We start from the raw sequence: 334802 nt of genomic DNA, 5'->3' as shown, positions 1-334802 counted from the left end.
GGATTCACGCAGGAGCAACTCGATGCAGTGGCAGACAGGCTCAACACCCGTCCTCGCAAGACCCTCGGCTACAGAACGCCAGCGGATAAACTCGCCGAGACCGTTGCAACGACTGGTTGAACCCGCCGGCCTCTGAGTCCGGCTGTCCGCTCCCGCTTTCTTACCCCTCCCGCCGCAAGGCAGGGAACAGGATCACGTCACGGATGCTCGGGCTGTCGGTGAGCAGCATCATCAGCCGGTCGATCCCGATGCCGCAGCCGCCGGTGGGCGGCATGCCGTATTCCAGCGCCTGCACGAAATCGTGGTCCAGGAACATCGCCTCGTCGTCGCCCGAGTTCTTGGCGTCGACCTGCGCCAGGAAGCGCGCCATCTGGTCTTCCGCGTCGTTCAGCTCCGAGAAGCCGTTGCCGAACTCACGGCCGGTGATGTACAGCTCGAACCGCTCCGTCACGTGCGGCCGGTCGTCGTTGGCGCGGGCCAGCGGCGAGATCTCGGTCGGGTGCTCCATGATGAAGGTCGGCTGCCACAGCTTTTCCTCCACCGTCTCCTCGAAGAACAGCACCTGCAGGCTCGCCAGTGACCGCCCCGACAGCCGGTCCTTCTCCTCGGTCATGCCGATCCTGCGCAGCGCGTTGATCAGCCACTCGCGGTCGTCCACGCGCTCGCCGGCCTCCGTGTGCTTCAGGATCGCATCCCGGATCGTCAGGCGCTCGAAGGGAGCGGCCAGGTCGACCGGCCGTCCGCTGTAGGTCAGTTGCAGCGTGCCGACGGACTTTTCCGCGGCGTCGCGCACCAGCGCTTCGGTGAAGTCCATCAGGTCCTGGTAGTTCCAGTACGCCGCGTAGAACTCCATCATCGTGAACTCGGGGTTGTGGCGGACCGAGATGCCCTCGTTGCGGAAGTTGCGGTTGATCTCGAACACCCGCTCGAAGCCGCCGACGATCAGGCGCTTGAGGTACAGTTCCGGCGCGATGCGCAGGAACATTTCCTGGTCCAGCGCGTTGTGGTGGGTAACAAACGGCCGCGCGTTGGCGCCGCCCGGGATCGGATGCAGCATCGGCGTCTCGACCTCCAGGAAACCGTGCGACACCATGAACTCGCGGATGCCGGACACCGCCTTGCTGCGCGCGACGAAGCGGTCGCGGGCGGTCTGGTCCATCATCAGGTCGAGGTAGCGGCGGCGGTACTTGACCTCCTGGTCGGCGATGCCGTGGAACTTGTCGGGCAGCGGCCGCAGGCTCTTGGTCAGGAGGCGGATGCTGGTCGCCTGCACCGACAGCTCGCCGGTGCGCGTCTTGAACAGCACCCCTTCGGCGGCAATGATGTCGCCCAGGTCCCACTGCTTGAAGGCCGCATACGCTTCCTCGCCGACCGCGTCCCGGGTGACGTAGATCTGGAAGCGGCCGGTGGCGTCCTGCACCGTCGCGAAGCTGGCCTTGCCCATCACCCGTTTGAGCATCATGCGCCCGCCGATGCTGGCCTGCGTCGGATGTTCGGCCAGTTGCTCCGTCGACTTGGCGCCGTGGTGCGCCAGCAGGTCGGCCGCGCGGTGGCCGGGCTTGAAGTCGTTCGGGAACGCGACGCCCTTGCCGTCGCGCTGCGCATCGCGCAGGGCCTTGAGCTTCTCGCGGCGCTCCGCGATCAGCTGGTTCTCGTCGACGGGCGCGGCAGGGGCTTGGGTAGGGTGGTCGGACATGAAGGGGTGGGAATGCGGGAGGGAATCGGGCAAACGAGGATTTTAGTTTCCGGCGAGCCGCTCGACCGGCCCCCTCGATAATCCGCCCATGTTTCTCAAAGCCGGCGCCCTGTCCCTCGCCTTGCTGCTGGCGAGCCGCGTGCTGGGACTGGTGCGCGAGTCGGCGCTGGCCGGCGCGTTCGGCGCTTCGGGGCTGGCCGACGTCGCGGTGCTGATGCTCACCCTGCCCGACTGGGTCGCCGGCGTGCTGGCGAGCGGCGCGCTCGCCTACGTGCTCGTGCCGGCCTGGGCCGGCCAGCCGGCAGCGCACGTCGCGGCAACGCAGCGCGTGGTGGCGCTGCGCCTCGTCGCCGGGGCCGCGTTGCTGGCATTGCTGCTGGCGCTGTGGCGCGAGCCGGCGCTGGCCTGGCTGGCCGGCGGCCTGCCGGCGCAGTGGCGCGCGGCCGGCAGCGTGGCGCTGCTGTGGAGCGCGCTGGCCCTGCCATCGGCACTGCTGGCGGCCGTGTGGGCCACCCGGCTGCAGCACGAGCAGGACTTCGCCGGCATGTATGCCGCCAACCTCGTCGTCAACGGCGTGCTGATCGCGGCGATCGCCCTGGCCGCCGTGGCCGCTTCCGGTTCGGCCATCCAGTGGCTCGGCGCGGGACTGGTGGCGGCGATGCTGGCCCGGCTCGCCTGGCTGCATTGGCGCATTCCCGCCGGGGCCGGCGAGGCGGCCGCGGTTGCGGGACCGTCCGCCGCCCTGCCGCGCATGAACCTGTGGCTGTGGGCGGCGCTGTCGGCCGGGCTGCCGCTGGCGCTGCCGTTCGCGGCCCGTTCCATCGCCTCGCAGTCGGGGCAGGGGGCGCTGGCGACGTTCAATTACGCCTGGAAGCTGGTCGAACTGCCGCTGCTGCTCGCGATCCAGTTGGTCGCCACCCTGGCGCTGCCGGCGATTGCCAAGGCATTTGCGGCCGACGACCAGGCTGCGGCCCGCCGGGCCGTGCGCAGCGCGTTCGCGCTGGCCTGGGCGCTCGCCTGCGGTGCGGCGGCCGGGTTGCTGGTGGGCGCCCCGGCGATCGCGTCACTCCTGTTCGGCTGGGGCCGCATGGACGGCGCCGCGCTCGCGCGCGTGGCGCAGTGGGGTGCGACCGGCGCCTGGGGCCTGCTGCCGCAGGCGTTGATCGCCGTGGCCCTGGCGGTGCTGGCCGGGCGCGGTCGCATGAAGCCGGCCGTGATCGCGTACGGCGTCGCGCTGGCCGTGCTGCTGGCGGCGGGCGGCTGGGGCTGGACCGGCGGGGCGCAATTGATGTGGCTGCTGAACGCGTTGTTCGGGCTGGTGGCGATCGCGACCATCGCGGCCCTGGGCGCGCAGGTGCGCTCCTGGCTGCCGTGGCGGGCGATGGTCATCTCGCTCGGTGGCCTCTCCGCCATCGCGGCGCTCAGCTTCGGTGCCTCGCCCGCCGCCCTGGGGCCGTGGACGGGGCTGGCGGCGGCAGCCGTGGCGGGCCTGCTCGTGGTGGCCGCGACCTGGTGGGGCAGCGTCGATCTGCGCTCGGCCCGATAATCGCTGGCTTCATGCTCGAACTGATCCAGATCACCAACGACCCGGATTTCGCGCGCCGTTGCGACGACCTGGGGGGCTTCCGGCTGTTCGTGGACCTGGAGCGCCTGGGCAAGGCCGAACGCCAGGCCGGCCGCAATACCTTCATCAGCGCGCACGCGCTGGATGACGTAGCCCGCATCAAGCGGGTGCTGCGCCGCTCGAAACTCATGGTGCGGGTCAATCCCTTGCACGAAGGCACCGCCCGCGAAGTGGCGGCGGTGCTGGAGCGCGGCGCCGACCTGCTGATGTTGCCCATGTTCATGCGCGGGGAAGAAGTCCGCCGGTTCGCGGCCCTGGTCGCGGGACGCGCGCCCATCGTGCCGCTGCTGGAGACCGCCAGCGCGCTCGACTGCCTGGACGACTGGATCGCGACGCCCGGCCTCGCCGAGCTCTATGTGGGCCTCAACGACCTGCACCTGTCGCTGGGCCATCGCTTCATGTTCGAACCGCTGGCGCTGGGCCTCGTCGACCGCGTGGCGCAGGCGGCGCGCCGGCACGGGCTTGCCTTCGGCTTCGGCGGCATCGCCCGCATGAACGAGGGGCAGGTCTCCGGCCACGACGTCCTGGCCGAGCACCTGCGGCTGGGTTCCGGATCGGTCATCCTCTCGCGCACCTTCCACCGGCCCGAAGACTCGCTGCCGTTCGAGGACGCGGTGGCCGCGCTGCGCGAAGCGGAGCGCGAACTGGCGCTGCGCGATGCGGCGCAGGTCGAGGCCGACCGGGTGCGGGTCGCCGCCAAGATCGTGCAGGTCGCGGCATCGCTGCCCCAGCCGCGATGAAACGGCTGCTCGACGTGGTGCTGGCGCTGGCCGCGCTCGCCTTGCTGGCGCCCGTGCTGGCCGCGGTGGCGCTGGCCGTGGCACTCGAAAGCGGCCGCCCCGTGCTGTTCCGCCAGAAGCGCGTCGGGCTGGGCGGACGCGAGTTCGGCATGGTCAAGTTCCGCAGCATGGTGCCCAATGCTGCGGCGATCGGCCCTTACTTCACCAGCGACAACGACCCGCGCATCACCCGGGTGGGCCGCTTCATCCGTCGCACCAGCCTCGACGAGCTGCCGCAGCTGTTCAACGTGCTGGCCGGCGACATGAGCCTGGTCGGCCCGCGGCCCGACGTGCCGGCCCAGCGCAGCCTGTACAGCGACGAGCAGTGGGCGGAGCGCTGCAGCGTGCGGCCCGGCATCACCGGGCTGGCGCAGGCGAAGCTGCGGTCCAGCGCCACCCCGCAGGAGCGTCTGGCCCTCGACCTGCGCTATGCCCGCGAGCACAGTCTGTGGCTGGACCTGCGGATCCTGGGGTGGACGCTGGGACGGCTCTCAGGGAAAGGCGCTAATTAGATGTGCGGCATCTTCGGCTACTGGGACCGCAGCCAGCGCGCGCTCGATGACGCGGCGCTGGCGGAAATGGGCCGCCAGCTCGCGCACCGCGGTCCCGACGACGCCGGAGTGTGGCACCAGCCGCAGCGCGGCGTCGCCGTCGGCAACCGGCGCCTGTCGATCATCGACCTGGCGCACGGCCACCAGCCGTTCGTCTCCGACGACGGGCGCATCGCCGTGGTCCAGAACGGCGAGATCTTCAATTACGTCGAGCTCGCGCAGGAGCTGCGGCGCGATGGCGTCGCCTTGCGCACCGCCTCCGACACCGAAGTCATCCTGCGGCTCTACGAGCGCGAAGGCATCGCCTGCCTCGACAAGCTCAACGGGATGTTCGCGATCGCGATCGACGACGCCCGCGAGGACGCCCTGTACCTCGCGCGCGACCGCATCGGCGTCAAGCCCTTGTACGTGGCCGACGACGGCGAGCGCGCGGTCTTCGCTTCGGAGCTCAAGGCGATGCTGCCCTGGACGGCGGCGGGCCGCGGGCTGGACGGGATCGACCTGGAAGCGGTCCACCACTACCTCACCTTCAATTACATTCCGGCACCGTGGACCATCTGGCAAGGCGTGCGCCATGTCATGCCCGGCACGTGGATGAAGTTCACCCGGGCCGGCGTGGAGACCCGCCGCTGGTGGAATCTCGCCGCGCAGCGCGAGGTGGACCAGGAGTTCGGCGCGTGGGCGGAGGAGTTCCTGGCCATCCTGGAGGACGCGACCCGGATCCGCCTACGTGCCGACGTGCCATGGGGCGCGTTCCTGTCGGGCGGCGTCGACTCCAGCACGATCGTCGCGCTGATGGCCCGCCACGTGCAGCAGCCGGTCAGGACGTTCTGCATCGGATTCGCCGACCCGCGCTTCGACGAGTCTGTCTTTGCCGCCGAGGCGGCGCGGCGCTTCGGCTGCCGGCACACCAGCGAGATCGCCGAGCTGAACATGCTCGATCGCTGGCCGCGGGTGCTGCATCACCTGGACCAGCCGCATGGCGACGCCTCCTTCATGCCGACGCTGCGCGTGAGCGAACTGGCTGCGCGGCACGTCAAGGTGGTGCTGACCGGCGACGGCGGCGACGAGCTGTTCGCGGGCTACGACAAGTACGCCGATTTCTTCGCCCGGCCTGAAGCGAGCGCCCTCGACGACGACGCCTTCCGGCGCGGTTACTTCGACTCGATCTCGCTCTTCCCGCCCGACGCCAAGCTGGGCCTGTACACCGAGGGGATGGCGCGGCAGGTGGGCGGCGTCGACAGCTTCCGCTCGGCAGCGCTGCCCTGGTTCGAACAGGCGGGGCACTTCGACCGCCTGAACCAGGCGCTCTACCTCGACATGCAGTTGCTGCTGTCCGGCAACAACCTCGTCAAGCCGGACCGCATGGGCATGGCGGTGTCGATCGAGGCGCGCACGCCGTTCCTGGACTGGCGGATGATGGAGTTCGCCTTCCGCTCGCGCGGCGCCACCAAACTGCACGGCGGCGACAAGAAGCACTGGTACAAGCGCGCCGTCGCACCGCTGATCGGGCAGGACCTGGCGTACCGTCGCAAGCAGATGTTCACGGTGCCGATCGGCGAGTGGTTCCGCGGCGAAAGCCACGCCTGGCTCGCGGAGACCTTGCGCGGCTCGGCGCTGCTGCGGCGCCTGTTCCGCCCCGAGCCGATCGAAGCGATGCTGGCGGCGCATCGCGACGGCACGGCCAATCACACGCGCGAGTTGCGCGCGCTGGCGGCGCTGGCGCTGTGGTCGGCGCCCTTTGCCGCATGAAGAAGGTCCTGTTCGTCTGCTACGGGTCGGGCCATGTCCGCATGGTGCTGCCAGTCGCCGCGGCGTTGAAGGAGGGCGGCTTGGCGCAGGTCCAGGTCCTGGGGCTCACGACAGCCGCGCCCGTGGTGCGCGGCGCAGGGTTGCCCCTGCTGCAGTTCAAGGATTTCGTGGAGTCCGGCGACGAGCCGGCCCTGGCGAGGGGCCGCGAGCTGGTGGCAGGGTTGCAGTCGGTAGAGGACGCGCAGGAAAGCGCCGCCTACCTGGGCCTGTCCCATGCCGAGCTCGAGGCCGAGGTCGGGGCTGACGAGGCGCAACGCCACTACGCGCAGCTCGGGCGCCAGGCGTTTCTGCCGGTGCGCACGCTCACGCGCATCCTGCAGCGCACCGCCCCCGACCTGGTGGTGGTGACGAACTCGCCGCGGGCCGAGCGTGCCGCCGCGATCGCGGCCGGGCGGCTGGGCATTCCGTGCGTCTGCATGGTCGATCTCTTTGCGATCGACGAGGTGCGCTGGATCGGCGGCGCGAACTACGCGCAGCGGGTGTGCGTCCTCAACGAACAGGTGCGCGAATTCCTGCTGTCCGCCGGCCGGCGACCGGAGCAGGTCGTGGTCACCGGCAATCCGGCGTTCGATGCGCTGCTGGCGCCGGCCACGGCAGAACGGGGCCGCGCGCTGCGGCAGCGGCAGGGCTGGGAGGGACGCCGCGTGGTGCTCTGGCCGACCCAGGTCGAGCCCGCCGTGCATCCGTTCGACGGCCGACCTGGCGACGCCGAACTTCCATCGCGCGTGCTGGCCCGGCTGGCCGCCTGGACGCTGGCTCAGCCGGACGCCGTGCTGTGCGTGCGGCCGCGGGCCGGTGAAACGCCGCCGGTGCTGCCCGCCAGCGACCGCATCCTGGTGACGGGACAGGACTGGGCCCTGCCGGAATTGCTGCACGCGGTCGACACCGTGGTGACGCTGACGTCCACCGTGGGGCTCGAAGGGCATCTGTGCGGCGCGCGGCTCATCCAGGTGCTGGGCTCCGTTTTCGAGCCGGCCATGCCATTGGCGCGGTTCGGCATCGCCGATGCCGCGGTGCCGGTCGACGGGCTGGAAGCCGCCCTCGACCGGTGGACCCGGGAGCCGCGGCGCCAGGGCCGGACGACGGCGGGGAGCGCCGCCGGGCGGGTCGTCGGCATCCTGGCCGAATTTCTATAATCCGACCTTTCACGCGGCCGCCGTCCGGGGGCGCGCACCACCCCCTCCCGATGCCACTGATCCCCCAACCGAAGCCCGTCGATCCGTCCGCCTTCGACGCACCGCAGGAAAGCGCCGGCGTCAAGTACGGCCTGCCGCGCTACGTGCATTTCTGCAAGCGCTGCGTGATCTCCAACCAGCGGCCGAATTCGGCCGTGGAGTACCAGCACACCAAGGACAGCCGCAAGGCGACGATCGCCTTCGACGAGGAAGGCATCTGCGACGCCTGCCGCTACGCCGAGCAGAAGCAGGCCACGATCGACTGGAAGCAGCGCGAGGACCAGCTCGCCGCGCTGTGCGACCGCTTCCGCAGCAAGTCCGGCTACGACTGCCTGGTGCCCGGATCGGGCGGCAAGGACAGTTTCTATGCGTCGCATGTCCTGAAGACGCGCTTCGGCATGCATCCGCTCACCTGCACCTGGGCGCCGCACGTCTACACCGAGTGGGGGTGGAAGAACTTCCAGTCGTGGCTGCACGCCGGCTTCGACAACTACCTCATGACGCCCAACGGGCGGGTGCACCGGTTGCTGACGCGCCTGGCGGTGGAGAACCTGTTCCATCCGTTCCAGCCGTTCATCTTCGGCCAGAAGTCGCTGGCGCCCAAGATGGCGCTGCTGCACGACATCCCGTTCGTCATCTACGGCGAGAACGAGGCCGAGTACGGCAACCCGATCGACGACACCAACAGCGCGAAGCGCGACTGGTCGTACTTCACCTCGAGCGACAAGTCGCAGATCTACCTGGGCGGCACGTCGATCCAGAGCCTGTACGACGACTTCGGCGTGGAGGAGCAGGACCTGCTGCCCTATCTGCCGGCCGACCCGGTGCAGATCGAGAAGAAGCAGGTCGAGGTGCACTACCTCGGCTACTACCTCAAGTGGCACCCGCAGAGCTGCTACTACTACGCGGTGGAACACGGCGGCTTCGAGGCGTCGCCCGAGCGCACGCCGGGCACCTACAGCAAGTACAACAGCATCGACGACCGCATCGACGACTTCCACTACTACACGACCTACACCAAGTTCGGCATCGGCCGCGCCACCTACGACGCGGCGCAGGAGATCCGATCGGGCGACATCACGCGCGACGAAGGCGTGGCGCTGGTGCGGCGCTACGACGGCGAGTTCCCCGAGCGGTTCGCGCAGGAGATCTTCCGTTACCTGAGCATTCCCGAGCGCGAGTTCCCGCAGGCCTCGAAGATGTTCGAGTCGCCCGTGATGGACAGTGACTACTTCATGCGCCTCGCCGACAACTTCCGCTCGCCGCACCTGTGGACCCGCGACGGCGGCCAGTGGAAGCTGCGCCACACGGTGTGGCAGGAGTAAGAAGCCGTGAGTCGTCTTCGCGGGTTTCGAGGGCTTTTGCATTGAGGCCGCGATGAGCCACGTCCGCATCATCGCGAGGCTGGACATCAAGGGGCCGAACCTGATCAAGGGCGTGCACCTGGAGGGGCTGCGCGTCGTCGGCGATCCGCACCAGCATGCGCTGCGCTATTACGAGGAGGGCGCCGACGAACTGCTGTTCATCGACATCGTCGCCAGCCTCTACCAGCGCAACAACCTGTCGGACATCATCAAGCGCGCGGCCGATCGCGTGTACGTGCCGATCACCGTCGGCGGCGGCCTGCGTTCGCTCGACGACGTGAGCCGCATGATGCATTCGGGCGCCGACAAGGTCGCGATCAACACCGCGGCGATCGCCCGGCCCGAACTGATCGGTGAAGTGGCGCGGCGCTACGGCTCCCAATGCATGGTGCTGGGCATCGAGGCCAAGCGCGTGGCGCCCGGCCGCTGGGAGGCCTACACCGACAACGGGCGGGAGCGCACCGGCCAGGACGTGGTCGCCTGGGCGAAGCGCGGCGTGGAACTCGGCGCCGGCGAGATCCTCCTGACGTCCGTCGACCAGGAGGGCACCCGCAAGGGATTCGACATCCCGCTGGTGCAACAGGTGTGCGACGCCGTGAACGTGCCGGTCACGGCCAGCGGCGGCTTCGGGCGCGCCGAGGACCTGGCGGCGATAGCTGCCACCGGCGTGTCCGGCATCGCCATCGCCGACGCACTGCACTGGAAGCGCATGACGCTCGCCGAGATCAAATCGCACGCCGCCGCTGCCGGACTCGACGTGCGGCCCGCGGTGCACGTACAGGTGCGTCCATGAGCACTGCGGTCACCGTCCTGGATTACGGCATCGGCAACCAGCTCAACGTGCTGCGGGCGCTGGAGCATTGCGGCGCCACGGTCAAGGTCGTGCAGCAGGCCGGCGACGCCGAAGCGGCGATCGAGCGCCTGGTGCTCCCCGGCGTCGGCGCTTTCGGGAATGCGATGGGCGAACTGAGGTCGCGCGGCTTCGACGACCTCGTCAGGCGATTCGTCGCGACCGGCAGGCCCTTCCTGGGCATCTGCGTCGGCATGCAGGCGATGTTCGAGGGCAGCGAGGAAATGGGGCAGCACGAGGGGCTGGGCCTGCTGCGCGGCCAGGTGCGGGCCGTGCCCGCCACCGGCGTCGATGGACGGCCGCACCGCATCCCGCACATCGGCTGGCGGCCGCTCGAGCCCCGTGCTCCCTGGGCCGGCACGATCCTGGCCGGCGTGCAGCCCGGCGAGCGTGTGTATTTCGTCCATTCGTTTTCCGCGCAGCCGGCCGATGAAGGCGTGCGTCTCGCGGATGTGGACTACGACGGCCGGCCGGTCTGCGCCGCGGTGCACCGCGACAACCTGCATGGCTGCCAGTTCCATCCCGAGCGCAGCGCCGAAACCGGCCTGAACGCGCTCAGGCGCTTCCTGGCTCTGTGAAGAACGCCATGACCGGCCGCACCATCGCCACCATCTGCGCCCGCGGCGGCAGCAAGGGGTTGCCCGGCAAGAACATCCGCCCGTTCGCCGGGCGGCCGCTGATCGTGCAGACGATCGAGCAGGCGCTGGCTTGTCCTGGCGTCGACGGTGTGTATGTCTCCACCGACGACGAGGGGATCGCGGATGTCGCGCGGCGTGCCGGCGCCACGGTGCCCTACCTGCGGCCGGCCGAACTCGCGACGGACCAGGCCGGCAAGTTGCCGGTGATCGAGCACCTGGTGGCGCACCTCGAAGCCCAGGGCGAGCTGATCGCCCGCATCGTCGACCTGCAACCCACGTCGCCCTTGCGCGAGAGCGCCGACATCGCGGCGGCGCTGCGGGAGCGGCCCGAAGCGGACCTCGTCTTCAGCGTTTCCGAAGCCGCCGACAACCCGTACTTCAACCTCGTCGAGCCGGGCCCCGAAGGCTGGGTCCACCTGTCCAAGGGGCAGGGCACCGCGCGGCGTCAGGACGTGCCGCCGGTCTATGCCCTCAATGGCTCGATCTACGTCTGGCAACGCGCGGCGCTCGCCCGTGCCGCCGTGCATGGCATGTGGAGCGTGAAGGCCGCCGTGTACGTGATGCCGCGCTGGAAATCGGTGGACATCGACACACTGGAGGACTTCGAGTACGCGCAGTGGCTGCACGAGCGCCGCGCCGGGGGCTCCCATGGCTGACCATGTGTTCGTGATCGCCGAAGCCGGCGTCAACCACAACGGCGAACTGGACCTCGCGCTGCGGCTGTGCGATGCGGCCAAAGCCGCCGGCGCCGACGCCGTCAAGTTCCAGACCTTCCGCGCCGAGGACCTGGTCGTGCCGGGCGCGCCCACGGCGCAGTACCAGGCACGGCAGACCGGGCAGCAGGACCAGTTCGCGATGCTGCAGCGGCTGGAGCTGACGGCAGCGCAGCACGAGGCGATCCAGGCCCACTGCAAGGCAATCGGCATCGAGTTCTTCTCCACGCCGTTCTCGGTGGAGGCGGTCGACATGCTGGTGCGCCTTGGCGTGCGCCGCATCAAGCTGTCCTCCGGCGAACTGACGCACCGGGCGTTGGTGGAACGGGCCGCGGCGGCGCGATTGCCGGTGCTGGTGTCCACCGGCATGGCGACGATGGACGAGATCCGCGAGGCCTTGCAGTGGATCGCCGGCGCGCGCGGCGGTCTCGATGGCGTCACCGTACTGCACTGCACGTCGGCCTATCCGGCGCCGGACGAGGCGTTGAACCTGAAGGCGATGGTTTCGATGGCCGCCGACCTCGGCATCGCGGTGGGCTATTCCGACCACAGCCTGGGGATCGAGGCGGACCTGGCCGCGGTGGCGCTCGGCGCTCGCGTGATCGAGAAGCACATGACGCTCGATCGCACGCTGCCCGGGCCGGACCACGCCGCTTCGCTGGAGCCGGCGCAGTTCAAGGCGATGGTCGACGGCATCCGGCGCGTGAGCGCCATGCTGGGCGACGGCGTCAAGGCGCCGACAGCGGAGGAGCGCGACACGGCCCGCGTCGCCCGCCGCAGCATCGTCGCGGCCGTGGACATTCCGGCCGGCGCGGAGATCACGGCCGCCATGCTGGCCTGCCGCCGTCCCGCCACCGGCATCGCGCCGCGCGAGCTGGAGCGCGTGGTGGGCCGGCAGGCGGCGCAAGCGCTCCCGGCCGGCACGGTGCTGCAGTGGGACCAGCTGCAAGGCGGGGCACGTCATGGCTGACGCGCGGCTTCCGCGCCGGCTGATCTACCTCAGCGGAACCCGGGCCGACTTCGGACTGATGGCGAGCACGCTGCAGCGCATCGCTGCCACGCCCGGAATGAGCCCGCAGGTCGCGGTGACCGGCATGCATCTGAGCGCCGCCCACGGCAACACGGTGCAGGACATCCGCGCGAGCGGACTGCCGATCTGCGCGGAAATCCCTCTGGACATGGCCACGCGGACGCCGGCGAGCATGGCCGTGGGCATCGCCGAGTGCCTTCGCGGCATGACGGAACTGCTCGCGCGCGAACAGCCGGACTTCCTGTTGCTGCTCGGCGACCGCGGCGAGATGCTGGCCGGCGCGATCGCGGCGCTGCACGTCGGCGTGCCGGCCGTGCACATCCACGGCGGCGAGCGCTCCGGCACCGTCGACGAACCGGTGCGCCATGCCATCAGCAAACTGAGTGCGTACCACTTCGTCGCGACGCCAGGCTCGCGCGACCGCCTGGTCCGCATGGGCGAGGAAGACGGCCGCATCTTCGTGACCGGCGCGCCCGGGCTCGACGGCCTGGCCGAACTGGCCGCCATGCCGCAGGAGGAGTGCCTGCGCGGACTGGGACTGCCCCCAGGCGCCGAGTTCGTCCTGGTCCTCTTCCACCCGGTCGTGCAGCAGGCGGGACAGGCGCGCGGGCAGACGCTGGCGCTGGTCGAAGCGTTGCGGCGGGTCGGCCGGCCGGTGGTCTGGCTGGCGCCGAACGCCGATGCCGGCTCGCGCGACATCCTCGCAGCGCTGGACGAGGGCGGCCTGCCGCCCGGTTCGCAGCGCCTCACCCACGTGCCGCGCGAGTTGTTCGCATCCGCCATGCGCCACTGCGCCGTGCTGGCGGGCAATTCCTCCGCCGGCATCATCGAGGCGGCGAGCTTCGGCACGCCGGTCGTCAACATCGGCGACCGCCAGCGCCTGCGCGAACGCAATCCGAACGTGGCCGACGCGGCGGCAGAAGCCGGCGCGATCGAGGCGGCGCTGCGTTCCGCGCTCGGGCACGGGCGGTGGCCGTGTGACAATCCCTGGGGCGACGGCAGGGCGGGCGAGCGCATCGCGGCGCTGCTGGCAACGCTGCCGGCCGGGCCGCACCTGCTGGAAAAGATCAACGTCTATTGAACCGAAGAGGCTGCATCCGGTGGCTACCTTGCTGATTTTCGGGGCCGGCGGCCACGGACGCGTCGTGGCCGATGCGGCGCTGGGCGCCGGCGCCTGGTCGCGCGTGATCGCCACCGACCGCGACCCGCAGCGTTGCCGCGGCGAACTGCTGCCGGGCGTCGCGCTGCTGCCCGTAGCCGCCGCCATGGCCGAGGCGGATGCGGTCCATATCGCGATCGGCGACGCGGCGAGCCGCCGCAAGGAGACGGTGGCGCTCGCGGGCAAGCCCCTGGCGACCCTCGTTCATTCGCGCGCCAGCGTGTCGACGCATGCCTCGATCGAGGCCGGCTGCTTCATCGCCGCCCAATCCGTCGTGGCGACCGGAGCGCGCCTCGGCCGCTGCGTCATCGTCAATCACGGCGCCGTCGTCGACCACGACGTGCAGGTGGGCGACTTCTGCCACATCGCGCCGCTCGCCGCCCTGGGCGGCGGCGTGCACGTCGGAGCGAACGTGCTGGTCGGCAGCGGCGCGAGCGTGCTGCCGAACACGCGCGTCGCGAACGACATCACCATAGGCGCCGGTGCGGCGGTGTGCGACGAGCTGGCGGAGCCCGGCCGCTACGCCGGCGTGCCGGCACGGAGACTCGGATGACCGCCGACGAATTCAAGGCCTTGTGCGTGCCGGCGACGACGACCTTGCGCGAGGCGCTGGCCACCCTCGACCGCACGGCCCGCGGCGTGTTGCTCGTGCTGCATCCGGACGGCCGCTTGCGGCGCACCCTCACCGACGGCGACTTGCGCCGGGCTGCGCTCGACCACGTGAGCGAGAGCGCCGCGATCGCCGAACTGCCGCAGCAGCCGCCGATCACGATCACCAGTGCCGACAGCCTGGCCGCGGGCGTAGCCCTGCTGGACCGGCACCAGATCGACCATGTGCCGGTGCTGGACGCCGGCGGCCGGCCGGTCGACGTCATGTTCCGGCGCGACCTCACGCAGCGCATCTGGCTCTCGTCGCCGCACCTGGGCGAGGAGGAGACGGCGTTCGTCGAGGACGCGTTCCGCACCAACTGGATCGCGCCGCTGGGCCCGCACGTGGACGGCTTCGAGCGCGAACTGGCCGCGCATGTCGGCGTCGGCCACGCGGCGGCGGTGAGCTCCGGCACGGCCGCGATCCACCTGGCCCTGCTGCTGCTGGGCGTCAAGCCCGGCGACACGGTGTTCTGCTCCTCGCTGACCTTCGTGGGCAGTTGCAACCCGATCGTGTATTGCGGCGCGCGGCCGGTGTTCATCGACTCGGAGCCGCAAAGCTGGAACATGTCCCCCGCCGCACTGGAGCGGGCCTTCCAATGGGCGAAGCGGGAAGGGCGGCTGCCGCGCTGCGTGATCGTCGTCAACCTGTACGGACAGAGCGCCGACATGGATGCGATCGTCCCGCTGTGCGAGCGCTACGGGGTCCCGCTGCTGGAGGACGCCGCCGAATCGCTGGGCGCGCGCTACCGCGGCCGGGCGAGCGGCGGTTTCGGCCGCATCGGCGTGTATTCGTTCAACGGCAACAAGATCATCACCACGTCCGGCGGCGGCATGCTGGTCGCCGACGATGCGGCGCTGGTCGAGCGCGCGCGCAAGCTCGCCACGCAGGCGCGCGAGCCGGCGCCGCACTACGAACACGTCGAGGTCGGCTTCAACTACAGGATGAGCAACGTGCTGGCCGGCATCGGCCGCGGCCAGCTGAAGGTGCTGGAGCAGCGCGTCGACCAGCGGCGCCGCGTCTTCGAGACTTACCGCACCGCCTTGGCCGACGCGCCGGGGTACCTGGAGTGGATGCCGGAGCCCGAAGGCTCGCGCTCCACCCGCTGGCTGACCTGCTTCGTGCTGCGCGGCGCGGACGGAGCGCACCGGCGCGACCTCGTGCTGCGCGCGCTGGAGCGCCACGCCATCGAGGCGAGGCCGGTGTGGAAGCCGATGCACCTGCAGCCTCTGTTCGCCGGCGCGCCGTACTTCGCCCACGATACCGGCGACGTGTCCGCGGCGCTGTTTGAATCCGGGGTGTGCCTGCCGTCCGGCTCCAACCTCACGCCAGCGCAGCAGGACCGCGTGATCGAGCAGTTGCGCCGCGCCCTCGCGCTCGATTGAGGTTGCCGGTGCGCCTGTCGCGAAACATCTTCCTGCTGCTGTTCACCGACCTGGCCCTGGTGGTCCTGGCCGGCTGGGCCGCGTTCTGGCTGCGCTTCAACTTCGAGGTCCCGCCGGAGTACGCCCGCATGGCCCTCCTCGCGACGCCGTGGGGCATCGCCGGCTACACCGCGGCGCTGCTGGTGTCGCGCGTCTACCGGCAGGTGTGGCGCTACACCGGCCTGCCGGAGCTGCGCCAGCTCGCCAGCAGCATCGTGCTCGGCGGCGTGCTGACCGCGGCCCTGGTGCTGATGCAGCGCATTCCCGATTTTCCGCGCTCGGTGCTGCTGCTGCAGCCCTTGCTGGCGCTCCTGATGCTCGGCGCGGCGCGGGCCGGCTGGCGCACCTTGTCCGAGCGGCGCACGCTGGCGCAGGGCGGGCGGCGGCTGGTGATCGTCGGCTACCTGCAGGATGCGTCCGACGCCTTGCGTGCGCTGAAAGGCTCGCAGCAGTGGCAGCCGGTGGGCATCGTGTCGCCGGTGCGCGCCGAGGTCGGCCGGTCGATCCAGAACGTGCCGGTGCTGGGCCAGATCGGCGCGCTGGCGGCCATCTGCGAGTCGGCGCAGGCCGACGCCGCGCTGATCGCCAGCCCGCCGGGGTCGCCCGAGCGGCAGCAGGCCCTGATGAGCGCGGCCGGCTCGCACCTGACGCTGCTGACGATGCCGCGGCCCGACGAGTGGCTGAAGACCGACAGTCCGGGCCCGCGCCGGATCGAACTGGAAGACCTGCTCGGGCGCAGCCCGGTGCAGCTCGATGCCGCGGGGCTGGCCGACCTTTTCTCCGGCCAGACCGTGATGGTGACGGGCGCCGGCGGGTCGATCGGCTCGGAGCTGTGCCGGCAGGTGGCCCGCTTCGGCGTCGGCCGGCTGGTGTGCGTGGACGTCTCCGAGTACGCGATCTACCAGCTGGAGCAGGAACTGCGCGCCGCGCATCCGCAGATGCAGGGCGCCTACTACACGGCGAACGTGCGCGAGGTGGAGCGGCTGCGGGCCATTGCCGCCAGGCACCGGCCGGCGGTGGTGCTGCACGCCGCCGCCTACAAGCACGTGCCGCTCATGGAGGAGCTCAACGAAATCGAGGCCCTGCGCACCAACGTGCTGGGTACGCTCAACGCGGCGCGCGTCGCCGGCGAGTGCGGCGCGCGCCGCTTCGTGATGATCTCCACCGACAAGGCCGTCAATCCCACGAACGTGATGGGGGCGAGCAAGCGGCTGGCGGAACTGATGGTGCAAGGAGTCGCGGCCGAACACCCGGCGACGCAGTACGTGTCGGTGCGATTCGGCAACGTGCTCGGCTCCAGCGGCTCGGTGGTCCCGCTGTTCGCGGCGCAGATCGCGCGCGGCGGCCCGGTCACGGTGACGCACCCCGAGATCGTCCGCTACTTCATGACCATTCCCGAGGCGGCGCAGCTGGTGCTGCAGGCCGGCCTCATGGGCAGCTCGGGCCAGATCTTCGTGCTCGAGATGGGCGAGCCGGTGAAGATCGCCGAACTTGCGCGCATGTTGATCCGCCTGTCGGGCAAGACCGAGGCCGAGATCCCGATCACGTATACCGGCCTGCGCCCGGGCGAGAAGCTGTTCGAGGAACTGCTCGCCGACGACGAGACGACCGAGCCGACGCCGCATCCGAAGCTGCGCGTGGCCAAGACCAATGGCGGATGGCCGGACATCGCCGGCGCCAGCCGCTGGATCGAGGAAGCCGGCCCGGCACCGGAGGCGCACGCCGTGCGCGAGTGGCTGCGCGGGCACGTGCCGGAGTACTCGCCGCGCTGACGGCCTGCTACGAGCTGGCAATGCCGGTGCGCGCGAGCACGTCGCCGACCAGCTCCAGCCGCAGCAGGGGGTTGTCCAGTTCCATCAGCCGCTGCTTCATCTCGACCGGCAGCGGCAGCAGTTCGCACCAGCGGTTGGCGACCCAGCCGCAGTCCTGGAGCCGCCACGGCTCCTGCAACGGCAGCTCGCCGTCGGCGCCGGCGCGTTGCTGCAGCGACTCGATCAGCTTGCCCAGCGCATCGGCCGTCGGTTGCAGGTCGGGCGGCACCGGCACCGCCTGGTCCGGCGGCAGGCGTTCGACATCCCCGACCCACAGCCCGTGTTTCAGCTGCTCGCGTGACGTGATGCGGAAGCGCTGCGTGCCGCTGGCGCGGATCACCAGCAGCCCGGGTTGCGGCGTTTCCAGGCGCGTCACGGTGGCCAGCGTGCCCACGGAATGGAAAGCCTCGGTCGCCCCCGGCTGGCGCACTTCGCTGCCCTGCGTCAGGCAGACGACGCCGAACGGCGCCCCGGCGCGCTGGCAGCGGCGGATCATGTCGAGGTAGCGCACTTCGAAGATCCGCAGCGGCAGGATCCCGTCGGGAAAGAGCACCGTGCCCAGGGGAAACAGCGGCAGCGACCGCAGGGTGAGGACTGGAGGCATCGGATTGGCGTGGGCTGGCCCGCTATCATCCCACGAGCCACTTTCCGGGACCGTATGGGCTATCAAATCCTTTCCTTCCTGCTGGACGTCGCGGCGGGCCTGCTCGGCGGCACCTGCCTGCTGCGGCTGTACATGCAGTACCAGCGGGTGCCCTTCGGCAATCCGGTCGGCCGTTTCGTCTTCGCGCTCACCGACTGGATCGTGCTGCCGCTGCGCCGCGTGCTGCCGGCGGTGCGCCGCGTCGACACGGCCAGCCTGGTGGCGGCCTACGTGTTCCAGCTGGCGCAGGTTGCGATCCTGTGGTTGCTGGCGGGCGGCGGCGGCGGCGCGATGGTGCCGCTGCTGGCGCTGTTCGAGCTGCTGCGCCTCGTGGTGTCGGCGCTGACGGCGCTGGTGATCGTCTACGCCGTGCTGTCGTGGGTGAACGCCGATTCGCCCATGGCCGACGTCGTCGACCGCCTGGCCGCGCCGCTGCTTCGCCCGTGGCGGCGCCTGATCCCGCTGGTCGGCGGCATCGACCTGTCGCCGCTGGCGTTCCTGGTGGCGCTGCAGGTGGTGTCCATCGTGCTGTCGTCGCTGCAGGCGAGCGTCCTGCGTTGACCGCGACGGCGCCTGAGTGAATCCGGTCCTGTCCGCGCTGGCGCCCGTTGTGGTGCTGGTCGCGCTCGGCGCGCTGGTGGCGCGCCTGCGCTGGGTGGGGCCGGCTTCGGTCAAGGAGCTGTCCAACCTCGTGTTCCTGGTGCTCACGCCGGCGCTGCTGTTCCGGACCATGAGCCGGGTGCAGGTGCAGGACCTCGACTTCCGGCCGGTAGCCGCTTACTTCCTGGCCGTGCTGGTGATCTTCGCGGGCACGCTGCTCGCGTGCGGCTTCAGCCGGCGCTCGGCGGTGCTGGCGCTGGCCACCACCTTCGGCAACACGGTGATGATCGGCACGCCGCTGGTGGCGCTCGCCTGGGGCGAGCCGGGGCTGGTGACGCTTTTCACGCTCTACACGGTGCACACCGTCGTCCTGCTCACCAGCGCGACACTGGTGCTGGAACTGGCGGTGATGCGCGAGGCCGCGGCCGGCGGGCAGGCGCGGCACCCGGTGGCCACGGTACTCACCGCGTTGCGCAATTCGCTGCTGCATCCGGTGCCGCTGCCGATCGTGGCGGCGCTGCTGTTTGCGCAGACCGGCTGGTCGTTGCCGCCGGTGGTCGCGCGGCCGCTGGAACTGCTGGCCGGCGCCTTCACCCCCATGTCGCTGATCCTGGTGGGGCTCACGCTGGCGGCGACCTCGTGGAGCGTGCACTGGCGCGGGGCGCTGGCGCTGTCGGCCGTCAAGAACCTGTTGCATCCGCTCCTGGTCGCGGCCGCCGGCTGGCTGCTCGGATTGAGCGGCGTGCCGCTGGCCGTGATGGTAGTGGTGGCGTCGCTGCCGATCGGCGCCAACGTGTTCCTGTTCTCGCAGCGCTACCGGGTCGCGGAGGACCTCGTCACGGCGAGCGTCGGGCTGTCGACACTGCTCGCGCTGGGCACCGTGGCGCTGGTGCTGTCGCTGGCGCCCCTGCTCTGACGCGGTGGCCTCAGGGCGCGAGGCGCTCGCGCACCCAGGCGCCGCCGTCCAGCCGGTAGCGCAGGCGGTCGTGCAAACGGCTCTTGCGGCCCTGCCAGAACTCCCAGCGGTCCGGCACGAGCCGGAAGCCGCCCCAGTGCGGCGGTCGCGGCGGATGCAGCAGGTACTGCGCGCCATAGCGCGCCGCGTTCTTCACCAGGACGCCGCGGTCCTCGATGACCTGGCTCTGCGGGCTGGCCCAGGCGCCGATGCGCGAGTCGAGCGGACGGCTGGCGTAATAGGCGTCGCTTTCCTCACCGCTCGTCCTGCCCACGCGGCCCTCGATGCGCACCACCCGTTCGAGCTCGACCCAGTGGAACTGCAGCGCCGCGTACGGATTGCCGGCCAGTTCCTGGCCCTTGCGGCTGTCATAGTTGGTGTACCAGACGATGCCGCGGTGATCGCAACCCTTGATCAGGACGACGCGCGTGCTGGGGCGCAGGTCACTGCCCACGGTGGCGACCGTCATCGCGTTCGGCTCCGGGATCTGCGCGCTGATCGCCTCGCCGAGCCACTGCTCGAACTGCAGCAGCGGGTCGGCGTGGGACGCGTCTTCGCTCAATTCCGCACGTTCGTAGCTTTTCCGCAAATCCGCGAGTTGCCTGGAGGAGGTGGCCATGGGGCGATTCTCGCATCCGCGACCCGGATGGCTTACAGTGGACGAGTTGTTCAAGGAGTGCGCCCGCATGGAAAGCCTGGACCTTCGCGTGCTGACCGACGCCCTCGCGTGGCGGCGCGGCGGCCACGGCGTGACGCTGGTGACGGTGGTCGAGACCTGGGGCAGTGCGCCGCGCCCGCCGGGCGCGCTGCTGGCGGTGCGCGACGACGGTGTCGTCAGCGGTTCGGTTTCCGGCGGATGCGTCGAGGACGACCTGATCGCCCGCGTCAAGGCCGGCGAGCGCACCCGGCTGCCGTCCATGATCGCCTACGGCGTCAGCAAGGAGGAGGCCGCGCGCTTCGGCCTGCCGTGCGGCGGCACCTTGCGGCTGGTGCAGGAACCCCTCATCGACACGGCGTGGGTCGGGCAGCTGCTGGCCCGCACGGCGGCGCACGAACTGGTGGCGCGCACGCTGACGCTGGCGACCGGCGAAGTGCAGCTGTCCGGCGCGAGCCGCGATGCGCGCATGGCCTTCGACGGCAGCAGGCTCACCACGTTGTTCGGCCCGCGCTGGCGGATCCTGCTGGTGGGTGCCGGGCAGCTCTCCCAGGCGGTGGCGCAGATGGCCCAGCTGCTGGACTTCGAGGTGCTGGTCTGCGACCCGCGCGAGGAATACGCCACGACGCTGGACGTCCCGGGCGCCGTGCGCGTCGCCGGCATGCCCGACGACGCGGTGCGCGACCTGCAGCCGGACCTGCACACCGCCATCGTCGCGTTGACGCACGATCCCAAGCTCGACGACATGGCGCTGCTGGAGGCGCTGCGCTCCGGCGCGTTCTACGTCGGCGCGCTGGGCTCGTCGCGCAACCAGGCCAGGCGCAAGGAACGCCTGGCCGAACACTTCGGCCTTACCGAAGCCGAGCTCGCGCGCCTGCACGGCCCGGTGGGCCTGCGCATCGGCGCCAGGACGCCCGCCGAAATCGCCGTTTCCATCCTGGCGCAGATCATCGAGTGCAAGAACTCGGTGGCGCAGACGGCCAGCGCGCCGGGCTGCAGCGTCGCCTGAACCTCGCCTGCCATGAGCGCGCCGGTCGTGCTGGTGCTCGCGTCCGGCCGCGGCGAGCGCTTCGCTGCCTCGGGCGGCGGCGGCGCGAAGCTGCAGGCGCTGCTCGGTGGCGTCCCGGTGCTGCAGCGCACGTTGGACGCGGTACGGGCCAGCGGGCTGGCCTGGCACCTCGAGTCGGCCCCGCACCCTGGCATGGGCGACTCCATCGCGGCAGCCGTGCGCGCCACGCGCGGGGCCGCCGGCTGGCTGGTGCTGCCCGGGGATCTGCCGCTGGTCCTGCCAGAAACCCTGCGCGCCGTCGCCGCAGCGCTGGCCGGACAGTCCGTCGTCGTCCCCCGGTACCGCGGGCAGCGTGGCCATCCGGTCGGCTTTGCGGCCGATTGCGGCGACGCGCTGGCGGCGCTTGCCGGAGAGCACGGCGCCGCTGCGATCGTGCGGGCCCATGCGGCGGCCGGCCGGGTGCTCGCCCTCGAAGTCGACGATGCCGGGATCGTGACCGACATCGACACGACCGCCGACCTGGCCCGGGCCGAAGAGCTGGTCAGGCGTTCGTGATCACCGCGCAGGCCAGTCGCGGTCCGGCGTTGCCGGCCGGCTGGCTCGCGTAGTCATCGGGATCGCGGTGCACGATCAGGCCGCGGCCGACGATGTTGGCCGCGCCTTCGCGCAAGCGCAGCGCGGCCGACTCGAAATCGACCTTGGCCACGCCGCGCGCGTCGGCCTTCAGGCTGGGCAGGTCGCCGACGTGGTGCGCGCCCATGCCGGGCCGGCCGTGCGGCCTGCCGTCGGGATTGAAGTGGCCGCCGGCGCTCATCCCGTCGCCGCTGGTGCAGTCGCCTTTTTCATGGACGTGGAAGCCGTGCTCGGCGTTGGGCTTGAGCCCACGCACCTCTCCGCTCACGCGGACCACCGATCCGCGCTGTACGAAATGCACCGTCCCGCTGGCCTGGTTGCCCGTGGTCGGTTGCAGCACGGCGGTCGCCGCGGGTCCCGCGGGCGTGGCACAGCCGGCCAGCGCCAGCACGGCCGACGCCGCCAGCGCCGAAAACGTCATGGAATGCGTTCGCATGGTGGGTCTCCCTTGATCGAAGCGCCGACTCTAACGCCGGCGGACCTCCAGCGGGGAAAGCGACCGGGCCGACAGTGCCGCCGCTACATGCGCGCGACCGTGCGGCCGAAGGCGTCCACCTGCGGCCAGTCGGTGAACTCGACATCGGTCGCCGGATCCGTGGGACCCTTGGTCAGCCACATGATGAAGCGGATCACCTGCCGGTCCCAGAAGCGGTAGCGCGCGTAATTGATGCGCCCCGCGAACACCCCGAGCGTCCTGGGCTGCCACGCGCTCCGGGCGAGGAACTTGCGCATGTAGGGGTTGGTCGCCGGCGTGTTCTTTTCCGGCTTGCGGGCGACCACGTTCACCGTGAAGAACGCATTCGGCTTCGCATCCAGCGCTGCGCGATGGGTGCGGCCGAACTCGAACAGCTGCGGCGTGTGCTTGCCGTAGCGGATGCGCGCGCCGACCACCACCTTGTCGTAGGGCGCGATGTCCAGGCCGGGGTCCTCGTCGAGGCACTTCAGCGTCACCCGCGGCCCTTCCTGCTCGATGACCTGCTGCAGTCGCTGGCAGATCTTGAGCGTGTGCCCGTCGGTGGTGGAGTAGAGGATCAGGATGTGCGCCATGTCGCGCGCATTTTCGCCGCAGCACGCCATCTGTCCAGCATCGTGGGTCAGTCTCCAGCTCATCCGATGCGGCCGTTTTTGCCGCTTTTTTACGCACTTTGTCGAGACGCAGATTCCACGCCGCTTCTCGGAGGGTGGAGACCCGCTTATCCACAACGTTTTCCACCATGGCTGTGCGCATCGTCCTACCCGCAGCGTCGCTGGTGTCCTACAAGCAGACATTGCTGCGGCGCAGCGGGCGTGCCGCGGGCAGGCCGCCGGCGCCGCCCCGTCGGGCGGGCTCGGAATATTCCCAGGCGCCGGCCCGGCGCCCCGCACAGCGCCGTTTCCCCCTGAAATGCCGCCCGGAGGCGCCGTCGCAACCGCGCGGATAGCGCCCCCGCCTGCGGCCGGCCTCGGAATATTCCTAGCCGCACCCCGGCCCGCAGGAGGGTGCACGTTCAGGCCGAGTCCGAGGCCCCGATTCAGCCGCGACCGATGTTCCCGGCCGGCGGCACCTGCGACAGTAACGCCATGACAGCAGCAAGCAGCTCCCCCGTGAAAGTGTTCATCGCCGAGGATTCGGCGATGATCCGCGAGCGCGTTGCCGCGATGCTCGAGGCCCAGGCCATGGACGTGGTCGGCCACGCCCCGACGCCGCAGGATTCGATCGCCGGCATCCTGGCGTCGCGCCCCGACGTGGTGGTGCTGGACGTCCAGCTGGAAGGCGGGTCGGGCCTCGAAGTGCTGCGTGCGGTGCGCCAGGCCGAGCCGGGCATCGCGTTCGTGGTCTTCAGCAACAACGCCGCGCCGGCCTACCGCAAGCGCTACCTGGGCGAAGGCGCCCTGCGCTTCCTGGACAAGACCACCGAATTCGACCAGTTGCCCGCCGCCGTCGAGCGCGCCTCGCAGATTCACTAGAGAACCCCCCAGGAGAACAACGATGTCCACCGCCGCCTTGGAAGCCCGCTCCATCCAGTTCATCCCCGCCGCCGCCAGCGCGGGCGTTCGCGCCCCCGTGGCGCAGATGAAGACGCAATGCTCCACCTGCCACCTGCGCGAGCTGTGCCTGCCCTGCGGCATGAACGACGTCGACCTCACCCGGCTGGACAACCTGGGCTTCACGCGCCGCAAGATCAAGGCCGGCGAGACGCTGTACCGCGAGGGCGACAAGTTCACGCACCTGTACGCGGTGCGCTTCGGCACGCTCAAGTCGAGCCTGATCCTGTCGGACGGGCGCGAGCAGGTCAGCGGCTTCCACATCGCCGGTGAGCTGGTGGGCCTGGACGGCGTGGCGCAGGGCCGCCATGCCAGCGCCACCATGGCGCTGGAGGACACCGAGGTCTGCGCCATCTCGTACACGGCGCTGGCCGACCTGGCGATCAGCACCGCCGGCATGCAGCACATCGTCAGCCGCATGATGAGCCGCGAGATCCTGCGCGAGCACAGCCTGATGATGCTGCTCGGGAGCATGAACGCCGAGGAGCGGCTGGCCGCGTTCCTGCTGAACCTGTCGCAGCGCTACGCCGCGCGCGGCTATTCGGACCGCGAGTTCCACCTGCGCATGAGCCGCGCGGAGATCGGCAGCTACCTGGGCATGAAGCTCGAGACGGTGAGCCGCGCCTTCTCCGCCTTCCAGCAGCAGGGCCTGCTGGAAGTCGACAAGCGCCATATCCGCATCACCGATCTCGAGGAACTGAAGCACCGCTTCGACGTGCGCGTGCACTGAACCGACGGCGGGACGAGCGGCCTCAAGGCCGCGGGAGAGGGGATTGAAGGGGGGCTTTCGCCCCCTTTCTCTTTGGGACTGCCAGGTCCTGGCCTCAGGCTTTCGCGATCGCCTGGTCCAGGTCGGCGATCAGGTCGTCGACGTGCTCGATGCCGATCGACAGCCGCACGGTCTCCTCCGACACGCCCGCCTGCGCCAGCTCCTGCGGGGACAGCTGGCGGTGTGTCGTCGAAGCCGGGTGGGTGGCCAGCGACCGCGCGTCGCCGATGTTGACCAGCCGCGTGAACAGCTGCAGCGCGTCGAGGAAACGCTCGCCGGCGGCGCGGCCGCCGTCGACGCCGAAGGTCAGGATGCCGGAGGCACGGCCGCCCAGGTACTTCACGGCCAGGGCATGCTGCGGATGGTCCGGCAGCCCCGCGTAGTTGACCCACTTCACGCGCGGGCTGGCCTTCAGGTGCCGCGCGATCGCGAGCGCGTTGTCGCCGATGCGGTCCATGCGCAGCGCCAGCGTCTCGATGCCCTGCAGGATCTGCCAGGCGTTGAACGGCGAGATCGCCGCGCCCATGTTGCGCAGCGGCACCACGCGGGCCCGCCCGATGTAGGCGGCGGCGCCGAGCGCTTCGGTATAGACGACGCCGTGGTAGCTGACGTCGGGCTCGTTCAGGCGCCGGAAGCGCGCCTTGTGCTGCGCCCAGGGAAACTTGCCGCTGTCGACGATGGCGCCGCCGACGCTGTTGCCGTGGCCGCCAAGGTACTTGGTGAGCGAGTGCACGACGATGTCGGCGCCATGCTCGAACGGGCGGCACAGGTAGGGGCTCGGCACCGTGTTGTCGACGATCAGCGGCACGCCGGCCGCGTGCGCCACCTGGGCCAGCGCGGCGATGTCGGTGACGTTGCCCAGCGGGTTGCCGATCGACTCGCAGAACACGGCCTTGGTGCGTTCGTCGATCAGCGCGGCGAAATCCTGCGGCCGGGACGGGTCGGCGAAGCGCACCTCGATGCCCTGCTGTGGGAAGGTGTGCGCGAACAGGTTGAAGGTGCCACCGTACAAGGTACTGGCCGACACGATGTTGTCGCCGGCCTCGGCGATCGTCTGGATCGCTGCGGTGATCGCGGCCATGCCCGAGGCCACGGCCAGCGCGGCGATGCCGCCTTCCAGCGCCGCGACGCGCTGTTCCAGCACGTCCTGGGTCGGATTCATGATCCGCGTGTAGATGTTGCCGGGCACCTTCAGGTCGAACAGGTCGGCGCCATGCTGCGCGCTGTCGAACGAGTAGGCGACGGTCTGGTAGATCGGCGGCACTGCGGCGCGGGTGGTCGGATCGGGGGAGTAGCCGGCGTGGACCGACAGGGTTTCGAACTTCCAGTTGTTGGACATTGGTCTTCTCGATGGGGTGAACGCCGATTGTCTCCGCTCGCGCCGCAGTGCCCGCACGGGGCGCCCTCCCATCGGCAGGGAATTCAGCCGGCCACCGCGTCGCCCCACGGCGACATGACCTCGGTGCATCCCATGTTGCGGCCGTCCTCGCGCAGGACGCCCGCCGGACACGCGAACGCATACGGGAACACCGTGCGCCGGGTCGTGGCGGTCGGCATCTCCTGCGCCAGCGCCTGCAGAATCTCCGGCGCGAGCGACTGGTCGGCGGTGACCTGCCCGCTGCCGCTCACGTCGATGCGCGGCTGGTGGAAAGCGGCCTCCAGGCTCATGCCGTGGTCGACCAGGAACGAGCTCAGTTGCAGCACCGCGCCCAGGATCTTGCGGCCGCCCGAGGCTCCCAGCGCGAACTGGCGCCCGTCAGCGGCCACGCCCACCACCGGGCAGTAATTGGCCAGCACGCGCTTGGCGGGACCGAGCGAATTGGGCTTGCCCTGCTCCGGGTCGAACCACATGATGCCGTTGTTCAACAGGATGCCGGTGGCCGGCGACACCACGCGCGAGCCGAAGATCGACAGCAGCGTCTGCGTCACGGCGCACATGTTGCCGTGGCGGTCGACCACGCTGAAATGCGTGGTGCAGCCCGGGGCTTTCGCGGATTCGTGGTCGCCCATGCCCGACAGGCGCGCCCGGAATGCCTCGTCCAGCGAACGCGCGAGCGCCCGGTACGCCTGCGCATCAGGACCGCGGCCGCCGGCCGGCAGGCGTTCTTCGAGGAGCCGCAGCGCCTGCGCGAACGTCGGCCCCCCGGTCAGGCCCGGCGCGGCATACACATGGCCGCCGCGGTACGGGATCGCCAGCGGCTCGGCCCATTCGGCCTGGTAGGCGGCGAGATCCTCCTCGCTCAGGCTGCCGCCCTTGGCGCGCACGTCGGCGACCAGGGCCCTGGCCAGCGCGCCTTCGTACAGCGCCCGCGGTCCACCGTCGGCCACCTGGCGGAGGCTGGCGGCAAGCGCGCGCTGGTCGAGGTGGCGTTCGGCGGTGGTGGTCCACGCTCCCATGATCGGCCAGCGTCCCTCGTCGAGGAACATCGCGGCGGCATCGGGATCGAGCGACAGCGCCCTGGCGGTCGAGGCCGTCACCAGCCCGGAATACCAGTCCACCAGCAGCCCGTCCTGCGCGAGCGCGATGGCGGGGCCCAGCAGCTCGCGCCATTCCTTGCGGCCGTAGCGTCCGTGCGCCAATCCCATGCCCGAGACGACGCCGGGCACGGCGACGGCGGTCGCGCCTTGCACGTTGCGGTCGCCGACGACGGACTCCCAGGGAAAGAGGTCGGTGTTGCGGCCGGCGCCGCTCAGGGGATAGTCCTTCGGATCGAGCTCGCGCGGCGAACGCATGCCGTAGTTGACGACGTGCGCGCGGCGCTCATCGGCGCGCCACAGCACCATGCAGCCGCCGGCGGCGAGGCCGCTCATCCAGGGTTCGACCACGCCGAGGGCGAAGGAGGTGGCGACCGCCGCGTCGACGGCATCGCCGCCCGCCGCCAGCACGGCGGCGCCGACCTGCGCCGCCTTCCTGTGCTGCGAGGCGACCACGCCGGCCTCGGTGGCGATCACCGTCTTGCGCACCACCTGCGCGTTGGAGAAGTTGTCGTCGTGCATCATGGGTTGGCTTTCGCGTGGCGCACCACGTCCGCGTGGGTGGCGAACCAGACGGGTCCCAGGCTCTTCGCATGGCGGATCAGTTCCTCGAGGATCCAGATCCGCGAGCGGTAGCCGCTGATGTGCGGATGCATCGTCAGCTGGAAGATCCCTCCTTCGGCGAACGCCGCCTCCAGCTCGCGCCGGAAGATGTCGAACACGTCGGCCGGCGGCGTGTAGGGGCGCAGCCCGGCGAAGCGGTTCATGTTGAAGTACACGGCGTCGTCGCGGATCCACTCCACCGGCAGTTCCACGACGCCGGTGGGCTCGCCCTCCAGCAGCAGCTCGTAGCAGTCGACGTCGGCCATCAAGGAGGAGTCGTACATGAGGCCCATGTCGCGGGCGATGGCCAGCGTCGCCGGACTGAAATCCCAGGATGGCGTGCGGATGCCGACCGGCCGCGAGCCGGACGTCCGCTCCAGCGCGTCGGCGCTGCGCCGCATGAGGTCGCGCTCGGCCGCCTCCGGCAGGACCGAGTTGCGCTCGTGGATCCAGCCGTGCAGCGCCACCTCGTGGCCTTCGGCGGCTATGCGGCGCTGCTCGTCGGGATAGAGCAGGGCGGTGACGGCCGGCACGAAGAAGCTGGCGCGGACGTCGTGCCGGTGCAGGATGTCGAGGATGCGCGGCACGCCCTGGCGGTTGCCGTACTGGCCCTGCGACAGCTTGCCGATCGACTCGCCGCCTTCGCGCAATTCGTTGGTTTCGTGGTCCGAATCGAACGACAGCGCGACGGCGCAGCGGGCGCCCCCGGGCCAGCGCGCCGGGCGCAGCGCGCGGCCGGCGCGCACGTGGTCGACGATGCCGCGCCAGTGCGCCTCCGGCCACTGCCAGGGCTGCAGCGGTTCGGTCATTTCTTCGCTCCGGTGTTGATGCGGCGGGCGATCTCCTGGGCCGAGCGCTGCTCGTCGGCCACGAAGCGGGCGAACTCGTCCGGCTTCATCGCGACGCCTTCCAGGCCCAGCGTGTCGAACTGCTGCCTGACGTCAGACTCGTTCACCGCCTTGGCGACGGCCGCTTGGATCTTCTGCACGACCTCCGGTGGCGCGCCGGCCGGCAGCCACAGGCCGAACCAGTTGACCTTGTCGAAGCCCTTCAGGCCCTGTTCGTCCATCGTCGGCACGTCCGGCATGCCTTTCCAGCGCTTGCGGCCGGTGAGCGCCAGCGCGCGCAGCCGACCGCTCTGCACGTGCTGCAGCGCGATGTTGGTGCCGACGAAGAAGATGTCGATGCGCCCGGCGATGAGGTCGGTGGTCGCTTCCACGATGCCCTTGTAGGGCACCGAGAGGATGTCGGTGCCGGTCATGCTCTTCATGACCTCCGCCGGGATGTGGCTGGCCGTGCCGTTGCCGGCGTTGGCGTAGGTGAGCTTGCCCGGGTTCTTCCTGGCGTAGGCGACCAGCTCCGGCACGTTCTTCGCCGGCACGCCCGGATGCACGACCAGCGCCTGGCCGAAGTTCTGGGCCGCCAGCGTGACGTGGGTGAAATCCTTGACCGGGTCGTAGCTGACGTTCTCGTTGAACGGCGGGATGTTCACGTGCGACGCGGTGGTGAAGAGCCAGGTGTAGCCGTCGGCCGGCAACTTGGCCACGTGCGCGGTGCCGACCATGCCGCCGGCGCCGGCGCGGTTCTCCACCACGATCGGCTGTCCGAGCGTCGCCGTCATCGACGGCAGGATGGCACGCAGGATCAGGTCCGGCGGCCCGCCGGCCGGCGAAGGCACGACGACCTTGATCGGCTTGTTCGGGAAGTCCCTGGCGGCGGGCGCCTGCGCATGGGCCAGCCCCAGGGCGAGCGTGCAGGCGGCGAGCGTGAACAGGCGGCGGCTGGTGGTGTGATGCATCCGGGATCTCCTCGGGTCAATGGAATTCAGGCCAGGCGGACCGGCGCGTCGCTCCTGATGGAACCCATGATCGCCTCCAGCAGCGCGACGTTGTGGACGGCGTCGCCGCCGGGCAGCACGATGGGTTGCCGCCGCTCGGCATGCCGCGCGAAGTGTTCGAGTTCGGCGCGCTCGGTACTCGTCTTGTCGAAGGTGTGGACCACCGGACGCTGCTTGACGGTCACGTTTTCCGGATCCAGCGTGCAGACCTTCAGGTCCCAGGTATGCAGGTGCTCGACGTCGCCGACCTCGGCCCATGCCTTGCTGCCGAACACCTGCAGGCGCCAGGTTTCCGGCGTGGCGATGACGGTGCCCAGGTAACCCGTGGCGCCGCTGGCGAACCGCAGCAGCATCGACGTCGTGTCGTCCATGCCGAAGTCCTGCGCGAGGCGGAAGCTCTGCGCCGTCACCTGCTCGATGTGGCCGGCCAGGTACAGCATCGCGTCGATCACGTGCACGCCGCGCCCGGTCATGCCGCCGGCCGGCCCCTCGCCGGGATCGTGCCGCCAGTGGCCCTTGGGAAACCGGTACGCGCTCGGACCGCAGAAGTTGCCTTCCAGGTGCAGCACCCGACCGAGCGAGCCGTCGTCGATCATGCGCCGGATGGCCTGCAGCGCCGGCTGGAAGCGCCAGTTGTAGCCGACGCCGAGCGTCACGCCGCGGTCGGCGCAGGCCTGCGCCGCGCGCTGCGCGCTCGCGGCATCGAGGCCCAGCGGCTTCTCGCTGAACACATGTTTCCCGGCGTACGCGGCCGCAACGATCTGCTCGGTGTGCATCGAGTGCGGGGTCGCGAGCACCACGGCGTCGACGCCGGGATCGGCGAGCACCGCGTCGTAATCGGGGAGCATCCGCAGTCCGTGCAACTGCGCGAACTCGCGGGACTTTTCGGGCGTGCGGGTGGCAGCGGCGACGAACTGGATGGCGGGACTCGAGCCCTGCACGCTGCGGACCAGGTTCTGGCCCCAGGTGCCCAGGCCCACGATGGCGGCACGGATCATGGGTAAGGCTTTCCGGGCGCGAGCCCGACTGCGCGAAGCAATATAGCTGACGCACGCGGCGGCCGCAGTCTGGGAAGTCCCCTTGCCAAACGGGCGCCGCCGTTATCAGCACCCATCGCGGCGTGCAAGCGGGATACGCTCGATGCGGGCGCCCGGCATGAGCTTTAGCATTCATCCATGGAACCGCTGCGCCTGCCCGCCGACCTGCTCGCCATGATCGAGCGGGGGGTGTCGGTCATCGTCGGGTCGCGCGACGCGCAGTTGCGGCCGAGCGTGATGCGCGCCGTCGGCAGCCGTGCCGGACCCGGCGACGACGAGATCACCGTCTACCTCTCGCGGCCGCAGTCGCGGCAGGTGCTGCAGGACATCGCGGCCAACGGCCGCATCGCCGTCGTGTTCTCGCAGCCGTCGACCCACCGCAGCATCCAGGTGAAGGCGTCGAGCGCCGCGCTGCGCCAGGCCGACGCGCTGGACCAGCCGCAGCTGGCGCGCTACCTGGCCGCGATGGAGCGCGAAATCGAGCTGGTGGGTTTCGCGCCGGAGCTCACGCGGGCCATGCTCGCGTGCCGGCTCGAGGACGTGGTGGCCGTGAGCTTCCGGCCGGAGCAGGCCTTCGACCAGACGCCGGGACCGCGGGCTGGCGCAGCACTGGCTGGCCCGGCATGACGGGGCCGGCGCTCGGCGAGATCCGCGCCTGCTTCGAAGGCGCCGTCCCGGCCGTGGTGGCCACCTGCGACGCGGCCGGCATGCCCAACGTCGCGTACATCTCGCAGGTGTACTACGTCGACGAGCGCCACGTGGCGCTGTCGTTCCAGTTTTTCAACAAGACGCGCCAGAACATCCTGGCCAACCCGCACGCGACCGCGCTGCTGCTGCACCCGGTGACAGCGCAGTTCTACCGGTTGCGGATCCGCTACCTGCGCACCGAGACCGGCGGACCACTGTTCGAAGGCATGAAGGCGCAGCTCGCCGGCATCGCGTCGCACGCCGGGATGCAAGGCGTGTTCCGGCTGCTCGGCTCCGACGTGTACGAGGTGGAGGAGGTCGAGGCCGTGCCTGGCCATCCGCTGCCGGCGCCGCCGGCTCGCAGCGTCACGCTCGGCGCGGTGCGGCGCATCAGCGAGCGCCTGGCCCGCTGCGCGGCGCTGGACGAGGCGCTGGCCGCCGTGCTGTCCAGCCTCGCCGAGCTGCTCGGCGTGCGACATGCGATGGTGCTGATGCTCGATCCGGCGACGCAGCGCCTCTACACGGTGGCGAGCGCCGGCTACGCCACGTCCGGCGTGGGTTCCGAGATCGCCGTGGGCGAGGGCGTCATCGGCGTGGCCGCGCGCGAGCGCAGCCCGGTGCGCATCGGCTACATGACCAGCGCCTCGCTCTACAGCCATGCGCAGCGCAGCAGCCTGCGGGCGCAGGTGCCGGACGTCGAGTGCCTCACCGAAATACCTTATCCGGGGCTGTCCGAGCCGCACAGCCAGCTGGCCGTGCCGGTCGTGTGGGCCCGCCGGCTGCTGGGCGTGCTGTTCGTTGAGAGCCCCGACGACCTGCGCTTCAGCTACGAGGACGAGGACGCGCTGGTCGCGATCGCAGGCCACCTGGGCGCCGCGATCGAACTGCTGCAGGGCGAGGAACCGGCCGAGACGCCGGCGCCGGTGGCGCAGCCCAACGTTACCCGTGGCGCCCCGCTGGCGGTGCGCCATTTCCCGAGCAACGACAGCGTGTTCGTCAACGACCGCTACCTCATCAAGGGGGTAGCCGGCGCCATCCTGTGCAAGCTGCTGCGGGAGCACGTCGCGCAGGGGCGCACGGAATTCAGCAACCGCGAGCTGCGGCTGGACCCGGCGCTGCGGCTGCCCGACTTCAGCGACAACCTGGAAGCGCGCCTGCTGCTCCTGCAGCGGCGGCTGGCCGAGCACGGGCCGGATCTGCGCATCGAGAAGACCGGCCGCGGCCGGTTCCGGCTGGTGGTGCAGCGGCCGGTGGAGCTGGTCACGGCAGGCTGAGCGCCCGCGCCAGCTTGGTGTCCTCGGCCTGCGTCAGGTGCGGCCGGCTGACCGCGAGGAGGGCCTCGAACGCCGGTGCCGGCGCCTTGGCCCGGATGTCGGCCAGCAGGCCAGCGCGCTCGGCCGGGGCGAGGAACGGCACGAGCCACCGCGCCGTGACCATCATTTCCTCGGGCGGAATCGACGCCACCAGCGCGTCGTGGATCCGCACCAGCTCCTCGTCCGTGTAGTGCGTCCACAGCACCGCGTTGTGGGCAGTCTCCTCGACCTGCATGTGCTGGAAGTTGGCGGCGACGAACTGGGCCAGCTGCCGGTAGAGCGCCTGGGCCAGCGCGTGGCGCTGCGGTCCCTGCGCACCGCCGAGCGCCGCGACCGCGGCGGCCAGCTGGCCGATCTCGTGCACATGTTCCTCGTGGTCGTGCGCGATCGCGGCACTGGCGCCGGGCGCGCGGGCCTCGATCGCCGCGTGGACGAACCCGTTCTCGTGCGCCAGGTGCGAGCTGCAGAAGTCCAGCAATTGCATCACGCGGTCGGCGGTGCGGGCGGTTTCGGGCGCGTCGTCGGCGTCCATGCGGCCGACGGCGACCAGCGTGTCGGCCATGAAGGCGCGGATCGCCTTGTGGATTGCGCCGTACATGTCGAATCGCGGTGGCTGCACGGCGGCGACCTGTCCGAGTTCCCTGGCATCGATCTTCATCGTCTTCCTCTTTCGTTCCGGGTGGGATTGGGGAGCGGGAAGTCTAGGAACGCAGCGGCGTCGCCGTTCTGAAAAATTGCCTCACGGATTCCTAAATAGACCTTAAACCACGCCGGGGGCCGGGGGGCCGGGGGCCGGGGGCCGGGGCGGGCGTCGCCGTCGTGCGCTGCCCCTGCGGCAAATTCACGGGTTGCCGTGTTCGCTGCCGCTTGCCGCCGTAGGACGAGGCCGAAAGTGGGCGTAGGACGTTGGCTCGTCGAGCCGAAGGAGCTACCGTCGCGCCGATGGCAGAGGTATCTTTGCAATCTGCAAACGATGTATCCCCGGAGTGTGAAATGCAGCCAGCAAGCGGAAAGATGAGCGAGTGGAGCCGTATCTACAGCCAGCTCGGCGCTGCGCAGCAGCGGCTCGCGATCGCCGGCCGCTGCGGCGCCTCCGACGAGAAGGCGCGCGCGGTCCTGCAATCGCAGGTCACCAGGCTGCAGCGCCAGTCCGAGGTCGCCCTGCGCGCGCTCCACGCGGCCGTGGCCGCGAGCCAGCAGCAGGCTCGCTGAGCCCGGCCGGCGCTATTCCGCCGTCTTCTCCACCGCGACCGGGTGCGTGGCACGCGAGCCGGCGCCGAGGAAACGGTTGCTGAGATACACGGTGGCCAGCAGCGTCAGGCCGATCGCGTCCGTGATGTAGCCCGGCTTGATGAGCAGCAGGGCGGCCACCAGCAGCAGCACACGTTCCCACACCTTCGCGTCGCGTCCCGCCAGGAAGCCCTGCAGCGCGGCGGCAAAGCACATCACGCCGATGCTCGCCGACAGGAACGCCATCAGGGAGATGCGCCAGTCGCCGATCAGCAGCAGGGACGGTTCGTAGACGAACATGAACGGCACGATGTAGGTCGGCGCGGCGATCCGGACGGCCTCCCAGCCGGACTGCCACATGTCGGCCTTGGCCAGCCCGGCCGCGGCGAACACGGCCAGCGCGACGGGCGGCGTGATGGCCGACAGCACGGCGAAGTAGAACGCGAACATGTGCGCGGCAGGGGTCACGGCGCCCAGCTTGATCAGGGCCGGCACCAGCAGCGACACCATCACGATGTAAGCCGGCGTGGTCGGCATGCCCATGCCGAGGATGATGCCGGCCATCGCCGTGAGCACCAGCGCGAGCACCAGCGAGCTCTTGGACAGGCCGATCACCAGTTCGGTGAAGGTGATGCCCAGCCCGGTGATGGTGACGACGCCGATGACGATGCCGGCGCACGCGCAGGCCATGGCGACGGCCAGCGTGTTGCGCGCGCCGTCCACCAGGGCATCGAGAACGCTGCGCCAGGTGATGCCGGCCCGCGTCGTCGCCCGCATCAGCGCGATCGGCAGACAGGCCAGCGCGGCCACCAGCGCGGCGAGCGGCGCCGAGTAGCCCAGGATCAGGCCCACCAGCACCAGCAGAATGGGGATGAACAGGTGGCCGCGGTCCCGCATCACGGTCCAGAACCGCGGCAGCTGCGATCGCGGCACCCCGGCGAGCTTGTAGCGCTTGGCCTCGAAGTGGACGGCGAAGAAGACGCCGATGTAGTACAGCACCGCGGGCACCAGCGCCCACAGCGCGACCTGCGCATACGGCACCACCAGGAACTCGGCCATCACGAAGGCGGCCGCGCCCATCACCGGCGGCATGATCTGGCCGCCCGTGGAGGCGACCGATTCCACGGCCGCCGCGAACGGCGCGCGAAAGCCTGTGCGTTTCATCAGCGGGATCGTGATCGGGCCGTCGACCATCACGTTGGCCACCGCGCTGCCCGACACCGTGCCGAACAGGCTGGACGAAACGATCGCCACCTTGCCCGGGCCGCCGGCGGTGTGGCCGGTGATCGACATCGCGAAGTCCATGAACAGCTGCCCGGTGCCGCTCTTTTCCATGAAGGCGCCGAACAGCACGAACAGCATCACGTAGCTGGCCGAAACGCCCAGCGTGGAACCGAAGATGCCTTCCGTGGAGAGATACAGCTGTTCGAGCAGCACCTGTCCCTTCACCTGCGTGAAGACGACGGCGTAAGCGAGGAACAGGATGGCGGTGACCGGCAGGGCCCAGCCGATCACCCGGCGCGTGGCATCGAGCACCACCACCACGCACAGCACCGCGAACATCTTGTCCCATACGGTGAGGTCGTCGATGTAGATGATGCGGTTGATGATGTACTGGTAGTTGAAGAAGAGGTAGAGGATGAAGCTCCACCCCGCCGCCAGCAGCGCGAAGTCGACGGCCCGCCATGCGGCCGAGGACCCGCGTCGGAACGGGTACAGCAGGTACACCAGGGTGACCGCGAACAGCAGGTGCGTGCCGCGGAAGATGAACGCCTCCGGCGGGCCGAACGCCGCCACGTACATGTGGAACAGCGACATGGCCACGGCCACGAGCGTGACCACCACGGCGAGCGCCCTCGAGGGGGGCAGCGTCGCCGGGAGTTCGTCGGAAACGACCTGGCCGGCCGGAATGCTGTCGGGGGTGTGCGCCACCTCAGATCGCGCCGGCTTCCTTGTAGAACTTCGCCGCGCCCTTGTGGAGCGGGATGCCGATGTCCGCCGCCATCGCCTTGGGCGTGAGGCCGCCGATCGGCTTGACCACTGCGGCCATCGCGTCGACGTTCTCCGCCATCGCCTTGGTCATCTTGTAGACGGCATCCTCGGGCAGGTCGCACGCGGCCACGATGTGGGTCGAATACCCGATGACTGGCACGTCCTTGTCCTGCTTGGGATAGGTCCCGGCCTTGATGGTGAGCTTCTGGTAGCCCGGGTTTTCCTTGCGCAGGGCGTCCATCGTCTTGTCGTCCACCGGCACCAGCTTCATGTCCCGCGCGCTCGCCAGGTCCATCACGGCCGAAGCGGGGGCGGTGGTGCCGAGCGTCATCACCTGCGCATGGCCGTCCTTCATGAGGGCCACCGCGTCGGTGTAGGAGGCCTGGAAGTTCGCCTTGGCCAGCGACTGGTAGGACAGCCCGTTGAGCTTGAGGATCTCGGCGGTGAGCGCCTCGGCGGTGTTGCCCTTGGGCTGCGTCACGAGGGTCTTGCCCTTGAGGTCGGCGTACGAGTTGACCTTGGCGTCGGCGAGCGCCGCCACCTGGAAGTACTGCGGATAGAGGTTGGCCACCTGGCAGACCTTCGTCACCTTCTTCGGGTACGGCGCCCGCCCGGCGAGTCCGTCCACCGTGGTCGAGGAGTTGGCGAAGCCGATCTGGGCCTTGCCCTCGTCGACGCCGCGCACGTTGGCGATGCCCGCGCCCGGCGTCTGCTGGATCTGCAGCCCGGGAACGGCCTTCTCCCACATGTGCTTGAGCGCCCCGCCCAGCGGAACCCACGAGCCGCCTTGCGGTCCCGTCATGAGCGTGACCTGCTGCGCGGCTGCCGGCAGCGCGAGGGCGAGGCCCGCGGCGGCGGCGAGGACGATCTTCGTGGACTTCACTGGCTTCATGGGTGCTCCTGCGTATGTTCTGGGACCGGAATCAGTGGCACGCCGGAAGGCGCGCGGCTGCTCTTGTCGCGCGCGGCAGTGAGCCGCGGCACGGAGGCCCAAGGGTAGAGACTTGCCAGGGCGAACGTCAACCGACCGGCCGCCCGAAAGCGCTGGTGCTTTCCCTAGGTGAGGTGGCGTGTCACATCGCGAACTGAAGCGATCGCCACCGGGTGCGGCGCTGCTACGCCGGGCTGGCGTCGCGGTTTTCCTGCATCCTGCGTGCAACCGCGCGCGCGCGTTCGGCCGCCGCGGTCCACTCGGCGCAGGCCTTGAGCTGCTCGTTGACGTCCGGCTGCGGCAGGTCGAGCCGCTTCCACTTCAGCCTTTCCTCGGCCAGCGCGGCTTCATACGGCGACTCGGCGGATTGATGCTTGCTGCTCATTGCGCAACTCCAGAGGCCATGCGTGTATTGATGATAGGTCGCTGCGCGCGCCGTGCAACCCGGCACCGCTCAGCGGGCGATCAACGACGCGAGCGCCGCGGCGGCCACGCCCACGCAGGCCACCGCGCCGAACGCCGCCGCGACCCGGCGGCCGACGCCGCGGCCGGCGATGGTCCAGGCCATGCCGCCCTTGACCACCATGTTGGCCAGCGCCGCCAGCAGGATCGCCGTGGCCGTGGCGGCGGCGCCCAGTTCTTCCTGCGCGTGCATCTGCACGGCGGAGATGACGATCGCGTCGACGTCGGCCAGCCCCGACAGGAACGCCACCGCGAAGATGCCGGCGTCGCCCAGGCCTTCCTTGCCGGCGCGAACCAGCACGGCGATCACGCCCAGCGCCACGCCGAAGCCCACGGCCGTGCCCAGGTCGAAGAGCCTGGCCTGAGCCGGCACCGTCGCGTCGTCGCCGCGGTCCCGGCGGCGCCACAGCAGGGCAGCGGCGCCGAAGGTGGTGATCCCCAGGACCACGAGATAGCCGCCCAGCCGCGGCGCCAGCGCCGGCTCCAGCGCGCTGATCACCACCGCCATGCGCAGGAACATCACGCCGGAGGCCGCCACGATCGCGGCCGAGGCGGGCAGCCCGAGGCGCGGCTCGGTGCGCGCGACGCGTGACAGCGAGAGCGAGGCGGCGGTGGAGGAGGCCAGGCCGCCGAGCAGGCCCACCCACAGGAGGCCCTGCTGCTCGCCGCGCAGTCGCGACGCGACGCGGCCCAGCAGCGACAGCGCCGCCACCAGGATGACGGCGAGCCACAGCTTGAACGGATTGATGGCGTTGTAGGGACCGTATCCCTCGTCGGGCAGCAGCGGCAGGATCACCGCCGAGAGCACTCCCAGCTGCAGGACCGCGTTGAGCTCTTCGGGCTGCATGAGCCGCAGCCAGCCGTGCAGTTCCTCCTTCAGGTCCAGCAGCAGGGCCACCACCACGGCAGCGGCGAGTGCCACGACGGCGTGGCCCCGCGCGGCGAGCGCGCCCAGCGCGAAGGTCGCCAGTGCCGCGATCGCCGTGGTGATGCTCAGGCTGCCGGCGGCGCTCGCCGAGGGCTGCCAGGAGACGGCGAAGAGCAGGGCCACGCCGGCCAGTCCGACCCCGGCCCACAGGTCGGGCAAGCCGGGCACGGCGAGCGCGCCGCCCAGCAGCCCGATCAGCGCGAAGGTCCGCAGGCCGGCGACGCGCCCGCCTTCGGGCAGCTCCCGGTTGCGCCAGCCGCGTTCCAGGCCGACGACGAGGCCCACGGCCAGGGCGGCCGCCAGGGCCGGCACGGTCGCATTGAGTTCGCTCTCGGGCACGGTCGGAAGTGGTCTGTTGCTGGACTGTCGAACGGCCATTGTCCCACCGCGCCCGGCGGCGTACCCTGAGGGGATCCCACGGAGGCACGCATGGAAGCCCATCCCGCTGAACTGAATCCCGCCTGGCAGAAAAGCCTCGAAACCGCGGCCGCGCTGGCACGCGAGCAGCTCGATTGCGCGCTCGAGATCGTGCGCGAAGTCAACCCGCAGCGGCAGGACGCCGCGCTGGTGGCCGCGGTGGTGCACGCCATCGCGATCAACCAGGCCACCTTGCGCGCGCCCTAGCGGCCGCCTTCAGCCGACCCGCGCGGGGTCGAAGTCGACGGTCCTGCCCTTGAGGAACGAAGGCAGCGCGGTGCTCGCGCACGCATACACCAGCAGCGCGCCGTACAGCACGTCCGGGATGCCGTAGCGCTCGCGCAGGATGCCGGCGAGCACCAGCGTGAAGATCAGCGTCGGTGCCAGCGCCACCGACACGCGCAGGCTGCTGCGCGCCTTTTCGTGGAACACGATGCGGCGCTGCAGCCAGTTGACGCCGATGCGGGCCGGCAGCACCACGGCCGAGATCGCGAGCCCGAGCGCCAGCGCCTGCCACTGGAAGGCCTGCGGCGGAATCACGCTGCCGCTGTGGAAGAAGTAGAACGGGACGAAGAAGGACGCGAACAGCCGCACGGCCCGCAGGTTGTCGTCGGACGCGAGCAGCGGCATGCGTTCGCGCAGGAGCCTGGCCACGAAGCCGGTGAGGAAGGCCCCCACCAGGTAGTACACGCCCAGCTGCTTGGTGATGAACGCGGCGACCAGCCCCACCAGCACCAGCAGCGAGAACTCGGAACCGGGCGCATGCGGCAGGACGTGGCGTCCCAGCACCATGAACAGCAGCGGCAGCAGGGCGACCATGGCGACCAGCGCGGCGCCCGAGATCGCGAGCGTCGCGGCCGAGCCGGACTGCACGACGACGAACAGCACCAGCAGCGCCAGGATCTCCCCGCCCACGGCCTTCGCGGCGACCCAGAAGCGCTCCTCCTCGTCCAGTCCCTGCTGGCCGAGGGTGTCGAGGATGAAGCCGGTCGACGGCGTCAACAGCGCCAGCGCCAGCAGGCAGGCTGCCTGCCACGCCATGCCGGCAAAGTGCACCCCGGCCCACGCACCGCTTGCCAGCGCGGCCGCCCGCAGCACCAGGTGCGCCGCCAACGGCCAGCGGCCGCGGTGGAAGGCCGCCAGCTCGATCTCGAGGCCGGCGAACAGGAACAGCGACGAGATGCCGAGCGTCGAGAGCAGCGCCAGCGTCGGATCGCCGCCCAGCCCCTGCACGACCAGCCCCGCGGCTATGCCGAAGCCGAATGCCGTGAGCGGCGCCGGGATGCGCAAGCGCTGCAGGATCTTCGGTACGACCAGCAGGGCCGCCACGAGGCCGAGGTAGGCGAACTCGGTCGCGTGCGTGGCGAGGGAAGGCAGGTTCATCGAACAAGGAGGTGCAAGGGAAAGGCCCCGGCGCTCGCCGGGGGCGATGTGCCGGCATGCGGTCAGCCGGGCTGGCCCAGGTGTACGAGCATGCGATCGAGCAGCAGCCCCACTTCGGCGGTGCTGTCGAGGAAGTAGCCGGCCCGGGAGTCGGGGGCCCTGCCGACGCGGATCGTCAGCCAGTCGCGCGGAGCCGATGCGAACACCGGCTCGTCGTTGACGTCGTCACCCACGAAGATCGCGCAGGAGACGTTGCAGTGCGCCACCAGCCGGTGCACGGCCAGCGCCTTGTCGGGCGCATCCGCCGGCACCACGTTTTCCACCATCTTTCCCGAGAAGGTGCGGCAGCGCGGCTGCGCCGGGCGCAGCACTTCGCGGATCAGCGCCAGCGCTTCGTCGGGCCGCCGCGACAGCCGGTAGTGCAGCGCCAGCGAAAGCCCCTTGTCCTCCACCATGATGCCGGCGCGTGTAAGTTCCACTTCGCGCCGCTCCAGCTCGCCGCGGACCTCCTGCAGCGCGCCGGCGGCCTGCGCGACATCGGCCTCGTCCATCTCGGCGCCGTGGTTGCCGACGACGAAGTGCGGCTGGAAGCCCAGCCGCGGCCGGACGTCGTCCACCCGCCGGCCGGTGACGATCGCCACCGGCAGCCGGCTCGCCAGCCGCTGCAACTTGCCCGAGACGGCCTGCGAGATCCGCGCCTGGTCGGGCGTGGCGACGATCGGCGTCAACGTGCCGTCGAAGTCGAACGCCAGCAGCGGGGAGCGCCGCAGCACGGCGGCGAGTGCGTCCTCGCCGGACGGTTGCAGGAGATGCGGCATTCGCGCGTGCGCTGCCGGCTTTGGAAGCATGAAGTTCTCCTCTCTGGGGGCCGCCGCCGGGGCGCCGGACGCGGCCGGGATCCGCCTGCCTGACCGGTGCGAGCCGTCATGGACGGCGGCGCTGGGTCAGCCGTCGCTGCGCACGACGACGACGAAGCTGGGACTGCCGGAATGATGCCATTCGAGGCGCTGGACCACCCGCACCGGGACCGGACGCAGCGTGGCCGCGTCGACCAGGAACGGCCGCACGATCACGTCGCCTTCGGCCGGCACCTGCTGCTCGCAGGCGGGCAGGTCCAGCTTCAGCAGGCGGCCGCCGTCGGCCGGGTGCAGCACCCACTTGACCTGCGGTCCAGGTTCTTCGGTTGTCACGGATGGCTCCAGCAGGGCAGGGTCGGGCCGGGGACCGGTCAAAAAAGAAGCCTCCTGGAAGGGAGGCTTGAATCTGCTCCTTGGTTCTATGAAGTCTTCGCTCGCGGCTGCTCGAAGCCGCACCGCCATTGTACGTATTTGTACAAATGAAGCAAAAACGTCGCGTCGCGGCTCGCACCCTTGCGGGTTTGCGCGGGGCCGCCATGCCCGCGATGCCATTACATTGGAACGCAGACCACGAAGGGATGATGCAAACCATGGGCGGCAGGAGGATCGTGCTGATGGGGGCGGCGGCGGCGGTGGCTGTCCTGGCGTTCCTGTGGCAGACCGGCTGGCTGGGCCGCCCCGGCACGCAGGCGCCTGAACCGGTGGTGGCCGCGCCTGCGCAGCCGCCCGCCTCCCAGCCGGCGCTTCCCCCGCTGGAGCCGGAGGCCCCGGCGGCGCCGCTCGCGGCCGCGGACGTCGCGGGCGCGCTCACGGAACTGCTTGGCCGCACGGCACTGGTCGTTACCGACGACTTCCCGCGGCGGTTCGTCGCCACTGTTGACAATCTCGGTCGCGCGCATGCGCCGCCGCTCATGTGGCCGGTCACGCCCACGGCCGGGAAGTTCACCGTGCAGGAGGAGGGCGGATCTGCGGTGATCGCCGCGGACAACGGCGCGCGCTACACGCCGTTCGTGCTGCTGGCCGAAGGCGTCGATGCCGCGGCGGCCGTGCAGCTCTACGCGCGCATGTACCCGCTGCTGCAGGCCGCCTACCTCGAACTCGGCTTTCCCGGCAAGTCCTTCCATCGCCGGATGGTCGAGGTGATCGACCTGCTGCTGGCGACGCCGCGGCCGCCCGACCCGCTGCCGGTGCAGCTGGTGGAGGTCAAGGGCACGGTGGCGTCGCAGCAGCCTTGGGTGCGCTACGAGTATGCCGACCCGGCGCTCGAGTCGTTGTCCGCGGGGCAGAAGATCCTGCTGCGCGTCGGCCCCGAAAACCAGCGCCGGCTCAAGGCGAAGCTCGCGGAACTGCGCGCGGAGCTGCTTCGCGGCGCACCCCGGCGCTGATGGCCGGGCCGATTGTTGCCGGCCATTCCCCTTTCGGGTAGTGCGGCGCATCCCCCCTGCCGGGGATGGACGCGACAGGCGCTGGTGCGCCTAATCGCAACTGCTCCGGGCGGGTCGCCGACTCGCGGGGCGGCGGCGCGCGGCGCCGCGAACGAAGGACGAGCCGATGCCGGAGCCAGCGCGACCCCTTTGCAACGCGGTGCGCCACGCGTGGACGACGCGCGGAGCGGGCCGCTGATGCGCACGGCTGCCGCCGGTGCGCTCGCGTGCGGCCTCGCGCTCGCCAGCGCCTCGGCCCATGCCGGGGGAGCGCAGGCCGCCACCGCGTGGTGGCTGTGGCCGCTGGGCCTGTTCGTCACCTGCTTCCTGATCGGCATCGTGGCGGTCCCCGCCGGCATCGGCGGCGGCACGCTGTTCGTGCCGATCGTGGGCAGCTTCTTCCCGTTCCACCTCGACTTCGTGCGCGGCGCCGGCCTGCTGGTGGCGCTCGCGAGCGCGCTGGCCGCCGGACCCAGCCTCCTGCGCAGCGGGCTGGGCAGCCTGCGCCTGACGCTGCCGCTGGCCCTGCTCGCCTCCATGAGCTCGATCGCCGGCGCGATGCTGGGGCTGGCGCTGCCGGCGGACGTCATCCAGGTCCTGCTCGGCGGACTGGTGCTCGGGATCGTGGCGCTGATGATCGCGTCGCCGAAGGCGCAGCAGCCGCTCGCGGCGCGAGCCGATCCGCTGGCGTCCGCGCTCGGGCTGCACGGCGTCTTCGTCGATGGCGCTTCCGGGCGGGCCGTGCGCTGGCAGGTGCATCGCACCTTTGCCGGCATGCTGAGCTTCACCGTGATCGGCGTGATGGCCGGCATGTTCGGCATCGGGGCCGGCTGGGCCAACGTGCCGGTGCTCACGCTGCTGATGGGAGCGCCGGTGAAGCTGGCGGCGGGAACGTCGAGCGTGGTGCTGTCGCTGGTCGACTCCTCCGCGGCCTGGGTCTACCTGCACAAGGGTGCCGTGCTGCCGATGATCGCCGTGCCTTCGGTGGCGGGCATGATGCTCGGTGCGCGCATCGGCGTGCGCCTGCTCGATCGCCTGGACGGCGTCATGATCCGCCGGCTGGTGATCGGCGTGCTGCTGTTCGCCGGCGCGCGCGCCTTGTTGAAGGGATTGCACCTGTGGACATGACCACGTCGCGCCCCGTCGCCGACGCGGTCGCAGCGGCCGCGCAGTCGCCGCAGCAGCTGCGTTACGCGCTGCTGCTGCAGTGGGGCACGCGCATCGGCCTGGCCGTGCTGGTCGCGAGCTTCCTGGGCTACGCCACCGGGTGGTTGCCCGCGCACCTGCCGCCCGAGCGGCTGGCCCAGCTCTGGTCGCAGCCGGTGCAGGCGTACCTGGCCGCGTCCGGCTCGCCCACCGGCTGGGCCTGGTACCGCCTCGCGCACCACGGTGACGTGATGGGGCTGGCGGGGATCGCGATCCTCGCGGGCTGCTCGGTGCTGTCGCTGCTCGCGCTGGTGCCGCTCTACGCGGCCGCGCGCGACCGCTGGTTCGTCGCCTTGTGCCTGCTGCAGGCGCTGGTGGTGCTGGCGGCCGCGTCGGGCCTCTACCTGTGACCGCACGGCCCCACTACCCGCATGGGCTATGCACTACACCCCATCCCGGTGATAGACGCTGCGCGCCGCATCTTCGCTAATACGCGTTCCGGGGCCGGCATCGGATCGGCCCCCGCCACATTCCACCGGGAGACATGCATGCAGTTCGACAAGGAGTTCGACGCCTCGGGCCTCGCCTGCCCGATGCCGATCGTCAAGACCAAGAAATCGCTGGGCGGCATGGCCTCCGGCCAGGTGCTGCGCGTGGTCGCGACCGACCCCGGGTCGGTGTGCGACATGGCCGCCTTCGCCGAGGAGACCGGCAACACGCTGCTGGAATCCACCACCGAGCACAGCAAGTACGTGTTCTTCCTGCGCAAGGCCTGAAGACGCGGCGCACCCTTCAGGAGGAGGCACCCATGGCAACCAAGAAGATGGCCATCATCGCGACCAAGGGCGCGCTGGACATGGCCTATCCGCCGCTGATCCTGGCGTCGACGGCGGCGACGCTGGGCTGGGACGTGAAGGTGTTCTTCACCTTCTACGGCCTGCAGCTGCTGCGCAAGAACCTCGACGACATAGCGATCAGCCCGCTGGCCAATCCCGCGATGCCGATGCCGATGCCGATGCCCGTCATGGTGTCGATGCTGCCCGGCATGGAGGCGATGGCCACCTCGATGATGAAAAGCAAGATGAGGAAGAAGGGCGTGGCGTCGCTGCAGGAGCTGCGCGCCACCTGCCAGGAAGCCGACGTGGGCTTCATCGCCTGCCAGATGACGGTGGACCTGTTCGAGTTCTCGAGGGACGAGTTCATCGACGGCATCGAGTACGGCGGCGCGGCGACCTTCCTGAAGTTCGCCGGCGACACCGACGTCTGTCTCTTCATCTGATTCGTCGCAGGCGGGCCGCGCCCGCCGTCACCGGGGACTTCGCATGGGCAGCACCGCCAACCTGGGCCTGATCGTGGTCGCCGCGGGCTTCGCGCTCGCCTTCGTGTTCGGCCTCGCGGCCGCGCGCACGAACTTCTGCACCATGGGCGCGCTGTCCGACATCGTCAACATGGGCTCGTGGACGCGGATGCGCACGTGGCTGCTGGCCGTGGCCGTGGCGCTGCTCGCGACGGCGCTGCTCTCGTTGACGGGCCAGATCGACCTGGCGAAGTCGGTGCCGCAGCGGCCCGTGCTGCCGTGGCTGTCGCTGCTGGCCGGCGGCCTGCTGTTCGGCGTCGGCATGACGATCGCGGGCGGCTGCGCCAACCGCAACCTGGTGCGCGCGGGCGCCGGCAGCATCCGCTCGCTGGTGGTCCTGACCTTCATGGCGATCGCCTCGTACATGGCGCTGAAGGGCCTGTTCGGACAATGGCGCGCGAACTGGCTCGACCCGGCGCGCATCGACCTGGCGGCGTTCGGCTGGAAGGACTCCAGCCTGGCGGCCGCGCTGGCGAAAGCCACCGGCATGGAGGCTCGCACCGCGCTGGCCCTCACCGCGGCGGCGGTCTGCGCCGCGCTGCTGGCCTTCGTCTTCAAGGACAGGCGCTACCGCGGCAACGGACGGCAGATCGCCGGCGGCGTGGTGCTGGGCGCCGTCGTCGCCGCGGGCTGGTACGTCACGGGGCATCTCGGCTATGGCGAGAATCCCGACACGCTGGAGACCGTGTACCACGCCACCAACACGCGCACGCTGGAGTCGTTCAGCTACGTCGCGCCACTGGCGTACTCGCTGGAACTGCTGATGCTGTGGACCGACAAGTCGCTGCACGTGACCTTCGGCATCGCGCTGGTGCTCGGCACCATTGCGGGGTCGGCCGCCCATGCGGTCGCGACCCGCACCTTCCGCTGGGAGGGCTTCGCCTCCACCGCCGACCTGCGCAACCAGCTCGCCGGCGCAATCCTGATGGGGGCCGGCGGCGTGACGGCGCTCGGCTGCACCATCGGGCAAGGGCTCTCCGGCCTGTCGACCCTGTCGATCGGTTCGATGATCGCCGTGGCCGGCATCGTGGCCGGCTCGGTGGCGACGCTGAAGGTGCTGGTGTGGCAGGCGGAGCGGGAAGAAGAGGCGGGCGCCGCCGGTGACATGCCCTCGGGGGCGCTGGAGACTTGACGCGGGTGCGCGGTGCGCGTTCCTGCCATATCGTGCGTGTCGCCCCGGTTCTGCATTCCAGAATCCGGCGCCCGTCTTTCCGGCACAATGGTGCCTCAGGTGTAACCCTGAGTCGTCCCCGTCCGGAAGTTCCGACATGCAGAACCTCGCCCCGCTCTCCGTTCGACCCGCCCAGCCAGAGGGCGTCAAGCCGGCCAGGCGTCCGATCAACGCCAAGGCCGACCGCCACTTCGTGACGGCGCTGGCGCGGGGACTGGAAGTGCTCAGTGCGTTCCGCTCGCGCGACCGCATGCTGGGCAACCAGGAGCTGGCGCGCCGCTGCGGGCTGCCCAAGTCGACGATCTCGCGCCTGACCTACACGCTGACCAAGCAAGGCTACCTGGAGCATGCCGACGACGGCCACGGCAACGGCGGCTACCGGCTGGGCAGCGCGGTGCTGGCGCTCGGCAGCACGATGCTGGCGCGCATGGACGTGCGCCAGCTCGCGCGGCCGCTGATGCAGGAACTGGCCGACCGCTCGCAGGCGATGGTGTCGCTGGGCATGCGCGACCGCCTGAGCATGATCTACGTGGAGAACTGCCGCAGCGAGTCGGCGCTGACGCTGAGCCTCGACGTCGGCTCACGGATTCCGGTGGCGACGACGGCGATGGGCCGGGCGTATCTCGCGCGCTGCAGCGAGGCGCAGCGCACCGCGTTGCTGGACCGCATCCGCGACCGCGATCCCAAGGGCTGGCCGCAGGTGCGCACCGGCATCGAGCGCGCGCTGGCCGAGTACAGGGAACTGGGCGTGTGCACCTCGTTCGGCGAATGGCAGAAGGACGTCAACGCGATCGCCATCGCCTTCCATGCGCCTGGCGGACGTTCCGTGATGGCCATCAACTGCGGCGGCCCGGGCTTCAACCTGTCGCCCGACTACCTGCTGCGCGAGGTGCGGCCGCAGATGGTCGCGCTGGCGCACCGGCTGGAAGAACCCGGCGGCGCCTTCTAGCGTGTCCCGCGCCTATCGCGGCTGTGCCGGCGCGCCGTACGGATCGAGCGTGCCGCTGCCGTCCTTGGAACCGCGGCGGCCCATCACCTGCCAGGCGGTGCGCTGGCCGGCCAGCCGGGCGAGGAATTCGAGTTCCTCGTCGCTGTGGTTGATGGCGCGGGCGGGCGTGAGCGAGCGGCCGTCGCGCGGCTGCGGCTCGCCCCAGAACGACTGGTGGTACTGCGACACCGACACGGCGCGGTCGGCGCCGGCCGCCATGTCGATCGTGCCGTAGCAGTTGCAGAAGTAGGTGCGATTGTCCTGCGCCGCGAACACCTCGGTGTACGCGCCGGTGCCGCGAATGCCGGCCGTGAGCGTCGGCGTGACGATGCGGCGCTGCTGGCCCCGGCCCCAGACGCTGGCGACCGCGCCGGTGACCAGCCGCAGCACGCTGACGGCGAACAGCGTCGGGCCGCGTGCGACGGTGAGCTGGGAGTTCTGCCGCACCAGGAACGACGAGTCGCCGACGGCGAAGACCAGGTGCGATCCGGGACCGGTCTGCACCGAGTCGCCGGTCTGGATCGTCTGGCCCGGATGCAGCCGCCGGCCGTTGAGCAGCGCATCGCCCTGCAGCTCGACGATGTTGCTGCGGGCCTGCGCCTGCGCCGCGCCGAAGCCGCCCAGCCCGGTCCACGCGGCAGCGGCCGCCAGGAAGCCGCGGCGGCGGAACCACTGCAGCTCGGACTCGCGGCGGCCTTGCAGGACATGGTTCATGGTGCTTCCTGGTGCTGGTCTTCGCCGGGTTCGCCGGTCGCGACGAAGCTGTCGCGGAACGTGAAGTAGATCGACGTCGAGAACATCGCGGCGAGCAGCAGCGCCAGCGGCATCATGACGGCGCGTGCCATGCCCGCGCCGCCCAGCATGCCGCCGATCAACGCGAACAGCATGCCGGTCGCGATGAACAGGCCCAGCCAGCCCAGCCCGTAGACGAAATACGCGCCGAAGTTCCGCAGGCAGGCCACCAGGCTGAAGAACAGGCTCTTGGCCGGCGTGACGCCATGCCAGTGCACCAGCGCTGGCGCATGCCAGAACATGAGGAAGAGAGGGATGTGCAGCGCCAGCGCCAGGATCGCCGCGCCGTCGATCTGCATCCCCGGGTCCGGTTCGCCGAAGAGCAGCGCCGCCAGCCGTGTCACGAGCCAGGAGGCGATGGTGTAGACCAGGCCCAGCACCAGCATCGCGCGCACGCGCTGGCGGCCGGCGCGGAACGCGCTGAGCAGCACCGACGGCATCGGGAACCGGCCCTTGGTCGCCTCCTCGGTCGCCGCCATCAGGCCGAGCGTGGCAGCCGGCACCAGCAGCCCGCCGATGAAGACGCCGATGACGGGAACCTGCGCAATGACGATCACCACCGTCATGTACATGAAGAACAGGCCGGCCAGTGCGAGCGGTTGCCGCAGGAAGGTGCGCACCCCCAGCTTGATCCACTGCAGGCCGGTGCGGGCGGGGACGATGTTGAGCTTCATGCCCTCAGGCGAGCGGCGGGTGCGCGACGCGCTGGCGCAGCACCCGTTCGAAGTGGGACGGGTCGTGCGGCTGCAGCAGCGCCGCCTCGCGCGGCAGGTGGAAGTCCCACAGTCGCGAGATCCAGAAGCGCAGCGCCCCGGCGCGCAGCATGGCCGGCAGCAGGCGGCGCTCGGCAGCCGCCAGGGGCCGCACGCCGCCATAAGCGTCCAGGAAGGCCGCGGCCCGTGCCTGGTCGTGGGCGCCGGCGGACAGGTCGACGCACCAGTCGTTGAGGCACACGGCGATGTCGAACAGCCAGGTGTCGACGCCCGCGAAATAGAAATCGAAGAAGCCGGTCAGGCGCCCGTCCTCGAACATCACGTTGTCGCGGAACAGGTCGGCGTGGACAGGCCCGCGCGGCAGGGCGGCGTAGAGCGATCCCTCGGCCACATGGTTCTGGAACGCGAGTTCGCTGCGCAGGAGGGCCGCCTGCTCCGGCGTCGTGTGCGGCAGCACCACCGGCACCGTCTCGTTCCACCACGCCAGGCCGCGCAGGTTGGGCTGGTGGCGGGGATAGTCGCGCGCCGCCAGGTGCATGCGCGCCAGCATCGCGCCGACGGCGGCGCAGTGCGCGGGCCCGGGATCGAGGACGCTTGCGCCGCGCAGGCGGTCCACCACTGCGGCCGGCTTGCCGGCGACCCGGTGCAGCAGCTGGCCGTGCTCCTCGTCCTTGCCGGCGCTGCCGGCCAGCGCATGCGGATCGGGCACCGGAATGCCGTGCCGCGCCAGGTGCTTCATCAGGTACAGGTAGAACGGCAGCTGCTCCGCGGTGAGCCGCTCGAACAGCGTCAGCACGTATTCCTGGCGCGCGCCGTCCTGCTCGGTGGTCAGGAAGTAATTGGTGTTCTCGATGCCGCCCTGGATGCCGCGCAGCTCGCGCAGCTCGCCCAGCTGCAGCCGGTGCACCAGTTCGCCGGCCTCGCGCTCCGAGACTTCGGTGAAGACCGCCACGATCAGAACTTGAAGACGTTCCAGACCCGCTTGCCGGTGGCGCTGCTCATGCCGTCGCGGTGGTCGGCGGGACGGCTGCGGCCCAGGTCGGTGGGTTGGATCTCGTATTCGGGCACGTTGGCCTTGGGCTGCACGGTGATGCTCTGCGTCTGGCCGCCGTAGCGCACCTCGTCGATGCTCACGGCCGCGTCCTCGACGTGGATGCGCTCGACGCGCTGGTTCCTGCGGCCCTCGAGCGCCGGCGAATCCTGCACGAGGGGCGCGGCGGGCGCCTGGGCCAGGGCCGCCGTGGCGGCCGTGAGGGCCGAAACGGCCGGAAGGAGCAGGAATCGCGCGCGCATGGCGCAATTGTAGGCGGGCCGACGTGCCGCCGCGGACGTCGACACGTGCCGCGCAGGCACAATGCCGCCCATGACCGAGACGAGCCACGAGCCACAGACGGACACCGGGGGCCCCAAGGTGCTGCTGCTGGTCGACGGATCCAGCTACCTGTACCGCGCCTTCCACGCGATGCCCGACCTGCGGGCGGTGCCGGGCGACCCCGCCAGCCCGGCCACCGGCGCCATCCGCGGCATGATCAACATGCTGCAGAAGCTGCGCCGCGACGTGCGCGCCGACTATGTCGCGTGCGTGTTCGACGCGCCCGGCAAGACCTTCCGCGACGACATCTATCCCGAATACAAGGCCACGCGTTCGCCGATGCCGCCCGACCTGCGCACGCAGATCGATGCCATCCACGAGGTGGTGCGGCTGCTCGGATGGAAGGTGCTGAACGTGCCCGGCGTGGAGGCCGACGACGTGATCGGCACGCTGGCCTGCATGGCCACCGAGCGCGGCATCGAGACCGTGATCTCCAGCGGCGACAAGGACCTCTCGCAACTGGTCAACGAGCACGTCACCGTGATCGACACCATGAACGACCGCAAGCGCGACGTCGCCGGCGTCGAGGCGGAGTTCGGCGTGCCGCCGCGGCTGATGGTGGACTACCAGGCGCTGGTCGGCGACGCAGTGGACAACGTGCCCGGCGTCGACAAGGTCGGACCGAAGACCGCCGTCAAGCTGCTGCAGGAATACGGGTCGCTCGACGCGCTGATCGAGCGGGCCGCGGAAGTGAAGGGCGCCGTCGGCGAGCACCTGCGGCGCGCGCTGGACTGGCTGCCCAGGGGGCGCGAGCTGCTGACGATCCGCAAGGACTGCGAGCTGGCCGACCACATTCCCGGCCTGCCCGAACTCGAGGACCTGAAGGTCGTCGACGGACAGGACACGGAGGCGCTGAAGGCGTTCTACGAGCGCTACGGCTTCAAGGGGCTGGCGAAGCAGCTCGAGGTGCACGACGTGCCGCCGGAGCTGATCGAGGAACACCGGCGCCAGAAGAAGGTGGGCACCGGCGACGGGCCCGGGTTCCAGGATCCCGACCTCACGAGCCGGTCGCAGGTGACCAACCTGCAGTACGACACCATCTTCACCTGGGCCCAGTTCGACGAATGGCTGGCGAAGATCGAGGCCGCGGAGCTGGTGGCCCTCGACACCGAGACCAGTTCGCTCGATGAGATGCAGGCCGAGATCATCGGGCTGTCGTTCAGCGTGCAGCCTGGCGTCGCCGCCTACCTGCCGCTGGCGCACAGCTACGGCGACGCGCCCGACCAGTTGCCGCGCGAGGAGGCGCTGGCGCGGCTGAAGCCGTGGCTGGAGAACCCGGACCGGGCCAAGCTCGGCCAGCACGTCAAGTACGACCGCCACGTCTTCGCCAACCATGGCATCGAGGTGCGCGGCTATGCCCACGACACGATGCTGCAAAGCTACGTGCTGGAAGTGCACAAGCCGCACGGGCTCGCCAGCCTGGCCGAACGCCACCTCGGGCGCACCGGCATCGACTACGAGCACATCGCCGGCAAGGGCGCGCACCAGATCCCGTTCGCCCAGGTGCCCGTGGACAAGGCCGCCGAGTATTCGTGCGAGGACTCGGACCAGACGCTGGACGTCCATCTGGCGCTATGGCCCAAGCTCCAGGCCGACGGCAAGCTGCGCTTCATCTACGACCTGGAGATGAAGAGCAGCGAGACGCTGTACCGCGTGGAGCGCAACGGCGTGCTGATCGACAGCGCGATGCTGGCGCGGCAGAGCGCCGAGCTGGGCCAGCGGATGATGCAGCTCGAACGCGAGGCGCACGACCTGGCGGGGCAGCCGTTCAACCTGGGCTCGCCCAAGCAGATCGGCGAGATCCTCTTCACCAAGCTGGGCCTGCCGGTGGTGAAGAAGACGGCCAGCGGCGTGCCGAGCACCGACGAGGAAGTGCTGGAAAAGCTGGCCGAGGACTATCCGCTGCCGGCGAAGCTGCTGGAACACCGAGGGCTGTCCAAGCTGAAAGGCACCTACACGGACAAGCTGCCGCAGATGATCCATCCGCGTACCGGCCGCGTGCACACGCACTACGCGCAGGCGGTGGCGGTGACCGGACGCCTCAGTTCGAACGACCCGAACCTGCAGAACATCCCGGTGAAGACGCCGGAGGGCCGGCGCGTGCGCGAGGCGTTCATCGCGGCGCCCGGGCACCTGATCGCCAGCGCGGACTACAGCCAGATCGAGCTGCGCATCATGGCGCACCTGTCCGAGGATGAGGCGCTGCTGCGTGCCTTCCGCGAGGGCATGGACGTGCACCGGGCGACGGCATCCGAAGTGTTCGGCGTGGCGCCGGACCAGGTGACCAGCGAGCAGCGCCGCTATGCCAAGGTGATCAACTTCGGCCTGATCTACGGCATGAGCGCCTTCGGGCTGGCGCGCAACCTCGGCATCGAGGGCGCGGCCGCCAAGAACTACATCCAGCGCTATTTCGAGCGCTACCCCGGCGTCAAGCAGTACATGGACGAGACCCGGCTGTCGGCGAAGAGCCGCGGCTATGTCGAAACCGTGTTCGGCCGGCGCCTGTACCTGCCCGAGATCAATTCACCCAACGGGCCGCGCCGCGGCGGCGCCGAACGGGCGGCCATCAACGCGCCGATGCAAGGCACCGCCGCCGACCTGATCAAGCTGAGCATGGTGGCCGTGCAGGACGTGCTCGACGCGCAGCAGCGGCGCACGAAGATGATCATGCAGGTGCACGACGAACTGGTGTTCGAGGTGCCCGAGGACGAGGTGGACTGGATCAGGGCCGAGATCCCGCGCCTGATGGCGGGCGTCGCGCAACTGCGCGTGCCGCTGCTGGCGGAGATCGGCGTCGGGGCCAACTGGGAAAAGGCGCACTGACGGCGCCGCGCCGTGCCTCAGGGCGCCGGCGCCGCGGCCGCCGCGGTGCGCGTGGACCGACGGGTGCCTGCGAGCCTGGCGGCGGCCGGGGCCAACTGCCTCTTCAGGCGGGCGATCTCACCGCGGGCGCGGATGCGGGCGAGGTCGTCACCTTGCACTACGGCGACCAGGAGGCGCTGCTCCAGCGCGGCAACCCGGGCGGCGATCGCCTGGGGCGTTTCAGTCATTGCGGCCGTGCTCGTGCCGGCGCTGATGCCCCGGGAGCGGCAGGCCCGCGGGCAGGCGGGCCTTGCGCGCCGCTTCGAGGAACACGTGCAGGCTCTGCGAACCCTCGCCGCTGCGCGTACCCGCGGGGAAGCGGGACTCGATGCCCTCCTCGTCCCCGTTGGAGGACTTCGCGGCCCATATGCGCGCTCTCATCATCTTTCCCCTCGGCTGATGCGGTGACGGCGCGCCCGGCCCGACCGCGGTTACTCGATTCCTTCTTTCAAGCTTCTTGTGGGACTGCTCTTGTGAATGCCTCGTCTTGCGAGTCGGCAACTTGATTTCCGTCAATGTTGCCGCGGCGACGCGCGTCAGACCAGTCCCACATGGCAACAGCCTGTATCCCTACGGCCTGAGCCATTCTTCCGGCTCCCCAAGGCGCAGCAGCAAGGTGCTCCATTGCGGTGCGTTGCGAGCGCTTACATCTGCAGCTCACACGATATAGACGACGTGGGTGGCAGGGTCGAAGCCGGTGAAGTCCACCAGCGTGAGCGACCACGTGGGGGCTCGCCGGGGCCGGACCGGTGGTGGTGCAGGTGTTCCGACCGCTGTGGCAGTGTGAGAGCGCACGCTCCTCGCCGATAGAGGAGCACCGTCCTCATTTGCTGTGAGGGGACGCCCTGCCGCGGACGGGACAAACGTCACGCCGAAAACGCAAGGGCACGTGCACCGCGGCGGAGTTGCGCGGGGCGAGAAAAGGCCGCCTATCCGCAGCGCATGCGCCGGATCACGCCCGCGTCGTCCAGCTCGATGTTCAGGCGCATCGGGTCGTGGTCCATCGTCACGACGCCGCCGGGCGGGATGACGCGGGTGCGCAATCCGCCGGAGCCGCGCAGGGCCTCGGCCAGCACCATGTCGTCGAGCCGACGGCCGAGGAGGGCCTCGGCGCCGGCGGCGCGACACGTGGATTCGGCAGCGCCCATGGCCGTGGTGTCCGGCGAAGAAGCGCACGCGCCGACGATGGCGGCGGACGAGATGCAGAGAAGAAGACGATGTCGCATCGATTCGACCTTCGGCCCGATTATGGGGCCGCGGCAGGGCCGGCAGGGGTGGCCGCAACAGGAGGTTTCGCGGGCGCCGCTTCGGTCCGGGCCATCCAGACCTGCCTGTGCCGTGCCTCGAAGACCACTTCGTAGTTGGCCGCGAGGTACGCGTCGACCGGGTTGTCGCGGGTATGGCTGAACTTGGCGACCATCGGGTAGTTCGTGATCGCGCAGGCCGGGCGGCTCTGCTGCAGGTCGCGCAGCGCATCGCGAAACTGCGCGTCGCTGTTGAAGTTCGGCAGCAACACGGAGTAGCGCGTCGGATTGAGCTTGCCGGTCTCGAAATAGAGTCCCGGCGCGAACGGGCCTGCATACAGTGACGCTGCGGTCGGGCAGTGGTCCCGGACGTACTGCAGCGCCGGGTGCCGGGTCCAATCGTTGAGGTACAGGGCCGGGTTGGCCGCCATGGTGAGCAGCAGGGGAACGGGCAGGGCCGCCAGGCCGGCCGCCACCCATGTGCGCCACAAGCGGGCCGACGGCGTTCGCGCGGGGGTGCTGGCCACGCGGGGCAGCAGACACAACAAGGGCCACAGCGCCGAGGTCACGTGGCTCAGATCGGGGCGTTGGAAGGCGGTCAGCAGCAGTGCGCCCAACAGTGCCAGCAACAAGCACGCGCTGGCATCCAGCTCACTGCGCAACAGCCATGCGGCGCCGAGTGCAAGGCTCGTGGCGCAGGCGATCAGCGTTGGATCGATCCGGTTCACCTCCAGGTAGCGCGCGGCCGGAAAGGCGATCAGGTGTTCGAACAGCAGGCCGGCGTCCCAGAACGCCGTCATGACGGCGACAGGGCCGACGGCACCGACGGCATACGCCGCGCAACACCTGGCCCACCCAGGGCCGCGCCGCCGCCAGGCGAGCAGCAGCAGCACGCACAGCGTCGCGGCAGCGATCAGCGCCGACCGGTGCTGCAGGAACCAGGCGCCGATGCCGCACAGGAAGCCGGCGGCGGCGCAGTGACGCCAGGACATCCGCCGGACGCCGCGGATCGCAAGGAAGGCGCCCCAGACGGCGAACGGCAGATGGAGCGTGTTGTGATTGATGGTCGGCAGGTAGCCCGTGAAGAAGCAGAAGAGCAGGACCGGCGCGATGGCCAGGGCCGGGCCGGCGGCCGACGCGTGCTTCGCCGGCAACTCCCGGACGATGCGATCGATTCCAGCCGTCGCCACGGCGATGGCCGCCAGGGCGAGGCCCTTCGCGACCCAAAAACTGCTGCCGAAGACCTTCCAGGCGGCCAGGACGAGATAGAAGCTCCCCGGAGCCAGAAACTCGAAGAAGTCGGTGTACAGCGCCCGCCCGTGCAGCAGGTTCCAGGCGCCGTTGAGGATCACGCCTTCGTCGCTGTCGAGGGCGTTCCTCGCATGAAGCACCAGCAGGACGGCGCCACAGGCGAGGACGGCGGCGCTGCCCGGCAAAGGCAGCTTCAATCCGCGCTCGGCACGGCTCGGCGCCAGCGCGGTGGACGTGGTCCGGGCCGCTTGCATGCCGCAGCCCTTCAGCGCAAGGTGCCGTCGGGCCGCGGGCATCGCAACGACGACCGGGGCGATCTGAAGACGAAGATCCGGCTGCCCAGGTAACCCACCGCGGCGTACGGGCCGATACCGGCCACATGGGCCAGGTAGTCGTCCACGGCCAGGAGGTCGATGGCCGCCAGCGTCGTCGCCAGGTTGGCGAGGTAGGCGGCGGCGAGCACCAGCACGAAGCGCAGCAGGCTGCCTGCGGGATCGCCGCCGTCTTCGAACGTCCACTGCCTGTTCAGCAGGAAGCTCAAGGCGATCAGCAGTGCGTAGCCGGTGGCGTTCGCGGCCGCGTCGCCGAGGCCGAGGTAGGCCTTGCAGCCGAAGATCACCAGCAACCCGAGCGCGCTGTTGCACAGGCCGACAAGGATGAAGCGGCCCAGGCGGTGGTCGAACAGATGTGCGAGGCCCGCCATCGTCAGTGGCGCCCCACGGCTCCTGCGACGGCGAGCAGGGACAGCCCGAAAGGCAGGTGCATCCGCGACAGCAGGTGCCGCTCGAACGCGAACGTGCAGCGCAGGGCGCTGTTGATCGGTGCCGCCGGCACTGCGGCGGCGGCACCGGATCGTCCGCGCGCCTTCTCGTACAGGCGGCCGGCCACGGCGAGCGGAAACAGCAGCGTGTTGAAGTGGCTCATCCGGTGCACGGCCAAGCCCGCCTGTGCGCAGCGGTCGGCGAGCAAGCGGCGGCTGTACCGGCGCTTGTGATGCAGGTGCTCGTCGTGCGGTCCCCACATCCATTGGTAGGAGGGCACGGTGACCAGCAGGCGCCCGCCCGGCTTGAGGTGCGCGGCCGCTGCGGCGAGCGCGGCTCGGTCCTCCTCGATATGTTCCAGGACGTCGAACATGCAGACAAGGTCGAAGCGCGGCAGGTCGGCCAGGCCTTCGGGGCACCGCCCCAACAGCATCGTGGCGGCCCCGGCGCCGCGCTGGCGGGCGAGCGCGATGGCACCGGCGCTCATCTCGAGGCCCACGACCCGTCCGAATTCAGCCAGCATGCCCAGATTGGCGCCGGTGCCGCTGCCGACTTCCAGGATCTCGGCGTCCGGCGGCAATTCCAGGCGCTCGAGCTGGCTGCGCAGGATGTGCCGCCGGGCGGCGAACCACCAGTGCAATTCCTGGGTCGCTGCCATTTCGGCGTAGGCAGCGGGGCTCATTGCGTCGACCCCGCATGGTGTTGCACCGGCGGCACGAATGGGCGCGACCAGCGGCTCGCGTGGCTGCCGGTCCGGCGCCAGAGCGACGGTCGCGCGGCATCCCGGGCAGCGTCGCCCCCGTACTGCCGGCGAACGATGTAGACGGGACGCTGCTTGCTTTCGATGTAGATCCTGCCGATGTACTCGCCCAGCAGCCCCAGGCTGATCAGCTGCAGGCTGCCGAAAAACAGGATGGCCAGCAGCAGCGAGGCATAACCAGGGACGTCGACGCCGAATGCCAGGGTCCGGATCAGGATGGCGGCGCCATAGAGCGCGGTGCAGGCGGCCCCGACGAGTCCGACGTAGGTCCAGATGCGCAGGGGCGCCGTGCTGAAGCTGGTAAATCCCTCGATGGCGAAGTTCCACAGCTTCCAGCCGGGGAACTTGGTCGTTCCGACTGCCCGTGCGCCGCGCGCGTAGTGGACGTATTCGGTGCGGAAGCCGACCCAGGAGAACAGGCCCTTCATGAATCTCTGGCGTTCCGGCAGGCGCTTGAGCGCCTCGACCACCTGCCGGTCCATCAGCCGGAAATCGCCGACGTTCTGCGGGATCGCGATGTCGGCGACCAGGTTGTGCATGCGGTAGAACCATTCGGCGGTCGTGCGTTTCAGCAGGCCGTCGCTGCTGCGGTCGGTTCGCCGCGCCAGCACCACGTCCGCGCCGCCTTCCCACGACAGCAACAACTGCCGCAGGACGGCCGGTGGGTCCTGCAGGTCGGCGTCCATGGGTACCACGGCGGCCCCACGCGCGGCATCGATGCCGGCCGTGAGCGCCGCTTCCTTGCCGAAGTTGCGGCTCAGTTCGAGCAACCGGTACCGGCCGTCGGTGGTGGCCAGCGCCAGCAGACGCTCCAGCGTGTCGTCCGTGCTGCCGTCGTCCACGCACACGATCTCCACCTGGTAGTCAGGGAGGGCGGACAGGATCGGTTGCAGCGCGGCGTCGAAGGCCTCCACCCCCGGTCCTTCATTGAAGAACGGCACGACGATGGAGAGGTGTTTCTGGCGAGCCGGTGGGATCGGGTGATTCGGGATCATGCATCGCTCCATGGTCTGATCAGGGCAGGGCGCGCGCCGGCGCTGCTGCAATGGCGTCCCCGGGAGCACCGGAGGTCTTGACGTGCACGACGGCGTGCTCGTCCGCATGGACCCGTCGCCACCCCGGCAGCCGGTCCAGCATGGCCGTGGCCGGCCGGTTCGGCGGCAACAGGGTCCAGCCGATCTGGTAGCGGTCCAGAAGCCGGGGCAGGCTCGTGGGCGTGGCCAGGTCCATTGCCTCGGCATATTCCTTGACGAAACCGTCGCGGTACATGTCGGCACGGCCGTCTATGAACGGCGGCACCCCCGCGTAGATGAGGTAGCCGCCCCATCCGTAGTCGTTCAGCACCGGGCCCGCGGCGCCGGCATCACGAGCGGCCTTCGCCGCGCGTTGCGGCGCGATCTGCTCCGGCGGCACCAATGGCCCGGTCGCGCTCCAGATCGAGGTGGTGGCGAGCCCGCCGAGCAGCAGGACGAGCAGTAGCCCGCCAGGCGCGGCACCGCGAGTGAGCGCGCCAAGGAGCCGGTCGCCCCCGGCGAATTGCTTGCGACCCGCTCCACGCGCGTGGAAGTGTTGCGCCAGGGGGGCGGCCAGGAACAGCGGCGCCAGCAGGCCGAGCAGTTCGACGTTGCGAACGTGCTTCAGGGCCAGGTGAGTGAATCCCAGCAGCAGAACCAGGCGAGCCAGCGGCAGCTTCACGCCCTGGTGCATGGCCAGTGCCATGATGCCGAGGAGCCACACTTCCAGCGGCTGGAACCGGTGGAAGTCCGGCGAGCGCCATTCGCCGATGCGTCCCAGCATGAAGCTGTCCTCGAACATGATCTGCCAGGTGAACAGCAGCCCTTGCGGGCCGTGGGGCGTCAGCAGGGAAGCGACGACGGCCAGCGCGACGAAGAGGCCCCACGTGCGTGCCGCAGCGGCAACGCGGCCGTGCCTGGCCGCCGCAAGCACCGCCTCGGCAGCGAACGCGACTGCGAGTCCGATCCCCAGCGTGAAACCGCCGTGCATGTTCGCCCAGAGGGTCATCAGCGGCAGCAGCCAGAATGGCGGCGCGGCGTCCCTGTCGCGGGCGCGCACCAGTTCGGCGGCCCAGGCCACCAGCAGCGGCATGGCCAGGATGTGCGGACGCGCGACGAGGTGCCCGGCGGTCATCAGCACCGCGAGCGTCATCGCCGCCACGACGTGGATCGGCTCCAGGGAACGCAGCAGTGCCCGCCCGAGGATCGAGATCGACAGGGCAAAGGCGAGGGCTGTCAGGGCGGCCACCAGTTCCCAGCCGCCCGCCGCGTGCGCCAGTTCCAGCAGCACTTCGCTGAGCCACTCGTGGGCGGTCCAGGGTGCGCCCAGCCTGGTGTGGGAAAACGGGTCCTGCGTCGGCACGGCGCCGTGCTCCAGGATCCACCGGCCGGCGGCGACATGCCAGTACGTGTCGCCGTCGGCCAGCAGCGCCGTGCCGCGCGAGACGCCATACAGGAACGTCAGCAGGCCGGCCAGCAGCGGGAGTGACACGTGCCACGACCCGGTGCGGGCGCCGGCGGCGCGGCCGACGGCGTGCGTGTTGACTGTGGTCGATTCCATGCCCGTTCTCAACCGCGGCCGGCGAACAGCGGAATCAGCGTGCGGACCACCTGGATGATGGCGGGGCCGAGCACCACCATGATCACGGACGGGAAGATGAACAGCACCAGGGGGAACAGCATCTTGGTCGGCACCTTGGCCGCCGCTTCCTCGGCGCGTACCTGCCGCTTGTGGCGCAGGTCGTCCGAGAAGACCCGCAGGGAGTCGCTGATGCTCGTGCCGAAGCGGTCGGCCTGGGTCAGCATGGTGGCGAAGGTGCCGATTTCCTCGATCCCGGTGCGCAGTGCGAGGTTGCGCAGCGACTTCTCGCGGGTGGCGCCGGCCCGCATCTCGAGGTTGGTGAGGTGCAGCTCCTCCGCCAGCGCCTGGCTCTTGCGGCGGATTTCCTCTCCCACCTTCGTCAGGCCGGCATCCAGGCCGAGCCCAGCTTCCACGCAGACGAGCATCAGGTCCGCCGCGTCGGGAAAGTTTTCGAAGATCTCGCGCTGGCGGCTCTTGACGGCAAAGTGCAGCACGAGGTTGGGCAGGTAGACGCCGACCAGCGCTGCCACCATGAGGTAGAACAGCAGCTTCGCGCCATGGGCGTCGCTCGTGGCCCGCAGCCAGAAGAAGGCCGCCGCGGCCAGCACCAGCGGCAGCACCGTCTTCGCCGCGAAATACGCGAGCCGCGCATCCGGGTGGCGGATCCCGGCGTTGAGGAAGCGCAGGCGCAGGGCGGAGCCTTCCCACTCGCCTTCGGGCACCGCCAGCTTGGCGAGCGGCCCGGCGACCTTGCGGGCCGTTTCGGTCCAGGCCGAGGCCTCGGGGGTCGCCGACGGCGCCACGGCCTCCAGCCGCTGTTCGGTGCGGGTGGGTGCGAGCCAGAGGAACAGTGCGGCCAGGCCGATGCTCACGGCGAGGAACACGAGCAGGGGAACGATCAACATGGCGCTACCTCCTTCAATAGCGGATCCGCACGATCTTGCGCAGCACCAGCCCGCCGAGCAGCATCATCGCCAGCAGGTACTTGATCATGGTGATGCCCAGCGGGTCGGTCCACATCAGGCTCATGAATTCCGGGTTCATCAGGTTCAGGATCGCGGCGAGGCCGAACGGCATCGCCGCCAGCACCCAGGCCGACAGCCGGCCCTCCGACGAAAGCACGCGCACCTTGGCGATGAGCTTGGCGCGCTCGCGCAGCAGGCGGCTCAGGTTGCCCAGGATTTCGGTGAGGTTGCCGCCGGAGTCGCGCTGGATCAGCACGGCCACGACGAAGTAGCGGATGTCGGTCAGCGGCACGCGCTCGCTCAGGTGGGTCAGCGCCTGCTCCATGGACACGCCGAAATTCACTTCCTCGTGCACCGCCCGCAGTTCGCCCGAGACCGGTTCGGCGAGTTCGTCGCCCGCCATCTTGAGTCCTGCCCCGAAGGCGTGGCCGGCGCGCAGGGCACGGGTGACGAGGTCGAGCGCTTCCGGCAGCTGCGCCTCGATCTTCTTCAGGCGCTTGTCGCGACGCCAGTTCACGTACAGCAGCGGCAGCGCGCCCATGGCGGCGGCCGCCCCCAGGCCCACGAGCAGCGGTTGATGCAGCGCGGTGGTCGCGGCCAGCCAGCCGGCCAGGGCCATGGCCGCGGACTGCACCAGCAGCCGGGTCAGCGACCAGCCCAGACCCGACTGCTGCATCGCGCGGTCAAGCCAGTGGGCCCGGGGCAGCGCCTGGAGCCGGCGCTCCAGCGGCGCCATGTCGCCGGCGAGCGGCTGCTTCAGCAGGTGCGCCTGCTGCATCGCCGCGCGCCGCGTCGACGCCGCTTCCAGCCGGTGGTGCAGCTTCCGCGCCGCCGGGCCGCGGCTGGAGCGCCACGCGAGATAGCCGCTCTCGAGCAGCAGCATCACCGCGACGAACACCAGCATCGAGACCACGAGGAAGTCGTTGACAAGGAGGGACTGCAGCATTTGCCTGCTCCTTACTGGAAGACCCGCGTCGGGTCGAACATCGATTCGGGCAGTACCACGCCATAGGCGCGCAACCGGTCGCAGAACTTGGGCCGCACGCCGGACGCCTGGAAGTGGCCTTGCACCAGGCCGTCGGCGCCGACGCCGCTCTGCCTGAACGAGAAGATCTCCTGCATGGTGATCACGTCGCCTTCCATCCCGGTGATCTCCTGGATGCTGGTCACCTTGCGGCGGCCGTCGATCAGCCGCAGCACCTGGATCACGACCGTGATCGCCGAGGCGATCTGCTGGCGCGCCGCCTTGTGCGGCAGGTTGAGATTGGCCATGCCGATCATGTTTTCCAGGCGCGAAATGGCGTCGCGCGGCGTGTTGGCATGGATCGTGGTGAGCGAGCCCTCGTGGCCGGTGTTCATCGCCTGCAGCATGTCGAAGGCTTCGGCGCCGCGCACTTCGCCGATCACGATCCGGTCGGGCCGCATCCGCAGCGCATTGCGCACCAGCGCGCGCTGCGTGACCTCGCCCTTGCCTTCGATGTTGGGCGGGCGAGTCTCCATCCGCACCACGTGCGGTTGCTGCATCTGGAGTTCGGCCGCGTCCTCGATGGTCACCACCCGCTCGTTGTCCGGGATGTAGCCCGACAGGATGTTCAGCAAGGTCGTCTTGCCGGCACCGGTGCCGCCGGAAATGAGGATGTTCAGTTTCGACCGGATGAGCCCCTCCATCATCCTGGCCATCTCCGGAGTCATCGTCTTCAGTTCGTCGACCAGGTTGGCCATGGTCAGCGGGATGTGCGCGAAGCGGCGGATGGACATCATCGGCCCGTCGATGGCGACCGGCGGGATCACGGCGTTGACCCGCGATCCGTCTGGCAGGCGCGCGTCCACCATCGGGCTGGACTCGTCGATGCGGCGGCCCACGAGGGAGACGATCTTGTCGATGATCCGCAGCAGGTGCTTCTCGTCGGTGAAGGTGACGTTGGTCAGTTCCAGGCGCCCGCGGCGCTCGACGTAGATCTGCCGGTAGGAGTTGACCAGGATGTCCGAGACCGCGGGATCGGCCATCAGGAGCTCCAGCGGCCCGAAGCCGAGCATCTCGTGCTGGATGTCGCGCAACAGGGAGCTGCGCTCAGCCTCGTTGATGACCGCCTGCTCCTCCATGAGCAGGCGTTCCAGCATGATGGCGATCTCGCGGCGCAACTGCTCCGGCGAGAGCGTTTCGAGCGCCGTCAGGTCGAACTGCTCCAGCATCTTCAGGTGCATTCGCCCCTTCAATGCCTTGTACGAGTCGGCGGCGGGAGCGGCCGGACCGCGTGCAGCCGGTTCGGCCGGCGCCGTGTTGAGCCGTTCGCGCAGCGAGATGACGGCGCCGTTGCGCATGGCGGCGCCGAAGGCAGTGCTCGTGAGGCTGGTCATCGGGGGGCTCCTGGGTGTCATGCCTTGCGGAACAGGCGGCCGAACAGTCCGCCGCGGCCTTCTTCCTGCGGCGGGTTGAGCGACTGGGCGAGTTCGGCGAGCTGCCGCGCGACCGCATTGCTGCGCCCGGTCCTGGCGAGCGGCTCGCCGTGGTTGATCGAGGAGGAGACTTCGCGCCAGGCGTTGGGAATGGTGCTCAGTCGCACGTCGCCCAGCGCGCGCCGGACCTGCTCGGTGCCGATCTCCCGGCCTTTCTCGAAGCGGTTGATGACGAACTCCGCCTTGTCGCCGCCGTAGCCGAGGGACCGGAACGCCGCCACCAGGCGCGCCGCGTTGCGCACGTCAGGGAGGCTCGCCTGCATGACGGCGTAGATCCGCGCCGCACGGTCCAGCGCCTTGATCGTGATCGTGTCCATCAGCCGTGCCAGGTCGAGCAGCACGAAATCGTAGTTGGCGACGGCGACGTTGAGGACCGCGTCGACGTGTTCCGGCTTCACCTCCATGGCGTGCGCCAGGTCCTCCGGGGCGGGCAGGATGCTGTAGTTCGGGCCGGCCCGCACGGTGCTCGCCGCGAGCAACGATGCGTCGAGCCGATCGATGCCGTGGGCCACGTCCGCGAGGGTGGAAACGGGCCGCGCGTCGTGCACGAACGAGAGCGCGTCCCCGAACTGCAGGTTCAGGTCCATGAGCAGCACGGTGCTGTTCTCGGCCAGCTGGGCGCCGAGGTTGGTGGCCAGGAACGTCGCGCCGGCGCCGCCCTTGCACGGCATGAACGCGAGGATCCTGCCCTGGCGCCGCCCGGTGGCGCCGGCGAGCTTGGCGGCCACCCGGCCCACCGCCGCCTGCAGGGCCGCTGGCGCCGCGGGGGACGGCAGCACCTCGCGCACGCCGGCCCGCATCGAGTTGATGAGGAATTCCGGCGTGTGGGTGGAGCAGAGCAGGATCACCGCCGTCCCCGGGTGGTGCGTGGTGACGTGCTCGACGTGCACGAGTTCCTCGATGTCGCAGCACATGCCGTCGACCAGCATCAGGTCCGGAGCCTCCTGCTCGGCGATGTCGCGCATGCGGCTCTTGCCGCCGTCGAGGCGCAGCACCGCGTGGCCATGGGTCTCCAGGGCTGCGCCCATGGCGTCCAGGTGGCTGCGGCTGGGGGAGATCAAGACGATTTTCATTGGCTGTTCCTGACGCTCATGAGCAGATGGCGGCGCTGTTGGGGTCCTGGCGCATGACTTCCCGCGTGAGGAAGGTGGAGAACGTGGGCATGGGAATCAGCGCCATCACCACGTCGGGAATGGGCGAGATCCAGCGGAACCCGAGGTTCTGGATCGTCACCGTCACGCCTTCGCAGGTGGCGTGGGTGCAGCCGGCGGGGATCCACGCCAGGTCGATGTCCTGGATCTGCGGCAGCATGCCCTGCATGCGGGTGAGCACGTTGGTCTCGTTGAACGTGTCGTCGCAGACGACCGCGTACCTGGCCCCGGCCCGCGCCGCCTCATTGGCGGCGTTCCACGTGAAAAGCATGCGGCTGAAATCGACGATGCCCAGCAGGAACATCAGGAACAGCAGCAGGATGAAGGCGAATTCGACGGCGGCGGCGCCGCCCTGCTTCTTCTTCACAGGTGGCTCCTCATGGTGGCGCTGATGGGGGCGAACGTGTAGGAACCGAGGTTCAGGCCGAACACGCCCGGTACCATCGAGTTGAAGGTGTACCCGGTCACCTGCACGGTGACGGTGGTGATGATCGGGTCGGCCCCGGCGTTCTGCCAGGTCGGCATGGTCACGTTCGAAGTGGACAGGCCGCGCGCCAGCGGCTGGTCCGAGTCGGTCGCGGCGGTCTTGCCGTAAACCACCAGGTTGGCGGCTTCGGCCTGCTTGGTGTTCGGCAGCTGGATCGACAGGTAGCGGGCGGCGTCGCGCACCGACTTGGCGACGGTGTTGTACTCGTACATCGCGCGGCCGAACTCGGTGGTGATCAGCGTGAGGATCAGCAGCAGCGGCAGGATCAGCGCGAATTCGACGATCGCCACGCCTCGTTGTGTCTTGCGTCCCATGGCGGCTTCTCCTCAGCGGACCAGGACCGGCACGAGGGGGCCGGCGGATCCCCCGGGCAGGCCCGACGTGGTGCAAGGGCTGCCCGCCGCGCCGGCGTTGCCGCGGAACTCGAGCCAGGTGTCCGTCATCGGGATGCTGAGCGGCTGCAGCATGAACATGCAGGCATAGTCGATGACGTTGGTGGCTTCGTTGATCACCGGCACGATGACCAGGCGCCGGTTCATGCCGTACGCGCGATGCCCGTCCGTCGGCGCGACGCCCGGGTTGGCGAGCTTCTGGAAGCTGTTCAACGTGAGGCCGGTGATGCCCTCGCAGCCGGTGGCGCCGTTGACGCTCGTGCCGGTGTCCGCGCACGACGCGAACTGCTGGCGCTTGGTGACGAAGTTCGCGGCCGTCGCGTGGGCGCCGGCGGGCGTGGCCCCGCTGTACGCGTTGAACTGCGAGGGCCAGTTGGCCGCGGTATAGGCGTAGCCGGTGAAGTCGGGGCGCTTGACGGCCGGATTGACGGTGTTCTTGTAGATCCCGAACCGGTAGTTCCAGACGTCGGCCACGGCGGTCTGCACGCCTGGCGTGCCGAGCGTGTCGCCGACCTCGGTTCCGCAGTGCCCCTCCATTTCGGCGACGGTTTCGGATGCGCTGTTCGAACCGTCCAGGTTCGCCCAGCCGATCTCGCCGCCGGCGGCGCCAGCCTGTTCCATGATGAGCTTGACCCACTCGCCGGTGCCGAAGCCGTAGGTGGGGCCCGGGCAGGGCCCGCCGCAGGTGGTCTTGGGCTTGAGCGCCACGGGCACGGGGCAGGTGGTCTGGGCGCTCGAGCGCGTCGCCACCGCCCTGGCGAGCACCGAGCGGGTCGAAGGGTAGGCGCCGGTGTCGCCGCCGAAGGCCGCCATCGCGTGCAACAGCCACATGCGGATCGCCGGCTGGGTGTGCTGGCAGTCGGCGTACTTGGCGGTCGCCGGGTTCGTGGTCTCCAGGAAACTGGCGTCCCGGAAGACGATGCCGGCCGCCGTGAGCTGGCCCTGTCCGTCCCAGTTGCCGGACTGCAGGTTGACGCTGTTGAGGTTGCTCGCCGTGAGGCCGGCGCTGCGTCCGCGCGTGATGGAGTCCGCCAGCCCGTCGAGTTCCTGTGCCGCCGAGAGCGCGCAGCTGTCCATCGCGGTCTGCAGCTCGGTTTTCACGATGAACATCCGGCCCAGGTCCAGGGCGATCCCCATGAACCCGAGCAGGAACAGCAGCATCATGGACACCGTGAGGATCACGGCTCCACGCTGGTGGCGTCTGGTGGTCTTCATGGCGCGGCGGCTCCGCTGGAGTGGTGGTCAGGCGCAGGTCCCGGTGAAGCAGTTCGAAAGGCGGGTGAGGAACGTTCCCCACCATCCGCTGTCGGCGAGCGGCTGCAACGCCAGCAGCAGCCCGAGCGCGACGACCGCGACGATCAGGGCGTACTCGATCACCTGGGCTCCGTCTTCTTCGGCCGCCAGCGACCGGGACCGGCTGACAATGCTGCTCATGGCCGCACCTCGCTGATGTTGTCGGAATGTTGTCTCGCAAGCGTGTCGGCTGCGGGACCCGGCAAGGCGCCGGGGCTCCCGCGCCGTCATCGCACCTCAGACGCAGCCGTTCGCCACCCGCAGGCAGTTGCCGACGCGGCCGATGAAGGTGTTGAAGTCGGTGCCGATCAGGTTGTCGAGCAGCAGGATCAGCGCGATCGACACGACGGCGATGATCAGCGCGTATTCGATGACCTGGGCGCCGTCCTCTTCGATCGCGAAGGAACGGATGGAGCTGAAAAGTTGGTTCATGGCATCTCCCGATAAATGGTTGACAGAAGGTTGAATGAAGCTTGCTTGTTGGTGGATGTCGCGGGTCGTTGACTGTTGTCTCGCTCCTTTCCGGCGGCGCGCGCCGAGTGTTCTCGCCGGCAGTGGATTGCCTGGCTACTTGCCAGCGCCCACCGCGCCGCCGATGTTGATCACGTTGACCACCGGCGGCGGGGCCTTGAACGAGTCGTGATAGCGGCCCATGGCTTCGGCGGCCGTCGTGCCTTCCAGGCCGTGCAGGGCGGGGCCGCCGCCGGCCCCGGGATTCAAGGTCATGGCCCGGCGCGCCTCGCGCACGGCGTCGCCGAAGCGCAGGTCGTAATTGGGCGTCGGCGAACTCGCGCATCCGGCAGCCAGGAGCGCCAGGGCGACGATGAGGAACTTGTGCATGTGACCTCCTGCTTCAGGGCGCGAGCGGCTTCGCGGGATTGACCGGCAGCGCGTTGACGGTGGTCTGCAGCACCGGAGTGGAAACGGCCGGCTCCGCAGCCGCGACGTTGCCGAGGGAACTGGTCTGCGGCAAGGCCGCGGGCTCCGGCGGCAGCGCCGACCGCGGCCGCTCGAGGGCAGGGGCCGGAGCGGGCGCCGGCACCGTGGCCGGGGCGGTGCGAGCCGGACCGGCCGGTGGCGGCGCGGCGCCTTCGGCCATCCCGTTGAGGAACAGCTCGGTGCGGTTCGGGACGACGTGGTTGTCGGTCGGCAGCGTCATGGCGGCAGTCACCGGTTTGGCCAGCCGCGGCGTCACCACGAACATCAGCTCGGTCTGGTCGTTCTGGAACTCGGTGGAGCGGAACAGCGCGCCGACGACCGGCGCCTCGCCCAGCCCCGGGAAGCGGTTCAGCGCCTCCGTCACGTTGTTCTTGATGAGGCCGGCGACGGCGAAACTCTGGCCGTCCGCGAGCTGCACGGTGGTGTCCACGCGGCGCGTGGTCATCGAGGGGAGGATGGCGGTGACGCCGTTGACGGCGGTGAACGGCGAGCCGGTCTGCGACAGCTCCGACACTTCGGAGACCACCTTCAGGTTGATCCGCCCGTCGAGCACCGTCGGCGTGAAGCGCAGGCCGACGCCGAACTCCTTCTCCTCCAGCGTGATCGTCGAGCGCCCGGATGCGTTGTCCTGGGCCACCGGGATGAAGATCTTGCCGCCCGACAGGAAGCTGGCGGACTGGCCGCTGATCGCCATGATGTTGGGCTCGGCAAGCACGCGGACGATGCCGTCGTTCTTCGCGGCGTCGATGCCCAGGTCGGTGGAACTCGACGCGTTCGCACCGCCCGGCACCGCGTTGCGCGAGCGGCTCAGGAGGCCCGCGGCACCGCCGAAGAAGCCCGAGATGATCTTGCTCTTGCCGTCGGCCGTCGTGAAGAAGCGCGTGAAATCCAGCCCGAGGCGGTTCAGGAGCGTCTTGCTGACCTCCGCGATCTGCACCTCCAGCATGACCTGTTGCGGCGCGGTCACGCGCAGCAGGTTCACCACCTTCTTGTCGTCGGCGTAGGAGCGCGCCAGGTGCACGACCTGCTCCAGCTTCACCGTGTCGGTGACCGTCCCGGTCAGCACGAGCGAGCTCTCGGCGCCCTTGACCTTCACGCCGGTCTCGTCCGGCATCAGGTCGCGCAGCGTTGCCTGCAGCGTGTCCGGGTCCACCGTCACGACGATGTCCTTGACGGTGCAATGGCCGTCCGCCCCCTGGACCACCACGTTCATCGACCCGGTCTTGCGCCCGAGCAGGAACAGCTCGGTCGGGCTGAGCAAGGTGATCTGCGTGTCAGCGACCCCGTCGGAGGCGCCGGCGCCGCCTGCGGGCTGCGTCCCCGCGGCGCCCGCCGCCTGCCCCTGCTCGACCGGCACGGGCCGGCCGGCGCGGCTCGAGGGCTGCCCTCCGACCACCAGGCGCACGGCCGGCGCGTCGAGCCGCACGACTCGGGACTTGCCGAGGGTGAGATAGGTCGTCGGATCGAGCTTGACCGACGTGCAGGGCCGCAGTGCCGAGGCGCCGTTGGTCGTCGGCTGGCCGGCGCCGGGGGCGGGCGCCCGCTGCGAAGGCTGCTGGGCGAGGGCGGCCAGGCCGAAGCCGGCAAGGACGGCGAGCACGGCGGCGCTCAGGACCGGACGGCCCCGGTGGAATGTTGACATGTGGTTCTCCCTGGTTTTCTTCTTCGGGGGCAGCGCGAGCTCAGAAGCAGTGCATCGCGCGGGTGCCGTTGCGGATGACTTCGACGCAGTCGCGCGGCGCCGGCTGCGGCTGCGGCATGCGAGGTGCGCCCATCACGGCCGTGCGGACGATCGCCGGCGGAGGAGGAGCCTTCGCGACGGCCTGCTTGAACCGCAGCAGCTGGTCGCGGGTGATGCCGTCGGTCGCGACCGTCTGCTTGTCCAGCTGGTTGCGCAGCACCAGCGACAAGGTGCCGACGCTGCGGGCGAGGTCCAGCTTCTCGGCGTCTTCCAGGCTCAGTTCCAGCGTCACTGCGCTGACGACCTTGGGCTTGGTGTCGTCGCGGCTCGCCTCCTGGGCGACGGCGAGGACCAGGACATGCTCCAGGACCGTCAGGCTGATCTGGTTGGCTTCGCCCTTGCCGTTGTCGCGCTGCGTGTTCAGCATCACGTCGACATAGGTGCCGGGCAGGGCGAATCCGGCGACGCCGACGACGTCGTTGACACGCACGGTCATGGCCCGCTTGCCCTCGGCGATCACGGCCGACAGCCCGCCCTTGGAGCCTGGTGGCGAGAGCTTGCGTTCGAGAATGGCGTCGCCGCGCAGGACGCTGACCTTCACGACGCGATCCTGGAGGTCCTTGGCGTCGCGGAACGCGCCCTCGGGCACGGATCCGGTGGGCCAGTCGACGAGCTGGATCATCTGCGGATTGATCTTGCTGCCGAGTTCGATGTCGACGGCCGCGACGGCGACCTTGCTCGAGGCAATGTTGCCGCGCTGTGCCACCCAGCTGGCCGCGTAGACCGCGGCGGCGAGTCCGGTGATGACTGCAAGGAGGAGCAGTCCGATTGCCTTCATGTTTCTCATGGCATTACTCCGGTGAAGTCGGGGGCGGCCTCAGGCCTGGCTCAGGACGACCCAGGCGATCGTTCCCGCGCTGATGCTGACGCCGTAAGGAAGGTTGCCGACGGAGGGGCGCGGGGCGCCGGCCCGCACGCCGCTCATGGCCGCGAATGCCATCGACTGGACGATGTCGACCACGTTGGCCGTCATCCGGCCGAATGCGCGCCGCCAGAGGGCATAGCCGACCGCCAGCACCCCCCCCGCGACGAACACGCACAGCACCGCCGGCACGATCTGGCCCAGCCCGAGGAACGCGCCGGCCATGGCCATCAACTTCACGTCGCCGGCGCCCATGACGCGCAGGGCGTACATCGGCAGCATCAGGGCCAGCCCCGCCGCCAGGCCGCCGAGCGACCACAGCAGGCCGTCGGCTGCCCATGCCGGGCCGAGCAGCCGCCACTGGATCGCCGTGCCGAGGACCAGGCCGATCACGGCGCCGCCGTACGTCAGCCAGTTCGGAATGCGGAAGGTGCGCACGTCGATGAACGCGGCCAGCATCAGGAGCACGACGAGCAGCGCGAGCCGGGCGTCGGCGAGGTCCGGCGTGGCCAGCTGCGCCAGCGATTCGAATCCACTCTTCATGCGCTTGCTCCCTTTCTTGGTGACGGATGTCGGGGAATGTGAATATGCGGAACGCCGGCTTGCCCCGCCATGGGTTCGTCCTCCCGATTTCGGCAGGACAAACCCGGCTGGCCGCCGGGACAAACTCACTAGCCGCTGTCGGGCTCGATCGCGTCCAGCCGGGGGTCGATCAGGCGCACCGCGACGCCGGTGCGGCCGTCCCTCAGCTCGACCCGCACGATCTCGCCGGACGCCGTGAACCGCATGGAAACCTCGGGCAACTCGAGTTCGAAATCGACGGGACCGCTCAGCACGTGCGCGCCTTGCATCTCGAAGTACAGGCCCGAGGCGCTGATGTCGCGCGTCACCGCCTGCGCGCCATCCGCGAGTTTCAGGAGGAGCGCGAGGCGCTCCCGGGGGTTGACGCGTTGTTCCTCGAACATGCGGACAGTGTGGGCGGCACGCCCGGGCGTGTCGTGGGCGGTTCAGGCCTTTCCACCTGGGAGCTTTCGCCGCGTCGGCGTGGTTCTCGTCCCCGGCTTCGGAGCCCGTCGCGCATGACAAACGTCCCGGTCGAGTTCACTGTCGGGCACCGGCTGTGACATCGTCCTGAAATTTGCGACAAATTGCGCACGGCGGGTTTGGTCCCGTTCCACGGGCGGCACAGGCTCATTACCATCAGATCCCCTTTGCCTGAGCCGTCGAAAATGAACAACGCCGCTCGCGCCCGCCCGACCCAGGTCTTCGTGATCGCGCTGCCCCTGGTCTGCTGGGGTCTCGAGCGGCTGGTGCAGTCGGCGCACCCCCGGTTCGAGGTCATCGGCACCGCGACCGACCTGGACGGTGGCCTGGCGATGCTGCAGAGGGTGTCGGCCCACGTGGCCGTGCTCGCGATCGACGCCAGCCGCATCGAGGTGCTTGCCGAGTTCTGCGCCAAGACGCAGGCGAAGTTGCTTCTTGTGACGGCGTCGTCGGACCACGCGTGGATGGACAGCGCCGTGATGGCCGGGGTGCGCGGCGTGGTGCGGACCGGCGAGCCGCCCGAGGCGCTCCTCAAGGCCATCGAGAAGGTCGACGACGGCGAGCTGTGGATCGACCGCGGCGCGACCAGCCGCATCTTCATGGAGATGGCGCGCCAGAAGGCGGCCGATCGCAGCGATCCGGAACGCTCGAAGATCGCGACGCTCACGCTGCGCGAGCGGCAGACCATCGCGGCCGTCGCGAGCGATGCCTCCGCGCCCGGCAAGGTCATCGCCGATCGGCTCTGCATCAGCGAGCACACCTTGCGCAACCATCTCACCTCGATCTACAACAAGCTGGGCGTGTGCAACCGGCTGGACCTGTACGCGTTCGCCACCCGCCACAGCCTGCACGAACTGCGTTGACGGGGGCGCCGCGCACGGCGCCCGCGGCGGGATTGTTAAGATCGCCGCCGAGCCGGACGCTTCGAGGCCGGCCAGAGGGATCCAGGGCGCGCGCTCCAGCGCGCCCGTCGCGCCATGACCTTGCTTTCAATCTTCGCCGCCACGCTGGCCGTCGGCATCGGCAGCGTGTGGCTGGCCGCCGGCCTCATGCGACTGGGCTTCCGCGGCCAGGGCGGCGTGCAGACCGCGACCCACGTGGGACCGCAGCACCTCCTGAGCCTGGCGGCCGGTGCGCTGCTTGCCACTGCGTTCATGCACCTGTTGCCGGAAGCGTTCGAGAGCGGCGCGGGCGCGGAGGCGCTGTTCTCGGTGCTGCTGTTCGGGCTGGTGTTCTTCTTCCTGCTGGACAAGGCCGAGTTGTGGCACCACGGGCACGAACACCATCACGCCGGCGGGGAGCCTGCGCACGGCCACCACGCGCACGAGCACGACACCCGGCTGCGCTCGGGCGCGTGGGCCGTCCTCGCCGGCGACAGCGTGCACTGCTTCGGCGACGGCATCCTGATCGCGTCGGCCTTCGTGGCCGACCTGCGCCTGGGGCTGGTCGCCGCGCTCGCCGTGCTGGCGCACGAGGTGCCGCACCACGTCGGCGACCTGGCGGTGCTGCGCGCGAGCAGCGGCAACCGGCGCATGGCGCTGGTGAAGGTCTCGCTCGCCGGCGCGGTCACGCCGCTGGGCGGCCTGGTCGGGTGGTGGCTGGTGGACCGGCTGCACGAATTCCTGCCGTATTTCCTCACCGTGGCGAGCAGCAGCTTCATCTACGTCGCGCTGGCGGACCTGATCCCGCAGCTGCAGAAGCGCCTGACGGCGGCGGAGACGGGCGCCCAGATCTTCTGGCTGCTGGTGGGCATCTCGCTCGTGATGGGCGCCAGCCACCTGGTTCACGCGACGCATTGACGCCGCCCGCGCGCGGCGCATCCGTCGGCTCCATCCTACGAGTCCGCGCGGCTCCCGCCGACGGGCACCCGGGCAACCGCAGCCACCATGCAGGGCATGCAATCACAGGCAGGACAGTGGAGCGCCCGAGAGGGTGACGGTGGATGGGGCGGCGACGTTGCCGCGGCGCGGCCGGCGGCACCGGTCGCCAGCCTCGCGCAGGCCGCCGCCCTGCTGCGGCCCGGCGACCCGGAGCACGCGGCGTATCCGCTGAGCGAGGCCGACTACTGGCGCGAGGCTTATGCTGGCGAGCCTTACCATGATCCCGCGCGCAGCGCCGGCGATTACGGCCCCGCGTACGAGCTCGGCTGGGTGAGCTACCACCTGTATGGCGGTGAGTTCGACGTCGCCGAGCGCGTGGTCGCCAATGACTGGCTGGTGCGCAAAGGCGTGTCCAAGCTGTCGTGGGACGAGGCCCGGCCCGCGGCCCGTGCCGCCTGGCAGCGCGCCGAGAACGCGCGCTCGTATGCGACCGACGGCAGCGCCGGCGCCGCGCGGGTGGGCGAGGTGCTGGAGGCGCTCCTCGAGAACGCGTGCGACGGCGAACTGGGTCTGCGCGAGGCGGCGGAACATGCCCGGACCGCCGAACTGGCCGCGCACTTCGAAGCGCTCGCGAGCCAGTGCGCCAGCTGGTCGCAGCACTGGCGCGGCGAACTCGAACGGCGCGGCGCCGCGGTCGGCGAACGGGGCAGCGTGACCGGCGCGGCCCAGCGCGTGTGGTTGCAGATCCGCGGTCTCTTCGGCGGTGCCGGCGACGACGCCCTGCTGCAGGAATGCGAGCGTGGCCTGGATGACATCGCGCGGCAGTGCCGCGACGCCCTGCAAGCCAATCTGCCGCGCGAACTGCACGAGGCGGCGCAGCGCCAGCTGGAACAGGCGCAGCGCCATGCCGACCACGTCAGGCAATTGCGCCAGCAACCCGCACCCACCGACGCGCCGCCCGCCCGCTCGCCTTCGCTGAGCCAGTGACTGCTGCCGCTGCGGGCGCGGCGTCACCCGACAGGCGGACTCCCAGGCCGCAGACGGCCGGGCGCAGCCGCGGAGGAACGGCCGCGGACGTGGACGTGGACGTCCGTCCCGGACACACACATCTTCAAAGTCCTGTTCCGCGCCGTCGTCTGCGGCTCTTGCCCTCGCCTGTCCGCGGAACGCGCGCCGTGCAATGCCGAGCAGTCCTACACGATGTCGCCCTTGTCCGACACGAAGGCTCATCGTGCCGTCCTAACGTCGTCCGGCGACGGGCCCGGGGGCCCCGCTTTTTCGACAGCAGCGACAAGCAAGGAGAACTGCAGATGGCATCACACGATTACGACGACAACCAGCGGCATCAGGGCCGGGGCAGCGAGCAACAGGGCCGCCAGGGCGGCCAGGCCGGCGGCGAGTCGCGCGGCAGCTGGAGCCAGGGTGGCTCGCAGCAAGGCGGCTCGCAGGGTTATGGCCAACGGTCCGGCTCCGACTTCGGCTCGCAGCAGTCCGGCGGGTATGGCGGCTATGGCGGCGGCGGCGAGAGCCATGGCTACGGCCGCGGCACCTCGGGCTCTGAATACGGCCAGGGCCAGGGCCAGGGCCAGGGTCGGGGTGGCGAGTTCGGCAGCCACGGCGGCGAGTTCGGCAGCCAGGGCGGCTGGGGCCGGAACGCGGGCGGCATGCAGTCCTCCGGCTTCGGTGGCGCGGGCGGCAGCCAGGGCTATGGCGGCGGCCAGACCGGCCAGAGCGGCTATGGCAGCTGGGGCGGCCAAGGGGGCCAGGGCGGCGCCGACTGGGGCAGCCAGCACCAGCAACGCACCTGGGGCAGCAGCCAGCAGAGCGGCGGTTCGGGCGGCAGCCAGGGCGGCGGCTACGGCGGCCAAGGCGGCTACAGCGGCGGCATGGGCGGCCAGGGCGGCCAGGGCAGCTACGGTGGGATGGGCGGCCAGCACATGGGCTCGACCGGCGGCTACGGCGGCATGGGCGGCCAGCACATGGGATCGCAGGGCGGCTACGGCATGGGCGGCCAGGGCCAGTACGGCGGCGGCATGGGCGGGCAGCACATGGGCTCGCAAGGCGGCTATGGCGGATCGCAGGGCGGCTATGGCTCGCAAGGTGGCTATGGCGGCATGGGCGGCCAGCACATGCAGGGTGGCTATGGTGGCCAGGGCGGACAGCACATGGGGTCGCAGGGCTACGGCGGCATGGGCGGCCAGCAGGGCTACGGCGCCACGGGCGGCCAGTACGGCGGCTCGCAAGGTGGCTATGGCGGCATGGGCAACATGGGTTCGCAAGGCTACGGCAGCAGCGGCTACAACCAGGGCCAGGGCTGGAGCGGCGGCCAGGAGCACGGCCATGGCTCCGGCGGTTCCATGGGCAGCGGCGGCCATCACGATCCGGACTACCAGAAGTGGCGCGAGGAGCAGATGCGCAACCTGGACAACGACTACCACTCGTGGCGCGAGGACCGCTACAAGAAGTTCTCGGATGACTTCACCAGCTGGCGCGCGAGCCGCAGCGGGGGCCAGGGCCAGGGCGGCAGCGGCGCCGGTTCGAGCGGCAGCATGGGCGGCAGCAGCGGCACGTCGGGGTACGGGTCGAGCCAGATGTCGGAGTCCAGCGGCATGGGGAGCGCGGGCACCACGATGAGCGGCGGTGGGACGGGCACCGGCAGCAGCACGACCGGCGGCAGCAGCACCGGCAGCACGGGCAGTACCGGCAGCAGCGGCACGGGCAGCAGCACGGGCACCAGCACGGGCAGCAGCGGCAGTTTGTCGTCCACGAGGAAGTAAGCCCGCACGCGGGCCAACCGGTCCGGTGGCGCCGCTTGCGGCGCCACCATTTTTTTGACTCGCCGAAGGAACATTCCATGAGAAGACCCTCGATGCGCACCATTCCCCTCGCCATCTCGCTCGCGCTGTCGTTCGGCGTCGCGCTGGCCCAGACCACCGCGAGCGGCGGCACTTCCGGCACCGGCTCGTCCGCGACCGGGGGCCAGTCGGCGCCCGCGGCCCAACCGGGCACCGGCGCCCGCAACGCCGAAACGCGCAAGGACGACAAGCTGGCGCGCGGCGACCGCAAGTTCATCCAGGAGGCCGCCGAGGCCGGCATGTACGAAGTGGAGGCCGCGAAGATCGCCGCCAGCAAGGCGACGGATCCGGCCGTGAAGAGCTACGCCGGCATGCTGGTGGACCAGCACAGCGCCGCCAACAACGAGCTTGTCCAGCTGGCCAACGCGAAGAAGGTGGAGCTGCCGGCCGCGCCTCCGCGCAGCAAGCGCCGCGACATCGAGAAGCTCGGCAAGCTGGGCGGCAAGGAGCTGGACCAGCGCTTCGTGCGCGAGGTCGGCATCAAGGACCACCAGCGGGACATCAGGAAGTTCGAGAAGGCCGGCAAGGACGTCAAGGACCCCGAGCTCAAGGCCTGGATCGAGAAGACGCTGCCGCATCTGCGCGAGCACCTCGCCGCCGCGCAGAAGCTGCCGCAGTCCGGCGGGGATGCCAGCGCGATGGGCAATCGCGCTGGAGGCAGCGACCTGGGCTCGACGCCCAGGGGCTCCGCCACCGGCACCAACACCGGCAACAAGACGGGCAGCTGATCGCTCCGTCCTACGGCGCCACGAGGTGCGCGCCGACGTTGCGCGGCCGCGCCGCTGCTGAGGATCGGGGCTGCGCCGGCATCGAGCCGCGCGCGGCGGTGCAGGAGGAGAGGCGGTGATGAGGAGCGTCTGCTGGTGCGTCGTGGCCGCGTTCGCCGGTCCGCTGTGCAGCGCCGGGGCCCGGGCCGAGACCGAGGCCGAATACGCGGCCCCGCGACCCGCCGGTGCCCGCTCGCCCGCTCCTCCACCACGCACCACCCCCCGGCACATGTTCGCCCCCGCCGCCGCCGCCAGTGCGCGGCGCCTGTCCCCGCACGAACGCGAGGAGCGGCGCTTCCTGAGGGAGGCTGCCGCCGCGAGCCGCTTCCAGGCCGAAGCCGCCCGGCTGGTGCTGGCGAAGTCGACCGACCCGGGCGTGCGCTCGTTCGCCGCGACGCTCGCCAGCCATCACTCGGCCAGCGGCGACGACCTGCTGCGCATGCTGCACCGGCGCGGCATGGCCGCGCCGATGCTGGAGAACTCGCAGCGGCGCACGCTCACGCGGTTGGCGCGGCTGCAGGGCGCGAAGCTGGACCGGACCTGGGTGGCGGAAGTCGCCGTCCAGGCGCAGCAGGAAACCGTTTCTGCCTACGAGCAGGCGGGCGCCGCGGTCCAGGACCCGGCGCTGCGCCAGTGGCTGGCGCAAGGGGTGCCGGCGTTGCGCTACCACGTGGCGAGCGCCGAGCGCCTGGCCGGTGCCGGCGCCGCGCGCGCGGCCGGGCATTCGGCCGCGCCCCGGGCGCGCCGCGATCAGCGTGTGGAATAGCCGGTGACACGCCACTTGCCGTCCGTGTCGCGGACGGTGGTGACGACTTCCTGCACCTGCTTGCGCTCGAATTTCGAGTCGAAGATGACGGTGACGTATTCGCCGTCCGGGCGGCCCTGCAGCGTCGTCTTGTAGACCGCGTCGGCCTGGGTGCGCTGCACCAGGGCGCCCAGCGGCTCGCGCACCTTCGGGATGCCGTCCATCCAGGTGGCCAGCGGCACGGTGCCGCGGAACACCGTGCTCGACGCCTCCCAGGCGCGGCCCCAGTCGCGTCGATCGAGCAGCACCAGCCAGCCGCCGGCGGCCAGCGCTCCGGCGGCTGCCTTCTCACGCTGCGCGGCGTTCGCCGGTGCCGGTGCCGAAGCCGGCTGCGCGGATGGCGCGGCGGGGGCCGTGGGCAGCGCGTTGCGCGGTGGCTTCAATTGCGCGGTGGCGGCGGTCGTGAACACGGCGGCGGCCAGCGCGACGGCGGCGGGAGCGAACTTTCGGATATGGGTCATGTGGCGGCAGTCTAGCGGGGCAAGGCCCCGCCAGCCGGCGCGGCAGCGCGTTCTTACGTTCGTTGACTTCCCGTTGACGCCAGCACCTGGCGCATCAGCCGGGCGCTTTCCTGGCCCTGGTCCTCGTAATTGGTGTTGAACAGGACGTGGACGTGCTGCGCGAGGCCCGCCATGCGCCCGATCTCGGGCGCCATGGCGGCCAGCTCCTCGCGCGAATACCAGTAGTCGAAGCGGCTGGAGGCGCTCGTGGCGCCCTTGATGTTCCAGGTGGCCGCATTGCGCCCGTGCAGCCGTACGATCGCCAGGGCGGGGTTGGTGACGGCCCAGACGCACGGCACCACGTTGGCGAAGCCCTGCGGCGCGTCGACGATGGTGTGAACGACGCCGAGCTCGCGCTCGAAGTCCAGGGTGCGTTCGAGGTGCTCGCCTTCGAACCAGCTCTTGTTGCGGAACTCCACGGCCAGCAGGTGCCCCGGCATGCGCTCGACGCAATGGCGTACGTGTGCCATTCCGTCACGGTTGCGCAGCAGCCAGGGCGCGAACTGGAAGTGCACGGCGCCGAGCTTGCCGTTGGCCCGCAGCGGGGCCAGCGCCTCGATGAACCGGCGCCACAGCTCGTCGCGGATCTCCGCCGGCGTGTCGCGGTAGTACATCATCTTCGGCGGGTTCGGGCCGAGCGCCTCGCGCAGGTCCTTGTGCAGGACGTCGGGCGAGGTCTGGTGGCCGGTGAACAGGCGGAACGCCTTGACGTTGAAGACGAAGCCGGGCGGGGTGCGCTGCGCCCACAGCTGCGCGTTGACCGGCGTCGGCACCCCGTAGTAGCTGGAATCCACCTCGACCAGCGGGAACTGCGTGGCGTAGTAGCGCAGCCGCGCCTCCGCGCTCTTGCAGTCCTTCGGGTAGAAGCGCCCGCAGTCGATGAGGGTCTTGTCGGTCCAGGAGGCCGTGCCGACGAGGATGTTGTCCACTGGATTAATATACAGTGGTCGCCCGCCATGCAGTCCGTCCATTCTCCCGCCGCCACCATCGATCCGCTCGCCGAACTGAATCCGCAGCAGCTCGAGGCCGTGCGGCACGGCACCGGGGACGACGCGCACGACCAGCGCGCGCTGCTGGTGATCGCCGGTGCCGGTTCGGGCAAGACCAGCACCCTGGCCCATCGTGTCGCCAACCTGGTGCGCCATGGGGCCGATCCGCAGCGGATGATGCTGCTCACGTTCAGCCGGCGCGCGGCGCAGGAGATGGAGCGCCGCGTCGGCAGTGTGCTGCAGCGCTCGTTGCGCCTCGCGCCTTCCGCCGCGCTGCCTGCCCTGCCGTGGAGCGGCACGTTCCACGGCATCGGCGCGCGGCTGCTGCGCGAGTACGCCCTGCGCATCGGGCTGCAGGAGAACTTCACCATCCACGACCGCGGCGATGCGGAAGACCTGATGGGGCTGGTGCGCCACGACATCGGCCTGGCGGAGACGAAGAACCGCTTCCCGCTCAAGGGCACCTGCCTTTCGATCTACTCGCGCGTGCTCAACACCTGCGAGCCGCTGGATCGCGTGCTGCAGGACATGTATCCGTGGTGCAGTCAGTGGGAGAGCGAACTCAAGCGCCTGTTCGGCGCGTACGTGGAAGCCAAGCAGCAGCAGAACGTGCTGGACTACGACGACCTGCTGCTGTTCTGGGACGAGATGATGGCCGAGCCGGCGCTGGCGGCCGAGGTCGGCGCGCGCTTCGACCACGTGCTGGTCGACGAATACCAGGACACCAACCGGCTGCAGTCGCGGATCCTGCTGGCGATGAAGCCGACCGGCCAGGGCGTCACCGTGGTCGGTGACGATGCGCAGAGCATCTATTCCTTCCGCGGCGCGACGGTCCGCAACATCCTCGACTTCCCACGGCAGTTCGCCGCCGGCGAAGCGCGGGTGGTCACGCTGCAGCGCAACTACCGCAGCACCCAGGCGATCCTGGATGCAAGCAATGCCGTGATAGCGGCCGCGCGCGAGCGGCACGCCAAGCAGCTGTGGACCGACAAGGCGGCGGGTCCGCGCGCGCAGCTGCTGCTGGTGCCGGACGAGGCGTCGCAGGCACGCTGGGTCGCCGACCAGGTCCTGCGCCAGCGCGAAGCGGGCTGCCGGCTCAAGAGCCAGGCGGTGCTGTTCCGCACCAGCAGCCACAGCGCGGCCCTGGAGCTGGAACTGGCGCGGCGCAACATCCCGTTCGTCAAGTTCGGCGGGCTCAAGTTCCTGGAAGCGGCGCATGTCAAGGACCTGCTGGCCGTGCTGCGCTTCGCGCAGAACCCGCGCGGGCGGCTGGCGGGCTTTCGCGTCGCCCAGCTCGTTCCCGGGATCGGGCAGGCCACGGCCACCCGGCTGCTCGATGCGATGGCCGAGGCCGCCGAGCCGGCCGACGTGGTGCAGCGTTTCGAACCGCCGCCCGCTGCCCGCGAGGCCTGGCAGGACTTCGCGGCCCTGTATGCGCGCCTGCGCCGCCCGGCGAGCGACTGGCCGATGGAACTGGAGCTGGCCCGCGACTGGTACCTGCCGCACCTGGAGCGCGTGCACGACGACGCGCACGTGCGCAAGCTCGACCTGGACCAGCTGGTGCGCCTGGGCGCCGGCTACGCGAGCCGCGAGCGGTTCCTCACCGAGCTCACGCTCGATCCGCCCCAGGCCACCAGCGACGAGGCCGGCGTGCCGCTGCTGGACGAGGACTACCTGATCCTGTCGACGATCCACAGCGCCAAGGGCCAGGAGTGGCGTTGCGTGCACGTGCTGAACGTGGTCGACGGCTGCATCCCGAGCGACATGGCGACCGGCACCACCGAAGCGCTGGAGGAGGAGCGGCGGCTGCTGTACGTCGCGATGACGCGGGCGCGCGAGCACCTGCACCTGGTCGTGCCGCACCGCTTCTACGTCACGCAGCAGGCCGGCGGCGGCGACCGCCACGTGTACGCGGCGCGTAGCCGCTTCATCACGGACGCGATGGCGCAGCGGTTCGACCAGGTGACGTGGCCGCCGGCGCAGCCGCAGGGCGCGGGCGCGGCCGAGCCGGCGGCACCCGTGCTGCAGGTGCGGGCCCGCTCCCGCGCCGCGTGGCGCTGAGCGCTGCCGTCCTACGGGCCGGCGGACCATGCGACTACACCGCCCGCCCGGCCGCGCACTAGATTGCTTCCATCCCTTTTCACGTAAAGGAGCAGTCATGACCAAGGGCAAGCCCAGGGAGCACCTCGGCAAGCGGACGGGGAGCCAGTCGAACAACGCCAGCCGGGCGTCGGCCAGCGACCGCCGCCACGACGAGCAGCAGGTGGAGCAGGGCAAGAGCATCAAGGCCGGCACCGAGCAGCGCGGCAAGATGAAGGCCTCGCAAGGCGGCAGCAAGCGATGACGGCGGTGCGCACGACGCCGGCATGGGGCGGCTCCTCGTCGCCAGCCGGGCTGCTGCTGGTCCTCGCCGGGACGCTGGCGGCCGGCTGCGCCCCGCTGCAACCGCCGGTGCAGCCGGCCGTGGTCGTCGCGCCGCCAGCCCTCGCGCCGCTGACGGCGCAGGAACGCGAGCTCCTGGCACAGCTGGCGGCGAGCAGCCTCTACGACATCGAGGTGTCGCGGCTGGCGGCGGCGCGCGCGACCAGCCCGCGGGTGCGTTCGTACGCCCAGGCGCTGGCCGCCCACCGGGTGCAGTCGTGGCAGCAACTCGGCACGCTGATGCGGGCGCGCGGCATGGCCGTGCCGACCCGCCTCGAGGGTGCCGCGGCCACCAAGCTCCAGCGCCTGGCGGCCGTGCCGCCGAGCGCGGACTTCGACGCCGCGTACGTCCGCGTGGTAGGCATCGAGGACCATGCGGAGACCGTCGCGCTGCTGGAGCGCGCGCGGCTCGCCACCCGCGACCCTCTGCTTGCGGCCTGGATCGACCGCTCGCTGCCGGTGCTGCGCGGCGACATGCAGGCGGCCCGGCAACTGCTCGCGCAGCCGGCCGGTTGACCCCGCATGAGCCGATTCCTACACGGCGATGCAACCACAACCGACAGAAGTTTCCACTCGCACTCCTAGAGTCCGCACTGCGGCCTGCGCACCAGTGCCGTCCGCGCCACAACCAAGGAGCATTTCTATGGCATCGCGAAATTCCAGGTCTTCCTCGTCGAGCGGCGGCACGAGCCGCGCGCAGGCCGCCAGCAAGGGCGGCAAGGCCGGCAGCCAGGGCAGCAAGGCGCAGGGCGAACGCGCGAGCGCGCGCAGCAGCGGCAGCAGCAAGCGCAGCAGCCAGGGCGGGGAGAAGAAGTCCACCGGCAGCAAGAGCAGCAAGTAAGGCAGCCGCCTGTCCCAACCAGGAATGCCTGGCGCGCGCGAGCGGCCAGGCATTCTTGCCGTCCGGGGGACGGCCGGCGAAGCGGCGCAAGGCAGAATCGCGCCATGGACCCCACCATCGAGTCGCTCACCCGCTCGCTGCGCGCCTTCGCCGCGGAGCGCGACTGGGAGCAGTTCCACTCCCCGAAGAACCTGGCCTGCGCCCTGTCGGTCGAGGCCGCCGAGCTGCTGGAGCATTTCCAGTGGCTGACCGAGGAGCAGAGCCGCCAGCTGCCACCGGAGCGGCTCGCCGCCGTCGGCCACGAAGCCGCCGACGTGCTGCTCTACCTGCTGCAGCTGGCCGACCGGCTGGGGATCGACCTGGCCGAGGCGGCGCGCGAGAAGATCGAGATCAACGCGCGCAGGTATCCGGCGAGCCTGGTGCGCGGCAGCAGCCGCAAGGCCACGGAACGATGAACATGAAGATCGCAGGCGCCACGAATTTCCGCGACCTCGGCAACCACCGCACGCAGCGGGGCGAACGGGTGGCGCCGCGCCGGCTGTTCCGGGCCGACCACCTGGGTGCGCTCACCGCGCAGGACGTGGCGCAGATCCGCGCGCTGGGGGTGCGGCGCGTCCTCGACCTGCGCGGCGTGAACGAGCGGGCCGCGGCGCCGTGCGCGCTGCCTCAGGTGGCCGTGCACTCGCTGGCGATCGAGCCGACCATCGTGCAGAAGCTGTCGGACCTGATCGCGGCCGGCCACCGGCTGACCCCGGGCGAGGTGGTCGCGCACATGCAGGACACCTACCGCGGCTTCGTTCGCAACAACACGCACCGGTTCGCCGAGCTGTTCGGCCACCTGCTGGAACGCGGCGAACCCACCGTCTTCCATTGCACGGCCGGGAAGGACCGCACCGGCTTCGCCGCGGCCCTGATCCTGCGCAGCCTGGGCGTACCGGAGCCCGACGTGATGCGCGACTACCTGCTCACCAACGAGCGGCTCAAGCCCATGGAAGCCTCGCGGCACGGTCTGGCCCCCGAGGTGCAGATGGTGCTGTGGCGGGTGCAGCCGGAGTTCCTGCGGGCGGCCTTCGACGCCGTCGATGCCGACTACGGCGGCATGGAGGCCTACCTGCGCGAGGGGCTGCGCCTGCGCGAGGCCGAGCGCGAACGCCTGCGCGAGCTGTACCTCAGTCCGCCATCCTGACCACCGTCCGGCCCCGGGCACGGCCGCCGATCACCGCGGCGATCGCCTGCGGCAGTTCGTCGAACGGGATCACGCGCGCGATGGCGGCGAGGTGCTTCGGCTTCAGATCGCTTGCGAGGCGCTGCCACACGCGCTCGCGCACCTCCGGCTCGTTGTCCGAGTTGATGCCCAGCAGCCGGACGCCGCGCAGGATGAACGGCATCACGCTGGTGGTGAACTCCAGTCCAGCAGCGTTGCCGATGCTGGCGATGACGCCGTCCTTGCGCATCGTGCGGGTGAGCGCCGACAGCGGTGCTCCGCCCAGCGAATCGACGGCGCCTTGCCACAGCGCCGGCTCCAGCGGCTTGTCGCCCGCCGCGAGGTCGGCGCTGGCGATCACTTCGGCGGCCCCGAGCTCGCGCAGGTACTGCGCCTCCTGCGGCTTGCCCGTGACGGCGACCACGTCGTAGCCGCGCTGGGCCAGCAGGTCGATGCTGACGCTGGCAACCCCACCGGTGGCACCGTTGACCAGCACCTTGCCCTTGTGCGGGGCCAGCCCGTTCAATTCCATGGCGTCGATGCCGAGGGCCGCCGTGTAGCCGGCCACCCCCAGCGTGATCGCATCGAGGGTGCTCATGCCGGCCGGCACCTTGTTGATCCAGGCGGCCGGCGCGCGGGCGCGGGCGGCGTAGCCCCCGTGGTGCGACACGCCGAAACCGTGGCCGTGCACGATCACGGCGTCGCCCGGCTGGAAGCGGGGCGAACCGGAGGCCTCCACGATGCCGCTGGCGTCGATCCCGCCGACACAGGGGAAGCGCCGGATGATCCGGCCCTTGCCGGTGGCCGCGAGCGCATCCTTGTAGTTGATGCTGGCGTACTGCACCCGCACCGTGACGTCGCCCGGGTCGAGCCCGTCGTCGTCGAGCATGGTGAAGGCGGCGTGCACGCCCTCGGGCGTGCTGGAGATCAGGTAGGCGCGAAAGGGCATGGTCGCTCCAGGTGGTCGTGCGCCATTTTCGCGCAGCGCAACGGGAGGTTTCACACGGATGGGCTCGCCGGCCCCACGATGGCGGCCGTCCACAGTACGATCCGCAGGCCTCCACCACCGTGACCCACAAGCCAATACCAGTGATCCTCGCCACCATCGTCATCACGCTCCTCGTCGGGCTGCTCTACATCAACTTCACCGGTCCGGAGAAGAAGGTCGAGACCGAAATCGAGCACCTGTACCCGGTGGAGGATCCGCAGTTCCTGCGGTCCATGGGACTCTTGATGGGACCGTCGATCCTCGACGGCAACAAGGTGACCGAACTGATCAACGGTGACCAGATCTTCCCGGCGATGCTGCAGGCGATCCGCGCCGCGAAGAAGACCGTGATGTTCGAGACGTTCATCTACTGGTCCGGCGACATCGGCAACGAGATCGCCGACGCGCTTTCGGAACGTGCCCGCGCGGGGCTGAAGGTGCACGTGCTGCTGGACTGGGTCGGCAGCTCGCGGGTGGAGGACGCGATCGTCGACAGGATGAAGTCCGCCGGCGTCGAGGTCCGCAAATACCACCCCCTGACCTGGTACAACCTGGACCGCATCAACAACCGGACGCACCGCAAGCTGCTGATCGTCGATGGCGAGGTCGGCTTCACCGGCGGCGTCGGCATCGCCCCGCAGTGGACCGGCAACGCCGCGGACCCCGACCACTGGCGCGACACGCACTACCGCGTCGAAGGCCCGATCGTGGCGCAGATGCAGAGCGTGATGCTCGACAACTGGAGCAAGACCACCGGCAAGGTGCTGCACGGGCGCGACTACTTCCCCACGCTGCAGCCGGCGGGGCAGCAGAGCGCGCAGATGTTCGCCAGCTCCCCCAACGGCGGCAGCGAGAGCATGCTGATGATGATGCTGCTCGCGATCACCGCGGCCACCCGCACCATCGACATCGCCAACGCGTACTTCGTGCCGGACGACATCACGCGCCGCGCGCTGGTCGCGGCCGCCAGGCGCGGCGTGCGCGTGCGCATCATCGTCCCGGGCGAGCACATCGACACGGCCACCGTGCGGCGCGCGTCGCGCGGCCTGTGGGGCGAGCTGCTCGAGGCCGGCGTGCAGATCCACGAGTACCTGCCGACGATGTTGCACTGCAAGCTGATGGTGGTCGACGGCCTCATGACGTCGGTCGGCTCCACCAATTTCGACGTGCGCTCGTTTCGGCTCAACGACGAGGCCAACCTCAATATCTACGACGCGGCGTTCGCCGCGCGCCAGACCGAGGTGTTCGAGGCCGACCTGAAGCAGTCGCGGCGCGTCACGCTGCAGGCCTGGCGCGCGCGGCCATTCACCGAGAAACTGCACGAGCACGCGCTCGCCTGGTTCGGCTCGCTGCTGTGAAGCGCGCGCGCGACGCGAGCGCCCCTTCCTCGTCCACGGCACCCTCCTGCCTCGCGCGCCGCGAGGTTCCTACGCCGCGCGCCGTCCGGCTCCTACAGCGTTGAGCTTGGCCGCGTCGCATGCTGCGCCCATGGATCGGCCGAAGGCCGCCACCAAAAAAGGAGCAGGACATGTCGAAGCAGGAACAGTCGCCCGGCGCAAAGCCGCAGCAGGACCGCGAAGGGCGCACGTCCGATCCCGCACGCCAGGACTACCGCGGCGACGGGCCCGGCAAGATCGGCCTGACCAGCGACGACCAGCCTGATCTCGTGGCGCCCAGCGGCGTCAACGAACGCGACCACGGCGCGGCCGACGACAAGCCGATGGGCGGCGGCAGCGTCAACCTGGACGACGACGACATGGTGCGGCCGCGCGGCAAGGTGACGGGCGCGGGCGGCACCGCCAAGGCCAAGGGCGGCGACAGCGCGCCGCTCGGCCCGCCCGGCGCCGGCCTGTCCGATCGCAACGGTCCGTCGGACCGCGGCAACAAGCAGTGATCATGAAGAAGGGGAGCAACATGGTCTACGCACTGTTCTCCCTGGGTCTGCTCGCCGCCGTCGGCGCGGTGTACACCGCCGCCATCGGCTGGCTGTGGTTCCGCCAGGAGCGCCTGCTGTTCGAGCCCACCCCGTTGCCGGCCGACGAGCCGCTGGTGGGCGACGCCGACGTCATCGAGGAATGGATCGAAGTGCCAGGGGCACGGCTGTCGGCGGCGCAGCTGCGGCTGCCCGACCCGCGGGGCGTCGTCTTCTTCCTGCACGGCAACTCCGGCAACCTGCGCGACTGCCTGGTCGACATCGACGCGTTCCGCCAGGTGAACTTCGACGTGGTGATGTTCGACTACCGCGGCTACGGCAAGAGCACCAGCTGCATCGAGAGCGAGGCGCAGCTGCGCTCGGACGTCGCGGCGGTCTGGGCGCATTACGGGCCGCGGTACGAGGGCAAGCGCATCGTCATCGCCGGACAGTCGCTCGGCACGGCGCTGGCGGCTGGCCTGTCGGCCGAGCTGTGCGCCGCGGGCCACGCCCCCGACCTGACGCTGCTGGTGTCCCCGTACAGCAGCATGCGTGCGCTGGCCGACGAGCTGTATCCCTGGGTGCCGCGGCAGGTGCTGCGCTATCCGCTGCACACGGCGGAGCACGCCGCGCGGCTCAAGGGTCCCCTGATGCTGATCCACGGCGACAAGGACGAACTGATCGGCATCCACCACAGCCACGCGCTGCGCACGGCGGCACCGGCGGCGCAGCTGCTGTGCGTCGAGGGCGCCGGCCACGGCGACGTCCACAAGTTCCCCAGCTTCCGCAAGGCGCTGCACGGCGCGCTGGGCTGCCTGTAAGGTGTCGCGAGCCTGAGCGTTTCCCTCGTTGACAGGCCGGACGGGCTTTGCTCGAATGGCCTCCAGCAAGGGGGTGCATCATCGAAGCAGCAGTCCCGGCGGCCGCGGCCGCCTGCCAGCGGCGCGCCAGGCCATGAGCGGCTGGCAGATCCTCTACGGCGACATCCACAACCACAACGCGCACGGGTATGGCGTCGGCTCCATCGAGCGTTCGCTGGACATCGCTCGCACGCACCTGGATTTCTTCGCCTTCACCGGCCACTCCAGCTGGCACGACATGCCGGCCATGGAGGGCCAGCGCGAGCGCCACTGGATCGACGGCTTCAGGCGTCTGAAGGACACTTGGCCCCGGGTGCAGCAGGTGATCGCCGACGGCAACCGCGACGGTGCGTTCTGTGCCTTCCTCGGCTTCGAGTGGCACTCATCGCACTGGGGCGACCAGTGCGTGGTGTTCCCGCGCGACCACCGGCCGCTGCACTACACCGCCGACCCGGGCCAGCTGCGGCGCTTCTGCGCCGAGGAGGGCGCGCTGATGATCCCGCACCACCTGGCGTATCCCGGCGGCAGCCGCGGCGTGAACTGGGAGTGCTTCCACGAGGAGTGCACGCCGGTGGTGGAGGTCTATTCCGAGCACGGCAACGGCGAGGACGACCGCGGGCCGCTCACCTACTTCAGCCATTCGATGGGCGGGCGCCAGACGTCCAACACGGCGGCGGCCGGGCTGAAGGCGGGCTTGCGCTTCGGCTTCGTCGGCTCGTCGGACGACCACGCGGGCTTTCCGGGCGCCTACGGCGAAGGCCTGATGGCGGCGCTGGTGCGCGACTTCAGCCGCGAAGGCATCTTCGAGGCGATCCGCTCGCGCCGCACCTATGCGCTGACGGGCGACCGGATCGAAGTCGATTTCAGCGTCGACGGGGCGCCGATGGGATCGACGATCAGCGCCGGTAGCCAGGTCGAGGCGGCATTCTCGGTCCGCGGTCGCGACGAGATCGACGTCGTGGAGGTGATCCAGGACGGCGCGATCGTGCACCGTGCCTTCGCTGCGCAGGCGGTGCCGGAGCACGACGCTTTCGCGCAGCCGGTCCAGGTGCGGCTGGAATGGGGCTGGGGCCCCTGGGGGGCGCTGGCGCTCGACCGCATCTGCGACTGGGCGATGGAACTGCGCGTCGAGCCGGGCCGCATCCTGCGCTTCTTCCCCTGCCTGCAGTCCATGCCGTTCGACGAGCAGCGGCGCCACCGCTTCGGGCGGCTCGGCGAAGACGGGCTGGCAATCCGCTCGTACACGGCGCGCCAGAACGCCTACCGCGAGAACCCGAACCAGAGCGTCGTGCTGGAGCTGCAGGCCGGCCCCGACAGCGTGCTGCACCTGGCGCTGTCCGAGCCGGTGGCGCAGGAATCGTCGTCGCCGCTCGCGCGCCTGTTCGAAGGCTCGCACAACCTGTTCACCGGCGGCTTTCCGAAGGAGGGCTACCAGTGGCACCGCCTGCTGCCGCTGGCGGCGTCGTCGCTTTCCGGCCGCTGCACGCTTGCGGTGCCGGACGGCCGGTCGCACGTCTACCTGCGGGTGCGCCAGCGCAACGGCCACGTCGCGTGGGCCAGCCCCGTCTTCCTGAACTACCGGTGAGCGTCATGAAGATCGCGAAGATCGAAGTCTTTCCAGTGCGCCTGCCGATGAAGGCGGTGCTCACGCTGCCGCGCGGGCCGTCGCGCACCCTCGACGAAGGCAAGCGCGTCGCCCTGGTGAAGATGACCGACGACGACGGCCATGTCGGCTGGGGCGAGTCCGGCCCGTCGCGCCGCTGGTCGGCCGAGACGCTGGAATCGTGCGTGACCTCGCTGCGCGAGTACCTGGCGCCGGCCGTGATCGGGCACGACCTGTTCGACCTGGCCGGGCTGCATGCGCGCATGAACCGCGAACTGGCCGTGGGGCTGGACCCGGGGCAGCCGATCGCCAAGTGCGCCATCGACCTGGCCGCGCACGACCTGATCGGCAAGCGCCTGGGCATCACCGTGCAGAGCTGGCTGGGCGCCAAGCGCGCGGACTCGGTGCCGCTGGCGCGGCTGGTGTCGGCGGCCGACCCCGAGGAGGCGGTGCGCATCACGCAGGCGGCGCTGGCCGAAGGCTATCGCGGCTTCAAGGTGAAGGTGGGCCACCACAAGGCGCTGGACGCGCAGATCGTGCAGGCCGTCGCGCAGGCGGCGCCCGGCGCGTTCGTCTGGGCCGACGCCAACCAGGGCTACACGCTGGAGGAGGCGATCCGGATGGCGCGCGCGTTCGAGCGCTGCGGCGTCACCCTGTTCGAGCAGCCGGTGCCCATGAGCGACGTCTACGCCATGAAGAAACTGCTGTCCGCCACGCCGCTGACGATCGCACTGGACGAGGCGGCGATGGGCCTGCCGTTCGTGATCGACCTGATCCGGCGCGAGGCGGTGGAGGGGCTGGCGATCAAGGTGTCCAAGGTCGGCGGCCTGCACTACGCGCGCCAGATGTGCGACCTGGCGCTCAACGCCGGCCTGGCGCTCATCGGCTCGAACCTGATGGACGCGCCGATCACCTTCGCCGCGTCCGTGCACCTCTTCGCGGCCTACGGCATGACCTTGCCGGCCGACCTGAACGGGCCGCAGTTCATCGCCGAAGACTACCTGGCCGAGCCGCTGCCCATTCGCGGACAGGTCGCCTACGTGCCCACCGCGCCCGGCCTCGGCGTCGTCGTCGACGAGTCGAAGGTGCGCCGGTTCACGCTGCCGCCTGCCTGACCGCAGGAGTGAAGCCATGCGCCGTTTCGTTGCGATCCTGATGCTGCTCGTGGCGGCGCCGCTGGCGCTCGCGCAGGGCGCTTTTCCGAACCGGCCGGTGAAGCTCGTCGTGGCATTTCCTCCCGGCGGCTCCACGGACATCACGGCGCGCCTGCTCGCCGGCAAGCTGGCCGAAAAGTGGGGCCAGCCGGTCGTGGTGGAAAACCGTCCCGGCGCCGGCGCCAACATCGGCACCGCGTACGTGGCCAAGGCGGCCCCCGACGGATACACGCTGCTGCTGGCGACGACGGCGCTCGCGATCAGCCCCAGCGTGTTCAGGCAGCCCGGCTACGACGCGCTGAAGGACCTGGCGCCGGTCATGATGGTGTCCACCATCCCCAACGTGCTGGTCGTGCATCCGGGCGTGCCGGCGCGCAGCATCGCGGAGTTCGTCGCGCACGCCAGGGCGAACCCGGGCAAGCTGAATTTTTCCGCGCCCGGCGCTTCGAGCGGGCAGCGCATGACCTTCGAGCTGGTCAAGCAGGCCACCGGCACGGACATCGCGATGGTGCCGTACGCCGGTGGCGCGCCGGCGCTGCAGGCGGTGCTGTCCGGCCAGGTGCAGGCGATGATCGTCGCCGTCGTCGAGGCGGCCGCGCACGTGCAGGCCGGCAAGCTGCGCGCGCTGGCGGTGACGACGGCGCGCCGCAACGCCATGCTGCCCGACGTGCCGACGCTCGCGGAAACCGTGGCGCCGCAGGTGGACGCCTTCGTGTGGCAAGGCGTGCTGGCGCCCGCCGGAACGCCCCCGGAGATCGTGCAGAAGCTGCATGCCGACGTGCGCGACGTCCTCGCCATGCAGGACGTGCGCGAGCGGCTGGGCGGCCTCGGCATGGAACTCGTGCCCGGCACGCCCGAATCGTTCGGCACGTTCCTGCGCGAAAGCGTCGCCACCTGGCGCCGCGTCAGCACCAATGCCGGCGTCCAGCCCGAATAACCAGGAGACCCCATGCCCAAGCTCAAGTCGCTCGTCCTCGCCGCCTGCGCGGTCGCCCTCGCCGCGGTGGCTCCGCTGGCCGGTGCCCAGTCCTGGCCCACGCGACCCGTGAAGCTGCTGGTCGGCTTCCCGCCGGGCGGGTCCACCGATCTCGCAGCGCGCGTGCTGGCCAGCAAGCTGACGCAGTCGCTGGGCCAGAGCTTCGTCGTGGAAAACCGCGCCGGCGCGAGCGGCAACATCGCCGCCGAGCAGGTCGCGCGCGCCGCGCCCGACGGCTACACGCTGCTGATGGCGGCGACCTCGTTCGCGGCGGCGCCGGCCTTCTTCGACAAGCTCAGCTGGGATCCGACCCGCGACTTCACGCCGGTGGCCCTGGTCGCGACGGTGCCGATCATGGTGGTGACCACCCCGGCTCTTCCGGTGAAGAACGTCAGGGAACTGGTGGCCTATTCGAAGGCCAACGCCGGCAAGGTCAACATGGCGTCGCCGGGGGCGACCACGCTCACGCGGCTGTCGGGCGAGCAGTTCAAGCAGACGGCGAAGCTCGACTGGACGACGGTGCACTACAAGGGCGGGGCTCCGGCGATGCAGGACATGCTGGCGGGAACGTCGCACGTGATGTTCGCCAACATCTCGGACGTGCTGCAGCAGGTGCGGGCCGGCAAGCTCAACGCGATGGCGGTGACGACGGCGCAGCGCTCGTCGCTGGTGCCGGACATCCCCACGCTGGCCGAATCGGGCTACCCGGGCTTCTCGTACGCCACGTGGCAGGCCGTGGTTGGACCGGCCGGGGTGCCGCGCGAAGTGGTGGACAAGCTCAACGCCGAGGTCCGCAAGATCATGGCGATGGCCGACGTCAAGGCCCAGTTCGCGACCTTCGGGACGGATGTGTCCACCAGCAGCCCGGAAGAGCTGGGCGCCTTGCTGGTCGACGAAGTGGCGAAGATCAAGCGCGTCGCGGCGTCGGTGGGCGCGACCAGCAACTGACCCGCTCGACCCGAGCGCCAAGGCCACGGCCGCCGGAACGCGGCTCATGCGCGCGCATCTGCCGACAATAGGACGATGGATTTTGCTTTCTGGTCCGTTCTCGTCGGCGTTCTGCTGATCTTCCTGGCGCTCAGCGGCACGGTGCTGTCGCGCCTGCCGTTGTCCACCGCCATGCTCTACCTGGCCCTGGGCCTGGTGATGAGCCCGCTCGGCCTGAACTGGCTGGCGCCGGACCTGCGGGAAAACAAGGTGCTGCTCGAGCGCCTGACCGAAACGGTGGTCCTGGTCTCGCTGTTCACGGCCGGGCTCAAGCTCAGCGTCAGCCTGCGCGACCGCCGCTGGCTGCTGCCACTGCGCCTGGCGCTGACCTCCATGGTGCTTACCGTCGTCGCGATCGCTGCCGTCGGCACCGTGCTGCTGGGCCTGCCGCTGGGCGCCGCGGTGCTCCTGGGCGCGATCCTCGCCCCGACCGACCCGGTACTCGCCTCCGACGTGCAGGTGCACCGGCCGGGCGACCGCGACAAGCTGCGCTTCGCCCTCACCGGCGAAGGGGGCCTCAACGACGGCACGGCCTTTCCGTTCGTGATGCTGGGCCTCGGGCTGCTGGGATTGCACGAGATCGGGCCCTGGGGCTGGCGCTGGCTGGCCGTCGACGTGCTGTGGGCGGTCGCCGCCGGGCTGGCAGCAGGCGCCCTGCTGGGCGCCGCTGTCGGGCGCCTGGTGCTGTTCCTGCGGCGCAAGCACAAGGAGGCCGTCGGGCTCGACGACTTCCTCGCGCTGGGACTGATCGCGCTCTCCTATGGCGTAGCCGTGCTGCTGCACGGCTACGGCTTCCTGGCGGTGTTCGCGGCCGGCGTCGCGCTGCGCCAGGTGGAACAGGCGGAGAGCCGCGACCCGGCGGTCCAGCAGGCGGTCGAACAGGCCTCGGCGGACCCGGATTTCACCGCGGCCGAGGCAGCGGCCGTGGATCCGCGCCACGCCCCGGCCTTCATGGCGCACGCGGTGCTCGGATTCAACCAGCAGGTGGAGCGCATCGGGGAACTGGCGATCGTGATCACCATCGGCGCGCTGCTCTGGGCCGTCGAGTGGGACAGCGCCGCCTGGTGGTTCGTGCCGGTCCTCCTGCTCGTGGTGCGGCCGGCGGCCACCTGGCTGGGCCTGCTCGGCTCGCACAGCTCCGCGCGCCAGCGCAGGCTGGTGGCGTGGTTCGGCATTCGCGGCATCGGCTCGCTGTATTACCTCATGTACGCGATCAACCACGGACTGCCGGATCGGCTGGCAGCCCAGCTGACGGCCTTGACGCTATCCGTCGTCGTGACGTCGATCTTCGTCCATGGCATTTCGGTCACTCCCCTGATGAGGGCGTACGAGCGCGCGATGGGGCGCCGCGCTGCGAGCAGGCCGCCGGTGGAGTGAGCGGCGCGGGCGGCGTTCCTACACCGAGCGCTCGCCCCGGACGACAGCCGGCGGCGGCCTGCTGCCTAGAGTGGAGGCATCGCAAGCAAAGGAGCCGAACATGAACCCTTCGAGCAAGTCGCGCTCGGGCGGCCGCGAGCCGCGCGACGGCGCCAAGGAAGTGGACACCAAGAACAAGGTCAGCACGCCGGACGCCGACATGCAGGCGCAGGACGCCGGCACGGGCGAGGGCGGGGAGTCGGGGCGCGGACGAGCCGCGGAAGGAGCGATGAAGCAGCAGAGCAAGATGCCGCAGGAGCGCGGCAGCCGGCGCTGACGGCAGCGCACCCCACCCGTGCCTCTGCGCTTGTCCTACACCGAACATCATCAGGTACCGACAGCCTGGGCGCCAGGGGTGCCTAGAGTGCGCTCCAGGGCCGCAAAACGCGCTGCCCCTGTCAATCCCGAACATACCCTCAAGGAGTTACCCTGATGAAGATGTCTCTCACCCAAACCGCCGCCGCCGCGCTGGCCATCGTCGGCGCCCTGTCGCTGAGCGCCTGCGGCAAGAACGACGACGCCGGCGCCGGCGCGGGCAGTTCCGCCACCTCGTCGAGCACCACCACGCCGCCGCCGGCCACCGCCGACACGTCGAGCTCCAGCAGCACCGCGGGCACGACGGGCGGCACGACCGGCAGCAGCACCGACACCGCGGCGGGCGCCAGCGGCACGACGGGCGGCACGAGCTCGATGGGCGCGTCGGGCACCGGCGGCTCCACCGGCACGACCGGCACCGGCGCCACCGGCGGCACGGCCGGCGCTTCGGGCAGCGGCACCACCGGCACCGACAGCAGCACTTCCGGCGTGACGGGCTCGACCAGCACGGCCACGACGACGACCCGCTGATGCCGGTTCGCCACTACGCGCTGATCCTGGCAGCGGCCGCCTCGCTGGGGCTGGCCGGCTGCGGGCGGGGCGCCGATTCGGGGGCCACGGCGAACCCGAACGCCCCCGGCAGCCCGGGCACCGGCAACCCGACCCAGGTGGTGACGCCGTCCGCGGCCGACACCGCGCCGGGCGGACCGTCCGGCGTCGCCGGTTCGGCGCCGCATCCCGGCTCGTCGGGCGGCGATGCCGTGCCCGGCGCCACCGGCAGCGGCACCGTGGGACAGGCCCCGCCGGCCGGCGGCGGCCTGCAAGGCGGGATGGGCGCCGGCCCGGCCACGGCGCCGGCCGGCACCGCCACCAGCGCGACGACCGCGCCGGGCGGCAGCGTGCCGGACGGCAGTGCCACCGGCCAGACGGGGCAGCGCTAGGCGTTCCCTGTTGCAGCCTCACCGGCGCCGCACGGGCACCCGGTGAGGCTCAGCCTTTTTCCACCGGCCGCGAGCGGTCGCTGCACCACTCGCTCCAGCTGCCGGCGTAGAGCGCGGTTGGCCCCAGGCCGGCCACTTCCATCGCGATCACGTTCGGCACGGCGCTGACGCCGCTGCCGCAGTGGTGCACCACGCTGCACGGATCGCGTCCCGCGAGCAGCGCCTCGAACTCCTGGCGCAGCTGGGCCGCCGGCTTGAACTTGCCGTCCGGGCCGAGGTTCTGGCCAAACGGCCGGTTGAGCGCGCCGGGAATATGGCCCGCCACCGGATCGAGGGGCTCCACTTCTCCGCGGAAGCGCGGCGCTCCGCGGGCATCGACCAGGGTCTGCGCCGGCTGGCCGAGCCGTTGCTGCACCTCGTGCGTGGTCGCCAGCCGCACCCGCTCGGCCCCGAGCCTGAAGTGCGACTGGAAGTGCGAGGGCTCCTCGCCCCCGGCCACCTCGCCGCCGGCCGCTTGCCACGCCTGAAGGCCGCCGTCGAGCACGGCGACGGCGTCGTGTCCGGCCCATTTGAGCATCCACCAGAGCCGGCCGCAGTAGTTCGCGCCCTGCCGGTCGTAGACCACCGCCTGCATGTCGTTGGCGAAGCCGATGGCGGAGAGCCACATCGCGAACTTCTCGCGGCTCGGCAGCGGGTGGCGGCCGCCCGATGCGGCGTCGGGATGCGGGTGATGCGTGCCGTCCGGCTCGACCACGCCCTGGTCGCTGAGCGCGGTGTCGAGATGCGCGTAGACCGCGCCCGGGATGTGCGCCTGGCGGTACTGCTCCTCGCCCGCGGCCGGGTTCATCAGGTCGAAGCTGCAGTCGAAGATCATGTGCGGCACCTCGCTCGCGCGCAGCCGCTTGAGTTCGTCGACGGAGATCAGCGTGGTGTACATGCTTGCGGGCCTTGCTTCGGATGGAGCGCGGATTATCCCGCGCCCCCCGCTCTCAGTGGTCTTGCGCCGGCGAATCGGGCGCCGCGCGGGTGCGCAGCACGGTGGCGGCCAGGCCGCTGGCGACGATCAGCGCCATGCCGCCCCAGCCCCAGAGGCCGATCCGGTCGCCGAACAGCGTGACGCCGAAGATCGCGCCGAACAGGAGGCCGGAATACTGCAGGTTGGCGACGACGAGCGTCGCGCCGGCGCTGTACGAACGGGTCATGGCGAGCTGGCCCGCCGACGCGAGCAGCCCCATCGGCAGCAGCCACGCGGCGCCGCGCCAGTTCCAGGGCGACACGCCACCGGCCAGCATCGCCAGGCCGCCGGCCAGCGTCGACCCCACCGCGAAGTAGAAGACGGTACGCGTGTCCGGTTCGCCCACCTTGCCGAGGGCCGTAAGCTGCATGTAGACGACGGCGGCCGTGAGGCCAGAGAACACGCCGATCAGGCCGGCGAAGACCTGGTTCTGCTCGATGGTGGGACGCAGCATCATGACGACGCCTGCGAACCCGGCCAGCACGCTCAGGACCAGCGGGCCCTGGCGCGGCGCGGCGCCGCCGCGCCGCGGCTGCCACAGGAAGATCTGCGCGCCGACCACGAACAGCGCGACCCAGACGCTGCTCATGTAGTTGAGCGTCATGGCCGTCGCGAGCGGGAGGTGCGCGATGGCGTAGAACCAGGTTCCCAGCGAGATCACGCCGACGACCGAGCGCCACGCGTGCATCCCCGGGTAGCGCGTGGCCAGCGGGATGCGATGGTGGCGTGCGACGGCCCAGATCGACACGATGCCCACCACGCCGCGCCAGAACACCAGCTCGCCAGCGTTGAACCACTCGGCCGCGAACTTCACGCACACGGCCATCGCCGCGAAGCAGAAGGACGCCAGCAGCATCCACCAGGCCTGCATGGCGCGCCGCGGCCGGGTCAGCCGGCCCTAGACGAGACGCCGCGCCGCGTTCGCGCCGATGCGGGCGCGATACCACTCGTGGAAGTGCTGCATTCCGTCTTCCATGGGGCTCTGGTACGGCCCGACCTCGTTGTCGCCGCGGTCCATCAGGGCCTTGCGCCCATGGTCCATGCGCTCCGCGATCTCGTCGTCCTCGACGCAGGTCTCCATGTAGGCGGCCTGCTGCGCCTCGACGAACTCGCGCTCGAAGGCGGCGATCTCCTCGGGGTAGTAGAACTCGACCATGTTGAGCGTCTTCTGCGGCGAGACCGGGTGCAGCGTGGACACCGTCAGCACGTGCGGATACCACTCCACCATGATGTGCGGGTAGTAGGTGAGCCAGATCGCGCCGTATTTCGGCTGCCGGCCCTGGCGGTAATCCAGCAGCGCCTTCTGCCAGCGCTCGTACACGGGGCTGCCGGCCTTGCCCAGGCGGTTGGCGATGCCCACCGTCTGCACCGAAAAGTTCTCCTTGAACTCCCAGCGCAGGTCCTCGCACGTCACGAAGCTGCCCAGGCCGGGATGGAACGGCCCGACGTGGTAGTCCTCGAGGTAGACCTCGATGAACGTCTTCCAGTTGTAGTTGCACTCGTGCAGTTCGACCCGGTCCAGCACCATCCCGGTGAAGTCCAGGTCGGCGCGGGGACCCATGCCGGCGAGGTCGGCTTCGACGTCGGGGCTGCCCGGCGCGCGCTCGAACAGCAACCCGTTCCAGTCCTGGAGCGGATAGTTGTTCAGGTTGAGGCACGGGTCCTTGGCGAAGTGGGGCGCGCCGAGCAGCGTGCCCGCGGGACTGCCGCCGCCGCCGCTGTAGGTCCAGCGGTGCAGCGGGCACACGATGTTGCCGCCCGAGGACGGGCCGGCCGCGATCGAGCCGCGGCCCTTCAGGATCACGGCCTGGCGATGCCGGCACACGTTCGAGATCAGCTCCACGCCGTTGGCGGTGCGCAGCAGCGCGCGGCCCTCGCCCTCCTGCGGGAGCGCGTGGAAGTCGCCCGGCTCGGGGACCGACAGGGCGTGCCCCACGTAGCGGGGCCCGCGCTGGAAGATGACCTCCATCTCGCGGCGAAACAGTGCTTCGTCGAAGTAGCTGGTGACAGGGAGTTGGCTTTCGGCCTGCTGAAGTTGAAGACTTAAATCAGACATGGTGTCCTGACCTAGAGACTCCCCCTATGAAGGGGCAGGGAAGCGCTGACCCGGAGATGAGCGCGCGGCGTTGGAAACGGTTGGGGAAACCGGGACGTGGGCGACCCGGCGAGAAGGGACACGGATTGTACCCCCGGGGTCGGTATCTCGGGGCTCCGTGCGGGCTCTCGGGCGCGCGCGCCGCGGCCCGGCATCGCGCACCGCCTAAAATCCCGGTTTCCCTGCCGCATCCACATGTCCCTGCCTGAGTCACCCACTCCCGCCAGCTACGAGGCCGCCCTGGACGAACTCGAGCAGTTGATCGCACGGATCGAATCGGGCCAGTTGCCGCTCGAGCAGTTGCTCGCCGGCTACCAGCGCGGCGCCCACCTGCTGCAGTTCTGCCGCGACAAGCTGCAGGCGGTGGAGCACCAGATCAAGGTGGTCGACGAAGGCACGCTCAAGCCGTGGCTGCAAGAGTGAGCGCCGCGGCGACGACGCGGGACCCCGGCGCGGCTGCGCGCCCCGCATTCGACCTGGCCCGCTGGAGCGCCGAGCGCCTGCGGCGGGTCGAGCAGGCCCTGGGACAGTGGGTCGTGGCCGACGCGCCCGCGGGGCTCGGCGAGGCGATGCGCTACGCGGTGCTCGATGGCGGCAAGCGGCTGCGGCCGCTGCTCGTGCTCGCCGCGTGCGAGGCCGTGGGCGGGCATGCGGAGGCCGGCCTGCGCGCCGCCTGCGCCGTGGAGCTGATCCACGCCTATTCGCTGGTGCACGACGACATGCCTTGCATGGACAACGACGTCCTGCGGCGCGGCAAGCCGACGGTGCACGTGAAGTTCGGCGAGGCGCAGGCGCTGCTGGCCGGCGACGCGCTGCAGGCGCTCGCCTTCGAGTTGCTGGCGCCCGAGGACGCCGCGTTTCCGGTCGCCGTGCAGGCCGCCTTGTGCCGCCTGCTGGCGCGCGCCGCCGGGCACGCCGGCATGGCGGGCGGCCAGGCGATCGACCTCGCGAGCGTCGGCTGCGCGCTGGACGAGGCGCAGCTGCGCGAGATGCACAGGCGCAAGACGGGGGCGCTGCTGCAAGGCTGCGTGCTGATGGGAGCCGCGTGCGGCGCGGCCGATGCGAAGGTGCAGGCCGCGCTCGCGGACTACGGCGCTGCGGTCGGACTGGCGTTCCAGGTGATCGACGACATCCTGGACGTCACCGCCGATTCGGCGACGCTCGGCAAGACGGCCGGCAAGGACGCGGTCCAGGCCAAGCCGACCTACGTGTCGGTGCTGGGCCTGGAGCCTTCGCGCCGCCTCGCACGCGAGTTGCTGGAGCAGGCCATCGCCGCCCTGGCGCGCTCCGGCCTGCCCGACACGCGGGCTTTACAGGGGCTCGCCATGATGGTGGTGAACCGGGACAATTGAGACGACAGATGGCATCCTTGCTCCAAGCGATCAACGACCCCGCGGAACTGCGCAAGCTGCCGCGCACCCAGCTCAAGGCGCTGGCCGACGAGTTGCGCGCCTTCGTGCTGGACAGCGTGTCGCGCACCGGCGGCCACCTCAGCTCGAACCTGGGGACGGTGGAACTGACGATCGCGCTGCACTACGTCTTCAACACGCCGTACGACCGGCTGGTGTGGGACGTGGGCCACCAGACCTACCCGCACAAGATCCTCACGGGCCGGCGCGAGCGCATGGCGACGCTGCGCCAGCTCGGCGGCCTCTCCGGATTTCCGCAGCGCACCGAGAGCGGGTACGACGCGTTCGGGACGGCGCATTCGTCGACCAGCATCTCGGCGGCGCTCGGCATGGCCCTGGCGGCCAAACGCAAGGGCGAGAACCGCAAGGCCGTGGCGATCATCGGCGACGGCGCGATGAGCGCGGGCATGGCGTTCGAGGCCCTCAACAACGCCGGGGTCGCCGATTGCGACCTGCTGGTGATCCTGAACGACAACGACATGTCGATCAGCCCGCCGGTGGGCGCATTGAACCGCTACCTCGCCCAGCTCATGAGCGGCCAGTTCTACGCGGCGGCCAAGAACGTGGGCAAGAACGTGCTGCGCGTCGCGCCGCCCCTGTTCGAACTGGCCAAGCGCCTGGAGGAGCAGGCCAAGGGCATGATCGTGCCGGCAACGCTGTTCGAGAAGTTCGGCTTCAACTACATCGGCCCGATCGACGGCCACGACCTCGACTCGCTGGTGCCGACGCTGGAGAACATCAGGCACCTGGCGGGGCCGCAGTTCCTGCACGTGGTCACGCGCAAGGGCCAGGGCTACAAGCTGGCCGAAGCCGACCCGGTGGCGTACCACGGCCCGGGCAAGTTCGATCCGGCCGTCGGCATCGTCAAGCCCGCCAAGGCGCCCAAGCAGACATTCACCCAGGTGTTCGGCCAGTGGCTGTGCGACATGGCCGAGCGCGACCAGCGGCTGGTCGGCATCACGCCGGCCATGCGCGAGGGCTCCGGGCTGGTGGAATTCGAGCAGCGCTTTCCCGAACGCTATTTCGACGTCGGCATCGCCGAGCAGCATGCGGTGACCTTCGCCGCGGGCCTGGCGTGCGAGGGCATGAAGCCGGTGGTGGCGATCTATTCGACGTTCCTGCAGCGCGCCTACGACCAGTTCGTGCACGACGTGGCGCTGCAGAACCTGCCGGTGGTGTTCGCCCTCGATCGCGCGGGCATCGTCGGCGCCGACGGCCCGACCCACGCCGGCGCCTACGACATCGCGTTCATGCGCTGCATTCCGAACGTGAGCATCGCGTGCCCGGCGGACGAGAACGAATGCCGGCAGCTGCTCACCAGCGCGTTCGAGCAGGACCATCCGGTCGCCGTGCGCTATCCGCGCGGCGCCGGCGTCGGCGCGGCAGTGGCGCCCGGCCTGCAGGCCCTGCCGTTCGGCAAGGGCGAGATCCGCCGCGCGCGCACGGCGCCCGACGCGCAGCCGCGCGGCGTCGCCATCCTCGCGTTCGGCACGCTGCTGTATCCCGCCCTGGCGGCGGCGGAGCGGCTCAACGCCACGGTGGTCAACATGCGCTGGGCCAAGCCGCTGGACACCGCGCTGCTGCTCGAAGTGGCGGCCCGGCACGAAGCGCTGGTGACGGTGGAAGAGGGCTGCATCGCGGGCGGCGCGGGCAGTGCCGTCGCCGAGGCGCTGCAGGCCGCCGGCATGGTCAAGCCGCTGCTGCACCTGGGCCTGCGCGACGAGTTCATCGAGCACGGCGATCCGGCCAAGCTGCTGGCGCTGCAGGGCCTGGATGCCGCCGGCATCGAGGCGTCGGTGCGCCGGCGCTTCGCCGAGGCCGTCGAGCGGCTGCAGCCGGCGCTGAAGATCGTCAGCTAGCCGGCCGGACCCTGGCATGCCGCACAACAAACGAGTCGCGGCCCAGGGCATGGCGGGCGCCGTGGGCCGACGCTCCCTGGTCGCCGGCGCCGGCCTCGTGGGGGTCCTGGCGGCCGGCGCTGCGCCGGCCATCCATGCGCAGGCGCTGGTGCGCTGGCGCCTCGCCTCCAGCTTTCCGAAGTCGCTGGACACGATCCACGGGGCGGCCGAAGTGTTCGCGCGCAAGGTGCGCGAGCTGTCGGGCGGGCGCTTCGAGGTCGCCGTGCATGCGTCGGGCGAGCTCATGCCGGCCTTCGGCGTCGTCGACGGCGTTCAGCAGGGGGTCGTCGAGGCCGCGCACACCGCGCCGTACTACTTCTTCGACAAGGACGAGACCTTCGCCATCGGCGGCGCGATCCCGTTCGGGCTGAACAGCCGCCAGATGAGCGCCTGGACCTACGAAGGCAACGGCCGCAGGCTGATGCGCGAGTTCTATGCCCGCTACGACATGACCAGCTTCCCCTGCGGCAACACGGGGGCGCAGATGGGCGGCTGGATGCGCCAGGAAATCCGTTCGGCGGAAGACCTCAAGGGTTTGAAGTTCCGCATCGGCGGCTTCGCCGGCAAGGTGCTGGAGCGCCTCGGGGGCTTGCCGCGCAACATCCCCGCCGGCGAGATCTACCAGGCGCTGGAGAAGGGAGCGATCGACGCGGCGGAGTGGATCGGGCCGTACGACGACCAGAAGCTGGGATTCAACAAGGTGGCTCCGTATTACTACTATCCCGGCTGGTGGGAAGGCGGGCTGCAACTGGACCTGTACGTCAACCTGAAGGCGTTTCGGGCGCTGTCGCCCGAGTACAAGGCCTACGTCGAGATGGCCAGCACCTACGCGCACGTGGAGACGCAGGCCAAGTACGACGTGCGCAACCCAGGGGCCCTCAAGCAGCTGGTGGCTTCCGGCGCGCGGCTGCGGCCGTTTCCAGCCGACATCCTGACCCAGGCATTCCGCGAGTCGATGCGGCTGTACGACGAGCTGTCGGCCAGCAACGAGCAGTGGCGCAAGGTCTACGCGGACTACCGGCGCTTCCGTTCCGACCAGAACCTGTGGTTCCGCTTCACCGAGGCCACGTTCGACCGGTTCATGCAGTCGCAGCGGCTGTGATGCCGCCGCCCTGGGCGGCCGGCCGCGCGACCTGATCGGCCGCAACCCTCGCCGGGGCGGGCCTTTCGTCACCGGTGATTACAATACGGCGCCGTTTGCCGAAAGGGCAAGGCGGGCAGGAGGGGCCGACCGGCTCCGCCGCGCCCCCCGGCGCATCGGGCGCCGCTGACCAACAAGGACACATCGATGGATCGCCGTTCCCTCATCAAAAATGCCGGCATCGCCGGCGTCCTCGCCGCCGGCGCCGCGCCGGCCGTGCATGCGCAAGCCGCCATCCGCTGGCGCCTCGCCGCGAGCTTTCCCAAGTCCCTCGACACCATCTTCGGCAGCGCCGAGACCTTCTCCAGGACGCTGAAGGAACTCTCCGGCGGCAAGTTCGAGTGCTCGGTCCACGCCGCCGGCGAGCTGATGCCCCCCTTCGGCGTCGTCGACGCGATCCAGAACGACACGATCCAGATGGCGCTGACGGCGCCTTACTACTTCACCGGCAAGGACTCGATCTTCGCGTTCGGCTGCGCCGTTCCGTTCGGCCTCACCGCGCGCCAGATGGACGCGTGGATGGAGCACGGCAACGGCCGCAAGCTGATGGACGAGTTCTACGCCAAGTACAACATCGTGAGCATGAGCGCCGGCAACACCACCACCCAGATGGGCGGCTGGTACCGCAAGGAGATCAAGAGCGCCAAGGACCTGCAGGGCCTGAAGATGCGCCTGGGCGGCGGCCTGTTCGGCGAGGCCATGGCCAAGCTGGGCGTGGTGGCCCAGAACATGCCGGCCGGCGAGGTCTACCAGGCCCTGGAGAAAGGCACGCTGGACGCCACCGAGTTCGTCGGCCCCTACGACGACGAGAAGCTGGGCTTCAACAAGGTCGCGCCCTTCTACTACTACCCCGGCTGGTGGGAAGGCGGCGCCGAGCTCGAGTTCTTCATCAACAAGAAGGCGTTCGACGCCCTGTCGGCCGAAAACAAGGCCATGGTGCGTGCCGCCGGCGCGGTGGCGGCCCGTGACATGACGGCCAAGTACGACGCGAAGAACCCGATCGCGCTGAAGCGCCTGGTCGCCGCGAAGACCCAGCTCAAGCCGTTCCCGAAGGACGTGATGGACGCCGGCTTCAAGGCCTCGATGGAGGTGTTCGGCGAGCACGAGGCGAAGTCGCCCGAGTTCAAGAAGATCCACCAGGACATGCGCGCCTTCCAGCGCGACCAGCTCCTGTGGGACCGCTTCTCCGAGTATCGCTACAGCAGCTACATGACCACCGTGAAGGTCTGACGCGAAGCGAAGCGCGCCGTCCGGCGCGCTTGCTGCCGAAGGAAAACGCCCCGGTCCGCTTCGAGCGGCCGGGGCGTTGTGCTTGGGAGGGGGACGCGCTACTTCGCCGGCCCTTGCTGCAACTGCTTCAGGAGGTCCTCGTCGGAGACCGCCGGCGCTTCGGCAGCCGGCTCCGGCACCGGTACCGCGCCCGCAGCAGGTGTGCTGCCCGGCTGCGGTTGCGCCGGTGCGGCCGGTGCCGCCGCCGGGTCGGGCACCGCCAGCTTCTCCTGCTGGTTCAGCATCCGCTCCATCTGCTGTTGCACCTTGTCCATGTCCTGCACCGGCGCCTTGTCCAGGTTGCCCGAGACGAGGGTGGGGAACGCGATGATGAGGCCCACCATGACGATCTGGATGATCACGAAGGGCACGGCGCCCCAGTAGATCTGCATCGTGGTCACCGGCGCGATCTGGCGCCGCGTGATCCGGTCGGTGTACGCCTTGTCGGGAGCGACGCTGCGCAGGTAGAACAACGCAAAGCCGAACGGCGGGTGCATGAACGAGGTCTGCATGTTGACGGCGAGCAGCACGCCGAACCAGACCAGGTCGATGCCCAGCTTCTGCGCCACCGGGGCGAGCAGCGGCACGACGATGAACGACAGCTCGAAGAAGTCGAGGAAGAACGCGAGGATGAAGATCAGGACGTTCACGACGATCAGGAAGCCCAGTTGCCCGCCGGGCAGGCCCGTGAGCAGGTGCTCCACCCAGATCGGACCGTCCACGCCCTGGAAGACCAGGCCGAAGATCGTGGCGCCGACCAGGATGAACAGCACGAAGGACGACAGCTTGGTCGTCGAGTTCAGCGCCTGGCGCAGCAGCGGCCAGGTCAGGCGGCGGCGCACGACCGCCATGACGATCGCGCCCAGCGCGCCCATGGCGCCGCCCTCGGTGGGCGTCGCGACGCCCAGGAAGATGGTGCCCAGAACCAGGAAGATCAGCATCAGTGGCGGGATGAGCACGAAGGTCACGCGCTCGGCCATGCGCGACAGCAGGCCGAGTCCGGTCGCCTTGTTGATCAGGGCGATCACGAAGGCCAGCAGCACGCCCGCGCCCATGGCGACGACGATGGTTTCGTCGGTCGGCATGGTGGCGACGGTCTCGCCGCGCAACCAGCTGACCACGGCGGCGTAGTTCACGCCCAGCGACACCGCGGCCGTCGTGCCGATCACCGTGAGCACCAGCAGCGAGCGCAGGCCGGGCGAGCCGTCCGGCTCCCGGTAAGTGCGCGCCTCCAGCGGCAGCGCCGGCGCCATGTGCGGCTTGAACAGCGCCACGCCCATCACATACGCGACGTACAGCCCCGTCAGCACGAACCCCGGGATGAAGGCGCCCTTGTACATGTCGCCGACGCTGCGCCCCAGCTGGTCGGCCAGCACGATCAGCACCAACGACGGCGGGATGATCTGGGCCAGCGTGCCGGACGCCGCGATGGCTCCGGAGGCGAGCCGCCGGTCGTAGCCGTAGCGCAGCATGATCGGCAGCGAGATCAGGCCCATCGAGATCACGGAGGCCGCCACCACGCCGGTGGTCGCGGCCAGCAGGGCGCCCACCAGGATCACCGCCAGCGCCAGGCCGCCGCGCACCGGGCCGAACAGCTGGCCGACGGTGTCGAGCAGGTCCTCGGCCATGCCGCTGCGCTCCAGGATCAGCCCCATCAGGGTGAAGAACGGGATCGCCAGCAGCGTGTCGTTCTGCATGATGCCGAACAGGCGCAGCGGCAGCGCCTGCAGCAGCGACTCGGGCAGGGCGCCGACCTCGACGCCGATGAATCCGAAGAACAGGCCGCAGGCGCCGAGGCTGAACGCCACCGGAAAGCCGAACAGCAGGAACACGATCAGCCCCATGAACATGATGGGGGCGAAGTTGTGGGTCAGGAACTCCATCCGTCTTCTCGTTTCTTGTTCGTCAGAGCTTGCCGGCCTGCTCGGCCTCGCGCCGGATCGATTCGGCGAGTTCCTCCTCCGCCGTCTTCTCCACCTTCTTCACGGTGGGGTCCTCGATCAGCCCCTTGAGGAACGCGATCCGCTTGATCAGTTCAGACCATCCCTGCAGCAGCAACAGGGCCACGCCCAGCGGCATCATCAGGTACACCGGCCAGCGGATCAGCCCGCCGGGGTTGTTGGACATCTCGCCGGAGCGGTAGCCCTGGAGGAAGAACGGAATGCCGTACCAGAGGATCGTCAGGCACATCGGCGTGAGGAACAGCGCGAAGCCGATCACGTCGATCCAGATCTGCTTGCGCTTGGACAGGTGGCCCGAGACCACGTCGATGCGCACGTGCTCGCCATGGAGCAAGGTGTAGCCCGCCGCCAGCAGGAAGGCGGCCGCGAACAGGTACCACTGCACCTCGAGGTAGGCGTTCGAGCTGTAGTTGAAGGCCTTGCGGACGATGGCGTTGATGCCGCTGATCAGCGTCGAGCCCAGGATCAGCCAGATGACGTACCGGCCCACCAGGGCATTGAGCCGGTCCACGGCATGGGAGAACTTGAGGAGCGCGTGCATGGGATATGGGCAGGCCGTGGCCGGCGCGGCCGCGGTCCTTCCGGTCATGGGGATTGCAGGAGCTCGCCGGGGGCAAGCCAACCGTGATTTTGACAGACTCGCCGGGCGAACCCGTCGCGATAATGACCGCATGCCAGCCGCCCACCGGGAAACCCGCCCCGAAAGCATCGACGCGACGTCGATGCGGCGCGCCGGCGCGGAACTGCTCTCGCTGGCGCTCATGGACGCGCGCAACCACGCGCTGCACCTGCTGTCGCACTTCGAGCCGGCGGCGCTGCCGGATACGGCGCCGGCGCGGACGCAGGCCGAATCGCCGCTGTGGCTTGCCGGAAACATCGGCTGGCTGGCCGAATACTGGATCGGCCGCAACCCGCAGCGCGCGCTGGGGCGGGGCTGTCCCGCCGAGGCGGTGCGGCTGTCCTCGATCGAGCCGATGGCGGACAGCTGGTTCGATCCGGCGCTGGTCGCGCCGGGCGAGCGATGGGGTCTGCCGTTGCCCGGTTACGAGGCGATCCGCGTCTGGCTGCTGCAGACCCTGGAGAGCACGCTCGAACTGCTGGAGAAGGCGCCCGACACCGATGCCGCGCTGTACTTCTACCGGGTTGCGCTGTTCCACGAGGAACTGCGCTGCGAGCAACTGGTGGCGCTGGCGCAGGCGCTGGGCGTGCCGCTCAAGCTGCCGCTACCGGGCGGCGCGGCCGCACGCGATCCGGTGCTGGTGCCCGCAGGCCGGTGGCTGCTCGGCTCGCCGGACGAGGGCTTTTCATTCGACGTCGAGCGGCCCGCGCACGAGGTCGCCGTGCCGGAGTTCGAGATCGACGCCCAGCCCGTGGCGTGGTCCCAGTACGTCGAGTTCGTGCAGGACGGCGGCTACGACCGCGCGGAGCTGTGGCACCCGCAGGGCTGGGAATGGCTGGCGCACGAGGTGGCGGGCGAAGGCCGCCGCGGGCCGCGCTACGTCGAGCAGATCGGCGGTGCGGGCGGCGCCGTGCTGGCCACGCAGTTCGGACGTCCCGCCCGCATGGCCGGCCGGCAGAGCGTGCTGCACGTCACGTGGTGGGAAGCGGATGCCTGGGCCCGCTGGGCCGGCCGGCGCCTGCCGACGGAAGTCGAATGGGAGATGGCCGCTCATGTGGCGCACCGCCGCGGCTTTCGCTGGGGCGACGTGCGCGAATGGACCGCGACCACGCTGCGGCCCTGGCCCGGTTTCGTACCGGATCGCTGGACCCGGCACACCGGCTTCGAGGCGCAGCCGCTGTTCGGGCTGGCCAAGGTGCAGCGCGGCGCCTCGTTCGCCGCGCGGGCCCGCATGAAGCACCCGAAGTTCCGCGGCTTCGCCTTGCCGGAGCGCGACGACGCTTTCGTGGGCTTCCGCACCTGCAGCTTGTAGTCTTCAGCGCATGCGCGGTTTGAAGTCCCACCACGGCAGTTGCTGGCGCAGGCTCAGCACTTCGCCGCACCGGGCCGCGTCGTAACCGGCCAGGCCGGCGAGCTGCGCGCGCCACGCGTCGCTGCGCAGCACCTGCAGCAGCGCCTGGACCGGCGGCTGCTCCAGGGCTGCTTTCAGGCACACCAGGTAGTAGTGCTCCTGCGCCAGCGGAACGAAATCCAGGCCGCGCGCAGCGGCGGCCGCCGCGATCCCGAGGCCCGCGTCGGCGGCCCCTGACGCGACCGCCTGCGCCACGGCGGCGTGCGACGGCTCTTCGCGCTCGTAGCCCCGGATCTCGGCTGGTTGCAGGCGTGCCTGCGCCAGCCACTCGTCCAGCAGCAGCCGGGTGCCGGTGCCAAGCGCGCGGTTGACGAAGCGGGCGCGGGTGCGCGCGAGATCCGCGATGCCCGCCAGGCCCAGCGGATTGCCGGTCGCGACCATCAGGCCCTGGGTCCGCCGGGCGAAGGCGATCAGCTTGTGCCGGCCCGGCCGCAGCAGTGGCTGGTAGGTGCGCTGGGCCAGGCTCCCACGGGCGCTCCCAGGCATGGTGTGAAAGCCCGCCATGGCGCAGCGGCCCTCGTTGAGCGCGGCGATCGCGTCGACGCTGCCGCAGAACCGGATGTCCAGGTGCAGCCGCGCGCCGGCCGCATGCTCTCGCAAGGCGGACAGGGCGTCGTCGTGGCTGGCGAACAGCATCAGCACGTGCGCCTGGGGGTCGAACGCCGTCGCGAACACGCGCTCCAGTCCGGCGTGCAGCGCCTCGATCTGCGGCGCGAGCCGCGCCTGCGCCTGCCGCTCGGCCCACAGCAGCTTCTCGCCGAATTCGGTGAGCCGCGCCGGCTGTCCCTTGTCCCAGACGATCAGCGGCTGGCCCAGTTCGGCCTCCCACCGTTTCAACTCGCCCCACACATGCCGGTAGGACAGCGCCAGCGCCTTGGCGGCGCCCGCGATCGACCCATGCGCACGCACGGCCTGCAGCAGGTCGATCAGCGAATTGCGGATGCCGGGGGCGCCGGCCCTGGCGCGGCCGAGCGCGTAGCTCAGTTCGATCTTGTGCACGCGGGCAGTATCGCCGAGGGCGCGCGCCGGGCTATGCAGCGCGGTGCATAGCTCGGAGACCCCGATGCGTGTGGCGGCCGCGGCCTCTACGATCGCCTCCAAATGAACACGTTTTCCGACAGCGTCGGCACGGCGCTGGCGCTGATTGCCGGCTTCGACCCGGCGCTCGCCGCGATCGTCGCGCGCTCGCTGGCGGTGAGCAGCGCGGCCTGCGTGCTGGCCTGTGCCATCGGCATGCCGCTCGGCGCCTGGCTGGGCGTCGCACGCTTTCGCGGCCGCGGCGCGCTGCTCACCGTGCTGAACACGCTGCTCGCGCTGCCCTCGGTGGTGGTGGGACTGGTGATCTACCTGCTGCTCTCGCGCACCGGCCCGCTGGGGTTCCTCGGCTGGCTGTTCTCGTTCCAGGCGATGGTGCTGGCCCAGACCGTGCTGGTGGTGCCGGTGGTGGCGGCCCTCACGCGGCAGAGCGTCGAGGACGCGCACGGCGCGGGCGGCGAACAGCTCGCGTCGCTTGGCGCCGGGCCCTGGCTGCGCAGCCTGCTGCTGGCCTGCGACGAGCGCTACGCGCTGCTGACGATCGCCATCGCCGCCTTCGGCCGCGCCGTGTCCGAAGTGGGCGCCGTGATGATCGTGGGCGGCAACATCGAGGGGTTCACGCGGGTGATGACGACGGCCATCGCCCTGGAGACCAGCAAGGGCGACCTGCCGCTGGCGCTGGCGCTTGGCATCGTGCTGCTGGGCACGGTGCTGGCGCTCAATGCCGCCATCGCCCTCCTGCGCCGCTGGCGCATGTTGCGCGACGACCGCGTGCTGGCGCTGGAAGGAGCGCCGGCATGAGCGCGCTGGTGCAGTTGAAGCAGGTGGACGTGCGCTTCGGCGCGGTGCACGCGCTGCGCGGCGTCGACCTGCGGGTGGCGGCCGGGGAACGCGTGGCCCTGGTCGGCGCCAACGGCAGCGGCAAGAGCACCTTGCTGCGCGTGTTGCACGGCCTCGTGCGCCCGGCGGGAGGGTCGGTGCTGCGTGACGGCGCGACCCGGCAGGCAATGGTGTTCCAGCGGCCGTACATGGTGCGCACGTCGGCGCTGAACAACGTGGCGCTGGCGCTGTGGCTGCGCGGCCGGCGCTGGGGCGCGTCGCGCGAGGAGGCCCTGGCAGCGCTCGCGCGCGTGGGGCTGGCGCCGGTGGCGCTGCGCGGCGCGCGGGCCCTGTCCGGCGGCCAGCAGCAGCGGCTGGCGCTGGCGCGCGCCTGGAGCCTGCAACCCGACCTGCTGTTCCTGGACGAGCCGACATCCAGCCTCGACCCGCACGGCAAGCGCGAGGTGGAGGCGCTGATGGCGGAGTTCGCGTGCGACGGGATGACGCTGGTGTTCGCGAGCCACAACCTGGGGCAGGTGAAGCGGCTCGCCACCCGGGTCGTGTACCTGGAGCAGGGGCGGGTGCTGGCGGACCTGCCGGTGCACGAGTTCTTCAACGCGCCGAGGCTGGCGCAGGTCTCGGGCGAGGCCGGATTGTTCGTCAAGGGAGAGTTGGCATGAACACGACGATGTGGCGCCGGGTGCTGGCGCCAGCGGCGGTGGCGGTCGCACTGGCGGGCGCCGGCCATGCGTGGTCGCAGGCGATCACGATGGCATCGACGACCTCGACCGAGCAGTCGGGCCTGTTCGGCGCGCTGCTGCCACGGTTCAGGCAGGCTACGGGGGTAGCGGTCAAGGTGGTCGCCGTCGGCACCGGGCAGGCCATCGACATGGCGCGCCGCGGCGATGCCGACGTGCTGTTCGTGCACGACCAGGCCGCCGAGGAGAAGTTCGTCGCCGACGGGTGGGCCTTGAAACGGTACCCGGTGATGTACAACGATTTCGTCCTCGTCGGCCCGAAGGGGGACCCGGCCGGCGTGCGCGGCAAGGACATCGTCGCCGCCCTGAAGAATGTTGCCGCGGCGAACGCGCCGTTCGTCTCGCGCGGCGACAAGAGCGGAACGCATGCCGCGGAACTGCGGTACTGGACGCAGGCCGGCCTGGCGGCGGCCAAGGGCAGCGGGTACAGGGAGTGTGGCTGCGGCATGGGGCCGGCCCTGAACATCGCGTCGTCGACGAATGCCTATGCGCTGGCCGATCGCGGCACGTGGCTCAGCTTCAGGAACCGCGGCGACCTCGCGATCGTGGTGGAGGGCGACACGAAGCTGTTCAACCAGTACGGGGTGATGGTGGTGAACCCGGCGAAGCACCCGCACGTGAAGGCGCGCGAGGCGCAGGCGTTCGTCGACTGGATCGTCTCGCCGGCCGGCCAGGCGGCGATCGCTTCGTACCGGATCGGGGGGGAGCAGCTGTTCTTCCCGAACGCCGCGCGCTGAATCCGTCTACCTCTTCCCCAGCTTCCGGTACACCGTCGCGCGGCTGATGCCCAGGGATTGGGCGGCCTTCATCACGTTGCCGCGGGCGTCGGCGACGGCCTTGCGGATCAACGCGATCTCCACGTCCCGCAGCGGCACCTTGTCCGGCACCGCCACAGGCGGCTGGCCCGGCAACTGCGGCACCGCCTGCAGGCGCAGTCCTGACCACAGCGCTACTTCCACGGGCGCCGCCGCCGCGCTGCGGCGGGCGAGATCGAACCACGACTCGCAGCGTTGCGCGAACAGCTCGCCGGCGTGGGTGGCGGCGCCGGCCAGCGCCAGTTGCGGCAGCATCTGGCGCGCCGCGTCGTTGCTGCCTTGCACCCAGCCGTCCGCATCGAGGCAGACCAGCCCGTCGTCGTGCCCGCCGGGTACGCGCCCCGGCCAGTTCAGCCGCAGCAGCAGCGCGTGGGGCAGCCGCTGTACCAGCGCGTTCTCGATGCTGCGAGCCGACTGCGCCGCGAGGTGCTTGAGCTCCGGTCGCTCCGCCGTCTCGATGCCGGTGAGATCCAGCATGCCGACGCACCGGCCGTCGGGGCCGAACAGCGGCGCGCCCGCGCAGCTGTAGACCGAGGTGTCGGCGAAGAAGTGCTCGCCGCGGTGCAGCCAGACCGGCTGCAGCTCGGTGAGCGCCGCGCCGATCGCCGTGGTGCCGACGGCGGTCTCGGACAGGTCGACACCGATACGGGTGATCAGGTCGGCCCGGCGATCCGCGCGATCGATGGGACCGTGGCTGTCGATCACGACGCCGTCGCGGTCGGTGAGCACCGCGAAATAGCGGCTGCTGGCGAGCGTCTCGCCCAGGCGCTCCAGCACCGGGCGCGCGGCCTGGATCAGGGACTGGTTCGCTTCGACGACCCGGGCCCGTGCGGGGGCGGACACCGAGTCGAACGCCAGCCGCTGCTCCGGCCGCTGCCCCAGCGCCAGGCAGCGGCGCCAGGAGCGTTCCAGCCAGGGCTCGATCGGCAGCGGGCGCCGCGATTCGTCGCCGCCGAGCACGGCCCGCCGCGCGCTGTCGATCAGCGCGAGCCGGTCGCGTTCCGCGAGCGCGATGGAGCTGCCCATGGCCGCCATTGTCGGGGATTTCCAATATCCAACTGATGAGGTGTCTCAAGATGAGAAAAAGGCTGGGCCGCCGCTCTCCTTTAGGGTTAGCACTAGGCGGGCGCATCGGCCCCGTTTCAACAATGGGCATGCAAACCGCTTCATGGCAATCGGCGCGGGGGCGGCGCGCCACAAACCAGGAGAGACGCAGATGCAAAAGGTGCTGCACATCAACGCGGACAAGTGCACAGGCTGCCTGCAATGCGAGATGGCGTGCTCGTTCGAGAACTACGGGACCTTCGCGACCGCGCGCTCGCGTATCAAGGTCTTCGACTTCCACCACACCGGCAAGAAGGTGCCGTATACGTGCACCCAGTGCGACGAGGCCTGGTGCCTGCACGCCTGTCCGGTGGAGGCGATCACGATCGACCGGCTGACGGGCGCCAAGGTGGTGAACGAGACCACCTGCGTCGGCTGCAAGGTCTGCACCATCGCCTGCCCGTTCGGGACGATCAACTACGTGCAGGAGTCGGGCAAGGTGCAGAAATGCGACCTGTGCGGCGGCGAGCCGGCCTGCGCCGACGCGTGCCCCACGGGAGCGATCACGTTCATCGACGCCAACTGGACCGGGCTGGACCGCATGAAGCAGTGGGCCGGCAAGCTTGGCAATCAACCCGCTGCGTGAGGAGAACATCATGTCCTGGGCTGGAAGAATCCTTCGCGTCGACCTCACCAACGGCCTCGTCAAGGCCGAGCCGCTCAACATGGACTGGGCGCGCGCCTACGTCGGCTCGCGCGGCCTGGCCTCCAAATACCTGGTGGAGGAGATGGATCCAAAGACCGATCCGCTCTCGCCCGCCAACAAGCTGATCTGGGCCACCGGCCCGCTGACCGGCACCATGGCATCCACCGGCGGCCGCTACACGGTGGTGACCAAGGGGCCGCTCACGAACGCGATCGCCTGTTCGAACTCGGGCGGCTACTTCGGCGCGGAGCTCAAGATGGCCGGCTGGGACATGGTGATCGTCGAAGGCAAGTCGCCCAGGCCGGTGTACCTGTTCATCAGCGACGACGTCGCCGAACTGCGCGACGCCTCCGGGCTGTGGGGCAAGACCGTGTGGCAGACCGAGGAGATCCTCAAGAAGACCCTGCAGGATCCGCTGCTGCGCGTGTCGAGCATCGGCCGCGCGGGGGAGAACCAGGTGCTGTACGCATCGATCGTCAATGACCTGCACCGCGCGGCCGGACGCTCGGGCGTGGGCGCCGTCGCCGGCAGCAAGGGCCTCAAGGCCATCGCGGTGCGCGGCACCAAGGGCGTCGGCAACATCCGGGACCCGAAGGCCTTCATGATCGCCGTGAAGCAGGCGAAGAAGGTGCTCGCGGACAACGCCGTTACCGGTCAGGGCCTGCCCACCTACGGCACCCAGGTGCTGATGAACGTGATCAACGAGGTCGGCGCGCTGCCCACCCGCAACCACCGCGACGTGCAGTTCGAGGGCGCGAAGGACATCTCGGCCGAGGCCATGGCGACGCCGCGCAAGACCGACGGCAGGAAGCACCTGGTGACCAACCAGGCGTGCTTCGGCTGCACCATCGCGTGCGGGCGTATCAGCAAGATGGACGAGAGCCACTTCACGGTGCAGAACAAGCCGCAGTACTGGGGCGCCTCGGGCGGCCTCGAATACGAGGCGGCCTGGGCACTCGGCGCGGCCAATGGCGTCAACGACCTGGAGGCACTGCAGTACGCGAACCAGTTGTGCAACGAGGACGGCATCGACCCGATCAGCTTCGGCGCGACCGTCGGCGCCGTGATGGAACTGTACGAGATGGGCGTGCTGACGAAGGAGCAGGTCGGCATCGAGGCGAAGTTCGGCTCCGCGCAGGCGCTGGCGTTCCTCGCCGAGCAGACCGTCACCGGGCAGGGCTTCGGCAAGGAGGTGGGCCTCGGGTCCAAGCGGCTCACCGCGAAGTACGGCCATCCGGATCTGTCCATGAGCGTCAAGGGCCAGGAATTCCCGGCGTACGACGGTCGCGGCATCCAGGGCATGGGCCTCGCTTACGCCACCAGCAACCGCGGCGCCTGCCACCTGCGCGGGTACACCGTCGCGTCGGAAGTCATGGGCATCCCGGTCAAGACCGATCCGCTCGCCACCGAAGGCAAGCCGGAACTGGTCAAGGCGTTCCAGGACGCGACGGCCGCCTTCGACTCTTCGGGCCTGTGCATCTTCACCACCTTCGCGTGGGGCCTGCCGGACCTGGCCCCGCAGATCTCCGCCGCGTGCGGCGAGGACTACACGCCGGAGGTGCTCGGCATGATCGGCGAACGCATCTGGAACATGGAGCGCGACTTCAACAACCGCTCCGGCATGACCGCCGCCGACGACACGCTGCCCAAGCGCCTGCTGACCGAGCCGGCCAGGACCGGCCCGGCCAAGGGCAGGGTGAACGACCTGGCCAAGATGCTGCCGCACTACTACGAAGTGCGCGGCTGGAACCCGGACGGGACGCTCAAGCCCGAGACCCGGCAACGACTGGGGCTGTAGCCGTGACGCAGCACCACCTGATCCTGGGCGCGGGTCCGGCGGGGGTGATCGCCGCGGAGACGATCCGCAAGCACCGGCCCGCCGACGCGATCACGATCGTCGGCGACGAGCCGGAGCCGCCCTATTCGCGGATGGCGATTCCCTACCTGCTCGCCGGCCAGATCGGCGAGGCGGGTACCTGGCTGCGCAAGGGCGCGGGGCACTACGAGGCGTTGCGGATCAACCTGGCGCCCGGGCGCGCCACGGCGCTGGATGCCGCTGCGCGCATCGTGACGCTGTCCGACGGGCGCCAGCTCGGGTTCGACACCTTGCTGATCGCCACCGGGTCGACGCCATTGCAGCCGCCGATTCCGGGGATCAACCTGCCGGGCGTGCACCCTTGCTGGACGCTGGCGGACGCGCGCCAGATCGCCGGGCTCGCCGTGAAAGGCGCCCGCGTGCTGCAGATGGGGGCCGGCTTCATCGGCTGCATCATCATGGAGGCGCTGGCGGCACGCGGCGTGCAGCTGTCGGTGGTGGAGATGGGCGACCGGATGGTGCCGCGCATGATGGGCGCCACCGCCGGCGGCATGATCAAGGAGTGGTGCCAGCGCAAGGGCGTGCAGGTGTTCACGGCCACGCGCGTCGAGGCGATCAGTCCGGGCGCGCCGCTGTCGGTGCGGCTGTCCAACGGCGAGCGGGTGACGGCCGACCTGGTGATCAGCGCCACCGGCGTCAAGCCGGCGATCGGCTTCCTCGAAGGGACCCCGATCCGCTGCAAGCAGGGGATCCTCACCGACTGGCGCATGCAGACCAACGTGCCCGGCATCTACGCGGCGGGCGACTGCGCCGAGGCCTTCGACAAGCTGTCGGGCCGCCACGTGGTGAGCGCGATCCAGCCCAACGCCGCGGACCAGGCGCGGGTGGCGGCGCTCAACATGGCCGGGATGCCGGCGGAGCTGGCCGGCGTCACGCAGATCAACGTGCTCGACACGCTGGGCCTGGTGTCCGCGAGCTTCGGCGAGTGGCAGGGCGTCGCCGGCGGCGATCACGTGGAGCTGACCGATCGCACGGCCGCCCGCCACCTGAACCTGCAGTTCAAGGACGACGTGATGGTGGGCTGCAACAGCGTCGGGTGGACCGACCACGTCGGCGTGCTGCGTGGGCTGGTGGAAGGACAGGTGAGGCTGGGCACGTGGAAGGACCGGCTGAAGGAAGATCCCACCCGCCTGATGGAGGCGTACCTCGCCAGCGCACAGGCGCAAGGCCGTTGGCAAGGCGCGCTGGACGACCGCCGCCGGTGAAGATCACCTTCAAGCTGTTCGCGATGCTCACCGACTTCCTGCCGGCGCAGGCGCGGGCGGGCAACGTCATGGAACTGGAGGTGCCGCCCGGCGCCACCATCGCGCAGATCGTCGAGCAGTTCGCCCTGCCGCCGAAGCTCGTGCACCTGGTGCTCGTGAACGGCACCTACGTCGCACCGGAAGCGCGCCGTACGCACGCCCTGCAGGAAGGCGACACGCTGGCGATCTGGCCGCCGATCGCAGGCGGCTGATGGGCGCCGGCTGGCCGGAGGCGTTCGACCGCGAGATGGGCTGTACCGAGGCCGACTGGCTGCGCTGGCTGCCCGCGGCCATCGGCGCGCGCGAATGGCGCTGCGAGCCGGGCGCCGCGACGGTGAAGGTGGGTGAAGGTGAGTTGCACCTGCGCTGGCGCGCCGGCGAGCCGCGCACCATTGCGCTGGTGCGGCTGCCGCGGCTGCATGTGTCGTTCCGCTTCGAAGATGTCGCCGCCGGCGAGCGCCGGGCGTTCATGGAGCGGTTCGACCTGTATATGCAGCGGGGCGGAGGATGAATTGCCGCGCCGGCGCGGCGCGCCTCAGGGAACGAGCCGGTAAACCCGATTGATCGGCACGCCGTTGAAGCGGATCTCGTAGGCGTTGTCGCCGACCTTGAAGAATTCCTCGCACTGGTCCTGCGAATTACCGTCAGGGAAGCGGAACTTGACGCACCATTGATTGGCGACGACCTTGCCTTCGCCCTTGACGGTCCATGGGGCCATGCTGTCCGGGCAGAACACGGCGAGGTGTCGCTCCGAACCCCGGTTCTTCGCCAGGAACTGGCAGCCGTTCTGCAGACCGATGCCGCCCACGGCAAGACCATCCTGGTCGACCCATCTCTGCAGTTCCGCGCCGGAGACCTGTCCCGGAGCAGGTGCACTGCCCTGTGCGAAGGCGGTGCTTGCGAGAACCATGGCGGCGACCACCGTCGCCGCCCTTGACGTGCTGGCACTCATGTCGGGCTTTCGAAGGGGAGGGCCGCGAACTCTAGTGGCGGACCCTGCCGCACGCCTTGACGCGCCTCAAGAACCGGAATTGTCCGTGGACCCCGCTGCAAGCTCCGTCGTGGCAGTCACATCTTCGACGGCAGCCACGTCGCCAGCTGCGGGAACCACCACAGCAGCAGCACCATCAGGCACATCAGCAGGAAGAACGGGAACGTGACCTTGCCGATCCAGGTGATCTCCTTGCCGGTCATGCCTTGCAGCACGAACAGGTTGAAGCCGACCGGTGGCGTGATCTGCGCCATCTCCACCACGATCACGATGAAGATGCCGAACCAGATCAGATCGAGCTTCGCCGCGGTCACCGTCGGCAGGATCACGCCCATGGTCAGCACCACCATCGAGATGCCGTCCAGGAAACAGCCGAGGATCACGTAGAACACGGCCAGCGCGACGATCAGCAGGAATGGCGAGAGGCCGAGGGACGTGACGAACTCCGCCAGGTGCCGCGGCAGGCCGATGTAGCCCATCGACAGCGTGAGGAACGCGGCGCCCGAAAGGATCAGCGCGATCATGCAGTACAGGCGCGTCGCGCCCATCAGCGAGTCGCGGAAGGTCTGCCAGGTGAGCGACCGCTGCACGGCCGACAGCAGCAACGAACCGACGACGCCGACCGCCGCTGCCTCGGTCGCCGTCGCGACGCCGGCGTAGATGGAGCCGAGCACGGCGGCGATCAGCACCACCACCGGGATCAGGTGGCGCGACTCGTAGACCTTCTCCCCGAACGACATGTGGCGATCGGGCGGCGGGACGCGGTCGCGATTGAGCGCCGTCCAGATCATGAGATAGCCGGAGAACAGGCCCGCCAGGACCACGCCGGGGATGATGCCGGCGACGAACAGGCGGGCGATCGACACGTCGGCCGAGACGCCGTAGACGATCATGATGATCGACGGCGGGATCAGCAGGCCCAGCGTGCCCGCACCGGCCAGCGAGCCGATGGTGATGTCGTCCGGATAGCCGCGCTTGCCCAGCTCGGGCAGCGTCATCTTGCCGATGGTGGCGCAGGTGGCGGCGGACGAACCGGACACTGCGGCGAAGATGGTGCAGCCGATCACGTTCGTGTGCAGCAGGCGGCCGGGCAGGCGGCTGACCCAGGGCGCGAGGCCGCGGAACATGCTCTCGCTCAGCTTGGTGCGGAAAAGGATTTCGCCCATCCAGATGAAGAGCGGCAGCGCCGTCAGGGTCCAGCTCGAAGCAGAGCCCCACACCGTGATCGCCATGGCGTCGCCGGCCGGGCGCGACGAGAAAAGCTGCATGCCGATCCAGGCGACGCCGGCGAGCGTCAGGCCGATCCAGACGCCGCTGCCCAGCAGGGCGAACAGCGCGAACATCAGCAAGGTGGTGATCGCGACGTCACTCATTGTGCAAGGCCTCCCCGGGTACGGTCCGCGGCTGCCGGGCGCGCAGGTGGAGCAGCCACTCGTCGACGAAGGCGATCAGCAGCACCACGGTGCCGAGCGCCATCGTGATCTGCGGGATCCACAACGGGGTGGCGTCGTTGCCCGTGGAGATGTCGTTGAGGGCGTACGATTGCCATGCGAGCCGCACCGAGTAGAACGCGAAGAGCGCCGCCAGCAGCACGGCGGCCGAGAGCGCCCACATCTGCAGCACGCGCAGCCCGCGTCCCCTGAGCCGCCCGAGGAGCAGGGTCACCCGGATGTGCTCGTTCTTCTTGAGCGTGTGCGCGAGCGCCAGGAAGCCGGCCGCCGCCATGCTGTAGCCGGCGTAGGCATCGGTGCCGGGCACGTTGAAGCCGAGTTGCCGGCTGACGATGGACAACAGCACCATCAGCAGCACGCCGATCATGGCGAGCGCGGCCAGCCACGCGGCTGCGTCGTACAGCCAGTCCAGGATTCTTCTCATGTGAAAAGTCCCGCAGGGTGGTGAGCCGCTGCGGGACGCTCCTTGCTCGAATGTCTTGCGTTACTTGCGGTACGCGTCGACCAGCGCCTTGCCTTCCGGCCCGGCCTTGTCCAGCCATTCCTTCAGCATCGTGTCGCCGACCTTCTTCATGTCGGCCTTCAACTGTGCCGGCGGCGTGATGATGTTCATGCCATTTTGCTTCAGCAGGTTCTGGGTGCGCGTGTTCTCCGCCTTGGAGGCTTCCCAGCCGCGGGCCTCGGCCTCGGCCCCGGCCTTCAGCAGCGCGTCCTGCGTGCCCTTGTCGAGGGCGTTGAATGCGGCCTTGTTGACGATCACCGCGTTCTTGGGCAGCCAGGCCTGGGTGTCGTACCAGTTCTTGATGTGCTCGTAGGTCTTGGAGTCGTAGCCCGTGGAGCCGGACGACATGTACGAGTCGACGACGCCGGTGGCCATCGCCTGCGACAGTTCGGCGGCCTGCACCGTCACCGGCTGCGCGCCGACCAGCTCCGCGATGCGCGCGGTGGCGGGGCTGTAGGCGCGCCATTTCAGGCCCTTCATGTCGGCGGCCGAATTGAGCGTGCGCTTGGTGTAGATGCCCTGCGGCGGCCAGGCCACCGCGTACAGCAGCATCATCCCCTGCTCGCCGAGCTTCTTCTCGAGGAACGGCTTCTGGGCCTTGTACAGCCTCATCGACTCGTCGTAGCTGTCGGCCAGGAACGGGAGGCCGTCGGCGCCGAAGATCTGCCACTCGTTCTGGAAGTTCACGAGCAGGATCTCGCCGATCTGGGCCTGGCCCTGCTGCACCGCCCGCTTGATCTCGGGCGCCTTGTACAGCGAGGCGTTGGCGTGCACCGTGATCTTCAGCTTGCCACCGGTGGCCTTGTCCACGTCCTTGGCGAACTGCTCGAGATTGACGGAGTGGAAGTTCGTCGCGGGATAGGCGGCGGGCAGGTCCCACTTGGTCTGGGCCAGGGCCGGGACGCTGAGCGCCAGGGCGGCCGCCATCATTCCGAATCTGAGTTTCATGGTCACTCCGGGAGAATGTGAGGATGAGAACGTCGAGCATACGGGCAATTCCCCCGCCGCCCGCCCCGGTATTTCCCGCGGTCGGGGCGCGTCCCCGCAGTGGCGGGACGCCCGGGCCGGAGTCGTTCCTTGGCATCCTGATGCTGCAGACGCGCTTTCCGCGCCCGCCTGGCGACATCGGGCACCCGGCCAGCTTCCCGGTGCCCACCCGGAGGCTGGTGGTGGCGGGCGCCACGCCCGGCGGGGTGGTGCGCGATGCCGCGGACCTGCGCGCGAGCGGCCTCGTGGCGCGCTTCGTCGCGGGGGCGCGGCAGCTCGAGGCTCAGGGTGCCGCCGCGATCACCACCAGCTGCGGTTTCCTGGTGCTGTTCCAGCGTGAGTTGCAGGAGGCGGTGGGCGTGCCGTTGGTGGCATCGAGCCTGTCGATGCTCGCGCCGCTGCTGGCTGCCGGGCGGCGCGCCGGCGTGCTCACGGTGAGCGCCCAGCGCCTGGGGCCTGCCTACCTCGAAGCGGCCGGCGTCCCCGTCGACCGGATCGCGGCGATTCCGGTGGAAGGCGTCGCGCCGGACAGCGTGTTTGCCACCACCTTGCTGGGCGACTTTCCGGACTGGGATGCCGGCCAGGCGGCCGCCGACGTGGTGGCCGCCGCGGTGCGGCTGCGGCGGCGCGCGCCGGAACTGGACACGCTGGTGCTGGAATGCACGAACCTGCCGCCGTATGCGCCCCGGATCGAACAGGCCACCGGACTGCAGACGGTTTCGCTTCTGCAGTGCGAAACGCTGCTGGCGCCGTTCGGTGCGTCGTGAGGCCGGCGCCACGCCGGCCGCTTCAGGGCCGCGCAAGCCCTTGCCAGATGCGCACGGCGGCGAGGGCCGTCTCCATCTGCACAGTGTGCGCGAACCGGAACGCATCGCCGTGGATGGTTTCATCCGGGAACTCGGTGATCAGCGTCACCGGCGCCCCGGGACGGTCCACCTGCGACAGGACGCAGGCCGTGCCATGCAGCACCTCGCACGGCACCTGGCCCGCGTGCCGTTCGAACAGCGCCAGCTGGCTCGCGTTGTACTTGGCCAGCCCCGGCACCGCGGCAATCGCGGCGCTGACCTGTTCCATCAGCGCCTGGGCCTGCGCCTGCCAGCCGGCGTGGTGCCGCAGGATCAGGAAGAAGCCCCTGGGGATGGTCCACGTCTCGTAGCCCTGCGGCAGGTAGCCGGACAACGGGCGCGTCCATTCGTGGGCGGGGTAGCCGTGCAGGTTGACGTGCAGCTGCGCGCCGGACAGCGCCAGCGCCCGCTGCCGCGCCTCGCGCTCGTACAGGGGCGGCTGGTCGCGGTACTCGATGTCGTCGCCCAGGGCGCTGTAGCGCGCGGCGTGCAACATGTGCCGCGGGTGCCGGGCGCCGAGCTCGCTCTGCAAGGCATAACCGTCCGGGTTCTCCAGGGGCAGCACGGCGAAGTTGGCGTCCTGGCGCCGCAGCACGTGCGCCGCGCGCAGGGCGCCGACGATGCCCGACGTCTCGTTGGCATGCTGGCCGCCGCTCACGAACACGGCCGCGCCGCGTCCGCGGTGGTACACGCCGGCCACCTCGCGGCCCTGCCGGCTGGTGGCGCCGAAGCGCTGGCCGGCGATGGCCTCCAGTTCAAGTGCCACGCGCTGCGCCGTGGGTGCCGCATCGAGCGCTTCCAGCGCGGGCTGCGGGCCGGGTGCCGCGACGGCGGACGGCGACACGGCACCGAACTCGGTGAGCGTCACGCGCAGCCGCGGCGCGGCGCCGGACGCGCGCACGTCCGGCACGATCTGTCCGGGCTGCAGCCGCCGGTCGCCGGGGGGGCGCCCGGAGCGCTCCTGGAACAGCTCCAGCAGCGAGAAGTAGATGTCCTCGTGCAGCGCCTCGTGCGTGCTCACGCACTCATGGCCGACGGGCAACGGCTCCTCGATGCCGTGCAGGTCGACGTGGACCTCGAGCCGCTCGAAGAACGGCTCGCTCGCCGGCCACTGGTGGCCGCGCACCGCCTGCAACATGCGCGCGAACAGGATCTCGTACGCGGTGTCCTGCTGTGCGTCGATCTCCGCCGCCACCGCGTCCGCGCGCCGCACGCGCAGCCACCCCGTGGGCGACAGGTGCATGGTGCCGGTGCAGCCGGGATGCTCACGGTTCGGAGCGAATACGCGTTCGGCGCGCCTGCTGCCGTCCTTGAACGTCAGCGCGACCTCGTAGTGCAGGTCCGCCGCGCCGGCCACGAATGCCAGTGCCACGCCCGGCAGCAGCGCCGCCAGCGGATAGGCTTCCATCGCGAAGCGGCCCGGCAGGGCCAGTGGATGCACCGGATGCCGCACCGTCACCGCGGCCAGCGCGTCGCGGTCCGCGTCCTCGAGGAAGAAGTGCAGCAGCGGCTTGTAGGTGCTGCGAAAGCGTGCATTCACGCCCGCGGCGCGCAGGCGCTCCTCGGCGCCACGGCGGGCCGCGGCGCCCTCGAACAGCCAGCCCTCGACCGTCGCGCCGCGCCATTCCGGCCGCGCGAAGCGCTCGGTCCAGGCGATGAGGGTGCGCTGGACGCTGGTCTCCAGCAAGGTGGTGGGCATGGGCAAGGGTACTTCAGGTGTGGCGCCGAGCCGGCGTCTTGCTTCGGTGCGCCGTCCCGGTCAGTCGCCGGCGGGGCCGGACGCGAGGACTGCACCGGTGTCCGGCGCGGGCGACTTGATTTCCACGAAAATCGTCTCTTCCAGCGCCTCCACGCTGTGGGCGACATTGGCCGGATGGCGGCCCGCGTCGCCGGGCCCGAGCAGCGTGACCTCGCTTCCGATCGTCGTCCTCAGCCTTCCCCGCACCACATAGATGAGTGACTCGTGGGCATGGCCATGGGTGGCCGACGCGACCCCCGGCTGGAGGTGGACTTCCAGAAGAGACATGTGGTCGCCCTTGAGCAGCGGCTTGATCAGGAAGTCTCCTGTCGTGAGCGTCCCCTCGATCGACCTGATGACCAGCGCCTTCGTGCCGGCATTGCTTGCATGGTTCATCGCGCGTTGTCCTTCCCGCGGAAACAGGTCACGAAGGGCGCCGGAGCGGGTTCACGGAATGAAGCGCTGGCGCCGGAAACTGTCGAAGATCCGCATGAACATTTCTTCCGAATCGACGAACTCCTGGAACCCGAACTTCCGCGCCTTCGTGTTGTCGAGCATGATGTCCCAGGTCGGGGCGAAGGCGTAGTTCGCGAAGGCCCAGTTGGCGGCTTCGGAGAACGGCGTGGGCAGCAGGCCGTGCTCGCGCACGATCTCGTTCCAGAGATCCTCCTTGTCGGCCATCATGAGTTCCAGGTCGATCTGCTGGACGCCGCCGGCCGCCATGCCGAACCAGTCGGCGATGCGCGGCCACAGGTGCTCCCAGCGGAAGTGGTCGCCGTTGACCATGTTGAATGCCTCGTTGGCGGCGCCCGGCGTGGTCGCCGCCCACAGCATGCCCTTGTTCAGCAGTTCGACGTCGCTGGCGCAATGCACGGCGCGGTAGGCGCCTTCCGGGCCCGGGAAGCGCAGCGGCAGGCCCAGCTTCTTGCACAGCGTCGCGTACACGGCGATCGGCTTGGGCAGGTTGATGTCGGTGCGGGCGTAGCCGCAGACGATGTGCGGGCGCATCAGCGACCAGCTCCAGCGCTTGCCCTGCGCCAGCTGCCGGAGGAAGTCTTCCTGCGTGTAATAGAAGTTCGGCGGAAAGTGGCGCGGGTCGCTTTCCCTGGCCGGCGTCTTGAACGGCCCCAGGTGGCGGCCGTAGTACTTGGAGCCCTGCAGCAGGCACACATGCCGCAGTCCGGTCGCCGCCGGCTCGATCGCGGTCATCGCGTTGCGGAACAGGTCGGTGTCGCGCGCGACCTTGTCCACCCAGCGGGTCCCGGTGGCATGGCCGGTCCAGAAGATGTGGGTCGCGCTGGCCAGCCTGCCCAGTTTGTCTTCGCAGTCCGCCGGATCGCTCATGTCGCAGACCACATGGCGGGCGCGGGTGTCGAATGCGGGCGCACGCCGCGAGACGATGGTCACGTCCCAGCCGCCGACGCGGTCCAGCAGCTGCGCCATGTTGGCGCCGACCATGCCGGTGCCGCCGAGGATGATGGCGGTCCTGTCCGTCATCGGGAGAGCGCCTGTTCGACCGCGAACCCGAGCGCCAGCACCTGCTGGTCGTGGCCGCGCGGCGCGGCGAGCATCAGGCCCACCGGCGCGTCGCCGGCGCGGTGGCACGGCAGGCTCAGGGCGCAGCCGTCGAGGAAGTTGATGAAGGTGGGATTGCGCAGCATCAGCAGGTTGGTGCTGCCGTACAGGTCGTCGCTGGCCAGCAGCGCGGCGATCGGGGGCGCCACCACCGGCACCGTCGGCATCAGCACCGTGTCGCAGTTGGCGTGCGCCAGCCGCTGCTGCACGCCGGCGATCCAGCGCGGGCGCTGCGCCAGCAGGTCCAGGTAGTCGGACGCCAGCATCTTCTCGCCGCGCCGGATGCGTACCGCCACGCGCGGATCGTATTCCGCTTCCCGGGCCTGCAGCAGGCTCGCGTGCCAGGCCCAGGCCTCGGCGGCGAGGAAGCCGCCCAGGCGGTTGATGTGCACCAGCTCGGCGAACTCCGGCAGGTCCATCGGCACCAGCCGGGCGCCGGCGGCCGAGACCTTGCGGCAGGCCAGCTCGAAGGCCGCCGCCACGGTCGCGTCCAGGCCGTCCAGGGCCACCGTCTTCGGCACGGCCAGGCTGCGGCCCGCGAGCGACGCTGGCGCGGGCGCGCAGGCCGCGCCGCCCGAGAGGACGGCGTCGAGCAGGGCGCAGCAGTCCACGCTGCGGGCCAGCGGTCCGATCGAGTCGAGGGTCGATGACAAGGGCAGCACGCCCTCGGTCGAGATCCGGTTGGCGGTGGGCTTGAAGCCGGTGAGGCCGCACAGCGCGGACGGAATGCGCACCGAGCCGCCCGTGTCGGAGCCGATCGCCGCGGCCGCCATGCCGTCGGTGACCGACACCGCGGCGCCCGAGGAAGAGCCGCCGGGAATGCGGCCGGTGGCGCGGTCCCAGGGGTTGCGCGGCGTGCCGTAATGGGGATTCAGGCCCAGACCGGAGTAGGCAAACTCGGTCATGTTGGTGCGGCCCACGATCACGGCGCCGGCGGCCCGCAGGCGCTGCACGACGAGGCTGTCGCGGCTCGCCGGCGCCGCGCCGTCCAGGACGCGCGAACCGGCCCGGGTCACCTCGCCGGCCTCGTCGAACAGGTCCTTGATCGAGATCGGGATGCCGGCCAGCGGCGGCAGCGGCACCCGCGCGGTGCGCAGGCGGTCGACCGCATCGGCGGTGGCGCGGGCCGTGGCGGCATGGACCGCCAGGAAGGCCGTCGCCGCCTCGCTGGACGCGGTGGCGGCGTCCAGCGCCTCCTCGGTCAGCGCGCGGCTGGTGGTGCGGCCATCGGCCAGCTCGGCGCCGAGCTGGCGCAGTGTCTTCGAAGCGAGGGGCATGTGGGTTCGCGCGTTCAGCGCGCGGTCATGGCGCGGGGCAGGCTCATCACGATCTCGGGGAAGACGGTGATGGCGACGGTGGCGACCACCATCAGCAGGAAGAACGGAAAGCTGGCCCTGGCGACGGTGAAGATGTCCTTGCCGGTGAGGTTCTGCACGACGAACAGGTTGAACCCGACCGGCGGCGTGATTTGCGCCATCTCGACCACCACCACCACGTAGATGCCGAACCAGAGCAGGTCGATGCCGGCCGCCTGCACCGCCGGCAGGATGACCGACGTGGTCAGCAGCACGATCGAGATGCCGTCCAGGAAGCAGCCGAGCACGATGAAGAACACTGTCAGCGCGGTCAGCAGCGCCCAGGCCGGCAGGCGCTCGCCCGCGATCCAGCTGGCCAGCGCCGCCGGCAGGCCGGTGAAGCTCATCGCCGAGGTCAGGTAGGCCGCACCCAGCAGGATGAAGAAGATCATCGTCGAGGTCCGCACGGCGCCCAGCAAGCTGGCCAGCATGGTGGTCCGGTTCAGCATGCCGGAGAAGCCGGCGATCAGCAGCGCGCCCACCACGCCGATGGCGGCGGCCTCCGTCGCCGTGGCATAGCCGGCGTAGATCGACCCGATCACGCCCAGGATCAGCAGCACCACGGGGATCAGGCGCCGGGTGGCGTAGACCTTGGCCGCGAACCGCATCGCCAGCCCCGCGGCCGGAATCTGCTGCTTGTTCAGGAGCGACCAGATCATGACGTAGCCGGAGAACAGCGTCATCAGCAGCAGGCCCGGCAGGACCCCGGCGATGAACAGGCGCGCGACCGAGACCTGCGCCGCCACCCCGTACACGATCATGATGATCGACGGCGGGATCAGCAGCCCCAGCGTGCCGGAGCCGGCGAGCGATCCGATCGAGATGGCCTCGGGATAGCCGCGCGACCTGAGTTCGGGCAGCGAGATGCGGCCGATCGTGGCGGCGGTGGCCGCGGACGAACCGCTCACCGCGGCGAAGATGCCGCAGCCGAACACGTTCACGTGCAGCAGGCGGCCCGGCAGCTTCTCGACCCAGGGCGCCAGCCCGGCGAACATGTCGTCCGACAGCTTGGTGCGAAACAGGATCTCGCCCATCCAGATGAACAGCGGCAGCGCCGTCATGGTCCAGCTGGCGCTCGACGCCCAGCTGGTGGTGGCCAGGATCGAGCCCGCCGGCGCGTCGGCGAAGAAGTGCATGGCCACGAGGCCCACCGCCAGCAGCGCCGGCGCCACCCAGACCCCCATCGCCAGCAGCAGGAACAGCGAGCCGATCAGGACCACCGAAATCCAGGTCATGTCCATCATTCGCTCCGTTCCTCGCCGTCGCCGATTTCGAACGGCTGGTGCTGCAGCACGCGCACCAGCCGCTCGGCGAACGCCACCACCAGCAGGATGGAGCCCAGCACCATCGGCACCTGCACCATCCACATCGGCACCGGAACCAGCCCTTGCGACACTTCGTTGAAGCGGAAGCTCTCCAGCACGAAGGCGCTGCAATACCAGGCGAGGTAAGCCGCCAGTGCCAGGCCGATGGCGCTGGCCAGCACCTCCATGACGTGGTGCAGCGATTCAGGCACGAACCGGGCCACGGCCGACACCCGGATGTGGGAGCCGCAGTGGAGCGCATACGGCAGGCCGAAGAAGCCCGCGGCGGCCATCGCCCAGGCCGCGAACTCCTCGGCGTCGCGTACGGTGGAGCCCAGGTTGCGGGCGACGACCTGCGCGAGGATCAGCACGCAGATGAGGACCAGCGACGCTGCCGACAGCAGTCCGGACGCCAGGTACAGCCGGTGCAAGCCCCGCATTGCCGCTCAGCGCCTGGCCTGGTCGATGATGGCCTTGCCGTCCGGCCCGGCCTTCTTGAGCCATTCGTCGGCCATGGTGGCCCCGACCTTCGCCAGGTCGGCGTTGATCGCCGGCGGCGTGGGACCCACGGTCATGCCGTTCTTGGCCAGCTTGTCGGTCAGCTCGCTGGTCTGCTTGCGCGCGGTGTCCCAGCCCCGCTTCTCGGCGCGCTCGGCGGCGGCCAGCACGGCCTTCTGCGAGGCGGCCGGCAGCTGGTTGAAGGCGCGGGCATTGACCATCGCCACGTTCTTGGGAATGAACGCCTGGACGTCGTAGTAGTACTTGGCGAAGTCCCAAGCCTGCGAATCGACGCCGGTGGCCGGCGAGGTGATCATCGCCTCGATCAGCCCGGTGCCGAAGGCCTGCGGCACGTCGCCGGAGTTCACGGTGGTGGGCGACGCTCCCATCAGTTCCACCATCCGCGAGGTGGCGGCGTTGTAGGCGCGGAACTTCATCCCCTTGAAGTCCGACATCTGCTTGACCGGCACCTTGGTGTAGATGCCCTGCGGCGGCCACGGCACGCTGTACAGCAGCTTGATGCCCTGCTTCGCGAGACGCGCTTCCATGGTCGCGCGGCTGGCCTGCCACAGCTTCCAGGCGCTGTCGAAGTCCCGGGCCAGCAGCGGCACGGCGTCGACTTCGTAGATCGGGTCTTCGTTGCCGAGCACCGAGATCAGCACGTCGCCGACCTGGACCTGGCCGGTCTGCACGGCGCGCTTGAGGTCGGGCCGCTTGAACAGCACCGAGTTGGAATGGACCTTGATCTCGAGCGCGCCGTTGGTGGCCTTGGCCACGTCGGCGGCGAAATCGCGAGCGACGACGGTGATGTAGTTGCCGTCCGGCTGCTCCGCGGACATGTTCCATTTGTCGGCGGCCCAGGCCGATGGCAAGGCCAGGCACGCGGCGGCGCAGGCGGACAGGGCATAGCGGCGATTCATGGTCATCAAGCTCTCCAGGGAAAAGAAAAATCAGGCACCCAGTCGCCACAGCGACTGGAACGAATAGACCTCGTCGGCGGTCAGGCCCAGCGACGCGGCGACGGCTTTGGCATGCTCCACGGCGACCGCGGCGCGCGTGGCCTCGATCATGACGAGGCCGTCGGCCGGAGCCGGCGCCGCGTCGGCGGTGACCGGCGTGGAGAGGCCGGCATCGGTCTCGAGCAGCGAGGCGCGGATCACGTGGTCCTGCGCGGCAACGGCGGCCAGGGCCGGCGGCAACTGCGCGCGCACGCCCGCCTGGGCCAGCTTGTCCTGCGGCACGACGAACAGCGCGAGCGATCCGCCCTCGCCGGCGCCGGCCTCCACGCTGAGCTTGCCGACGCGGCGCTGGGTGCCGCGCATGCGCTTGAAGTTTTCCAGCGACCAGGCGGTCTGGTTGGCGAAGGCCTGGCGGTAGGCGTCGCTGCGGAACACGCCGAGGGTATCCGTGTAGTACAGCGCCAGGTAGGGTCGTGGGCAGGCGTCGGCTGCGGCAAAGCGGCGGGCGCTCTGGAAGCCCGGGATCGCCACCCGCTCCTGCATGTGTTCGCGGTCGTACCAGCGGTTGAAGTCGAGGTCGTGTCGTGGATCGACATCGGTCCAGATGCACAGCAGGCCGCGCGTCGTGTCGGAATTCATGGAATCGGCAGGTCGGAGGGAATGGGCGAGTGTCACCCAACAGCCCGCCGCGAATCCAACAAGGAATCTTGGCGGTGGTCGATCAGATTTCCTTATGGGTGGCACTCGGCGAGAGGGTCCACGGGTCGGCGGCCAGCTCCGCGGCCGGCATCCGGGCCACGTCTCCGGGTAAACCCCGAGCGAAATCCTGCGCAGTCTGCTGCGCCACCGTCGCGATCTGCTGGAACAGCGGTGTTTCCGGTCCCGAGCGGTACGAGCAGACCAGCACCATGTTCGGCATCTCGGTGTCGATCTGCAGCAGGCGCACGTCGCCGTCGGCCAGTTCGCGCTGGATGATCGCCGGCGGAATCATGGCCAGCCCGAAGCCGTCGACCACCAGCCGGATCATCGCCGACACCGACGTCATGCAGTTGATGTGGACCTGCCGGCCCACCCGGTCGTCGAACAGGCGCTCGAGGAATCGGTGCGGACCGGAGTTGCGCGAAAAACTCAGGATCGGGAAGGCGGCGATGTCCGCGAGTGTCAGCGCCTCGCCATGCAGGTTCAGGTGGGGCGCGCCGAACCACCGCATCGGGAAGTCGCACAAGGCCATGTTCTGCACGTCCGCGCCGAGCACCGGATCGGTCTGCAGGATCAGGTCGAGGTTGCCCTTGCTGAACTGGTCGATCAGGCGGATCGTCGTGTCGCCGGCGAGTTCGACTTCCAGCTGCGGGTAGACGCTGTGGATGCGCGTCATCAGCTCCGGAAACCAGGAGTGGATGATCGACTCGATCACGCCGATGCGCACCACCCCAGTGTACAGCGAGCGGTCCTTCATGCACTCGAGCATCTCGTGGGTTGTGCGCACCAGGCGGTCGGCGTACACCAGTGCCTTGCTGCCCTCCAGCGTCAACGTGACTTCGCGGTCGCCGCGGCCGAACAGACGCACACCGAGTTCCTGCTCGAGCGTCGCGATGCGGCTCGATACGGCCGCCTGCGTTGTGTGCAGCTTTTCTGCGGTCAACCGGAAATTGCGCAGCTTGGCGAGCCACACGAACGTTTCCAGAAAGCGCAGATTCATGAATCGATTTTATGGGTGGCGGCATCCGGGCCGGTCCCGGCGGCGCGACCCCACAGGCTCCGGACAGTCCATGTTGCGCAACGATCCGGTCGGGCGGTGTTGACAAAATGTCGACACATTGTAAATGACCAATACAATCCCCCCATGTCACAGGCGTGCCGGATCAGGGGGGTCGCGTAAATGGCCACGAAGCGTGCTCCCGCGGCATCGCGGGCAACGGGGCGCGGCGACGAAGTCCCGCCGCCGGCGCCCATCGTTTCCTCCGCCCACCTGCTGTCCCCGCGGAGCGCGGAGCTGAGCGAGTTCGAGTTCGGCCTGATCGTGGCCGGCAATGCGTTTCACCGCTGGGTTGTCCACTGCATGAGCGCCGCCGGCCTGAAAGACCTGACGCCGCTGGACGTCCTGGTGCTGCACCATGTCACCCACCGCGCGCGCGACAAGCGGCTGGCCGACATCTGCTTCATCATGAACGTGGAAGACACGCACCTGATCAATTACTCGCTGAAGAAGCTGCAGGGGCTGGGGGTCGTGGCTTCGAGCAGGCATGGCAAGGACGTCACCTACGCGGCGACTCCGCGGGGGCGCAGCCACGTGGAACGCTATCGCGAGATCCGCGAGCGCTGCCTCATCAACGCCCTGAACGCCGACGACGCCCTCAACCGCGACATCGGCGAGCTCGCGCGGCTGCTGCGCGTGCTGTCGGGCATGTACGACCAGGCCGCCCGCTCGGCGGCCTCTCTCTGAATACAAGGAATTTCCCCATGGACCACAAGCGCTGGCAGTTCTGGATCGACCGTGGCGGCACGTTCACCGACGTGGTCGGCCGCCGCCCCGACGGCACGCTGGTCACCCACAAGCTTCTCTCCGACAACCCCGAGCAGTACCGCGACGCCGCGGTGGCCGGCATCCGCCACCTGCTGGGCCTGCGGCCGCACGAGCCGGTGACGCCGGCCCGGGTGGAGAGCGTCAAGATGGGCACGACGGTGGCGACCAACGCCCTGCTGGAGCGCAGGGGAGAGCCCACGCTGCTGGTGACCACGCGCGGCTTTCGGGACGCGCTGCGCATTGCGTACCAGAACCGGCCGCGCCTGTTCGACCGCCGCATCGTCCTGCCGGAACTGCTGTACAGCGCCGTGATCGAAGCCCATGAACGCGTGGCTGCGCAAGGCGAGGTGATCGAGCCGCTCGACGAAGCCCACCTGCGCGCCGAGCTGGCGGCTGCGCACGCGCAAGGCCTGCGCAGCGTGGCGGTCGTGTTCATGCACGGCTACCGCTACACCGCGCACGAGGCGGCGGCGGCCCGGCTCGCACGCGAGGCGGGCTTCACGCAGGTGAGCACGTCGCACGAAACCAGCCCGATGATGAAGTTCGTCAGCCGCGGCGACACCACGGTGGTCGACGCCTACCTGTCGCCGATCCTGCGCCGGTACGTCGACCAGGTCGCCGCGGAGATGCCCGGCGTGCGCCTGTTCTTCATGCAGTCCTCCGGCGGCCTGGCCGACGCGCACGCGTTCCAGGGCAAGGACGCGATCCTGTCGGGACCCGCCGGCGGCATCGTCGGCATGGCGCGCACGGCGACGCTGGCCGGGTTCGACAAGGTGATCGGCTTCGACATGGGCGGCACCTCCACCGATGTCTCGCACTTCGCCGGCGAGTTCGAACGCGAGTTCGAGACCCAGGTGGCCGGCGTGCGCATGCGCGCGCCGATGATGAGCATCCACACCGTCGCATCCGGCGGCGGCTCGATCCTGGAGTTCGACGGCGCGCGCTTTCGCGTCGGACCGCGCAGCGCCGGTGCCAACCCCGGACCGGCCAGTTATCGGCGCGGCGGGCCGCTGGCCGTCACCGACGCCAACGTGATGGTCGGCAAGATCCAGCCGAAGTACTTCCCGCACGTGTTCGGGCCCTCCGGCACCGAAGCCCTGAGCTACGACGTCGTCCGCGAACGCTTCGCCGAGCTGGCGGCCCGCACCGCCGGCGGCATGACGCCGGAAGCGTGCGCCGAAGGCTTCATCGACATCGCGGTGCAGCAGATGGCCAACGCGATCAAGAAGATCTCGGTCGCGCGCGGCTACGACGTCACGCGCTACACGCTGCAGTGCTTCGGCGGCGCCGGCGGCCAGCACGCCTGCCAGGTGGCCGACGCGCTCGGCATGGGCCGCGTGCTGGTGCACCCGCTCGCGGGCGTGCTCTCGGCCTACGGAATGGGGCTGGCGGACCAGAACACCATCCGCGAGCAGGCGATCGAGTTGCCGCTGGCGCCCGAGTCGCTGCCGGCGATCGCGCGGCGGCTCGACGAGATCGGTGCCGCAGCGCGGGCCGACCTGGAGCGGCAACAGGCCGGCAGCGGCCCGGTGGCGCTCGAGCGCCGGGTCCACGTGCGCTACGAGGGAACCGACTCGGCCCTGGTGGTGCCGTTCGGCGACCTGGCCGCGATCGAAGCCGGGTTCGAGGCCGCGTACCGCCAGCGCTTCTCGTTCCTGATGCGTGGCAAGCGGATGATCGTCGAGGCGGTCTCGGTGGAGGCCGTGGTGGCCGGCGACGCCCCGGCGGAGTCGCGCCATCCCGTGCAGCCGGCGCGCGACGTGCCGCGCCGCGAAACCGTGCGCATGTACTCTGGCGCGGAATGGCACCAGGCGGCGCTGGTGGTGCGCGAGGACCTGCGGCCGGGCGACCAGGTCGCGGGACCGGCGATCATCGCCGAGCGCAACGCCACGACGGTGGTCGAGCCGGGCTGGGAGGCGCGGCTCACGGAGCTGGACCACATCGTGCTGGAGCGGCGCGTCGCGCGCGAGGTGAAGTACGCGGCCGGCACCAGGGTCGACCCGGTGTTGCTGGAGGTGTTCAACAACCTGTTCATGAACATCGCCGAGCAGATGGGGCTGCAGCTGCAGAACACCGCCTACTCGGTCAACATCAAGGAGCGGCTGGATTTCTCGTGCGCGCTGTTCGATGCGCAGGGCAACCTGATCGCCAACGCGCCGCACATGCCGGTGCACCTCGGCTCGATGGGCGAGAGCATCAAGACGGTGATCCGCGAGAACGCCGGCCGCATGTCTCCGGGCGACGTGTACGTGCTGAACGACCCGTACCACGGCGGAACGCATTTGCCGGACGTGACGGTGATCACGCCGGTGTACCTCACGCCCTCACCCCAACCCTCTCCCGCAAGCGGGAGCGGGAGCCGGGACACCGATTCGGTGGGGCTTTCGCTCCCTCCCCCTCTGGGGGAGGGCGGGGGTGGGGGCTCGCTGGCCGAGAAGCCTCTCTTCTACGTCGGCTCCCGCGGACACCACGCCGACATCGGCGGCGTGACGCCGGGGTCCATGCCGCCGTTCTCGAGCCGGATCGAGGAGGAGGGCGTGCAGATCGACAACGTCAAGCTGGTCGACCGCGGCACGTTGCGGGAAGCGGAGATCCTGGCGCTGCTGCGCAGCGGGCTCCACCCGAGCCGCAATCCGGAGCAGAACCTCGCCGACCTGAAGGCGCAGATCGCCGCCAACGAGAAAGGCGTGCAGGAACTGCGCCGCATGGTCGGCCAGTTCGGGCTCGACATGGTCCAGGCCTACATGCGGCACGTGCAGGACAACGCCGAGGAGTCGGTGCGGCGAGTCATCACGCGGCTGAAAGACGGCCGGTTCACGCTGCCGCTGGACAACGGCGCGCAGATCGAGGTGGCCATCCGCGTCCATGCGGCCGGCCGCAGCGCCGAGATTGACTTCACCGGAACCTCTGCGCAGCAGACCAACAACTTCAATGCTCCCACGGCCGTGTGCATGGCGGCGGTGCTGTACGTGTTCCGCACGCTGGTGGACGACGACATCCCGCTCAACGCGGGCTGCCTCAAGCCGCTGAAGGTGATCATCCCGGCCGGCTCGATGCTCAACCCGGACCCGCCGGCCTCGGTGGTGGCCGGCAACGTCGAGACGTCTTCGTGCATCACCAACGCGCTGTACGGCGCGCTGGGCGTGATGGCCGCCAGCCAGTGCACGATGAACAACTTCACCTTCGGCAACGAGCGCTACCAGTACTACGAGACGATCTCCGGCGGCAGCGGCGCCGGCGGCGAGTTCGACGCGGCCGGCCGGCTGGTGGGCGGCTTCGACGGCACCAGCGTTGTGCAGACCCACATGACCAACTCGCGCCTGACCGACCCGGAAGTGCTGGAGTTCCGCTTCCCGGTGCGGCTGGAGAGCTACGAGATTCGCGCCGGCTCGGGCGGGGCCGGGCGCTGGCAGGGCGGCAACGGCGGCGTGCGGCGGGTGCGCTTCCTGGAGCCCATGACCGCCAGCATCCTGTCGAACAGCCGGCGCCACGGGCCATTCGGCATGGCTGGCGGCGAGGCCGGGCAGCCCGGCATCAACCGCGTGGTGCGGGCGGACGGCGCCGTGCAGATGCTGGATCACATCGGCAGCGCGCAGATGCAGCCGGGTGACGTGTTCGAGATCCATACGCCCGGGGGCGGCGGTTTCGGCAAGGGGACCTGACGTGCAGGATGCATCCCAGGCGTTGCTGGAGAACTATCGCTTTCTCGCGCGCTACAACCGCTGGTTGAACGAGCGCCTCTACGACGCCTGCGAGCGGCTGCCGGACGAGGAGCGGCGTCGCGAGCGGGGCGCCTTCTTCGGGTCGATCCACGGCAGCCTCAACCACCTGGTATGGGGTGATTGCCTGTGGCTGTCGCGCTTCGGCGCGCAAGGCGTCGTCTTCGCCGCACTCTCCGGCGACTTGCTCGCGCTGCCGCCCGGCGCCCGGCACGGCACGATCCTGCACGAGGCCTGGTCCGGGCTGCGCCTGCGGCGCGCGCGGCTGGACACGGCCATCGAGGCATGGACCCATGAGATGGCCGCGGACTACCCGCTGCGTACCATGCGCTACGCCAACACCAGCGGCGTCGAGCGCGCCCATCCGATGTGGCAGGCGCTCACGCATTTCTTCAACCACCAGACCCACCACCGGGGCCAGGTGACGACCTTGTTGTCGCAGGCCGGCGTCGACGTGGGCGTGACGGACCTGATCGCGCTGGTCTGAGGCCGGCGGCCCGGCTGCTCGCGGCCACAAAAAAACCCGCCGCGGCGGGTTTTCTCGTCGGCGCGGGGCCCAGCTACTTCCTGGCGGCGCTGGCGGCCGGCTTCGCGGCCTCCGCCTTGGCTTCCTTCCTTTCGGCCTTGGCGTCGGCCTTCACTTCCTTCTTCTCGGCCTTGGCTTCCGCCTTGGCTTCCTTCTTCTCGGCCTTGGCGTCGGCCTTCTCGGCCTTGGCGTCGGCCTTCGCGGCCTTGGCGGGCGCCTTGTCGTCCTTCTTCGCCGTCGCCACCGGCTTGAACGCCTGGCCGTTCACCGTAAGGCCCTCTTCGGAGAACTTGGCGGCGCGGGACTCGCCGACGCCCTTCACCCGGTCGATGAAGTCCTGCCAGTCCTTGAAAGCACCTTTCTTGCGCTCGTTCAGGATGAGCTTGCTCGTGACCGGGCCGATACCCTTCAGCGCATCGAGATCGGCTTCCGTCGCCTTGTTCACGTCGACCGCCGCCATGGCCATGACGGTGGCACAGCACATGGCCAGCGCGGCCAGCAGTTTCTTCCACATCGCTTTTCTCCTGGAGTTGATCAACCCGCGCGCACCGGCGGCGGTGGCCGTTTAACGGGCGCAGCGCCCCGGTCGTTGACCGTGGCCGCGCCTCAGGAGGCGGCAGAGAGTGCCGCGGTGTAACGGGAGACGCCCGTCTGCACGTCGGCGAACGCGTGATCGCAGCCCGCCGCCCGCAAGGCCGTGAGGTCGGCCTCGGTGTAGCACTGGTACTTTCCGCGCAAGGCATCCGGGAAGGGGACGTACTCGATCAGGCCGCGCGCCGCGGCGGCCGCGGCGTCCAGCGGGGGCTGCGGCCGGGCCAGGGCGTTGACGACGGCGGCGGCCACGTCGTTGAACGGCTGCGCCCGCCCGGTGCCCAGGTTGAAGATGCCGGAGGTGCCGGGATGGTCGAGGAACCACAGGTTCACCGCCACCACGTCGTCGACGAAGACGAAGTCGCGCTTCTGTTCGCCGGGCCCGTAGCCGCCGTAGTCGCCGAACAGCCTGACCTTGCCATCCGCGCGGAACTGGTTGAACTGGTGGAAGGCGACGCTGGCCATGCGGCCCTTGTGCTGCTCGCGCGGGCCGTACACGTTGAAGTACCGGAAGCCAGCGACCTGGTGCCGGTTGCGGTCGAACCGCGCTCCGCACTCGAGGCGCATGCGCTGGTCGAACAGCAGCTTGCTGTAGCCGTAGACGTTGAGCGGGCGCTCGAACTCGGGGCTCTCCCGGAACGTCGCGGAGCCGCCGTAGGTGGCGGCGGACGAAGCGTACAGCAGTCGGGTGCCGTGGCCCTGGCAGGCCGCGTACAGCTCGCACGACAACGTGTAGTTGTTGTGCATCATGTACTTGCCGTCGGACTCCATCGTGTCGCTGCACGCGCCCTCGTGGAAGACGGCTTCCACCGGCCCGTAGTGCCCCTTGGCGAACCGGTCGTAGAACACGCCGGCGTCGACGTAGTCGGCGATGCGCAGGTCGGCGATGTTGCGGAACTTGTCGCCCTGCGTCAGGTCATCGACGGCGATGATGTCGTTGACGCCGCGGGCGTTGAGCCCCTTGACGATGTTGCTGCCGACAAAACCGGCGGCACCGGTCACTACAAATCTCATGTTGCCTCCAGCCGGTTTCAGCGAAGACCAACTTCGCGCAGCGAAGTTACGTCGGAGCTAAAGCCCGCAGCACCCGTGACTACAACTCTCATGATGCACTCCCGAATTCGGAGTCAAGGACGCAGAAGCCGCAGAGGTTACGCAAAAGCCGCAAAAGACAGCCAGTGAAAATTTTCTTCTGCATTTTTTGCGTCCTCTGCGTCTCTTTTGCGGCTTCTGCGTCCGGCTGTTGAATCTGGCTGCCGGCTTACCCGAACAGTTCCTCGTACGAAACGGTAGCCGTCCCGAACTTGCCCACCACGATCCCGCCCGCCTTGTTCGCCAGCGGCATGGCAGCGCGCAGCGGCAGTCCCGCCGCCACCAGTGTCGCCAGGGTCGCGATCACCGTGTCGCCGGCGCCGGTGACGTCGAACACTTCGCGCGCCTGCGCCTGCACGTGCGCCTCGCCGCCGGCGTCGAACAGCGTCATGCCGTCCTCGCCCAGGGTGACCAGCAGCGCTTCCAGGCGCAGCGCCTCGCGCAGCCGCTGCGCGCGCTCGCGCAGGTCGGCCTCGCCCTGCCACGCGCCGACCACCTGTTGCAGTTCGGCCCGGTTCGGCGTGATCACGGTCGCGCCGGAATAGCGCGCGTAGTCGGCGCCCTTGGGATCGATCAGCACGGCCTGGCCGCGCTGCCGGGCGGACTCGATCATGGCCGGAATGTGCGCGAGCCCGCCCTTGCCGTAGTCGGAGAACAGCACCGCGTCGTGCGCCGGCGCGAGCTGGGCGAATGCCTGCGTCTGCGAGGCCAGCGCCTCGTGGTCCGGTTCACTCTCGAAATCCATGCGCAGCAGCTGCTGGTGGCGGCCGATCACCCTCAGCTTCACCGTCGTGCGCAGCGCCGGATCCCGCTTCAGGTGGGTGGCGATGCCGGTGCCGCGCAGCAGTTCCTCCAGCCGGCGCCCCGGCTCGTCGTCGCCGACGACGCCCAGGAAGCTCGCCCTGGCCCCGAGTGTCGTGACATTGAAGGCCACGTTGGCGGCGGCGCCGATCCGCTCCTCTTCGCGGTTCACCTTCACCACCGGCACCGGGGCTTCGGGGGAAATCCGGTCCACGGCCCCGTGCCAGTAGCGGTCCAGCATCGCGTCGCCCACCACCAGCACGCGGGCGCGCGCCAGTTGCTGCCTGGTCGGTATCGTCATCGTCGTCTTCAGAGTTCTTCCACCCGGCGCGCCGGGTAACTGTCCCAGGCCTGGCAGCCGGGACATTGCCAGAAATGCTGCTTGGCTTCGAATCCGCACGCGGCGCAGCGATATCGCGTCAACGGCTTCGTGGCATGGTCCAGCGCGTTCTGCACGCGCGGATGGAACTGCTCGTGTTCCAGCTTCTCACCGGCCAGCCACTTCGTGGCCGCGACCAGCGACGGTTCCCGCTCGAGATGCCTGACGTACCAGCCGCGCGCGGCGTCGGCGTCCCGTTGCATCTGGACGATGCCTTCCAGGACGTCGAGCGAGGGTGACTGCTCGTAGCTGGCCTCCAGCACCTCCAGCGCCTCGCGCTGCCGGCCGCAGGCCTGCGCCGCCTCGGCCAGCGGCCGCGCGAGCAGTCCCATCGCAGCCGGTGCGCGCCTGGCAACGCGCAGCAGGCTCTCCAGTGCCGCCGCCTCGTCGCCGGCGCGGCGCTGGAGCGCGGCCACCTCGAGCCCGGGTCGCGGCGCCTCGGGCGCGATCTCCATCGCCTCGCGCAGCAGGCGCTCCGCCTCGCCCGGTGGCGCGCCGGCTGCCTGCTCGCACAGGTAGTGGGCCTGCCGCCCGGCGAAGTTGCCGTGGCCGCTCGCGTCGAGCTTGCGCGCGACCTCGGAAGCCTGAACCCAGTCCCGCGTGCGTTCATAGATCGCCAGCAGCGCCGGCAGCGCCTGCCCTTCATAAGGCGTGCCTTCGAGCTTGCGCAACGCGTCCTCGGCGCGATCGAGCAGGCCCGCCTTGAGGAAGTCCAGCGCCAGTCCATGCTGCGCCCGCTGGCGCTCGGCGCGGCTCAGGTCACCGCGCGAAAGCAGGTGCTCGTGCACTCGCACGGCGCGCTCGTACTCGCCGCGCCGGCGAAAGAGGTTGCCCAGCGCGAAGTGCAGCTCCGACGTGTCCGGATCCTTCTGCACGGCTTCGATGAAGGCGTCGATGGCCTGGTCCTGCTGCTCGTTGAGCAGGAAGTTCAGGCCCTTGAAATACGCCTTGGGCGCCTGCCGGTTCTCGATGCGCAACTGCCGCAGGTCCAGCCGCGAGGCGACCCAGCCCAGCACGAAGGCTATCGGCAGGCCCCACAGCACCCAGCTGAGGTCAAAGTCCATGGTGGCTCGACGCGCCCGGATCGAGCACCGAAGACTGGGCCGGCTGCCCGCGCCTGGCCGCGGCGCGATGCTTCAGCCAGCGCGGCACCATGCCCAGCGCGCCGATGACCAGGCCCATCGCGAACGCGGCCAGCACCACCAGCACCAGCGGGGCGGTCCAGCGCGTGCCGAAGAAGAAGTGCACCGTCGCATCCTGCTGGTTGTTCAGCGCGAATGCGAAGAGGGTGAAAAAAATGGCTGCCTTGAGCAGCCACATGAGGTATTTCATCGAGCTCCTCGCCCGTGGAATTCTAAGGGCCGGACCGGTGGGGGTCCCGGGTCAGGCCTTGCCTTCCATTTCGCCGGTCCGCTTGTCCACCGCTTCGCGCAGCGCCTTGCCCGGCTTGAAGTGCGGGACGCGCTTTTCGGGGATGTGCACGCTTTCGCCCGAGCGCGGGTTGCGGCCCATGCGCGGCGGCCGCCGGTTGATCGAGAAGCTGCCGAAGCCGCGGATCTCGATGCGGTGCCCGCGCACCAGGGCGTCGCTCATCGCGTCGAGGATGGTCTTGACGGCGTATTCGGCGTCGCGGTGCGTCAGCTGGCCAAAGCGGGAAGCCAGTTCTTCGACGAGGTCGCTGCGGGTCATAGGCGCTCTTGTTGTTGCTGCCACGGCGGGCCACGCCCGGAGCTACTCCGGCCGCTGCCCTCATCCATGTGGCTGCGCAGGACCTGCCTGCGCAGCGAGATGGATCCCGGACGCGATGGCCCGGGACGTCATGCCGCTTACTGCTTGTCGGCGTTGTCCAGCTTGGCGCGCAGCAGCGCGCCCAGGCTGGTGGTGCCGGCCTGCTCGCGCGAGGACTGCTGCTGCAGGTTCTGCATCGCGCCCTGCTCGTCGAGCATGTCCTTCTGCTTCACGGACAGCTGGATGTTGCGGGTCTTGCGGTCGATGTTGACCACCACCGCATTGACCTCGTCGCCTTCCTTCAGCACGTTGCGGGCGTCTTCCACGCGGTCGCGGGAGATCTCGCTGGCGCGCAGGTAGCCGACGATGTCCTGGCCCAGGTCGATCTCGGCGCCACGCGGGTCCACCGTCTTGACCTTGCCCGACACGGCCGAGCCGCGGTCGTGGATCGACACGAACGTCGTGAACGGATCCTGGTCCAGCTGCTTGATGCCCAGGCTGATGCGCTCGCGGTCGACGTCGACGGCCAGCACGACGGCCTCGACTTCCTGGCCCTTCTTGTAGTTGCGCACGGCCGCTTCGCCCGGCTCGTTCCAGGACAGGTCGGACAGGTGCACCAGGCCGTCGATGCCGGCGGCCAGGCCGACGAACACGCCGAAGTCGGTGATCGACTTGATCGGGCCCTTGACGCGGTCGCCGCGCTTGGTGTTCTGCGCGAATTCCTGCCACGGGTTCGGCTTGCACTGCTTCATGCCCAGGCTGATGCGGCGCTTGTCCTCGTCGATCTCCAGGACCATGACCTCGACCTCGTCACCCAGCGAGACGATCTTGCTGGGGGCGACGTTCTTGTTGGTCCAGTCCATCTCGGACACGTGCACCAGGCCTTCGATGCCGGGCTCGAGCTCGACGAACGCGCCGTAGTCGGCGATGTTCGTGACCTTGCCGAACATCCGGGTGCCGGTCGGGTAGCGGCGGGAGACGCCCATCCAGGGATCGTCGCCCATCTGCTTGAGGCCCAGCGACACGCGGTTCTTCTCGGTGTCGAACTTGAGGATCTTGGCCGTGATCTCCTGGCCGGCCTGCACCACCTCGGACGGGTGGCGCACGCGGCGCCAGGCCATGTCGGTGATGTGCAGCAGGCCGTCGATGCCGCCGAGGTCCACGAACGCGCCGTACTCGGTGATGTTCTTGACGACGCCGCGGACGATGGAGCCTTCCTTCAGGGTTTCCATCAGCTTGGCGCGCTCTTCGCCCATCGACGCCTCGACCACGGCGCGGCGGCTCAGCACCACGTTGTTGCGCTTGCGATCGAGCTTGATGACCTTGAATTCCAGGGTCTTGTTCTCGTACGGCGTCAGGTCCTTGATCGGACGCGTGTCGATCAGCGAGCCGGGCAGGAAGGCGCGGATGCCGTTGACCAGCACCGTCAGGCCGCCCTTGACCTTGCCGCTGGTCGTGCCGGTGACGAACTCGCCGGACTCGAGGGCCTTTTCCAGGGCCATCCACGAGGCGAGGCGCTTGGCCTTGTCGCGCGACAGGATGGTGTCGCCGTAACCGTTCTCGATGGCGTCGATCGCCACCGACACGAAGTCGCCGACCTGGACTTCGATTTCGCCCTTGTCGTTCTTGAACTCGTCGATCGGCACATAGGCCTCGGACTTGAGGCCCGCGTTGACCACGACGAAGTTGTGCTCGATCCGCACGACTTCGGCGGTAATCACCTCGCCGGCGCGCATTTCGGCGCGCTGCAGCGATTCTTCAAACAGGTCGGCAAAAGATTCAGACATTCGGTTTCCTTGCGCGTCGCACAGGTTTCCAGCCGCCAATGCAATATCGCGAGCGGCTGTTTCTAGGACTGGGACGGCGGTTTGCTTGCGGCTTGCGCCGCGGTTGAAGTTGACGATCCACACTGCCGGGGCGCTGGCGCGCGAGGGGGGCGGTGTGGGCCCGGTGGGCGAGGCTACTGCTGCCCGCCCGCAGCCGCCCGGCCGGAGCCGAAGGGCTGTCGCTCGTCCCACCACCGAAGCACCTGGGCCACCGATTGTTCGATCGTCTGGCTCGAGTTATCCAGCAGGAGGGCGTCTTCGGCCGGCTTCAGCGGCGCCACGGCGCGAGAGGAGTCCCTCGCGTCGCGCGCCTCGAGGTCCGCGCGAAGAACGTCGATTGTAGCCGGAATTCCCTTTGAAATCAATTGCTTATGACGGCGTTCGGCACGCTGGGCGGCGCTGGCCGTGAGGTACACCTTCAGCGGCGCGTCGGGGAAGATCACGGTGCCCATGTCGCGGCCGTCCGCCACCAGGCCAGGCAGCCGCCGGAAACCCTGCTGCAGGGCGACGAGCGCGGTGCGGACCGCGGGCAGGGCGGAGACGCGGGAGGCGTCCATGCCGGCCTGTTCGGTGCGGATGGCCTCGCTGACGTCCTCCCCGTCCAGGAACACCTGCGTGCCGTCGAAGCGAATGGCCAGCGCCTGCGCCAGTTTCGCGACGGCGTGTTCGTGGGCGACGTCCAGCTCCAGCCCCGCCCGGCGGGCGGCAAAGGCGGTAATGCGGTACAGCGCCCCGGAATCGAGGTAGTGGTAGCCCAGTCGCTGCGCCACCTGGGAGGCCAGCGTCCCCTTGCCGGAGGCGGTGGGCCCGTCGATGCAGATCACCGGAATGTGGGGCGTGTCGGCACGCACCGCCGAGAACAACGCTTCGAAGTAGTCCGGGAATGTCTTGGCGACGCACGCCGGGTCCTCGATCCGCACGGCGACGCCGTCGTGGTTGAAGGCGGCCAGGGCGAAGCACATCGCCACCCGGTGGTCGTCGTAGGTATGGATGCTCGCCGCCCGCCAGCCCCGCGGCGGCGCGATGGTGATGAAGTCGGCGCCTTCGTGCACCGTGGCGCCGAGCTTGCGCAGCTCGACCGCCATCGCCGCGAGCCGGTCGGTTTCCTTCACCCGCCAGCTCGCGATGTTGCGCAGCGTGCTGGGGCCGTCGGCGTACAGCGCGAGCACCGCGAGGGTCATCGCGGCGTCCGGGATGTGGTTGCAGTCCAGGTCGATCGCGCGCAAGGGCCAGGCGCCGCGCGCCACCTCGACCCAGTTGGGACCGCCGCGCACGACGGCGCCCATCATGCGGACGGCGTCCACGAACCGGATGTCGCCCTGGATCGAGTCCTCGCCGACGCCGGCCACGCGCACCGTGCGGCCATCGCCGGCCGCGATCGCGCCCAGCGCCATGAAGTAGCTGGCCGAGGACGCGTCCGCCTCCACGTGCACCTCCCCGGGCGACTGGTAGCGGCTGCCCGCCGGGATGGTGAAGCGCTGCCAGCCCTCCCGCCGAACCGCGATGCCGAAGCGCTGCAGGAGGTTCAGCGTGATCTCGATGTAGGGCTTGGAGATGAGCTCGCCGACCACGTCGATCCGAATATCACGAGCGGCGACGAGGGGCAGGGCCATCAGCAGCGCCGTGAGAAACTGGCTGGAGACGTCGCCGCGCACCTGGATGGGCGCATCGAGCTTGAGCTGGGGCCGGCCAATACGCAGCGGCGGAAATCCCTCGTTGCCGAGGTATTCGATGTCGCAACCCAGCTGGCGCAAGGCATCGACCAGGTCGCCGATCGGCCGCTCATGCATGCGGGCGACGCCGCTGAGCTCGTAATCGCCGCCCAGCACCGCCAACGCGGCAGTGAGCGGCCGCATCGCGGTGCCGGCATTGCCGAGGAAGAGCCGCTTGGGAGTTGCTCCCTCCGCCTCTGGGGGACGGCTGGGGTGGGGGCTCAGTGTTCCCGCGTGCCCCCCTCCCAGCCTCCCCCCAGCGGGGGGAGGAGCAAAACCAGTCACCTCGAGGGCCGCGCCCTGGTGCACGACTCGGCAGCCCAGCGCCCGCAGCGCATCCAGCATCACGCGGGTGTCGTCGGAGTCGAGCAGATCGAGGATGCGGGTGGTGCCGCCGCTCAGCGCGGCCAGCAGCAGGACCCGGTTGGAGATGCTCTTGGAGCCCGGAAGCTGCACGACCCCGCCGGCGCTGTCCAGCGGCGGGATGTCCAGGAATGGAATGGCGTACATGGGCGGTTACTTCGGCTGCCGGCGGCGACGGCCGCCCGTCACTTGCGGCCCGGCCCCATCCGCCAGTTGGCGCGCGTCTGGCTGGCCTTGTCGATGACCTCTTCGAGGCCGTCGCCGTTGCCAGTCTCGATCATCAGCTCCATCGCCTGCAGCGAACGCCGGAAGGCGCTGCACTGCTCCAGCAGCTCCTGCTTGTTGGCCAGGAGGATGTCGCGCCACATCTTGGCGTCGCTGGCGGCGATCCGGGTGAAGTCGCGAAAACCGGGTCCTGCCAGCGACAGGAACTCCTTGCCGTGCGGCTGCGAACTGATGGACTGCATCAGGGCGAACGCGATCAGGTGCGGCATGTGGCTGACGGCGGCGAAAGCGGCGTCGTGCGCCTCCGGCGTCATCTGCTGCACGTGGCTGCCCAGCGCTTCCCAGAGGTGGACCGCCCGCTGGACCTTTTCGGCGTCGGTGCGCTCGGTGGGGGTCAGGATCACCTGCTTGCCGTGGTAGAGGTCGGCGTCGGCGTGGTCGACGCCCGAGACTTCCTTGCCGGCGACCGGATGGCAGGCGACGAACGAGGAGGCATGCTCGCGCAGCACGCGGCGCGCCGCGTCCACGACGTCGCGCTTGGTCGAGCCCACGTCCATGATCAGCATCTTGTGCGTGACCAGGTGCCGGATCGCCTTGAGCGTCGCCTCGGTCGCCGCGACCGGCACCGCCAGCAGCACGACGTCGGCCCCGGAGACGGCGAGCAGGGCCGACGGCGCCTCCACGTCGATGACGCCCATCTGGCGCGCCCGCTCCGTCGTGGACGGGGACTTGCTGTAGCCGACGACCCGCTTGACAAGCCCCGCACGCTTCATGGCAAGCGCGAACGACCCACCCATCAGGCCGCATCCGATCAGGCCAAGTTGTTCGAACATGGGTCTCTCAGTCCGCCACGGGATAGGTGCCGAGCACCTTGTAGAACGCGCAAAGCGAGCGCAGATCGGCCAGCGCCGCGGCCACGTGCGGCTGCGACGGGTGGCCTTCCACGTCGATGAAGAAGTAGTACTCCCACTGGCCCGAGCGGGCCGGCCGGGATTCGAACCGCGTCATGGACACGCCGTGCTGCTTGAGCGGCACCAGGATGTCGTGCACGGCGCCGGGGCGGTTCGGCACCGAGACGACCAGGCTCACGCAGTCGCGGCCCGACGCCTGCGGCGCCTCCAGGACCTGCGGCAGGCAGATGACGGCGAATCGCGTGCGGTTGAACGGATCGTCCTGGATTGCATGCGCCGCGATGTGCAGGCCGAACGCGCTGCCGGCGCGCTCGCTGGCGATGGCGGCCCAGTCCGGATGCTCGCCCGCCAGCCGGGCGCCTTCGGCGTTGCTCGCCACGGCCCGGCGTTCGGCGTCGGGCAGATGCTTGTTGAGCCAGTTCTGGCATTGCGCCAGCGCCTGCGGGTGCGCCAGGACGGCCTCGACGCCGTCGATCGTGGCGGCGCGGCGCAGCAGGTGATGCCGCACCAGGAGGCTGGTCTCGCCGATGATGTGCAAGGGCGACTGCAGCAGCAGGTCGAGCGACCGCGTCACCACGCCTTCGCTGTTGTTCTCGACCGGCACCACGCCGAAATCCGCCGTGCCGGCCGTGGCGGCCTGGAACACCTCGTCCAGGCTGACGCACGGCACGTGCTCGATGCTGGAGCCGAAAAACTGCACCGCCGCCTGCTCGCTGAACGTGCCCGCGGGGCCCAGGTAGGCGACGCGCTGCGGCGCCTCCAGGGCGCGGCAGGCCGACATGATCTCGCGCCAGATGGTGGCGACGTTCTGGCCCTTCAGCGGCCCCGGGTTGGCCTGCTGCAGTCCGTTGATCACCTGCGCTTCGCGCTCCGGGCGGAACACGGTCGAGCCCTCGGCCCGCTTGATGTCGCCGACCTCGTTGGCGAGCGTCGCCCGCTGGTTCAGCAGCTTGAGCAGTTCGCGATCGACCGTGTCGATCTCGACCCGCAACTGGCTCAGGTCACGCGCCATCAGTCACCGTCCTCGGGCGTCGCTTCGGCCGGGTCGCCCTCGGCGGGGTTGGCGTCGTTCTCGACGATCCGCTGCAGGCCGCTCAGCTTGGAGCCCTGGTCCAGGCCGATCAGCGTCACGCCCTGGGTGGCGCGGCCGAGCTCGCGGATCTCGCTGACCCGGGTGCGCACCAGCACGCCGCGGTCGGTGATCAGCATGATTTCGTCGTCGTGGTGCACCAGCGTGGCCGCGACCACCTTGCCGTTGCGCTCGCTCTGCTGGATGGCGATCATGCCCTTGGTGCCGCGGCCGTGGCGCGTGTACTCGGTGATCGGCGTGCGCTTGCCGTAGCCGTTCTCGGTGGCCGTGAGCACGCTCTGCTGCTCGTCCTCGGCGACCAGCATGGCGATCACGCCCTGGCCTTCCTCGAGCGTCATGCCGCGCACGCCGCGGGTGTTGCGCCCGGTCGGCCGCACGTCGTTCTCGTCGAAGCGCACCGCCTTGCCGCCGTCGGAGAACAGCATGACGTCGTGCTTGCCGTCGGTGAGCGCGGCGCCGATCAGGTAGTCGCCCTCGTCGAGGTCGACGGCGATGATGCCGAGCTTGCGCGGGTTGCTGAACTCGTCGAGCGTGGTCTTCTTCACCGTGCCCATGGACGTCGCCATGAACACGTAGTGGTCGGCCGGGAAGCTGCGGAACTCGCCGGTGAGCGGCAGCACCACGTTGATCTTCTCGCCTTCCTGCAGCGGGAACATGTTGACGATCGGCCGGCCGCGCGAGCCGCGCGAGCCCGACGGGACTTCCCATACCTTGAGCCAGTACAGCCGGCCGCGGTTGGAGAAGCACAGGATCCAGTCATGGGTGTTGGCGATGAAGAGCTGGTCGATCCAGTCGTCTTCGCGGGTGGCCGTCGCCTGCTTGCCGCGGCCGCCGCGCTTTTGGGCCCGGTACTCCGACAGCGGCTGGCTCTTGATGTAGCCGGTATGCGAGAGCGTGACCACCATGTCGGTGGGCGAGATCAGGTCCTCGGTCGCGAGGTCCTGCGCATTGAGCTCGACCACGCTGCGGCGGGCGCCGAGCTTCGTCTGGCCGAACTCGTTCTTGAGGGCCGTGAGTTCGTCGCTGATGATGGTGGAAACGCGCGCCGGCCTGGCCAGAATGTCCAGCAGGTCCTCGATCTCCGCCATCACTTCCTTGTATTCGGCGACGATCTTGTCCTGCTCCAGGCCGGTCAGGCGCTGCAGGCGCATCTGCAGGATTTCCTGGGCCTGGGTGTCGGAGAGGCGGTACAGGCCGCCTGCGCCCATGCCGTACTCGCGTTCCAGGCCCTCGGGCCGGTAGTCGTCGGCGTTCACCACGCCGCCGTCCTCCCGGGTGCGGGTGAGCATCTCGCGCACCAGCTGGCTGTCCCACGAACGGCTCATCAGCTCCGTCTTGGCAACCGGCGGTGTCGGCGACTCGCGGATGATGCGGATGAATTCGTCGATGTTGGCCAGCGCCACGGCCAGGCCCTCGAGCACGTGGCCGCGCTCGCGCGCCTTGCGCAGGTTGAACACCGTACGCCGGGTGACGACCTCGCGGCGGTGCTGCAGGAAGACCTGGATCAGGTCCTTGAGCGTGCACAACCTGGGCTGGCCGTCGATCAGGGCCACCATGTTGATGCCGAATGTGTCCTGCAGCTGGGTCTGCTTGTAGAGGTTGTTCAGGACGACCTCGGGCACCTCGCCGCGCTTGAGCTCGATGACCAGGCGCATGCCGGACTTGTCGCTCTCGTCCTGGATGTGGCTGATGCCTTCGAGCTTCTTCTCGTTGACCAGCTCGGCCATCCGCTCCTGCAGCGTCTTCTTGTTGACCTGGTAGGGCAGCTCGTCGACGATGATGGCCTGGCGCTGGCCGCGGTCGATGTCCTCGAAATGGCACTTCGCCCGCATGACCACCTTGCCCCGGCCGGTGCGATAGCCTTCCTTGACGCCGTTGATCCCGTAGATGATGCCGGCGGTGGGGAAGTCCGGCGCCGGCACGATCTCCATCAGCTCGTCGATCGTGGCCTCGGGGTTGCGCAGCAGGTGCAGGCAGGCGTCTACCACCTCGTTGAGGTTGTGCGGCGGGATGTTGGTGGCCATGCCCACCGCGATGCCGCCGGAGCCGTTCACGAGCAGGTTCGGCAGCCGGCTCGGCAACACCAGGGGCTCTTTCTCGCTGCCGTCGTAATTGGGCCCGAAATCGACTGTTTCCTTGTCGATGTCGGCGATCATCTCGTGGGCGATCTTGGCCAGCCGGATTTCGGTGTACCGCATCGCCGCGGCGTTGTCGCCGTCCACCGAGCCGAAGTTGCCCTGCCCGTCGACCAGCATGTGGCGCATCGAGAAGTCCTGCGCCAGCCGCACGATGGTGTCGTACACCGACTGGTCGCCGTGCGGGTGGTACTTGCCGATGACGTCGCCGACGATACGGGCCGACTTCTTGTACGGCCGGTTCCAGTCGTTGTTCAACTCGTGCATCGCATACAGCACGCGCCGGTGCACCGGCTTCAGACCGTCCCTCGCATCGGGGAGCGCCCGCCCGACGATCACGCTCATCGCGTAGTCGAGGTAACTGCGCCGCATCTCCTCCTCGAGGCTGATGGGCAGGGTTTCTTTGGCGAATTGCGTCATGGAGGAAGGGGCTGCGCGCGGCGCGAAGCCTTTGATTTTACGTCCCCGTCAGGCTTGTCGCGGGCCAGCAACACAAGAGGGCGGATGAGGTTTTGTCCTACGTGGGGCTGGACACCCGCCGGTTGATTGTGTAAACGTGTGTGGCACAATAAGTTTGACGCTTTTGGTGATGGTCACCTTAAACGTAGTTTTGACGCAGCGCGGCTGCGGCTTTTTCCCCCCAAGAGGAGAACCATGAAGAAACTGAACAAAGTGGCGCTGCTGTTTGCCGCGGCCGCGCTGGCGACGGCCGCGGGTGCGCAGACCCGTGTGACCGCCGCTGACGGTGGCAATCGCGTCGACAACTGGGTCAATGGCTCGGGCGAACTGGTGTGGAAGAACGGCACGAATCAGCTCTGCTGGCGTGATGCCAACTGGACGCCGGCCACCGCCGCCAAGGGTTGCGACGGCGCGCTGACCCCGCCGCCCCCGCCCGCTCCCGCTCCGGCCGCCGCGCCTGCCGCCCGTCCGGCCCCGCCGCCGCCTGCCGCCGCCCCGCGTCCCGCGCCGGCTCCGCAGCCGCCGGCCGCCACCAAGGTGACCTACGCCGCCGACGCCTTCTTCGACTTCGACAAGTCGGTGCTGAAGCCCGAAGGCAAGGCCAAGCTCGACGACCTCGTCGGCAAGGTCAAGGGCATCAACCTGGAAGTGATCATCGCCGTCGGCCACACCGACTCGATCGGCACCGATGCCTACAACCAGAAGCTGTCGGTGCGCCGTGCCGAAGCCGTGAAGGCCTACCTCGTGTCCAAGGGCATCGAGAAGAACCGCGTGTACACCGAAGGCAAGGGCGAGAAGCAGCCGGTCGCTGATAACCGCACTGCCGAAGGCCGCGCCAAGAACCGCCGCGTGGAAATCGAGGTGGTCGGCACCCGCGCCAACCGTTGATCCCCACCCGGATCGCAAGAAGCCGCCTTCGGGCGGCTTTTTTTGTGTTGCATCAGGGGGCAGGGGGATGGGGGGCAGCCACGGCATCCCCCTGAGAAATCCCTCCATCCCACCCGAATCGCCGAAAATACCCGCATGACCGAAACCGTCAACGCCGATCCCGCCGAACTGGCCAAGTTTTCCGATCTCGCCCACCGCTGGTGGGATCCGGACAGCGAGTTCCGGCCCCTGCACCAGATCAATCCGCTGCGCCTGGACTGGATCAACTCCCACCTGCCCCTGGACGGCAAGCGCGTGCTGGATATCGGCTGCGGCGGCGGCATCCTGTCGGATTCGATGGCGCGCAAGGGCGCGGAAGTGCTCGGCATCGACCTGTCGGCCAAGGCGCTGAAGGTCGCCCAACTGCACGCGCTCGAAGCCGGCACGACGAACGTGCAGTACCGCGAGGTGAGCGCCGAGGCACTGGCCGCCGAGCAGCCGGGCAGCTTCGACGTGGTCACCTGCATGGAGATGCTGGAGCACGTGCCCGATCCGGCGTCCATCGTCCGGTCCTGCGCGGCCTTGGCCAAGCCCGGCGGCTGGGTGTTCTTTTCCACCATCAACCGCAATCCGAAGGCCTTCCTCTTCGCCATCGTCGGCGCCGAGTACGTGCTCAACCTGCTGCCCCGCGGCACGCACGAATACCTGAAGTTCGTGCGCCCGAGCGAGCTGGCCGGCTACTGCCGCGGCGCCGGGCTCGACCTGGTGCACACCCGGGGCATGGAATACAACCCGCTCACCCGGCGCTACTGGCTGTCCGGCGACACCAGCGTCAATTACCTCCTGGCGACCCGGAAGGCCTGATGTTCTCCAACGTCCGTGCGGTGCTGTTCGACCTCGACGGCACCTTGATCGACAGCGCTCCCGACCTGGCCGCGGCGGCGGACCGAATGCGCATCGAACGCGGCCTGCCGTCGCTGCCGTTCGAGCAATACCGCCCGATGGCGGGCGCCGGCGCTCGCGGACTGCTGGGCGTCGCCTTCGGCATCACGCCCCAGGATCCAGGCTACGAGGAACTGCGCGAGGAATTCTTCGTCAACTACGAGTCCTGCATGACCCAGCGCACCTTCGCGTTCGAGGGTGTGCCGGAGCTGATCGGTCAACTGCTGGACCGGGGACTCGCCTGGGGCGTGGTGACGAACAAGTCGATGCGCTTCGCCGGCCCGCTGACCCGTGCCATCAAGCTCTTCGAGACGGCTTCCGCCGTGGTCGGTGGAGATAGCACGCCGCATCCCAAGCCGCACCCGGCCCCCCTGCTGGAGGCGGCACGCGTGATGGGCATGGATCCCGGCCACTGCATCTATGTGGGCGACGACGAGCGGGACGTGGTGGCCGGCAACGCTGCCGGAATGGGGACGGTGGCCGCGACCTACGGCTACCTCGGCGGCAACGCCGACTGCATGCTGTGGGGCGCTCATGCCCATGTCGCCGACCCGCTCGATTTGCTCGGCCTCTTGAACTTTCCGGCAAGGGCCTAAACTAACGGTCCTGGGGCTGCACTGGTTTCGACGTGGGTTCGGACGCGTGGCAGGGCATGTCGAGCTGAATGTGCTCGTAAAACAGATTCAAACAAACTAACTGCAAACGACGAACGTTTCGCACTCGCCGCTTAATTGCCGGTGAGCTTCGCAACAGCAGGCCTATGGGCTGGGCAAGGGTCTCTTCGGAGGTCCAGGCTGCGAAGATAACTTCATAGGCTGGTCTGGTGCCGGGTCACTTGGCATTGGACGAGACAATAGGTGACTGGCGTCCTGGAGAGCGTGCCGCTGCGCGCTCCAGGAGGCGAGACCCAAGCAGACGGCTACACATGTAGAACTGTACGAAGAAGGCTTGCGGACGCGGGTTCAATTCCCGCCAGCTCCACCATATCCCCAAGGGCCCGGACGATCTCCGGGCCCTTTGTCCGAGCAGCCTCGCGGCCCCGCCTCCAATTCGGCGAATGCTGGCCCGTGCCTGGCGAGCTCGACCGCTCCCGGGGCCACCGATAGTCCGAATGCGCTATGGCTGGGTCTGGGGCCCCTGGATAGAGTGCCTTTCATCCTTGGCTCGACTCCGCGTCGCGGGGTCCCATTCACGAAAGGCGACACATGGCTGAATTCACCGGTACCAGCGGCAACGACACCTTCCAGAACCTCGGCGGCGGGGGCAGCCTCGTGCTGGTGGTGGCGGCCAGTTCCGCGGGTGGCGTCTGGCCCAGCGTGAACATCCTGGTCAACGGCGCCGTGGTCCAGTCCAACATCTCGGTCACGGCCGACAACGCGGCTGGCGCGACCCAGACCATCACGGTTCCGGTTCCGTCGAGCGCGACCAGCGTCGCGATCAACTACACGAACGATTCGCAGGAAAGCTGGGAAACCGGCGACCGCAACGTCTACATCAAGAGCATCGCGCTGAACGGCGTGGCCCTGTCGCCCACCAGCGCCACCTACGCCCGCACCCAGAACGGCGCCTACTTCGACACGGTGCAGGGCCAGGCCGACATGGTCTGGGGTGGCACGCTGACCTTCTCGGGTGCCACGGTGGCGAGCGCGGCCGCCTCCGGCGGCGCCGGCACCAACGACACGTTCAACGGCCTGGCCGGCCTCGACACCGTGGCGTATTCGGGCGCTCGCGCCGAGTACGGCATCGCCATGGGCTCCGGCGGCAGCTTCACCGTGAGCCATGGCGCGGAGGTGGACACGACCGTGAACGTCGAGCGCCTGCAGTTCAGCAACATGAAGCACGCGCTGGACATGAACGCCGGCTCCGGCACCGTGGCCAAGCTGATCGCGACGCTGTGGGGGCAGGACTATCTCAGCGTCAGGGAATTCGTCGGCGTCGGCATCAACCTCGCCGACCAGGGCCGCACGGGGTTGCAACTGGCTGAACTCGCCGTCAACACCAACGAGTTCGCGCAGCGCGCCGGCTCCTTCTCGAACGCCGACTTCGTGAACACGGTCAAGTCGAACCTGGGTTATACCGGTGACACCAGCGGCTTCCTCGCCGACCTCAACGCCGGCACCATGAGCAAGGCGCAACTGGCAGTGATGGCGTCCGATTACATGGCAAGCAACATGGGGACCTATGTTGCGCTGATGGGTGTCATGCAGAACGGCATCGACTACGTGTAAGCGGTTCGACGGTTTCCATCCAGGATGGCCCAGCCTTCGCGCTGGGCTTTCTTTCGTCCGGACGGGGCGCTACGACGCGGCGGGCAGCGCGCCGGCCGCCAAGTGGATCTCGATCGTCGAATGCACGATCTCCTCGTGCTGCGCCAGCCGGCGCCGCACCTCGCCGGGCGTGAGCGCGGGGTCGTCGCTGACCACCGTCAAGGCGCACGAATAGACCTGCCGGCCCACCCGCCACACGTGCAGGTCGGTGATGCGGACGCTGCCGCCGGGGCCCGCTTCCACGGCGGCCCGGATCTCGTCGACCACCGGGTGGTCCATCTCGCGATCGAGCAGCACCTTGGCCGTCTCGACGATCAGCCCCCTGGCCCACAGCGCCACCACGATCGCCCCGACGATGCCGATCGCCGGGTCCAGCCATGACCATCCGTACAGCCAGCCGCCGCCCAGGGCCACGATGGCCAGCACCGAAGTCGCGGCGTCCGTGATCACGTGCACGTAGGCCGACTTCAGGTTCAGGTCGTGATGGTGCCCGTGCCCGTGCTCATGGTCGTGCCCGTGATCGTGATGGTGCGCCCGGCCCAGGATCGCGGCGCACGCGATGTTCACGGCCAGGCCCAGGCAGGCGACGGCCAGGGCTTCGCGATACTGGATCGGCTGCGGCGCGAGCAAGCGCTCGACGGACCCGGCGACCATCATGGCGGCCACGCCGAGCAGGCAGACCGCGCTGGCGAAACCCCCCAGGATCTCGATCTTCCAGGTTCCGAACGCGAAGCGCGGATCGCTCGCGTAACGCCGGGCCGTCGCATACGCGAGGACGCTGAGGCCGATCGCCACCGCGTGCGAGCCCATGTGCCACCCGTCGGCGGTGAGCGCCATCGAGTTGAACCACCAACCGGCCACGATTTCGAGCACCATGGTCGCGGCCGTGATCCACAGCACCAGTCGCGTGCCGCGTTCGGCGGCCGCGCTCCCCTGGTCGAACACGTGGTCGTGCGCCAGGTCGGAGCGGTCTTCGGTTTGCATGCGGTTCGGGTGGCGGGCAGGCGAAAGACGTGATCGTACCCGGCGTTGCCGCCGCGGCAGGCCGCGCCGGCGCGCTACGATGGCGCGGTCTCACGGAGGTTCCATGCGCACTGTCCTCGCCCTCATCCTGGTCGCCGCCGTCGGCGGCTGTGCCGTCGTGCCGCCGGCGGCGTGGGACTTCGACCCGGCCCGGCCGGCGCCGGCCGCGGCGCTCGCGCCGCAGCAGGTTGCGCCCATGACGCAGCGGGTGGCGCAGTTGGAGACCGAGCGCACCGCCATCCGCAACCGGATCGCCGCCGCGCGCGATGTGCGGCAGCGGCTGGCCCTCTACGAGCAGTTGCACCGGGTGGGCAGGGAACTCTCGCCGCTGGAGCGGCAGCTCGCGGGCCGCCGGTAGCTCACGATGCCGGCTGCGCCGTCGCGCAGCTGGCGCGCAGGAGCGCCTGGCGCTCGCGGGCGGAAATGCTGTCCAGCAGCGTCGCCGGCATGCCCGAGACGCTGCCGCTGCTGTTGGTGCCCACGCGCTCTCCTTGCCCCTGCGGGAGCCGGTAGAACGCCGCGCTGGTCAGGCTGATGACCTGCCGCTGGCAGTCGAACCGGGCATTCCCCACGAACGAGCGGTAGCGGAACCCGTCCTCGTGCGCCTGCGGCGCCGCGTAGCTCACGCGGATCACCGCCTCGCCGCCGCGCCGGGGTGGGCCCAGCGTTTCCAGGTCGACTTCGACCAGCGGACCGGCTGTCGCTTCCCTGGGCCCGCCGACGGCGAACCATTGCGCTGGCCAGCACGGCGCCGCGGCCAGCAGTGCTGCCGCCATTCCGGCCCGCGTCGTCTGAATCTTCATGGCGCCCCTGGCAGTCCTGAGCAAATCGCGTGCCCGCGCGATACTTCGACCCATGCAATTGCAGGAAGTGCTCTTCACGCAGGGTTTTGGCACGCGGCGGATCTGCGCCGGACTGGTCCAGCAGGGCCATGTCCGGGTGGCCGGCGCGCTCGTCACGGACGCGGCCGCCGAATTTCCGGTCGCGGGGCTCGTCTTCTCGGTCGACGGCGTCGACTGGCCGTATCAGGAACGGGTGTACCTCATGCTGCACAAGCCGGCCGGAACCGAGTGCTCGAGCAAGCCGTCCGCCTATCCCAGCATCTACACGCTGCTGCCGGCGCCGCTGCGCCAGCGGCCGCAGAAGGGCGGCGCCGTCGGCGTGCAGGCGGTGGGGCGGCTGGACCAGGATACGACCGGGCTGCTGCTGCTGACGGATGACGGCCAGTTCATCCACCGCATGAATTCGCCGCGGCGGCACGTGCCGAAGGTGTACGAAGTGGCCACGAAGCACCCGGTCGACGCGCCCCAGGTGGGGAAACTGCTCGCCGGCGTCGTGCTCGACGACGACCCGCGTCCGGTGCGTGCCGCCGCCTGCGAGAGCACGGGCGATCGGCAACTGCGGCTCACGCTCACCGAAGGCAAGTACCACCAGGTCAAGCGGATGGTGGCCGCTGTCGGCAACCGCGTGGAGGGGCTGCACCGCTCGCGCATCGGCAGGCTGGAGCTGCCGGCCGACCTGGCGCCGGGCCAGTGGCGCTGGCTCACTCCCGCCGACCTGGCGGCACTGCAACCGGCCTGATCAAGGCAGCCCGGCCAGGAAATCCGCCACCGCGCGCTTCGTCCGTTCCGGCTGGTCGCGGTGCGGCGAATGCCCGCACTGCGCGAGCACCTGCGTGACGTAACGTCCCCGCGGCTCGATCTCGTGGATCTGGCGCAGCGTGCCGTAGGGGTCGTCCTCCCCCTGGATTGCCAATAGCGGCGCTTCGATGCCGCGGCATTCGGCCCGGATGTCGAAGTCGCGGAAGGCGGGGCTCAGCCAGATGTCGTTCCACTGCCAGAAGGCGCCATCCACGTCGGCGTGATAGCGCCGCAGCCGGTCGCGCAGGCCATTGGCTTCGAAGGCGCCGCGCGCCGCCTCGATCGACGACACCGAGCAGTCCTCCACGATGACGTGCGGCGCCATCACCACGCAGGCGGTCACGGGGAAGCGGCTGGCGTGGAGGAGGGCGATGGTGCCGCCGTCGGAGTGGCCGAGGAGGACGGGCGCCTCGACCTGCAGGGCCGCCAGCAATGCCGGCAGCACCTCGAACGCCTCGCGATGCATGTAGTCCGGCCCCAGGCGCCCGCGGCCCCGCACGTCCGGGACCGGGTCGGACCGCCCGTAGCCGCGCCTGGAGTAGACGATGCCCGGGCGCGCGGCCGCGGCGCATACCTGTGCCGGCCAATCGCGCCACATCGCGACCGATCCCAGGCCCTCGTGCAGAAAGACGATCGGGACCCGCCGTCCGCCGTCCGGCCCGGGCACCCGCTGAACTTCGATTCCAACGCCATTCACCCGTATCTTGTCCATCCGGCGATGGTACGGGAGCCCCGGAACGTCCCGGTCTCGGTAGGATTGGCGGATGACGCCACCACCCCTTCCGCCCGAACCGCGCGCCTTCGGCCTCGTGATCGTCGGCGACGAGATCCTGTCCGGCAAGCGTGCCGACAAGCACATGCCCAAGGCGATCGAACTGCTCGCGGCCCGCGGCCTGCAGCTGGCGTGGGCCGAGTATGTAGGCGACGCGCCGGAGCGCATCACGGCCACGCTGCAGCGGGCCTTCGCGTCGGGCGATGTGGTGTTCTCGTGCGGCGGCATCGGGGCGACCCCGGACGACCACACGCGGCAATGCGCCGGGCGTGCGCTCGGCGTTCCGATCGAGCTGCATCCGCAGGCGGAGGCGCTGATCCGCGAGCGGATGCAGGACGTGGCGCGGGAGCAGGGCGTTGCGTACGAGCCGGACCGCCCGGACAACGTCCACCGCCTGAACATGGGCGTCTTCCCGCGCGGCGCCCGCCTGATCCCGAACCCCTACAACAAGATCCCCGGCTTCAGCGTGGGCCACGTCCACTTCGTGCCGGGTTTTCCGGTGATGGCGTGGCCGATGATGGAATGGGTGCTGGACCAGCAATACCGCCAGCTGTTCCACCGCCAGCCGTACGCCGAGAAGTCGGTGATCGTCCACGGCTCCATGGAGGCGACCCTCACGCCGTTGATGGAAGCCGTGGAGCGCGACCACCCGGGGGTCAAGGTGTTCAGCCTGCCCAGCGTCGACCATCCCGAGTATGGGCGCCACATCGACCTCGGGGTCAAGGGCGACCCCGCGATCATCGATCCGGCCTACCGGCAGCTGGTGACGGGGCTGCGGGCGCTGGGCGTCCGCCTGGGCCCCGAATTGGTGCGTTAAGTCCGTCGCACCGATGAGGTGCGCCATCGGTGCACCAGATTGGACGTGCGACGCAGTGAAAAGTGTCACATCCCGGTCTCGACATGCCCCGAAGATGGGAGACAATCGCCCACCTCGGCGGCGGCGCCATGCACCAGCTGTGGCACAGAACGTGCATCCCCGGTCCCCGTCCAGACATTTTGACCCCCTCAGGAGAATCCAGATGGCAGCAGCCAAGACCGTCGCCGACGTCATGAAGATGGTGAAGGAAAACGAAGTCAAGTTCGTCGACTTCCGCTTCACCGACACCCGCGGCAAGGAGCAACACGTCACCGTGCCGGTTTCGCATTTCGACGAGGACAAGTTCTCGGCGGGCCACGCCTTCGACGGCTCGTCCATGGCCGGCTGGAAGGGCATCGAGGCGTCCGACATGTTGCTGATGCCGGACCCGAACACGGCCAACATCGACCCGTTCTTCGAAGAGACCACGCTGTTCCTGTCCTGCGACGTGCTGGAGCCCGGCGACGGCAAGGCCTATGACCGCGACCCGCGCTCGATCGCCAAGCGGGCCGAGGCCTACCTGAAGGCTTCCGGCCTGGGCGACACCGCGTTCTTCGGTCCCGAGCCCGAGTTCTTTATCTTCGACGACGTGCGCTGGAACGCCGACGCCTCCGGCTGCTTCGTGGAGATCGACGAATACGAGGCGCCCTGGAACAGCGGCAAGAAGATCGACGGCGGCAACAAGGGGCACCGGCCGACGATGAAGGGCGGCTACTTCCCGGTGCCGCCGGTCGACAGCACACAGGACATGCGGGCCGAAATGTCGCTGATCCTCGAGTCCCTGGGGATCCCCGTCGAAGTGTTCCACCACGAGGTGGGCGGCGCCGGCCAGAACGAAATCGGCACCCGGTTCAGCACCCTGGTCCAGCGCGCCGACTGGACCATGATGATGAAGTACGTGATCCAGAACGTCGCCAATGCCTACGGGAAGACGGCAACCTTCATGCCCAAGCCGGTCGTCGGCGACAACGGCTCCGGGATGCACGTGCACCAGTCGGTCTGGAAGGACGGCAAGAACCTGTTCGCCGGCGACGGCTATGCGGGCCTGTCGGACTTCGCGCTGTACTACATCGGCGGCATCATCAAGCACGCCCGCGCACTGAACGCCATCACGAACCCCGGCACCAACAGCTACAAGCGCCTGGTGCCCGGCTTCGAGGCGCCGGTCAAGCTGGCGTACTCCGCCCGCAACCGCTCGGCGTCGGTGCGCATTCCGTACGTCGCCAATCCGAAGGGCCGCCGGATCGAAGTGCGCTTCCCGGACCCGACCTGCAACCCCTACCTCGGTTTCGCCGCCATGCTGATGGCCGGCCTGGACGGCGTGGAGAACAAGATCCATCCGGGCGAAGCCGCCACCAAGGACCTGTACCACCTGCCGCCGGAAGAGGACGCGAAGATCCCGACCGTGTGCCACAGCCTGGACCAGGCGCTGGACTACCTGGACCGCGAGCGCAGCTTCCTGACCAAGGGCGGCGTGTTCACCGACACCATGATCGACGCGTACATCGAACTGAAGATGCAGGAAGTCACGCGCTTCCGCATGACGACGCACCCGATCGAGTTCGACATGTATTACTCGCTCTGATGCGCGAAGGCCCCTCCGGCTCGTCCGGCGGGGCCGCCGGATGGTGTGAAAAAAGGACGGCTGGCGCCGTCCTTTTCTTTGTGGATCAACGGGTTAGTTGGTTTTCTTGAAGAGTTGCGCGATACTGCAAGGCCATCCTGCGCCGGCCCGGCGCGAGGAGCCCTGCCCGATGAAGTACCGCTTCCTGATTGCGCTCGCCATTGCCGCCCCCGCGCTGTCCGGCACCGCCCAGACCCGCATCTGGCGGTGCGGCAACACCTACACCAACAACCAGGCCGAAGCCCAGGCCAAGGGTTGCAAGCCGATGGAGGGCGGCAACATCACCGTCGTCGAAGGCACGAAGGTGAACGGCGGCACGCCCACGACGCGCATCGCCACGGCGCCGCAGACGACGGCGAGCCAGCGCATCGACGGCGACGCCCAGCGCGCGCGCGACGCCGAAGCACGCACGATCCTGGAATCCGAGTTGAAGAAGGCCGAGGCGCGCCGCGCGGAGCTGCTCAAGGAATACAACAACGGCGAGCCCGAGAAGCTGGGGCCGGAGACGCGCAACTACCAGAAGTACCTGGACCGGGTGGCCGAGCTGAAGTCCAACATCGCGCGCAGCGAGAACGACATCGCCGGCATCAAGCGGGAGCTGGCGCGCCTGCCCGCGCCAAAATGAGGGCTTGAACCCGCCGGCCGTCCCGCTCGCCCGCTTCCAGTCGCTGGACCTGCTCGCCACGCTCGTGGCCGTGGTCGGCGGCAACGGCGCCGTGCTGTTCGCCAATTCCGCGCTGGAGGACGCCCTGGGCAGTTCGCGGCGCGCCATCCTCGGCTCCGATTTCAGCCGCTCGTTCACCGAACCGCAGCTGCTGCGCCATGCCCTCGGCGGGGCGCGCAGCAACGAATTTGCCGCGCTGCGCTACGACGCGCGCCTGGTGCGGCCGGCGCCGGCCGAACCGCTCCCGGTTCATGTGGTGGTGGCGCAGACCGACCGTCCCGGCGAATTCGTGGTCGAACTGCTGCCGCTGGAGGCCCAGGCCAGGCAGGACCGCGAGGAGCGGCTGCTGGACCAGGCGCAGGCCAACAAGGAGCTGATCCGCAACCTCGCGCACGAGATCAAGAATCCGCTGGGCGGCATCCGCGGCGCGGCGCAATTGCTGGAGATGGAGGTCGATTCGCGCGACCTCAAGGAATACACGCGCGTGATCATCCACGAGGCGGACCGGCTGCAGACGCTGGTGGACCGGCTGCTGGCGCCGCACCGCAAGCCCCACGTGGTGGGCGACGTCAACATCCACGAGGTCTGCGAGCGGGTGCGCTCGCTGGTGCTGGCCGAGTTTCCCAAGGGGCTGGAGGTCGTGCGCGACTACGACACGTCGATCCCCGAGTTCCGCGGCGACCGCGAGCAGCTGATCCAGGCCGTGCTCAACATCGCCCACAACGCGTGCCAGGCACTGGCCGAGCGCATCGCCGCCGGCGACGGGCAACTGGTGTTTCGCACCCGGGTTGCGCGGCAAGTGACCTTCGGCAAGCAGCGCTACCGGTTGGCACTGGAATTGCATGTGATCGACAACGGGCCGGGTGTTCCCGACGCGATCCGCGACCGGATCTTCTTCCCGCTGGTCTCCGGGCGCGAAGACGGATCCGGGCTCGGACTGACGCTGGCACAGACCTTCGTGCAGCAGCATCATGGCCTCATCGAGTGCGACAGCGTGCCGGGGCGGACGGATTTCAGGATCCTGATTCCGCTGCCCTGAGCACGACACATGGAGAACCTGGCATGAAGCCGATCTGGATCGTTGACGATGACCAATCCATCCGCTTCGTGCTGGAAAAGGCGCTCCTGCGGGAGGACCTGCCCACCCGCAGCTTCACCAGCGCGCGCGAAGTGCTGCAGGCGCTGGACGGCGAGACCGCGGACGACGGGCCGCAGATCCTGGTGAGCGACATCCGCATGCCGGGCGGCTCCGGTCTGGACCTGCTGACGAAGGTGCGCGAGAAGCATCCCGGCCTGCCGGTGATCATCATGACCGCCTATTCCGACCTGGACAGCGCGGTGTCGGCGTTCCAGGGCGGCGCCTTCGAATACCTGCCCAAGCCGTTCGACGTGCCGAAGGCGGTGGAGCTGATCCGCCGCGCGGTGCAGGAGAGCCAGCGCGAGCAGGTGGCCGAGGAGCGCATGGCGGCCGCGCCCGAAATGCTGGGCCAGTCGCCGGCGATGCAGGACGTGTTCCGCGGGATCGGCCGGCTGTCGCAGAGCAACGTCACCGTGCTGATCACCGGCGAGTCCGGCACAGGGAAGGAACTGGTCGCGCGGGCGCTGCACAAGCACTCGCCGCGGGCCGCCGGTCCCTTCGTCGCGATCAACACGGCGGCGATCCCGAAGGACCTGCTGGAGAGCGAGCTGTTCGGCCACGAGCGCGGCGCCTTCACCGGCGCCCAGGCCATGCGGCGCGGGCGCTTCGAGCAGGCCGAAGGCGGCACGCTGTTCCTCGACGAGATCGGCGACATGCCGTTCGACCTGCAGACGCGATTGCTGCGCGTGCTGTCCGACGGCCACTTCTACCGGGTCGGCGGACACCAGGCGGTGAAGGCGAACGTGCGCGTGATCGCCGCCACCCACCAGGACCTGGAGCAGCGGGTGAAGGACGGCGCCTTCCGCGAGGACCTGTTCCACCGGCTGAACGTGATCCGGCTGCGCCTGCCGGCGCTGCGCGAGCGCGCCGACGACATCCCGGTGCTGGCGCGGCATTTCCTGCAGGCCAGCGCCCATCAGCTCGGGGTGGAGCCAAAACGCATCTCGGAAGCGGCACTGGCGCGGCTGTCGGCCTTCGGCTTCCCCGGCAACGTGCGGCAGCTGGAGAACATCTGCCACTGGCTCACCGTGATGGCGCCGGCCCAACTGATCGAGCCGAAGGACCTGCCGCCGGAAGTCGCTGCGGCCACGCCGGGCGAGGCGGCCCTTGCTGGCACGCCCGCGCCGGAAGCGCACCCGCTGCAGGCGCCGGCGATCGCCCGTCCCCTCGCGGCGGCGAACGGTGGGGTTGCGAGCTGGGAAGCCGGCCTCGAGGCCGAGGCCATGGACCTGCTCATGCGCGGCCAGGCCGACGTGTGGGACCAGCTGACGCGCCGCTTCGAGTCGCGCCTGATCCTCACGGCGCTGCACAACACGCGCGGCCGACGCATCGAGGCGGCGCAGAAACTGGGCATCGGCCGCAACACCATCACGCGCAAGATCCAGGAACTCGGCCTGGAGTAGGCACTTTGAAAACGCTGCGCGTTTTCAAAGTGGTTTGATCGGATGGGAGAGGCCGGCGGAGCCGGACCTCCCTCATGAGGTGGTCGCCTTGCGCGTTGCTCCAGTCGACCGGCAGTGATTCACTTCGAAAACGCTGCGCGTTTTCAAAGTGGTGGTGGATCGGATGAGAGAGGCCGGCGGAGCCGGACCTCCCTCATGAGGTGGTCGCCTTGCGCGTTGCTCCAGTCGACCGGCGCGCCTGCGGCGTGAGACATCGATCAACGCCTCGGCGGCCTCCCTGAACCGTCAGTGTCTGCACGCGCGTCAGGGAAAGCCCCGAGCCCGGCGGCGCCGGGGCGCCTTGAACAACGTATACGTTGTCGTCTACGATGCCTGCGGACCGTGCCAGCCGGCCGGTCCGGCAGATCGACAAAGGAGACAGACGATGAAACGGCGTTCTTTCCCGGTGCTGCTCGCGTTCCTGGCCGCCTCGCTGTTCGCGGCGCTGCCGGCGCGAGGCGAGCCGAACGAAATCCGCATCGCCAAGCAGTACGGGCTGGGCTACCTGCAATTGATCGTGATGGAGGACCAGAAGCTGGTCGAGAAGCACGCCAAGGCGCAGGGCCTCGGCGACGTCAAGGTCAACTGGGCGACCTTCCGTTCCAGCGACGTCATGAACGACGCGCTGCTCTCGGGCAGCGTCGACTTCGTCTGCCTGGGCCCCACAGGCATCGCGACCATCTGGGCCAAGACCGGCGGCCAGGTCAAGGGCGTCTCGGGCCTGAACTTCATCCCGCTGCAGCTCAACACCCGCAGCGACCACATCAAGGGCATCCGCGACTTCACCGAGAAGGACAAGATCGCGCTGCCCGCCGTGAAGGTTTCGCTGCAGGCGACGCTGCTGCAGATGTGGGCCGCCAAGGAGTTCGGCGAAGCCGAGAAGGCGAAGCTCGATCCCTTGACGGTGTCGATGACGCACAGCGACGGCATGGTCGCCTTCATGTCGGGCGCGGGCGAGATCAACAACCACTTCACCTCGCCGCCCTTCATCCAGAAGGAGATGGCCAAGCCGGGCGTGCGCAAGGTGATCACGTCGACCGAGATCCTCGGGGGGCCGATCTCGTTCAACGTCATCGCCGCCCACTCCAAGTTCCAGCAGGGCAACCCCAAGGCCTACGCGGCCTTCCTGGGCGCGCTGCAGGAGGCCACCGAGTTCATCAACAAGAACCAGCGGACGGCCGCCGAGACCTACCTGCGCATGACCAAGGACAAGATGCCGCTGGAGGAGCTGCTGGCGATCATGAACGCGCCTGGCATCGAGTTCGCTTTGACGCCCAAGAACACCGTGCCGCTGGCCGAGTTCATGTACAAGACCGGCAGCCTGAAGGTCAAGCCGGCGAACTGGAAGGACATGTTCTTCCCGAACGCCCACTCCATGGCGGGCAGCTGACGGCATGGATCTCTCGACCAGCGAGACGGGGTCGCCGGCACTGGCGCCGGCAGCGGGCGCACCGCTGCTGGACGTGCGTGGCGTCACCCTGCAGTACAAGACCCGCGACCACCTGGTGACGGCGACCTACCGGGTCGACTTCCAGGTGCTGCGCTCCGACCGCTTCGTGCTGCTGGGGCCGTCCGGCTGCGGCAAGTCGACGCTGCTCAAGGCGGTGGGCGGGTACCTGGCGCCGGTCGAGGGCGAGATCCGGCTCAAGGGCGAGCGCATCGGCCGCCCTGGCCCGGACCGCATGATGGTGTTCCAGGAATTCGACCAGCTGCTGCCCTGGAAGACGGTGGCGCAGAACGTCGCCTTCGCGCTCACCGCCAGCGGCAAGCTGTCGCCGCGCGAGGCGGCCGAGAAGGCGATGCACTACATCGACAAGGTCAACCTCACCGGCTTCGCCGACAGCTTTCCGCATACCCTCTCCGGCGGGATGAAGCAGCGCGTGGCGATCGCGCGCGGGATGGCCATGGAACCCGACATCCTGCTGATGGACGAGCCCTTTGCAGCGCTGGACGCGCTCACTCGCCGCAAGATGCAGGAGGAACTGCTGCAGCTGTGGGACGACACGCGTTTCACGGTGCTGTTCGTCACCCATTCGATTCCCGAGGCCGTGGTGATCGGCAGCCGCATCCTGCTGCTGACGCCGCACCCGGGCCAGGTGAAGGCGGAACTGGACGGCCTGCCGCAGCACGGCGACGCGAAGCAGCGCGCCGAGCTGGAAGACACCATCCACCGGCTGCTGTTCGCCGACGAGCCCGCCGCCAGGGAGGCCAGCCATGCCTGAGACGCTGCCGCTGCGGCCCAACATCTACCGCGACCCGCCCGACGCGGCCCGCTTCAGCGTGGTCGAGCGGCCGCTGTCGCTGTGGGAGCGGGCGTGGAACAACGGTGCCTTGCGCAAGGCGACGCTGCTGGCGGTGCTGGCGCTCGTGTGGCAGTTGTACGCCATGCGTCTGGCCAATCCGCTGCTGATTCCGACGTTCCTCGACACGGTGATCGCCTTCCGGGACGCGGTGCTGACCGGCGGCTTGCTGGGCAAGGCCTGGTATTCGATCCGCATCCTGTTGATCGGGTATGCCGCCGGGCTGGCGCTGGCGGCGATCCTCACCACGCTGGCGATCACGTCGCGCATAGGCACTGACCTGGTCGAGACGCTGACGGCGATGTTCAACCCCTTGCCGGCCATCGCGCTGCTGCCGCTGGCCCTGATCTGGTTCGGACTGGGCACCGGCAGCCTGGTGTTCGTGCTGATCCACTCGGTGCTGTGGGCCGTGGCGCTGAACACGCATTCGGGCTTCATGGCGGTCTCCAACACGCTGCGCATGGTGGGCCGCAACTACGGGCTGCGCGGCCTGCCGTACGTGGCGAAGATCCTGGTGCCCGCCGCCTTCCCGAGCATCCTCACCGGCCTCAAGATCGGCTGGGCCTTCGCCTGGCGCACGCTGATCGCCGCCGAACTGGTGTTCGGGGTCTCGTCCGGCAGCGGCGGGCTCGGCTGGTTCATCTTCGAGAACAAGAACCAGCTCGAGATCGCCAGCGTCTTCGCCGGCCTGTTCAGCGTGATCCTCATCGGACTGGCGGTGGAGAACATCGTCTTTCGCACGATCGCCGCCCGCACGGTGCAGCGCTGGGGGATGCAGGGCTGATGGCGGCGGCCCGCGCCCCCGTGCACCGGACGCCGCGCAGCCGCGCCGCCGGCTCCGCCGCGCCCCCGTCGGCCGTCCGCACGTCGCTGGTCGACGCGGCATACGAGGCGGTGCGGCAGCGCATCCTGGACAACGTGTACCCGCCGGGGCATCAGGCGCTGGAACAGGCACTCGCCGAGGAGCTGGGCATCAGCCGCACGCCGCTGCGCGAAGCGATGATCCGGCTGCGCAACGAGGGGTTGGTCGAGATCGTGCCGCGCCACGGCGTGCGGGTGCTGCCGCTGTCGGCGACGGACATGCGTGAGATCTACGAAACGCTGACGGCCCTCGAATCGATGGCCGCGGAACTGGCGGCGCGGCGCCGGCCGGGGCCCGACGAGCTCAAGCCGCTGGAGGCCGCCTCGCGCGACATGGCGCGTGCGCTGCGCGCCAATGACCTGGACGCCTGGGCCGAAGCCGACGAGCGCTTCCACCGCACGCTGATCGACCTGTGCGGCAACCGCCTGCTGAAGCAGACGGTGCTGAATTTCTGGGACCGCGCGCACCGCGCGCGCATGTTCACGCTGCGCCTGCGGCCCAAGCCGGTGGACTCGACCGAGGAGCACCGCGAGCTGGTCGAGCGCATCCGCGCCGGCGACGCCGCGGGCGCCTTCGCCTGCACGCGCGCCCACCGGGAACGCGGCAGCCGCGAGCTGCTGGCGATCATCGAGCGCTACCGCCTGCACCAGTTGTGACCCGCCACTTCAAGGGACCCTTCATGCCAACCGACAACAAGTTCAACATCGTGGTGCTGCCCGGGGACGGGATCGGCGTCGAGGTCATGCAGGCCTGCCTGGCGGCCCTGGAGGCGCTGCAGCAGCGCGTGGGCGGGTTCCGGCTGGCGTATGACCACCGGCCCGGGGGCGCGCAGCTGTATGCCGACACCGGCGTGGCGTTTCCGGAGCCATCGATGACGGCGTGCGAGCAGGCCGACGCGATCCTGTTCGGCGCCATGGGCCTGCCGCACATCCGCTACCCGGACGGCACCGAGATCGCGCCGCAGCTCGACATCCGCACGCACCTCGAGCTGTACGCCGGCGTCCGCCCGATCCGCGCGCTCGCCGGCGTGCCGCTGGCGCTGGCCGACCCCCGCGCCCGCGAGATCGACCTGGTCATCATCCGCGAGCAGACCGAAGGCTGGTTCTATTCGCGCGGCAAGGCCGACGTGCGCGGCGACGTCGAGGCGTTCGACACCTGCCGCATCACGCGCAAGGGCAGCGAGCGCGTGTTCGACTTCTCGTTCCGGCTGGCGCAGCGGCGCAAGGCGCGCAATCCCGCCAAGGGCAAGGTGACGTGCGTCGACAAGGCGAACGTGTTCGCTTCGATGGCGTTCTCGAACAGGATCTTCCGGGAGCGCGCCGAACGCTTCCCGGACATCGCCGCCGACCACTGCTACATCGACGCCATGGCGCTGAACCTGTTGCGCAAGCCCTGGGAGTACGACGTCGTGCCGACCGAGAACCAGTTCGGCGACATCCTGTCCGACCTCGGCGCCGGGCTGATCGGCGGCATGGGCATGGCGCCCTCGGGCGACCTCGGCGACAAGCATGCCCTGTTCCAGCCCTCCCACGGCTCGGCGCCTGACATCGCCGGCCAGGGCAAGGCCAATCCCACGGCGATGCTGCTGTCGGCGGCGATGATGCTCGAATGGCTGGGCGAGCGGCATGACCTGCGCGCCTGCACCGACGCGGCGGACGTGCTGCAGGGCGCCGTGGACGGGGTGTTCGCGCGCAGCAGCGTTCGGCCCTGGGAGTTCGGCGGCACCGACGGCACGAAGGAGATCACCGCCGCCGTGATCGATGCCATCCGGCACGTGAACCGGTGAACGGCGCGGGAGGCGGCATGTTCGTGGTCACCGTCGATTTCGTCATCAAGCCGGGCTTCGTCGACGCGTTCCGGGCCGAGATGGTGAACAACGCCCGCGCCTCGCGCACCGACGAGCCTGGCTGCCGCCGGTTCGACGTCGCCTTCAGCGAGAAAGATCGCTCGCTCGTGTTCCTGTACGAGCTCTACGACGACGCGGCGGCGTTTGCCGCACACCAGCAGACGCCGCACTTCAAGGCTTTCGACATTACTACGGCGCCGTGGGTGGAACGCAAGACCGCGCGGACCTTCGCCCTCGCGGATTCCGCTGACCTCGACTGACGGCTGCGCGAGCGCCTCAGAGCTCCAGCGTCACCGGCGCGTGGTCGCTCGGCTGCTTCCACTTGCGCGGGACGCGGTCGATGGCGCACCCTCGCACGTGCTCGCGCAACGGTTCGCTCACCAGGATGTGGTCGATGCGCAGGCCGCGGTTCTTCTGGTAGCCGAGCATGCGGTAGTCCCACCAGCTGAAACTCTTTTCCGGCTGTTCGAAGAGACGGAAGCCGTCGCACAGGCCCAGCCCGAGCAGTCCGTGGAAATGTTCGCGCTCCTCGCGCGTGTGGTGGATCGTGTCGCGCAGGCCCTCGGGGTCCCACGAGTCGCGGTCTTCCGGCGCGATGTTGAAGTCGCCGAGCAGCACCAGTCGCGGATGCCGCTGCAACTCGTCGCAGACATAGCGGTTCAGGCCGGCCAGCCAGTTCATCTTGTAGGCGAACTTGTCCGTGCCGGGCGCCTGCCCGTTGACGAAATAGCCGTTGACCAGCCGCAGCTCGCCGTCGGGTCCGTCGACGGTCGCCGCGATTACCCGTGAGTGCTCGTCGGCATAGCCGGCGATGTTCTTCGCGACGTCGCGCAGCGGCTGCCGGCTCATGATCGCGACGCCGTTGTAGGTCTTCTGCCCGAACACCGCGCAGTGCGGGTACCCGGCATCGCGCAGCGCGTCGAGCGGGAACTTGTCGTCGGTGAGCTTGAGCTCCTGCAGGCACAGCACGTCCACCGGATTCGCGGCGGTCCAGTCCAGCACGTGCTGCAGCCGCGCGGTGAGGGAGTTGACGTTCCAGGTGGTGATCTTCATGGGCCGGCCGATTCTATTCACTGCGGCCACTGGCCGTTAAGCCGCCATTAAGCGCACCCCGACACCATCTGTGCGAGGCCGGGTGATGGAACTCGGCTGTGTACCCAGGGAGGATGGATGTTGATGACGACCGTGCCGCGCGATCCGGCGCCCATGCCCATGCCGATGCCCATGGCAGGCACGGAGCTCGAGGCGCCGCAGTTGCAGCTGCACCGGGCAGGCGATCCCGGCCGGCCACAGGTCGAGGACTTCATCGCCGGCGTGTTCGCACGCCGCTTTGGGGCGACCGTGACCGGCTTCGCGCCGGTGCTGGTCACGTTGCGCGATGCGGCTGACGGCGCGATCGTGGCCGCGGCGGGCTACCGCGCCGCCGCCGGCGCCCCGCTGTTCCTGGAGTCGTACCTTGGCGCGCCCGTCGAATCGGTGCTCGCCCGGCATCTGCACGCCGGTCCTGCCCGGCGCGAGATCGTCGAGATCGGCCATCTTTCGGCGGCTCGGCCTGGCGCGGGCCGGCAATTGATGGTTCGTCTCGGCGAGCACCTGGCCCGCCAGGGATTCCGCTGGATCGTCTGCACGCTGACTCAGGAACTGCGGCATCTGCTGCCCCGGCTGGGCATCACGCCGCTGGCGCTCGCCAAGGCCGATGCCGGCGCGCTCGAGGGAGATGGCGCCGCGTGGGGCAGCTATTACGAGCACGACCCCGTGGTGCTGGCGGGTGACCTCGCGCCGGCGCTGCGCCGCCACCGGCAGCGACTGGCGCTCGGCGCGGCAGCGAAATGACGAGACTGCGCCCGCCACCGGTGGACGCCGGACTGGCAGCCCTCGACGACGGCGATCGCCGGTGGACGCGTGAGCAACTGGACGCGGAGTACCGGTGCGCCGCGGGTCTGTTCATCGCCCACGACGTGCATGTGATGGCGACGCTCCTGGACAACGGCGCCGCCTGGGTGGTTGCGGACGGCGCGGCCGCCCGCGCCGGCGTCGTCCACGTGCCGCTGCCGGCGTTCTTCTCGCCGCAGCAACTGGAGCACGCCTTGCGCAGCGCGGGGGTCGACACGCTGCTGGCGCCGCTGCTGTATGCGGGCGCCCTGGCGCGCGCGCTTGGCGCGGCGCCGCCGCGGCTGGTCGAAATGGCCGGGCAGGAACTGGCGATCGTGCGCCTGCATGCCGTCCCGGTGCCCCTGCCCGCCGGCACCGGCAAGATCACTTTCACCTCAGGCACCACCGGCACGCCCAAGGGTGTGTGCCTGTCGCACGACGCCACGCAGGCCGTCGCCGACGGGCTGGTCGTGGCCACGCGCGCGCTGGACATCCGGCGGCACCTGTGCGTCCTGCCGTTGCCGGTGCTGCTCGAAAACGTGGCGGGACTGCTGGCGCCGCTGGCACGCCATGCCACCTGCGTGGTGCCGCGGCTGGCCGAGCTGGGCCTGGCCGGGTCCTCCACCTTCGATCCCGCGCAGTTTCACGGCGCCGTCGAGCGGCACCAGCCGCACAGCCTGATCCTGCTGCCGCAGATGCTGCGCGCGTGGACGGGGTGGCTGGGACAGCGGCGCCTGCGCGCGCCGTCGTCGCTGCGGCTGGTGGCCGTGGGCGGCGCAGCGGTCGGCGAGCGCCTGCTCGGCGCCGCCCGCAGCGCGGGCATTCCGGCGTACGAGGGCTACGGCCTGTCCGAAGGCGCTTCGGTACAGACCCTCAACCTTCCGGACGCCGACCGGCCGGGCAGCGCCGGCCGGCCGCTGCCGCATGCCCGGGTGCGCGTCGCCGCGGACGGCGAGATCGAGGTGGCCGGCAGCCTCATGGCCGGCTACCTCGGGGACACCGTCGCGCCGCCGCCCTGGTGGCCCACCGGCGACCTGGGCCGCATCGACGATGACGGTTTCGTGCATGTCCGCGGCCGCAAGAAGGACCTGCTGATCACGTCGTTTGGCCGCAATGTCTCGCCCGAGTGGATTGAACAGGCGCTGCAGGCGCAAACCGTGATCGCACACGCCGTGGTGTCCGGCGACGGCGAGCCGTCGCTCGCTGCGGTGCTCTGGCCGGTCGCGCCCGGATCGAGCGACGCGCAACTGCAGGCGGCCGTCGACGCAGCCAACGCCGGCTTGCCCGACTACGCGCGCGTCGCGCGCTGGGTCCGCGCGCGGGCCGCCTTCAACGCCGAATCCGGCTTCGCCACCGCCAACGGCCGGCCGCAGCGCGCCGCGATCTGGCGAGCGCACGCCGATGCACTTTCAACCACACCCTGAAGAGGACCCATGGGCTTTCATCTCGAATTGCAGGAACGCACCGCCGACGCCCGCCGCCATCTGCTGGGCGCACCCATCATCCAGGGCTGCCTGCGCGGCGAGGTGTCGCCCGCCAGTTACGCCGCCTTCCTGGCGCAGGCATATCACCACGTGCGCCACACCGTGCCGCTGCTGCAGGCCTGCCGCCGCGCGCTGCCGCCGCGGCACGCGTGGCTGGACGGGCCGCTGGAAGAGTACGTTGCGGAAGAGCAGGGCCACGACGAGTGGATCCTCGACGATCTGCGTGCGTGCGGCGCCGACGTGCAGGCCGTACGCGCCGGACGCCCCGGGCATGCCACCGAAGTGATGGTGGCGTATGCATACGACACCATCGCGCGCGGCAACCCGCTGGGATTCTTCGGCATGGTGCACGTGCTCGAAGGCACCAGTGTCGCGCTGGCCCTCGCGGCCGCCGACCAGATCCAGCGCGCGCTGGCGCTGCCGGACGCCGCCTTCCGTTACCTGCGCTCGCACGGCCTGCTGGACCGGGAGCACACGGCGCACTTCGGGCTGCTGATGGACCGCATCGAAGACGCGGGCGACCGCGACGCGATCGTGCATGCCGCCCGTGCGTTCTACCGCCTGTACGGCGACGTGTTCCGCGAGTTGCCCCTGCCGCAGGCGAGCACCGCCCACCGCCTGGCGGAGGCAGCATGAAGCCGCTGCACGCGCGCGTCCTGCTTACCGGCGCCAGCGGCGGCATCGGCCGGGAAGCGGCCGCCGCCCTGGTCGGCGCCGGGGCCGGCGTTCTGCTGGCCGGGCGTCACCCGGCGCGGCTGTCGGCCCAGGCACGGGCCCTCGGTCCGGAACCTCGCGTCACCTGGGCCACGGCCGACCTCGCGGATCCCGCGCAAGTCGAGCGGCTCGCCGCCGAGGCGGCCGCGTGGGGCTGCAACGTGGTGATCCACAACGCCGGCACGCCGGCCTTCGGCGCGTTGGCCCGGCACGACGCGGAGTCGATGCTCCGGGTGCTGCAGGCGAACCTGCTGGCGCCGATGCTGCTGACGCGGCTGCTGTTGCCGCACCTGGCGCGGCAGGCTCGGGCGCAAGTGATCTGCGTCGGCTCGGCGCTCGGGCGAATCGGGCTGCCGGGCTATTCCCTCTATTCGGCCAGCAAGTTCGGCCTGCGCGGGTTTGCCGAAGCGTTGCGGCGCGAGCTTGCCGGCACGCCGGTGCGCGTGCAGTACCTGGGACCGCGCACCACACGCACCGATTTCAACGACGGCCAGGTGCAGGCGTACAACCGTGCGACCGGCGCGGCCGTCGACGAGCCGGCGGCCGTGGCCGCGGCCATGGTCCGGCTGCTGGAGGACGAGGCGGCGGAGCGGTTCCTGGGCTTTCCGGAGCGGCTGGCCGTGCGTATCAACGGCCTGGCGCCGACCTGGCTGGACGGCAGTTTCCGCCGGCACCGCCGCAGCCTGGAACTCGTCCCCGATCCAACTTCCGCACGAACCCCTGAAACCCCCGAGAGGATACCGACATGAACGCCCTGACTCTGTCCGGCCGCGCCCGCCGCGCCGGCCTCGCGGCCGCCTTCGCCTGCGGCGCGCTCGCACTGCTGGCCCCCGCCGTCCAGGCGGCTCCCGCCGGCGATGAGGTCGCGCAGTTGCAGCGCGAGTGGGAAGCGATCCGCTACCGCGCCGCTGCGGCCGAGCGCGGGCAGCGTTTCGAGGCACTGGCCGCGAAGGCCCACAAAGTCAGTGAGAGCAACCCGGGCCGGGCCGAACCGCTGGTCTGGGAGGGCATCATCGTGAGCTCGCTCGCCGGCGAGCGCGGCGGGCTCGGGGCGCTGTCGCTGGTCAAGCAGGCCAAGGCGCTCTACGAGGCCGCGATCCAGATCGACGGCAATGTCCTCGACGGCTCCGCCTACAACAGCCTCGGCGTCCTGTACTACAAGGTGCCCGGCTGGCCCCTGGGCTTCGGCGACAAGGCCAGGGCCAGCGAGCTGCTGCGCAGGTCGCTGGCGCTCAATCCCAAGGGGATCGATCCCAACTTCTTCTACGGCGAGTACCTCGTCGAGACCGGGCAGCCGCTGGAGGCCGTGAGCTACCTCGAGCGGGCGCTGCAGGCGCCGCCGCGGGCCGGACGCGAGCTGGCGGACGCGGGTCGGCGCGAGGAAGCGCGCCAGTTGCTCGAGAAGGCACGCGCGAAGTAGGCGAGCGGCGGCTCAGGACGACGCCGCAGCGGCGAACCGCACCACCACTTTCATCCCCGTGCCGTCCTCGCGCGGGCCGAAGCGCACGGCGAGCCCGTGCAGCGCGGCGATCCGCTGCACGATCGAGATGCCCAGCCCGCTGCCGCTTTCCTGCTGGCCGACGGGCCGGCGGAACCGCTCGCCCAGGCGCTCCAGTTCCGCCGGCTCGAGCGCGACGCCGGCGTTCTCCACTTCGAGCCGGTCGCGCGAGAAGCGCACCGTCACCAGCGTGCCGGGCGGGGCGTAACGAGCCGCGTTGTCCAGGAGGTTGCGCAGCATGACGGCGAGCAGTTCGGCGTCGCCCAGCAGCGGCAGCGCCTCGCGCGGCACCGGCGGCCATTCGCACGCGAATTCGATGCGGCGCCGCTCCGCCAGCGGCAGGCACTCACTCATGGCCTGTTCCACCACGGCGGGCCAGTCGACCTCGTGCTCCCAGGGGGCTGTCTGCGCGGCGGCGGCGCGCGAGTCGACCCGCGACAGCGCCAGCATCTGCGTGACCAGCCGGTCCATCCGGTCGAGGCCCGCGGAGAAGCGGGCCTGGGCCTCGCCGCGTTCGCGCTCGTCGCGGGCGCGCCGCACGACGTCCCACTGCGCGCGCAGTACCGCCAGCGGCGTGCGCATCTCGTGTGCCGCATCGGCCGTGAACCGGCGTTCGCGCGTGAGCAGCGCGTCCACCCGCGCGAACTGCGCGTTGATCGCATGCAGCAAGGGCGTGAGCTCCGCCGGCGCGGCCTGCATCGGCAAGGGCTGCAGGTTCGCGGCATCGCGCTGTTCCAGGTCGTTGGCGATCGCCACCACCGGCGCCAGCGCACGCCGCACCGCCCAGGCGAGCGCGGCGAGCAACAGCGGCAGGACCAGCAGCCATGGCAGCACCTGCGAGATCGTCAGGTCGTAGACGAGCTCGTCGCGCTCGTAGGCTTTCTGGCCGGCGGCGACCAGCCAGTCGCCGCTGGCAGAGGGCAGGTAATAGACGCGCCAGAGTTCCCCGTGCAACTGCTCCGAGACGAAGCCAGCCGTGCCCGGCCGCCGTGGCAGCTCGCCCCCTTCGCGGTCCGCGAGGTACAGCTGCCCGCCCGCGTCCCACACCGCGATGGCGAAGTCGCTGAGGTCGGCCTCGCCGATGCCGGCGCCCCGGACGACGGCGGCCGGCGCCTTCGCGTTGCCGGCCGCGGGAACCAGCATCACCTGCACCTGGCGCGCCAGCCGGATCAGCTCGCTGTCGAACAGCTCGTTGACGTCGTGCTGCGCGCGATTCACCGAGACGGCGACGGCCATCAGCCACACCAGCGGGGCCGAGAGCAGCAGGTACAGCATCAGCCGCCGCTGCAGGCTCAACGGTGCTCCCTTGGGCCTGCGGCCCTGTCCCTCCGGGAGGGAATCCGCCCCTTCGGGCAGCCGGGCGGGGCTCATGGCGCCGGCTCTCCCGAGCCGAGCGCGTAGCCCAGGCCGCGCACCGTGCGAACGATGCCGGGATCGATCTTGCGTCGCAGGTGGTGCACGTAGACTTCCAGCGCGTTGCTCTCGGGCTCGGAGCCGCTCCAGTCATAGAGCTTGTCCTGCAGCTGCGCCTTGGAGAGCACGCGTTGCGGATTGGCCAGCAGCACTTCGAGCAGCGCCAGTTCGCGCGGCGTCAGGTCCACCGGCTGGCCCTTCCAGCGCACTGCCCTGGCCGCGGCGTCGTACTGCAGCGCGCCGTGCTGCCACACCGGGTGCGCGAAGCCGGACGTGCGCCGCATCACCGCCCGCAACCGGGCCGCGAGCTCGTCGATCGAGATCGGCTTGACCAGGTAGTCGTCGGCGCCGCGGTCCAGGCCGGCAATGCGGTTGGACACGCCTTCGCGGGCCGTGAGGATCAGGATCGGCAGCTTCAGGGCACGGCCGCGCCAGCGCTGCAGCCACTCCAGGCCATCGCCGTGGGGCAACCCGAGGTCGAGCACCAGCGCGTCGTACGGCACCTCGGCCAGCGCCAGGTCTGCCTGCCGGCCATCGCCAAAGAGATCGACCACGTGGCCCAGCTGGCGCAGGCCGGTAGCAAGCGCGTCGCCCAGGGCCGGATCGTCCTCGACGATGAGGAGGCGCATGGTCTCAGGCTGCGCCAGCCCTCCGGTAGGTGACGAACGAGAAGGGCACGCCGCCGGCCGACCGGTGCGGCTCCCGTGAGGTCTCTCGCCACTCCGGTCCCAGGGCCGGCGCATGGACGTCACCGTCGAAGTCCGCGTCGATCTCCGTCACCTCCACGGTGTCGGCAAGCGGGAGGGCCTGCTCGAACAGCTGCTCGCCGCCGATCACCCAGGCGGCGGGCGCCGGCCCGCACAGGGCGATGGCTTCCTGGAGTGAACCGGCGCGGCTGGCGCCGCCGGCATGCCACGCCGCCTGCCGGGTCACGACGATGTTGCTGCGGCCTGGCAGCGGCCGGAAACGCTCCGGCAGCGATTCCCAGGTCCGGCGTCCCATGATGACCGGAGCGCCCATGGTGAGGCGCTTGAAGTGCGCCAGGTCTTCGGGCAGGTGCCAGGGCAGGGCGCCGTCCTTGCCGATGACGCCGTTGCGCGCCCGTGCGTAGACCAGCCCGAGTTTCATCACACGGCCACCGGCGCCTTGATCGGCGGGTGGCACTGGTAGTCCTGCACGTCGAAGTCCTCGTACTCGTATTCGAAGATCGAGGCGGGGCGCCGCCTGATGTCCAGTGTGGGATAAGGAAACGGCGCGAGGCCCAGTTGCAGTTCCACCTGTTCGTGGTGGTTGCTGTAGATGTGGCAGTCGCCGCCGGTCCAGATGAAGTCGCCGACGCCCAGGTCGCACTGCTGCGCCATCATGTGCGTCAGCAGGGCGTAGCTCGCGATGTTGAACGGCACGCCCAGGAAGATGTCCGCGCTGCGCTGGTACAGCTGGCACGAGAGCTTGCCGTCCGCGACGTAGAACTGGAAGAACGCGTGGCAGGGCGCCAGCGCCATCTTCGGGATGTCGGCGACGTTCCAGGCGCTCACGATGATGCGGCGCGAGTCGGGGTTGGTCCTGATGGTCTTCACCGCCTCGGCGATCTGGTCGACGTGGCCGCCGTCGGGCGTCGGCCAGCTGCGCCACTGCACGCCGTAGACCGGCCCCAGGTCGCCGTCCTCGCGCGCCCATTCGTCCCAGATCGTGACGCCGCGTTCGCGCAGCCGGTTGTTGTCGCTGGAGCCTTCGAGGAACCACAGCAGCTCGTGGATGATCGACTTGAGGTGGACCTTCTTGGTCGTCACCAGCGGGAAGCCCTCGTTCAGGTCGAACCGCATCTGGTAGCCGAACACGCTGCGCGTGCCGGTGCCGGTGCGGTCGGTCTTGGGCGTGCCATGCGTGTACACATGGCGCATGAAGTCTTCGTACTGCGAGCGGACGGGACGGGGCGTCGTCATGCTGCGGATTATCCGTGGTCTCAGGGCAGCAGCACCTTGCCCGGGTTCATGATGCCCTGCGGATCCAGCGCGTCCTTCACGGCCCGCATCATCTTCAGCGCGACCGGCGACTTGTAGTGCGGCAGCTTGCCGACCTTGAGCGTGCCGATCCCGTGCTCGGCCGAAATGGAGCCGCCGAACTTGCGCACCTGGTCGAACACCAGCGCATTGACCCGCTCCTCGTGCTCGCGCAGGAACGCCTGCATGTCGTCCTCCTCGGGCGCTTGCACGTTGTAATGCAGATTGCCGTCGCCGAGATGGCCGAAGTTCACCAGCCGCACGCCTGCGATTTCGCGTTTCAGCAGCGCGTCGGTCTCGGCGCAGAAGTCCGGAATGCGCGACACGGGAATGGAGATGTCGTGCTTGATGTTCAGGCCTTCCTCGGCCTGCGCGAGCGGAATGTTCTCGCGGACGTGCCACAGCGCGCGTGCCTGCGCGATGTTCTCGGCGACCACGGCGTCGGTCGCGCAGCCGTCCTCGAGCGCCGCTTCCAGCAGCCGCTCGAACTGCGCGCGGGCGTGCTCCTCGGACTCCTGGTCGGCGTTTTCCAGCAGCACGCACCAGGCGGATTCCTGCTGGAAAGGCACCCGCAGCTGCGGCATGTGCTTGACCACCAGGCCGAGCGCGAACTGCCCCATCACCTCGAAGCCGGTGAGGCCGGCGCCCAGGTGCCTGTGCGCGAGCCCCAGCAGCGCCAGCGCCGCGTCCATCGAGGGCACCGCGGCCCAGGCGGTGAGCGTGGCCCTGGGCAGCGGGTACAGCTTCATCGTGGCGGCGGTGATCACGCCCAGCGTGCCTTCGCTGCCGATGAACAGGTCGCGCAGGTCATAGCCGGTGTTGTCCTTGCGCAGGCCCGACAGGCCGTCCCAGACCTCGCCCTGCGCCGTGACCACCTCCAGCCCGAGGCACAGCTCGCGCGCGTTGCCGTAGCGAACCACCTGCGTGCCGCCGGCGTTGGTGGCCAGGTTGCCGCCGATCGTGCAACTGCCTTCGGCGGCCAGGCTCAGGGGGAAGAGGTAGCCCGCGGCCTCGGCCGCTTCCTGCACGGTCTGCAGCACGCAGCCGGCGTCGACGGTGATGGTCAGGTTGGCGGCGTCGACGGCGCGCACGCGGTTCATGCGAGTGAGATTCAGCACCACGGCGCGGCCGGAGTCGTCGGGTGTCGAGCCGACCACCATGCCGGTATTGCCGCCCTGCGGCACGATGGGGGTGGCGGCCGCGGCGCAGGCGCGCACCACCTGTGCCACTTCTTCGGTGGTGCCGGGCCGCACCACGGCCAGCGCCTTGCCGCGGGCGCGCTTGCGCCAGTCCTGCTCCCACGCAGAGAGGTCGCCGTCCACCAGGACGTGGTTGGCGCCGACGGCCTGGCGCAGAGTCTCGATCAATCCGTTCATGTCTTCGCCTTCAGGCGCGTTCTCACATGCAGCACGCAGGCTGCGAACAACAGCAGGCACAGGGCCGCTTCCAGCCAGGCGAGCGCCGCACTGAGGCCGCGGTCGCTGGCGCCGCGCACCACACCTTCGGTGAAGTAGACCCACACCAGCAGGCTCACCCACCGGTAGGTGTACATGCGCATTCGCAGCAGGCCCGGCAACGGGATGCACAGCGGCAGCACCTTGAGCACCAGCCACGAGCCTCCCGGCCGCAGCGGCGCGAGCCACAGCTCCCATGCAAGCCCGAGCACGATCAGCGCCAGCAGGCTGCCGACGGCCAGGCGGCGGCTGAGGGCGACCACCGGGCTGGCGGCGGGCAGTGCGGTATCGATGGTCGTCATGCGAGGTGGCATCATAGCGGCCGATGCCAATGCGCCAGCTGCTCGCGGACCTCTCGCGCTTCCCGTGGAAGTCGACGGCGGTGACGTTGCGGGAGCGCTTCCGCGAGGACCGGCTGGGCCTCACGGCCAGCAGCCTGACGTTCACGACGACGATGGCGCTGGTGCCGTTCTTCACGCTGGCGCTCGCGATCTTCACGGCCTTCCCGATCTTCGGCAAGCTGCAGTCGGCGCTGCAGGCGTGGCTGGCGCAGAGCCTGATCCCCGAAGCGATCGCGCGCCAGGTCCTCGGTTACCTGACCCAGTTCGCCGGCAAGGCCAATCGCCTCGGCGCGTTCGGCCTCGCGGCCCTGATCGTCACGGCGCTGGCGCTGATGCTGACCATCGACCGCACCTTGAACAGCATCTGGCGGGTCAAGCGGCGGCGGCCGTTCGCGCAGCGGGTCCTGATCTACTGGGCTGCGCTGACGCTGGGTCCGGTGCTGCTCGGCGCCAGCCTGAGTCTGACGTCCTACGTCGTCTCGGCGTCGCGCGGCCTCGTATCCGCGATGCCGGGCCTCCTGCAGGTGGTGCTCGACGTGATCGAGTTCTTCCTGCTCGCCGGCGGCCTCGCCGCGCTGTACCGCTACGTGCCCAACACGCCCGTTCGGCGCAGTCACGCCTGGGCCGGCGCCGTGTTCGCGACCGTCGGCATCGAACTGGCGCGGCGGCTGCTGGCCTGGTACATCGGCAAGGTCCCGGCGTATTCGCTGGTGTATGGTGCCTTCGCCACCGTCCCGATCATGCTGGTGTGGATCTACGTCGCGTGGGTGATCGTGCTGCTGGGGGCCGTGATCGCGGCCTACCTGCCCAGCCTGCTGACCGGCACCCGCCGCCGCTCCGGCCATGGCTGGCAGTTCCAGGTGGCACTGGAGGTGCTGCGCGAACTCGACGCCGCGCGGGTGTCGGCGCGGCGCGGCCTCAGCGCCCCGCAGCTCGCGCGTACGCTGGAGCTGGAGACCGTCCAACTCGAGCCCGTGCTCGAAACGCTGGTTGACCTGGACTGGGTCGGTCGCGTGAACGAGATCGAGGACGAGGAAGACACCCGCTACGTGCTGCTCGCGGACGTGGCCTCGACGGCGCTCGAGCCGCTGATTCGCCACCTGCTTCTGCCTTACACCGACGCCTCGGCCCGCCTGTGGAAGAGCGGGCAACTCTCGACCGTCTATCTCAAGGACGTCGTTTAACCGCGGAGCCTCCGCCTGGGATTGCGCATTGCGGGATGGCCGTTCCGCCAACCGCCATCACCCCGGTTCCCGCCGCCAAACCGGCCCACCGCGCGTAATCCGGGGGCCCTGGTTCGTGAATTTATTCACGCCGCTCGCCTTGTACAAATATATACGACGGTTTACAAATTATTACGGACAGCTGCCGACGCTGCCCCGGCGCATTGAGCGCACGGCGAGGTCCGGGCCCTTTCAACAGACGGACGGTAGAGCCAGAGGAGTCCATGAGCTTTCGACAGCAGGTCCCGCGATACCGGCAGCCCGCCGCCGGTGGCCGCCGGATGGCCGGTGTGACCATGGTCGAGCTCATGGTGACCGTCGGCGTGGCCGGCGTGCTGGCGGCCACGGCGGTCCCCTCAATGCAGAGTTTCGTTCGCGTGTCGCAGGTGCGCACCGCGGCCAACGAACTCGCGATGGCGCTGGCGACCGCGCGCTCCGAGGCCATCAAGCGCGGCAGCCCGGTGACTGTCTGCAAGTCCGCCGACGTCACGGTGGCCCAGCCGCTGTGCGCCAGCAGCGGCTCGGTGCCATGGCGGCAGGGATGGGTCATGTTCGTGGACCACGATCAGGACGGCGTGGTCGACAGCTCGGGCTCGCTGCCCGACGTGCGGCTGCGCGTCGGCGCACCCGGCGGACGCCTCTCGGTGGAGGCCGACACGAACTTCTCCCGCTATGTGTCCTATCTGCCGAACGGCGTGTCGGTCGGTAGCGGCGGCCAGTCGTCCGGGGCGTTCCACGTCTGCCTGAACGGCATCGGCCGCGCGGTGACGATCAACACCAGCGGCCGGACGCAGGTGCGGGAGGAAACATGCTCGTGACGGCCGCTTGCGCGCGCCGCCAGCGCGGCTTCACGTTGATCGAGATCCTCGTGACCCTGCTCATCGTTTCGAGCGGGCTGCTCGGCTTTGCCGCGCTGCTGAACAAGTCGATCGTCTCGAACCGGCACGCCTACCTCGTCAGCCAGGCGACCATGCTGGCCTACGACCTCACCGAGCGCATGCGCGCCAACCGCGCCGGCGCGCTGGGCGGGGTCTACACGCTGGCCTCGCGCGAAGCGGCGAGCCACCCCGACGCGCGCGACTGGGTGGAAGCACTGGTCGATGCCCTGCCGGACGGCGATGCTGCCGTGAGCACGGCCCCCAGCGGCGACGGCCTGGCGGTCACGATCACGATCAAGTGGGTCGACGGCCAACGCCAGTCCTTCACGACGCAGACCACGATCTGAATCATGAAGCTTGCAGGACGCTCCACCCGGCCGACCAGGCCTTCGCGCCGGCAGGCCGGCGTCACGCTGGTCGAACTGATGGTGGCGCTGACGATCGGGCTCGTCATCGTCGCCGGCCTCGGCTTCATCTACGTCAGTTCGGCGCGCGTCATCCGCTCCCTGGAAGCGTCCTCGCGCCTGCAGGAGCAGATGCGGCACGCGTTCGAGCGGATCAGCAGCGACGTGCGCATGGCGGGCTTTGCCGGCTGCTCCTTCCAGACCTCGGCGGTGGTCCTGAACGACGCCGCCGCCTGGCAGTTCGACCTGTTCCAGCGGCCGCTGCGCGGCTACGAAGAGGGCGTCGATTCCTTCCCGGCCGACTTCGGGGCCGCGCGCCTGCGTGGCGACGCCCTGGTCGTGCTGCGCGCCGAGAACAGCAGGGAGTACATCGTCGAGAGCCACAACCCGGCGGCCGCCCAGTTGAGCCTGTCCGCCAATCACGACATCAAGCAGGGCCAGATCCTGCTGGCCACCGACTGCAGCCACGCCGCGCTGTTCCAGATGACCAACGTGAACAACAGCAACACGGTGAACGTCATCGTCCACAACACCGGCAGCGGCACGCCGGGCAACTGCACCAAGGGCTTTGGCCTGCCGGTGGATTGCACCGACCCGATCGGAACGCCGTACGCCTTCGCCCCGGGCGCGAGGGTGTTCAGGTTCTCCGGTTCGGCGTACTACGTGCGGCGCAATCCCGCCGGCGAGCCGGCCCTGTACCGCGAGGCGCTGCAGGCGCTGGGCGGCAACGCGCAGCTGGCGCCGGAAGAGCTGGTGGAAGGCATCGAGGACGTGCAGGTGACCTACGGCATCGACACCTCCACCCCCGCCGACAACGCCGTCGACGTGTACACCACGGCGCCGGACGTGCTCGCGCAGGCGCCCGGCGTGACCGACGACGAAAAGTGGCGGCGGGTGCTGGCGCTGCGCGTGAGCGTCCTGGCAGTGTCCGACCAGGCCGTCAACTCGCAGCCGGTGCGATACCGTTTCGCCGGCGTCAGCGTGATGCCGACCGACAAGCGAATGCGCAAGGTGTTCACCACCACGATCGCGATCCGCAACCGCCTATGAGCCAGCGCCGCTTCGCCCCCTGCGCGCCCCGGCATGTTCAGTCGGGGGTGACGCTGGTCATGACGCTGGTCTTCCTCGTCGTGCTGGCCATGCTCGGCACCTGGGCCGCGTCGAACAACGTCCTGCAGGAGCGGATGGCCGGCAACACCCGCAACCGCGACGTCGCGCTGCAGGCGGCCGAAGCGGCGCTGAAGGATGCCGAGCTGACGATCGCCACCTGGCGGACCCAGGCGTTCGACGGCACCCACGGCCTCTCCGCCTGGTCGGCCGCGGCGGCCAACGACAAGGCGTACTGGCAGGATCCGGCGCGCTGGACCAGCTTTCGAGCGCCGCCCTCGGGATCGCTGGAGCGGGTGGCCGCGGCGCCGAAGTACGTCGTGGAGAAGATGCCGAACACGCCGAACCCGAGCGATCCGTCGGTGTTCGACGTCGAGAACTACCGGGTGACGGCGCGGGCCGTCGGCGCGGACGCCAGTGCCGTCGTGATCCTGCAGACGATCATCCAGTACACCCCATAGGAGGACATATGCGGCGCAACGGGCATTGGCGGCTGTCGGCGGCGTTGAGCCTCCTGCTCGGCCTGCCCGGCGCGGGCAGCGCCGGCATCGCGCTGAGCGACGTGCCGCTGTTCCTGACCTCGGGCAGCACGCCCAACATCGTGGTGACGGTGGACGACTCGGGCAGCATGGAACGCGGCTACCTGCCCGAGAGCATCGGGGCCTCAGAGCAAAAGCTCAACAGCGCCCTGTTCACGGCCAGCTCGTACAACGGCATGTACTACAACCCGAAGATGACGTACCAGGTCCCGGTTCGCGGCGACGGCATCGTCTATTCGACGCGCTTCACCGCGGCGCATGTCAACGGCTTCGATCCCAGCCGCGGCACCGTCAACCTCGCCAACCCCGGCTACCGGCCGATTTCGCGCTGCGCCCCCGCCGAGCTCAGCGCCACCTGCTCGCGCACGGCGGGCGCCGGGACCAGCGCCGATTCGTCGCCGGTGACCTACACGTATGGCGGATGCACGGCGCAGTTCAGGGACCGGGGCCGCAGCGTCGACCAGATCCTCGTCACCGGCTGCGGTCTGCCGGCCAGCGGCGACGGCTCACCCGCCGCAGCCGACAAGGGCATCATCGTCGTGTCGGCCAGCGGCTTCCGGAAGGAGTTTTCCAGCACCGGCAGCAGCCCGAACCCGGGCGGCACGCTGATCTCGCTGAGCGGCACGGCGCAGCTCGGCTCGAGCGGCACCATCGCCGGGCTGACCTTCTCCTGGACCCGCACGCCGCGCACCGTCGGCGCCATGGCGTCGGCCTACTACCACCTGTTCCATACGCAGGCCCAGGCGGCCAGGCCGGCCAACTGCTCGGTGGGCGAATCGACCGGCTACGGCCGGGAAGACCCCGACTGCTACGTGCTGGTCGAAGTCGGCTCGCTGCAGGACGTCGCCAGCGGCAGTCCCGAGCAGAAGAAGCAGAACTTCGCCAACTGGTATTCGTTCTATCGCAGCCGCGCCCTGGCTGCCATGTCGGCCGGCGTCAACGCCGTGAGTTCGCTCGGCCGCGACCAGGTGCGCCTGGGCTGGCAGACCCTCAACAACGGCGGCTGCGATGCCTTCGGCACGGCCTGCAAGGGCTACGACCTCGCCTCGCACGAAAACCGGATCCGCACACTCGACGGGCTGAAGACGGGTTCCGGCGCGGTGACGCACCGGTCCGACTTCTACGACTGGATCACCAGGCTGCAGGTGGGCGGCGCGACGCCGTTGCGCTCGGCACTGCAGCGTGCGGGCGAGTATTTCTCGAAGGCCGGCCGCGACGGCCCGTATGCGCAGGATCCCTATGTGACGCTGGGCACCGAGCTGTCCTGCCGCCGCAATTTCCACGTGATGATGACCGACGGCCTCTGGAATGCGGACGCCGGCGCGGATTTCGGCGGCGACATCGATGCCGTGCCGCGCACCTTGCCGGACGGCAGGTCGTATACGCCGCGTGCGCCGTACAGGAGCGCCGGCAGCCTGCCGGCCGGCATGTCGCACCAGAACACGCTGGCCGACATCGCCTTCAAGTACTGGGCGACCGACCTGCGCAGCAGCACGCGCGGCAGCCCGGCCCTGGACAACAACCTGGCGCCTTACACGGCGGACCGGAGCGGCTCCTCCGACCAGCAGTACTGGAACCCGCGCAACGACGTCGCGAGCTGGCAGCACATGGTCAACTACATGATCGGCTTCGGGCTGGGCACCCAGCTCACCGATCCGATCTGGGCCGGCTCCTCCTATGGCGGCGATTTCCCGGCGCTGGCGAGCGGCACCAAGACGTGGCCGCCGGTCGACGAGACGGCCGCCTTCAACGCCGAGCCGGTTGGCCATGTGTACGACCTGTGGCACGCCGCCATCAACAGCCGCGGGCAGTTCTTCAGCGCCGAGGATCCGGCCGGCATCAACAATGCTTTCCGCTCGGCGTTCTCCTCGATCGTGCTGGCCAACCCGTCCTCGGCGGCCGTCGCGGCGAATTCGACCAGCATCCAGACCAGCACGCTGCTGTACCAGGCCAGGTACGACAGCAGCGACTGGCACGGCGAACTGGTTGCCTACCACGTGAGTTCCGACGGCACCACGGGGTCGGCGGTGTGGGATGCGGCGCAGCGCATGCCGGCGGCCAGTGCGCGCAGGATCACCACCTGGAGCGGCAGCGAGGGCGTGAATTTCCGCAACTGCAACGCCGACCTGACCCTCGCCCAGCAGGCGGCCCTCGGCCAGAATCCGGCCGGCGCCGTCGACAACCGCTGCCAGGATCGCCTCGAGTGGCTGCGCGGCGACGCGTCCCGCGAGCAGCGCAACGGCGGCACCTGGCGCGACCGCACGGTGACCGTGCTCGGCGACCTGGTCAATTCGGATCCCATGTATGTCGGCCGCGAGGACCTCGGCTACGCCGGTTCCGCGCTCCCGGAAGGCGGGTCGTATGCGGCGTTCGTCGCTGCAAGGCGACCCGCGTGCCGATGGTGTACGCCGGTGGCAACGACGGCATGCTGCACGGCTTCCGGGCCGACGCCGGCGCGGCCAATTCGGGCCAGGAGCTGATGGCCCACATCCCGGGTGCGGTCTTCGGCAAGTTGAACCGGTTGATGGAACCCGGCTACGACCACACGTACTTCGTCGACGGCCCGCCGAATGCGACCGATGCCTACCTCGGCGGCGCCTGGAAGACAGTGCTGGTCGGCGGGCTGGGGGCGGGCGGCAAGAGCGTGTATGCCCTGGACGTCACCGACCCCGGCAACCACGGCCCGTCCAAGGTGCTGTGGGAGTTCACGGACACTGACCTCGGCTACACCCTCAGCCAGCCCCAGATCGGGCGGCTGGCGTCCGGCCGTTGGGTGGCCGTGTTCGGCAACGGCTTCAACAGCCTGGGCGACAAGGCGTTCCTGTATGTCGTCGACCTGGCGAGCGGGGCGCGCCTGGCCAAGATCGCGGCCGGCGGCGCCACGTCGAACGGCCTGGCCACGCCGGTCCTCGTCGACGCCAACAACGACCGGATCGCCGAATACGCGTATGCCGGCGACCTGCAGGGCAATCTCTGGAAGTTCGACCTAGCCGCGGGAACGGCGTCCGTGCTGTTCACGGCGCGCGGCCCCTCCGGCCAGGTGCAGCCGATCACCGCCAAGCCGACGTGGACCGTGCCGACCACCCGGCCCTCCGGCGGCGTCATGGTGTTCTTCGGCACGGGCCAGTACCTCGGCGCCACCGACCTTGGCAACACCGCCGTGCAGACGTTCTATGGCATCTGGGACAACAACTCGGACGGCCTGGTCACGCGGGCCCAACTGCAGGCGCAGACCATAGACGCACAGACCAGCCAGTTCGGCTTCGACCTGCGGGAGACCAGCGCCAACAACGTGAACTACCCGACGCAACGGGGCTGGTTCATGGACCTCGTGCCGAGCACCGGGCCGGACGGCGAGCGCGTGGACTCGGTGCCGCTGTACCGTTACGGGCGGATCATCTTCGTGACCACCCGGCCGTCCTCGGACGCGTGCGCGCCCGGCGGCTCCAGCTGGCTGATGGAACTCGACGCATTCAACGGCAGCCGCGCGACCCAGTCGGTGTTCGATTTCAACAGCGACGGCGCCTTCGACCAGGGCGACCTGCTGACCAGCGGCAACACGGCCAGCGGCGTGCGTTCGCCGGTCGGGATCGTGCGCACCCCGGCCTGGCTGGACCAGGGCCGGTCGTCGGAACTTGCCTTCAAGCTGATGGCTGGCTCCACGGGCGGCATATTCTCACTGCGCAACCGCAAGCCGGCCCAGGTCGGCGCCGTGCGCCGGCTGATGTGGCAGCAGCTGCAATGAGGGGCGCCCGGGCCGCCCGCGGCTTCACCATCCTCGAGCTGATGATCACCGTGGCCGTGGTCGGGATCCTGGCCGCGATCGCCTTGCCCGCGTACCACGGCTACCTGCAGCGTGCGGCGCGCGCCGAGGCCAAGGCGGCCCTGCTCGAAAACGCCGGCTTCCTGGAGCGCAACTTCTCCGAGAGCTACAGGTACCACCAGGATTCGAACGGGCACGACCTGGTGCTGCCGGTGCCGAGCGTCCCGCGCGACGGCGGGGCGCCGATGTATACGATCACCCTGGATTCGGCCGCGACCGGCACCAGCACCTTCCGCATCGTGGCCGCGCCGGTGGCCGGCTCGGCGGCGACCCAGGATGCCTGCGGCAGCCTGACGCTGAACCAGCTGGGCCAGAAAGGCGTGTCCGGCGCCTCCCGCCCGGCCAGTGAGTGCTGGCAACGCTGAGGCCTACTGCGCCGCGAAGGGAGCGTGCAGAAAACCCCGGAACCGGGCCCGGCCACCGCGCTGCGGCGCCTGCGTGAGCCGGTAGCGCGGAAACCGCCGAAGGAACCTCGCGATGGCGATGCGGCCTTCCAGCCGTGCCAGGCTCAGGCCTGCGCACTGGTGGATGCCGAAGCCAAACGCCAGGTGCCGGTTGTCCTGCCGCGCGAGGTCGAGCCGGTCGGGCTCACGGAACTGCGCCGGGTCCCGGTTGGCGGCGCCTATGCACAGGGTCACCAGTGCCCCCGCGTCCAGTGGCACGCCGCCCACCTCGCAGGCGGCAACGGCCCGCCGGTTGCCTAGCTGGTTCGACGACTCAAAGCGCAGGAATTCGTCCACGGCGGCCGCCATCACGTTCTCCTGCGCCGCGCGGTCGTGGCGCGACTCCTCGATCCGCGCCAGCAGCGCCGCCAGTTCCAGCGGCCATTCCTGCAGGCAGACCAGCGCGTTGCCGATCAGGTTGGTGGTGGTCTCGTGCCCGGCGTTGAGGATGAAGACGCAGTTCTGCAACAGTTCGGCCCCGGTGAGCTGTTCGCCCCCGGCCTCGCCGCGGATCAGGCGCGTCAGCACGTCGTGTTCCGGGTCGCCGGGATGCTGGCGCCGGTCGGCGACCAGTTCTGTCAGGTACGCGGTGAACTCCACGACGCTGCGGTTTCCCAGCTCTTGCTGTTCCGGCGTGAGGCGCGGCTCCAGCGCGCCCAGGATCGCGAGCGACCAGCCGCGCAGCGGCCCGCGGTCGGCATGCGGGACGCCGAGCAGGTTGCCGATGATCTCGACCGGGATGGCGGCGGCGAAGTCCTCGATCAGGTCGCCGCCGCCCGCGGCTTCGATCCGGTCGAGCAGCCCGTCCACCAGCGTCACCAGCCCCGGCTCCATGTCGGCGATGGCGCGGCGGGTGAGCGCGCCCATGATCAGCTTGCGCACCCGCGTATGCAGCGGCGGGTCGTTGAAGACGAGGCTGGTGGTGTGGTGCTGCAGCAGCGGCGATCCCGGTCCGTACTTGGGCGTGAATTCCACCTTCTTGTCGGAACTGAACGTGTGCGCATCGCGATAGACCTGCACCAGGTCGGCGTAGCGGGTCAGCAGCCAGCTGCCGTCAGGCATGCGGCGCACCGGCTCGCGCTCGCGCAGCACCGCGTACACCGGGTACGGATTGGCATAGAAATCCTGCGGCAGGTCGCGCAGGTCCAGCTCGGCCGCGATCTCGCGCGCCCGCGGCGGCGTCATCGCGGGCGTGATGGCAGCGGCGAGCGTCATGTCGCCAGGAAGTCGCGGATGGCGAACAGCGTCTGGTCGGGCGTTTCGGTCATCTGGTGGTGGCCGACCGGCAGGCTGGCGACCTGCACCCGCTTGCCGGTCTCGCGGGCCACGGACAACAGCGACTGCGCCGCCTTCGGCGGCGTCATCTGGTCCTGCGCGCCGAGCACGAACAGCACGGGACAGGTGACGGCCGCCATCGCCGCCTGGCCGTTGGCGTAGCCGTTGCAGGCCTGGAAACCGCGATGGAAGACGTTGACCTTCGGGTTGCTGGCCAGCACCCGCCGGCCCAGCGCCATGCTGGCGCCGTACACCCAGGTGCCGGGTCCCAGCGCCGACGGCGGAGGCGCCAGCGTGCTGCGCGAAAAGACGTTGATCATCTCGAGCGCCTTCATGGGATCGCTCAGGGAGGTCTCGAGCAACGCCGGCGAGACCTTCATCGGCCAGGCGACGCCGACCAGCACGAGGTGGGTGACGCGCTCCTTCAGCCGCGCCGCCGCCTCCAGCGCGATGAGCGAGCCCCAGCTGTGGCCCACCAGCGCCGCCCGCTGTACGCCCGCCGCATCGAGCAGGGCGGCCACGAAGTCCGCGGCTTCTTCCACGGTGGATGGCGCATCGCCGGCGCTGCGACAGTGGCCCGGCAGGTCGACGGCCAGCACGTTCCAGCCGTGGTGCGCCAGCGATCTCGATTGCAGGATCCAGACGCTGTGGTCGTTCAGCACGCCGTGGATCATCACGACGGTGGGGCGGGCGGCGTCGAACGCCTTGCCGCCGGTGTAGCAATAGGTCTTGTGCCCGTTGACGGTGAGCTCCATGGCCTCTCCTCAGGCTTTCTCGGCGGCTTTCAAGGCGCGCTTCAGGTCGTCGATCAGGTCGTCGGGGTCTTCCAGGCCGATCGACAGCCGGATGGTTCCCTGCGTGATGCCGCCGGCCGCGAGCGCCTCGTCGGTCATGCGGAAGTGGGTCGTGCTCGCCGGGTGGATCACCAGCGAGCGGCAGTCGCCGACGTTCGCGAGGTGGCTGAACAGCTTCAGCGTCTCGATGAACTTCTTGCCCTGCTCGCGGTTGCCCTTGAGGTCGAAGCTGAACACCGAGCCCGCCCCTTTGGGCAGCAGTTTCCGCGCGAGGGCATGGCTCGGATGCGATTCCAGCATCGGATGGCCGACGCGCGCGACGAACGGGTGCGCGGCGAGGAACTCCACCACCTTGCGCGTGTTGCTCATGTGGCGCTCCATGCGCAGCGGCAGCGTCTCGATGCCTTGCAGGATCAGCCACGCCGTGTGGGGGCTCATGCAGGCGCCGAAGTCGCGCAGCCCTTCGCGGCGCGCGCGCAGCAGGAAGGCGCCCACCGTCGACTCCTCGCTGAACACCATGTTGTGGAAGCCGTCGTACGGCTGCGTGAGTTCCGCGAAGCGCCCCGCTGCCGCGGGGCCATCCCAGTCGAAGCTGCCGCCGTCGACGACGATGCCGCCGATCACGGTGCCGTGGCCCGAGAGGAACTTGGTCGCCGAGTGGTAGACCAGGTCGGCGCCCAGCTGCAGCGGCCGCATCAGGTATGGCGATGTGAGGGTGGAGTCCACCAGCAGCGGCACGCCGGCCTCATGGGCGATCTGCGCCACCATCGGGATGTCCAGCACGTCGAGCCCGGGGTTGCCGACCGTCTCCCCGAACAGCAGCCTGGTGTTCGGCCGGACCGCCGCGCGCCAGCCGTCGATGTCGCCGGGCTTGACGAAGGTGGTCGTGATGCCGAAGCGCGGCAAGGTGTAGTGCAGCAGGTTCTGCGAACCGCCGTACAGCGCGGTGCTCGCCACGATGTGCGACCCGGCACCCAGCAGCGTGGCGATGCTCAGGTGCAGCGCCGCCTGCCCGCTGGCCGTGGAAATCGCGCCGATGCCGCCCTCCAGCGCGGCGACGCGCTCTTCCAGCACGGCGTTGGTCGGGTTGCTGATGCGCGAATAGACGTGGCCCGCCCGCTCCAGGTTGAACAGGGCCGCCGCGTGCTCGCTGGATTCGAAGACGAACGAGGTCGTCAGGTGCAGCGGAACGGCGCGGGCGCCCGTGGCCGGGTCGGGCGCGGCGCCGGCATGCAGCGCCAGTGTGTCGAAGCCGGGATCCGGGTAACCGGGCATTGCAATTCTCCTCAATAGCGCCACGCTGGTGATGCCCCGGATTGTGGGCTATATTGGTCCACGGGCCACCGCCCGGGCTACTGTGAGAGGAGACAGCATGAAAGTCAGCGACATCCTGCGCGTGAAGGGCAATACGCTGTACACGGTCGGTCCCGACGAGCCGCTCTCCCGCGCCGTCGAGGTCATGGCCGAGAAGGACATCGGCTCGCTGGTGGTGATGGAGCGTGGCGGGCTCGCGGGCATGCTCACCTTCCGCGAAGTGATCGGATGCACCGTCAAGCACGCCGGCGTGCTCTCGGACATCAAGGTGCGCGAGGCGATGGACCAGCAGCCGAAGACCTGCACCCCGGCCACCGACCTCGACGAGGTACGGCGCCTGATGCTGGAGAGCCACGCGCGCTACCTGCCGGTGATGGAAGACACCGTGCTGATGGGCGTCATCAGCTTCTACGACGTCGCCCGCGCCGTCGTCGAAAGCCAGAACTTCGAAAACCGGATGCTCAAGGCGTACATCCGCGACTGGCCGGTCGGCCAGGAGCAGGAGCAGACGTCCGAACCGCACCTGTAGGCGGTCGCCGGGCAGCCGCTCTGGGATAATCCCGGACCGCCGCCGGCGCTCGCCCGAGCGCATGGGCGAGCGCGGTCCAGGAACAGATCAGGCATGAGCGGCAACACCTTCGGCACCTTGTTCGCGGTCACCAACTTCGGTGAGTCGCACGGGCCCGCGATCGGCTGCGTGATCGACGGCTGCCCCCCGGGCATGGAGCTGTCGGCCGCCGACATCCAGCCGGACCTCGACCGGCGCCGCCCCGGCACCAGCCGCCACGTCACCCAGCGCCAGGAGGCGGACCAGGTGGAGATCCTGTCGGGTGTCTACGAAGGCCGCACCACCGGGACGCCGATCTGCCTGCTGATCCGCAACACTGACCAGCGCAGCAAGGACTACGCCGAGATCGCGGCCACCTTCCGCCCGGGCCACGCCGACTACACCTACCTGCAGAAGTACGGCCTGCGCGATCCGCGCGGCGGCGGGCGCTCGTCGGCGCGGCTGACGGCGCCGATGGTGGCCGCCGGCGCCGTCGCCCGCAAATGGCTGCGGATGCAGTACGGCACGCAGTTCCGCGGCTGCATGCAGCAGATCGGCGACGTGGCGATTGCGTTCGAGGACTGGGACCATGTCCACCGCAATCCCTTCTTCGCGCCGGTCGCGGACGTCTCGCCGCTCGAAGCCTACATGGACGGCCTGCGCAAGTCGGGCGATTCCTGCGGCGCGCGCGTTCGGGTGACCGCCACGGGCATGCCGGTCGGGCTCGGCGAGCCGCTGTTCGACAAGCTCGATGCCGACATCGCCTACGCCATGATGGGAATCAACGCCGTCAAGGGCGTGGAGATCGGCGCCGGTTTCGCGAGCGTCACGCAGCGTGGCACGACGCACGGCGATTCGCTGACGCCGCGGGGTTTTCGCACCAACAACGCGGGCGGCGTGCTCGGCGGCATCAGCACCGGGCAGGACCTCGAGGTCTCCATCGCCATCAAGCCGACCAGCTCGATCCTGAGCCCGCGCGAAACGATCGACGTCCGCGGCGAACCGGCGACGGTGGTCACCAAGGGCCGCCATGATCCGTGCGTCGGCATCCGCGCCACGCCGATCGCGGAGGCAATGCTGGCGCTGGTGGTGATGGAGCATGCGCTGCGCCAGCGGGCGCAGAACGCCGACGTCCGCCCCCCGCTGGCGCCGATCCCGGGCGCCTGCTGACAGCTCGACCGTTGCGGCCCGGCGCGCCGTTCCGGGCGGCGCCGCGACCGGCGGTCAGGCGTGGCCGCCTTCGCATTTGGTTGCCTGCCGAAGAATCGGCTACGCTGTGCGCAACACCCGCTCCCTCCCATGCCGGATCGCTCCCTGCCACCGCTCGACCTGGATCGCCACTACCGGCAGATCGTGCAAGGCGCCATCGACTACGCGATCATCGGCACCGACGAGCAGGGCCGGGTCGTGAGCTGGAACGAAGGCGCGCGGCGCATCCTCGGCTGGAGCGAGCAGGAGATGGCCGGGCAGTCGCTGCATCGAATCTTCACCCCGGAGGACGTCGCTGCCGGCATGGTGGAGCGCGAGATGGACCAGGCCCGGCGCACCGGGCGCGCGGCCGACGAGCGCTGGCACCAGCGCAGCGGGGGCGAGCGCTTCTGGGCGTCCGGCGAGCTGATGCCGCTGCGCGGCGACACCGGCGCCGTGACCGGTTTCGTGAAGATCCTGCGCGACCGCACCCAGCAGCAGCAGGGCGAGGAGCGGCTGCGGCTGCTGACCGAGACCCTGCAGGCGAGCGAGCAACGGCTGCAGCTCGCGCTGGAGATCGGCGGCATGGGGGTGTGGCAGGTGAACCTGCCGCACCGCGAGGTCGTCTGGTGGCCCGGCATGGCGGAGATCCACGGAATGGCACCGGGCGCCCGCCCGCCTGATACCGGCGATTACCAGCACCTGATCCACCCGGAGGACCGGGACCGCGTGGCCCAAGGCGTGCGCGACACGATCGTGCAGCGGCAGGGGCAGCACATCGAGTACCGCGTCGTCTGGCCGGACGGCAGCGTGCACTGGGTGGAAGCGCGCAGCAAGCTCTTCGTCGATGCGCGCGGCGAGCCGTCGGCCGTGGCCGGCGTCTGCGTCGACATCACCCGGCGCAAGCGCGTGGAAAGCGACCTGCGGTTCCTGGCGCAGGCGAGCGCCGAGCTGGCCGGGCTCACCGACTACCAGGGCACGCTCGACCGCATCGCGCACCTGGCGGTTCCCGAATTCGCCGACTGGTGCATGGTCGACATCCTGTCGGAGCACGGCGCCCTGGAGCGCGTGGCCGTGGCGCACCGCGATCCGCGCAAGGAGCAGTTCGCCCGCGAGATGCACCGGCGCTTTCCGCCCGACCCGGCCCGAATCGCGGGGGCGGGACCGCTGCACGTGCTGCGGACGGGGCGGGCCGAGCGCATCGCAGAGATCTCGGACGACCTCCTGCGGCGGGCCGTGCAGCAGCGCGACTACCTCGAGCTGCTGCGCGCGATGGGCGTGCGTTCGTACATCGGCGTGCCGCTGGCGGTGCGCGGACGCACCCTCGGCGTGATCACGTTCGTCACTGCCGAGTCGCAGCGGCGCTACGAGGCCCAGGACCTTGCCCTGGCCGAGGACCTGGCGCGGCGGGCGGCGGTGGCGATCGAAAACGCCATGCTGCTGCGCACCGTGCAGGAGTCGGACCGGGCGAAGGACGTGTTCCTGGCCACCCTGGCCCACGAGCTGCGCAATCCGCTGGCGCCGGTGTGGAACGGCCTGACGATCATCGGGCGGGCGCCCCACGACGCGCAGAGGGTGATGCAGGTGGCCGGCATGATCGAACGCCAGGTCGGCCAGCTGGTCCGGCTGGTGGACGACCTGCTCGACGTCTCGCGCATCACCACCGGAAAGATCGAGCTGAAGAAGGAGCCGGCCGACCTCGGGTCGGTGCTGCGCAGCGCCATCGAGACCAGCCGGCCGCACATCGAGGCGGCCCGGCACGGCCTGTCGCTCGTGCTGCCCGACGAGCCGGTGGAGGTGGACGGCGATCCGGTCCGCCTCGCGCAGGTGTTCGCCAACCTGTTGAACAACGCGAGCAAGTACACGCCGCCCGGCGGGCAGATCGACGTCGTGGTGCAGGCGGGGCCGGACGCCGTGGAGGTGCGGGTCCGCGACACGGGCGAAGGGCTGGCGCCCGACATGCTGACCAGGGTTTTCGGCCTGTTCACGCAGGTGAGTCATCCGGCGGATCGGCACCAGGGCGGCCTCGGCATCGGGCTGTCGCTGGTGGAGGGCCTGGTGCGGCTGCACGGCGGCACCGTGGAGGCCCGCAGCCCCGGCCTCGGTGCCGGCAGCGAGTTCATCGTCCGGCTGCCGCGGCACGTCGCCGTGCCATCCGGCGAGGACGACGGGGACACCCGGCCGCAGCCCCTGCAGCCGCGCGCGGCGACCAGGCCGCGCATCCTGGTGGTGGACGACAACGTGGACGGCGCCGCGACGCTGGCGGAGCTGTTGCGGATGATGGGTTGCGACGTGAACGTCGCCAACGACGGCACCTCCGCGGTGCTGGCCGTGAACGAGTTGCGGCCGGACGTCGTGCTCCTGGACATCGGGCTGCCCGACATCAACGGCTACGAGGTCGCCCGGCAGGTGCGCGCGCTGCCGGGCGTGCGCCAGCCGCGGCTCATCGCGCTGACCGGCTGGGGCCAGGAACAGGACAAGCGGATGGCCGCGCAGGCCGGTTTCGACGAGCACTGGACCAAGCCCGTCGATCCGAGCCGCCTGCAGCAGCTGGCCGGCGGCTGAGGAACTCGCCGACGCGGCGCGCGATCGAACCACCAACAGGAGCAGTCATGCATGACACCCCTCCACCCGCGGACCGCCAGCGGATCGACCTGACCCGGGAAACCGACGTGGCGTACTGGTGCCGCATCTTCGACGTCAGCATCGACGAGCTGCGCGACGCCGTGCAGCATGCCGGACACGATCCCGCGCAAGTGCAGCGCCACCTGGGAGCGAAACGGCCGGGTCCCGCGCCCGCCCGGTAAGCGCCGTCCTACCTCGGCCGCTCACGTCTTTCGACAGCGGCGCGCGGCTCGCCGCGCGATAGTGGCCTTTTCACCCGGAAGGAACAGGCCATGGACAAACCCAGCGCGAAGAACCAGGCGCGCGATGCGGATAGCGCCGGCGAGCGCCAGCGCGAGCTGCAGCGCGAACAGGACCGCAAGGACGCCGCGCCAGGCAAGCCTGGCGGCGGCCAGCAGCAGGAGAAGGCCGTCCAGGCCGGCGCCCGGGCGCAGCCGGAACTGCCGTTTCCCGCGCAACACATGGAAAAACCGGGCATCGAGGCGCAGATGGAACTCAAGCCCCGGTTCGAGGCACCCGATTACCGCGGCAGCGACAAGCTCAAGGACATGGTCGCGATCGTCACGGGTGGCGATTCCGGCATCGGGCGGGCGGTGGCGGTGCTTTATGCCCGCGAAGGCGCCGACGTGGCGATCGTGTACCTCCATGCCCACGAGGACGCCGAAGCCACGAAGCGCGCCGTCGAGCAGGAGGGCCGGCAATGCCTGCTGATCGCGGGTGACGTCAAGGACTCGGCGTTCTGCCGGAACGCGGTGGAGCAGACCGTGGAGCGATTCGGCAAGCTCGACATCCTGGTCAACAACGCGGCGTTCCAGGAACACGCCGATTCCCTGGAGGACATCACCGACGAGCGACTGGAGGAAACCTTCAGGACCAACATCTTCGGCTACTTCTACATGGCGCGGGCGGCGATCCCGCACCTCGGGCAAGGCGCCTCGATCATCAACTCGGGCTCGGTGGTGGGATTGCGCGGCAGCGCGCAGCTGCTCGATTACTCGGCTACCAAGGGCGCGATCCACGCCTTTACGATGTCGCTGGCCAGCAGCCTGGTCGACAAGGGCATCCGGGTGAATGCGGTGGCTCCCGGGCCGGTGTGGACGCCGCTGAACCCGGCCGACCAGCCGGCGGACAAGGTGGCGCAGTTCGGTGCCAAGACCGACATGAAGCGGCCGGCGCAGCCCGAAGAGCTGTCACCGGCCTACGTGTTCCTCGCCGCGCCGGTGTGCTCCAGCTACATCACGGGCATCGTGCTGCCGGTGACGGGGAAGGTGGGGGACTGAGCGGCGGCGAAAGGGGGAGCGGCAGAGGCCGTTCTTTCGAGGCTTCTGCGTCCCGCTCCCGGTCCGGGGCTCTGCGTGCTGCCCCCGCATTCCACGTCCCATGCAAGGACGCGCGCGGTGACGCAGAATGAGTCCATGCCTGCCGACCTCAAGATCGATTTCGTCTCGGACATTTCCTGCCCCTGGTGCGCCATCGGGCTGGCTTCCCTGGAGCAGGCGCTGCAGCGCCTGGCCGGCGAGGTGCGCGCCGAGCTGCACTTCCAGCCGTTCGAGCTGAACCCCGCCATGGCGCCGGGCGGCGAGGACATCACCGAGCACCTCACCCGCAAGTACGGCAGCACGCCCGCGCAGCAGGCGGCCTCGCGCGAAGCCATCCGCCAGCGCGGCGCGCAGCTCGGTTTCGAATTCCGCAAGGAAGGGCGCGACCGCATCTACAACACCTTCGACGCGCACCGGCTGCTGCACTGGGCGGGTCTCGAGGGGGCGGACCGCCAGCGGGCGCTGAAGAAGGCGCTGTTCGCGGCGTACTTCACGCACGGGCGCAACATGGAAGACCATGAGGTGCTGCTCCAGGCGGCCACGGACGCCGGCTTCGACGCGCTGCGCGCGCGCGAGGTGCTGGCCAGCGGCGCCTGGGCCGACGAGGTCCGCCGGCAGGAGCGCTTCTACACGGAGCACGGCATCCAGGCCGTTCCCGCCGTCGTGATCAACGACCGGCACCTGATCCAGGGCGGCCAGCCACCCGAGGTGTTCGAGCAGGCGCTGCGCCAGCTGGCGGCCGCGTAGACCGCCTCATCCCGGCGGCGTGGCGCCGGGCAGGTTCGCGCAGTATTCGATCAGCGCGTCGGTTTCCATCGACTTGTCGAACACGCCGTCGCTGCCCAGTGCTTCGCACTGCCGGCGCACCGCCGGATTCGCGGTGGCGGTAAGCACGACCACCTTCTGCTGCGGCTGCCGGCCGCGGCAGGCGAGCAGCACGCCGAAGCCGCTGCCGCCCGGCTCGAGGATCAGGTCGACGATCGCCAGATCCCACTGGTTGTCGGCATTCGACAACCAGGCGACCGCGGCCTTCTCGCTGCTGGCGAACCCCGCCGTCGCGATCCCCGCCAGCTCCCACAGTGCTTCGCCCAGGCTCTCGCGGATCGACGCATGGTCTTCGACGATGAACGCTTTGAGGGTCAACGCCCGGTCTCCTTGCGGCTGTCCTGCACGGTGCCGCGCGCCGCGTTGCAGCGGCCGCGCGCGAAGGTGCACATTGTGCCCGCAAGTGGCCGGGGCGAGGGCCGGCCGCCAGCGGACCGGCGCCGTCCCGGTGCCTCAGCCGACCCGCACCTCGATGCGCCGCGGCCGGGCTTCCTCGAGCTTCGGGATCGTCAACCTGAGCACGCCGTCCTTCAGCGCCGCCTCGATGCGCGAGGCATCGAGTTCGCGGCTGAGCGTGAACTGGCGCCGGTAGGACGGAATCTGCGCCTCGCCGTAAACCAGTTCCATGTTGTCGGGGCCGCTGGACGCGGCCGTCGCCTCGATGAACAGGCTGTCGCCGTCCACCCGCACGCCGAGCCGCTCGCGCGGCACGCCAGGCAGGTCGGCCAGCAGCGTGATGCCCGATTCGTTCTCGAAGACGTCCACCGGCGGGACGACGAATGGCGCGCTGCGCTCGCCTTCGTCCTGCGGCCGCTGTTGCACGTTGCGTTCCCGGGTCTGAATGTTGCTGTCCATGGCAAGCTCCTCACCGTCAACTGACTTCGATGCGGCGCGGGCGCGACGATTCGCGCTTGGCCACGCTCACCCGCAGGATGCCGTCGCGATAGGTGGCGTCCACCTTCGCCGGGTCGGCGTCTTCCGGCAGGCTCACCACCCGCCGGAAGGCGCCGGCGAAGCGCTCCTGCGCGTAGACGCTGGTGTTGTCGCCCGGCTCGGGGACCTGGCTCCTGCGCTCTCCGGCGATCACCAGCAGGCCCCGATCCACGGTCAGCTGCAGGCTGTCGGGCTCGAGGCCGGGCGCCAGCGCCATGATCTCGACGGATTCGGGGGTTGTGCCGACGTTGATGACCGGGAAGCTCGATCCGGTCAGGCCGCGGATGCTCGACCGTTCGGCCGGCCGGAACACCTGGTCCAGCATGCTCTGCAGGCGGTTGAACTCGGAGAAGAGGTCCGCCGCAGGTCTGAATGATGCATTGATCATCACAGCTCTCCTTGAGACAGAGGGGTAGGCGCGGGTTTGCGCCGCGCGTTTCCGACATGGCGCCGCCGGCGCCGATTTCAAGGGGCGTTCAGACGGTCCAGCGCTGCCACAGCACCGGCGCGGCGGCCACCAGCAGCACCGCGCCCGAGAGCGTCAGCAGCCCCAGGACGACGTTGCGAAAGCCCGTGTCGCTGATGGTGGCGTACAGCCGCGCGCCGAGCAGCGACGGGATCAGCATCGCCGGTGCCACGATGGCAAAGAGCGGCACCATGTCGCGCGTGACGATGCCGCTGGCGACGTAGCCGGCGAACGCGACCACCAGCATGGCGAGGTTGAAGTTCTGGATCACCGCGCGCTGGGCGTCCTTGTCGAATCCGCGCAGCGTGCACCACAAGGTCGGTACCACGCCGGTGAAGCCGCCCAGGCCGCCCATGGCGCCGCCGGCCGCGCCCGCGATCGCATCGCCCAGCCGGCTGCCGCGCACATGCGGGAAGCGCGGTGCCAGTGCCATCAGGGGGCACATCACCACCAGCATCAGGCCGAGCAGTCCCTTGAACAGGGGAATGTCCAGCCGGGGCAGGATGAAGATGCCCAGCGGCACACCCAGCAGGCCGCCGGCGATGAAGGGCGCGAGGCGCTTCACGTCGAAGCCGCGCCGCACCGAAACCGCCGCGATGAGCTGGCCGGTGAGCGCGCCGAACACCGCCAGCGGCGCGGCCAGCCGCGGCTCGAGTGTCCAGGCCCACAGCGTCATCGCCGTGAGGCCGAAACCGAACCCGGACAGTCCCTGCACGAACCCGGCGAGGGCGGCTACGCCGGCGACGGTGACGATCAGCGCGTCGATCGGCGCCAGCCTTACTCGTAGGCCGACATCGGCGGGCAGCTGCAGACCAGGTTGCGGTCGCCGTAGACGTTGTCCACGCGACCGACCGGCGGCCAGTACTTGGCATGGCGCCGCTCGTCGAGCACGGCCGCTCCCGCGTCCCGCGGATACGCGTGCCGCCAATCCGCCTTGAGCAGGCTGGCCGCGGTGTGCGGCGCGTGTTTCAGCGGGTTGTCGTCCTGCGGCCACTCGGCGCGCTCGACGCGGCGGATCTCCTCGCGGATCGCGATCATGGCGGCGATGAAGCGGTCCAGCTCCTCGCGTGTTTCGCTCTCCGTCGGCTCCACCATCAGCGTGCCCGGTACCGGGAAGCTCAGCGTCGGCGCGTGGAAGCCGTAGTCGATCAGGCGCTTGGCGACGTCCTCGGCCGTCACGCCGCTGGTCTCCTTCAACGGGCGCAGGTCCAGGATGCACTCATGCGCGACATGCCCGTTCTCGCTGGCGTACAGCGTGGGGTAATGGTCCTTGAGGCGCGCGCTGATGTAGTTGGCGTTGAGGATCGCCACCTCGGTCGCCTGGCGCAGTCCGTCGGCGCCCATCATGCGGCAGTACATCCAGCTGATCGGCAGCACCGCCGCGTTGCCCAGTGGCGCGGCGGAAACCGCGCCGAGGCCCGTCGGCTTGTCGCCGGCGCGGCGCGCGGGCGGCGTGGCGGCCGTGCTCGTCGAGCTGACGTAGGCGCCGCTCGCGCCGGCCGTGTGGTGGCCGGGCAGGAAGGGCACCAGGTCCGCCACGACGCAGACCGGGCCGACGCCGGGACCGCCGCCGCCATGCGGAATGCAGAAGGTCTTGTGCAGGTTCAGGTGGCTCACGTCGCCGCCGAACTCGCCGGGGGCCGCCACGCCGACCAGCGCGTTCATGTTGGCGCCATCGACGTAGACCCGCCCGCCGTGGCTGTGCACGATCTCGCACAGCTCCCGCACCTGCATCTCGAACACGCCGTGCGTGCTCGGGTACGTGATCATCACGGCGGCGAGGTTGGCACCGTGCTGCTCGCACTTGGCACGCAGGTCGGCGAGGTCCACGTTGCCGTTGGCGTCGCAGGCGGTCACCACCACCTGCATCCCCGCCATCTGGGCGCTGGCCGGATTGGTGCCGTGCGCCGACGAGGGGATCAGGCACACGTTGCGATGCGCCTCGCCGCGGCTCTCGTGGAAGCCCTTGATCGCGAGCAGGCCGGCGTACTCGCCTTGCGAGCCGGCGTTGGGTTGCAGGCTGATGCCGGCATAGCCGGTGGCCTCGCACAGCCAGGCGCGCAGCTGCTCGTCGAGCTCGGCGTAGCCGGCCAGCTGGTCGCGCGGCGCGAAAGGATGCACATGCGCGAACTCGGGCCAGGTGATCGGGATCATCTCGCTGGTCGCGTTCAGCTTCATCGTGCAGCTGCCCAGGGGGATCATGCTGCGATCCAGCGCCAGGTCCTTGTCGGAGAGCGCGCGCATGTAGCGCAGCATCGCCGTCTCGGAATGGTGCGTATTGAACACCGGGTGCGTCAGGAAGCCGCCGGTGCGGCGCAGCGCGCCGGGAATCAGCGGCTCGATGCCTTTCTCGAAGCGTGCGAGGTCCGGCAGCGGCTGGCCGGGCTTGGCGAAGAACGACCACAGCAGGGCGACGTCGTCGCGCGTCGTGGTCTCGTCCAGGCTGATGCCGAGCGCGCCGGCCCCGGCGCGGCGCAGGTTGGCCCGCGCGGCGTGCGCCCGCCCGGCGATGAGGTCGGTCGCGTCGCCGGTCTGCACGGTCACCGTGTCGAAGGCCGTGTCGGACGCGAGCTGGTAGCCCATTTCCTGCAGGCCGTTGGCCAGGATGGCGGTGTACGAAGCCACCCGGGTGGCGATGCGCCTGAGCCCGGCGGGGCCGTGGTAGACGGCGTACATGCTGGCCACGACCGCCGGCAGCACCTGCGCGGTGCAGATGTTCGACGTGGCCTTTTCGCGGCGGATATGCTGTTCGCGCGTCTGCAGGGCGAGGCGGTACGCCGGATTGCCGTGGCTGTCGATGCTGACGCCCACCAGCCGGCCGGGCAGCGAGCGCTTGTATTCGTCGCGGCAGGCCAGGTAGGCGGCGTGCGGGCCGCCGGCGCCCATCGGCATGCCGAAGCGCTGCGTCGTGCCCAGCACGATGTCGGCGTCCCATTCGCCGGGCGGCGAAAGCAGCGTCAGCGCCAGCAGGTCGGCCGCAACGCAGAACGCGGCGCCCTTGGCATGCGCCTCGGCCACATGCGGCCGCAGGTCGTGGATCGTCCCGCCGGTCGACGGATATTGGGCCAGCACGCCAAAGTAGTCGTGCTGCTTCATGAGATCCGGCGCGAAGCCGACCAGCACCTCGATGCCAAGCGGGCGCGCGCGTGTCTGGATCACCTCGATCGTCTGCGGATGGCAGTCGGCTGCGACGATGAAGGTGTTGGACCTGGCCTTGGCACTGCGCTTGGCCAGCGTCATCGCCTCGGCGGCGGCGGTGGCTTCGTCCAGCATCGACGCGTTGGCGATCGGCATGCCGGTCAGGTCGCAGATCATCGTCTGGAAGTTCACCAGCGCTTCCATGCGGCCCTGGCTGATCTCCGCCTGGTAAGGCGTGTACGCGGTGTACCAGGCCGGGTTCTCCAGCACGTTGCGCAGGATGACCGGCGGCGTGTACGTGCCGTGGTAGCCCTGGCCGATGAAGCTCCTGAAGACCTGGTTGCGGCTGGCGATGGCCTTGAGTTCGGCCAGCGCCGCCGCCTCACCGGCGGCCGGCGGCAGTTTCATCGCGTCACGGCGCGCGATCGAGCGCGGCACGATGCTGTCGATCAGCGCGCGGCGCGAGCGCTCGCCGATCGCCGACAGCATGTGCTGTTCGTCGGCCGGACCGACGCCGATGTGGCGGGCGATGAATTCGGACGGATCTTCGAGTTCGCCGAGCGGGCGGGCGGATTGCATCAACATGGGGGCTCCGGGGGTTGCGTCGTGCCGGAACGCTTCCGGCAGCCGGCGGCGGCTGGCAGGCCAGCCGCGCGGCGTGGTCAGGCGCTCTTGGCGAACTTCTCGTAGTCGGGGCCGTCCATCAGCACGTCGAATTCGGCCATGTCCTTGATCAGGATCTTGAAGAACCAGCCGTTGCCCATGGGATCGCTGTTGGCCAGCGCCGGGTTGGCCCGCAGCTCCTCGTTGACTTCGGTGACCTCGCCGGCGATCGGCATGTAGACGTCGGCGGCGGCCTTGACCGATTCGACGACGCCGGCGACCTCGCCCTTGGCATAAGTGCGGCCCACTTCGGGCAGGTCAACGAAGACCACGTCGCCGAGCGCGTCCTGCGCATGCAGCGTGATGCCGACGACGGCGGCCTCGTGGTCCTCGAGCTGGATCCACTCGTGCTCCTGGGTGTACTTGACGGTCATGTGCTGCTCCTGTGGTTTCTCGGGAAATTGGGGGTGGGCTTCAGCCGCGGTAATAGCGGTTCGGGACGAATGGCATGCTGGTCACTTCCATCGGCACGGCCTTGCCGCGCACGATGGCATCCAGGCGGGAGCCTGGGGCCGCGAGGTCGGCGGCGACATAGGCCATGGCGACCGGCCGGTCGATGGTCGGCCCCAGCAGTCCGCTGGTGACTTCGCCGGCGCGCTGCCCGTCGGCCCCGCGCAGCTCGGTGTGCTCGCGCACCGGGACGCGCTCCAGGGCAACCAGCCCGACGCGCTTGCGCCCGAGGGGTACCGTGCCCTGCAACTGGCCCAGCACCTTGTCGGCGCCGGGAAAGCCACCCGCGCGGGCGCCGCCGGTGCGACGCACCTTCTGGATCGCCCAGTTGAGCCCCGCCTCGACCGGCGTGGTGGTCGTGTCGATGTCGTTGCCGTACAGGCACAAGCCTGCTTCCAGCCGCAGCGAGTTGCGCGCGCCCAGCCCGATCGGCTTGACCTCCGGCTGGGCGAGTAGCGCGCGAGCGAGCGCTTCGGCCTGCGACTCGTGCACCGAGATTTCGAAGCCGTCCTCGCCGGTATAGCCGCTGCGGGTGATGAACAGCTCGCCGCCCTGCCAGTCGAAGCGCCGGCCCGTCATGAACACCAACTGCTCGACGCCCGGCAGCAGGCGCCCGAGCGCCTGCACGGCTTGCGGTCCCTGCAGGGCCAGCAGCGCGCGCTCGGGCATCGGGACCACCTGGCAGCGCGACCCGATGCGTTCCTGGATGTGAGCGATGTCGCCGGCCTTGCAGGCGCCGTTGACGATCACGAAGAGATCTTCTCCCCGGTTCACGAACATCAGGTCGTCGATGATCGTGCCTTCGTCGGTCAGCAGCAGGCCGTAGCGCTGCTTGCCGACGGGCAGGTCGATCACGTCGACCGGCATGAGGGTCTCGAATGCGGCGGCGGCATCGGGGCCAACGAGGCGCAACTGGCCCATGTGCGAGACATCGAAGAGGCCGGCGGCGGTCCTCGTGTGCTGATGCTCGGCCATGAGGCCGCCGGGATACTGCACCGGCATCGAATAGCCGGCGAAGGGAACCATGCGGGCTCCCAACTCGAGGTGCAGCGCGTTCAACGGCGTTGCGAGGAGATTCTGTTGTTCTGGCACGCGGCTCTCCAGGGGCGATTGAGCCATGGTACACACCATGGGCCGGCCCCTGCTGTCCGCTTTACCTGAGAGATTCACCCGCGCAGGCGGGTTTGCTCCTTCGGTGGACGGCGCTCGCGGCGCCGCCTCTCTCCAGCAAGGAAGTGCCCCGGATGGGGCACTGCGTCAGTCCTTTTGCCTGAGCGTTCGGGTGGTCCCTGCGCCTTCGGCGGTTCCGCGCGGGAACTCTCTCCTGACGCCGCGGATTGTAGCTTCTTGGCGCTGCCGGATGCCTACTTGTAGACGAGGTCGCGCAGCGCAAGGGACAGCGCCGGCACGTAGGTGACGATCATGAGGCAGCCCAGCACCACCAGCACGAACGGGACCAGCTGCCCGATGATCCGGTCCAGCGAGATCCGCGCCACGGTGCAGGCGGCGAACAGGTTCACGCCGAACGGCGGCGTGATCATGCCCATCGCCAGGTTGACGACCATCACCAGTCCGAAGTGCACCGGGTCGATGCCGAAATGCTGGGCCACCGGCGCCAGGATCGGCGCGAGCACGATGATCGCCGCGCTGGTCTCGATGAACATGCCGATGACGAACAGCGCGGCGTTGACGCCCAGCAGGAAATAGGCCGGCGATTTCAGCACGTCCTGCAACCACATGCCGATGGCGGCAGGGACGCCCTCGCGCGTGATGAGATACGCGAACATGCCGGCGTTGGCGATGATGAACATGATCACCGCCGACGAAACCACCGACTTGCGCAGGACGACGTACAGGTCCGGGATGCGGATTTCGCGGTAGATCACCATCCCGACGATCAGCGCATAGAGCACGGCAACCGCGGACGCTTCCGTCGGCGTGAAGATCCCGCCGTAAATGCCGCCCAGGATGATGACTGGCATCAGGAGCGCCCATCCGGCCTGCATCGTGGCCTTGCCGAACGGCAGCCGTCCGTCGCCGTCGTTCTTGCCCCAGCCCTTCCACTTGCACCAGAGCCACACGAAGAGCATGAGGGCGCCCGCGATCAGCAGGCCCGGGCCGAAACCGGCGATGAACAGTTCGCCGATCGACACCTCCGCGCTGACCCCGTACAGGATCAGCGGAATGGACGGCGGGATCACGACGCCGAGTTCGGCGCTGGTGGCCTGCAGCGACGCCGCGTACGTCACCGGATAGCCGTGCTTGATCAGGGCCGGGATCAGGATGGCGCCGATCGCGAAGGTCGTCGCCACGGAGGATCCCGAGACCGCCGCGAAGATCATGCAGGTCAGCACGCAGGTCATGGGCAGGCCGCCCTGGATCCCGCCGACGATGCTCTTGGCGAATTCCACCAGCCGGCGCGAGATGCCTCCGGTTTCCATCAGGTTGCCGGCCAGGATGAAGAACGGAATCGCCGCCAGCGGAAACTTGTTGATGGACTCGAACATCTCCTTGACGGAGATGAGCATGTGGGCGTTCGACACCTTGATGCCGACGATGGCGGACAGGCCGATCGAGACGGCGACGGAGATGGTCAGTGCGAAGCACAGCACCATCGTGCTGATCATGATGCTGGTCATTGCGCCGTCTCCAGTTCCATCCGGATCGGCTGGAGGAGGTTGCCGACGATGCCGAACACGCAGAACACGCCGCCGACCGGCATCGCCAGATAGGCCCAGAACATCGAGATGCTTTCCAGTCCCGCCATCGATTGCACGCTGCCGCGCTGGGCGTAGTCCCAGCCCCACCAGATGATGATGCCGATGAGCGTGAGGGCCGCGATGCAGACCACCCAGTCCAGCACCCGCCGCAGCTTCGGCGGGCTCCACCGGTACAGGACGTCGACGCTGACCATCGCGCCGTAACGGAAGGCGGCGGGGATGCCGAGGAACACCATCCAGATCAGGCTGATGCGGATCAGGATCTCGGACCACTCGGCCGGCTGCTCCAGGATGAAGCGGGTGACGATCTGGAACACGCCCAGGCTGGCGGCCACGACCATCATCAGGCAGGCCGCGATCATCGCGGCGCCGGTGGTCCAGCGTTCGAACTTGAGGAAAGCTTCTTTCATCCTGGTGGGCCGGTGCGCCGGCCTTGTATGGAGAAACGCCCGCAAGTCCACGACCTGCGGGCGTCCGGGTTCACGGGGAACTGCTTACTTGAAGTTGCGGATCTTCTCGAGGTTGGCCTTGCCGAACTGCTTCTCGAACTCGGCGTTCACCGGGGCGAGGGCCTGCACGAACTTGGCCTTGTCGATGTTCTCGATCACGGTCATGCCCTTGGCGCGCAGGTCGGCGACGCCCTTGGCATCGTCCTCGTCGACGCGGGCGCGGTTTGCCTTGGCGGCTGCCTTGGCGGCCTCGACGAATGCCTGCTGGTCCGCCTTCGACAGCTTGTCGAACGCAGCCTTGTTCATCACGATGACGCACGGCGAGTAGACGTGGCCGGTCAGGCTCAGGTGCTTCTGCACCTGCTCGAACTTGGACGCGATGATCACCGAGAGGGGATTCTCCTGCCCGTCGACGGTACCCTGCTGCAGGGCGGTGAACACTTCGGGGAACGCCATCGGCGTGGTGACGATGCCGAAGCCCTTGTACGCGGCGATGTGCACCGGGTTCTCCATGGTGCGCATCTTCAGGCCCTTCAGGTCGCCCGGCTCCTTGACCTCGCGCTTGCTGTTGGTCATGTGGCGGAAGCCGTTCTCGGCCCAGGCCAGTGCCTTGAAGCCCTTCGCGTCGAACTTCTTGAGCAGTTCGTCGCCGATCGGGCCGTCCAGCACCGCGCGGGCGTGCGCCTTGTCGCGGAACAGGAAGGGGACGTCGAGGATCTTGGTGTCGGGCACGAAGTTCGGCACCGGGCCGGTCGACGTCAGCGTGAGTTCCTGCGTGCCGAGCTGCACCGCCTCCATCGCCTGGCGCTCTCCGCCCAGGGAGCCGTCGTAGAAGGTCTGGATCTTGTAGCGGCCGTTGGTGCGCTTCTCGACTTCGCTGGCGAAGACGTCGATGCCCACGCCCTGGTGCGAGTTCTTGGAGGTCGAGATGTTGATCTTCATCACGGTCTGCGCGGCGGCGCCGGCGACCAGGCCGAGGGCGAGCGTCACGCCCAGAACGACTTGCGAGAGTTTCACTGACAGTCTCCAGTACGAAAAAATGGACTCGGCAATTCTGCCAGAGAAAAAAAGTTGTCAGACAACTTTCGGCTCAGGGAAAACGAGGGCGCCCGGGCGCGGAAAATTCTTTGCCCGGTCAGGCCATCGCCGGCGTACCGGTGCGGGCCGGCGCTCACATGTTCGTGTAGTTCGGCCCGCCGCCGCCCTCGGGCGTGACCCACACGATGTTCTGCGTCGGGTCCTTGATGTCGCAGGTCTTGCAGTGCACGCAGTTGGCCGCGTTGATCTGCAGCCGGTCGCTGCCGTCCTCGTTCTTGACGAACTCGTAGACGCCCGCCGGGCAGTAGCGGCCTTCCGGTCCCGCGAACTTCGCCAGGTTCACCTGCACCGGCACCGACGGGTCCTTCAGCGTGAGGTGCGCCGGCTGGTCCTCGGAATGGTTGGTGTTGGAGATGAACACCGACGACAGCCGGTCGAAGGTGAGCTTCCCGTCGGGCTTCGGATAGTCGATCGGCTGGCACTCGGAGGCGGGTTTCAGGTACACGTGGTCCGGGTGCTGCCGGTGGAACGTCCACGGGATGTGCCCGCGCAGCAGGAACTGTTCCACGCCGGTCATGATCGTGGCGACGTTGCGGCCCTTCTTGAACCAGTACTTGAAGTTGCGCGCCTGGTTCAGCTCCCCGTACAGCCAGGATTGCTCGAACGCCTCGGGATAGGCCGCCAGTTCGTCGTGCTGGCGCCCGGCGCGGATGGCCGCGTGGGCCGCCTCGGCGGCCAGCATGCCGGTCTTGATCGCCGCATGGCTGCCCTTGATGCGCGCCGCGTTGAGGTATCCCGCTTCGCAGCCGACCAGAGCGCCGCCGGGGAACACCGTCTTGGGCAGCGACAGGAGCCCGCCCACCGTGAGTGCCCGCGCGCCGTAGCCGAGGCGCTTGGCGCCGCCCGGGCCCTCGAAGTACCAGCGGATGTTCGGGTGCGTCTTCCAGCGCTGGAACTCCTCGAACGGGCTCAGCCACGGGTTCTTGTAGTCGAGCCCCACGATGTGACCGCAGACGATCTGGTTGTTGCCCATGTGGTACATGAACGAGCCGCCGTACGTGTCGTTGTCCAGCGGCCACCCGGCGCTGTGCAGCACCAGTCCCGGCTTGTGGCGCGACGGATCGATTTCCCACAGCTCCTTGACGCCGATGCTGTAGGTCTGCGGGTCGCGCCCCTCGTCGAGCTTGAACCGTTCGATCAGCCGGCGCCCGAGGTGGCCGCGCGCGCCCTCGGCGAAGATGGTGTACCTGGCGAGCAGCTCCATGCCGAGCTGGAAGCTGTCGGTGGGCTCACCGTCCTTGCCGATCCCCATGTTGCCGGTGGCCACGCCCTTGACCGAGCCGTCCTCGTTGTACAGCACCTCGGCCGCGGCGAAGCCCGGGAAGATCTCGACGCCCAGGGCCTCGGCCTGCTGCGCCAGCCAGCGCGTGAAGTTGCCCAGGCTCAGCACGTAGCAGCCTTCGTTGTGGAAGCACTTGGGCAGCAGGAAGTTGGGCGTGCGCTGGGCGCCCGTTTCCGTGGTGAACAGGAAGATGTCCTCGGTGACTTCGCTTTCCATCGGCGCGCCGCGCTCCTTCCAGTCGGGGAAGAGCTCGTACAGGGCTCGCGGGTCCATGATCGTGCCGGCCAGGATGTGCGCGCCCGGCTCGGAACCCTTTTCGAGGACGACGACCGAGACGTCCTGTCCGTGCTCGGCGGCGAGCTGCTTCAGCCGGATCGCGGCGGACAGGCCGGCGGGGCCGCCGCCCACCACCACCACGTCGTACTCCATCGCTTCACGCGGGCCGAACTGCGCCAGGATCTCTTCGTTCGTCATGTGTGCTCTCGCTGATAATGTCCGTTCGCGGCCAGTGCGCGTTCGCGCCCCTCGCGACGCATTGCATTCTATTGCGCGGGCGGACAGAATCGAACGGTCGTTCTTCCCCCGTTTGGGCATTCTGGCAGGAGAGAGTCCCGTGAGTTACAGCATCGATCTGTCCGGCCGCGTCGCCTTCGTGACCGGCGCTTCCAGCGGCCTCGGGGCGCAGTTCGCGCGCACGCTGGCCCGCGCCGGCGCCGGCGTGGTCCTCGCCAGCCGCCGCGTCGAGAAGCTCAAGGACCTGCGCGCGCAGATCGAGGCCACGGGCGAGGACGCGCACGTGGTACAGCTCGATGTCACCTCGGTCGACAGCATCAAGGCGGCGGTGGCCCATGCCGAGACCGAGATGGGATCGATCGACATCCTCGTCAACAACTCCGGCGTGAGCACGACGCAGCGCATCCAGGACGTCACCGAGGAGGACTACGACTACATCTTCGACACCAACGTGCGCGGTTCCTTCTTCGTGGCGCAGGAGGTTGGCAAGCGCATGCTGGCGCGCGCCCGCGGCGCGGCGCCCGGCACCTACACCGGCGGGCGCATCATCAACATCGCCTCGATGGCGGGCCTGAAGGTGCTGCCGCAGATCGGCGCGTACGCGATGAGCAAGGCCGCGGTGGTACACATGACAAAGGCGATGGCGCTCGAATGGGGCCGCTTCGGGATCAACGTCAACGCCATCTGCCCCGGCTACATCGACACCGAGATCAACCACCACCACTGGGACACCGAGCAGGGCCGCAAGCTGATGCAGATGCTGCCGCGCAAGCGCGTCGGCCAGCCCGAGTGGCTCGACGCCCTGATCGTGATGCTGGCCAGCAAGGAGAGCCACTTCATCAACGGCGCCGTGATCGCCGCCGACGACGGCTTCGGGGTCTGAGCCGGATGCGCATCGAGATCCCCGAGAAGAAGAAGCTGGTCTACGAAGGGCGCCTGCCGATCCGCTGGGGCGACATGGACGCGATGGGCCATGTCAACAACACGACGTACTTCCGCTACCTCGAGACCGTGCGCATCGACTGGGTGCGCTCCCTCGGCTGCCAGCCCGACCCGCAAGGGCAGGGCGTCGTGATCGTCAACGCCTTCTGCACGTTCTACAAGCAGCTCGAATATCCGGGCGACATCGTCGTGAAGATGTACGTGAGCGACGTGGGCCGCACCAGTTTCGAGAGCTGGGCGACCATGGAGCGGGTCGACCACCCCGGCGTCGTCTATGCGGCGGGTGGCGCGACGACGGTGTGGGTGGACTTTCCCGCGCAGAAATCGGTGCCAATCCCGGACTGGTTCCGGGCGCACCTGGAATAGGGGCACGCCCGGCCGCCCGTCACTTCTGCTTGGGCAGGCGGCCCATCAGGTAGAACTCCGGATTCGGCTGCATGTTCGAGAAGCTCGCCATCCGGTTGGACAGGCCGAAGAACGCCGTGATCGCCGCGATGTCCCAGATGTCCTCGTCCGAGAAGCCGTGCGCGTGCAGCGGCTCGAAATCCGCGTCGTCGATCTCGTGCGCGCGCTGGCAGACCTTCATCGCGAAATCCAGCATCGCGCGCTGGCGCGGGGCGATGTCGGCCTTGAGGTAGTTCACGGCCACCTGGTCCGCGACCATCGGCTTCTTCTCGTAGATGCGCAGGATGGCGCCATGCGCCACGACGCAGTACAGGCACTGGTTGGCCGCGCTGGTGGCCGTGACGATCATCTCGCGGTCGCCCTTGGTGAGGGCCCCGCCTTCCTTGAGCATCAGCGCGTCGTGGTAGGCAAAGAAGGCTCGCCACTCGGCGGGGCGCCGCGCGAGCGCCAGGAACACGTTGGGCACGAAGCCCGCCTTCTCCTGCACCTCCAGCACCTTGGCCTTGATGTCCTCGGGCAGGTCCTTGAGTTCGGGCATGGGATAGCGGTTGGTCGTCATGGCATCTCCTTGGCTGGTTCGGGCAAGCGTAGCGCCTTGGCCGCCGCCGTGCTATCGGCTTGGCGACTTGAATGCGGGGTCAAGGACGCAGAAACCGGAACACCTGCGCAGCTGCCCGCTCCAGCGCCAGCGTTCAGTTCCCCGCCATCAGCTTGTGCACCAGGTCGGCCGTCGTGCTCGCCTGGTACTTGCGCATCAGCCGTGCCCGGTAGATTTCCACCGTGCGGTGGCTGATCGCCAGCGTGCGGCCGATCTCCTTGGACGTCATTCCGTCCAGCAGCCGCGCGGCCACTTCGCGCTCGCGCGCCGTCAGCTCCGCCTTCACGGGGCGCTGCGAGCTCAGGTCCTCGAACGCCCAGATGCCGGATTCGTGCGGCGCCTCGCGGTTCAGCGCGCGGCCGGTCACGTGGCACCAGAACACCTCGCCGTTCGCCCGCTTCATGATGCGGTCGTCGGAGTAGTGGCCCTTGGCGTTGAGGATCGGTGCCATCCGGGCCCCCAGGCGTTCGTACTCGTCCGCGCTGGGGTACAGCACCTGGAACGACTGGCCGATCAGCAGTTCGCGGGACGACCCGAACATCTCGCACAACTGCTCGTTGCAGTCGACGATGACGCGGTTGCGCGACAGGCACAGCCCGACCGGCGCCAGCGTGAACGCAACGCGATAGTCGACGTCCATAGTGCTAATCTCTACGAGGAACTACGTAGCTCATTAAGTAGTATCGTACCGAATCCGGAGCATCCCCCACCGGCCATCCCTCCAGGAGACTTCTTTCGTGAACAAGATCTATCCCTCCGCCGCGGCGGCGCTGAAGGACGTGGTGCGCGACGGCCAGCTGCTGGCCGTCGGCGGCTTCGGGCTCTGCGGCATCCCCGAAGCGCTGATCGAGGCGCTGCAGGGCAGCGGCGTCAAGGACCTCACCGTCATCTCCAACAACGCGGGTGTCGACGGTTTCGGCCTCGGCAAGCTGCTCGAGACGCGGCAGATCAGGAAGATGATTTCCAGCTACGTCGGCGAGAACAAGGAGTTCGAGCGCCAGTACCTGGCCGGCGAACTCGAGCTGGAGTTCACGCCCCAGGGCACGCTGGCCGAGAAGCTGCGCGCCGGCGGCGCCGGCATCCCGGCGTTCTTCACCAAGACCGGCGTCGGCACCATCGTCGCCGAAGGCAAGGAACTGCGCGAGTTCGACGGCGAGACCTATGTGATGGAGCGGGCGCTGGTGCCGGACGTGGCGCTGGTGAAGGCGCACGTGGCCGACAAGTCCGGCAACCTGCAGTTCCGTCTCACCGCGCGCAACTTCAATCCCGCCGCCGCGATGGCCGGCAGGATCTGCATCGTCGAGGTCGAGCACATCGTCGAGACCGGTGCCATGGTGCCCGACCAGGTCCACCTGCCCGGCATCTACGTGCACCGCATCGTGCACAACCCGCATCCCGAGAAGCGCATCGAGAAGCGCACCTTGACCGAAAAAGCCGGAGGTTGAAATGCGTTGGACGCAAGAACAGATGGCCGCCCGCGCGGCGCAGGAACTGCAGGACGGCTTCTACGTCAACCTGGGCATCGGCATCCCGACGCTGGTCGCCAACTACGTGCCGCCCGACAAGGAGGTGTGGCTGCAGTCCGAGAACGGGATGCTGGGCATCGGCCCGTTCCCGACCGAGGACGAGGTCGACGCCGACCTGATCAACGCCGGCAAGCAGACGGTGACCACCATCCCCGGTTCGTCGATCTTCGGCAGCCATGACAGCTTCGCCATGATCCGCGGCGGCAAGATCAACCTGTCCATCCTCGGCGCGATGCAGGTGAGCGAGCACGGCGACCTGGCGAACTGGATGATTCCCGGCAAGATGGTCAAGGGCATGGGCGGGGCGATGGACCTGGTGGCCGGCGTGCCGCGCGTCATCGTCCTGATGGAACACGTCGCGAAGAAGAAGGACGGCACCGAGGACCTCAAGATCCTGCCCAGGTGCACGCTGCCGCTGACCGGCGTGGGCGTCGTCGATCGCATCATCACCGACCTGGCCGTCATGGACGTGACGCCGCAGGGGCTGAAGGTGGTCGAGATGGCCCCCGGCGTGACCATGGACTACCTGCAGTCCAAGACGGGCGTAAAGCTTCACTGAAAAAATCCGCCGAAGCGGATTTTTTCAGTGCCTGATCAGTGTGGACGGGCCCGGCGGAGCCGGATCCCGCCCACAAGGGAGACCGGTCTGCACGCTGTTCCGGCCGGTCCGGGTGCCGCTGCGCGGATCAAGGCCACAGTTTTGTTGCCAGCGACGCTTTTGCTTACCGGCCGTCGCCGGCGGCTGACAGCGTGATGCTGCGCCCGCCTGCATGCGTGCAGTGCTCTCTGCCGCAACATGGCGCCAGGCTGATCAGCCGTGAGGTCCCCATGAAACTGAGCAAAACGCTGCTGACGTCCCTGGCCGCCGCCGCCGCCTGGCTGCCGGCGCACGCGTGCTACACGGTCTACGACGCCGCCGGCCGGGTGGCGTACCGCTCGACGCAGGCGCCGGTCGACATGAGCCGGCCGCTGCGCGACACGTTGCCCCAGCGCTTTCCCGGCGGTCACATGGTGTTCGACGCCGCCAGCACGTGCGACGCCATCGTGCCGGAAGCGCCGCGCCGCGTTGCGGCGGCCGGGCCGGCGCCGTTGCTGACCGATCGCGACAGTGCGCAGGCGGCGGGTGTGAATTACGCGCCGCTGTCCCGCGACATCGTCATGGTGCAGCCGCGCGACGCGGCGGTCGTGCTGGCGGGGGGCGGCCCGGTCAACGTGATTCCGCCGGTGGTGGCTCCGCGGATGCTGGCGCAGGCGCTCACTCCGCCGGACACGTCGCGCATGGGTGGTCCGCCCGCCGGCGGCACGGTGATCACCGAATTGCGCGATCCCCCGGTCACCATCATCGAAAGCCGCGGCGGGGTGACGGCGAACGTGCGCGGGCGCTGAGCCCGTCAGTGCGCCGGCCCGGGAACGGCCGGCTCAGGAAGCGTGAGCCGGCGAGCCCGAAACGCCAGTGCACTTCCATCGCTTTCGAGATCCCGATGCGGGGCCCCGCCACGATGCCGTGGTCGGCCTCGGCCGCGTAGACCTTGAACGGCGCCTGGTCCAGCCTCCTGCCGTTGAGGTCGTGGGTGATGGCAAGCGCCTCGCCAACGCGGCCCGGCCCTGAACACAACAGCCTCGGATCGTCCAGTCCGCGGCGCTGCCGCATCACGTCCAGCCCTTCCAGGGGCTCGATCGCGCGGATCAGGACCCCGGCGCCATGGCCTTCCTCGCGGCAGACGAAATTGAGGCACCAGTGGATGCCGTAGGAGCGGTACACGTAGGCCCGTCCGGGCGGGCCGAACATGGCCTGGTTGCGCGGCGTCGGTCCGGAAAAGCTGTGCGAGGCCGGATCGGCCCGGTCGTAGGCCTCGGTTTCGACGATGCGTCCGCCGACTCCGTCGACGAGCAGGATCGCCCCGATGAGGGTGCGGGCCATGGCCTCGGAGTCGCCGGCAAAGTCGGCCGGCTTCAGGATCTTCTTCACGGCAGGGTACGGCGCCGACAAGCGCCGGAAGGAATTGGCAGGAGGCGTCGATTCTGGGGCCGAAGAGCATCCGGCGGGGCAGAATTACTGTATAAATAACCAGTTACCGGCGTATCGCCATGTCCCGCATTTCCCCCGTCCCCCGCCTCGACCTCTCCGCCTTCCCCGATGTGTGGCGGGTGGAAGACCTCGCCCGTGAGCCCGCCACGATTGCCTGCGGCGCGCCGGCGCTCGACGCCGCATTGCCGGGCGGCGGCTGGCCGACCGGCGCCATGGTCGAAGTATTGCAGCGAACGCCGGGACGGCATGTGTGGCAACTGGTGCTGCCGGCCTTGAGCCGCACCTTGCAGGACCAGGCCGGCCCCATCGTCCTGGTGGCGCCGCCGTTCCATCCGTTCGCACCGAGCCTGGCCGCCCAGGGGCTGCAACCGGAACGCCTCCTGTGCCTCCACGCCGACCGGCGCGCTTCCCGGCTCTGGGCGGCCGAGCAGTCGCTGCGCTGCGAACAGGTCGGCGCCGTGCTGGCGTGGTTGCCGGAAGCCAGGAGCGAGGAGCTGCGGCGGCTGCACCTGGCCGCGCAACGCCACGATCGCCTGCTGTTCGTGTTCCGCAGCAGCGCCGAGGCCCGCCAGGCCTCGCCGGCCGCGCTGCGCCTGGTGGTCGAAGGCGTGGATCCGATGGAGATACGGATCGTCAAGCGCAAGGGCCCGCCCGCCTTGCAACCGCTGCACCTGCCGGCCACTTCACGACGGCTGGCGGCGCTGCTGCAGGCCAGGCGCAGCCTGCGCCGCGATGGCCCCGAACCGCTGCCCGCTGCCGCAGTGGAGAGATCGCATGTACTGGATCGCACTGCTGCCATCCCATGAGGACGAGCGCAGCGGCTGGAGCTGGCGTGCGTTGCAGTTCACGCCCCGGGTCGCGCAGGCGGACGAAGCGCTGGTCCTCGAGGCGGCGGCGTCGTTGCGCCTGTGGGGTGGACGCCGCAAGCTCCTGGAACGTCTGTTCGCCGATCCGCAACCCTTGTCCGCCGCCCGCTGGGCGCAGGGACCGACGGCGCTGCAGGCGCTCGCGCTGCTGCGCCTGCAGTGCGCCGGGGCGTCCACGCGGGGAATGAAGCCCGATGACCTGCCGCTGCAGGTGCTGAGCGCGGCCCGCGAACACCTGCCGGTGCTGGAGCGCATCGGCTGCCGCACCTGGGGCGATGCGCGCCGGCTGCCGCGGGCGGGCCTGAAGCGCCGCTTCGGCGCCGCACTCCTGCAGGCGCTGGACGAAGCGTACGGAGATAGTCCCGAAACACATTCCTGGCTGCAGTTGCCGCAGCAGTTCGACTTGAGGCTGGAACTGCCGGCGCTGGCCACCAATGCCCCGGAGCTGATGTGGACCGCGCAACGGCTGCTGTCGCAACTTCAGGTGTGGCTGCAGGTGAGGAACCTCGGCGTGCTCGCTTTTGAACTGGAATGGACGCTAGCCCTGCGGCGCCTCGACGGCGTCGCGCTGCCGAGCCACGAGCAGCTCGAGATCCGCACCGCCCAGCCGACCCAGGACGTCGCCCACCTGCGCCGCCTGCTTGGTGAACACCTGGCTCGCGCGAAGCTGGCCGCTCCGGCCAACCACCTGCGGCTGCGCTCGCTGGACACCGTGTCCTGGGCCGGCGCCAGCCGCAGCCTGCTGCCGCAGGACGACGCGGGCGGCGAAGCGCTGCACCAGTTCATCGAACGCGTCAGCGTCAGGCTGGGCGAGGACAACGTGCTGGTGCCGCAGTTGCAGGCGGACCACCGGCCGGAACGGATGCAGGCCTGGCAGCCGGCGCGCAGCGCCGACTGCACGGCGCTGCTGGCGGGCAGCAAGAAGAAGGGCCGGCCACTGCCGGCCGATGCGCTCTATCCCGAGTGGCTGCTGCCGCAGCCGCTGCGCCTCGTCGTGCGCGCCGACAAACCCCAGTTCCAGGGACCGCTGCGATTGCTGGCGGGTCCCCAGCGCATCGAGACCGGCTGGTGGGATGCCGGCACGCAGGGCCCGGCGGTGCGCGACTATTTCGTCGCGCGCAGCGAGCAGGCCGGATTGTTGTGGATCTACCGGGAACGGCCGGCGGCGGCGCAGGAAGCCGCCCAGGTGCGCTGGTACCTGCACGGCGTCTATGCCTGAGGGTCGCCGCGATGACTGACGCCGCCTTTTCCCTGCCGGGCTATGCCGAACTGCATTGCCTGTCCTGCTTCAGCTTCCAGCGCGGGGCCTCGCACCCGGGCGAACTGGTGGAGCGCGCCTTCAAACTCGGATATTCGGCGATCGCGATCACCGATGAATGCTCCGTCTCCGGCGTGGTGCGCGCGCATTCGGCGTGGCAGGAGCTGACGCTCGGTCCCAATCCCGCGTTCAGGCTGATCCTGGGCAGCGAATTCCGCTTCGACGGCTTCCGGCTGGTGGCGCTGGCGCGCAACGTGACCGGCTGGGGCAACCTGTGCGAATTCATTACGGCGGCGCGGCGCGAAGCGAAGAAAGGCGAGTACGGCGTCAGCCGCGCCACCAGCGACTTCAGCCTGCTGCGCGAATGCGAGATCCTGGTCGCGCCCGAGCGCGGCGCCGCCGGCGAAGAGGCCGAAGCCGGCCGGCTGCTCGAGATCGCCGCCTGGGCCCGGGGCCTGTTCGGCGACAGCGCATGGCTCGCGGTCGAACTGCCGCAGGGCCTGGACGACGCACTGTGGCTGCACACCTTGCAGCAGGCGGGCGAGCGCAGCGGCCTCGCGCTCGTGGCCTGCGGCGACGTGCACATGCACGTGCGCTCGCGCAAGGCGCTGCAGGACGTGATGACGGCGGTGCAGGAGGGGCGCCCGGTGGGCGAGTGCGGGCTCGCGCTGCAGCCGAACGCCGAGAAGGCGCTGCGCTCGCGCGCGAAGCTGGCGGCGCTCTATCCGGTGCACCTGCTCGAGAACACGCTGGTGGTCGCCAGCCGCTGCACCTTCAGCCTGGAGGAGATCAGGTACCAGTACCCGACGGAGACGGTGCCGCCGGGAATGACGCCGGCCCACGCCTTGCGCCGCTTCACGATCGAAGGGGCAAGGCTGCGTTATCCGGGCGGCGTTCCCTGGCCGGTGCGGCGCCAGCTGGTGCACGAGCTGCGGCTGATCGCCGACTGCGGCTACGAGATGTACTTCCTGACGGTGCACGACATCGTGCGGTTCGCCCGCGAGCGCAAGATCCTGTGCCAGGGCCGCGGCTCGGCCGCCAATTCCGCGGTCTGCTACTGCCTGCACATCACCGAAGTCGATCCGGCCCGCGCCAACCTGCTGTTCGAACGCTTCATCAGCAAGGAACGCAAGGAGCCGCCGGACATCGACGTCGACTTCGAGCACGAGCGGCGCGAGGAGGTGATCCAGTACATCTACGGCAAGTACGGCCGCGACCGCGCCGCGATCGCCGCCGTCGTTGCGACGTACCGCACCCGCAGCGCGATCCGCGACGTCGGCAAGGCGCTGGGCATCCCGGAAGCGCTGGTCGACGCCTTCGCCAAGGAGCATTTCTGGTTCGACGAGGACGGGCTGCAGGTGCAGCGGCTGTGCGAGCGGGCCGCCGAGGCCGGCGTCGAGGTCGATTCGCTGCGCATGCGCCAGTGGCTGGAACTGACCATGACGCTGCGCGGCTTTCCGCGCCACCTGAGCCAGCACGTCGGCGGCTTCGTGCTCACGCAAGGCAAGCTCACCCGGCTGGTGCCGGTGGAAAACGCCGCCATGCCGGATCGCTCGATCATCCAGTGGGACAAGGACGATCTCGACGACATGGGCCTGCTCAAGGTCGACGTGCTCGCGCTGGGGATGCTCACCGCCTTGCGCCGCTGCCTCGACTTCGTCAGCCGGCGGCGCGGCCGCCCGTTCGCCTTGCAGGACATCGAGGATCGCGACCAGGCCACCTACGACATGATCTGCCGCGCCGACACGGTGGGCGTGTTCCAGATCGAGAGCCGGGCCCAGATGTCGATGCTGCCGCGGCTTCAGCCGCGCCGCTTCTACGACCTGGTGATCGAGGTCGCGATCGTGCGGCCCGGACCGATCCAGGGCGGGATGATCCACCCGTACCTGAAGAGCCGGGAGCGGGTGCGCAACGGCGGGAAGATCGAATACGAGAACGATGCGCTCAAGCCGGCGCTGGAGCGCACCCTGGGCGTGCCGATCTTCCAGGAGCAGGTGATGCAGATCGCGATGATCGCCGCCGGCTTCTCGGCGGAAGAAGCCGACCGCCTGCGCCGTTCGATGGCCGCCTGGAAGCGCCGCGGCGGCGTGCACCAGTTCCAGGACCGGCTGATGGAAGGCATGCGCAGGAACGGCTACCGCCAGGAATTCGCGCAGAACATCTTCAAGCAGATCCTGGGCTTCGGCGAATACGGCTTCCCGGAAAGCCATGCCGCGAGCTTCGCGCTGCTCGCCTACGACAGCAGCTGGCTGAAATGCCACGAACCGGAATGCTTCCTCGCCGCCATGCTCAACTCGCAGCCGATGGGGTTTTATTCGCCCTCGCAACTGGTGCAGGACGCCAGGCGGCACGGCGTGCAGGTGCTGCCGCCCGACGTGTCGGAAAGCGAGTGGGACTGCACCCTTCAATCGGGGTCAGATTCCAATTGTTCGCGCCCCGCCGTCCGGCTCGGCCTGCGCCTGGTCGCCGGCCTGGCGCAAAAAGGCGCCGAACGCGTGATGCAGGCCAGGAAAGAGGCGGTGTTCGCCAGCACCGAGGACATGGCGCTGCGCGCGCAGCTCGACGCCAGGGATCTCGATGCGCTCGCAGCGGGAGACGCCTTGCGTTCGCTGTCCGGCCACCGGCGCCAGCAGGTCTGGGATGCCAAGGCTTTCCTGCGTCCGACGCGGATGCTGCGCGATGCGCCGCTCAACGAGGCGACGCTGGCGCTGCCGCACGCGCCCGAAGGCGAGGAGATCGTCTTCGACTACGCCTCGCTGGGCCTCACGCTGCGCCGCCATCCGCTGGCCTTGCTGCGTCCCCGGCTGGCACGGATGAAGCTGCAGACCGCCGGCGAACTGCACGGCGTGCCCAATGGCCGCAAGGTTCGCGCGTGCGGCATCGTCACCGTCCGGCAGCAGCCGCACACCGCCCACGGCACCATCTTCATCACGCTCGAAGACGAGACCGGTCCCGTCAACGTCATCGTCTGGAAGTCGCTGCGCGAGCAGCAGCGCGACGAAGTGCTCAAGTCCCGGTTGCTGGCGGTCGAGGGCATCTGGCAGCGCGATGCGGACAGCGGCGGCCAGGTGCGCAACCTCGTGGCGCACCGGCTGCGGGACCTCACGCCGCTGCTGGGGCGGCTGGGACGGGGGCCGAACAGCAGCAGGGATTTCCATTGACCGCCGCGGCCGATCGCCGCGTACCATCGTGCGATTGGCGCCTGCCGCGCCGCCGACACACCCGAGCACGATGCTTCGCAAATCGCTGGCCGTCCTTTCCGCCCTCCTGCTGCTGCTGGTCCTGGCCGCCGCCTGGTACGTCTGGCGCAGCTTTCCGCAACTGGACGGCGAGATGCGCGCGACCGGCCTGGGCGCGCCCGTCCACGTCCGGCGCGACGCCAGCGACGTAACCCACATCCAGGCGTCCAGCCTCGCCGATGCCTCGTTCGCGATCGGCTGGGTGCATGCCCAGGAGCGCGGCTGGCAACTCGAATTCAACCGCCGGCTGCTGCGCGGCGAACTGAGCGAGGTGCTGGGGCCGGCGACCCTGGAGACCGACAAGCTGATGCGCACCCTCGGCATCCGGCATGCGGCGCAGGCGCAGTGGGAGCGCCTGCCGGCGGATGCGAAGCTGCTGCTGCAGGCCTATGCCCGCGGCATCAACGCCTTCCATGCCGAAGGCGGCCAGGCGCTGCCGCCCGAGTTCCACATCCTGCGCACCAGCCCCGGCGAGTGGCAGCCGCAGGACAGCATGGGCTGGGCGCTGATGATGGCGCTGGACCTCGGCGGCAACTGGGGCAACGAGTTCGCCCGCCTGTCGGCGGTGCAGCGCCTGGAGACGCGTGCCCTGTGGCAGCTGCTGCCGCCGTATCCGGGCGAGCGTCCGGCAACGGACGTCGACCTCGCCGCCCTGTACCGCGGGCTGGGCGTCTACCGCGAGGGCGAGGCGCCGGCGCGCACGACGAGCCAGCAGGGGCACCAGCAACCCCGCCTCGCGCTGGCCGACGCCGACGCCATCAACGACTGGGCCCGCGGCCTCGGCGACCCGCTGGGCAAGGGCTCCAACAACTGGGTGCTGGCCGGCAGCCGCACCGAATCGGGCAAGCCGCTCCTGGCCAACGATCCGCATCTGGGGCTCGGCGCCCCCGCGATCTGGTACTTCGCGCGCCTGCAGGCGCCGGCGGGACCCGGCGGCAAGCCGCTGGACGTGATCGGCGCCACCTTGCCCGGACTGCCGTCGGTGGTCCTCGGGCGCACGGCCGGCGTCGCCTGGGGCTTCACCAACCTGGGGCCGGACGTGCAGGACCTGTACCTGGAGCAGATCAACCCGGCCAATCCGGCGCAGTACCGTAAGCCCGACGGCTGGGCCGATTTCGCGCGGCGCGAAGAGGTGCTCAAGGTCAAGGGCCAGCCCGACCAGAGGATCGTCGTGCGCAGCACCCGGCACGGCCCGGTGCTGAGCGACGTGCAGGCCAGCCATGGCCGCGTGCTCGACACCAGCCGCTTTGTGCTGGCGTTGCGCTGGGCCGCCCTGGATGCCGGCAACCAGACGGTGCTGGCCGGCATGCGGTCCAACGCCGCCCAGACCGTCGACGAGTTGCTCGCCGCGTTCGCCGGCTACCACTCGCCGATGCAGAGCCTGGTGGCCGCCGACACGCAGGGCCGAACGGCGTATCAGGCCATCGGCCGCGCCCCGCGGCGCGCGTCGGGCAACGATCTGCGCGGGGTGGCGCCGGCACCCGGCTGGGACCGCCGCTACGACTGGATCGGCGAACTGGCCAACGACGAGAACCCGCGGGTCGACCACGCCGCCATCGCCGCCAAGGGCTGGCACGCGACGGCCAACCAGCGCATCCTGCCGGCCGGCTATCCGCATTTTCTGGGCGGCGACTGGCATACGCCGGAACGCTTCGAGCGCATCGAGACGCTCCTGGCGGCGCGTCCGAAGCACACCGCGAGCAGCGTCAGGGAGGTGCAGGGCGACCTCGTGTCCCGCGCGGCCCTGCACCTGCTGCCGCTGCTGCAAGGCACGCGCAGCGAGCATCCACTGGCGGCTGCGGCGCTGGCCCAGGTGCGCGATTTCGACGGCCGCATGGATGCCGATCGCGCGGCGCCGCTCATCGTCGCGGTGTGGGCCGACGAGCTCACGCGGGGCGTGATCGCGCCGCGCCTCGGGCAGGAGCGATTCGAGGCGCTGTACGGCAAGCGTTCGTTCCGCCCCGGGCTCGAGGCGATCCTCGGCGACGCGCAGGCCGCTGCCGCGTGGTGCGGCGCGGCCGGCTGCGCGCAGCAATCGGCGCTCGCTCTGGAGCGCGCCCTCCAGCGCATCGCGGCGCAGCAGGGCCGCGACCCGGCCGCCTGGCGCTGGGGCGAGTCGCATCCGGCGCAGTCGACGCACCGGCCGCTGGGCAACGTCGCCGCGCTGGCCCGCTTCTTCGACGTGGCGGTGCCCACCGGCGGCGACAACTGGACCGTGAACGTGGGGCAGTACTGGGCCAACGACCGGCGCAATCCGTTCGCCAACCGGCACGCGGCCAGCCTGCGCGCGATCTACGACCTGGCCGATCCGGAAGCGTCGGTGTTCATCTACCAGACGGGCCAGAGCGGACTCGTGTTCAGCCCGAGGTACCGCGACATGAGCGCGGAGTGGGCGGCCGTGGCCTACCGGCCGTTGCGGCTGCAGCCGGACCGCTGGGTGCACCAGGCGCGGTTGGTGCCCTGAAGGACCCGGCGCCGTTCAAGACGGCGCGCGCGGCGCAACGGGTGCAGCCCCGAGGTGCGGTTTCCTGGCCAGCAGGAACAGCAGCGAGCCCGAGCCGGCGATCAGTGCCAGCACCGTGAAGCCGCTTCGGTAGTTGCCGCTGAGGTCGGCGAGGGCGCCGGCGATCATCGGGCCGCCGACCTGGCCGATCGCGATGATGAACGCCGACAGCCCCATGATCATCCCGATCGCCTGCAGCCCGAAATAGTCGGCGCGGATCGCCTGCATGAACGGCCCGCGCAGGCCCCATGCCACGCCGTGCAGGATGGCAAAGCCGCCGATCATCGCCGGGTGGGTGCCGTACGTCAGCAGCAACAGGCCGACGGCATGCATCAACATGCAGGCGGCGGACGCGCGGCGCTTGTCGACGCGGTCGCCGATCGCCGCGCCCAGCAACATGCCGGCCATTTGCGCCAGCGTCATCACCGTGATGACGAACGAGGCCTGGGGCAGCGAGTAGCCCAGCCCTTCCTTCATGTGCGAAATGGCGTGCACGTTCACCGCCGTCACCACCAGCAGCGCCAGCCCGTGGCCCAGCCCCAGCAGCCAGAAGGCGCGGGTGCGCAGGGCTTCCAGCGCCGTGAATTCGCGCGGCAGCGGCTCGTCGGACGAGGCATCCGGCTCGGCGCGGGCCGCCGGCGCGCCGTCTATCGTTTCGCCAACGTCCTGCGGATAGCCCCGGATCACCCGGGCCAGCGGCCAGCCGACCACGATGGCAATGACGCCCGAGGCGAAGGCCGTCACGCGCCAGCCGTGGCTCTGCATCGCCCAGCCCACCAGCGGCACCACGAAGCCGCCCGCGGCGAAACCCAGGCCCATGAGCGACAGTGACCGCGCGCGGCGCCGCTCGAACCAGTGCACCAGCGTGACCGACAGCGGGAAGTAGCCGCACAGGCTGGCGCCCAGGGCGATCAACAGCACCGCGGCGTAGAAGCCGCCGATGCTGTCGATCTGGCTCAACGCCATGAAGCCGAGCCCGAACGCCACGATGCCGGTCTGCACCATCGCCCGCGGGCCGAAGCGGTCGATCATCCAGCCGAGCGCCGGTCCGAGCAGCGCGCCTTCGATGGACTGCAGGGCCGCCCCGCCGGACAGTGCCGTCTTGCTCCATCCGAGCTCCTGCGACAGCACGGCGACGTAGGCGCCGAAGGCCTGCAGCAGCAGGCCGGCATGGAGGAACTGGAGGCCCGCGCCCGCCGCGGCGATGCGCCAGCCGTAGAAGATCTTCAAGACGGGGACGAAGAATGAAAGGAGCCGAGTGTAGCGGCGGCGGTTGTTCCGCGTGCCATGCGGCTCAGTGCCGCCCGAGCTTCGGCAGAAAGGCCGTGAGCAGGCCGATGAGCGGCAGGAAGGAGCAGGCGCGGTACACCGTCTCGATGCTGGTCAGGTCGGCGACGTGGCCCAGCGCCGCGGCGCCCAGCCCGGCGAGCCCGAAGGAGAAGCCGTAGAAGATTCCGGCGACCAGGCCGACCCGACCGGGCAGCAGGTCCTGCGCATAGACCAGGATGGCGGAGAATGCCGACGACAGGATCAGCCCGATCACCACCGACAGCACGCCGGTCCAGAACAGCGTCGCGTAAGGCAGCAGCAGCGCGAACGGCAGCGCGCCCAGGATGGAAAACCAGATCACCGGCTTGCGGCCGAACCGGTCCCCGATCTGGCCGCCGGCCAGGGTGCCGGCCACGACCGCGGCGAGGAACACGAACAGGAGGATCTGCGCGTCCTGAACCGACAGGCCGAACTTCTGGATCAGGTAGAAGGTGTAGTACGAACTGAGGCTCGCGGTGTAGACGTTCTTCGAGAACAGCAGCGCGATCAGCACGGCGACGGCGACCATGGTCCGGCCACGGGGGAGGGGAGACCGGGTGGGCGGCGCCTGCCGGCCGTCGCGGGGCTGCACGATCGAAGGGTGCCGGTGGTACCACGCGCTGACGTTGGCCAGCAGCGCGATGGCGACGAGCGCTGCCAGCGCAAACCACGCGATGCTCGCCTGTCCGTGCGGCACGACGACGAAGGCCGCCAGCAGCGGCCCAAGCGCCGAGCCGGAACTGCCGCCCACCTGGAACAGCGACTGCGCGAAGCCGTAGCGCCCGCCCGACGCCATCCGCGCCACGCGCGACGCCTCCGGATGGAAGACCGCGGAGCCGATGCCGATCAGCGCCGCGGCCAGCAGGATCAGGCCGTAGGAGCCGGCTACCGACAGCAGCAGCAACCCCGCCAGGGTGGAGGCCATCCCCACCGGCAGCGAGAACGGCAGCGGCCGCCGGTCGGTGACCATGCCCACCACCGGCTGCAGCATCGAGGCCGTGACCTGGAAAGCCAGGGTGATGAACCCGATCTGGACGAAATCCAGGCGATACGAGTCCTTCAGGACCGGGTAGATCGCGGACAGCAGCGACTGGTTCGTGTCATTGAGCAGGTGGCACACGCTCAGCGAGACCAGGATGGCGAAGTTCGCATCGCGGGAGCCCACGCCGCGCAGGGAGGCGTCGGTGCTCACGGCCGCCGTTCTCCGATGCGCCGGTGCGGCTCGCAGCGCATCGTGCCGCGGGTGGTCGTCGACTTTCTCATGGCCCGAGTGTAGGAGCCTCGCGCGAGATGCCCGGCAAGACCGGACGGTTTTCAGAATCGTAATCGCCGGGTCAGCGTCCTGCCGTGACCTGAAACCTACAGTGGGAACCGTGATGCAAGGGATGCATCGCGAGTCCCGCGAGGGGCTCCCCCCAGTCTTCAGAGGAGTGAATCATGTCGTTCCGTCAAACCGCCCTGGCCTTCGTCATTGCAGCCGCCGCCGCGCCCGCCGCGTTCGCCGAAGCCGGCCAATGGGTGAACGGGGAAATCGGCTTTGTGCCGGCGCCCGCACAGAGCACGCTGACTCGCGAGCAGGTGCGCAGCGAGCTTTTCAGCTTCATCAAGCGCGGCGGGCAGACGTCCGTTGGCGAGCGTGGCTACGTCGACGCGGCCGCAACAGCGCCCGTGCGAAGCGCCGAGCGGGTGGACGTTCGGCGGATGGGCAGCGCCGCGACGCTGACGATGGATCCGTACGCGAACGGCGGGCCGAACTGAGCTTCAGCGTCCTGCCCCGTTCAGCGTGGGCCAGATCGACGTCCGGGGGCTGGTGCAAGCATCGAAACACTACAGGTGTGGAACTGCCGTCGCGGCATGACCGCGGGCAGCGGTTGAAGCCGGGCTCAGGTGTTGCTCATCCGGCGACGATCGCTGCCTGATGGGCAACACCTGCCTGGAATATGGCCACTGCCGTGCTCCATAATCAACGCAGCCTATTACATGGAGCGCTCCTGCGGCCATGTTCAAGCCAGGAAAGTCCATGCGAGGGCACGCAGAGCTCGCTGCAGGACCTGCTGGCGGCCGAAGCCGAACTGTTCGACGAATCCATGCCGCGGGATGTGGACGAAGTGGTCAACTACGTGCGGGCCATGAAGCACGGGCTGGCCCGCCTGCCGGAACTGCCCGTTTCGGTGCGGCTGATCCGGGAGATCCACGAGCAACTCTTGCAGGGCGTACGCGGCGGGCGGTTGCAGCCCGGCGAACTGCGTCGCAGCCAGAACTGGATCGGCCCGGCGGGTTGCACGCTGGCCACCGCCAGCTTCGTGCCGCCGCCGGCGGCGGAAGTGCCGCAGGCACTGGGCGACCTGGAGCGCTTCCTGCATGACGACGGCGCGCTGCCGCCGCTGGTGAAGATCGCGCTGGCGCACGTGCAGTTCGAGACCATCCACCCCTTCCTGGACGGCAACGGGCGCGTCGGCCGTCTGCTGATCACCTTCCTGCTGACGGAATGCGGCGTGCTGCACAAGCCGGTGCTGTACCTGTCGCACTTCTTCCGCGCGCACCGGCAGGCGTATTACGAGCACCTGCAGGCCGTGCGCGAGCGCGGCGCGTGGGAAGACTGGCTGGCGTTCTTCCTGCGCGGCGTGATCGAGGTTGCCGGCGAGGCGACGGACACGGCGCGGCGCATCCAGCTACTGCGCGAGCAGCACCGCGCCGCCATCACCGCAGGGCTGGGGCGGGCGGCGGGCAACGGCCACCGAGTGCTGGAGAGCCTCTACGACCGGCCCATCGTCACGGTCGCCGACGTCCGGGCCCTGACCGGCACCACCTACGCCGCGGCCAACAACCTGGTGGCGCGCCTGGCCGAACTGGGCGTGGTGGCTGAAATGACCGGGTATGCGCGCAACCGGCGCTTTCGCTACGAGCCCTACGTGCGGCTGTTCACCGACGAAGTGCCGGAAGGAGGCGTCGCGTGACGAGATCATCCAGAAGGTGAATGGCCTGTTCGAGGGCGACCTCACCGACGACGACCAGCTGGTCTACGTCAATGGCGTGCTCAAGGGCAAGCTGCTGGAGAACCAGACCCTGGTGCGGCAGGCCGCCAGCAACAGCAAGGAGCAGTTCGCCAACTCGCCCGACCTGAGGGACGCGCTGCTGCACGCCATCATGGATGCACTGGACGCGCACGGCACGATGAGCACGCAGGCGCTTGGATCTGAGCGGGTGCGCGAAGGGCTGCGCGACATCCTGCTCGGGCCGGGCAGCTGTACGAGGGGCCACGCACCAAGTCAGGTAATTGGGCCAGCGGCACCGTGAGCCACAGGGATGTGGAGCGGGCGATGGGAATCGAACCCACGTCTTGAGCTTGGGAAGCTCAGGTCCTGCCATTGAACGACGCCCGCGGGACAGCCGCGATTATGTCATCACGGCGGATGCCCCTGCCGGCGCGGCGCCCGAGGCGCGGACAGAAAAAAGGACGGCCGCCGCGGGGCGCCGTCCCCGGTCCCTGGGTGGGCGGACTGCTCAGCCGCCCTCGGCGTCGTGGCGCCGGTCCGCCGGATTCGGCCGCCACTGCTGCGACGCGTCGCTGAAACTGCCGGCGTTTTCGGCGCGCCGCTCGACGGCGTCGGCCGTGCGGACGATGGCGCCCTTGTTCTCCTGCGCCTTGCCGTACCACTTGCGCAGGATTTCCGCCGCCGTCTCCCGTCCGCCGAGGCCGAAGGCGAGCCCGGCGCCCAGGGCGATGGCACCCACAAAGGCCATGAAGAGCGTGTTCACCAGCGCGGTGGCGATGCCGATCTGGTTGACGGCGACCACGATCGCGAACGCCCAGACCATCACCGAGGCCAGCTTGGCGAGGAAGTTGGCGTTGCCCAGCCCGCCTTCGGACGCGGCGCCGCGCACCAGGTTGCTCAGGGCGCGCGCGGCCAGGCCGCCGATCACCAGCACCACCAGCGCGACCACGAGGTTCGGCAGCCACATCAGGAACTGCTGCAGCACCTCTGACACCGCCGGCAGGCCGAGCGCGTCGAACGCCACCACCAGGGCGATGAGCCGCACGAACCACTTGACGACCAGGCCGATCATGCCGGCCGGGTCGGTGCTCATCTGCATCTTCTCGACGAAATCGGCGAGACCGGCTCGCGCGGCCAGTTCGTTGAAGCGGATCGCGCGCAGGATCGCGGCGACGCCCTTCTCGATGAGGCTGGCGATGAACCAGCCCGCGACCAGGATCACGAGGAAGCCGAGGACTTTGGGAATGGCCGAGAAGAACATCGCCATGGCCGCGGCCAGGGACGTCATCAGGGCAGAACTCCATTCGGTGATTTCTGCTGGCATGGGGTACTCCGGTGTTGGTGTTGGACGCGCGGCGGCCGCCGCGTCCCGCACTCTCGTGCCTGGCACCGGAGCAAGAAGTCAGCGGCCGCTGGCGCCCGCTGTAGGAGCGCGCCACGGCGGGTGGGCCGTGGCTGAGGCAGCCTTACTTCAGGATGTCGCCGACGCAGAGGTACTTCATCTCCACGTATTCCTCCATTCCGTGGCTGGAGCCTTCACGGCCCAGCCCCGACTGCTTCACGCCGCCGAACGGGACGTGCTCGGTGGCGATGATGCCGACGTTGATGCCGACCATGCCGTATTCCAGCGCCTCGCTGACGCGGAAGATGCGGCCCACGTCGCGGCTGTAGAAGTAGCTCGCCAGGCCGAACTCGGTGTTGTTCGCCGCCTGGATCGCTTCCTGCTCGGTCTTGAACTTGAAGACGGGCGCCAGCGGACCGAAGGTCTCTTCCTTGGCGCACAGCATGTTGCCGGTGGCGTCGGCGATCACCGTGGGCTGGAAGAACTGCCCTTGCAGCTTGGTGCCGCCGACCACCACCTTGCCGCCCTTGGCGACGGCATCGGCGACGTGGCGCTCGACCTTCTCGACGGCCGCGTCCTCGATCAGCGGACCTTGCACCACGCCGTCCTCGAAGCCGTTGCCGACCTTCAGCGCGGAGACCTTGGCCGAGAACTTCTGCACGAACTGGTCGTACACGCCTTCCTGGACGTAGATGCGGTTGGCGCACACGCAGGTCTGGCCGGCATTGCGGTACTTGCTCGCCATGGCGCCTTCGACGGCGGAGTCGATGTCGGCATCGTCGAACACGATGAACGGCGCGTTGCCGCCCAGTTCCAGGCTGAGCTTCTTGACGGTGGGGGCGCTCTGCGCCATCAGGATCCGGCCCACTTCCGTGGACCCGGTGAAACTGATGTGGCGCACGACGTCGCTGGCGCAGAACACCTTCCCGACGGCGATGCTGTTGGGGCCGTCGGCCGTGATCATGTTCAGCACGCCGGCCGGGATGCCGGCGCGGATCGCCAGTTCAGCCGTGGCCAGCGCGGTGAGCGGCGTCAGCTCGGCCGGCTTGATGATCACCGGGCAGCCGGCGGCGAGCGCCGGCGCGACCTTGCGGGTGATCATGGCCAGCGGGAAGTTCCACGGCGTGATGGCCGCGCACACACCGATCGGCTGGCGCAGCACCAGCAGGCGCCGGTTGTTGTCGAACTGCGGCAGGGTTTCGCCGTTGACGCGCTTGGCTTCCTCGGCGTACCACTCGACGAAGCTGGCGCCGTAGGCGACCTCGCCCTTGGCCTCCGGGAACGGCTTGCCCTGTTCGGCGGTCATGATGCGGCCCAGGTCTTCCTGGTTGGCCATCAGCAGGTCGTACCACTTGCGCAGGGTGATGCTGCGCTCCTTGGCGGTCTTGCTGCGCCAGGCCGGCCACGCCGCGTTGGCCGCTGCGATCGCCGCCTCGGCCTCCTTGGGGCCCAGGTTGGCGACGTCGGCCAGCTTGTTGCCGTTGCTGGGGTCGTGCACCTCGAAGCGCGCGCCCCCCTTGACCCACTCGCCGTTGATCAGGGCGTCGGTCTTCAGGAGGCTGGGGTCCTTGAGGAGGGAGAGGGGGGAAGTCTTCATGTCCATGGCGCGGATCTCCGGGGCTGCGAAAGAAGGTGGCGGGGCGGGGGACGCCAGCCAGCCATCGAGCATAGCAAGTTGCGCCGTCCCTGCCGGCAGTCGGGAACGGCCGAAAACCTATAATGAAAAGTTCCGCTGGATCAAGCATTTGCGCGCGTTTTCGCCGCCCGGCCGCGCGCTGCCCGAAGCCCCCCATGAGCACTCCGAAATTCACCGTCGCCGACATCCGCAAGACCTTCCTGGATTTCTTCGCGTCCAAGGGCCACACCGTGGTCGCCTCGAGCCCGCTGGTGCCAGGCAACGACCCCACGCTGATGTTCACCAACTCGGGGATGGTGCAGTTCAAGGACGTGTTCCTGGGCACCGACAAGCGGCCCTACGTGCGGGCGGCTTCCGTGCAGGCCTGCCTGCGCGCCGGCGGCAAGCACAACGACCTGGAGAACGTGGGCTACACGGCGCGGCACCACACCTTCTTCGAGATGCTGGGCAACTGGAGCTTCGGCGACTACTTCAAGCGCGACTCGCTCAAGTGGGGCTGGGAACTGCTCACGCAGGTCTACAAGCTGCCCGCGGAACGTCTCTGGGCGACGGTCTACATCGACGATGACGAGGCCTACGACATCTGGACGAAGGAGATCGGCCTGCCGCCCGAGCGCGTGGTGCGCATCGGCGACAACAAGGGCGCCAAGTACGCCTCCGACAACTTCTGGATGATGGCCGACACGGGTCCCTGCGGTCCGTGCTCCGAGATCTTCTACGACCACGGCCCCCACATTCCCGGCGGCCCGCCCGGCAGCCCCGACGAGGACGGCGACCGCTACATCGAGATCTGGAACCACGTGTTCATGCAGTTCGACATGCAGCCGGACGGCAGCGTGAAGAAGCTCCCAGCGCCCTGCGTCGACACCGGCATGGGCCTGGAGCGCCTCGCCGCCATCCTGCAGCACGTCCACAGCAACTACGAGATCGACATCTTCGACCGGCTGATCAAGGCGGCCGCGCGCGAGACCGGCGTCGCCGACCTCGCGAATCCGTCGCTGAAGGTGATCGCCGACCACATCCGCGCCACCGCCTTCCTGGTGTCCGACGGGGTCATCCCGTCCAACGAAGGGCGCGGCTACGTGCAGCGCCGCATCGTCCGCCGCGCCATCCGGCACGGCTACAAGCTGGGCCGCAAGACGCCGTTCTTCCACAAGCTGGTGCCGGAGCTGGCCGCGCTGATGGGCGATGCCTATCCCAACCTGCGCGACAACCAGCAGCGCGTGATGGACGTGCTCAAGGCCGAAGAGGAGCGCTTCTACGAGACGCTGGAAAACGGCATGGAGATCCTCGACGCCGCGCTGGCCGGCGGCAAGCAGGTGCTGCCGGGCGAGGTGGCCTTCAAGCTGCACGACACCTACGGCTTCCCGCTGGACCTCACCAACGACGTCTGCCGCGAACGCGGCGTCACGGTGGACGAGGCCGGCTTCACGGCGGCGATGGACAAGCAGAAGGCGCAGGCGCGGGCCGCCGGCAAGTTCAAGATGGACCGCGGCCTGGAGTACACCGGATCGGGCAACGTCTTCACCGGCTACGAGAAGCTGGAGGAGCAGGCCAGGGTGGTCGCGCTCTATGCCGAAGGCACGCCGGTGGAACAACTGGAAGCCGGCCAGCTCGGCGTCGTCGTGCTGGACACGACGCCGTTCTACGCCGAGTCGGGCGGCCAGGTCGGCGACCATGGCGCGATCGAAACCGGCCGCGCGAAGTTCGAAGTGGCCGACACCCAGAAGGTCAAGGCCGACGTGTTCGGCCACCACGGCATGCTCACGGCCGGCGTGCTGAAGGTCGGCGACGCCGTCACGGCCAAGGTCGACATGGCCAAGCGTCATGCCACCATGCGCAACCACAGCGTCACGCACCTGATGCACAAGGCCTTGCGCGAGGTGCTGGGCGGCCACGTGCAGCAGAAGGGCTCCCTGGTCGACGCGGACAAGACCCGCTTCGACTTCACGCACAACGCGCCGGTCAGCCCGGAACAGGTCCGCGAGATCGAGGCCCGCGTCAACGCCGAGATCCTGATGAACCAGCCGACGCAGGCGCGGGTGATGGACATCGAATCGGCCAAGGCGACCGGTGCCATGATGCTGTTCGGCGAGAAGTACGGCGACAGCGTGCGGGTGCTGGACATCGGCTCCAGTCGCGAGCTGTGCGGCGGCACGCACGTGCAGCGCACCGGCGACATCGGCCTGTTCAAGGTGGTGGGCGAAGGCGGCGTCGCCGCCGGCATCCGCCGGATCGAGGCCGTGACCGGCGCCAACGCGCTGGCCTATCTGCAGCAGCTCGAATCGATGGTGCAGAACGTGACGGCGTCGTTAAAGACCGCAGTCCCGGAACTGCAGGGCCGCGTGATGCAGGTGCTGGAGCAGATCCGCGCGCTGGAGAAGGAAAACGCCCAGCTCAAAGGCAAGCTGGCCTCCTCGCAAGGCGACGACCTGGTGGCCCAGGCGGTGGATGTCAACGGCATCAAGGTGCTGGCCGCCCGGCTGGAAGGCGCCGACGCCAGGACCTTGCGCGAGACCATGGACAAGCTCAAGGACAAGCTCAAGAGCGCGGCCATCGTGCTGGCGGCCGTCGACGGCGGCAAGGTGCAGCTGGCGGCCGGCGTCACGGCCGATCGCATGGGCAAGGTGAAGGCCGGCGAGCTGGTGAACTTCGTCGCGCAGCAGGTCGGCGGCAAGGGCGGCGGCAAGCCGGACCTGGCGATGGCCGGCGGCACGGACGCGAGCAAGCTGGCCGGCGCCCTCCAGTCGGTGCAGGGCTGGGTGGCGGAGCGGGTCTGACTTTTCCCTCTCCCAGAGGGGGCGGGAGCAAGAAACCTATCTCTTGCGGAACACCAGATCCCACACTCCGTGGCCCAGCTTCAGGCCGCGGTTCTCGAACTTGGTGAGCGGCCGGTAGTCCGGCTTGGGCGCGTAGCCGGCCGCCGTGTTCTCCAGCGCGGGTTGGGCTGACAGCACCTTCAGCATCTGCTGCGCGTACGGCTCCCAGTCGGTGGCGCAGTGGAGATAGCCGTCGGCCTTCAGGCGCGAGGCCAGCAGGGACACCAGCGGCGGCTGGATCAGCCGGCGCTTGTTGTGGCGCTTCTTGTGCCAGGGATCGGGAAAGAAGACGTGCACGCCGGCCAGGCTCGCGGGCGGCACCATGTGTTCGAGCACTTCGACGGCATCGTGCTGCACGATGCGGATGTTGGCGAGCTGCTGGTCCTGCACCCGCTTGACGAGGGCACCGACGCCCGGGTCGTGCACCTCGCAGCACAGGAAGTCGGTGCCGGGCAGGGTCGTCGCGATCTGCGCCGTCGCCTCACCCATCCCGAAGCCGATCTCCAGGACCGTTGGCGCGTCGCGTCCGAACACGGCCGCGAAGTCCAGCGGCTCGTGACGGAAGGGCAGGATGACGCTCGCGCCGTGTTCGGCGAGCGCACGGGCCTGTCCGGTGGTGATCCGTCCCGTGCGCAGCACGAAGCTGCGGATGCTTCTGGGGCGGGCGACGCCGGCAGGTGCGGCAGTGGAAGAGGGCTCGGGAGCGGGGGTGGGGCCGGGTTCAGTCACCGGCGGGATTGTAGGAGTCGCGCCATTGCCGTTGCCACGCCGCCAGCGCTTCGGCGACGGAGCCGCCATGCGCCGCGAGCCCGAGCACGGCGGCTGCCTGGTTGAGCGCGGCCAGCGGTTCGCTCGTGTCCAGCGGCTGCGCACCGTTCTGTTTTGACAGCTTCTCGCCATCGGACCCCAGCACCAGCGGCGTGTGCAGGTAGCCGGGCGTCGGCAATCGCAACGCCTGCTGCAGGTGGATCTGGCGGGCCGTGTTGTCGGCGAGGTCCTCGCCGCGTACGACCTGCGTGATGCCCTGCTGCGCGTCGTCGACGACCACGGCGAGCTGATAGGCCCAGAGCCCGTCGGCGCGTCGCAGCACGAAGTCGCCGACTTCCGCTTCGACATCCTGCTGTTGCGCGCCCAACCGGCGGTCCGTCCAGCGCACGACGCCGGGCTCGACGCGAAAGCGCCAGGCCCGGGGCTCACGGCCATGCAGGCCGGTACGGCAGGTGCCGGGATAGACCAGTTCGCCATGGCGCTCGCGCGGCCGGCCACGCGCGGCCAGCGCCTGCTCGATGTCCTTGCGCGAACAACCGCAGGGATAGGCGCGGCCGGCGCTCGCCAGATCGTCGAGGGCCGCCTGGTAGAGCGCGGAACGCGTCGACTGCCACAGCGGCTGCGCATCGGGAAGGAGTCCGCAGTCGGCGAGCTGCCGCAGGATCAGGCGGTCGGCACCGGGCACGCAGCGCGGCTGGTCGACATCCTCGATGCGCACCAGCCAGCGGCCGCCGTGCGCCCGCGCATCCAGCCAGCTGGCGAGCGCCGCCACCAGCGAGCCGGCGTGCAAGGGGCCGGTGGGCGAGGGGGCGAAACGGCCGACGTACGCGCAAGCCATTCAGCAGGCCCGCGTGCGTTCAGTCCGCGTGCACCGCGAGCGCGAGTTCCAGGCCCGACACGAACGCGTCCTCGACCCGGTACCCCAGGCACCAGTCGCCGCACAGCCCGATCCCCGTCTTGCGCTCCCAGAGGTGCGAGACACCGAGCGGCCGTTCGGTCCGCGCCGAGAGCCAGCGGTGGACCTGCGCGAAGCCGGGCTGGGCCCGGATGCCGGTCACTTCGGCGAACGCCTTCAGCAATTTCGCCTGCACGCGCGGCTCGTCGTCGTCGAGATGCTCCTGCGACCACGCGGGGCTGGCCTGCACCGTCCAGCGCTCGACGGGCGAGCGGCCGGGTTTCGAAGACTCGCGTGCGACCCATGCCACGCGGTGGTGGGTACTGTGCGCGGCGTGCCAGGCCGGTCCCAGGTGCGCCAGCGCCGGCTGCACCGCCTGCGGAAACGCCAGCATCAGCGTCCAGCACGGGGCGGACTGCACCTGCTCGAGCCGTTCGACCGCGCGGGCGGCGAGGCCGGACTGCCGCAGCAGGGCGCTGGCGAGGCCATGGGGCAGCGCCAGCAGCACGGCGTCGAACCCGGAGAAGACATGCACGCTGTCCTGCGCCCCCGCGGTGTGCAACTGCCAGCGCCGGCGGTCCAGCGCGTCGGGCTCGATACGCGTGACGCGGGTTTCCAGCTCCACGCAGCCGGCGGCGGCCAGCGGCCGCAGCCAATGCGCGGCGATCGCGTCCATGGCCGGCACGCCGACCCAGTGCGGCTCCTGCGACGGCAGCGCGGCTTCGACCACGCGGCCGTACTCGTCCAGCACCCGGACCGCGTTGGCGTTCCACGGCTGGCGCGCCACGCCCGTGGCATCCAGTGCCTGCGCGAAGCGCGGGTCGCGTACGGTGAAGTACTGGGCGCCCGTGTCGAAACTGCCGAAGGGCGATTCCCGGCTGGCCATGCGGCCGCCAGGGGCGGCGCGCTGTTCCAGCAAGGTGACGGTGTGCCCGGCCTGTGCCAGGGTGCGGGCGCAGGCGAGGCCGGCGATGCCGGCGCCGACCACGGCGATCTTTCTGGGGGAGGCTGTCATCGTGCGCTTCATTGTGGCATGCGGTGCTGCTCGATCAGCGCGGCCCGGGTGGCGGGGCGTTCCAGCTGGGCCAGCCACCACTGCAAGGCGCGCCCCGGATGGCTGCTGGTGCGCCACGCGGCGCTGATGCGAACCACCCGCGCGCCGCGCTGCGTCTCCTTGGCCACCAGGCGGCCGGTCTCCAGGTAGGGCCTGGCCATCGCGAGCGGCACGAACCCCGCGCCGAGGCCGCGCAGCTGGGCGTCGAGCTTGGCCCGCATCGTCGGCACCGTCAGCACGTCCTGCCCCGCCAGCAGGCCCAGCGTGAGGGCGGGTCCGCGCTGCACCGAGTCGGCGACGGCGATCGCCCGGTGCCGTCGCAGCAGGTCGTCGGGCAGCGGCTCCGGCAGGGCCGCCAGCGGGTGGTGTGGGGCGACCGCATAGACGAACGGCATTTCGCCGAGCAGGCGGCTCTGCACGCCGCCGGCGTTGCTCGCCTCCAGCGCCACGCCGAGCGCCAGGTCGGCCTGCCCGGAAGTGAGCGCTTCGAGCGTGCCGGACAGCGACTCGTCGCGCAGCCGCAGCCGGGTGACCGGCGCCAGTTCGTAGAACACGTGCACCAGCTCCATGACGACCGTCAGCGACACGACGGTGTCGACGGCGATCGTCAACTGCGGTTCCCAGCCCGTCGCCACGCGCTTGACGCGGTTCGCGACGGCGTCGATCTCGGCCAGCAGGCGTGCCCCTTCCCGCAGCAGCTCGGCCCCGGCAGGCGTCAAGCGCGCCTGGCGCGAACTGCGGTCGAACAGCAGCACGTCGAGCGCGTCCTCGATCTGCCGGATGCGGTAGGTGACGGCGCTGGGCACCAGCCCGAGTTCGCGGGCGCCGGCGGCGAAGCTGCCGGCGTGCGCCACCGTGCGCAACAGCGACAGCGCCTCGGGCGTGAGCACTTCAAAAGGCGCAGGCATGGCTGGGTCTGGACGTTCAATTATTTTGCATGATGCCATCAAAAGCGGGCCGGTCGCGGCGCCGGTCCGGAGGTCACCATCGCCACATCCACTTCGGGGCAGACAGACATGCTGACATTGCGCAAGTCCGGGGAACGCGGTTACGCCGACCACGGGTGGCTGAAGTCGTTCCACAGCTTCTCCTTCGCGAACTACTACGACCCGCGGCACATGGGCTTCGGCAACCTGCGCGTGATCAACGAAGACCGCATCGCCCCCGGCACCGGCTTCGGCACGCATGGCCACCGCGACATGGAGATCATCAGTTACGTGCTGGCCGGCAGCCTTGCGCACAAGGACACGCTGGGCAACGTGAAGGCCATTCCACCGGGTGACGTGCAGCGCATGAGTGCCGGGACCGGCGTGCAGCACAGCGAGTTCAACCACGCCCAGGGCGAGACCACCCACTTCCTGCAGATCTGGATCGAGCCGAACGCGACGGGAATTGCCCCCGGCTACGAACAGAAGACCTTCCCCGAAGCGCAGAAGCGCGGCCGGCTGCGGCTCGTCGCCTCGCCCGAGGCCGCGGACGGCTCGGTGCTGATCCACGCCGATGCCCGGATGTACGCGGGGCTGTTCGACGGCCGCGAGGCCGCCGAACTGGCGTTGCCGCCCGGGCGCAAGGGGTACGTTCACCTCGTCCGCGGTGAACTGCGCGTCAATGGCGAGCCGCTCGCCGCGGGCGACGCCGCGATGCTCGAGGACGAAGCGCAGGTGCGCCTGGACGACGGCAAGGACGCCGAGGTGCTGGTGTTCGAGCTGGCCGGCTGATTCTTTCTTCACACTTCACAAGGAGACTTCATGCAACCATCCACCACCACGCAGGACGCGCTGACCCTGGCCGGCCGGGCCCTGATCGCGCTGCTGTTCATTCCCGCAGGCTGGGGCAAGATCGGCGGCTTCGCCGGCCTCGCCGGTTACATCGCGAGCAAGGGCGTGCCGCTGCCCGAGGCGGCGGCTGCAATCGCGATCGTGGCCGAACTCGGGCTCGGACTGATGCTGCTCCTGGGCTGGAAGGCGCGGCTCGCCGCCGCCGGGCTGGCGGTGTTCGTGGCCGTGATCACGCCGATCTTCCACAACTTCTGGGCCATGCCGGCCGCCCAGCAGATGATGCAGCAGCAGGCCTTCTACAAGAACCTCGCGATCGTCGGCGGGCTGCTGGTCGTGGTGGCCTTCGGCGCCGGCGGCTGGAGCCTCGACGGCCGGCGCGGCGACGCGTACGCGGCCCGTGCGAGGAAGCCGGCATGACCGACGTCGTCGTCGTCTTCCACTCCGGTTACGGCCACACGCAGCGGATGGCGCAAGCGGTCGCCGAAGGCGCGCAGGCCCAGCTGGTCGCGATCGACGCCGACGGCAACCTGGCGCCGGACGGCTGGGAGCGCCTCAAGGCCGCCGACGCGATCATCTTCGGCTCGCCGACCTACATGGGCAGCGTCAGCTGGCAGTTCAAGAAGTTCGCCGACGCCTCGTCCAAGCAGTGGTTCCGGCAGGAATGGAAGGACAAGATTGCCGCCGGCTTCACCAACAGCTCGGGCATGAGCGGCGACAAGCTGGCCACGCTCACGGCCATGTTCACGCTGGCGATGCAGCATTCGATGATCTGGGTGAGCCAGGGCCTGATGCCTTCGAACACCAGGGCCGCGCGGCGCGACGACGTGAACTACCTCGTCTCCTACAGCGGCGCGATGGCCCAGTCGCCGTCCGACGGCGGTGTGAACGACATGTCGGCCGGCGACCTGGAGACCGCGCGGCTGTTCGGCCAGCGCGTGGCGGAAATCGCGTCGCGGTTCAAGCGCTGACGCCAACGAGAAACGTCATGCCGATCAGCCAGCGACTGGCCGGGCACGAGAAGGACCTCGGCGGGGGCTTCCTGGTGCGCCGGCTGCTGCCAGCGGCGCGCCGGCGCAGCGTCGGCCCATTCATCTTCTTCGACCACTTCGGACCGGCGGTGGAAGTGCCAGGCGTCGACCACGACGTGCGGCCGCACCCGCACATCGGCCTGGCCACGGTGACCTACCTGTTCGAGGGAGCGATGATGCACCGCGACAGCCTGGGCACCGAACAGCTGATCGAGCCGGGAGCCATCAACTGGATGACGGCCGGGCGCGGCATCGTCCACTCCGAGCGCCGGCCACCCCACCTGATGGGGCAGCGTTACGTCAACCACGGCCTGCAGCTCTGGACCGCACTGCCGCGCGAACACGAGGACGACGAGCCGGCCTTCTCGCACACTCCGGCGTCCGCCATCCCGCAGGTCGCCGCCGGCGACGCGCGGCTGCGGGTGCTGGTCGGCGAGGCATTCGGCGCCCGTTCTCCGGTACCCGCGACCTCGGCGACGGTCTACCTGGACGTCACGTTGCCGGCCGGCGCCCGGTGGTCGTTGCCGGTGCTGGCCGAGGAACTCGCCGTCTACCTGGTCGAGGGTGATCTGCAGGTGGACGACGAGGTGCTGGTCGCGGGCACGATGGCCGTGCTGCAGCCGCAGCCGGCGGAGCTCCAGGCCGCGTCGGGCGCGCGCCTGGTCGTGATCGGCGGCGCGCCGCTCGACGGTCCGCGCCACCTGTGGTGGAACTTCGTCTCGTCGCGCCCTGAGCGCATAGCGCAGGCGAGCGGCGACTGGGCGGCGCAGCGGATGGGACGCGTGCCCGGCGAAGCGGAGTTCATCCCGCTGCCGGCGACGCGTTACAAGCCGCCGGAGCCGCTGTCCTGATCCCCATGTGCCGGCGCGAGCGTCGCGTCGAGCAGCTCCCGCTCGTCGAACACGAAGCAGTGGCCCCGGAAATGCGCGGCGCCGGCGGTCTCGAAATATTTCAGGATGCCGCCATCGAGCTGCCAGACATGATCGAGCCCGGTTTCGCGCATCAGGAGGGCCGCCTTCTCGCAGCGGATGCCGCCGGTGCAGAAGCTCACGACGGCCTTGCCCGCCAGTTCGCCCGCGTGCGCCTGCAGTGCCGCCGGGAACTCGCTGAACTTGTGCAGCCGCCAGTCCAGCGCGCCTTCGAACGTGCCGTGGTCGACTTCGAATGCGTTGCGCGTATCAACCATGGCGACTGGCCGGCCTTCGTCGTCGTATCCCTGGTCGAGCCACCGCTTGAGCGTGGCCGCGTCCAGCGCCGGCGCCCGGCCCGCGGCCGGCTGGATGGCCGGGTGATTCATCCGGATGATCTCGCGCTTGACCTTCACCAGCAGCTTGCGGAACGGTTGCCGCCGTGACCGGCTCTCCTTGGCCTCGAGGCCGGCGAACCGCGCGTCGGCGCGCAGGTCTTCCAGGAAGGCGGCCACGGCCCCGGGCGCACCGGCGAGGAACAGGTTGATGCCCTCGCCGGCGATCAGGATGGTGCCGAGCAGGCCGAGTGCCGCCGCGCGCTGCGCGAGCCGGCCGCGCAGCGCCGCCGGATCGGCTATGCCGACGAAACGGTACGCGGAAATATTCAGGACGGAATTCACGAGCGGCGAATTCTAGTGAAGTCAAGAGGGCCGCGTTTTCTACAATGCGGCGATGTTCGTCCACCTGCGCCTGCACACCGAGTTTTCCGTCGTCGACGGCACCAACCGCATCGACGAGACGGTCAAGGCGGCCGCGGCCGACCACCAGCCCGCGCTGGCGATCACCGACCTGAACAACCTGTTCGGCGCCATCAAGTTCTACAAGGAGGCGCGCTCCGCCGGCGTCAAGCCGATCCTGGGCGCCGAAGTGATGCTGCAGGGCCTGGGCCAGGACCCGACGGCGGTGTCGCGGATCGTGCTGCTGGTGCAGGAACGGCAGGGCTATCTCAACCTGTGCGAACTGCTGGCCCGCGCGTGGACGGCCAACGTGGTCAAGGCGCAAGGCGTGTGCCGGCTGGAGTGGCTGGGCGAGCTGGGGCAGGGGCTGATCGCGCTGTCCGGCGCGCAGGCGGGACCGCTGGGGCAGCCCCTGGCGCAGGGTGACGCGCAGCGCGCGGCCGAAGTGGCGCTGGCCCTGGCGTCCGTCTTTCCGCACCGCTTTTACGTGGAATTGCAGCGTGCCGGCCGCGCCGACGACGAATCGCACGTCGCCGGTGCGGTGCAGCTGGCGGCCCGCCTCAACCTTCCCGTGGTGGCGACGCACCCGGTGCAGTTCACGCGCGAGGACGATTACGAGGCGCACGAGGCGCGGGTGTGCATCGCCGAGGGCGAGATCCTGGGCAACCAGCGCCGCGTGCGCCGCTTCACGCGCGAACAGTACTTCAAGTCGGCGGCGCAGATGGAGGAACTGTTCTCGGACGTGCCGTCCGCCATCGCCAACACGGCGGAGATCGCCAAGCGCTGCAACCTCGTGCTGGAGCTGGGCAAGCCGCGGCTGCCGGACTTTCCCACGCCCAACGGCATGCCGATCGAGGAGTACTTCCGCTTCGCGTCGCACGAAGGCCTCAAGGAGCGGATGCTGCACCTGTATCCGGACGCGGCCAGGCGCGAGGCCGAGATGCCGCGGTACCTGGAGCGGCTGGAGTTCGAGCTCGGGACCATCCTGAAGATGGGGTTCCCGGGCTACTTCCTGATCGTCGGCGACTTCATCAACTGGGCAAAGAAGAATGGCTGCCCGGTGGGCCCGGGGCGGGGTTCGGGCGCCGGCTCGCTGGTGGCCTACGCGCTGAAGATCACCGACCTGGACCCGCTGCAGTACAAGCTGCTGTTCGAGCGCTTCCTGAACCCGGAGCGGGTGTCGATGCCCGACTTCGACATCGACTTCTGCCAGGCCAACCGCGACCGCGTGATCGAGTACGTCAAGGAGAAGTACGGCCGCGAGGCGGTGAGCCAGATCGCCACCTTCGGAACGATGGCGGCCCGCGCCGCGATCCGCGACGTAGGGCGGGTGCTCGACATGAGCTACACCTTCTGCGACGGCATCAGCAAGCTGATCCCGAACAAGCCGGGCCAGCACATCACGATCGACGGCGCGATCAAGGCCGAGCCGGTGCTGGCCGAGCGCCTGGAAAAGGAAGACGAGGTCAAGACCCTGCTGGGGCTCGCGCAGAAGCTCGAGGGCCTGACGCGCAACGTCGGCATGCACGCCGGCGGCGTGCTGATCGCCCCCGGCAAGCTGACCGACTTCACGCCGCTGTACCAGCAGCCGGGCAGCGATTCGGCCGTGAGCCAGTACGACAAGGACGACGTCGAGGCGGCGGGCCTGGTCAAGTTCGACTTCCTGGGCCTGGCGACGCTGACGATCCTGGAGATCGCCAAGGAATTCATCGTCGCGCGCCACCCCGGCCAGCAGGACTTCGCCTTCGAGCGGATTCCGCTGGACGACGCTGCGACGTACAAGTTGTTCGCCGACGGCAAGACCGAGGCGGTGTTCCAGTTCGAAAGCCGCGGCATGCAAGGCATGTTGCGCGACGCGCGGCCCACGCGGCTGGAAGACCTGATCGCGCTGAACGCCCTGTACCGGCCGGGGCCGATGGACCTGATCCCGTCATTCGTCGCGCGCAAGCACGGCCGCGAAACCGTGGAGTACCCGCACCCGCTGGTCGCCGAGATGCTGTCCGAGACCTACGGCATCATGGTCTACCAGGAGCAGGTGATGCAGACGGCGCAGATCCTGGGCGGCTACTCGCTCGGCGGCGCCGACCTGCTGCGCCGCGCCATGGGCAAGAAGAAGGCCGAGGAGATGGCGCAGCACCGCCAGATCTTCCGCGAGGGCGCGGCGAAGAACGGCATCGGCGAAGCCAAGGCCGACGAGATCTTCGACCTGATGGAGAAGTTCGCCGGCTACGGTTTCAACAAGTCGCACGCCGCCGCGTACTCGCTGCTCGCGTACCACACCGGCTGGCTGAAGGTCCACTACACGGCGGAGTTCTTCTGCGCCAACATGACCGTGGAGATGGACGACACCGACAAGCTGAAGGTGCTGTTCGAGGATGCGGTCGGCAACTTCGGGCTTTCGTTCGAGCCGCCGGACGTCAACCGCGGCAATTACCGCTTCGAGCCCGTTTCAAACACCTCGATCCGCTACGGGCTGGGCGCCATCAAGGGCACCGGCCAGCAGGCGATCGAGGCGATCGTGGCGGCACGCAATGAAGGCGGGCCGTTCAGGAGCCTGTACGACTTCTGCCTGCGGGTCGACCGCACCCGCATCAACAAGCGCACCGTCGACGCGCTGATCAAGGCCGGCGCGTTCGACGCGATCCAGCTCAATCGCGCCTCGCTGGTGGCGTCGGTGGACCGCGCGTTCGAGTTCGCGGCGGCGGTGCAGGCCAACGTCAACCAGGGCGGCCTGTTCGACATGGGCGACTCGCACGCGGCCAGCACGCAGGAGCCGCCGCTGGTGGAAGCCAGCCCCTGGGGCGTCAAGGAGCGGCTGACGCACGAGAAGACCGCGGTCGGCTTCTACCTGTCCGGGCACCTGTTCGACGAGGTGGCGCTGGAGGTGCGGCGGTTCGTCAAGCGCAAGATCGCGGACCTGATCGACACCCGCGAGCAGCAGCTGCTGGCCGGCATCGTGAGCGACTTCCGCGTCATCAACGGGCAGCGCGGCAAGCTGGCGATCTTCAAGCTGGACGACAAGTCCGAGACCATCGAGGCGACGGCCGACGAGGCGGTGATCAACGCCAACCGCAACCTGCTCAAGGACGACGAGCTGATCATCGTGATGGCGAAGGCGCAGCCGGATCGTTTCTCGGGCGGCTTGCGGCTGAACGTGCAGCAGGTCTGGGACCTCGCCACCGCCCGCTGCCGCTTCGGCAAGTTCCTGCGGGTCGCCGTCAATGGCGTGGCGCCGGACATCGGGCGGCTGCTGCGCGACTTCCCGGCCCGGCGCGAGATGTCGGAGCAGGGCGAACTGGTGCGCGGCCTGGGGATCCGGCTGGCGGTCAGGCGGGACGAGGCGGTGGCGGAACTGCAGCTGAGCGACGAGGCCCGTTTCTTCCCGAGCGACGCGGCGCTGGCGAGCTGGATGGCGCAGGCCGACGGCGGGCAGGCGCAGATCGTTTACGAATAGAAAGCGGGAGCGGAGACAAGGACGCAGAAGCCGCAGAAGAACCCTTGAATTTCCTTTTGCGGTTTTTGCGTGATCTCTGCGGCTTCTGCGTTTGGCTTTCCGCGTTCAGCCCTTCGGCCGGAACTCGATGATCAGCGGCGAATGCACGCGGCCGTCGATGTCGCGCGGCAGCACCTCGGTCTTGTCCAGCGCCCGCAGCACCGCGGCGTCCCATGAGCTCACGCCGCTCGACTTCACCACCCGTTTGCTGGTGATGGTCCCGTCCGGCGCCATGCGGACCTCGATCTCTGCCGTCGGATTGCCCGCGATGTCGTCGGTGAACACGATGTTCGGCTTCACGCGGGCGCGGATGCGGCCGGCATAGCTGTCGGACGGTCCGGCGGAACGGGCGGCGGTGCCCTTCGCGTTCTCCCCGCCGGTGCCGCTGGCCAGGTTGCGCATGCGCTCGATCTGCTGCTGGCGGATCGTTTCGCGCAGCTTCGCCTCCTGCTGCTCCTTCGCCTTGGCCTTCGCGAGTTCCTCCTGCTTCTTCTTCTCGGCGGCCGCCTTGCGTTCGGCGAGCTCGCGCTTTTCCTGTTCTTCCTTCTTCTTGCGCGCTTCCGCAAGCTTCTTCTCGCGCTCCAGTTCTTCTTCGCGCTTGCGTGCCTCGAGCTTCCTGCGCTCCTCCAGCTCGGCGCGGCGGCGCTCCGCCTCCTCCTGGCGGCGTTTCTCGCGCTCCAGCGCGATGTCGGGCTCCTTGGCGGGTGCGGGCGGCGGCGGTGCTTCCACCTTCGGCTCCGGCGGTGCGGGTGGCGGCAGGGGCGGCGCCTGCACGACGGGCGGCGTGGGTTCCGGCTGGGCGGCGCGCGGCGCCGCCTCCTGCGGCACGCTGGCCCACAGCTCGGCCTCTACCGACATGTCCTGCGATTCGCGGTTCCAGGTGATGCCCCAGGTGAGCGCGAGCATCAGCAGCACATGCGCCAGGACGGCGAGCGCCAGCGCCCGAGCGCGGCCCGGCGGCGGCGGCGGCGCGAATTCGATGCGGTCGGTCGCGGCTGGCATCGAGCGGCGGTCCCTACTTCGCGACCTGCACCGACAGGCCGACACGCTGGACGCCGGCGCGCTGCAGGCGGTCCATGACCTTCACGACCGTGTCGTACTTCACGTTGCGGTCGGCACTGATCACGACGGCGCTGGCGCCGGGCTGCTGGCCGGCCTGCGCCTGGGTGACCGCCGCGGCGATCGCCTCGAGCGTGAGGCGCTGGGTCTTGTTCTGCAGCTTCAGGTCGAGCGACTCGTCCTTGGTGATCATCACCTGGATCACCTGGTCCGGCGGCTTGGCGCCGCGGCCGACGGTCGGCAGGTCGATCATGCTCGGCGCGATCAGCGGCGCGGTCACCATGAAGATGATCAGCAGCACCAGCATCACGTCGATGAACGGCACCATGTTGATCTCGTTGATGGTGCGGCGGCCGCGGCCGCGCGAGACGGTGGCCGGCATGTCAGTGCCCCGACGCCGACTGCGCGCCCAGGTTGCGCTGCAGGATGTTGGAGAATTCCTCGATGAAGGTCTCGAGCTTGATCGCCACGCGGTCGATGTCGCGGGCGAAGTTGTTGTAGGCGACCACCGCCGGAATCGCCGCGAACAGGCCGATCGCGGTGGCGACCAGCGCCTCGGCGATGCCAGGCGCGACGGTGGCCAGCGTGACCGACTGCAGGCTGGCCAGTCCCGTGAACGCGTGCATGATGCCCCACACGGTGCCGAACAGGCCGACGTACGGCGAGACGGAGCCGACCGAGGCGAGGAACGAGAGGTTGCTTTCCACGGCGTCGAGCTCGCGCTGGAAGCTCGCGCGCATGGCACGGCGCGCCCCGTCCAGGAGCGTGCCGGGATCGGCGATGTGGCGCTCGCGCAGCTTGTGGTACTCGCGCATGCCGCTGGCGAAGATCCGCTCCATCGGACCGGCCATCTTCGCGTTCTGCGCGGCGGCCGCCAGCAGGTCGTTGAGGCTGGTGCCGGACCAGAAGTCCCGTTCGAAGTCGTCGTTGAGCGTGTTCACGCGCTTGAGCGCGAAGAGCTTGCGGAAGATGGCGGCCCAGCTGGCGATGGAGACCGCCACCAGCAGCAGCATCACCAGCTTCACCACCCAGCTGGCATTGAGCACCAGTTGCAGTATGGAGAGGTCTTGGGTCATGGTTTGAGTGCTTCCAGGAGGTTGGCCGGGATTCTCGCAGGCCGCAGCGTCGCGGCATCGACCCACCCGATGCGGATCGTTCCTTCGGCGAGCAGTTCGCGGTCCGCGGCGCGCAAGGCCTGCTGCGCCAGCAGGATCGAGGCGCGCCCCGCGGTTTCGATGCGCGCTGTAACGAGAAGTTCGTCATCGAGCCGCGCAGGTCTATGGTAGCTGACGTTGGTTTCGCTCACGATGAAGATGCCGCCGGTGCGCTCGCGCAGGTCCTGCTGCCCGATGCCCAGCGAGCGCAGCCACTCGGTGCGGGCCCGTTCGAAGAACTTCAGGTAATTGGCGTAGAACACGATGCCGCCGGCATCGGTGTCTTCCCAGTACACGCGGATCGGGAACTCAAAGGACATCGGACCTCCTGCGGGCATCCACGCCCGCTGCGGCGCCGGCCGGGGCCGGCGACGGCGCCGGCTTCAGGCGAGCACCGCGCGCAGGCGTGCCAGCGCTTCCTGCAGGTGCGCCATCGAGTTGGCGGTGGAAAACCGGACGAACCGGTGCGTGTCGGCGCTGCCGAAGTCGCGGCCTGGCGTCACGGCCACGTGCGCGCGCCGCATCAGCTCGAACGCGAAATCCCAGCTGCCCTCGACCCCGAGGCGCCGGGCGGCCTGCGAGCAGTCGGCCCACGCGTAGAACGCGCCGTCGGGCGTCACCGGCACCGCCAGGCCCAGGGCCTGCAGTTGCGGGATGAACGCGTCGCGCCGCGCCCTGAACTCCGAGCGGCGGCGCTCGTATTCGGCCAGGCTCTCCGGTTCGAAGCACGCGAGTGCCGCGTACTGCGCAACGGCGCTCGGGCAGATGAAGAGGTTCTGGGCCAGCCGCTCGATGACCGGCACCAGCGCTTCGGGCACCACCATCCAGCCCAGGCGCCAGCCGGTCATGTTGAAGTACTTGGAGAAGCTGTTGATGCTGATCACCTGGTCGTCCAGCGCCAGGCCGGTGCGGCCGAACGTCGGGTCGTACGACAGGCCCAGGTAGATCTCGTCGATCAGCGTGATGCCGCCGCGCGCGGCGACGATCTCGTGGATGCGGCGCAGCTCGTCGGGATGGATCGAGGTGCCGGTGGGGTTGGATGGCGACGCCAGCAGCACGCCGCGCGTGCGGTCGCCCCAGTTGGCGGCGACCTTCTCCGCGCTGAGCTGGAAGCGCTCGGCGGCCGTCGTCGGCACCATCACTGCGCGGCCATCGGCGGCGCTGACGAAATGGCGGTTGCAGGGATAGCTGGGATCCGGCATCAGGATTTCGTCGCCGGCGTCGACCAGCGCCAGGCAGGCGAGTTGCAGGGCGGCCGACGCGCCGGCCGTCACGACGATGCGGCGCGCCGGGACGTCGACCCCGAAGCGCTGCGCATACCAGCCGCTGATGCGCTCGCGCAGCGCTTCCAGGCCCGTGGCCTGGGTGTACTGCGTGACGCCCTTGCGGATCGCGCGCTCGGCCGCCTCCTGCACGAGCGGCGGGGCGGTGAAGTCCGGCTCCCCGATGTTCAGGAAGATCATCGGCTGGTCGCTGCGCGCCACCTCGCGCGCCAGCTGCGCCGCCGCCTTGGCGACCTCCATCACGTAGAACGGCTCGATGCGCTCGGCGCGGGCGGAGACTCGCATCAGCGGGCCTTCCCGGCGGCCTTGTCGGCCTCCACCTCGGCCGGCCGCAGCCGCGTCGCCAGCCCGTTCAGCACCGCGTTCACGTACTTGTGTCCGTCGGTGCCGCCAAATTCCTTGGCCAGCTCGATGCACTCGTTGAGCACGACGCGCCATGGCACGTCCGGGCACTGCCGGAATTCGTACGCACCGATCCACATGATGGCGTGTTCGATCGGCGAGATTTCCTCCAGCTTGCGATCCAGCAGCGGCAGGACCAGGGCGTCGAGCTCCGCGGCCTGCTCGATGCAGCCGTGCAGCAGCGCGTCGTAATGCACCGAGTCGGCCTTGTGGAAGCCCGCCAGGTCGCGGGTGAAGGCGTCGATCGCCGCCGCATCGTTGCGTCCGACCAGGTGCTGGTAGAGCGCCTGCACGGCGAACTCCCGGGCGCGGCTGCGCGCCGACTTGGCGGCGGCCTTGCGCGTGCCGGTGGCCTTGAGACCGGTGCGGCTGCCGCGCGCCGGGCGGTCGGATGCGTCCTTGTTGTCTTCGGTCATCCCAGGTCGTCCAGCAGGTTGCACATCTCCACCGCGACGCGGGCGGCGTCGCGCCCCTTCTCGGTCTGGCGGGCGACGGCCTGCTCCATGTTTTCGGTGGTGAGGATCGCGTTCGCGACCGGCAGCTGGTAGTCGAGCGCGATCCGGCTCACGCCGGCGGCCGATTCGTTGGCCACCAGCTCGAAATGGTAGGTCTCGCCGCGGATCACGCAGCCCAGCGCGATCAGCGCGTCGTAACCGCCTCTTTCCGCCATCGCCTGCAGCGCGACCGGCACCTCGAGCGCGCCGGGGACGCGCACATGGTCGATGCGGTCCGGCTCGACGCCGAGCGCCGCCAGTTCGGCCAGGCAGGCCTGCGCCAGCGCGCCGGTCACGGATTCGTTGAAGCGGGCCTGGACGATGCCGATGTACAAGCCTTTGCCGTCGAGTGTCTCGGACCGGCCTTTCTCTGCGCCAAACATGTATTCCTTCAGTTGACTGGGGTGGGGGCGACGTAGCCGGCGATTTCCAGCCCGTAGCCCGCCATGCTCGGCAGCCGCCGCGGCGTGCCGAGCAGCAGCATCCGGTGGACGCCGCATTCGCGCAGGATCTGCGCGCCGACGCCGTAGGTGCGCAGGTCCATGCGGCCGCGCTCCGGCGCGTGCGAGGCCTTCGCGCGGCCCTCGAACTGTGCCAGCAGCTGCTCGGCGTCCTCGCCGCAGTTCAGGAGCACGGCGACGCCGCGGCCCTGGGCCGCGATGTGCCGCAGGCTCGCGTCCAGGTTCCACGAATGCATGGAGCGGTTGACCTCGAGCGCGTCGAGCACGGACAGCGGCTCGTGCACGCGCACCGCGACGGCGTCGTCGGGCGACCACTCGCCCATCACCAGCGCCAGGTGCAGTCCGCGGCTCGGCTTGTCGCGCCAGGCGTGGGCGATGAACTCACCGTGCGCCGTGCGCAAGGGCCGGGTCGCGACCTTCTCGATCAGCGACTCGTTGCTGCTGCGGTAGTGGATCAGGGCGGCGATGGTGCCGATCTTCAGGCCGTGCTCGGCGGCGAACAGCTGCAGGTCGGGCAGCCGGGCCATCGTGCCGTCGTCCTTCATGATCTCGCAGATCACCGCGGCGGGCGCCAGGCCCGCCATGCCGGCGAGGTCGCAGCCGGCTTCGGTGTGTCCCGCGCGCATGAGGACGCCGCCGTCGACCGCCTGCAGCGGAAAGATGTGGCCCGGCTGGACCAGGTCATCGGGCCGGGCGTTCTTCGCGACCGCCGCCTGCACGGTGCGCGCCCGGTCCGCCGCCGAAATGCCCGTCGTCACGCCCTCGGCCGCTTCGATCGAGACGGTGAAGGCGGTGGAGTGCTTGGCGCCGTTGCGCGCGACCATGGGCGGCAGCCGCAGCCGTTCGCAGTGGTCCCGCGTCAGGGTCAGGCAGATCAGGCCGCGGCCGAAGCGGGCCATGAAGTTGATGGCTTCCGGAGTGACATGCTCGGCGGCGAGCACCAGGTCGCCTTCGTTCTCGCGGTCTTCCTCGTCCACGAGAATCACCATGCGGCCGGCCCGGATGTCCGCGACGATTTCGTCCACGGGCGAAATCGCCACGCCGGCGACGGGTTCGGGAGCGTTCATGCGCTGCCTTTCGGGGTGGGGGAGGGCGCCGTGAGCATCCGCTCGACATAGCGGGCGATCAGGTCGATCTCGAGGTTGACGCGGCTGCCCGTGCGCAGCTCGCCGAGCGCGGTGTTCTGCACGGTGTGCGGGATGAGGTTGATGCTCACCTCGGTGCCTTCGGGTGAATCGGCGATGGTGTTCACTGTCAGGCTGACGCCGTTGACGGTGATCGACCCCTTGTAGGCGAGGTACTTGCCCAGCGCCGAGGGCGCGAGCACGCGCAACTCCCAGCTTTCGCCCACGGGTGCGAAATGCGTCACGCGCCCTACGCCGTCGACGTGGCCGGAGACGATGTGCCCGCCCAGGCGCTCCTGGGCCCGCAGGGCCTTCTCCAGGTTGATGCGGCCCAGCTCGCCGAGGCTGGCGGTCTTGTCCAGCGACTCCGCGGAGATCTCGACCGTAAAGCGCTGCCGGGCCGGGTCGATGCCGGTCACGGTCATGCAGGCGCCGTTGAGCGCGATGCTGTCTCCCGTGCCGACGTCGTCCAGGTAGCCCTCGGGCGCCTCCACCGTCAGGCGCTTGCCATAGCGCGAGGCCGCGGCCGACCCTGGGCTGGCCAGGTCCTGCGCCGCGGCGATGCGGCCGACGCCCGTGATGATTCCGGTGAACATCCCGGCATTTTCGCAGGGATTGGAAAGGCGCCCCTCAGGAAGGCTGGACGGGCCCGAAGCGGTCCCGGCCCGCGACCCGCGCGACGATGCGCAGGTCCGGCCCGACTCGCCCGATCGACATGAAGTGCAGGGGCAAGGCCTCGGCCAGGCTCGCCAGCGGCCCGAAATGAGCCATCTCGCGGCCGATCCCGATCAGTTTGGGCGCGAGGTACACCAGCAGTTCGTCGACCAGGCCTTCGCGTACCAGCGAGCCATTGAGCTTGTGCCCGGCCTCCACGTGCAGTTCATTGACGCCGCGGGCAGCGAGGTCGCGCAGGAGCGCCGGCAGATCCACCTTCCCGCCGGGACCCGGAAGGAGAACGACCTCGGCGCCGCCGGCCGCCAGGGCCGCCTCGCGCTGCGCGTCCTGCACCGCGCCGTAGATGATCAGGCGCCGCCCCGGTTGGAAGAGGTTGGCGTCCGGGGGGGTTTCCAGCCGGCTGTCCACGACCACCACGTCCGGCTGGCGCGGCGTCGGGACCGCGCGGACGTCCAGGCGCGGGTTGTCGTCGCGCACCGTCCCGATGCCGGTGAGCACGGCCCCGGCGCGCGCCCGCCACGCATGGCCGTCGGCCCTCGCCTCGGTCGAGGTGATCCACTGGCTGGCCCCGTTCTCCAGCGCCGTGCGGCCATCCAGCGAGGCGGCGATCTTCATGCGGACCCAGGGGGTCGCGCGCACCATGCGGCTGAAAAAGCCGATGTTGAGTTCGCGCGACTCGTCGGCGCCGGGCCCGACGATCACCTCCACGCCGCCGGCCCGCAGGCGGGCGAACCCTTCACCGGCCACCAGCGGATTCGGGTCGGGCAGGGCCGCCACCACCCGGCCGATGCCGGCCGCGAGCAGGGCGTCGCAGCAGGGGCCGGTGCGGCCATGGTGGGAGCAGGGCTCGAGCGATACGTAGGCGGTGGCGCCGGTGACGGCGTGCCCGAGGGCGGCAGCGTCGCGCAAGGCCATGATCTCGGCGTGGGCTTGCCCGGCGCGCTGCGTGGAGCCCTGGCCAAGGACGCGCTGTCCGTCGGCCGATACCAGCACGCAGCCGACGCGGGGATTCGGCTCGGACCGGCCGATGGCGTCGCGGGCCAGCGCCAGCGCCTGCTGCATGAGAGCGTCGTGCGGATCCATCGGGCGCCTATTCTGCGGCATTCGCCGGCAGACTCGACCATTCGGCGCCGGAGGCCGACCGGTCGTCGGCTGCAACGGGGCGCCGAGCGGGACCTCGGCTAAGTTCCAGTCGCTTACATGGGGGAGAAGGCAATGGCAAGGCGTCCGCAGCACGGCTTCACGCTGATCGAGTTGATGATCACACTGGCGATCGTCGCGATCCTGGCGGCCGTCGGCTACCCGTCGTACACCAGCCATGTCAAGAAGGGCAGCCGGCGCGCGGCCCAGGCCCAGATGCTGGATATCGCCAACCGCCAGCAGCAGTTCCTGCTGGCCAACAAGGCCTACGCGACGAAGGCCCAGCTCACTGCCAGCGGGTACAACCTGCCGAGCGACCTGAGCGGCAAGTACGACTACCGCATTGATTTGGGCACCGGGACGGTGCCGGCGTTCACGATCACGTTCACAGCGAGCGGCAACCAGCTCAGCGACGGCGACCTTACGTTCAACAGCGAGGGCGTCAAGGCCCCGGCCGACAAATGGTAGGAGCCATGGGTCGGCAAAGGCACTCGCAGCGCGGCACGTCCATGGTGGAGGTGCTGGTGACCCTCGTGGTTATCGCCTTCGGGCTGCTCGGCATGGCGGGGCTGCAGATGCGGCTGCAGGTATCGGAGGTGGAGTCCTACCAGCGTACCCAGGCGCTGCTGCTGCTGGGCGACATGGCCAGCCGCATCGCCACCAACCGCACTGCGGCGACCGCCGGTGCATACGCCGTCGCGGCCGCATCGCCGCTGGGCGGGGGCGCGGCCTGTCCAGGCGGCACGACCACCCAGGCGCAACGTGACTTGAAGGAGTGGTGCGAAGCGCTCAATGGTGCCGGCGAGATGCTGGGCAGCACCAACGCGGGCGCCATGATCGGCGGCCGCGGCTGCGTCGAGAGCGTCGGCGGCGACATCATGGTCACCGTCGCATGGCAAGGCATGACGCCGATCAGCGCGCCGCCGGTGTCCATCGGCTGCGGCTCGGGCGCGTACGACGGTGCCGCGGGCTCGTCCTGCACGAACGACCGGTGCCGCCGCACGGTCACGACCCTGGTGCGGATCGCGACCTTGCTATGAACACGCGCCGCCTCCCCGCTCGAGCGGGCGCCGTCCGCGCACCGCGCCAATCAGGCTTCACGCTGGTGGAGCTGATGATCTCCATGGTCCTCGGCCTCTTCATCGTGCTGGCGTTGCTGACCTTGCTGATCAACGTCAACCGCAGCAACAGCGAGATGACGAAGGCGAACCGGGTGATCGAAAACGGTCGCTTCTCGATCCAGCTGCTGGAGCACGACGTCTCCCATGCCGGCTTCTGGGCCGGCTACCTGCCGCAGTTCGACGACGTCACGGTCTCGGGCATGCCGACCGACGTGCCGCGCGCCGACCCCGGCCCGCCGGCCGTCGCCGCCGTGCCCGACCCGTGCGCCGACTGGGGCGCGCTCGCCGGCAATCCGGCGGCGCTCGCCGTCTACAAGTCGAACCTGCTGGGCATCGCGGTGCAGGCCTACGAAGTGCCGGCCGTGGTGCCGTCGCCCACGATACCGGTGTGCGGCAGCCGCGTGTCCAGCCCGCAACCGAGCAGCGATGTGCTGCTGGTGCGGCATGTGGAAACCTGCGCGGTCGGCGAGGCCGGATGCGCCGCCTTCGCCAACAACGAGCTGTATTTTCAGCCCGCGCAGTGCGGCACCGTGATGCCCGTCCCAGCCTACGCCCTGGAGCAATACAGCGCCGGCACCGTCGACACGCTCCTGCCGAATCGCGTGCGCGGCGCCAACTGCGCGGCCGGAGCGTTCGCGCCGCGCTACAAGTTCGTCTCGAGTCTGTATTACGTGCGCCGCTACGCGGTGACGGACGGCGACAACATTCCCACGTTGATGCGCTCGGACTTCAGCTGCGCCAGCGGCACCTGCGAGTTCGGCGCGGCGCAGGCCATGATCGAGGGGATCGAGTCGTTCCGGGTCGAACTGGGCATCGACAACGTCAGCGATTCCGGCGTGACGATCGGCACGACGACATTCAACACCAGCGAGATCGGAGTCACGGTGGTGACGACGGGCCCGAGCGACGCGGAGTTAGGCGCTAGCACGGCCGTCATCGCGAGCGGCCAAGCCGCGACGGTCACCTGGGCCAATCCCACCACCCTGACCTCGCCCACCAACCGCGGCGACGGCATTCCCGACACCTACCGTCGCTGCACGGCGGCCTCGCCCTGTTCGGCGCTCGAGCTGATGAACGCGGTCGCCGTGAAGCTGTACGTGCTCGCAAGGAGCGAGTCGACGTCGGCCGGGTACACCGATGGCAAGAGCTACTGCATGACCAGCACCTGCGCCAGCGCGGGCGACCGAATCGGTCCGTTCAACGACGGCTACAAGCGCCATCTTTTCACCCAGGCCATCCGGCTGGTGAACATCTCCAACCGCAGGGAAACGCCGTGATGAAGCCGCTGCGCGCGCACCGCCGCCCCGCGTCCGCCGCCGTCCAGCGCGGTGCGACGCTGATCATCGGCCTCATCCTGCTCGTCCTGATCACGCTGATCGTGGTCAGCGCGTTCACCCTGAGCTCTTCCAACCTCAAGTCGGTGGGCAACATGCAGGTGCGCGAGGAGGCGCTGGCCGCCGCCAACCAGGCGGTGGAGCAGGTGATCAGCTCGAACTTCACTGCCAGCCTCGCGGCGCAGACCGTCACGGTCGACATCAACAAGGACGATACGCCGGACTACACCGTCGCCGTGGCAACGCCAACCTGCACCAGGGCGACGCGTGCCGCCTTCGCGGATCCGAGCGATGTGGAGCTCGGACCCGACATGTCCGCCGGCAGTACCTGGAACACCGACTGGGACCTGTCGGCCACCGTGACGGACGGAGCCACCGGCGCCAGCGTGCGCGTGAGGCAGGGGGTGCGGGTACTGCTTTCGCAGTCGCAGAAGGCGGCAGCCTGTCCCTGATCAAGGAGTGTCTGTCATGCTCAGAAGAATCATCAAGTTGCTGACGGTGGTGATCGCGCTGGCGGTGCAGTTGCCAGCACACTCGGAGGACATCGACCTGTTCTCGGAGCCCGATCCGACGCCCACGACGCTGCCCAATGTCCTGATCATCCTGGACAACTCGGCGAACTGGAACACGGCGTTCACGGCCGAGAAGGCGGCGCTGGTCTCGATCTTCAACAGCCTGCCGCCGAACAAGTTCCGGGTCGGGCTGATGATGTTCACGGAGACCGGCTCGGATAATCCGGACCCCGGCGGTGCCTACGTGCGGGCGGGGCTGCGCACGATGGACGCGACCACGCGCGGCGTGTACGCAAACATGATCGACGCGTTCGACAGGAATGCCGACAAGGGCAACGGGCGCGCGCTGGGTCTGGCGATGGCGGAGGCCTATCGTTACTACTCCGCCGGGGATGTCTACGGCGGTATCAAGAAGAAGCGCGACTACGCGAACAATACCGGCGGCGACGCCGTCACCGACCTGGTGCACGCTCTGCCGGGCAGCGCGCTGGCTTCGAGCAGTGCCACGAGATACAGCAGTCCGATCCTGGACAGCTGCCAGAAGAACTTCATCATCTACATCGGCAACACCACCGCGGGCGGCAACGTGGCCAAGGACAGCAACTCCGAGACCACGCAGTCGGGCACCATGCTGACCGCGGCCGGCGGCAGCACCACGCAGATCCCGATCTCTCCAGTCGGCGACAGCTCGAACTACTCGAACGAGTGGGCGCGCTTCATGAAGTCGACCAGCCCATTGAGCATCTCGACGTACACGATCGACGTGGCCATGAACGGCGGCGACCCCAACAACAGCGCGCTGCTGCGCAGCATGGCGGCCGAAGGCGCGGGCAAGTACTTCTTCATCAATGGCGAGGATGCCACCGTCGGCAGCGAGATCGAGAAGGCGCTCAACAACATATTGTCCGAGATCCAGTCGGTCAACAGCGTGTTCGCGTCGGTGTCCCTGCCGGTCAGCGTGAACACGCAGGGCACCTACCTGAACCAGGTGTACATCGGCATGTTCCGGCCGAACGGCGACGCGTCGCCGCGCTGGACCGGCAACCTGAAGCAATACAAGCTGGGGCAGGTGGGCACGGCGCTGAAGCTGCTGGACGCCTCGAATTCGCCGGCGATCAACAACCTGACCGGCTTCATCACGGAATGCGCGCGCAGCTACTGGACGCCAGACGCCACGGATTCTTACTGGGGCTTCATGAGCTGGCCGACGGGCACGACCTTCTGCCTGCCCACCGGGGCGGCCGCGGACACGTACAAGAATTCCAACTCGCCGGACGGCAACATCGTCGAGAAAGGGGCGCAGGCGTACATGCTGCGCTCGACGACCGCGCGCAACATGAAGACCTGCGGCGCGACGATGACCGGCTGCGACGCGGCCAGCGATCTGGTCGCGTTCGACTCGAGCAGCGTGAGTGCCAGCGCGATCGGGGCTGCCGACGCCACCGAACACGCCGCGCTCCTCAACTACGCGAAGGGGCTGGACACGGGGCTGCCCGGCGACGAGAACGTCAACGGCGCCAGGGAAACCGAAAAAAGGCCATCCGCGCATGGCGATGTGGTGCATTCGCGGCCGGTGGCGGTCAACTTCGGGACCGATGGCGACCCGCAGGTCGTGGTCTTCTACGGCGCCAACGACGGCGCACTGCGGGCGGTCAACGGCAATCGTTCGGGCGCCATCGGCGGCGTGGCGGCCGGCCAGGAAATGTGGTCGTTCATGCCCCCGGAATTCTTCGGCAGCATCAAGCGGCTGCGCGAGAACCTGATCCCGATCCGCTATGCGACCGGCGTCACGTCGCCGGCATCGGCCCAGCCGAAGCCATACGGCATGGACGGCCCGATCACCGCGTTCAAGGGAGCGTCCGCCACGTACGTATACGCATCGATGCGGCGCGGGGGCCGGTCGATCTATGGCTTCGACGTCACCAACAGCCTTACCACACCGACCAGTCCGGCGCTGAAGTGGCGCATCGGATGCGCCGGGAACTCCGACGCCGACTGCAGCACGGGGATGAGCGGGATCGGACAGACCTGGTCGTCGCTGAAGCCATTCACCACTGCCGGCTACAGCTCCGGCAGCGCGCCCTTGCTCATCTTCGGCGGCGGCTACGACACCTGCGAGGATCACGACGCCAGCGGCGCCAACAACAACTGCACCACCAGTTCCAAGGGCCACTTCGTGTACGTCGTCGATGCCGACACTGGCGCGGTGGTGAAAGCGTTCGACCTCGACGCCGCGCTCGGCGCCAGCGCGTCCGGGCGTTCCCGCGGCGTGGTGGCGGACGTGACGCTGGTGCGGGACGAAGCGGGCCAGGTGATCTACGGCTACACCGCCGACCTGGGGGGCAACGTCTACCGTCTGACGTTTGCCGGACCGCGGGACGACTGGACGATCCGCCAGATCGCGGCGCTGGGTTGCAACTCCACGGCGACCTGCACGGCCAACCGCAAGTTCATGTTCGCGCCCAGCGTGGTGGCCCTCCCTGACAGCTACGGGATCCTGCTCGGCTCGGGCGACCGCGAGAAGCCGCTCTCGGAGGCGACGTATCCCGGGGCGACCTCCGTGGCGAACCACTTCTTCATGTTCCACGACAAGCCCGCACTGGCGGCCGGCACGGCGACGGGAACCTGGCCCGGCAACAACACCTGCGGGGCCGCGATCATCTGTCGCGACTCGCTGTGGCCGATCACCGATGCAACGACCCCGACCAGCGCGCAGCTGCTGACGAAGCAGGGCTGGTATCTGGCGATGGCGTCCAAGGAGCAGGTTGTGACGTCGGCGGTGACGATCTTCGGAGTCGTCACCTTCAGTACCCACCAGCCCGCCGTCGTGGCGACCGGGACCTGCAATTCGAACCTGGGGACCACGCGCGTCTACAACATCAACTACACCAACGCGGGGAGCGCCAACGGCACGGCGAATCGCTACGAAGACGTCGCCGGCGACGGCCTGCCGCCGTCGCCGGTCGCCGGGCAGGTGACGCTGGACAACGGCCGAACCGTTCCGTTCTGCATCGGCTGCAGTCCGGACTCGCCGCTGGAGGGCAAGCTGCCGACCTCGATGAGTGGCGTCATCCAGCCCAAGGGGCGGCTCTACTGGTACATCCAGAAGTAGCCGATGCACGTGCGCCGGCCCGCCATCCGCATGACTCACCCCGGCGCACGCCGCGCCGCGGCGGGATTCACGCTCATCGAATTGCTGGTGGGGGTGGCCATCCTGGCGGTCCTCGCCGCGCTCGCCGCGCCGTCGTTCAACGAGGCGATCCTCAGCAACCGGCTCGCCTCGTACGCCAACACGTTCGTTGCCAGCGCCCAGCTCGCGCGCAGCGAGGCGATCAAGCGCAACGCGACCGTCGTGATGTGCCGGTCGGCGGACGGTGTCAGCTGCGCCACGGCGGGGACCTGGCAGCAAGGCTGGATCCTGTGGCGTGACGCGGACAACGATGCGACGGTCGACGCGGACGAGATCATCCAGAAGCAGCAGGCGATCTCGTCCGACTACCACTTCACGGCGGACGCCTACTCGGTCAACTTCCTGGGGACCGGCCTCGTTTCGGGCGGCCCGGTCACCCTCTCCCTGTGCCGGGCCGTCCCCGAGCCGGGGCGGCAGGAGCGGGCGCTCCAGCTCTGGCCAACGGGACGCGTTTCGGTGACGAAGACCACCGAAGGCATTTGCGCATGAGGTGAGTTATTTGGTTTGAAAGAGGATTGCAAAAGAACCTGTTAGTAGTACATTGCCGGCATGAAAACGCTGGCCTCATCAAATCGCCCGTTTCATTCACGGGCACGCCGCCGGGCCCGGGGGACGCAACGCACCAGACGCGGCTTCACCCTCCTCGAACTCCTCGTGGTCCTCGTCATTGCCGCCGTCTTGGCGGCGGTCGGGGTTCCGTCGTGGCAGGCGCTGTCGGAGAAACTGCAGGTGACCGGCGTCTCCGACGCGTTCGTGGCCAGCTTGCATCTCGCCCGCAGCGAGGCCATCAAGCGCCACGACCGGGTCGCCATGTGCAAGTCGACCGACGGCGTCGCCTGCGCGTCCGCAGGCGGCTGGGACCAGGGGTGGATCATCTTCCACGACCGCAACAACAATGGCCGGCGCGAAGTAGCCGAGCCGATCCTGCGCCGCCAGCAGCCGCTGCCCGAGGCCCTGAGGCTGACCGGCAACCTGTCGGTCGCCCAGTACGTCTCGTTCGTCCCCACCGGCGCGACCAGGCTGGTCGGAGGGGGCTTCCAGGCCGGTACCCTCACGGTGTGCTGGGAATCGGGCCGGACCGGCCAAGCGCGCCAGATCATCCTGAACGCCGCTGGACGCCCGCGCGTGCGGACGTTCACCGCCGGCGCCTGCGGCGACTAGTGCCCTGTCCCACAAATATCTGTACTCTCGTTCGGATGGATGCGGGGATGATCGGTGGCTGGCCGGAGCGGGTCCAGACTGGACGTCTGGACCCGTTTCGGACGGCCGCCGAGGGCCCCGCAGGCGCCGAACCCTTCGGGCTGGCTCGTAGCGGGCCGCATGCCGCGTTACGGTCACCGGCCAATACGTCAAGTATTGGCCGGCGCCCGCGCCTTGCCTGCGGCCCGCTACGAACCAGCGAGAGCACAGATATTTATGGGGCAGGACACTAGCGGCGCACCTCGTCCACCAGGGTCTTGAACTCGTCCACGTCCTCGAAGCTGCGATACACGCTGGCGAACCGGACGTAGGCCACCTTGTCGAGCTTCTTCAACTCGCGCATCACCAGCTCGCCGATGCGCGTGGAAGGGATTTCCCGCACGCCGAGGCTCAGCAGTTTCTCCTCGATCCGGCGCACGGCGCTGTCGATCTGCTCGGTGCTTACCGGTCGCTTGCGCAGCGCGAGCTTCATGGAGGCTTCGAGCTTGCGCCCGTCGAAGTCGATCCGGCGGCCGTCCTTCTTGACCACGGCCGGCAAGGTGATGTCGGGCCGCTCGTAGGTGGTGAAGCGGCGCTCGCAGGCCATGCACTGGCGTCGCCGCCTGATGAAGTCCCCATCCTCGGCCACCCGGGTCTCGACCACCTGGGTCTCGTCCTTGCCGCAGAACGGGCATTTCACGGCCGCCGCTCCTAGCCGTAGACCGGAAAGCGGCGGGTGAGGGCGCTCACCTTCTCGCGCACCGCCGCGACGTTGGCGGGGTCGCGCGGCGCGTCCAGCACGTCGGCGATCAGGTTCGCCGTGAGGCGCGCTTCCTCTTCGCGGAAGCCGCGCGTCGTCATGGCCGGCGTGCCGATCCGCACGCCGCTGGTGACCATCGGCTTTTCCGGGTCGTTCGGGATGGCGTTCTTGTTGATCGTCATGTGGGCCTGGCCGAGAACCGCCTCCGCCTCCTTGCCGGTGATGCCCTTGCTGCGCAGGTCGACCAGCATGACGTGGCTCTCGGTGCGGCCGCTGACGATTCGCAGTCCGCGCTGCACCAGTGTCTCGGCGACCGCCTGCGCGTTCTTCACGACCTGCTCCTGGTAGGCCTTGAACTCCGGTGCCAGCGCCTCCTTGAAGGCCACCGCCTTGGCGGCGATCACGTGCATCAGGGGCCCGCCCTGCAGGCCAGGGAAGATCGCACTGTTGATTGCCTTTTCGTGCTGCGACTTCATCAGGATGATGCCGCCGCGGGGGCCGCGCAGGCTCTTGTGGGTCGTGGACGTTACCACGTCGGCGTGCGGGACCGGATTGGGGTACACGCCCGCCGCAATGAGGCCGGCATAGTGGGCCATGTCGACCATGAACACGGCGCCGACGTCGCGTGCGACCCGGGCGAACCGCTCGAAATCGATGCGCAGGGAGTACGCCGAGGCGCCGGCGATGATCAGCTTGGGCTTGTGCTCGTGCGCCTTGCGCTCCATGGCGTCGTAGTCGATCGCCTCGCGCTCGTCCAGGCCGTACGAGACGACGTTGAACCACTTGCCGCTCATGTTCAGCGCCATCCCGTGGGTGAGGTGGCCGCCTTCGGCCAGGCTCATGCCCATGATGGTGTCGCCGGGCTTCAGGAACGCCAGGAAGACCGCTTCGTTGGCCTGCGCCCCCGAATGCGCCTGCACGTTGGCGGCGTCCGCCCCGAACAGCTGCTTGACGCGGTCGATCGCCAGTTGCTCGGCAACGTCGACGTTCTCGCAGCCGCCGTAATAGCGCTTGCCCGGATAGCCCTCGGCATACTTGTTCGTCAGCTGTGTGCCCTGGGCGGCCATCACGGCCGGAGACGCGTAGTTCTCGCTGGCGATCAGCTCGATGTGCTCTTCCTGGCGACGGTTCTCCGCCTGGATGGCGGCCCACAGCTGCGGGTCGGCTTGTTCGATGAGGATGTTTCGTTGGTACATGGCAGTCCTGCGCGAAGGTGGTGTCCTTGTACTAGACAAGGGCTGCCCAGGCGAACGGCGGAACGCCGGGCCCGGCCCGGCGGCACGCTTCCCAGTGGTGTGGCGGGGCCGGGACCGACGGGCGGTCGCCCCGCGTTCTCTCTCCACGTCAGCGCCGGCAGCCGCCAGGGGCTGCGCGCCTATCGCCAGTCGCGTACGGGTGCGAGTGTACCGGAGGCGGTCAGAGGGTGGCGACCTTGTCCTCGGCCGGCAGCGGCACGGCCGGCGCCGGCGCGATGGTCCGCAGCGGGGCGGGCTGCGGCGGCTGGGCGACCGGCACCCGGCGGCCGGCGGCGACCTGCTGCAGCCGGGCGTGCTCTGCCAGGACCTTGTCGGCGTAGCCACCGTCTTCGGGCAGGTTGGCCGCGCCGACGTAGTAGCGCAGCCCGGCCGACAGCGAGCCGGCGCGCTGGATGCATTCCTGCAGCACCTTGACTCCCACGCGCAGGTTGCTCACCGGGTCGAAGGCGGCCAGCTTGCCGCCGAAGTTCTCGTACTTGTCGCTGTGGACCTTGGTCATCACCTGCATCAGGCCCTGGGCGCCGACCGGGCTTTGGGCGAACGGGTTGAAGCCCGACTCGACCGCCATCACGGCCAGGATCAGCGTCGGATCGAGCTTGACCCGTTCGCCGATGTCGTAGGCTTCCGCCACGAGCGCGCTCAACGGCTCGGGCGCGACACGATACTTCTTGCTGAGCCAGAAAGCCACGGCCGCCTGCTGCTTGGGCAGGTCGTGCGGGTTGGCGGCCGTGGCGCGGTCGATCGCGTCCAGCTCGATCTGCATTCCCAGCGCCGACATCTGGCGGGCTTGCAGCCATGTCATGAGCCTCGCTTCGCCCGCTTCGCGCAGGTCCGGCCGGGCCGTCAGCGCGAGGACACAGAAAACGGTGGCCAGGCCAACGAGGGCAAAGCCGTTGTGGGTGATCTCGAAAAATCCCTGTCCAATGTCGGATGCGAACGTTCGCAGGTCGCGCATCGTTCTGTCCAGCGCTGTCATAGCACTTCCTTTCTACGCGCGGGGCCGACAGGCAACGCTGCAGATGCAGCATCACACCGTCTGGCTCCTCGTTTGGATTGGTACGCCGTCGATGCCGTGCGTCGTGTGTGGCGCGGTCATCGAGTTCAGCCGGGTTCGGCAGCGGTTCGGTGCCCTGGTTCGTCTGCCAGGGACGGGCGGATTCTAGGTGGCGCTTTCATATCAGGTCAAGAATAACAAATACATTTCTTATGCAGATAAGCGTCGGAAGCGCACCCGCGGAGGCGTCGGCGAGGGTCGACACAGCCGTTTTCGCGTCGAATTGCTCCCGTTTTTGAAGCACCAAAGCGCCGACGCAAGCGGGCGCGCCATTGACGAGGTTGGCACGAGTTGGCGCGCCGTAAATTCCCGCGGCTATTTGTACCCGGACGCAGCCACACCTCGACCGTGCCGGCCTGCGGATCGCGTCGTGGCGACCGGAGCGAGCGGGCATACGTTGTCAAGGCAATTGCCGCAATCGTGGGACTGCCGGTCATTGAAAACGCGTGCTTGAAAGCAGCAGCGCGCTGCGGTACCTTCTGCTTGCCTGAGGGATCAGGCGTTTCGCCGGAAGGGCTGCCGAAGGTGGCGCGACCGGCCCCTCCTGGAAGCAATCTCTTGCTTCCGCGCAGTCAGGGACTTCAATCTCCCAGGCTGCAACCAGACGGCAATGACCTCGGTCAGCCGTCAAGCCCGGCAGACGGTTCGCCCGCCTACCGGGCTTTTTCATTGGGCCGGCGACGGTGAATGGCGACCCCGTGCGAGGGCCGGCATCGGCGCGCCCGCAATCGCGGCGAGAATAGCGCTTTCGCCCCTTGCGGGGAGCGCCCCAGACACGAAGACACGCAGTGACCCAAGCCACACTGAAACCCAACGACACCCGCGCCCTCGACACCCTGACCGGCGGCGCCTTTTCGGCGCCGACCTCCGGCGAGCGCGCCGCGCGCGTGCGCGAATGGCTCGCCCGCGATCCGAGCCCGGAACAGATGCAGGAAGTCTTTCGCGAGCTGAGCGGACGAGACAAGGGCGCGGCGCGGCTGCTGCGCGAGCGGCTGGACGAGATCAAGCGCAGCAAGGGCCAGGAGGCCATCGCTGCCGAGTGGGCGGACAAGGCCCGCGCCCTGCTGGCGCAACCCAAGCTGAACATCGCCGACGCCCTCGCGTGGCAACGTGACGCTGCCAAGGCCGGCGCGCCGCTCAGTCGCGAGCCGCTGGCCGGCATCAAGGCGCAGCTGGCCGATCGCGTCAAGGGCATCGAGGACCTCCAGCACCGGGTGCAGGTCCAGCGCGAGGCGGCCGTGCTGCTCGCGCAGCGCATCGAGGTGCTTTCGACGAAATCGTGGCAGGACGCGAAGGCGGCCGCGGAGTCGCTGGCCGCCGACGTGCCGGCCTGGCAGCAGCAGGCCGAGGCGTTGCTGGCCGACCCCAACTGGGGCAGCGTGGACGCCAGGTTCCCGCCGCTGCTGGAGTCGTCGCGCACCCAATTGCAGGTCGTCTGGGACGCGTTCCAGATCGCGCTGGCGCAGGCCGTGGCGGCGGCGCAGGATCCGGCCGCGCCGTTGCCGCCCGTGCCGGTGTGGGCCGACGAGTTGCGGCTCGCGCGCGGCGTGCCGGCGGAAGCCCCGGCCAAGCCCGCCAAGCCGAAGGTCGATCCGGAGGTGCGGGCGCGGGCGACGCAGGCGGTGCGCGAGGTGCTCGGCAAGCTGGAGCAGGAAATCGCCGAAGGCCACGGCAAGGCGAGCGCGGGTGCCGCCAGCGCCCTGCGCAACGCCCTGAAGGAGCACGGCAAGCTGATCGACGACAAGCTGGAGAACCAGGCCCATGCGGCCCTCGCGGCGGCGGGCGAGCTCGAAGGCTGGCAGCGCTGGCGCGCCGACCAGTTGCGCCAGGAACTCGTCGCCAAGGCCGAGGGCCTGTTCGAGCGGCCGGCCCCCGCCGAGGGCCAGGAGCCCCAGCCGCCCAAGCCGCGTTATGGCGGGCGCAAGATGCAGGAGCAGCTGCGCGGGTTGCGCGAGCAGTGGAAGCAGACCGACCAGGGCGGCCCGCCGAATCACGCGCTGTGGAAGCGCTTCGACGACGCCTGCAACGAAGCCTACAAGGTGGTCGAGGCCTGGCTGGACAAGGTCAAGGCCGAAGCCGCCGAACACAAGGCGCAGCGCCTCGCGCTGATCGAGGAAGTCAAGGCCTGGGCGGCGGAGAATCCGACCGCTCGCGACGACGACTGGAAGGGCTTCAACCGCATCCTGCACCAGTTCGAGGACCGCTGGCGCGACGCCGGCCACCTGAGCGAAAAGGCCTTCGCCGAACTGCAGCCGCAGTGGAAGGAAGCGATCCGCGCCGCCGCCTCCCCGCTGGAGGCGATCCAGAAGCAGAGCCTGGAGCGCCGCCACGCGATGATCGACGAGGCCAGGGAACTCGGCGCCGAGCCGCAGCTGCGCATCGACGCCGTCAAGGCGCTGCAGCAGCGCTGGCAGGGCGAGGCGCAAGGTATTCCGCTGGACCGCAAGCACGAGCAGAAGCTGTGGGACGCGTTCCGCAAGCCGATCGACGAGGCGTTCAACCGCAAGACGCAGGAGCGTGAGCGCGCCGCGGCGGCGTTGAGCGAACGCGATCGCGTGGTGCTGGAGGCGTCCAAGGCCCTGGAAGCGGCGAACGCCACCGGCGACGCGCAGAAGATCAAGGCGGCCATGTCGGCGCTGGAAGCGGCGCTGCGTGGACAGGCACAGGCCGCGGCCGCTGTTGCGGCCGCTGGCCAGGAGAGCGGCGCCCCGGCCGCGCAAGCCGCCGAGGGCGAAGCTGCGCCGGCCGAAACAGGGGCCGCGCCGCCCGCGGAAGGCGCCGTCGAGCCGGCGGCCGAGTCCGCCGGCGAAGCAGCCGCCGCTCCGCCCGCGCCGCCGAAGGCGACGCCCAAGCCCGTGATCGCGATGCGTGGCGACGACCGCCCCGGCATGAAGAAGACCGAGCCCGTGGCGCCGGCGCGAGGCGGCCGCTTCGGCGACCGCAAGGGCCCCGGGGGTCCTGGGCGCCCAGGCGAGCGCCGCGATGATCGGGGTGGTCGCGACGCACGGGCCGGCGGCCGCTTCGGCGAGCGCCCCGCGGAAGACCGCGGCCCGCGGCTTGGCGACGTTGCGTTCCGGGCCCAGCGCGAGGCGCTGGAACACGCCCAGATGGCGCTGAAGAAGCTGGCCGCGCAGGCGCATGGCGAAGCGCTGACGCAATTGCTCACGGCCTGGGAGCAGCGCTCCGCCGATCAGGTGCCGAGCGCGCAGGAGCTCGGCAAGGCGGTGAGCCCCGCGGTGCGGGCCTCATGGGTGCAGGCGCTGGGCGCTGCCCCTGCAGGCGATGCGGCCGAGGCCCTGCTGCGGCTGGAGATTGCCTCCGAGGCGCCGACGCCGGCGGAGCAGCTCGCGGCGCGCCGCATGCTGCAGCTGCAGTTGCTGACGCGACGCAACGATCCGTCGCCGGCGCAGACCTGGGGCCAGGACGTCGCGCGCGTGCTGGCGTCGGCCTACGACGCGGGCAGCGCGCGGCGCCTGCAGAACGCGCTCAGGACGCTGCTGCGCCGCTGAAGAAGCCCGCCAGCAGCGGCGCGAGCCGGGGAAACTCGGCCTCGAACCGCGGCCGGTTGACGAAGAAGGCTTCGCAGGCGACGGCGAAGAACTCGTCGACGGACTCCGCGCCGTAGGGGTCGAGCCAGGTGGCCTCGCCGCCGAAGCGCTCGGCGATCACCACCCGCTCGCGGAACGCGTCGTACTCGGCCTGCATCGTTTCCAGCCAGCGCCGGCGGGCGGCCGCCGACGGCAGCGGCGGGCAGCCGTCGGGGGCGCCGTCGCGCATGTCGATCTTGTGCACGAACTCGTGGATCACGACGTTATAGCCTTCCTCCGCCGCCGCGCCGGCGCCGGCGACGTCCGACCAGCTGAGCATCACCGGCCCCTGGTGCATGGCCTCGCCGGCGAGCACCTCGTCGTAATGGTGCACGACGCCGAAATCATCGGTGGCCGTGCGGCGAGCCAGCACTTCCCCTGGGTGCACGACGATGCCCACGAAATCGTCGTACCAGGCGAGGCCGAGCCGCAGCACCGGCAGCACCGCCTGCGCCGCGATCGAGAGCGCGACCGCGTCGGTGATGACGAAGCCGTTGGCGCCGTGGAACTCCTTGGTGGCGAGGAACTGGCCGGCCAACTCGCGCAGCCGTGCCACATCCGGTTCGGCGCGGTCCGAAAGAAAAGGGAATCGGGAAAGCACCTCCCCCCACAGCGCATCCGGCACGACCGGTGCGGAAGGGCGGCGGCGGAGCCAGTCGAACATCAGTCGAGATTGATGCGCTGCAGCCCCGCTACGGTGAGGCGCAGGACCTGCTGGCGCGGCGGGTCGGCCCGGGCGTCCCAGTCGCTCAGCACGGCGCGCCAGCCGCGCGGCCCCAGCAGGTGATCGCCGGGCCGGTGGGTGTGACCGTGCACCAGCGTCTGCGCCCGGGCGGCGTCCAGCCACGCCAGCGCGGCGGCGCCGTCGACGTCAGCGTACTCCGCCTCGCGCCGCTTGCGGTCTTCGCTCTGCTGGCGCAGCGCCCGCGCGATCGCCTCGCGGCTGGCCAGCGGCTTGGCGAGGAACTGCTGCTGCCAGGCCGGATCGCGGACCTGGGCCCGGAATTCCATGTATTCGGCGTCGGCGAGGCACAAGGCGTCGCCATGCGTGAGCAGCCAGCGGCGGCCGTCGAACTGCAGCACCGACGGATCGGCGAGCAGTTTCGCGCGGCAGGTCTTCAGGAAGCGCTGGCCGACCAGGAAGTCCCGGTTGCCGGGCATGAAGAAGACCGCTGCCCGTTCGGCCGTCGATCGGATGACCTGGGCGCATTGGGCGGCGAAGCCCGCCTTGGCGGCAGCGTCGTCACCCACCCAGACTTCGAACAGGTCGCCCAGGATGAACACCGCGTCGGCCGGGGTAGCTCCCATGTAGCGGCGCCACGCTTCGAAGGTCGCGGGTTCCGCCGGCTGCAGGTGCAGGTCCGAGATGAAGTCGATCGTGCGCCACGCGGCGGGCGCCTCGACTTCGGGGAACGGCCGATCCGGCTGCACTTGCACCAGGCGCGTTTCAGGCCACGACGGCCTTCTCGATCACCACGTCCTGCAGCGGCACGTCGTCGTGGAAGCCCTTGCGGCCGGTCTTCACGGCCTTGATCCGGTCGACGACGTCCTGGCCGGAGACGACCTTGCCGAACACCGCGTAGCCCCAGCCTTGCGGGGTCGGCGACGTGTGGTTCAGGAAGTCGTTGTCGGCCACGTTGATGAAGAACTGCGCGGTGGCCGAGTGCGGCGCCTGCGTGCGCGCCATCGCGACCGTGTAGTTGTCGTTCTTCAGGCCGTTGTTGGCCTCGTTCTCGATCTCCTTGCCGGTGGGCTTCTGCTTCATGCCCGGCTCGAAGCCGCCGCCCTGGACCATGAAGCCCGGGATCACGCGGTGGAAGATCGTGTTGTCGTAGTGGCCCTTGCGCACGTACTCGAGGAAATTGGCGGCCGACTTGGGCGCCTTCTGTTCGTCGATCTCGAGGGTGATCACGCCGTAGCCGGCGATGTGCAGTTCGACCTTGGGGTTGCTCATGGGATTCCTTCGTTGTGGTGGAGGCGGCGGGGCCGCCGATGCGTTACTTGACCAGCGTGGCGGACTCGATCACGACCGGCGTGGTGGGCACGTCGCTCGGAAACGGGCCGCCGGGGCCGGTCGGCGTCGCCTTGATGCGGTCGACTACGTCCATCCCGCTCACGACCTTGCCGAACACGGTGTACCCGTACAGCTGCGGTGCCTTCTCCAGCGTCGCGCGCGCTTCGTTGAGGTACACGCGGCCCTGGTACTCGAAGCGCGGCACCGGGTCGCCCGGCGGGATCAGGACCGGGTCAAGGAACGCGTTGTCCTTGACGTTGATGAAGAACTGCGCCGACGCGGAGTTCGGGTCGCTGGTGCGTGCCATCGCGAGCGTTCCGCGCACGTTCTTCGGGCCGCCCTTGGCGAGCGCCTCGCGCCCTTCGTGCGGCACGGGCGGACGAGTGGGCTTCTGCGCGTAGCGCTTGTCGTAGCCGCCGCCCTGGACCATGAAGTTGTCGATGACGCGGTGGAAGATCGTGCCGTCGTAGTGCTTGTCCTTGACGTAGCGCAGGAAGTTCTCCACTGTCTTCGGCGCCTTGTCAGGATACACCTCGACGACGAACTCGCCCGCGGTTGTCGAGAACCTGACCTGCGGCGCGTCGGCGGCGAAGGCGCTGGTGCCGGCGGCGAGCGCGAGACACATGGCGAGGGCCGCCGCGCGGCGGGTGAAACGGGTCATCGGCACATCACTCCTTCAGGGACGAACTGGCATTTGCCTGCGTGCGAAACGGCGCGAAGGCAACCGAGATGGTAGCGGGCCCGCGCGGCCGGCGCAGCTCTGCGGCGCCGCGGCCCGGCGGGATTCAGCGCGGCGGCGCCGCCTGCGCACGCGGCCGCTCGAAGAGCTGGCGGATCAGCGTCAGCTTGGGAGCGACGGTCGTGTTGGCGGCGTCGAGCTGTTGTGCCTTCGCGTATTCGACCGCGGCCAGCCTGGCGTACACGTCGCCGAGGTTCTCGTGCGCCACGGCGTAGCGGGGATTGACGCGCACCGCCATCTCCAGCGCCGCCCGCGCCTTTTCGAACTGTGCCTGCCCGGCATGGAGCACCGCGAGGTTGTTGTACGGCTCGGGCAGCTCGGGATAGTCGGCGTTGAGCGCGGAGAACGTGGCGATCGCGTCGGCGGTGCGGCCCGCCTCGGACTGCGCCACGCCCTTGAGGAAGCGCATCTGCGGATCGCGCGGCTTCGCGGCCAGGTACTCGTCGGCCTTGGCGATGGCGGCGGCGGCCTGGCCCGAGCGGATCAGCGCGTTGACGCCCGCGTAGTCGTCGGCCAGCGCGAGGGTCGTCCACGCCATGGCGGCGGCCAGCGTGAGCAGGCGCAGGCAGTGCGAAGGAAAGCGCGGCGCAGCAGTCATGGAAAGAGGACGTGTGGCGGCTGACAATGGCCAAACCGCGGCTATATACTGCGCTGCATTGTAGCTGCCGGCTCCCCCGCGCGAGCCCCAGGCCACTCCCCCCACAACCAGCTGTCCCGACCGCGCGGCCCACCCCTACGCCGCGCCCGCCACCGTCCATGAGCCTTCGCATCTACAACACGCTCTCGCGTGCCACGGAAGATTTTTCTCCGCTCGAGGCGGGTCACGTGCGGATGTATGTGTGCGGCCTGACGGTGTACGACGTGTGCCACGTCGGCCATGCGCGCGCGAACGTGGCGTTCGACGTGATCCAGCGGTGGCTGAAGGCGAGTGGTTATCGCGTCACCTTCGTGCGCAATATCACCGATATCGACGACAAGATCATCCGGCGCGCGGTGGAGAACGGCGAGACGGTGCGGGGCCTCACCGACCGCATGATCGCCGGGATGTACCGCGACTTCGACGCGCTGGGCATCGAGCGGCCCACGCACGACCCGCGCGCCACCGACTACGTGCCGCAGATGCTGGACCTGGTGGGACAGCTCGAAGGCAAGGGCCTCGCGTACCGCACGCCCGGCGGCGACGTCAATTACGCCGTCCGCCGCTTCCCCGGCTACGGCAAGCTCTCCGGCAAGTCGCTCGACGAGCTGCACGCCGGCGAGCGCGTGGCCGTGCTGGAGGGCAAGGAAGATCCGCTCGACTTCGTGCTGTGGAAGGCCGCCAAGCCGACCGAGCCCGCCGACGCCCAATGGGACAGCGTCTACGGCAAGGGCCGGCCGGGCTGGCACATCGAGTGCTCGGCGATGTCGTGCGCGCTGCTGGGCAAGACCTTCGACATCCACGGCGGCGGGGCCGACCTGCAGTTTCCGCACCACGAGAACGAGATCGCGCAGAGCGAAGGCGCCAACGGCCAGCCGCTGGCGCGCTTCTGGATGCACAACGGCTTCGTCAACGTCGACAACGAGAAGATGTCGAAGTCCCTGGGCAACTTCTTCACCATCCGCGAAGTGCTGGAGAAGTTCGACGCGGAAACGCTGCGCTTCTTCATCGTGCGCGCCCATTACCGCAGTCCGCTGAACTACAGCGACGTGCACCTGGAGGACGCCCGGGCGGCGCTCAAGCGCCTCTACACCGCCCTCGACTCCGTGGCCCCGGCTGCGGTGGCGATCGACTGGACCAACCCGTTCGCGGCGAAGTTCAAGGCGGCGATGGACGACGATTTCGCGACGCCCGAGGCGGTGGCGGCGCTGTTCGAACTCGCCGCGGAAGTCAATCGCGGCAAGTCGTCCGAACTCGCCAGCCTGCTCAAGGCGCTGGGTGGCTGCCTCGGACTGCTGCAGGGCGATCCCCGGGCGTTCCTGCGCGCCGGGTCGCGCCTGGACGAAGCCACCATCGAACGGCTGATCGCCGAGCGCGCGGCCGCCAAGAAGGCGAAGGACTTCGGCGCGGCCGACCGCATCCGCCAGGACCTGCTGGCGCAGGGGATCGTGCTGAAGGACTCGGCGGCGGGGACCACCTGGGAGTCTGCTGCTTGAGCCGTATGCCCGAACAGATCGTCGTCCCGCCCCCGGAGTACTGGGGGGAGGCCTGCCGCCACCTCACGCGCAAGGACCGCGTCATGAAGCGGCTGATCCCGCAGTTCGGCGACGCCTGCCTGCGCTCGCGCGGCGACGCATTCACGACGCTCGCCCGCAGCATCGTCGGCCAGCAGATCTCGGTGAAGGCGGCCCAGACCGTGTGGGACCGTTTCGCGACGCTGCCGCGGCGCATGTCGCCGGGCAACGTGCTGAAGCTCAAGGTGGACGACATGCAGGCGGCGGGGCTGTCCGCGCGCAAGATCGAGTACCTGGTGGACCTGGCCCTGCACTTCGACTGCGGCGCCATCCGGCCGGAGGCTTGGGAGGCGATGAGCGACGACGAGATCATCGCCGAGCTGGTCGGCATCCGGGGCATAGGTCGCTGGACGGCGGAGATGTTCCTGATCTTCCACCTGATGCGGCCCAACGTGCTGCCGCTGGACGACGTGGGGCTCATCAACGGCATCAGCCGCAACTATTTCTCGGGCGACCCGGTCAGCCGCAGCGACGCCCGGGAAGTGGCCGCCGCCTGGGCGCCGTATTGCAGCGTCGCCACTTGGTATATTTGGCGATCGCTGGATCCGCTGCCGGTCGAGTATTGAACAACCACGGCCGCGGCGCCTGCCGTGCTCCCCAAGAGGGGCGAACGCAGGGTCCGGCGGGCGAAGAGGAGCCGAACTTGGCGAAGAGGACTTTCCTGGATTTCGAACAGCCGATCGCGGAACTCGAGACCAAGATCGAGGAACTGCGGTACGTGCAGACGGAGTCGGCGGTCGACATCTCCGAGGAGATCGACCAGCTCTCCAAGAAGAGCCTGCAGCTCACGAAGGACATCTACAGCGACCTGACCCCGTGGCAGATCACGAAGATCGCGCGCCACCCGGAGCGGCCGTACACGCTCGACTACGTGGCCGAGATCTTCACGGATTTCATCGAACTGCACGGCGACCGCCATTTCGCCGACGACCTGTCGATCGTCGGCGGACTGGCGCGCTTCAACGGCAATCCCTGCATGGTGCTGGGACAGCAGAAGGGCCGCGACACCAAGGAGCGCGCGCTGCGCAACTTCGGGATGAGCCGGCCGGAGGGCTATCGCAAGGCGCTGCGCCTGATGAAGACGGCCGAGAAGTTCAAGCTGCCCGTCTTCACGTTCGTCGACACACCCGGGGCCTATCCCGGCATCGACGCCGAGGAGCGCGGCCAGTCCGAGGCGATCGGCCGCAACATCTTCGAGATGTGCCAGCTCGAGGTGCCGATCATCACGACGGTGATCGGCGAGGGCGGCTCCGGCGGCGCGCTGGCGATCTCGGTGGCCGACCAGGTGCTGATGCTGCAGTACTCGATCTACTCCGTGATCAGCCCGGAGGGCTGTGCGTCGATCCTCTGGAAGACTTCGGAGAAGGCGCAGGACGCCGCCGACGCCATGGGCATCACGGCCCACCGGCTCAAGGCGCTGGGCCTCGTCGACAAGATCGTCAACGAGCCCGTGGGCGGCGCCCACCGCGACCACAAGCAGACGGCTGCCTTCCTCAAGCGCGCGCTGAACGACGCCTGGCGGCAACTCGCCGACCTCAAGGTGCGCGAGTTGCTGGAGCGGCGCTACGAGCGGCTGCAAAGCTATGGCCGCTTCACCGACACCAAGGCCGACGCCCGTTAGTGCCGACAACCCGGCCCTCGCCGCGCTGCAGGGCCTGGACGTTCCCTTGCCTTGCGCCGTCGCCTTCAGCGGCGGCGCGGATTCGACGGCGCTGCTCGCCGCGGCCGTCCAGCGCTGGCCCGGGCAGGTCCACGCGATCCATGTCCATCACGGACTGCAGGCCGCGGCCGACGAATTCGAGCGCCGCTGCCGCGCCACCTGCGAGGCGTGGAGCGTGCCGCTGCACGTGGCGCAAGTCGATGCCCGGCATCAGCCCGGCGAGAGCCCGGAAGACGCGGCGCGCAAGGCGAGGTACGCGGCGCTGGCGGAGGCGGCGCTCGCCCACCGTCTCGCGGCCGTCCTGCTGGCCCAGCACGCCGACGACCAGGTGGAGACGATGGTGCTGGCCCTCAGCCGTGGCGCCGGCCTGCCAGGGCTGGCCGCGATGGCGGCACGCATCGAGCGCCACGGCGTCGCGTTCCATCGGCCGCTGCTCCAGGTGCGCGGCGACGCGCTGCGCGAGTGGCTGCGGGGGCAGGCGATCGCGTTCGCCGACGATCCCATGAACGCCGATCCGGCGTACACCCGCAGCCGCATCCGCCACGAGGTGCTGCCCGCGCTGCAGCGGGCATTCCCGCAGTTCCGGGAGACGTTTTCCCGCAGCGCGCGGCACGCTGCGCAGGCGCAGCAGCTGCTCGGCGAAATCGCTGCGGCCGACCTGGCCCTGGTCGGTGCGCCGCCGGCCGTGGCGGCGTTGCGCAGTCTGTCTCGGGCGCGGCAGGCGAATGCGCTGCGGCACTGGTTGCGCACGGCGCACGGCGCCGCGCCGAGTGCCGCCCAGCTCGAGGAACTGCTGGACCAGGTCGCTGCCTGCGCCACGCGCGGCCATGCGATCCGGATCAGGGTGGCGGCCGGCCGCGTGGAACTTCGCGACGGCGCCTTGCGATACATCACGGACCACGCATCCGATGTGGACGCAAACGGACGGGCTGGCTAGGGGTTTTCTATAATTGGCGGGTTTTTCGCGGTGCGGCCCGCCCCGAAACACTCCCCCAACCGCCGCAACAAGTTCTCCTCCGATGGCATTGATCGTTCACAAATACGGCGGCACGTCGATGGGCTCCACGGAGCGCATCCGCAACGTCGCCAAGCGCGTCGCCAAGTGGGTCCGCGCGGGGCATCAGCTCGTGGTGGTGCCCAGCGCCATGAGCGGCGAAACCAACCGCCTGCTGGCGCTGGCCAAGGAAGTCGCGCCCGGCCAGCACACCGATTCGGTGAGCCGCGAGCTCGACATGCTGGCCTCCACCGGCGAGCAGGTGTCCGTCGGGCTGCTGTCGCTGGCGCTGCAGGCCGAGGGCCTGGAGGCGGTGAGCTACGCCGGCTGGCAGGTGCCGATCCGCACCGACAAGGCCTACACCAAGGCGCGCATCGAGTCGATCGACGACAAGAAGGTGCGCGCCGACCTCGGCGCCGGCAAGGTGGTGATCATCACCGGCTTCCAGGGTGTCGACGAGGACGGCAACATCACGACGCTGGGCCGCGGCGGCAGCGACACTTCCGCGGTCGCGGTGGCGGCGGCGATGAAGGCCGACGAGTGCCTGATCTACACCGACGTGGACGGCGTCTACACCACCGACCCGCGCGTGGTGCCGGAAGCCCGGCGCCTGCACACGGTGAGCTTCGAGGAGATGCTGGAGATGGCGTCGCTCGGCTCCAAGGTGCTGCAGATCCGCTCCGTGGAATTCGCCGGCAAGTACCAGGTTCCCCTGCGCGTGCTTTCGAGCTTCACGCCTTGGGACATAGCCATCGACGAGGAGGCCCGCTCCGGCACCTTGATCACTTTTGAGGAAGACGAAAAAATGGAACAGGCCGTTGTCTCGGGCATCGCGTTCAACCGCGACGAAGCCAAGATCTCGATCCTGGGCGTGCCGGACAAGCCGGGCATCGCCTACAACATCCTGGGTGCGGTCGCCGAGGCGAACGTCGAGGTCGACATGATCATCCAGAACATCTCCAAGGAAGGGAAGACCGACTTCAGCTTCACCGTGCATCGCAACGACTATGCGCGCGCCATGGAGCTGCTCAAGGCGAAGGTGCTGCCGGCGCTGGGCACCGACAGCCTGACCGGCGACACCAAGATCTGCAAGGTGAGCATCGTCGGCATCGGCATGCGCAGCCACGTCGGCATCGCCAGCAAGATGTTCCGGGCCCTCTCCGAGGAGGGCATCAACATCCAGATGATCTCCACCAGCGAGATCAAGACCTCGGTGGTGATCGACGAGAAGTACATGGAGCTGGCCGTCCGGGCCCTGCACCGCGCTTTCGACCTGGACCAGCCGCGCTCCTGAAGAGTTCGGTTTGGGGCATAATTGCGCCTCTCAGGAAACGTGACCGAGTGGCCGAAGGTGCTCCCCTGCTAAGGGAGTATGGGGTGTAGAGCCTCATCGAGGGTTCGAATCCCTCCGTTTCCGCCAAGACACAAACGCCCCTCGCGGGGCGTTTTTGTTGGGCAGGCTGGCTGGAACCGGGTCCCGGCTATCGCCGCCGTAGCGAGACTTCATTCGACTGTCGGCGCAGTGGCCCATACCATTTCTCCATCAGCCCAAGCACAGCATCCGGAGAAATGTCATGGCCAGGATCGCCCGCGCCCAGTTGCCCGTCCTCAAGAAGACCGCCAGCTACTACGTCCTGCACATGCTGGTGGCTTCCATGGTTGCATATGCCGTCACGCGCGACGTCGTGATGGCCGTCACCCTGAGCCTGCTGGAACCCACCGTGCAGGCCGTGGCCTTCTTTTTCCACGAGAAGGCGTGGCAGTGGCGCGCGCGGCGCAGCGAAGAGCACGCCGCCCGGGCAGCCGCCTGAGGCAGCGTCAGCGCGGCCGTCCGACGATCCGCAGCACCACCACCTGACCCAGCAGCGCCAGCGCGAGCGCCACCAGCACGTAGGCGCCGGCATGTCCGGCGTAGTCGGCCAGCGGGCCGAACAGCAGCGGACCCGCCCCCTGCCCCAGAAACAGGCCGCATGCGAACAGGGCCACGGCCGAGCCGCGGGCGGTCGGCGCAAGTTCCGTCGCTTCCGTCTGCAGGCAGTTGTGCAACATGTAGAAGGCGAGACCGGCGGCCAGCATCGCGACGGCGGCATGCCGCCAGCCCTGCGCCAGCGCCAGCGCGCCGTAGGCGGCAGCCCCTAGCAGGGAAGCCACCACGCACATCCGCACGACGCCCAGGACGCGCAGCAGACGCCGCACGGTGAAGGCATAGACCAGTCCGCCGATGCTGAAGGCGCCGAGCATCACCCCGACCTGGCGCGCGATCTCGCTGGGCGGCGCCGGGTCGATGGCGAGCAGGGCCTCGCCGGCAAACGGGAAGAAACCGAAGAACAACATGCCTTCGACGAACACCGCCGGATAGAGCCACGCGGCCTTCGGATTGGCGAACACGCGTCCGTACAGCGCGCGGAACGACGCCGGCGGCTCCGTGCGGGCGGCGGCAGGAGCCTGACGCAGCGCCGTCCACAGCAGGCCCGCGGCGAGGCAGGCGAGGGCGCACGAGATCCAGAACGCCGAACGCCAGCCCGCCGCCTGCGCGGCAAAGCCGGCGACGATGGACCCGAGCATCTGCCCGCTGATCAGCGCGAACAGCATCCGCCCGATCGCGACCTGCCGGCCCTGCATGTCGTAGGCGTCGCCCAGCGCCGCCAGCACCAGCGGAATCAGCCCGCCGCCGAACACCCCGGCGGCCATGCGCGAGGCGAACAGCAGTTCGAACGAAGGTGCGAGCGCGCTCAGCAGCAACGTCGCCGCCAGTCCGGCCATGCACACGTTCATGCATTGCATGCGGCCGAAGCGGTCGCTGATCGGACCGAGGAATGGTTGCGACAGCGCGTACGGCAGCGCGTAGGCGGGGCTGAGCATCGCCGCGGTGCCGGTGGCCACGTCGAAATGCGTCGCCACCGGCAGGATCAGCGGATCGATCAGCCGCAGCGAGAAGCTGCTGGCAAAGCCGCAGGCGGCGAGGACCAGGAACATCGACATGGACTGCGCATTGTGCGGCGTGTCTTGCCGGCCGGGGTCCAGGGTGCTTCGCGCTCGCGTGCAAAGAAAAAGGCCGCCTCGCGGCGGCCTGTCTGTGTCGATGCAGTGCGTGTTCAGCGCTGCGCGGCGAAGCGGTGCTGCACCGCGTGGCTCGAAGCCTCCGCCGGCCGCGAGATCGGCTCCTTGGCGGCGCTGCGCTGCGCCGCCGACTGCGCCTGCAGCGGCAGGCCGTACGACGCGGCCGTGACCGCCAGGATCACCGGCACCCGCTGCAGCATGGACATCGTTCTCCGTTCGTTCATTCGTGTTCTCCGTGCTCTCTCTGAAACCAAGCCGGAAAGTATCGGCTCAGCAGCGCCGCGCCCCTGCCGGAGCGGGCCCCCCGTGCCTGTCGGACAACGCCGGCCGGCCGAGTCGGACCAGGGCTCGTCACCCACGCACGCACCGTTAGAATCGACGCGTCCGTTCACGCCGGCAGCGGCCGGCGCGACGCGGCAGCCAGCCGCACGCCCTCACCGCAGGATCGCCATGAGCAACACGCACGTCTTCCACCGCCACCTGCATCACACCCCGCCCGTGGCGGTCAGCGGCAAGGGCGTGTGGATCCAGGACAGCAGCGGCAAGGAATACCTCGACGCGTCCGGCGGTGCGGCAGTCTCCTGCCTCGGGCACGCCCACCCGGAGGTGCTGGCGGCGATGCACGCGCAGATCGACCGGCTTGCCTACGCGCACACCAGTTTCTTCACGACCGAAGTCGCCGAAGAACTGGCCGCCCACCTGATCGAGCACGGGCCGGCCGGCATGAGCCACGCTTATTTCGTCAGCGGCGGCTCCGAAGGCGTGGAGGCCGCGCTGAAGATGGCGCGCCAGTACTTCGTGGAGACCGGCCAGTCGCAGCGCAGCCATTTCATCGCGCGGCGCCAGAGCTATCACGGCAACACGCTCGGAGCGTTGTCGGTGGGCGGAAACCAGTGGCGGCGCGAGCCTTTCGCGCCGATCTTGATTCCGGCAACGCATGTCTCGCCGTGCTACCCGTACCGCGAACAGCAGGCGGGCGAGACGCCCGAGCAGTACGGGCAGCGCCTTGCGCAGGAGCTCGACGACGCGATCCAGCGCCTGGGCACCGACAAGGTCATCGCCTTCATCGCCGAAACCGTCGGCGGCGCCACGGCCGGCGTGCTGACGCCGGTGCCGGGCTACTTCAAGGCGGTGCGCGAAGTGTGCGACCGTCACGGCGTCCTGCTGATCCTGGACGAGGTGATGTGCGGCATGGGCCGCACCGGCAGCCTCCACGCCTGCGAGCAGGAGGGCGTCACGCCCGACCTGCTGGTCGTCGCCAAGGGACTGGGCGGCGGCTACCAGCCGATCGGCGCGGTGCTGGCGCAGAAGCGGATCGTCGAGGCCATGTCGCAGGGCTCCGGCTTCTTCCAGCATGGGCACACCTACCTCGGCCATCCCGTCGCCTGCGCGGCGGCGCTCGCCGTGCAGCACGTGCTGCAGCGCGAGAACCTGGTCGCGCGCGTGCGCCAGAGCGGGGCGCGCTTGGAGGCGCTGCTCGGCGAAACGCTGGGCGGCCATCCCAACGTCGGCGACATCCGGGGCCGGGGCCTGTTCTGGGGCGTCGAACTGGTGCGCGATCGCGCCAGCAAGACGCCGTTCGATCCGGCGCTGAAGCTGCACGCGCGCATCAAGAAGGAAGCCATGGCGCGCGGCTTGATGGTTTACCCGATGGGCGGTACAGTCGACGGTCGTCTTGGCGACCACGTCCTGCTGGCGCCGCCGTTCATCGCAACGGAAGCCGAATTCGGCGTGATCGCGCAGCGCCTGCACGCGGCGATCGCCGCCGCGATCGAGTCGGTCTGATTTAACGAGGAGAAGAAGCATGTCTGGCAAATTCCTGTTCCACACCCTGGCCGCGGCCGTGGCCGTCAGCTCGGCGCTGTGGAGCGCACCCGCTGCCGCGCAGCAGAAGTTCATCACCATCGGCACCGGCGGCGTGACCGGCGTCTACTACGCCGCGGGCGGCGCGATCTGCCGGCTGGTGAACAAGGACCGCGCCAAGCACGGCATCCGCTGCTCGGTCGAATCGACCGGCGGCTCGGTGTTCAACGTCAACACCATCAAGGCCGGCGAGCTGGACCTGGGCTTCACGCAGTCGGACGTGCAGTACAACGCGCTGAAGGGCATGGCCCAGTTCAAGGACGCCGGCGCCTGGGGCGACCAGCGCGCCGTGTTCTCGGTGCACCCGGAGCCGTTCACCGCCGTCGCCCGCAAGGAAGCGAACGTGAAGACCTTCACCGACTTCAAGGGCAAGCGCTTCAACGTCGGCAATCCGGGCTCCGGCACGCGCGCCTCGCTGGAGGAGCTGATCGCGGCGATGGGCTGGAAGCTGACCGACTTCTCGCTGGCCTCCGAGCTGAAGGCCGACGAGCATGGCCCGGCGCTGTGCGACGGCAAGATCGACGGTTTCTTCTACGGCGTGGGCCATCCCAGCGCCAACATCCAGGACCCGACGACCAGCTGCGGCGCCAAGCTCGTGTCCATCACCGGCCCCGCCGTCGACAAGCTGGTGAAGGAGAAGCCGTATTACGCGAAGGCAGTGATCCCCGGCGGCCTGTATCCGAACAACCCCGACCCGACCAACACCTACGGCGTGTTGGCGACGGTGGTCGCGTCCACCAAGGCGCCTGCCGACACCGTGTACCAGGTCGTGAAGGCGGTGTTCGACAACTTCGAGGAGTTCAAGAAGCTGCACCCCGCGCTCGCTCACCTCAAGCCCGAGAACATGGTGAAGGACGGCCTGTCGGCCCCGCTGCACGACGGGGCGGCGCGCTACTACAAGGAAAAGGGCTGGATCAAGTAATCCGGCCGCCAGCGACGAACCAGGGCGAAGCGGGCTTCGCCCTTTTTTTGGTCCCGACTTTCCTGCCGCGCGCGAGGAGCCGCCATGGCCACAGACATCGAAAAAGCACCTACCGAACTGCAGGAACTCGTGGCGGAAGCCGACACCGGCAGCCGCAAGCTCGCCGGCGCCACCGGCCTGCTCGTGTTCCTCGTCGCGCTGGCGTGGGCCGTGTTCCAGTTCTGGTATGCCTCGCCGCTGCCGTTCGAGCTCGGCTTCGGCATCCTCAACGACACCGAAGCGCGGGCGGTCCACCTCGCCTTTGCGATGTTCCTCGCGTTCATGGCCTGGCCGGCCGGCAAGGGATCCGCGCGTGACCGGGTGCCGCTGATCGACTGGACGCTGGCGCTTGCCGGCGCCTTCGCCGGGGCCTACCTGCTGCTGTTCTATGCGCAACTGGCCACCCGCCCCGGGCAGCCGACGACCATGGACGTGGTGACCGCCACCGTGGGGCTGGTCCTGCTGCTGGAAGCGACGCGCCGCGCCGTGGGCTGGCCGATGGCGGTGCTGGCTGTCGTGTTCATCGTCTATGCGATGGCCGGCCCGTGGATGCCCGAGGTGCTGCAGCACAAGGGCGCGTCGCTCAACCGGCTGATCTCGCACCTGTGGCTGACGACCGAAGGCGTGTACGGCATCGCGCTGGGCGTGTCCACCGGCGCCATCTTCGTGTACGTGCTGTTCGGGGCGCTGCTCGATCGCGCCGGCGGCGGCAACTACATGATGCAGGTCAGCTTCGCGGCGCTCGGCCACCTGCGCGGCGGCCCGGCCAAGGTGGCGGTCGTGTCGTCGGCCCTGAACGGCATGATCTCGGGCTCGTCGGTGTCCAACGTGGTCTCCGGCGGGATCTTCACGATCCCGCTGATGAAGAAGTCCGGCTACGGCGGCGTGAAGGCCGGCGCGATCGAGACCATGTCGTCCGTCAACGGCCAGATCATGCCGCCCGTGATGGGGGCGGCGGCCTTCCTGATGGTGGAGTACGTGGGCATCCCGTACTCGGACATCGTCAAGCACGCGCTGCTGCCGGCCGTGCTCTCCTATATCGGCCTGTTCTACATCGTCCACCTCGAGGCGGTGAAGCTCGGCATGAACCCGATCGTGTCGCGCACGCCGCGGCCGTGGCGGGCAACGGCGCTCGCCTGGGGCCTCGGGCTGTCCGGCAGCATCGTCGTGATCGGCGCGCTGTACTACGCCTTCGAGGCGGCCAAGGCCCTGCTCGGCACGGCAGCGCCGTACGCGATCGGCGCGATGGTGGCCCTGCTGTACCTGTATTCGGTGCGGCAGGCGGCGCTCAGTCCCGACCTGCCGGAGGACATCGACGTCGACAATCCCGAGCCGCTGCTGACGTGGCCGACGGTGAAGGCGGGACTGCATTTCCTGCTGCCGATCGGCGTGCTGATCTGGTGCCTGATGATCGAGGAGTTCTCGCCGGCGCTGTCGGCGTTCTGGGCCATCGTGGTGCTGGTCGTGCTGATGCTCACGCAGCATCCGCTGGTTGCCTTGTTCCGCCGCCGGCCCTCCGGCGGACACTGGGCGCGCGGCTGGAACGACGTCGTGCAGGGCTTCCACGACGGCTCGCGCAACATGATCGGGATCGGCATCGCGACGGCGACCGCCGGCATCATCGTCGGCGGGATCACGCTCACGGGGCTGGGCCTGCGCATGACCGACTTCGTCGAGTTCGTCTCGCAGGGGAACGTGTTCGTGATGCTGCTGTTCATCGCGTTCGTCTGCCTGGTGCTGGGGCTGGGCGTGCCGACCACGGCCAACTATGTGCTGGTGGCCACCTTGATGGCGCCGGTCGTCGTCGAACTCGGCGCGCAGTCGGGCCTGATCATTCCCCTGATCGGCGTGCACCTGTTCGTCTTCTATTACGGGATCATGGGCGACATCACGCCGCCGGTGGGACTGGCCACCTTCGCGGCGGCAGCGATCTCCGGCGAGGACGCCATCCAGACCGGCATCCAGGGCGCCCTGTATGCCTTGCGCACGGTCATCCTGCCCTTCATCTGGATCTTCAACCCGCAGTTGCTGCTGCTGGACGTGGCGGGGACCGCCGAACTGGTGCGGGTGATCGTCGCGTCCACCATTGCCATGCTGGTGTTCTCGGCGCTGACGATGTTCTGGTTCCGGGTGAAGATGCGGTGGTGGGAAGCCGGCCTGCTGGCGATCGCGGTCGCGCTCCTGTTCCGTCCTGACTTCTTCATGGACCAGATCACGCCGGAGTACCGCGATGCGCCGCCCTCGCAGATCTATGAGATCGCGAAGAACGAGCCGGCCGATGGGCGCATGGTCATGGTCATCAAGGGCTTGACCCTCGAAGGCGAAGACAAGGTCAAGACCGTGGCCGTGCGGCTTGGCGCGGCCGGTCCCGACGGCCGCAAGCGGCTGTCGGACGCCGGCATCCAGTTGATGCCGCTGGGCGACCAGATGCAGATCGGCGCCGTGAAGTTCGGCTCGCGCGCCAAGAAGGCGGGCGTGGAGCAGGGCTGGGACGTGCAGGCGATCAAGGTGCCGACCGACCGGCCGAGCCCGCACTGGTTCTACCTGCCCGCGCTGGCGCTGATCGCGCTGGTGTGGTTCGCCCAGGGGCTGCGGCTGCGCCCCCGGTCGGCGCTGGCCTGAACGCGCCGGTCAGGATTCCTTGTCGTCGAGCGACGCGCTCCAGCGGTCGCCCCAGCCGCGCTGCGCGTCGTCGAGTTCGCGCCGTCCGCGCTTGGTGGGGCGCCCCTGTTCGATGGCCAGGGCGGGCTCGGGCGCGAGGCGCCGCCGCTCGGCGGCCTGCTCCCGCGCCTTGATGCTGTCGGGCGTTTCCTCGTACAGCTGCTGGGCCACCGGCGCCGGGCCCCGCGTGCCGGACAGGCCTTTCACCACCACGGTGCGCGTGACGGGGCCCTGGCGCAGCCCGACGGTGTCGCCGATCTTGACTTCGCGCGCCGGCTTGACCTCCTGGCCGTTGACCTCGACGCGCCCGCGGGCGATTTCCTCGCTGGCCAGGGTCCGCGTCTTGTAGAACCGCGCGGCCCACAGCCACTTGTCGATCCGAAGCTTGTCCATCAGGACGGATTCTCCGCCAGCGGCAGTCGCACTGTTGTATCAAGGCCCGCGACGCGGCCGGCCTCGCCCTCGGGGGCGGGCATTTCGCGGTTGTCCAGGCTGATGGTGCCGCCCAGGGCGGCCACCACTTCGTGCGAGATCGCCAGCCCCAGCCCCGACCCGGTGCGCGGGTCGCCCGGGGAGAACGGCTGGAACAGGCGGGGCCGCAGCTCGGCGGCGATGCCGGGTCCGCTGTCGCGCAGGCGGAGCACGGCGGCGCCCGCCTCGGCCGCCACCCACACCGACAGCGGGCCGCCGTCCGGCGAGTGCCGGATCGCGTTGTGCAGCAGGTTGCGCGTGAGCTCGCGCAGCATCCATTCGTGCGAGCGTACCGGCGCCGGCGCAGTGGCGAGCTCGAAATCGAGGTCCTTGCCGGCGACCAGCGGCGACAGCTCGAGCGCCACCGTGCGCACCACCTCGGCCAGGTCGAGCACAGGGGCGTCGCGCTGCTGGCGCAGCTGCTCGACCTTGGCCAGCGCCAGCATCTGGTTCGCCAGCGCGGTCGCGCGGTCGACCGTGTCGTTGATCTCGAGGAGCGCCTGGCGCGGCTCGACGTCGCCATGCAGCGCGGACTGGACCTGGGTCTTCAATACCGCAAGCGGCGTGCGCAGCTGGTGCGCCGTGTCGCGCACGAACCGCTTCTGGTTGTCCAGCAGGTGCGCGAGCCTGGCCATGACGTGGTTGGTGGCGTCGAGCAGCGGCAGCACCTCGCGCGGCGCGTCGGGGGCACCGATCGGGGTCAGGTCGTTCTCGGCACGCCCTTCGAGCTCGGTGCTGAGCCGCCGCACCGGCCGCATGCCGGCCTGAACGACGATCACCACCACCAGCGCAATCACGGCCACCAGCACGGCCTGTCGCCAGGCCGTGTCGACCAGGATCTGGCGGGCGAGCGCGCGGCGCAGCTGCAGCGTTTCCGCGACCTGCACCACCGCCATGCCGCGGCCGGCGACGCTGACCACCGGCTGCAGCAGGATTGCCACGCGCACCTCTTCCTCGCCCATCCGGGCATCGTAGAAGTCGACCAGGGCCGCGTACGGCGGACGCTGCGGCAGCTGGCCGCGCCAGAACGGCAGCTCGGCGAAGCCGGAGATCATCTCGCCGTCCAGGCTCGACACGCGATAGAAGAGGCGGCTGCGATTGTCGGCCTCGAAGGCTTCCAGCGCGGAATAAGGCACCGTGGCACGGACGCGAGCCAAGTCGTCGTAGCCTTCCACGTCGAGCTGCTCGCCGATCACCTTCGCCGAGGCGAGCAAGGTGCGGTCGTACGCCGTGTTCGCCGCCGCCAGCGCCTGCGAATACAGGCTGGCGGTGTTGAGGGCGATCAGCCCCAGCACCGGCACCAGGATCCCCGCCAGCAGGTAGCGGCGCAACGAGCGCGGCGCCTTCATGCGGCCTTCAGCAGGTAGCCCAGCCCGCGCAGGGTCATCAGCACGGTGCCGGTGTGGGCGAGCTTCTTGCGCAGCCGGTAGACCACCACCTCGATCGCTTCGTACTGCACGTCGGCCTGGCCCGGGAACACCAGCTCGAACAGCTTTTCCTTGGCCACCGCATGCCCCGGACGCGCCATCAGCGCCTGCAGCAGGGCGGCTTCGCGCGGCGTGAGCTCCAGCACCTCGTCGCGCACGTAGAACGCGCCGCTGCCACGGTCGTGCCGCAGCGCCCCCACGCGCGAGCCGCCGCCGTTCGCCGGCGCGGCGTCGCCGCGGCGCCGGGCGAGGGCGTGCAGCCGTGCCTCCAGTTCGTCCAGGTCGAAGGGCTTGGGCAGGTAGTCGTCGGCGCCGCTGTTGAGGCCGATGATGCGATCGCCCACGGTCCCGCGCGCCGTGAGCACCAGCACCGGAGTCGCCAGCCCGCGCTGGCGTGCCGCTTCGAGCACCTGCAATCCGTCCAGGCCCGGCAGGGTCAGGTCCAGCACCACCACGTCCGGGCCGCCCGCTTGCCATGCGGCGAGTGCGCGCAGGCCGTCGCCGCAGCCTTCCACCTGCATGCCGCGGCGGGCGAGGGCGCGCTCCAGGGTGCTGCGCATCGCGGGATCGTCTTCGACCAGCAGGATCTTCATCGGGTTGAGCCAGCGGATTTTGTCCTGGACTGTAGTAGTTTCCCCAATCCCGAGGACAGCCGTTTGACAGGCAGCGGGCGCATCATCCCGGCGTCGACCGGACAAACACCCAAGGAGCAACCGATGCGTCGTGATACCTTCCTCAAGTCGCTGGCCGCGCTGGCCGCCGCCGGCGCGCTGCCGCTGCCCGCTGCCGCGGCCGCCAGCATCAAGATGATGATCCCGGCCAACCCGGGCGGCGGCTGGGACACGACGGGCCGGGCGCTCGGCAAGGCGCTGCAGGAAGCCAAGGTGGCCGACAGCGTCAGCTACGAGAACAAGGGCGGCGCCGCCGGCGCGCTGGGCCTGGCGCAGTTCGTCAACGCCAGCAAGGGCGACCCCAACGCGCTGATGGTCATGGGTGCCGTGATGCTGGGCGGCATCATCACCGGCAAGCCTCCGGTGAGCCTGACGCAGGCGACGCCGATCGCGCGCCTGACGAGCGAGTACAACGTCTTCGTCCTGCCGGCCAACTCGCCGCACAAGACGATGGCCGACGTCGTCGCGCAGCTGAAGAAGGACCCCGGCAGCGTGAAATGGGCGGGCGGCTCGCGCGGGTCCACCGAGCACATCGCCGCCGCGATGATCGCGCGCGAGGTGGGCGCCGATCCGGCGAAGATCAACTACGTCGCCTTCCGGGGAGGCGGCGAGGCTGTCGCCGCCATCCTCGGCGGCAACGTCACGGTGGGCGGCAGCGGCTACAGCGAGTTCGCGGAGTACATCGCGGCGGGCAAGATGAAGGCGATCGGCGTCACTTCGGGTACCCGCCTCAAGGGCATCAACGTGCCGACGCTCAAGGAGCAGGGCATCAACGTCGAGATCGGCAACTGGCGCGGCGTCTACGGCGCTCCCGGCATCAACCCGGCGCAGCGCAAGGCGCTCACCGACATGGTGCTCGCGGCGCTGAAGACCAGGTCGTGGGCCGAGTCGCTCGAAAAGAACAACTGGACGCCCGCGGTCCTGGCCGGTCCGGCCTTCGAGAAGTTCGTCGACGACGAATTCGCCAGCCTGCGCGCGACGATGGTCAAGTCCGGGATGATCTGAAGCCCGGTTGCCGCGAGCGACCAGCGACGCCCGGCCGAGCCGGGCGTTCTTGTTGACCCGGAGGATACAGCAATGACACAGGCTCGCGATCCCCGCTGGCTGCAGACCCTGGTCGGCTCGGCCGTGGTGCTGATCGCACTGGCGCTCGGCGCCGGGGCGGTCTCGATTCCCTCCGGCGCCGGCTATGGCGGCGTCGGGCCCAACTTCCTGCCGTGGGCGGTGGCGGGCGGCCTGGCGGTGTGCGGCATCCTGATCGTCCGCGAGGCGCGCACCGGGGGCTTCCGGAACATGGAGGCCCCTTCCGGCGCGGCGCGCGCCGACTGGATCGCTTTCGTGTGGGTGTCGGCGGGCCTGCTCGCGAACGCCGCCCTGATCACCACCATCGGATTCATCCTGAGCTGCGGGCTGTGCTACCTGCTGGCGGTGCAGGGCCTGCGCGGCGCCGCCGGGCAGCCGGCCATGCGGCCGCGGACGCTGGCGGTGGACCTGACCACGGGCATCGCGATCGCCGCACCGGTGTTCTGGACCTTCACCCAGTTCCTCGCCATCAACCTGCCCGGGATCACCGGCACCGGGTGGCTCTGAAATGGACCCCCACGCTCACTTGCGTTCGCTGCCCCCCGAGGGGGCTTCAGTCTCCTTGAGGCGGCTCGGCGGAGACTGACATGGAGATTCTCAACGCCCTGATGCAGGGCTTCGCGACCGCGATCTCGCCGGCCAACCTGGTATGGGCGCTGGTCGGTTGTGCGCTTGGCACCGCCGTCGGCGTGCTCCCCGGCATCGGCCCGGCCGTCGCGGTGGCGATGCTGCTGCCGATCACCGCCAAGGTCGAAGTCACCGCGTCGATGATCTTCTTCGCCGGCATCTACTACGGCGCGATGTACGGCGGTTCGACCACCTCCATCCTGCTGAACACGCCGGGAGAGACGGCCACCATGGTCACGGCCATGGAAGGCAACAGGATGGCCAAGAGCGGGCGCGCCGGCGCCGCGCTGGCGACCGCGGCGATCGGATCCTTCGTCGCCGGCACCGTGGCCACGGTGATCGTGACGCTCTTCGCGCCCTCGGTCGCCGAGTTCGCGGTCAAGCTCGGGCCGCCGGAGTATTTCCTGCTGATGGTGCTGGCGTTCACCACCGTGAGCGCGGTGCTGGGGCAGAGCACGCTGCGCGGCATGACGGCGCTGCTGGTCGGGCTCGCGGTCGGCCTGATCGGCCTGGACCAGATCTCGGGCCAGGCACGCTACACCTATGGCGTCCCGGAGCTGCTGGACGGCATCGAGATCGTGCTGGTCGCGGTCGGCCTGTTCGCCGTGGCGGAGGTGCTGTACGCGGCGATGTACGAGGGCCGGGTGAAGGAATCGCAGAACCGGCTTTCGCGCGTGCACATGACCCGCCGCGACTGGAAGCGCTCGATCCCGGCGTGGCTGCGCGGCACCGCCATCGGCGCGCCGTTCGGGTGCATTCCGGCCGGCGGCACCGAGATTCCCACGTTCCTCAGCTATGCGGCCGAGAAGAAGCTGGCCAAGGACGAGAACCTCGCCGAGTTCGGCCACCAGGGCGCCATCGAGGGCGTGGCCGGTCCAGAGGCCGCCAACAATGCCACCGTCACCACGGCGCTGATCCCGCTGCTGACACTGGGCATTCCGACGTCCAACACCACGGCGATCCTGCTGGGCGCGTTCCAGAACTACGGCATCAATCCCGGGCCGCAGCTGTTCACGACCTCGGCGGCGCTGGTGTGGGCCCTGATCGCGTCGCTGTACATCGGCAACGTGATGCTGCTGGTGCTGAACCTGCCGATGGTGGGGTTGTGGGTCAAGCTGCTGAAGATCCCCAAGCCGCAGCTGTATGCCGGCATCCTGATCTTCGCCACCGTGGGCGCCTACGGCATGCGCCAGAGCGCCTTCGACCTCGTGCTGCTGTATGGCATCGGCGTGGTGGGCGTGCTGATGCGGCGGTTCGACTTCCCGACGGCGCCGGTGGTCGTGGGCATGATCCTGGGGCCGCTGGCCGAAGCGCAGATGCGCAATGCGGTCTCCATCGGGGAAGGCAGTTTCATGGTGTTCCTGCAGCGCCCGATGTCGCTCGTGATGATCGCGCTCATCCTGGCGGTGCTGCTGCTGCCCCGGATCCTCCGTGCCACCTTCCGGCGAGAAAGCGCCGCGGATGCGGGTTGACGCCAAGCCGCGGAACGGCCGAGTTCGGCTATCCTCTTTTCGCCCCCGGATTCGCGCGGCGAGGGCCGGGGCAACCAACAAGTCTTCAGCAACAGGAGAACGATCCATGAGCAAACTCACCAAGCATTGGCTGCCGCTGGCCGTGGCACTCGGCACGCTGGTCAGCGCACCGGCCGCGATGGCCGGCAAGACGCTGGACGGCGTGAAGTCGCGTGGCCAGCTGGTCTGCGGTGTGCACACCGGCCTGGCCGGGTTCTCCGCCGCCGATTCGACCGGCAAGTGGTCCGGCCTCGACGTCGACATGTGCAAGGCCGTGGCGGCCGCCGTGCTGGGCGACGCCGAGAAGGTGAAATACGTGCCGCTGACGGCCCAGCAGCGCTTCACGGCGCTGCAGTCCGGCGAAATCGACCTGCTGTCGCGCAACACGACGTTCACCCTGACCCGAGACGCCTCCCTGGGCCTGAACCAGACGGTGGTGACCTACTACGACGGCCAGGGCTTCATCGTGCCGAAGAAGAGCAACATCAAGAGCGCCAAGCAGTTCAAGAACCAGACCGTGTGCGTGCAGTCCGGCACGACGACCGAAAAGAACCTGACCGACTATTCCAAGGCCAACAACCTGAACATCAAGACCGTGGTGTTCGAGAAGGAGGAAGCGGCGACCGCCGCCTACTTCTCAGGGCGCTGCATCTCGTACACGACTGACGCGTCGGGCCTGGCGTCGATCCGCAACAAGGTGGCGCAGAACCCCGCCGACCACGTCATCCTGCCTGAGCTGATCTCCAAGGAGCCGCTGGGGCCGCTGGTGCGCCGCGGCGACGACGAGTGGTTCGCCATCGTCAAGTGGACGATCTACGGCCTGATCGAGGCCGAGGAGTACGGCATCACGCAGGCCAGCGTGGACCAGCTGAAGGGCTCGAGCCAGGACCCGGTCGTCAAGCGCATCCTGGGCACCGGCGAGGACATGGGCAAGCTGGTCGGCCTGGACAAGGACTGGATGGCCCGCGCGATCAAGGCCGTCGGCAACTACGGCGAGATCTTCGAGCGCAACGTCGGCCCCAAGTCGACGCTGGGCCTGCCGCGGGGCATCAACAACCAGTGGAACAAGGGCGGGCTGATGTACGCCCCGCCGATGCGCTGATTGACGGCCGAACGTTGACGCTCTTGCCCGCCGGCGCCGGTGTCGCGCGCCCGGCGGCGTCTTCCTGACCCGCATGCAGTCAAAGAGCCCGCCTTCCAAGAGTCCCTGGTCCTGGCGCAGCCGCGCCTTCCGGGGGCTCGTGTACCAGCTCGTGGCGCTCGCCGTCATCGGGCTCGCGGCCTGGTTCCTCTGGTCGAACACGCTCACCAACATGCGCGTGCGCGGGATCCAGAGCGGCTTCGATTTCCTGACGCAGCCCGCCGGTTTCTCGATCGGCGAAAGCCTCTATGCGTTTGATTCCGCGGAGTCGTACCTGCGCGCTTTCGGGGTCGGCCTGACCAACACCTTGCGCGTCGCGATCGCCGGCATCGTGCTCGCCACCTTGCTCGGAACGCTGATCGGCATCGGCCGCTTCTCGCGCAACGGGCTGGTGCGCGGGCTGTGCTCGGCGTACGTTGAACTGTTCCGCAACGTGCCGGTGCTGCTGCAGTTGCTGGTCTGGTACCTGGTGCTCACGGAAGTCCTGCCGGCCATCCAGGACGCATGGAAGGTGGGGCCCTTCTTCCTCAGCAAGGGCGGCATGAACTTCCCCGCCCCGGTCTGGGGTCCGGGTGAAGCTTGGGTGGGCCTGGGCCTGCTGGGCGGGCTCGTCGCCGCATGGTTCTACCGGCGCTGGGCGCGCCGGCACTTCGAGCTCACCGGCCACGCCAGGAGCATGTTCTGGTTGCCGCTGCTGCTGGTGCTGGCGCTCGCGTTCGCCGGCTGGGTGGCGGGCGGCGCGTCCACCGTGCTCGACTACCCGAGGAAAGGCGAGTTCGCGGTGGAGCACGGCGGCGCGCTGACGCCGGAATTCATGGCCCTGCTGCTGGGCCTGACCATGTACACGGCGGCCTTCATCGCCGAGGTGGTGCGGTCGGGCATCGCTTCGGTGCCCGGCGGGCAGGCCGAGGCCGCGGCGGCGCTGGGCCTGGACCGCCGCCTGGAGATCCGCCTGATCCTGCTGCCGCAGGCGCTGCGCGTCATCATCCCGCCGCTCACCAACCAGTACCTGAACCTGACCAAGAATTCCTCGCTGGCGGTCGCCATCGGCTACCCCGACATCGTGTCGATCGCCAACACCGCCATGAACCAGACCGGCCGGGCGGTGGAATGCATCGCCATCCTGATGTCGGTGTATCTCACGCTGTCGCTGCTGACGTCGGCCGGCATGAACTGGTACAACGCCCGCGTGGCGATCAAGGAGCGGTGATGGACGGCACCAGCCCCGGCGCCAGCGGCTTTCGTCCGGTCCCGGCCCGCCCCGCACCGCGCGCGACCGAGGGCGTGCTGCCCTGGATGCGCGCGAACCTGTTCGGCAGCTGGCAGACGACGTTCGCCACGTTCGTGCTCGGAGCCGTGCTGCTCTGGGTGCTGCCGAAACTCGTTGACTGGGCGCTGCTGCGCGCCGTCTGGACGCCCGACCTGGCGGCGTGCAAGGCGATGGAAGGCATGGGCGCCTGCTGGGGCGTCGTCGCCGAGAAGTACCGCATCATCATCTTCGGGCGCTACCCGTACGAGGAGCAGTGGCGGCCGCTGGCGGCGACCGTGCTGATGGTGGCGATGCTCGTGGCAAGCTGCACCCGCCCGTTCTGGAAACGCTGGCTCGTGCTGGCATGGGCGGCGGTGCTGGCGGTCTTCTTCGTTCTGATGCTCGGCGGGGTCCTCGGCCTGTCGAAGGTCGAGACCGACCGCTGGGGCGGCCTGCCGCTGACGATCCTGCTGTCGTCGCTGTCGATCGTGATGGCCTTCCCGATCGCGCTGCTGGTGGCGCTGGGGCGGCGTTCCAACCTGCCGGCGATCCGCGCGTTCTGCACCATCTACGTCGAACTGATCCGGGGCGTGCCGCTGATCTCGGTGCTGTTCATGGCCTCGTTCATGTTTCCGCTGTTCATGCCCCCGGGCTTGACGATCGACGTCCTGATCCGGGTGCTGGTGGGCATCACCCTGTTCGCGGCGGCCTACCTGGCCGAGGTGATCCGCGGCGGCCTGCAGGCGGTGCCCAAGGGGCAGGTGGAGGCGGCGGCGACGCTGGGCCTGTCCTACTGGCAGACGCAGCGCAAGATCGTGCTGCCGCAGGCGCTGGCGATGGTGGTGCCGAGCATCGTCAACAGCTTCATCTCCATCTTCAAGGACACCTCGCTGGTCAGCATCGTGAGCCTGTACGAGCTCACGGGCGCGCTCGACCTCGCCGTGAACGCCGACGCGAACTGGAAGCCGTTCAAGCTGCAGGGCTACTTCTTCATCGCCCTGATCTATTTCCTCTTCTGCTTTGCCATGTCCCGCTACAGCCAGTGGGTGGAAAGGCAGCTCAACGCGGGCAGGCGCCGCTGACCGGGACTCCATGGCCGAATCGATCATCCGCTTCGAAAAAGTCAACAAGTGGTACGGGAACAATTTCCACGTGCTGCGCGACATCGACCTCAACGTGGCGCGGGGCGAGAAGATCGTCATCTGCGGTCCGTCGGGCTCGGGCAAGTCCACGCTGATCCGCTGCATCAACCGGCTGGAGGAGCACCAGGAGGGGCGCCTCGTCGTCGACGGCGTGGAGCTGAGCGACGACGTCAAGGCCGTCGACGAGGTGCGCAAGAAGGTGGGCATGGTGTTCCAGCAGTTCAACCTGTTCCCGCACCTCACCGTGCTGGACAACCTGACGCTGTCGCCGATGTGGGTCGGCAAGCTGCCGCGCAAGGAAGCCGTGGAGAAGGCGATGCAGCAGCTGGAGCGCGTGCGCATCGCCGACCAGGCCGGCAAGTATCCGCTGCAGCTTTCGGGCGGCCAGCAGCAGCGCGTGGCGATCGCCCGGGCGCTGTGCCTCACGCCGAAGATCATGCTGTTCGACGAGCCGACCTCCGCGCTCGACCCGGAGATGATCAAGGAGGTGCTGGACGTGATGATCGAACTGGCCGACCAGGGCATCACCATGCTGTGCGTGACGCACGAGATGGGCTTCGCCAAGGCGGTCGCCGACTGCGTCATCTTCATGGACGAGGGACAGATCGTCGAGAGCAGTCCGCCGCACGAGTTCTTCAACAATCCGAAGAGCGAACGCAGCCGGGACTTCCTGTCGAAGATCCTCGGCCACTGACCCGGCCGTGCCGGCCCGCCGTACATCCCGCCATGGCCGCTTCCTCGCCCGCGACGCCGTCCCTGCCGCTCGACGGTGAAAGCATCCTGGCGCTGGCCGCGCGGTCGATGTTCCAGCTGTTCTCGAGCATCAGCCAGGGCATGTTCCTGGTGGACCGCACCGGCCGCATCGTGTGGCTCAACGAGGGCTACAAGCGCTTCCTGCCGGCCCTCGGGTTCTCGTCCGCCGAGGAGGTGGTGGGCCACATGATCGAGGACGTCGTGCCCAACACGCAGATGCGCCGCGTGCTGGAGACCGGCCAGCCGATCCTGGTGGACCTGCTGACGAACCGTGCCGGCACCTTCGTCGTCAGCCGCATTCCGCTGCGCGACGAGCACGGCGGCGAGCTGATCGGCGCGATCGGCATCGTGCTGTTCGACCATCCCGAGACGACGCTGCAGCCCCTGATCAGCAAGTTCGCGCGGTTGCAGCGCGACCTCGACGACGCCCGGCGCGAACTTGCCAGCCAGCGCCGTACCAAGTACACGCTGGCCAGCTTCGTGGGCTCCAGCCCGCCCGCCGTGGAGGTGAAGCGCCAGGCGCGCCGCGCGGCCGTCTCGTCCAGCCCGGTGCTGCTGCTCGGCGAGACCGGCACCGGCAAGGAACTGCTGGCGCATGCGATCCACGCCGCCTCCGCGCGCACCGGCGGCCCGCTGGTGAGCGTCAACATTGCGGCCGTGCCGGACACGTTGCTCGAGGCCGAATTTTTCGGGGTGGCGCCCGGCGCGTACACGGGCGCCGATCGCAAGGGCCGGGTGGGCAAGTTCAAGCTCGCCGACGGCGGCACGCTGTTCCTCGACGAGATCGGCGACATGCCGCTGGCGCTGCAGCCCAAGCTGCTGCGGGCGCTGCAGGAGGGCGAGATCGAGCCGCTGGGCTCCAACAAGGTGGTGCCGTTCGACGCGCGCGTGATCGCGGCGACATCGCGCGACCTCGGGGCCCTGGTGCGCGAAGGCAGGTTTCGCGAAGACCTCTTCTATCGCCTCAACGTGCTGCCGATCCGCGTGCCGCCGCTGCGCGAACGGCGCACCGACATCCCGTCGCTGGTGGAAGTGCTGGCCGAGGACATCGCGGCGCGCGGCGGCTCGGCGGCGCCGGAGCTCACTGCCGATGCCATGGGCCTGCTGGCCGCGCAGAGCTGGCGCGGCAACATTCGCGAGCTGCGCAACGTCCTGGAGCAGGCCGCCATGCGCAGCGATACGCCGCGGATCGACGCGGCCCAGGTCGCGGCCGTGCTGCGCGAGGCCGGCGTCCGGGAGATCGTCGCGCCCATCGTCACGGCGCCGGCGCCGCAGGCCTCCGGCGCAAGCGCGCTTCGGCCGCTGGCCGAGCAGGTCGGCGAACTCGAGCGCCGGGCGATCGCCGCAGCCCTCGCGGCCACGGGCGGGAACAAGCTGGCAGCCGCCAGGCTGCTGGGCATCTCGCGGGCCAAGCTGTACGAACGGCTGGCGACGATGGCTGAATTTCAGTCAATGCCTGAAATGTGGACAGTCGAAACTGCGTCGTTTCCGGACACTTCATCACCGAACTGAGCAAATTTCCTTTGGAATCAACGGCCCGCGACCTGGCACGGACCGTGCGTTCCGGTTTATCCAAATCTGCAGTCCAACAGGAGACACACATGCAACGCCGCACCTGGGTCGCGCTCGCCGCACTCGCCGCCTCCACCTTCGCCGCCCCGGTCGTCCTGGCCCAGGCCAAGGAGATCAGGATCGCCCACGTCTACAGCCGCACCGGCCCGCTGGAGGCGTACGGCAAGCAGACGCAGACCGGACTGATGATGGGCCTGGACTACGCCACGGGCGGGACCATGACCGTCAACGGCCGCAAGATCGTCGTGATCGAGAAGGACGACCAGGGCAAGCCCGACCTGGGCAAGTCGCTCCTCGCGACCGCCTATTCCGACGACAAGGCCGACCTCGCGATCGGTCCGACGTCGTCGGGCGTCGCGCTGGCGATGCTGCCCGTCGCCGAGGAATACAAGAAGATCCTGCTGGTGGAACCCGCGGTCGCGGATTCCATCACCGGCGACAAGTGGAACAAGTACATCTTCCGCACCGGCCGCAACAGCTCGCAGGACGCGATCTCCAACGCCGTGGCGCTGGACAAGCCGGGCGTGACCATCGCCACGCTGGCGCAGGACTACGCGTTCGGGCGCGACGGCGTGAAGGCGTTCAAGGAGTCGGTCAAGAAGGCCAGGATCGTCCACGAGGAATACCTGCCCGCGAACACCACCGACTTCACGGCCGGCGCGCAGCGCCTGATCGACAAGCTGAAGGACGTGCCGGGCCGCAAGGTGATCTGGATCGTGTGGGCCGGCGCCGGCAACCCGTTCAAGATCGCCGACCTGGACCTGAAGCGCTACGGCATCGAAATCGCCACCGGCGGCAACATCCTGCCGGCGATGGCCTCCTACAAGCAGTTCCCCGGGATGGAAGGGGCGACCTACTACTACTTCGGCATCCCGAAGAACCCTGTGAACGAGGCGCTGGTGGCCAGCCACTACAAGCAGTTCAAGAGTCCGCCGGACTTCTTCACGGCCGGCGGCTTCTCCGCCGCGATGGCCGTGGTGACCGCGCTGAAGAAGACGAACGGCGACACGGCCGCGAACAAGCTGATCGCCGCCATGGAGGGCATGAGCTTCGACACGCCCAAGGGCAGGATGACCTTCCGCAAGGAGGACCACCAGGCGATGCAGAGCATGTACCACTTCAAGATCAAGGCCGACCCGGCGTTCGCGTGGGGCGTGCCGGAGCTGGTGCGCGAGATCAAGCCGGAAGAGATGCAGGTCCCGATCCGCAACAAGCGCTGATTCACTGAAAAATCGCCGCGCGATTTTCCAGTGCCCTGATCAGCGCATGGAGGACCGGCGAAGCCGGATCCTCCATGCAAGGGAGACCGCGCTGCACGTTGTTCCGCGCGGTCCTGGACCTCGCGGCCCCCGCGAGGCGGAGGCCGCTCGCGGCGACGACCAATCCATCATGAGCCTGCTCGCCACCCGTGACCTCACCGTGCGCTTCGGCGGCCACGTCGCCGTCGACCGCGTGACCTGCTCGTTCGAGCCGGGCACGTTGACGGCGATCGTCGGCCCGAACGGCGCGGGCAAGACCACCTACTTCAACCTGATCTCGGGTCAGCTCAAGGCGTCGGCCGGCGAGGTGACGCTCGATGGCCGCGACGTCTCGGGACTCTCGGCGTCGGAGCGCACGCGGGCCGGCCTCGGCCGTGCGTTCCAGCTCACCAACCTGTTCCCGCGCCTGACGGTGCTGGAGAACGTGCGGCTGGCGGTACAGGCCACGCGCGACGGGGCACACCGGCGCGGCTTCAACCTGTGGAGCATCTGGAGCGACCACGCCGGCCTGCTGGCCCGAGCCGACGAGATCCTCGCGGCGGTCGACATGAAGGCCAAGGAGCACGAACTGGTCGCCAGCCTGCCGCACGGCGACCAGCGCAAGCTGGAAGTGGCCCTGCTGATGGCGCTCGAGCCGTCCGTGTTCATGTTCGACGAGCCCACCGCCGGCATGAACGCCGCCGAAGCGCCGGTGATCCTCGACCTGATCCGGCAGCTCAAGGCCGACCGCAGCAAGACGATCCTGCTGGTGGAGCACAAGATGGACGTGGTGCGGGAACTGGCCGACCGGATCATCGTGCTGCACAACGGGCAGCTGGTGGCGGACGGCGAGCCGGCGGAGGTCATTGCGTCGCCGATCGTCCAGGAGGCTTACCTGGGCGTGGCGCCCGCGGGGCGCGACGCCCAGGACGCCTCCGGCTCCGCCGGTCGCCCTGATGACGCTCCCCCCCACCCCAACCCTCCCCCTCGAGGGGGAGGGGCCGAAGACACGCGCGCCGGCCGGGTTGAAAAGCCATGAGCGACGCACTCCTCACGCTCGAAGGCGTGCACACGCACATCGGCGCGTACCACATCCTGCATGGCGTCGACTTCGTCGTGCCGCGCGGGCAACTGACGCTGCTGCTGGGGCGCAACGGCGCGGGCAAGACGACGACGCTGCGCACCGTCATGGGACTGTGGCGCGCGTCGGCCGGCCGCATCACCTTCGACGGGCGCGACATCACCCGCCTCGACACGCAGAAGATCGCTTCCCTCGACGTCGCCTACGTCCCCGAGAACATGGGGATCTTCGCCGACCTCACCGTGAAGGAGAACATGTTGCTGGCGGCGCGTGGTGCGCGCACGGCCGCGCACATGGACCGGCAGCGACTGCAGTGGATCTTCCACCTGTTTCCCGCGGTGGAGAAGTTCTGGAACCACCCGGCCGGCAAGCTCTCGGGCGGGCAGAAGCAGATGCTCGCCGTCGCCCGGGCGATCGTGGAGCCGCGCCAGCTGCTGATCGTCGACGAGCCGAGCAAGGGGCTGGCGCCGGCCATCATCAACAACATGATCGACGCCTTCCAGCAACTGAAGGCGAGCGGCGTGACGATCCTGCTCGTGGAGCAGAACATCAATTTCGCGAAGCGCCTGGGCGACACGGTGGCCGTGATGGACAACGGTGCCGTGGCGCACACCGGGACGATGCGCGCGCTGGCCGAGGACGAGGCCCTGCAGCGCTCGCTGCTGGGGTTGGCGATATGAGAGACCTCGACTGGAAGCCGCTGGCGCTGGTGCCGCTGCTGGCCTTGCTGGTGCTGCCGTTCATCGGTTCCGTTTCGACCTGGGTCACGCTCACCGTGGCCGGGCTGGCGATGGGGATGATCGTGTTCATCATCGCGTCCGGCCTGACGCTGGTGTTCGGGCTGATGGACGTCCTGAACTTCGGGCATGGCGTGTTCATCGCGCTGGGCGCGTTCGTTGCAACGAGCGTGCTGGGCAGCATGGCCGACTACACGGCGTCGGCGAGCCTGTGGACCAACCTGCTGGCGGTGTTCCCGGCCATGCTGGTGGCGATGCTGGTCGCGGGCGCCGTCGGCCTGGCCTTCGAGCGCTTCATCGTGCGGCCGGTCTACGGCAACCACCTCAAGCAGATCCTGATCACGATGGGCGGCATGATCATCGGCGAGGAGCTGATCAAGGTGATCTGGGGGCCGCTGCAGATCCCCTTGCCGCTGCCGGAAGGCATGCGCGGCGCCTTGCTGTTCGGCGACGCCGCCGTCGAGAAGTACCGGCTGCTGGCGGTCATCATCGGCCTGGCGGTCTTCGGTGCGCTGCTGTGGGTGCTGACTCGCACCAAGGTCGGCCTGCTGGTGCGCGCCGGGGTCCAGGACCGCGAAATGGTGGAGGCGCTCGGCTACCGCATCCGCACGCTGTTCATCGGCGTGTTCATGGTCGGCAGCGCGCTCGCCGGGCTGGGCGGCGTCATGTGGGGCCTGTACCAGCAGAGCGTCGTGCCGCAGATGGGCGCCCACGTCAACGTGCTGATCTTCATCGTGCTGATCATCGGCGGCCTGGGCTCGACGACGGGCGCGCTGATCGGCGCCCTCCTGGTGGGGTTGATGGCCAATTACACCGGCTTCCTGGTGCCCAAGGCGGCGCTGTTCTCCAACATCGCGCTGATGATGGCCATCCTGCTGTGGCGGCCGCAGGGCGTCTACGGCGCGAGCCGCTGAAGGCAGGGCCATGCTCGCGCGCATCCTCTCCGCCGATTTTCCGCGCAGCCGGCTGCTGGCCGTGCTGCTGTTCGCGATGCTGGTGGCGCTGGCGCTCGTGCCGTTCGCCTTTCCCGGCGTCAAGGCGCTGAACGTCGCGGCCAAGATCCTGGTGTTCGTGGTGCTGGTCGCCAGCTACGACCTGCTGCTCGGCTACACCGGCATCGTCAGTTTTGCCCATACGATGTTCTTCGGCATCGGCGCGTACGGCATCGCCATCGCCAGCACGCGCATGGGCCCTGGCTGGCCCGCGGTCGGCGCCGGCCTCGCAGCCGCGCTCCTGCTGTCTTTCGTGCTGGCGCTGGCGATCGGCCTGTTCTCGCTGCGGGTGCGGGCGATCTTCTTCTCGATGATCACGCTGGCCGTTGCCGCGGCGTTCCAGACGCTGGCCTCCCAGCTGTCCGAGATCACCGGCGGCGAGGACGGTCTCAGCTTCAAGGTGCCGGAGGTGCTGTCGCCGAGCTTCGAGTGGTCGGAGACGCCGTTCCTCGGCGCGAGCCTGGATGGCCGGCTGCTCGCCTATTACCTGCTGTTCGCCGTCGCGCTGATCTCGCTGCTGGCGATGCTGCGCATCGTCAACTCGCCGTTCGGGCGCGTGCTCCAGGCGATCCGGGAAAACGAGTTCCGGGCCGAGGCGATCGGCTACCGGGTGGTGGTGTACCGCACGACGTCCAGCATCCTGTCGGCGCTGTTCGCGACGCTGGCCGGCGCCATGCTGGCGCTCTGGCTGCGCTACAACGGGCCCGACACCTCGCTGTCGTTCGAGCTGATGCTCGACGTGCTGCTGATCGTGGTGATCGGCGGCATGGGCACCATGTACGGCGCCGCCGTCGGCTCGGGGATCTTCCTCGTCGCCCAGAGCTACCTGCAGGACCTGCTGCGCCTGGCCAGCGAAGGCGCCGCGGGGTGGCCCTGGCTTGCCGCGCTGCTCTCGCCCGACCGCTGGCTGCTCTGGCTCGGCCTGCTGTTCGTCCTGTCCGTCTACTACTTCCCCGCAGGGGTGGTCGGCCGGCTGCGCGCGCTGCGCAGCAACGCCTGACCGCGCCCCGACCGCCCACGGAGGTCTCCGCCATGCCATCGAACTCCTGTTACGCGACCTGCGCCGGTCGCGAGATCCACTACACCGAGTGGGGCGCGGGCCAGGGACCCACGGTCATCGCCTGGCACGGCCTCGCGCGGACCGGCCGGGACATGGATGAGCTGGCCGAACACCTCGCGGGCCGCGGCTTTCGCGTGGTCTGCCCCGACACCATCGGGCGCGGCCTGAGCCAGTGGAGCCCCGATCCGGGCAGCGAGTACACGCTGGCGTTCTACGCGCGCCTGGCCGCCGAACTGATCGAAGGGCTCGGGATCGAGCGCGCGCACTGGGTCGGCACGTCGATGGGCGGCGCGATCGGGATGGCCTGCGCCGGCGGGCGGCTGCAGCCTCGCGCCAAGGCGCGCATCGCGAGCCTGGTGCTGAACGACAACGCGCCGCAGCTGGCGGAACCGGCGATCGAGCGCATTCGCGCCTACGCCGGCAATCCGCCGGCGTTCACCACCATCGCGGAGCTCGAGGCGTTCTTCCGCCAGGTCTACAAGCCGTATGGCTGGCTGAGCGACGCCCAGTGGCGGCGGCTGACGGAGACTTCGGTGCGGCGGCTGCCGGACGGTCGCGTGACGCCGCACTACGACCCGGCGATGGTGCGCCAGTTCACCGACCATCCCCACGACTACGACGTGTGGGAGCACTACGACGCGATCGAGGTGCCCGTGCTGTGCCTGCGGGGCGCCGAGTCCGACCTGGTGCTGCGCGAGACCACCGGGCAGATGCTCCGGCGTGGCCCCGGCCTGCGCGGCCTCACGCGGATCGTCGAGGTGCCCGGCTGCGGCCACGCGCCGGCCCTGAACGTTCCGGATCAGCTGGAGCTGGTCGCGTCCTTCATCGAGCAGAACGAGGCGCTCGCTACTGCTTCGCACCCATAGCCAGCGCGCGCTCGCGCGTGGCCGCGAGCGCGTCCGGCTTCGCCGGCTCCTGCGTCGGCCAGCCGGCGAGGTGCTGCTCGGCCAGCGCGCCGAGCGCGGCGATCCACGGCCCATCGTCGTTCAGGCACGGGATGTAGTGAAACTCCTTGCCGCCGGCGCCGAGGAAGGCGTCGCGCACCTCCTGCCCGATTTCCTCCAGCGTTTCCAGGCAGTCGGCGGTGAACCCGGGACAGACCACGTCGACGCGGCCGACGCCGCGCTGCGCCAGCGCACGCACGCTCGGCTCGGTGTAGGGCTCCAGCCACTTCGCCTTGCCGAAGCGCGACTGGAACGTGACGCTGTAGTGCTCCGGCAGCAGGCCGAGCTGGCCCGCCAGGAGCCGCGCCGTCTTCTGGCATTCGCAGAAATAGGGGTCGCCCAGGTCGCGCGTGCGTTCGGGCACACCGTGAAAACTCATGACCAGGTGGTCCGGCCGGCCGTGGTCGAGCCAGTGGCGGCCAATGCGCGCGGCCAGTGCCTTGATGTAGCCGTGCTGGTCGTGATAGCGGTTGACGAAGCGCAGTTCCGGGAGGCTGCGCTGGCGCTGGCTCCACGCCGCGACGGCGTCGACGATGCTGGCCGTCGTCGTCCCCGAGTACTGAGGGTACGCCGGCAGCACCAGGATCCGGGTCGCGCCCTCGGCCTTGAGCGCGTCGAGCTGCGAAGCGATGGACGGGTTGCCGTAGCGCATCGCGGGACGCACGATGACGCGGTGGCCCCGTTCGCCGAGCCAACCCTGCAGCAGCCTGGCCTGCTTCTCGGTCCAGACCTTCAGCGGCGAACCCTCGGCCGTCCAGATGCTCGCGTACTTCGCGGCCGACTTCGCCGAGCGCAGCGGCAGGATGGCGCCGCGCAGGAGCGGTTGCCACACCACCGCCGGAATCTCGACGACCCGCGGGTCGCTCAGGAATTCGGCCAGGTATTGCCGCACCGCAGCGGCGGTGGGTTCGTCCGGCGTGCCCAGGTTGCAGTACAGCACGGCAGTGAGCGAGGGCCGGCCGTGCGGCAAGGGCGGTTCCGCGGCGAAAGGGGATGATGAGCGCATGGGGTATTCTCCCCGACTGACATGTGCCCCCACGCTCACTGGCGTTCCCTGCCCCCCGAGGGGGCCTCAGTCTCCTTGAGGCGGCTCGGCGGAAGAATGTGTGCCCCCACGCTCACTGGCGTTCGCTGCCCCCCAAGGGGGCTTCAGTCTCCTTGAGGCGGCTCGGCGGAAGAATGTGTGCCCCCACGCTCACTGGCGTTCGCTGCCCCCCAAGGGGGCTTCAGTCTCCTTGAGGCGGCTCGGCGGAGACTGACATGCTGGACCTCACGAGAATCAAGGGCATTTCGCTGGACCTGGACGACACGCTGTGGCCGGTCCTGCCCACGATCGAGCGCGCCGAGAAGGTCCTGCACGGCTGGCTGGTGGAGCGGGCACCGATGTCCGCCGCGCTCTTTTCGAGCCCGCAGGCGCTGCAGGAGATCCGCGACCACATGAAGGCGAACCGGCCGGAACTCAAGCACGACCTGAGCGCGATCCGCCGCGAATCGATCCGGCTGGCGCTGTACCGGGCCGGCGAGAATCCGCTGCTGGCCGACGAGGCGTTCGAGGTGTTCTTCGCCGAACGCCAGCGCGTCACGCTGTTCGACGACGCCAGGCCGGCGCTGGAATTCCTCTCGGCGCGCTTCCCGCTGGCATGCATCTCCAACGGCAATGCCGACGTGGGCCGCGTCGGACTCGGCTCGTTCTTCCGCGCCTCGATTTCGGCGCGCGAGTTCGGCATCGGCAAGCCCGATCCGCGCATCTTCCACGCGGCCGCGGGCGCGCTGGACCTGAACGTGGAACAGGTGCTGCACGTCGGCGACGACGCCACGCTCGACGCGCTGGGCGCGCTCAACGCCGGCATGCAGGCCGCGTGGGTCAACCGGTCCGAGCAGCTGTGGCCGCACCAGGCCGAGCCGCACGTGACGCTGGCGAGCCTGGACGAACTCTGCGCCCTCTTCAGGTGACCGTGCCGGCGGGCGCCAGCGCCGCGACCGCCTGCAGTGCCGAGCGCACCGCGCCTTCCAGCGTCGCGGGGTAAGGGCCTTCCACGTAGTCGCCGCAGGCCAGCAGTCCGGGGGCGACCTGCTGCGGCGGCCGTTGCAGGCCGGGCGTGCAGGCGAAGGTGGCGCGCTTCTCGACCACCGTCTGCAGCGGCCGCACCGCGGTCCACCCCAGGGCGTGGGCCTGCCGCACCACCTCGTGCTCGGCTTGCTCCCGGTCGGACGTGCAGGCGCTGACGACGAACGCGAGCAGCCCCGGCGGGCCGCCCAGGCGGGACCGGTCGAACACGAACTGCGCCGGCCCCTGCGGTCCCGTGCGCAGCGCGAGCATCGGCAGTGGCAGGCGCGGGCCGCCGCTGGTGTACACGGTGGCGATGGCCTCGTGCTGCAGTCCGCGGGCCAGCGCCGGCCACGACGGCGCCGCGGCGCCGCTGCCTTCGGCGAGGCGGGCCGCCTCCTGCGGCGGACACGCGAGCAGCACCGCGTCGAAATCGCGGCCGTCGACCCGCCAGCCCCGCGACCGGGGGGCCAGCTCCCGCACGCGCTGGCCGGTCGCCACCTCGCCGCCGCGTCCGGCCAGCCAGCGCGCGGCCGCTTCCGGGAACAGGCTGCCGAGGTCGGTGCGCGGCAGCAGGAGGTTGGAGCCGGCCGGCTCGAACAAGGTATCGCGCATGACCCGCAGGAAGACCTGGCCGCTCGCACGGGCCGCCGGCGTGTTGAGCGCCGACACGCACAAGGGCTCGACCAGTTCCGCCAGCACGTTGGGCGTCAGGCCGTGGCACAGGTCGGCGACCGATGCGGCCGCGCCGCATTCGAAGCCCGCTGCGCGCCATTGCCAGGCCGTCCGTGCCAGCGACCATTTGTCGGCGGCGCTCCATCCGCGCGCCATGGCGATGCCGGCGGCGGCATCGACCGGCGCCGGCCACGGCGGCAGGGCCAGTCCGCCGCCATCGGGAAAGCGCAGCGTGAGCGGCATTCGCAGCAACGCGTCTTTCGGCGCCACGCCGACGCTGCGCATCAGGCGCAGGGTTTCGCGGTACGCGCCGGCCAGGATGTGCTGTCCGTTGTCCAGTCGCAGCGCGCCGCCGTCCGGCCCGCGGACCGGCAGCGCGCGGGCGCGGCCGCCGAGTTGCGGCGCGGCTTCGAGGACGGTGGGCCGATGTCCGGCCTGGATGGCAGCGACGGCCGCCGCCATCCCGGCCCAGCCGCCGCCGATGACGGCCACTTTCATGCGGTCACAGCCGGCCGAGCGCCTGCACCTTCCACGCCAGCCAGAACTTGCGCAGCGGGGTCAGGCTCACGCGCTGGTGCAGCACCTGGAAGTCGTGGCGCTCGATCTCGCGCAGCAGCGTGCGGTAGATGTTGGCCATCATCAGGCCCGGCTTCTGGCTGCGGCGGTCGGCCGGCGGCAGCAGCGCCAGCGCTTCGTCATAGAGGCGGTGCGCGCGTTCAGCCTGGAAGCGCATCAGGGCCGTGAACCGATCCGAGTACTGGCGGTTCAGGATCTCGTGCGCCTTGACGTCGAACTGCTGCAGCTCGTTCATCGGCAGGTAGATCCGGCCGCGCATCGCGTCCTCGCCGACGTCCCGGATGATGTTGGTGAGCTGGAAGGCCAGCCCCAACCGGTGGGCGTACTCGGTCGTGCCCGGATCGCTCTGGCCGAAGATGCGGGCCGACACTTCGCCGACGACCCCGGCCACCAGGTGGCAATAGCGCTGCAGGCCCTGGAAGTCCAGGTAGCGGGTCTGCTGCAGGTCCATGCGGCAGCCTTCGATCACGGCCAGCAACTGGTCCTGCTCGATGCCGAACGTGGCCGTTCGCGGCGCCAGCGCCCTCGTCACCGGGTGGGTCGGTGCGCCGGCAAAGGTGCGGCCGACCTCGGTCTCCCACCAGGCAAGCTTCGTCGCGGCGACGCCCGGATCGGTGACCTCGTCCACCACGTCGTCGACGGCGCGGCAGAAGGCGTAGAAGGCCGTGATCGCTTCGCGGCGCTCCGGCGGCAGGAACAGGAAGGCGTAGTAGAAGCTGCTGCCCGAGGCGATCGCCTGTTCGCGGACGTATTCGTCGGAATTCACCGGGCGATTGTCACATCTGCGCCGCGCGCCACAGCAGCGGTCCGAAGTCGCGGCGCCGCAGGCGGGGGCGGACGCGGAACGGATTGAAGCCGCCCGCCTCGATCCGGTCCAGGATGCGCAGGCCGCCTTGCACCACCAGGCGCAGTTCCCACCCGGCGCGTCCCGGCACCATGTGCACCAGCGGAGCGCCTTCCTCCATCGTCTGCCTGGCCCATTGCACGAGGTTCGCGACCAGGCGTGGCGTGGCCGGATCGCCGGCCCAGGTGCCGGGACGATCCGGTTCCAGCCCGTGTCGGTGGCAGTCCTGCGCCGGGACGTACAGCCGCCCGCGCGGCACGTCGACGCCGAGGTCCTGCCAGAAGTTGGTGAGCTGCAAGGCGGTGCAGATGCTGTCGCTGCACGCCAGCGCGCGCGGCTCGGTCACGCCGTAGAGGTGCAGCAGCAGCCGGCCGACAGGGTTGGCCGAGCGGCAGCAGTAATCCAGCAGTTCGGCGCGGTCGGCATAGCCGGTGCCGCCGGCCGTCTTGACGACGTCCTGGCGGAAGGCGCTGAGCAGCGCCGCCAGCGGCGCCTGCGGCAGCGCGAACTGGCGCACGGCCAGGGCCAGGCGCTCGAAGACCGGGCGCCAGCGTGCCGAGACCGGGTCGCCGGCGAAGCAGGCGGCCAGGTCGGCCCGGTAGGCGTCGAGGTCGGCCAGCCTCTGGGTTGCAGGAGCCGTGCCTTCGTCGGCAAGGTCGTCGGCGGTGCGAGCGAACCAGTAGATCGCGGCGATCGGCGGCCGCAGCCGCGCCGGGCACAGCCACGAGGCGACCGGAAAGTTCTCCTCGGGCGTGCGGACGTCGGGCAGGGCGGGGGCTTTCACGCGGGGATTGTCGCTGGTGCTCCGCAGCGGGCAGCATCGCCGCGATCAGGACCGCCCCGGCGCGCCCGCCCTCCGGGCCCTCGCGCTTCCCGGGTAAAATCAAAGGTTGACCGAACGGGCGGGCGTTCAGGCATGCTGGGCGCCCGCTTTCTCGTTCTCACCGCGCGGGTGGCGAAATTGGTAGACGCACCAGGTTTAGGTCCTGACGCCAGCGATGGCGTGCCGGTTCGAGTCCGGCCCCGCGCACCAGACACCTTTTTCAAGACAGTTGAAGAGAGAGCAACATGGCCGTGAACGTAGAAACCCTCGACAAGCTGGAGCGCAAGATGACGCTGACCCTGCCGGTCGACGTCATCAAGTCCGAGGTCGACAGCCGCCTCAAGCGGCTCGCGCGCACCGTCCGCATGGACGGCTTCCGCCCGGGGAAGGTGCCGATGACGGTCGTGGCGCAGCGCTACGGCTACTCGGTGCACTACGAGGTCATGAACGACAAGGTCGGCGAGGCGTTTGCCCAGGCCGCCAATGAAGCCAAGCTGCGCGTGGCCGGCCAGCCCAGGATCACCGAGAAGGAAGGCGCGCCGGATGGCCAACTGGCCTTCGATGCCGTCTTCGAGGTGTATCCGGAAGTCAAGATCGCCGACCTGGCCGATGCCGAGGTCGAGAAGACCGGCACCGAGGTGACCGAGGCGGCGATCGACCGCACGCTCGACATCCTGCGCAAGCAGCGCCGCACCTTCGCCCAGCGGGCGCACGACGCGGCCGTGCAGGACGGCGACCGGGTCACGGTGGACTTCGAAGGCAAGATCGACGGCGAGCCGTTCCAGGGCGGCAAGGCCGACGACTTCCAGTTCATCGTGGGCGACGGCCAGATGCTCAAGGAATTCGAGGATGCCGTGCGCGGCATGAAGACCGGCGAGAGCAAGACCTTCCCGCTGGCCTTCCCCGAGGACTACCACGGCAAGGACGTGGCCGGCAAGACGGCCGACTTCATGGTCACCGTCAAGAAGGTCGAGGCCGCCCACCTGCCGGAAGTCAACGATGCGCTGGCCAAGTCCCTGGGCATCGAGGACGCCACGGTGGACGGCCTGCGGGGCGACATCCGCAAGAACCTCGAGCGCGAAGTCAAGTTCCGCCTGCTGGCCCGCAACAAGCAGGCCGTGATGGACGCGCTCGTCGCCAAGGCCGAGCTGGACCTGCCGAAGTCGATCGTCCAGGCCGAGCTCGACCGCATGATCGAGGGCGCTCGTGCCGACCTGAAGCAGCGCGGCATCAAGGACGCCGACAAGGCGCCGATCCCCGAGGACATCTTCCGCCCGCAGGCCGAGCGCCGCGTGCGCCTGGGCCTGGTGGTCGCCGAGCTGGTGCGTGCCAACAACCTGCAGGCCCGGCCCGAGCAGATCAAGGCGCACGTGGAAGAACTGGCCGCCAGCTACGAAAAGCCGGCGGAGGTGGTGCGCTGGTACTACAGCGACAACCGCCGCCTGGCCGACGTCGAGGCGATCGTGGTGGAGAACAATGTCACCGACTTCGTGCTGTCCAAGGCCAAGGTCGTGGAAAAGCAGGTGTCGTTCGACGAGCTGATGGGCCAGCAGGGCTGATGCTGTTGCCGCCGGGCTCCGCGCCCGGCCTTGCCCGCCCCGCCTGCGCGGGGGCTATGCGGGGCCGGACGCTGCGTCCCCCGTGCGGGCTTGCAGTCGCGCCAGGCAACCCCATGTCAGTTTGGCGATACAGTACCGACGAACAGCGCAAGACAGCACAGCACACGGAGTCTTTTCCCCATGAGTTCACTTGACACCCAGGCCCTCGGCATGGTGCCGATCGTCATCGAGCAGTCCGGCCGCGGCGAACGGTCCTACGACATCTATTCGCGCCTGCTGCGCGAGCGCGTGGTGTTCCTGGTCGGCCCCGTGAACGACCAGACCGCGAACCTGGTCGTGGCGCAGCTGCTGTTCCTCGAGAGCGAGAATCCCGACAAGGACATTTCGTTCTACATCAATTCCCCCGGGGGCAGCGTCAGCGCCGGCATGGCGATCTACGACACGATGAACTTCATCAAGCCGGACGTCTCCACGCTGTGCACCGGTATGGCCGCCAGCATGGGGGCCTTCCTGCTCGCCGCCGGCGCGAAGGGCAAGCGGTTCTCGCTGCCGCATTCGAAGGTGATGATCCACCAGCCGCTGGGTGGCATGCAGGGACAGGCGACGGACATCGAGATCCACGCCCGCGACATCCTCAAGACGCGCGAGGTCCTGAACCGGATCCTCGCCGAGCGCACCGGCCAGCCGCTGGAGAAGATCGCCCGCGACACGGAGCGTGACTATTTCCTGTCGGCGGACGAAGCCAAGGATTACGGCCTGGTCGACCAGGTGATCGCCAAGCGCCCCTGACGCGGGCGGAACCTCGCGGCGGCCGCGCAGTCGAACCTGCCGGCTCCACGGCCTGCCGCCGGCCGCCAGCCCCTGTTGTTTTGCGGCCGCGCCCTACAAGGCGGGCTCCCGCGCTCCGGCGCCGGTGCCGCGCTTCGTGGTTATCATTGAATCTCAAGCTACTGCAGGCACATCCATGGCCGAGAAAAAAGGCTCTTCCAGCGAGAAAACGCTTTACTGCTCGTTCTGCGGCAAGAGCCAGCACGAGGTCAAGAAACTGATCGCGGGCCCCTCGGTCTTCATCTGCGACGAGTGCATCGACCTGTGCAACGAAATCATCCGCGACGAACTGCCGGCGGGTGAGGACACGCGCGAGGCGCGCGGCGACCTGCCGACCCCCGCCGAGATCAAGGCCAACCTCGACAACTACGTGATCGGCCAGGAGCCGGCCAAGCGCGGGCTCGCCGTGGCCGTCTACAACCACTACAAGCGCCTGCGGCACAAGGACAAGGCCAAGAAGGACGAGGTCGAGCTCACCAAGAGCAACATCCTGCTGATCGGGCCGACCGGCTCGGGCAAGACGCTGCTCGCGCAGACGCTGGCGCGGATGCTGGACGTGCCGTTCGTGATGGCCGACGCCACGACGCTGACCGAAGCCGGTTATGTCGGCGAGGACGTCGAGAACATCATCCAGAAGCTGCTGCAAAGCTGCAACTACGAGGTGGAGCGCGCCCAGCGCGGCATCGTCTACATCGACGAGATCGACAAGATCTCGCGCAAGTCCGACAACCCGTCGATCACGCGCGACGTGTCCGGCGAAGGGGTGCAGCAGGCGCTGCTGAAGCTGATCGAAGGCACCATGGCCAGCGTGCCGCCGCAGGGCGGGCGCAAGCACCCGAACCAGGACTTCCTGCAGATCGACACGACCAACATCCTGTTCATCTGCGGCGGCGCGTTCGCCGGCCTGGAAAAGGTGATCGAGCAGCGCACCGAAGCCTCCGGCATCGGATTCGGCGCCACCGTGAAGAGCAAGGCCCAGCGCAGCCTGACCGACGTCTTCCGCGAAGTGGAGCCGGAGGACCTGATCAAGTTCGGGCTGATTCCCGAGCTCGTCGGCCGCATGCCGGTGGTCGCCACGCTGTCCGAGCTGAGCGAAGACGCGCTGGTGCAGATCCTCACCGAGCCGAAGAACGCGCTGGTGAAGCAGTACGCCAAGCTGCTGGCGATGGAAGGCGTCGACCTCGAGGTGCGGCCCAGCGCCTTGCGCGCGATCGCCCGGCGGGCATTGGCCCGCAAGACCGGCGCCCGCGGCCTGCGCTCGATCCTTGAGCAGTCGCTCATCGACACGATGTTCGAGCTGCCCAACACGACCAACGTCGACAAGGTGGTGGTGGACGAGTCGACCATCGAGGAAAACAAGCCGCCGCTGCTCGTGTACCGCGAGGCGGCCAAGAAGGCCTGAGCCATTCCGGCCCGCGCCGCCGCCGGCACACGCCCGCCGTATCCCGGGCTGCGGATCGCCGCGGCGGCGACAATGAATTTCCGACGAATACAACCCTCACGGCCCCATACCCATGGCCCTGGGTTGAAAATCCGTCTTCCCGGTCCCATATTCGACCGGATAACCTGAGGATTCGCCCATGTCCGGACACGTTCCACTGCCCGCCGCGCCGATCGACCTGCCGTTGCTGCCCCTGCGCGACGTCGTGGTCTTTCCGCACATGGTCATCCCGCTGTTCGTCGGCCGGCCCAAGAGCATCAAGGCGCTCGAGGCCGCCATGGAGGCGGAGCGCCGCATCATGCTGGTGGCCCAGAAGGCCGCCGCCAAGGACGAGCCTTCCGTCTCCGACATGTTCGAGGTCGGCTGCGTCTCCACCATCCTGCAGATGCTGAAACTGCCGGACGGCACCGTGAAGGTGCTGGTCGAGGGGCAGCAGCGCGCGCGGGTCAACCGCATCGACGACGGCGACCAGCACTTCGTCGCGAACGTCATGCCGATGGAAGCCGAAGAGGGTGATCCGAAGTCGAGCGAGACCGAGGCGCTGCGGCGCGCGGTGATGCAGCAGTTCGACCAGTACGTCAAGCTCAACAAGAAGATTCCGCCGGAGATCCTCACGTCGATCTCCAGCATCGACGATCCGGGGCGCCTCGCCGACACGATCGCCGCCCACCTGCCGCTCAAGCTGGACAGCAAGCAGATCGTGCTGGACCTGTCCGACGTGAAGCTGCGCCTGGAGAACCTGTTCGAGCAGATCGAGCGCGAGGTCGACATCCTCAACGTCGACAAGAAGATCCGCGGGCGCGTGAAGCGCCAGATGGAGAAGAACCAGCGCGACTTCTACCTGAACGAGCAGGTCAAGGCGATCCAGAAGGAACTCGGCGAAGGCGAGGAAGGCGCCGACATCGAGGAGATCGAGAAGAAGATCAAGGCCGCCAAGATGCCCAAGGACGCCAAGAAGAAGGCGGACGCGGAGCTGAAGAAGCTGAAGCTGATGTCGCCGATGTCGGCCGAGGCCACCGTCGTGCGCAACTACATCGACGTGCTGACGGCGCTGCCCTGGAGCAAGAAGACCAAGATCAGGCACGACCTCGCCCATGCGGAGGACGTGCTGAACGAGGACCACCACGGCCTGGAGAAGGTCAAGGACCGCATCCTCGAGTACCTCGCGGTGCAGCAGCGCGTCGACAAGGTGAAGGCGCCGATCCTGTGCCTGGTGGGCCCGCCGGGCGTGGGCAAGACGTCGCTGGGGCAGTCGGTCGCGAAGGCGACCGGCCGCAAGTACGTGCGCATGGCGCTGGGCGGCATGCGCGACGAGGCCGAGATCCGCGGCCACCGCCGCACCTACATCGGCGCGCTGCCGGGCAAGGTGCTGCAGAGCCTGTCGAAGGTCGGCACCCGCAATCCGCTGTTCCTGCTGGACGAGATCGACAAGCTGGGTACCGACTTCCGCGGCGATCCGTCGAGCGCGCTGCTAGAGGTGCTGGACCCGGAGCAGAACCACACGTTCAGCGACCACTACGTCGAGGTCGATTTCGACCTGTCGGACGTGATGTTCGTGGCGACCTCGAACTCGATGAACATCCCCCCGGCGCTGCTGGACCGGATGGAGGTGATCCGCCTGTCGGGCTATACCGAGGACGAGAAGACCAGCATCGCGCTGAAGTACCTGCTGCCCAAGCAGATGAAGAACAACGGCGTGCGCGAGGACGAATTGCTCGTTACCGAGGAAGCGATCCGCGACATCGTGCGCTACTACACGCGCGAGGCGGGCGTGCGCTCGCTGGAACGCGAGCTCTCCAAGATCTGCCGCAAGGTGGTCAAGGGCCTGCAGCTGAAGAAGATGAAGCCGAAGGTGACCGTCGATGGCGGGAACCTCAACGACTTCCTGGGCGTGCGCAAGTACAACTACGGGCGCGCCGAGCAGCAGAACCAGGTCGGCCAGGTGGTCGGCCTCGCCTGGACCGAGGTCGGCGGCGACCTGCTGACGATCGAGGCGGCGCTGATGAACGGCAAGGGCAACATCCTGCGCACCGGCTCGCTCGGCGACGTGATGAAGGAGTCGGTCGAGGCGGCGCGCACCGTGGTGCGCAGCCGCGCCCGGCGGCTGGGCATCACCGAGGAGATGTTCGAGAAGAAGGACATGCACATCCACGTGCCCGACGGCGCCACGCCCAAGGACGGTCCGAGCGCGGGCGCGGCGATGACCACCGCGCTGGTGTCGGCCCTCACCGGCATTCCGGTGCGCAGCGATGTCGCCATGACTGGCGAGATCACGCTGCGCGGCGAAGTGACGGCGATCGGCGGCCTCAAGGAGAAGCTGCTCGCGGCACTGCGCGGCGGCATCAAGACGGTGCTGATCCCCGAAGAGAACAGGAAGGACCTGCAGGAGATCCCCGAGAACGTGAAGAGCGGTCTCGAGATCGTCCCGGTGAAGTGGATCGACAAGGTGCTCGAAGTGGCGCTGGAACGCCAGCCGACGCCGTTGCCGGAGGACGATGCAGCAGCCGGTGCCGCGCCGATCGCGCCGGCGGCGCAGGGCGCGCAGCCCGCGCCGCGCCCGGTTTCGATAAAACACTGAAGCGCTGTTGCGGACGGCGGAAAAACTACGCTATAATTCGAGGCTCGATGCGGGCATAGCTCAGTTGGTAGAGCGCAACCTTGCCAAGGTTGAGGTCGAGAGTTCGAGACTCTTTGCCCGCTCCAATTTCAGAAAGGCAGCGATGCTGCTTTTCGACGGTTGGAAAAAGCAGCAGCGCTGCATTTTCCGACAAGGTCGGCAAAAGGGAAGCTCGCGCTTCCCTTTTTTTCGGCGCGATAGCAAAGCGGTTATGCAGCGGATTGCAAATCCGTTCAGCTCGGTTCGACTCCGGGTCGCGCCTCCAGATGACAGCCCCGGCACCACAAGTGCCGGGGCTGTTTGCCTTGCGCGCCGCTGCCGCGCCGAAGCTGATTCCGTTTTGAATCACAATCGCCTGCGGCCTCGATGGTGAAACAGGTAGACACAGCGGACTTAAAATCCGCCGCTCAGCCGAAAGGCGGCGTCCCGGTTCGATCCCGGGTCGAGGCACCACGCCTTGCGCGGCATCGAACCGGCACGCCGCCTCGGCCGTCATGAAAGGCGCGCGAGCGCGCCGGGTTCGATCCTGGGTCGAGGCACCACGTCTTGCGCGGCATCGAACCGGCACGCCGCCTCGGCCGTCATGAAAGGCGCGCGAGCGCGCCGGGTTCGCTCCCGGGTCGAGGCACCACGTCTTGCGCGGCATCGAACCGGCACGCCGCCTCGGCCGTCATGAAAGGCGCGCGAGCGCGCCGGGTTCGATCCCGGGTCGAGGCACCACGTCTTGCACGGCATCGAACCGGCACGCCGCCTCGGCCGTCATGAAAGGCGCGCGAGCGCGCCGGGTTCGATCCCGGGTCGACGCACCACGGCGCCCGCCACGCGTTACCGGCTGGCGCAGACGCGCGGCGGCGTGGCATTCCTCGCCGCCGCGGCGGTGGCACAATCTTGCCCAAGAGTCCGCCCCGCGCGAGCTGTACCGGGGCGCCCGGAGCAGTGCCTTGCCAACGGGAGACAATCCGATCCCATGTCACGCTACAACGCTCCGTTCGAAATCCATGTCCATGGCGATGTGCCACTGCGCGCCGACGTGACCTATGCCCAGTTGCAGGACGCGCTCAAGCCGCTGTGGACGTACGCCGGCGCGCGCTCGCTGGCCGACGGCGCCGAGAGCGCCTACGAGGAAGAACCCGGCATCAAGTTCGATGCACCCGAGCACGTGCTTCGCATGTGCTGGACGGTGCCCGGCGACGAGGACTTCCGCCAGTCGCTCGACGAGATGTGCATGAGCCTCAACGAGTTGTCGCAGGAAGGCGCCGCGATCGAGGTGACGTTCTACGACGCCGAGTTCGACGAGGAAGAGGAGCCGCCGGAAGCAGAGGCGCGAGACGACTTCCTGATGCTGTTCGTGGGACCGACGCCGGCGGCGATCATGCAGGTGCAGCGCGACCTGCTGGTCGAGGACGTCGTGAACCTCATGGAGCGCCACTTCGACGGCGCCGAGCTGGGCGGGGTCGTCGCCGAGATCGACAAGCTGTTCAGCCAGCGCTTCGACGCCCTCGTGAACTCGCTGGAGATCGGCAAGCCGCCACGCGGCGGCGGTTCGGGCCACGCCGGCGGCCGCCGGCCGCGGCGGCTGCATTAGGTGAACCGGGCCCGCGCAGCGGGCCTTTTCGAAGGCGGCGGCGCGCTGCTCCACAATCCGCCGCTGGAGGGTCGCCCATGGCAGTGTTTTCGCAGGACGCGCTGAACCCCGGCGTGCGCAAGCGCGAGGTGTTCGGCTGGGCGATGTACGACTTCGCGAACTCCGGGTACACGACGGTGGTGCTCACGGCGGTCTTCGCCGCGTACTTCGTCGGCGGCATCGCCGGCAAGGCGGCGTGGGCCACCTTCGCGTGGACGGCGGCGCTCAGCGTCTCGTACGCGATCGTCATGCTGACCATGCCCAGCATCGGTGCCTACGCCGACCTGCGCGCGGCCAAGAAGCGGTTGCTGGCGCTGTTCACGGCCGCCTGCGTGGTCTCGACGGCCGCCCTCGCGCTCGCGCGCCCGGGCAGCGTGGCGCTGGCGATGCTGCTGATCGTCGTCTCGAACACCTTCTACTCCTACGGCGAGTCGCTCACCGCGGCCTTCCTGCCGGAACTGGCGCGGGAGCATTCGCTCGGGAAAGTGAGCGGCTGGGGCTGGGGCTTCGGCTATTTCGGCGGCATGCTGGCGCTGGGACTGTGCCTGGGGTACGTCATCTGGGCGCAGGGGCAGGGCATCGCCGCGGCGCAGTTCGTGCCGGTCACGATGGTGATCACGGCGGTGCTGTACGGCGCGGCGGCGCTGGTGACGTTCCGCCTGCTGCGCGAGCGGGCGCAGCCCAACCCCCAGGCGCTGCGCCAGGGCGGCTTGAAGGCGTCGCTGCGCCAGTTGCACCGCACCTTCGCGCACGCGCGGCAGTTCCGCGACTTCATGTGGTTGATGGCCTGCGCGGTCTGCTACCAGGGCGGCGTGGCCGTGGCCGTCACGCTCGCGGCGATCTATGCCGAAACCGTGATCGGCTTCCGGCAGCAGGAAACGATGGTGCTGATCTTCGTGCTGAACCTCGCGGCGGCGGCTGGCGCCTTCGCGTGGGGCTACCTACAGGATCGCGTGGGCCACAAGCTGGCGCTGGGCAGCACGCTGGTGGGCTGGGTCGCCACCTGCGTCATCGCGGCGCTCACCACGACCAAGGGCGGCTTCTGGTGGGCCGCCGCCATCGCCGGACTGTGCATGGGGTCGAGCCAGTCGGCGGGACGCGCGTTGGCGGGCATGTTCGCGCCGCCGCGCCAGCTCGCCGAGTTCTACGGCCTGTGGACCTTCGCCATCCGGCTGGCCAGCATCATTGGTCCGCTCAGCTACGGCGCGATCACCTGGGCCACCGGCGGCAACCAGCGGCTGGCCATCCTGTCGACGACGGCGCTGTTCGTCGCGGGGCTCGCGCTCCTGCTGCCGATCGACGTGCAGCGTGGCCGCACGGCGGCGCTTCAGGCGGACGATCGGGGCCGCGCCGGCTGAGACCCGGCGTCGTTGCCGGCGAGCGCGGCGCCCACCATCGCCGCCAGCTGGCCGCGCATGACCTTGCCCATCGCGTTGCGCGGCAGCTGTTCGAGGCGGACGATGGACAGCGCCGGCAGCCCCGGAAACGCCGCGCCGAAGCGGCCGGCCAGGGCCTCGTTGCGGAAGTCTTCGCCGGCGACCACCGCCACCCATGGCAATTGCCGGCCGCCGGCCACCAGCGCGAACGCCGCGAGTTCGACCACGCCGGGGCACTCGTGCAGCGCGTGTTCCAACGCTTCCGGGGCGAGCTTCACGCCGCCGAAGTTCATCACCTCGCGGGTGCGGCCGATGATGGTGAGCCCGCCGCTCTCGTCCAGGATGCCGGCATCGCCGGGATAGAACCAGCCCTTGCGAAAGCTCGCGGCCGCGCCGGCGTCGTCCTCGTAGCGGCGAATCATTCCCTCCGCGCGGATGCGCACCTCGCCGGGCTGCCCGGCGGGGACGACCCGGTGGCGTTGGTCGACGATCTCCACCTGCGCACCGGGAACGACGTGGCCGGTGAAACCGGGCCGTTCTTCCGCGCGTGCCGCGTGGGCAGCCGTCACCGTGCCGGCCTCGGTGGAGCCGTACACCACGAACAGCGACTGGGTCACCCGCAGCCGGACCGACCGGGCCAGCGGCGGGGGGATCGCGCTGCCGGCGACATAGATCCGCGGCTGGTACGCCGGCTGGTAGTCGGGCGGCAGCGTCTGCATCAATTCCGCCAGCTGCACGACGGACAGGAACAGCACCTGCGGTCGCAGTCGCAGCAGATGCAGCAGCGCCTGGCTCGCCGGCACCGAGGCCATCACGACGGCGCCGCCGGACGCCCAGCAGGAGAGCGGCATCGTGAAGCCGCCGATCGCCTGCGGACTCATGGTGGTGGCGAGGCTCGCGCCCGGATGCAGCCCGTAGGTGCGCGCGTTCGCGCGCAGGCGCTCGCACACGTCGCGCCCGGTCAGCACGGCCTTCTTGGGCGTGCCCGTCGTGCCGGACGAGACGACCAGGCGGCAAGGCGCGTCGGGGTCGGCATCGGTGTCGCGCCGCTCGAACGTGGGGTCGTGCTCGCCCTCGAGCCAGTGGTCGCCGGCCTGGATCACGGTCGCGCCCGGCGCGGTGAAGGTGGTGTCGCTGATCACCACCTGCGGCGCCACCAGCTCGAACTCCTGCGGCGCGTCGGACAGCGACGCCGACACCAGCCCGAGCCGCGCCAGCGCCAGGATCGCCAGCCAGCGCAGGTACAGGTGCTGCACGTGCACGGCCACTCGCGTGCCGCGCGGCAGGCCATGCGCCTGCAGGTGGCCCGTCACCTTGCAGATGTCGTTCCAGAAGGCGGCATAGCCGATCTCGCGCGAGCTCAGGCGCACCGCCACCGAATGCGGATCCAGCCGCGCCTGGAACGCGATCGCGTCGGTGAACGAGGTGAAGCCGCGGGAAGTGGACATGGGCGGAACCGGAGGAGGGCGTGGCAACTTATACCAAGCCGCCCCGCGAGCGGCAAGGACGCGGTCCCTTCCGGCGCGCGCCCGCCCCGCCGGCCGGCCTCAGGCCGCCGCGACCGGAATGTTCCTGAATTCGCCGGTGGCGATGCGCCTGGACCACTCGACCGGGCCGGTCGTGTGCACGCTGGTGCCGCCGGCGTCCACGGCCACGGTGACCGGCATGTCGACCACCTCGAATTCGTAGATCGCTTCCATGCCGAGGTCGCCGAAGCCGACCACCCTGGACTTCCTGATCGCCTTCGAGACCAGGTAGGCTGCACCGCCGACCGCCATCAGGTACGCTGCCTTGTGCTTGCGGATCGACTCGATGGCCTCGGGACCGCGCTCCGACTTGCCGATCATCCCGATGAGGCCGGTCTTCGCGAGCATCATGTCGGTGAACTTGTCCATGCGCGTCGACGTCGTGGGGCCGGCCGGTCCCACCACCTCGTCGCGCACCGGATCCACCGGGCCGACGTAGTAGATCACCCGGTTGGTGAAGTCCACCGGTAGCGGCTCGCCCTTGGCCAGCATGTCCTGGATGCGCTTGTGCGCGGCGTCGCGGCCCGTGAGCATCCTGCCGTTCAGCAACAGCGTCTGGCCCGCCTTCCAGGTGGCGATTTCTTCCTTGGTCAGCGTGTCGAGGTTGACGCGCTTGCTCTTTTGCGTGTCCGGCGCCCATTCCACCTTGGGCCACAGGTCGAGGCTCGGTGCATCGAGGTAGACCGGGCCGGAGCCGTCCATCACGAAGTGCGCGTGGCGCGTGGCGGCGCAGTTCGGGATCATGGCCACCGGCTTGCCGGCGGCATGGCACGGGAACATCCTGATCTTGACGTCCAGCACCGTCGTGAGGCCGCCCAGGCCCTGCGCGCCTATGCCCAGCGCGTTGACCTTCTCCATCAGCTCCAGGCGCATCTCCTCCACCTTCGACAGCTTCTCGCGGCGCGCGGCCTTGGCCTGAAGCTCGTACATGTCGAGGTCTTCCATCAGCGCTTCCTTGGCCAGCAACACCGCCTTCTCGGCGGTGCCGCCGATGCCGATCCCCAGCATGCCGGGCGGGCACCAGCCGGCGCCCATCGTCGGCACCGTCTTGAGCACCCAGTCGACGATCGAGTCGCTCGGGTTGAGCATGACCATCTTGCTCTTGTTCTCGCTGCCGCCGCCCTTGGCCGCGACGGTCACTTCCACCGTGTTGCCCGGCACCAGTTCGACGTTGACGACGGCCGGCGTGTTGTCCTTGGTGTTCTTGCGCTCGAACTGCGGGTCGGCCACCACCGAGGCGCGCAGCGTGTTGTCCGGGTGCAGGTAGCCGCGGCGCACGCCTTCGTTGACGGCGTCTTCCAGGCTGCCGGTGAAGCCATCGAGCCGGCAGTCCATGCCGATCTTCAGGAACACGTTGACGATGCCGGTGTCCTGGCAGATCGGGCGGTGCCCCATCGCGCTCATCTTGCTGTTGGTGAGGATCTGCGCGATCGCGTCCTTGGCCGCGGGGCTTTGCTCGCGCTCGTACGCGCGGGCGAGGTGCGCGATGTAATCCGCCGGATGGTAGTAGCTGATGTACTGCAGCGCCGCCGCGACGGATTCGATCAGGTCGGCTTGCTTGATGCTGGTGCTCATGGTGGGCTCGGGCAGTGTTAGCGGAGACTATGCAATTATCCCACCCGCTGCCGAGCGGGACCCGGGTGCGCATTGAGGTGGATCAGGTAACGCTTTCGCAAACGTCGGGCGTCCCGCCACCTGCGCGGGCGCGCCGCGCGCTAGACTGCAGCGATGCCGTTCAACGTCACCGTGCACCACGGCCTGCCGCACCTGCTGGTGGCGGCCGGCGGTCCGGCATCGCTGACGGACCTGTGCGGCCTGGCCGACCTCGTCGCCACGATTGCCGCTCGCGCGGGGTACCGGCGTGCGCTGATCGACCTGCTGGCCACTGACATTTCGTCGCTCAGCTTCACCAACCACCTGACGCTCGGCGCCTATGTCGCCGAGCGGTTCGGCCGGCTCGAGCAGGTCGCCACGGTGGTCACGCCCGCCAACCGGAAAGGCACCAGCGAAAAGGCGGCGCAGCGGCTCGGCTTGCGACTGCGCACATTCACCAGCCTCGACGAGGCGATCGACTGGATCTCGGCCGGCCCGCCGTGAGCGGCCACGGCACACAAGCGTTCCCAACTCTGATACGGTGAACGTTGCTTCACCGCATCCCGCCGCCGCCATGAAAATGCGAATCGAACACGACACCTTCGGCCCGGTCGAGGTCCCGGCCGCCCGCCTGTGGGGCGCGCAGACGCAGCGCTCGCTGCTCAACTTCGACATCTCCGGTGAGCGCCAGCCGCGCGAAATCATCCGCGCGCTGGTTCAGGTCAAGCGCTCGGCGGCCGTGGTGAACCACCTGATGGGCCTGCTGTCCCAGGACAAGGCCTCGGCCATCATCGCGGCCGCCGACGAGGTGCTGGCCGGCCGGCACGACGACGAGTTTCCGCTGGTGGTGTGGCAGACCGGTTCCGGCACGCAGACCAACATGAACGTGAACGAGGTGCTCGCCAACCGCGCCAGCGAACTGCTCGGCGGGCCGCGCGGGGAAGGACGGCTGATCCATCCCAACGACGACGTGAACAAGAGCCAGTCGTCCAACGACGTCTTCCCGACGGCGATGCACGTCGCCGCGGTGGATGCGATCCGCAACCGGCTGCAGCCTTCGCTGATGAAGCTGAAGGCGACCCTCGCGGCCAAGGCGCAGGCGTTCGACCACATCGTCAAGATCGGACGCACGCACCTGCAGGACGCGACGCCCTTGACGCTGGGGCAGGAGTTCTCCGGCTATGTCGCCCAGCTGGAGCAGGCGGACCGGCACCTGCACGGCGCGCTGCCGCACCTGTGCGAGCTGGCGCTGGGCGGCACCGCGGTCGGCACCGGCCTCAATGCGCCGCCGGGCTACGCCGAGCGGGTGGCCGCGGAACTGGCGCGCCTCACCGGGCTGCCGTTCGTGACGGCCGCCAACAAGTTCGAGGTGATGGCGGCGGCCGACGCGCTGGTGCATGCCCACGGGGCACTCAAGACGCTGGCCGCCAGCCTCATGAAGATCGCCAACGACATCCGCTGGCTCGCGAGCGGTCCGCGCAGCGGCATCGGCGAGATCACGATCCCCGAGAACGAGCCGGGTTCCTCGATCATGCCGGGCAAGGTCAACCCGACCCAGAGCGAGGCGGTGACCATGTTGTGCTGCCAGGTGTTCGGCAACGACGTGGCGCTCAACTTCGGCGGTGCGTCCGGCAACTTCGAGCTGAACGTGTTCCGCCCGATGATCGCCCACAACTTCCTGCAGAGCGTGCGGCTGCTGGCCGACGGCATGGCCAGCTTCAACGACCACTGCGCGGTGGGCATAGAGCCGAATCGCGAGCGCATCGCGGAACTGGTGGACCGGTCGCTGATGCTGGTGACGGCGCTCAATCCGCACATCGGCTACGACAAGGCGGCGCAGATCGCGAAGCAGGCACACCGCGAAGGCACCAGCCTGCGCGAGGCGGCGCTGGCGTCCGGGCACGTGACGGCGGCGCAGTTCGACGAGTGGGTGCGGCCGGAGAAGATGGTGGGGCGCTGAAAGTCGGGAGGCTGTCGCGCCTCAGTGCCCCTTCGCCCCGGCCGGCACCGGTCCCGCCATCAGCTTGTCGGTGTACGCAATCGCCATCGCCGACAGCAGGAACGTGATGTGGATCGCCGTCTGCGCGATCAGCACCCGGTCGGTGTAGTTGTCGGCGTTGATGAAGGTCTTCAGCAGGTGGATCGACGAGATCCCGATGATCGCCGTCGCCAGCTTCACCTTGAGCACCGAGGCGTTCACGTGACTGAGCCACTCGGGCTGGTCGGGATGGCCCTCGAGGTTCATGCGGCTGACGAAGGTCTCGTAGCCGCCGACGATCACCATGATCAGCAGGTTCGAGATCATCACCACGTCGATCAGTGCCAGCACCACCAGCATGATCACGGTCTCGTTGAGCGACGTGATCGGCGCCGTCTGCTTGTAGCCGATGCTCGTGATCAGCTGCTGCAGCGCGGTCTGGCTGCCGAACGCGGCTTCCAGCAGGTGCACCAGTTCCACCCAGAAGTGGAACACGTAGACGGCCTGCGCCGCGATGAGGCCCAGGTACAGGGGCAGTTGCAGCCAGCGGCTGGCGAAGATCAGGCCGGGCAGCGGACGCAGCGGCGATCTGGTGCTTTGAAGGGGATTGGGGTCGGCCATCGGGAGGGGTTTTTACGGATGGGGGCGATTGTAGATTTCCGGCGCCGGGGGGCGGGATCGCGGTAGATTTGGCGCTGGCCGGCCGTCAGTGCCCTGTAAGTGCGGGCGCGGACAGTCCGCGGCGAGAATTCACCACTTCCGGAGACAAGTATGAGTGCTATCGAGTCCGTCCTGGTCGAGAACCGCGTTTTCCAGCCGCCCGAGTCCCTGGTGAAGTCGGCGCGCATCTCGGGCATGGCAGCCTACCAGGCGTTGTGCGCCGAGGCCGAGCGGGACTTCGAGGGCTTCTGGGCGCGCCTGGCGCGCGAACACGTCGCGTGGAGCAAGCCGTTCACGCGCACGCTCGACGAATCCGGAGCGCCCTTCTACCGCTGGTTCGAGGACGGCGAACTCAATGCCAGCGCCAACTGCCTGGACAAGCACATGGGCACGCCGGTGGAGAACAAGACGGCGATCGTCTTCGAGGCCGACGACGGCGCGGTGACGCGCGTGACCTACAAGGAACTGCTCGCCCGCGTCAGCCAGTTCGCGAACGCCTTGCATGCCCAGGGCATCCGCAAGGGCGACCGCGTCATCGTCTACATGCCGATGTCGATCGAGGGCGTGGTGGCGATGCAGGCGTGCGCCCGCATCGGCGCGACGCACAGCGTGGTGTTCGGCGGCTTCTCGGCCAAGGCCCTGAACGAGCGGATCATCGACGCCGGCGCGGTGGCCGTGATCACCGCCAACTACCAGATGCGCGGCGGCAAGGAGATGGCGCTGAAGGCCATCGTCGACGAGAGCATCGCGATCGGCGGCTGCGACACGCTGCGCTCGGTGCTGGTCTACATGCGCACGCCGACGCCGTGCGCCATGGTGGCCGGGCGCGACAAGACCTTCACGGAGGTGCTTCAGGGCCAGGGCACCGAGTGCCCCCCGGAGCCGGTGGGCGCCGAGCATCCGCTGTTCGTCCTCTATACCTCGGGCTCGACCGGCAAGCCCAAGGGCGTGCAGCATTCCACGGCCGGCTACCTGCTGTGGGCCAGGCTCACGATGGACTGGACCTTCGACATCAAGCCGTCCGACGTGTTCTGGTGCACGGCCGACATCGGCTGGGTGACGGGCCACACCTACGTGGCCTACGGGCCGCTGGCCGCCGGGGCGACGCAGGTGGTGTTCGAAGGCGTGCCGGTGTATCCCAACGCCGGACGCTTCTGGGACATGATCCAGCGCCACAAGGTGTCGGTGTTCTACACCGCGCCCACGGCCATCCGCTCGCTGATCAAGGCGGCCGAAGGCGACCAGGCGATCCATCCGGCGCGCTATGACCTGTCCAGCCTGCGCATCCTGGGCACCGTCGGCGAGCCGATCAATCCGGAAGCCTGGATGTGGTACTACAAGAACGTCGGCGGGGAGCGCTGCCCGGTCGTCGACACCTGGTGGCAGACCGAGACCGGCGGCCACATGATCACGCCGCTGCCCGGCGCGACGCCGCTCGTGCCGGGTTCCTGCACCTTGCCGCTGCCCGGCATCATGGCGGCGATCGTGGACGAGGGCGGCAAGGACCTGCCCAACGGCGACGGCGGGTTGCTGGTGATCAAGCGGCCCTGGCCGGCGATGATCCGCACCATCTGGGGCGACCCGGAGCGCTACAAGGCCAATTACTTCCCGCCGGAACTCGGCGGCAAGCTGTACCTGGCCGGCGACGCCGCCGCCCGCAGCGTCGACCGGGGCTACTTCCGCATCGGCGGCCGCGTCGACGACGTCCTGAACGTCTCGGGGCACCGCCTCGGCACCATGGAGATCGAGTCGGCCCTGGTGTCCAAGACCGATCTGGTGGCCGAGGCCGCGGTGGTCGGCCGGCCGGACGACCTCACCGGCGAGGCGATCTGTGCCTTCGTCGTGCTCAAGCGATCGCGGCCCACCGGCGAGGAGGCGAAGCAGATCGCCTCCCAGCTGCGCGACTGGGTGGCCAAGGAGATCGGTCCGATCGCCAAGCCCAAGGACATCCGGTTCGGCGACAACCTGCCCAAGACCCGCAGCGGCAAGATCATGCGCCGCCTGCTGCGCTCGATCGCGAAGGGCGAGGCGATCTCGCAGGACACGTCGACTCTCGAGAATCCCGCGATCCTGGAACAGTTGGCCGAGAAGGTCTGATCGGCCCCGGCAAGAAAAAGCCCCGCGATGCGGGGCTTTTTCGTTCGCGGACCAGGTCCGCAAGGCGTCGGGCGTTACTTGGTGGCGAGGACCCAGGCTGCCAGCTTCTTGGCTTCGGCGGCGCTGACCTGCGGGTTGGCCGGCATCGGGACGGGGCCCCACACGCCGGAGCCGCCTTTCACGATCTTGTCGGCCAGCTTGTCCGCGGCGTCCTTCTGGCCGGCGTACTTGGCGGCGACGTCCTTGTACGACGGGCCGACCAGCTTCTTGTCGACCGCATGGCAGGCCATGCAGTTCTTGGAGGTGGCAAGCGCCTGGTCGGCCATGGCGGGCAGGCACGCCGCGGCGGCGAACAGGACAAACAGGGCACGCTTCATTGGGAGAGTCCTCAAAGGTTGGGTTACATTGCTGAACGCAATTGTAGTGATGGCCGTTGACAGGGTCGGGATCTCCCCACGGGTTCAAGGCACATATTCGGAGAATGTAATGTATCTTCTGGGATTGGGAGTCCTGCTGCTGGCCCTGAAATACCTCGAGATCGGGCCGGTGGCGGCGTGGGAGTGGTGGTGGGTCCTGTCCCCCTTCGCCGCGGCCGTTGCATGGTGGGCCTGGGCCGACTGGTCGGGCTACACCAAGAAGAAGGCGATGCAGAAGGAAGACGCCCGCAAGCAGGCGCGGATCGACAAGAGCCGCGAATCTCTGGGGATCAAGCCCAAGAAGCGCTAGAAGAGGCCCGCGCTCCCCGCGCCTTCACGAGCCGACGTCCAGGTGCTTGCGCCGCAGGGGCGCGATGGCGGGACCTTCGATCACGGTGCCGTCCACCCGGAACCGGCTGCCGTGACACGGGCAGTCCCAGCTCGTTTCCACGCTGTTCCAGTGCACCTTGCAGCCCAGGTGGGTGCACACCGGCGACACGGCGAACAGCTCCCCGTCCGGGCTGCGCCAGGCCGCGAAGGTCTCGCCCTCGGCCTCCACGTGGGCACTGTCGCCGGGCGCGAGGCTGGCCAGATGCTGGGCCTGGCGGTGCGTCAGGTAGTCCTTCACCAGCTGTTTCACCGTCGTGACGTTCTCCTCGATCATCCCCTTCGCCCCCTTGACCGGGGAGAAGCGCGAGGCCTTGCACAGTTCGCCGAACGGCGGTGACCGCCCCATGATCTGCTCGGAGACGACGGTTGCGCAGACGGTGCCCCAGGTGAGCCCGTCGGTGGCGAAGCCGGTGGCGACGAAACAGCCGCTCGCATCGCGGCCGACGTACGGCAGCCCATCGGCCGAGCGATAGTTCTGCGCCGACCAGCGATGGCTGGTCGGCCCGGGCCCGAAGTGCTTCCCGGCGGCCGCTTCGACGACCATCAGGCTCGCCCTGGCGTTGTGGATGCCGACCTTGTGCTCCTGGCCGATGCAGACCAGGTAGCGGCTCCCGCCGGCCTCGAGCGTGCGCACGGACAGCCCCTCGGCGCCGCGGATCCAGAACGTGCCGGGACCGGGGTCCGCGCCGGTGAGCGGCCGCGCGATGCCGTACTCGCGATGCACCGGCATTTCCGCCTGCACCAGGTGGAAGCCCTTGGGCGAATGCGTGGCCAGCACGATCTCCTGGGCCCGGACGCTGCCGTTCGCCGTGGCTACGCGCCTGGCCTTGTGGTCCAGCTCGACCACGCACGACTGCTCGTGGATGCGCACGCCGGCCTGGACCGCCAGTTGGGCGACGTGGTTCACGTAAGCCTGCGGCTGGAACTGCGCCTGGTCCTGCAGCACCAGCACGTCGCCAAGCGGCGCGGGCAGCGGGGCCGGCACGCTGCTGTCCAGGCGGACGCTGGCGCCCGCCTTCGACAGCGCGTGGAACTCGCGCGCGACCTGCTCGCGCTGCTGCTCGTCGATGGCCCAGGTCAGGTGGGCGCAGCGCCGAAAGCCGGTGTCACCGTGCGCCGCGAGGCGTTCGATGAAGGCGATGGCCTCTCGCCGCTGCTCGACCACCTGCCGGGCTGCGTCTTCGCCCCAGCGCTGGGCCATGGTCGACAGCCCGTCGGCCAGGGTCACGTACAGGTTGCCGGTGGAATTCGCGGTACTGCCGCTGCCGAGCTGCCGGGCCTCCAGCAGCACGACGGAGCGCCCCTGCCGGGCGAGCAGCAGCGCCGTCGTCACGCCGGTGATGCCGCCGCCGATGACCAGGACGTCGGTCGCGAGGTCTCCCTGCAGCGCCGCGTAGGCGGTCCCCGGCGCGGTGGCGCGCCACACCGAAGTGGTGTCCATGGCTCGTTCTCCTTCTGCGGATCGGCCATGCTAGGGGGCCCGGTGGGGCCGGGTCGTAGGACGAAAGCCACAGCCGCGCGGCCGTGGCAGGCGCTCAATAGTTGTCGAGCACGGCGCCCTGGCTGGCGCTGCAGGCGTTGAATGCGAACTTGGCGAGCACCCCGCGGCGATAGCGCGGCGCCGGCGCTTTCCACGCGCTGCGCCGCTTCGCCAATTCGGCCTCCGGCACGTTCAGCTCGAGCTTGAGCTGGTGCGCGTCGATCGTGATCGAGTCGCCTTCGTTGACGAGCGCGATGTTGCCGCCGGCCGCCGCCTCCGGTGCCACGTGGCCCACGACCATGCCCCAGGTGCCACCCGAGAAGCGGCCGTCGGTGATCAGGCCGACGCTCTCGCCCAACCCGGCGCCGATCAGGGCGCCGGTGGGAGCCAGCATCTCCGGCATGCCCGGACCGCCCTTCGGGCCCAGGTAGCGCAGCACCATCACGTCGCCGGCCTTGATCTTCCCGTCCAGGATCGCCTGCAGCGCCGACTGCTCGTCGTCGAACACGCGGGCCGGGCCGGTGATGACCGGGTTCTTCAGGCCGGTGATCTTGGCCACCGAGCCTTCGGGCGACAGATTGCCCTTGAGGATCGCCAGGTGCCCGTGCTGGTACATCGGGTCGGCGACCGTGCGGATCACGTCCTGGTCGGCGCGCGGCGCATCGGGAATGTCCTTCAGCGTCTCCTCGATGGTCTTGCCGGTGATCGTCATGCAATCGCCGTGCAGCAGGCCCGCCTTCAGCAGGACCTTCATCACCTGCGGGATGCCGCCGGCGCGGTGCAGGTCGACGGCCAGGTAGCGGCCGCTGGGCTTGAGGTCGCAGATCACAGGCGTGCGCTGGCGGATGCGCTCGAAGTCGTCGATGGTCCACTCGACCTCGGCGGCGTGCGCGATCGCCAGGAAGTGCAGCACCGCGTTGGTCGAGCCGCCGATTGCCATGATCACGGCCACCGCGTTCTCGATCGCCTTCTTCGTGACGATGTCACGGGGCTTGAGGTCGCGGCGGATCGCCTCGATCAGCACCTTGGCTGACTCGCGAGCCGAGTTTTCCTTCTCGTCGTGCGGATTCGCCATCGTCGACGAGTACGGCAGCGACATGCCCATCGCCTCGAACGCCGACGACATCGTGTTGGCCGTGTACATGCCGCCGCAGGAGCCCGAGCCGGGAATGGCGCGCATCTCGATCTCGCGCAGGTCGGCGTCGCTCAGGTTGCCGGCCGCGTTCTGGCCGACCGCCTCGAACACGCTGACGATGTTGAGGTCCTGGTCCTTCCAGCGGCCCGGCAGGATGGTGCCGCCGTAGACGTAGATCGCCGGCACGTTGGCGCGCAGCATCCCCATCATGCCGCCCGGCATGTTCTTGTCGCAGCCGCCGACCACCAGCACGCCGTCCATCCACTGGCCCTGGACGCAGGTCTCGATGCAGTCGGAGATCACCTCGCGGCTCACCAGCGAGTACTTCATGCCCTCGGTGCCCATCGCCATGCCGTCCGAGATGGTCGGGGTGCCGAACACCTGGGCGTTGCCGCCGGCTTCCTCGATGCCGGCGATCGCGGCGTCGGCGAGCTTCTGCAGCCCGCTGTTGCACGGGGTGATCGTGCTGTGGCCGTTCGCGACGCCCACCATCGGCTTGCGGAAATCCGACTCCTCGTAGCCCATGGCGTAGTACATCGAGCGGTTGGGCGCCCGCGACTTGCCCTCGGTGATGTTCTTGCTGCGACGGTTGATCTGGATGGTCTTGATTTCCATGGTGGGTCGGTGTCAGTGCGCGGTGGCGACCGCTCGAGCAGGGAAGTATGCCCCAGCCCGCCCGGGTCGCCGGGGATGGCCCCAGGCGCCCGCGGGACAGCGCCGGGCCGCGCGGCGCCCGCGCCGGCGACCCTTGCCGCACAATCAGCGGATGCTCACGTATCCGAACATCGACCCCGTCGCGCTGCGGCTGGGGCCCATCGCCATCCACTGGTACGGACTGACGTACCTGGCCGCGTTCGCGCTGTTCATGCTGCTCGCGTACCGCCGGCTGCACCACGAGCCGTTTGCTTCCGTGAGGGGCCCCGGCGCCTGGACCCGCAAGGACGTCGAGGACATGTTGTTCCTCGGCGTGCTGGGGGTCGTCGTCGGCGGCCGGCTGGGCTATTGCCTGTTCTACAAGCCCGGCTACTACCTGGCCCACCCGCTCGAGATCCTGTACGTCTGGCAAGGCGGCATGAGCTTCCACGGCGGCATGCTCGGCGTGATCGTTTCCCAGTGGTGGTTCGCGCACTCGCGCGGCAAGCCGTTCTGGCAGCTGATGGACTTCATCGCGCCGTGCGTCCCGCCGGGGCTGGCGGCCGGACGGGTCGGCAACTTCATCAACGGCGAACTGTGGGGAAGGGCGGCCGACCCGTCGCTGCCCTGGGCCATGGTGTTCCCGCAAAGCGGGTCCATGATCCCGCGCCATCCGTCGCAGGTCTACCAGTTCCTGCTCGAAGGCCTGCTGCTGTTCGTGCTGCTGTGGCTCTATGCACGCAAGCCGCGCCGGCAGGGGCAGGTCGCCGCCGCGTTCCTGATCGGCTACGGCGTGCTGCGCTTCGTGGCCGAGTATTTCCGCGAGCCAGACAGCCACCTCGGGCTGCTGTCACTCGGCTTCAGCATGGGGCAGTGGCTGAGCCTGCCGATGGCGCTGGCCGGCGTGGCGCTGTGGCTGTGGTTCGACCGGCGGCCGGCGCCAGTTCCGGCGAGGTGACGCCCGCCGGTCGCGCCGATTCGGGTAGGTAGTTTCCCGCGCCCGGCCCACGGACCGCGGCGGTCGACCCATAATTTCCCGTAATTACGCGAAATTATGGCCCCCACGACCATGCGCCTGATCTCCAGCTCGCTCCACGACGAAGTGGCGCAGCAGCTGCGCGAGCGCATCTTCTCGGGCGAACTGACGCCGGGCAGCTTCCTGGACGAGCCCGCGCTGGCCGAGCAGATGGACATTTCGCGCACCCCGCTGCGCGAGGCGCTGAAGGTGCTGACCGCGGAAGGGCTGGTGCGGCACGAGCCGCGCCGCGGCTGCTTCGTCAACGAGGTCACCGAGCAGGACCTGGACGAGATCTTCCCCGTGCTCACCATGCTGGAAGGGCGTTGCGCGTTCGAGGCGGCGCTGCATGCGAGCGACGCCGACCTGCAGGCGCTGGAGGCGCTGCACGACAAGCTGGCACGGCATGCCAGGGCGCGCCGCATCAACGACTACTACGCCGCGAACTACGCGATCCACGAGGCCATCATCAGCCTGGCCGGCAACCGCTGGCTGGCCCAGGTGATCGGCGACCTGCGCAAGATCGTCAAGCTCGCCCGCCTGCAGCAACTGCATGCCCCGGGGCGGCTCGAGGAGAGCCTCGCCGAGCACCAGGCGGTGTTCGCCGCGCTGCGGACGCGCGATGCGGCCGCCGCCGAGGCCGCCATGCGGGTCCACCTGGAGCGCCAGCGCGAGGCGCTGCGCGAGCTCGCGCGCAACCGGCTGGGAAGGCGCGTCCAATGAAGCGCGGCTTCGTGCAAGAGGTCCGGGCAAGGCCGCGTGCATTGCTCCATAGTGAACCGGAGAGGTGCGAATGAACGCGACCGACTGGCTGGCGCGCAGCGTGGCGCTGCTGCGGCCGACCCTCGAAACCACGGCGGCGGCGTCGCCGCGGGTGCCGGGCGAGGCCAAGGCCCCGCAGCGGACCACGCGCGAGCGCCTGCAGGCGACGCTGCGCCGGCGCCAGGAGGCGCTGTCGCCACGGGTGCTGCGCCGCACGCTCACCGAGTTGCAGGCCATCGTCGATCCGCAGGTGAGCGAAGTGGAGGCGGGCCGCCTCGCCAGGGCCTTTGCCGAGTGGTACGCGCAGGCGCCGCTGGAGGCGCGGCGCGACGGCTGGCTGCTCATGAGCGAGCAGTTCGCGCCCGATGCCCGCAAGCTCAAGGCGGTGCGCGACCAGTACGAGGCGGCGCAAGGCACGCCCGAGGAAGGGCAGGCCGAGATCCGCCTGCGCAAGGCGCTGGTCTCGCCGCGGACCCGGCTCCTGCAGCGCTTCGCCGTGTTCCCCGAAGGCATGCGTTTCCTGGTCGACCTGCGCGCCGAGCTGCTGCCGCACCTGAAGGCCGACAAGCGGCTGGCGCCGCTGGACGCGGAACTGGAGAACCTGTTCTCGACCTGGTTCGACGTCGCCTTCCTGGAACTGCGGCGCATCAGCTGGGACTCGCCGGCGTCGCTGATCGAGAAACTGATCAGGTACGAGGCGGTGCACGACGTGCGCGGGTGGGCCGACATGAAGAACCGCCTGGACAGCGACCGCCGCTGCTACGGCTTCTTCCATCCGCGGCTGGACGGGGAGCCGCTGATCTTCGTGGAAGTCGCGCTGGCCGATGGGCTGTCCGGCTGCATCACGCCGCTGCTGGACGAGTCCGCCGCGCCGAGCGACCTGGGCCGCGCGACCACGGCCATCTTCTATTCGATCAGCAGCACGCAGCCCGGGCTGCGCGGCGTGAGCTTCGGCGACTCGCTGATCAAGCGCGTGGTGGAAACGCTGAAGGAAGAGTTTCCGCGCCTCAAGACCTTCGCCACCCTCTCGCCGGTCCCGGGCCTGCGCGCATGGCTGAGCCGCAACATCGGCACGCTGCTGGAGCGCCTGGAGCCCCGGCCGCGCGCGGAGCTGGCCAGGGTCCTGGGCGGCGAGCTCACGGCGCAGCAATTGCTGGCGGCCTGGGACAAGCCGCTTGCCCTCGAAGCGAAGTCGCCGGTACGGGGGATGCTGATGCGCTGTGCCGCGGAATACCTGGGCCACCAGTGGCAGGACGGCAAGCCGGTGGATCCGGTGGCGCGTTTCCACCTGGGCAATGGCGCCCGCGTCGAGCGCCTCAACTGGGGCGGCGATCCTTCGTCCAAGGGCGTGAAGCAGTCGTACGGGCTGATGGTCAATTACCTGTACGACCTCAAGCGGCTGGACAAGCACCGCGCCATGCTGGCCGGCGGCGAAATCCCGGTTTCGGGCGCCGTCGAGGACTTGTATTTATAGTCGCGTCCGTTCCATCGAAAAACCCAAGGGAGACAAGTCATGAACTGGATTTCACGTCGCGCGGTCCTGCGTGCGGCGGGAGTTGCGGGCGCCGCCTCGCTGCTGCCCATCGCTCGCGCGCAGTCCTGGCCGGCCAAGCCGGTGACGGTGGTCGTTCCGTTCCCCGCCGGCGGCGGGACCGATGCGTTCGCGCGTCCGCTGGCGGCGCAGTTCGCGAAGCAGACCGGCAAGCAGCTGATCATCGACAACCGGGGCGGGGCCGGCGGCACCGTGGGCGCGAGCCTGGCGGCGCGACTTCCGAACGACGGTTACTCGCTGTTCATGGGGGCCGTGCACCACACGATCGCCCCGTCGATGTATCCGAAGCTGGACTACGACCTGGAGAAGGACTTCGTGCCGCTCACCGTCGTCGCGACGGTGCCGCAGGTCGTCGTCGTCAACCCCAAGCGGGTGGCTGCGGCCGACTTCAAGGCATTCGTCGAGATGCTGCGGCGCAACCCGGGCAAGTACAACTACGGTTCCGCCGGGAGCGGCACGTCGCACCACCTCGCCGGCGAGCTGTTCAAGCAGCAGACGAAGACGTTCATCACGCACATCCCGTACCGCGGCGCCGGTCCCGCGCTGCAGGACCTCATCGCCGGCAACGTCGACATGATGTTCGACGGTTTGGGCTCGTCGGCGGGCCACATCAAGGGCGGCCGAACCAGGGCCTTGATGGTCTCCGGCGCCAAGCGCAACCCGGCCCTGCCGGACGTGCCTTGCGCGGCCGAAGTCGGCCTTCCCGACTACACCGTCACGACCTGGTACGGACTGTGGGCGCCCAAGGGCACGCCCGCGGACGCGCAGGCGCGCATCATCGACGAGGTTCGCAAGGCGGTGCAATCGGATGAATTGAAGGCGGTCTGGGCCAACCAGGGCGCCGAGTTCCCGAACCTCGGCCAGCAGCAGTTTGCCGCGCTCGTGAACGGCGAGATCAAGCGCTGGGCCAACGTGGTGAAGGTGTCGGGCGCACGCATCGATTGACGGCGCGCTGCGGCACCCGCTCGGGGCGGGTCGCGGCCGGACAACAGGGAAAACAGGGCGGCCACCGGGCGCGCCGCCGGTCGTGCGGGCCGGCGTGCCGCGCCCCTTTCGAAGAAATGTCACGATGAAGCAAGAGAACCTCTTCGCCGCGCTGCGCGCCGCGTTCCCCGCGGACCTCGACGCGGCGGCCGTCGAGACCGACGCCGGGCTCGTCTACTCCTGGCGCGACCTCGACCGTGCGACGGCGATGATCGCCAACCTGCTGCAGTCGCTCCAACTTCCGCCGGCGTCGCGCATCGCGGTGCAGGTCGAGAAGTCGGTCGAAGCGATGATGCTGTACCTGGGCACCTTGCGGGCCGGCCATGTGTTCCTGCCGCTCAACACCGCCTACCAGAGCGCCGAGATCGAGTACTTCATCGGCAACGCGGAGCCGGCGGTGGTGGTGTGCACCAGCAGGAATTTCGGCTGGGTCAGCAAGCTCGCGTTCAAGGCCGGCACGCACCACGTGTTCACGCTCGACGACGACCGGACCGGCTCGCTGCTGGAGCGGGCGGCGCATTGCGGCGACCGGCACGAGATCGCGCCGGCGGGCGCCGACGATCTCGCGTGCATCGTCTACACCAGCGGTACGACCGGCCGCAGCAAGGGCGCAATGCTGACGCACGGCAACATGCTGTCGAACGCGCAGGTGCTCAAGGACTATTGGGGCTGGCAGCAGGGCGACGTGCTGATCCACGCCCTCCCGATCTTCCACGTGCACGGCCTGTTCGTTGCCATCCACGGCGCGCTGCTGAACGGCAGCAGGATGATCTGGTTCGGCAAGTTCGACCCGAAGCGGGTGATCGAGCGCCTCCCCGACGCCACCGTGTTCATGGGCGTTCCCACGCTCTATACGCGCATGCTGGCCGAGGCGCGCCTGAACAAGGTGGTGTGCCGGAACATGCGCCTGTTCATCTCCGGCTCGGCGCCTCTGCTGCCCGAGACCTTCAATGCCTGGAAGGAGCGCACCGGCCACACGATCCTGGAGCGCTACGGCATGAGCGAGACGATCATGCTGACCTCGAATCCGTACGACGCCGCGCAAGGCGAGCGGCGCGCCGGCACCGTCGGCTTTCCGTTGCCCGGCGTGGGCGTGCGTGTGCGCGACGAGGCCGGCCAGGACGTTCCTGCGGGCGAGATCGGCGGCATCCAGGTCACCGGGCCGAACGTGTTCAAGGGCTACTGGCGCATGCCCGAGAAGACGAAGGAGGAGTTCACCCACGACGGGTGGTTCAGGACCGGCGACGTCGGCAGGATCGACCGCGACGGCTATGTGACCATCGTCGGGCGCAGCAAGGACCTGATCATCAGCGGCGGCTACAACGTGTACCCGGCCGAGGTCGAGGGCTACATCAACGAGCTGCCGGGCGTCGCGGAAAGCGCGCTGGTGGGCGTGCCCCATCCGGACTTCGGCGAGGTCGGCGTGGCCGTGGTGATTCCCAGGCCGGGGATGAGGCTCGACGGCGAGGAAATCCTCGCGAAGCTCAAGTCGCAACTGGCCAACTTCAAGATCCCCAAGCGCTGTTTCGTCGTCGACGAACTGCCGCGCAACACCATGGGCAAGGTGCAGAAGAACCTCCTGCGCGAGCAGCACAAGCAGTTGTTCGCCTGAAGGCTCCCAGGACGCCTGCGGGCGCGCTGGTTGTAGCCTAGGCGACAACTGCGCGCCGCAAACCTTGACGGATGTCATCCGGCGTGCCGGCGGCGCCCCCTAAGCTGCCCCGATGGATTTCGAGCCGTCCCCGAAAGCGCGCGCCTGGCTGCAGCAGCTGGAGGCGTTCATCGACCGCTTCGTGCTGCCGTACAACGCCGCCTGGCACCGCTGCGCGGCCGAGGGCGTGCCGCCGCCATTCCTGCAGGACCTGAAGGACCTGGCCCGGGCCGAGGGACTGTGGAACCTGTGCCTGCCGGGGCTGCGCGACGACGAGCCCGGCACCCGGCTGTCCAACCTGGACTACGCGCCGCTGGCGCAGGCGATGGGGCGGCTGCCCTGGTCGGCGGAAGTTTTCAACTGCAGCGCGCCCGACAGCGGCAACATGGAGCTGCTGCAGCAGAACGCGACGGAGCCGCAGCGGCTGCAGTGGCTGATGCCGCTGCTGGAAGGCCGCATCCGTTCGGCGTTCGCGATGTCGGAGCCCGACGTCGCGTCGTCGGACCCGACCAACCTGCAGACTTCGGTCCGGAAGGAAGGCGACAAGCTGGTGCTCAACGGCCGCAAGTGGTTCATCACCGGCGTCGCCCATCCGCAGTGCCGGCTGCTGATCGTGATGTGCCGCAACGAGGGCGAGGAGCCGGCGGCCGGCCACGACGGCCACAGCATGGTGCTGGTGCCGCTCGACACCAAGGGCGTCGAGGTCGTGCGCAACATCCCGATCATGCAGCACCGCTCGCCCGAGGGCCATTGCGAACTGCTGCTGCGCAACGTGCGCGTGCCGGCCGAGAACCTGCTGGGCGCGTGGGGCCAGGGGTTCGCGATGGCGCAGGCGCGCCTCGGACCGGGCCGGGTGCACCACTGCATGCGCACCATCGGCCAGTGCGAACTGGCGCTGGAGCTCGCGTGCGACCGCGCCCTGGAGCGGCGCGCGTTCGGCAAGTACCTGGCGGACCAGGCCAACGTGCAGGACTGGATCGCCGAGTCGCGGCTGGAGATCGACCAGGCCCGCCTGCTGGTGCTGCACGCCGCCTGGAGCCTCGACCAGCGCGAGGGCCTGCCTTCGCGTGCGTTGCGTGCCGAGGTCGCCGCGATCAAGGTGGTGGCGGCCCGGCTGCAGACGCGGGTGGCGGACCGCGCGATGCAGATCTTCGGCGCGATGGGCATGTCGCCGGACACGCCGCTGGCCTGGCTGTGGACCTGGGGCCGGGCGATGCGCTTCCTGGACGGGCCCGACGAGGTGCACCTGCGCACGATCGCGCGCCAGGAACTGTCGCTCGCGCGCGAGCGGCAGGGATCGTCGGCCGCCTATTTCACGACGCCTGAGCAGCTGGAAGCGCCGCCGCGCATCCGCTGAAGGCGCGCTCCCTATCTCACGCCGCGGCGGCGCATCATCTCCTCGCCCATCGCCGCCTGGGCCGGCTCGTCGAGCAAGGCCGCTGCGGCGGGATAGACGATCGCCTCCTCGGCTTCGATGTGGCCGTCGTAGAGGCCGGCGAAGGCTTCCAGCGCGGCTTCGTCGGCCGGCGCCAGCACCGCCAGTACGCCGGCTTCGATGCGGGCGAGCACCGCGCGCGCGGCCTGCCACGAGGACTCCATCTGCACATGGTCCTGCTGCAGCCGCCGCACCAGCGCCGCGGTGTCGGCATCGCCGCCCGCCAGCAGCGGCGGGAACACGTGCAGTTCCTCGTCCCGGTGGTGGTTCGGCGCCGCCTGGTCGAAGTAGCGCATCACGTCGCGGGCGGCGTCGCGGGCGCTGCTGTCGGCGCCATGGTCGGGCAGGTAGCCGCGCAGCCGCTCCAGCAGGTCCAACATGCGGTGCACGCGCTCGTGGCAGGCCTCGAGCATCTCGAACGGCTGCTCGAAGCCGGGCGCCGGTCCCGGCAGCAGGGACGACATGCGAATGGGCTGGGTCATGGGAGTGTGGAGACGAACTGGGCGGGATCGGGGCGCTGGCGGCCCGGCTTGCGCCGCACCGCGGTGCCGACGCTCAGGAAGCATACTGCCTGCTCCTCGTCCGCCAGCCCGAAGAGCGCGCGCAGCCCTGCCGCGTGCAAGGCCTTGCCGCTGGTCAGCGCCGAGCCGAAGCCCAGTGCCGTCGCCATCAGCAGCATGTTCTGGATGGCGCAGCCGGCCGAGAGCACCCGTTCGGGCGGCGGAACGTCGTCGCCGGGCGCACCCATGCGCACGATGGCCAGCATGAGCACCGGGGCGCGGAAGGCCTTTTCGCGGGCTCGCGCCACCTGCTCCTGCGCCGCGGCCGGATCGCGTTCGAGCAGTGCCGCGGCGAACACCTCCGCCAGGCGCGCCCGCGCCGCGGCGGGTATGAGCACGAAGCGCCAGGGCAACAGCTCGCCGTGGTCGGGCGCGGCGGCCGCGGCCTGCAGGATCAGTTCGAGCTGCCGGTCGTCGGGCCCGGGCTCACCCAGGCGCTTGGGCAGGATGGTCTGCCGATGCTGGATGAGCGCCGAGACCCACTGTGCGCAGGCGGCAGGTTCAGCGCTGGCGGGCGGCAGTGGCAATGCGTCCATATCCCGAACCATAGCGGACTCCCCAGGCCAGCACCACTGCCGCCCACACCGCCGAGGCGGCCGTGAGCAAGGGCTGCGCCGGCATCAGCGGCAGCGTCGCCGCAACGCGCATGATGGTGGCCGCCTGCAGCAGCCAGAACAGGGTCCACACGAGGTTGTCGGCGACTTGCGGCCGGCCCGCATGGGCCGCCGACACGCGCGTGACCATGGCCAGCATCAGCGACCCGAGTCCGCCCATCGCCAGCGCGTGCAGTCCGGCCAGCGGCAGCGCCGCGTCCCCCGAAGACCAGGAGCGCAGCGCGGCTCCCGCCTGCAGCAGCAGCGCGAGCGCGATCCACACCAGGCCGGCGTGCAGCATGGCGAGCAGCCGGATCCTGAGGTTGCTCGCGCGGATCCAGGCGGCCGCCAGCCACAGCAGCACGGAGCCGGCGGCGAGTTCGAGCACGGCCCGGGCCAGTTGCCAGAGCGGTGTCGCCGTGAGCCACGCCTGCAGCCAGGCGGCCAGCGCCTCGAACAGCATCGTTCCGGCCAGCAGCCACAGCACCGACCACTCGCCGGCCGCGGCGAGCCGCGTGCCGCCCGGCGGACCGAAGAAAGGAATCATCCGGTGGCCGACGGCGACGAACATCAGCGCCACGAAGCCCCACAGCGCTGACGCCACCAGCGTGTGCGCGGTCGACACGGCCCCGGCCCAGACCGCCGCCGCCAGCGCTGCCAGCGCGGCGCAGCCGATGCCCAGCGCCAGGCCCGCCAGTCGCGGATGGACGCGGTCGTGCTCCCTGCTGGCCCGCACCAGGGACCAGAACAGGAGCGTCGCGCGCAGCAGGCCGGAGGCGGCGAGGACCAGGCCGGCGGCCGCGAGCCCCGCGTGGACGTGGCTGCCCGCCAGCCACACCAGCCAGCCGGCCGCCTGCACCGCGAGGGCCGGCAGCAGGCGCGGCACGGCCGGCGGGCGCACGCCGAGCCAGCGTGGGCCCGCCGTGAACAGGAAGCCGCAAAAGAAGAGGGGAAAGAAGCCGAAGGTCATCACCGCGCCATGCACCAGCGACGGCGGCAGCGCCATCGGCACCGTGGGCAGCAGACCGGTCCGCTGCAGTTGCACGGCGGCCCACCAGAGCGCGGAGGCGCCCAGCACGACCATGGCCAGGAAGAAGCCGGGGCGGTGCGGGGCGGCCAGGAGGTGGCGCCAGCGCCAGCTTCCTTCGGCGTCGGGGTCGGTCATGCAACGGCCCCGCCTTACCCGCACGCGCCGATGTGGCCGCAGTGCGTGCAATAGTCGCACCCGTCCTTGCGGATCGTGGCGTACGCGCCGCATTCGGGGCACTTGCGGCCGCTCATCGGGGCGACGGTCTCGGCGGCCACTTCGCCCGGCGTGCCGGCCGCCAGCGCGTCCATCGCCTTCGCCTCGCCGCGGCGGCCGGCGATGATGTTCTGCAGGGCGTAGGCGAGGGCGGCCACTTCCGAGTCGTGCCACATGGCCACCTGGGTGCCGTCGGCCTTGGTGTACATGCCCAGCCGCACCGGCCCGCGGTCCCAGGCGACCTTGCGCATGTCGGCCAGCGCCCGGTTCAGGAACCCGCCGCGCGCCGCCAGCGAGAGCAGGCGCATGCTGGAAGTCACCCACTGCTGCGACTCGCCGGTCTGGCCGACCGGCATGAAGAACTCGATGGCGCGCTCGCGGCCGTCGGGCAGCGGCAGGAACGAGACCACCAGGTACAGGTGCTGCCTGCCCTGCTGGGTCCAGTACTCGATCTTCTCGGCCACCGCCGGCAATGTGCCCTTGGGCCGGCTGGCGATCACCTCGTACATAGGATCCGGCGGCGCGACGGCCGCGGCCGCGGGCTGGTGGGGCGCATCCGTCTGCAGCACGGCGCCGATGATGGCGTTGGGACGGTAGGTCGCGAGACCCTTCAGGCCGGCGCGCCAGGCCTCGCGGTACAGGTTCTTGAAGTCCTCGTACGGATAGTCCACCGGCACGTTGACGGTCTTGGAGATCGCCGTGTCGACGAACGGCTGCACCGCCTCCATCATCGCGATGTGCCCGGCCGCCGGCATTGCCAGCGCCGACACGAACCAAGGCGGCAGCCTGGAGGTGTCGCCGCCCAGCGCGCGGAACAGGCGCCACGCATGGTCCTCGACGTCGTACTCGGTGGTGCTGCCGTCGCCCTCGCGCTTGCGGCGGCGGTAGGTCCACGAGAACGCCGGCTCGATCCCGTTCGAGGCGTTGTCGGCGAAGGCGAGGCTGACGGTGCCGGTGGGCGCGATCGACAGCAGGTGGCTGTTGCGGATGCCGTGCTCGCGGATGGCCGCCTTCAGCGGCTCGTCCAGCCGGCTGGCGAAGGTGCCGGCCTCCAGGTAGCCGTCGGCCCGGAACGCCGGGAACGCTCCCTTCTCCCTGGCGAGTTCCACCGAGGCCTGGTAGGCGGCGTCGCGCATGCAGCGCGCGATCCGCGCCGCCATCGCGCGGCCGTCTTCCTCGTCGTAGCGCAGCCGCAGCATGGCCAGCGTGTCGCCCATGCCGGTGAAGCCGACGCCGATGCGGCGCTTGGACGCGGCTTCGGCCTGCTGCTGGGGCAGCGGCCACCAGGTGAGGTCCAGCACGTTGTCCAGCGCGCGCACCTGCACGGCCACGGCCGCCGCGAAACCCTCGAAGTCGAACCGCGGCGTTCCCGTGAAGCCGAACGGATTCCGCACGAAGCGCGTGAGGATCACCGGGCCCAGGTCGCAGCAGCCGTACGGCGGCAGCGGCTGCTCGCCGCACGGGTTGGTCGCGGCGATCTGCTCGCAGTAGCGCAGGTTGTTGTCGCGGTTGATCGTGTCCGGGAACAGGATGCCGGGCTCGGCGAAGTCGTACGCCGACTTCATGACGGTGTCCCAGAGTTGCGCCGCGGGCAGGGTGCGGTACACCCAGGCACCGTCCGCGCGCTGGTGCGCGCCTTGCGCCAGCAGCGCCGCGCCCGGGCGCGCGACGTGCGCCAGCGGCCAGTCCTCGCCCGCCTCCAGCGCCCGCATGAACGCCTCGGTCACGGCGACCGACACGTTGAAGTTGTTCCAGCGGCCCGGGGTGCGCTTGGCGGTGATGAACTCCATCACGTCGGGGTGGTCGATGCGCAGCACGCCCATCTGGGCGCCGCGGCGCGCGCCCGCGCTCTCCACGGTGGCGCAGGAGTGGTCGAAGACGTCGATGTAGCTGCACGGGCCGGAGGCGACGGATGCCGTCGCCTTCACCTCGGCGCCGCGCGGGCGGATCCGCGAGAAGTCATAGCCGACGCCGCCGCCGCGGCGCATGGTCTCGGCCGCCTCGCGCAGGGCCTCGTAGATGCCGGGATAGCCGCCCGCGTCCTGCCCCTGGATGCAGTCGCCCACTGGCTGCACGAAGCAGTTGATCAGCGTCGCGTGCAAGTCGGTGCCGGCGGCGCTCATGATGCGGCCGGCGCCGATCGCGCCCCGGCCCAGGTTCTCGTGGAATTTCGCCTGCCACGCGTCGCGCCGGTCTTCGGCCTCGACCGACGCGAGGGCGCGCGCGACGCGGGCGAACAGGTCCTCGACGTCCTGCTCGCCCTCCTTCAGGTACTTTTCCTGGAGCACGTCGCGGGTGATCGGCTGCACCGCGAGCAGCCCGCGGGCGGCCTCACGCTTCATGCTTTCACGCCTCTTGTTCGGCGGCGGCGAGGGCCTCGGCCTGCTCCAGGACGGGCCACCCGTCGACCTCGTTTTCCTTCACGCCCGCCGGCAGGATGCCGCCGAGCAGCCATCGCATCAGTTCCTGCACGGAACGGATCTGCGTCCCGAAGGGTACACGCCCCGCACCGCGGAAGAACAGCCCCAGGTTGACCTGGCCCGCCAGCGCGTGGCCAAGGTACTTGTCGATGCAGAACTGTCCCCAGGCGGCGTTGCCGTCGCGCAGCCCGCAGTGGGCCAGGCAGTCGAACCACTGGTTG

327 protein-coding genes, 6 tRNA genes, 1 other RNA gene, 1 pseudogene and 2 riboswitches (1 of these 337 cut by a window edge) are annotated in these 334802 nt (G+C 69.4%); of the genes and pseudogenes, 181 read left to right on the top strand and 154 right to left on the bottom strand.

What is annotated here, in order from left to right; all coding sequences use genetic code 11:
• Window positions 1-120 (top strand): annotated as a pseudogene (locus tag RAMLITH_RS25710) (IS30 family transposase); the annotation flags it as partial.
• A gap of 40 nt (window positions 121-160) precedes the next feature.
• Here the strand turns inward: RAMLITH_RS25710 and lysS are convergent.
• Window positions 161-1696 (bottom strand): lysine--tRNA ligase, encoded by a 1536-nt coding sequence (gene lysS, locus RAMLITH_RS09835; RefSeq protein ID WP_168107173.1) that lies wholly within the window; start codon window positions 1694-1696, stop codon window positions 161-163.
• 88 nt (window positions 1697-1784) lie between these two features.
• On the opposite strand from lysS, the gene RAMLITH_RS09830 reads away from it, so the two are divergent.
• Genes RAMLITH_RS09830 through RAMLITH_RS09765 form a run of 14 tightly spaced genes read left to right on the top strand, consistent with a single transcriptional unit; the run spans window position 1785 to window position 17236 of the window.
• Window positions 1785-3242, top strand: a complete 1458-nt coding sequence (locus RAMLITH_RS09830; RefSeq protein ID WP_168107172.1) for a lipid II flippase MurJ — start codon at window positions 1785-1787, stop codon at window positions 3240-3242.
• A gap of 11 nt (window positions 3243-3253) precedes the next feature.
• The gene (locus tag RAMLITH_RS09825; protein ID WP_168107171.1) at window positions 3254-4060 is read left to right on the top strand and encodes an aldolase/citrate lyase family protein; all 807 of its coding nucleotides are present in this window, start codon (window positions 3254-3256) and stop codon (window positions 4058-4060) included.
• The gene (locus RAMLITH_RS09820; protein ID WP_168107170.1) at window positions 4057-4611 is read left to right on the top strand and encodes a sugar transferase; all 555 of its coding nucleotides are present in this window, start codon (window positions 4057-4059) and stop codon (window positions 4609-4611) included. The genes RAMLITH_RS09825 and RAMLITH_RS09820 overlap by 4 nt, the downstream gene beginning before the upstream one ends.
• Window positions 4612-6402, top strand: coding sequence for an asparagine synthase (glutamine-hydrolyzing) (gene asnB, locus RAMLITH_RS09815; RefSeq protein ID WP_168107169.1), 1791 nt, complete (start codon window positions 4612-4614; stop codon window positions 6400-6402).
• A complete protein-coding gene (locus RAMLITH_RS09810) occupies window positions 6399-7598 on the top strand; it encodes a UDP-N-acetylglucosamine 2-epimerase (protein WP_168107168.1) in 1200 nt (399 codons plus the stop codon). Before asnB ends, RAMLITH_RS09810 begins: the two co-directional genes overlap by 4 nt.
• A gap of 50 nt (window positions 7599-7648) precedes the next feature.
• Window positions 7649-8962, top strand: coding sequence for an N-acetyl sugar amidotransferase (locus tag RAMLITH_RS09805; RefSeq protein ID WP_168107167.1), 1314 nt, complete (start codon window positions 7649-7651; stop codon window positions 8960-8962).
• A gap of 52 nt (window positions 8963-9014) precedes the next feature.
• Complete coding sequence (hisF, locus tag RAMLITH_RS09800; RefSeq protein ID WP_168107166.1) at window positions 9015-9794, top strand: imidazole glycerol phosphate synthase subunit HisF; 780 nt, start codon at window positions 9015-9017, stop codon at window positions 9792-9794.
• On the top strand, window positions 9791-10429 hold the full coding sequence (gene hisH, locus RAMLITH_RS09795; RefSeq protein ID WP_168107165.1) for an imidazole glycerol phosphate synthase subunit HisH: 639 nt from the start codon (window positions 9791-9793) through the stop codon (window positions 10427-10429). Before hisF ends, hisH begins: the two co-directional genes overlap by 4 nt.
• Window positions 10430-10437: 8 nt before the next feature.
• Window positions 10438-11145: an acylneuraminate cytidylyltransferase family protein gene (locus tag RAMLITH_RS09790; RefSeq protein WP_168107164.1), complete on the top strand. Its 708-nt coding sequence runs from the start codon at window positions 10438-10440 to the stop codon at window positions 11143-11145.
• On the top strand, window positions 11138-12172 hold the full coding sequence (gene neuB / locus RAMLITH_RS09785; RefSeq protein ID WP_168107163.1) for an N-acetylneuraminate synthase: 1035 nt from the start codon (window positions 11138-11140) through the stop codon (window positions 12170-12172). Before RAMLITH_RS09790 ends, neuB begins: the two co-directional genes overlap by 8 nt.
• Window positions 12165-13313, top strand: a complete 1149-nt coding sequence (gene neuC, locus RAMLITH_RS09780; protein ID WP_168107162.1) for a UDP-N-acetylglucosamine 2-epimerase — start codon at window positions 12165-12167, stop codon at window positions 13311-13313. The genes neuB and neuC overlap by 8 nt, the downstream gene beginning before the upstream one ends.
• A 19-nt stretch (window positions 13314-13332) precedes the next feature.
• Window positions 13333-13944: an acetyltransferase gene (locus RAMLITH_RS09775; protein ID WP_337786131.1), complete on the top strand. Its 612-nt coding sequence runs from the start codon at window positions 13333-13335 to the stop codon at window positions 13942-13944.
• Window positions 13941-15425: an aminotransferase class I/II-fold pyridoxal phosphate-dependent enzyme gene (locus RAMLITH_RS09770; RefSeq protein ID WP_168107160.1), complete on the top strand. Its 1485-nt coding sequence runs from the start codon at window positions 13941-13943 to the stop codon at window positions 15423-15425. The genes RAMLITH_RS09775 and RAMLITH_RS09770 overlap by 4 nt, the downstream gene beginning before the upstream one ends.
• Before the next feature lie 8 nt (window positions 15426-15433).
• On the top strand, window positions 15434-17236 hold the full coding sequence (locus RAMLITH_RS09765) for a polysaccharide biosynthesis protein (RefSeq protein ID WP_337786130.1): 1803 nt from the start codon (window positions 15434-15436) through the stop codon (window positions 17234-17236).
• Window positions 17237-17243: 7 nt separating this feature from the next.
• Here RAMLITH_RS09765 and RAMLITH_RS09760 read toward each other — a convergent pair whose 3' ends face one another.
• On the bottom strand, window positions 17244-17879 hold the full coding sequence (locus tag RAMLITH_RS09760) for an LON peptidase substrate-binding domain-containing protein (protein WP_168107159.1): 636 nt from the start codon (window positions 17877-17879) through the stop codon (window positions 17244-17246).
• A gap of 54 nt (window positions 17880-17933) precedes the next feature.
• On the opposite strand from RAMLITH_RS09760, the gene RAMLITH_RS09755 reads away from it, so the two are divergent.
• Both RAMLITH_RS09755 and RAMLITH_RS09750 read left to right on the top strand, forming a co-directional pair.
• On the top strand, window positions 17934-18479 hold the full coding sequence (locus RAMLITH_RS09755; RefSeq protein ID WP_168107158.1) for a YggT family protein: 546 nt from the start codon (window positions 17934-17936) through the stop codon (window positions 18477-18479).
• A gap of 16 nt (window positions 18480-18495) precedes the next feature.
• The gene (locus tag RAMLITH_RS09750) at window positions 18496-19434 is read left to right on the top strand and encodes an AEC family transporter (RefSeq protein WP_168107157.1); all 939 of its coding nucleotides are present in this window, start codon (window positions 18496-18498) and stop codon (window positions 19432-19434) included.
• A 10-nt stretch (window positions 19435-19444) separates the two neighbouring features.
• Here RAMLITH_RS09750 and pdxH read toward each other — a convergent pair whose 3' ends face one another.
• Window positions 19445-20092, bottom strand: a complete 648-nt coding sequence (pdxH, locus tag RAMLITH_RS09745; protein WP_168107156.1) for a pyridoxamine 5'-phosphate oxidase — start codon at window positions 20090-20092, stop codon at window positions 19445-19447.
• A gap of 67 nt (window positions 20093-20159) precedes the next feature.
• On the opposite strand from pdxH, the gene RAMLITH_RS09740 reads away from it, so the two are divergent.
• Window positions 20160-21137 (top strand): XdhC family protein, encoded by a 978-nt coding sequence (locus RAMLITH_RS09740; protein ID WP_168107155.1) that lies wholly within the window; start codon window positions 20160-20162, stop codon window positions 21135-21137.
• 12 nt (window positions 21138-21149) lie between these two features.
• Window positions 21150-21692 carry a nucleotidyltransferase family protein gene (locus RAMLITH_RS09735; RefSeq protein WP_168107154.1) on the top strand — a complete coding sequence of 181 codons (543 nt, stop codon included), beginning with the start codon at window positions 21150-21152 and terminating at the stop codon, window positions 21690-21692.
• Here RAMLITH_RS09735 and RAMLITH_RS09730 read toward each other — a convergent pair.
• On the bottom strand, window positions 21679-22206 hold the full coding sequence (locus tag RAMLITH_RS09730; protein WP_168107153.1) for a superoxide dismutase family protein: 528 nt from the start codon (window positions 22204-22206) through the stop codon (window positions 21679-21681). The two genes, RAMLITH_RS09735 and RAMLITH_RS09730, sit on opposite strands and share 14 nt — an antisense overlap.
• An 83-nt stretch (window positions 22207-22289) precedes the next feature.
• Entirely contained in the window at window positions 22290-22817 is a 528-nt protein-coding gene (hemG, locus tag RAMLITH_RS09725; RefSeq protein ID WP_168107152.1) for a menaquinone-dependent protoporphyrinogen IX dehydrogenase, read from the bottom strand.
• Window positions 22818-23330: 513 nt separating this feature from the next.
• On the opposite strand from hemG, the gene RAMLITH_RS09720 reads away from it, so the two are divergent.
• Both RAMLITH_RS09720 and fnr read left to right on the top strand, forming a co-directional pair.
• Window positions 23331-23717: a response regulator gene (locus tag RAMLITH_RS09720; protein ID WP_168107151.1), complete on the top strand. Its 387-nt coding sequence runs from the start codon at window positions 23331-23333 to the stop codon at window positions 23715-23717.
• Window positions 23718-23739: 22 nt separating this feature from the next.
• The gene (fnr, locus tag RAMLITH_RS09715) at window positions 23740-24525 is read left to right on the top strand and encodes a fumarate/nitrate reduction transcriptional regulator Fnr (RefSeq protein WP_168107150.1); all 786 of its coding nucleotides are present in this window, start codon (window positions 23740-23742) and stop codon (window positions 24523-24525) included.
• A gap of 94 nt (window positions 24526-24619) precedes the next feature.
• On the opposite strand, the gene RAMLITH_RS09710 is transcribed toward fnr, so the two are convergent.
• The 5 genes from RAMLITH_RS09710 to RAMLITH_RS09690 all read right to left on the bottom strand — a co-directional run bounded on the left by RAMLITH_RS09710 (window position 24620) and on the right by RAMLITH_RS09690 (window position 30477).
• Entirely contained in the window at window positions 24620-25903 is a 1284-nt protein-coding gene (locus RAMLITH_RS09710; RefSeq protein WP_168107149.1) for an O-acetylhomoserine aminocarboxypropyltransferase/cysteine synthase family protein, read from the bottom strand.
• An 83-nt stretch (window positions 25904-25986) separates the two neighbouring features.
• Window positions 25987-27564, bottom strand: a complete 1578-nt coding sequence (locus tag RAMLITH_RS09705; protein WP_238344090.1) for a gamma-glutamyltransferase — start codon at window positions 27562-27564, stop codon at window positions 25987-25989.
• Entirely contained in the window at window positions 27561-28451 is an 891-nt protein-coding gene (locus tag RAMLITH_RS09700) for a polysaccharide deacetylase family protein (RefSeq protein ID WP_168107148.1), read from the bottom strand. Before RAMLITH_RS09700 ends, RAMLITH_RS09705 begins: the two co-directional genes overlap by 4 nt.
• On the bottom strand, window positions 28448-29440 hold the full coding sequence (locus RAMLITH_RS09695) for a Bug family tripartite tricarboxylate transporter substrate binding protein (RefSeq protein WP_168107147.1): 993 nt from the start codon (window positions 29438-29440) through the stop codon (window positions 28448-28450). Before RAMLITH_RS09695 ends, RAMLITH_RS09700 begins: the two co-directional genes overlap by 4 nt.
• 26 nt (window positions 29441-29466) lie before the next feature.
• On the bottom strand, window positions 29467-30477 hold the full coding sequence (locus RAMLITH_RS09690) for a Gfo/Idh/MocA family protein (RefSeq protein WP_168107146.1): 1011 nt from the start codon (window positions 30475-30477) through the stop codon (window positions 29467-29469).
• A gap of 177 nt (window positions 30478-30654) precedes the next feature.
• On the opposite strand from RAMLITH_RS09690, the gene RAMLITH_RS09685 reads away from it, so the two are divergent.
• Both RAMLITH_RS09685 and RAMLITH_RS09680 read left to right on the top strand, forming a co-directional pair.
• Window positions 30655-31143, top strand: coding sequence for a pyridoxamine 5'-phosphate oxidase family protein (locus RAMLITH_RS09685; RefSeq protein WP_168107145.1), 489 nt, complete (start codon window positions 30655-30657; stop codon window positions 31141-31143).
• A complete protein-coding gene (locus RAMLITH_RS09680; protein WP_168107144.1) occupies window positions 31140-32477 on the top strand; it encodes a GAF domain-containing protein in 1338 nt (445 codons plus the stop codon). The genes RAMLITH_RS09685 and RAMLITH_RS09680 overlap by 4 nt, the downstream gene beginning before the upstream one ends.
• Here the strand turns inward: RAMLITH_RS09680 and RAMLITH_RS09675 are convergent.
• Window positions 32464-33174: a hemerythrin domain-containing protein gene (locus RAMLITH_RS09675; protein WP_168107143.1), complete on the bottom strand. Its 711-nt coding sequence runs from the start codon at window positions 33172-33174 to the stop codon at window positions 32464-32466. The genes RAMLITH_RS09680 and RAMLITH_RS09675 overlap by 14 nt on opposite strands.
• Before the next feature lie 335 nt (window positions 33175-33509).
• On the opposite strand from RAMLITH_RS09675, the gene RAMLITH_RS09670 reads away from it, so the two are divergent.
• The gene (locus tag RAMLITH_RS09670; RefSeq protein WP_168107142.1) at window positions 33510-33728 is read left to right on the top strand and encodes a hypothetical protein; all 219 of its coding nucleotides are present in this window, start codon (window positions 33510-33512) and stop codon (window positions 33726-33728) included.
• Window positions 33729-33740: 12 nt separating this feature from the next.
• Here RAMLITH_RS09670 and RAMLITH_RS09665 read toward each other — a convergent pair whose 3' ends face one another.
• The 4 genes from RAMLITH_RS09665 to RAMLITH_RS09650 all read right to left on the bottom strand — a co-directional run bounded on the left by RAMLITH_RS09665 (window position 33741) and on the right by RAMLITH_RS09650 (window position 38398).
• Window positions 33741-35678 (bottom strand): TRAP transporter fused permease subunit, encoded by a 1938-nt coding sequence (locus RAMLITH_RS09665; protein ID WP_202883256.1) that lies wholly within the window; start codon window positions 35676-35678, stop codon window positions 33741-33743.
• Between the two features lies 1 nt (window position 35679).
• Entirely contained in the window at window positions 35680-36630 is a 951-nt protein-coding gene (locus RAMLITH_RS09660) for a TAXI family TRAP transporter solute-binding subunit (RefSeq protein ID WP_168107141.1), read from the bottom strand.
• Window positions 36631-36853: 223 nt separating this feature from the next.
• Window positions 36854-37054 carry a hypothetical protein gene (locus tag RAMLITH_RS09655; RefSeq protein WP_168107140.1) on the bottom strand — a complete coding sequence of 67 codons (201 nt, stop codon included), beginning with the start codon at window positions 37052-37054 and terminating at the stop codon, window positions 36854-36856.
• 69 nt (window positions 37055-37123) lie between these two features.
• Window positions 37124-38398: an MgtC/SapB family protein gene (locus tag RAMLITH_RS09650; protein WP_337786129.1), complete on the bottom strand. Its 1275-nt coding sequence runs from the start codon at window positions 38396-38398 to the stop codon at window positions 37124-37126.
• 90 nt (window positions 38399-38488) lie between these two features.
• On the opposite strand from RAMLITH_RS09650, the gene RAMLITH_RS09645 reads away from it, so the two are divergent.
• Window positions 38489-38683 carry a hypothetical protein gene (locus RAMLITH_RS09645; RefSeq protein WP_168107138.1) on the top strand — a complete coding sequence of 65 codons (195 nt, stop codon included), beginning with the start codon at window positions 38489-38491 and terminating at the stop codon, window positions 38681-38683.
• Window positions 38684-38692: 9 nt separating this feature from the next.
• On the opposite strand, the gene RAMLITH_RS09640 is transcribed toward RAMLITH_RS09645, so the two are convergent.
• The 3 genes from RAMLITH_RS09640 to RAMLITH_RS09630 form a co-directional block, all read right to left on the bottom strand.
• Window positions 38693-39859, bottom strand: a complete 1167-nt coding sequence (locus RAMLITH_RS09640) for a cation:proton antiporter (protein ID WP_168107137.1) — start codon at window positions 39857-39859, stop codon at window positions 38693-38695.
• Window positions 39860-39921: 62 nt separating this feature from the next.
• The gene (gene otsB, locus RAMLITH_RS09635) at window positions 39922-40677 is read right to left on the bottom strand and encodes a trehalose-phosphatase (RefSeq protein ID WP_168107136.1); all 756 of its coding nucleotides are present in this window, start codon (window positions 40675-40677) and stop codon (window positions 39922-39924) included.
• 126 nt (window positions 40678-40803) lie between these two features.
• A complete protein-coding gene (locus tag RAMLITH_RS09630; RefSeq protein WP_168107135.1) occupies window positions 40804-41049 on the bottom strand; it encodes a hypothetical protein in 246 nt (81 codons plus the stop codon).
• Window positions 41050-41306: 257 nt separating this feature from the next.
• Here RAMLITH_RS09630 and RAMLITH_RS09625 point away from each other — a divergent pair, with 257 nt between their 5' ends.
• From RAMLITH_RS09625 to RAMLITH_RS09595, 7 genes are all read left to right on the top strand, one after another.
• Complete coding sequence (locus RAMLITH_RS09625; protein WP_238344089.1) at window positions 41307-42101, top strand: DUF3014 domain-containing protein; 795 nt, start codon at window positions 41307-41309, stop codon at window positions 42099-42101.
• Between the two features lie 237 nt (window positions 42102-42338).
• Complete coding sequence (locus RAMLITH_RS09620) at window positions 42339-43268, top strand: sulfite exporter TauE/SafE family protein (RefSeq protein WP_168107133.1); 930 nt, start codon at window positions 42339-42341, stop codon at window positions 43266-43268.
• Entirely contained in the window at window positions 43265-43696 is a 432-nt protein-coding gene (locus RAMLITH_RS09615) for an acyl-CoA dehydrogenase family protein (protein WP_168107132.1), read from the top strand. The genes RAMLITH_RS09620 and RAMLITH_RS09615 overlap by 4 nt, the downstream gene beginning before the upstream one ends.
• 138 nt (window positions 43697-43834) lie before the next feature.
• Window positions 43835-44062 (top strand): sulfurtransferase TusA family protein, encoded by a 228-nt coding sequence (locus RAMLITH_RS09610; RefSeq protein WP_168107131.1) that lies wholly within the window; start codon window positions 43835-43837, stop codon window positions 44060-44062.
• Window positions 44063-44094: 32 nt separating this feature from the next.
• Window positions 44095-44565, top strand: a complete 471-nt coding sequence (dsrE2, locus tag RAMLITH_RS09605; protein ID WP_168107130.1) for a sulfur carrier protein DsrE2 — start codon at window positions 44095-44097, stop codon at window positions 44563-44565.
• Window positions 44566-44608: 43 nt separating this feature from the next.
• Complete coding sequence (locus RAMLITH_RS09600; RefSeq protein ID WP_168107129.1) at window positions 44609-45775, top strand: YeeE/YedE family protein; 1167 nt, start codon at window positions 44609-44611, stop codon at window positions 45773-45775.
• Between the two features lie 136 nt (window positions 45776-45911).
• Window positions 45912-46763, top strand: coding sequence for an IclR family transcriptional regulator (locus RAMLITH_RS09595; RefSeq protein WP_168107128.1), 852 nt, complete (start codon window positions 45912-45914; stop codon window positions 46761-46763).
• A 12-nt stretch (window positions 46764-46775) separates the two neighbouring features.
• Here RAMLITH_RS09595 and RAMLITH_RS09590 read toward each other — a convergent pair whose 3' ends face one another.
• The 4 genes from RAMLITH_RS09590 to RAMLITH_RS09575 are packed head-to-tail and all read right to left on the bottom strand — an operon-like array spanning window position 46776 to window position 49600.
• Entirely contained in the window at window positions 46776-47516 is a 741-nt protein-coding gene (locus RAMLITH_RS09590; RefSeq protein ID WP_168107127.1) for a FecR domain-containing protein, read from the bottom strand.
• Complete coding sequence (locus RAMLITH_RS09585) at window positions 47513-48268, bottom strand: BPSS1780 family membrane protein (RefSeq protein WP_168107126.1); 756 nt, start codon at window positions 48266-48268, stop codon at window positions 47513-47515. Before RAMLITH_RS09585 ends, RAMLITH_RS09590 begins: the two co-directional genes overlap by 4 nt.
• Window positions 48269-48272: 4 nt before the next feature.
• Complete coding sequence (locus tag RAMLITH_RS09580; protein ID WP_168107125.1) at window positions 48273-49259, bottom strand: homoserine kinase; 987 nt, start codon at window positions 49257-49259, stop codon at window positions 48273-48275.
• 2 nt (window positions 49260-49261) lie between these two features.
• Window positions 49262-49600: a hypothetical protein gene (locus tag RAMLITH_RS09575; protein WP_168107124.1), complete on the bottom strand. Its 339-nt coding sequence runs from the start codon at window positions 49598-49600 to the stop codon at window positions 49262-49264.
• A 70-nt stretch (window positions 49601-49670) separates the two neighbouring features.
• Here RAMLITH_RS09575 and polA point away from each other — a divergent pair, with 70 nt between their 5' ends.
• The gene (polA, locus tag RAMLITH_RS09570; protein WP_168107123.1) at window positions 49671-52502 is read left to right on the top strand and encodes a DNA polymerase I; all 2832 of its coding nucleotides are present in this window, start codon (window positions 49671-49673) and stop codon (window positions 52500-52502) included.
• A 17-nt stretch (window positions 52503-52519) separates the two neighbouring features.
• On the opposite strand, the gene RAMLITH_RS09565 is transcribed toward polA, so the two are convergent.
• The 22 genes from RAMLITH_RS09565 to RAMLITH_RS09460 all read right to left on the bottom strand — a co-directional run bounded on the left by RAMLITH_RS09565 (window position 52520) and on the right by RAMLITH_RS09460 (window position 70404).
• Window positions 52520-52729 (bottom strand): hypothetical protein, encoded by a 210-nt coding sequence (locus tag RAMLITH_RS09565; protein WP_168107122.1) that lies wholly within the window; start codon window positions 52727-52729, stop codon window positions 52520-52522.
• The gene (locus RAMLITH_RS09560; RefSeq protein WP_168107121.1) at window positions 52722-52922 is read right to left on the bottom strand and encodes a hypothetical protein; all 201 of its coding nucleotides are present in this window, start codon (window positions 52920-52922) and stop codon (window positions 52722-52724) included. Before RAMLITH_RS09560 ends, RAMLITH_RS09565 begins: the two co-directional genes overlap by 8 nt.
• A 548-nt stretch (window positions 52923-53470) precedes the next feature.
• Entirely contained in the window at window positions 53471-53767 is a 297-nt protein-coding gene (locus RAMLITH_RS09555; protein ID WP_168107120.1) for an I78 family peptidase inhibitor, read from the bottom strand.
• 20 nt (window positions 53768-53787) lie between these two features.
• The gene (locus RAMLITH_RS09550) at window positions 53788-55332 is read right to left on the bottom strand and encodes a glycosyltransferase family 39 protein (RefSeq protein ID WP_168107119.1); all 1545 of its coding nucleotides are present in this window, start codon (window positions 55330-55332) and stop codon (window positions 53788-53790) included.
• Window positions 55302-55739: a GtrA family protein gene (locus RAMLITH_RS09545; protein ID WP_168107118.1), complete on the bottom strand. Its 438-nt coding sequence runs from the start codon at window positions 55737-55739 to the stop codon at window positions 55302-55304. Before RAMLITH_RS09545 ends, RAMLITH_RS09550 begins: the two co-directional genes overlap by 31 nt.
• Window positions 55740-55741: 2 nt before the next feature.
• Window positions 55742-56479, bottom strand: coding sequence for a class I SAM-dependent methyltransferase (locus tag RAMLITH_RS09540; protein WP_168107117.1), 738 nt, complete (start codon window positions 56477-56479; stop codon window positions 55742-55744).
• The gene (locus RAMLITH_RS09535; protein WP_168107116.1) at window positions 56476-57552 is read right to left on the bottom strand and encodes a glycosyltransferase family 2 protein; all 1077 of its coding nucleotides are present in this window, start codon (window positions 57550-57552) and stop codon (window positions 56476-56478) included. Before RAMLITH_RS09535 ends, RAMLITH_RS09540 begins: the two co-directional genes overlap by 4 nt.
• Before the next feature lie 19 nt (window positions 57553-57571).
• The gene (locus tag RAMLITH_RS09530) at window positions 57572-59131 is read right to left on the bottom strand and encodes a hypothetical protein (protein ID WP_168107115.1); all 1560 of its coding nucleotides are present in this window, start codon (window positions 59129-59131) and stop codon (window positions 57572-57574) included.
• An 8-nt stretch (window positions 59132-59139) separates the two neighbouring features.
• Window positions 59140-60057, bottom strand: coding sequence for a type II secretion system F family protein (locus RAMLITH_RS09525; RefSeq protein WP_168107114.1), 918 nt, complete (start codon window positions 60055-60057; stop codon window positions 59140-59142).
• 13 nt (window positions 60058-60070) lie between these two features.
• Window positions 60071-61063: a type II secretion system F family protein gene (locus RAMLITH_RS09520; protein WP_168107113.1), complete on the bottom strand. Its 993-nt coding sequence runs from the start codon at window positions 61061-61063 to the stop codon at window positions 60071-60073.
• A gap of 11 nt (window positions 61064-61074) precedes the next feature.
• Window positions 61075-62421 carry a TadA family conjugal transfer-associated ATPase gene (locus tag RAMLITH_RS09515; RefSeq protein WP_337786138.1) on the bottom strand — a complete coding sequence of 449 codons (1347 nt, stop codon included), beginning with the start codon at window positions 62419-62421 and terminating at the stop codon, window positions 61075-61077.
• A gap of 71 nt (window positions 62422-62492) precedes the next feature.
• Window positions 62493-63647 carry a CpaE/TadZ family protein gene (locus tag RAMLITH_RS09510; protein ID WP_168107112.1) on the bottom strand — a complete coding sequence of 385 codons (1155 nt, stop codon included), beginning with the start codon at window positions 63645-63647 and terminating at the stop codon, window positions 62493-62495.
• Between the two features lie 16 nt (window positions 63648-63663).
• Window positions 63664-64092, bottom strand: a complete 429-nt coding sequence (locus RAMLITH_RS09505) for a TadE/TadG family type IV pilus assembly protein (RefSeq protein ID WP_337786128.1) — start codon at window positions 64090-64092, stop codon at window positions 63664-63666.
• Window positions 64089-64526 carry a TadE/TadG family type IV pilus assembly protein gene (locus RAMLITH_RS09500; RefSeq protein WP_168107111.1) on the bottom strand — a complete coding sequence of 146 codons (438 nt, stop codon included), beginning with the start codon at window positions 64524-64526 and terminating at the stop codon, window positions 64089-64091. Before RAMLITH_RS09500 ends, RAMLITH_RS09505 begins: the two co-directional genes overlap by 4 nt.
• A 12-nt stretch (window positions 64527-64538) precedes the next feature.
• On the bottom strand, window positions 64539-65819 hold the full coding sequence (locus RAMLITH_RS09495) for a pilus assembly protein TadG-related protein (protein WP_168107110.1): 1281 nt from the start codon (window positions 65817-65819) through the stop codon (window positions 64539-64541).
• A 27-nt stretch (window positions 65820-65846) separates the two neighbouring features.
• On the bottom strand, window positions 65847-66038 hold the full coding sequence (locus RAMLITH_RS09490; protein WP_168107109.1) for a Flp family type IVb pilin: 192 nt from the start codon (window positions 66036-66038) through the stop codon (window positions 65847-65849).
• Between the two features lie 96 nt (window positions 66039-66134).
• Entirely contained in the window at window positions 66135-66329 is a 195-nt protein-coding gene (locus RAMLITH_RS09485; RefSeq protein ID WP_168107108.1) for a Flp family type IVb pilin, read from the bottom strand.
• A 135-nt stretch (window positions 66330-66464) separates the two neighbouring features.
• Window positions 66465-66737, bottom strand: a complete 273-nt coding sequence (locus tag RAMLITH_RS09480; RefSeq protein WP_168107107.1) for a hypothetical protein — start codon at window positions 66735-66737, stop codon at window positions 66465-66467.
• A 13-nt stretch (window positions 66738-66750) separates the two neighbouring features.
• On the bottom strand, window positions 66751-68478 hold the full coding sequence (locus tag RAMLITH_RS09475; protein WP_168107106.1) for a type II and III secretion system protein family protein: 1728 nt from the start codon (window positions 68476-68478) through the stop codon (window positions 66751-66753).
• Between the two features lie 40 nt (window positions 68479-68518).
• Window positions 68519-69364 carry a Flp pilus assembly protein CpaB gene (gene cpaB / locus RAMLITH_RS09470; RefSeq protein ID WP_168107105.1) on the bottom strand — a complete coding sequence of 282 codons (846 nt, stop codon included), beginning with the start codon at window positions 69362-69364 and terminating at the stop codon, window positions 68519-68521.
• 30 nt (window positions 69365-69394) lie between these two features.
• Window positions 69395-69982 (bottom strand): A24 family peptidase, encoded by a 588-nt coding sequence (locus RAMLITH_RS09465; protein WP_168107104.1) that lies wholly within the window; start codon window positions 69980-69982, stop codon window positions 69395-69397.
• Window positions 69983-70110: 128 nt separating this feature from the next.
• Complete coding sequence (locus RAMLITH_RS09460; protein ID WP_168107103.1) at window positions 70111-70404, bottom strand: PilZ domain-containing protein; 294 nt, start codon at window positions 70402-70404, stop codon at window positions 70111-70113.
• A 264-nt stretch (window positions 70405-70668) separates the two neighbouring features.
• Between RAMLITH_RS09460 and RAMLITH_RS09455 the strand changes: the two genes are divergently transcribed.
• The 6 genes from RAMLITH_RS09455 (at window position 70669) to RAMLITH_RS09430 (ending at window position 76691) form a co-directional block, all read left to right on the top strand.
• Window positions 70669-71346 (top strand): response regulator transcription factor, encoded by a 678-nt coding sequence (locus RAMLITH_RS09455; RefSeq protein WP_168107102.1) that lies wholly within the window; start codon window positions 70669-70671, stop codon window positions 71344-71346.
• Between the two features lie 114 nt (window positions 71347-71460).
• The gene (locus RAMLITH_RS09450) at window positions 71461-72282 is read left to right on the top strand and encodes a ZIP family metal transporter (protein ID WP_168107101.1); all 822 of its coding nucleotides are present in this window, start codon (window positions 71461-71463) and stop codon (window positions 72280-72282) included.
• A 96-nt stretch (window positions 72283-72378) separates the two neighbouring features.
• Complete coding sequence (locus tag RAMLITH_RS09445; RefSeq protein ID WP_168107100.1) at window positions 72379-73290, top strand: PA2169 family four-helix-bundle protein; 912 nt, start codon at window positions 72379-72381, stop codon at window positions 73288-73290.
• Window positions 73291-73613: 323 nt separating this feature from the next.
• Entirely contained in the window at window positions 73614-75080 is a 1467-nt protein-coding gene (locus RAMLITH_RS09440) for a hypothetical protein (RefSeq protein WP_168107099.1), read from the top strand.
• A 77-nt stretch (window positions 75081-75157) separates the two neighbouring features.
• Window positions 75158-75886 (top strand): DUF4142 domain-containing protein, encoded by a 729-nt coding sequence (locus tag RAMLITH_RS09435; RefSeq protein WP_168107098.1) that lies wholly within the window; start codon window positions 75158-75160, stop codon window positions 75884-75886.
• 118 nt (window positions 75887-76004) lie between these two features.
• Complete coding sequence (locus RAMLITH_RS09430; RefSeq protein WP_168107097.1) at window positions 76005-76691, top strand: DUF4142 domain-containing protein; 687 nt, start codon at window positions 76005-76007, stop codon at window positions 76689-76691.
• On the opposite strand, the gene RAMLITH_RS09425 is transcribed toward RAMLITH_RS09430, so the two are convergent.
• On the bottom strand, window positions 76676-77191 hold the full coding sequence (locus tag RAMLITH_RS09425; RefSeq protein ID WP_168107096.1) for a DUF4019 domain-containing protein: 516 nt from the start codon (window positions 77189-77191) through the stop codon (window positions 76676-76678). The genes RAMLITH_RS09430 and RAMLITH_RS09425 overlap by 16 nt on opposite strands.
• A 53-nt stretch (window positions 77192-77244) precedes the next feature.
• Window positions 77245-78159: a DUF72 domain-containing protein gene (locus tag RAMLITH_RS09420; RefSeq protein WP_337786127.1), complete on the bottom strand. Its 915-nt coding sequence runs from the start codon at window positions 78157-78159 to the stop codon at window positions 77245-77247.
• A 27-nt stretch (window positions 78160-78186) separates the two neighbouring features.
• Between RAMLITH_RS09420 and RAMLITH_RS09415 the strand changes: the two genes are divergently transcribed.
• From RAMLITH_RS09415 to RAMLITH_RS09390, 6 genes are all read left to right on the top strand, one after another.
• Window positions 78187-80280 (top strand): ATP-dependent helicase, encoded by a 2094-nt coding sequence (locus tag RAMLITH_RS09415; protein WP_168107094.1) that lies wholly within the window; start codon window positions 78187-78189, stop codon window positions 80278-80280.
• Between the two features lie 97 nt (window positions 80281-80377).
• Window positions 80378-80563 (top strand): hypothetical protein, encoded by a 186-nt coding sequence (locus RAMLITH_RS09410; RefSeq protein WP_168107093.1) that lies wholly within the window; start codon window positions 80378-80380, stop codon window positions 80561-80563.
• The gene (locus RAMLITH_RS09405; RefSeq protein WP_168107092.1) at window positions 80560-81156 is read left to right on the top strand and encodes a DUF4142 domain-containing protein; all 597 of its coding nucleotides are present in this window, start codon (window positions 80560-80562) and stop codon (window positions 81154-81156) included. Before RAMLITH_RS09410 ends, RAMLITH_RS09405 begins: the two co-directional genes overlap by 4 nt.
• A gap of 127 nt (window positions 81157-81283) precedes the next feature.
• Entirely contained in the window at window positions 81284-81481 is a 198-nt protein-coding gene (locus RAMLITH_RS09400) for a hypothetical protein (RefSeq protein WP_168107091.1), read from the top strand.
• 104 nt (window positions 81482-81585) lie between these two features.
• Complete coding sequence (locus RAMLITH_RS09395; RefSeq protein ID WP_168107090.1) at window positions 81586-81936, top strand: nucleotide pyrophosphohydrolase; 351 nt, start codon at window positions 81586-81588, stop codon at window positions 81934-81936.
• A 2-nt stretch (window positions 81937-81938) separates the two neighbouring features.
• Entirely contained in the window at window positions 81939-82667 is a 729-nt protein-coding gene (locus tag RAMLITH_RS09390) for a tyrosine-protein phosphatase (RefSeq protein ID WP_238344087.1), read from the top strand.
• Here RAMLITH_RS09390 and RAMLITH_RS09385 read toward each other — a convergent pair.
• Window positions 82651-83634: an acrylyl-CoA reductase family protein gene (locus RAMLITH_RS09385; RefSeq protein ID WP_168107088.1), complete on the bottom strand. Its 984-nt coding sequence runs from the start codon at window positions 83632-83634 to the stop codon at window positions 82651-82653. The two genes, RAMLITH_RS09390 and RAMLITH_RS09385, sit on opposite strands and share 17 nt — an antisense overlap.
• 134 nt (window positions 83635-83768) lie before the next feature.
• Here RAMLITH_RS09385 and cls point away from each other — a divergent pair, with 134 nt between their 5' ends.
• The 9 genes from cls to RAMLITH_RS09340 all read left to right on the top strand — a co-directional run bounded on the left by cls (window position 83769) and on the right by RAMLITH_RS09340 (window position 92858).
• On the top strand, window positions 83769-85031 hold the full coding sequence (cls, locus tag RAMLITH_RS09380) for a cardiolipin synthase (protein WP_168107234.1): 1263 nt from the start codon (window positions 83769-83771) through the stop codon (window positions 85029-85031).
• Window positions 85032-85201: 170 nt separating this feature from the next.
• Complete coding sequence (locus RAMLITH_RS09375; RefSeq protein WP_168107087.1) at window positions 85202-85567, top strand: hypothetical protein; 366 nt, start codon at window positions 85202-85204, stop codon at window positions 85565-85567.
• A 2-nt stretch (window positions 85568-85569) separates the two neighbouring features.
• Complete coding sequence (locus RAMLITH_RS09370) at window positions 85570-86406, top strand: alpha/beta hydrolase (protein WP_168107086.1); 837 nt, start codon at window positions 85570-85572, stop codon at window positions 86404-86406.
• A 133-nt stretch (window positions 86407-86539) separates the two neighbouring features.
• The gene (locus tag RAMLITH_RS09365) at window positions 86540-88030 is read left to right on the top strand and encodes a CehA/McbA family metallohydrolase domain-containing protein (RefSeq protein WP_168107085.1); all 1491 of its coding nucleotides are present in this window, start codon (window positions 86540-86542) and stop codon (window positions 88028-88030) included.
• A 5-nt stretch (window positions 88031-88035) separates the two neighbouring features.
• Entirely contained in the window at window positions 88036-89163 is a 1128-nt protein-coding gene (locus RAMLITH_RS09360) for a mandelate racemase/muconate lactonizing enzyme family protein (RefSeq protein WP_168107084.1), read from the top strand.
• A 16-nt stretch (window positions 89164-89179) separates the two neighbouring features.
• A complete protein-coding gene (locus tag RAMLITH_RS09355; protein ID WP_168107083.1) occupies window positions 89180-90139 on the top strand; it encodes a tripartite tricarboxylate transporter substrate binding protein in 960 nt (319 codons plus the stop codon).
• Between the two features lie 12 nt (window positions 90140-90151).
• Window positions 90152-91126 (top strand): Bug family tripartite tricarboxylate transporter substrate binding protein, encoded by a 975-nt coding sequence (locus RAMLITH_RS09350; protein ID WP_168107082.1) that lies wholly within the window; start codon window positions 90152-90154, stop codon window positions 91124-91126.
• Between the two features lie 75 nt (window positions 91127-91201).
• The gene (locus RAMLITH_RS09345; RefSeq protein ID WP_168107081.1) at window positions 91202-92542 is read left to right on the top strand and encodes a cation:proton antiporter; all 1341 of its coding nucleotides are present in this window, start codon (window positions 91202-91204) and stop codon (window positions 92540-92542) included.
• A 100-nt stretch (window positions 92543-92642) separates the two neighbouring features.
• Complete coding sequence (locus RAMLITH_RS09340; RefSeq protein WP_168107080.1) at window positions 92643-92858, top strand: hypothetical protein; 216 nt, start codon at window positions 92643-92645, stop codon at window positions 92856-92858.
• A 139-nt stretch (window positions 92859-92997) separates the two neighbouring features.
• On the opposite strand, the gene RAMLITH_RS09335 is transcribed toward RAMLITH_RS09340, so the two are convergent.
• Window positions 92998-93441: a hypothetical protein gene (locus RAMLITH_RS09335; RefSeq protein ID WP_168107079.1), complete on the bottom strand. Its 444-nt coding sequence runs from the start codon at window positions 93439-93441 to the stop codon at window positions 92998-93000.
• Here RAMLITH_RS09335 and RAMLITH_RS09330 point away from each other — a divergent pair.
• Complete coding sequence (locus tag RAMLITH_RS09330; RefSeq protein ID WP_168107078.1) at window positions 93427-93837, top strand: hypothetical protein; 411 nt, start codon at window positions 93427-93429, stop codon at window positions 93835-93837. The genes RAMLITH_RS09335 and RAMLITH_RS09330 overlap by 15 nt on opposite strands.
• A 49-nt stretch (window positions 93838-93886) precedes the next feature.
• Here RAMLITH_RS09330 and RAMLITH_RS09325 read toward each other — a convergent pair whose 3' ends face one another.
• Genes RAMLITH_RS09325 through RAMLITH_RS09315 form a run of 3 tightly spaced genes read right to left on the bottom strand, consistent with a single transcriptional unit; the run spans window position 93887 to window position 96908 of the window.
• Complete coding sequence (locus tag RAMLITH_RS09325) at window positions 93887-94774, bottom strand: sulfurtransferase (RefSeq protein ID WP_168107077.1); 888 nt, start codon at window positions 94772-94774, stop codon at window positions 93887-93889.
• Window positions 94775-94826: 52 nt separating this feature from the next.
• Window positions 94827-95723, bottom strand: coding sequence for a DMT family transporter (locus RAMLITH_RS09320; protein WP_168107076.1), 897 nt, complete (start codon window positions 95721-95723; stop codon window positions 94827-94829).
• Between the two features lie 27 nt (window positions 95724-95750).
• Window positions 95751-96908, bottom strand: coding sequence for an aromatic ring-hydroxylating oxygenase subunit alpha (locus RAMLITH_RS09315; RefSeq protein ID WP_168107075.1), 1158 nt, complete (start codon window positions 96906-96908; stop codon window positions 95751-95753).
• A 234-nt stretch (window positions 96909-97142) separates the two neighbouring features.
• Between RAMLITH_RS09315 and RAMLITH_RS09310 the strand changes: the two genes are divergently transcribed.
• The 5 genes from RAMLITH_RS09310 (at window position 97143) to RAMLITH_RS09290 (ending at window position 102625) form a co-directional block, all read left to right on the top strand.
• On the top strand, window positions 97143-97370 hold the full coding sequence (locus RAMLITH_RS09310; protein ID WP_168107074.1) for an exodeoxyribonuclease VII small subunit: 228 nt from the start codon (window positions 97143-97145) through the stop codon (window positions 97368-97370).
• The gene (locus RAMLITH_RS09305) at window positions 97367-98299 is read left to right on the top strand and encodes a polyprenyl synthetase family protein (RefSeq protein ID WP_168107233.1); all 933 of its coding nucleotides are present in this window, start codon (window positions 97367-97369) and stop codon (window positions 98297-98299) included. The genes RAMLITH_RS09310 and RAMLITH_RS09305 overlap by 4 nt, the downstream gene beginning before the upstream one ends.
• A gap of 8 nt (window positions 98300-98307) precedes the next feature.
• Window positions 98308-100215 (top strand): 1-deoxy-D-xylulose-5-phosphate synthase, encoded by a 1908-nt coding sequence (dxs, locus tag RAMLITH_RS09300; protein WP_168107073.1) that lies wholly within the window; start codon window positions 98308-98310, stop codon window positions 100213-100215.
• A 61-nt stretch (window positions 100216-100276) separates the two neighbouring features.
• Window positions 100277-101356: an ABC transporter substrate-binding protein gene (locus RAMLITH_RS09295; RefSeq protein ID WP_168107232.1), complete on the top strand. Its 1080-nt coding sequence runs from the start codon at window positions 100277-100279 to the stop codon at window positions 101354-101356.
• A gap of 186 nt (window positions 101357-101542) precedes the next feature.
• Window positions 101543-102625 (top strand): TRAP transporter substrate-binding protein, encoded by a 1083-nt coding sequence (locus tag RAMLITH_RS09290; protein ID WP_168107072.1) that lies wholly within the window; start codon window positions 101543-101545, stop codon window positions 102623-102625.
• 98 nt (window positions 102626-102723) lie between these two features.
• On the opposite strand, the gene RAMLITH_RS09285 is transcribed toward RAMLITH_RS09290, so the two are convergent.
• Together RAMLITH_RS09285 and RAMLITH_RS09280 are read right to left on the bottom strand one after the other, a co-directional pair.
• Window positions 102724-104547, bottom strand: a complete 1824-nt coding sequence (locus RAMLITH_RS09285) for a TRAP transporter large permease (RefSeq protein ID WP_168107071.1) — start codon at window positions 104545-104547, stop codon at window positions 102724-102726.
• Window positions 104548-104569: 22 nt separating this feature from the next.
• The gene (locus tag RAMLITH_RS09280; protein WP_168107231.1) at window positions 104570-105166 is read right to left on the bottom strand and encodes a TRAP transporter small permease subunit; all 597 of its coding nucleotides are present in this window, start codon (window positions 105164-105166) and stop codon (window positions 104570-104572) included.
• Between the two features lie 130 nt (window positions 105167-105296).
• On the opposite strand from RAMLITH_RS09280, the gene RAMLITH_RS09275 reads away from it, so the two are divergent.
• Window positions 105297-106556: an SUMF1/EgtB/PvdO family nonheme iron enzyme gene (locus RAMLITH_RS09275; RefSeq protein WP_238344085.1), complete on the top strand. Its 1260-nt coding sequence runs from the start codon at window positions 105297-105299 to the stop codon at window positions 106554-106556.
• A 3-nt stretch (window positions 106557-106559) separates the two neighbouring features.
• On the opposite strand, the gene RAMLITH_RS09270 is transcribed toward RAMLITH_RS09275, so the two are convergent.
• Entirely contained in the window at window positions 106560-107654 is a 1095-nt protein-coding gene (locus RAMLITH_RS09270; protein ID WP_168107070.1) for a substrate-binding domain-containing protein, read from the bottom strand.
• A 102-nt stretch (window positions 107655-107756) separates the two neighbouring features.
• Between RAMLITH_RS09270 and RAMLITH_RS09265 the strand changes: the two genes are divergently transcribed.
• The 3 genes from RAMLITH_RS09265 to RAMLITH_RS09255 are packed head-to-tail and all read left to right on the top strand — an operon-like array spanning window position 107757 to window position 110004.
• On the top strand, window positions 107757-108491 hold the full coding sequence (locus RAMLITH_RS09265) for an ABC transporter permease (RefSeq protein ID WP_168107069.1): 735 nt from the start codon (window positions 107757-107759) through the stop codon (window positions 108489-108491).
• Window positions 108488-109189 (top strand): ABC transporter ATP-binding protein, encoded by a 702-nt coding sequence (locus tag RAMLITH_RS09260; RefSeq protein ID WP_168107068.1) that lies wholly within the window; start codon window positions 108488-108490, stop codon window positions 109187-109189. Before RAMLITH_RS09265 ends, RAMLITH_RS09260 begins: the two co-directional genes overlap by 4 nt.
• On the top strand, window positions 109186-110004 hold the full coding sequence (locus RAMLITH_RS09255; RefSeq protein ID WP_168107067.1) for an ABC transporter substrate-binding protein: 819 nt from the start codon (window positions 109186-109188) through the stop codon (window positions 110002-110004). Before RAMLITH_RS09260 ends, RAMLITH_RS09255 begins: the two co-directional genes overlap by 4 nt.
• Window positions 110005-110010: 6 nt before the next feature.
• Here the strand turns inward: RAMLITH_RS09255 and RAMLITH_RS09250 are convergent, their stop codons facing one another.
• Entirely contained in the window at window positions 110011-111108 is a 1098-nt protein-coding gene (locus RAMLITH_RS09250) for a GAF domain-containing protein (RefSeq protein ID WP_168107066.1), read from the bottom strand.
• Between the two features lie 190 nt (window positions 111109-111298).
• Between RAMLITH_RS09250 and RAMLITH_RS09245 the strand changes: the two genes are divergently transcribed.
• From RAMLITH_RS09245 to RAMLITH_RS09225, 5 genes are read left to right on the top strand one after another with little or no spacing between them, the layout of a single operon-like run.
• Window positions 111299-111772: a 4Fe-4S dicluster domain-containing protein gene (locus RAMLITH_RS09245; RefSeq protein WP_168107065.1), complete on the top strand. Its 474-nt coding sequence runs from the start codon at window positions 111299-111301 to the stop codon at window positions 111770-111772.
• 10 nt (window positions 111773-111782) lie between these two features.
• Window positions 111783-113630: an aldehyde ferredoxin oxidoreductase family protein gene (locus RAMLITH_RS09240; protein ID WP_168107064.1), complete on the top strand. Its 1848-nt coding sequence runs from the start codon at window positions 111783-111785 to the stop codon at window positions 113628-113630.
• Between the two features lie 2 nt (window positions 113631-113632).
• Complete coding sequence (locus RAMLITH_RS09235; RefSeq protein WP_168107063.1) at window positions 113633-114913, top strand: FAD-dependent oxidoreductase; 1281 nt, start codon at window positions 113633-113635, stop codon at window positions 114911-114913.
• Window positions 114910-115164 (top strand): MoaD/ThiS family protein, encoded by a 255-nt coding sequence (gene thiS, locus RAMLITH_RS09230; RefSeq protein ID WP_168107062.1) that lies wholly within the window; start codon window positions 114910-114912, stop codon window positions 115162-115164. The genes RAMLITH_RS09235 and thiS overlap by 4 nt, the downstream gene beginning before the upstream one ends.
• Window positions 115164-115463 (top strand): hypothetical protein, encoded by a 300-nt coding sequence (locus RAMLITH_RS09225; RefSeq protein WP_168107061.1) that lies wholly within the window; start codon window positions 115164-115166, stop codon window positions 115461-115463. The genes thiS and RAMLITH_RS09225 overlap by 1 nt, the downstream gene beginning before the upstream one ends.
• A gap of 24 nt (window positions 115464-115487) precedes the next feature.
• Here RAMLITH_RS09225 and RAMLITH_RS09220 read toward each other — a convergent pair whose 3' ends face one another.
• The 4 genes from RAMLITH_RS09220 to RAMLITH_RS09205 form a co-directional block, all read right to left on the bottom strand.
• A complete protein-coding gene (locus tag RAMLITH_RS09220) occupies window positions 115488-115904 on the bottom strand; it encodes a hypothetical protein (RefSeq protein ID WP_168107060.1) in 417 nt (138 codons plus the stop codon).
• Window positions 115905-116020: 116 nt separating this feature from the next.
• Window positions 116021-117316, bottom strand: a complete 1296-nt coding sequence (locus tag RAMLITH_RS09215) for a TRAP transporter large permease (RefSeq protein WP_168107059.1) — start codon at window positions 117314-117316, stop codon at window positions 116021-116023.
• Window positions 117309-117818 carry a TRAP transporter small permease gene (locus RAMLITH_RS09210; RefSeq protein ID WP_168107058.1) on the bottom strand — a complete coding sequence of 170 codons (510 nt, stop codon included), beginning with the start codon at window positions 117816-117818 and terminating at the stop codon, window positions 117309-117311. Before RAMLITH_RS09210 ends, RAMLITH_RS09215 begins: the two co-directional genes overlap by 8 nt.
• A 60-nt stretch (window positions 117819-117878) precedes the next feature.
• Complete coding sequence (locus RAMLITH_RS09205) at window positions 117879-118844, bottom strand: TRAP transporter substrate-binding protein (RefSeq protein WP_168107057.1); 966 nt, start codon at window positions 118842-118844, stop codon at window positions 117879-117881.
• Between the two features lie 140 nt (window positions 118845-118984).
• On the opposite strand from RAMLITH_RS09205, the gene RAMLITH_RS09200 reads away from it, so the two are divergent.
• Entirely contained in the window at window positions 118985-119650 is a 666-nt protein-coding gene (locus RAMLITH_RS09200; RefSeq protein WP_168107056.1) for an aspartate/glutamate racemase family protein, read from the top strand.
• Between the two features lie 22 nt (window positions 119651-119672).
• On the opposite strand, the gene RAMLITH_RS09195 is transcribed toward RAMLITH_RS09200, so the two are convergent.
• From RAMLITH_RS09195 to RAMLITH_RS09155, 9 genes are all read right to left on the bottom strand, one after another.
• Window positions 119673-121427 (bottom strand): M14 family metallopeptidase, encoded by a 1755-nt coding sequence (locus RAMLITH_RS09195; protein WP_168107055.1) that lies wholly within the window; start codon window positions 121425-121427, stop codon window positions 119673-119675.
• A gap of 60 nt (window positions 121428-121487) precedes the next feature.
• Window positions 121488-121862, bottom strand: coding sequence for a cupin domain-containing protein (locus tag RAMLITH_RS09190; protein WP_168107054.1), 375 nt, complete (start codon window positions 121860-121862; stop codon window positions 121488-121490).
• A 51-nt stretch (window positions 121863-121913) separates the two neighbouring features.
• Window positions 121914-122963, bottom strand: coding sequence for an SDR family oxidoreductase (locus RAMLITH_RS09185; protein ID WP_168107053.1), 1050 nt, complete (start codon window positions 122961-122963; stop codon window positions 121914-121916).
• Entirely contained in the window at window positions 122960-124318 is a 1359-nt protein-coding gene (locus RAMLITH_RS09180; RefSeq protein WP_168107052.1) for an amidase, read from the bottom strand. The genes RAMLITH_RS09185 and RAMLITH_RS09180 overlap by 4 nt, the downstream gene beginning before the upstream one ends.
• Window positions 124319-124332: 14 nt before the next feature.
• On the bottom strand, window positions 124333-125637 hold the full coding sequence (locus RAMLITH_RS09175) for a TRAP transporter large permease (RefSeq protein ID WP_168107051.1): 1305 nt from the start codon (window positions 125635-125637) through the stop codon (window positions 124333-124335).
• Complete coding sequence (locus RAMLITH_RS09170) at window positions 125637-126140, bottom strand: TRAP transporter small permease (protein ID WP_168107050.1); 504 nt, start codon at window positions 126138-126140, stop codon at window positions 125637-125639. The genes RAMLITH_RS09175 and RAMLITH_RS09170 overlap by 1 nt, the downstream gene beginning before the upstream one ends.
• 6 nt (window positions 126141-126146) lie before the next feature.
• Entirely contained in the window at window positions 126147-127124 is a 978-nt protein-coding gene (locus RAMLITH_RS09165) for a TRAP transporter substrate-binding protein (RefSeq protein ID WP_238344084.1), read from the bottom strand.
• A 24-nt stretch (window positions 127125-127148) separates the two neighbouring features.
• A complete protein-coding gene (locus tag RAMLITH_RS09160) occupies window positions 127149-127796 on the bottom strand; it encodes a DUF4286 family protein (RefSeq protein WP_168107049.1) in 648 nt (215 codons plus the stop codon).
• Between the two features lie 82 nt (window positions 127797-127878).
• Window positions 127879-128856 carry a LysR family transcriptional regulator gene (locus RAMLITH_RS09155; RefSeq protein ID WP_168107048.1) on the bottom strand — a complete coding sequence of 326 codons (978 nt, stop codon included), beginning with the start codon at window positions 128854-128856 and terminating at the stop codon, window positions 127879-127881.
• 180 nt (window positions 128857-129036) lie between these two features.
• Here RAMLITH_RS09155 and RAMLITH_RS09150 point away from each other — a divergent pair, with 180 nt between their 5' ends.
• The 3 genes from RAMLITH_RS09150 to RAMLITH_RS09140 are packed head-to-tail and all read left to right on the top strand — an operon-like array spanning window position 129037 to window position 133887.
• Window positions 129037-129600, top strand: coding sequence for a winged helix DNA-binding protein (locus tag RAMLITH_RS09150; RefSeq protein WP_168107047.1), 564 nt, complete (start codon window positions 129037-129039; stop codon window positions 129598-129600).
• Window positions 129601-129617: 17 nt separating this feature from the next.
• Entirely contained in the window at window positions 129618-133343 is a 3726-nt protein-coding gene (locus tag RAMLITH_RS09145; protein ID WP_168107046.1) for a hydantoinase B/oxoprolinase family protein, read from the top strand.
• Between the two features lies 1 nt (window position 133344).
• On the top strand, window positions 133345-133887 hold the full coding sequence (locus RAMLITH_RS09140) for a DinB family protein (protein ID WP_337786126.1): 543 nt from the start codon (window positions 133345-133347) through the stop codon (window positions 133885-133887).
• A 73-nt stretch (window positions 133888-133960) separates the two neighbouring features.
• Here the strand turns inward: RAMLITH_RS09140 and RAMLITH_RS09135 are convergent, their stop codons facing one another.
• From RAMLITH_RS09135 to gyrA, 11 genes are all read right to left on the bottom strand, one after another.
• Window positions 133961-134440, bottom strand: coding sequence for a ComEA family DNA-binding protein (locus tag RAMLITH_RS09135; protein ID WP_168107045.1), 480 nt, complete (start codon window positions 134438-134440; stop codon window positions 133961-133963).
• 92 nt (window positions 134441-134532) lie between these two features.
• Window positions 134533-135531 (bottom strand): ADP-glyceromanno-heptose 6-epimerase, encoded by a 999-nt coding sequence (gene rfaD, locus RAMLITH_RS09130; protein ID WP_168107044.1) that lies wholly within the window; start codon window positions 135529-135531, stop codon window positions 134533-134535.
• Window positions 135532-135778: 247 nt separating this feature from the next.
• A complete protein-coding gene (rfaE1, locus tag RAMLITH_RS09125; protein ID WP_168107043.1) occupies window positions 135779-136711 on the bottom strand; it encodes a D-glycero-beta-D-manno-heptose-7-phosphate kinase in 933 nt (310 codons plus the stop codon).
• 8 nt (window positions 136712-136719) lie between these two features.
• Window positions 136720-137853: a lipopolysaccharide assembly protein LapB gene (gene lapB, locus RAMLITH_RS09120; protein ID WP_168107042.1), complete on the bottom strand. Its 1134-nt coding sequence runs from the start codon at window positions 137851-137853 to the stop codon at window positions 136720-136722.
• Entirely contained in the window at window positions 137843-138121 is a 279-nt protein-coding gene (locus RAMLITH_RS09115) for a LapA family protein (RefSeq protein ID WP_168107041.1), read from the bottom strand. Before RAMLITH_RS09115 ends, lapB begins: the two co-directional genes overlap by 11 nt.
• 51 nt (window positions 138122-138172) lie before the next feature.
• On the bottom strand, window positions 138173-138478 hold the full coding sequence (locus RAMLITH_RS09110; RefSeq protein ID WP_168107040.1) for an integration host factor subunit beta: 306 nt from the start codon (window positions 138476-138478) through the stop codon (window positions 138173-138175).
• A 137-nt stretch (window positions 138479-138615) separates the two neighbouring features.
• Window positions 138616-140328 (bottom strand): 30S ribosomal protein S1, encoded by a 1713-nt coding sequence (rpsA, locus tag RAMLITH_RS09105; RefSeq protein WP_272954173.1) that lies wholly within the window; start codon window positions 140326-140328, stop codon window positions 138616-138618.
• Window positions 140329-140477: 149 nt separating this feature from the next.
• On the bottom strand, window positions 140478-142565 hold the full coding sequence (locus tag RAMLITH_RS09100; RefSeq protein WP_168107038.1) for a bifunctional 3-phosphoshikimate 1-carboxyvinyltransferase/cytidylate kinase: 2088 nt from the start codon (window positions 142563-142565) through the stop codon (window positions 140478-140480).
• A gap of 38 nt (window positions 142566-142603) precedes the next feature.
• On the bottom strand, window positions 142604-143476 hold the full coding sequence (locus tag RAMLITH_RS09095) for a prephenate dehydrogenase (protein ID WP_168107037.1): 873 nt from the start codon (window positions 143474-143476) through the stop codon (window positions 142604-142606).
• 7 nt (window positions 143477-143483) lie between these two features.
• Window positions 143484-144566 carry a prephenate dehydratase gene (gene pheA, locus RAMLITH_RS09090; protein ID WP_168107036.1) on the bottom strand — a complete coding sequence of 361 codons (1083 nt, stop codon included), beginning with the start codon at window positions 144564-144566 and terminating at the stop codon, window positions 143484-143486.
• Window positions 144566-147199, bottom strand: coding sequence for a DNA gyrase subunit A (gene gyrA / locus RAMLITH_RS09085; RefSeq protein ID WP_168107035.1), 2634 nt, complete (start codon window positions 147197-147199; stop codon window positions 144566-144568). The genes pheA and gyrA overlap by 1 nt, the downstream gene beginning before the upstream one ends.
• Before the next feature lie 234 nt (window positions 147200-147433).
• Between gyrA and ompA the strand changes: the two genes are divergently transcribed.
• From ompA to RAMLITH_RS09060, 5 genes are all read left to right on the top strand, one after another.
• On the top strand, window positions 147434-148126 hold the full coding sequence (gene ompA / locus RAMLITH_RS09080) for an outer membrane protein OmpA (RefSeq protein WP_168107034.1): 693 nt from the start codon (window positions 147434-147436) through the stop codon (window positions 148124-148126).
• 135 nt (window positions 148127-148261) lie between these two features.
• Window positions 148262-148969, top strand: coding sequence for a bifunctional 2-polyprenyl-6-hydroxyphenol methylase/3-demethylubiquinol 3-O-methyltransferase UbiG (gene ubiG / locus RAMLITH_RS09075; protein WP_168107033.1), 708 nt, complete (start codon window positions 148262-148264; stop codon window positions 148967-148969).
• Window positions 148969-149643 (top strand): HAD family hydrolase, encoded by a 675-nt coding sequence (locus RAMLITH_RS09070; RefSeq protein ID WP_168107032.1) that lies wholly within the window; start codon window positions 148969-148971, stop codon window positions 149641-149643. The genes ubiG and RAMLITH_RS09070 overlap by 1 nt, the downstream gene beginning before the upstream one ends.
• Before the next feature lie 12 nt (window positions 149644-149655).
• Window positions 149656-150031, top strand: a transfer-messenger RNA (tmRNA) gene (ssrA, locus tag RAMLITH_RS09065).
• Between the two features lie 221 nt (window positions 150032-150252).
• Window positions 150253-151275: a carbohydrate-binding domain-containing protein gene (locus tag RAMLITH_RS09060; RefSeq protein WP_168107031.1), complete on the top strand. Its 1023-nt coding sequence runs from the start codon at window positions 150253-150255 to the stop codon at window positions 151273-151275.
• A 69-nt stretch (window positions 151276-151344) separates the two neighbouring features.
• On the opposite strand, the gene dmeF is transcribed toward RAMLITH_RS09060, so the two are convergent.
• Window positions 151345-152298: a CDF family Co(II)/Ni(II) efflux transporter DmeF gene (gene dmeF / locus RAMLITH_RS09055; protein ID WP_168107030.1), complete on the bottom strand. Its 954-nt coding sequence runs from the start codon at window positions 152296-152298 to the stop codon at window positions 151345-151347.
• 103 nt (window positions 152299-152401) lie between these two features.
• Here dmeF and RAMLITH_RS09050 point away from each other — a divergent pair, with 103 nt between their 5' ends.
• Window positions 152402-152695 carry a hypothetical protein gene (locus RAMLITH_RS09050; RefSeq protein ID WP_168107029.1) on the top strand — a complete coding sequence of 98 codons (294 nt, stop codon included), beginning with the start codon at window positions 152402-152404 and terminating at the stop codon, window positions 152693-152695.
• A gap of 1 nt (window position 152696) precedes the next feature.
• Here RAMLITH_RS09050 and RAMLITH_RS09045 read toward each other — a convergent pair whose 3' ends face one another.
• Entirely contained in the window at window positions 152697-153140 is a 444-nt protein-coding gene (locus tag RAMLITH_RS09045; protein ID WP_168107028.1) for a surface-adhesin E family protein, read from the bottom strand.
• A 52-nt stretch (window positions 153141-153192) separates the two neighbouring features.
• On the opposite strand from RAMLITH_RS09045, the gene RAMLITH_RS09040 reads away from it, so the two are divergent.
• The gene (locus tag RAMLITH_RS09040; protein ID WP_168107027.1) at window positions 153193-153918 is read left to right on the top strand and encodes a 16S rRNA pseudouridine(516) synthase; all 726 of its coding nucleotides are present in this window, start codon (window positions 153193-153195) and stop codon (window positions 153916-153918) included.
• Here the strand turns inward: RAMLITH_RS09040 and RAMLITH_RS09035 are convergent, their stop codons facing one another.
• The gene (locus RAMLITH_RS09035; RefSeq protein ID WP_168107026.1) at window positions 153919-154689 is read right to left on the bottom strand and encodes an alpha/beta fold hydrolase; all 771 of its coding nucleotides are present in this window, start codon (window positions 154687-154689) and stop codon (window positions 153919-153921) included.
• A 52-nt stretch (window positions 154690-154741) separates the two neighbouring features.
• Here RAMLITH_RS09035 and RAMLITH_RS09030 point away from each other — a divergent pair, with 52 nt between their 5' ends.
• The 11 genes from RAMLITH_RS09030 (at window position 154742) to RAMLITH_RS08980 (ending at window position 165741) form a co-directional block, all read left to right on the top strand.
• On the top strand, window positions 154742-155566 hold the full coding sequence (locus tag RAMLITH_RS09030; RefSeq protein ID WP_168107025.1) for a competence/damage-inducible protein A: 825 nt from the start codon (window positions 154742-154744) through the stop codon (window positions 155564-155566).
• Window positions 155567-155768: 202 nt separating this feature from the next.
• Window positions 155769-157190 (top strand): type I glutamate--ammonia ligase, encoded by a 1422-nt coding sequence (gene glnA / locus RAMLITH_RS09025; RefSeq protein WP_168107024.1) that lies wholly within the window; start codon window positions 155769-155771, stop codon window positions 157188-157190.
• A gap of 169 nt (window positions 157191-157359) precedes the next feature.
• Window positions 157360-157854, top strand: coding sequence for a hypothetical protein (locus RAMLITH_RS09020; RefSeq protein ID WP_168107023.1), 495 nt, complete (start codon window positions 157360-157362; stop codon window positions 157852-157854).
• Window positions 157855-157897: 43 nt separating this feature from the next.
• Complete coding sequence (gene glnL, locus RAMLITH_RS09015; RefSeq protein ID WP_238344119.1) at window positions 157898-158932, top strand: nitrogen regulation protein NR(II); 1035 nt, start codon at window positions 157898-157900, stop codon at window positions 158930-158932.
• 23 nt (window positions 158933-158955) lie between these two features.
• Window positions 158956-160434 (top strand): nitrogen regulation protein NR(I), encoded by a 1479-nt coding sequence (ntrC, locus tag RAMLITH_RS09010; RefSeq protein WP_168107021.1) that lies wholly within the window; start codon window positions 158956-158958, stop codon window positions 160432-160434.
• A 424-nt stretch (window positions 160435-160858) separates the two neighbouring features.
• Window positions 160859-161863: an ABC transporter substrate-binding protein gene (locus RAMLITH_RS09005; protein ID WP_168107020.1), complete on the top strand. Its 1005-nt coding sequence runs from the start codon at window positions 160859-160861 to the stop codon at window positions 161861-161863.
• Between the two features lie 4 nt (window positions 161864-161867).
• Window positions 161868-162695 carry an ABC transporter ATP-binding protein gene (locus tag RAMLITH_RS09000; protein WP_168107019.1) on the top strand — a complete coding sequence of 276 codons (828 nt, stop codon included), beginning with the start codon at window positions 161868-161870 and terminating at the stop codon, window positions 162693-162695.
• Entirely contained in the window at window positions 162688-163557 is an 870-nt protein-coding gene (locus RAMLITH_RS08995; RefSeq protein ID WP_168107018.1) for an ABC transporter permease, read from the top strand. The genes RAMLITH_RS09000 and RAMLITH_RS08995 overlap by 8 nt, the downstream gene beginning before the upstream one ends.
• The gene (locus RAMLITH_RS08990; RefSeq protein ID WP_168107017.1) at window positions 163557-164291 is read left to right on the top strand and encodes a GntR family transcriptional regulator; all 735 of its coding nucleotides are present in this window, start codon (window positions 163557-163559) and stop codon (window positions 164289-164291) included. Before RAMLITH_RS08995 ends, RAMLITH_RS08990 begins: the two co-directional genes overlap by 1 nt.
• A 23-nt stretch (window positions 164292-164314) precedes the next feature.
• On the top strand, window positions 164315-165421 hold the full coding sequence (locus RAMLITH_RS08985; protein WP_168107016.1) for an isocitrate/isopropylmalate dehydrogenase family protein: 1107 nt from the start codon (window positions 164315-164317) through the stop codon (window positions 165419-165421).
• A gap of 17 nt (window positions 165422-165438) precedes the next feature.
• Window positions 165439-165741 carry a putative quinol monooxygenase gene (locus tag RAMLITH_RS08980; RefSeq protein WP_168107015.1) on the top strand — a complete coding sequence of 101 codons (303 nt, stop codon included), beginning with the start codon at window positions 165439-165441 and terminating at the stop codon, window positions 165739-165741.
• 16 nt (window positions 165742-165757) lie between these two features.
• Here the strand turns inward: RAMLITH_RS08980 and xth are convergent, their stop codons facing one another.
• Window positions 165758-166534, bottom strand: a complete 777-nt coding sequence (gene xth, locus RAMLITH_RS08975; RefSeq protein WP_168107014.1) for an exodeoxyribonuclease III — start codon at window positions 166532-166534, stop codon at window positions 165758-165760.
• Between the two features lie 117 nt (window positions 166535-166651).
• Here xth and RAMLITH_RS08970 point away from each other — a divergent pair, with 117 nt between their 5' ends.
• From RAMLITH_RS08970 to RAMLITH_RS08950, 5 genes are read left to right on the top strand one after another with little or no spacing between them, the layout of a single operon-like run.
• The gene (locus tag RAMLITH_RS08970; protein WP_238344083.1) at window positions 166652-167314 is read left to right on the top strand and encodes a thermostable hemolysin; all 663 of its coding nucleotides are present in this window, start codon (window positions 166652-166654) and stop codon (window positions 167312-167314) included.
• On the top strand, window positions 167311-168777 hold the full coding sequence (locus RAMLITH_RS08965) for an AMP-binding protein (protein ID WP_168107013.1): 1467 nt from the start codon (window positions 167311-167313) through the stop codon (window positions 168775-168777). The genes RAMLITH_RS08970 and RAMLITH_RS08965 overlap by 4 nt, the downstream gene beginning before the upstream one ends.
• Window positions 168778-168786: 9 nt before the next feature.
• Window positions 168787-169473 carry an iron-containing redox enzyme family protein gene (locus tag RAMLITH_RS08960; RefSeq protein ID WP_168107012.1) on the top strand — a complete coding sequence of 229 codons (687 nt, stop codon included), beginning with the start codon at window positions 168787-168789 and terminating at the stop codon, window positions 169471-169473.
• A complete protein-coding gene (locus RAMLITH_RS08955; RefSeq protein ID WP_168107011.1) occupies window positions 169470-170300 on the top strand; it encodes an SDR family oxidoreductase in 831 nt (276 codons plus the stop codon). Before RAMLITH_RS08960 ends, RAMLITH_RS08955 begins: the two co-directional genes overlap by 4 nt.
• On the top strand, window positions 170297-170971 hold the full coding sequence (locus RAMLITH_RS08950; protein ID WP_238344082.1) for a tetratricopeptide repeat protein: 675 nt from the start codon (window positions 170297-170299) through the stop codon (window positions 170969-170971). Before RAMLITH_RS08955 ends, RAMLITH_RS08950 begins: the two co-directional genes overlap by 4 nt.
• A gap of 12 nt (window positions 170972-170983) precedes the next feature.
• Here RAMLITH_RS08950 and RAMLITH_RS08945 read toward each other — a convergent pair whose 3' ends face one another.
• From RAMLITH_RS08945 to RAMLITH_RS08920, 6 genes are all read right to left on the bottom strand, one after another.
• Window positions 170984-172345 (bottom strand): ATP-binding protein, encoded by a 1362-nt coding sequence (locus RAMLITH_RS08945; RefSeq protein ID WP_238344081.1) that lies wholly within the window; start codon window positions 172343-172345, stop codon window positions 170984-170986.
• Between the two features lie 71 nt (window positions 172346-172416).
• A complete protein-coding gene (locus RAMLITH_RS08940) occupies window positions 172417-173091 on the bottom strand; it encodes a response regulator transcription factor (RefSeq protein ID WP_168107009.1) in 675 nt (224 codons plus the stop codon).
• 4 nt (window positions 173092-173095) lie between these two features.
• Window positions 173096-173590, bottom strand: coding sequence for a dihydrofolate reductase (locus RAMLITH_RS08935; protein ID WP_168107008.1), 495 nt, complete (start codon window positions 173588-173590; stop codon window positions 173096-173098).
• Entirely contained in the window at window positions 173590-174405 is an 816-nt protein-coding gene (locus RAMLITH_RS08930; RefSeq protein ID WP_168107007.1) for a thymidylate synthase, read from the bottom strand. The genes RAMLITH_RS08935 and RAMLITH_RS08930 overlap by 1 nt, the downstream gene beginning before the upstream one ends.
• Window positions 174406-174425: 20 nt before the next feature.
• Window positions 174426-175838 carry an FAD-binding oxidoreductase gene (locus RAMLITH_RS08925; RefSeq protein ID WP_168107006.1) on the bottom strand — a complete coding sequence of 471 codons (1413 nt, stop codon included), beginning with the start codon at window positions 175836-175838 and terminating at the stop codon, window positions 174426-174428.
• Window positions 175835-176218 carry a DUF2069 domain-containing protein gene (locus RAMLITH_RS08920; protein ID WP_168107005.1) on the bottom strand — a complete coding sequence of 128 codons (384 nt, stop codon included), beginning with the start codon at window positions 176216-176218 and terminating at the stop codon, window positions 175835-175837. Before RAMLITH_RS08920 ends, RAMLITH_RS08925 begins: the two co-directional genes overlap by 4 nt.
• A 23-nt stretch (window positions 176219-176241) precedes the next feature.
• Here RAMLITH_RS08920 and RAMLITH_RS08915 point away from each other — a divergent pair, with 23 nt between their 5' ends.
• The 8 genes from RAMLITH_RS08915 (at window position 176242) to RAMLITH_RS25705 (ending at window position 184596) form a co-directional block, all read left to right on the top strand.
• A complete protein-coding gene (locus RAMLITH_RS08915) occupies window positions 176242-177441 on the top strand; it encodes a YihY family inner membrane protein (RefSeq protein ID WP_168107004.1) in 1200 nt (399 codons plus the stop codon).
• A 263-nt stretch (window positions 177442-177704) separates the two neighbouring features.
• The gene (locus tag RAMLITH_RS08910; protein WP_168107003.1) at window positions 177705-178298 is read left to right on the top strand and encodes a GspH/FimT family pseudopilin; all 594 of its coding nucleotides are present in this window, start codon (window positions 177705-177707) and stop codon (window positions 178296-178298) included.
• Window positions 178289-178705, top strand: a complete 417-nt coding sequence (gene pilV, locus RAMLITH_RS08905; protein WP_168107002.1) for a type IV pilus modification protein PilV — start codon at window positions 178289-178291, stop codon at window positions 178703-178705. Before RAMLITH_RS08910 ends, pilV (RAMLITH_RS08905) begins: the two co-directional genes overlap by 10 nt.
• A 3-nt stretch (window positions 178706-178708) precedes the next feature.
• Window positions 178709-179812, top strand: a complete 1104-nt coding sequence (locus tag RAMLITH_RS08900; RefSeq protein WP_168107225.1) for a PilW family protein — start codon at window positions 178709-178711, stop codon at window positions 179810-179812.
• Window positions 179809-180330 carry a pilus assembly PilX family protein gene (locus RAMLITH_RS08895; protein ID WP_272954162.1) on the top strand — a complete coding sequence of 174 codons (522 nt, stop codon included), beginning with the start codon at window positions 179809-179811 and terminating at the stop codon, window positions 180328-180330. Before RAMLITH_RS08900 ends, RAMLITH_RS08895 begins: the two co-directional genes overlap by 4 nt.
• 8 nt (window positions 180331-180338) lie before the next feature.
• Entirely contained in the window at window positions 180339-182888 is a 2550-nt protein-coding gene (locus tag RAMLITH_RS08890; RefSeq protein ID WP_168107000.1) for a pilus assembly protein, read from the top strand.
• Entirely contained in the window at window positions 182807-184153 is a 1347-nt protein-coding gene (locus RAMLITH_RS08885; RefSeq protein ID WP_238344118.1) for a pilus assembly protein, read from the top strand. The genes RAMLITH_RS08890 and RAMLITH_RS08885 overlap by 82 nt, the downstream gene beginning before the upstream one ends.
• The gene (locus RAMLITH_RS25705) at window positions 184150-184596 is read left to right on the top strand and encodes a type IV pilin protein (RefSeq protein ID WP_168106998.1); all 447 of its coding nucleotides are present in this window, start codon (window positions 184150-184152) and stop codon (window positions 184594-184596) included. Before RAMLITH_RS08885 ends, RAMLITH_RS25705 begins: the two co-directional genes overlap by 4 nt.
• A gap of 3 nt (window positions 184597-184599) precedes the next feature.
• Here RAMLITH_RS25705 and RAMLITH_RS08875 read toward each other — a convergent pair whose 3' ends face one another.
• From RAMLITH_RS08875 to RAMLITH_RS08865, 3 genes are read right to left on the bottom strand one after another with little or no spacing between them, the layout of a single operon-like run.
• Window positions 184600-185859 (bottom strand): cytochrome P450, encoded by a 1260-nt coding sequence (locus RAMLITH_RS08875; protein ID WP_420376900.1) that lies wholly within the window; start codon window positions 185857-185859, stop codon window positions 184600-184602.
• A 26-nt stretch (window positions 185860-185885) separates the two neighbouring features.
• Window positions 185886-186704 (bottom strand): alpha/beta fold hydrolase, encoded by an 819-nt coding sequence (locus RAMLITH_RS08870; RefSeq protein WP_168106996.1) that lies wholly within the window; start codon window positions 186702-186704, stop codon window positions 185886-185888.
• A gap of 9 nt (window positions 186705-186713) precedes the next feature.
• On the bottom strand, window positions 186714-188018 hold the full coding sequence (locus RAMLITH_RS08865; RefSeq protein ID WP_168106995.1) for an O-acetylhomoserine aminocarboxypropyltransferase: 1305 nt from the start codon (window positions 188016-188018) through the stop codon (window positions 186714-186716).
• Window positions 188019-188115: 97 nt separating this feature from the next.
• On the opposite strand from RAMLITH_RS08865, the gene RAMLITH_RS08860 reads away from it, so the two are divergent.
• The 6 genes from RAMLITH_RS08860 (at window position 188116) to RAMLITH_RS08835 (ending at window position 194483) form a co-directional block, all read left to right on the top strand.
• A complete protein-coding gene (locus RAMLITH_RS08860; RefSeq protein WP_168106994.1) occupies window positions 188116-188586 on the top strand; it encodes a CBS domain-containing protein in 471 nt (156 codons plus the stop codon).
• A 93-nt stretch (window positions 188587-188679) separates the two neighbouring features.
• Entirely contained in the window at window positions 188680-189774 is a 1095-nt protein-coding gene (gene aroC, locus RAMLITH_RS08855; RefSeq protein WP_168106993.1) for a chorismate synthase, read from the top strand.
• Window positions 189775-189903: 129 nt separating this feature from the next.
• Entirely contained in the window at window positions 189904-192357 is a 2454-nt protein-coding gene (locus RAMLITH_RS08850; protein WP_168106992.1) for a hybrid sensor histidine kinase/response regulator, read from the top strand.
• A gap of 47 nt (window positions 192358-192404) precedes the next feature.
• A complete protein-coding gene (locus RAMLITH_RS08845) occupies window positions 192405-192599 on the top strand; it encodes a DUF3606 domain-containing protein (protein ID WP_168106991.1) in 195 nt (64 codons plus the stop codon).
• Window positions 192600-192689: 90 nt separating this feature from the next.
• Window positions 192690-193697: an SDR family oxidoreductase gene (locus tag RAMLITH_RS08840; RefSeq protein WP_168106990.1), complete on the top strand. Its 1008-nt coding sequence runs from the start codon at window positions 192690-192692 to the stop codon at window positions 193695-193697.
• A 135-nt stretch (window positions 193698-193832) separates the two neighbouring features.
• Complete coding sequence (locus RAMLITH_RS08835) at window positions 193833-194483, top strand: DsbA family oxidoreductase (RefSeq protein ID WP_168106989.1); 651 nt, start codon at window positions 193833-193835, stop codon at window positions 194481-194483.
• Window positions 194484-194489: 6 nt separating this feature from the next.
• On the opposite strand, the gene RAMLITH_RS08830 is transcribed toward RAMLITH_RS08835, so the two are convergent.
• From RAMLITH_RS08830 to RAMLITH_RS08780, 11 genes are all read right to left on the bottom strand, one after another.
• Window positions 194490-194879, bottom strand: a complete 390-nt coding sequence (locus RAMLITH_RS08830) for a response regulator (protein WP_168106988.1) — start codon at window positions 194877-194879, stop codon at window positions 194490-194492.
• A 135-nt stretch (window positions 194880-195014) separates the two neighbouring features.
• Complete coding sequence (locus RAMLITH_RS08825; RefSeq protein WP_181017764.1) at window positions 195015-195416, bottom strand: Hsp20/alpha crystallin family protein; 402 nt, start codon at window positions 195414-195416, stop codon at window positions 195015-195017.
• A 16-nt stretch (window positions 195417-195432) separates the two neighbouring features.
• Window positions 195433-195882, bottom strand: coding sequence for an Hsp20/alpha crystallin family protein (locus RAMLITH_RS08820; RefSeq protein ID WP_168106987.1), 450 nt, complete (start codon window positions 195880-195882; stop codon window positions 195433-195435).
• Between the two features lie 88 nt (window positions 195883-195970).
• Window positions 195971-196726, bottom strand: coding sequence for a TSUP family transporter (locus tag RAMLITH_RS08815; RefSeq protein ID WP_168107223.1), 756 nt, complete (start codon window positions 196724-196726; stop codon window positions 195971-195973).
• Window positions 196727-196737: 11 nt separating this feature from the next.
• Window positions 196738-199683, bottom strand: coding sequence for an aminomethyl-transferring glycine dehydrogenase (gene gcvP / locus RAMLITH_RS08810; RefSeq protein WP_168106986.1), 2946 nt, complete (start codon window positions 199681-199683; stop codon window positions 196738-196740).
• A gap of 77 nt (window positions 199684-199760) precedes the next feature.
• The gene (gene gcvH, locus RAMLITH_RS08805) at window positions 199761-200135 is read right to left on the bottom strand and encodes a glycine cleavage system protein GcvH (protein WP_168106985.1); all 375 of its coding nucleotides are present in this window, start codon (window positions 200133-200135) and stop codon (window positions 199761-199763) included.
• A 40-nt stretch (window positions 200136-200175) separates the two neighbouring features.
• A complete protein-coding gene (gene gcvT / locus RAMLITH_RS08800) occupies window positions 200176-201330 on the bottom strand; it encodes a glycine cleavage system aminomethyltransferase GcvT (RefSeq protein ID WP_168106984.1) in 1155 nt (384 codons plus the stop codon).
• A 15-nt stretch (window positions 201331-201345) separates the two neighbouring features.
• Window positions 201346-201449, bottom strand: a riboswitch (glycine riboswitch).
• A 10-nt stretch (window positions 201450-201459) separates the two neighbouring features.
• A riboswitch (glycine riboswitch) is annotated at window positions 201460-201548 on the bottom strand.
• A gap of 27 nt (window positions 201549-201575) precedes the next feature.
• Window positions 201576-202850, bottom strand: coding sequence for a TRAP transporter large permease (locus RAMLITH_RS08795; protein WP_168106983.1), 1275 nt, complete (start codon window positions 202848-202850; stop codon window positions 201576-201578).
• The gene (locus RAMLITH_RS08790) at window positions 202847-203341 is read right to left on the bottom strand and encodes a TRAP transporter small permease (RefSeq protein WP_168106982.1); all 495 of its coding nucleotides are present in this window, start codon (window positions 203339-203341) and stop codon (window positions 202847-202849) included. Before RAMLITH_RS08790 ends, RAMLITH_RS08795 begins: the two co-directional genes overlap by 4 nt.
• Window positions 203342-203425: 84 nt before the next feature.
• Window positions 203426-204397: a TRAP transporter substrate-binding protein DctP gene (locus RAMLITH_RS08785; RefSeq protein WP_168106981.1), complete on the bottom strand. Its 972-nt coding sequence runs from the start codon at window positions 204395-204397 to the stop codon at window positions 203426-203428.
• Window positions 204398-204551: 154 nt separating this feature from the next.
• Window positions 204552-206234 carry an electron transfer flavoprotein-ubiquinone oxidoreductase gene (locus RAMLITH_RS08780; protein ID WP_168106980.1) on the bottom strand — a complete coding sequence of 561 codons (1683 nt, stop codon included), beginning with the start codon at window positions 206232-206234 and terminating at the stop codon, window positions 204552-204554.
• Window positions 206235-206373: 139 nt separating this feature from the next.
• On the opposite strand from RAMLITH_RS08780, the gene RAMLITH_RS08775 reads away from it, so the two are divergent.
• Window positions 206374-207156, top strand: a complete 783-nt coding sequence (locus RAMLITH_RS08775; protein WP_168106979.1) for an SDR family oxidoreductase — start codon at window positions 206374-206376, stop codon at window positions 207154-207156.
• Between the two features lie 5 nt (window positions 207157-207161).
• Window positions 207162-207581: an acyl-CoA thioesterase gene (locus tag RAMLITH_RS08770; protein WP_168106978.1), complete on the top strand. Its 420-nt coding sequence runs from the start codon at window positions 207162-207164 to the stop codon at window positions 207579-207581.
• A 19-nt stretch (window positions 207582-207600) separates the two neighbouring features.
• Here the strand turns inward: RAMLITH_RS08770 and RAMLITH_RS08765 are convergent, their stop codons facing one another.
• Both RAMLITH_RS08765 and RAMLITH_RS08760 read right to left on the bottom strand, forming a co-directional pair.
• Window positions 207601-208179, bottom strand: coding sequence for a peroxidase-related enzyme (locus RAMLITH_RS08765; protein WP_168106977.1), 579 nt, complete (start codon window positions 208177-208179; stop codon window positions 207601-207603).
• Window positions 208180-208312: 133 nt separating this feature from the next.
• Window positions 208313-208858, bottom strand: coding sequence for a PAS and helix-turn-helix domain-containing protein (locus tag RAMLITH_RS08760; protein ID WP_168106976.1), 546 nt, complete (start codon window positions 208856-208858; stop codon window positions 208313-208315).
• Window positions 208859-208955: 97 nt separating this feature from the next.
• On the opposite strand from RAMLITH_RS08760, the gene RAMLITH_RS08755 reads away from it, so the two are divergent.
• The 3 genes from RAMLITH_RS08755 (at window position 208956) to RAMLITH_RS08745 (ending at window position 211130) form a co-directional block, all read left to right on the top strand.
• Window positions 208956-209663 carry a 3-oxoacid CoA-transferase subunit A gene (locus RAMLITH_RS08755; RefSeq protein ID WP_168106975.1) on the top strand — a complete coding sequence of 236 codons (708 nt, stop codon included), beginning with the start codon at window positions 208956-208958 and terminating at the stop codon, window positions 209661-209663.
• Window position 209664: 1 nt separating this feature from the next.
• Window positions 209665-210303, top strand: coding sequence for a CoA transferase subunit B (locus RAMLITH_RS08750; RefSeq protein WP_168106974.1), 639 nt, complete (start codon window positions 209665-209667; stop codon window positions 210301-210303).
• Between the two features lie 269 nt (window positions 210304-210572).
• The gene (locus tag RAMLITH_RS08745; RefSeq protein WP_168106973.1) at window positions 210573-211130 is read left to right on the top strand and encodes a hypothetical protein; all 558 of its coding nucleotides are present in this window, start codon (window positions 210573-210575) and stop codon (window positions 211128-211130) included.
• On the opposite strand, the gene RAMLITH_RS08740 is transcribed toward RAMLITH_RS08745, so the two are convergent.
• Complete coding sequence (locus tag RAMLITH_RS08740; RefSeq protein WP_168106972.1) at window positions 211084-211713, bottom strand: DNA-3-methyladenine glycosylase; 630 nt, start codon at window positions 211711-211713, stop codon at window positions 211084-211086. The genes RAMLITH_RS08745 and RAMLITH_RS08740 overlap by 47 nt on opposite strands.
• A gap of 119 nt (window positions 211714-211832) precedes the next feature.
• On the opposite strand from RAMLITH_RS08740, the gene imuA reads away from it, so the two are divergent.
• From imuA to RAMLITH_RS08720, 4 genes are all read left to right on the top strand, one after another.
• Complete coding sequence (imuA, locus tag RAMLITH_RS08735; RefSeq protein ID WP_168106971.1) at window positions 211833-212579, top strand: translesion DNA synthesis-associated protein ImuA; 747 nt, start codon at window positions 211833-211835, stop codon at window positions 212577-212579.
• Window positions 212548-213858, top strand: a complete 1311-nt coding sequence (locus RAMLITH_RS08730) for a DNA polymerase Y subunit UmuC family protein (RefSeq protein ID WP_168106970.1) — start codon at window positions 212548-212550, stop codon at window positions 213856-213858. Before imuA ends, RAMLITH_RS08730 begins: the two co-directional genes overlap by 32 nt.
• 11 nt (window positions 213859-213869) lie before the next feature.
• Complete coding sequence (locus RAMLITH_RS08725) at window positions 213870-217058, top strand: error-prone DNA polymerase (RefSeq protein ID WP_168106969.1); 3189 nt, start codon at window positions 213870-213872, stop codon at window positions 217056-217058.
• 70 nt (window positions 217059-217128) lie between these two features.
• A complete protein-coding gene (locus RAMLITH_RS08720) occupies window positions 217129-219600 on the top strand; it encodes a penicillin acylase family protein (RefSeq protein ID WP_168106968.1) in 2472 nt (823 codons plus the stop codon).
• 15 nt (window positions 219601-219615) lie between these two features.
• Here the strand turns inward: RAMLITH_RS08720 and RAMLITH_RS08715 are convergent, their stop codons facing one another.
• Together RAMLITH_RS08715 and RAMLITH_RS08710 are read right to left on the bottom strand one after the other, a co-directional pair.
• Window positions 219616-220869, bottom strand: a complete 1254-nt coding sequence (locus RAMLITH_RS08715; RefSeq protein WP_168106967.1) for an MFS transporter — start codon at window positions 220867-220869, stop codon at window positions 219616-219618.
• A 64-nt stretch (window positions 220870-220933) separates the two neighbouring features.
• The gene (locus tag RAMLITH_RS08710; protein ID WP_181956331.1) at window positions 220934-222121 is read right to left on the bottom strand and encodes an MFS transporter; all 1188 of its coding nucleotides are present in this window, start codon (window positions 222119-222121) and stop codon (window positions 220934-220936) included.
• A gap of 263 nt (window positions 222122-222384) precedes the next feature.
• Between RAMLITH_RS08710 and RAMLITH_RS08705 the strand changes: the two genes are divergently transcribed.
• From RAMLITH_RS08705 to RAMLITH_RS08695, 3 genes are all read left to right on the top strand, one after another.
• Window positions 222385-222705 carry a DUF4148 domain-containing protein gene (locus RAMLITH_RS08705; protein ID WP_168106965.1) on the top strand — a complete coding sequence of 107 codons (321 nt, stop codon included), beginning with the start codon at window positions 222385-222387 and terminating at the stop codon, window positions 222703-222705.
• 194 nt (window positions 222706-222899) lie between these two features.
• Complete coding sequence (locus RAMLITH_RS08700) at window positions 222900-223904, top strand: Fic family protein (protein WP_202883254.1); 1005 nt, start codon at window positions 222900-222902, stop codon at window positions 223902-223904.
• 16 nt (window positions 223905-223920) lie between these two features.
• A complete protein-coding gene (locus tag RAMLITH_RS08695; protein ID WP_420376895.1) occupies window positions 223921-224244 on the top strand; it encodes a hypothetical protein in 324 nt (107 codons plus the stop codon).
• Between the two features lie 12 nt (window positions 224245-224256).
• On the opposite strand, the gene RAMLITH_RS08690 is transcribed toward RAMLITH_RS08695, so the two are convergent.
• The 3 genes from RAMLITH_RS08690 to RAMLITH_RS08680 form a co-directional block, all read right to left on the bottom strand.
• Window positions 224257-224330: transfer RNA gene (locus RAMLITH_RS08690), tRNA-Gly, on the bottom strand.
• Window positions 224331-224451: 121 nt separating this feature from the next.
• Window positions 224452-225267, bottom strand: a complete 816-nt coding sequence (locus RAMLITH_RS08685; RefSeq protein ID WP_168106963.1) for a mechanosensitive ion channel family protein — start codon at window positions 225265-225267, stop codon at window positions 224452-224454.
• 142 nt (window positions 225268-225409) lie between these two features.
• Window positions 225410-226888: an NAD-dependent succinate-semialdehyde dehydrogenase gene (locus RAMLITH_RS08680; protein ID WP_168106962.1), complete on the bottom strand. Its 1479-nt coding sequence runs from the start codon at window positions 226886-226888 to the stop codon at window positions 225410-225412.
• A gap of 188 nt (window positions 226889-227076) precedes the next feature.
• Between RAMLITH_RS08680 and alaS the strand changes: the two genes are divergently transcribed.
• Window positions 227077-229701 (top strand): alanine--tRNA ligase, encoded by a 2625-nt coding sequence (gene alaS / locus RAMLITH_RS08675; RefSeq protein ID WP_168106961.1) that lies wholly within the window; start codon window positions 227077-227079, stop codon window positions 229699-229701.
• 36 nt (window positions 229702-229737) lie between these two features.
• On the opposite strand, the gene trmB is transcribed toward alaS, so the two are convergent.
• From trmB to RAMLITH_RS08655, 4 genes are read right to left on the bottom strand one after another with little or no spacing between them, the layout of a single operon-like run.
• A complete protein-coding gene (trmB, locus tag RAMLITH_RS08670; RefSeq protein WP_168106960.1) occupies window positions 229738-230538 on the bottom strand; it encodes a tRNA (guanosine(46)-N7)-methyltransferase TrmB in 801 nt (266 codons plus the stop codon).
• The gene (gluQRS, locus tag RAMLITH_RS08665) at window positions 230462-231346 is read right to left on the bottom strand and encodes a tRNA glutamyl-Q(34) synthetase GluQRS (protein WP_168106959.1); all 885 of its coding nucleotides are present in this window, start codon (window positions 231344-231346) and stop codon (window positions 230462-230464) included. The genes trmB and gluQRS overlap by 77 nt, the downstream gene beginning before the upstream one ends.
• Before the next feature lie 19 nt (window positions 231347-231365).
• Window positions 231366-232418 (bottom strand): NAD(P)/FAD-dependent oxidoreductase, encoded by a 1053-nt coding sequence (locus RAMLITH_RS08660; RefSeq protein WP_238344080.1) that lies wholly within the window; start codon window positions 232416-232418, stop codon window positions 231366-231368.
• A gap of 8 nt (window positions 232419-232426) precedes the next feature.
• Entirely contained in the window at window positions 232427-233365 is a 939-nt protein-coding gene (locus tag RAMLITH_RS08655) for a LysR family transcriptional regulator (protein WP_168106957.1), read from the bottom strand.
• A gap of 108 nt (window positions 233366-233473) precedes the next feature.
• Between RAMLITH_RS08655 and RAMLITH_RS08650 the strand changes: the two genes are divergently transcribed.
• From RAMLITH_RS08650 to RAMLITH_RS08635, 4 genes are read left to right on the top strand one after another with little or no spacing between them, the layout of a single operon-like run.
• Window positions 233474-234175 (top strand): pirin family protein, encoded by a 702-nt coding sequence (locus tag RAMLITH_RS08650; protein ID WP_168106956.1) that lies wholly within the window; start codon window positions 233474-233476, stop codon window positions 234173-234175.
• 30 nt (window positions 234176-234205) lie between these two features.
• Window positions 234206-234652, top strand: coding sequence for a DoxX family protein (locus RAMLITH_RS08645; RefSeq protein WP_168106955.1), 447 nt, complete (start codon window positions 234206-234208; stop codon window positions 234650-234652).
• Window positions 234649-235203: a flavodoxin family protein gene (locus tag RAMLITH_RS08640; protein ID WP_168106954.1), complete on the top strand. Its 555-nt coding sequence runs from the start codon at window positions 234649-234651 to the stop codon at window positions 235201-235203. The genes RAMLITH_RS08645 and RAMLITH_RS08640 overlap by 4 nt, the downstream gene beginning before the upstream one ends.
• Window positions 235204-235220: 17 nt before the next feature.
• On the top strand, window positions 235221-236114 hold the full coding sequence (locus RAMLITH_RS08635; RefSeq protein ID WP_168106953.1) for a pirin family protein: 894 nt from the start codon (window positions 235221-235223) through the stop codon (window positions 236112-236114).
• Here RAMLITH_RS08635 and RAMLITH_RS08630 read toward each other — a convergent pair.
• Window positions 236087-236851, bottom strand: coding sequence for a sulfurtransferase (locus tag RAMLITH_RS08630; RefSeq protein WP_168106952.1), 765 nt, complete (start codon window positions 236849-236851; stop codon window positions 236087-236089). The two genes, RAMLITH_RS08635 and RAMLITH_RS08630, sit on opposite strands and share 28 nt — an antisense overlap.
• A 52-nt stretch (window positions 236852-236903) precedes the next feature.
• Between RAMLITH_RS08630 and dnaE the strand changes: the two genes are divergently transcribed.
• Window positions 236904-240362: a DNA polymerase III subunit alpha gene (gene dnaE / locus RAMLITH_RS08625; RefSeq protein WP_168106951.1), complete on the top strand. Its 3459-nt coding sequence runs from the start codon at window positions 236904-236906 to the stop codon at window positions 240360-240362.
• Window positions 240363-240467: 105 nt separating this feature from the next.
• Here the strand turns inward: dnaE and tolA are convergent, their stop codons facing one another.
• From tolA to ribD, 10 genes are all read right to left on the bottom strand, one after another.
• Window positions 240468-241403, bottom strand: a complete 936-nt coding sequence (gene tolA / locus RAMLITH_RS08620; protein WP_168106950.1) for a cell envelope integrity protein TolA — start codon at window positions 241401-241403, stop codon at window positions 240468-240470.
• Window positions 241404-241416: 13 nt separating this feature from the next.
• Window positions 241417-241842 carry a biopolymer transporter ExbD gene (locus RAMLITH_RS08615; RefSeq protein ID WP_168106949.1) on the bottom strand — a complete coding sequence of 142 codons (426 nt, stop codon included), beginning with the start codon at window positions 241840-241842 and terminating at the stop codon, window positions 241417-241419.
• Window position 241843: 1 nt separating this feature from the next.
• Window positions 241844-242536 carry a protein TolQ gene (gene tolQ, locus RAMLITH_RS08610; protein ID WP_168106948.1) on the bottom strand — a complete coding sequence of 231 codons (693 nt, stop codon included), beginning with the start codon at window positions 242534-242536 and terminating at the stop codon, window positions 241844-241846.
• Complete coding sequence (gene ybgC, locus RAMLITH_RS08605) at window positions 242533-242934, bottom strand: tol-pal system-associated acyl-CoA thioesterase (protein WP_168106947.1); 402 nt, start codon at window positions 242932-242934, stop codon at window positions 242533-242535. The genes tolQ and ybgC overlap by 4 nt, the downstream gene beginning before the upstream one ends.
• 63 nt (window positions 242935-242997) lie before the next feature.
• A complete protein-coding gene (locus RAMLITH_RS08600; RefSeq protein WP_168106946.1) occupies window positions 242998-244182 on the bottom strand; it encodes a pyridoxal phosphate-dependent aminotransferase in 1185 nt (394 codons plus the stop codon).
• The gene (nusB, locus tag RAMLITH_RS08595; protein WP_168106945.1) at window positions 244182-244715 is read right to left on the bottom strand and encodes a transcription antitermination factor NusB; all 534 of its coding nucleotides are present in this window, start codon (window positions 244713-244715) and stop codon (window positions 244182-244184) included. Before nusB ends, RAMLITH_RS08600 begins: the two co-directional genes overlap by 1 nt.
• On the bottom strand, window positions 244712-245176 hold the full coding sequence (ribH, locus tag RAMLITH_RS08590; RefSeq protein ID WP_168106944.1) for a 6,7-dimethyl-8-ribityllumazine synthase: 465 nt from the start codon (window positions 245174-245176) through the stop codon (window positions 244712-244714). The genes nusB and ribH overlap by 4 nt, the downstream gene beginning before the upstream one ends.
• An 8-nt stretch (window positions 245177-245184) precedes the next feature.
• A complete protein-coding gene (gene ribBA, locus RAMLITH_RS08585) occupies window positions 245185-246321 on the bottom strand; it encodes a bifunctional 3,4-dihydroxy-2-butanone-4-phosphate synthase/GTP cyclohydrolase II (protein WP_168106943.1) in 1137 nt (378 codons plus the stop codon).
• Window positions 246318-246974 carry a riboflavin synthase gene (locus tag RAMLITH_RS08580; RefSeq protein WP_168106942.1) on the bottom strand — a complete coding sequence of 219 codons (657 nt, stop codon included), beginning with the start codon at window positions 246972-246974 and terminating at the stop codon, window positions 246318-246320. Before RAMLITH_RS08580 ends, ribBA begins: the two co-directional genes overlap by 4 nt.
• A gap of 34 nt (window positions 246975-247008) precedes the next feature.
• Window positions 247009-248136: a bifunctional diaminohydroxyphosphoribosylaminopyrimidine deaminase/5-amino-6-(5-phosphoribosylamino)uracil reductase RibD gene (ribD, locus tag RAMLITH_RS08575; RefSeq protein ID WP_168106941.1), complete on the bottom strand. Its 1128-nt coding sequence runs from the start codon at window positions 248134-248136 to the stop codon at window positions 247009-247011.
• Window positions 248137-248268: 132 nt separating this feature from the next.
• Between ribD and RAMLITH_RS08570 the strand changes: the two genes are divergently transcribed.
• The 7 genes from RAMLITH_RS08570 to RAMLITH_RS08540 are packed head-to-tail and all read left to right on the top strand — an operon-like array spanning window position 248269 to window position 255511.
• Window positions 248269-248661: a type IV pilin protein gene (locus RAMLITH_RS08570; RefSeq protein WP_168106940.1), complete on the top strand. Its 393-nt coding sequence runs from the start codon at window positions 248269-248271 to the stop codon at window positions 248659-248661.
• A gap of 5 nt (window positions 248662-248666) precedes the next feature.
• The gene (pilV, locus tag RAMLITH_RS08565; protein ID WP_238344079.1) at window positions 248667-249233 is read left to right on the top strand and encodes a type IV pilus modification protein PilV; all 567 of its coding nucleotides are present in this window, start codon (window positions 248667-248669) and stop codon (window positions 249231-249233) included.
• Window positions 249230-250591: a PilW family protein gene (locus RAMLITH_RS08560; protein ID WP_168106939.1), complete on the top strand. Its 1362-nt coding sequence runs from the start codon at window positions 249230-249232 to the stop codon at window positions 250589-250591. Before pilV (RAMLITH_RS08565) ends, RAMLITH_RS08560 begins: the two co-directional genes overlap by 4 nt.
• Window positions 250591-251100, top strand: a complete 510-nt coding sequence (locus RAMLITH_RS08555; RefSeq protein WP_168106938.1) for a PilX N-terminal domain-containing pilus assembly protein — start codon at window positions 250591-250593, stop codon at window positions 251098-251100. The genes RAMLITH_RS08560 and RAMLITH_RS08555 overlap by 1 nt, the downstream gene beginning before the upstream one ends.
• Before the next feature lie 16 nt (window positions 251101-251116).
• On the top strand, window positions 251117-254272 hold the full coding sequence (locus RAMLITH_RS08550) for a pilus assembly protein (protein WP_168106937.1): 3156 nt from the start codon (window positions 251117-251119) through the stop codon (window positions 254270-254272).
• 3 nt (window positions 254273-254275) lie between these two features.
• On the top strand, window positions 254276-254839 hold the full coding sequence (locus RAMLITH_RS08545; RefSeq protein WP_168106936.1) for a GspH/FimT family pseudopilin: 564 nt from the start codon (window positions 254276-254278) through the stop codon (window positions 254837-254839).
• A gap of 60 nt (window positions 254840-254899) precedes the next feature.
• A complete protein-coding gene (locus tag RAMLITH_RS08540) occupies window positions 254900-255511 on the top strand; it encodes a GspH/FimT family pseudopilin (protein ID WP_168106935.1) in 612 nt (203 codons plus the stop codon).
• A gap of 268 nt (window positions 255512-255779) precedes the next feature.
• Here the strand turns inward: RAMLITH_RS08540 and nrdR are convergent, their stop codons facing one another.
• From nrdR to RAMLITH_RS08525, 3 genes are all read right to left on the bottom strand, one after another.
• Complete coding sequence (gene nrdR, locus RAMLITH_RS08535; RefSeq protein WP_168106934.1) at window positions 255780-256229, bottom strand: transcriptional regulator NrdR; 450 nt, start codon at window positions 256227-256229, stop codon at window positions 255780-255782.
• A gap of 11 nt (window positions 256230-256240) precedes the next feature.
• Window positions 256241-257485 carry a serine hydroxymethyltransferase gene (gene glyA, locus RAMLITH_RS08530; RefSeq protein WP_168106933.1) on the bottom strand — a complete coding sequence of 415 codons (1245 nt, stop codon included), beginning with the start codon at window positions 257483-257485 and terminating at the stop codon, window positions 256241-256243.
• A gap of 220 nt (window positions 257486-257705) precedes the next feature.
• The gene (locus RAMLITH_RS08525) at window positions 257706-258521 is read right to left on the bottom strand and encodes a lytic transglycosylase domain-containing protein (RefSeq protein ID WP_168106932.1); all 816 of its coding nucleotides are present in this window, start codon (window positions 258519-258521) and stop codon (window positions 257706-257708) included.
• A gap of 866 nt (window positions 258522-259387) precedes the next feature.
• Here RAMLITH_RS08525 and RAMLITH_RS08520 point away from each other — a divergent pair.
• Entirely contained in the window at window positions 259388-262108 is a 2721-nt protein-coding gene (locus RAMLITH_RS08520; RefSeq protein ID WP_168106931.1) for a DUF349 domain-containing protein, read from the top strand.
• Here RAMLITH_RS08520 and RAMLITH_RS08515 read toward each other — a convergent pair.
• The 5 genes from RAMLITH_RS08515 to RAMLITH_RS08495 form a co-directional block, all read right to left on the bottom strand.
• On the bottom strand, window positions 262086-262850 hold the full coding sequence (locus RAMLITH_RS08515) for a M90 family metallopeptidase (RefSeq protein ID WP_168106930.1): 765 nt from the start codon (window positions 262848-262850) through the stop codon (window positions 262086-262088). The two genes, RAMLITH_RS08520 and RAMLITH_RS08515, sit on opposite strands and share 23 nt — an antisense overlap.
• A complete protein-coding gene (locus RAMLITH_RS08510; RefSeq protein ID WP_337786124.1) occupies window positions 262850-263623 on the bottom strand; it encodes a UDP-2,3-diacylglucosamine diphosphatase in 774 nt (257 codons plus the stop codon). The genes RAMLITH_RS08515 and RAMLITH_RS08510 overlap by 1 nt, the downstream gene beginning before the upstream one ends.
• Window positions 263624-263633: 10 nt before the next feature.
• Window positions 263634-264140, bottom strand: coding sequence for a peptidylprolyl isomerase (locus RAMLITH_RS08505; protein WP_168106929.1), 507 nt, complete (start codon window positions 264138-264140; stop codon window positions 263634-263636).
• Window positions 264141-264183: 43 nt separating this feature from the next.
• A complete protein-coding gene (locus RAMLITH_RS08500) occupies window positions 264184-264861 on the bottom strand; it encodes a peptidylprolyl isomerase (protein ID WP_168106928.1) in 678 nt (225 codons plus the stop codon).
• Window positions 264862-264985: 124 nt separating this feature from the next.
• Window positions 264986-265537 carry a tetratricopeptide repeat protein gene (locus tag RAMLITH_RS08495; protein ID WP_168106927.1) on the bottom strand — a complete coding sequence of 184 codons (552 nt, stop codon included), beginning with the start codon at window positions 265535-265537 and terminating at the stop codon, window positions 264986-264988.
• 158 nt (window positions 265538-265695) lie between these two features.
• Between RAMLITH_RS08495 and cysS the strand changes: the two genes are divergently transcribed.
• The 7 genes from cysS (at window position 265696) to RAMLITH_RS08460 (ending at window position 271615) form a co-directional block, all read left to right on the top strand.
• A complete protein-coding gene (gene cysS / locus RAMLITH_RS08490) occupies window positions 265696-267072 on the top strand; it encodes a cysteine--tRNA ligase (protein WP_168106926.1) in 1377 nt (458 codons plus the stop codon).
• Window positions 267073-267077: 5 nt separating this feature from the next.
• Window positions 267078-267716, top strand: a complete 639-nt coding sequence (locus tag RAMLITH_RS08485; protein ID WP_168106925.1) for a DNA-3-methyladenine glycosylase family protein — start codon at window positions 267078-267080, stop codon at window positions 267714-267716.
• Window positions 267717-267793: 77 nt separating this feature from the next.
• The gene (locus RAMLITH_RS08480) at window positions 267794-268771 is read left to right on the top strand and encodes an acetyl-CoA carboxylase carboxyltransferase subunit alpha (RefSeq protein WP_168106924.1); all 978 of its coding nucleotides are present in this window, start codon (window positions 267794-267796) and stop codon (window positions 268769-268771) included.
• A complete protein-coding gene (gene tilS, locus RAMLITH_RS08475; protein ID WP_168106923.1) occupies window positions 268734-269747 on the top strand; it encodes a tRNA lysidine(34) synthetase TilS in 1014 nt (337 codons plus the stop codon). Before RAMLITH_RS08480 ends, tilS begins: the two co-directional genes overlap by 38 nt.
• An 82-nt stretch (window positions 269748-269829) precedes the next feature.
• Window positions 269830-271098 carry an aspartate kinase gene (locus RAMLITH_RS08470; protein ID WP_168106922.1) on the top strand — a complete coding sequence of 423 codons (1269 nt, stop codon included), beginning with the start codon at window positions 269830-269832 and terminating at the stop codon, window positions 271096-271098.
• Window positions 271099-271131: 33 nt separating this feature from the next.
• Window positions 271132-271224: transfer RNA gene (locus RAMLITH_RS08465), tRNA-Ser, on the top strand.
• Between the two features lie 154 nt (window positions 271225-271378).
• Window positions 271379-271615, top strand: coding sequence for a DUF2061 domain-containing protein (locus tag RAMLITH_RS08460; RefSeq protein ID WP_168106921.1), 237 nt, complete (start codon window positions 271379-271381; stop codon window positions 271613-271615).
• A 7-nt stretch (window positions 271616-271622) separates the two neighbouring features.
• Here RAMLITH_RS08460 and RAMLITH_RS08455 read toward each other — a convergent pair whose 3' ends face one another.
• A complete protein-coding gene (locus RAMLITH_RS08455; RefSeq protein ID WP_168106920.1) occupies window positions 271623-272786 on the bottom strand; it encodes an MFS transporter in 1164 nt (387 codons plus the stop codon).
• 113 nt (window positions 272787-272899) lie between these two features.
• Window positions 272900-273088, bottom strand: a complete 189-nt coding sequence (locus tag RAMLITH_RS08450) for a hypothetical protein (protein WP_168106919.1) — start codon at window positions 273086-273088, stop codon at window positions 272900-272902.
• A gap of 226 nt (window positions 273089-273314) precedes the next feature.
• On the opposite strand from RAMLITH_RS08450, the gene RAMLITH_RS08445 reads away from it, so the two are divergent.
• From RAMLITH_RS08445 to RAMLITH_RS08435, 3 genes are all read left to right on the top strand, one after another.
• Complete coding sequence (locus tag RAMLITH_RS08445; protein ID WP_168106918.1) at window positions 273315-274649, top strand: aspartate aminotransferase family protein; 1335 nt, start codon at window positions 273315-273317, stop codon at window positions 274647-274649.
• Between the two features lie 19 nt (window positions 274650-274668).
• Window positions 274669-275649: a TAXI family TRAP transporter solute-binding subunit gene (locus RAMLITH_RS08440; RefSeq protein ID WP_168106917.1), complete on the top strand. Its 981-nt coding sequence runs from the start codon at window positions 274669-274671 to the stop codon at window positions 275647-275649.
• An 84-nt stretch (window positions 275650-275733) separates the two neighbouring features.
• Complete coding sequence (locus RAMLITH_RS08435; RefSeq protein ID WP_168106916.1) at window positions 275734-278310, top strand: TRAP transporter permease; 2577 nt, start codon at window positions 275734-275736, stop codon at window positions 278308-278310.
• A 9-nt stretch (window positions 278311-278319) separates the two neighbouring features.
• On the opposite strand, the gene RAMLITH_RS08430 is transcribed toward RAMLITH_RS08435, so the two are convergent.
• Genes RAMLITH_RS08430 through RAMLITH_RS08420 form a run of 3 tightly spaced genes read right to left on the bottom strand, consistent with a single transcriptional unit; the run spans window position 278320 to window position 280840 of the window.
• Window positions 278320-278742: an RNA-binding S4 domain-containing protein gene (locus RAMLITH_RS08430; RefSeq protein WP_168106915.1), complete on the bottom strand. Its 423-nt coding sequence runs from the start codon at window positions 278740-278742 to the stop codon at window positions 278320-278322.
• Entirely contained in the window at window positions 278742-280169 is a 1428-nt protein-coding gene (locus RAMLITH_RS08425; protein ID WP_168106914.1) for a sensor histidine kinase, read from the bottom strand. Before RAMLITH_RS08425 ends, RAMLITH_RS08430 begins: the two co-directional genes overlap by 1 nt.
• Window positions 280166-280840: a response regulator transcription factor gene (locus RAMLITH_RS08420; protein ID WP_168106913.1), complete on the bottom strand. Its 675-nt coding sequence runs from the start codon at window positions 280838-280840 to the stop codon at window positions 280166-280168. The genes RAMLITH_RS08425 and RAMLITH_RS08420 overlap by 4 nt, the downstream gene beginning before the upstream one ends.
• A 123-nt stretch (window positions 280841-280963) precedes the next feature.
• Here RAMLITH_RS08420 and RAMLITH_RS08415 point away from each other — a divergent pair, with 123 nt between their 5' ends.
• The 14 genes from RAMLITH_RS08415 to RAMLITH_RS08350 all read left to right on the top strand — a co-directional run bounded on the left by RAMLITH_RS08415 (window position 280964) and on the right by RAMLITH_RS08350 (window position 295970).
• Complete coding sequence (locus RAMLITH_RS08415) at window positions 280964-281923, top strand: Bug family tripartite tricarboxylate transporter substrate binding protein (protein WP_168106912.1); 960 nt, start codon at window positions 280964-280966, stop codon at window positions 281921-281923.
• Between the two features lie 72 nt (window positions 281924-281995).
• A complete protein-coding gene (locus RAMLITH_RS08410) occupies window positions 281996-282508 on the top strand; it encodes a tripartite tricarboxylate transporter TctB family protein (protein WP_168106911.1) in 513 nt (170 codons plus the stop codon).
• 80 nt (window positions 282509-282588) lie between these two features.
• Window positions 282589-284100 (top strand): tripartite tricarboxylate transporter permease, encoded by a 1512-nt coding sequence (locus tag RAMLITH_RS08405; RefSeq protein WP_168106910.1) that lies wholly within the window; start codon window positions 282589-282591, stop codon window positions 284098-284100.
• A 106-nt stretch (window positions 284101-284206) separates the two neighbouring features.
• Complete coding sequence (locus RAMLITH_RS08400) at window positions 284207-285241, top strand: amino acid ABC transporter substrate-binding protein (RefSeq protein WP_168106909.1); 1035 nt, start codon at window positions 284207-284209, stop codon at window positions 285239-285241.
• A gap of 73 nt (window positions 285242-285314) precedes the next feature.
• The gene (locus tag RAMLITH_RS08395) at window positions 285315-286490 is read left to right on the top strand and encodes an amino acid ABC transporter permease (protein WP_168106908.1); all 1176 of its coding nucleotides are present in this window, start codon (window positions 285315-285317) and stop codon (window positions 286488-286490) included.
• Window positions 286490-287611 carry an amino acid ABC transporter permease gene (locus tag RAMLITH_RS08390; RefSeq protein WP_168106907.1) on the top strand — a complete coding sequence of 374 codons (1122 nt, stop codon included), beginning with the start codon at window positions 286490-286492 and terminating at the stop codon, window positions 287609-287611. The genes RAMLITH_RS08395 and RAMLITH_RS08390 overlap by 1 nt, the downstream gene beginning before the upstream one ends.
• 10 nt (window positions 287612-287621) lie before the next feature.
• Entirely contained in the window at window positions 287622-288365 is a 744-nt protein-coding gene (locus tag RAMLITH_RS08385) for an amino acid ABC transporter ATP-binding protein (RefSeq protein ID WP_168106906.1), read from the top strand.
• 32 nt (window positions 288366-288397) lie between these two features.
• Complete coding sequence (locus tag RAMLITH_RS08380; protein WP_168106905.1) at window positions 288398-289936, top strand: sigma-54 interaction domain-containing protein; 1539 nt, start codon at window positions 288398-288400, stop codon at window positions 289934-289936.
• Window positions 289937-290025: 89 nt separating this feature from the next.
• Complete coding sequence (locus tag RAMLITH_RS08375) at window positions 290026-291216, top strand: substrate-binding domain-containing protein (protein WP_168106904.1); 1191 nt, start codon at window positions 290026-290028, stop codon at window positions 291214-291216.
• Between the two features lie 169 nt (window positions 291217-291385).
• Window positions 291386-292273 carry an ABC transporter ATP-binding protein gene (locus RAMLITH_RS08370; protein ID WP_181017763.1) on the top strand — a complete coding sequence of 296 codons (888 nt, stop codon included), beginning with the start codon at window positions 291386-291388 and terminating at the stop codon, window positions 292271-292273.
• Complete coding sequence (locus RAMLITH_RS08365; RefSeq protein ID WP_168106903.1) at window positions 292270-292995, top strand: ABC transporter ATP-binding protein; 726 nt, start codon at window positions 292270-292272, stop codon at window positions 292993-292995. The genes RAMLITH_RS08370 and RAMLITH_RS08365 overlap by 4 nt, the downstream gene beginning before the upstream one ends.
• A complete protein-coding gene (locus RAMLITH_RS08360) occupies window positions 292992-293966 on the top strand; it encodes a branched-chain amino acid ABC transporter permease (RefSeq protein WP_168106902.1) in 975 nt (324 codons plus the stop codon). Before RAMLITH_RS08365 ends, RAMLITH_RS08360 begins: the two co-directional genes overlap by 4 nt.
• Before the next feature lie 10 nt (window positions 293967-293976).
• On the top strand, window positions 293977-295044 hold the full coding sequence (locus tag RAMLITH_RS08355; protein WP_168106901.1) for a branched-chain amino acid ABC transporter permease: 1068 nt from the start codon (window positions 293977-293979) through the stop codon (window positions 295042-295044).
• A gap of 32 nt (window positions 295045-295076) precedes the next feature.
• Window positions 295077-295970, top strand: coding sequence for an alpha/beta fold hydrolase (locus RAMLITH_RS08350; RefSeq protein ID WP_168106900.1), 894 nt, complete (start codon window positions 295077-295079; stop codon window positions 295968-295970).
• On the opposite strand, the gene hemH is transcribed toward RAMLITH_RS08350, so the two are convergent.
• Window positions 295951-297054: a ferrochelatase gene (hemH, locus tag RAMLITH_RS08345; RefSeq protein ID WP_168106899.1), complete on the bottom strand. Its 1104-nt coding sequence runs from the start codon at window positions 297052-297054 to the stop codon at window positions 295951-295953. The genes RAMLITH_RS08350 and hemH overlap by 20 nt on opposite strands.
• Window positions 297055-297308: 254 nt before the next feature.
• Between hemH and RAMLITH_RS08340 the strand changes: the two genes are divergently transcribed.
• The gene (locus tag RAMLITH_RS08340) at window positions 297309-298001 is read left to right on the top strand and encodes an HAD family hydrolase (RefSeq protein WP_168106898.1); all 693 of its coding nucleotides are present in this window, start codon (window positions 297309-297311) and stop codon (window positions 297999-298001) included.
• Here the strand turns inward: RAMLITH_RS08340 and hpnE are convergent.
• From hpnE to hpnC, 3 genes are read right to left on the bottom strand one after another with little or no spacing between them, the layout of a single operon-like run.
• The gene (hpnE, locus tag RAMLITH_RS08335; protein ID WP_168106897.1) at window positions 297994-299268 is read right to left on the bottom strand and encodes a hydroxysqualene dehydroxylase HpnE; all 1275 of its coding nucleotides are present in this window, start codon (window positions 299266-299268) and stop codon (window positions 297994-297996) included. The two genes, RAMLITH_RS08340 and hpnE, sit on opposite strands and share 8 nt — an antisense overlap.
• A 4-nt stretch (window positions 299269-299272) precedes the next feature.
• On the bottom strand, window positions 299273-300112 hold the full coding sequence (gene hpnD / locus RAMLITH_RS08330; protein ID WP_168106896.1) for a presqualene diphosphate synthase HpnD: 840 nt from the start codon (window positions 300110-300112) through the stop codon (window positions 299273-299275).
• A gap of 10 nt (window positions 300113-300122) precedes the next feature.
• Window positions 300123-300974: a squalene synthase HpnC gene (gene hpnC / locus RAMLITH_RS08325; protein ID WP_168106895.1), complete on the bottom strand. Its 852-nt coding sequence runs from the start codon at window positions 300972-300974 to the stop codon at window positions 300123-300125.
• Window positions 300975-301136: 162 nt separating this feature from the next.
• On the opposite strand from hpnC, the gene RAMLITH_RS08320 reads away from it, so the two are divergent.
• The 10 genes from RAMLITH_RS08320 (at window position 301137) to RAMLITH_RS08275 (ending at window position 310440) form a co-directional block, all read left to right on the top strand.
• Window positions 301137-301223 (top strand) — tRNA-Leu (locus RAMLITH_RS08320).
• 35 nt (window positions 301224-301258) lie between these two features.
• The gene (gene tig / locus RAMLITH_RS08315) at window positions 301259-302572 is read left to right on the top strand and encodes a trigger factor (RefSeq protein ID WP_168106894.1); all 1314 of its coding nucleotides are present in this window, start codon (window positions 301259-301261) and stop codon (window positions 302570-302572) included.
• Between the two features lie 180 nt (window positions 302573-302752).
• Window positions 302753-303361: an ATP-dependent Clp endopeptidase proteolytic subunit ClpP gene (gene clpP / locus RAMLITH_RS08310; protein WP_168106893.1), complete on the top strand. Its 609-nt coding sequence runs from the start codon at window positions 302753-302755 to the stop codon at window positions 303359-303361.
• A gap of 175 nt (window positions 303362-303536) precedes the next feature.
• Window positions 303537-304802, top strand: coding sequence for an ATP-dependent Clp protease ATP-binding subunit ClpX (gene clpX, locus RAMLITH_RS08305; protein WP_168106892.1), 1266 nt, complete (start codon window positions 303537-303539; stop codon window positions 304800-304802).
• Window positions 304803-304980: 178 nt separating this feature from the next.
• Window positions 304981-307419, top strand: a complete 2439-nt coding sequence (gene lon, locus RAMLITH_RS08300) for an endopeptidase La (protein ID WP_168106891.1) — start codon at window positions 304981-304983, stop codon at window positions 307417-307419.
• Between the two features lie 49 nt (window positions 307420-307468).
• A tRNA-Gly gene (locus RAMLITH_RS08295) sits at window positions 307469-307544 on the top strand.
• 105 nt (window positions 307545-307649) lie between these two features.
• A tRNA-Cys gene (locus RAMLITH_RS08290) sits at window positions 307650-307723 on the top strand.
• A gap of 95 nt (window positions 307724-307818) precedes the next feature.
• A tRNA-Leu gene (locus tag RAMLITH_RS08285) sits at window positions 307819-307911 on the top strand.
• A gap of 514 nt (window positions 307912-308425) precedes the next feature.
• Window positions 308426-309043: a DUF6806 family protein gene (locus RAMLITH_RS08280; protein WP_168106890.1), complete on the top strand. Its 618-nt coding sequence runs from the start codon at window positions 308426-308428 to the stop codon at window positions 309041-309043.
• Between the two features lie 77 nt (window positions 309044-309120).
• Window positions 309121-310440, top strand: coding sequence for an MFS transporter (locus RAMLITH_RS08275; protein ID WP_168106889.1), 1320 nt, complete (start codon window positions 309121-309123; stop codon window positions 310438-310440).
• Here the strand turns inward: RAMLITH_RS08275 and RAMLITH_RS08270 are convergent.
• Both RAMLITH_RS08270 and RAMLITH_RS08265 read right to left on the bottom strand, forming a co-directional pair.
• Window positions 310410-311906: a class I adenylate-forming enzyme family protein gene (locus RAMLITH_RS08270; RefSeq protein ID WP_168106888.1), complete on the bottom strand. Its 1497-nt coding sequence runs from the start codon at window positions 311904-311906 to the stop codon at window positions 310410-310412. The two genes, RAMLITH_RS08275 and RAMLITH_RS08270, sit on opposite strands and share 31 nt — an antisense overlap.
• 99 nt (window positions 311907-312005) lie before the next feature.
• The gene (locus RAMLITH_RS08265; protein ID WP_168106887.1) at window positions 312006-313559 is read right to left on the bottom strand and encodes a fumarate hydratase; all 1554 of its coding nucleotides are present in this window, start codon (window positions 313557-313559) and stop codon (window positions 312006-312008) included.
• Between the two features lie 153 nt (window positions 313560-313712).
• Here RAMLITH_RS08265 and RAMLITH_RS08260 point away from each other — a divergent pair, with 153 nt between their 5' ends.
• Complete coding sequence (locus RAMLITH_RS08260) at window positions 313713-314081, top strand: hypothetical protein (protein ID WP_168106886.1); 369 nt, start codon at window positions 313713-313715, stop codon at window positions 314079-314081.
• A gap of 70 nt (window positions 314082-314151) precedes the next feature.
• Window positions 314152-315537: a class II fumarate hydratase gene (gene fumC / locus RAMLITH_RS08255; RefSeq protein ID WP_168106885.1), complete on the top strand. Its 1386-nt coding sequence runs from the start codon at window positions 314152-314154 to the stop codon at window positions 315535-315537.
• A gap of 21 nt (window positions 315538-315558) precedes the next feature.
• Here fumC and RAMLITH_RS08250 read toward each other — a convergent pair whose 3' ends face one another.
• Entirely contained in the window at window positions 315559-316176 is a 618-nt protein-coding gene (locus RAMLITH_RS08250; RefSeq protein WP_168106884.1) for a YqhA family protein, read from the bottom strand.
• 150 nt (window positions 316177-316326) lie between these two features.
• Here RAMLITH_RS08250 and acs point away from each other — a divergent pair, with 150 nt between their 5' ends.
• Window positions 316327-318312 (top strand): acetate--CoA ligase, encoded by a 1986-nt coding sequence (gene acs / locus RAMLITH_RS08245; protein WP_168106883.1) that lies wholly within the window; start codon window positions 316327-316329, stop codon window positions 318310-318312.
• A 74-nt stretch (window positions 318313-318386) separates the two neighbouring features.
• Here the strand turns inward: acs and RAMLITH_RS08240 are convergent, their stop codons facing one another.
• Window positions 318387-318689, bottom strand: coding sequence for a c-type cytochrome (locus RAMLITH_RS08240; RefSeq protein WP_168106882.1), 303 nt, complete (start codon window positions 318687-318689; stop codon window positions 318387-318389).
• Window positions 318690-318798: 109 nt separating this feature from the next.
• Here RAMLITH_RS08240 and RAMLITH_RS08235 point away from each other — a divergent pair, with 109 nt between their 5' ends.
• On the top strand, window positions 318799-319038 hold the full coding sequence (locus RAMLITH_RS08235; RefSeq protein WP_168106881.1) for a TIGR04438 family Trp-rich protein: 240 nt from the start codon (window positions 318799-318801) through the stop codon (window positions 319036-319038).
• Between the two features lie 24 nt (window positions 319039-319062).
• Here RAMLITH_RS08235 and RAMLITH_RS08230 read toward each other — a convergent pair whose 3' ends face one another.
• The gene (locus RAMLITH_RS08230; RefSeq protein WP_168106880.1) at window positions 319063-320559 is read right to left on the bottom strand and encodes an FAD-dependent oxidoreductase; all 1497 of its coding nucleotides are present in this window, start codon (window positions 320557-320559) and stop codon (window positions 319063-319065) included.
• A gap of 94 nt (window positions 320560-320653) precedes the next feature.
• Window positions 320654-322348, bottom strand: coding sequence for a dihydroxy-acid dehydratase (gene ilvD, locus RAMLITH_RS08225; protein WP_168106879.1), 1695 nt, complete (start codon window positions 322346-322348; stop codon window positions 320654-320656).
• Between the two features lie 151 nt (window positions 322349-322499).
• Between ilvD and lgt the strand changes: the two genes are divergently transcribed.
• From lgt to RAMLITH_RS08195, 6 genes are all read left to right on the top strand, one after another.
• Complete coding sequence (lgt, locus tag RAMLITH_RS08220) at window positions 322500-323324, top strand: prolipoprotein diacylglyceryl transferase (RefSeq protein ID WP_168106878.1); 825 nt, start codon at window positions 322500-322502, stop codon at window positions 323322-323324.
• 111 nt (window positions 323325-323435) lie between these two features.
• On the top strand, window positions 323436-324104 hold the full coding sequence (locus tag RAMLITH_RS08215) for a GntR family transcriptional regulator (RefSeq protein ID WP_168107219.1): 669 nt from the start codon (window positions 323436-323438) through the stop codon (window positions 324102-324104).
• A 70-nt stretch (window positions 324105-324174) separates the two neighbouring features.
• On the top strand, window positions 324175-325617 hold the full coding sequence (locus tag RAMLITH_RS08210; RefSeq protein ID WP_168106877.1) for a malonyl-CoA decarboxylase: 1443 nt from the start codon (window positions 324175-324177) through the stop codon (window positions 325615-325617).
• 39 nt (window positions 325618-325656) lie between these two features.
• Window positions 325657-326640 carry a Bug family tripartite tricarboxylate transporter substrate binding protein gene (locus RAMLITH_RS08205; protein WP_168106876.1) on the top strand — a complete coding sequence of 328 codons (984 nt, stop codon included), beginning with the start codon at window positions 325657-325659 and terminating at the stop codon, window positions 326638-326640.
• A gap of 124 nt (window positions 326641-326764) precedes the next feature.
• Window positions 326765-328291 carry a malonate--CoA ligase gene (locus tag RAMLITH_RS08200; protein ID WP_168106875.1) on the top strand — a complete coding sequence of 509 codons (1527 nt, stop codon included), beginning with the start codon at window positions 326765-326767 and terminating at the stop codon, window positions 328289-328291.
• 112 nt (window positions 328292-328403) lie between these two features.
• Window positions 328404-329687 carry an acyl-CoA dehydrogenase family protein gene (locus tag RAMLITH_RS08195; protein WP_168106874.1) on the top strand — a complete coding sequence of 428 codons (1284 nt, stop codon included), beginning with the start codon at window positions 328404-328406 and terminating at the stop codon, window positions 329685-329687.
• Between the two features lie 11 nt (window positions 329688-329698).
• Here the strand turns inward: RAMLITH_RS08195 and RAMLITH_RS08190 are convergent, their stop codons facing one another.
• The 5 genes in view from RAMLITH_RS08190 to RAMLITH_RS08170 are tightly spaced (at most 14 nt apart) and all read right to left on the bottom strand, a layout consistent with a single transcriptional unit that may run on beyond the window.
• A complete protein-coding gene (locus tag RAMLITH_RS08190; protein WP_238344078.1) occupies window positions 329699-330247 on the bottom strand; it encodes a hemerythrin domain-containing protein in 549 nt (182 codons plus the stop codon).
• Window positions 330244-330861, bottom strand: a complete 618-nt coding sequence (locus RAMLITH_RS08185; protein ID WP_238344077.1) for a nitroreductase family protein — start codon at window positions 330859-330861, stop codon at window positions 330244-330246. The genes RAMLITH_RS08190 and RAMLITH_RS08185 overlap by 4 nt, the downstream gene beginning before the upstream one ends.
• On the bottom strand, window positions 330827-332083 hold the full coding sequence (locus RAMLITH_RS08180; protein WP_168106872.1) for an NnrS family protein: 1257 nt from the start codon (window positions 332081-332083) through the stop codon (window positions 330827-330829). The genes RAMLITH_RS08185 and RAMLITH_RS08180 overlap by 35 nt, the downstream gene beginning before the upstream one ends.
• A 14-nt stretch (window positions 332084-332097) precedes the next feature.
• Complete coding sequence (locus RAMLITH_RS08175) at window positions 332098-334503, bottom strand: adenosylcobalamin-dependent ribonucleoside-diphosphate reductase (protein WP_168106871.1); 2406 nt, start codon at window positions 334501-334503, stop codon at window positions 332098-332100.
• Window positions 334504-334507: 4 nt separating this feature from the next.
• Window positions 334508-334802: the end of an NAD(P)H-dependent flavin oxidoreductase gene (locus tag RAMLITH_RS08170; RefSeq protein ID WP_337786137.1), read on the bottom strand. The gene runs 971 nt beyond the window's last position; only the last 295 of its 1266 coding nucleotides appear in the window; the start codon falls outside the window, past its right edge; the stop codon is at window positions 334508-334510.

This window comes from Ramlibacter lithotrophicus (genome assembly GCF_012184415.1).
In the GTDB taxonomy this organism is placed as follows: Bacteria; Pseudomonadota; Gammaproteobacteria; order Burkholderiales; family Burkholderiaceae_C; genus Ramlibacter; species Ramlibacter lithotrophicus.
Note: the sequence above shows the minus strand (reverse complement) of the source record. Positions and strands in the feature narration are given on the sequence as shown.

Excerpts from the sequence above, each read along its gene's own strand:
- lysS (WP_168107173.1), bottom strand. The coding sequence starts at position 1,696 with ATGTCCGACCACCCTACCCAAGCCCCTGCCGCGCCCGTCGACGAGAAC.
- RAMLITH_RS09830 (WP_168107172.1), top strand. The coding sequence starts at position 1,785 with ATGTTTCTCAAAGCCGGCGCCCTGTCCCTCGCCTTGCTGCTGGCGAGC.
- RAMLITH_RS09825 (WP_168107171.1), top strand. The coding sequence starts at position 3,254 with ATGCTCGAACTGATCCAGATCACCAACGACCCGGATTTCGCGCGCCGT.
- RAMLITH_RS09820 (WP_168107170.1), top strand. The coding sequence starts at position 4,057 with ATGAAACGGCTGCTCGACGTGGTGCTGGCGCTGGCCGCGCTCGCCTTG.
- asnB (WP_168107169.1), top strand. The coding sequence starts at position 4,612 with ATGTGCGGCATCTTCGGCTACTGGGACCGCAGCCAGCGCGCGCTCGAT.
- RAMLITH_RS09810 (WP_168107168.1), top strand. The coding sequence starts at position 6,399 with ATGAAGAAGGTCCTGTTCGTCTGCTACGGGTCGGGCCATGTCCGCATG.
- RAMLITH_RS09805 (WP_168107167.1), top strand. The coding sequence starts at position 7,649 with ATGCCACTGATCCCCCAACCGAAGCCCGTCGATCCGTCCGCCTTCGAC.
- hisF (WP_168107166.1), top strand. The coding sequence starts at position 9,015 with ATGAGCCACGTCCGCATCATCGCGAGGCTGGACATCAAGGGGCCGAAC.
- hisH (WP_168107165.1), top strand. The coding sequence starts at position 9,791 with ATGAGCACTGCGGTCACCGTCCTGGATTACGGCATCGGCAACCAGCTC.
- RAMLITH_RS09790 (WP_168107164.1), top strand. The coding sequence starts at position 10,438 with ATGACCGGCCGCACCATCGCCACCATCTGCGCCCGCGGCGGCAGCAAG.
- neuB (WP_168107163.1), top strand. The coding sequence starts at position 11,138 with ATGGCTGACCATGTGTTCGTGATCGCCGAAGCCGGCGTCAACCACAAC.
- neuC (WP_168107162.1), top strand. The coding sequence starts at position 12,165 with ATGGCTGACGCGCGGCTTCCGCGCCGGCTGATCTACCTCAGCGGAACC.
- RAMLITH_RS09770 (WP_168107160.1), top strand. The coding sequence starts at position 13,941 with ATGACCGCCGACGAATTCAAGGCCTTGTGCGTGCCGGCGACGACGACC.
- RAMLITH_RS09760 (WP_168107159.1), bottom strand. The coding sequence starts at position 17,879 with ATGCCTCCAGTCCTCACCCTGCGGTCGCTGCCGCTGTTTCCCCTGGGC.
- RAMLITH_RS09755 (WP_168107158.1), top strand. The coding sequence starts at position 17,934 with ATGGGCTATCAAATCCTTTCCTTCCTGCTGGACGTCGCGGCGGGCCTG.
- pdxH (WP_168107156.1), bottom strand. The coding sequence starts at position 20,092 with ATGGCCACCTCCTCCAGGCAACTCGCGGATTTGCGGAAAAGCTACGAA.
- RAMLITH_RS09740 (WP_168107155.1), top strand. The coding sequence starts at position 20,160 with ATGGAAAGCCTGGACCTTCGCGTGCTGACCGACGCCCTCGCGTGGCGG.
- RAMLITH_RS09735 (WP_168107154.1), top strand. The coding sequence starts at position 21,150 with ATGAGCGCGCCGGTCGTGCTGGTGCTCGCGTCCGGCCGCGGCGAGCGC.
- RAMLITH_RS09730 (WP_168107153.1), bottom strand. The coding sequence starts at position 22,206 with ATGCGAACGCATTCCATGACGTTTTCGGCGCTGGCGGCGTCGGCCGTG.
- hemG (WP_168107152.1), bottom strand. The coding sequence starts at position 22,817 with ATGGCGCACATCCTGATCCTCTACTCCACCACCGACGGGCACACGCTC.
- RAMLITH_RS09720 (WP_168107151.1), top strand. The coding sequence starts at position 23,331 with ATGACAGCAGCAAGCAGCTCCCCCGTGAAAGTGTTCATCGCCGAGGAT.
- fnr (WP_168107150.1), top strand. The coding sequence starts at position 23,740 with ATGTCCACCGCCGCCTTGGAAGCCCGCTCCATCCAGTTCATCCCCGCC.
- RAMLITH_RS09710 (WP_168107149.1), bottom strand. The coding sequence starts at position 25,903 with ATGTCCAACAACTGGAAGTTCGAAACCCTGTCGGTCCACGCCGGCTAC.
- RAMLITH_RS09705 (WP_238344090.1), bottom strand. The coding sequence starts at position 27,564 with ATGATGCACGACGACAACTTCTCCAACGCGCAGGTGGTGCGCAAGACG.
- RAMLITH_RS09700 (WP_168107148.1), bottom strand. The coding sequence starts at position 28,451 with ATGACCGAACCGCTGCAGCCCTGGCAGTGGCCGGAGGCGCACTGGCGC.
- RAMLITH_RS09695 (WP_168107147.1), bottom strand. The coding sequence starts at position 29,440 with ATGCATCACACCACCAGCCGCCGCCTGTTCACGCTCGCCGCCTGCACG.
- RAMLITH_RS09690 (WP_168107146.1), bottom strand. The coding sequence starts at position 30,477 with ATGATCCGTGCCGCCATCGTGGGCCTGGGCACCTGGGGCCAGAACCTG.
- RAMLITH_RS09685 (WP_168107145.1), top strand. The coding sequence starts at position 30,655 with ATGGAACCGCTGCGCCTGCCCGCCGACCTGCTCGCCATGATCGAGCGG.
- RAMLITH_RS09680 (WP_168107144.1), top strand. The coding sequence starts at position 31,140 with ATGACGGGGCCGGCGCTCGGCGAGATCCGCGCCTGCTTCGAAGGCGCC.
- RAMLITH_RS09675 (WP_168107143.1), bottom strand. The coding sequence starts at position 33,174 with ATGAAGATCGATGCCAGGGAACTCGGACAGGTCGCCGCCGTGCAGCCA.
- RAMLITH_RS09670 (WP_168107142.1), top strand. The coding sequence starts at position 33,510 with ATGCAGCCAGCAAGCGGAAAGATGAGCGAGTGGAGCCGTATCTACAGC.
- RAMLITH_RS09660 (WP_168107141.1), bottom strand. The coding sequence starts at position 36,630 with ATGAAGCCAGTGAAGTCCACGAAGATCGTCCTCGCCGCCGCCGCGGGC.
- RAMLITH_RS09655 (WP_168107140.1), bottom strand. The coding sequence starts at position 37,054 with ATGAGCAGCAAGCATCAATCCGCCGAGTCGCCGTATGAAGCCGCGCTG.
- RAMLITH_RS09645 (WP_168107138.1), top strand. The coding sequence starts at position 38,489 with ATGGAAGCCCATCCCGCTGAACTGAATCCCGCCTGGCAGAAAAGCCTC.
- RAMLITH_RS09640 (WP_168107137.1), bottom strand. The coding sequence starts at position 39,859 with ATGAACCTGCCTTCCCTCGCCACGCACGCGACCGAGTTCGCCTACCTC.
- otsB (WP_168107136.1), bottom strand. The coding sequence starts at position 40,677 with ATGCCGCATCTCCTGCAACCGTCCGGCGAGGACGCACTCGCCGCCGTG.
- RAMLITH_RS09625 (WP_238344089.1), top strand. The coding sequence starts at position 41,307 with ATGGGCGGCAGGAGGATCGTGCTGATGGGGGCGGCGGCGGCGGTGGCT.
- RAMLITH_RS09620 (WP_168107133.1), top strand. The coding sequence starts at position 42,339 with ATGCGCACGGCTGCCGCCGGTGCGCTCGCGTGCGGCCTCGCGCTCGCC.
- RAMLITH_RS09615 (WP_168107132.1), top strand. The coding sequence starts at position 43,265 with ATGACCACGTCGCGCCCCGTCGCCGACGCGGTCGCAGCGGCCGCGCAG.
- RAMLITH_RS09610 (WP_168107131.1), top strand. The coding sequence starts at position 43,835 with ATGCAGTTCGACAAGGAGTTCGACGCCTCGGGCCTCGCCTGCCCGATG.
- dsrE2 (WP_168107130.1), top strand. The coding sequence starts at position 44,095 with ATGGCAACCAAGAAGATGGCCATCATCGCGACCAAGGGCGCGCTGGAC.
- RAMLITH_RS09600 (WP_168107129.1), top strand. The coding sequence starts at position 44,609 with ATGGGCAGCACCGCCAACCTGGGCCTGATCGTGGTCGCCGCGGGCTTC.
- RAMLITH_RS09595 (WP_168107128.1), top strand. The coding sequence starts at position 45,912 with ATGCAGAACCTCGCCCCGCTCTCCGTTCGACCCGCCCAGCCAGAGGGC.
- RAMLITH_RS09590 (WP_168107127.1), bottom strand. The coding sequence starts at position 47,516 with ATGAACCATGTCCTGCAAGGCCGCCGCGAGTCCGAGCTGCAGTGGTTC.
- RAMLITH_RS09585 (WP_168107126.1), bottom strand. The coding sequence starts at position 48,268 with ATGAAGCTCAACATCGTCCCCGCCCGCACCGGCCTGCAGTGGATCAAG.
- RAMLITH_RS09575 (WP_168107124.1), bottom strand. The coding sequence starts at position 49,600 with ATGCGCGCGCGATTCCTGCTCCTTCCGGCCGTTTCGGCCCTCACGGCC.
- polA (WP_168107123.1), top strand. The coding sequence starts at position 49,671 with ATGACCGAGACGAGCCACGAGCCACAGACGGACACCGGGGGCCCCAAG.
- RAMLITH_RS09565 (WP_168107122.1), bottom strand. The coding sequence starts at position 52,729 with ATGACTGAAACGCCCCAGGCGATCGCCGCCCGGGTTGCCGCGCTGGAG.
- RAMLITH_RS09560 (WP_168107121.1), bottom strand. The coding sequence starts at position 52,922 with ATGAGAGCGCGCATATGGGCCGCGAAGTCCTCCAACGGGGACGAGGAG.
- RAMLITH_RS09555 (WP_168107120.1), bottom strand. The coding sequence starts at position 53,767 with ATGCGACATCGTCTTCTTCTCTGCATCTCGTCCGCCGCCATCGTCGGC.
- RAMLITH_RS09550 (WP_168107119.1), bottom strand. The coding sequence starts at position 55,332 with ATGCCCGCGGCCCGACGGCACCTTGCGCTGAAGGGCTGCGGCATGCAA.
- RAMLITH_RS09545 (WP_168107118.1), bottom strand. The coding sequence starts at position 55,739 with ATGGCGGGCCTCGCACATCTGTTCGACCACCGCCTGGGCCGCTTCATC.
- RAMLITH_RS09540 (WP_168107117.1), bottom strand. The coding sequence starts at position 56,479 with ATGAGCCCCGCTGCCTACGCCGAAATGGCAGCGACCCAGGAATTGCAC.
- RAMLITH_RS09535 (WP_168107116.1), bottom strand. The coding sequence starts at position 57,552 with ATGATCCCGAATCACCCGATCCCACCGGCTCGCCAGAAACACCTCTCC.
- RAMLITH_RS09530 (WP_168107115.1), bottom strand. The coding sequence starts at position 59,131 with ATGGAATCGACCACAGTCAACACGCACGCCGTCGGCCGCGCCGCCGGC.
- RAMLITH_RS09525 (WP_168107114.1), bottom strand. The coding sequence starts at position 60,057 with ATGTTGATCGTTCCCCTGCTCGTGTTCCTCGCCGTGAGCATCGGCCTG.
- RAMLITH_RS09520 (WP_168107113.1), bottom strand. The coding sequence starts at position 61,063 with ATGCTGCAGTCCCTCCTTGTCAACGACTTCCTCGTGGTCTCGATGCTG.
- RAMLITH_RS09510 (WP_168107112.1), bottom strand. The coding sequence starts at position 63,647 with ATGAAAATCGTCTTGATCTCCCCCAGCCGCAGCCACCTGGACGCCATG.
- RAMLITH_RS09500 (WP_168107111.1), bottom strand. The coding sequence starts at position 64,526 with ATGGGACGCAAGACACAACGAGGCGTGGCGATCGTCGAATTCGCGCTG.
- RAMLITH_RS09495 (WP_168107110.1), bottom strand. The coding sequence starts at position 65,819 with ATGAAGACCACCAGACGCCACCAGCGTGGAGCCGTGATCCTCACGGTG.
- RAMLITH_RS09490 (WP_168107109.1), bottom strand. The coding sequence starts at position 66,038 with ATGAGCAGCATTGTCAGCCGGTCCCGGTCGCTGGCGGCCGAAGAAGAC.
- RAMLITH_RS09485 (WP_168107108.1), bottom strand. The coding sequence starts at position 66,329 with ATGAACCAACTTTTCAGCTCCATCCGTTCCTTCGCGATCGAAGAGGAC.
- RAMLITH_RS09480 (WP_168107107.1), bottom strand. The coding sequence starts at position 66,737 with ATGCACAAGTTCCTCATCGTCGCCCTGGCGCTCCTGGCTGCCGGATGC.
- RAMLITH_RS09475 (WP_168107106.1), bottom strand. The coding sequence starts at position 68,478 with ATGTCAACATTCCACCGGGGCCGTCCGGTCCTGAGCGCCGCCGTGCTC.
- cpaB (WP_168107105.1), bottom strand. The coding sequence starts at position 69,364 with ATGAGAAACATGAAGGCAATCGGACTGCTCCTCCTTGCAGTCATCACC.
- RAMLITH_RS09465 (WP_168107104.1), bottom strand. The coding sequence starts at position 69,982 with ATGAAGAGTGGATTCGAATCGCTGGCGCAGCTGGCCACGCCGGACCTC.
- RAMLITH_RS09460 (WP_168107103.1), bottom strand. The coding sequence starts at position 70,404 with ATGTTCGAGGAACAACGCGTCAACCCCCGGGAGCGCCTCGCGCTCCTC.
- RAMLITH_RS09455 (WP_168107102.1), top strand. The coding sequence starts at position 70,669 with ATGAACAACGCCGCTCGCGCCCGCCCGACCCAGGTCTTCGTGATCGCG.
- RAMLITH_RS09450 (WP_168107101.1), top strand. The coding sequence starts at position 71,461 with ATGACCTTGCTTTCAATCTTCGCCGCCACGCTGGCCGTCGGCATCGGC.
- RAMLITH_RS09445 (WP_168107100.1), top strand. The coding sequence starts at position 72,379 with ATGCAATCACAGGCAGGACAGTGGAGCGCCCGAGAGGGTGACGGTGGA.
- RAMLITH_RS09440 (WP_168107099.1), top strand. The coding sequence starts at position 73,614 with ATGGCATCACACGATTACGACGACAACCAGCGGCATCAGGGCCGGGGC.
- RAMLITH_RS09435 (WP_168107098.1), top strand. The coding sequence starts at position 75,158 with ATGAGAAGACCCTCGATGCGCACCATTCCCCTCGCCATCTCGCTCGCG.
- RAMLITH_RS09430 (WP_168107097.1), top strand. The coding sequence starts at position 76,005 with ATGAGGAGCGTCTGCTGGTGCGTCGTGGCCGCGTTCGCCGGTCCGCTG.
- RAMLITH_RS09425 (WP_168107096.1), bottom strand. The coding sequence starts at position 77,191 with ATGACCCATATCCGAAAGTTCGCTCCCGCCGCCGTCGCGCTGGCCGCC.
- RAMLITH_RS09415 (WP_168107094.1), top strand. The coding sequence starts at position 78,187 with ATGCAGTCCGTCCATTCTCCCGCCGCCACCATCGATCCGCTCGCCGAA.
- RAMLITH_RS09410 (WP_168107093.1), top strand. The coding sequence starts at position 80,378 with ATGACCAAGGGCAAGCCCAGGGAGCACCTCGGCAAGCGGACGGGGAGC.
- RAMLITH_RS09405 (WP_168107092.1), top strand. The coding sequence starts at position 80,560 with ATGACGGCGGTGCGCACGACGCCGGCATGGGGCGGCTCCTCGTCGCCA.
- RAMLITH_RS09400 (WP_168107091.1), top strand. The coding sequence starts at position 81,284 with ATGGCATCGCGAAATTCCAGGTCTTCCTCGTCGAGCGGCGGCACGAGC.
- RAMLITH_RS09395 (WP_168107090.1), top strand. The coding sequence starts at position 81,586 with ATGGACCCCACCATCGAGTCGCTCACCCGCTCGCTGCGCGCCTTCGCC.
- RAMLITH_RS09390 (WP_238344087.1), top strand. The coding sequence starts at position 81,939 with ATGAAGATCGCAGGCGCCACGAATTTCCGCGACCTCGGCAACCACCGC.
- RAMLITH_RS09385 (WP_168107088.1), bottom strand. The coding sequence starts at position 83,634 with ATGCCCTTTCGCGCCTACCTGATCTCCAGCACGCCCGAGGGCGTGCAC.
- RAMLITH_RS09375 (WP_168107087.1), top strand. The coding sequence starts at position 85,202 with ATGTCGAAGCAGGAACAGTCGCCCGGCGCAAAGCCGCAGCAGGACCGC.
- RAMLITH_RS09370 (WP_168107086.1), top strand. The coding sequence starts at position 85,570 with ATGAAGAAGGGGAGCAACATGGTCTACGCACTGTTCTCCCTGGGTCTG.
- RAMLITH_RS09365 (WP_168107085.1), top strand. The coding sequence starts at position 86,540 with ATGAGCGGCTGGCAGATCCTCTACGGCGACATCCACAACCACAACGCG.
- RAMLITH_RS09360 (WP_168107084.1), top strand. The coding sequence starts at position 88,036 with ATGAAGATCGCGAAGATCGAAGTCTTTCCAGTGCGCCTGCCGATGAAG.
- RAMLITH_RS09355 (WP_168107083.1), top strand. The coding sequence starts at position 89,180 with ATGCGCCGTTTCGTTGCGATCCTGATGCTGCTCGTGGCGGCGCCGCTG.
- RAMLITH_RS09350 (WP_168107082.1), top strand. The coding sequence starts at position 90,152 with ATGCCCAAGCTCAAGTCGCTCGTCCTCGCCGCCTGCGCGGTCGCCCTC.
- RAMLITH_RS09345 (WP_168107081.1), top strand. The coding sequence starts at position 91,202 with ATGGATTTTGCTTTCTGGTCCGTTCTCGTCGGCGTTCTGCTGATCTTC.
- RAMLITH_RS09340 (WP_168107080.1), top strand. The coding sequence starts at position 92,643 with ATGAACCCTTCGAGCAAGTCGCGCTCGGGCGGCCGCGAGCCGCGCGAC.
- RAMLITH_RS09330 (WP_168107078.1), top strand. The coding sequence starts at position 93,427 with ATGCCGGTTCGCCACTACGCGCTGATCCTGGCAGCGGCCGCCTCGCTG.
- RAMLITH_RS09325 (WP_168107077.1), bottom strand. The coding sequence starts at position 94,774 with ATGTACACCACGCTGATCTCCGTCGACGAACTCAAGCGGCTGCGCGCG.
- RAMLITH_RS09320 (WP_168107076.1), bottom strand. The coding sequence starts at position 95,723 with ATGCAGGCCTGGTGGATGCTGCTGGCGTCCTTCTGCTTCGCGGCGATG.
- RAMLITH_RS09315 (WP_168107075.1), bottom strand. The coding sequence starts at position 96,908 with ATGTCTGATTTAAGTCTTCAACTTCAGCAGGCCGAAAGCCAACTCCCT.
- RAMLITH_RS09310 (WP_168107074.1), top strand. The coding sequence starts at position 97,143 with ATGTCCCTGCCTGAGTCACCCACTCCCGCCAGCTACGAGGCCGCCCTG.
- dxs (WP_168107073.1), top strand. The coding sequence starts at position 98,308 with ATGGCATCCTTGCTCCAAGCGATCAACGACCCCGCGGAACTGCGCAAG.
- RAMLITH_RS09290 (WP_168107072.1), top strand. The coding sequence starts at position 101,543 with ATGGATCGCCGTTCCCTCATCAAAAATGCCGGCATCGCCGGCGTCCTC.
- RAMLITH_RS09285 (WP_168107071.1), bottom strand. The coding sequence starts at position 104,547 with ATGGAGTTCCTGACCCACAACTTCGCCCCCATCATGTTCATGGGGCTG.
- RAMLITH_RS09280 (WP_168107231.1), bottom strand. The coding sequence starts at position 105,166 with ATGCACGCGCTCCTCAAGTTCTCCCATGCCGTGGACCGGCTCAATGCC.
- RAMLITH_RS09275 (WP_238344085.1), top strand. The coding sequence starts at position 105,297 with ATGCCAGCCGCCCACCGGGAAACCCGCCCCGAAAGCATCGACGCGACG.
- RAMLITH_RS09265 (WP_168107069.1), top strand. The coding sequence starts at position 107,757 with ATGAACACGTTTTCCGACAGCGTCGGCACGGCGCTGGCGCTGATTGCC.
- RAMLITH_RS09260 (WP_168107068.1), top strand. The coding sequence starts at position 108,488 with ATGAGCGCGCTGGTGCAGTTGAAGCAGGTGGACGTGCGCTTCGGCGCG.
- RAMLITH_RS09255 (WP_168107067.1), top strand. The coding sequence starts at position 109,186 with ATGAACACGACGATGTGGCGCCGGGTGCTGGCGCCAGCGGCGGTGGCG.
- RAMLITH_RS09250 (WP_168107066.1), bottom strand. The coding sequence starts at position 111,108 with ATGGGCAGCTCCATCGCGCTCGCGGAACGCGACCGGCTCGCGCTGATC.
- RAMLITH_RS09245 (WP_168107065.1), top strand. The coding sequence starts at position 111,299 with ATGCAAAAGGTGCTGCACATCAACGCGGACAAGTGCACAGGCTGCCTG.
- RAMLITH_RS09240 (WP_168107064.1), top strand. The coding sequence starts at position 111,783 with ATGTCCTGGGCTGGAAGAATCCTTCGCGTCGACCTCACCAACGGCCTC.
- RAMLITH_RS09225 (WP_168107061.1), top strand. The coding sequence starts at position 115,164 with ATGGGCGCCGGCTGGCCGGAGGCGTTCGACCGCGAGATGGGCTGTACC.
- RAMLITH_RS09220 (WP_168107060.1), bottom strand. The coding sequence starts at position 115,904 with ATGAGTGCCAGCACGTCAAGGGCGGCGACGGTGGTCGCCGCCATGGTT.
- RAMLITH_RS09215 (WP_168107059.1), bottom strand. The coding sequence starts at position 117,316 with ATGAGTGACGTCGCGATCACCACCTTGCTGATGTTCGCGCTGTTCGCC.
- RAMLITH_RS09210 (WP_168107058.1), bottom strand. The coding sequence starts at position 117,818 with ATGAGAAGAATCCTGGACTGGCTGTACGACGCAGCCGCGTGGCTGGCC.
- RAMLITH_RS09205 (WP_168107057.1), bottom strand. The coding sequence starts at position 118,844 with ATGAAACTCAGATTCGGAATGATGGCGGCCGCCCTGGCGCTCAGCGTC.
- RAMLITH_RS09200 (WP_168107056.1), top strand. The coding sequence starts at position 118,985 with ATGCTGCAGACGCGCTTTCCGCGCCCGCCTGGCGACATCGGGCACCCG.
- RAMLITH_RS09195 (WP_168107055.1), bottom strand. The coding sequence starts at position 121,427 with ATGCCCACCACCTTGCTGGAGACCAGCGTCCAGCGCACCCTCATCGCC.
- RAMLITH_RS09190 (WP_168107054.1), bottom strand. The coding sequence starts at position 121,862 with ATGAACCATGCAAGCAATGCCGGCACGAAGGCGCTGGTCATCAGGTCG.
- RAMLITH_RS09185 (WP_168107053.1), bottom strand. The coding sequence starts at position 122,963 with ATGACGGACAGGACCGCCATCATCCTCGGCGGCACCGGCATGGTCGGC.
- RAMLITH_RS09180 (WP_168107052.1), bottom strand. The coding sequence starts at position 124,318 with ATGCCCCTCGCTTCGAAGACACTGCGCCAGCTCGGCGCCGAGCTGGCC.
- RAMLITH_RS09175 (WP_168107051.1), bottom strand. The coding sequence starts at position 125,637 with ATGGACATGACCTGGATTTCGGTGGTCCTGATCGGCTCGCTGTTCCTG.
- RAMLITH_RS09170 (WP_168107050.1), bottom strand. The coding sequence starts at position 126,140 with ATGCGGGGCTTGCACCGGCTGTACCTGGCGTCCGGACTGCTGTCGGCA.
- RAMLITH_RS09165 (WP_238344084.1), bottom strand. The coding sequence starts at position 127,124 with ATGACCATGAATCGCCGCTATGCCCTGTCCGCCTGCGCCGCCGCGTGC.
- RAMLITH_RS09160 (WP_168107049.1), bottom strand. The coding sequence starts at position 127,796 with ATGAATTCCGACACGACGCGCGGCCTGCTGTGCATCTGGACCGATGTC.
- RAMLITH_RS09155 (WP_168107048.1), bottom strand. The coding sequence starts at position 128,856 with ATGAATCTGCGCTTTCTGGAAACGTTCGTGTGGCTCGCCAAGCTGCGC.
- RAMLITH_RS09150 (WP_168107047.1), top strand. The coding sequence starts at position 129,037 with ATGGCCACGAAGCGTGCTCCCGCGGCATCGCGGGCAACGGGGCGCGGC.
- RAMLITH_RS09145 (WP_168107046.1), top strand. The coding sequence starts at position 129,618 with ATGGACCACAAGCGCTGGCAGTTCTGGATCGACCGTGGCGGCACGTTC.
- RAMLITH_RS09135 (WP_168107045.1), bottom strand. The coding sequence starts at position 134,440 with ATGTGGAAGAAACTGCTGGCCGCGCTGGCCATGTGCTGTGCCACCGTC.
- rfaD (WP_168107044.1), bottom strand. The coding sequence starts at position 135,531 with ATGAGATTTGTAGTGACCGGTGCCGCCGGTTTTGTCGGCAGCAACATC.
- rfaE1 (WP_168107043.1), bottom strand. The coding sequence starts at position 136,711 with ATGACGATACCGACCAGGCAGCAACTGGCGCGCGCCCGCGTGCTGGTG.
- lapB (WP_168107042.1), bottom strand. The coding sequence starts at position 137,853 with ATGGACTTTGACCTCAGCTGGGTGCTGTGGGGCCTGCCGATAGCCTTC.
- RAMLITH_RS09115 (WP_168107041.1), bottom strand. The coding sequence starts at position 138,121 with ATGAAATACCTCATGTGGCTGCTCAAGGCAGCCATTTTTTTCACCCTC.
- RAMLITH_RS09110 (WP_168107040.1), bottom strand. The coding sequence starts at position 138,478 with ATGACCCGCAGCGACCTCGTCGAAGAACTGGCTTCCCGCTTTGGCCAG.
- RAMLITH_RS09100 (WP_168107038.1), bottom strand. The coding sequence starts at position 142,565 with ATGTACGCCATTCCATTCCTGGACATCCCGCCGCTGGACAGCGCCGGC.
- RAMLITH_RS09095 (WP_168107037.1), bottom strand. The coding sequence starts at position 143,476 with ATGTTCGAACAACTTGGCCTGATCGGATGCGGCCTGATGGGTGGGTCG.
- pheA (WP_168107036.1), bottom strand. The coding sequence starts at position 144,566 with ATGGCGCGTGACCTGAGCCAGTTGCGGGTCGAGATCGACACGGTCGAT.
- gyrA (WP_168107035.1), bottom strand. The coding sequence starts at position 147,199 with ATGACGCAATTCGCCAAAGAAACCCTGCCCATCAGCCTCGAGGAGGAG.
- ompA (WP_168107034.1), top strand. The coding sequence starts at position 147,434 with ATGAAGAAACTGAACAAAGTGGCGCTGCTGTTTGCCGCGGCCGCGCTG.
- ubiG (WP_168107033.1), top strand. The coding sequence starts at position 148,262 with ATGACCGAAACCGTCAACGCCGATCCCGCCGAACTGGCCAAGTTTTCC.
- RAMLITH_RS09070 (WP_168107032.1), top strand. The coding sequence starts at position 148,969 with ATGTTCTCCAACGTCCGTGCGGTGCTGTTCGACCTCGACGGCACCTTG.
- RAMLITH_RS09060 (WP_168107031.1), top strand. The coding sequence starts at position 150,253 with ATGGCTGAATTCACCGGTACCAGCGGCAACGACACCTTCCAGAACCTC.
- dmeF (WP_168107030.1), bottom strand. The coding sequence starts at position 152,298 with ATGCAAACCGAAGACCGCTCCGACCTGGCGCACGACCACGTGTTCGAC.
- RAMLITH_RS09050 (WP_168107029.1), top strand. The coding sequence starts at position 152,402 with ATGCGCACTGTCCTCGCCCTCATCCTGGTCGCCGCCGTCGGCGGCTGT.
- RAMLITH_RS09045 (WP_168107028.1), bottom strand. The coding sequence starts at position 153,140 with ATGAAGATTCAGACGACGCGGGCCGGAATGGCGGCAGCACTGCTGGCC.
- RAMLITH_RS09040 (WP_168107027.1), top strand. The coding sequence starts at position 153,193 with ATGCAATTGCAGGAAGTGCTCTTCACGCAGGGTTTTGGCACGCGGCGG.
- RAMLITH_RS09035 (WP_168107026.1), bottom strand. The coding sequence starts at position 154,689 with ATGGACAAGATACGGGTGAATGGCGTTGGAATCGAAGTTCAGCGGGTG.
- RAMLITH_RS09030 (WP_168107025.1), top strand. The coding sequence starts at position 154,742 with ATGACGCCACCACCCCTTCCGCCCGAACCGCGCGCCTTCGGCCTCGTG.
- glnA (WP_168107024.1), top strand. The coding sequence starts at position 155,769 with ATGGCAGCAGCCAAGACCGTCGCCGACGTCATGAAGATGGTGAAGGAA.
- RAMLITH_RS09020 (WP_168107023.1), top strand. The coding sequence starts at position 157,360 with ATGAAGTACCGCTTCCTGATTGCGCTCGCCATTGCCGCCCCCGCGCTG.
- ntrC (WP_168107021.1), top strand. The coding sequence starts at position 158,956 with ATGAAGCCGATCTGGATCGTTGACGATGACCAATCCATCCGCTTCGTG.
- RAMLITH_RS09005 (WP_168107020.1), top strand. The coding sequence starts at position 160,859 with ATGAAACGGCGTTCTTTCCCGGTGCTGCTCGCGTTCCTGGCCGCCTCG.
- RAMLITH_RS09000 (WP_168107019.1), top strand. The coding sequence starts at position 161,868 with ATGGATCTCTCGACCAGCGAGACGGGGTCGCCGGCACTGGCGCCGGCA.
- RAMLITH_RS08995 (WP_168107018.1), top strand. The coding sequence starts at position 162,688 with ATGCCTGAGACGCTGCCGCTGCGGCCCAACATCTACCGCGACCCGCCC.
- RAMLITH_RS08990 (WP_168107017.1), top strand. The coding sequence starts at position 163,557 with ATGGCGGCGGCCCGCGCCCCCGTGCACCGGACGCCGCGCAGCCGCGCC.
- RAMLITH_RS08985 (WP_168107016.1), top strand. The coding sequence starts at position 164,315 with ATGCCAACCGACAACAAGTTCAACATCGTGGTGCTGCCCGGGGACGGG.
- RAMLITH_RS08980 (WP_168107015.1), top strand. The coding sequence starts at position 165,439 with ATGTTCGTGGTCACCGTCGATTTCGTCATCAAGCCGGGCTTCGTCGAC.
- xth (WP_168107014.1), bottom strand. The coding sequence starts at position 166,534 with ATGAAGATCACCACCTGGAACGTCAACTCCCTCACCGCGCGGCTGCAG.
- RAMLITH_RS08970 (WP_238344083.1), top strand. The coding sequence starts at position 166,652 with ATGTTGATGACGACCGTGCCGCGCGATCCGGCGCCCATGCCCATGCCG.
- RAMLITH_RS08965 (WP_168107013.1), top strand. The coding sequence starts at position 167,311 with ATGACGAGACTGCGCCCGCCACCGGTGGACGCCGGACTGGCAGCCCTC.
- RAMLITH_RS08960 (WP_168107012.1), top strand. The coding sequence starts at position 168,787 with ATGGGCTTTCATCTCGAATTGCAGGAACGCACCGCCGACGCCCGCCGC.
- RAMLITH_RS08955 (WP_168107011.1), top strand. The coding sequence starts at position 169,470 with ATGAAGCCGCTGCACGCGCGCGTCCTGCTTACCGGCGCCAGCGGCGGC.
- RAMLITH_RS08950 (WP_238344082.1), top strand. The coding sequence starts at position 170,297 with ATGAACGCCCTGACTCTGTCCGGCCGCGCCCGCCGCGCCGGCCTCGCG.
- RAMLITH_RS08940 (WP_168107009.1), bottom strand. The coding sequence starts at position 173,091 with ATGCGCCTCCTCATCGTCGAGGACGATCCGGCCCTGGGCGACGCGCTT.
- RAMLITH_RS08935 (WP_168107008.1), bottom strand. The coding sequence starts at position 173,590 with ATGAAACTCGGGCTGGTCTACGCACGGGCGCGCAACGGCGTCATCGGC.
- RAMLITH_RS08930 (WP_168107007.1), bottom strand. The coding sequence starts at position 174,405 with ATGACGACGCCCCGTCCCGTCCGCTCGCAGTACGAAGACTTCATGCGC.
- RAMLITH_RS08925 (WP_168107006.1), bottom strand. The coding sequence starts at position 175,838 with ATGAACGGATTGATCGAGACTCTGCGCCAGGCCGTCGGCGCCAACCAC.
- RAMLITH_RS08920 (WP_168107005.1), bottom strand. The coding sequence starts at position 176,218 with ATGACGACCATCGATACCGCACTGCCCGCCGCCAGCCCGGTGGTCGCC.
- RAMLITH_RS08915 (WP_168107004.1), top strand. The coding sequence starts at position 176,242 with ATGCCAATGCGCCAGCTGCTCGCGGACCTCTCGCGCTTCCCGTGGAAG.
- RAMLITH_RS08910 (WP_168107003.1), top strand. The coding sequence starts at position 177,705 with ATGAGCTTTCGACAGCAGGTCCCGCGATACCGGCAGCCCGCCGCCGGT.
- pilV (WP_168107002.1), top strand. The coding sequence starts at position 178,289 with ATGCTCGTGACGGCCGCTTGCGCGCGCCGCCAGCGCGGCTTCACGTTG.
- RAMLITH_RS08900 (WP_168107225.1), top strand. The coding sequence starts at position 178,709 with ATGAAGCTTGCAGGACGCTCCACCCGGCCGACCAGGCCTTCGCGCCGG.
- RAMLITH_RS08895 (WP_272954162.1), top strand. The coding sequence starts at position 179,809 with ATGAGCCAGCGCCGCTTCGCCCCCTGCGCGCCCCGGCATGTTCAGTCG.
- RAMLITH_RS08890 (WP_168107000.1), top strand. The coding sequence starts at position 180,339 with ATGCGGCGCAACGGGCATTGGCGGCTGTCGGCGGCGTTGAGCCTCCTG.
- RAMLITH_RS08885 (WP_238344118.1), top strand. The coding sequence starts at position 182,807 with ATGGTGTACGCCGGTGGCAACGACGGCATGCTGCACGGCTTCCGGGCC.
- RAMLITH_RS25705 (WP_168106998.1), top strand. The coding sequence starts at position 184,150 with ATGAGGGGCGCCCGGGCCGCCCGCGGCTTCACCATCCTCGAGCTGATG.
- RAMLITH_RS08875 (WP_420376900.1), bottom strand. The coding sequence starts at position 185,859 with ATGACGCCGCCGCGGGCGCGCGAGATCGCGGCCGAGCTGGACCTGCGC.
- RAMLITH_RS08870 (WP_168106996.1), bottom strand. The coding sequence starts at position 186,704 with ATGGAGCTCACCGTCAACGGGCACAAGACCTATTGCTACACCGGCGGC.
- RAMLITH_RS08865 (WP_168106995.1), bottom strand. The coding sequence starts at position 188,018 with ATGCCCGGTTACCCGGATCCCGGCTTCGACACACTGGCGCTGCATGCC.
- RAMLITH_RS08860 (WP_168106994.1), top strand. The coding sequence starts at position 188,116 with ATGAAAGTCAGCGACATCCTGCGCGTGAAGGGCAATACGCTGTACACG.
- aroC (WP_168106993.1), top strand. The coding sequence starts at position 188,680 with ATGAGCGGCAACACCTTCGGCACCTTGTTCGCGGTCACCAACTTCGGT.
- RAMLITH_RS08850 (WP_168106992.1), top strand. The coding sequence starts at position 189,904 with ATGCCGGATCGCTCCCTGCCACCGCTCGACCTGGATCGCCACTACCGG.
- RAMLITH_RS08845 (WP_168106991.1), top strand. The coding sequence starts at position 192,405 with ATGCATGACACCCCTCCACCCGCGGACCGCCAGCGGATCGACCTGACC.
- RAMLITH_RS08840 (WP_168106990.1), top strand. The coding sequence starts at position 192,690 with ATGGACAAACCCAGCGCGAAGAACCAGGCGCGCGATGCGGATAGCGCC.
- RAMLITH_RS08835 (WP_168106989.1), top strand. The coding sequence starts at position 193,833 with ATGCCTGCCGACCTCAAGATCGATTTCGTCTCGGACATTTCCTGCCCC.
- RAMLITH_RS08825 (WP_181017764.1), bottom strand. The coding sequence starts at position 195,416 with ATGGACAGCAACATTCAGACCCGGGAACGCAACGTGCAACAGCGGCCG.
- RAMLITH_RS08820 (WP_168106987.1), bottom strand. The coding sequence starts at position 195,882 with ATGATCAATGCATCATTCAGACCTGCGGCGGACCTCTTCTCCGAGTTC.
- gcvP (WP_168106986.1), bottom strand. The coding sequence starts at position 199,683 with ATGTTGATGCAATCCGCCCGCCCGCTCGGCGAACTCGAAGATCCGTCC.
- gcvH (WP_168106985.1), bottom strand. The coding sequence starts at position 200,135 with ATGACCGTCAAGTACACCCAGGAGCACGAGTGGATCCAGCTCGAGGAC.
- gcvT (WP_168106984.1), bottom strand. The coding sequence starts at position 201,330 with ATGGCTCAATCGCCCCTGGAGAGCCGCGTGCCAGAACAACAGAATCTC.
- RAMLITH_RS08795 (WP_168106983.1), bottom strand. The coding sequence starts at position 202,850 with ATGACCAGCATCATGATCAGCACGATGGTGCTGTGCTTCGCACTGACC.
- RAMLITH_RS08790 (WP_168106982.1), bottom strand. The coding sequence starts at position 203,341 with ATGAAAGAAGCTTTCCTCAAGTTCGAACGCTGGACCACCGGCGCCGCG.
- RAMLITH_RS08780 (WP_168106980.1), bottom strand. The coding sequence starts at position 206,234 with ATGACGAACGAAGAGATCCTGGCGCAGTTCGGCCCGCGTGAAGCGATG.
- RAMLITH_RS08770 (WP_168106978.1), top strand. The coding sequence starts at position 207,162 with ATGCGCATCGAGATCCCCGAGAAGAAGAAGCTGGTCTACGAAGGGCGC.
- RAMLITH_RS08765 (WP_168106977.1), bottom strand. The coding sequence starts at position 208,179 with ATGACGACCAACCGCTATCCCATGCCCGAACTCAAGGACCTGCCCGAG.
- RAMLITH_RS08760 (WP_168106976.1), bottom strand. The coding sequence starts at position 208,858 with ATGGACGTCGACTATCGCGTTGCGTTCACGCTGGCGCCGGTCGGGCTG.
- RAMLITH_RS08750 (WP_168106974.1), top strand. The coding sequence starts at position 209,665 with ATGCGTTGGACGCAAGAACAGATGGCCGCCCGCGCGGCGCAGGAACTG.
- RAMLITH_RS08745 (WP_168106973.1), top strand. The coding sequence starts at position 210,573 with ATGAAACTGAGCAAAACGCTGCTGACGTCCCTGGCCGCCGCCGCCGCC.
- imuA (WP_168106971.1), top strand. The coding sequence starts at position 211,833 with ATGTCCCGCATTTCCCCCGTCCCCCGCCTCGACCTCTCCGCCTTCCCC.
- RAMLITH_RS08730 (WP_168106970.1), top strand. The coding sequence starts at position 212,548 with ATGTACTGGATCGCACTGCTGCCATCCCATGAGGACGAGCGCAGCGGC.
- RAMLITH_RS08725 (WP_168106969.1), top strand. The coding sequence starts at position 213,870 with ATGACTGACGCCGCCTTTTCCCTGCCGGGCTATGCCGAACTGCATTGC.
- RAMLITH_RS08720 (WP_168106968.1), top strand. The coding sequence starts at position 217,129 with ATGCTTCGCAAATCGCTGGCCGTCCTTTCCGCCCTCCTGCTGCTGCTG.
- RAMLITH_RS08705 (WP_168106965.1), top strand. The coding sequence starts at position 222,385 with ATGTCGTTCCGTCAAACCGCCCTGGCCTTCGTCATTGCAGCCGCCGCC.
- RAMLITH_RS08685 (WP_168106963.1), bottom strand. The coding sequence starts at position 225,267 with ATGCCAGCAGAAATCACCGAATGGAGTTCTGCCCTGATGACGTCCCTG.
- RAMLITH_RS08680 (WP_168106962.1), bottom strand. The coding sequence starts at position 226,888 with ATGGACATGAAGACTTCCCCCCTCTCCCTCCTCAAGGACCCCAGCCTC.
- alaS (WP_168106961.1), top strand. The coding sequence starts at position 227,077 with ATGAGCACTCCGAAATTCACCGTCGCCGACATCCGCAAGACCTTCCTG.
- trmB (WP_168106960.1), bottom strand. The coding sequence starts at position 230,538 with ATGGCGGCTCCGTCGCCGAAGCGCTGGCGGCGTGGCAACGGCAATGGC.
- gluQRS (WP_168106959.1), bottom strand. The coding sequence starts at position 231,346 with ATGGCTTGCGCGTACGTCGGCCGTTTCGCCCCCTCGCCCACCGGCCCC.
- RAMLITH_RS08660 (WP_238344080.1), bottom strand. The coding sequence starts at position 232,418 with ATGACAGCCTCCCCCAGAAAGATCGCCGTGGTCGGCGCCGGCATCGCC.
- RAMLITH_RS08655 (WP_168106957.1), bottom strand. The coding sequence starts at position 233,365 with ATGCCTGCGCCTTTTGAAGTGCTCACGCCCGAGGCGCTGTCGCTGTTG.
- RAMLITH_RS08650 (WP_168106956.1), top strand. The coding sequence starts at position 233,474 with ATGCTGACATTGCGCAAGTCCGGGGAACGCGGTTACGCCGACCACGGG.
- RAMLITH_RS08645 (WP_168106955.1), top strand. The coding sequence starts at position 234,206 with ATGCAACCATCCACCACCACGCAGGACGCGCTGACCCTGGCCGGCCGG.
- RAMLITH_RS08640 (WP_168106954.1), top strand. The coding sequence starts at position 234,649 with ATGACCGACGTCGTCGTCGTCTTCCACTCCGGTTACGGCCACACGCAG.
- RAMLITH_RS08635 (WP_168106953.1), top strand. The coding sequence starts at position 235,221 with ATGCCGATCAGCCAGCGACTGGCCGGGCACGAGAAGGACCTCGGCGGG.
- dnaE (WP_168106951.1), top strand. The coding sequence starts at position 236,904 with ATGTTCGTCCACCTGCGCCTGCACACCGAGTTTTCCGTCGTCGACGGC.
- tolA (WP_168106950.1), bottom strand. The coding sequence starts at position 241,403 with ATGCCAGCCGCGACCGACCGCATCGAATTCGCGCCGCCGCCGCCGCCG.
- RAMLITH_RS08615 (WP_168106949.1), bottom strand. The coding sequence starts at position 241,842 with ATGCCGGCCACCGTCTCGCGCGGCCGCGGCCGCCGCACCATCAACGAG.
- tolQ (WP_168106948.1), bottom strand. The coding sequence starts at position 242,536 with ATGACCCAAGACCTCTCCATACTGCAACTGGTGCTCAATGCCAGCTGG.
- ybgC (WP_168106947.1), bottom strand. The coding sequence starts at position 242,934 with ATGTCCTTTGAGTTCCCGATCCGCGTGTACTGGGAAGACACCGATGCC.
- RAMLITH_RS08600 (WP_168106946.1), bottom strand. The coding sequence starts at position 244,182 with ATGCGAGTCTCCGCCCGCGCCGAGCGCATCGAGCCGTTCTACGTGATG.
- nusB (WP_168106945.1), bottom strand. The coding sequence starts at position 244,715 with ATGACCGAAGACAACAAGGACGCATCCGACCGCCCGGCGCGCGGCAGC.
- ribH (WP_168106944.1), bottom strand. The coding sequence starts at position 245,176 with ATGTTTGGCGCAGAGAAAGGCCGGTCCGAGACACTCGACGGCAAAGGC.
- ribBA (WP_168106943.1), bottom strand. The coding sequence starts at position 246,321 with ATGAACGCTCCCGAACCCGTCGCCGGCGTGGCGATTTCGCCCGTGGAC.
- RAMLITH_RS08580 (WP_168106942.1), bottom strand. The coding sequence starts at position 246,974 with ATGTTCACCGGAATCATCACGGGCGTCGGCCGCATCGCCGCGGCGCAG.
- ribD (WP_168106941.1), bottom strand. The coding sequence starts at position 248,136 with ATGGATCCGCACGACGCTCTCATGCAGCAGGCGCTGGCGCTGGCCCGC.
- RAMLITH_RS08570 (WP_168106940.1), top strand. The coding sequence starts at position 248,269 with ATGGCAAGGCGTCCGCAGCACGGCTTCACGCTGATCGAGTTGATGATC.
- pilV (WP_238344079.1), top strand. The coding sequence starts at position 248,667 with ATGGGTCGGCAAAGGCACTCGCAGCGCGGCACGTCCATGGTGGAGGTG.
- RAMLITH_RS08560 (WP_168106939.1), top strand. The coding sequence starts at position 249,230 with ATGAACACGCGCCGCCTCCCCGCTCGAGCGGGCGCCGTCCGCGCACCG.
- RAMLITH_RS08555 (WP_168106938.1), top strand. The coding sequence starts at position 250,591 with ATGAAGCCGCTGCGCGCGCACCGCCGCCCCGCGTCCGCCGCCGTCCAG.
- RAMLITH_RS08550 (WP_168106937.1), top strand. The coding sequence starts at position 251,117 with ATGCTCAGAAGAATCATCAAGTTGCTGACGGTGGTGATCGCGCTGGCG.
- RAMLITH_RS08545 (WP_168106936.1), top strand. The coding sequence starts at position 254,276 with ATGCACGTGCGCCGGCCCGCCATCCGCATGACTCACCCCGGCGCACGC.
- RAMLITH_RS08540 (WP_168106935.1), top strand. The coding sequence starts at position 254,900 with ATGAAAACGCTGGCCTCATCAAATCGCCCGTTTCATTCACGGGCACGC.
- glyA (WP_168106933.1), bottom strand. The coding sequence starts at position 257,485 with ATGTACCAACGAAACATCCTCATCGAACAAGCCGACCCGCAGCTGTGG.
- RAMLITH_RS08525 (WP_168106932.1), bottom strand. The coding sequence starts at position 258,521 with ATGACAGCGCTGGACAGAACGATGCGCGACCTGCGAACGTTCGCATCC.
- RAMLITH_RS08515 (WP_168106930.1), bottom strand. The coding sequence starts at position 262,850 with ATGTTCGACTGGCTCCGCCGCCGCCCTTCCGCACCGGTCGTGCCGGAT.
- RAMLITH_RS08505 (WP_168106929.1), bottom strand. The coding sequence starts at position 264,140 with ATGAGCAACCCCAAGGTCGAACTGCACATCGCCGGCTACGGCGTGATC.
- RAMLITH_RS08500 (WP_168106928.1), bottom strand. The coding sequence starts at position 264,861 with ATGACCCGTTTCACCCGCCGCGCGGCGGCCCTCGCCATGTGTCTCGCG.
- RAMLITH_RS08495 (WP_168106927.1), bottom strand. The coding sequence starts at position 265,537 with ATGACTGCTGCGCCGCGCTTTCCTTCGCACTGCCTGCGCCTGCTCACG.
- cysS (WP_168106926.1), top strand. The coding sequence starts at position 265,696 with ATGAGCCTTCGCATCTACAACACGCTCTCGCGTGCCACGGAAGATTTT.
- RAMLITH_RS08485 (WP_168106925.1), top strand. The coding sequence starts at position 267,078 with ATGCCCGAACAGATCGTCGTCCCGCCCCCGGAGTACTGGGGGGAGGCC.
- tilS (WP_168106923.1), top strand. The coding sequence starts at position 268,734 with ATGGCCGCTTCACCGACACCAAGGCCGACGCCCGTTAGTGCCGACAAC.
- RAMLITH_RS08470 (WP_168106922.1), top strand. The coding sequence starts at position 269,830 with ATGGCATTGATCGTTCACAAATACGGCGGCACGTCGATGGGCTCCACG.
- RAMLITH_RS08460 (WP_168106921.1), top strand. The coding sequence starts at position 271,379 with ATGGCCAGGATCGCCCGCGCCCAGTTGCCCGTCCTCAAGAAGACCGCC.
- RAMLITH_RS08455 (WP_168106920.1), bottom strand. The coding sequence starts at position 272,786 with ATGTCGATGTTCCTGGTCCTCGCCGCCTGCGGCTTTGCCAGCAGCTTC.
- RAMLITH_RS08450 (WP_168106919.1), bottom strand. The coding sequence starts at position 273,088 with ATGAACGAACGGAGAACGATGTCCATGCTGCAGCGGGTGCCGGTGATC.
- RAMLITH_RS08445 (WP_168106918.1), top strand. The coding sequence starts at position 273,315 with ATGAGCAACACGCACGTCTTCCACCGCCACCTGCATCACACCCCGCCC.
- RAMLITH_RS08440 (WP_168106917.1), top strand. The coding sequence starts at position 274,669 with ATGTCTGGCAAATTCCTGTTCCACACCCTGGCCGCGGCCGTGGCCGTC.
- RAMLITH_RS08435 (WP_168106916.1), top strand. The coding sequence starts at position 275,734 with ATGGCCACAGACATCGAAAAAGCACCTACCGAACTGCAGGAACTCGTG.
- RAMLITH_RS08430 (WP_168106915.1), bottom strand. The coding sequence starts at position 278,742 with ATGGACAAGCTTCGGATCGACAAGTGGCTGTGGGCCGCGCGGTTCTAC.
- RAMLITH_RS08425 (WP_168106914.1), bottom strand. The coding sequence starts at position 280,169 with ATGAAGGCGCCGCGCTCGTTGCGCCGCTACCTGCTGGCGGGGATCCTG.
- RAMLITH_RS08420 (WP_168106913.1), bottom strand. The coding sequence starts at position 280,840 with ATGAAGATCCTGCTGGTCGAAGACGATCCCGCGATGCGCAGCACCCTG.
- RAMLITH_RS08415 (WP_168106912.1), top strand. The coding sequence starts at position 280,964 with ATGCGTCGTGATACCTTCCTCAAGTCGCTGGCCGCGCTGGCCGCCGCC.
- RAMLITH_RS08410 (WP_168106911.1), top strand. The coding sequence starts at position 281,996 with ATGACACAGGCTCGCGATCCCCGCTGGCTGCAGACCCTGGTCGGCTCG.
- RAMLITH_RS08405 (WP_168106910.1), top strand. The coding sequence starts at position 282,589 with ATGGAGATTCTCAACGCCCTGATGCAGGGCTTCGCGACCGCGATCTCG.
- RAMLITH_RS08400 (WP_168106909.1), top strand. The coding sequence starts at position 284,207 with ATGAGCAAACTCACCAAGCATTGGCTGCCGCTGGCCGTGGCACTCGGC.
- RAMLITH_RS08395 (WP_168106908.1), top strand. The coding sequence starts at position 285,315 with ATGCAGTCAAAGAGCCCGCCTTCCAAGAGTCCCTGGTCCTGGCGCAGC.
- RAMLITH_RS08390 (WP_168106907.1), top strand. The coding sequence starts at position 286,490 with ATGGACGGCACCAGCCCCGGCGCCAGCGGCTTTCGTCCGGTCCCGGCC.
- RAMLITH_RS08385 (WP_168106906.1), top strand. The coding sequence starts at position 287,622 with ATGGCCGAATCGATCATCCGCTTCGAAAAAGTCAACAAGTGGTACGGG.
- RAMLITH_RS08380 (WP_168106905.1), top strand. The coding sequence starts at position 288,398 with ATGGCCGCTTCCTCGCCCGCGACGCCGTCCCTGCCGCTCGACGGTGAA.
- RAMLITH_RS08375 (WP_168106904.1), top strand. The coding sequence starts at position 290,026 with ATGCAACGCCGCACCTGGGTCGCGCTCGCCGCACTCGCCGCCTCCACC.
- RAMLITH_RS08370 (WP_181017763.1), top strand. The coding sequence starts at position 291,386 with ATGAGCCTGCTCGCCACCCGTGACCTCACCGTGCGCTTCGGCGGCCAC.
- RAMLITH_RS08365 (WP_168106903.1), top strand. The coding sequence starts at position 292,270 with ATGAGCGACGCACTCCTCACGCTCGAAGGCGTGCACACGCACATCGGC.
- RAMLITH_RS08360 (WP_168106902.1), top strand. The coding sequence starts at position 292,992 with ATGAGAGACCTCGACTGGAAGCCGCTGGCGCTGGTGCCGCTGCTGGCC.
- RAMLITH_RS08355 (WP_168106901.1), top strand. The coding sequence starts at position 293,977 with ATGCTCGCGCGCATCCTCTCCGCCGATTTTCCGCGCAGCCGGCTGCTG.
- RAMLITH_RS08350 (WP_168106900.1), top strand. The coding sequence starts at position 295,077 with ATGCCATCGAACTCCTGTTACGCGACCTGCGCCGGTCGCGAGATCCAC.
- hemH (WP_168106899.1), bottom strand. The coding sequence starts at position 297,054 with ATGCGCTCATCATCCCCTTTCGCCGCGGAACCGCCCTTGCCGCACGGC.
- RAMLITH_RS08340 (WP_168106898.1), top strand. The coding sequence starts at position 297,309 with ATGCTGGACCTCACGAGAATCAAGGGCATTTCGCTGGACCTGGACGAC.
- hpnE (WP_168106897.1), bottom strand. The coding sequence starts at position 299,268 with ATGAAAGTGGCCGTCATCGGCGGCGGCTGGGCCGGGATGGCGGCGGCC.
- tig (WP_168106894.1), top strand. The coding sequence starts at position 301,259 with ATGGCCGTGAACGTAGAAACCCTCGACAAGCTGGAGCGCAAGATGACG.
- clpP (WP_168106893.1), top strand. The coding sequence starts at position 302,753 with ATGAGTTCACTTGACACCCAGGCCCTCGGCATGGTGCCGATCGTCATC.
- clpX (WP_168106892.1), top strand. The coding sequence starts at position 303,537 with ATGGCCGAGAAAAAAGGCTCTTCCAGCGAGAAAACGCTTTACTGCTCG.
- lon (WP_168106891.1), top strand. The coding sequence starts at position 304,981 with ATGTCCGGACACGTTCCACTGCCCGCCGCGCCGATCGACCTGCCGTTG.
- RAMLITH_RS08280 (WP_168106890.1), top strand. The coding sequence starts at position 308,426 with ATGTCACGCTACAACGCTCCGTTCGAAATCCATGTCCATGGCGATGTG.
- RAMLITH_RS08275 (WP_168106889.1), top strand. The coding sequence starts at position 309,121 with ATGGCAGTGTTTTCGCAGGACGCGCTGAACCCCGGCGTGCGCAAGCGC.
- RAMLITH_RS08270 (WP_168106888.1), bottom strand. The coding sequence starts at position 311,906 with ATGTCCACTTCCCGCGGCTTCACCTCGTTCACCGACGCGATCGCGTTC.
- RAMLITH_RS08265 (WP_168106887.1), bottom strand. The coding sequence starts at position 313,559 with ATGAGCACCAGCATCAAGCAAGCCGACCTGATCGAATCCGTCGCGGCG.
- RAMLITH_RS08260 (WP_168106886.1), top strand. The coding sequence starts at position 313,713 with ATGCCGTTCAACGTCACCGTGCACCACGGCCTGCCGCACCTGCTGGTG.
- fumC (WP_168106885.1), top strand. The coding sequence starts at position 314,152 with ATGAAAATGCGAATCGAACACGACACCTTCGGCCCGGTCGAGGTCCCG.
- RAMLITH_RS08250 (WP_168106884.1), bottom strand. The coding sequence starts at position 316,176 with ATGGCCGACCCCAATCCCCTTCAAAGCACCAGATCGCCGCTGCGTCCG.
- acs (WP_168106883.1), top strand. The coding sequence starts at position 316,327 with ATGAGTGCTATCGAGTCCGTCCTGGTCGAGAACCGCGTTTTCCAGCCG.
- RAMLITH_RS08240 (WP_168106882.1), bottom strand. The coding sequence starts at position 318,689 with ATGAAGCGTGCCCTGTTTGTCCTGTTCGCCGCCGCGGCGTGCCTGCCC.
- RAMLITH_RS08235 (WP_168106881.1), top strand. The coding sequence starts at position 318,799 with ATGTATCTTCTGGGATTGGGAGTCCTGCTGCTGGCCCTGAAATACCTC.
- RAMLITH_RS08230 (WP_168106880.1), bottom strand. The coding sequence starts at position 320,559 with ATGGACACCACTTCGGTGTGGCGCGCCACCGCGCCGGGGACCGCCTAC.
- ilvD (WP_168106879.1), bottom strand. The coding sequence starts at position 322,348 with ATGGAAATCAAGACCATCCAGATCAACCGTCGCAGCAAGAACATCACC.
- lgt (WP_168106878.1), top strand. The coding sequence starts at position 322,500 with ATGCTCACGTATCCGAACATCGACCCCGTCGCGCTGCGGCTGGGGCCC.
- RAMLITH_RS08215 (WP_168107219.1), top strand. The coding sequence starts at position 323,436 with ATGCGCCTGATCTCCAGCTCGCTCCACGACGAAGTGGCGCAGCAGCTG.
- RAMLITH_RS08210 (WP_168106877.1), top strand. The coding sequence starts at position 324,175 with ATGAACGCGACCGACTGGCTGGCGCGCAGCGTGGCGCTGCTGCGGCCG.
- RAMLITH_RS08205 (WP_168106876.1), top strand. The coding sequence starts at position 325,657 with ATGAACTGGATTTCACGTCGCGCGGTCCTGCGTGCGGCGGGAGTTGCG.
- RAMLITH_RS08200 (WP_168106875.1), top strand. The coding sequence starts at position 326,765 with ATGAAGCAAGAGAACCTCTTCGCCGCGCTGCGCGCCGCGTTCCCCGCG.
- RAMLITH_RS08195 (WP_168106874.1), top strand. The coding sequence starts at position 328,404 with ATGGATTTCGAGCCGTCCCCGAAAGCGCGCGCCTGGCTGCAGCAGCTG.
- RAMLITH_RS08190 (WP_238344078.1), bottom strand. The coding sequence starts at position 330,247 with ATGACCCAGCCCATTCGCATGTCGTCCCTGCTGCCGGGACCGGCGCCC.
- RAMLITH_RS08185 (WP_238344077.1), bottom strand. The coding sequence starts at position 330,861 with ATGGACGCATTGCCACTGCCGCCCGCCAGCGCTGAACCTGCCGCCTGC.
- RAMLITH_RS08180 (WP_168106872.1), bottom strand. The coding sequence starts at position 332,083 with ATGACCGACCCCGACGCCGAAGGAAGCTGGCGCTGGCGCCACCTCCTG.
- RAMLITH_RS08175 (WP_168106871.1), bottom strand. The coding sequence starts at position 334,503 with ATGAAGCGTGAGGCCGCCCGCGGGCTGCTCGCGGTGCAGCCGATCACC.